General features: G+C 38.0%; 320 protein-coding genes and 2 tRNA genes. 152 read left to right on the top strand and 170 right to left on the bottom strand.

The features are described from left to right. Window positions 1-344 precede the first annotated feature (344 nt). A complete protein-coding gene (locus tag O0931_RS18250; RefSeq protein WP_269416920.1) occupies window positions 345-854 on the top strand; it encodes a flavodoxin family protein in 510 nt (169 codons plus the stop codon). Between the two features lie 42 nt (window positions 855-896). After that, window positions 897-1,523: a carbonic anhydrase gene (locus O0931_RS18245; protein ID WP_269416919.1), complete on the top strand. Its 627-nt coding sequence runs from the start codon at window positions 897-899 to the stop codon at window positions 1,521-1,523. 111 nt (window positions 1,524-1,634) lie between these two features. Here O0931_RS18245 and O0931_RS18240 read toward each other — a convergent pair whose 3' ends face one another. The 7 genes from O0931_RS18240 to O0931_RS18210 form a co-directional block, all read right to left on the bottom strand. Then, on the bottom strand, window positions 1,635-2,399 hold the full coding sequence (locus O0931_RS18240; protein WP_269416918.1) for an SDR family NAD(P)-dependent oxidoreductase: 765 nt from the start codon (window positions 2,397-2,399) through the stop codon (window positions 1,635-1,637). A 144-nt stretch (window positions 2,400-2,543) separates the two neighbouring features. Continuing rightward, window positions 2,544-3,383, bottom strand: coding sequence for a 5-dehydro-4-deoxy-D-glucuronate isomerase (gene kduI, locus O0931_RS18235; RefSeq protein ID WP_269416917.1), 840 nt, complete (start codon window positions 3,381-3,383; stop codon window positions 2,544-2,546). A 72-nt stretch (window positions 3,384-3,455) separates the two neighbouring features. Beyond that, the gene (locus tag O0931_RS18230) at window positions 3,456-4,679 is read right to left on the bottom strand and encodes a DUF2264 domain-containing protein (protein ID WP_269416916.1); all 1,224 of its coding nucleotides are present in this window, start codon (window positions 4,677-4,679) and stop codon (window positions 3,456-3,458) included. A 21-nt stretch (window positions 4,680-4,700) separates the two neighbouring features. Further along, entirely contained in the window at window positions 4,701-5,891 is a 1,191-nt protein-coding gene (locus O0931_RS18225; RefSeq protein WP_269416915.1) for a glycoside hydrolase family 88 protein, read from the bottom strand. Window positions 5,892-5,960: 69 nt separating this feature from the next. Beyond that, entirely contained in the window at window positions 5,961-7,907 is a 1,947-nt protein-coding gene (locus O0931_RS18220) for a heparinase II/III domain-containing protein (protein ID WP_269416914.1), read from the bottom strand. A gap of 110 nt (window positions 7,908-8,017) precedes the next feature. After that, window positions 8,018-9,778, bottom strand: coding sequence for a RagB/SusD family nutrient uptake outer membrane protein (locus O0931_RS18215; protein ID WP_269416913.1), 1,761 nt, complete (start codon window positions 9,776-9,778; stop codon window positions 8,018-8,020). 18 nt (window positions 9,779-9,796) lie between these two features. Further along, the gene (locus O0931_RS18210; RefSeq protein ID WP_269416912.1) at window positions 9,797-13,096 is read right to left on the bottom strand and encodes a SusC/RagA family TonB-linked outer membrane protein; all 3,300 of its coding nucleotides are present in this window, start codon (window positions 13,094-13,096) and stop codon (window positions 9,797-9,799) included. A 363-nt stretch (window positions 13,097-13,459) separates the two neighbouring features. On the opposite strand from O0931_RS18210, the gene O0931_RS18205 reads away from it, so the two are divergent. Continuing rightward, entirely contained in the window at window positions 13,460-17,494 is a 4,035-nt protein-coding gene (locus O0931_RS18205; RefSeq protein ID WP_269416911.1) for a hybrid sensor histidine kinase/response regulator transcription factor, read from the top strand. Window positions 17,495-17,754: 260 nt separating this feature from the next. Beyond that, complete coding sequence (locus O0931_RS18200; RefSeq protein WP_269416910.1) at window positions 17,755-18,177, top strand: secondary thiamine-phosphate synthase enzyme YjbQ; 423 nt, start codon at window positions 17,755-17,757, stop codon at window positions 18,175-18,177. 468 nt (window positions 18,178-18,645) lie between these two features. On the opposite strand, the gene O0931_RS18195 is transcribed toward O0931_RS18200, so the two are convergent. From O0931_RS18195 to surE, 17 genes are all read right to left on the bottom strand, one after another. After that, complete coding sequence (locus O0931_RS18195) at window positions 18,646-19,614, bottom strand: YihY/virulence factor BrkB family protein (protein ID WP_269416909.1); 969 nt, start codon at window positions 19,612-19,614, stop codon at window positions 18,646-18,648. A 65-nt stretch (window positions 19,615-19,679) separates the two neighbouring features. Continuing rightward, window positions 19,680-22,298: a PAS domain-containing protein gene (locus O0931_RS18190; RefSeq protein WP_269416908.1), complete on the bottom strand. Its 2,619-nt coding sequence runs from the start codon at window positions 22,296-22,298 to the stop codon at window positions 19,680-19,682. 104 nt (window positions 22,299-22,402) lie between these two features. After that, window positions 22,403-23,722, bottom strand: a complete 1,320-nt coding sequence (locus O0931_RS18185; RefSeq protein ID WP_269416907.1) for a DUF3887 domain-containing protein — start codon at window positions 23,720-23,722, stop codon at window positions 22,403-22,405. Window positions 23,723-23,815: 93 nt separating this feature from the next. Further along, entirely contained in the window at window positions 23,816-24,229 is a 414-nt protein-coding gene (locus tag O0931_RS18180; RefSeq protein ID WP_269416906.1) for a transcriptional regulator, read from the bottom strand. A gap of 288 nt (window positions 24,230-24,517) precedes the next feature. After that, the gene (locus O0931_RS18175; RefSeq protein ID WP_269416905.1) at window positions 24,518-24,904 is read right to left on the bottom strand and encodes a LiaF transmembrane domain-containing protein; all 387 of its coding nucleotides are present in this window, start codon (window positions 24,902-24,904) and stop codon (window positions 24,518-24,520) included. Window positions 24,905-25,761: 857 nt separating this feature from the next. Then, window positions 25,762-26,451 (bottom strand): ribose-5-phosphate isomerase RpiA, encoded by a 690-nt coding sequence (rpiA, locus tag O0931_RS18170; protein WP_269416904.1) that lies wholly within the window; start codon window positions 26,449-26,451, stop codon window positions 25,762-25,764. A gap of 636 nt (window positions 26,452-27,087) precedes the next feature. Continuing rightward, entirely contained in the window at window positions 27,088-29,076 is a 1,989-nt protein-coding gene (locus O0931_RS18165; RefSeq protein WP_269416903.1) for a c-type cytochrome, read from the bottom strand. Between the two features lie 11 nt (window positions 29,077-29,087). Beyond that, window positions 29,088-30,509, bottom strand: a complete 1,422-nt coding sequence (locus tag O0931_RS18160) for a 3-keto-disaccharide hydrolase (protein ID WP_269416902.1) — start codon at window positions 30,507-30,509, stop codon at window positions 29,088-29,090. Window positions 30,510-30,641: 132 nt separating this feature from the next. Continuing rightward, window positions 30,642-32,927, bottom strand: coding sequence for a GH92 family glycosyl hydrolase (locus O0931_RS18155; RefSeq protein ID WP_269416901.1), 2,286 nt, complete (start codon window positions 32,925-32,927; stop codon window positions 30,642-30,644). Window positions 32,928-33,029: 102 nt separating this feature from the next. Then, window positions 33,030-33,950, bottom strand: coding sequence for an ROK family protein (locus O0931_RS18150; RefSeq protein WP_269416900.1), 921 nt, complete (start codon window positions 33,948-33,950; stop codon window positions 33,030-33,032). 245 nt (window positions 33,951-34,195) lie between these two features. Beyond that, the gene (locus tag O0931_RS18145; RefSeq protein WP_269416899.1) at window positions 34,196-36,643 is read right to left on the bottom strand and encodes a glutaminase family protein; all 2,448 of its coding nucleotides are present in this window, start codon (window positions 36,641-36,643) and stop codon (window positions 34,196-34,198) included. 182 nt (window positions 36,644-36,825) lie between these two features. Further along, complete coding sequence (locus tag O0931_RS18140) at window positions 36,826-38,436, bottom strand: RagB/SusD family nutrient uptake outer membrane protein (protein WP_269416898.1); 1,611 nt, start codon at window positions 38,434-38,436, stop codon at window positions 36,826-36,828. A gap of 18 nt (window positions 38,437-38,454) precedes the next feature. After that, window positions 38,455-41,454 carry a SusC/RagA family TonB-linked outer membrane protein gene (locus O0931_RS18135; protein WP_269416897.1) on the bottom strand — a complete coding sequence of 1,000 codons (3,000 nt, stop codon included), beginning with the start codon at window positions 41,452-41,454 and terminating at the stop codon, window positions 38,455-38,457. A gap of 363 nt (window positions 41,455-41,817) precedes the next feature. Beyond that, the gene (locus O0931_RS18130; protein ID WP_269416895.1) at window positions 41,818-42,822 is read right to left on the bottom strand and encodes a LacI family DNA-binding transcriptional regulator; all 1,005 of its coding nucleotides are present in this window, start codon (window positions 42,820-42,822) and stop codon (window positions 41,818-41,820) included. Window positions 42,823-42,953: 131 nt separating this feature from the next. Continuing rightward, complete coding sequence (lpxB, locus tag O0931_RS18125; RefSeq protein ID WP_269416894.1) at window positions 42,954-44,078, bottom strand: lipid-A-disaccharide synthase; 1,125 nt, start codon at window positions 44,076-44,078, stop codon at window positions 42,954-42,956. 114 nt (window positions 44,079-44,192) lie between these two features. Further along, entirely contained in the window at window positions 44,193-44,465 is a 273-nt protein-coding gene (locus O0931_RS18120) for a stationary phase survival protein SurE (protein WP_269416893.1), read from the bottom strand. Between the two features lie 9 nt (window positions 44,466-44,474). Next, the gene (gene surE / locus O0931_RS18115; RefSeq protein ID WP_269416892.1) at window positions 44,475-45,314 is read right to left on the bottom strand and encodes a 5'/3'-nucleotidase SurE; all 840 of its coding nucleotides are present in this window, start codon (window positions 45,312-45,314) and stop codon (window positions 44,475-44,477) included. Between the two features lie 404 nt (window positions 45,315-45,718). Between surE and O0931_RS18110 the strand changes: the two genes are divergently transcribed. Next, window positions 45,719-48,649, top strand: a complete 2,931-nt coding sequence (locus O0931_RS18110) for a M16 family metallopeptidase (RefSeq protein ID WP_269416891.1) — start codon at window positions 45,719-45,721, stop codon at window positions 48,647-48,649. Window positions 48,650-48,740: 91 nt separating this feature from the next. Here the strand turns inward: O0931_RS18110 and O0931_RS18105 are convergent, their stop codons facing one another. The 3 genes from O0931_RS18105 to O0931_RS18095 form a co-directional block, all read right to left on the bottom strand. Continuing rightward, window positions 48,741-50,459 carry a hypothetical protein gene (locus O0931_RS18105; protein ID WP_269416890.1) on the bottom strand — a complete coding sequence of 573 codons (1,719 nt, stop codon included), beginning with the start codon at window positions 50,457-50,459 and terminating at the stop codon, window positions 48,741-48,743. Window positions 50,460-50,547: 88 nt separating this feature from the next. Further along, window positions 50,548-51,606 (bottom strand): glycoside hydrolase family 130 protein, encoded by a 1,059-nt coding sequence (locus O0931_RS18100; protein WP_269416889.1) that lies wholly within the window; start codon window positions 51,604-51,606, stop codon window positions 50,548-50,550. A gap of 60 nt (window positions 51,607-51,666) precedes the next feature. After that, window positions 51,667-51,852, bottom strand: coding sequence for a CsbD family protein (locus O0931_RS18095; protein ID WP_219489440.1), 186 nt, complete (start codon window positions 51,850-51,852; stop codon window positions 51,667-51,669). A 199-nt stretch (window positions 51,853-52,051) separates the two neighbouring features. On the opposite strand from O0931_RS18095, the gene O0931_RS18090 reads away from it, so the two are divergent. Further along, a complete protein-coding gene (locus tag O0931_RS18090; protein ID WP_269416888.1) occupies window positions 52,052-55,147 on the top strand; it encodes a SusC/RagA family TonB-linked outer membrane protein in 3,096 nt (1,031 codons plus the stop codon). Between the two features lie 18 nt (window positions 55,148-55,165). Beyond that, window positions 55,166-56,530 (top strand): RagB/SusD family nutrient uptake outer membrane protein, encoded by a 1,365-nt coding sequence (locus tag O0931_RS18085; protein WP_269416887.1) that lies wholly within the window; start codon window positions 55,166-55,168, stop codon window positions 56,528-56,530. Between the two features lie 64 nt (window positions 56,531-56,594). On the opposite strand, the gene acs is transcribed toward O0931_RS18085, so the two are convergent. Further along, window positions 56,595-58,490, bottom strand: coding sequence for an acetate--CoA ligase (acs, locus tag O0931_RS18080; RefSeq protein WP_269416886.1), 1,896 nt, complete (start codon window positions 58,488-58,490; stop codon window positions 56,595-56,597). A 211-nt stretch (window positions 58,491-58,701) separates the two neighbouring features. Here acs and rpmB point away from each other — a divergent pair, with 211 nt between their 5' ends. From rpmB to rimO, 6 genes are all read left to right on the top strand, one after another. Further along, complete coding sequence (rpmB, locus tag O0931_RS18075) at window positions 58,702-58,935, top strand: 50S ribosomal protein L28 (RefSeq protein WP_025145121.1); 234 nt, start codon at window positions 58,702-58,704, stop codon at window positions 58,933-58,935. A gap of 44 nt (window positions 58,936-58,979) precedes the next feature. After that, window positions 58,980-59,162 (top strand): 50S ribosomal protein L33, encoded by a 183-nt coding sequence (gene rpmG, locus O0931_RS18070; protein WP_010599807.1) that lies wholly within the window; start codon window positions 58,980-58,982, stop codon window positions 59,160-59,162. An 83-nt stretch (window positions 59,163-59,245) separates the two neighbouring features. After that, window positions 59,246-59,401 (top strand): DUF4295 domain-containing protein, encoded by a 156-nt coding sequence (locus tag O0931_RS18065; RefSeq protein ID WP_010599808.1) that lies wholly within the window; start codon window positions 59,246-59,248, stop codon window positions 59,399-59,401. An 83-nt stretch (window positions 59,402-59,484) separates the two neighbouring features. Further along, window positions 59,485-60,447, top strand: coding sequence for a signal recognition particle-docking protein FtsY (gene ftsY, locus O0931_RS18060; RefSeq protein WP_269416885.1), 963 nt, complete (start codon window positions 59,485-59,487; stop codon window positions 60,445-60,447). 85 nt (window positions 60,448-60,532) lie between these two features. Next, complete coding sequence (locus O0931_RS18055; RefSeq protein WP_269416884.1) at window positions 60,533-60,904, top strand: GxxExxY protein; 372 nt, start codon at window positions 60,533-60,535, stop codon at window positions 60,902-60,904. An 84-nt stretch (window positions 60,905-60,988) separates the two neighbouring features. Beyond that, the gene (rimO, locus tag O0931_RS18050; protein ID WP_269416883.1) at window positions 60,989-62,320 is read left to right on the top strand and encodes a 30S ribosomal protein S12 methylthiotransferase RimO; all 1,332 of its coding nucleotides are present in this window, start codon (window positions 60,989-60,991) and stop codon (window positions 62,318-62,320) included. Between the two features lie 41 nt (window positions 62,321-62,361). Here the strand turns inward: rimO and O0931_RS18045 are convergent, their stop codons facing one another. The 4 genes from O0931_RS18045 to O0931_RS18030 all read right to left on the bottom strand — a co-directional run bounded on the left by O0931_RS18045 (window position 62,362) and on the right by O0931_RS18030 (window position 66,712). Beyond that, a complete protein-coding gene (locus tag O0931_RS18045; protein WP_269416882.1) occupies window positions 62,362-62,703 on the bottom strand; it encodes a hypothetical protein in 342 nt (113 codons plus the stop codon). A 115-nt stretch (window positions 62,704-62,818) separates the two neighbouring features. After that, entirely contained in the window at window positions 62,819-63,817 is a 999-nt protein-coding gene (locus O0931_RS18040) for an NAD(P)H-dependent glycerol-3-phosphate dehydrogenase (RefSeq protein ID WP_269416881.1), read from the bottom strand. Window positions 63,818-63,891: 74 nt separating this feature from the next. Beyond that, the gene (locus O0931_RS18035; RefSeq protein ID WP_269416880.1) at window positions 63,892-65,235 is read right to left on the bottom strand and encodes an efflux RND transporter periplasmic adaptor subunit; all 1,344 of its coding nucleotides are present in this window, start codon (window positions 65,233-65,235) and stop codon (window positions 63,892-63,894) included. A gap of 118 nt (window positions 65,236-65,353) precedes the next feature. Continuing rightward, window positions 65,354-66,712, bottom strand: coding sequence for a TolC family protein (locus tag O0931_RS18030; protein WP_269416879.1), 1,359 nt, complete (start codon window positions 66,710-66,712; stop codon window positions 65,354-65,356). A gap of 70 nt (window positions 66,713-66,782) precedes the next feature. Here O0931_RS18030 and O0931_RS18025 point away from each other — a divergent pair, with 70 nt between their 5' ends. Next, window positions 66,783-67,475, top strand: a complete 693-nt coding sequence (locus O0931_RS18025) for a polysaccharide deacetylase family protein (protein WP_269416878.1) — start codon at window positions 66,783-66,785, stop codon at window positions 67,473-67,475. A 232-nt stretch (window positions 67,476-67,707) separates the two neighbouring features. Further along, entirely contained in the window at window positions 67,708-69,987 is a 2,280-nt protein-coding gene (locus tag O0931_RS18020; protein ID WP_269416877.1) for an aconitate hydratase, read from the top strand. Between the two features lie 106 nt (window positions 69,988-70,093). Here the strand turns inward: O0931_RS18020 and O0931_RS18015 are convergent, their stop codons facing one another. From O0931_RS18015 to O0931_RS17990, 6 genes are all read right to left on the bottom strand, one after another. Continuing rightward, on the bottom strand, window positions 70,094-70,525 hold the full coding sequence (locus O0931_RS18015; protein ID WP_269416876.1) for a putative signal transducing protein: 432 nt from the start codon (window positions 70,523-70,525) through the stop codon (window positions 70,094-70,096). 43 nt (window positions 70,526-70,568) lie between these two features. Next, a complete protein-coding gene (locus O0931_RS18010; protein ID WP_269416875.1) occupies window positions 70,569-70,889 on the bottom strand; it encodes a hypothetical protein in 321 nt (106 codons plus the stop codon). Between the two features lie 224 nt (window positions 70,890-71,113). Beyond that, window positions 71,114-71,518 carry a hypothetical protein gene (locus O0931_RS18005; RefSeq protein ID WP_269416874.1) on the bottom strand — a complete coding sequence of 135 codons (405 nt, stop codon included), beginning with the start codon at window positions 71,516-71,518 and terminating at the stop codon, window positions 71,114-71,116. Window positions 71,519-71,570: 52 nt separating this feature from the next. Beyond that, entirely contained in the window at window positions 71,571-71,894 is a 324-nt protein-coding gene (locus O0931_RS18000; RefSeq protein WP_269416873.1) for a hypothetical protein, read from the bottom strand. A 54-nt stretch (window positions 71,895-71,948) separates the two neighbouring features. Continuing rightward, window positions 71,949-73,286 carry a GH1 family beta-glucosidase gene (locus tag O0931_RS17995; protein ID WP_269416872.1) on the bottom strand — a complete coding sequence of 446 codons (1,338 nt, stop codon included), beginning with the start codon at window positions 73,284-73,286 and terminating at the stop codon, window positions 71,949-71,951. A 63-nt stretch (window positions 73,287-73,349) separates the two neighbouring features. Beyond that, entirely contained in the window at window positions 73,350-75,164 is a 1,815-nt protein-coding gene (locus tag O0931_RS17990; protein WP_269416871.1) for a MutS-related protein, read from the bottom strand. Between the two features lie 115 nt (window positions 75,165-75,279). On the opposite strand from O0931_RS17990, the gene rlmH reads away from it, so the two are divergent. Together rlmH and O0931_RS17980 are read left to right on the top strand one after the other, a co-directional pair. Further along, complete coding sequence (gene rlmH / locus O0931_RS17985) at window positions 75,280-75,753, top strand: 23S rRNA (pseudouridine(1915)-N(3))-methyltransferase RlmH (RefSeq protein WP_269416870.1); 474 nt, start codon at window positions 75,280-75,282, stop codon at window positions 75,751-75,753. Between the two features lie 63 nt (window positions 75,754-75,816). Next, entirely contained in the window at window positions 75,817-75,942 is a 126-nt protein-coding gene (locus tag O0931_RS17980; protein WP_269416869.1) for a hypothetical protein, read from the top strand. A gap of 65 nt (window positions 75,943-76,007) precedes the next feature. Here O0931_RS17980 and O0931_RS17975 read toward each other — a convergent pair whose 3' ends face one another. Both O0931_RS17975 and O0931_RS17970 read right to left on the bottom strand, forming a co-directional pair. Then, window positions 76,008-76,559, bottom strand: coding sequence for a DUF5606 family protein (locus tag O0931_RS17975; protein ID WP_269416868.1), 552 nt, complete (start codon window positions 76,557-76,559; stop codon window positions 76,008-76,010). Window positions 76,560-76,625: 66 nt separating this feature from the next. Then, window positions 76,626-77,084 carry a peptidylprolyl isomerase gene (locus O0931_RS17970; RefSeq protein WP_269416867.1) on the bottom strand — a complete coding sequence of 153 codons (459 nt, stop codon included), beginning with the start codon at window positions 77,082-77,084 and terminating at the stop codon, window positions 76,626-76,628. A gap of 424 nt (window positions 77,085-77,508) precedes the next feature. On the opposite strand from O0931_RS17970, the gene O0931_RS17965 reads away from it, so the two are divergent. After that, window positions 77,509-78,690, top strand: a complete 1,182-nt coding sequence (locus O0931_RS17965; RefSeq protein ID WP_269416866.1) for an asparagine synthetase B — start codon at window positions 77,509-77,511, stop codon at window positions 78,688-78,690. A 274-nt stretch (window positions 78,691-78,964) separates the two neighbouring features. Continuing rightward, on the top strand, window positions 78,965-79,696 hold the full coding sequence (locus O0931_RS17960; protein ID WP_269416865.1) for a porin family protein: 732 nt from the start codon (window positions 78,965-78,967) through the stop codon (window positions 79,694-79,696). A 64-nt stretch (window positions 79,697-79,760) separates the two neighbouring features. Here the strand turns inward: O0931_RS17960 and O0931_RS17955 are convergent, their stop codons facing one another. The 3 genes from O0931_RS17955 to lpxK are packed head-to-tail and all read right to left on the bottom strand — an operon-like array spanning window position 79,761 to window position 83,637. After that, window positions 79,761-81,788, bottom strand: coding sequence for a putative porin (locus O0931_RS17955; protein WP_269416864.1), 2,028 nt, complete (start codon window positions 81,786-81,788; stop codon window positions 79,761-79,763). Beyond that, window positions 81,789-82,604 carry a purine-nucleoside phosphorylase gene (locus O0931_RS17950; protein ID WP_269416863.1) on the bottom strand — a complete coding sequence of 272 codons (816 nt, stop codon included), beginning with the start codon at window positions 82,602-82,604 and terminating at the stop codon, window positions 81,789-81,791. Beyond that, a complete protein-coding gene (gene lpxK / locus O0931_RS17945) occupies window positions 82,576-83,637 on the bottom strand; it encodes a tetraacyldisaccharide 4'-kinase (RefSeq protein ID WP_269416862.1) in 1,062 nt (353 codons plus the stop codon). The genes O0931_RS17950 and lpxK overlap by 29 nt, the downstream gene beginning before the upstream one ends. 245 nt (window positions 83,638-83,882) lie before the next feature. On the opposite strand from lpxK, the gene O0931_RS17940 reads away from it, so the two are divergent. The 9 genes from O0931_RS17940 (at window position 83,883) to O0931_RS17900 (ending at window position 91,520) form a co-directional block, all read left to right on the top strand. Continuing rightward, a complete protein-coding gene (locus O0931_RS17940; RefSeq protein WP_269416861.1) occupies window positions 83,883-85,016 on the top strand; it encodes an NAD(P)/FAD-dependent oxidoreductase in 1,134 nt (377 codons plus the stop codon). Beyond that, window positions 85,016-85,729, top strand: a complete 714-nt coding sequence (locus O0931_RS17935; protein WP_269416860.1) for a methyltransferase domain-containing protein — start codon at window positions 85,016-85,018, stop codon at window positions 85,727-85,729. The genes O0931_RS17940 and O0931_RS17935 overlap by 1 nt, the downstream gene beginning before the upstream one ends. Continuing rightward, window positions 85,726-86,778 (top strand): type III polyketide synthase, encoded by a 1,053-nt coding sequence (locus O0931_RS17930; protein ID WP_269416859.1) that lies wholly within the window; start codon window positions 85,726-85,728, stop codon window positions 86,776-86,778. Before O0931_RS17935 ends, O0931_RS17930 begins: the two co-directional genes overlap by 4 nt. Before the next feature lies 1 nt (window position 86,779). Then, entirely contained in the window at window positions 86,780-87,226 is a 447-nt protein-coding gene (locus tag O0931_RS17925) for a 3-hydroxyacyl-ACP dehydratase FabZ family protein (protein ID WP_269416858.1), read from the top strand. After that, window positions 87,219-88,499, top strand: a complete 1,281-nt coding sequence (locus tag O0931_RS17920; protein WP_269416857.1) for a beta-ketoacyl-[acyl-carrier-protein] synthase family protein — start codon at window positions 87,219-87,221, stop codon at window positions 88,497-88,499. The genes O0931_RS17925 and O0931_RS17920 overlap by 8 nt, the downstream gene beginning before the upstream one ends. Next, window positions 88,492-88,752, top strand: a complete 261-nt coding sequence (locus O0931_RS17915; protein ID WP_269416856.1) for an acyl carrier protein — start codon at window positions 88,492-88,494, stop codon at window positions 88,750-88,752. The genes O0931_RS17920 and O0931_RS17915 overlap by 8 nt, the downstream gene beginning before the upstream one ends. Beyond that, window positions 88,742-89,290, top strand: coding sequence for a 4'-phosphopantetheinyl transferase family protein (locus O0931_RS17910; protein WP_269416855.1), 549 nt, complete (start codon window positions 88,742-88,744; stop codon window positions 89,288-89,290). The genes O0931_RS17915 and O0931_RS17910 overlap by 11 nt, the downstream gene beginning before the upstream one ends. 106 nt (window positions 89,291-89,396) lie before the next feature. Further along, window positions 89,397-91,031, top strand: a complete 1,635-nt coding sequence (pruA, locus tag O0931_RS17905) for an L-glutamate gamma-semialdehyde dehydrogenase (RefSeq protein ID WP_269416854.1) — start codon at window positions 89,397-89,399, stop codon at window positions 91,029-91,031. Between the two features lie 237 nt (window positions 91,032-91,268). Beyond that, entirely contained in the window at window positions 91,269-91,520 is a 252-nt protein-coding gene (locus tag O0931_RS17900; protein WP_269416853.1) for a hypothetical protein, read from the top strand. 248 nt (window positions 91,521-91,768) lie between these two features. On the opposite strand, the gene O0931_RS17895 is transcribed toward O0931_RS17900, so the two are convergent. From O0931_RS17895 to O0931_RS17885, 3 genes are all read right to left on the bottom strand, one after another. After that, complete coding sequence (locus O0931_RS17895; protein WP_269416852.1) at window positions 91,769-92,404, bottom strand: carbonic anhydrase; 636 nt, start codon at window positions 92,402-92,404, stop codon at window positions 91,769-91,771. Beyond that, on the bottom strand, window positions 92,404-94,014 hold the full coding sequence (locus tag O0931_RS17890; protein ID WP_269416851.1) for a SulP family inorganic anion transporter: 1,611 nt from the start codon (window positions 94,012-94,014) through the stop codon (window positions 92,404-92,406). The genes O0931_RS17895 and O0931_RS17890 overlap by 1 nt, the downstream gene beginning before the upstream one ends. A 141-nt stretch (window positions 94,015-94,155) precedes the next feature. Continuing rightward, window positions 94,156-94,458: a hypothetical protein gene (locus tag O0931_RS17885; RefSeq protein ID WP_269416850.1), complete on the bottom strand. Its 303-nt coding sequence runs from the start codon at window positions 94,456-94,458 to the stop codon at window positions 94,156-94,158. A 303-nt stretch (window positions 94,459-94,761) separates the two neighbouring features. Here O0931_RS17885 and O0931_RS17880 point away from each other — a divergent pair, with 303 nt between their 5' ends. The 13 genes from O0931_RS17880 to O0931_RS17820 all read left to right on the top strand — a co-directional run bounded on the left by O0931_RS17880 (window position 94,762) and on the right by O0931_RS17820 (window position 108,889). Next, on the top strand, window positions 94,762-96,303 hold the full coding sequence (locus O0931_RS17880) for an acyl-CoA carboxylase subunit beta (RefSeq protein WP_269416849.1): 1,542 nt from the start codon (window positions 94,762-94,764) through the stop codon (window positions 96,301-96,303). 187 nt (window positions 96,304-96,490) lie between these two features. Beyond that, complete coding sequence (locus tag O0931_RS17875) at window positions 96,491-97,648, top strand: MFS transporter (protein ID WP_269416848.1); 1,158 nt, start codon at window positions 96,491-96,493, stop codon at window positions 97,646-97,648. A 1-nt stretch (window position 97,649) separates the two neighbouring features. Further along, on the top strand, window positions 97,650-98,066 hold the full coding sequence (locus O0931_RS17870) for a GNAT family N-acetyltransferase (protein WP_269416847.1): 417 nt from the start codon (window positions 97,650-97,652) through the stop codon (window positions 98,064-98,066). 136 nt (window positions 98,067-98,202) lie between these two features. Beyond that, window positions 98,203-99,318 carry a M42 family metallopeptidase gene (locus O0931_RS17865; RefSeq protein WP_269416846.1) on the top strand — a complete coding sequence of 372 codons (1,116 nt, stop codon included), beginning with the start codon at window positions 98,203-98,205 and terminating at the stop codon, window positions 99,316-99,318. Window positions 99,319-99,559: 241 nt separating this feature from the next. Next, window positions 99,560-99,976: a DUF1801 domain-containing protein gene (locus O0931_RS17860; protein WP_269416845.1), complete on the top strand. Its 417-nt coding sequence runs from the start codon at window positions 99,560-99,562 to the stop codon at window positions 99,974-99,976. A gap of 111 nt (window positions 99,977-100,087) precedes the next feature. Further along, window positions 100,088-102,505: an alpha/beta hydrolase family protein gene (locus O0931_RS17855; RefSeq protein ID WP_269416844.1), complete on the top strand. Its 2,418-nt coding sequence runs from the start codon at window positions 100,088-100,090 to the stop codon at window positions 102,503-102,505. 137 nt (window positions 102,506-102,642) lie between these two features. Then, window positions 102,643-103,524, top strand: a complete 882-nt coding sequence (locus O0931_RS17850; protein ID WP_269416843.1) for a J domain-containing protein — start codon at window positions 102,643-102,645, stop codon at window positions 103,522-103,524. A gap of 6 nt (window positions 103,525-103,530) precedes the next feature. After that, window positions 103,531-103,827, top strand: a complete 297-nt coding sequence (locus O0931_RS17845; RefSeq protein WP_269416842.1) for a chaperone modulator CbpM — start codon at window positions 103,531-103,533, stop codon at window positions 103,825-103,827. 93 nt (window positions 103,828-103,920) lie between these two features. Continuing rightward, window positions 103,921-105,495, top strand: coding sequence for a helicase HerA-like domain-containing protein (locus tag O0931_RS17840; protein ID WP_269416841.1), 1,575 nt, complete (start codon window positions 103,921-103,923; stop codon window positions 105,493-105,495). 10 nt (window positions 105,496-105,505) lie between these two features. Beyond that, window positions 105,506-106,162 carry a hypothetical protein gene (locus O0931_RS17835; protein WP_269416840.1) on the top strand — a complete coding sequence of 219 codons (657 nt, stop codon included), beginning with the start codon at window positions 105,506-105,508 and terminating at the stop codon, window positions 106,160-106,162. Between the two features lie 57 nt (window positions 106,163-106,219). Then, a complete protein-coding gene (locus O0931_RS17830) occupies window positions 106,220-107,119 on the top strand; it encodes a nucleotidyltransferase family protein (RefSeq protein ID WP_269416839.1) in 900 nt (299 codons plus the stop codon). Further along, complete coding sequence (locus O0931_RS17825) at window positions 107,110-108,186, top strand: phosphotransferase enzyme family protein (RefSeq protein WP_269416838.1); 1,077 nt, start codon at window positions 107,110-107,112, stop codon at window positions 108,184-108,186. Before O0931_RS17830 ends, O0931_RS17825 begins: the two co-directional genes overlap by 10 nt. Window positions 108,187-108,193: 7 nt before the next feature. Further along, window positions 108,194-108,889 carry a TMEM175 family protein gene (locus O0931_RS17820; RefSeq protein WP_269416837.1) on the top strand — a complete coding sequence of 232 codons (696 nt, stop codon included), beginning with the start codon at window positions 108,194-108,196 and terminating at the stop codon, window positions 108,887-108,889. Between the two features lie 287 nt (window positions 108,890-109,176). Here the strand turns inward: O0931_RS17820 and dnaK are convergent, their stop codons facing one another. Further along, window positions 109,177-111,084 carry a molecular chaperone DnaK gene (gene dnaK, locus O0931_RS17815; RefSeq protein WP_269416836.1) on the bottom strand — a complete coding sequence of 636 codons (1,908 nt, stop codon included), beginning with the start codon at window positions 111,082-111,084 and terminating at the stop codon, window positions 109,177-109,179. A 377-nt stretch (window positions 111,085-111,461) separates the two neighbouring features. Between dnaK and O0931_RS17810 the strand changes: the two genes are divergently transcribed. After that, window positions 111,462-112,313 carry a hypothetical protein gene (locus O0931_RS17810; protein ID WP_269416835.1) on the top strand — a complete coding sequence of 284 codons (852 nt, stop codon included), beginning with the start codon at window positions 111,462-111,464 and terminating at the stop codon, window positions 112,311-112,313. 60 nt (window positions 112,314-112,373) lie between these two features. Here the strand turns inward: O0931_RS17810 and O0931_RS17805 are convergent, their stop codons facing one another. The 3 genes from O0931_RS17805 to O0931_RS17795 all read right to left on the bottom strand — a co-directional run bounded on the left by O0931_RS17805 (window position 112,374) and on the right by O0931_RS17795 (window position 114,924). Further along, window positions 112,374-112,937, bottom strand: coding sequence for a hypothetical protein (locus O0931_RS17805; protein WP_269416834.1), 564 nt, complete (start codon window positions 112,935-112,937; stop codon window positions 112,374-112,376). A 254-nt stretch (window positions 112,938-113,191) separates the two neighbouring features. After that, window positions 113,192-114,103, bottom strand: coding sequence for an EamA family transporter (locus O0931_RS17800; protein WP_269416833.1), 912 nt, complete (start codon window positions 114,101-114,103; stop codon window positions 113,192-113,194). Between the two features lie 104 nt (window positions 114,104-114,207). Further along, entirely contained in the window at window positions 114,208-114,924 is a 717-nt protein-coding gene (locus O0931_RS17795; RefSeq protein WP_269416832.1) for a pyridoxine 5'-phosphate synthase, read from the bottom strand. An 85-nt stretch (window positions 114,925-115,009) separates the two neighbouring features. On the opposite strand from O0931_RS17795, the gene O0931_RS17790 reads away from it, so the two are divergent. The 3 genes from O0931_RS17790 (at window position 115,010) to O0931_RS17780 (ending at window position 118,230) form a co-directional block, all read left to right on the top strand. Then, the gene (locus tag O0931_RS17790) at window positions 115,010-116,650 is read left to right on the top strand and encodes an ArnT family glycosyltransferase (RefSeq protein ID WP_269416831.1); all 1,641 of its coding nucleotides are present in this window, start codon (window positions 115,010-115,012) and stop codon (window positions 116,648-116,650) included. A 1-nt stretch (window position 116,651) separates the two neighbouring features. Further along, the gene (locus O0931_RS17785; RefSeq protein ID WP_269416830.1) at window positions 116,652-117,032 is read left to right on the top strand and encodes a GtrA family protein; all 381 of its coding nucleotides are present in this window, start codon (window positions 116,652-116,654) and stop codon (window positions 117,030-117,032) included. Window positions 117,033-117,249: 217 nt separating this feature from the next. Next, on the top strand, window positions 117,250-118,230 hold the full coding sequence (locus O0931_RS17780) for a polysaccharide deacetylase family protein (protein WP_269416829.1): 981 nt from the start codon (window positions 117,250-117,252) through the stop codon (window positions 118,228-118,230). 123 nt (window positions 118,231-118,353) lie between these two features. Here the strand turns inward: O0931_RS17780 and O0931_RS17775 are convergent, their stop codons facing one another. From O0931_RS17775 to O0931_RS17765, 3 genes are all read right to left on the bottom strand, one after another. Further along, the gene (locus tag O0931_RS17775; protein ID WP_269416828.1) at window positions 118,354-118,692 is read right to left on the bottom strand and encodes a DUF6370 family protein; all 339 of its coding nucleotides are present in this window, start codon (window positions 118,690-118,692) and stop codon (window positions 118,354-118,356) included. A gap of 207 nt (window positions 118,693-118,899) precedes the next feature. Beyond that, on the bottom strand, window positions 118,900-120,216 hold the full coding sequence (gene ahcY / locus O0931_RS17770) for an adenosylhomocysteinase (RefSeq protein WP_269416827.1): 1,317 nt from the start codon (window positions 120,214-120,216) through the stop codon (window positions 118,900-118,902). A 164-nt stretch (window positions 120,217-120,380) separates the two neighbouring features. Continuing rightward, on the bottom strand, window positions 120,381-120,623 hold the full coding sequence (locus tag O0931_RS17765) for a hypothetical protein (RefSeq protein ID WP_269416826.1): 243 nt from the start codon (window positions 120,621-120,623) through the stop codon (window positions 120,381-120,383). Between the two features lie 472 nt (window positions 120,624-121,095). Between O0931_RS17765 and O0931_RS17760 the strand changes: the two genes are divergently transcribed. Further along, window positions 121,096-121,524: a CBS domain-containing protein gene (locus O0931_RS17760; RefSeq protein WP_269416825.1), complete on the top strand. Its 429-nt coding sequence runs from the start codon at window positions 121,096-121,098 to the stop codon at window positions 121,522-121,524. Between the two features lie 399 nt (window positions 121,525-121,923). Here the strand turns inward: O0931_RS17760 and O0931_RS17755 are convergent, their stop codons facing one another. The 3 genes from O0931_RS17755 to O0931_RS17745 form a co-directional block, all read right to left on the bottom strand. Beyond that, a complete protein-coding gene (locus O0931_RS17755; protein WP_269416824.1) occupies window positions 121,924-123,372 on the bottom strand; it encodes a M20/M25/M40 family metallo-hydrolase in 1,449 nt (482 codons plus the stop codon). Between the two features lie 432 nt (window positions 123,373-123,804). Continuing rightward, window positions 123,805-124,851 carry a TerC family protein gene (locus O0931_RS17750; protein ID WP_269416823.1) on the bottom strand — a complete coding sequence of 349 codons (1,047 nt, stop codon included), beginning with the start codon at window positions 124,849-124,851 and terminating at the stop codon, window positions 123,805-123,807. Next, complete coding sequence (locus O0931_RS17745) at window positions 124,851-125,822, bottom strand: polyprenyl synthetase family protein (RefSeq protein WP_269416822.1); 972 nt, start codon at window positions 125,820-125,822, stop codon at window positions 124,851-124,853. Before O0931_RS17745 ends, O0931_RS17750 begins: the two co-directional genes overlap by 1 nt. 71 nt (window positions 125,823-125,893) lie before the next feature. Here O0931_RS17745 and O0931_RS17740 point away from each other — a divergent pair, with 71 nt between their 5' ends. From O0931_RS17740 to O0931_RS17730, 3 genes are read left to right on the top strand one after another with little or no spacing between them, the layout of a single operon-like run. Then, a complete protein-coding gene (locus tag O0931_RS17740; RefSeq protein WP_269416821.1) occupies window positions 125,894-126,886 on the top strand; it encodes an alpha/beta hydrolase in 993 nt (330 codons plus the stop codon). A 16-nt stretch (window positions 126,887-126,902) separates the two neighbouring features. Next, complete coding sequence (locus O0931_RS17735; protein ID WP_269416820.1) at window positions 126,903-127,973, top strand: cell division protein ZipA C-terminal FtsZ-binding domain-containing protein; 1,071 nt, start codon at window positions 126,903-126,905, stop codon at window positions 127,971-127,973. A 4-nt stretch (window positions 127,974-127,977) separates the two neighbouring features. Beyond that, on the top strand, window positions 127,978-128,796 hold the full coding sequence (locus O0931_RS17730; protein ID WP_269416819.1) for an alpha/beta hydrolase: 819 nt from the start codon (window positions 127,978-127,980) through the stop codon (window positions 128,794-128,796). A 101-nt stretch (window positions 128,797-128,897) separates the two neighbouring features. Here the strand turns inward: O0931_RS17730 and O0931_RS17725 are convergent, their stop codons facing one another. From O0931_RS17725 to O0931_RS17695, 7 genes are all read right to left on the bottom strand, one after another. Then, window positions 128,898-129,866, bottom strand: coding sequence for a YpdA family putative bacillithiol disulfide reductase (locus tag O0931_RS17725; protein WP_269416818.1), 969 nt, complete (start codon window positions 129,864-129,866; stop codon window positions 128,898-128,900). 322 nt (window positions 129,867-130,188) lie between these two features. After that, window positions 130,189-131,601, bottom strand: a complete 1,413-nt coding sequence (locus O0931_RS17720) for an MBL fold metallo-hydrolase (protein WP_269416817.1) — start codon at window positions 131,599-131,601, stop codon at window positions 130,189-130,191. 137 nt (window positions 131,602-131,738) lie between these two features. After that, complete coding sequence (locus tag O0931_RS17715; RefSeq protein ID WP_269416816.1) at window positions 131,739-132,755, bottom strand: asparaginase; 1,017 nt, start codon at window positions 132,753-132,755, stop codon at window positions 131,739-131,741. 401 nt (window positions 132,756-133,156) lie between these two features. Beyond that, window positions 133,157-133,924 (bottom strand): TatD family hydrolase, encoded by a 768-nt coding sequence (locus tag O0931_RS17710; protein ID WP_269416815.1) that lies wholly within the window; start codon window positions 133,922-133,924, stop codon window positions 133,157-133,159. A 131-nt stretch (window positions 133,925-134,055) separates the two neighbouring features. Beyond that, window positions 134,056-135,051 (bottom strand): FKBP-type peptidyl-prolyl cis-trans isomerase, encoded by a 996-nt coding sequence (locus O0931_RS17705; protein ID WP_269416814.1) that lies wholly within the window; start codon window positions 135,049-135,051, stop codon window positions 134,056-134,058. A gap of 98 nt (window positions 135,052-135,149) precedes the next feature. Continuing rightward, on the bottom strand, window positions 135,150-136,160 hold the full coding sequence (locus O0931_RS17700) for a DHH family phosphoesterase (protein ID WP_269416813.1): 1,011 nt from the start codon (window positions 136,158-136,160) through the stop codon (window positions 135,150-135,152). 159 nt (window positions 136,161-136,319) lie between these two features. Further along, window positions 136,320-138,818: a TonB-dependent receptor gene (locus O0931_RS17695; RefSeq protein WP_269416812.1), complete on the bottom strand. Its 2,499-nt coding sequence runs from the start codon at window positions 138,816-138,818 to the stop codon at window positions 136,320-136,322. Between the two features lie 260 nt (window positions 138,819-139,078). On the opposite strand from O0931_RS17695, the gene O0931_RS17690 reads away from it, so the two are divergent. The 3 genes from O0931_RS17690 to O0931_RS17680 all read left to right on the top strand — a co-directional run bounded on the left by O0931_RS17690 (window position 139,079) and on the right by O0931_RS17680 (window position 140,596). After that, window positions 139,079-139,498 (top strand): nucleoside-diphosphate kinase, encoded by a 420-nt coding sequence (locus tag O0931_RS17690; RefSeq protein ID WP_269416811.1) that lies wholly within the window; start codon window positions 139,079-139,081, stop codon window positions 139,496-139,498. Window positions 139,499-139,631: 133 nt separating this feature from the next. Then, on the top strand, window positions 139,632-140,360 hold the full coding sequence (gene bamJ, locus O0931_RS17685) for a BamJ family beta-barrel-assembly machinery protein (RefSeq protein WP_269416810.1): 729 nt from the start codon (window positions 139,632-139,634) through the stop codon (window positions 140,358-140,360). Between the two features lie 56 nt (window positions 140,361-140,416). Then, on the top strand, window positions 140,417-140,596 hold the full coding sequence (locus O0931_RS17680; RefSeq protein ID WP_269416809.1) for a hypothetical protein: 180 nt from the start codon (window positions 140,417-140,419) through the stop codon (window positions 140,594-140,596). Window positions 140,597-140,657: 61 nt separating this feature from the next. Here the strand turns inward: O0931_RS17680 and O0931_RS17675 are convergent, their stop codons facing one another. Beyond that, the gene (locus O0931_RS17675; RefSeq protein WP_269416808.1) at window positions 140,658-140,948 is read right to left on the bottom strand and encodes a DciA family protein; all 291 of its coding nucleotides are present in this window, start codon (window positions 140,946-140,948) and stop codon (window positions 140,658-140,660) included. Then, the gene (recF, locus tag O0931_RS17670) at window positions 140,941-142,044 is read right to left on the bottom strand and encodes a DNA replication/repair protein RecF (protein WP_269416807.1); all 1,104 of its coding nucleotides are present in this window, start codon (window positions 142,042-142,044) and stop codon (window positions 140,941-140,943) included. The genes O0931_RS17675 and recF overlap by 8 nt, the downstream gene beginning before the upstream one ends. Between recF and O0931_RS17665 the strand changes: the two genes are divergently transcribed. Then, window positions 142,028-142,537 (top strand): hypothetical protein, encoded by a 510-nt coding sequence (locus tag O0931_RS17665; RefSeq protein ID WP_269416806.1) that lies wholly within the window; start codon window positions 142,028-142,030, stop codon window positions 142,535-142,537. The two genes, recF and O0931_RS17665, sit on opposite strands and share 17 nt — an antisense overlap. Window positions 142,538-142,659: 122 nt before the next feature. After that, window positions 142,660-143,325 carry a tetratricopeptide repeat protein gene (locus O0931_RS17660; RefSeq protein ID WP_269416805.1) on the top strand — a complete coding sequence of 222 codons (666 nt, stop codon included), beginning with the start codon at window positions 142,660-142,662 and terminating at the stop codon, window positions 143,323-143,325. Between the two features lie 112 nt (window positions 143,326-143,437). Here O0931_RS17660 and pth read toward each other — a convergent pair whose 3' ends face one another. From pth to O0931_RS17645, 3 genes are all read right to left on the bottom strand, one after another. Then, window positions 143,438-143,998 carry an aminoacyl-tRNA hydrolase gene (pth, locus tag O0931_RS17655; protein WP_113950333.1) on the bottom strand — a complete coding sequence of 187 codons (561 nt, stop codon included), beginning with the start codon at window positions 143,996-143,998 and terminating at the stop codon, window positions 143,438-143,440. 238 nt (window positions 143,999-144,236) lie between these two features. Beyond that, window positions 144,237-144,821: a 50S ribosomal protein L25/general stress protein Ctc gene (locus tag O0931_RS17650; RefSeq protein WP_269416804.1), complete on the bottom strand. Its 585-nt coding sequence runs from the start codon at window positions 144,819-144,821 to the stop codon at window positions 144,237-144,239. An 89-nt stretch (window positions 144,822-144,910) separates the two neighbouring features. After that, complete coding sequence (locus O0931_RS17645) at window positions 144,911-145,852, bottom strand: ribose-phosphate pyrophosphokinase (RefSeq protein ID WP_331283634.1); 942 nt, start codon at window positions 145,850-145,852, stop codon at window positions 144,911-144,913. Between the two features lie 355 nt (window positions 145,853-146,207). Between O0931_RS17645 and O0931_RS17640 the strand changes: the two genes are divergently transcribed. The 3 genes from O0931_RS17640 to O0931_RS17630 all read left to right on the top strand — a co-directional run bounded on the left by O0931_RS17640 (window position 146,208) and on the right by O0931_RS17630 (window position 153,466). Beyond that, on the top strand, window positions 146,208-149,234 hold the full coding sequence (locus O0931_RS17640) for a glycosyltransferase family 117 protein (RefSeq protein ID WP_269416803.1): 3,027 nt from the start codon (window positions 146,208-146,210) through the stop codon (window positions 149,232-149,234). A 230-nt stretch (window positions 149,235-149,464) separates the two neighbouring features. Then, on the top strand, window positions 149,465-152,506 hold the full coding sequence (locus O0931_RS17635; RefSeq protein WP_269416802.1) for a DUF2723 domain-containing protein: 3,042 nt from the start codon (window positions 149,465-149,467) through the stop codon (window positions 152,504-152,506). A gap of 405 nt (window positions 152,507-152,911) precedes the next feature. Continuing rightward, window positions 152,912-153,466, top strand: a complete 555-nt coding sequence (locus tag O0931_RS17630) for an REP-associated tyrosine transposase (RefSeq protein WP_269416801.1) — start codon at window positions 152,912-152,914, stop codon at window positions 153,464-153,466. Between the two features lie 387 nt (window positions 153,467-153,853). On the opposite strand, the gene O0931_RS17625 is transcribed toward O0931_RS17630, so the two are convergent. The 14 genes from O0931_RS17625 to O0931_RS17560 all read right to left on the bottom strand — a co-directional run bounded on the left by O0931_RS17625 (window position 153,854) and on the right by O0931_RS17560 (window position 175,579). Further along, window positions 153,854-154,816: an acetyl-CoA carboxylase carboxyltransferase subunit alpha gene (locus O0931_RS17625; protein ID WP_269416800.1), complete on the bottom strand. Its 963-nt coding sequence runs from the start codon at window positions 154,814-154,816 to the stop codon at window positions 153,854-153,856. A gap of 80 nt (window positions 154,817-154,896) precedes the next feature. After that, on the bottom strand, window positions 154,897-155,760 hold the full coding sequence (locus tag O0931_RS17620; protein ID WP_269416799.1) for an SPFH domain-containing protein: 864 nt from the start codon (window positions 155,758-155,760) through the stop codon (window positions 154,897-154,899). Window positions 155,761-155,765: 5 nt separating this feature from the next. Further along, a complete protein-coding gene (locus tag O0931_RS17615; protein WP_269416798.1) occupies window positions 155,766-155,939 on the bottom strand; it encodes a hypothetical protein in 174 nt (57 codons plus the stop codon). 140 nt (window positions 155,940-156,079) lie between these two features. After that, the gene (locus O0931_RS17610; RefSeq protein WP_269416797.1) at window positions 156,080-157,639 is read right to left on the bottom strand and encodes a S10 family peptidase; all 1,560 of its coding nucleotides are present in this window, start codon (window positions 157,637-157,639) and stop codon (window positions 156,080-156,082) included. Window positions 157,640-157,799: 160 nt separating this feature from the next. After that, entirely contained in the window at window positions 157,800-159,683 is a 1,884-nt protein-coding gene (locus O0931_RS17605; protein ID WP_269416796.1) for an alpha-amylase family glycosyl hydrolase, read from the bottom strand. Between the two features lie 219 nt (window positions 159,684-159,902). Then, complete coding sequence (locus tag O0931_RS17600) at window positions 159,903-161,279, bottom strand: MFS transporter (protein WP_269416795.1); 1,377 nt, start codon at window positions 161,277-161,279, stop codon at window positions 159,903-159,905. 126 nt (window positions 161,280-161,405) lie between these two features. Then, window positions 161,406-163,244, bottom strand: a complete 1,839-nt coding sequence (locus tag O0931_RS17595; protein WP_269416794.1) for an alpha-amylase family protein — start codon at window positions 163,242-163,244, stop codon at window positions 161,406-161,408. A gap of 20 nt (window positions 163,245-163,264) precedes the next feature. Next, the gene (locus O0931_RS17590; protein WP_269416793.1) at window positions 163,265-165,583 is read right to left on the bottom strand and encodes a glycoside hydrolase family 65 protein; all 2,319 of its coding nucleotides are present in this window, start codon (window positions 165,581-165,583) and stop codon (window positions 163,265-163,267) included. 86 nt (window positions 165,584-165,669) lie between these two features. After that, window positions 165,670-166,347 carry a beta-phosphoglucomutase gene (pgmB, locus tag O0931_RS17585; RefSeq protein WP_269416792.1) on the bottom strand — a complete coding sequence of 226 codons (678 nt, stop codon included), beginning with the start codon at window positions 166,345-166,347 and terminating at the stop codon, window positions 165,670-165,672. A gap of 146 nt (window positions 166,348-166,493) precedes the next feature. Beyond that, window positions 166,494-168,338, bottom strand: a complete 1,845-nt coding sequence (locus O0931_RS17580; protein WP_269416791.1) for a glycoside hydrolase family 13 protein — start codon at window positions 168,336-168,338, stop codon at window positions 166,494-166,496. A 220-nt stretch (window positions 168,339-168,558) separates the two neighbouring features. Next, window positions 168,559-169,560, bottom strand: coding sequence for a SusE domain-containing protein (locus O0931_RS17575; RefSeq protein WP_269416790.1), 1,002 nt, complete (start codon window positions 169,558-169,560; stop codon window positions 168,559-168,561). A 19-nt stretch (window positions 169,561-169,579) separates the two neighbouring features. After that, on the bottom strand, window positions 169,580-171,163 hold the full coding sequence (locus tag O0931_RS17570) for a RagB/SusD family nutrient uptake outer membrane protein (protein ID WP_269416789.1): 1,584 nt from the start codon (window positions 171,161-171,163) through the stop codon (window positions 169,580-169,582). Window positions 171,164-171,175: 12 nt separating this feature from the next. Continuing rightward, window positions 171,176-174,130: a SusC/RagA family TonB-linked outer membrane protein gene (locus O0931_RS17565; protein WP_269416788.1), complete on the bottom strand. Its 2,955-nt coding sequence runs from the start codon at window positions 174,128-174,130 to the stop codon at window positions 171,176-171,178. A gap of 423 nt (window positions 174,131-174,553) precedes the next feature. Next, window positions 174,554-175,579, bottom strand: a complete 1,026-nt coding sequence (locus O0931_RS17560) for a LacI family DNA-binding transcriptional regulator (protein WP_269416787.1) — start codon at window positions 175,577-175,579, stop codon at window positions 174,554-174,556. A gap of 640 nt (window positions 175,580-176,219) precedes the next feature. Here O0931_RS17560 and O0931_RS17555 point away from each other — a divergent pair. Both O0931_RS17555 and dinB read left to right on the top strand, forming a co-directional pair. Beyond that, the gene (locus tag O0931_RS17555; RefSeq protein WP_269416786.1) at window positions 176,220-176,579 is read left to right on the top strand and encodes a response regulator; all 360 of its coding nucleotides are present in this window, start codon (window positions 176,220-176,222) and stop codon (window positions 176,577-176,579) included. A gap of 397 nt (window positions 176,580-176,976) precedes the next feature. Further along, entirely contained in the window at window positions 176,977-178,077 is a 1,101-nt protein-coding gene (gene dinB, locus O0931_RS17550; RefSeq protein ID WP_269416785.1) for a DNA polymerase IV, read from the top strand. A gap of 290 nt (window positions 178,078-178,367) precedes the next feature. Here the strand turns inward: dinB and O0931_RS17545 are convergent, their stop codons facing one another. Then, window positions 178,368-179,234 carry a DUF808 domain-containing protein gene (locus O0931_RS17545; RefSeq protein ID WP_269416784.1) on the bottom strand — a complete coding sequence of 289 codons (867 nt, stop codon included), beginning with the start codon at window positions 179,232-179,234 and terminating at the stop codon, window positions 178,368-178,370. Window positions 179,235-179,517: 283 nt separating this feature from the next. On the opposite strand from O0931_RS17545, the gene O0931_RS17540 reads away from it, so the two are divergent. Both O0931_RS17540 and O0931_RS17535 read left to right on the top strand, forming a co-directional pair. Then, a complete protein-coding gene (locus tag O0931_RS17540; protein ID WP_269416783.1) occupies window positions 179,518-179,670 on the top strand; it encodes a hypothetical protein in 153 nt (50 codons plus the stop codon). 6 nt (window positions 179,671-179,676) lie between these two features. Beyond that, entirely contained in the window at window positions 179,677-180,414 is a 738-nt protein-coding gene (locus O0931_RS17535) for a type 1 glutamine amidotransferase domain-containing protein (RefSeq protein ID WP_269416782.1), read from the top strand. Window positions 180,415-180,795: 381 nt separating this feature from the next. On the opposite strand, the gene O0931_RS17530 is transcribed toward O0931_RS17535, so the two are convergent. Together O0931_RS17530 and O0931_RS17525 are read right to left on the bottom strand one after the other, a co-directional pair. Continuing rightward, a complete protein-coding gene (locus O0931_RS17530; RefSeq protein ID WP_269416781.1) occupies window positions 180,796-181,239 on the bottom strand; it encodes an Hsp20/alpha crystallin family protein in 444 nt (147 codons plus the stop codon). A 276-nt stretch (window positions 181,240-181,515) separates the two neighbouring features. Beyond that, window positions 181,516-182,031, bottom strand: coding sequence for a GNAT family N-acetyltransferase (locus O0931_RS17525; protein ID WP_269416780.1), 516 nt, complete (start codon window positions 182,029-182,031; stop codon window positions 181,516-181,518). A gap of 215 nt (window positions 182,032-182,246) precedes the next feature. Between O0931_RS17525 and O0931_RS17520 the strand changes: the two genes are divergently transcribed. From O0931_RS17520 to O0931_RS17505, 4 genes are all read left to right on the top strand, one after another. Further along, entirely contained in the window at window positions 182,247-182,759 is a 513-nt protein-coding gene (locus O0931_RS17520; protein ID WP_269416779.1) for a (2Fe-2S)-binding protein, read from the top strand. Next, window positions 182,752-183,771, top strand: a complete 1,020-nt coding sequence (locus tag O0931_RS17515) for an FAD binding domain-containing protein (RefSeq protein WP_269416778.1) — start codon at window positions 182,752-182,754, stop codon at window positions 183,769-183,771. Before O0931_RS17520 ends, O0931_RS17515 begins: the two co-directional genes overlap by 8 nt. Window positions 183,772-183,782: 11 nt before the next feature. Continuing rightward, window positions 183,783-186,020, top strand: coding sequence for a xanthine dehydrogenase family protein molybdopterin-binding subunit (locus O0931_RS17510; RefSeq protein WP_269416777.1), 2,238 nt, complete (start codon window positions 183,783-183,785; stop codon window positions 186,018-186,020). A gap of 324 nt (window positions 186,021-186,344) precedes the next feature. Further along, window positions 186,345-187,157, top strand: a complete 813-nt coding sequence (locus O0931_RS17505) for an MOSC domain-containing protein (protein ID WP_269416776.1) — start codon at window positions 186,345-186,347, stop codon at window positions 187,155-187,157. Window positions 187,158-187,235: 78 nt separating this feature from the next. Here the strand turns inward: O0931_RS17505 and O0931_RS17500 are convergent, their stop codons facing one another. From O0931_RS17500 to O0931_RS17485, 4 genes are read right to left on the bottom strand one after another with little or no spacing between them, the layout of a single operon-like run. Further along, window positions 187,236-187,850, bottom strand: a complete 615-nt coding sequence (locus O0931_RS17500; protein ID WP_269416775.1) for an ATP-binding cassette domain-containing protein — start codon at window positions 187,848-187,850, stop codon at window positions 187,236-187,238. Beyond that, entirely contained in the window at window positions 187,847-188,512 is a 666-nt protein-coding gene (gene modB / locus O0931_RS17495; protein WP_269416774.1) for a molybdate ABC transporter permease subunit, read from the bottom strand. Before modB ends, O0931_RS17500 begins: the two co-directional genes overlap by 4 nt. A gap of 19 nt (window positions 188,513-188,531) precedes the next feature. Continuing rightward, window positions 188,532-189,302 (bottom strand): molybdate ABC transporter substrate-binding protein, encoded by a 771-nt coding sequence (gene modA, locus O0931_RS17490; RefSeq protein ID WP_269416773.1) that lies wholly within the window; start codon window positions 189,300-189,302, stop codon window positions 188,532-188,534. A 28-nt stretch (window positions 189,303-189,330) separates the two neighbouring features. Further along, a complete protein-coding gene (locus O0931_RS17485; protein WP_269416772.1) occupies window positions 189,331-189,837 on the bottom strand; it encodes a molybdopterin-dependent oxidoreductase in 507 nt (168 codons plus the stop codon). An 800-nt stretch (window positions 189,838-190,637) separates the two neighbouring features. Here O0931_RS17485 and O0931_RS17480 point away from each other — a divergent pair. Genes O0931_RS17480 through moaCB (O0931_RS17445) form a run of 8 tightly spaced genes read left to right on the top strand, consistent with a single transcriptional unit; the run spans window position 190,638 to window position 197,196 of the window. Then, window positions 190,638-191,747: an XdhC family protein gene (locus tag O0931_RS17480; protein WP_269416771.1), complete on the top strand. Its 1,110-nt coding sequence runs from the start codon at window positions 190,638-190,640 to the stop codon at window positions 191,745-191,747. A gap of 6 nt (window positions 191,748-191,753) precedes the next feature. Further along, entirely contained in the window at window positions 191,754-192,344 is a 591-nt protein-coding gene (locus tag O0931_RS17475; RefSeq protein ID WP_269416770.1) for a nucleotidyltransferase family protein, read from the top strand. Further along, window positions 192,341-193,321 carry a GTP 3',8-cyclase MoaA gene (gene moaA / locus O0931_RS17470; RefSeq protein WP_269416769.1) on the top strand — a complete coding sequence of 327 codons (981 nt, stop codon included), beginning with the start codon at window positions 192,341-192,343 and terminating at the stop codon, window positions 193,319-193,321. The genes O0931_RS17475 and moaA overlap by 4 nt, the downstream gene beginning before the upstream one ends. A gap of 1 nt (window position 193,322) precedes the next feature. Next, a complete protein-coding gene (locus tag O0931_RS17465) occupies window positions 193,323-194,495 on the top strand; it encodes a molybdopterin molybdotransferase MoeA (RefSeq protein WP_269416768.1) in 1,173 nt (390 codons plus the stop codon). A gap of 15 nt (window positions 194,496-194,510) precedes the next feature. Further along, complete coding sequence (locus tag O0931_RS17460) at window positions 194,511-194,744, top strand: MoaD/ThiS family protein (protein ID WP_269416767.1); 234 nt, start codon at window positions 194,511-194,513, stop codon at window positions 194,742-194,744. Window positions 194,745-194,751: 7 nt separating this feature from the next. Then, window positions 194,752-195,846 carry a HesA/MoeB/ThiF family protein gene (locus O0931_RS17455; RefSeq protein ID WP_269416766.1) on the top strand — a complete coding sequence of 365 codons (1,095 nt, stop codon included), beginning with the start codon at window positions 194,752-194,754 and terminating at the stop codon, window positions 195,844-195,846. Then, window positions 195,843-196,286, top strand: a complete 444-nt coding sequence (locus O0931_RS17450; protein WP_269416765.1) for a molybdenum cofactor biosynthesis protein MoaE — start codon at window positions 195,843-195,845, stop codon at window positions 196,284-196,286. Before O0931_RS17455 ends, O0931_RS17450 begins: the two co-directional genes overlap by 4 nt. Further along, window positions 196,255-197,196: a bifunctional molybdenum cofactor biosynthesis protein MoaC/MoaB gene (moaCB, locus tag O0931_RS17445; protein WP_269416764.1), complete on the top strand. Its 942-nt coding sequence runs from the start codon at window positions 196,255-196,257 to the stop codon at window positions 197,194-197,196. Before O0931_RS17450 ends, moaCB (O0931_RS17445) begins: the two co-directional genes overlap by 32 nt. A gap of 446 nt (window positions 197,197-197,642) precedes the next feature. Here the strand turns inward: moaCB (O0931_RS17445) and O0931_RS17440 are convergent, their stop codons facing one another. Beyond that, a complete protein-coding gene (locus O0931_RS17440; RefSeq protein ID WP_269416763.1) occupies window positions 197,643-199,100 on the bottom strand; it encodes a carboxylesterase family protein in 1,458 nt (485 codons plus the stop codon). A 284-nt stretch (window positions 199,101-199,384) separates the two neighbouring features. On the opposite strand from O0931_RS17440, the gene O0931_RS17435 reads away from it, so the two are divergent. From O0931_RS17435 to O0931_RS17425, 3 genes are all read left to right on the top strand, one after another. Next, window positions 199,385-200,047: a FadR/GntR family transcriptional regulator gene (locus O0931_RS17435; protein ID WP_269416762.1), complete on the top strand. Its 663-nt coding sequence runs from the start codon at window positions 199,385-199,387 to the stop codon at window positions 200,045-200,047. Window positions 200,048-200,084: 37 nt separating this feature from the next. Then, window positions 200,085-201,026 carry an ACP S-malonyltransferase gene (locus tag O0931_RS17430; protein ID WP_269416761.1) on the top strand — a complete coding sequence of 314 codons (942 nt, stop codon included), beginning with the start codon at window positions 200,085-200,087 and terminating at the stop codon, window positions 201,024-201,026. Window positions 201,027-201,118: 92 nt separating this feature from the next. Then, window positions 201,119-201,754, top strand: a complete 636-nt coding sequence (locus tag O0931_RS17425) for a malonate decarboxylase holo-ACP synthase (RefSeq protein WP_269416760.1) — start codon at window positions 201,119-201,121, stop codon at window positions 201,752-201,754. Window positions 201,755-202,162: 408 nt separating this feature from the next. Here O0931_RS17425 and O0931_RS17420 read toward each other — a convergent pair whose 3' ends face one another. From O0931_RS17420 to O0931_RS17370, 11 genes are all read right to left on the bottom strand, one after another. Next, window positions 202,163-203,026 (bottom strand): pirin family protein, encoded by an 864-nt coding sequence (locus O0931_RS17420; protein ID WP_269416759.1) that lies wholly within the window; start codon window positions 203,024-203,026, stop codon window positions 202,163-202,165. Between the two features lie 156 nt (window positions 203,027-203,182). Further along, window positions 203,183-204,196: an SLAC1 family transporter gene (locus O0931_RS17415; RefSeq protein WP_269416758.1), complete on the bottom strand. Its 1,014-nt coding sequence runs from the start codon at window positions 204,194-204,196 to the stop codon at window positions 203,183-203,185. A gap of 23 nt (window positions 204,197-204,219) precedes the next feature. Next, the gene (locus O0931_RS17410; RefSeq protein ID WP_269416757.1) at window positions 204,220-205,395 is read right to left on the bottom strand and encodes a porin; all 1,176 of its coding nucleotides are present in this window, start codon (window positions 205,393-205,395) and stop codon (window positions 204,220-204,222) included. 191 nt (window positions 205,396-205,586) lie between these two features. Beyond that, window positions 205,587-207,239, bottom strand: coding sequence for a biotin-independent malonate decarboxylase subunit beta (locus O0931_RS17405; protein ID WP_269416756.1), 1,653 nt, complete (start codon window positions 207,237-207,239; stop codon window positions 205,587-205,589). 1 nt (window position 207,240) lies between these two features. Continuing rightward, window positions 207,241-207,537, bottom strand: coding sequence for a malonate decarboxylase subunit delta (locus O0931_RS17400; protein ID WP_269416755.1), 297 nt, complete (start codon window positions 207,535-207,537; stop codon window positions 207,241-207,243). Window positions 207,538-207,541: 4 nt separating this feature from the next. After that, window positions 207,542-208,408 carry a triphosphoribosyl-dephospho-CoA synthase gene (locus O0931_RS17395; protein ID WP_269416754.1) on the bottom strand — a complete coding sequence of 289 codons (867 nt, stop codon included), beginning with the start codon at window positions 208,406-208,408 and terminating at the stop codon, window positions 207,542-207,544. 43 nt (window positions 208,409-208,451) lie between these two features. Further along, window positions 208,452-210,089 carry a malonate decarboxylase subunit alpha gene (gene mdcA, locus O0931_RS17390; RefSeq protein WP_269416753.1) on the bottom strand — a complete coding sequence of 546 codons (1,638 nt, stop codon included), beginning with the start codon at window positions 210,087-210,089 and terminating at the stop codon, window positions 208,452-208,454. Between the two features lie 692 nt (window positions 210,090-210,781). Further along, window positions 210,782-211,993, bottom strand: coding sequence for a DUF3570 domain-containing protein (locus tag O0931_RS17385; protein WP_269416752.1), 1,212 nt, complete (start codon window positions 211,991-211,993; stop codon window positions 210,782-210,784). Between the two features lie 13 nt (window positions 211,994-212,006). Then, window positions 212,007-212,237, bottom strand: coding sequence for a DUF4266 domain-containing protein (locus tag O0931_RS17380; RefSeq protein ID WP_269416751.1), 231 nt, complete (start codon window positions 212,235-212,237; stop codon window positions 212,007-212,009). A gap of 2 nt (window positions 212,238-212,239) precedes the next feature. Further along, entirely contained in the window at window positions 212,240-213,172 is a 933-nt protein-coding gene (locus O0931_RS17375; protein WP_269416750.1) for an FAD:protein FMN transferase, read from the bottom strand. 7 nt (window positions 213,173-213,179) lie between these two features. Then, window positions 213,180-213,512 (bottom strand): hypothetical protein, encoded by a 333-nt coding sequence (locus tag O0931_RS17370; RefSeq protein ID WP_269416749.1) that lies wholly within the window; start codon window positions 213,510-213,512, stop codon window positions 213,180-213,182. Between O0931_RS17370 and moaCB (O0931_RS17365) the strand changes: the two genes are divergently transcribed. Further along, window positions 213,494-214,309: a bifunctional molybdenum cofactor biosynthesis protein MoaC/MoaB gene (gene moaCB / locus O0931_RS17365; protein ID WP_269416748.1), complete on the top strand. Its 816-nt coding sequence runs from the start codon at window positions 213,494-213,496 to the stop codon at window positions 214,307-214,309. The two genes, O0931_RS17370 and moaCB (O0931_RS17365), sit on opposite strands and share 19 nt — an antisense overlap. Before the next feature lie 173 nt (window positions 214,310-214,482). On the opposite strand, the gene O0931_RS17360 is transcribed toward moaCB (O0931_RS17365), so the two are convergent. The 5 genes from O0931_RS17360 to O0931_RS17340 all read right to left on the bottom strand — a co-directional run bounded on the left by O0931_RS17360 (window position 214,483) and on the right by O0931_RS17340 (window position 217,390). Then, window positions 214,483-215,052, bottom strand: coding sequence for a hypothetical protein (locus O0931_RS17360; RefSeq protein WP_269416747.1), 570 nt, complete (start codon window positions 215,050-215,052; stop codon window positions 214,483-214,485). After that, complete coding sequence (locus tag O0931_RS17355; RefSeq protein WP_269416746.1) at window positions 215,030-215,635, bottom strand: hypothetical protein; 606 nt, start codon at window positions 215,633-215,635, stop codon at window positions 215,030-215,032. Before O0931_RS17355 ends, O0931_RS17360 begins: the two co-directional genes overlap by 23 nt. Window positions 215,636-216,548: 913 nt before the next feature. Continuing rightward, window positions 216,549-216,842, bottom strand: coding sequence for a putative quinol monooxygenase (locus O0931_RS17350; protein ID WP_269416745.1), 294 nt, complete (start codon window positions 216,840-216,842; stop codon window positions 216,549-216,551). 331 nt (window positions 216,843-217,173) lie between these two features. Next, window positions 217,174-217,250: transfer RNA gene (locus tag O0931_RS17345), tRNA-Asn, on the bottom strand. A 66-nt stretch (window positions 217,251-217,316) separates the two neighbouring features. Then, window positions 217,317-217,390, bottom strand: a tRNA-Asn gene (locus tag O0931_RS17340). A 143-nt stretch (window positions 217,391-217,533) separates the two neighbouring features. Here O0931_RS17340 and O0931_RS17335 point away from each other — a divergent pair. Then, window positions 217,534-218,454: a PfkB family carbohydrate kinase gene (locus O0931_RS17335; protein WP_269416744.1), complete on the top strand. Its 921-nt coding sequence runs from the start codon at window positions 217,534-217,536 to the stop codon at window positions 218,452-218,454. A 135-nt stretch (window positions 218,455-218,589) separates the two neighbouring features. Here O0931_RS17335 and O0931_RS17330 read toward each other — a convergent pair whose 3' ends face one another. The 3 genes from O0931_RS17330 to O0931_RS17320 form a co-directional block, all read right to left on the bottom strand. Next, window positions 218,590-218,826, bottom strand: coding sequence for a cytochrome b5 domain-containing protein (locus O0931_RS17330; RefSeq protein WP_269416922.1), 237 nt, complete (start codon window positions 218,824-218,826; stop codon window positions 218,590-218,592). A 289-nt stretch (window positions 218,827-219,115) separates the two neighbouring features. Beyond that, window positions 219,116-219,811, bottom strand: a complete 696-nt coding sequence (locus tag O0931_RS17325; RefSeq protein ID WP_269416743.1) for a lycopene cyclase domain-containing protein — start codon at window positions 219,809-219,811, stop codon at window positions 219,116-219,118. 3 nt (window positions 219,812-219,814) lie between these two features. Next, a complete protein-coding gene (locus O0931_RS17320) occupies window positions 219,815-220,345 on the bottom strand; it encodes a hypothetical protein (RefSeq protein ID WP_269416742.1) in 531 nt (176 codons plus the stop codon). Between the two features lie 897 nt (window positions 220,346-221,242). Here O0931_RS17320 and O0931_RS17315 point away from each other — a divergent pair. Next, a complete protein-coding gene (locus tag O0931_RS17315; RefSeq protein ID WP_269416741.1) occupies window positions 221,243-222,724 on the top strand; it encodes a phytoene desaturase family protein in 1,482 nt (493 codons plus the stop codon). Window positions 222,725-223,237: 513 nt separating this feature from the next. On the opposite strand, the gene O0931_RS17310 is transcribed toward O0931_RS17315, so the two are convergent. Continuing rightward, window positions 223,238-223,768 (bottom strand): RNA polymerase sigma factor, encoded by a 531-nt coding sequence (locus O0931_RS17310; RefSeq protein WP_269416740.1) that lies wholly within the window; start codon window positions 223,766-223,768, stop codon window positions 223,238-223,240. Between the two features lie 133 nt (window positions 223,769-223,901). Next, entirely contained in the window at window positions 223,902-224,918 is a 1,017-nt protein-coding gene (gene murB / locus O0931_RS17305; RefSeq protein WP_269416739.1) for a UDP-N-acetylmuramate dehydrogenase, read from the bottom strand. A 250-nt stretch (window positions 224,919-225,168) separates the two neighbouring features. On the opposite strand from murB, the gene O0931_RS17300 reads away from it, so the two are divergent. Then, a complete protein-coding gene (locus tag O0931_RS17300) occupies window positions 225,169-225,804 on the top strand; it encodes a DUF6266 family protein (RefSeq protein ID WP_269416738.1) in 636 nt (211 codons plus the stop codon). Between the two features lie 90 nt (window positions 225,805-225,894). Here the strand turns inward: O0931_RS17300 and O0931_RS17295 are convergent, their stop codons facing one another. After that, a complete protein-coding gene (locus O0931_RS17295) occupies window positions 225,895-226,332 on the bottom strand; it encodes a sterol desaturase family protein (protein WP_331283633.1) in 438 nt (145 codons plus the stop codon). A 164-nt stretch (window positions 226,333-226,496) separates the two neighbouring features. Between O0931_RS17295 and O0931_RS17290 the strand changes: the two genes are divergently transcribed. The 5 genes from O0931_RS17290 (at window position 226,497) to O0931_RS17270 (ending at window position 233,906) form a co-directional block, all read left to right on the top strand. Next, the gene (locus tag O0931_RS17290; protein WP_269416736.1) at window positions 226,497-227,102 is read left to right on the top strand and encodes a TetR/AcrR family transcriptional regulator; all 606 of its coding nucleotides are present in this window, start codon (window positions 226,497-226,499) and stop codon (window positions 227,100-227,102) included. A gap of 129 nt (window positions 227,103-227,231) precedes the next feature. Beyond that, window positions 227,232-228,572: a TolC family protein gene (locus O0931_RS17285; protein WP_269416735.1), complete on the top strand. Its 1,341-nt coding sequence runs from the start codon at window positions 227,232-227,234 to the stop codon at window positions 228,570-228,572. 2 nt (window positions 228,573-228,574) lie between these two features. After that, window positions 228,575-229,642 carry an efflux RND transporter periplasmic adaptor subunit gene (locus O0931_RS17280; protein WP_269416734.1) on the top strand — a complete coding sequence of 356 codons (1,068 nt, stop codon included), beginning with the start codon at window positions 228,575-228,577 and terminating at the stop codon, window positions 229,640-229,642. A gap of 68 nt (window positions 229,643-229,710) precedes the next feature. Beyond that, window positions 229,711-232,905, top strand: coding sequence for an efflux RND transporter permease subunit (locus O0931_RS17275; protein WP_269416733.1), 3,195 nt, complete (start codon window positions 229,711-229,713; stop codon window positions 232,903-232,905). Window positions 232,906-233,057: 152 nt separating this feature from the next. Further along, a complete protein-coding gene (locus O0931_RS17270; protein WP_269416732.1) occupies window positions 233,058-233,906 on the top strand; it encodes a hypothetical protein in 849 nt (282 codons plus the stop codon). A 196-nt stretch (window positions 233,907-234,102) separates the two neighbouring features. Here the strand turns inward: O0931_RS17270 and O0931_RS17265 are convergent, their stop codons facing one another. The 4 genes from O0931_RS17265 to O0931_RS17250 form a co-directional block, all read right to left on the bottom strand. Beyond that, window positions 234,103-235,302, bottom strand: a complete 1,200-nt coding sequence (locus O0931_RS17265) for an MFS transporter (RefSeq protein WP_269416731.1) — start codon at window positions 235,300-235,302, stop codon at window positions 234,103-234,105. A gap of 382 nt (window positions 235,303-235,684) precedes the next feature. Next, entirely contained in the window at window positions 235,685-237,091 is a 1,407-nt protein-coding gene (gene lpdA / locus O0931_RS17260) for a dihydrolipoyl dehydrogenase (protein WP_269416730.1), read from the bottom strand. A gap of 169 nt (window positions 237,092-237,260) precedes the next feature. Further along, window positions 237,261-238,421, bottom strand: a complete 1,161-nt coding sequence (locus O0931_RS17255) for an esterase-like activity of phytase family protein (protein ID WP_269416729.1) — start codon at window positions 238,419-238,421, stop codon at window positions 237,261-237,263. A 457-nt stretch (window positions 238,422-238,878) separates the two neighbouring features. Then, window positions 238,879-239,751 (bottom strand): DUF6515 family protein, encoded by an 873-nt coding sequence (locus O0931_RS17250; protein ID WP_269416728.1) that lies wholly within the window; start codon window positions 239,749-239,751, stop codon window positions 238,879-238,881. Window positions 239,752-239,949: 198 nt separating this feature from the next. Here O0931_RS17250 and O0931_RS17245 point away from each other — a divergent pair, with 198 nt between their 5' ends. The 9 genes from O0931_RS17245 to O0931_RS17205 all read left to right on the top strand — a co-directional run bounded on the left by O0931_RS17245 (window position 239,950) and on the right by O0931_RS17205 (window position 249,034). Beyond that, on the top strand, window positions 239,950-241,818 hold the full coding sequence (locus tag O0931_RS17245) for a CocE/NonD family hydrolase (RefSeq protein WP_269416727.1): 1,869 nt from the start codon (window positions 239,950-239,952) through the stop codon (window positions 241,816-241,818). Window positions 241,819-241,824: 6 nt separating this feature from the next. Then, window positions 241,825-243,696: a CocE/NonD family hydrolase gene (locus O0931_RS17240; protein ID WP_269416726.1), complete on the top strand. Its 1,872-nt coding sequence runs from the start codon at window positions 241,825-241,827 to the stop codon at window positions 243,694-243,696. Between the two features lie 138 nt (window positions 243,697-243,834). Beyond that, window positions 243,835-245,493: a M1 family metallopeptidase gene (locus O0931_RS17235; RefSeq protein WP_269416725.1), complete on the top strand. Its 1,659-nt coding sequence runs from the start codon at window positions 243,835-243,837 to the stop codon at window positions 245,491-245,493. 435 nt (window positions 245,494-245,928) lie between these two features. Further along, complete coding sequence (locus tag O0931_RS17230) at window positions 245,929-246,660, top strand: head GIN domain-containing protein (RefSeq protein WP_269416724.1); 732 nt, start codon at window positions 245,929-245,931, stop codon at window positions 246,658-246,660. A 90-nt stretch (window positions 246,661-246,750) separates the two neighbouring features. Further along, window positions 246,751-247,197, top strand: a complete 447-nt coding sequence (locus tag O0931_RS17225) for a DUF1572 family protein (RefSeq protein WP_269416723.1) — start codon at window positions 246,751-246,753, stop codon at window positions 247,195-247,197. A gap of 70 nt (window positions 247,198-247,267) precedes the next feature. Then, window positions 247,268-247,594, top strand: coding sequence for an ArsR/SmtB family transcription factor (locus O0931_RS17220; RefSeq protein WP_269416722.1), 327 nt, complete (start codon window positions 247,268-247,270; stop codon window positions 247,592-247,594). Between the two features lie 26 nt (window positions 247,595-247,620). Further along, window positions 247,621-248,091, top strand: a complete 471-nt coding sequence (locus tag O0931_RS17215) for a DUF6428 family protein (RefSeq protein ID WP_269416721.1) — start codon at window positions 247,621-247,623, stop codon at window positions 248,089-248,091. 9 nt (window positions 248,092-248,100) lie between these two features. Further along, complete coding sequence (locus O0931_RS17210; protein ID WP_269416720.1) at window positions 248,101-248,589, top strand: GNAT family N-acetyltransferase; 489 nt, start codon at window positions 248,101-248,103, stop codon at window positions 248,587-248,589. Window positions 248,590-248,599: 10 nt separating this feature from the next. Further along, window positions 248,600-249,034 carry an arsenate reductase ArsC gene (locus O0931_RS17205; RefSeq protein ID WP_269416719.1) on the top strand — a complete coding sequence of 145 codons (435 nt, stop codon included), beginning with the start codon at window positions 248,600-248,602 and terminating at the stop codon, window positions 249,032-249,034. Here O0931_RS17205 and O0931_RS17200 read toward each other — a convergent pair. Beyond that, complete coding sequence (locus tag O0931_RS17200) at window positions 249,015-249,905, bottom strand: hypothetical protein (RefSeq protein WP_269416718.1); 891 nt, start codon at window positions 249,903-249,905, stop codon at window positions 249,015-249,017. The genes O0931_RS17205 and O0931_RS17200 overlap by 20 nt on opposite strands. 96 nt (window positions 249,906-250,001) lie before the next feature. After that, window positions 250,002-250,706: a DUF2490 domain-containing protein gene (locus O0931_RS17195; RefSeq protein ID WP_269416717.1), complete on the bottom strand. Its 705-nt coding sequence runs from the start codon at window positions 250,704-250,706 to the stop codon at window positions 250,002-250,004. Between the two features lie 251 nt (window positions 250,707-250,957). Between O0931_RS17195 and fabV the strand changes: the two genes are divergently transcribed. From fabV to O0931_RS17170, 5 genes are all read left to right on the top strand, one after another. Further along, entirely contained in the window at window positions 250,958-252,151 is a 1,194-nt protein-coding gene (gene fabV / locus O0931_RS17190) for an enoyl-ACP reductase FabV (protein WP_269416716.1), read from the top strand. Between the two features lie 181 nt (window positions 252,152-252,332). After that, window positions 252,333-252,869, top strand: a complete 537-nt coding sequence (locus O0931_RS17185; RefSeq protein ID WP_269416715.1) for a GNAT family N-acetyltransferase — start codon at window positions 252,333-252,335, stop codon at window positions 252,867-252,869. Window positions 252,870-253,187: 318 nt separating this feature from the next. Then, complete coding sequence (locus tag O0931_RS17180; RefSeq protein ID WP_269416714.1) at window positions 253,188-253,640, top strand: cold-shock protein; 453 nt, start codon at window positions 253,188-253,190, stop codon at window positions 253,638-253,640. Between the two features lie 581 nt (window positions 253,641-254,221). Continuing rightward, complete coding sequence (locus tag O0931_RS17175) at window positions 254,222-254,911, top strand: SIMPL domain-containing protein (RefSeq protein WP_269416713.1); 690 nt, start codon at window positions 254,222-254,224, stop codon at window positions 254,909-254,911. 99 nt (window positions 254,912-255,010) lie between these two features. Next, entirely contained in the window at window positions 255,011-255,325 is a 315-nt protein-coding gene (locus tag O0931_RS17170; RefSeq protein WP_269416712.1) for a hypothetical protein, read from the top strand. Between the two features lie 117 nt (window positions 255,326-255,442). Here O0931_RS17170 and serS read toward each other — a convergent pair whose 3' ends face one another. Then, a complete protein-coding gene (serS, locus tag O0931_RS17165) occupies window positions 255,443-256,714 on the bottom strand; it encodes a serine--tRNA ligase (protein WP_269416711.1) in 1,272 nt (423 codons plus the stop codon). A 115-nt stretch (window positions 256,715-256,829) separates the two neighbouring features. Between serS and rsmI the strand changes: the two genes are divergently transcribed. From rsmI to O0931_RS17135, 6 genes are all read left to right on the top strand, one after another. Beyond that, entirely contained in the window at window positions 256,830-257,558 is a 729-nt protein-coding gene (gene rsmI, locus O0931_RS17160; RefSeq protein WP_269416710.1) for a 16S rRNA (cytidine(1402)-2'-O)-methyltransferase, read from the top strand. A gap of 38 nt (window positions 257,559-257,596) precedes the next feature. Continuing rightward, complete coding sequence (locus O0931_RS17155) at window positions 257,597-258,244, top strand: PH domain-containing protein (RefSeq protein WP_269416709.1); 648 nt, start codon at window positions 257,597-257,599, stop codon at window positions 258,242-258,244. A 132-nt stretch (window positions 258,245-258,376) separates the two neighbouring features. Further along, window positions 258,377-260,005 (top strand): apolipoprotein N-acyltransferase, encoded by a 1,629-nt coding sequence (lnt, locus tag O0931_RS17150; protein ID WP_269416708.1) that lies wholly within the window; start codon window positions 258,377-258,379, stop codon window positions 260,003-260,005. 4 nt (window positions 260,006-260,009) lie between these two features. Beyond that, complete coding sequence (locus O0931_RS17145) at window positions 260,010-260,471, top strand: DinB family protein (RefSeq protein ID WP_269416707.1); 462 nt, start codon at window positions 260,010-260,012, stop codon at window positions 260,469-260,471. 8 nt (window positions 260,472-260,479) lie between these two features. Next, window positions 260,480-260,995 carry a signal peptidase II gene (gene lspA, locus O0931_RS17140; protein ID WP_269416706.1) on the top strand — a complete coding sequence of 172 codons (516 nt, stop codon included), beginning with the start codon at window positions 260,480-260,482 and terminating at the stop codon, window positions 260,993-260,995. A gap of 102 nt (window positions 260,996-261,097) precedes the next feature. Further along, entirely contained in the window at window positions 261,098-261,514 is a 417-nt protein-coding gene (locus O0931_RS17135) for an OsmC family protein (RefSeq protein ID WP_269416705.1), read from the top strand. Window positions 261,515-261,582: 68 nt separating this feature from the next. Here O0931_RS17135 and O0931_RS17130 read toward each other — a convergent pair whose 3' ends face one another. The 3 genes from O0931_RS17130 to O0931_RS17120 form a co-directional block, all read right to left on the bottom strand. Continuing rightward, entirely contained in the window at window positions 261,583-262,272 is a 690-nt protein-coding gene (locus O0931_RS17130) for a response regulator transcription factor (RefSeq protein ID WP_269416704.1), read from the bottom strand. A 76-nt stretch (window positions 262,273-262,348) separates the two neighbouring features. Beyond that, window positions 262,349-263,989, bottom strand: a complete 1,641-nt coding sequence (locus O0931_RS17125) for an NAD+ synthase (protein WP_269416703.1) — start codon at window positions 263,987-263,989, stop codon at window positions 262,349-262,351. Between the two features lie 45 nt (window positions 263,990-264,034). Further along, on the bottom strand, window positions 264,035-264,709 hold the full coding sequence (locus tag O0931_RS17120; RefSeq protein WP_269416702.1) for a porin family protein: 675 nt from the start codon (window positions 264,707-264,709) through the stop codon (window positions 264,035-264,037). Between the two features lie 27 nt (window positions 264,710-264,736). Here O0931_RS17120 and gldB point away from each other — a divergent pair, with 27 nt between their 5' ends. Next, window positions 264,737-265,771, top strand: coding sequence for a gliding motility lipoprotein GldB (gldB, locus tag O0931_RS17115; RefSeq protein WP_269416701.1), 1,035 nt, complete (start codon window positions 264,737-264,739; stop codon window positions 265,769-265,771). A 214-nt stretch (window positions 265,772-265,985) separates the two neighbouring features. Further along, on the top strand, window positions 265,986-266,789 hold the full coding sequence (locus O0931_RS17110) for a patatin-like phospholipase family protein (RefSeq protein WP_269416700.1): 804 nt from the start codon (window positions 265,986-265,988) through the stop codon (window positions 266,787-266,789). A gap of 50 nt (window positions 266,790-266,839) precedes the next feature. Here the strand turns inward: O0931_RS17110 and O0931_RS17105 are convergent, their stop codons facing one another. Then, on the bottom strand, window positions 266,840-267,565 hold the full coding sequence (locus O0931_RS17105; RefSeq protein WP_269416699.1) for a 2-phosphosulfolactate phosphatase: 726 nt from the start codon (window positions 267,563-267,565) through the stop codon (window positions 266,840-266,842). A 141-nt stretch (window positions 267,566-267,706) separates the two neighbouring features. Beyond that, the gene (gene gcvT, locus O0931_RS17100) at window positions 267,707-268,786 is read right to left on the bottom strand and encodes a glycine cleavage system aminomethyltransferase GcvT (RefSeq protein WP_269416698.1); all 1,080 of its coding nucleotides are present in this window, start codon (window positions 268,784-268,786) and stop codon (window positions 267,707-267,709) included. Between the two features lie 179 nt (window positions 268,787-268,965). Between gcvT and O0931_RS17095 the strand changes: the two genes are divergently transcribed. After that, entirely contained in the window at window positions 268,966-269,526 is a 561-nt protein-coding gene (locus tag O0931_RS17095; RefSeq protein ID WP_269416697.1) for a DUF4256 domain-containing protein, read from the top strand. Between the two features lie 9 nt (window positions 269,527-269,535). Here O0931_RS17095 and O0931_RS17090 read toward each other — a convergent pair whose 3' ends face one another. Beyond that, complete coding sequence (locus tag O0931_RS17090; RefSeq protein WP_269416696.1) at window positions 269,536-270,738, bottom strand: glycosyltransferase family 4 protein; 1,203 nt, start codon at window positions 270,736-270,738, stop codon at window positions 269,536-269,538. A 21-nt stretch (window positions 270,739-270,759) separates the two neighbouring features. Continuing rightward, complete coding sequence (gene rnhB / locus O0931_RS17085; protein ID WP_269416695.1) at window positions 270,760-271,368, bottom strand: ribonuclease HII; 609 nt, start codon at window positions 271,366-271,368, stop codon at window positions 270,760-270,762. A gap of 90 nt (window positions 271,369-271,458) precedes the next feature. Between rnhB and O0931_RS17080 the strand changes: the two genes are divergently transcribed. Continuing rightward, window positions 271,459-272,058 carry a hypothetical protein gene (locus O0931_RS17080; RefSeq protein ID WP_269416694.1) on the top strand — a complete coding sequence of 200 codons (600 nt, stop codon included), beginning with the start codon at window positions 271,459-271,461 and terminating at the stop codon, window positions 272,056-272,058. Continuing rightward, window positions 272,055-272,405, top strand: coding sequence for a TfoX/Sxy family protein (locus O0931_RS17075; protein WP_269416693.1), 351 nt, complete (start codon window positions 272,055-272,057; stop codon window positions 272,403-272,405). The genes O0931_RS17080 and O0931_RS17075 overlap by 4 nt, the downstream gene beginning before the upstream one ends. Window positions 272,406-272,409: 4 nt before the next feature. Here O0931_RS17075 and O0931_RS17070 read toward each other — a convergent pair whose 3' ends face one another. The 3 genes from O0931_RS17070 to O0931_RS17060 are packed head-to-tail and all read right to left on the bottom strand — an operon-like array spanning window position 272,410 to window position 275,640. Continuing rightward, complete coding sequence (locus O0931_RS17070; RefSeq protein WP_269416692.1) at window positions 272,410-273,549, bottom strand: ABC transporter permease; 1,140 nt, start codon at window positions 273,547-273,549, stop codon at window positions 272,410-272,412. Beyond that, window positions 273,549-274,685 carry a glycosyltransferase family 2 protein gene (locus O0931_RS17065; protein ID WP_269416691.1) on the bottom strand — a complete coding sequence of 379 codons (1,137 nt, stop codon included), beginning with the start codon at window positions 274,683-274,685 and terminating at the stop codon, window positions 273,549-273,551. The genes O0931_RS17070 and O0931_RS17065 overlap by 1 nt, the downstream gene beginning before the upstream one ends. Continuing rightward, window positions 274,663-275,640, bottom strand: a complete 978-nt coding sequence (locus tag O0931_RS17060; protein ID WP_269416690.1) for a hypothetical protein — start codon at window positions 275,638-275,640, stop codon at window positions 274,663-274,665. The genes O0931_RS17065 and O0931_RS17060 overlap by 23 nt, the downstream gene beginning before the upstream one ends. A gap of 39 nt (window positions 275,641-275,679) precedes the next feature. On the opposite strand from O0931_RS17060, the gene ruvC reads away from it, so the two are divergent. Continuing rightward, window positions 275,680-276,267, top strand: a complete 588-nt coding sequence (ruvC, locus tag O0931_RS17055) for a crossover junction endodeoxyribonuclease RuvC (RefSeq protein WP_269416689.1) — start codon at window positions 275,680-275,682, stop codon at window positions 276,265-276,267. 61 nt (window positions 276,268-276,328) lie between these two features. Here the strand turns inward: ruvC and O0931_RS17050 are convergent, their stop codons facing one another. The 3 genes from O0931_RS17050 to O0931_RS17040 all read right to left on the bottom strand — a co-directional run bounded on the left by O0931_RS17050 (window position 276,329) and on the right by O0931_RS17040 (window position 278,640). Then, complete coding sequence (locus tag O0931_RS17050; protein ID WP_269416688.1) at window positions 276,329-277,210, bottom strand: DUF4349 domain-containing protein; 882 nt, start codon at window positions 277,208-277,210, stop codon at window positions 276,329-276,331. Window positions 277,211-277,598: 388 nt separating this feature from the next. Continuing rightward, a complete protein-coding gene (locus O0931_RS17045) occupies window positions 277,599-277,817 on the bottom strand; it encodes a hypothetical protein (protein WP_269416687.1) in 219 nt (72 codons plus the stop codon). Between the two features lie 58 nt (window positions 277,818-277,875). Next, the gene (locus tag O0931_RS17040) at window positions 277,876-278,640 is read right to left on the bottom strand and encodes a 5'-nucleotidase, lipoprotein e(P4) family (protein WP_269416686.1); all 765 of its coding nucleotides are present in this window, start codon (window positions 278,638-278,640) and stop codon (window positions 277,876-277,878) included. Between the two features lie 186 nt (window positions 278,641-278,826). On the opposite strand from O0931_RS17040, the gene O0931_RS17035 reads away from it, so the two are divergent. After that, entirely contained in the window at window positions 278,827-279,468 is a 642-nt protein-coding gene (locus tag O0931_RS17035; RefSeq protein WP_269416685.1) for a PKD domain-containing protein, read from the top strand. 116 nt (window positions 279,469-279,584) lie between these two features. On the opposite strand, the gene atpG is transcribed toward O0931_RS17035, so the two are convergent. The 8 genes from atpG to O0931_RS16995 all read right to left on the bottom strand — a co-directional run bounded on the left by atpG (window position 279,585) and on the right by O0931_RS16995 (window position 286,118). Then, on the bottom strand, window positions 279,585-280,469 hold the full coding sequence (gene atpG / locus O0931_RS17030; protein WP_269416684.1) for an ATP synthase F1 subunit gamma: 885 nt from the start codon (window positions 280,467-280,469) through the stop codon (window positions 279,585-279,587). Window positions 280,470-280,644: 175 nt separating this feature from the next. After that, window positions 280,645-282,219, bottom strand: coding sequence for a F0F1 ATP synthase subunit alpha (gene atpA / locus O0931_RS17025; protein ID WP_055912900.1), 1,575 nt, complete (start codon window positions 282,217-282,219; stop codon window positions 280,645-280,647). A 225-nt stretch (window positions 282,220-282,444) separates the two neighbouring features. Continuing rightward, window positions 282,445-282,984, bottom strand: coding sequence for an ATP synthase F1 subunit delta (atpH, locus tag O0931_RS17020; RefSeq protein ID WP_269416683.1), 540 nt, complete (start codon window positions 282,982-282,984; stop codon window positions 282,445-282,447). A gap of 91 nt (window positions 282,985-283,075) precedes the next feature. Then, the gene (locus O0931_RS17015) at window positions 283,076-283,570 is read right to left on the bottom strand and encodes a F0F1 ATP synthase subunit B (RefSeq protein WP_269416682.1); all 495 of its coding nucleotides are present in this window, start codon (window positions 283,568-283,570) and stop codon (window positions 283,076-283,078) included. A gap of 92 nt (window positions 283,571-283,662) precedes the next feature. After that, window positions 283,663-283,878: an ATP synthase F0 subunit C gene (atpE, locus tag O0931_RS17010; protein ID WP_056087863.1), complete on the bottom strand. Its 216-nt coding sequence runs from the start codon at window positions 283,876-283,878 to the stop codon at window positions 283,663-283,665. Between the two features lie 41 nt (window positions 283,879-283,919). Then, on the bottom strand, window positions 283,920-285,044 hold the full coding sequence (gene atpB, locus O0931_RS17005; RefSeq protein WP_269416681.1) for a F0F1 ATP synthase subunit A: 1,125 nt from the start codon (window positions 285,042-285,044) through the stop codon (window positions 283,920-283,922). A gap of 14 nt (window positions 285,045-285,058) precedes the next feature. Continuing rightward, the gene (locus O0931_RS17000; protein ID WP_269416680.1) at window positions 285,059-285,328 is read right to left on the bottom strand and encodes a hypothetical protein; all 270 of its coding nucleotides are present in this window, start codon (window positions 285,326-285,328) and stop codon (window positions 285,059-285,061) included. 568 nt (window positions 285,329-285,896) lie between these two features. After that, on the bottom strand, window positions 285,897-286,118 hold the full coding sequence (locus O0931_RS16995; protein WP_269416679.1) for an AtpZ/AtpI family protein: 222 nt from the start codon (window positions 286,116-286,118) through the stop codon (window positions 285,897-285,899). A gap of 109 nt (window positions 286,119-286,227) precedes the next feature. On the opposite strand from O0931_RS16995, the gene porW reads away from it, so the two are divergent. The 5 genes from porW to O0931_RS16970 all read left to right on the top strand — a co-directional run bounded on the left by porW (window position 286,228) and on the right by O0931_RS16970 (window position 295,215). Next, a complete protein-coding gene (gene porW, locus O0931_RS16990; protein ID WP_269416678.1) occupies window positions 286,228-288,999 on the top strand; it encodes a type IX secretion system periplasmic lipoprotein PorW/SprE in 2,772 nt (923 codons plus the stop codon). 1 nt (window position 289,000) lies between these two features. Continuing rightward, complete coding sequence (locus tag O0931_RS16985; RefSeq protein ID WP_269416677.1) at window positions 289,001-291,223, top strand: transglycosylase domain-containing protein; 2,223 nt, start codon at window positions 289,001-289,003, stop codon at window positions 291,221-291,223. A 179-nt stretch (window positions 291,224-291,402) separates the two neighbouring features. Beyond that, window positions 291,403-293,205: an excinuclease ABC subunit UvrC gene (uvrC, locus tag O0931_RS16980; RefSeq protein ID WP_269416676.1), complete on the top strand. Its 1,803-nt coding sequence runs from the start codon at window positions 291,403-291,405 to the stop codon at window positions 293,203-293,205. A 206-nt stretch (window positions 293,206-293,411) separates the two neighbouring features. After that, complete coding sequence (locus tag O0931_RS16975) at window positions 293,412-293,810, top strand: nuclease A inhibitor family protein (RefSeq protein WP_269416675.1); 399 nt, start codon at window positions 293,412-293,414, stop codon at window positions 293,808-293,810. 37 nt (window positions 293,811-293,847) lie between these two features. After that, window positions 293,848-295,215, top strand: a complete 1,368-nt coding sequence (locus O0931_RS16970; protein WP_269416674.1) for a DNA/RNA non-specific endonuclease — start codon at window positions 293,848-293,850, stop codon at window positions 295,213-295,215. Between the two features lie 214 nt (window positions 295,216-295,429). Here the strand turns inward: O0931_RS16970 and porN are convergent, their stop codons facing one another. The 6 genes from porN to O0931_RS16940 all read right to left on the bottom strand — a co-directional run bounded on the left by porN (window position 295,430) and on the right by O0931_RS16940 (window position 301,895). Continuing rightward, entirely contained in the window at window positions 295,430-296,344 is a 915-nt protein-coding gene (gene porN / locus O0931_RS16965) for a type IX secretion system ring subunit PorN/GldN (RefSeq protein WP_269416673.1), read from the bottom strand. Window positions 296,345-296,351: 7 nt separating this feature from the next. Further along, complete coding sequence (gene porM / locus O0931_RS16960) at window positions 296,352-297,884, bottom strand: type IX secretion system motor protein PorM/GldM (RefSeq protein ID WP_269416672.1); 1,533 nt, start codon at window positions 297,882-297,884, stop codon at window positions 296,352-296,354. A gap of 38 nt (window positions 297,885-297,922) precedes the next feature. Further along, on the bottom strand, window positions 297,923-298,729 hold the full coding sequence (gene porL, locus O0931_RS16955) for a type IX secretion system motor protein PorL/GldL (protein WP_269416671.1): 807 nt from the start codon (window positions 298,727-298,729) through the stop codon (window positions 297,923-297,925). A 45-nt stretch (window positions 298,730-298,774) separates the two neighbouring features. Next, window positions 298,775-300,103, bottom strand: coding sequence for a T9SS ring complex lipoprotein PorK/GldK (gene porK, locus O0931_RS16950; protein ID WP_269416670.1), 1,329 nt, complete (start codon window positions 300,101-300,103; stop codon window positions 298,775-298,777). Window positions 300,104-300,322: 219 nt separating this feature from the next. Beyond that, window positions 300,323-301,093, bottom strand: coding sequence for a uroporphyrinogen-III synthase (locus O0931_RS16945; RefSeq protein ID WP_269416669.1), 771 nt, complete (start codon window positions 301,091-301,093; stop codon window positions 300,323-300,325). A gap of 13 nt (window positions 301,094-301,106) precedes the next feature. Next, the gene (locus O0931_RS16940) at window positions 301,107-301,895 is read right to left on the bottom strand and encodes a DUF4271 domain-containing protein (protein WP_269416668.1); all 789 of its coding nucleotides are present in this window, start codon (window positions 301,893-301,895) and stop codon (window positions 301,107-301,109) included. Between the two features lie 524 nt (window positions 301,896-302,419). On the opposite strand from O0931_RS16940, the gene O0931_RS16935 reads away from it, so the two are divergent. The 8 genes from O0931_RS16935 to O0931_RS16900 all read left to right on the top strand — a co-directional run bounded on the left by O0931_RS16935 (window position 302,420) and on the right by O0931_RS16900 (window position 309,114). Continuing rightward, a complete protein-coding gene (locus tag O0931_RS16935) occupies window positions 302,420-302,713 on the top strand; it encodes a type II toxin-antitoxin system HigB family toxin (protein ID WP_269416667.1) in 294 nt (97 codons plus the stop codon). A 25-nt stretch (window positions 302,714-302,738) separates the two neighbouring features. After that, window positions 302,739-303,116 (top strand): helix-turn-helix domain-containing protein, encoded by a 378-nt coding sequence (locus O0931_RS16930; protein ID WP_269416666.1) that lies wholly within the window; start codon window positions 302,739-302,741, stop codon window positions 303,114-303,116. Window positions 303,117-303,442: 326 nt separating this feature from the next. Further along, window positions 303,443-304,570 carry a radical SAM family heme chaperone HemW gene (hemW, locus tag O0931_RS16925; protein ID WP_269416921.1) on the top strand — a complete coding sequence of 376 codons (1,128 nt, stop codon included), beginning with the start codon at window positions 303,443-303,445 and terminating at the stop codon, window positions 304,568-304,570. Between the two features lie 14 nt (window positions 304,571-304,584). After that, window positions 304,585-305,367 carry an SDR family oxidoreductase gene (locus tag O0931_RS16920; RefSeq protein ID WP_269416665.1) on the top strand — a complete coding sequence of 261 codons (783 nt, stop codon included), beginning with the start codon at window positions 304,585-304,587 and terminating at the stop codon, window positions 305,365-305,367. A 310-nt stretch (window positions 305,368-305,677) separates the two neighbouring features. Beyond that, complete coding sequence (locus tag O0931_RS16915) at window positions 305,678-306,229, top strand: fasciclin domain-containing protein (protein ID WP_269416664.1); 552 nt, start codon at window positions 305,678-305,680, stop codon at window positions 306,227-306,229. A 210-nt stretch (window positions 306,230-306,439) separates the two neighbouring features. Next, window positions 306,440-307,231 (top strand): DUF3050 domain-containing protein, encoded by a 792-nt coding sequence (locus O0931_RS16910; RefSeq protein ID WP_269416663.1) that lies wholly within the window; start codon window positions 306,440-306,442, stop codon window positions 307,229-307,231. Between the two features lie 154 nt (window positions 307,232-307,385). Continuing rightward, entirely contained in the window at window positions 307,386-308,264 is an 879-nt protein-coding gene (locus tag O0931_RS16905; protein ID WP_269416662.1) for a cupin-like domain-containing protein, read from the top strand. 235 nt (window positions 308,265-308,499) lie between these two features. Continuing rightward, the gene (locus O0931_RS16900; RefSeq protein WP_269416661.1) at window positions 308,500-309,114 is read left to right on the top strand and encodes a sugar O-acetyltransferase; all 615 of its coding nucleotides are present in this window, start codon (window positions 308,500-308,502) and stop codon (window positions 309,112-309,114) included. A 132-nt stretch (window positions 309,115-309,246) separates the two neighbouring features. Here O0931_RS16900 and O0931_RS16895 read toward each other — a convergent pair whose 3' ends face one another. After that, window positions 309,247-309,675: a YybH family protein gene (locus tag O0931_RS16895; protein WP_269416660.1), complete on the bottom strand. Its 429-nt coding sequence runs from the start codon at window positions 309,673-309,675 to the stop codon at window positions 309,247-309,249. Between the two features lie 85 nt (window positions 309,676-309,760). Here O0931_RS16895 and O0931_RS16890 point away from each other — a divergent pair, with 85 nt between their 5' ends. From O0931_RS16890 to O0931_RS16870, 5 genes are all read left to right on the top strand, one after another. Continuing rightward, the gene (locus O0931_RS16890) at window positions 309,761-310,642 is read left to right on the top strand and encodes a carbohydrate kinase family protein (protein WP_269416659.1); all 882 of its coding nucleotides are present in this window, start codon (window positions 309,761-309,763) and stop codon (window positions 310,640-310,642) included. A 426-nt stretch (window positions 310,643-311,068) separates the two neighbouring features. After that, window positions 311,069-312,166, top strand: coding sequence for a vWA domain-containing protein (locus O0931_RS16885; RefSeq protein WP_269416658.1), 1,098 nt, complete (start codon window positions 311,069-311,071; stop codon window positions 312,164-312,166). Between the two features lie 77 nt (window positions 312,167-312,243). Continuing rightward, window positions 312,244-313,731 (top strand): magnesium chelatase ATPase subunit I, encoded by a 1,488-nt coding sequence (locus O0931_RS16880; RefSeq protein ID WP_269416657.1) that lies wholly within the window; start codon window positions 312,244-312,246, stop codon window positions 313,729-313,731. A gap of 79 nt (window positions 313,732-313,810) precedes the next feature. After that, window positions 313,811-314,560: an AAA family ATPase gene (locus tag O0931_RS16875; protein WP_269416656.1), complete on the top strand. Its 750-nt coding sequence runs from the start codon at window positions 313,811-313,813 to the stop codon at window positions 314,558-314,560. A gap of 85 nt (window positions 314,561-314,645) precedes the next feature. Further along, window positions 314,646-315,887, top strand: coding sequence for a metallophosphoesterase (locus tag O0931_RS16870; RefSeq protein ID WP_269416655.1), 1,242 nt, complete (start codon window positions 314,646-314,648; stop codon window positions 315,885-315,887). Window positions 315,888-316,136: 249 nt separating this feature from the next. Here O0931_RS16870 and O0931_RS16865 read toward each other — a convergent pair whose 3' ends face one another. The 3 genes from O0931_RS16865 to O0931_RS16855 form a co-directional block, all read right to left on the bottom strand. After that, entirely contained in the window at window positions 316,137-316,829 is a 693-nt protein-coding gene (locus O0931_RS16865; protein ID WP_269416654.1) for a response regulator transcription factor, read from the bottom strand. Window positions 316,830-316,916: 87 nt separating this feature from the next. Continuing rightward, the gene (locus tag O0931_RS16860; protein WP_269416653.1) at window positions 316,917-318,584 is read right to left on the bottom strand and encodes a sensor histidine kinase; all 1,668 of its coding nucleotides are present in this window, start codon (window positions 318,582-318,584) and stop codon (window positions 316,917-316,919) included. A gap of 3 nt (window positions 318,585-318,587) precedes the next feature. After that, the gene (locus O0931_RS16855; protein WP_269416652.1) at window positions 318,588-320,393 is read right to left on the bottom strand and encodes a S9 family peptidase; all 1,806 of its coding nucleotides are present in this window, start codon (window positions 320,391-320,393) and stop codon (window positions 318,588-318,590) included. Window positions 320,394-320,701: 308 nt separating this feature from the next. Between O0931_RS16855 and O0931_RS16850 the strand changes: the two genes are divergently transcribed. Beyond that, window positions 320,702-322,525 (top strand): tetratricopeptide repeat protein, encoded by a 1,824-nt coding sequence (locus tag O0931_RS16850; RefSeq protein WP_269416651.1) that lies wholly within the window; start codon window positions 320,702-320,704, stop codon window positions 322,523-322,525. Here O0931_RS16850 and O0931_RS16845 read toward each other — a convergent pair. Next, window positions 322,522-322,782: a hypothetical protein gene (locus tag O0931_RS16845; protein WP_269416650.1), complete on the bottom strand. Its 261-nt coding sequence runs from the start codon at window positions 322,780-322,782 to the stop codon at window positions 322,522-322,524. The two genes, O0931_RS16850 and O0931_RS16845, sit on opposite strands and share 4 nt — an antisense overlap. Window positions 322,783-322,929: 147 nt before the next feature. Beyond that, the gene (locus O0931_RS16840; protein ID WP_269416649.1) at window positions 322,930-323,487 is read right to left on the bottom strand and encodes a GNAT family N-acetyltransferase; all 558 of its coding nucleotides are present in this window, start codon (window positions 323,485-323,487) and stop codon (window positions 322,930-322,932) included. 85 nt (window positions 323,488-323,572) lie between these two features. Between O0931_RS16840 and O0931_RS16835 the strand changes: the two genes are divergently transcribed. After that, window positions 323,573-323,884 (top strand): DUF4286 family protein, encoded by a 312-nt coding sequence (locus O0931_RS16835; RefSeq protein ID WP_269416648.1) that lies wholly within the window; start codon window positions 323,573-323,575, stop codon window positions 323,882-323,884. 67 nt (window positions 323,885-323,951) lie between these two features. Here the strand turns inward: O0931_RS16835 and O0931_RS16830 are convergent, their stop codons facing one another. The 3 genes from O0931_RS16830 to dtd are packed head-to-tail and all read right to left on the bottom strand — an operon-like array spanning window position 323,952 to window position 326,261. Further along, window positions 323,952-324,281, bottom strand: a complete 330-nt coding sequence (locus O0931_RS16830; protein WP_269416647.1) for a nucleotide pyrophosphohydrolase — start codon at window positions 324,279-324,281, stop codon at window positions 323,952-323,954. Next, window positions 324,271-325,812 (bottom strand): ArnT family glycosyltransferase, encoded by a 1,542-nt coding sequence (locus O0931_RS16825; protein ID WP_269416646.1) that lies wholly within the window; start codon window positions 325,810-325,812, stop codon window positions 324,271-324,273. The genes O0931_RS16830 and O0931_RS16825 overlap by 11 nt, the downstream gene beginning before the upstream one ends. Beyond that, a complete protein-coding gene (gene dtd / locus O0931_RS16820) occupies window positions 325,809-326,261 on the bottom strand; it encodes a D-aminoacyl-tRNA deacylase (RefSeq protein WP_269416645.1) in 453 nt (150 codons plus the stop codon). Before dtd ends, O0931_RS16825 begins: the two co-directional genes overlap by 4 nt. Before the next feature lie 28 nt (window positions 326,262-326,289). On the opposite strand from dtd, the gene O0931_RS16815 reads away from it, so the two are divergent. Both O0931_RS16815 and O0931_RS16810 read left to right on the top strand, forming a co-directional pair. Next, complete coding sequence (locus O0931_RS16815) at window positions 326,290-327,315, top strand: hypothetical protein (protein ID WP_269416644.1); 1,026 nt, start codon at window positions 326,290-326,292, stop codon at window positions 327,313-327,315. Then, window positions 327,281-329,740, top strand: a complete 2,460-nt coding sequence (locus O0931_RS16810) for a hypothetical protein (protein ID WP_269416643.1) — start codon at window positions 327,281-327,283, stop codon at window positions 329,738-329,740. The genes O0931_RS16815 and O0931_RS16810 overlap by 35 nt, the downstream gene beginning before the upstream one ends. Before the next feature lie 112 nt (window positions 329,741-329,852). On the opposite strand, the gene rsgA is transcribed toward O0931_RS16810, so the two are convergent. The 6 genes from rsgA to O0931_RS16780 form a co-directional block, all read right to left on the bottom strand. Beyond that, complete coding sequence (rsgA, locus tag O0931_RS16805; RefSeq protein ID WP_269416642.1) at window positions 329,853-330,773, bottom strand: ribosome small subunit-dependent GTPase A; 921 nt, start codon at window positions 330,771-330,773, stop codon at window positions 329,853-329,855. Window positions 330,774-330,854: 81 nt separating this feature from the next. Further along, entirely contained in the window at window positions 330,855-331,511 is a 657-nt protein-coding gene (locus O0931_RS16800) for a hypothetical protein (protein WP_269416641.1), read from the bottom strand. A gap of 106 nt (window positions 331,512-331,617) precedes the next feature. Next, a complete protein-coding gene (locus O0931_RS16795) occupies window positions 331,618-332,058 on the bottom strand; it encodes a ribosomal maturation YjgA family protein (protein WP_269416640.1) in 441 nt (146 codons plus the stop codon). 465 nt (window positions 332,059-332,523) lie between these two features. Then, on the bottom strand, window positions 332,524-333,756 hold the full coding sequence (gene odhB, locus O0931_RS16790; protein ID WP_269416639.1) for a 2-oxoglutarate dehydrogenase complex dihydrolipoyllysine-residue succinyltransferase: 1,233 nt from the start codon (window positions 333,754-333,756) through the stop codon (window positions 332,524-332,526). A gap of 126 nt (window positions 333,757-333,882) precedes the next feature. Next, window positions 333,883-336,681, bottom strand: a complete 2,799-nt coding sequence (locus tag O0931_RS16785; RefSeq protein WP_269416638.1) for a 2-oxoglutarate dehydrogenase E1 component — start codon at window positions 336,679-336,681, stop codon at window positions 333,883-333,885. Between the two features lie 171 nt (window positions 336,682-336,852). Beyond that, on the bottom strand, window positions 336,853-338,127 hold the full coding sequence (locus O0931_RS16780) for a DASH family cryptochrome (RefSeq protein WP_269416637.1): 1,275 nt from the start codon (window positions 338,125-338,127) through the stop codon (window positions 336,853-336,855). A gap of 182 nt (window positions 338,128-338,309) precedes the next feature. On the opposite strand from O0931_RS16780, the gene O0931_RS16775 reads away from it, so the two are divergent. Beyond that, window positions 338,310-339,929 (top strand): DUF4139 domain-containing protein, encoded by a 1,620-nt coding sequence (locus O0931_RS16775; RefSeq protein ID WP_269416636.1) that lies wholly within the window; start codon window positions 338,310-338,312, stop codon window positions 339,927-339,929. Window positions 339,930-340,078: 149 nt separating this feature from the next. Beyond that, the gene (locus O0931_RS16770; RefSeq protein WP_269416635.1) at window positions 340,079-340,987 is read left to right on the top strand and encodes a TIGR01777 family oxidoreductase; all 909 of its coding nucleotides are present in this window, start codon (window positions 340,079-340,081) and stop codon (window positions 340,985-340,987) included. Window positions 340,988-341,149: 162 nt separating this feature from the next. Here the strand turns inward: O0931_RS16770 and O0931_RS16765 are convergent, their stop codons facing one another. After that, the gene (locus O0931_RS16765) at window positions 341,150-342,085 is read right to left on the bottom strand and encodes a hypothetical protein (RefSeq protein ID WP_269416634.1); all 936 of its coding nucleotides are present in this window, start codon (window positions 342,083-342,085) and stop codon (window positions 341,150-341,152) included. Between the two features lie 363 nt (window positions 342,086-342,448). Between O0931_RS16765 and O0931_RS16760 the strand changes: the two genes are divergently transcribed. The 15 genes from O0931_RS16760 to O0931_RS16695 all read left to right on the top strand — a co-directional run bounded on the left by O0931_RS16760 (window position 342,449) and on the right by O0931_RS16695 (window position 354,459). Then, complete coding sequence (locus tag O0931_RS16760) at window positions 342,449-342,643, top strand: hypothetical protein (RefSeq protein ID WP_269416633.1); 195 nt, start codon at window positions 342,449-342,451, stop codon at window positions 342,641-342,643. Between the two features lie 62 nt (window positions 342,644-342,705). Beyond that, complete coding sequence (locus tag O0931_RS16755) at window positions 342,706-344,367, top strand: tetratricopeptide repeat-containing sensor histidine kinase (RefSeq protein ID WP_269416632.1); 1,662 nt, start codon at window positions 342,706-342,708, stop codon at window positions 344,365-344,367. 8 nt (window positions 344,368-344,375) lie between these two features. Continuing rightward, a complete protein-coding gene (locus O0931_RS16750) occupies window positions 344,376-345,044 on the top strand; it encodes a response regulator (protein WP_269416631.1) in 669 nt (222 codons plus the stop codon). Between the two features lie 241 nt (window positions 345,045-345,285). Beyond that, the gene (locus tag O0931_RS16745; protein WP_269416630.1) at window positions 345,286-345,585 is read left to right on the top strand and encodes a DUF3892 domain-containing protein; all 300 of its coding nucleotides are present in this window, start codon (window positions 345,286-345,288) and stop codon (window positions 345,583-345,585) included. Between the two features lie 11 nt (window positions 345,586-345,596). After that, window positions 345,597-345,929 (top strand): YegP family protein, encoded by a 333-nt coding sequence (locus O0931_RS16740; RefSeq protein ID WP_269416629.1) that lies wholly within the window; start codon window positions 345,597-345,599, stop codon window positions 345,927-345,929. Window positions 345,930-345,939: 10 nt separating this feature from the next. Continuing rightward, window positions 345,940-347,004, top strand: a complete 1,065-nt coding sequence (locus O0931_RS16735) for a type I restriction endonuclease (RefSeq protein WP_269416628.1) — start codon at window positions 345,940-345,942, stop codon at window positions 347,002-347,004. Window positions 347,005-347,252: 248 nt separating this feature from the next. Continuing rightward, a complete protein-coding gene (locus tag O0931_RS16730; protein ID WP_269416627.1) occupies window positions 347,253-347,486 on the top strand; it encodes a hypothetical protein in 234 nt (77 codons plus the stop codon). Window position 347,487: 1 nt separating this feature from the next. Continuing rightward, window positions 347,488-347,772, top strand: coding sequence for a membrane protein insertion efficiency factor YidD (yidD, locus tag O0931_RS20190; protein WP_428982697.1), 285 nt, complete (start codon window positions 347,488-347,490; stop codon window positions 347,770-347,772). Between the two features lie 72 nt (window positions 347,773-347,844). Then, window positions 347,845-348,219, top strand: a complete 375-nt coding sequence (locus tag O0931_RS16725) for a DUF6804 family protein (protein WP_269416626.1) — start codon at window positions 347,845-347,847, stop codon at window positions 348,217-348,219. A 5-nt stretch (window positions 348,220-348,224) separates the two neighbouring features. Then, complete coding sequence (locus tag O0931_RS16720) at window positions 348,225-348,623, top strand: hypothetical protein (RefSeq protein ID WP_269416625.1); 399 nt, start codon at window positions 348,225-348,227, stop codon at window positions 348,621-348,623. Between the two features lie 5 nt (window positions 348,624-348,628). Then, window positions 348,629-349,897 (top strand): PTS sugar transporter subunit IIC, encoded by a 1,269-nt coding sequence (locus tag O0931_RS16715; protein ID WP_269416624.1) that lies wholly within the window; start codon window positions 348,629-348,631, stop codon window positions 349,895-349,897. A 3-nt stretch (window positions 349,898-349,900) separates the two neighbouring features. Next, on the top strand, window positions 349,901-350,803 hold the full coding sequence (locus tag O0931_RS16710; protein WP_269416623.1) for a hypothetical protein: 903 nt from the start codon (window positions 349,901-349,903) through the stop codon (window positions 350,801-350,803). 242 nt (window positions 350,804-351,045) lie between these two features. Then, complete coding sequence (locus O0931_RS16705) at window positions 351,046-351,549, top strand: thermonuclease family protein (protein WP_269416622.1); 504 nt, start codon at window positions 351,046-351,048, stop codon at window positions 351,547-351,549. 108 nt (window positions 351,550-351,657) lie between these two features. After that, window positions 351,658-352,104, top strand: a complete 447-nt coding sequence (locus O0931_RS16700) for a pyridoxamine 5'-phosphate oxidase family protein (protein WP_269416621.1) — start codon at window positions 351,658-351,660, stop codon at window positions 352,102-352,104. 1,023 nt (window positions 352,105-353,127) lie between these two features. Then, window positions 353,128-354,459, top strand: coding sequence for a cryptochrome/photolyase family protein (locus O0931_RS16695; RefSeq protein ID WP_269416620.1), 1,332 nt, complete (start codon window positions 353,128-353,130; stop codon window positions 354,457-354,459). Here the strand turns inward: O0931_RS16695 and O0931_RS16690 are convergent. The 8 genes from O0931_RS16690 to O0931_RS16655 all read right to left on the bottom strand — a co-directional run bounded on the left by O0931_RS16690 (window position 354,449) and on the right by O0931_RS16655 (window position 363,405). Further along, window positions 354,449-355,351 (bottom strand): FKBP-type peptidyl-prolyl cis-trans isomerase, encoded by a 903-nt coding sequence (locus O0931_RS16690; RefSeq protein WP_269416619.1) that lies wholly within the window; start codon window positions 355,349-355,351, stop codon window positions 354,449-354,451. The two genes, O0931_RS16695 and O0931_RS16690, sit on opposite strands and share 11 nt — an antisense overlap. Before the next feature lie 3 nt (window positions 355,352-355,354). Next, on the bottom strand, window positions 355,355-355,810 hold the full coding sequence (locus O0931_RS16685) for an FKBP-type peptidyl-prolyl cis-trans isomerase (protein ID WP_269416618.1): 456 nt from the start codon (window positions 355,808-355,810) through the stop codon (window positions 355,355-355,357). Then, on the bottom strand, window positions 355,811-356,299 hold the full coding sequence (locus tag O0931_RS16680) for an FKBP-type peptidyl-prolyl cis-trans isomerase (protein WP_269416617.1): 489 nt from the start codon (window positions 356,297-356,299) through the stop codon (window positions 355,811-355,813). It abuts the gene before it with no gap. 191 nt (window positions 356,300-356,490) lie between these two features. After that, window positions 356,491-358,284: an acyl-CoA dehydrogenase family protein gene (locus O0931_RS16675; RefSeq protein WP_269416616.1), complete on the bottom strand. Its 1,794-nt coding sequence runs from the start codon at window positions 358,282-358,284 to the stop codon at window positions 356,491-356,493. A 442-nt stretch (window positions 358,285-358,726) separates the two neighbouring features. After that, complete coding sequence (locus tag O0931_RS16670) at window positions 358,727-359,041, bottom strand: four helix bundle protein (RefSeq protein ID WP_331283635.1); 315 nt, start codon at window positions 359,039-359,041, stop codon at window positions 358,727-358,729. Window positions 359,042-359,190: 149 nt separating this feature from the next. After that, complete coding sequence (locus O0931_RS16665) at window positions 359,191-360,366, bottom strand: acetyl-CoA C-acyltransferase (RefSeq protein ID WP_269416614.1); 1,176 nt, start codon at window positions 360,364-360,366, stop codon at window positions 359,191-359,193. A gap of 186 nt (window positions 360,367-360,552) precedes the next feature. Continuing rightward, window positions 360,553-362,958 (bottom strand): 3-hydroxyacyl-CoA dehydrogenase/enoyl-CoA hydratase family protein, encoded by a 2,406-nt coding sequence (locus O0931_RS16660; protein WP_269416613.1) that lies wholly within the window; start codon window positions 362,956-362,958, stop codon window positions 360,553-360,555. A 12-nt stretch (window positions 362,959-362,970) separates the two neighbouring features. Further along, window positions 362,971-363,405, bottom strand: a complete 435-nt coding sequence (locus O0931_RS16655) for a MarR family winged helix-turn-helix transcriptional regulator (protein WP_269416612.1) — start codon at window positions 363,403-363,405, stop codon at window positions 362,971-362,973. 131 nt (window positions 363,406-363,536) lie between these two features. Between O0931_RS16655 and O0931_RS16650 the strand changes: the two genes are divergently transcribed. After that, window positions 363,537-364,490 (top strand): hypothetical protein, encoded by a 954-nt coding sequence (locus O0931_RS16650; RefSeq protein ID WP_269416611.1) that lies wholly within the window; start codon window positions 363,537-363,539, stop codon window positions 364,488-364,490. Window positions 364,491-364,891 lie beyond the last annotated feature (401 nt).

The following is a 364,891-nucleotide window of genomic DNA, read 5'->3' as shown; positions in this document are numbered from 1 at the left end:
GGAAAGAGGTAGTATCTATCGGTCAATATACTTCATGAGTTATTTAGCCATCGGTCTACTCTCAATCCTTTTCACTTTATATTTACTAAATTAATAATTGTAAACATAGGAGCTATCGGATGACGGTTTGACCATGCGTCACTAACAGCTAGCTTGCACTGAACGAAGTCGAAGTGAAGGACAATTATTTTTTGTTATCGATTATAAAAAGGTCTTCGACAAGCTCAGGCTGACAGCATTTTTGCTTAAATTAATGACATTGTGCCTGCGGTAGACAGACGTTTGAAATGACGGCTTGCCGTAAATCAATCTGAACATTTAAATATTTAATTTGTTAATAGATTATGTCTGATATCTTAATTATAAACGGAAGTGCAAGGTTAAACGGAGATACGCAAAAATTTATCAGCCAGTTAACAGAAGGAATAGCGTGCCACCACCTGAATTTAGTGGAGCATTATTTTCTGCCTTATAACTACGAAGGGCAATACCCGCCTGAAGATCAGTTTGACGTATTTGCCAAAGAAATTTTATACCACAAACATATCATTTTTGCAACGCCTGTTTACTGGTATTCGATGAGCGGAAGGATGAAAAATCTTTTCGATCGCTTAACAGATTGGGTAACTTTAAATAAAGAAGTAGGCCGGAATTTAAATGGTAAAACGGTACGGTTAATTGCTGTAGGTACCGACGCAGATTTACCGGATGGCTTTACAATACCGTTTTTTATGACAGCAAATTATATGAGCATGATTTTTAAGGGACACCTGTATTTTAATGCAAACAACGACATTTCAGGTAATGAATTATCAGAAGTAAGGAAATCTTTCTTTAGTTTTATAGGAACATAGCAACTGTTTAGGTATCGCCAAATCATAAACTTAATTAAAAACATGAAAGTCGAAGACGTATTTAAGAACAATGAAAAGTGGGTAGCCGATAAATTAGCCCTAAATCCCGACTATTTTACGGAACTATCCAAAGGGCAAACGCCGGAGTTTTTATATATCGGTTGTTCTGATAGCCGCGTTACCGCAGAAGATTTAATGGGCATACAACCCGGTGAGGCCTTTGTTCATCGTAATGTTGCAAACCTGGTTAACAATGTCGATTTAAACGTAATGACAGTTTTAAATTATGCGGTTCGTCATTTAAAAGTGAATCATATCGTCGTTTGTGGTCATTACAATTGCGGTGGCGTTAAAGCGGCCATGCAACCGGCAGATATGGGTATTTTAAATCCCTGGTTAAGGAATATCCGCGACGTGTACCGCATCCATAGAGATGAATTGAATGCAATTGAAGACGAAGCAAAACGTTACGATAGACTGGTAGAACTGAATGTGCAGGAGCAATGCGTTAATTTACTTAAAACCGCAGCCGTACAGGAAGCCATAACCGAACGTGGTGTGACGGTTCACGGCTGGGTATTCGACATCCGAACCGGGAAATTAATCGATTTAAAAATTGATTTTGAAGCCATATTAAAAGACATCAGGGAGATTTATAATTTATATTAGAAGTCGGAGGTCCGAAAGACAAAAGGTGAAAGTTAAAAAAAAACCGATGTCCGGAATTTGGATTTATGTTCCAGGCTTCGGCCATCGGTCTTTCCGACTTCGGACTAATAACTATCTTCCCATCCAACCGCCGTCTACCGTTAAAACAGTACCATGAACATAATCGCCTGCCTTTGAAGCGAGAAAAATGGTTGGCCCTTTAAAATCTTCAGGTGTTCCCCATCTGCCTGCAGGAATTCGCGCTAAAATTGACGTACTTCTATCCTGATCGTCCCGCAAAGCAGATGTATTATCAGTGGCAATATAGCCTGGCGCAATGGCATTTACATTTACCCCTTTTGATGCCCATTCGTTGGCAAAAGCTTTTGTTAAAGAGGCAATTGCACCTTTGCTGGCTGCATATCCGGGTACGGTGATGCCGCCCTGGAACGACAACAATGAAGCCGTAAAAATAACTTTACCACTTCCGCGGGCGACCATATCCCGGCCAATTTCTCTCGTTAAAATAAATGGAGCCGTTTGGTTTACAGCAATAACTTCATCCCAAAATTCATCGGGATGCTCGGCAATTGGTTTACGTAAGATGGTACCGGCATTGTTAACTAAAATATCGATTACCGGGTGATCGGCTTTCACTTTTGAAGCAAATCCGGTTACAGCTTCCCGACTGCTGAAATCGTATTGGTAAGCATAAAACTTCCTACCCAAAGCAAAAACTTCTTTTTCTATTGAACTCCCTTCAGGTTCAAGACTCGCGGAAACACCAATTACATCTGCTCCTGCCTCGGCAAGCGCTAAAGCCATTGCTTTACCAATGCCTCTTTTACAACCTGTAACCAATGCGGTTTTACCTGTTAAATCAAATATGTTTGACATGTTATATGTATTATTTTTTCACATTCAGCTTGCCGAAATAAAAATAGCCGTTATTCCCGCGCAGGCGGGAATCTTAAAGCTTATTATCTTAAAATTCCCAATCATTCGGGGAATAAACGAACTGCAAACTCAATGAAGATGATTTTATTTCAACTCCGTTATCGCACAATGGTCCATATCACCATAATCGAGGTTTTCGCCTGCCATGCCCCAGATAAAAGTATAATTACTGGTGCCTGCACCTGAATGTATCGACCAGTTCGGCGAAATGACAGCCTGATCATTCTGCATCCAGATGTGACGGGTTTCCTGCGGCTGACCCATAAAATGACAAACACTTTGCCCCTGCGGAACTTCAAAATAAAAGTAAGCTTCCATCCGCCTGTCGTGCGTGTGTGCCGGCATGGTATTCCAAACGCTTCCCGATTTTAACTCCGTCATGCCCATCTGCAGCTGGCAGGTTGGCAAAACACTGTTTACAAGAAGCTTATTGATGACGCGGTGATTTGCCGTTTCAGGCGTGCCTAATTCAACGATTTCTGCATCAGCCTGGCGCACTTTTTTTGTCGGATAGGCATGATGGGCAGGTGCCGAATTGATATATAATTTTGCAGGTTGTGTTTTATCAGCAGATTCGAATGAAACTGCTTTAATTCCCCTACCGATATACAAAGCTTCTTTATAGTCGAGTTCAAACTTTTCACCGTCTGCCGTTACGATTCCTTTTCCGCCTACATTAATAATTCCGATTTCTCTTCTTTCTAAAAAGAAATTTGCTTTTAAGGCGTCTGGATTAGGCAAGTCTACTTTTTCATCAACAGGCATTGCACCTCCGACAATATACCTGTCGAAATGTGATAGCGTAAGATTAACCCGATTGGGTTCAAAAACATTTTCAATTAAAAAATTTTCCCGCAGTGCGGCCGTATCCATTTGTTTAACCTCTTTAGGGCTTTGCGCGTAACGGCTTTCGAATTTATTCATTGGTTAAGTTTGATAAAGGATTGAATTCAAATTATCATCGCAAATATATTTATACGATGCTTAATAATTGAATTAATACTCAACTTTATAATCCTTTTTTACGGCTTCGCCTGTCCAGGCTTTTAAACTTGTCCATGGCGCAGGCGCATCCGTCCAAAATTTATTACCGGCAGGCAAGCCTAAGGTTAAAAACCCCAAAGTGGCCATGTATAAACTACCTGTAGACGTATAGGTATCGGCAACCATAGGTTGATGACCATTAAAACCCAAAACCAGCCAGCCTTTATCATCAAAATTTTGATTACCATCATACATATTGTGCATCACCTTTGTTAAAGCACAACGAACCTGAGCCGGTTTTACATAATCCGGCAACTTTTCCATTAATGCTGTTTGGGCTAAGGCTTGAAATGCAGCCGTACGATAGGTTATCGACCGGCCATAAGCCGGATAAGTACCTTCGGGCGAAATAATCCGCTCTAAATATTCGGAATAACGAACCATGCGTTTAAGCGCCAAATCGTAATCCGCTTGAGGTAATTTCTTTTTATCAGCCAGTATTTTCAGCAAGTCGACCAGCATGGTATGAATAACATAAGAATTGTAATAATCCATGCTAAATTTTTCGCCATCGCTGTACCAGCTATCGCCAACATACCATTCTTTCATTTTATTAACAGCAAACTGAACCCTTGCAGGGTCGTATTGTTCACCTATGCTCAATAAAAACCCCTCGGTTAAACCGGCAAAAAGCAACCAGTTGTTGTAGGCCCCACTTCGGGTTCTCAGGGATTTAAATTCTTCGATAAACCGCTTTTTGGTAACCTCATCCAGGGGTTCCCATAATGCTTTTGGTGCCCGTAAAAAAGCTTGTGCAACATAAGCAGCATCAACAATTGGTTGTCCTTCGCTTCTGTAACTGATGTAATCAGGACTTTCGGGGTTTACAGAATTGGCTAAACCTTTTAACAATTCCACACGCATGGTTTTGCGTAATTCTCCCTCGTCCGTTGCATCATCCGGCAAAGCCAGCCAGGGCGCAACACCAGCCATGGTTCTGCCTAAGGCTTCTAAATAAGTTACTTTTTTTAAATTCAATCCGTAATCGGGATTATGCTCCAAAGGCATATTCTTTTTTAAAGTTTCATTTGCAAGATTATGGATAACCGGATAGGCGATTTTATACAAACTTTTTACCCAAAAGGCACGGTCTTGTAAACCCGTTGTTGCCTTTTTATGTTGTGCATTAGCCAGTTGAAAAGCTAATAGCAAAGCAAAAATTACTTTATATTTCATTTAGAATGAGATTTTAAATAACTACAGATACCATTTTTTATACCTCAATAAGGCTTCCAGGTAGTAATAATCGGCATAAACCAAAGGCACATCAATTTCACTATTTAGGGGATAAGCACCTGTACTGTGCATTAATAAAAAGCCACCGTTTTCGCCTAATTTAGCATGATATGAGGGGCTGGCGAGTGAAAAAATCATAGTTTCTGCTACCGATTTAAATTCAGCTTTTTCGCTACCGGAAGTATATTGACCAAGTTCCAGCAAAGCTGATGCAATTAAGGCACCTGCGGATGCATCGCGTTTAGCATAAGGAATTCCCGGAGCATCAAAATCCCAGAAAGGAATTTTATCGGCCGGTAAATTCGGATGATTTAAGATGAAATGTGCAATGCCTTTGGCTTGTTTAAGGTAAGTTTCATCTTTTGTAAAGCGGTACATCATGGTATAACCATACAAAGCCCAGCCCTGCCCGCGAGACCACGCCGAGCAATCGGCTGCACCTTGCCAGGTTGCCTTTCTTTTTATTGCTCCGGTTTCAGGGTTGTAATCAATTACATGGTAAGAACTTAAATCCGGTCTGAAATGATTTTTTAATGTTGTATTGGCATGGGTAACGGCGATTTCTTTATATTTCGGGCTCCCGCCATTTTCGCTTGCCCAGTTCATCATTTCCAGGTTCATCATGTTATCAATAATTACCGGGCAATCCCAGTATTTATTTTTGTTCCAGGATTGAATAGATTTAATATTCGGGCGATAACGCGTTGCTAAGGATGCTGCCGAGCGCTGAATAACCGCCTTATACGCTGGTTCGCTTGTTAAACGATAGGCATTTCCGAAACTGCAATACATCATAAAACCCAGATCATGGTTACCGGTATAGGTTTGGTTTGGTTCAATTACCTTTAAAGCTTTTTCAGCTTCCAGTTTTATTGATGCATCTTTTGTTTCTTCGTACAAGTACCATAAACTGCCCGAATAAAAACCACTGCACCACCATTTTATATCTTGATTTACAGGCTTTCCGTTAGCAAAACTTTGCGGGGTTTTGCCGGCTGGTATATTTTTGGCTAAAACCTTATATTGTTCTAAAGCAAATTTAAACTCCTCATTTATAAGCTGGTTCATTGGCTTTCTTTGCGTTTGGGCAAAGCTATAAGATGTTGCAATTGTGATTAAAACAGTAATTAACTTTATTCTTTTTATTATCATTTGTGATGTTGTTTTCAGTTTATTATTTATACATGCATTTAATTAAATCACAATCATTTGCATGGCCAATCAGTTTTTCGCCTGCGTTATCACTATTTTATAATCGGCAGCAAGTGCCTTCAGTTTAGTTATTAAACGTATCCTGTAAATTTTCCGGCCCCAGGCGGCAGCTAACCGCGTATCATCAATTGGTTGCTCATCTATTTTGGCTTCCAACCGGGCATCATCAAAACGCATGGTTAAACCAGTTTCGAACTGAATTTGTCCTTTTTTGATTTCTGCCCTTAATGGTGTTAAAAAATTAAGTTCAGTTGGGGCTTTGTATGCTTTTAATATTGAATTATCGGCAAGTGTAATTTCATTTTTAGGCCTGTTGAGTGTTATTGTTCGTTCCCATTTCTCAACGGATGCAGCTTCCGGATAAGCATGTGCAATATCCATAGATACCGAAGCCAGTTTGTCCGTATTGTTAAATTTAAAATCTTTAGCTGCAAACTTTTTACCATCCTGTTGTTGCACACCATTTATGGTGGGGCAGTTGTGCCATTGCGATTGTACATTCCAAAGTTCATAGCGTTTGCTGCTGAACGTTTTACTGGTGTAAACACCAACGCCGGCATCAATTAAAACCGGTTTACCGTTGCTGTAAACGATGAAATTGCCAACATCATTATGGTTATGGCTTTCGGCATTATTACCGCCTTTGGCTGCAAAAAACAATCCTTGGGTAGCGCCAGCCTTTTGCCTTGCGTTAAAAACCTGCAAATCGGGCAATGCCGCATAAGCCGGGTATGGCGCATCAGGTGGTATACGTTTCAATTCCTGGTACACAATAGAAATGGCCAGAAAATCGCTGACATCATCAGAAGAGACTTGCCTGTTTCCAGAATTAAAAATGAAGGACGCATAATTTTTCAGTTTTTCATCCTTAAACATCAAGCCGTATTGGTAAACACTTTCCGGATTCTGTGCATATCTGGCGAAGGCATCCGCAAAATTAACCACATAATTCCCGGCAATTTGCATGTTGTAGGTGTAAGAACCAATTTTATGCAGGAGTGCTTTATCACTCCAATTCAGCTTGCCACTTGATGCCTGGTTCAAAATCACCATTAAGCGGATGAGTCGCCCACCAGCCATATCCCAATAAGAAGGCCCTTCATCACAGCCACCATCTTCAGGGTATTGATTTATAAAATTATCGGTACTTCTTAATAATTTAGGTATTAAAGCATCCAGTTTTTCGCCAGGCTTAAGCACGAGTAAGGCGGCTTGTAAAGTGTTTGCATTAACATAGGTATTCCAGTTGTTAACCGCATTGCCTTTAAAACCCATCCACCAGAAGTTATCGTATTTTAAATAAGGGTCGAAAATTCTGCGGTTCAGTTCGTATAAGATTCTACCGTTAATTACTTTAGAATAAGCAGCAAGTTTTGGCGCAAGCATGTTATAAACCGTTGCCACCGTTAATGCAGTTCTGGATGCATTTAAATCGATGTAAGGATTTTCGATATTTGCCAAATCAGCACCTTCTTTTTGTACCACAATGTGTGCGGGCGCCACCCAGGTACTTTCTTCTAAAATTAACCAAAGGCCATTTACAATTTGGGGGATATATTTTCCCTTATTTTCGATAAGCTCTCCTGCAACTAAATGGGCCAGCATTTTTCTGCGTTCGCCTTGCAGGTTTTCGTAGTTAACTCTTGTACCTGTTAATTTGTAATCCAGGTATAAAGATGCCGGTAATGAAGGCCAATTATAATTGATTGCTTTTTCAGCCTGTTTTACAAGTTTTTGTTTGATGCTATCGGGCAGTGCCTGGATAGACTTTGACGAATTTGAATATTGCTCATTTTGCCATTCAGGTAAGTTTTCTAAAGCATTTCCTTTAGGATATGCTTTATTGTAAGCTTGAATTAACCAATCTCTGGGCATTTGCTTTTGCGCATGGGCGGTTAGGCCTATAGAAAGTACAAGCGTTAAAAACCAAGTGCTTTTATTTCGAAAAATCATCATATATATTACACATTGTATTTCGATGGATTTAATTACAATTCAAATTAGGTAAAAGTTAGCTTAAAAAAGGCCGCCACCACCATGGCGACCTACAACTAACCATAAAACTACTAATTTATCCAACCCGGGTTTTGTACCAGGTTAGGGTTTCTTTCTATCTCCACAGCCGGAATTGCCCAGTTATAAAGATAATCGCCTTTAAACGAGTAAGCATATACGACTTTTCCCCAAGCCTGCTTTACACCATTACCCGCATAAAAAACTTTGTCTTTCCAGCTTTTCCATCGCATCTCATCAAAGAAATTAATGCCTTCATTTGGAAATTCTACCCTACGCTCATTACGAATTCTTTCCCTTAAATCGGTTTGACTCGAAACATATGTAGGTAACGCGCCATTCGTATTTTGCAACAAAGCTACCCCTGCACGGGCTCTAACTTCATTCACTTTCGCAATGGCTTCGGTGGTTAAGCCTTGCTCGTTTAGTGCTTCGGCCCACATTAAAAGCACATCAGCATAGCGGATTAAAACCATATCTGTTGGACCGTAATCTCTGGCAGGCGTTTCTGCCGTACCTTCATAAACATATTTGCGATATAAATAATAGAATAAGCTTTGTGTATCGGTACGCAAATCGCCATTTGTTGCCGCTTCTGAACGGTATGGCCACCTCGATGTTACGACCGCGTTGGCACCGCTAAATACACCAACGTAAGTAGCATATGGCGTAATCACATTGGCCGCCAGCCTTGGGTCGCGGTTGGTGTAAGCCTTTAATAAGCGGGCTTCGTTACCTGTAGGCAGGTAAAGGCTCATTTTTGCCCCCCTTGTTGTTGCCGCCGTAATTTCGGCAGCCGTTAAATTGTTTCTTAAAAAGTAAACTTCACGCTCGGCAACCGATAGGGCTGAATAACCCGGAATGGCAACTTCCCAATCAAATTTAGAACCATCGGCATTTTCATATAAATCAACCAGATTAGGTGAAACATGGTAAGTATTCCAGCAAGAGCCGAAAGAAGAACGTGTACCACAATAAAACTGGGTATCAGAACCAAAACCGGTAACAGCAATATTTTGAATGGAAAAAATCATTTCGGCCGATTGCTCGTTCGCCGTTTTAAACAAGTTGGCGTAGTTCGCAAATAACGTATAGCCCGCATCCTTTACTTTACCGAAATCGGCGGCCGCCAAATCAAATTTTTGCGTATATAAGTAAGCTTTTCCCCTTAAAGCATAAGCCGCACCTTTGGTTACATGACCATACAGCGCATTTCCACTTATATACCGGTCAGGCAAGTTTGGTTCGGCAATTGCAGCCGTAAGGTCGCTAACAACCTGTGCCCAAACTTCGGCTTCTGTTGAACGGGGTTTAGTTGCCTCAGATGCAGTAAAGGGCTCTAAATAAATGGGTACACCTTTATAAAGCTGATTTAACCTTAAATAAAAATAGGCCCGCAAAAATTTACATTCCGCAATGTACCTTGCCTTTTTTTCAGCGGATGAGGGCGATTTTGCTGCAATATTTTTAATGGCATCATTGGCTCTCTGAATACCCTCGTAGAGATTTTGCCAATGTGAACTAAAATAGCCATTAGATGGTGTTATGGTGCCTGAAAGTAATGATTCGGCACCAGATGTTTGTCCGGTAAAGCCTAAAGCGTCCATTTGGTAAAGCTCCAAACCAGAGGCGCCTCCTGAAGTAAACCCGTACCTTAAAAGTGCATAAACACCCGTTACCCCCTGGTCAGTTAAGTTGTCTGTCGTCCACATCGTTTCTGATGCAACCTGCGAGTATGGTGCGGTTTCCAATAAATCTTTTTTACAGCCTGCAAGTGCTACAATTGTAAATAGTATGGTTAAAATCTTTTTCATTTTCTTCTTTCTAAATCGTTAAAATGTAACATTTAAGCCTACAGAATACTGGCGCATGGTTGGGTAACCAATGCCCGAACCAATCTCCGGATCCAACCCCGGGTAATTGGTTATTGTCCAAAGGTTTTCACCCGACACATAAATCCTTGCCCTGCTGATTAAAGCTTTTTTTGATAGCTTTTCAGGAACCGTATACCCTATCTGCAGGTTTTTCAGTTTAAGGTAAGATGCGTTATACAAATAAAAATCGCTTGCAACTGCCGCATTTTGTGCATCGGTGGTATTTTTTAAGCGGGGATAACGGGCGGTGATGTTATTGGCCGGGTCGGCTGGGTTAGCATCATTGTAATAATAGTGGTCGCCGGCGATTAATGTACTTACGGCATTACCTAAGGATACGATGGAATTGTTATAGCCATTCGCATTCCAATAATACCACATGCCCGCACTGCCCGACCATAGCATAGACAGATCAATGTTTTTATAAGATAAATTCATGCTAAAGCCATAATTGTATCTTGGTGTTGATGATTTATTCAGGAACTGTGCATCAAAGGCATTTCCATATAAACCATCGCCATTGTTATCGGCATAAATTAAATCGCCGTAATAAATTTTAGTTTTACTTACCCCCGCAGTTGGCTGGAAAGTATAACCTGCTGCAATCATCGCATTTAACCAGGCCATATCATCTGGTGTGCGAATCATGCCATCTTTTGGCCCACCGTTTACGTTAACTTTTCCATCGGTAAAATAACTGCCTGTACCTTTATAAACCGTTTGCAGGTAATACTCATTAATTTCATGTCCTTCTAAGATTCTGTTTGCGCCTCCGCTTGAAACATTACCTAAATTAGACGTATAAACCCTGTTTCCTGCTGCATCGGTGGTATAACCTGCATTAAGCAATCCTTTATATTTAGAAACCCTGTTGAAGTTATAGGCAAAGTTTCCGGATACACCGTATTTAAATTCGCCGATTTTACCATTGTAACCAAGTGTTACTTCTAAACCTTTGTTCGATACCTCTGCAATGTTTTGGGTAGCCGCGGTTGCTGTTCCTGTGGTTAATGGTATGGTTGGGGTAAACAAAATTCCATCAGTATATTTTTTATACAAATCGATTTCGAAAGTTAATGCCCCTTTAAATAAGTTACCATCTAAACCGATATTGGTTGTGGTTGTGGTTTCCCATTTTAAATCGTTATTGGCAAATTTGGTTGATACCAAACCCGTTGACTGCAGACCGTTGAAAGAATAATTGGTGGCACCATACACGGCCTGGTAATCGTAGTTACCAGATGCATTGTTACCTGTTTTACCCCAGGATGCCCTTAACTTCAAATTACCAATGTATTTATTGAGCCCTTCCATAAAAGGTTCTTCTGAAATCCGCCAGCCTGCTGATAATGCCGGGAAGAAACCCCATCTGTTGTCGGCCGAGAATCTTGATGAACCATCGTACCTGAAAACACCTTCTAATAAATACCTGTTTTTAAACGCATAATTTAAACGACCGAAATAAGAACGCAAAGCATAATCATATTCATCGCCTGATGCAGAAGTTAACGTTGTTGCAGAATTTAAGGTTGTAATGGTTTCATCAATTAAACCTTTTTTGCTCGCACCAAAATTGTAGTAATTATAATAGTACTGGTTGTAACCCGCCAAAATACCAATATCGTGTACTTTAGCAATGGTGGTTTTATAATTCAGGATGTTATCAATGGTATACGCGTAGTTTTTATTAAAACCGTAGTTTGTGCTGAGCTGATCGGGTGTGGTAGCCGCCTGCTTCAACGTATTGGAAGCGAAATTCCATTTTTCAAAGGTATTTGAATGCGAATTAAATTCTTCCTGACGGGCCTGGTAATTAAACCTGGTTTCAAAATTCAGGCCTTTCAGGATATCAAATCTTGCAAAAACAGTTGTGTTAATGCGGGTTTCATTATCCGCTCCGCCAGTTCCATACAAATATTGAGTGATGTTATTGGCGGTTGATGATTCTTCGGCCGCTGCTGGAAAACCATACTTACCATTGTAAACCGGGTAAACACCAGGAGTAGTTTGGCGTAAAAAATTAAATGCGTTATCGGTACTGGCCAGGCCATACGTTTGGTTTGAGGCAAAAGTTTGCGTACCTACAGTTAAGAAACTGGCTACTTTCGATTGCAGGTTAATCCGCAGGTTGTATTTATCCGACCCCGTATTGGCCATTGTGCCCGGGTTGTTGATATAGAAAGCAGATAATAAATACTGCGTATTTTCATTGCCGCCGTTTAACGAAATATTATGTTGCTGAACCAGGTTATTTTCGAAAATTTCTTTACCCCAATCTGTATTTGGATAAGCCACATAGTTTGGAATACCTTGAGGGGTTAAGCCTTCGGGATTTGCATTTGCCGCTGCCCAAAGCGCTATTGTAGCATCGGTATAAACCGGGCTCTGTCCTAAATTCCGGTAACCTTCGTTCACCAATTGCATGTGGGTAATATAATCGGTTACAAAAGTCGGCATATTAGCCGGTTGAGCGATAGAACCAAGGCCACTGTACGTAACCGTTGTTTTCCCTTGCTTACCTTTTTTAGTGGTGATTAAAATTACCCCGTTAGCGGCCAGCGAACCGTAAATAGAAGCTGCCGCAGCATCTTTTAATATCGAAACCGTTTCCACATCGTTAGGATTTACGGCATCCATGCTGCCAACAATACCATCAACAATAATTAAGGCATTGTTACTATTTAATGTTCCTGTACCCCGTATACGGATGGTGGCACCATCAGAGCCCGGTTTACCCGAGGTCTGCCTCACAGAAACACCCGAACTTAAACCGCCCAATGCAGACGAAAGATTGGTTACCGGACGGTTTTCTATCGATTTCGCATCAATTGTGGCTACCGAACCAATCACGTTAACCTTCTTTTGTACGCCATAACCCACAACAACCACATCGTTTAAGCTGTTATTCTGATCCTGCAGGCTTACCTCAATATTGCTGGCTGTACCAACGGTTACTTCTTTTACATCATAGCCGACGTAAGAAAACACCAGTACACTTTGTACTGAAGGCACGGTTAAAGAAAATTTCCCTTCGCCGGAAGTTACCACAGCGGTTGATGTTCCTTTTACTTTCACACTTACACCCGGTATTGTACCACCCTGCTTATCTTTTACTGTTCCAGAAATTTTTATGGATTGAGCAAAGGCTGTAAATGCCGTAAAACTCAAAAGCATAATTAAGGTGCATAGTTTTACCTGCCAGTAATCATGACCAGGTTTTGCCGCTCCAATTTTGAAATGTTTGTAAAGTTTATCCATTGTTTGTTTAGTTGATTTCTATTGGTTATTTCTTAATCGCAAAAATTTTTAACACAACTTATACCTGTATTGGGCTTAAATAACTTGTTGTTTCGAATAAAAAAAATTGGTATTAGCTTAAATGTTGGTTCGCTTCAAAATATTTGGTTAAATCAAAATTGTTGCTTTGGCGGCGAATGGAAGGGGTAAAATCCTAAATAAATAGGGGTAAAATCCTAAACGATGTGTTTTAATGGTATCCCAGTAAGGCCATAAAAGTTTAAAATGTTAAAATTTACATATTATGATAAATTCACTTTTTTCACAAAAAGCATAATTGTAATTTTATTCACGCCTAACCAAACATTTCTTTTACTATCGAGCATGAAATTTTTACTAAGCCTATTGTTTGCATGTGTTATTTGTATTGTACATGCTCAGGATAATAGCACTTTTAAACACCTTAATGTGGATGATGGACTATCGCAAAGTTCTGTTTTAGCCATTGCTCAGGATTCGAAAGGCTTTTTGTGGTTTGGAACCCGCTTTGGATTAAATAAATATGATTCCCGAAACTTCAAAATTTATAAGCGAGAAGATAACAACAATAAAAGCCTGAGCAGCTCCGAATACATATCAACAATTCTGCCGGCAAATAATGGTGGCTTATGGGTAGGGACACCAAACGGTTTAAACAGGTACAACGAAGCAAGCGATAATTTCGAACATTTTGTTTACGAAAAAAACAATGCGAACACTTTAAGCAATTCGAAAATAAACTGTATTTATCAGGATAAAAAACAGCGTTTATGGGTAGGGACGGCAAATGGTTTAAACCTTTTAAAATCACAAAAAGCCGGTCATTTTACCAGATTCCTTCACAATACAAAACGCCTTCAGCAAATTTACGTTGTTACCGAAGACCATACGGGAACAATTTGGCTAAGTACAACTAATGGCCTTATGCGTATGACCACGGAGAAGGGAAAAGCGGAATTTAAATATTTCAAAACGTTCAGCGATCAACTTAATAAAGCAATTGATAACCACATCACCAGCATTACAGAAGACCGGGAAAACAATTTATGGATTGGAACAAAACAAACCGGCCTGTATAAATTAAACCTTAAAACAGGTGCTATACAGGCCTATGCTTATAACAGCCTTAATCCATCCGGGATTAGCAGCAACAACATCCGAAAAACAATTGTTGATGCCGAAGGCAAACTGTGGATAGGAACGCTACATGGAATTAACATTTACAATCCTGCAACAAAAATTTTCAGCAGCATACAAAACGAACCCGGTAACAATTCCAGTTTGAGTCAGAATTCTGTTTACGATATTTATCAAGACAGGCAAGGCATTATTTGGGTTGGAACCTATTATGGTGGCGTTAACATGCTGTACCCAAACTATACGCCGTTTAAAATATACAGCAGTTCGAAAAACGGCTTAAGCAGCAATGTGGTTAGTTCGATAATGGAAGATGATAAGCACAATCTGTGGATTGGAACAGAAGGCGAGGGACTGAATTATTTAAACCGCAAAACCAATACCTATACAAATTACCGTTATAGCCCGAACAACCCTAAAAGTTTAAGTTCAAATCTGGTGAAAGCGATTATAAAAGATAAAAAGAACAGAATCTGGGTGGGTACACACCTCGGTGGACTGAATCTTTTCAATCCTCAAACCAATAGTTTCAACAGGTTTACCAGTAAAAAAGACGATACTTCATCAATAAGTAATGATGAAATCACTTCAATTTTTGAAGATAGTAAAGGCCGTTTCTGGGTAGGTACCAATAATGGGTTAAACAGTTTTAATCCCGAAACCGGAAAATTTATCCGCAACAGAATTAACGGTTTACACGATGCCGTATTTTTTATTTATGAAGATGCGATGCATACCATATGGGTTGCAACCAATGCCGGTTTGTATCAACTAAAAGCAAAAGAAATTAATTTTAAGCCACGCCTGGCTGGCGGTAAACTAATATTGCCTTACAACAGTATTAGTTGCATAACGGAAGATAAAAAAGGCTTTTTCTGGTTAGGCACTTTCCGCAATGGCTTATTTAAGTTAGATGTAAGAAGACACCGTTACCATAAAATTTCGGAAACCGATGGCTTACCAAGTAATAACATTATTGGTGTTTTGGAAGATAATGAAAATAACCTATGGATTAGTACAGATAACGGACTTTGCAAATACAATCCCGAAAAAAAATCGTTCAATGTATATAACATTAAAGATGGTTTGCCGGGTAATGAATTTAATTACAAATCATTACTTAAAGACAGTAAAGGCGAATTTTTCTTTGGTAGTTTGAGCGGCATGATCAGTTTCTTTCCCGATCATATAAAACAAAATAAAAATATCCCGAAAGCATTATTTACCGGTTTAAAAATTTTTAATAAAACCGTTAATTTAAATCGTGATGAAGGTGTTTTAGACAGTAACATCAGCGTAACTAAATCAGTTACATTTAAATCCAGTGATAATGTTTTTGCCATCGACTTCACCGTTCTTAATTTCATAAAACCCGATAAAAACCTGTATGCCTATAAATTAGTCGGTTTTGAAAAAAACTGGAATTATGTAAACATTCCATCAGCAAATTACACCAACTTATCACCCGGCAATTACACGCTCTTGGTTAAAGGCAGTAATAATGATGGCCTGTGGACAACAGAAGTAACGCAACTTAAAATTAAAGTCCTCCCGCCTTTCTATAAAACCTGGTGGGCCTATTTAATATACTTATGTATCATAGCCGCTATCCTTTTTGTATTTGTGCGGTATTTGTTAATCAGGGCAGTGCTTACAAAAGAGCAGGAAATAAACGAGCATAAACTGGAATTCTTTACTAACATTTCGCACGAAATCCGTACACCTCTAACCTTGATTATTGGGCCGCTGGAAAAAATGATTGATAATGCAAAAGATAACCCTTCGTTAAACAGAGATTTGCAACCCATAAAAACCAATGCCGACCGGTTAATGAACCTGGTTACCGAATTACTTGATTTCAGAAAAGCAGAAAGCGGCAAGATGACTTTGCAGGTTAGTCCCGGTAATATTGTAAAATTTTGTAAAGAAATTTTCCTTGCCTTTCAAAACATGGCAATATCAAACAACATTGCTTATACTTTCGAATCAGATGGTGATGAAATAATGCTTTATTTTGATAAGGTTCAGCTCGAAAAAGTATTGTTCAATCTGCTATCCAATGCTTTTAAATTTACACATAACGGAGGCAACGTAAGTTTAAAAATTCAGCAGGATAAGAATACTGTTGAGATTCGGATATGTGATAATGGGAAAGGAATTCCATCTGATAAGCAAAGCAATCTTTTCAACAACTTTTATCAAGCAAATCCAGGTGTAAACATTGGAACCGGTTTGGGTTTGTCCTTATCGAAAAGCATTACAGAATTACATCATGGCACCATAAAGCTACAAAGTGAAGCTGAAACAGCATTTAAAAATGGTTATACCTGTTTCAAGGTTAGCTTAAAAAAAGGCAAAACACATTTCAAAACTAAAGAACTGGTAGAAGATTATATCTATTATGATGATGTAAAAAATTATACCATCAATCAGACAGCTGCTATTGTTGATACAGCTCCGGAAATAACGATTTCAAAAGAAAAAAAATACAGTATTTTACTTGTTGAAGATAATATCGAGGTTAGAAATTTTATTAAAGAAGCCCTTGAAAACACCTACAACATTTACGAAAGTGAAGATGGTTTAATTGGATGGGAAACGGCTACAGCGTTAATCCCCGATTTAATTTTAAGTGATGTGATGATGCCAAACATGGATGGATTAGAATTATGCCGAAAATTAAAAACAGATGAACGGACAAGCCATATTCCGGTTGTACTTTTAACCGCACGATCGGCTTACATCCATCAGCTAAATGGATTCGAACATGGTGCCGATGCTTATGTGATGAAGCCATTTAATTTAAAAATTTTAGCCTTAAACATTCATAACCTGCTTCAGGCAAGGGAAACCATCAGGCAAAAATTCGGGCAGGTGGTTACACTCGAGCCGAGAAATTTAATTATTAATACCACCGAGCAAAATTTCCTCAATAAAATTATGAACCTTATTGAAGAGCATATTGCTGACCCTGATTTTGATGTGCCGAAACTTGCCTCAGCAATCGGCATGAGTCAGCCGGTTTTGTATAAAAAAATCAGAGCACTCACCGATCTTTCAGTTAATGATTTTATTAAATCAATCCGGTTAAAAAAAGCAGCACAATTACTTAAATCGCAACAGGGAAATATTGCTGAAATCGCGTATGCTGTTGGTTTTAACGATAGAAAGTATTTTAGCCTGGAATTTAAAAAAGCATTCGGAAAAAGCCCAAGCGAATACATGCAGGAAAAGATGGAATAATTATTTTTCGGAAAAAGCTATTTCGACTTCATTCGTTATTTAATCTTTGCCGGCTGAGCGTAGTCGAAGCCACCCTCTTAAAAAACAAAAATTAGCTGGAACTTGAATATTCCTTCGACCATCCACAAGATGACATTACTTAACCAGGTGTCCGCAGGTTTCTAAAAATATTTGCAAATCTTTTTATTGTAATGTGTTAATCTTTAAGGGTAAATTTAAATCCCTAATGTATTCATTTTCCTGAGTAGCAAAAAAATAACATGAAAATATTTCAACAAGCATTTACAATAAGAGAAAGAAAAAGAGGCTTTCATTTGATAACCGAAGAAATTGTTAATGCTTTTCCTGAACTTAAAACGATACAAATTGGCATCTGTCAGGTTTTTATTCAGCACACCTCAGCTTCGTTAACCATAAATGAAAATGCCGATCCAACCGTCAGAATGGATTTCGAAATGTATTTCAATAAATCAGTACCGGAAAATGATCCGGATTATAAACATGATTATGAAGGTTCGGATGACATGCCCGCGCACCTGAAGGCGGCAATACTTGGCAATTCAGTAACCGTTCCGGTGAGAAACGGGCGATTGGCCCTGGGTACCTGGCAGGGTATTTACTTATGCGAGCATCGGAATCATGGCGGACCAAGAAAAATTATCGTGACTGCCTGGGGTGAATAGCAGTAACTAAAGGATTTTATTTTACTTACGTATATTGAGATTCCCGCCTTCGCAAGAATGAAGACTTATTGGAGATATATTTTATGAGAAAATGCCGGCGGGCGGATAGTGGTTCCTGGACCATATGCTTTAAGAATCCCGCCTTCGCCAGGATGAAAAGTTATAGAAAAGGTTTACCCTTTGTTCGAGTCTTGTTCGAGTCTTCTTCGGGAAATCACCCTTTAAACCCCACTTTCAGCAACGTTTCCCGAACAAGTCTCGAAGAAACCCAGAAGCATTGTTATTTAAACTTATCTAAGGAAAAAATTAGAATTTACTAAATTTTGAATAAAGCTTTGCTATTGCCTCATGAAACTAACCGCAGAAAGTCGTCTCCTCTCTTCCGGGGAGGGCTGGGGTGGGGCTTAAGCTTTAAGATTCCCGCCTGCGAAAGGCAGGCGCGAGAATGAGACTTGTAGAATAAAAAAATTATTTATCAGGAACCTGCTTTTGCAATTCCTTGTGGTTATCCTGAATGGAATTCCCCTCTGTTTCTATTTCAATTTCTCTTGTGGTAACCGCATAATGGGCGGGATGAATTTCTGAACCATATGCAACGGCATAAGCTTTGGTAAATTCAGCTCCGAAATATAAAATAATAGAAGAATAATAGGCCCAGAGTAATAAGATAACCAATGAACCCGCCGCACCATAGGTACTGCCCACATTGCTCGATCCAATGTAAAACGATATTCCGAACTTACCTATCATAAACAGAATTCCAGTAACAACGGCCCCCAGGATCACATCCCTCCACTTAATTATGGCATCGGGTAGAACTTTAAAAATAACAGCAAACATTAAAGAAATTACCACCAGTGTAATCGCCATATTCAATACATAGAAAACAACAACTGAAACCTCTTCAAACCGGGCTTCCAATCTTTTGCTAAAAGCATCTACCACGGTATTGATAACCAAAGAAACCATTAAAACGAAACCCAGGCTTATAATGACCGAAAAAGAAAGGAACCTGTTTTGCAGCATTTTTAACCAGCCTCTTTTTGGTTTTGGCTTTAAACCCCATATGGTATTAATAGAATCCTGAATATCGCCGAATATGGTTGTGGCGCCGATAAGAAGCGTTATCAGACCAATTATAAAAGCTACCGTACTTTTCCCGTTCAGGTAAGCACTTTTAATAATTTGTTGTAATTGTAATGCAGTATCTTTTCCTAAAAAGCCTGCAAGCTGACCATAAACCTGCCCTTCGGCTGCCTCCCGTTTTAGAAAAATACCACAAAGTGAGATGACGATAACCAACAAAGGCGCCATCGAAAAAATTGTATAATAGGCCAGGGAACCACTTAGCTTGGTAACCTTATGATCATTAAAACCTGTAAACGATGCTTTTAGAACTTCCCAAATTCCTTTAACCGATATCTTCTTCTTATTCATAATGCTCCGGATCTAGTGCTTTATTAAGAACCGAAGGTTTTACGGTTTTGTTTGAAAGAATATATTTATAATGCCGTTTCTTGCCTTATGGGTATGGAAAAACAGAATGTAGAACCCTTATCCTCAACCGAGTTTACCCAAATTTTACCATTAAGTCTTTTTACAATTTCTGAAGAAATGTATAAGCCTAAACCAAGCCCTGGAAAAGTATGCTGCTTATTTCCGCTTACCCGGTAAAATTGTTCAAAAACACGGTCCTTCTTTTCCCCGCTTATACCGATACCATAATCCTGAACACAAACCTGAACATTATTTTCATGGTCTTCTGTGTAAATGACAATTTCACTGGCGTCAGGCGAATACTTCAATGCATTGGTTAATAAATTAGTTAACACCTGACAAATCCGTTCTCTATCGCCAAAAACTTCGCGTTTAAAGTTTAGATTTTTCTTTATAATTTGCTTAGATGAAGTTCTTTGTACATCTTCAACAACCTCTTCAACCATTTCATTAAAGCCGAAGGTTGAGTGATTAAATTGTAAACGCCCCCCATTTATTTTAGTTACATCAAGTAAATCGCCGATAAGATTGGTTAATCTATCTACCTGCTTATTCATTCTTGATAAAAAGTCTGCATTCTTTAAATCGCCGGAGCGTTTAAACATGGATTCTAAAACCTGGGCATAAGCTTTCAGGCTGGTTACAGGCGTTTTTAATTCGTGACTTGCAATACCCAAAAAATTATCTTTCTGCCGCTCCAGTTCCTTTTGATGCTGAACATCCGTATTTGTTCCATACCATTTCACGATTTTACCTTCAGCATCTTTTAAAGGTAAAGCTCTTACAAGAAACCATCGATAGTTACCATTTCTATCCTTCATCCTAAATTCAGTTTCGTAAGAATCTCCCGTTTTTAATGATTTCGCCCAGGCAGCAAAGGCGTGCAATTTGTCTTCGGGGTGTACAGCTTCCGCCCAGCTTTCTGAAATAACCTCATGCTTTGATCTTCCACTCTGGTCGTACCAACGCTGATTAATGTAATCCAAATTCCCGTCGGGCTTGCTCGTCCAAACGATAGATGGAACTGTATCCGCTAAAAAGTTCAATTCGTTTACAACACTCTGCAAAGCTTCATTTTTATCGTTAAGGGTTTTACGAACATTAAGTTCCGGACGTAAATCACGGGCAATACCAGCAATACCTACAGGCGTATTGGTTATTTCTTCCCTTATCATGTAAAGCTGTTTATGAATCGGAATAATTTCCCCTGTTTTTTGATGGCGTAATTCTAACGCTCCCGACCACTTTCCAAAATTGAACAATACCGGAAGAATTTCATTTTTGATTAACTTGTTGGTCGCTTCGCTATGGTAATCAAACAGATTACTTTTTCCGATATTTTCTTCAGCTATTCCAATCAGTTTTATACCTGAAGGATTGATGTAAAATGTATTACCTTCAATATCGCAGTAGTTACAAAAATCTTCACTGCTATCGACAATAGTTGCCAAACGTTGTAATTCTGCTTTGGCCCTTATTTCTGGTCGTAAATCCCGTGCTGTGGCACCTCTTCCAATAATCTCCCCGGTTTCAGGATCCTTTATAAGTATATAATTAACGTTACACGGAATAATTTCTTTCGTGGTAAAATTTTGAAGATTGATTGTACCCTGCCAGCCTGTTTCATCTTTTATCTCTTTTATGATGTGATGCTGAACACGGTCGAGTTCTTCGGGTGTGTAAAAATCGTGTGCGCTGAATGTGGTAACATCAGCTTCTAAGCCTACTCCAAGCAAATTTCGAGATGCGGCATTCATATAAATCAAATTCCCTTCCATGTCGGCAATCGACATGTGATCGGCATTATGGCTAACCAAACTCATTAATTGTTGCTCCCGCTGCCGGCCGATAACTTCACCCGTAATATCCTGGGCAATACCTGCAAAGCGGTAAGCTTTGTTTTCAGCATTAAAGTAGGCTTTACCTTTACAATGAACCCATCTTATTTGATTGTTTTGTTTAATTATTATCCTGTACCTGATATCATAATTCCCTTCATTTTTTGGATCAATAGCGTCTATAACTGCTGCATTGACCATATTTTGATCATCAGGATGGATACAATCGAGTACATCTTTATAATGAATTTCTCCATCAACGGGAAAACCAAAAAGTTCGCGACAGCGGTTATCCCAGTTAACTTTATTATGAATAGGATCTAAATCCCAGGTTCCAATTCCTGCAGATTGCAATGCAAAGCTTAACCGCTCTTGTGTTTCGGCGATTTCTTTCCTGGCAGAAACCAGCTCAGTCAGATGAGCAGCAGTATTTATTATGGCATATGTGTAACCGTCGCTATCTTTTAAAGGTTTGTAGGTAAATGTAAAATAAAATGTTTGAAGCTTACCATCCACAACCAAGTCGGCCCTTGACTCCTTTGCGTAATAACTTTCTCCGGTATCAAAAACATTTGCTAAAATAGCATGAAATGGTTGTCCGTCGAGTTCAGGTAATGCTTCAGCAAGCGATTTCCCGATAACAGAACCATCTTTACCCCACAAATCGAGCATGGCTTTATTAGCAATGCTGATAATCATTTCCCTCCCCTTATAAATTGCCGTAGGCATCGGTGATGCCTCAACAAGGGCGGTAAATCTTTCCTGTTCGGAATGTGTTGTAATCATTAAAGAGAAATTTATTAAATATAATGAAAATTAAATCCAGAATTTAAGCACAAAAAAAAATAGCCTGAATTTCTTTGGGCTATTTTTCATATTTAAAAATTGAATTATTTTATTTTGATCCAGGCGACAATATCATTAATTAAAGTAGCAGAAACACTCGAAAATGCCTGGTATTGAGTACCCGTACCTTTTTCAACCTGTTGGCTTAACAAATGATTCAGCTCCGGATAAAATTTAAATTCTGCATTTGAATTCCCTGCCAATCCGGCTTTCCATAAATCGAAGTCTTTCTGAGATACCTGGTAATCATTACCACCCTGAATAACAAAAATGCGTGGTTTAACCAGTTTTTTTGCCGCAGCCACCTGGTCGTAATTATTAATATCAATCCAATAAGATACCGGTAAGCCCAATATCACCGAATCAGGTTTCATGCTTCCGAGTTGAGTAACATTGCTTTTAGCAATTTCGGCAATAGCCATATCAAACTGGGCTTTGGCTGTTTTTGCAGTATCGTTGGCTTTGTCAAAAAGATATTTACTCTGCTCCAGAATCATATCCGTTAATTTTCTTGCCGGGGCGGCGGCCAGAATTATACCGCTCAAATCAGGAACCTGGCTTGCAATTCTTGGCGCAAGCATTCCACCCAGGCTATGTCCGAATAAATAAATGTTCTTTACATCTGCTCCGGGAATCGTTTTTGCCATGGCCAAAGCTGCAACAGCATCATCTAGAACTTCTTCCTTAACTGTAAATGTTTTTCTAAACTCCTGGGCATAAATCATGGTTCTCTTTACATATCGAACAGAACCAATACCTTGCGCGGCTAAACCGGCAGCTAAATCTTTAAACGGTTTGTTCGGACCCACGGTTTCATCCATATCAGAAGGGCCCGAGCCATGTACAAACACCACAACAGGGAAGTTTTTGTTGTTTTTAGGCGTAGTGATAATCGCGGCCAATTGGTGACCGGGAGAAGTTAAATAAGTCGTTTTTTCTGAATATAAAGTTGTATCGGCATAGGAAGGCGACAGGTATTTGGCTGCCGTTGGTTTTGGTGCAAAGAAAAATCCGACAATTTTTTGTGCTTTATTAAAACCCAATATAAAATCCTGTGTACCACGCTGAAATTTTCCTTCTACAGTTACGGCAAAAAAATCACCCTGAACTTTACTTTGAACTGCCTCTAAATCCTCTGCCTTTCCTAAACTTGCATTAACATCAGTCCAAACTTTTTTTAGTTGTTCTTCAGATAATTTAGCCTTAACCGTTTCATCGAAATAACCATAAGCTTCGGTATATTTCTCTTCCTGTAAAAGTTTAAAAAAATTATTTGCGCCGTTAAAAAGATTGATAACGTTTTGTGAAAATGATGCGGTTGTAAAAAATAATAGTGCAAAAACTATTAGAACACTTTTCTTCATGAATGATTTGATATTATTTTGTTTAGTTCAATAAACCAAAGTTAATAATATTTGATTCCTATTTTATTAAAATACAACTAATTGGTTAGTTTTTTATTCGAAAGATTTCAATGGTACCATGCATCGAACATCCTTGTTATCGATGTACATTTCAAGACAATAACCATTTGGATCTATATGGGAATCAGACAACAGCTTTTCGAATGTTTTTCCAATTAAAGAAATATCTGACATAAAATCAGAAATATATTCGCTAATAAAATCACCTTTTTGTATAGTAAAACTTTCAAAACCCAAAATTTGTGCTTCTCCGGGATTTAACTCTTCCGCGGCAGCTTTATAAACAATTGATTTTCCATTAGGTTTCGACAGACCAAAATATCTTCGTTTTTCATCAAAGGCAACTACATCATGTAATTTCCTATGGGCAGTTTCTATACCTTCAGGAAAAGATGCTGCCGTTACGTACATTACTTTTATATCTTCATTCAGGTGAAATATTTCCATATCGCTTTTTTATGCAAAATACATCAACATAGAAAATTACGCAACAGGCAAAAGCGACATTATTGAGGGCCGGATATGACAAAGTGAAAAAAAATTAAACTCAACACAATAATATCGAATCACAGCGTTTATGTATATGAGAGCGTTAATTTAGATGACGGGGATGCTGCTTCGGCGGAATCCCCGTTTCTTTTTTATCAATATACCGTTTCTGAATTTTTCTTAAAATAAGAAAGGGACATGTTTAAAAAAATGTCCCTTTCAGATATATGATGGAGTTAAGAATTTTTAATTTTTCGTTTCATGTATTTCATTCGTACAACGAAAATCATTGTTAAAAGTTTTATATTTTTTTGGTTTTAAAATTACCCATAAACCTAAGCCGATTAACAGTAGGGCTGTTGTAATTTTCGATAGTTCGAAATCCATAATTGTAATGTCTTGCAGCGTAAAAATTGCACCAATAATGGTTAACGCTAACCAGCCTCCGCCTTGAAAATTTTTGCGATAGCCAATCCACAAACCTGCACCTAACATAACCGTGTGCCAGCTTAATATCCAATGTGGAATAGCTAAACCTGAACTTCTCAATAAAGCGACCGAACCGATTACAACAATTAAAATGCCTAAACCCATTTGTTTATCTGCGTGATTTTTTTTGATTAGATTTTCCATGACCTTTGTTTTTATATATCAAATGTATCACGAAAGTGAAGGCGGAAAAATGGCTTTTCCTTAAACGGATTTAGTTTATCGGTGGGTGAAGTAAAAGTATCGGTGAAAATATTCAGCAAATTTTACAAGACATAAAAATGTCGGTGAATTTCAAAATCGCCATTGCGAGGAGACTTTTTCAACCAACGAAGCAATCTATTATATCAAAAAGATTTTGATTCACAGAAACTTCGTGCCTATTACAAAGATTTTCCGGCTGCGCTACCATTGACAGATCAAAAGAAATTCGTCATCTTGATTCGATAGCCATCGGATGAAGCGTAGCGAAACGGAGAGATCTTCAACAGATTTCTCGACTTCGTTGCATTTCGCTACAATTGACGTTATTGTTAACTTACTTAAATACATCAAATTATGGGCTATTTGTGTTTATAAGGCCAAAGTACTGATTCTCCGTTCTGCTTTAAACCGGCCTAATAAATTTTTGGGGATGTATTATCCAAGCCAAAGCACAACCTTAAATACAAAAACGGCGTAGCCCTCATGAATACCTATTAAAACAATAAATACTTATGAATAATTTTCAGCCGGCAATTATTAATTAGTTATCATTGTTTTTAATTGTATTAATGAGCTCGCAAAATGCTCGGTTTTGTTTCTTTTGTTGCCAAACCTGCGAAGCAAGCTTGAAGACCAATAAAAATATAAACTTCTCTGAAAAACAAAAAAGCCTGTCCGGCCAGGACAATAAAACACCCCGCCCTGCGGGCACCCCTCTAAAAGAGGGGAATGCAAATAGTAAATGTCATTAATATTGATTTTTATGGAATAAATTTAGCCCTCGAAAGGACGATCATTTATTCAAAAGTTAAAATTTCATCGCCTTTAGCCATTATAACTTTTGAGGTTAGTCCAATAAATAAACCATGGGCAAGTAAGCCATCAATTTGATTTAAAGCAAATGCAAGTTCCTTGGGGTTATCGATTAAACCAAAATCGACATCGACAATGTAATTACCGTTATCTGTTAAAAATTTTTTCCCTTCTTTTTCCCGAAGAATACCCTGTCCATGCAGTTTCTCAATTTGATTGAATACATATTGTAATGCGAGCGGAATGACTTCAACCGGAACGGTAAATGCACCAAGCTTACTTACTTTTTTAGATGAATCAGTTATAATGATGGCATTCTTACTTAAGGAAGCAATTATCTTTTCTCGAAATAAGGCACCACCGCCACCTTTAATTAAATTAAGTGATGTGGTAAATTCATCAGCGCCATCTATACTTATATCAATTGAGTTTAGTGTCTCTAACTTTAATATCGGAATACCATAAGATATAGCCAGTTCTTCTGTTTTGATGGAACTTGCGGCAGCCCTTATTTTAAGACCCTCCTGCATGCGTTTAGCCAATTCTTTTATTGCAAAAGTTGCCGTTGTACCAGTCCCTAAACCAACCACATCATTATCTTTAATAAACTTTACGGCTTCTTTTGCTGCTGCCAGTTTTTCTGCATCCTGTTTGCTTTTATTTATAGATTCCATGTAAGTAAAAGTAGAAAATTATCAAATGACAAGCAGTCATGTATAATTCATTTAAGTTTCTTTCATGTAATGATGATGTCTCATAAATCAACTTACTATTAATTTTGTCATGTTGAGCCTGTCGAAACGCCCCAAAATGCAGTTTCTTAGAGTCCTTCACTTCGACTTAGCTCAGTGAAAGCTGGCTTAAGATCACATTTCTTACTTATAAGACAGCCTCATGGAAAGCTTATCATCAATTAACTCCCCTTCCTTATTTTCAAGGAGGGGTCGGGGTGGTTTATCTATAATTGGTTATTTTCCTAAAATCGAGATAATACTAATACTTCGATAAGACTTACCGTCATTCCCAATTAAATTGGGAATCCCAATGCAATGCTTATTCCTTTTTTACGCTTTAAGATTCCCGCATAAGCGAGAATGACGGTAAATCAAGAATAGCCATAAAAAAATATTTTAACCACCAGGCAATAAATCCTAATTACAACGTTTATGTATATGAGAGCGTTAATTTAGATGACGGGGATGCTGCTTCGGCGGAGTCCCCGTTTCTTTTTAAAGCCAATTCACAACTTGGTTAAAACAAAAAACGGCTGATGTTTCCACCAACCGTTTATTTAAATTACACTATTTTTTTTATTTATCTAAAGAATTAATCCAGGCGGCAATTTTTAAAGCTTCTGCCTTGGTTACCTGTGGCATTGGCGGCATTTCAGTAGAATACCCGGGCCAGTTTTGTGGCTGGGGATTATGAATTAAAGCATAAATTTTTTCTCCTGAATACTTGCGTTTTGCAATTTCTAAAAATGGCGGGCCGATTTGCCTTTTCGTTGGGTTATGACAGGCCAGACAAGTATTTTTAGTTAACAAACCCTCCACTTCTTTATACGATGGTGTTTTTAAAGCTGCAGTTTTTGTTGTCGCCGGTTTCGCAGGTGTTGAACCGGCGGCACCTTTAGCCTCTGGCTTAATACCAGTAGAAGCTTTGGGCGATGCCGATTTTTTAACCGGCGTTGCAGATGCCTTAGGACCAGCTTCAGAATTTCTGGTGCTCACCTCGCTTAATGATAATTTCTCCCCATCAGCAATCTGATTCAAGGTATAATAAGCAACCGGGTGAACCAAAGAATAAAATCCTTCATTATCCCGAATACCATCAAGCGTTAAGGTATGAATATAGTATTGACGAAGGTTCGGAATGATTAGTCTTGCTTTTAAGCCATCTTCAGAAACTTTAACACCTGTAATTTTTAAAGTTTCTACATTTACAGGTGGCGAACCATATACCGGGTGGTATTTATAAATAAAGCTTTCTGCTGCATATGACGCCAGGTCTTCTGCCGATTTACGGTCAACCGGCTTTGTAAATTCAACTTCGAAACCATCAGGCATTGAACGTACGGCCTTCATTTCAAAAGGAACTTTATCATTATACACCAAGCGTTCTAAACCTTCATTAGCGTCGCCCGCCGAACCCCAGCCGCGGTTGGTTTCGCCAACAAACAAGGAACCATCATTACCCCAGGCCAGTCGCAAAACGCCTGAACGGAAGCCTTTTCTGAATAAGAAAGCCGCTCCTTGTTCCTCACCTTTTACCGTTTCAAGGAAAATCCTTGAAATAATGCTCATACCCTGGTCGCCAGCTAAAATTTGCCCGGCGAATGGGCCAAATGTATTTTGCGGAATTTTTACAGGCTCTGAAGATGAAATACCCAGAATTCCGTAAGGCAACCAAACCGATGGCAAACGCAGTTCAGGGAATACCTTTTTCATATCAAAAAGTGTTTTAAACGTTTCGTTTATCCTGTTTTCAGGTTTAATATACCTGCCCTGCTCATTTTTAATTCGGCGTTCATCAATGTTAGAATAGAAAAAGTCTGATGTTAATTTAACCGGAGAATCTGATCTGCCAGTCCACTTTAAACTTGCCGGGTGACCCATAAAATCACCTTTATTTACTTTCCATAAGCCGCCCGATCCAACCCAATCGCCTTGATTTTCGGTATAGTAAAACTGATTATCCAGCATTCCGATACCTGCAGGGGAACGGAAGCCTGCCGCATAAGGTGTCATTTTACCATCTTCGGTAATGTTCATTGCCCAGCCACGCATGGGTACACGGCTTTCTCCTCTCCACCATTCTTCATCGCCAAAAGCAATGTTTGCGGTAACCAGAAAAGAGCCGTCGGCAGCTATTTTCGGACCAAAACTATATTCATGGTAATGGCCGCTTAAAGGCCATGCATAAATGGTTTCATAAATATCGGCTTTGCCATCCATGTTTTTATCAACCAGCTTGGTTAACTCGCCACGTTGTGCAACGTAAATCGCACCGTTTTTATAAGCAATACCTAAAATTTCGTGTAAGCCTGTCGCAAATTTGCGGAAATAAGGTTTTAAACTTGTTGGGTTTTCAACTATCCAAACATCCCCTCTACGAGTAGAAATGCCTAAATCGCCGTTTGGTAAAGTAACTAATCCACCTACTTCCAAAATCGCTCCTTCTGGAACGCGTACCTTATTTATTCTGAAAAAATCTTCTTCTTTTGGCGTTTCCTGAGCAAAAAGTGTTGATAAGCTCAAGCTAAGCGCTAGTATTGCCAGTGTTTTAAATGTATATCTCATCGTAATTCAGACTAAAATAAAATCGAATAATTTAATTTGCTTCCGATTGCTATAATCAGTTGTTTTTTACCATTAACGTCTCTAACGACAGGTTTTTGTCCTTCCGGGAATTGCAAATAGTAAGATTTGTCATCAACCACATATAATCCTTTAGCAACCTCATTAATATCAGCTACTTCTCCTAAAAGGAAGTACAAATCTTTTGCAGGTTGATCCATGGTAATCTCCCTTGATAAACCTTGCCCGTTTTCCAAAACTTTAACCGCATCGGTAACCTTAGTTCCATAAATGATGTACTTAAATTCCGGTCGATCCTGCTCATCCATTACGTATCCTTTAGTGCGAAAACCAGTTCCGGTTGTATCGGTAACCCATGCAGCATCAGCGGTTGCCAATTTTGAAATTGCTAAAACAGGTTTTTTAGTAAATCGAGTTATGCTACCCAACGGACGTGACGTTCCGTTTCCACGATCATCCCACATCGGCGTCGCGTCAAGGAAACCACCATGCCAGCCATGCAATAAAGTGCCGTTATCCAAATCATAACTATATGCAACTTGCTGAGGACCGCCCACTGAAATTGCATGTACTGAGCGTACACCTGGCATTACATCTATAAAACTACGAATCATGGTATTTACCGGTGCTCCAACATAAATTGGGTCGGCATTATTACCTCCACGACGACCATTTTGTACAGATGCCGCAGGAAGATCGGTTATTGAAATGTTTCTGAACGCAATAGAACCATGGTCGCCTTGTATACGTAAAGGAGCAAAGGCTTTTTCAGTTCCATAGCCACCTCTTGTTGCACCCCAAAGTTCTACATTTTCGTGTATGGTTACACCATTTAATTCAACGCTGATTAACCTGGCATTTTCGATTTTCTTTCCAGAACCATCAAATTTAGGTGCCTGAAAAGCGATTTTTAGGTGTTGCCATAAACCCGGCGCTTTACTTGCATTCTGACGTGGTGCAACGCCGCCGTAACCTTTTTCGCCTTCGGGTTTATCATTATCCCAACGCTCATAAAGGCCACCGTTATTTGAAGAAAGCGGGTTTCTGACCGTCCACGAATCTTCTAACTGGATTTCATAATTATTTTGAAGATAGATACCTGAATTCGTTCCTTTTGCAGTCAGGTAATCCAGTTCTAAAACCATATCACCATATTCTTTAATGGTCGTTAAATCAAAGCCTACTTTTTTAGGTGCAGAAATGTTTAGTAAAATGCCCGTCCCTTTTGTTCCTTTAATTGAATTAACCTCATTTAAATCCACGGTTACATCGCCTACCAAAGACCAGGAGTTTCCCGGTTCTTTAAAGGCTGATAAATCTGTCAGCGGAATATTCGGTTGCTGGGCAAATGCCATACAGGTACCGATTAGCCATGTAAAGGCTGTGGTTCCTGTTTTTAATAAGCTAATCTTCATAATTTTGGTTTTGTTAATAGTTGTCTGGTTTTTTAAACCCCTCGTTTTAATCATGAATTAATCCTGGTTATTTTGAGCTTGTTGAAATGCAAAGGTTATCCGACAAGTTCACAATAACAAATAATTTTACTACTATTTTTCTGTAGACAATGAATAAGGGAAATCTGCAGGATTTGACCCCCTGGTTTTATTTGGTGTTGCCGTCATATTAAAATTCAGTACCGCTCCTTTTTGTAAACCGCTATGGCTGATCCAGTTTTTTGAATAAGGTTTCCCATCGATTTGTAACGATTGGACATAACGATTATCTGAGCTGTTTGAAGCCGCATTAATTACAACTGTTTTTCCATTATCTAAAGTCAGGGTTATTTTCTTGAACAACGGCGCGCCTAATACATACTGATCTGTTGCAGGTGTTACCGGGTAAAAACCCATTGCCGAGAATACATACCATGCAGAAGTTTGGCCGTTATCTTCATCGCCACAGTAACCATCAGGCGTTGCTTTGTACATTCTATCCATCGTTTCGCGAACCCAGTATTGCGTTTTATATGGTGCACCACCGAAGTTGTACAAGTAAATCATGTGCTGAATCGGTTGATTACCGTGTGCATATTGACCCATGTTTGCAATTTGCATTTCGCGAATCTCGTGGATTACACCACCATAGGCACTTTCATCAAATACCGGGGGCAAAGAGAAAACCGAATCCAGTTTAGTTACAAACTTATCGTGGCCCCCCATTAATTTGGCTAAACCATCAATATCCTGAAATACCGACCAGGTGTAGTGCCAGCTGTTCCCTTCGGTAAAAGCGCCACCCCATTTAAAGGGACTGAAAGGGCTTTGAAAAGTGCCATCCTGGTTTTTTCCACGCATCAGGCCAGATGCCGGATCGAAAAGATTTTTGTAATTCATTGCTCTTTTCTTGTAGATTTCAATTTCAGAGGCCGGACGTTTCAAAGCTCTTCCTAACTGATAGATGGCAAAATCATCATAAGCATATTCCAAAGTCTTCGCAGCATTTTCGTTTATTTTAACATCAAAAGGTACATAACCTAATTCGTTATAATATTTTACACCGTTACGGCCAACTGCTTCTATAGGGCCTTCGTTATTTGCGCCATGTTTCACGGCATCCCATAAGGTATTTATATCATAACCACGCAGGCCTTTAATGTAGGCATCAGAAACAACCGAAGCCGAATTGTTACCGACCATAATGTTCGCGAAACCCGGACTGCTCCACTCGGGCAGGAAACCACCTTCTTTGTAATCGTTAATCAAACCTTCCTGCATTTCTTTATTTATCGAAGGATAGACAAGGTTTAAGAATGGGTATAAGGCCCTGAAAGTATCCCAGAAACCGGTACCGGCGAACATATAGCCTGGTTTGATATCGCCCGTATATGGGCTCCAGTGTACAATTTGGTTTTTGGCATCTAACTCATATAATTTATTCGGGAAGAATAATGTACGATATAGGCATGAATAGAAAGTGCGCATTTGGTCGATTGTGCCACCTTCGACGGCAATTTTGCTTAGTGTTTTATTCCAAACCGCTTTTGCTTTCGATTTTGTTGCATCAAAGCTATCGTTAGCCAATTCTCTCCTTAAGTTCAGTTCTGCCTGTTCAAAACTGATAAAAGAGGATGCCGTTTTAGCGGTCACTTTTTCACCTTTAACTGTTTTAAAGCCAATTACGGCGCCGGTATGGTCGCTTGTCAGCTCTAAATCATCACCTAATTTTTTACCGCTCCAGGTTTTAGCTAATGCAAAATCCTTATCAAAATAAATTACGAAGTAGTTTTTAAAGTTTTTAGGCAGCGGACCACGGGCATATTTACTGGTATAACCGATAATCTTTCTTTCTTTAGGAAAAATTTTGATATAAGAACCTTTATTCTGTGCGTCAATTACCACAAAAGAACTATCCGTTTTAGGGAAAGTAAACCTGAATTGCGCTGCTCGCTCAGTCGGCGTAAGTTCGGTTGTTACATCAGCATCAGCTAAATAAACGCTGTAGTAATAAGGTTTAGAAACCTCAGCTTTATGGCTGAACCAACTTGCACGTTCCTCATCGGCAAATTTTAATTTACCGGTTACCGGCATAATTGCAAATGCGCCGTAATCATTCATCCATGGAGACGGCTGATGCGTTTGTTTAAACCCGCGAATTTTATCAGCATCGTAGGTATATGCCCAGCCATCACCCATTTTACCAGTTTGGGGCGTCCACATGTTCATACCCCAGGGCACACCAACCGCCGGGTAAGTATTACCATTAGATAAACTTGGTTTAGATGCCGAACCCATCAATGGATTAATCCATTCTACAGGATCGGCAATTTTGCCTACTTGTTGTGCGAAACTTCCTGTTACCGCAAAACTTAATAAGGCGATGAATAGTTTTTTCATTAGTTGTATTCAGTTTATGTGTTTGCTATTTAATAATTTATTCCAGTCTGCTTAATCACTAAATGGTTTTACTAACTGCTAGTAAAAAAAAGGTTTTACCCTTTAATTCGTTTTAATGTCGACTGCTGTATTCTTTATACTGTCGTTTTCAGGGAAATTTAAATCACAACAGCTTGCAGCACCAATGAGCGCAGCATTTTCTTTTAACTTTGTTACTTTAATGGCTGTATGAATATCATGACCTTTTAAAGTTGCAATTAACTCAGGAGAAAATGCAGTGAAGGCCCTTGATATATTACCACCAATAATCACCACATCAGAATTATACTTTTTAATAACCGGGATTAAAAATTTCGCCAGGTTAGAACCAAATTCCATAAACACCCGGACAGCAAAATGGTCAGTTGGTGTTAAGGCTGTTAATTCTTTTACACCGGCAACACTTTTACCGGTTAATTGATAATAACGGTTAACAAACCAACGGGTTGATAAATAATCCTCTGCAATTCCATTCAAAAAAGGCGCATTCCATAAATCCGCATCTTTAGCAATACCAACTTCGCAATAGGATGACCCTAGTCCGGTACCTAGCGTTAAACCCAAAACATTTGCATTTCCCCTTGCAGCACCTCCAAAAACCTCTCCTTGCAGAAAACCGGCAGCATCATTTATAAAATGAATATTTTCCGTTTCTATCTGCAAACAACAGGAAAGTTCTTCTTTAATGTTTACACCATACAGCGCTTTAAATTTATCCTGATCTTTTATCAGGGATATACCTTTTTCATAATCAAACGGTCCGGGCATAGCAACACCTATACGTTTTGTTTGATTTGTTGATGCGCTAAATGCATTATTGATAACCTCGCACCAGGCGGTTAAAATTGTTTCTTTACCTGCCTTTGAATCTACTGCGTTGCGTTTTATCGAATCCTGAATAATTGTTCTGGTTGTTAAATCCACTAATGCCGCTGTAATGTGCGAGCCACCTATATCTACACCTAAGGCAACAGGGTTTTCCATTCTGCTTATCTTTTCTTTATAATTATTACCTGCAAATCACCAATTCAAACCGGCATTTACTTATCAGCTTAAACCGGTTTATTCGGCTATTTAATGCCTTTCTAAATCGGTTTACCATCTATCTTTAGAAGTGCCTAAATTAACAGTAATTTCTTAAACATCAGGCATCAGATAATATCTTCTGTGCTTTCTTAAATGATCCGATAAATCAGTTGCATTGATTCATATTTTTGTAGCCTGATTTTCTAATTTTTAATCCCCCACTTGTCCGCCAATAATTTTATAAAATAACCGCCAACTACACTTCTGGCCTGGAAACCAACTTTAGTACCTGTTGTTGTTTCATGCCAATCATTAAGCGGTACACGGCTTTCGGTTTCATTCGCAAACTTATAAACAGGCTTTACAAATTTTTGAAAATCAGCCTGATTATCTGCAAGTGTTGCTGTCCACATTATCCAATCAGATTTGGTATACGTTTTACGGCTATCTAAGGGCAAACCAAAAGCATTTTGCCTGGTTAAATAGTAGTTAATTTCCTTTTTATAAACGGCTTCAGGAAAAAGTTTAAGTCCTAATAATTTATCCCAAACGAGGTTATATTTCTGGCTCCAGGTATTTTTATCGTTGAAAGTTAAGGCATAATGGTCGCCGTCATCAGCCATCTGCTGCCATTTTTTAGCCATATCTAAAGCAATATCTTTGTATTTTTTTGCTTCTCCTGCTTTGCCTAACTGCTGAGCCATTTGCGCATAAGCACCGATTGCAACAATGGCTTTAACTGATAAATTAGCATTTCTGGCTAAATGCCCCGCAAAATCGTCAGTACATAATTGATTAGCCGGGTCGAAACCTTCTTTAACCAGGTAATCTACCCAGGTTGATAAGATAGCCCAATGTTTTTCTGCATATTTTGTATTGCCCTGTGCCTTCGTAATTGCGCCGGTTAAAATTATCATGTTACCCGCTTCTTCGACCGGCATGTCCTCACCATAAGTTTGGCCGTTTGCAAAGGGATAGGTTCCTAAATCGTGCGCCGGATAAGGTTTTTTCCATCTTCCACTTTCAGAATAGTAAAAAATTCCATTCAGCATACCGGTTAATAGTTCAGGATTATAGATTAAATATTCTGGTGCAGACGGATAAGTTACATCAACGGTGTTAATGAAACCTCCGCTGAAATTCTCTTTTGAAAGGAATAGGATATCGTTGTTTGGTGCATACACAATTTTATGTGCAGCAATGCTCTGTCTGTAAGCCAGCTCACATAATTTTGCATATGCTGTTCCACCGGCTTTTTCGGCATCAGCGTAAAGCTTTGCATTAAAGTCAGCACATTTTTTTACTATCGATACGTAATCTTTATCAGCATTTGCCAGTTGTGTCTCAAATTTTTCTCCTGATTTTTTCCAGATAGGAGCCAATTGCATTCCAAAATACTCCACTGATTTCAAATCATCATAACCCATCATTAAGTATTTTTCAACCGAATTTTCTGAGACAGAACCAAAAGGAATAATACTACTTAAATTTAGTTCTTTAGCATTTGACACTTCATCCGCTAACGGATACTTAGCACCCAAAAAGCTATTTAAACTTTCTGCCTGCTTATTAATGTATTGTGTAGCTTTGAATTTTTCGGGAACAGCAACATACATATAACCCCAGTCAATTCGTAAATCGTCTGCTTTCTTTTGCAAAATTGGTTGTTCTATCGTTCCGGCAGTTAAAATTGAAAGATTGTTAACCGTAGATTTCTTAGCTGTTACAGCCTGGTCTGGTGTATTTACAGCAATATTTGTTGACGCACTAAAGTACAAATCTACCTTATGTGCTTTAGCATCGGTTGATTTTACAGCATAACTGATGTAACTTATTGGTCGTGCTGTAAGTGCGATGTCATTTAATAAAAGCGGAGCGGTAAAAGTAACTTCCAGATTAACATGGCCACAGTTAAAATTGTACTTAGTGGTGGTCGCTTCAACTTTTACGTTCGTTTGCTTAGCTAAGCTTATGGCAGATTTCTGAGGGATTTCTTCTACAATGCCTGCATCAAGATACCGGCCACCAGCAGTATTTTTAACGTGAATGGCCAATACATTTTCACCTGCATTTAAATCACCTTCTCTAATTGGAATGTAAATGTATTCGTGTACCCAACCTTCTTTTTTATAAACTGATTTGCCATTGATGAAGACCTCAACATCATCGTCGTGATTAAGCTTTAAATATTTTTTTCCCGCTGATAATTTAGCAATAGAGAATTTCCGCCTGTAATATAAATCGTCGCTGTTCCATTTGGTTTTAGCCGATTTATCGTCGCCAAAAGGTGCCGTACCTTTTTGCCATTTAGCATCATCAAATGCTTTAGCTGTCCAACTTTCGGCTGGTTTATTAAATGAGTAATTTGCCTGGTAAGCAGTTTCGTCTGAAGCTGGAAGTATCGTTTTATATTCTTTTGATTCGGCACCTAAAAAGCGGTAAAATTGACCATCTACCTTTAAAACGCCTGATAGGGATTGGTTTTTACCCGTCCAATGTTTAGTTACAGATTGATTAAGTTCATCCCCGAAGGACCAAATGCTAAAATAGGTATCGTGTGTTATTAACGGGTAAGCGGGTGCTCTATCCTGAGCATTTAATCTGAGTAGAAACAGGATGCTTACAACAATCAGCGAATAATATTTTTTCATAAATGTTTAGCTATTATTTTGTAAAAACTTTAAATGATGAAAAGAAGATTCACCTACTTTAATGTTAATAAAACAACATCTCGTTGCTCAAAGCAATAGTAGATAGGCTACTAAAAATCTTAAAAAAAACTAATAGTTAGTTTAATAGAAGATGCTCTTTTACAAGCATCTTCTATTTTTAATTAGTACCCAGGGTTTTGTTTAATTCCCGGATTGATTGCAATTTGTGAGCTTGGAATTGGGAATAAAGCTTTTGTTGCAGTTGTAGGCTTATGATCCCACCAGGTATTGGTTGTGAATTTACCGAACCTAACCATATCTTCTCTACGTTTACCTTCAAAAACAAATTCACGACCTCTTTCTGCCAAAAATTCATCTGGTGTTAAAGTTGCAATTGTATATCTGTTTACAGCATAATCCGCCGCTGAGAAGCGTCTGACAATACATTTGTTAATTAAATCAACAACTTCTTGTGTTGCCACATTTCCATTTTTACGCATTAAAGCTTCTGCCTTGTTATAATAGGCTTCAGTTATACGATAAAGAACAAAATCATTTGCCCAATAACTCGCATCAGTTGGTAAACCAACCTGATATTTATTAAAACGTGCGCCGCTATTCTCTTCGCCCCTGGTCATTCCACCCTCTCCGGTTTCGCCTTCGCTGTTTCTTCTGATTTCTTTAACAAAAACAAGCGGTTTATTATTATACTCTTCTGTACCTAAAACCGGGTCGGTTGTACTTCCATATTTATATTGCGGACCTATCAAAAACCATTTTTGCTTTCTTAAATCAGTATCTTTATACGCATCGAACGCCGACGGAACCACAACCACAGCGTTATTACCGTTTCTGTCCGTTCCATTAATTTGTTTTTGATTATAGTGCCAGAACAAACCTTCGAAACCTAATCTCCAGTCTGCAGCTTTAAAATCGTAAGCAATCTGAAATAAATTTTCTTTTGATTTATCGTTAGCAACACCGAAAGGTGCATAAATATCCGGATCTAAATCTGCATTACCGTTTAATCCTCCAACTTGCCCGCCAATAATTTTATCACTTGCAGCGATACAATCATCCCAACGAGGTGTTCCGGTCCAAACTTCGGCATTCAGATATAATTCCGAAAGCATTGCATAACCGGCCGCTTTGCTTACACGGCCGACTAAATTGGCTGATAATGGTTTCAATAATTCAACATTATCTTTAATTTCTTTTTCAATAAAATCAAAGACTTCTTTTCGGGTTTTAGTTGGCGGGTTTAATGGTGTTCCAACCGTAGTAACAATTGGAATATTGCCGTAAATATCTATCAGTTTAAGGTAATGCCAGGCCCTTAATACTTTAGTTTCTGCAATAATCGAAGTCTTCTCATCAGCCGTCATTCCAATTTTAACGAAATCAACTTTTTCTAAATCCTGTATCGTGTTGTTGCAAAATCCGATACCTTGCCAAATTAAATCCCACGGACCTTTAATGGTGTTATCAGTTACCGTCCATTCGTGGTTATGCAAGCGAATCCATTGTGCCCCATCATACCCGTGCCTGCCTTTTTGCGGCCAGGCAACCTGGTCTGCGGTTAGTTCATTAAGCCTCCAGTAGTTATTATTATCCATAAAACTTACCCAGGCACTTGCATGGGTAAAAGGCCTAAGCACTGCTGCCATTACTTCAGTTCTATTATTATAAAAATTGGTTGCAATAATAGAATTATACACGTTTTCATCCAGCTTAGTGCAGGAGCCCAGTGTAATCACACCTAATAAAGATGTATATAATATAAATTTTTTCATTTCTAAATTATTTTATGATTAGAATCCAACTTGTAATCCAAGGGTAAATGTTTTTGTACGAGGATAAAAGCCCCTGTTATCAATACCTACGGTTAAACCTGTATCCTGAAGTTCCGGATCCAGACCTGAATAGTTTGTAAATGTTGCGATATTCCGGCCAGAAGCATATAGCCTTAAATTACGGATATAGCTCGTTTTTAATTTGAAATTATAGCCTAATGTGATGTTGTCAAGTTTTACAAAATTTCCGCTTTCTAAGTAATAATCCGAAAATTGAGGCGAATCTTTAAGGGCTGCATTTTTTTCAATTGCAGATCTTAACACATTGTTCGGTAACCAAGCTATATTTCCGAAAAACATATCCTGTACATTTAAAATATCATAACCAAATTTACCTCTGAAGAAGATGGTTAAATCGAGATTTTTGTATTTGAAAGTATTAGACATCGATGCATAGTACTTCGGGATACCATTACCAATTACCGTTAAATCTTCGTTATTAATTCCGGCAGAATTTGTTATTGAACCATCCTTTTTATAGAATTGCCATTTACCCGATGCATCAATACCGGCAAATCTTCTACCGTAAAAGTTTCCTAAAGGCTGACCTTCAACAGCTCTAATTGTATTCCCTAAATTCCCCGGGGAAGGCAAACCACCATATTCCAAGAAAGTTGCCTTAAACACATCGTTTGAAAGAGAAGATAAATTATTTTTGTTGGTACTAAATAAAACATCGGTACTCCACTGGAAATCTTTCGTTTGTACAGGAATCGCATTAATGGCAATTTCCAAGCCTTTGTTAGAAATACTACCAACATTGGTGTAAATTGTACTGTTAACAAATGCCGGTACCTGCGCATTGTAACTTAAAAGCAAATCAGTTGTTTTACGCGTATAATAATCAATTGAACCACCTAAACGGTTATTCAGGAAACCAAATTCCAAACCAACGTTAAATTCCTTTTTCTTTTCCCATCTTAAATCCGGATTCGGGTTTCTCGACGGGCCATAGGTTTGAACCCATTTTCCGTCCTGTAAGTAAGGTCCTCCGGTGCTCAATGTAATTAATGATTGGTAATTAGGAATGCCCTGATTACCCGTTACACCGTATCCGGCTCTTATTTTTAAATTGTTTACCCATTTAAATTGCTCCATGAAGCTTTCTTTGGTAATAACCCAACCTACTGAAGCAGCCGGAAAGGTTCCCCATTTATTGTTTGCACCAAATCTTGATGAACCCTCTCGTCTGGCAGAAACTGAAAGTAAATATTTCCCCTGATAGGCATAATTAACGCGGCCCAACAATGAAATTAAAGTATTATCCTCCTTAAAGGATCCGATTCCAGGCCTTGGTAATGTTACGTTTGTAATGGCATTACCTGCACCAATGTTCCAGTCTTCGAATGCATCGGTAATGAAGCCTGAGTTGTTTAAGTTGAAATCTTCTCTGGTAAAATATTGATAACTATAGCCCACCACAGCCGATATGGAATGGTCGTTATTGAATACTTTATTGTAATCTATTGTACTTTCGAAGGTGTATGTTTTATCTTGTCGGTTGGCTTTAGAGGCATAACCAGTTCCCTGATAGGTTTGAGTTGAAGAATAAGATGCCCTGTCCCTGTACGATCTATCATTATATGTATCTCTGATTAATGCGCCAAAAGCAGAAATTTTTAATCCGTCAATAACCTCTAACGTAAGCTTGGTATCTCCGGAAAAAGTTTGCTGGTCTCTTCTATTTAACTCCTGCGTAATTCTGGCCAGCGGATTATAATTGTTAAAAGCGGTGGTTTGCGTAAACGATCCATCCGGATTGTATACCGGAGCAGTTGGATTTCTCTGAACAGATTGTTCGAAATCACCATCAGAACCACCTAAAAGATTTGCGTTATTAAAATTGGCGGCTAAATTGGTTTGCATAGATAGCCGGTCTTTCAAGCCTTTTTGATTTAAATTTAACCTCGCACCGTAGTTTTTCCGACCATTTTCTTTAGATATACCCTGTAAATCATTGTAAAATAAACTAGCTCTGTAATTTGACTTGGGCGTACCGCCGGTAGCGGCAAAATTGTGATACTGCGTAATGTTCTCTTTATTCAGCAATAAATCGTACATATCAGTATTTGCACCTAAATTATTTGATGGAGAGCGGGCAATAAACTCTTCAGCTGTTAAAAAGTCGGGCTTTTTAGCAACATAATCTCTCGAAAAGTAAGTGTTGTAATCATAAGTTGGGTCGCCGCCTTTACCTTTCTTGGTGGTGATTAAGATTACCCCTGCATTAGCACGCGTACCATAAATTGCCGCAGCAGAACCATCTTTTAAAACGTCAAACGATTCGATATCATCTTGCTGCAACAAATCGAGGTTACCACCGGGTATACCATCGATTACAATTAATGGTGTTGCAGAACCCGTAATGGAAACAATACCTCTCAGTTGTACAGCAGCGCTGGAATTAGGATTATTGCCTCCTGTACGTGTAATACTTAAACCTGCAACCTTACCTTGAATTAAATCCAAAGGACTTCTTGAACCGCCCTGGTTAAAGTCTTCGCTTTTTACAGTCGAAACTGCCGATGTAATTTCTCCCCTCTTTTGTGTACCATAACCAACAACTACAACTTCATTTAATTTGGTGTCAGTTGCCACTTTTAATTTAATGCTGATTTGTTGTTGTGTACCTACTGTAATACTCTGGCTTTGATAACCTACATAAGAAAAACGGAGTACATCGGTAGCATTTGCCACAATGCTAAATTTTCCGTTGGCATCTGTTACAGTACCTTTGCCAGAATTTGAGTTGACCACTCCAACACCAGGAACTGGCTGATTGGTTTCGTCGACAACTGTACCTGTGATAACATTTTGCGACTGAACTTGCTGCCATAGCTTGTTCGTTTTCAAGAATCCATCGGCTCCTTCCCTCGCTGAATTCATTGAAAACGCAGGGCCATTGAGCAAAATAATTGCCGCAGATAGCCCTGAAATTTTAAGTAAATTAATTTTCATTAGGGTTTTGTTAAATTTTAATTGATTAGTTATGTTATTTTTCCTTTTACTGTTAGGCGTCCCTTACCGATATCTGACTATCGCTGGTAAAAAATACAGGCATAAAATCATTTACCTGTTATTATAGATTGTATTAATCTTTAGTTGAAAAGTGAGATTGAATAATAAAAACCGTAAAAAGCGAATGTTTCTCCGCGAAGGATATAGGACTGCAACTTATACAGCCTTGGATTTTCAAAATTTCTCATAAATATATCTGGTTATAGTAAATCGTTTTACCACATCAATAGTAGAAATTTTATTTGTTTAATAAAACGATTTAGTTGTAAAAAAAACGTTACAACCAGATTGTTCAGTGAAAATTTAATTTCTGATAATAAGTGTAGCCGGAATAATTACCTCCTGGTTAGGCAATATAGATTTAGATGATAACTGACTTAACAACAGCTTGATAACCGTTTCGGCTATCTCTTCTAAGGGTTGCTGAACGGTGGAAATGCCAGGCGTATGCAATTCAAAAGCTTCATGATCATCATAGGCAATTACCGATAACTCGGCACCTATTTTTTTCTTTATTGATTTAAGCACTTTCAAGCCGCTTATGGCAAGGTAGTTTGTCGCAAACAAAACGGCATCTATTTTCTCGGAATTGAAAAGCATTTTTATTTCGTCGATGGTCGATGCTTCGTTCTGATTGAAATGAATTTTCAAAACGAGTTCTTCCCTGTAGGTTAAGCCATAATCGAGTAAAGCTTTTTTATAGCCCTCAAAACGTTCGGTTATTTGTTGAACGTCAATATCCGTTGTAACCAGTGCTATATTTCTTTTCCCTTGTGCAATAAAACTTTCTATAGATTGATAAGAAGCGCTGAAATGATTTGCGCCAACATAATTGGCCTGTACATCACGCAGATTTCTATCAAATAAAATAACAGGCTTATTATCATTTATAAGCATCCGTATATCTTCTTCCAGGCCTTTAACGGGTGAAATAATGTAGGCATCAACTTTCCTGGATTTGAACATATTAATCAGTTCTTGCGCCTTTTCTACATTATTTTCAGTGCTTGAATAAATAATCTTATAACCACGTTTGTAAGCTTTATCTTCTATCAACCTGGCTATTTTTGCAAAAAAAGAGTTAGAGATATCTTCAACAATCAGGCCTATGATATTAGAGTTACCCGTTCTTAAACTTCTGGCAATCTGGTTTGGTTTGTAACCGCTTTCCTCAATAATTTTTTCGACTTTTTTTATTACGGCTTCACTAATCGATTTTTCTTTTGCTTTCCCATTGATGATAAAAGAGACAGTTGTAATTGAAACATTTGCTTTAACAGCTATATCTTTTATGGAAAGGGTTTTCATTGGCTTTAATAATCATGAATGAATCAAAACTAAATAAAAAAACGACATTTTTAATGTTTGGTCGGGAATGGCTTATAATTTGTTTACCATTAACGCAGTAAGCAAGTTAAATTGTTATGAATCTGCCAACATCATTTGTAAACAGATTCCTGGTTTTTTAAATATTTAACAATCAGCTTTGCTGTTTTTTCAGATGCGCCTGGTGCTCCCATTATTGACAGTAAATCGTTATAATCTGACAGCATATTATTCCTGCTTTCTCCATCAACTATTGCCTGCATTTCAAGATTAACCCGTTCAGTGTTACAATCTTCCTGGATAAGTTCTGTCACAATTTTTTTATCTACAATAAGGTTTACCAGCGATATGAACCTGATGTTAACAAGCATTCTGGCGATGGCAATAGAGACTGTTCCACCCTTATATACCACAACCTGCGGTACTTTAAATAACGCCGTTTCCAGCGTAGCCGTGCCTGAGGCAACAATTGCAGCATGTGCATTTTGAAGGAGGTTATAGGTATTGTTAAATATAAGCCGGACTTTTTTAGAACCGATAAATGTTTGAAAATATGCTTCGCTAAAAGTTGGTGCCGCAGCGATAACAAATTCATATTCAGGATAATTATCGGTTATGCTAAGCATAACCGGCAATAAGCGTTCTATTTCCTGCTTCCTGCTTCCGGGCAAAAAGGCTATAATTTTCCTGTCACTTATATTATAATTTGATCTGAAATTAACGTCGGGCTTAAATTGATCTTTTTCATCCAATAGGGGATTACCAACATAATCGACCTTCATACCCCATTTTGCATAAAAATCGACCTCAAACGGTAAGATGCAGAACATATGATCAACAACTTTTTTAATCTTCAAAACCCTTTTCTGATTCCAGGCCCAAACCTTTGGCGAAATGTAATAGCAAACCTTTATTCCGTTTGATTTAGCAAAATCGGCTATCTTTAAATTAAAACCGGGAAAATCAATAAGAATTAAAACATCTGGCTGCCAATCCAAAATATCATTTTTACAGGCACTCAGATTTTTATAAATGGTTCGGATATTTAATAAAACCTCCGTAAAACCCATAAAAGCCATATCCGCGTAGTGCTTTACCAACTGCCCGCCTTCATCCTGCATCTTATTTCCACCAAAAAACCTGAAAACAGCTTCTCCATCTTCATTCTTCAACGCTTTCATTAAATTAGCGCCGTGTAAGTCGCCTGATGCTTCGCCGGCTACGAGGTAGTATTTCATAATTGATGGATACTGGGAAATGGGTGGTGGATGATGGAAGTATAAAATGAAAAGTAACACATTAGTATATCCTGAACACTTCCATCATCCATTTTACGTATTACCTTTTCCATCCTAAAAAACTTTATAATAGAAAAAAACAAATGCACATAGAAATGTTGCAGCCAATATTCCCCTACCTGTATTTTCTCTATTATATTTAAAAAAGTATTGCATCAGGTAAGCATTTACGGCAATGCCACCAATATAAAGCAAGTCTGCTTTTGCTAAATAAACTACATGATTTATAATATACCATGCTATTGAACAAAGAATGGTGGGAACGATTAAACCGATTGCTAATCCAATCCAAACAGAATTATTTAATTTACCTAATTGTTTATTCATTACGAATCGTTAGCCCAGGCTTACACCATCGGGAGCTGAAATTTTATTTTCCTTCTTGTCTTCCACTTCGTCCTTATTAAAATTCCAGCTGTTTAAAATCGGAATGGCATGATGTGCCGTTAAATCGAACTGAACCGGAACAACCGATGCATAATTGTGTTCAAGGGCCCACACATCGGTATCTTCACCTTTATCGAAATTCTGAAAGACGCCGGTTAACCAATAATAGGGTCTTTTATAAGGATCGGTTCTTTCTTCAAATTCTTCGGCCCATTTTGCATTCGCCTGCCTGCAAATTTTAATACCTTTTATATTATCTCCCTTCGGAAAATTTACATTCAGCAAAGTTGCTTCAGGCAAACCATGTTCTAAAACCTGTTCGCAGATGGTTTTAATATATTTCTTACTAGGACCAAAATCGGCATCCTGGGCAAAATCATCGAGTGAAAATCCTACAGAAGGAATCTTTTCGATAGCACCTTCTACAGCAGCAGACATGGTTCCTGAATAAATAACGTTAATCGAATTATTTAAACCATGGTTAATTCCGGAAACACATAAATCTGGTTTTTTACCTTTAAATATTTTATTAACGGCTATTTTAACACAGTCTACTGGTGTTCCACTACACTTATACATTTCCACGCCCGGATATAAATCGACTTTATCAAAACGAATTGGCTTACCAATAGTAATTGCATGCCCCATTCCGCTTTGCGGACTATCGGGCGCAACCACAACTACATTTCCGATTTCCTGCATCACTTCCATCAGGTTTTTAATTCCAGTGGCTGTAATACCATCGTCATTTACAACAAGAATATTAGGTTTTGTGCTTTGCTTTGTCATTTGGTAAAAATACAGATTATAAAAATTCTTGTTATACTAAACTAAAATTTATCTGTTTATTTTATTCAAGATGTATAAAATAGCCACAGATTCACAGATTAGAAGCAAATAAAAGTTCTGTAAATCTGTGGCAAAAAATTAGCCTCATCCCTCAAGATGTTCAAAGTAGCCACAGATTCCCAGATTAGGAAAATGCAATAATCATCAACCTAATTTTCAAAGTAAAAATCTGTGAATCTGTGGCAGAAAAAAACCAGTCCTATGTTTTTAGTTTGAAATAAAATTTATTTCATTCGATGACATAAAGCATATATATTTGGATAAATAACTTATTTAAATACGATTATACATTTTATTTTACCGCTATAAATGTGTGATCGTTATCATAAACCAAAATCAAATAGATGAAATTCAAATTATTTACGCTGGCTTGCTTTCTGGTAACCGGTACGTTTGTTAAAGCGCAAACTTACCAGTGGAAAACAGGCACCTCGGGTGGTTACACGTACAAATATGTAACGAACGACCCTTCCTCAACCCGCTTTTATACCTTGAAAAACGGCTTAACGGTTATTTTGTCGCCGAATAATAAAGAGCCGAATATTCAGTTCCGCATGAGTGTCAGGGCCGGTAGTAATACAGATCCTAAAAATGCAACAGGTTTAGCGCACTATTTAGAGCACCTTTTATTTAAGGGTACCGATAAATTCGGAACGGTAGATTGGGCTAAAGAAAAACCATATTTAGATAAAATTGATGCGCTTTACGAAAAGTATAATAAAACAACCGACCCTGCTCAACGTAAAGAAATTTATAAGGAGATTGATAAAACTTCAGGCGAGGCATCGAATTATTCTATTGCGAATGAATATGATAAAATGATGTCGGGCATTGGTGGCAATTCTTCCAATGCGCATACCTGGTACGAAGAAACCGTTTACAATGAAGACTTTCCTTCGAACGCAACTGATAAATTTTTAGCTATCCAGGGCGAACGTTTCCGCAAACCCATTTTCCGTATTTTCCATACAGAATTAGAAGCGGTTTACGAAGAAAAAAACCGTGGTTTAGATAACGATCCGAATAAGTTGGATGAGGCGATGATGGCCTTATTATTTCCTACACATAATTACGGTCAGCAAACAACAATCGGAACCATTGAGCACCTGAAAAATCCATCTTTGGTGGAAATCAGAAATTATTACAATAAATACTATGTGCCTAATAACATGGCTGCCGTATTTACAGGCGATTTTAATCCTGATGTAATGATTAAAAAAATCGATAACACTTTCGGTTATATGGTTGCAAAACCAGTTACACTTTACAATCCTGCTCCAGAAAAACCATTAACAAAAATTCAAAAAGTTGATGTTTATGGACCAAGCGCAGAAATGGTCGAAATTTATTACCGCGGCTTTGCAGAAAACACACAAAACAGCTTAATGCTTAATTTAATAAAAAGCATTTTATTTAATGGTAAAGCAGGTCTGATTGACATCAATTTAAATAAGCAGCAAAAAACGCAACGATCGAGCGCCAGCTACCAGCAAATGAAAGATTATGGTGTGTTTAATTTATCGGCACAACCTCGTCAGGGTCAAAGTTTAGAGCAGGCCTCAAAGTTATTACTGGAGCAAATTGATTTACTAAAGCAAGGTAAGTTTGATGATGATTTAATAAAAGCAATTGTAGCCAACCAAAAGTTAAGTTTTTTGCAGGCTTTCGACAGCAATAACAGCAGGGCAGAATATTTATCTAATGAATTTATTCTGAACAGAGGAACAAAATGGGATAAAAGCTTAGGCGATATTGAGGCAACGGCTAAAATTACAAAAGCACAGGTTATTGCTTTTGCCAACACTTATTTTAAAGATGATTATGTAATCGGTTTTAAACATAAAGGCGAAGATAAAAATATCATTAAGGTAGAAAAACCTGCAATTACGCCGATTAATGCAAACGGCAATCTAACGTCTCCATTTGTTAAAAATATTTTAGAAGCGCCGGTAAAACCAATAGAACCGAAGTTTTTAGATTATAAGAAAGACATTGTAATGGGTAAAGTTGGCATAGCTGATGTTTTAACAACGAAGAATGGTGAAAATTCTATTTTCAGAATGACATACAGATTTAACCATGGCGCAAATAGTTATAAATTATTACCTTATGCTGCAAGTTATTTACCTTTCTTAAGCACAGATAAATATAGCGCTGAAGATATTAGTAAAGCATTTTACAACATCGCCTGTACGTATAGCTTAAATGTCGGCGCAGAAAATACCACGATTAGCATCAGCGGTTTACAGGAAAATTTTGACAAGGCCGTTAGCCTGGTTGAGCACATTTTTGCTAATGTAAAACCAAACGAAAAAGCCTTATCCGATTTAAAAAACACAATTTTAAAAAGCAGAGAAAACAACAAGTTAAACAAAGGGCAAATCATGTCTGGCTTAACTTCTTATGCACAATATGGCAGTATAAACCCTTTCAATAACGTGCTTTCGAACGAGGATGTTAAAAACATGAAGGCAGATGATTTAATTTATCTGTTAAAAAACCTCACAAACTACGAACACGTAATTACTTATTATGGTCCGAAAGATGTAACCGCTTTTACAGCGGATATTAAGAAAGAACATTTATTACCGAAAGAGTTTACACCTGCTGCACCGGCAAAAGTTTATACCTACAGCGTTCAGGATAGTAACCGGGTATATTTTGCGAACTATGATATGGTTCAATCTGAAATTCGTTGGTTTAGAAATACAGGCTTATACAACAAAACGGACAGAGCAAACATAGAAGTATTTAACAACTACTTTGGAGGTGGTATGGGTTCTATTGTTTTCCAAACCATCAGAGAATCAAAAGCTTTGGCTTATTCTACTTACGCAACCTACCAAATGCCCGACAGAGCAGATAAACAATACAGTATGGTCGCTTATGTTGGTAGCCAGGCCGATAAAATGACTGATGCCGTTAACGGTATGAACGAATTGTTGAATGTTTTGCCACAAAGTGATAAATCATTCGATGGCGCAAAATCTAACGTATTGACTTACCTCGAATCGAACAGGGTAACAAAAGACGGTATTTTCTTTTATTACTTTGCTGATAAGAAATTAGGTTATGATTACGATTCGAGAATCGATTTATACAAAGAATTAAAGCCGATTAATTTCGCCAGCATTAAAGCTTTCCACGATGAAAAAGTTGCGAACAAACCATATACTTATCTGATTGTAGCTTCTGATAAAAAAGTAAAATTAGAAGATATGCAGAAATTTGGAAACGTTAAAACCTTAACTTTAGAACAGATTTTTGGTTATTAAAAGCAGAAAATACTATTAGCGAAAATATAAAGTTTAAAAGCGGTTCTCAGAAATGGGAATCGCTTTTTGTTTTCAGCGCATGAAATGGTGACTATTTTTTCTGATAATCTATCACGATACCGTTTGCCAATAACTTATTATCAGCTTTGGTTATTTTACCATTTACAGGTGTTTCCACAATTAAAACCGAACTATTTTTTTCAACCGAAACATTGGCAGCGAGTGATACATTCTTTGCGATAAACTCCTGCGCAACAGCATTGTATAAATCAACTTTCTTTTTGCCTTTAATTTTGTAGTTGACGATTTTATTTTGATTGTATGGATTGTAAATCAAATAGGTTGGATACGCCTTATTTCGATAAAAATCGGTTGCCAGAACGTCTAATTTCAAGATACCTTCTACAGTTGTCTTTTGAACAATTGCTCCAAATATTCCGACATGACTGCTACCGTAAACGCTGAACTGAGAAACTTCAGGATTTTTGCCAGGTACCCATTTTGGTCCGTCGCCCTGTGCAACCGGTGCTTTAAGATTTGTATATAGTGAATCAAAAGTAGAACTTCTGGCAAAGCCTTCGTAAGCAATAACACCTTTTGTAACCGTAGCAAATTGCGGTAAGGTCTGGTGTTCTTTGGGCGCATATTGAGGATAAAATAATCTCGAAGCGTTAACGGCATTCAGCATCCATTTACCAATTGCATTCGCATAAGCAGGATCGTAACGAACAATAGGTACCAAAGGCCAGGCGGCATCAAATGTATTCATCAAAAAACCGTAACCACCATGATCCATTGTGCTGCCAACAACGCCTGAAACATCAAATCCGTTCCATTTGCCGGTTAAAATCCCCCAACCCGCTCGGCAAACAGCTGTCCCGTCAAAAGTCCAGCCTAAAAGCTTTTGAACATCAAAACGTGTTCCTTGTTCCACATTCATCCTTGCAGCCAGGTAAGCGCCAAAAGGCATTAATAATTCATATGTTGGATTTATCTTATTGTTTTCTAAGGCGGTCATTGCGCTGATTGCACCCTGCAGATAACGCTTATCGCCAAACTTTTTGTAGGCGGCATACAAAACCCAGGCGTGGCCGGCAGCTGCATCCTGTTGCGCACAAATTTGGTTTTTCATAGGCTTCATTTGTGCATAATCGAAATACGAATAATTATAATTGCCTTTTAAAATAGAATCTGCTTTATAAAATTTTTCAGCAATACTTTTAGCAATCCAGTCGAAATCTTTTTCATTTGGATACCGTTCATAAATCGCGTAAAAAAGTACATTTGGGTAAACGTCGTACCACCAATCCCTTCCATAACCACCGCCTAAAAGCGCAACTTCCGGAGCGGTATTATTCATCATAATGTTCCATTTTGTATCCCGGTTAAAATAATTTTTCAGCATAGCGACATAGTTCATACCGTTCTGTTTACTTTTATCAATGCCGATTAAACTGGCGCCCAACACAGACCCCATATTGGCCAGTGCTTCATGAAACATACCTTTATTGTGTTGCTTTCCTTGTCGAACATCACCAACAGCGGTATAAATTCCCATAACGGGCTGATCGAAATTTTTATTGGTACTGTCCATCCAAATCATTGGCCAGTAATCGCCTGTAGCCTGAAAATCATAAATGGTTTTATCGAAGTTTTGTGCCATTAATTTCCAGTCGATAATTTGTAAAGGCTGCGGTAGGTTAGCCATCTCTTCCACCCTGTTCAGGGTTAACTGCTTAACCTGAGCTTTCACAACACCATAGCGAACTATAAATGTGATTATTAAAAGAATTTTTAAAGTAAATCTCATTAGTAATTAAATATTTTATTTGGTTAGCAGCTGGCATTATAACATCTGGCTTTAGCTCGCTGTAATTTAGGCTTTTCTTATATGTATATTATTCAGTAAGCTTATATTTTAGATTGGATAATATTTCCTGAATTGAAAATTTGGCTCCGCAAACAAATTCATCTGCCGCACCATAATAAATCGTTAACTCATCACCGTTAACCAAATGCCCGTTTGTAAAAACCACCTGGCCAAAAAAGCCGTTTAATTCGTAATCGACCGCTGGCTTCATAATTGGTTCTTCCGTTTGGGCTAATACTTTCGATGGATCATCCAAATCCATTAAAAAAGCACCCAGACAATATTGATGTTCATTGTTTGCGCCATGGTAAATTTCGAGCCAGCCTTTCTCCGTTTTAATCGGCGCTGCGCCGGCGCCAACACGCTTGCTATCCCAGCTATTTTTCCGGGTTTTGATTAAGCATTTATGATTGCCCCAGTGAATCCCATCTGGCGATTCGGCCAGCCAGATGTAATTGCCACCTAAATCAACACTACTCGGGCGATGGAGTGCATAAAACTTCCCATTAATCTTTTCTTCAAAAATTGCACAATCTTTATTATGAGGCGGAATAACCATTCCATGTTTTTCAAAGATTTTCCAATCTTTAGTTGTTCGCATGCCAACTCCAACGCCATCACCAGAAACGGCCGTAAATGTGAGGTAATAGGTGCCGTCGATTAAAGCTACCCGGCAATCTTCAATACCGAAAACTTCATCCGGACCTTCGCCTTGTAATAAGGGGTAACCTTCGGGCTGATGGAAATTGATGCCGTCATCGCTACAAACCAATCGCAAATGCGAAAGTGTTGTCAGATAATCGGCTCCTTTATAGGTAATTACACGAGGGTCGTCGGCAATCAGATCCGGGTCATTTTCATTTATGGCAATAATTTCAATCCCGTCGCCTGTTAAAACCGGGAAAGAAATTACACCATTTATCTGTTTAGGTCTTTCGGCAACACGAATGAGCAACCAGGTTTTATTTTGGAAAGTAAAAACACCCGGATTTAACAAACAGGCAATTTCCAAACCTTCGCGACTTGAGGCTAAATCTTTCGGGGACAGTATTGGGTTCTGGGAAAATCTTTTCGCTAGGTCGGCCATATTTTATATAAACAAAACAGGCAACCAAAACTGATTGCCTGTTTATTAGAATTCAGGTTTTTATAATGAATTAATCCATTTTACAAGTTCATCACGGCCTTTGCCGGTTTTCTGTTGTAATTTTCCTAACAATTCATCATCCTTACCTTCTTCATGGGTTAAATCATCTTCCGTTAAATCGCCATAAGCTTGTTTAACTTTCCCTTTAATCTCGTTCCATTTGCCTTTTAATTCTAACTTATCCATTTTATTATCGCCTTATATATTAAATATTTGTTTTTGTTTCTTAATAACAAATATGGGTTACATATTGTTTCATGATGATTTTATTCGTTTTATTTCAAGAAAAAAGCAAAAATTTTTATTAAGAATCCCTGATAATTTAGTTATATTTAAGCATGACGCGTTACTCAGCATACTATTATTAACTAAAACCTAAAATTTGATGAAAAAACTACTCTTAAGTTTATTTTTATCTTTTTGCGCAATTTCCTTTGTCTTTGCTCAAGACAAAGTGATTAGCGGAAAGGTAACAACCCAAAATGCGGAACCAATTCCGGGCGCCAGCATTTCTGTAAAGGGTTCACCTGCAACAGGCACACAGACTGATGCATCAGGAAATTACAAATTATCAGTTCCCGCTAATACGAAAACATTGGTATTCAGCTTTATTGGCTATAAGAGCAAAGAAGTTGCGATAGGCAGTTCAACAATTAATGTGAGCCTTGAAGAAGAAAACACGACGTTAACTGATGTGGTCGTGGTTGGTTACGGTACACAGTCGAAAAGAGACTTAAAGGGTTCTCAATCATCTGTTAGTTCTAAGGACTTAGAAAACCTGCCTGTGACCACATTTGAACAAGCACTGCAAGGTAAAGCTGCCGGTGTTAATATTTCTGCGCAGAATGGTAAACTCGGGCAAGGCATAACAGTAAGAGTAAGGGGCGCTGCATCTGTAACGGCAGGTAGTGAGCCGCTTTATATTGTAGATGGTATTCCAATTACATCCGGAAATTTTTCAAGTACATCGGCACCTACCAGCGCGCTGGCAGACATCAATACCAATGATATTGAATCAATCGAAGTTTTAAAAGATGCATCAGCTTCTGCTATTTATGGAGCAAGGGCCTCAAATGGTGTCGTATTAATTACCACAAAGCAAGGTAAATCCGGAAAAACAACCATTAATTTCAGTGCTTTAGGTGGAGTAAGCACACCTTCTAATCACCGTGAATTTTTAAATGCCGAACAATATGTTCAGATTATGCGTAGAGCCGGCGAAGGCGCAGCCAATCAGGATTTCTTAAATGGTGATTATGCCACTTTAGCTGCAGCAAAGGCTGCTTATGCAACAAGTGTAGAAAGCAGGTTAACCCGTTATTCAGCCGGAAACACGGATTATCAGACTTATAAAGTTAATTCAAACTGGGAAGCTGCTGCTTTTCAGGATAACCCCTTAACCCAACAATACGATTTAAACCTAACCGGCGGAAATGAAAAAACGAAGTTTTATATTGGTGGACAGGCTTTAGACCAGGATGGTATTATCGTTGGAAATAGTTACAAACGTTACAGCGGCAGGTTAAACCTGACAAATAAAGTTACTGATTTCATTGAAGTTGGTGTGAACATAAATTTTTCTAACAGTATTAACAACAGATTATCAAACGACAATGCTTTTTCAAGTCCGTTACAGGCTGTTGCACTATCACCAATTACACCTTTTATCGATCCGCGTTCTGGTTTAGTTAGCGGAACCTTGCCGGGCGCTGCTTCTAACTATCCGGTTTATTACAATCCGTTTATTAGCATTGACAATGCTTTTTATAAGGCAACTGTTTACAGAACAATTGGTAAGGCTTTTGCCAATATAAATATTGCCAAAGGTTTAAAATTCAGTACAGACTTTTCAATTGATAACCTGAATCAAAATGAGGAAAGCTATTATGGCTCATTAACGTTCAGGAATACGGGAACGGCCAATGGCGATGGACAAAATATTTCAACTTTCGTAATTAATGCCAATACAAACAACTACTTTACCTATGCGACCAACTTTGGGGAAAAAAGCCAGTTTGATGCTGTTTTAGGTACCAGTTATCAAAAATCTACCAGTAAATACAGCACATTAGAGGGCCAGGATTTTCCCAGCGACTCTTATATAAAACTCGGAAGTGCCGCAACAAAAGTTACGGCAACGTCTAACGAAAGTGCGTTCAGCTTTTTATCTTATTTCTTTAGAGCAAACTATAAATACAACAATCGTTATTTACTTGGTTTTAGTGTTAGGGCTGATGGTTCATCACGCTTTGGTGCAAATCATAAATATGGTTATTTTCCTGCCGGTTCATTGGCATGGATTGCATCTGAAGAAGATTTCTTAAAAAGCAGTAATTCTATTAGTTTATTAAAATTCAGAGCAAGTTATGGTTTAACAGGTAATGCTGAAATCGGGAACTATTCAGCCCGTGGTTTATTTAGCGGTACTGGCGCTTATGGCGGTAGCGCTGGCCAGATTCCGACCAGAATTGCAAATCCCGATTTAACCTGGGAGAAAACAAAACAACTTGATTTAGGATTGGATTTTGGCATTTTTAAAAACCGGATTAGCGGTGTTTTTGATTTTTATCAGAAAAACACAACCGATTTATTATTAGATGTGCCTATTCCTCAAACAACAGGTTTTTCTACTAAAACCCAGAATTTAGGCAAGCTTAAAAATACAGGTTATGAGCTGGGCATAAATACCGAAAACTTTGTAGGTGCTTTTAAATGGTCAACAGCTTTAACAGCTTCTATTAACAACAATAAAATTACCGACTTAGGTGGCCAGGTTTTAAATAGCAATGAAATTAATGCTGCCATTGCCGGTCAGCCAATTGGAGTGTTTTATTTACCTGAATATGCAGGTGTGAATCCGGCGAACGGCGATGCCATTTATTATCTGAACACAACAGATGCAAGTGGTAATGTAAACAGAGGTACCACAAACGACATCAATCAGGCACAAAGAATTTTTGCCGGAAATCCGAATCCTAAATACATCTTCGGAATTAACAATACTTTCTCTTTTAAGGGGTTTGATTTAGGTGTGTTCCTGCAAGGCGTTAGCGGAAATAAAATCTTTAATGCAGGTGGTCAATATATGAGTGCAAGTGCATCTAACGGTTATGACAATCAAACTGCAGACCAAATGTCTTACTGGAATAAACCGGGCGATATTACTCAAGTGCCTGAACCACGATTATTTTATGCCAATGGAACAGGAAACTCTACAAGATACCTATCAGACGGTAAATACCTTCGTTTAAAAACCTTAACCTTAGGCTATACTTTTACGCCTGAAGTTTTAAGTAAAATTAAATTAAGCAGGTTGAGAATTTATGCTACCGCTCAAAATTTAGCAACAATTACAGGTTACAAAGGTTGGGATCCTGAAGTGAATGCGGATTACCAGTCGACTAATATCAATCAGGGGGTAGATTTCTATTCAGCGCCTCAACCAAGAGTGATATCATTCGGTATAAACATTGGCTTATAATTTTTAAAGAGATTCATTATGAAAAAGACATATATATATAATTTACTTTTTGCGTCGATGCTCTTAGCCGCAGCATCTTCCTGCAAAAAAGCACTGGATATCGCTCCGGTTGATACCATTGAACAAAGTCAGGCATTACTTAAGTCTAAAGATGTTGAGGTAGCCTTAGTTGGTACTTATTCGGCCTTAGGCAGCAGAAATTTTTATGGCGGGCGTCCATTCCTGATGGCTGATTTTTTAGCAAATACAGATGCCATAGAATGGTATGGAACTTACGAGGAACTTACGCAAACCATCAATAAAAAGCTTTTGGTAACCAATACTTTTGTTGATAATGTATGGGCTGCAGGTTATACGACTATTAATGATGCTAATAATGTACTTGCTGCTATTGATAAAGTTGATGCAGCAAAGAAAAACAAAGTAGAAGGCGAAGCAAAATTTATAAGAGGCGCTGCATACTTTGATTTGGTAAAAGTATTCGGAAAGGCATATAATGATGGTAGTCCGACAACTAATTTAGGTGTTCCAATTGTTTTAACGCCAACAACCGCAGTTACAGACGCAAGTTATGTGAGCAGGGCAACTGTAGCGGCAGTATACGCACAGGCAATAGCCGACTTAACAGATGCCGAAGCAAAACTACCGGCAACTAATGGTTTCTTTGCAACCAAATATTCTGCCGCAGGTATGCTCGCCAGGTTGTACTTACAGATGGGAAATTATGCTGATGCCGCCGCGGCCGCTAACAGGGTAATTGCTTCCGGCAACTATGCTTTAACATCTTCATTTATTAATGCTTTTCCAACGATGGGCTCTACACCCGGGGTTAATTCTACGGAAGATGTATTTGCTATCCAGGTTACTACTTTAACAGGTTTTAATGGTTATAATGAATTTTATGGTTCTTCATCTTACGGAGGCAGAGGCGATGCGGTAATTTCGCAGAATTGGATTACAACAACATATGCGGCTAATGATGATAGAATTAATGCATTTTATGATGACGGTGATATGTACACATCAAAATATGCAAACCCTTACGGAAATGTTTCTGTAATAAGATTGGCAGAAATGTATTTAATCAGGGCTGAAGCTAACGTTCGTTTAGCCCCTGCGGCCCCGATTGGTGGCAGAACGCCATTACAGGATTTAGCTGTTGTAAGAAGCAGAGCAGGATTAACAACTACAACTGCAACACTTGCAAATATTTTAGCTGAAAGAAAGTTAGAATTGGCTTTCGAAGGCTTTGCCCTGCATGATGCAAAAAGAACCCAAACAAATATTGGTTCTCTGGCATGGAATTCAAACGCTCTGGTTTTCCCTATTCCTCAAAGAGAACGGGATGCAAACAAAAACCTGGTTCAGAATCCTGGTTATTAAAAAATCCATCTAACAAAAATGCCAGTTTATTCTAACTGGCATTTTTGTTTTGATTAACCGATGGCTAGTATTTCTTAGAAGCTTCAATAATTTCATCAACGACTGCAGGGTCCAGCAATGTTGAGGTGTCACCTAAATTAGTTGTATCGCCTTCTGCAATTTTACGCAGGATGCGTCGCATAATTTTTCCCGAACGGGTTTTGGGCAAACCTGAAACAAATAATATTTTATCAGGCTTGGCAATTGCACCGATTACCCTTGTAACCGTTTGTAAAATATCTTTTTTGGTCAAGTCAGCTTCTCCGTGCATTTCCGGATTAATCACAAAAGCATATATACCCTGCCCTTTTACATCATGAGGATAACCAACAACAGCACTTTCCACTACGCCTGCATGCATATTAATTGCATTTTCAACCTCGGCAGTACCAATTCTATGTCCTGAAACATTTAATACATCATCTACACGACCTGTAATTCTATAATAGCCATCTTCATCACGCAGACAACCATCGCCGGTAAAATATAAATTCTCGTACGTAGAAAAATAAGTTTGCTTGCAGCGCTCATGGTCTCCATAAGTTGTACGCAACATACCCGGCCATGGAAATTTAATACATAAATTGCCACTTACTCCGTTACCTTCGATTTCGTTACCATTTTCGTCAACCAATATCGGCTGAATACCTGGCAACGGCAAAGTCGCAAAACTTGGTTTTGTTTTGGTGACCGTTGCGATTGGTGAGATCATAATTCCACCGGTTTCGGTTTGCCACCAGGTATCAACAATCGGGGCCTTACCATGTCCAATCTTTTCATCGAACCAATGCCATGCTTCTTCATTGATAGGCTCCCCTACCGAGCCTAAAACACGTATGGAGCTCAAATCTTTTCCATTGAGGGGTTCTTCACCAAAGCTCATTAGTGAACGGATAGCCGTTGGTGCCGTATATAATGTATTTATTTTATGTTTTTCTACGATATCCCAAAAACGCGAAGGACTCGGATAAGTTGGAATGCCTTCAAATAAAACTGAAGTTGCCCCTTGAGAAAGCGGACCATAAACAATATAAGAATGACCGGTAATCCAACCAATATCAGCTGTACAGAAATAAACTTCTCCCGGTTGATAGTTAAACACATTGGCAAAAGTATAGCCCGCGTAAACCATATAACCACCGCAAGTGTGTACAACACCTTTAGGTTTTCCGGTAGAACCCGACGTATACAGGATAAATAACATATCTTCCGCATCCATTTCTTCGGCGTCACAGATATCATTAACATGTTTAACTTCATCTTCCCACCATACATCCCTGCCTTTCAACATCGATACCGGGGTACGAACATGTGTAAGCACGATACATTTTTCCACTGTTGCACAGCCGATTAAAGCATCATCAATTACATCTTTTAAAGGAATTTGTTTGTTACCCCGATAAGCGCCATCTGCGGTGATAACCAGTTTACATTGCGAATCATTAATCCTATCGGCTATAGATTTAGCAGAAAAACCACCAAATATAACAGAATGTACCGCACCGATTCTGGCACATGCTAAAACAGCTATAGCCAGTTCAGGTACCATGGGCATGTAAATGCAAATGCGATCGCCTTTCTTAGCCCCATTTCTTTTTAAAACATTAGCGAAACGGCAAACGCGTTCGTGCAACATTTTATAAGTTAGGGTAACACTTTCTTCGTCAGGGTTATTTGGCTCCCAGATGATAGCAGGTTTATCTCCGTTAGTAGCCAGATGGCGGTCTAAACAATTTTCAGTTATATTTAATTTAGCGCCTTCAAACCATTTAATTTCAGGGTCTTTGAAATTCCAGGACAAAACTTTAAACCAGGGTTTACGCCACTGGAAGTTTTGCGCAACTTCACCCCAGAATTGCTCCGGATTTTCTACACTTTTTTTATAGTTTTCTTCGTATTGTTCAAAAGATGTAATTTGCATCGCTCGTTTTATATATCATTAGTACCGGCTAATTTAAATAAATATTGACAACCTGAAATGGTCAAATCGTATCAAAATGAATAACCCGAAACAATTTTAAAAATATATGAAAATATTTAGCTGGCCTCTTGCCGTTTACAATTATTATTCAGATATTTGCACACTCTTAAAAAAATTAAGCGGACGATATTAATAACTATATTTACAAGTCATGTCAAGAGTTTGTGATTTAACAGGAAAAAAAGCAATGGTAGGTAACAACGTTTCTCACTCAAACGTTAAAACCAAACGCAAATTTTACCCAAACCTACAACTTCAGAAATTTTATATTCCTGAAGAAAACCGTTGGATTACGTTGAAAGTGTCTACTTCGGCGATTAAAACCATCAATAAAGTGGGTATCAGCGAAGCAATTAACCGTTTCGTAAAAAAAGGATTTTTGTAAAAAACATTAACTGTTGAGATTAACAGTTTACAATTTATATTAAAATGGCAAAAAAAGGTAACAGAGTTCAGGTTATTTTAGAATGTACTGAACATAAAGAAAGTGGCATGCCAGGTATGTCTAGATATATTTCTACCAAAAACCGTAAAAACACAACAGAAAGATTAGAATTGAAAAAATTTAATCCAGTGTTGAGAAAAGTAACCGTTCACAAAGAAATTAAATAAGGTTGAAGGTAAAAGGTTTAAAGCTGAGGGTTATCATCTCTCATTAAATCTTTCTATCATTAAATCATTTAAATTATAATATCATGGCAAAGAAAGTAGTTGCAACCCTTAAAACAGGTACAGGTAAAGAATATTCGAAAGTTATTACAATGGTTAAATCACCAAAAACAGGTGCTTATTCATTTAAAGAACTTATCGTACACAACGACCACGTAAAAGATGCTATTGCATCTAAATAGGTTAGTATTTTTTAATATTAAAAGATATTAAAGGCCGTTCCGTTTTAACCGGAAGGGCTTTTTTTGTTATGTAAAATTTAGATATGGGTTTATTCGATTTTTTCAAGAAGAAAGAAAGTGCACCTGAAGCGCAGGAAGCATTGGATAAAGGTTTAGAGAAAACCAAAGATGGTTTCTTTAATAAAATTACCAAAGCTGTAGCAGGAAAATCTTCTGTAGATGATGAAGTGCTTGATAATCTGGAAGAGGTTTTAGTAACTTCTGACGTTGGTGTAAGCACAACGCTCAAAATAATTAAACGCATTGAAGAACGTGTTGCCCGGGATAAATACCTGAACACTTCAGAATTAAATTCCATTCTTCGGGATGAAATACAACTGTTATTATCAGAAAATAACAGCAATGACTTTCGTCAGTTTGAATATGGTAACCACAAGCCTTATGTAATCATGGTTGTTGGTGTAAATGGTGTTGGCAAAACAACAACAATTGGTAAGCTGGCTCACAAACTTAAAGAAGCAAACCTTAAAGTTGTTTTAGGCGCTGCCGATACCTTCAGAGCTGCTGCTGTAGATCAGCTAAAACTTTGGGGTGAGCGTGTAGGTGTTAGGGTTGTAGCACAGGCTATGGGCTCAGATCCTGCTTCTGTAGCGTTCGATACTTTGCAATCTGCAGTTGCTAATGGTGAAGATGTTGTAATTATTGATACCGCTGGTCGTTTACACAATAAAATCGGACTGATGAATGAACTTGGCAAAATTAAACAGGTAATGCAAAAGGTAGTTCCGAATGCACCTCACGAAATTTTATTGGTGCTGGATGCTTCAACCGGACAAAATGCTTTTGAGCAATGCAAACAGTTTACCGAAGCAACGGATGTAAATGCACTGGCAATTACTAAGCTTGATGGCACAGCTAAAGGCGGGGTTGTAATCGGAATTTCAGATCAGTTTAAAATACCTGTAAAATACATTGGTGTAGGTGAAAAAATAGGCGATTTACAACTTTTCGATAAGAAGGAGTTTGTGAATAGTTTGTTTAAATAGATTTCATTGAAAACTTAATTATCATACACTTCGCGGGTGATTCCACAGATTACCGGATTACACAGATTTTAATTAAATTTATTATGTGGAACCTGAAAAAGATAAATTAACACAAATCATAATAGGGTGTTGTTATGATGTTCATAATCAATTAGGCCCTGGATTTTTAGAGAAAATTTATGTTAACGCTTTAAAAATTAAACTTCAGCAAGCAGGATTAACTTATGTTGCCGAAAAGGAATTTAATGTACGTTTCGAAAATTTAATTGTTGGGAAATTCAGATGCGATCTTTTAGTTGAAGATAAGATAATTGTTGAATTAAAGTCGGTAACGGGATATCAACCTAAGTTATTTCAAAGTCAACTTATTTCTTATTTAAAGGCAAGCAAAATTAAAACAGGATTATTGATTAACTTTGGCAATTCCAGTTGTGAAGTAAAAAGATTATCTGTCTAGAAAAACGAGTAGTCGTATTATCATTTAATCACCAATATTGTGAATCGGTGAAATCATTAATAATCGGTGAAATCACACATTAATATGAATACCAAAACCATAAAAAAAAGTTTAACAATTAAACAACCTAAAATCAATGTGATTACTTTAGGCTGTTCAAAAAATATTTACGATTCAGAAGTTTTAATGGGTCAGCTTCGTGGCAATAATCTAAATGTTGTGCATGAATCTGATAAAATGGGTAAGGATGACATCGTCGTAATTAACACTTGCGGTTTTATTGATAATGCTAAACAGGAGTCTATTGATACCATATTACAATTCAGCGAATTAAAAGAAGCAGGTAAAATCGGAAAAGTTGTGGTTACCGGTTGTTTATCTGAGCGCTATAAACCCGAGTTAGAATCAGAAATTACAAATGTTGATGCTTTTTTCGGCACCAATGATTTGCAAAATATATTGCACGAATTAGGTACAAATTATAAGCACGAACTTATTGGCGAACGTTTATTAACTACACCATCTCATTTTGCTTATTTTAAAATTGCCGAAGGTTGTAACCGCCCGTGTTCCTTTTGTGCGATTCCGCTGATGCGTGGAAAGCACCTGAGCAAACCGATGGAAGAACTGGTTAATGAAGCAAAAATACTAGCTAAAAACGGTACAAAAGAACTCATTCTTATTGCGCAGGATTTAACTTATTATGGCCTTGATTTGTACGGCGTTCGTAAACTCGACGAATTAATGCGACGCCTTTCCGACGTTCCCGGTATAGAATGGATTCGTTTACAATATGCTTATCCTTCAGGTTTCCCGATGGAAATTCTGGATGCAATGAATGAGCGTGATAATATTTGCAAGTACCTGGATATGCCATTACAGCATATTACCGATAACATGTTAAAGTCAATGCGTCGTGGAACAACCAAGCAGAAGACGATTGACTTGGTGAATCAGATCAGAGATAAAGTGCCCAATATTGCCATGCGTACCACTTTAATTTGTGGTTATCCTGGAGAAACAGAATACGATTTTGAAGAAATGGCCGCGTGGGTTGCAGAAACCAAATTCGACCGTTTAGGCTGTTTTACCTATTCTCATGAAGAAAAAACACATGCGCATACTTTAATTGACGATATTCCTGATGAAGTAAAACAACAACGCGTTGATGACATTATGGAAATACAACAAGGCATTTCTTTCGATATTAACCAGGAAAAAGTTGGTAAAACATTTAAAGTTTTAGTAGATAAAAAAGAAGGCGATTTCTTTGTTGGAAGAACAGAATTTGATTCGCCGGAAGTTGATAATGAAGTTTTAATTGATGCTGCAACTGGTTATGCAGCAAATGGAAGCTTTGTTCATGTCAAAATTGACAGAGCAGAAGATTTCGATTTGTATGGAACGATAGTTTAATTAGAAACCTCGCAGGCTTTGAAACCCGCGAGGTTGAATTTTTAATTCTTTTTTTCTACTCTGGTTTTAATTTCACTTGGTTTTAACCAAATTTTTGCACCTTTTGAATTAACGTAATATTTTTCGTTTTTAGAGTTGATGTAAACATCTGAACCATCAGGAGCCATTTTACCTTTCCAGGTTTTATCGACTACTTTTGAACCACCTTTTACCGCAACTTCAGCCGTTTTATTACCAACAGATTTAGCGCCTTTACCAATGGCTTTACCTGTTTGGTCTAATGCTTTACCAACTTCAGTTTTCTTTTCTTGTGCGTTTACGCTTAGGGTTAAACCGCCAAATAATGCGAATGTTAATAATCCTATTGCAAATTTCTTTTTCATGACAGTATATTTTTATTTTAGCATATAACAGTAAACAATGAATTTTGTTTTAGCCAGAAGTCTTATCTTTTTAATGACTTAAAACGCAAAGATTTTTAAAGGTGAACTCCGAAAATTAATTTAGCTTTTCGGCGAGTAATTTCATTTCAATGTGAGGCGAACGGCCTTCATATAAAATATTGTAAACCGCTTTACAAATAGGCATTTCTACAACATGGGCCTGATTTTTAAGCTGCATGCATTTAGCTGCATAATAGCCTTCGGCGATCATATTCATTTCCAGCTGAGCCGATTTTACCGTATAGCCCTTCCCCACCATATTGCCAAATGTTCTGTTTCTGCTAAATTGAGAATAGGCGGTAACCAAAAGATCGCCCAGGTAAGCAGATTCTTTTATATCACGATTTATTGGATGAACGGCATCTACAAAACGTTTAATTTCACGTATGGCATTACTGATTAAAACAGCCTGAAAATTATCTCCGTAACCAATTCCATGGCAGATGCCACTTGCTACAGCATAAATATTTTTTAAAACCGCTGCGTACTCCGTTCCGAAAATATCGTCAGAAACATTAGTTTTTATATATCTGGTATTCAGAAAAGAAGCAAAGGCAGAAGCCTTTTCCAAATCTGTACAGGCAATTGTTAAATAGGAAAGTTTCTCGAAAGCGACTTCTTCAGCATGGCATGGACCACTTACAACGAGAATATCATGATATGGAATTCCATAAACTTCATGAAGAAATTCACCAATGATTAGGTTATCTTCAGGAACAATTCCTTTAATAGCTGAGACAATCTTTTTGCCCTTTAAATCTTCAGCTGTGATATTTGCCAAACTATCTTTTAAAAAAGCTGCAGGAACATTTAGAACAACATAATCGGCTGCTTTTATAATACAATTGATATCACTTGAAATATTATCTGGTGATATTTTTATTTCAACAGAACTGATGTAATGCGGATTGTGTTTAAATTTTTTGATGTGCTCAATTGCTTCAGTATTGCGCATCCACCAGTAAATTTCTTTTTCAGTCAGATTATCTGATAGCATTTTTACAATGGCAGTAGCCCAGCTTCCGCCTCCAATCATTGCTATTTTTGGTACCATGTTTATAAAATAAAAATCCCGGCCTAATGTTTTAAGCCGGGACAATTTAATTATTATATATGGTTATATAGGTCTTACTTCTTAGCGTCTTTGCTAAATAATTGGTCTTTAGATGTTTTTTCTACAATCATACCGTCTTTCAGCTTATTTTGAATGGCAGAATACGGGCCCGTTACAATTTCCTGACCGGCTTTAACACCAGATTTTACAATGATGAACTGGTCGTTTTGAATTCCGGTAGTAACTTCCGTTTGCTTAACCTTTTTGCTTGCAGCATCATAAACATAAACGAATTGTTTAACGGTTTTATCCGCTAGTTTAGATTTTTGCTTATCACTATTTTCCTGATTATTTGCTGTTGCACCCGCATCAGCAGATTTATTTTTATTATCCGTAAACACTGCCTGAATTGGAACCGATAATCCTTTTAAGGATTCGCTTTCGATATCTACCGTTGCAGACATACCCGGGCGGAAAATAGATTGTTGTTTGCCAGCCAGTTGTTCAGTAATCCTGATTTTTACAGAAAAGTTTGTTACCTGGTCTACAGAAGTAGACGTTGTTGTACCAACGGCAGTTGATGAACTTGCAATTTCTGTAACCTCTCCTCTGAATTTTTTATCAGAAAATGCATCAACCTCAATTGAAGCCTTATCACCAACTTTAACACGTGTAATATCATTCTCATTCACATCAACATTCACTTCCATGGATGATAAGTTAGAAATACGCATAATCTCCGTACCAGCCATTTGTGATGTTCCTAAAATACGATCGCCCAATTCGATAGAAAGTTTTGAAACAACGCCATCAACAGGTGCATAAATTGTGGTTTTTGCGAGGTTCGCACCAGCTTCTTTCACATTTGCACCGGTTTGCTGTAAAGTAAATTTAGCACCGGTTACGTTTTCTTTAGCACTTGCAAGATTTGCTTTGGCCGTTAAATAGGCTGCTTTCGCCGCATCAAATTCTGAAGCCGAAATTACTTTTTTATTAAACAGTTCAACATTACGCTTATAAGTGGCTTCTGAATTAACAAAATTTGCCTGGTTTTGAATTAGTTGTTGCTGAGCTGCAGCAACGCTCGCTTTTTGAGCATTAAATGTTGCAACTGTTCTTTCATAACCAGATTGCAATACATCCGGTCTTACCTTACAAAGTAATTGTCCGGCTTTAACAATATCGCCTTCTTTTACTTTAAGTTCGACCACTTCACCCGATACTTCAGAACTTAATTTCACTTCTGTTTCAGGTTGTATTTTACCACTTGCAGTTACTGTTTCAACAACAGTTCTGTCTGATGCTTTCTCTGTGGTTACTTTCTCGGTTTTGTCGCCGCCGATAATGCCGGCAAGTTTCAATCCGATAAGCACAACAAGGATGACACCTATGGTAATTAAAATGTGTTTCAGTTTCATAATTGTTTAATGTATTGTACGATTGGTTAATTGTTTTTCTTCGGGTGATTTCGCTAATTTCCTTCGGGGTGTTGACACGGATTCGAGGATTTCACTGATATATATGTTATTTTACGCTTTAAAAAGTAATTTGTTTACCAAGATAATAGTCGATAACTTTTGCCCTGAACAAGAAGTCATATTTAGCTTGAATAAAATCAATCTCTGCTTTATTTCTGTTTGTTTGTGCGGTACTGTAATCCAATGAATTAACCAGGCCAACATTATAGCGTTGCTCCACCACATAGAAAGCATCCTTTTGCGCATTAAATGCATTTTGAGTTGAGCCATAACGGCTTTGCGCAGCTTTTAAATCAGTTGTTGCCTGAAAAATGACTTTGTTTAAATTGTTTTTGGCAAGCTGCGCAGATGTTAAGGTATTTTGATAAGTAATTTTTGCCCTGCGAACAGTCGAACGTGCAGTAAAACCGTTGAAAATTGGAATCTGTAAACTCATGCCAATACTTTGCCCTAAACGTTGATTAATTTGATCTGCAAATGACGATTGAGGAAATGCCCCGGCGTAATTGAATTGATATGAATATGAAGTATTAATCCCGGCACCTAAACTTAACGACGGCGCATAAGCACCTTTTGCAACGGCTATAGCTTGTTTAGCAGCCAGCGCGCGTAGGTTAGCTAATTTTATATCCGGAAAAATATTTAAAGCATTATTGTAAATTTCATCGGCACTTGCGTCAGAAGGAACTGCTTTAACATTATCAATTAATGGTGCCTGAACAACAAATTTTTGATTTGGCTGCATCTCCATTAACTGACCTAGAGTCAGGTAAGATATTGATAATGCATTCTGCGCATTTGTTAAGTTCAGCTCTGCCGTGGCAACCTGCGATTTTGCCTGAGAAACATCTGCAAGTGTTTTATTACCTGCATCAAGCAAAGCATTTTCCCGAACTAAAGTTTTATTGGCAATATCTAACTGCTCTTTAGAAGCCCGTTCTAAATCGGTATTATATAAAACCTGAAGATAAGCAGTAACAACGTTCAAAATCAAATCGTTTTTAATTTTATCTACGTTTGTTTGATCTGCCTGTAACAATAATTTGTTCTGTTTGATCTGGTTAATTTTAGAAAAACCCTGAAACAAATCGACATTGGTACTTAAATTACCGCTTGTATACAAAGATGTTTGGTTCGTAACCTGGAAAGTGGTTTGATCCAAACCACGTCCGAAAGTTAAATTTGGATTTACGCTGGCATTTAAGTTTGGATATAAAGCATACTTAGACTGCGTTAAATTCTCGTCGGTTATCGCAGCACTAAACTGAGCCTGTTTAATGGTAAGGTTATTTTTTAAAGTATTATCAACCGCCTGTTGTATGGTTATTACTTCCTGTGCTTTAAGCGTTTGGCTAAAAGACAGGGCAACTAATAGTGTAGAACCGGTAAAAAACTTTGTTTGGGTGAATAGCTTCATAATTTATTTCAAATCTATATAAACAACTTTAATAATTTCAATCTGTCCGTGCATTTACTAACTTTGATTTATGTACCTGGTTAAATCGCCGCTTCTGCTAAAATGGTATTATTCCTCATTAGTATGGAATAAATCCCGCAACGGAAAAGTTATTTATTTAACCTTTGACGATGGACCTATACCCAATGTTACAGATTTTGTATTAAAAACCTTAAAAGCCTTTAATGCAAAAGCAACTTTCTTTTGTATCGGCGATAATATCACTAAATATCCCGATGTTTTTGAACGTGTCAAAAACGACGGTCATGCCATCGGAAACCATACTTTTAATCACCTTAAAGGATGGATAACCGATGATGAAACTTACCTTCAAAACACACTGAAATGCCAGGGACTCACACAAACCAACCTTTTTCGCCCGCCTTACGGAAGGATAAAAAAATCTCAAATTTCAAAACTGGTTGCCGGTTACCGGTTATGGGCTGAAAGTTTGAACGCCCGACCTCTTGACACACAACAATTAACAAGCAACCCGCCCTTACAAATTGTAATGTGGGATGTTTTGAGTGGTGATTTTGACATAAATCTTTCACCTGAAAAATGTTATCACAATGTGATTAAACATACCCAAAATGGCTCCATTATCGTTTTTCATGACAGTTTGAAAGCTTTTGATCGTTTGGAATACGCATTACCAAGGGTTTTAAAATATTTTTCAGAGCGAGGCTATCAGTTTTCATCGCTCAATGGTCAGCCAAAGTAATGCCAACAGGAAAACACTAGATAAACAGCTCATTAATAACAATTTAAATATATACATCATTAGATAGTGTTCAAAAACGAACAGAAAAGTTCGGAAGCGGACACTGGATTTCACAACTTATTTAGAACAATCCTAAATAATACAATGATCTTCGTATGACTGTAAGCGGTGTATTTTTTTTGTAAATTCGCAGCTATTAGAATAGAAGTATTACCTTTTAACCAAAAAATCGATGGCTTTTGATATAGACATGATTAAAAAGGTTTATGCAAACTTCGGTAGCCGCGTTGATGCAGCTCGTAAAGTGGTTGGCAGACCTTTAACATTATCTGAAAAAATATTATATACACACCTTTGGGACGGCGATCCAAAAAAAGCATTTTCACGCGGAACAGATTACGTAGATTTCGCACCGGATCGCGTTGCGATGCAGGATGCAACTGCTCAAATGGCGCTTCTGCAATTTATGCAGGCTGGCCGCCCTCAGGTTGCAGTTCCTTCAACAGTGCACTGCGATCACTTGATCACTGCTAAAGAAGGTGCTGCAATAGATTTGCCTCATGCAAGAACAGAAAGCGCGGAAGTTTTTGATTTCTTATCATCTGTATCAAATAAATATGGCATCGGTTTCTGGAAACCAGGAGCAGGTATTATCCACCAGGTTGTTTTAGAAAACTATGCTTTCCCTGGCGGAATGATGATTGGAACCGACTCACACACGGTTAACGCAGGTGGTTTGGGTATGGTCGCTATTGGTGTTGGTGGTGCTGATGCCTGTGATGTTATGGCTGGTTTACCGTGGGAGCTTAAATTTCCAAAATTAATCGGCGTAAAATTAACGGGTAAATTAAATGGCTGGACGGCTGCAAAAGATGTTATTTTAAAAGTTGCGGGTATTTTAACCGTAAAAGGTGGTACAGGTGCTATTGTAGAATATTTTGGTGATGGCGCTGTTAATTTAAGCTGTACCGGTAAAGGAACAATCTGTAACATGGGTGCTGAAATAGGCGCAACCACTTCTACTTTCGGGTATGATGAAAGTATGGAACGTTATTTACGTGCGACTGGCAGAAATGAAGTTGCGGATGAAGCAAACAAAATTGCAGCCTATTTAACCGGCGATCCTGAAGTTTATGCTGACCCTGAAAACTATTTCGATCAGGTTATCGAAATCGATTTAGATACTTTAGAGCCGTATTTAAACGGTCCGTTTACACCAGATTTAGCCACGCCGGTTTCTCAAATGAAAACTGAAGCAGAAAAAAATGGCTGGCCTTTAAAAGTTGAATGGGGCTTAATTGGTTCTTGTACGAATTCATCATACGAAGATTTATCCAGGGCGGCTTCTATCGCTAACCAGGCAATTTCTAAAGGATTAAAAACTAAAGCAGATTTTGGTATTAACCCAGGTTCTGAACAAGTACGTTATACCGCAAACCGGGATGGTTATTTAAAAACTTTCGAAGATTTAAATGCAACCATCTTTACCAATGCCTGCGGGCCATGTATTGGTATGTGGGACAGAACTGGTGCAGAGAAAGCAGAAAAAAATACAATCGTTCACTCGTTTAACAGAAACTTTGCGAAACGTGCGGATGGTAACCCCAATACTTTTGCCTTCGTAGCATCGCCTGAAATGGTTGCTGCAATTGCGATTGCCGGCGACCTGGGCTTTAATCCATTAGTCGATACGTTAACAAACGATAAAGGCGAACAGGTTAAATTAGATCCACCTACGGGTGATGAATTGCCTACTAAAGGTTTCGCTGTAGAAGATGCCGGTTTCCAGGCACCTGCTGCTGATGGTTCATCGGTTCAGGTACTGGTTTCTCCAACTTCACACCGCTTACAATTATTAGATCCATTTACCCCTTGGGAAGGCACTGACTTAAAAGGATTAAAACTTTTAATTAAAGCGAAAGGTAAATGTACAACGGATCATATTTCCATGGCTGGTCCGTGGTTAAAATTCCGTGGTCACTTAGATAACATTTCCAACAATATGCTAATCGGCGCAGTAAATTACTTCAACGATAAAACAGATTGCGTAAAAAATGAATTAACAGGCGAATACGGTCCTGTGCCGGCAACACAACGCGATTATAAAGCTGCAGGCATTGGCTCAATCGTTGTTGGTGATGAAAACTATGGTGAAGGCTCATCCCGTGAACATGCAGCTATGGAGCCTCGTCATTTGGGCGTTCGTGCGGTATTGGTAAAATCGTTTGCCCGTATTCACGAAACGAACCTGAAAAAACAGGGTATGCTAGGTTTAACGTTTGCGAACAAAGATGATTATGATAAAATTCTGGAAGACGATACAATCGATATCTTAGGCTTAACAGAATTTGCGCCCAATAAACCATTAACCTTAGTATTACACCATGCAGATGGTACTGAGGAGCAATTCCCCGTTAACCACAGTTACAATGCACAACAAATTGAATGGTTCGTTGCCGGTGGAGCATTAAATATCATCAGAAGAGAAGCGGCTGCAAAAGCGGCGCTGTAAGAATAAAGATAAAAGAACAAAGACTATAGTTTATCTTTTTTCCTTGTTCTTTGTTCCTTAATCCAGGTAAAAAAATCCCGTTTTGAAGAAATTCAGAACGGGATTTTTATTGAAATTCATGACCACATTGATAACAGTGATGGCATTTGTTTCCCTTGAAAGGGTAAAAAACACCAACGATGACGGACAGCGCGACAACCCACCAGCTGAATTTTTTCTGAGTTGCCATGCCATACCCTACATTTGAGGAACCACATTTTTCACAAAGTACCTGTTCACCATTTTCTGAACGCTGTGTATCAGTGTCTTCAACATTAAGGCTGTTATCTTCAGCCAGAAACTTTGTTATTTCTTCCTGATCGCGCTCAAAAACAATAAGCTTTATGCCGCCAATTGCCTGGTTGTATAATGGATAAATTGTTGCTGTATTTTCATCAGCCAGAAAGCATGAAAAACCACCATCTTCAAGTCTGGTTTTAATTATCTGTGCCTCAATCGGATTATAAAAAGTGCTGAAGACAATTGTTCTATCATTCATTGAGCAAACATAATCTTATAAAGGTATTTACTCAAATGATTTTTCAATTATGCACAATTTCATAAACCCGTTGCATATAAGTTGCCTCTTCCATTTTCTCGAAAAATTCTCTCCATTCGTATCTGGTAAACACCAAACTTATATCAGGAAATGGCGTAGACAGAATGACAACTTCCTTACCATCCGGCCTGTTTTCCAAATAATTATCAAATTCAAGCCTTTTGGTTGCCTGATAAAACGCGTCAAACTGTTCGAATGAAAAATTCATTAAAACGCCTGCACGCCAGATATTTAAAACACGACAGTTACCGCATTGTGCTATTGTTATATTTTCATTTTGAGCGAGAACCAAAGTTTTACACATAAATCTTATTAACCTGAAATAGCGCCTGATTTACCCGCATACATTAATGCAGGTAAACAGGACTTATTTAATCAACAAAAACTAACCAAAAGATGATGTTGAATACTACAAAACCACAGGTCAAATATATAACTATTTATATTAAGTCTAAATAAAAATTAAATTTTTATTTAAACAAAGTATGCTATTTATAATGATTTGCTTTTAAATAAATGTGCCTGTTTTTAATAAATTAATTTGGGTTTTCCATTAATACATTCAATTGATTTGGGCGCCATGATAATGGTACAATCTGAAATTAATTGCCACTTAATGTTAAAAGCCTTTTGCATCTGATTGTACCGTTCTACTTCCTGCAGAAACAAACTTGTATTAATTTTAGCAGAATATACAATGAAGTTTGTTGCGCCGTTACAGGATTTTGAACCAATTGGAACAATACGCCAATCTGCAGGATTATCACAACTTATCTGATCAGCCATTGCCTGAATATCATTTAATAAAGCTTTTAATTCTTTTTCTTCAGCATCTTTAGTAGCAGGAAATATTACTATATTTTCTTTACAGCCAATGAAAGCTAAGAAAATAAATGAATTGATGAATATGATTATAAGAAGCTTGGTTTTCATTAATTAGGACTTCTTTAAATAGTAAACGATTGCCTTGGTTAGACACTAAAAATTATAAAGACTTAATTCCTGAAACCTGAATAATTCCATCATCTTTTATTGGGATTTTGTAACAACTAATTGTTCTAAAACCACCATTACATTCATTATTAAGATAGTAAAGTACTAATACTTTTTCATCATTTTTAAAGGATTCTGCTATTGAAAAGTTACAAACACGATAAATCTGACCGGTTTCAGTTTTTAAGTACGTTGCTACACAATCCTGTATAACAGTTGCTTTTGCTTCGATAAGTCTAGGTGATTTATTTTGTTTTTTGCAGCTTAAAATAATTAGAAATGCGCAAGTGGTTATTAATATAATTACTTTCTTCATACAACTATATTGTTTATAAAAATAAACGGCGCAAAACATCAAAACGCTACAGGTTTAAGATTTCAAAAACTCCTGCCACCAGTAACCAGAATCTTTGATTGTTCTTTTTTGAGTTGTAAAATCATTGTAAACGAGGCCGAATCTGGCGGTAAAACCTTCCGCCCATTCAAAGTTATCTATTAAAGTCCAGGCCATATAGCCGCTGATTGGCATGCCTTCATTTTTTGCTTTGAGCAAGGCAGCCAGATATAGTTTGAAATATTCTATACGTTCAACATCATTAACATGTCCATCAATAAATTTATCATGATAGGCAGCGCCATTCTCAGTTATGATGATATTTTTAATACTTGGGTAAGATGAGAACTGTTTTATGATGTTATAAAAGCCATCGGCGTTAATTTCCCAACCCATTGCTGTATACGGTTTCTTCCTGCTTTTGGCCTTCACTTCCCAAGCCTGAATCACAGGAATAAAGGCGTTATATTTTACCGTGAGCGGGAAATAATTTTGTAAACCAATAAAATCGAAGTCGAACTTATAGCGTTCTGTATGCCGCCATGTGCCGTATTCAATTTGAAATTTTTCAAGCACATCCCAGTTTTCTGTAGGGAAACCTAAACCTAATGCAGGCGCTATAAATAGCCGGTTCATTAAGCAATCTACTCTTTTAGAAACTAAAACATCATTGTCATTTTGTGTATAAGGAAGAATTTCTGAACAGGAAAAAGTTGTTCCGATATTTGAATTACTAACCTCTGCACGTAAAATTTTTCCGCCTTCAGCTTGTGCCAGCGCCGTATGGTGAACTGCTGAAAAGAAATTACCTAAACCCGTTTTACCAGGTGCATGTAAACCCAGCATATAGCCCAATGATGTAAACCCAAAAGGCTCATTTATAACCAGCCAGTTTTTAACTTTATCTCCATATTCTCTTGCACAAATACTTACGAAACCATTGAAGGCTGTATTAATACTGAAACTCGTCCAGCCGCCCTCATCTTCTAAGGCTTGCGGCAAATCCCAATGGTATAAAGTGATATATGGTATAATGTCTTGTTCAAGGCATTCGTCGATAACATTGTGGTAAAAACGAATGCCTTCGGGATTAACCGCCCCTTTTCCTAAAGGCAGAATCCTCGACCAGGCAATGGAAAATCTGAATATCTTAAAACCAAGTATTTTCACGAGTGCAATATCTTCCCTAAACCGATGGTAAAAATCGCAGGCAACATTTGGTTTGTGCCCCTTTTTTATCTTGCCGCTCTTGGCAGAAAAAACATCCCAGATGGATGGTCCTTTACCATAATAATCGGCTGTACCTTCTATTTGAGCTGCAGCAGTTGCAACACCCCATAAAAAGTCTTTCCCAAAATCAGAGGCTTTTATCATTTACTTGGATTAACTGGCTAAATATGAGAAGTTAATATTAACAAACGGTTAAGTTTCAGTTTGCTAATCGAGCGCTAATCCTATTTCTTTTAATAAAATTGCTGCGTTAAAAGTTGTGCATGGCCCTGCTTTAAGTTTGTAATCAAACATCATTTCTCCATTTTTAATTGCAATGTCAAAATGAAAATTGCGCAGTGTTTGTGGGTGCTCCTGTTCCATATCGGCCAATTGTAAATCGTGGGTGGCAAACAATGCAGGCTTCTTTAATTCCAGTAATTTTTCAATAAAAACCTTCGAGCCCAAATATTTATCCCGGCTATTGGTTCCCCGCAGCATTTCATCGATAAGGATAAATGTGTTCTCGTTTTGAGTTACGTTTGTTAAAATCATTTTTAAGCGATTTAATTCTGCCTTGAACGTAGATGTATTTTCATTTAAAGAATCTTTGATGCGCATATAAGTGTTTAGCGCAAAAACAGATAGTTTCATCTCTTGTGCGCAAACCGGCGCGCCGGAATAAGCTAAAACCATATTTATCCCGACGGTGCGGAGAAAGGTGCTTTTACCGGCCATATTTGAACCTGTAACAATATCTACAGTTGCTTTGTTTTCTAAATTAAAATCATTTACGATACGAGCTTGTTCACGAATTAAAGGATGTCCTACAGCAGTTGCCGATAGGGCAAAAGAATTTTCAATTTGAGGAAAGACCCACTCTGGCTCATTGTAACTAAGTGTTGAATGTGAAATTATTTCTTCAAAATGACCGAGGTTATTTAACGAAGAAATTACGTCTTTCGACGCGCTTTGCAGCCATTTTTCTAATTGAATACAGCACCTAAAATCCCATAAAAGCAATGCATTCAACAGGCTTCCAATCATTAAATTTAATCGTGAATCGAAATTTTGTATAATCTTCGAAAGACTTTTAATCTCTTTACTTACAGCTGAATCACCCTGAACCAGATTTAAAAAATAAGTGCTCTTCCATTGCTGTGTTTCCGTCCATTGAATGGCTTCCGAATACGCTTTTAATAAATTGGAACTACCGCTAAAACTGTAAAACACCAAATCTATCTTTTTGCTGAATATTGAATTCCAGCCGATATGAGCGAAAAAGAAAAAGACAAAAAACTTCCAGAAAATCCCACCAAAGAATAGTCCGCCAACGAATAGAAAGATGGTTATAAACGGAACCAGGGCAACATAAAATCTAAAGAAGGAATCCTTGGTAAAGGAAAGTTGATTTGCCAGCTTAGTTGACAATTGACTTTTTATAAGCTCTATCTTTTCCGCCTCATGGCCTAAAAGATTAGCCCGAAATTCATATGTTTTGCCGGTAAAGGTTACCATTTCTTTTATTGCCTCCTGACGAACAATAATTTCATCAATAGTTTTTAACTCAGCAAAACCAGATGCCAAAACCTCATTTCCGGTTTTCGTACTACAACGATTTGTTAGGGCAAATAGAGATGAATTTCCAAAAATATCCAGGTCGGAAGTGTAAGGATGTGACTCAGATTCGAACCTTTGTCCGCTATCATATCCATTTTCCAAACCATTTAAAACGTTCAGTTCGTTTTGATAAACCCATAAGAGCTTTTTTTCAAAACTTAACTTTTTATCAAGCTTACTTTGCTTACGAACGATGGCCACAAACCCTAAAACAGGAATTACCATTAAAATCTGGATCAAAGTTCTCCAGTTATTATCACCAGAGTTTAAGAGCAATACAAACAACAAAACCTCAATCAAGAATAAACCAATGCGAACCAGTGAAAGTTTATCAATAAGTGTTTTCGTTGTGTTTAGCTGCGTCGTGGCTCCATCCACTTTCTGAATATATTCGGTTTTTATTTGTTCCCTTGTCTTAACCATTAGGTTTCATCAATTATATATTTTGTAAAGGTATTAAAGCGTACGATAAATTATTTTTGTTGGTACATTTTTATATAAGTTTGTGTCGACAAAAAGATTATACCGGTAAAGATAAATGAAGATTACCCTTATCGCCATTGGCAAAACAGAAGATAAGTATTTAATTGAGGGCATTGATAAGTACATCAACCGCCTAAAACACTACATTAACTTTAGTTTTATGGCAATCCCTGATGTCAAGAACGTAAAAAATTTATCCGAAGCCCAGCAGAAAGCAAAAGAGGCTGAACTTTTGCACAAACAAATTAATAATGGCGATGTTGTTATTTTACTGGATGAGAAGGGAAAAAAATACAGTTCAATCGCTTTTTCAGCGTATCTTAATAAACAAATGGTGGGCAGTGTTCAGCACTTAATATTTATTATCGGTGGACCTTACGGTTTTGACGACAGTATATACAAACGAGCAAATGGTTTGATATCTTTATCGGATATGACGTTTTCTCATCAAATGATACGTTTGTTTTTTGTTGAACAATTGTACAGGGGATTCAGTATTTTAAAGGGAGAACCATACCATCATGCCTGATAACAATAATGTTAAATAAATTATGGAAATAACAATCCTTTTTCATCGTTAAATAAAAAGATTATGATTTTAGATAAATATAAAAGACAATATAAATTTAAAAGCAGACAGGGCGGTGCTGATAAGTACCTTTGGGTAAGCATCATCGGCGCATTGGTTATCTGCGCAATTATATATTATTTCTTTTAAGCCGAAATTTTAAACATAAAAAAACACCGATTTTTTGTCGGTGTTTCTCAGAAATATTTAAAAGCTTAAACGCCTTTTTTACTTGTCATACTTGCTTTTTTAGCAGGAGCAGAAGTTTTTGTTGTTGCTTTAGCGCTTGCTGATGCCTTCGAACCTGTCGCTTTTTGCTTTTTATCGGCAGCGGCTTTTTCTTCAGACAATTTCACCTCGGCAGGTGTACCTTGTGTATCAGGCGTATCTTCAGTAAACAGCGGTAAATCTTTAATGATGTTATACCAGCCGATAATTTTCTTCATATCAGAAGCATACACCTTATCTTCATCGTGTCCTGGTGCTACTTCGTTAAAATAAGCACGTAAAGTCGCTGTATCTGCTTTTGTATCAGGTGTTGTCCCTTTTGCAGAGATTTTTGAAAAAACATCCACTAACTTAATCTCTTCATCCTCGCCATAAACGGTAATGTCTTCCAGCGATGCAAGCTTTGTATTTGTGATATTGGCCACAACTTTAAGTTTTTGCGCATCAAGACCTTCTAAAATGTAACCTACTTTATTTTGTCCAACAAGTTTAAATAAACCTGGCCTGCCGGAAACGGCAACTATTCCTCTTAAATTCATATTTATTTGCTTAGCGCATTGAGCATAGGGCATAGCGATAAGCTCTATGCACCGGGCACGCTGCTATTAATCTTCAATTATTTCTATTCCTAAAATTTTATCGCCCTGGCGAATATCATCAACAAGATCAACATTCTCAACCGCTTTACCAAATACCGTATGGTTACGATCTAAATGTGCCGTATTGTTTCTGCTATGGCAAATGAAGAATTGGGAACCACCAGTATTACGTCCGGCGTGTGCCATCGATAATACACCACGATCGTGGTATTGATTTTCGCCATCTAATTCACAATCGATTTTATAACCCGGACCGCCTGTACCTGGCATGCCTGTGGCGCCTTCTTTAGAATTCGGGCAACCTGTTTGAACCATGAAATCAGGAATCACACGGTGGAAAGTTACACCATCATAAAACCCTTCGTTAGCTAATTTTTTGAAATTTGCAACTGCCTTAGGAGCATCTTGTTCAAAAAACTCAACAGTCATATTACCTTTTTCGGTTTTTATTATTGCTTTACTCATATCAATTAATTTTTTATAAAATAGGCTTAAAAGTTTTGCGCTTTTAAGTGAACCGCAAAAATAACAAAATTAGCTAACTTATTCGTATTATTACTATAATATGCCTTTGGTGGACACGGACGCCCCGATTATGAAATTAGTATTTCTTTTCCATTCATGTAAAACAATTGAAATCTGTAAATCCATGGCAAAACTGAAATGGCCACAGATTCACGGATGATGAATTAATATTTTTATCCACCCATATAAATTAGCCAAAATCTGTGAATCTGCGGCAAAAAATAATATGATTAATTTTTGCAAACAGACTAAATCAGGTATTTTAGTGTTTTATGTAAATATGGCGATTCAAAAGAAGTTTTACTTTTTGATTTTTTGTTTATTTTTAAGCGTTTGTGCTAAAGCGTCATCCATTTTAATTTTTATGGATGAAGACCAGAAAAATCACTTAAAGGCTTACGGTATTGCCTATTGGACAATAAGTAAGCAACTTGAAGTAGATTGGTTGCTAAATTATCGTGGCGGAAGCTTTTTAATCAAATACAACAAAACCGTTGAAGATGAGTTAAAAATCAGAGGTGTTTCCTATGAAGTTTTAGCGGATGGAAAAGTTGTTAGTTTACTAAATGAAATAAGTGATCCTTCAGTAAATATGGAAATGGTTAAGCTGGAAAAAACGCCAAAAATCGCTGTTTATTCGCCAAAAAGCAAACTTCCATGGGATGATGCAGTAACACTTGTTTTAACTTATGCCGAAATTCCTTACGATGTGATTTACGACGATGATATTCTGCAGGATAAATTGACCAAATACGATTGGCTTCATTTACACCACGAAGACTTTACCGGACAGTATGGGCGATTTTATGCGGCATTTCGTTATGCCAACTGGTACCAGGAAGATGTTAAAAACCAGGAGGCTTTAGCTAAGAAAATGGGCTATAAAAAAGTATCGGAGATGAAACTTGCAGTTGCAAAACACATTAAAGAATATTGTGCCGGAGGCGGCTTTTTATTCGCTATGTGTTCAGGAACCGATAGTTTTGATATTGCGCTCGCGGCAGAAGGTGTAGATATATGTGCCGAAATGTTTGATGGCGATGCAGCAGATCTTAATGCACAATCCAAACTGAATTACAACAAAACATTGGCCTTCCAGAATTTTAAACTGGACAATAATCCAATGAATTATGAATTTTCGGATATCGATGTAACGAACGGGAGAGCATTAAACCAAACAAATGATTACTTTACGCTATTCGATTTTTCTGCAAAATGGGATTTGGTACCAACCATGCTTACGCAAAACCATGATAAGGTAATTAAAGGTTTTATGGGTCAAACAACTGCATTTAAAAAGAGTTTAGTAAAAACAAGTGTTACCGTGTTGGGTGAAAATAAAGGTGCCGCAGAGGTGAGGTATTTACATGGGGAAATTGGCAAGGGCCAGTTTACCTTTTATGGCGGCCACGACCCTGAAGACTACCAACACGCGGTTGGCGATCCGCCAACGGACTTAAGTCTCCATCCAAACTCGCCGGGCTACAGGCTTATCTTAAATAATGTTTTGTTTCCTGCTGCAAAAAAGAAACCCCAGAAAACATAATTTCATACTTTATGAGGTTAGGTTTTGATACAGATTTTAATAAAATACTATTTGTTTCCTCTATTCTATACAGAAGTACAGGCTGAGCTAAAGGGTCTAAAATAACGTTTTTGCACTAAAAATAATTTTCAAACACATCTGTAAACCAAATAATTAGAAGCGGCTTTTGTAACTTAAATAATACTTTGGCACAGCTTTTGGAAAGAGGCATGTAATTAACATTGGTTTAAGGCCAATAATTTTAAACTTGATTCTTTACAAAAGAAAAAATATTATGAAAAAGTTATTATTAAGTGCATCGGTTATTTTATTAGCAACAGGTGCTTTTGCGCAATCAACAACAGGTTCAACATCGAGATTTGGAATTAAAGCGGGGGTTAACTTAGCTAAAATTCATTCAAGTGGAAATAATGAGGATGCATATAACGACAATGCTAAAAGTAATGTAGGCTTTAATGTTACTGCATTTGGTGATTTCGGAGTTGCAAACAATTTCTTCATCCAGCCAGGTATTTCGCTACAAAATAAAGGTGTAAAATTTGAAGGAACTACATCAGGAACTGCTGGTGCAATTACAACAACTACAACTTCGTCAGTTAAATCAAATGTAATGGCAATTGAGGTTCCAATTAATGCTGTATTTAATATTCCAACAGGAGAGTCTGGTGCATTTCAAATCAGCGCCGGCCCATACGTAGGTTTTAATATTTCAGGAAAAAACAAAGGAACAACGACTACAACAACTGTAAACAACAATACGAACTCAAGCTTAACTTCTACAACAAGTAATGACAGAGATTTAAGTTTTGGTAGCACAACAGACAAAGATCAAAGCAGCATAGATTTTGGTGCTAACTTTGGTTTAGCTTACCGCGCCTCATCAGGCATTTTAGTAGGTGCAAACTATGGCTTAGGTTTATCAGATTTAACGCCGAAAGATTCGAGAGCAAATACTAACAAATACACAAACCGTGTTATCGGTTTTACAGTAGGTTACTCATTCTAAGGCAATAACCTTAAATAAAAAAAGCGTTCTGTTTATAAAGCAGAACGCTTTTTTTATTTTCAAATTAATCATAAAAATTCCATGTCAAGCCAAACTTCAATAAAGCATCAGGCATTGGATAACGGTTTACAGTATAATACCCTTTCGAAAACAAACCTTGGTTCAGGTAATCATACTTTACAAAAATATTTGCGCGTTTTAAATTGGCCTTAAAGAAAAAATCAACTACAGGTGTTGATTTTAATACCGTTTCATCACCAACAAAAAATTGAGATATCGCTGGTGCGTAGGAGTAATTGGCATAAGCTGTATTGTACCTCACATCAAAACCAATATTGGTTTTAAGCACCTTAAAGAAATCTACATTAAACGAAAAACTATTGTAAGTATAAAATTCGGGTGTTCTTAAAATACTGTTATTATCCGTTTTTTGATAGGCAATATAATTTTCAATTGAGAATTTACCAACCCGCCATTTTTTTGAAACATCCAACCGTATTAAATTGATATCAGAAGTTTCCTGAAATGGCCTTATAGTAACATTACTAATGCCTTTTATTATCGTTCCAAAATATAAATAGTTACTTGTAAGAAAATATTTTGCGCCGGCTTGTAACCCTAATTTATCGTTAAAATAATCAAAAGACAGGTTTGCAACCTTTGTGTTTTTTAAATCGGCATTGGTCCAGGAATAATGATTACCACTGTAATAACTAAAAATTTCTGATGGAGATTGATTTTGAAGATAAGCACCTAATTCAATCCTGCCAATAGTTTTACCTAAAGCAACTCTGCTTTTGGCTTCATATAAAAAGTCTCCGGCATTTCTACCTTGAAAAATTTGCTGAACATTTAAATTTAAATCGATGTTGCTGCTGAAACGATAACCCAATGTACCGAGCAAACTTAAATTCTGAAACCCGAATGATCGATCATCACTGCCGTAAGTGGTGCCATTACTTCTGATTCCTAAGGTGCGGTATTGATAATAATCGTGTTTTATACCCGCATCTAACTTCAACTCATTTTTAATAACCGAAGAATTTTTAGGCCTTAAAAAGAAACTATAAATAAATTCATTTTTTACATGCATCACATGTGTTGAATCATTTGTAAAGGTTGCATCAAGCAGGCCGTCGCTTTTAGTTATTGCCCTGGGAATTACCGTATTATCATCAGCTTCGTTCTTAGAAAAATCATAACTATCATTATTATACTCAACCGTGTACGTAATCTTATTTGTAGGCACAACAGATCCATTTACAGTATTAGAACTATCTATCCGGCCAACATAATACGTTTGCTTTAAAAATAAAGTATTTTTACGATAAAGGTTTCTTGCACTTGACAGCCGGACAGCTTCAGCATCACGAGCAATTTTTTCATAACCGGAATCAAAAATACCGCTCTCTGCAACAGATCCGTTTTCATAGGCACGCATCGTATTAAAAATAGCAGAGGCCCACATATTGTATCGTTTGCCTGGCGATTGATACCAGCTAAAAACGGCGATATTAAGATTATCGCCACGCTGCCTGCTGTAAAAACCACGTGAATCCATACGGTTAAAATTAAACCCCGCATTCCAGTTCTTTTTTATGTTCTGACTATGAATTCCCCTGAACAATTGTTCTTTTTGCCCGGCGCTTATTAAATATAAACTTGTAAACGGTGCCCTCGCCTGGTAGTAAATAATATCTTCCGGACTTAGCGCATAATAATCGAGCGAATGATAGCCTGCATCAAACCCTATTCGTTTTGATGGCTCATACAATAATGGCCGTGCTACCTGGCCCATATTTCCGGTTGTGATGGCCGGATGCTTAGGTTGAAGTAAAGGACTATAATTTTGAATATTTATCGTAGAGGTATCTAGAGGCAAAAGGACTATACTATCCTTACTTAAAGAGAGTTTTGTAAAACGAATGTATTTTGCATTGTAAACAACAGAATCTTTGGGACTTTCCTCTCTTTTTCTTAACGAATCGAGTTCTTTATTGGTACCAACAGTCGTTTTTAAATCTTGTGCAAAAGCATCGTTAGTGCTGATGAAGACAAAAATTACCAGACAAAACAGAATAATTTTATGCATTTATAATTCAGCAATTAAGGCGGTTAAAATTTCGGTCATTTTAGGTTCGGCTTTTGCTGCGGCCGCTAAAATTTCATCTAAATTAAATGGCTGTAAATCTTCCGGAAAACCTTCATCCGTTAAAACAGAAATGGCAAAAACAGGTAATCCCGCATGGTTGGCAACAATAACTTCAGGAACGGTACTCATGCCAACAGCATCGGCACCGATTAACCTCAGGTATTTATATTCAGCTTTCGTTTCTAAATTTGGACCGGAAACGGCCACATAAACGCCCTTATGACATTTAACATCCACATTTTTGGCAATTTCCAATGCTTTAGAAATAATCGTTTTTTTATAAGGCTGGCTCATATCGGGGAAACGTGGCCCTAATTCACTTTCTATTAAACCACGCAATGGATTATCAGGCTGAAGATTAATATGGTCTTCAATAATCATTAAATCTCCTTTTTTAAATTCAGGATTTAAAGACCCTGCTGCATTAGAAACGATTAAGTTTTCGATACCCAAACCTTTCATCACCCTAACAGGAAATGTGATTTGTTGCATATTATAACCTTCATAATAATGCAAACGACCTTGCATGGCTACTATTTTCTTCCCGTTCAGGGTTCCGAAAATCAGCTTACCGCTGTGAAATTCTAATGTTGATATGGGGAAATTCGGGATATTTGAGTACATCAACTGATGTCCAACTTCAATTTCTTTAACCAGGCCACCCAAACCGGTGCCTAAAATAATACCTATTTCTGGTTTAAAGTTTTCGGTTTTTCGTTTTATATATTCAACGGTTTCTTCTATTGCTCTTAACATAGTTTAAAATAAGTTCATCAAAGGTAAACTTATCTTCTTCAAATAAATCAACCTCGACGGGTAAAAAATATACGGGTAAATTTACCAGTAAATCTTTAAATCCCGCAGCTTTTAAACGCTTGCTATCCTTTTCTGTTGTGATGATAATTTTTTCTTTTTTCATCCCCGCATCAAAAGCCGATTTGAACTTCTTGATATCATCAGTTTTAAATGCATAATGATCTGGAAATTCCTCATGTTTAATGGTTGTCGAATACTTCTCCAATTCTTCTATCAAAGGCTCGGGGTTTGCAATTCCGGTGAGCAAAAAGATTTCGTGCCCTTTAACTGATTCCAACGAACGATTTTCATCATGGTACAGATGTTTCAATTCACCATATTTTAAATAAGAATGAAGTACTTTTTGAGTGTTATCCGGCTGTAATTCATTAACGGATGCTTGCTGAGCCACATGCAACAATGGTACCGGCGATTTGGTTACCAACAACACATCAGCTCTTTTTCTCGATGAAAATACATCCCTTAAATTTCCTGCCGGAAGTAAGAATTGTAAAGTTCCTAATTTCCTGAATTCAAAAAGCAGAATATTTAAACCGGCCTTCACCGCGCGGTGCTGAAAAGCGTCGTCCAGGATAATCAAATCATGGTTTTCTTTCAATTTTTCTATTCCTTTAACCCTGTCTTCGCAAACCGCTACCGTTATATTGTCGAACTTCTGGTAATATTGCAGCGGTTCATCTCCAATGGTTTCTGCTGTGGCATGGTCATCCGCGAGTATGAAACCCTTCGTTTTACGACCATATCCCCTGCTCAGAATTGCAATTTTGTAATCAGCGAGTAGCCTGACCAAATATTCTGTTGTTGGCGTTTTACCAGAACCACCGACAGCTAAATTACCCACACAAATTACAGGTAAATCGAACTTAACGGAAGACAGGATACCCCAATCGTAAAGTTTTTTTCGAAGCGTAATGGCCATGCCATAAATAAGCGAAAAAGGAAGAAGTAGAAGGCGTAAATAGTTAAGTAGCATACCGTCGTGTTTTCAAAAATAGGGATAATTTAAAAAAAGCAGGCATTATCAAACACAACGCCTGCTAAAATGAACCCATAACTTTTAGAAAGGTTTGTCAGAATTTTATAGAAATCCATTATTTTTAAATTTCCGAATCTCTAAAATTCGTTTATAATATTGTCTCCAGATAAAATTTCAGCATTTAATCTTATGCACAACAAACGTGAAATTAAAATGTTACCTTGTAACATGCTTACACCTATATGCCACTAGAATCAGAAATTTTAATTATTGGTGGTGGATTAGCAGGTTTAACAGCTGCACTTCATCTGAATAAACTGGGGTTAAATGTTACGTTGATTGAGAAAAACACTTACCCGCATCATAAAGTTTGTGGGGAATATATCTCCAACGAGGTTTTGCCTTACCTCAGCTGGCTGAATCTAAACCTGAAGGATTTATGGCCTGCATCAATTACCAATTTACAGTTCACATCGAGCTCGGATAAATCTGTTACCACAACACTACCTTTAGGCGGCTGGGGTTTGAGCAGGTATGCACTCGACGATTTTTTATACCGCAGCGCAATTAACCGGGGTGTAAACATCTTTCAGGATACCGTTGTTAATATAAATTACTTGGATAATCAATTTATTATTGAAACGGCTGCCGGCAAAGCTTTTACGGCAAACCATGTTGTTGGCGCTTATGGTAAACGGGCATCGATAGATGTAAAATTAGAACGTAAATTTATTAGTAAAAAATCAGAATACTTAGCCGTTAAGGCACATTACACTTCAGATTTCCCGGATAACTTGGTAAGTCTGAATAATTTTAAAGGGGGTTATTGCGGGATTTCCAAGGTTGAAAATGATGTATTAAATATCTGCTATTTAGCCGACTACGAAAGCTTTAAAAAGCATAAAAATATCGCTGCCTACCAGGAAAATGTACTTTACAAAAACCAATACCTTAAAAACATATTCGAAAAATCAGAAATGATTTTTGATGCCCCTTTAACCATTAGCCAGATATCTTTTGATGCAAAAGAACCTGTGTTTAATCATATTTTAATGATTGGAGATACAGCAGGATTAATACATCCGCTTTGCGGTAATGGCATGGCAATGGCTATTCATAGTGGTAAAATCTTATCCGAACTTTTAAATAAATATTTTAAAGGAGAAATTTCATCAAGAATTGAGTTGGAAAAAAAATATACGGCAAACTGGAAAAGCATATTCAGAACCCGTTTAAAAACAGGACGACTATTAACTTCCCTGTTAAGAAATGAGACACTGGAAAATTTTGCAATGAATTCTCTTAGCAGAATGCCCTTTGTTTTGAATAAATTAATTAAATATACTCATGGGCAACCCATTCCAATTTCCCGTTAATGGCCATAAATACAAAATTTAGAAGCAATGCGCCCGAACTAATGGATGATTTCCAGATGGAAGGCGAAATTTTAAGAGATGCACTGGATAAAATTGCACGGATTAACCAATTGTTAGGCGGCAACAAGGTTACGCTTAATGGCATTGAATTTTTAATCAAAAACAAACCAAAAGATGAACCTATACGTATTACAGATATTGGCTGTGGCAACGGGGACATGTTGAGGGCTTTAGCCGGTTACGCAAAAAGAAGAGGCTTAAATTTTATTTTAAAGGGAATAGATGCCAATAAATTTACCATAAAACACGCTGAAAATTTATCAGGCCGTTACGATAACATTTCCTATGAATGCGGTGATATTTTTGACAATTTAACAGTAGAACAACCATGCGATATTTTTATTTGCACCCTGACATTACACCATTTTAAAGATGAGGAAATCATTAGCTTACTTGAAAAATTCAAACATTCGGCAAAAATGGGTCTGGTAATTAATGATTTGCAGAGGAGTGCGTTGGCCTATTACCTTTTCAAAGCACTGTGTTTTGTTTTTAAGTTAAACGATATGTCGAGGGAAGATGGTCTCGTATCTATTTTACGGGGATTTAAGCGAGCAGATTTAATGAAATACGCCAAACAGTTAAACCTGAAATTCAGTTATATTAAATGGAAATGGGCATTTCGCTACCAATGGATAATTAAAACGATATGAGTGTTAGAATAAAAGCAGTTGGTAAAGCATTACCCGAATTCTGGCGGGCAACAGAAGCTATTTTACCTTTTTTAGATAGCTGGTTAAAGGATCAGGATGAACGATTTATAAGGAAAGTGAAAAAGATTTTTGAAGGGGCGGCTGTAGACAAACGCTATTCGATAATGTCGCCCGAAGAAGTATTCAGTGATTTAAGCTTTGAGGAAAGAAACAATATATACATCAGGGAAGGCATAAAATTGGGTAAAAAATGCCTGCAAAATGCATTGGAAAATGCAAATTGGAAACCTCAGGATTTAGATTATATTATTACAGTTAGTTGTACCGGTATCATGATTCCTTCTTTAGATGCCTATCTGATTAATGAATTAAAACTACGTCAGGATATTGTGCGTTTACCTGTAACAGAAATGGGTTGCGCTGCAGGTGTTTCAGGAATAATTTATGCTAAAAATTTTCTCAAAGCCAACCCTGGAAAACGGGCGGCGGTTGTTGCCGTTGAATCACCCACCGCAACTTTTCAGCTTAATGATTTTTCTATGGCTAATGTAGTTAGTGCAGCCATTTTTGGTGATGGTGCGGCTTGTGTATTACTTAGTTCGGATGAGGCAGATCATGGCCCCGAAATTCTCGCCGAAGAAATGTATCACTTCTACGATGCTGAAGAAATGATGGGATTTAAATTAACCAATACCGGCTTACAAATGGTTTTGGATGTTGAGGTTCCCGAAACAATTGCTTCGCATTTTCCGGCGATTATCCATCCTTTTTTAGCCAAAAATGATTTAGAAATTATGGCCATTGACCATCTTATTTTTCATCCCGGCGGAAAAAAAATCATACAGGTTGTGGAAGAATTATTTGGTAAGCTTGGTAAAAATATAGATGAAACCAAAGAAGTTTTAAGACTTTATGGTAATATGAGCAGCGCAACTGTTTTATATGTATTGGAACGCATCATGGATAAAAAACCCGCGTCAGGAGAAAAAGGATTAATGCTGAGTTTCGGTCCGGGGTTTTCTGCGCAAAGAATCCTTTTACAATGGTAAGATGTTAAAGGAAGATATATTACATAAACTTCCATACGGCAAATCTTTTCGGTTTGTTGATGAGCTGTTACATATAGATGAAAATGGTGTTGCTGGCGAATATACCTACGCTGCTGATTCTTATTTTTATGAAAGCCATTTCAAGGATTATCCTGTTACTCCGGCAGTCATCTTAACGGAAACCATGGCACAAATTGGTTTGGTCTGTTTGGGATTGTACCTATTGAAAGATGCATCTGATGAGGCTAAAATATCGCTGGCGATGACCTCTAATTCAATTGATTTTCTGAAACCCGTGTACCCTGGCGAAAAAGTAATTGTAACCAGTGAAAAGCTTTATTTTCGATTTAATAAATTAAGCTGTAAAGTGAAAATGGAGAATGTTTCGGGCGAAGTTATTTGTAAAGGAACTATTTCGGGCATGTTAATCTCTAAACCTCATGGATAACAATCGTGTTGTAATCACTGGTCTTGGTATTTGTGCGCCAAACGGAACAACGATTCCTGATTTCACAGATGCAATAAAGAATGGTATCTCCGGAATAAAACATCAGCCGGAGTTGGAAAGACTTGGGTTTTCGTGTCAAATTGCCGGGATGCCCGAATTCGACGAAGAAAGAATTTTACGGTATTTCACACCACTTGAATTAAGAAATTTAAACAGTACTGGAATTACCTATGGTGTAATAGCCGGTTTAGATGCCTGGGCAGATGCCGGTTTGGAAAGGAATACGGATGATGAACCCGACTGGGACAGCGGAACCATATTTGGAACAGGCACATCGGGAATAGATAAATTTCGCTGGGCGATAAATAAAATTGATGATATGGACATCCGAAAACTCGGAAGTTCTGTTGTGGTACAAACCATGGCCAGTGGTGTTAGTGCTTTTATTAGCGGAAAACTGGGCTTGGGAAACCAGGTAACGACAAATTCCTCGGCCTGTGCAACGGGTACTGAAAGTATTTTACTGGCTTTTGAAAGAATTAAATCCGGACAAGCTAAAAGAATGCTGGCTGGAAGTACAAGCGACAGCGGGCCTTACATTTGGGGCGGATTTGATGCAATGAAAGTTTGCACGTTCAAACATAATAATGAACCGGAGAAAGGAAGTCGCCCGATGAGTTTAACGGCAAGTGGTTTTGTACCCGGAAGTGGCGCAGGCGCTTTGGTTTTAGAATCGCTGGAATCTGCTTTAAACAGAAATGCCAAAATTTACGCCGAGGTATTAGGCGGACATATAAACTCCGGTGGTCAACGGGGCCTTGGAACCATGACTGCGCCAAATCCGGTTGCCGTACAGCGCTGTATTAAGCTGGCTATTGAAAGTTCAGGAATTCGCTCCGATGCAATCGAAGTGGTAAACGGACACCTTACGGCAACATCAAAAGATGCGCTGGAAATCGAAAACTGGAAAAATGCATTAGGCGCTTCTTCAGGTAACTTTCCCTACATAAATTCTTTAAAAGGCATGATTGGCCATTGCATAAGTGCATCCGGGAGCATAGAATGTGTCGCTTCAATTCTGGAACTTTATGAGGGTTTTATATTTCCTAATATTAATTGCGAGGATTTAAATCCGGAAATCAGTTCAATGATTGACAAAAACCGCATCCCTCAAAAGTTAATCCACAACCAATTTGATATTTTAGCAAAGGCCAGTTTTGGATTTGGAGATATCAATGCCTGTGTAATTTTTAAAAAATATAAAAATGGATAAACAACATCTAATTGAGGAACTGATTACAATTATTACACCTTATACCGAAGAAAAATCTGCTTTGGAGCGTGTAGGAGAAAACACAGACTTTATTAAAGACCTCAAAATAAATTCTGCAAATTTAGTTGATATCATTCTCGATATCGAAGAGAAATTCAAAATTGAAATTGATAACGATTCGATGGCAAAAATGCTTACCGTAAAAGCGACTATAGAAGTTATTGAAAGCAAATTACAGGCAAATGCTGGGTAACGATGTTGTAGATTTAAACCTGGCTAAAATTCAAAGTAACTGGAGACGAAAAAACTACCTTGATAAGATTTTTACGGGAGAAGAACAAAAGCTGATTTCATTGGCAGAAAATCCTGATGTGACGGTGTGGCTGTTATGGAGTATGAAAGAGGCGGCATACAAAATCCACAACAGGACAACGAATAAAAGACTTTTTAACCCTATATCTTTTCAGTGCCAAATTTTAGAATTAAATAATAAAACTGCAAAAGGGTTTGTTAAATATGATACTTTGAAATTTTTAACAGCATCTGAAATCAGCAGTGATTTTATACATACAATTGCGACTGATAATTCTTTATTTTTTAAAAATCTAAATGAATGGCAAAATCCTTATCATTCAAATTACCTTAGTCTTTTCAACAGCCAAACCAGTGGTTATCAAATTTATTACAATGAATCCGGCTTGCCGGAAATAAAAAATACACATGGAAAAACTATCCATGATACATCGGTAAGTCATCATGGAAATTATGTAAGAATTGTTTTTAACAGTTAAATCCCATTTTAAATTAACACAAACGTTTGCCCTATTTTCTTTACAGAAGAATAGAATTGCATCCCTCAAAAAGCCCTATCTTTGCCCAAATCATAAAAAATAAAATATGCTTAAAGGATTTTTTAACGTACCCACTCCGGTAAACGAACCTATATTAAATTATGGCCCAGGCAGTAAAGAACGTGCACTTTTAAAAGAAGCATTGGCTGAAGCCCGGTCACACCAGCAAGACATCCCGATGTATATCGGCGGCGCACAAATTCATACAACCAAAAAAGGTAAAGTTGTTCCGCCGCATGATCATCAACATATTTTAGCCCAATATAGCATTGGCGATAAAACGCATATCCAACAGGCAATCGATGCAGCACTTGCTGCAAAGGAAGACTGGGAAAACCTTTCCTGGGAACACAGAGCGGCCATCTTTTTAAAGGCTGCCGATTTAATTGCCGGCAAATACCGTTATAAATTAAATGCGGCGACGATGTTAGGTCAAAGCAAAAATGCATACCAGGCAGAAATTGATGCCGCTTGCGAACTGATTGATTTCTTACGTTTTAACGTGAGTTACATGTCTGACATTTATAAACAACAACCTCCTGTTTCACCTCGCGGCAGCTGGAATCGTGTAGAACAGCGCCCCCTGGAAGGTTTTGTTTTCGCATTAACACCTTTCAACTTTACAGCTATTGCGGCTAACCTACCAGCTTCGGCAGCGATGATGGGGAATGTTGTGATTTGGAAGCCTGCAGACACACAAGTTTACGCAGCTAACCTTTTAATGGAAATTTTCCGTGAGGCCGGCTTACCTGATGGTGTTGTAAACTTAGTTTACGCTGACGGACCGGAAACCGGTGATGTAATTTTCAATCACCCTGATTTCGCAGGTATTCATTTTACAGGTTCTACCAAAGTATTTCAGGAAATCTGGAAAACGATAGGTACAAACATCCACAAATACAAGTCTTATCCTCGTATTGTTGGTGAAACAGGTGGAAAGGATTTTATCCTGGTTCACCCGTCTGCACAAACCAATATTGCAAGCACGGCAATTGTTCGTGGTGCTTTTGAATACCAGGGACAAAAATGTTCAGCTGCAAGCCGCGTTTACATTGCAGAAAGCCTTTGGCCGGAAATTAAAGAACAAATGTTACGTGATTTGGCTACATTTAAAATGGGCGGAACTGAAGATTTTACCAACTTCATTAATGCCGTTATCGATGAGCGTTCTTTTGATAAATTAGCAAAATACATCGACCAGGCGAAGAAAGACGAAGGCGTTGAGGTTATTGCCGGCGGCAACTACGATAAAAGTAAGGGCTATTTCGTTGAGCCAACTGTTTTAGTGGTTAACGATCCGAAATATACCACCATGTGTGAAGAATTATTTGGCCCTGTTTTAACAGTTTATGTTTATGCAGACCAAGATTTTGATTCGATTTTGGAGGTAATTGATACAACATCACCATATGCTTTAACCGGTGCTTTAATTGCACAAGACCGTTATGCGATTGATAAGGCAAGTTATGCTTTACGCAACTCGGCTGGTAACTTTTACATTAACGATAAATGTACTGGAGCGGTTGTTGGTCAACAACCTTTTGGTGGCGCCAGAGGTTCGGGTACGAATGACAAAGCAGGTTCAATGATTAACTTATTGCGCTGGGTTTCCCCGCGTACAATTAAAGAAGTTTTCGAATCACCGACTGATTATCGCTATCCGTTTTTGGCTGAAGATTAATCATTAAGTTAAGCGTTGACAACTTTTTAGAAATATTGCCAGAAAGTTGTCAACGCTATAAATTTCCGAAACCCTTGAGCAATCAGGGGTTTTTCTTTTTTTAAGGCGTTTAAAACATTTATTTTGTGATTAAACCTATGAGCTTTGAAAGAAAAGCACCGCACACACATTTCCAAATCCTTATCACTCTTTTAAAACCATCTCGAATTCCTGCTGTTCTTAATAAAAAAAAACATCATGGATAATCAAAACGAAAATTTAAAAGATAAAAACGCGGATAACGCTGCAGATAAAACAAATATGCCCGATCAGTTGGTTCCCCGTCATCACAGCGATGAAAATAACGAAAAAAACAAAGTAAAATCTGATGCGGGTAACCTGGGTAGAAATTTTGGAAGAGGCGATTTTGGTTCGGAAGAAGCCCGTGAAGATTCTGAAAAAGGAAACGAGGGACACGCCGGAAACATGCCGAATAGTAAAGAAAAGTAAAGAGGCTGTATCATAAAATTATTTTTGAAACTTGTTACGTTGAGCTCAGCCTGTGCTGAGTTTACCGAAGCATCGAAACGTCCTCAAAGGCAATTTTTACAAGTCTTTTGAAAGGCTAACGATGACCTTTCATATTTATGATACAACCTCTTTTTTATTAATACCGGCAAATGTATTGATAAGCCAACGTATTTTATAAAACTATCAAAATATAAGTACGAACTTTTTGACTATTATGGTCTTAAATGCTATAACCAGCTTACAATACCAGTTTCTACATTATAATTCGCGCCTACTATTTTTATTTTCCCCTCTTTTTCCATTTGGTTCAAAGTAGCACTTTGATCGCGGATATCTTCTATCGTTTGCTTTACATTTTGTATGTTCAGCCTTTCCAACAAGTCATCATTTTTAGATGAGCGTTCTTCTCCTTCAGTAATAATTTCCTCAATAATTGGGTTAAAATGATCTACTAAATGGCAAAGGTTTTTCATTTCCGTTTGGTGGATTGCAGCAGCATCTAATCCTCCTTTTAAAGCTCCGCATTTTGAATGCCCTAAAACAACAATTAATTTAGATCCTGCAACATTACAGCCGAATTCCATAGACCCCAAAATATCTTGGTTCACAAAATTCCCGGCTATTCTCACACTAAAAACATCTCCTAATCCTTGGTCAAAGATCAATTCTGCAGAAGTGCGACTGTCTATACAGCTTAATATTACCGCAAATGGCCATTGTCCTGCTCTGGTATCATTTACTTGCGCTAGTAAATCTCTATTGGCTTTTAAATTTTTTACAAATCTTTCATTACCTTCTTTTAGTATTTCAAATGCTTTTTCAGGGGTAATTGTTGCTTGTGTTTCTAAAGTATGTGCCTTCATTATTTTTTATTATTTATTTCTTCTACAATCTTATTATTTAATTTTGGTACAGTATAATGTTTCTGTACATTTTCTAAAGTTACAATAATGCCTTTTGTGTAAGCATTATGTTTATAATTAAAAATGGTTTCCAGAACATCCGGGTCGATGTATCTTGCGTTACTTCCATCAATAATTACATTTGTTTCTCGTGGAATATTCGTTAAAACAACCTGTATAGCTGCCTTATTTAAAAAAGAGACTTCTTCTGCCAGTTTAATTCTGATGTTTTTTTTATCGCCATCATTTGTAATTCTGTAGAAAAAAGGATTACGCATATTGGTACGCAATAAATAAAAGATAGAAACCAACATGCCAACGGCCACACCTTTTAATAAATCGGTAAACAATACGGCAACAATCGTTACCACAAAAGGTACAAACTGATCCCAGCCTTTATGGTACATGTGTTTAAACAAGCTTATCCGCGTAAGCCTGTAACCTGTAACCAGTAAAATTGCAGCCAAACAAGATAATGGAATCATATTAATTACCTGTGGAATAAATAGTAAGGAAAGCAATAACCAGACACCATGAAAAATTGCCGACATCTTGGTTCTTGCTCCAGAATTTACATTGGCTGAGCTCCTAACAATTACCGAAGTCATTGGTAAACCGCCAACCATGCCGCTGGCAATATTTCCGATACCTTGTGCAATTAATTCGCGGTTTGTTGGCGATATGCGTTTAATCGGATCTATTTTATCAATGGCTTCGATACTTAAAAGGGTTTCCAAACTTGCTACAACAGCAATGGTAATTGCAACGATGTAAACATTTTTATTTGCCAGTTGAGAAAAATCGGGTGTCGTAAATAGCCCGATAAATTCTCCAAAACCATTTACTACAGGTATTTTCACCATTTGATCGGCTCGAAGCGGGTGATCAGTTCCACCAAAAATTATCGTACCGATAATACCCAGGGCTACAACCAATAATGGTGCAGGTACAATGGCAAGTTTTGGAAATTTCGGCCATATAATTAAAATTGCGATCGACAACAAACTAATCACTACAGCAGCCAGACTAAAGTGGCCTAACGCAGCAGATATCGCAGAAAAAGTATTTTCATGATCCTGCTGAAAGAAACCTTCATCACCACTAAAATCGGTATCAACACCCAATGCATGCGGAAGCTGTTTTAAAATCAAGATTAACCCGATGGCCGCCAGCATTCCTTCGATTACGCTCGAAGGAAAGTAATTGCCAATTGTTCCGGCTTTTATCAAACCTAAAATTAACTGGAAAACACCAGCCAGCACAACCGCAAGTAAAAATGTTGGATAGGCACCCAGGGAGGTAATTGCACCCAGAACGATTACAGTTAAACCTGCAGCCGGACCACTTACACTCAGTTGCGAACCACTAAATGAGGCCACAACTATTCCACCTATAATGCCGGTTATTAAACCGGCGAATAAAGGCGCGCCTGACGCCAGTGCGATACCCAAACACAATGGCAAGGCTACCAGAAAAACAACAATACTGGCGGGTAAATCTTTCTTTAAATTCTTTTTAAGAATATATTTTTTCACATCCGAACCTGAAAAGGCCGGGTTAAACTTTTGCATAACGATATAATTATCTGGTAAATTTTAACGAATAAATCGCAGTGCAACAGCAAAAAGAATATAGATAGCAAAAAGCCTGCTTAAAGCTTACGATTTGTTATCGATAAATTCAATCGAGAAAATGTTGTTACACCTAAAAACTTAGCAAAAGTTGGGTGGTGGTGTCGGAACCGTAGGATGATATGGATCTACATATCTTTTGAAGTGCTCTACAAAACTACTCTTCAAAACAAAATGACTTGAGGAGAACTCGTAAGAGAAGATTGGATGATTTAATTCAACAAGTTTAAAATCTGTGAATTTAGATGTGTCTTTGGCGGCATCCTTTCCGCCATCATGCTCTAACTCAATCTGCATGATTACGGCGTTCATGATTTCCCGGTCAATACAAGTGCAAAATACCGGTGCGCCGGAAATGGCCATCTTCGCACTGAAGATGAGCATAAAAGCGGCAACGATGATATACTTGTATTTTCTCAAAAACATTTAGTCGGTTCTAATTCTGTTCTAATGTAATTACAAAATTAAACGGATTATTGGTTTTTCAATACTTTAAGCTGTAAAAAAAATGTAATATAAGTGATTGACAGGAATTTAAACATCCGATTATTTAAACCCTATAGGTTTTAAAAACCTGCGGGGTTTGCAGAAAAAACAAATATTCAGGTGTCTTTGGTAAATAACAACGGGCAGAACCTTGCATTCCCGAATGTAATTTCTAAATTTAAAATCTGTTACCAACCAAATATGGATAAAAAAATAGCATTACTTCAAGATAAAATAAACCAGGCGAACCTTGGTGGCGGACAAGCGAGAATCGAAAGTCAGCACAAAAAAGGAAAACTTACTGCCAGAGAACGCATTCATTTTTTAATGGACGAAGGCAGTTTTGAAGAAATTGGTATGCTCGTTACCCATCGTAGTACCGATTTTGGTATGGAAAGGGAAAAATATCCCGGCGATGGTGTAGTTACGGGTTATGGCACAATTAATGGCCGTTTAACCTATGTTTTCTCGCAGGATTTTACGGTTTTTGGTGGTTCCTTATCTGAAACTCATGCGGAGAAAATCTGTAAGTTAATGGATATGGCGATGAAAAATGGCGCGCCGTTAATTGGCCTGAATGATAGTGGCGGGGCTCGTATTCAGGAAGGTGTGGTTTCTTTAGGCGGCTATGCCGATATATTTTACAAAAATGTTCAGGCTTCGGGTGTAATCCCGCAGTTATCAGCTATTATGGGTCCATGTGCGGGTGGAGCAGTTTATTCCCCTGCCATCACCGATTTTATTTTAATGGTGGAAAATACCTCTTACATGTTCGTAACCGGCCCAAATGTGGTTAAAACGGTAACTCACGAAGAAGTAACTTCAGAAGAACTTGGTGGTGCAAATACACATGCAACCAAATCGGGCGTAACACATTTTGCTTGTGCAAATGAAATCGAAGCAATAACACATGTTAAAAAGCTTTTGAGTTACATGCCGCAAAATTGCGAGGAAATTACAGAACATTTACCTTACGAAGGAGCAGAAGAAAGCAGACCGGAACTCAATACGTTTATGCCTGAAAATGCATCTCAGCCTTATGATATTAGAGAAGTCATTTCAGCGGTTGCTGATGCAGATAGTTTTCTGGAAGTGCATGCAGCCTATGCTGAGAATATTGTTGTAGGTTTTGCCCGTCTGGCCGGAAGAAGTATTGGAATTGTTGCCAATCAACCGGCTTATTTAGCTGGTGTTTTAGACAGTAATTCATCAACAAAAGCGGCCCGATTTGTTCGTTTTTGCGATTGTTTCAATATTCCTTTATTGGTTTTTGAAGATGTTCCGGGCTTCCTTCCGGGCACTGACCAGGAGTGGAATGGCATCATTACCAATGGAGCAAAATTATTATATGCCTTTAGTGAAGCTACTGTTCCGCGTATAACGGTGATAACCAGAAAAGCTTATGGTGGCGCTTATGATGTAATGAATAGTAAACACATCGGTGCCGATATGAATTACGCCTGGCCAAGTGCTGAAATTGCAGTGATGGGCGCAAAAGGTGCAGCGGAAATCATTTTTAAAAGAGAAATTACAACAGCCGAAAATCCGCAGGAAAAATGGCTGGAAAAAGAAAAACTGTATTCAGATATTTTCGCAAATCCTTATCGGGCTGCCGAACGCGGTTTTATTGATGAAGTAATTGAACCTGCGCAAACCCGGATTAAGTTGATAAAAGCTTTTAAGATGTTAGAAAATAAGGTGGTAAATAAGCCTCGTAAGAAACATGGAAACATACCCTTATAAATATGGAAGCGGGTTAATGTAAGATGGGTGATGGGGAAAAATGCCGTACCCATCATCCATTTTATATCTCTACATTTTACATATCAGATGGTTATTGAAAGATGGATAATAATGAGGGATTTCCATCATCCATTATCCATCTTACATATTAATTCCATCTTACATCTCTACATTTTACATCTCATCTATGTTAAAACGAGCAGATATTCTTTTAATGGCCTTTTGTACAGGCTTAATTGTTGCAAATATTTACTACTGCCAACCTCTAGTAATCCTGGTTGCCAAAGATTTTAACCTTACAGAAAGTTATGCAGGGCGTATTACCTATTTAACGCAAATTGGCTATGCCCTGGGTTTATTTCTACTGGTTCCGCTGGGTGATATGTTCGAGCGTAAAAAACAGATTTTAGTCATTACAGGATTAGCCATTTTAGCCCTGTTAGTTGCAGCAGTTTCAAAAACATTTTTCCTGCTCGAAATTGCCTCGGTTTTAATTGGTGCCTGCTCAATTGTTCCACAGCTTATTTTACCGCTCGCTGCCAATTTAAGTTCTGACGAAAATCGCGGTGCAAACATTGGTATGATTATGAGCGGTTTGCTTGTCGGTATTTTAGCTTCGAGAGCGGTTAGCGGAAGCATAGGCTTTTGGTTAGGCTGGAGAGCTGTATACTTTATGGCTGCCGGCATTTGCGCCTTACTTATCGCTTTAATGGCTAAACGTTTTCCGCAGAGTTACCCTGCTTTTAAAGGCTCGTATAAAGAATTAATGACTTCGATGTTCAGCTATATTAAAACGCAACCGGCTTTACGCGAAACTTCCATAATTAACTTTTTAGCTTTTGCAATTATAAGTGCCTTCTGGACAACCATGGTTCTGTTTCTTGCAAATCCACCATTTAGTTTTCAAACCCTGCAAATTGGTTTATTTGGTATCGCCGGTGCGGCAGGCGCTTTAGCTGCCCCATTAGTTGGTAAACTCAGCGATGGCAATAATCCGCGTAAAAATTTAATGATAGGTTTTATCTTGCAAATCATCAGTATTGCTTTATTCTATTTTACCGGAAATCATTTATACTTATTTGTAATCGGAATTGTTCTTATTGATATCGGCCAGCAAGCCATTCACGTAACCAATCAAACCAGAATTTACACCTTAATTCCTGAAGCCAGAAACAGATTGAATACCATTTTTATGTCTGTGAGTTTTATTGGTGCGAGTTGCGGTTCCGCTTTAGGTTTATATCTTTGGGATAAAGGCGGGTGGAACTTATTTTGCTATGGCATGGCAGGAATAATCGTACTGAATACATTAATTTATCAATTTTACGGAAACAAGAAATTTTAATTTGGAAACCCTGATTCAAATAGAGCAAATTTTCCCATCATTAACCTGGAGGATTCGTCATCTGGCAATGTACCCTGATATGCCTTTCGATTCGGTAAAATTGAAAGACGATTTTGACGGCGTACATTTTGGGCTGTATGCCGACCATAAATTAACGGGTGTCGTATCGCTGTTTTCGCAAGGTGATGTTTATCAATTCAGAAAGCTCGCTGTTCTACCCGAAGCCCAAAAATTAGGTTATGGTACTCAACTAATGGAATATATCCTAGATTTTTGTAAAATTCAGAAGGCAACAGCGCTTTGGTGCAATGCCCGTGTTAATGCAAAGGAATTTTATTTTAAATTTGGCTTCCACGAAACCAAAGATACGTTTTTCAAAGATGGCTATGATTTCGTAGTTATGGAATTGGAATTTTAGATTGTAGATTTACGAATTACGATTAATAAATTTGGGATTGTATGTTGAAAATTTTAACAGAAAAATAAATAAAATTAGATGGATGTTTTAGTTGCTTTTTAAATCTAAAACCGTAAATCTAAAATCGTAAATAAATATGGCTAAGAAAAAAGAAGACGACAAGAAAAAACATGTTGCAGTTGTAACCAAAAAATCATTACAATTTCTTGAAGAATACATAAACAACCCGGCACCTACGGGCTATGAATGGGAAGGACAAAAGCTTTGGTTAAATTACCTCAAACCTTATATCGACGAACATTTTATTGATAATTACGGTACTGCAGTTGGTGTAATTAATCCAAAAGCGGCTTATAAAGTTGTAATCGAAGCACATGCGGATGAAATTTCGTGGTATGTAAATTACATCACAGCCGATGGTTTAATCTATGTAATCCGTAATGGTGGTTCTGACCACCAGATTGCACCATCGAAACGTGTAAATATCCACACTGAAAAGGGTTTGGTTAAAGCTGTATTCGGCTGGCCGGCCATCCACACCCGTCATGGCGAAAAGGAACAAGCACCTGAATTAAAAAATATCTTTTTAGATTGCGGCTGTACCTCAAAAGAAGAAGTAGAGAAATTAGGCATCCACGTGGGTTGTGTAATTACCTACGAAGATGAATTTATGGTCTTAAACGACCGTTACTATGTTGGTCGTGCTTTAGACAACCGTGTCGGCGGTTTTATGATTGCTGAAGTTGCCCGTTTATTAAAAGAAAACAAGAAAAAACTACCTTTCGGTTTATACATTGTTAACTCTGTACAAGAAGAAATTGGCTTACGCGGCGCAGAAATGATCGCAGAACGTATTAAACCAAATGTGGCCATTATTACCGACGTAACGCACGATACGACAACACCAATGATTAATAAAAATACACAGGGCGATTTAGCAGCAGGCAAAGGACCGGTTGTTTCTTACGCACCGGCGGTACAAACCAACCTGAACAAGTTATTAATCAAAACGGCGGAGAAAAACGAAATTCCGTTCCAACGTCAGGCATCATCACGCTCTACCGGAACAGATACCGATGCTTTTGCTTACTCAAATGGCGGCGTTCCATCGGCTTTAATTTCTTTACCGTTACGCTACATGCACACTACAGTGGAAATGGTCCATAAAGAAGATGTAGATAATGTTATCAGCCTGATTTACGAAAGTTTACTTAACATAAAAGATGGTCAGGATTTCAGGGAGTTTAAATAATCTAACTGTACGTCATTACGAAAAGCACAGCAATGCGGCAATCTTATTTTAAGATAGAAAGGCTGTCTCATAATTAGTTTTACTCATGTTGAGCCTGTCGAAAAGATCTGGATAACAATTTCAAAGTCTTTCCACAGGCTCAGGATGATATTTCGCATTTTGAGACAGCCTCTTGTTATAACTTGTATTATCTGGTCCTGAAATTCCTTTTAATACGGATCAAACAACGATATAATTCAATATGGCACAAAACAAAACTACTGAAAATGATGGCAGCGTAACTGCTTTTTTAAATACAGTTGCCGATGAGGCTAAACGGAAAGACAGTTTCGATTTAATTAAACTGTTTGAAGAAGCATCTGCTTTTAAAGCTAAAATGTGGGGCACAGCAATTATTGGTTTCGGCAGTTATCACTACAAATATGAAAGCGGTCGGGAGGGCGATGCACCACTTGCCGGTTTTTCGCCAAGAAAAGACGCTTTTGCATTATACTTTTCAGCACAGTTTAAAGACAAGGAGAGACTTTTAGCAGATTTCGGCAAATATAAAACCGGTAAAGCCTGTATTTATGTTAAGAAATTAAGCGATATTAATGTCGACATCCTTAAAAAAATGATATTGAATTCCATGCAGGAAATTAAAAGTAACTACCCCTAACATTTGTACCACGACTTTATTACAATTATGTAAATAAGCAGTTACGCGCTGTTCAGGTCCGGTTAATTTTGCAATATTTGAATATTCCTTATCAAATAACCAAACCGGATTATGTTTAAAAAACTACACTTCTATTTTTTAATAGCTGGCGCATTTATTTCATTTAATACTGCTGCGCAGGATGCTGTAAGCTATCAAACGCCACCCAAAGAAATTGCTGATTTATTACTTGCCAAGCCAACACCAGGCGTTAGCACAGACGATAAAGCCGAATGGATTTTATTCAGCGAAAGAAACTCCTACCCTTCTGTAGAAGAATTGGCCATGCCGGAATATCGTATTGCAGGATTAAGGCTAAATCCTAACAATTATTCGCCCAGCCGGATTACTTACATTAATAATTTCAGCTTGAAGAGTATTAAAGCCGATAAAACCTTCCCGGTTACGGGTTTGCCTTCGCCATTGTATGCCAGTAACATCAGCTGGAATCCATCGCAAACTAAAATTGCTTTTACCAATACCACGCAAAAAGGTGTTGATTTATATATCATAGATATTACCACCAAAAAGGCAACAAAAACGAATAAAGCTTTTTTAAATGTTGTTTTAGGCAATGGTTTAACCTGGTTAAACGATAACACGATTATTTACAGAACAGTTACCAAACCTGCGAGTTCTGCACCGGTAAAACCGTTAATGCCAAAAGGACCAACGGTACAGCAAAATTTAGGTAAGGCCGCACCTAGTCCAACTTACCAGGATTTAATCAAATCTCCGTTTGATGAACAACTCTTTGAATTTTATGGAACATCGCAACTGGTTAAAAATACAGGCGGTGTAGAAACGCCAATTGGCAAACCCGCAATTTATTCTTCAGTAAGCCTTTCTCCCGATAAAACATATATGTTGGTGGAAACAATTCGCAAACCATTTTCATATTTAGTTACTGCAAATGGTTTTCCATCAACCGTTACCATTACCGATTTAACGGGTAAAGCCGTTAAAGTTTTGGCAGAATTACCATCTTCAGAAGGCACACCATCAGGATATGACAACACCCAGAATGTTCCACGCGGTTTCGACTGGAGAGATGATGAACCTGCTACCATCATTTGGTCAAAACCATTAGATAGTGGCTTAATTAAGAAAAATGTTCCCTTCCACGATGCCGTGTATGCTTTAAGTGCACCATTTACCGGCGCCGAAAAAGAACTATTTAAAACACAAACCCGCTATCGCGGCGTTCAATGGGGAAACGCAAGTTTAGCTTTAGTTATGGAAGGTTTAAGGAGCAAACAAACTAATAAGGTAAGTGTATATAATCCAACAACAGGAACTTTAGAAGAATTATATACCCGTAACCAAACTGATGCTTATGGAAATCCAGGCACACCGGTTACAACAAAAAATAAGTATGGCCGTTCGGTAATTCATACGGTAGATAATGGCACAAAACTGCTGATGAATAATACGGTAGGTTCATCCGAAAAAGGTGATTTGCCATTTCTGGCGAAGTTTGACTTAAAAACTAAAAAGAGTGAAATTATCTGGCGAAGTGCCGAGGGAACTTTCGAATATGTAAGCGATGTTATCGACCCTGACAAACTCGTTCTGCTGACCAGAAAAGAAAGCCAGAAATTAGTCCCTAATTATTATATAAAAAATCTTGTCCTTCGCATTGCAGACAAACCGGTAACAGCCTTTGCAAACCCATACCCATCGTTAGATGGCGTTATTAAAGAGAAAATTTCTTACAAACGTGCCGACGGCGTTGACTTAACAGGCGATTTATATTTGCCAAAAGGCTACAACAAAGAAAAAGATGGCCCTTTACCTACTATCATCTGGGCTTACCCTCGCGAATTCAATTCTGCTGCAGATGCGGCCCAGATTCGTGGCTCTAAAGATAAATTCACAGCCATATCATGGGGTTCTCCGATTTACTGGGTAACCCGTGGTTATGCAGTTCTGGATAATGCAGAAATGCCGATCGTAGCTAAAGACGGCAAAAAACCAAATGATACCTTTGTTGATCAGTTAAGTTTAAATGCTGAGGCTGCTATTAACAAATTAGCTGATTTAGGCGTTGGTGACAGAAAACGCATGGCAGTTGGTGGCCACAGCTATGGTGCCTTTATGACAGCGAATCTTTTAGCCCATACAAATTTGTTCGCTGCAGGTATCGCAAGAAGCGGTGCATACAATCGTACACTTACCCCTTTTGGTTTCCAAAACGAAGATCGTACTTATTGGCAGGCACCACAATTATACTATGAAATGAGCCCCTTTAGTTATGCCGATAAAATTAAAACACCTTTGTTGCTAATCCATGGCGATTCTGATGATAACACAGGTACATTCCCGATAAATAGCGAACGCCTATTTGCAGCCATTAAAGGTGCCGGCGGTACCGTACGCTTTGTATTTTTACCATATGAAGCACATGGATATCGTGGTAAGGAGAATATTTTACATGCCCTTTGGGAACAAGACCAGTGGCTTGAAAAATACGTGAAAAACAAAAAATAAAATCTCTTTTCTATCTTAAAAATGCCCCGGTCATCGGGGCATTTTTCGTTTGCCTTTTGTTCTTCGCGGTTAATAACTAATTTTACATTTTCCAAAATCAAACCCGAACATTAAAATCATTTATTTGTTTAAGCCTTATGGAATACATAGATTACTATAAAGTTCTTGAAATTAAAAAAGATGCATCAACAGATGATATCAAAAAAGCCTATCGTAAACTGGCCAGAAAATATCATCCTGATTTAAATCCGAATAATGAAGAGGCGAATAAAAAATTCCAGCAGATAAACGAGGCCAATGAGGTGTTAAGTGATCCTGAAAAAAGGAAAAAATACGACCGCTATGGAAAAGATTGGCAGCATGCCGATCAGTTTGATGCGCAGCAACAACGGCAATCGCAAGGAAGAGGCAGAAGCGGAGGTGGTTTTTCTGGTTTTGGTGGAGATGATTTTTCTGATTTCTTTTCTTCCATGTTTGGTGGTGGCGGTGCCCGCAGCAGTGGTCGTTCACCGTTTAAAGGTCAGGATTATAGTTCAGAATTGAACTTAAACCTGCTCGATGCCTATACAACCCATAAACAAACATTAACTGTAAACGGCAAACAGGTACGAATTACCATTCCGGCCGGTGTGGAAAACGGACAAAAAATAAAGCTAGCCGGTTATGGCGCACCCGGCCCGAACAATGGTCCTGCGGGAGATTTATTTATTGCTTTTAATATTGCTGAGCACCCTAAATTTAAGAGAAAAGGTAACGATATATATGTACAGGAAGAGGTCGATCTGTATACCGCGATATTAGGTGGCGAAAAGATTATAGAAACCTTAAACGGAAAAGTGAAATTGTCAATTCCGGCAGGAACGCAACCTGATACGACTTTACGATTAAAAGGAAAAGGTTTTCCCATTTATAAAAAGGATAATCAATTTGGAGATCTGTATGTTAAATGGCAGATTAAATTACCAACAAAATTAAACGCTAAACAAAAGGAATTATTCGAACAACTTTCCAAACTCTAACCAATTATGGAAACTAATTTCATTTCAGTTGATGATTTTTGCGGGCATTATAAAGTTGAAGTTAACTTTATTAAATCTTTAGAAGAATACGGCCTAATCAAAACAAAGGCAATAAAAAAATCGATTTTTATAAACACCGATGATTTAACGGGATTGGAGCGTTATATAAGACTTTATAAAGAGCTGGAAATTAATTTGGAGGGCTTACATGCCGTTGCCCACTTGCTAAATCAATTGGAATTTTTGCAGCAGAAAGTCAAAGATTTAGACAACGAAATTAGTTATTATAAACAACTCCATTAATTTTGATATTATGGCCTTTAAAGGCTGCGATAAAAAAATCCTTTTTTAATATTAGTTTTAGTTTATTAAATTGGGACTTTAAACCTGAAAAAAATGAGTGATTCTTCTTCAAAATTTGTCGAAAAAATAAAAGCATCTTATGCCCCGACAGGCTCTTATATCTATCTCGGGGCCGGCATTTTAGACGGGCAGGTATATGGCGATGCGGAAGTAAATCTCTCCTTAAAAATGATGAACAGGCATGGTTTAATTGCAGGTGCAACGGGTACAGGAAAAACCCGTACGCTGCAGTTACTTGCCGAACAACTGTCTGATGCCGGCGTGCCGGTCTTTATGCTCGATGTAAAAGGGGATTTATCAGGACTAAATCAACCCGGAAGTGTAAATCCTAAAATTGAGGAAAGAGCGGCGCAGCTAAAAAAGAGCTTTACGCCTGCCGGCTTTCCTGTTGAAATTTATTCACTTTCGGGAAAACTTGGTGCACAAATGCGCGCAACCGTTTTAGAATTCGGTCCGACACTTTTATCCAAAGTTTTAGATTTAAACGATACCCAATCGGGTGTTATGGCGGTTATCTTCAAATATGCCGATGATAACAAAATGCCAATAATAGATCTTAACGATTTAAAGAAACTTGTTTCCTATTTATCAGAAGGTGCGGGTGCTAAAGAGATTAAAGAAAGTTACGGCAGTATTTCTACTGCTACGTCAGGAACTATTTTAAGAAAAATTGTCGCTATTGAACAACAAGGTTTAGCCGGAATGTTTGGTGAAAAATCTTTCGATTCCGAAGATTTATTTGAACGTGTTGATGGCAAAGGGGTAATCAGCCTTTTAAACATTGCCGATGTTCAAAATCAACCGGTTTTATACTCAACCTTTCTCCTAAGTTTACTTGCCGAACTATTCAATACCTTACCTGAAGTTGGCGATTTGGATAAACCAAAATTGGTTTTCTTTTTCGATGAGGCACATTTGCTTTTTAATAATTCATCTAAAACATTTTTAGAGCAGATAGAAACCATCATCAGGTTAATCCGCTCAAAGGGTGTTGGTGTTTTCTTCTGCACACAATCGCCAACTGATGTTCCTGAAAGTGTTTTAGGTCAGTTGGGTAACCGTGTTCAGCATGCTTTAAGGGCTTTTACACCGAATGACGTAGACGCGCTTAAGAAGACGGTTAATACGTATCCTAAATCCGATTTCTATGAAATTGATAAAGTGCTGACATCGTTGGGTACAGGCCAGGCATTGGTTACCGTGTTAAATGAAAAAGGTATACCGACTGAAGTTTCAGCGACAATGCTTACGCCACCACGGGCTATAATGGGACCATTAACCGCTGCAGATTTCGACAAGCTAGTTACCGGAAGCCAGATGTATACTAAATACAAAGTTCCGATAGACCCGGAAAGTGCTTATGAAATTTTAACCAAGCGAATCAACGATCAAACCGCAGCAGCCGAACAACAAAAACAAGAAGCCGAAGCGCAAAAACAAGCTGAAATAGAAAGCAAACCAAAACCTGGCGAAAAAAGTTTAGTTGAGCAGGTAATGGGTGCAACCATTACCCGCCAGATAGGGAAGGAAATTGTACGTGGTCTTTTCGGAATGCTGACTGGAAAAAAAACACGGACAAAAAGTGGCGGCGGTTTATTTGGATTTTAAATTCAGCAAGATGAGAGGCTTTTTTGTACTGCTAATATTTGTCTCTTTCGGTGCACAGGCACAATATGAGGTCTTGCCTTTTGGCGATGTACAGCGAACACCAATTAAAGAAATCAAATATACCGATGTAACCGGAAGCCCCTATCTTTACGACTTTTGGGTTAAAGGAAAGGTTACTTTACAAAACGGAAAAAAGTACATTACCGATTCATTAAAATATAACGTTATTGACGAAAAACTAATTTTTAAAAACAATGACGGTTCACTAATGTATTTCGCAGAACCTGTTAAGGAATTTGAGTTATATGGGACAGAACCCAATCCCGTTCATTTCATAAACGGTTTACCTGCTATTAATGGATTAAATTCTAATTCATATTACCAGGTTATTGCAACGGGAAAAATCGGATTGTTAAAAAAAGTAAGTAAAAATATTACGGAGCTTAAACAATATGGTTCGGCGGTTACCAACAAAGCTTTTAATACAACGTATAGCTATTATTCTTTTCAAAACGGAACTTTAACTAAAATTACACCCAATAAAAAAACTATTATTGCTTTATTTGGTATTAAAGAAGATTTATTAAATGACTTTCTTAAAAAAGAGAAAGTCGACTTTAAGAAAGATGAAGATCTTTATAAATTATTCACATATTTAAATTATTAACCAAAATTAAACGCTTACCTAATCAAAAAATTGATTAGGTATTATTATTTTCGCAATATGAAACCTACGCTATTAATCCTGGCTGCCGGAATGGCGAGCCGTTACGGAAGCATGAAACAAATTGATGGATTTGGCCCAAATGGCGAAACCATTATCGATTATTCGATTTACGATGCAATTAAAGCCGGATTCGGTAAGGTTGTATTTATTATTAAGGAAGAGTTTGTAGATAATTTTAAATCTATTTTCGAACCAAAATTGAATGGTAGAATTGAAACTGATTATGTTTTCCAAAATTTTGATTTAAAACAATTTGGTATTGAAGAGGAAATATACCGTGAAAAACCATGGGGAACTGCCCACGCAATTCTTTCAGCAAGAAAGGTTGTAAAAGAACCATTTTGCGTTATCAATGCAGACGATTATTATGGATACGATGCATTTAAAAAAATGGTCGATTTCTTATCTGATGAGGCCTCTGATAGTAATTTCTCAATTATTGGCTATGAGGTAGGTAAAACACTCTCTGAATTTGGTGCGGTATCTCGCGGCGTTTGTAAAGTTGATGCATCAGGAAATCTGGAAGAAATTATCGAACGCACAAAAGTTTATCCAAAAGATGATAAAATTTTCTACGAAGAAGATGGTGAAGAATTTCCTTTAAGTTTTGACACACCCGTTTCAATGAATTTCTGGGGTTTTACGCCTGCCGTTTTTAACATCACAGAAAAATTATTCGTCGAATTTGCATTAGCAAATAAAGAAAAACCCAAAGCAGAATTCTTCATTCCTTTAATCGGAGAAAATCTGGTAAAAACAGGCGAGGCTACTTTTAAGGTTGTCCCAACTTCTAATAAATGGTTTGGTGTAACTTACAAAGAAGATAAGCCATATGTTCAGGATAGTATTAACCAATTGGTTAAAAACGGAACGTATCCTGAAAAACTATGGAGCTAAATTTAGATGCCGAAGTTTTAGAAGCATACGGATATACCAAAGAAAATGTTAAAATAACACAAATAGGTACGGGATTAATTAACCGTACTTATTTGCTTTCACCTTTATCTGAAGATAAAAAATATATCCTTCAGCATATTAACACTTCGGTTTTTAAGAACCCAAAAGCAATTGCCGATAACCTCAGGGCAATAGTAGATTACCTTGCCAAAACATATCCTGATTATCTCTTCATAAAACCTGTTCCCACACTTAATGGGGCAGAAATGGCTCACATTCATAATGAATACTGGCGAATGCTGCCATTCATTCCAAATTCGGTTTCGCTGGATGTATTAACTGACCCTCAGCAAGCTTATGAAGCTGCAAAACAATTTGGAAAATTTAGTCGCGTGCTTAATAACTTTAAAGCCGACAATTTAGAGCCAACAATTTCAGGTTTTCACGATTTAGGGTTGCGTTTTGAACAATTTACCCAGGCTTTAAATACAGCATCAAAAGAATTACAGGAGCAGGCAAAACCACAAATCGATGATGCATTGGCACACAAATATATACTTGAGTATTTTAAATCGTACGCCCACAGGGTTGATTTCCCAAACCGGGTTATGCATCACGATACCAAAATAAGTAATGTATTGCTAGATGCAGATACGTTTAAAGGTATTTGTGTTATCGATTTAGATACCATCATGCCAGGTAAATTTGTATCAGATTTAGGAGATATGATGCGCACCTATCTTTGCGCATGCTCAGAAAACGAAACCGATTTAAATAAAATTAAAATTCGTTTACCGTACTTCCAGGCTTTGGTTAAAGGCTATTTATCAGAAATGAAAAACAGCTTAACAAAAACGGAAAAAGAACTCATTTTATTTTCAGGGCGATACATGATTTACATGCAGGCTTTACGTTTCTTAACTGATTTTTTGAGTAATAATATTTACTACACTATAAAATATCCAACACAAAATTTGGATAGAGCAAAAAATCAATTTAAATTACTTTACGAACTATCTCTTAATGAAAAAGAGTTACAGGGTATAATTGAGGAAAATTTAGTTTAATATTTTTATGTCAGAACATAGTGAATTAAAAAAAGAGTTCCAGATTGAGCGGATGATTCTTTTTACAGATGCTGTTTTTGCTATAGCAATTACTTTACTGATTATAGAAATAAAAGCACCAGAAATTCATCATGGAATGACTTTTGCCGGGATGGCTAATCAGCTATTAAATTTGATTCCCAAATTTATTGGTTTTATTATTAGCTTTTTCGTTATCGCCATTTACTGGCGCTCGCACCATCGAATGTTTTCATTTATTAAGGATTACGATGATAAATTGATTTGGCTTAATTTCTTTTTTCTGTTCTCCATAATTTTAATGCCCTTTAGTTCGGCCTATTACAGCGACAATCCGATGTTTAGCTTGCCGTTTTGGTTTTACTCATTAAACATTGCCTTTACAGGATTACTAAATTATGCAATGCTTGCTTACATCATAAAACACCGCGGTCGGATTTCTGATGGTTTCAACGATATAAAAGCCCGTCAATTAGCAAGATGGAGAACCCTGATTGTTCCTGCAATATTTTCATTTGGTGTTGTCTTGGATTCTGTTCTGCCCGCAGAAAATAGCCTGAATATGTTAAGTAGATTCACGCCAATGTTGATCTGGCCCGCTATTGGGCTGTTAAATAAATTTTTTGGCAAAGTGCAAGATTTAGAATATCATGCCAAACCTATAAAAGCAAGACACCGGAAATAGATTTATCCCATTAAAGTGACCCAAAAGCACCAAACGTAATTTTCAAACCCGGCAACAGCAAAAATATTTTTTGTTTGCAGTATGAAAGAAGTTTAAAAAGATTGAAGTGAGTGGCAGGGCTAAAGTTTCCGAAAAGAACCAAACCATTTATTTCAAAAAAAGAAAGTCGTCATCCGATAGGCTATCGGATGACGAGCTCATAAAAAAAGCGTTCCTGAACTTAATCAGAAACGCTTTTTGTATTTTAAATCTCCGGTCTTCAAACCGCTGACTTTCGGAATTAGAAACTATTTTTCCTCTTTCACTTCTTCGAAATCAACATCAGTAACGTTATCACCGCCACCCTGAGGTTGTCCATCAGCTTGTGGTTGTTCGCCACCACCTTGAGGTTGTTCACCTGCTTTGTACATTTCTTCAGATGCTGCGTTCCATGCATTTTGCAATTCAGCTTGTGCTGCATCGATATCTGCGAAGTTACGGGAACCATGTGCTGCTTTCAGTTTCTCTAAGCCAGCTTCGATTGGTGCTTTTTTATCAGCAGATAATTTATCGCCAAACTCTTTCAATTGTTTTTCTGTAGAGAAGATTAAAGCATCAGCGCCATTGATTTTATCCGCTTCTTCTTTTGCTTTAGCATCATCAGCTGCATTAGCTTCTGCTTCTTCTTTCATTTTCTTAATCTCAGCATCAGTTAAACCTGAAGAAGCTTCGATACGGATTTTTTGCTCTTTACCAGTCGCTTTATCTTTAGCACTTACGTGTAAGATACCGTTAGCATCAATATCAAAAGATACTTCAACCTGAGGCACACCACGAGGTGCTGGTGGGATACCATCTAAAATGAAACGGCCAATTGTACGGTTTTGATTAGCCATTGGGCGCTCACCTTGTAAAATATGGATTTCTACCGATGGCTGATTATCAGCTGCAGTTGAGAAAGTCTCCGATTTCTTAGTTGGGATAGTTGTGTTAGACTCAATTAATTTAGTCATTACACCACCCATCGTTTCAATACCCAATGATAAAGGTGTAACATCTAATAACAATACATCTTTCACATCACCAGTTAACACACCGCCTTGGATAGCAGCACCAATTGCTACAACCTCATCAGGGTTAACACCTTTACTCGGCTCTTTACCGAAGAAAGCTTTAACAGCCTCTTGAATAGCAGGGATACGCGTAGAACCACCAACCAGAATAATTTCATCAATATCACTTGTGCTTAAACCAGCATTTTTCAAAGCCGATTTACAAGGATCGATAGTACGTTTGATTAAGCTATCAGCCAATTGCTCAAATTTAGCACGGGTTAAAGTACGTACTAAGTGTTTAGGCCCGCTGGCATCAGCAGTAATATATGGCAAGTTAATTTCAGTAGAAGTTGTGCTAGATAACTCAATTTTAGCTTTCTCAGCAGCTTCTTTTAAACGTTGTAAAGCCATCGGATCTTTAGAAAGGTCCATGCTGTTTTCAGATTTGAATTCAGACGTTAACCAATCAATAATGATGTGGTCAAAATCATCACCACCTAAGTGTGTATCACCATCAGTAGATTTTACTTCGAAAACGCCATCACCTAATTCTAAAACAGAAACGTCATGTGTACCACCACCACAGTCAAAAACAACAATTTTCATGTCTTTGTGTGCTTTATCTAAACCATAAGCTAAAGCAGCTGCAGTTGGCTCGTTAATGATACGTTTTACAGTTAAACCTGCAATTTCACCTGCTTCTTTCGTAGCCTGACGTTGTGCATCGTTAAAGTAAGCCGGTACAGTAATAACCGCCTCAGTAACTTCCTGACCCAGGAAATCTTCAGCAGTTTTTTTCATTTTTTGTAAAATCATTGCAGAAATCTCTTGTGGAGTATATTTTCTGTCGTCGATTTCTACACGAGGTGTGTTATTATCACCTTTAACAACTTTATAAGGTACACGTCCGGCTTCTTTCGAACTTTCGTCGTAGCTGCTACCCATAAAGCGTTTAATCGAATATATCGTTTTTGTTGGGTTGGTTATAGCCTGACGTTTAGCAGGCTCGCCAACTTTACGCTCACCGTTTTCTGCAAAAGCAACAATAGACGGTGTAGTACGTTTACCCTCACTGTTTGCGATAACTACAGGCTCATTGCCCTCCATTACGCTCACGCAAGAGTTTGTTGTTCCTAAGTCTATTCCAATAATTTTTCCCATTGTATTTTTATTTTCTCTTTTTAAAGTATTATAATTTCTACTCCTGTTAAACAATGCTTGTGCCAATTGGTTTTTGGCAGAAAATATCGGTAAAAGACTGATAAAATGTAAAAATTCATAGGACTTGATACTGACAGCATGACAGAAAAAATGGAAGATGGAGGTTACATGATGTAAAATGGATGATGGAAGATGATGAAAGGCATAATTGGATTGTATATTTACCTATCAGTTATTGTCTCACTCACCGAAAAACTTCACAGAATACCTACTAAAAATAAGTTGTAAATCAAGATATCGGTTGATGATACAATCTGCACTCGTTTAAGACTTTTAAAGTTTTTATATCTTTGAATAAATAATACACCTGTTTTTAAATGTCAAAATCAAATAAGAATGTTGCTTTAATCGTTCATGCCTGCGATGGTTATGAATTTCTTTACGAAGGTTTTGACCACTTTTTTTCAAAACACTGGGATTTTAAAGTTCCCTGTAAATATTATTTTGCTACGGAAGAAAAGGACGTAAGCATAAATGGTTTTGAAAATATCAAATCTGGAAAGGGTGCCTGGGCCGATCGTCTTTCATTTCTGCTGAAAAACAAAATTGAAGAAGACTATATCCTATATTTTCAGGAAGATATGTGGTTGAGTAAGCCTGTTAACCGTATTTTTTTTGAACAGCTTTTTGATTTAGCAAAAAATAATGACTGGAAACAAGTTAAACTTCACAGTTCGGATGTTTATAAAACAAAGGCAACCGATATTTTTATAGAGGGATTTAACGTTGCTGAAATCGACAATCAGAAATCAGATTTTTTAATGTCGCACCAGGTTACGCTTTGGCGAAAAGATTATTTGCTTGCGCAACTTTACAAGAATGAACATCCCTGGCGAAATGAAAGAAGAGGAACAAAAAGACTCAAAAAACTAAAACCTCAAATTTTTCATATCGATTATTTCGCAGAAAACGGTTGTGCAGAGATTAACCAGAACCAGGAGCCAAAAGCCAGAAGTGAATACCATGCTGTTTCATTTAACAGCACGCTAAACTTCAACGTGGTTGAATACATTAAGCTGCTTAATAAAGGAAAGGCGGCACAGAAAAAGTATGCAACCGAACTGCAAAATCACTACGATAATAATTTAACCCACGACGGCAAACCAAAACCCAAAAAGGAAGACATTTTTAAGAAATTCAAAAACTGGTTTTCAAAGAAAAAGGCTTAAAAATTTTTGCCAACTTCGCATTCGCTCAAGCTTCAGTCTTTAACACTTAAGCTTAAAACCTTATTTCTGCACTTTCCAACCTTCGTCTTTACTCAATTTAAGCTTGTAAGTTTTGGTAATGAAGTTGCTGTTTTCACTTGCATCTTTATCAAAAGGCGCAAAATCGGTATTTACTTTCTTTAGTGAAACCGTTACTTTAGACGTACTTGAATTCACCTGAGAAAAATCAACCGGCTTTTCATCTGCTAAAACATATTCAACAACTTTTACTGTTGCTTTATCTTCATCCTGTTTTAAAACCAAAGGACTTGCTTTTTCAGTAAGCGTAATCTGATAAACATAACTGCTATCTTTAGATAAAAATTTCTTGTTCGCTTCTTTTAATGTTAACGAAACCATTCCTTTGCTCTCTAAAGTTTTATATTTTGCCAGGTCTTCTTTATCACTTTTACTACTGAATTTTATTTCGCCAAAGCTAAATCGAGTGGTTTTATATTCCGGATTGGCTTTTAAATAATCTGTTATCACAGTTCCTGCTTCATCCTGGTTTATGGTTGTTTTATTTTTACATCCGGCGAAGCAGATGACAATTAATGATAAAGTATAAATGATATGTTTTTTCATTGTAAATGCGTTTATGTTTTAAAGGTATTTATTTTTAGATTAACCGCAAAGTCAACAATTATTTTACTACAGAATGCACAGAGATTTTCACAGAGCGCATGAAGAATAAAACAGAAACTTAGTTTGCTTTGTGGTAATTTAAACGCTTGGTTTTGGCCATAGATTCACAGATTATTTATTTTGCTCTGTGCCTTTAACTCGGTATGCCTCGTGGTAATATTAAATGCCAGGCTTTGTATTCTCGGTGCCTTCTCTTAATGTTCTCTGTGGTTAAATCCTTTTAATTTCAAATACTTCAAATTAGGTAAAACCATTGCCGATAAAATTACACATACACCTATCCATCGTAAAAGCGAAACCTGTTCCTGCAATACAAATCCGGCCATCATAACCGCAACAGGCAATTCGGCAGCACTTAAAATGGAACTTAAGGCTGTTCCTATTCTCGGAACACCTTCAGCATAAAATAGTGGCGGAATTACCGTTCCGAAAATAGAAATAATTAGTCCCCATTTAAGCAAGCTTCCGTTTAAAGCGCCGTTAAACAAAAACATTGGTGGAAAAAGAATAAAAATCAAAATGCAGGCGCCGCTAATCATCAATGCGCTTTTCTTCAAAGCGGGATATTCATTTCCGATTCTTCCGCTTAACAGGAGAAAACCTGCATAAGAAATTGCCGCTAACAGACCAAAACCGATTCCTTTTAAGCTAAGGGATTCGATATTCGCTTCAACCATTCCGCTGGCTAAAACCGTTCCGGTCAACACCAATAAAATTGATAAAAACTGGAGACCTGCAGGTTTCTTTTTATAAATGATGAATTCAAGCAAAATACTCATCCAGATAAATTGCATCAACAAAATTATAGCAACAGAATTTGGGACAAGCTTAACAGACTGATAATAAAAAACACTTACCAATCCTGTACAAGTTCCGGCAAGAACCATTTTCCACCAAGGTGTGATGAGTTTAATTTCTTTATTTTTAACTTTTGAAGTTCTACTTTGAAAAAAGAATAAAACCCATAAAATTACCGCACCAAAAAAAGCCTGTGTACCCGTAACGTCACCTAATGAATAACCATCATGATAAGCCAGCTTTACAAAAGTAGATAAGATACCAAAACTGCAGGCACCAAAAAAGACAAGGAGAATTCCTTTTAACATTTAAATAGTATCAAGTGTTTAGTATCAAGTATTTAGTATAAAGTATCAAGATATGGGATTGATTAAGATTTTAACACAGAAGATTAGCTTTTTCTTTCCGTTTTTTAAACGAGTTGTTGTAAATATTTTTGAATGGTGGTTTCCAGTCCTAAATAAAGTGCATCGCTGATTAAAGCGTGGCCAATAGAAACTTCCAGGAGAGCGGGAATGCTTTGAGCGAAATAATGCAGGTTGTGTAAATCTAAATCATGCCCCGCATTTATGCCCAGGTTTAAATGATTTGCGTGACGCGCCGCTGCAATGTAATTTACAATAGCCTTCTCTCTATCTGCAAAATAATTGTGTGCGTAAGCTTCGGTATAAAGTTCGATTCTATCCGTTCCGGTTTCAGCGGCGCCCTCTACCATTTCAACTACCGGATCAACGAAAATAGAAACACGAATACCTTCTTTTTGAAATATCGAAACCATTTCTTTCAGATAAGCTGCATGTTTTATGGTATCCCAACCATGATTTGACGTAATTTGTCCCTCTGCATCGGGCACTAAAGTAACCTGGGCAGGTTTGTTTGCCAGCACCAGATCAACAAATTTATCTTCCTTGCAATTTCCTTCAATGTTAAATTCTGTGGAAATCGCCGACTTTAAATCATAAACATCCTGGTAACGGATATGACGTTCATCCGGCCTTGGGTGTACGGTAATTCCCTGCGCTCCGAAGGCCTCGCAATCCAATGCAACTTTAACCAAATCAGGATTATTACCCCCGCGACTATTGCGTAATGTAGCAATTTTGTTGATGTTAACCGATAACTTTGTCATGCTGTAAAGATAAGGCTTTGCCTTTGTTAATCGGAAACCATTAATAAATTTGAGCTTTTTTTTGCCCATATTTGTTCAAAGCAAAATGAATTTAAAGGATACAACACTATATAAATTCCTAATCGTTTTACTCGCATTTGCGAGTATTCCTGCACTTTTTGGCGGCGTAATGGAACCCGATGGCGCACTATACGCTTCGATGTCGAAAAATATAATTTTATTTAAAGACTGGTTTAATCTTTATGGCCGTGGAGCAGACTGGTTGGATAAACCCCACCTTACCTTTTGGATATCAGCCGCATTTTTCAAAGTATTTGGCATTTCATCCTTTGCCTATAAATTACCGTCCTTTCTTTTTGGTTTACTGGGCGTCTGGTACTTTTACAAACTGGCAAAGGATATCTACGATGAAAAAACAGGTTTAATCAGTGCTTTAATTTTCTTAAGTGCTTTACACATCATTACATCAACATTCGATGTAAGAGCTGAAATTTACCTCACAACTTTTACCTTTGCATCAATTTATCATTTTTATAAGGCTCATAACAGTTCATTCTGGCATATAGTTGCAGGCGCTTTTTTTGCGGCATGCGCCATTCTTATTAAAGGAATTTTTGTCTTAATTCCGGTTTTTGCAGGTTTCATTATTTACTGGTTATTTACAAAGCAATACAAACAATTATTAAATCCGAAATGGTATGTGGCCATTGCGTTAATTTTTGTTTTCATCACGCCCGAATTATATGCACTCTACACACAATTCGATTTGCATCCTGAAAAAGTTGTTTTCGACAGAACGGGTGTTTCAGGGTTAAAGTTCTTCTTTTGGGACAGCCAATTCGGACGGTTTTTTAACAATGGCCCTATTAAGGGTAAGGGTGATATTTCGTTCTTTCTTCATACGACACTCTGGGCTTTCCTCCCCTGGTCGATATTGTTCTATGCAGCGGTTGTAAATCTTTTCAAAAAGAAGAACAGAGAAAATTTAGCACCGGAAAGCATTATTATTTGGGCAAGTGCTGCCGTCACATTCTTAATCTTTTCACTTTCAAAATTTCAGTTGCCCCATTATATTTTAATTATTTTCCCTCAGTTCTCAATTATTACGGCCTTATTTATTCAGAAACTGGAAGGGAAAATGCTTCGTACTTTTCTAACGATACAAAATATAGTGTTGGCTTTAGTTTTAATTTTGCTCACCGTTATCTGGTTCTTTTTCGGTTTCGAAAGGGCCTATGCCGTTTTATTTTTAATCCTTGCCGGCGCAATTTTCACGTTTACGTATATTAAAGGAAAAGAAATTAAAACATTAATTGGTCGAAGTGCAGCTGTTTCCATAACGCTCGCGCTATTTCTTTTTGTATTCTTTTACCCTGCCATTTTAAAATATCAATCAGGGATGCAGGCAGGAAACTGGCTAAAGCAACATTACCCAACAGCCAGGCCGGCCGTTTTAAATTATATTGATGCCTTTTCTTTTGATTTTTATGCCCCGGGTGAGGTAAAATACCTGCATAATTATGCAGATTTGGATAAGGTAAAAGATTTGAATAACTTAGTTATTTACGTATCTGAAGCAGAATTACCTAAATTGAAGCGCGAATACCATGCAGAAATACTAGAAACTTTTGAATATTTTCACATTACCAAACTAACAGGTAAATTTTTAAATGCAAAAACCCGCAAGCAGGTTTTAGAACATTTTTATCTCGTAAAAGTACATTAACATGGATTTATTTTTTCGTATTATAAAATTTGGTTTGACAGGTCTGCTGGGAATGGCAATAGACTTTGGTGCGACATGGTTATGTAAAGAAAAAATAAAAATTAATAAATATGTTTCGAATGCAATTGGTTTTTCACTCGCTGTAACGAATAATTATTTGATTAACCGTGTCTGGACTTTTCAAAGCAAAAATGAACATTGGGGTGCGGAATTTATAAAGTTCCTGGCCGTGAGCCTGTTTGGTTTGGCCTTAAATACGGCAATTATTTACTTTTTTCATCATCGGAAAAATGGCGTAAACTTTTATGTCGCTAAATTTTTTGCAATTATTTTGGTATTTATCTGGAATTTCCTGGCTAATATGTTGTTTACTTTTAATTAAAGACTTAAAAGCATAACTTAACCGTTAGAAACAAATTCTACGTAACGTTTTTCCCGATAAAATAGAACACGACCAGCCATATTAATCCTTTAATAAGGAAGAATAAAAACCCGACTAAGCCAACCCGCTTAAACCATAATTTTACTTTTTCTTTGTTCATTGCGTTATTGTAAAGATAGCGGATTTGAACTAAATTAGAAGATTTTAAATAAGGAACATGAATTTATCTAAAATATTAAGTCTCTCGTTTCTAGCAATATTTCTTATTAACTCAAGACTTTCAGCACAGCATTTTGACGACATAAAAAGATACAAGGTGAGTTTTAGTTTAGCGATCAGCGCTAATGAAAAATTAATCGTAATAAGAAGTTTTGTAAATAACAATCAAAAATATTTACTGCTCGTTAATCCGGAAACTTTATACACAAAAACAGACTTATCAAGCAAGTATACTTTAAGCAGTTTAGCGTATTCGAATATGCTTGCCATTTTTAAAAACACAGCTTATGTAAAATCGTTAGAAGCAGCAGCAGCGAAAGATATTCAGTTACAGAACGCAGGTATAGATCATTCCATTCCGAATGAAAAAGGGATAACACTTACCATCGTTCTTTGCCCGTCTCACAAATCTTTAGACAGGATTATTTTTCAATCGGTTTTTGATGAATTTAAAAAGATTGAGCAACCTGCTCCACTTGCCATTTCTGTTTCCGGCAAATGGATGCTAAAGCATGAAGACGACCTGAACTGGCTGAAAAGTCTGGTAGAGAAAAAGGAGCTGGATATAACATGGGTGAACCATACGTACAACCATGAAGTGAATGGTTTGCCTTTGACAAAGAACTTTTTACTTATACCCGGTACAAATTTAGACGTTGAAGTTTTGGAGAATGAAAAATTGATGCTAAAAAATGGTTTAACACCTTCGGTATTTTTCCGTTTTCCGGGATTGGTTTCTGATAAAAAGATAGTTCAAAAAATTGAAGAATATGGTTTGATTCCAATTGGCAGCGATGCCTGGTTGGCGAAAGGCCAGCAGCCAAATGTTGGCAGTATCGTACTCATTCATGGTAATGGGAATGAAGAAATCGGCGTTCAGGATTTTATCCGCTTATTGAAAGCCAAACAAATCGATGTTAAGAATAAACAGTGGTTGCTTTTTGATTTACGACAGGGATTGGAAAAAGAATTTGAGTAGTTTTTTTCTGTTAACCGCAAAGGACGCAAAGAACGACGGGTGCAAAGAGCACGAAGTTTAAGCTTAAGTATTTTAAATCAAGCTTTGCAGCTCTTTGCGAAAACTTAGCATACTTTGCGTTTATTATTTCTTCGGTAATAACTTTATTTCTTTTGCCTTGAAGCGGTTATTCACAATTTCGCCGGTTACTTCGGCTTTGCTTACAGCATTGCAAAAACCATGTTCGCCATGGGCATCTCCAAAATCATCAATACTTTTACCATCAACGAAATAAGGTTTACCCTCAATTTTTACGGCAAGTTCGCAGTCTTTACCTTTCATTTTGAATTGGCATTCGCCGCAGGCAATATCAACCAATTGTTTGGTAATTACTTTTGAAGTTTCCGCTGTTTTCGGAGCAGATTGAGCATTTGCATTGATTGCAAATACACTTAATAACAAAGCAAATATTAAGTTTTTCATTGTCTTGATTTTTTCCAAATTTAAGTTTTAGGCAGCAAATAATTGCAGTATTTATCAAATAAAGCGGCGGAAATAACTTATTATGCTGTTGTTCAAACCCCATAGTTTTTTTTGAAATCTATGACGTTTAATTATGATTCAACAAAAAAGGGATATGCAATTTGCACATCCCTTTTAAAAACTATAAGACCCTTTAGGGGTTTGGGGTTAGTAACGGTATTCGTCTGATTTAAACGGACCTTCAACCGGAACGCCGATATAATCAGCCTGATGCTGGTCTAAAACTTCTAATTCTACACCGATTTTCTCTAAGTGCAAACGGGCAACTTTTTCATCTAAATGCTTAGGTAAAGTATAAACTTTATTTTCGTAAGCAGCAGTGTTAGTCCAAAGTTCCAATTGCGCCAAAGTCTGGTTGGTAAATGAATTACTCATTACGAAACTTGGATGACCTGTTGCGCAACCTAAGTTAACTAAACGACCTTCAGCCAAAACAATTACGTCTTTACCATCAATGGTGTATTTATCAACCTGTGGTTTAATTTCAACCTTAGTATCGCCATAAGTACCGTTTAACCAGGCCATGTCGATTTCGTTGTCGAAGTGACCGATGTTACAAACGATAGCCTTATCTTTTAATGCACGGAAGTGTTTTTCGCGAACGATGTCACAGTTACCGGTTGTGGTTACCACGATATCTGCTTCTTTAATAGCCGTATCCAAACGTTTAACTTCATAACCTTCCATTGCCGCTTGTAAAGCACAAATCGGATCGATTTCAGTAACAATTACACGTACACCTTGCGAGCTTAATGATTCTGCTGAACCTTTACCCACATCGCCATAACCGCAAACAACAGCTACTTTACCGGCCATCATTACATCAGTAGCACGACGAATTGCGTCTACCAATGATTCTCTACAGCCGTATTTGTTATCGAATTTAGATTTAGTTACCGAATCGTTAACGTTAATTGCAGGTGTATGCAAGGTTCCGTTTTTCATTCTTTCGTACAAACGGTGAACACCGGTAGTGGTTTCTTCTGATAAACCTTTAATACCCGCGATTAACTCAGGATATTTATCAAAAACCATATTGGTTAAATCGCCACCATCATCCAGAATCATGTTTAATGGTTGTTGCTCCGGACCGAAGTGTAAAGTTTGCTCAATACACCAGTCGAATTCTTCTTCATTCAGACCTTTCCAGGCATAAACCTGAATACCGGCAGCAGCAATTGCTGCAGCAGCATGATCCTGAGTGGAGAAAATGTTGCATGATGACCAGGTAACCTCGGCACCCAGTGCAGTTAAGGTTTCGATTAAAACAGCCGTTTGGATGGTCATGTGCAGGCAGCCTGCAATACGAGCACCTTTTAACGGTTGCGTTGGACCGAATTCTTTACGTAAACTCATTAAACCAGGCATTTCTGCTTCGGCTAATTCGATTTCTTTACGGCCCCATTCTGCCAGTGAAATATCCTTTACTTTGTAAGGGATGTAAGTTGTCTCTACTGATGACATATATAAATTGTTTAAATTGTTTTAAATCTGAATTATGACAATTGAAAAAAGTTATTTCCAATTGTTCCCAAATCTATCTTTGATTTAGAAGTACAAAATTACGCAATAGTTTACTCAATAACAAAAGCCAGGATACTAATCCATTTGATAAGTAACAGCTCTATTTAAACAGCTGCAGGAAGGTAACTGTATCCTTTCGCAAACTCATTAATCCTTAATAAAAATAGCGGACTAATATTCATCCTGTCGGCTGCTACCAGAAAGCCATCTTCCTCTATTAAATATCCTTTCATAACTCCATCGACAAAAACCCTGTATCTATCGATTTCAGCTTTAAAAAGTGTTATTATAATTATGGTACCGCCTATATCAAGAATCCTTGTGTCGGCGTTAAGAAACATATTCATTATTGGTATTTTTAACTTAAACGGCTAAAAAACAATAATGTTCCTGATAAATCAATGCAGATTTACAACTAAAAGGAATAATGTGACCTGAGACACCTTAGTGTACATTATACACAACCTTTTGGAATTGCTTTTTTTTCGGCTATACTTGTTATAAACGCTATACAGCTAAATTCTGAGAAAGTGCTTTAAATTTACAAAATCATTACCAGACCGGATTAAGAACATTTACACTACTGACAAACCCTGGTTTATGGGATGTAGATAAGACAATCCTCATAGCAGAAATCTTTATAATTCCTATGCCAATTGGACGCAACATTCTTTAACACCCTTATAAATTATATAATCATAAAGAATTTTTATTGGCCCTAAGCCGGTTTTTGTAAAAAATTTCAATCAGTTATTTATCAATTTAAAAAATTGATTTACAAGTAATTATTCATAAATTGAGGTAACCAAATAAATGATTATGAAAACTGTAAAACAGCTGCTGGATACAAAGCAGGCCCGCATTATTTCTGTAAGCGAAAATACTTCTGTTTTAGATGCGCTGAAAGTGATGACTGATAAAAACATCAGCGCAGTACTTGTTATGAAAGGTGCCGAGCTTTCCGGTATTTTCACCGAACGGGATTACGCCAGAAAAATCATCCTTCAAGGCAAATCATCTAAAGACACTTTAATTAGCGAGGCTATGACACCCCATCCAATTTCTATCCGTTTAAACGATAGCATAGATAAGTGCATGGAGTTAATGACAGAAAAACACATTCGTCATTTGCCTGTTGTAGATAACGATGAAGTTAAAGGAATGGTTTCAATCGGTGATGTGGTGAAATTTATCATCGCAGACCAAAAACAAACTATTTCTCATTTGGAAAGCTATATTAATGGTTAGGGTTTAGGGAAAACAGATCCTGATATCATTGAGTTTCCAATGTTATAAAATCTATGTAACCTTTAAATCTTTGTTATCAATTTGCGCACGCTCGTTTGTAACTAGCGGTTAATAATTAATCGCTTTTAGCGATTGCGCTATTAATTACGATGAAATCGTTAATCTATTCTGCACTCGTTAAAAACGAGCGCAAGCGGTTCTTAAGCCGTAGCGTTTCGAATATTACAACAGATTTGTACAATTTTCGCAAGCTCGTTTGTAACGAACATGCTTATAATTAATCGCTTTTAGCGATTGCGCTATTAATTACGATTAAATCGTTAATCTAATTGTGTACCGGTACAGGCGAATTACATTACAAAGATTTCTCCACTACGGTCGAAATGACGGAATAATTATTTACTTCCAACGCCACTCACCTGCAATTGTTAGTGGTTCTTTAAGGTTTTGAGCTTCCAGAAATGCGCTTAATTCCGCTTCACTTTGTACTCCAACAGGAATTTTTGGAGTATTAGCTAAGGCATAAGTTAACATGGCGCTGTAACGAACCGTATTTTTCAGGCCTTGTTCATCAACCAATTTAAAGCTATCGCCATCTGAATGATAGTAAGGACCAGAATTATTTGGTAGTTGTCCGCCTGCACCACCGCCTGTTGGAATACCTTCTAGCATAAATGGTTGATGGTCGCTATGTAAACCTGCGCCAGCATTAAATAAGTTCTTAAAACCTGTATCAATTTTTGCAATATCGGCACCCCATGCGGTAAATAATTCTTTCATTTCAGCTCGCGAAGTTGAAAATCCTTTCGGGTCGTTGGTCATATCATAATTCAACATAAATTTAACCTGACCGATATTTCCTGCATTCTTTGCTTGCTCTACATAAGCTTTCGAGCCCAGCAAACCTTGCTCCTCGCCCATAAACAAGACAAATTCAACCGTACGTTTTGTTTTTAAGTTTAACTTTTTAAAGGTTCTGGCCATATCCATAACTGCAAAGGAACCGATGCCATTATCAATAGCGCCTGTCGCCAAATCCCAGCTATCTAAATGTCCGCCAACAACAACTTTATCTTTTGGCATTTCTGTTCCTTTAAAAGTAGCAATAACGTTCCTGGCTTTAATTAAACCTGAAAAATTCGTCATTGCGATATGCGCTACCTGTGGCTGGGTTTTTAATTTTTCCTTTAGCGCCATTCCATCTTCCAAACCAATACAAACCGCCGGAACTGGAATCAGTTTGCCTGTAACTGAAGCAGTACCCGTTAATAAAACACCATTTTTTACGGTATTAATGATAATTACACCTGTGGCACCATATTTTGTTGCAATTGCGGTTTTCTCCGAGCGGTGCAATGATTTTGTTCCGGCGGGAGAACCAGGTAAAACACCAAGGTAAATCAATGCAATTTTTCCTTTAAACTTAGCAGGATTAGCCTGATAATCTACTTCTAATCCGTTACCGGCATCGACAATGTCACCTGTTATATCGGCACTTACAGGAGAATGGGCTAAAGTAACGGCCTTCATTTTAGTCAAATTACTTTTATCTGCACCAATTTCTACATTGATGGTCTTTCTGGCCCAACTCTCTACTTCAAAAGGTTGAAATTTAACCTCGCAACCGTACGATTTTAATAAATCGTAAGCATATTGTTCCGCCTTTGCACCATTGGGCGATCCGGTTAAACGATGACCAATCGTTTCTGTTTCGTATTTAAGCGTTTGGTAAGCTTTAGAATTTTGCTGTACGTCGGTGTTTATTTGATTAAAAACAGCACCGAAGTTATCCTGTGCTTTGACAAAAAAAGAGGTGCAGAGTAGTGCAGATGCAAAAAGATATTTCATGAAGTGCTGGTTTACTGATTTATGCGATGAAAGTACAAAATTTTCAGTAAGAGAAAGCGCTGTAACGTATATTTTGCCTTTCAAATATTTTTCATCACTCGAACACCTTAGGAAATTGTAGGTATTAACAAAAACCGTTACAAATTACATGATTCCTAAAAATATCCGCGGAAATCAGCATTATCTGCGGGCCAATATAATTTTTCACCACCTTAGACACCTAAGAAAGCTGGAGGCACTAAGAAAAAACCGCTGCAAATTACATGATTCCGGAAAATATCTGCGGAAATCGGCGTTATCTGCGGGCTAAAAATTTTTCACCACCTTAGACACCTAAGAAAGTTGGAGTACTAAAAAAAACCATTGCAAATTACATGATTCCGGACAATATCTGCGGAAATCGGCGTTTGTGTACGATTGAATTTTATTTTTCTATTTAACTGTCTTCTTAGGAAAAATAAGCGAGGCTACAATACTGATAACCAATATACTCAAAATAACGATTAATGAATGTTCTGTGGTGAAACCCCACTTTTCAAGATAAACGTGTGTGAGCATTTTAACCCCGATAAAGGTTAATAAAAATGCCAGACCGGTTTTTAAATAATGGAATTTATGGATAATGTTTACCAGTAAAAAGAACATCGAACGCAAGCCCATTATCGCAAAGATATTGGAAAAAAATACGATATACGGGTCTTTAGTGACCGCAAAAATTGCCGGAATGGAATCTACTGCAAAGAGCAAGTCGGTGAATTCTACGATTAATAAAACCAGGAACAAAGGCGTTACCATACGCTTTGCATTAATTTTCACGAAGAAGTTTTTGCCTTCGTATTTAGGATGAATGGCAAAGATTTTTGATGCCCATTTAACGACGGGATGATTTTCCGGATCAATTTTATCATCGTCTTCTTTGCTAAAGAACATCTTGACACCTGTAAAAACCAGGAAAGCGCCGAAAACATAAAGTATCCATCCGAATTTGGTTATCAACGCAGCGCCCACAAAAATGAAGATGAAACGCATCAGAATTGCACCTAAAATACCCCAAAATAAAACACGATGGTAGTATTTTTCTTCAACCGCAAAGGCAGAGAATATTAAGACGATAACAAATATATTATCAACCGAAAGGGCGTATTCGATAACGTATCCTGTTAAAAACTCTAAACCGAGGTTCTGCTTGTAGACAGCCAAACTTTGCTCGAAATTATCCGGAATTAAGGTAATATGATGCTGGTGTTTGGCTACGATTTCTTTTAAATGAGCGAAATCTTTAATGCCATGTAATTCTTGTCCTTCGGTAATCAATATAAAGTAAAAACCAATGGCAAAAGCAACCATGATTAAACTCATGATACCGGCTTGTTTCAGACTTATCACATGTTCCTTCTTGCTGAAAAGACCTAAATCAAGTGCAAGAATGAGTGTAATAAATAAAAGAAAACCTATGCTGAAAAGTAACTCATTGCTCATTATTTTTTACGTTCGGTAGTGTACAGTACGAGTTGCTCTAATCCTGTTCTCGCTTCGCCTGCTTCAAATTGGTGTAATATATTAAACGCATCTTCCTGGTATTGCTGCATTTTTTGATTTGCATACAAAACGCCTTCTTTAGCATTTACAAAATCTATAATTTCCTGAATTTTAGCCGAATCATCCTGATGGTTTTTTACCAGGTTTATAATCCTTTTCCGTTCAGGTTTCTCTGCTCTATTTAAGGCATAAATTAATGGCAGGGTTACTTTTTTCTCTTTTATATCAATACCCAAAGGCTTACCAACATTATCAGTCCCGAAGTCGAAAGTATCGTCTTTTATTTGAAAAGCAATACCAACTTTTTCGCCAAACAAACGCATTTTCTCAATTGTTTCATCATCAGCACCTGCTGATGCAGCACCTGCAGCACAACATGATGCAATTAAGGAGGCTGTTTTCTGGCGGATAACATCGAAGTATAATTCTTCGGAAATATCCATCCGCCGCACTTTTTCGATCTGCAGCAATTCGCCTTCACTCATTTGCTTTACCGCTTCTGATACAATTTGTAACAATCGATGCTCGTTATTGTTTACAGAGAGCAATAAGCCTTTCGCCAATAAGTAGTCGCCTACGAGAACAGCAATTTTATTTTTCCATAAAGCATTGATGGAAAAAAAACCACGACGTTCATAAGCGTTATCCACTACATCGTCGTGCACCAGTGTCGCTGTATGTAAAAGTTCAACCAAAGCTGCGCCGCGATGTGTGGATGCGGTGATTCCACCGCATAGCTGTGCAGCGAAAAACACAAACATCGGCCGCATTTGTTTTCCTTTTTGCTTAACGATGTAATGGGTAATCCTGTCGAGCAGCGGCGCATCGCTGTGCATAGAATCCTTAAAGGTTTTTTCAAACGCTTTAATGTCAGCTGCTATAGGTTTTTTTATCTGTTCGATTCCCGGCATTAAGTCGAAAAATTTTGATTGCAAACTTAGGTTAATTTCCTATAAAAGTTTACATTTAATAAAATATTGCATTGAAAAAACGATATAAAATTCTATTAGGTCTTTCTGTTTTATTAATCGGCACCTACTTTGCCGGACCGAAACCTAAAAAGCCTGTTTATAATGAGTCGCTGACTAAAGTACCGGATCTTGCAGCGCTCGAAAATTATATTAACGCCATAGAAAGCGAACATAACATTAAACCGGGTAATGAGGCCGAAATTGTATGGGCCGATTCATCGCATCACCAAACGGAATATGCAATTGTTTATCTGCATGGTTTTTCTGCATCAAAAATGGAAGGAAACCCTGTTCACATCAATCTGGCAAAAAAGCTGAAGGCAAATCTGTTCCTTCCCCGCCTTGCCGACCATGGGATTGACACCATCGCACCTATGCTATATTTTACTGCCGATAAGCTTTGGGAAACCAGTAAGCAAGCCTATGCAATTGGCAAAAAGCTTGGTAAAAAAGTTATTATCATCGGTACATCAACCGGCGGCACCGTTGCCCTAAAACTTGCAACAGTTTATCCTGAAATTAACAGCCTGATTTTAATTTCACCAAACGTGGCCATAAACGATAAAAATGCCTGGTTATTGAATGATCCATGGGGTTTACAAATTGCAAGAAGAGTGCTTGGCAGCGAAGAACGTAAAGTAGATGGCCGAACAGCCGAATATAAGAAGTACTGGTATACAAATTATCGTATAGAATCTTTAGTTGAGCTGCAGGAATTTGTTGAAAGTACGATGATTAAAAGTGTTTTTAAAAAAGTAAAACAGCCTGTGCTAATGCTTTACTATTACAAAAATGAAACAGAACAAGATCCGGTTGTTCGTGTAGATGCTATGCTAAAAATGTTCGATGAACTGGGAACCTCAGCGGATATAAAAAGAAAAATTGCCATTCCTAATGGCGAAAACCATGTTTTAGGTTCCTATATAACCTCTAAGGATCTACCAAGCGTAGAAACTGCAATTGATAATTTTGTGTGGAATGTTTTGAAAATACCGGTGAAATAGTATTCAATTAATATCTATGAAAAAAAATTTCCTTTTAATTACCTTACTAGGCTTTCTCAGTTGTTCTAATCCAAAAAAAAATGTTGACGAAAATGGTATTTATTACACTACCGCAACTGAAAGTGAGGAAAGGATTAGGGATTTAGGCCTTTTTGAACCATCTGAAGATTCTTCAACCATATTAAATTTTCCGAAACTAAATTTTAGTGTTTCTGAAACATCGGAGTTAAAACCAACAATAAAAGGCGATCCAAATAAAGATTTTATAATTGAGCTGAAGTTTGAGAATGGCCATACATTCCGAAAGAAAGACTTAGAAGAGCTCTTTGATAAAAACTGGAGAATCACTTTTACCGCAGCGGAAATCTATGGATATTCTGCAAATGATAAGCAGTGGACCTACGCTTTATCAGGAGATAAATCAGAAGAATACAAACAGGTTGAAATTGCTATAAATCTTTTAGAGGTTTTCAATGACGAGAATCCTAGCTTCGATGCAAAGAAATTACAAAATTATGTAAACGAACTTAATAGAAAATTAACGACACTTAATGATAAAGTAAACATCAAATATATTGAAACATTTGATCAGGCAATTGAAAAAAGTAAAAAACTAGTCGCGTTAAATCGTCGTTTCAATAAAGAGCTTATTATTTCATTAAAAAGTAAATCTCAGTTTGACGGAAAGAAGGCGTGGGATGCTTTGTTATGTGTAGGCTTAAAATGGGGCGATGGTGATTTATTTCATTGGAGGAAGAATAATGATGAACCTTATTTCTCAGTTTGGACATCTACAACTCCAGGATATTTCTTGCCAGAACAAATAAAAAGTGGAGAAATGAATCCTTCAGACTTAAATTTCGGGTATTCCATATTAACGAGCAGAGATCCAATGAATATTTACAAGGCTATGCTAAAAGCAGCAAAGTATTGTAAAAGTAGGCTTGGGGGTGAAATTTTAAACGCAGAAGGGAAACCTTTAAATGAAACAGAAAATTATAGAAAAATAGTCAATTTAATTGAGGAAATGAATATAGAGGGAATAAAGCCTGGTACAGAATCTGCAATGCGCATTTATACTTTTTGACGATATGAAAAAAATAGTCTTACTAACAACTTATTTATTTTTAATAATTAATTCTTTTGCTCAAAATATCCAACAAGCAAAGCCTTTTGTACTCGGCGAAACTCAAACCGTCAATTCTTCAATTTTAAAAGAAAACAGAACACTTAACGTTTACCTGCCGGAAGGCTATTCTCCTGATTCTGCTAAATCTTACCCGGTAATTTATCTTTTAGACGGTTCTGCAAATGAAGACTTTGTGCATGTTGCAGGGTTAGTTCAATTTTTGACTATGATTGAAGCTATGCCAAAATCTATTTTAGTTGGTGTAGCTAATGTAGACAGAAAAAGAGATTTCACCTTCCCTACTTCGATACAAAAGGATTTAAAAGACTTTCCAACGACCGGAAAATCAGAAAATTTTATTTTATTTATAGAGAAAGAACTTCAACCTTTTATTCAAAAGGCGTATAAAGCCAATGCCTCCAAAACAATTATCGGTCAATCGCTTGGCGGCCTATTAGCAACAGAAATCCTGTTGAAAAAACCGCTGCTTTTTACAAATTATATGATTATTAGTCCGAGTTTATGGTGGAATAATGAATCGCTTCTGAATGAAGCGCCTAAGTATTTAACAAAACCATCAGCCGAAGAAATGCAGGTGTATATTTCAGTTGGTACAGAAGGCAAGCAAATGGAAAACGATGCCAAAAAATTGGCTGAGATTTTACAAAGGCATAAAAATATTGAAGTTAATTTTTCACCACTTCCTGAAGAAAACCACCTAACGATTTTGCACCAGGCACTTTATAAAGGTTTTGGCGTTTTATATCCGAAGAAGAAATAAAAAATATATTGGATCGGGATTAAATAAATAAGGCTGTCATTTCCAGCGCAGCCTAGATTCGCTGTGCTTCAGTCGAAATGACGATTTTCAACTCCAGACTTTCAGCTCACTATATTTTTCACGATCATTTCTGCATGAACCCTCGAGTTTTCTATAAAAAGTTTGTGGGTATCCAAACCGCCGCAAACTACACCTGCCAGATACAAACCTTTAACATTGGTTTCCATGGTTTCTTCGTTGTAAAAGGGGCAAAGGCTTTCCGGTAAATCTATACCGAATTTTCTCAGCATCGAAAAATCAGGCTGATAGCCTGTCATGGCGATAACAAAATCATTTGGGATGGTCATTAAACCGTCAGGCGTTTTAACATCAACTTCCCCTTCCCTGATTTCAAGCAATTCAGAATTGAAAAGTGCCTTAATTTCACCTTCCTTTATGCGGTTTTGAATGTCGGGTCGAACCCAGTATTTTACATGCGGACCAAGTTCGCCGCTTCTAACCACCATGGTAACATTAGCGCCTTTTCGGTAAGTTTCGAGAGCGGCATCTACGCCCGAATTATTAGCACCAACAACAACAACATTTTGGAAGGCGTATAAATGCGGGTCTTTGTAATAGTGTGTAACTTTCGGTAAATCCTCGCCAGGAACATTCATTAACAAAGGAACATCGTAAAAACCTGTTGCTACAATTACATTTCCTGAAGTATAAATGGTTTTAGAAGTCGTGATTTCAAAAACACCTTGCTCATTCTTTACAACCTGGTTTACGGTTTCAAAAAGATGAATGTTTAACTCGAATTTTTCTGCAACACGACGATAATATTCTACTGCCTCGTTCCGGTTGGGCTTCGGACTAATCGTTACAAACGGAACACGACCGATTTCTAATTTCTGAGAAGTAGAAAAAAATGTCATGAATACCGGGTAATTGAAGAGGCTGTTTACTAAAGCGCCTTTTTCTACAATCACATAGCTTAAGTTTGCTTTCTGCGCTTCGATGGCACAAGCCATACCGATAGGACCAGCACCGATAATTAATACGTCGTAATGATTTTGAGTTTTTGACATTATAAAATGTTTACCACCTTAGATATATAAGTTTTCTGTGTAAGTGAAAATGATTTTGAATTTAATATTATAAAATTACCATCTTAGACGTTTAAAATCACCTTAGTTTGATGCGTAAATCAGACGCTTTAAACTCGGTTCTAAGGTGCTTAAATAACTAAATTAAACTTTCATTTCCTTACCTGGGCAAGCGAAAATGATTTTGAATTTAATATTATAAAACTACCACCTTAGACGTTTAAAATCACCTTAGTTTGATGCGTAAATCAGACGCTTTAACCTCGGTTGTTCGAAGGTTTCTTAGGTGGTTAAAATAACTAAATTAAACTTTCATTGCCTTACTTGGGCAAGCGAAATCGGTTCTTTTTAAACCGGTGTTTTTTATTGCACCATATCCGCCGGCAACATCGATAACATTTTCTACACCTCTGGATTTTAAAATTGAAGCTGCAATCATGGAGCGATAACCACCTGCGCAGTGAATATAATATGTAGCTTTTGGATTAATTTCACCAGTCCAGTCATTAATAAAATCCAATGGGCGGCTTAAGGTGAAGTCTAAATGTTCCGATTCATATTCACCTGGTTTTCGCACATCTAAAGCAATTACCTCATGTTCATTCGATGCCTGCTCAAAAGCTTCCGCAGAGATAGATTCAATTGTATCGATTTCTTTTCCTGCATCTGTCCACCTTTCGAAACCGCCATCCAGGTAACCAATTGTATTATCGTAACCAACCCGTGTTAATCTGGTAATGGTTTCCTGTTCTTTTCCTTTATCAGTTATCAACAGAATTGGCTGTTCCAAATCTGTTATCAGGGCACCCACCCAGGGCGCAAACTGACCGTTTAAACCAATATTAACGGCGTTGGGGATAAAACCTTTCGCAAAAAGCTGAGGGTCTCTGGTATCAAGCATTATTGCACCGGTTTGATTCGCCATCTGCTCAAATTCATGAGGTGTCAATGCAATTAATCCTTTTTTATAAACCTCATCGATACTGTTAATATCGCCCTTATTAATTGCTGCGTTCTTCGCAAAATATTGTGGTGGCGGCATAATACCATCTGTAACTTCAGCTATAAATTGTTCTTTAGTTTGTGCTTTTAAAGCGTAGTTAACTTCTTTTTGATGGCCTAAGGTATCAAAAGTCTCTTTACTCATGCTTTTTCCGCAAGCGGAACCCGCACCATGAGCAGGATAAACAATCACATCATCAGCCAGAGGTTTAATTTTATCATTTAATGAATCGTAAAGCATTCCTGCTAAATCCTCTTTCGTTAAATGCCCCTTTTGCGCTAAATCAGGGCGACCCACATCTCCTATAAAAAGTGTATCACCACTGAAAATACAGTGATCCTTCCCGGTTTCATCCGTTAATAAATAAGTTGTTGATTCTAATGTATGTCCGGGTGTATGAAGCGCCGTAATCGTTACATCACCAATTTTAAATTGCTCGCCGTCTTTAGCAATATGCGATTTAAATTCTGTTCTGGCTGTTGGTCCATAGATAATTTCTGCACCGGATTTTTCCGCCAGATCTACATGACCGGAAACGAAATCAGCGTGAAAATGCGTTTCAAAAATATACTTAATGGTTGCTCCGGCCTTTTCCGCTTTCTTTAAATAAGTTGAAATTTCCCTGAGCGGATCAATAATTGCCGCTTCGCCATTACTTTCAATGTAATATGCAGCTTCAGCCAAACAACCGGTGTATATTTGTTCTATTTTCATGTTGTAAGTATCAAGAATTGATTATCCAGTATAAAGACAAACTACTGCCTTTAACTATTACTTTAACCTTATAAACAAAAATAGGGCTAAATACTCGTATGAGGAATGACTTACGTCATAATTGCACAACTTTTACTTTAATTCGTTAGTTCGCCGCGTAAAGATTGTTCCATAAGCTTTTTGCTTTCCTCAACCGGCAAACCTAAGCCCATAACGAACATTAGTTTAGTTACCGTTGCTTCAAAGGTTAAATCGAAGCCACTTAAAATACCCATTTGTTGTAATTCGCGGCTGGTTTCATACCTGCCTAATTGTACAGAGCCTTTTTTGCACTGCGAGATATCAATGATGATTTTACCATTGCCTAAAGCATTTTGCAGCGCATCTAAAAACCACTGAGCCGTTGTGGTGTTACCGGAGCCAAAGGTTTCCAAAATAATTGCGTCGACTTTAGAATCGGTAATGGCCTGAACTGCCTGTGGCGTAATACCGGGATATAATTTTAACACTCCGATATTTGAATTGAAATTGGTACGCAAAATTAAAGGCGCTTCAGGGGCTTTTAATATATAGTTTTCATGAAATTGCAAATGCACGCCTGCTTCTGCCAGAATTGAATAATTTGGCGAGCGAAAAGCTTCAAATTTTTCAATGTTATATTTTATAGAACGATTGCCTCTGAATAGCTGGGCATCGAAATAGATGCAAACTTCAGGAACCAATGCTTTACCGTTTTCTTTGGTTGCAGCAATTTCAAGTGCCGTAATTAAGTTTTCCTTTGCATCCGTCCTGATTTCTCCGATAGGCAACTGGGAACCTGTTAAAACAACCGGCTTACCTAAGTTCTCTAACATAAAGCTTAACGCCGAAGCCGTAAAAGCCATTGTATCTGAACCATGTAAAATCACAAAGCCATCATACAAATCGTAATTCGTGTAAATAAGCTGTGCCAGGGTTTTCCAGATTTCAGGATCCATATTTGATGAATCCAAAACCGGATTGAAGGAATGAACATCCAGGTGATAATTTAAGCGACTTAACTCGGGAACGTTTTCTTTTATCTGTTCGAAATTAAAGGGAACTAACATCCCGTTATCCGGGTCATTTATCATACCGATTGTACCGCCGGTATAAATTACAAGGATTTTATTCATCTGGTTTGGTAAAGGTTGCTCAGCGCAAAGAAAGGAAAAAAATATAAATGCTTTAACAAGATTTTCATATTCGCAATCATTCAGCAATATACGATGCTTATTTTATTAAAATAACAATCAATAATCCCGTTTTACTGCAAAATAACAATACACGTTAAAAATACGGTTATTAAATTAATTATTTGGTCTTGAAGAATAGATGTTGACAATAATATACCCTGGGTTAGTTGATTGAGAAAAAATACGAACATATTATATGAATAAGTCATCCTGTTGCGAATAACTTAAATCAGATTTCTGCTAAATAAAAATACTTGTCAAATTGATAAAGAACTCCCGCAGAGGAAAATAATTGTGGCAGAATAAATCTGTGCAGGCAGCGGGATATAAAACTAATTACACTAAATACCAAAAACTTTCTTAGAATTTTCTGTCGTAACGGTCGCAATTTCTTCAACGGAAACACTGTAAATATCCGCTAGTTTTTGAGCAACATAAATGAGATAACTGCTTTCATTTGGTTTTCCCCGAAAAGGAACCGGAGCAAGGTAAGGTGAATCAGTCTCCAACACGAGATTTTCTAACGGAATTTCAGAAAGCACCATGTCCAATCCGGCTTTTTTGTAAGTTACCACACCGCCAATACCTAAGTAGAAATTTAAATCAATGGCTTGTTTCGCCTGTTCTACATTGCCTGTAAAACAATGAAAAATCCCCCGTAATTTTTCATCACGCTCACTTTCTAAAACTTCAAAAACCTCATCAAAAGCTTCACGGCAATGAATAACGATAGGCAAACCTAAATCCTTTGCCCAGCTGATTTGTTTGTGAAAGGCATCTTGCTGAATACTTAGAGTTGTTTTATCCCAATATAAATCGATACCGATTTCGCCGATTGCATATATTTTTCTGCCGGAAATTGTTTCGTAAATAATATCAAGTTGTTCCTGGTAACCCTCTTTCACATCACAAGGATGCAAGCCTGCCATCGCGAAACAATTTTGCGGATATTTATTTACCAGGTCATCAATCCTAGCAATTGAAGCCACATCAACATTTGGCAAGAACAAACGGTTAACACCATTTTCAAGGCAACGCTCCATCAGCAAGGCTTGTTTTTCTGCATCCTGCTCGTAATATAAATGGGTATGCGTATCGGTAAAAATCATAAGGCAAAGTTAAGGATAAAGAGTAAGGAACAAAGAGCAAGAAACAAAGAGGAACACCTAAATATAAATTAGATTTAAATAACAAAGCCCCGGATTTTAAGTTCCGGGGCTTTATAATTTTTATTTTTTTGTTATTGAGCCGGAGTTGTCGGCATTGGCTGAGCAGCAACTGGTGCTGCACTTCCTTTTTTAATTGATTTAATTTCGATATCAAAAACCAAAGGCGTAAAAGGGTTGATTGGACCACCACCATTTTCGCCATAACCTAATTTGGACGGAATGATGATTTTAATTTTACCACCAACACCAATTAACTGAACACCTTCTATGAAACCCGGAGCCAGCTGATTTAAAACTAACGGGCGGGCAGTGTACTGAGCCATTGGCGAGTGAATACCCGCTTCTTTAGCGATCTTCTCGTTTGATGTATCAAAAACATTGATTTTGCCATTACCTTTTTTATTGGTGAACTGACCGGTATAGTCAACCATTACCGTATCCGTTAAAGCAGCTCTTTCAGCATTACCTGGTTTTTCGATAACATATTGTAAACCAGAAGCCGTAGATTTAACTTCTAATTTATTATCATCAATGTATTTTTTGATTTTTGCAGCTTCATTTGCTTTGTTTTTTGCAATTAACGCTTTATATTCTGTTTCGAAGAAAGTTCTTTTCTTTGTTTCGAAAGTAGAATCTGCCTCATTAGCTGCTTTGTGTAATACTTTTTCGATTTTTACAGTGAAAGTAGCATAGTTACTTTTTAAACCCGCTGGTTTCGGCTGACCAGAATATTTAGCCATTGAATCTAAGTTCAATTTAAAAGATGCACTATCGCCTTCACCTAACATTTTCAAAGCTGCAACTAAATCGCCTTTAAACATCGATTTGCTGATCGGAAAAAAAGCAGGACGTTCGTTGTCATACGTATTAACTAAAGTCGAATCCGCATTTGTAGTACCTTCTACCGTTTGAATACCATTTAATTTTACAAAATCACCTTCTTTGATTTTTTCTTTACCTTCATCCTTTAAGATTTTGTATTGCAAATCTCCTTCACCTTTTTTGTAATTGTTACAAGCAGCTAAACCTAATGTTGCTGCAAACAGAATAATTATTCCTTTTTTCATTATTTATTGATTTTTCTTTGTTATGAAGCCTGCTTCGCAGGTTTCATTATTTATTTGATTGATTTTTTTGTTATCAGGTTTAACCCGTTTATTTAATTTTATACGATTAACTGACTTTTATATTCCGGTAATATTGATTTGAATTCTTCAATAACCTCAGTTAATGTTTTCTCTGAGGCACCGCCCGCGGCATTTCTATGTCCGCCGCCATTGAAATATTTTTTACAGATTTCATTTGCAGGGAAATCACCCGTAGAACGTAAAGATAATTTAACTTTATCAGTTCTTTCAACTATTAAGGCTGCCAGACGAATTCCATTTATAGATAAAGCATAATTTACAACGCCTTCCGTATCGCCGGTTGCACTGTGGTATTTAGCAAGTTCTTCCTTTGTAACGGTAATAATTGCCGTATTAAATTCGTGAAAAACTTCCAACTTGTTTGATAAGCAATAACCAAGAAAACGCAAACGATCTTCACTTGCATTATCATAAACCAATTGATGTATTTTCCAGTGTTCAGCGCCTAAATCAATAAGATTTGCAGCAATTCGATACACATTTGAGGTTGCTAAAGGAAAACGAAATGACGCAGAATCGGTCATAATACCAGTATAAAGACAGGTTGCCACATCTTTATTTATACCTTTCTCGTCTTCCATTTGGTTAACAATGAAATCGTAAACCAATTGGGCGGCAGCGCATGCATTAATATCCCAGTTGCGATAATCATCAAAATCTTCCGGCTCGAGATGGTGGTCAATCATAACCTTCTTTGCAGAAGCCGTTCTGACCAGTTCGCCCAGTTCGTTAATCCTGCTTAAGGTATTAAAATCCAAACAGAAAATTATTGCGGCCTCATCAACTAATTTAGCAGATTTTTCCTGCTGCTCTGTGAAAATTATCACATCGGAATTGTTGGGCATCCAATGTAAAAAAACAGGATAATCGGTTGGGGTTATCACTTTTACATGATGTCCTTTTTGAATTAAATAGCCATATAAACCTAAAGATGAGCCCATTGCATCGCCATCAGGTTTATGATGCGTGGTGATGACAATTTTCTGTGGCGTAGCCAGTAAGGATTTTAATTCTGTTAATGTAAGCATAATTTTTGCGCTGCAAAGCTAAGTAAATTTAGCATTAGTTGTGTGCTTATTTAATGCTTTAATAATAAGCAGGTAAAAGTTTGTTTGTTTCATCCAAAAAACAAAACGGGTTAATCCGATAGAAGGATTAACCCGTTTTATATTAGCTAAAAGCATTTACTAAAATCTATAAGATAACGTGGTAACAAACTGGCGGGGCGGAATTGGGTTAACACTATAGTTTTCATGAACAAAATAATTAAGTTCATTGGTAATGTTTGCAACTTTTGCCAATAGTGAAATCTTTTTCCAGTTATATCCTGCTGAAAAATCAAACGTTGTAAAAGCACTTAAAGGAATTAATCGGCTATAATTTTGAATTTTGGTGTCATTGTAGCCGCCATTACGGGCGCCTGTGTAATATGCTGATGCGCCCAGCTTTAAGCCTTTTATGCCGCCTTCCTGAAAAGTATAAAATAATGTACCGTTTGCCGTATTTTTAGTAGATCCCACCAGTCTCTGGCCTTCAACTACCCCGCCAAGCGTTACGGTTCTGGTTGCATTTGGGTTGGCGGTTGTAGGATTTGGAACGGTGTAAACTGTTTTATCGCGGGTTTCCGTGTAACGGATAAAGTTATAACTATAACCAGCAATGAAATTTAATCCTTTTACGATAGTCCCTGTAATGTCAAGTTCAAGCCCGTCGCTCAGCGTTTTCCCATTAAGTTCTTTAATATTTGCATCCCCATTTGGCGCGCCCTGTGCATTTAACAGTGCCTGTTGTGCGAATTTGTTATTTGCAATTCTGTACACCGTTAAATTAGCAGATAACCTGCCTTTAAATAAGTCGTTTTTAATGCCGGCTTCATATTGATCTACAGTCGATGGATCAAGTGGCGCCAGGTTAATATCCGTACCGGTATTTTGAATAAAATTGTTTGCGTAACTAACATATAATGAAGTTGTTTTTAAAGGCTGGTAAATCAATCCAAATTTTGGAGAAAATGCATTTTCTGTTTTCGATTTATCTAAACTGTTTACGCTTAACGTTTGCACACCGGTCACTAAATTTGTAGAAACTGTTCTGGGTGTTTTTTGAAAAGTATAACGAATACCTGCAAGTATTTTGAATTTTTCGGTAATAGAAACCAAATCCTGAACAAAAGTACCCATGCGATAAAGTGGCGCAAAGGTTTGAGTAGTCATAGTAGCAATCGGCTCTATCCCTGATCCATAATAAGTTGTGGGGTCGAGCAGGTTAACGTTACCATAATTAAAAGCAGTTAAATTATTATTAAAAACGAAGCCACCACTGGTTGTTCTGGACTGGTCTGCATCCGCACCGACTAACAAGGTATGGGTTACATTTCCTGTTTTGAAGGAACCGTTTAAATTAATCTGCTGGTTGTAGGTAAATTCTTTTGTTTTTGAGCGGGTAACATTACGTTGCGCAATCCCATACGGAAGTGCAGTAGCCGCAAGCTGGTCAGCAAACGGTCGCTCTGCACTAAAGTAATTACGGTTATAAGATTGAAGATTTGCCAGAACATTCAGTTTCCAGTTATCGTTAAATTTATGATTTACATTTAACTGGGAAGTAACTGTATTTGTATTGTTGTATGCCCAGGGCGCATTTACAAATGCGCTGCGACCAATATCAATAATCTGATTGTTTACGGTACCGATACCAAAATCCGGCGTCATGTCGCTTTTTAAATAATCACCTTGTAGCAAAATGTCGGTTTTCTCATTAATTTTATACAGTAAAGATGGATTTACATATATTCTGTTAGAATTAACTGTGTTTCTAAAACTCGCAGCATCTTCATAGTTACCAATTAAACGAAAAGCTAAATTCTTTGTAATGGGCCCATATACATCGCCTGTTGGCTTATACATATCATAACTGCCACCACGCATTGAAACTTCACCCCCATATTCAAATTTTGGTCTTTTAGTTACCAAATTCACTACTGCCCCGCCGGTTACACCGCCATATAATAGTGCAGCACTTCCCTTTAGTACCTCGATAGATTCTAAAGTACTAACCTCAGGCATACCACCACTGGTGGCACGAGCGCCATTTTTAAAAACATTATTTGTACCAAGGCTGTAGCCACGGGCGAAGAAAGTTTCGCCGCTTACCGAACCACGATTTTCTCCAAACGCAACACCATTAACATTTTTTAATACATCGCTTAAACGGTTCGCCTGCTGATCGGTAATCACCTGGTTGCCGATAACCTGAACTGCCTGTGGTAAATCAATTGGTGCAATCGCTATTTTACCCAAATTAACAGGCTTTTTATTTGGCGTTTTATAACCGTTAACAGATACTTCATCTAATTGTGAAGCTGATTCTGAAATGGAGAAATCTAAAGTAGCTGATGCTCCTTCAGCAATTGAAATTTGCCCTTCCTGGGCTTTAACACCAACAGCAGAGATTTTTACTACATATGTACCTGCGGGTAAATTTTTGATTGTGAAACTCCCACTTTCGTCAGTTTGAGTCGTTTTATTCATATTTTTCAAACCAACACTTACATAAGCGGCGGGCTTGCCGTCGCTGGTTTTTATGTAGCCGTTAATACTTCCCGTTTTTGTTTGGGCCATCAGATCTAATGATGCAAACAGCAGTACGACCACAATGCCAAGAAGGTGTGTAAATTTTTTAGTCATGATTATCTGGATTGATTCTAAACAGCCGCAAAGGTAATATTGGTCATTTAAATTCCAAATTTATTTAGACTTATTTTAAATAAAACTTAAATCATCATAATTTCATATTAATCCCGCTTTAATTTGATGGAGCTAAAATTAATAATACATTAAAGGAGCAAACTGACGTTTATCAAAGGCCGGAAAAGTTTAAAGAATAATAAACATTTCTATTTCATCAATTAAAACGTATTTTTGCAAAAAATTTGATATTAAGTACAATGAGCACTAACAGAACTTTTACTATGATTAAGCCGGATGCAGTTGCTAATGGCCACATCGGAGCAATCTTAAATGATATTACTAATGCGGGTTTCAAAATCATTGCATTAAAGTATACTAAGCTAACTGACGAGACTGCCGGCCAGTTTTATGCAGTACACGCAGAACGCCCTTTTTACAAAGATTTAGTTGGCTTCATGTCATCAGGACCAATTGTTGCAGCTATCCTGGAGAAAGACAATGCCATTGAAGATTTCAGAAAATTAATCGGTGCGACCAATCCTGCTGAAGCCGCAGAAGGCACTATCCGCCAGAAATATGCTAAATCTATCGATGCAAATGCAGTTCATGGATCAGATTCTGATGAAAATGCCGAGATTGAAGGAAACTTTTTCTTCAAAGCTGACGAGCGTTTCTAAGCATTCATTCAAAATATAAATTTAAAACCTCGATTATTCGGGGTTTTATTGTTTTATAAGTTTTGTATCTTTCGGCCCATAAATAATAATAATTAAGAGTTGTTATCTGTTAACAACAATCAAAATCATTCAAATGAAAAAAATTTTCTTAACGATATTTGTTTCAGGTATCTCCATTACATCATTTGCGCAGACGAAAAAACCTGTTGCAAAAAAACCTGCTGCTACAGCTAAAACAATTTCGGCGCCTGTAGTTTTAAAATCCGGCTTAGATTCTGTTAGTTATGCATTCGGCTCATCTATTGGTGCGAGTTTAAAAACGACCGGATTGTCTACCATGAATTATGATGTGTTGCTAAAAGGACTAAAAGATGCATTTACTGGCGGTAAAGTTATTTTAAATCAGCAACAAGCACAACAATGTATTAATGAGGCGCTAACGAACGCTAACAAAGACAAATTTACAGGAAACATTACCGAAGGCAAAACATTTTTAGAGCAGAATAAGAAACGTGCAGGTGTAAAAACAACTGCAAGCGGACTACAATATGAAGTTTTAACTGCCGGAACCGGTGCTAAACCAACTGCTGCAACAGATTCAGTTTTAGTAAATTACAAAGGCACTTTATTAAATGGAAAGCAATTTGATAGTTCTTATGACAGAGGTGAGCCAATTAGTTTCCCGTTAAACCGTGTAATACCAGGCTGGACAGAAGGTGTTCAGTTGATGAATACAGGTTCAAAATACAAATTATTTGTACCCTACAATTTAGCTTACGGCGAACGTGGTTATGGTCCTGACATACCACCTTACAGCACCTTAATTTTCGAAATTGAATTGTTAAAAGTTAACGGTAAGTAATAATACTATAAAACATTTTTTCTCTTTCAGGTGTTAGCTATATCAAAATTAACATCATGAAAAGAACATTCCCTTTAGTACTGATTGCATTTTTATGCACAACACTTAGCAGTTGCGAACTTATAGGTGGTATTTTTAAAGCCGGCGTTTGGACAGGCGTAATTGTTATTGTTATTGTAGTGGCACTGTTAATATGGATACTTGCTAAAGTATTCGGTGGCGGAAACAAAGGGTAGCAATATATACTCTATCAATCATAAAAAAGGTTAAAGACTAAAATCTTTAACCTTTTTTATGTTACAGAAAAACCATTTCATTAATAACCTCGCTCCCTGCATGGGCATTAAGCTTTTGAATAATACCTTGACGAACCATAACCAGTTCGTTTTTTATTACTGACGATTCTATACGAATGAACAGTTTTTTATCGTGTATATAAATTTGTTTGGTTCTGTTTGCGATTGCTGTACCCATAATTTCCGGCCAGATGGCTAATATGGAAGTTTCGTCGAATTTACGGCGCAAACGATACACATCCAGCATTTTGCTGATGGCATCTTTAAGGGTAAAATCATTCGGTTTACGCATTTTGTATTTGTCCGTTTTCCACTTCAAACAAAGTTACATCAACTTCTATGTTATTAAAAATTGATTTGACTCTTTCTATCCCTGTATCGGTAATAAATATTTGTCCGAAATCGTGATGAGAAACCATTTGCATAAGCTTATGTACGCGGTTGTCATCAAGTTTATCAAAAATATCATCTAAAAGAAGTAATGGCTTAAAACCCTTGTTTTTTGCCAGGTAAGCATATTGTGCCAGTTTCAATGCAATTAAAAAAGATTTTTGCTGCCCTTGCGAACCAAACTTTTTCAAAGGCATTCCACTTATAATAAAAACAAGTTCATCCTTATGGATGCCGGCCGTTGTTCGTTCCAGAACCCTGTCTTTTTCAACTGATTTCTGCAACAATGCTTCAAATGAATTTTCGCTCAATTGCGATTGATAATTCAATTCTACGGCTTCCCTATTATCAGTAAGGTAACTGTAGTATTGATTAAACAATGGAATAAAAGCATCCATAAAAGCTTTTCGGGTTGCAAAAATCTGATTACCGGAAGCAACTAATTGCTCATCTAAGATTTCGAGCAGGGCTGCATCGTATCGTTTGGTTATCGCAATTTGTTTCAATAAAGCATTCCGGTTGGTTAAGATTCGATTATAAGCAATCAACTGATCCAGGTAAAATGAATCTGTTTGTGAAATTACATTATCAATAAATTTCCGGCGTTCTTCACTTCCTTCCATAATCAGGTTTACGTCGTAAGGCGAAACCATCACAACCGGAAATAAACCAATATGATCGGCAAGTTTATCGTACGCTTTCTTATTTCTTTTAAACTGCTTTTTTTGGTTTCTTTTAACCCCACAGCTTATTTTTTCGTTTTTTTCATTCCGATCGAAATCACCCTGAATCATAAAAACATCTTCACCACTTTTAATCTGCTGACCGTCAATCGGATTAAAATAACTTTTACATAAGCAGAGGTAATGGATTGCATCGAGCATATTGGTTTTGCCTGAGCCGTTATTGCCTGTAAAAACGTTTACGGTTTCAGAAAAGCTGATCCCGGCATCGCTATAATTTTTAAAATTAAGAAGGGTAATGTTTTTTAACCACATAAATTATGATGCAATTTACCGATTTTTTACCCTTGAAAGGGCCAATGTTAAAAATAAAGCTTACATTCATCGCAAGGAAAAATATATGGTTGCGCAAAAAATGTTAGAAGGAAATGTTCTTTGGTCATACGACCATGAACTTAACGATGAAAAAAAATTCAGCTGGGTAAAAAAGATTGCAGGAATGTTTTCGTTTTTAAAGCCACTACATAATCACGAAGGTAATATCTTACTGGCATCAAATGGTCTTTTTATAACCGGAGATGAACATTTAGAACTTCCTTTATCACAAATTGAAGAAGTATACATGGGCTTTGATGAATTATTCCCGGCTTCTGCAGTGAAAAATTTTGGCCTGTTCTGGCAGCCGATAAGAATCAAATCTTTTAGGAACCATTCGGAGCATCAAACAATTTACCTTATAATAAACCATACCGGTATTTTTAGTGATAATAAAACATGGTTTCATACCCTGATTAGTTTATTAAGGTAAAAGAATTGCTTATTCCAAATTCGTAATGGCTAAATAACTATAGTTTAAACAAATACTTGAAAATAAAGATTGATACTTTGATTGAAAAACGTATTTTTGCAATCTTAATTTTTTAAACCAACATGTCTACAACAGATAACCAGACAACTCAACCTATTAAAAAAGGTTCTTTTTTACAGGAAAACAATAAAAGCCTGTTGTTTATAGCAGGTGCTATAATCGTTTTAATTGGTGTTTATTTTTGGTACCAGAATGTATATTTAAAAGACCGTGCGAAAGAGGCTGCAAGCAAAATGTTTAAAGCAGAACAATTGATCGGTGTTGATTCATTATCAAATAAAGCGATTAAAGGTGAGGGTGGTTACCCTGGATTAGAGCAAATTGCTAAAGATTACGATAACACAAAATCAGCAAATTTGGCGAACCTTTATTTAGGCGGCATCTATTTACGCAAAGGCGAGTACAAGCAAGCTGTTGATGCGTTAAGTAAATATAGCGCTACCGGAAGCCCGGTTGCAGATCCATTAGCTTTAGGCTTATTGGGGGATGCTTACAGCGAATTGAAAGACTATAAACAAGCATTAACTTATTATAAAAAAGCTGCTGATAAATCGAGCAAATTTACTTCCCCTATGTTTTTAAAGAAAATAGGTCTGGTAAATGAAAGCCTTAAAGATTTTAAAGGCGCTGTTGAAGCTTATACAAAAATTAAAACCCAATACCCTGAAAGCCAGGAAGCACAATTAGTTGATGCTTACATTGCAAGAGCTCAGGAACAAGTTAAATAATCATTAACTAACTATAATAGCACTCAGAGACCATCGAAAGATGGTCTTTTTTTGTTTAGACTCACAGCGTCATTGCGAGGTAAGAAGCAATGACGACTTTAGAAATAACGGACTATTTATTAAAAGCAGTCATGGTATGGGCCGGACCGACGGTTACAAAGCTCTTGATAAGATCAACGCTTTTATCTATCAGCGCAGGTAATTCCAGCTGTTCGTTTTTATCAAATAAGCCTAATACAAAATCAACCTGTCTTCCTTTAGGGTAATCGTTACCAATGCCGAAACGTAAGCGGGCGTAGTTCTGTCCGCCACAAACTTCTTCGATACTCTTTAAACCATTATGGCCTGCGCTGCTACCCTGTAGCTTTAAACGAAGTTTACCCAGGGGTAAAGCTAAATCATCAACAATAACCAAAACATTTTCAGGCGCTATCTTGAGTTCTTTCATCCAATAGTTTACGGCTTTACCGCTCAGGTTCATGAAAGTGGTTGGTTTAATTACGTGTAGTTTCTTGCCTTTAAAACTTACTTCTGAATAATAAGCCAGCCGGATGTTTTCAAAACTTCCGCCTAAACCCTTTACAAGTTCATCAGCGATATCAAAACCAATATTATGTCGCGTATGGGCATAATCCGGACCGATATTTCCTAAACCAACGATGAGATATTTCATAAGCGTAAAGGTAAAAGCTTAAAGCGAAAAGAGCAAAGGTGAAGGAAAAAAGAGAAGATTAATAAGAAAAGACGGTTTTGATGGGAAATGATAGATGTTGGATGGAGTATGGAAAATGGTAGATGTCAAATGGATGATGGAAAGAAATCCTGAAAATCCAGTAATCCTTAAATCCTGGCTAAAAAAAAGCGGTGCAAATAAATTTGCACCGCTTAATCCTTTAATCAGAAAATCCTGACTATTTTTTACCTTTAGCAGCTTCGGTTTCTGCTTGTTTTAATGCTCTAGACATTGCAACTGAAACGATAGTATCTTCAGGTGTGTTAGTGATAGCATATTTATCGCCTTTTAAATCGCGAACACGGAATAAGCTACCAACTTCTAATTTTTCTAAACTTACTTCAACGTTTTGAGGCATATCAGCAGGTAAAGCTTTAACACGAAGTTTACGTAATTTCTGGATTAACTTACCACCCATTTTAACACCTGGAGAAGTTCCTGTTAATTTTACAGGGATTTCCATTACGATTTCTTTTTCATCAAATAACTGAAGAAAATCGATGTGCATTAATACATCAGTAAGTGGGTGGAATTGAGTGTCTTTTACGATAGCTTTAGTTTTTGTACCGTTAACATCAATCTCTACAAAGTTCACTTCCGGGGTATAAATAACATCTCTTAAGTCAGCAATAACCACAGCTAAGTGTTGTTGCTCTTTTCCACCATACAATACCGCCGGAACTTTACCTTCGTAACGAAGTTCCTTGGCATCGCGTTTCCCTACGTTCTCTCTTGGAGAACCGCTAATTGCGATTGTTTTCATTTTATTTATATTTATTTATTAAAATTCGTTTTGCGTCTGTCGTCTATCGCTGAATCGTAAAAACGAATAACGAAAAACGACCAACGTTTTTATACTCTAAACAAATCGCTGATTGAGCCATGTTCGTTTACATTAGCAATTGCTCTTGCAAATAAACTCGCTGTACTCAGCACCCTGATTTTCGAACTCTCCTGTTTTAAAGGGATCGTATCAGTAACAATTAATTCTGATAATACAGAATTTTCAACTGTTTCTATTGCTTTGCCTGATAATACTGCGTGCGTACAAACTGCTCTTACACTTGCAGCGCCATTTTCCATAATTAAAGCCGCAGCTTTCGATAAGGTGCCAGCGGTATCGCAAATATCATCAATCAGCACAACATCCTGTCCCGTAACATCACCGATAATCGACATTGATTCGATTTCGTTAGCACGTTTACGGCGTTTATCACAAATAATAACCTCGGCATTAAAAAATTTCGCAAAGGTACGAGCCCTGTACGAACCGCCCATATCTGGCGATGCGATGGTTAAATTTGGCAGGTTTAAGCTTTTGATATAAGGAACAAATATCACCGAACCATCTAAGTGATCGACCGGAATATCAAAAAATCCCTGTATCTGTGCAGCATGCAAATCCATCGTCATAATACGGTGAATACCTGCTGATTTTAACAAATTAGCAACCAATTTAGCTCCGATTGCCACACGCGGTTTATCTTTTCTATCCTGACGGGCCAAACCATAATAAGGAACAACTGCTGTTATGTAATGTGCTGAAGCTCTTTTTGCGGCATCAACCATTAACAAAAGTTCCATTAAATTATCGCTGGGCTGATAAGTAGATTGGATTAAAAAAACATCGCAGCCCCGGATTGATTCATCAAATGAAGGCTGAAACTCGCCATCGCTAAATTTGTGAATGGTAACTTCACCAAGTGGTTTGCCGTAACTTTCAGCAATTTTTAGTGATAATCCTCTTGAACCTGTTCCGGAAAATAATTTAACCGGGTTAAACTGCAATGGCATGATCCGTGAGTAGTTTACGGTTTAAAAAAAATCGGATCATGCATTTTTGAAATACACGATCCGATGCTAAATTTTGTTGTCCGACCTGGATTCGAACCAAGACAAACAGTACCAAAAACTGTCGTACTACCCTTATACTATCGGACAAAAGCTTTTCGAGGATATATCCCCGAAAGGGAATGCAAATGTAGGCAGCATATTTTAAATATGCAAGAGCGATTTAAAAAAAAATAAAAATTATGCTGCGTTCAAAAGGATTGAAAAATTATTCGCCCATTGTGCAACGTTTTTATTTTAAATCCGACTTTATAGGTTAAAACCTATAATCGTTTTACTATCAATTACTAAACTGACCATGACTTATCCGAAAATCAACAACTTAACCGGTTGGCTGTGTTTTTTTATTGCCGCTGTAACTTACATTTTAACTTTAGATCAATCTGCAAGTTTTTGGGACTGCGGCGAATTTATTGCTTCAGCTTTCCGATTAGAAGTTGTTCATCAACCCGGAGCACCGCTGGTATCTATGATTCAAAGGATATTTTCTGCTTTTGCTTTAGGCGATGTAACCAGAGTAGCCTATTTCATGAATGTTGCTTCTGCCTTGGCAAGTGCAGCTACCATATTGTTTTTATTCTGGACAATTACGGCACTGGCAAAACGAGTTTTAGTTAAGGCGAATGAGGAAATTACAAGCGCTAAAACGATAAGCATTATTGGAGCAGGACTGGTCGGTGCATTAGCCTACACCTATTCAGATAGTTTTTGGTTTTCGGCAGTAGAGGCAGAAGTTTATGCTTTATCTTCGCTTTGTACAGCTGTGGCCTTCTGGGGCATTTTAAAATGGGAATCACAGGCGGAGCAACCTCGTGCTGACCGATGGCTGGCTTTTGTCGCTTACGTGATTGGCCTTTCAATTGGTGTACACTTATTAAACCTCCTGGTTATCCCTGCCGTTGTTTTTGTTTATTACTTCCGAAAAACCCCAAACCCTACCAATAAAGGAATTATCAAAACGTTTTTGGTTTCTGTTTTGATTCTTGCATTTGTTCAATTCGGTATTATTCAATATTCAGTTTCAACCGCAGCTTATATCGATTTGTTTTTTGTGAATACTTTAGGCTTAGGTTTTGGAACAGGCATTTTATTTTTTGCCATCTTACTTATTTCAGCACTGGTTTTTGCAATAAGGTATTCCATTCAAAAGAAAAAACAGGTTTTGAATTTAGCTCTGGTATCAACAGTACTGCTCATATTTGGCTACAGTTCTTTTTCAATGTTGATAATCAGGGCACATGCAAAACCAAACTTAAATAATACAAATCCCGAAAATGCCTTCACGTTTCTAAATTATGTAAATCGTGCCCAGTATGGTGACCGGCCATTATTATATGGAGAAAACTATAATTCTGAAAAAATCGATATTAAAGAAACCGGGAAGCTTTACCGAAAAGGTGATAAAAAATACGAACCCGCAGGAACCAAATCTGATTATGTATTTGCAGAAAACACTTTATTACCAAGAATGTACAGCGATAAACCTGAACATGTACAGTTTTATAAAAGCTGGATGGGTTTTGATGATTCGCACAAACCTGGTTTTATAGATAACCTGAATTATATGTTTTCTTTTCAGGCTGGCCAGATGTACATGCGTTACTTTATGTGGAACTTTGTTGGCCGCCAAAACAATCAGGATGGACAAGTGGGTGAAAACGGTGGTGGCTGGTTAAGCGGCGTGAAGCCTGTTGATGCGATTCGACTAGGCGATCAGAAAAACTTACCGCCATCAATTGTAGATAATAAAGCTTATAACCGGTTCTTCTTTCTGCCATTTATTTTAGGGTTAATTGGTGCGGTTTGGCATTTCAAGAGAAATCAAAAACAAGCCGGTATTATTGGATTGTTATTTTTCTTTACCGGTGTTGCCATAGTTCTATACCTAAACTCTGTTCCAATTGAACCCCGCGAGCGGGATTATGCCTATGTCGGTTCATTCTACGCCTTTTCAATCTGGATTGGTTTAAGTGTAATTGGGTTGAAAGAATGGCTATTAAAAAAAATGACGCCTGTGAAATCCGCAATTTTTGCGTCCTTAATTGCGCTTATTGCGGCCCCACTCCTAATGGCAAACCAAGGTTGGGACGACCATAACCGTTCAGAAAGCCATTTGGCAAGAGATATTTCTATTGATTACCTGAAATCATGTGCACCGAACGCTATACTGTTTACGTACGGCGACAATGATACTTTTCCGGTTTGGTATGCACAAGAAGTTGAGCACGTTCGTCCTGATGTTAGAATTGTAAACCTGAGTTTGTTTACCGCAGACTGGTATATCGATGGCATGAAACGTAAACAGAACGATTCAACACCACTTCCCATTTCGATGAAACCAAGTCAGTATGCCGAAGGCACCCGCGATGTAATCTATTATCAGGATTTTAAAATTGCACAAAATGTTGAGTTAAAACAATTGATGGAAGTTTTATTATCGGATAATGATGAAGATAAAATAACACTTCAGGATGGTTCGAAGGCCAATGTTTTACCAACGAAAAACTTTAAACTTAGCGTTAACCAGCGGGAAGTACTTGATACAGGCACAGTTCCTGTTGAAGATGCCGGCAAAATTGCAAATAGCATGGAGTGGACTTATAATTCCGATTACTTAACAAAAGGTACTTTGGCATTGCTTGATATATTGACACATAACAATTGGAAAAGACCAATTTATTTTAGTGCCGCCATGCCCGATGAACAATATGTTGGGTTGAATAAATATTTGTATTCGGAAGGATTAAATTACCGTCTGCTGCCGCTGAAACCCGACACTTCGAAGCAGGGCATATTTGAACAGGTGAATGTGAAACCCTTTTTAAAAAACATGCTTACCAATTATAATTACGGAAATATTAAATATGCGAATCACTTAGACAGGCAATCGGCAGATGATGTAACCATGTTTTCTAATATGTTTAACAGTTTGATTGGCGGATTAATTAATGAAGGCAAAATTGCAGAAAGTAAAGCAGTAGTGAACAAATACTATGAAGTGATGCCGCTTAAATTTTACAGCATGCGCCACCTAATGAGTTCATTTTATTTTACTGAAAATCTTTACCGGCTAAATGATTTAAACCGGGCAAATGCCTTTATCAATCAATCAGCAGATTATATGAAAAAAGAATTAACGCATCTTGCTGATGTTGCTGAAAGCAAAAAAAGATTATCATCAGAAAGAGATGTTCATGTTTATATGACTTACCTGGGGCAAATGGTGAAACTCACCCAGGTTTACAAACAAACCAAAATGAGCAATAAACTTGAAAAGCAATACAATCAATTCATGACCAGATTTTCGCCTTTTCTTGGCAGTTAGTTTCAATACCGGTTATTAAACAGAACCCGTGAAGCCTGGTGTACCTCATCGCTTTACGGGTTTTAATATTTTACAATAAAGGTCTATTAACTTCCTCATGCGAATTAGAAAAATAAAATCCGTTAAAATTGTAAAAACAATAGGAGTTATTCCTTATTTATCGACTATATTAATTAATTTCGGCAGCATTTTTATGTGCAGTAACATTTAATTATCATTATCAAAAACCAATGAATTATTCAAAAGTTAACAATATAACGGGCTGGGTTTGCTTTTTAATAGCGACAATAACTTACGTTTTAACCTTAGAACCTTCAGTTAGTTTCTGGGATTGCGGCGAGTTTATAGCATCTGCATTAAGGATGCAGGTTGTTCACCAGCCTGGGGCACCACTATTTTTAATGCTACAAAGATTTTTCTCTGTGTTTGCATTTGGAGATGTAACCAAAGTTGCCTACTGGATGAACATTGGTTCTGCTTTGTCTAGTGCAGCGACCATATTATTCTTATTCTGGACCATTACTGCACTGGCAAAAAAGACTTTAGTAAAAGCCGGCGAAGCATTAACAACCGGTCAACTTATCAGCATAATGGGTGCAGGTGTAGTTGGCGCTTTAGCTTATGCTTTTTCTGATAGTTTTTGGTTTTCAGCGGTAGAATCTGAAGTTTATGCGCAATCATCATTATTTACAGCTATCGTATTCTGGGGCATTTTAAAATGGGAAGCACATGCTGATGAGCCCAGAGCTGACAGATGGTTGCTTTTTATTGCATATATAATGGGTTTATCAATTGGTATTCACCTTTTAAACTTGCTAACCATCCCGGCAATTGCTTTTATTTATTATTTCAAAAAAACAGGTAAAGCAACCACTTCGGGCATTTTCAAAACCCTGATAGTTGGTATATTAATTTTAGGTGTAATCCAATACGGAATTATTCAATACCTAGTTTCATTTGGTGCTTACTTTGATTTATTCTTCGTTAACACATTAGGATTAGGTTTCGGAACGGGTGTATTATTCTTCGCTATTTTAATTATCGCTGCATTTGTTTGGGGTATTCGTTATTCAATCAAACATCAAAAGAAATTATTAAACTTAGGCCTGATTTCTACCGTTTTAATCATTTTTGGTTATGCTTCATTTGCAATGATTATCATCAGAGCAAAAGCAGACCCAAACTTAAATAACAGCGCTCCGAAAGATGCTTTCTCTTTCTTAAGTTATTTAAACCGCGAGCAATATGGCGATCGTCCATTGCTATTCGGCCCCAACTATAACTCAGAAAGAACCGGCGTAACGGAAGGAAAAACAATCTGGAGAAAAGGTGCTGAAAAGTATGAAGTTGCAGGTAAAAAGAACGATTACGAATATGCTGATAATACATTTTTACCTCGTATGTATAGCGATGACCAAAAGCACGCCGAGTTTTACAAAGAGTGGATGCATCTGGATGACAGCAAAAAGCCAAATCTGGTTGATAATGTTGGGTTTTTATTCAGTTATCAAATTGGTTATATGTACATGCGTTATTTTGGCTGGAACTTCGTTGGTCGCCAAAACGATGAACAAGGACAAGGAAGTGGTTTTGAAGGTACATCTTTAAGTGGCATTAAACCAATTGATGCGGTATGGCATGGCGACCAAAGTCATTTGCCGCCATCAACTGTCGACAATAAAGCTTATAACAGGTTTTTCTTCTTACCATTAATTATTGGTTTAATGGGTGCTATCTGGCACTTTGGCCGTAATCAAAAAGATGCTGGTGTTGTCGGCTTATTATTTTTCTTCACGGGTATCGCAATTGTATTATACCTGAATCAGAAACCTTTAGAACCCCGCGAACGTGATTATGCTTACGTGGGCTCGTTCTATGCTTTTGCCATATGGATTGGTCTCGGGGTATTAGCCATAAAAGAATGGCTGTTTAAGAAACTTACGCCTACAACCGGTGCAATTGCAGCTTCTGTAATTGGTTTATTTGCCGCGCCGGTTATTATGGCGCAACAGGGATGGGATGATCATGATCGTTCTACCAAATTGGTTGCCCACGACATTGCTTTAGATTACCTGCAATCTTGTGCGCCAAATGCAATCTTATTTACTTACGGTGATAATGATACTTACCCGCTTTGGTATATCCAGGAAGTGGAAAGAGTTCGTCCGGATGTGCGTATTGTAAACTTAAGTTTGTTCGATACAGATTGGTACCTGAATGGCATGAAGCAGAAACAAAATGATTCTGAACCTTTACCGATTTCGATGAAAGAATCGCAATTTGTGCAGGGCGTGCGTGATGTAATGCCTTACGATGACTATAAAATTGCCGGTAATGTAGAACTTAAAAATGTTGTTGATTTGTTGTTATCTGACAGCCCTGACGATAAGGTAGCCATGCAGGATGGTACAAAATCGAATTTCTTGCCAACTAAAAACTTTAAACTGACCATTAACCCTCAGGAAGTGATCAGTACAGGAACTGTACCTGCGGCTGATGCGGCTAAAATAGCTCCTGAAATGCAGTGGAAGTTTAACAAAGGCTATGTAACTAAAGGGACATTGGCAATGCTTGATATTCTTGCTCATAATAACTGGAAACGTCCTATTTATTTCGCTTCGACAGTTCCTTCCGAGCAATATAACGGTTTAGATAAATATTTATACAGCGAAGGTTTAGCATTACGCTTATTGCCGCTGAAAACAGATACAACCGCATATGAAGACAGAGAAGAGTTATTGAACACACCTGTTCTTTACAAAAATGTAATGGAGAAATTTAAATGGGGTAACATCAAAACGGCGAAGTATCTGGATCCGCAGTCTTCAGATGATACATTTATTTTCACCAACCTCTTCAGCAGCTTAACCGGAAGCTTAATCAAAGAAGGTAAGGTTAATGAAGCAAAGAAAGTAGTGGATAAATATTTTAATGTTATGCCTGATAAGTTTTTCGGTATCAGAACTGTTGTTGTTAAATACTATATGGCCGAAAACTTATATAAACTTGGTGAAACCGCAAGAGCCAACGATATCCTGTTAAAATCCGGTGATTACATCCAAAAAGAATTGACTTATCTGGCTGATATTTCCGCATCGAAAGGAAGCATTACCGGTACGCAAAATGTTCAAACCGGATTGTATTACCTGGATAGGATGGTGAAAGTATCCAAAGCAATGGGACAAGCGAAAGTGAGCGCCCAACTGGAAAAACAATTTGCAGGACTTGAAGCAAGATTTTCAGGTTACTTTGGTCAGCAACCAGGGCAATAATTTATAATTATAAAGACTATAAAGCAGCCACATTAATTTGTAGCTGCTTTTTTGTTGGTAGCCAAACCTGCGAAGTCTTAAAATAAAAGCGACGGAAAAGACTTAGGAAGTTTTATTTATATCGTAAAATACGATTTACTATTTACCCACTCGTTACAAACGAGCGGGAGCACTATCGCCTGCGCTCGTTTCTAACGAGTGCATTATAGTTTTGCGACTGAGTCGCTGGTGCTTAAACAAATTATATCGTAAAATACGATTAATTATACACCCGCTCGTTACAAACGAGCGGGAGCATTTAGCATCATATTTAGTTCTTATTGCTTGCGCTCGTTTTTAACGAGTGCATTATAGCTTTGCGACTTAGTCGCAAAAAATTTCATAATAATCTACTATATTTAGTAGATGTCAGATCAATATAAAGCAACCGCTCCTGAGGGGATATACTTCCTTACTTTCACTATTGTTGATTGGATAGACTTATTTACCCGTAATTCATACAAAGAAATCATCATAGATTCAATAAAATACTGTCAACAACATAAAGGTTTAAAACTTTATGCATTTTGCTTAATGACAAATCATATTCATTTAATCGCATCTTCTGAAGGAAGCTTAAAATTATTTGAGATAGTTAGAGATTTTAAAAAGTTTACCAATAAATTATTAATTAAAGAAATCAGCGAAAGCAATGAGAGCAGAAAAAAATGGTTGTTAAACAAATTTGAATTTGCAGGAAGATATCTGGAAAGAATAGAAAATTATAAAGTCTGGCAGGATGGCTATCATGCCGTGGAATTAATAACACCTGATTTCACATTTCAAAAATTGAACTATATTCATCAAAATCCGGTCAGGGCAGGTATAGTTTCCGAACCTGAGCATTATTTATATAGTTCAGCTTCAAATTACACAAGTTTACCAGGGATTTTGAAAGTTGAATTATTAAATGTCTATTGAGATCGTAAAATACGATTTACTATTTACCCACTCATTAGAAATGAGCAGGAGCACAATTGCTTGCGCTCGTTTCTAACGAGTGCATTATAGTTTTGCGACTTAGTCGCTGGTGTTTAAGCAAATTATATCGTAAAATACGATTTACTATTTACCCACTCATTAGAAATGAGCGGGAGCACAATTGCCTGCGCTCGTTTCTAACGAGCGCACTATAACTTTGCGACTTAGTCGCTGGTATTTAAACAAATTATATCGTAAAATACGATTTGCTATTTACCCGCTCGTTACAAACGAGCGGGAGCGCAGTGTTCAGCGTGACGGGGAAAATAGCAAAAAAAATCCTGCTTGTTAACTCAAACAGGATTTCGAAATATCAAAGAAACAATATTATTCGTTTACAACACCCATCGCACAGAATTTATCAATTCTTTGTTCGATAAGTTTATCTGTTTTTAACTTTCCTAAAGAAGCTAAATCCTTTAAAATATAATCTTTCATGGTTTGTCCCATTAATTCAGGATCCTGATGTGCACCACCTAAAGGCTCAGGGATAATTCCATCGATCAGCTTGTTGCCAAACATATCATCGGAAGTCAGTTTTAAGCATTCGGCGGCCTTCTCTTTAAAATCCCAGCTTCTCCATAAGATAGAAGAACAAGATTCAGGGGAGATAACAGAATACCAGGTATGCTCCAGCATATAAACTTTGTCACCGATACCGATACCCAGGGCACCACCCGATGCACCTTCACCTACAACAATACAGATAATCGGCACACGTAATACAGACATTTCAAGTAAGTTTCTGGCAATGGCTTCTCCTTGTCCGCGTTCCTCGGCTTCTAAACCAGGGTAAGCGCCCATCGTATCAATAAAAGAAATTACGGGCTTATTAAACTTTTCTGCCAAACGCATTAAACGTAGGGCCTTACGGTAACCTTCAGGATTTGCCATACCGAAGTTGCGATACTGACGCTCTTTGGTATTTTTTCCTTTCTGGTGACCAATAACCATTACCGTTTGACCATTAATCGTCGCGAAACCACCGATAATTGCTTTATCATCTTTAACGGTTCTGTCGCCATGTAACTCAATAAAATCATCGCAAATCATATTGATGTAATCAAGTGTTTGCGGCCTGTCCGGATGGCGGCTCATTTGAACCTTATTCCAACCCGTTAAGTTCTTATATAAGTTATTTGTGGTGTCATTTAATTTGACATCAAGTTCATCCAGAGTGGCAGACATATCTACCTTAGTCTTTTCGGCAACTTGTTTAACCTTTTCTATCTGCTGAACTAAATCGGCAATAGGCTTTTCAAAATCGAATGATGTTTTTATTTGCTGCATAATTGGGTTACAAAAATAAGTATTTATTTTTAGTTTGCAGTTAACAGTTTTTAGATAGCAAATTTTTCCCGCCAGCTTATTTATTTTAAAGGCAGCATAAAGCTTGAATTCCCACCTGCCTGTGTAGTTGGCAACTTACCATCCCACTTTTGAATCCACTGTTGTTGTACCAATAATGGTGTTAATGACTGCTGTCTTAACCGGTTAGCTTCCGATTCAGCTTTAGCCCTAACCAATAAAGCCTGTGCTTCACCTGTAGCCGTTGCTACTTTAACTTTTGCTTCAGCATCTGCCTGCTTTGCCTGGTTTTCAGCTTTTAATCTCGCCTGTATCGATGCGTTTTTCTCATCAATCATTTGCCTCAAACTTTCAGGCGGCGTAATCGCTGAAGTTAATTGGTCATAAACAAAACCATCTTTACTTAGGTTTTTTGTTAAAATCATTTGTATCCGGTCTTCAAAACGTTCTCTGTTACTCATTACAGAATCTGAGCTGAATGAATTGGCTACAATTCGATAAGCATCGTAAATAGTGTTACGCATAAACTGCTGTTCAATTTCTACCAGCGGTTTACGGTACTGCCTGTAAATTTGAGGTACCATGGTGGCATTAACATGATAGTTTAATTTCGGATCAACTTTAAACTCTGCGGCATCTCTCGTGGTAACCACAAAGGGTTCATAATCTACAGATTGAGTATAAGTAGGAAATTCAACTATCTTGGTCGTCCAGGTGTTATACCAAACCCTACCGGTTACGATGGTAATATTATCTACACCCCTGTCCGAGCCGTAAAGATTTATCTTTATACCAACATTTCCGGCATCTATATTTTCGTAGGTAAAAGGTTGTATTGCATAAATTACGATAAGCGCAATTAACATTGCCCCATATTTGATAAGTTTTTTTGTCAGATTTCTTCTGTCGCCTTCTTCGTATTCCATGAGCGTTAAAGTTTTTTAAATAGTTTTTTTGTTGGAAAATATAATACAAGTAAACCAAGAATGATTTCAGCAACACCAATTGCAACCTGCAAATTGGATGGTTCACTCAGGTTATTTACACCATAAGTAATTATAATAATAGACGCGATTATGAAAATTAGATTGAGCGCTGCATTCATTTTGTATCTGCTTTATGTTGTAATTATAAATATTTGACAGCAAACATCAAATAGAAAAACAAAAAAGCCGGCAAAAATAAGCCAGCTTCAGTGAAGTTTAACCTCAAGAATCCTATAATCTTTTAATCCTTAAATGCTGGTTAAAACTTAGCCGGTTCTCCAGCTTTAGGCAATGCCTTTTTAATAAATTCCCTGATGTGGCTATTTGCAGTTTTCAAATCATCTTTACGCAGGTACATCATGTGGCCGCTTCGGTAACCCTCCCAGGTCATTCTATCCTGAAGTTTACCAGCAGCATCTAACTGCCACATGCTATATTTTGCATTAAAATAATCGCAGGCACCATCGTAATATCCCGATTGAACCAACAAATGCAGGTATGGATTTTGTGCCATTGCTTGTCTTAAATTATCCCCTGTTTTATCGCCCGAGTTATCCCAGGGATAAACTGAGCCAAACATGTTATACTTTAAATCCGTTTTGTAATTAAGTTCATTTCTGATGTACATATTGATCGCAGGTGTAAAAGAATGCAACCACGAAGTTAATTCAGCATTATAATCCGGAGATTCTCCGGCACTCATTTTATCAACACCTTTATAACGCGAATCTAAACGACCAACGGTAAAACCTTTTTCCCTTAATAATTCCTTCCAGAAGAAATCGGTTGGAACATTAAGGTTATAATCTGAGAATACTTTTTCGGAAATTCCGGAATAACGAGCCATTTTTGCTGCGATTGCCTTTTTCTTTTCCGCACTTAACATGCCACCCTGCGAAATAGCGGGAATCACTTCATTTATCGTAAAGCTTTCCACTTCAGGCAACATTGCGGTTAAATCCTTCGATTGTAAATCAGCGGGTAAAGCTTTATGGTACCAGGCGGTAGCAGCGAAATAAGGTAAGCGTAATGCGGCATCAACCGGACCACTTCTCTCTATACCGAGTTCTGTTGGAGAAACTAAAACAACACCATTTAAATACATCCACTGGCTGTTTTGTAACTCTAAAGCCAGGCCCGAAACGCGTGTTGTGCCATAACTTTCACCAATTAAAAATTTCGGTGATGCCCAGCGATCATTTCTGGTCACAAAGGTATTGATCCATTCGGCCAGGTATTTGATATCTGCCCTTACACCAAAAAATTTATTTGTCGGAATATCTTTACTAACTGCTCTTGAATAACCTGTATTAACCGGATCGATGTAAACAATATCGGCAACATCCAGAATTGAATATGGATTTTCTTTATAGCCATAAGGCTGAACCGGATAGCCTTCATCATCGATATTTAAAACAACCGGACCGGTATAGGCGATGTGCATCCAAACGGAAGCAGAACCCGGGCCACCATTAAAAGAGATAACCAGCGGCCGCTTATCTTTATTTTGTACATCAGTTCTTTCATAATATGTATAGAACAGACCTGCAATTGGTTTACCCTCCTCATCCCAAACAGGTAAGGTGCCTGTAGTTGCTTTGTACGCTACCGATTTGCCATTGATATTAACCGTGTGATTGGTAATCACAGAACTTTCTACCTTTATTGCACGTTCGTTCCCTGCGGGTTTTGGTTCTTCTTTAATCGTTACCTGCGATGTTGTTGTTGTCTCTTTTACAGGTGTTCTTTTCGGTACTTGTTGTGCGTTGGCAAAAATGCTTCCAAGCAGGAAAGCAGATAATATAAATTTAAATTTCATTTAGTTTTTGTTTGGTGCATAAATATCCGACTAATCAAACGCCAATCAAAAAAACATTGAAAATGTTACCATAAAAAAATGGCATTGCGGTTTTGCAATGCCATTTTAAACCATATCGTTAATTAACATTTATTGTTCAAAGGATCTGGAAATATTAACTTTATTTTAAAACTGTTTTACTAAAAATATGATATTCTCCGGGAGCTAAAGTTGAACCATAGATATTTGAAGAAAGATTAATGCTATTTCCAACAGCATCAAACCACATACCCGAAGCACCAAAATCAATATTTGCGGTTTGATTAACCACATCAAAATTTCCAACCACAATGACCGTATTTGTGCCTTCAACAAGTTTGATGTATTTAACACCACCTGCTAAATTGTATGTTGAATTAGTAGAATTAAAAATGCTGTTATTCTTTTTCAATTTGATGAATTTCGAATAAGCATCGTATAAGACTTTTCTATTTACATCGGAAAAGTAATCCCATTTGATGGGTTTTTCACCGGTTCTGCCATTGTAATCAATGCTGATGTCGTAACCCAACTCACCAAATTGCCATACCATTTTTGGTCCGGGAATACTGAACAGAAAAGCCGCAGCCATTTCTTCGCGTTTTAACGAGGTTGGTAAATTTCCTTTGATTAAATAGCTTCCAGACATGTTTCCAAAGGAAATGTTTTTATAATTTAAACGCTCTTCATCATGACTCTCGCCATAAGTAATTAAACCATCTGATTTGCTGAAACCATGTTTTGAATAAAATCCCCAGGAAAAATCTGAACTGCCTAACCAACCCATGGTGGCTTCATTCATATTATAATTTAGATTATTCCACAGCATCATACCTTCATCGGCCAAAACTTTTTCTTCCGATTCTTCTGCAAAATGTTCTAAAATCACATAGAAATTATTTGCATCTATACTTTTAATAAAGCTGTTATATTCTTTCCAGATGGCTACACGACCTGCATCATAAAGCCTGAAACCTGCATCATCAGTTGATGCTTTTTGTGTAAAGCCTTTTGATAAATCAAACCTGAAGCCGTCAATTTTATATTGCTGCATCCAGAATTTCATTACATTTTTTGCAAAGTATTTGGTTGCTGCACTTTCATGGTTAAAATCATAACCCACGTTGAACGGGTGTTTCGCATCAACATTAAACCACGGACTGTTTGAAGCAGGTTTTGAGCCATCAAAATACAACTGAACCATTGGCGACTGACCGAATGAATGATTCAAAACCATATCCATAATTACGGCGATTCCTTTACCATGGCATTCGTCTATGAAATTTTGAAGTGCCGTTTTTGTGCCGTAATACTTATCAGGGGCAAAATAAAATGACGGGTTGTAGCCCCAGCTTAAATTCCCTTCAAATTCATTTACCGGCATAAGCTCAATCGCATTAACACCCATATTGACCAGGTAATCTAATTTTGCCAAAGTGGAGGCATAATTGTGTTCCGTCGTAAAATCGCGGACCAGCAATTCGTAAATAACAAGATTATTTTTATCGGGGCGACTAAAACCTGTATTTTTCCAGGTATAAGTTGGTTGGTTAGCCTGCATAATACTTACAATACCTGTGGATTTTCCGGTTGGATAAGCTTTAAGGTTTGGATAAGTTGCAGCAGAAATATAACTGTCGTTTGCCGGATCCAGAATTTTCTCACAATAAGGATCTGCTACTTTTAAAGTTCCGTCAACCAGGAATTGATAGGCATATTCCGTGTTTGGATCTAAGTTATCGATTTGAATCCACCAGGTATTTCCATCTGATGTTTTTTTCATAACGGAAGCCGAAGCAGACCAGTTATTAAATTCACCGATCAGCGAAACGGAGGTTTTACCGGGCGCATATAAAGTTACAATTGCTGATTTACCACTATTGATAAATGCAACGCCATCTTTGGCACCCGCAGGCAAATCGACCGAGGGTGAGGTTGGAGTTTCTGTTCCACCATCAGGTGAAGCTTTTTTGCAGGAAGTATTTATTGCTGTTACAAGCAATAATAGATAAATGATTTTTTTCATTTGGTTAGATTTATTTATTGACTCTATGGTTTGTCATTCTGAATGCAGTGAAGAATCCCATGCCAAGGAAAACTTCCGTAAATACACTACCTAAACAAAATCGTGGGTTAGGTTTGAGCAGGTGCTAATCGTTTGCAGATTCTTCGTTTCTCTCAAAATGACAGCAAACTTAAAGTTTGAGAGCGCAGATTTTTAAATTGCAATGACGAGTTTTTTTATTTAAACCGATCTGTTTTCCTCGATTCCAAGTTCTGCAGCCAAAACCTCATCTGTTTTTTTAGGTTCTTTGATAAAGATGTAGCAAATCAATGCAGCAAGAACCATTAATCCACCACCAAGCTGAACGGCTAAAAGTCTGTCATTGTTTAATACATTGCGCATTAACCAGCCAAATCCAAGCGAGGCAATAATTTCGGGTAATACAATGAAGAAATTAAAAATCCCCATGTAAATACCGATTTTATCTTTAGGTAACGAACCGCTAAGCATAGCATAAGGCATAGACAAAATACTTGCCCAGGCGACACCAACACCTGTCATACACAGGTACAACATATTTTTATCATGAACCCAAGCCACGCTGATTAACCCGACCGCACCACAGATTAAGCATAACGCGTGTGTGGTTTTGCGACCTAAAGCGTCGGCGATTTTTGGTAAAACTAGTGCAAAGAGAAAAGTGATTACGCTGTAGTATGCCAGGGTTAAACTTCCAAAATCAGCTCCGTGCGCATAAACGGGATCAGCCGCATCTTTACCGCCAAAAACATTTACGGCTACCGCTGTCGTATAATAAAACCACATTAAGAATAATCCCGGCCAGGTAAAAAACTGCACCAGCGAAACGATTTGCATGCGTTTGGGCATGTTTCTTAAAGCTGAGAATATTTCAGAAACTCCGCCACCAAAACCTTTATTACTTTCGCGAACTTTTTCTTTAAAATCTACATCCTGAGGTGGGTATTCTTTAGTGGTCATAACCGTCCACAACACGGCTGCGAAAAAGAAAAATGCACCGATGTAAAAAGAGAATTTTACATTCTCCGGAATCTCGCCTTGCGCTGCCGTATTCTGTAAGCTGAATACATTATTCATTAACCAGGGCAAAGCTGAGGCAACACTTCCGCCCAAACCAATCATCATACTTTGCATAATAAACCCCCGGTTAACCTGGCTATCCGGTAATTTATCGGTAACAAAAGCACGGAAAGGTTCCATTGCAATATTGCCAAAAACATCCAAAACCCAAAGTAAACCGGCAGCCATCCACAAAGCACTGCTGTGTGGCATAAAGATTAGAGCGATACTACTTACAATAGCACCAATCATAAAATATGGCCTTCTTCTACCCCATTTCGGGTGCCAGGTCCTGTCGCTCAGATAACCGATAACCGGCTGGACTAAAAGCCCCGTTAATGGTGCCGCCAAAAACAACAATGGAACCTGGTCGGGGTTTGCACCAAGGTTTTCGTAAATACGCCCCATGTTGGCACGCTGTAAATCCCAACCAAATTGGATTCCGAAGAAGCCAACACTCATGTTAATAATTTGCGCAAGTGTTAATTTCGGGTTCTCTAATATTGTTTTTAAGCTCATTATATTTGGTTTAAGTTTAACCGCAAAGGGCACCAAGTTAAAAGCGCAAGGGGCACAAAGCTGTGTGTTTATACTTAGTGTTCTTTGCGGAAATCTTTGCGTTCTTTGCGGTTAATTTTAATCGGTTTAAAATTCTATCACCTGTGCCGAAACCGGTCCAAGTTTTACCGGAATGCTCGTTCCTGCGGGTATATTTAATTTTCTATCTGTCAACAAATCCGTAACCGGAGCTGAATGTTTCACTTTTAAAATGCTGTCAGGAATTTCGATGTTTGCTTCCAAAGTTTGGTTTCTATCGAAATTAGCAACAACCAACAAACGTTGCTTACCCGAATAGCGGATGAAAGCATACATGCGATTGTTCATATTTCCAGTTTGTGGCACATCATAAATTTCACCATTTACGACCGCATCACTTGTTGAAGTAACTTTTAATAATTGCTGGTAATATGCTCGTAAACTCTTCTGAGTTTCATCTAATGGCGCGCCATCGAAAGCACCGCCGTTCATCCATTTCTGATGATTTGGAACCCCCCAATAATCGAAAATCGTGGTGCGGTTGTCATCGCCGCCGAAACCCTCCTGCCCTTTACCCGGCTCGCCAACTTCCTGACCGAAGTAAAGCATTACAGGACCAGAACCTAACGTTGCCGAAACTACCATTGCAGGTAAAGCCAGTTCAGCTTTTCCTGCAAAGCCTGCAGAAGCAATGCGTTCCTCATCATGATTTTCTAAAAAGCGTAACATATGTTTGCCAAAACCGGCGCTCTCCTTCTGCCATACATAACGAATAGCGGCTACATCTGCAGATGGTTCGTTTCTGATTAATCTTTTCAAGCCGTCGTACAATCCAACTTTATCGTACAGGTAATCGAATTTCCCCTGCTCCAGATATTGCTTATACACCTTCGGATTGTAAGCCTCTCCGAGAAAAATTAAATCGGGATTAGCTTGTTTAACTTGTGGAATAACCCAGCTCCAGAATGCAATGGGCACCATTTCAGCCATATCGCAACGGAAACCATCAACGCCTTTTTTAGTCCAGAAAATTAAAATGTCACGCATTTTATTCCAAACCGGAGGGATTGGCTCGAAGTGATTTTGCCTGCCGTTTTGATAATCAACACCATAATTCAATTTAATGGTTTCGTACCAGTCATCGTATTTTGGCGACGCTGTGAATGCATCATTTCCAGTAGCTTTCGCCGGGTTTTCATCAAATTTTCCATCCTGTAAAACAGAAAGCGGGGTTTTCTGTCCGTTGGTTGGTACCACAAAAGGCTGACCAGGAATATAATAAAAATCGTTTTGTGCACTGAAAGCTTTCGTTACATCATCCTGTGCACCAAAATCGATTACATTTTTTGGTTTAGCATAAGAATGATAACTTCTGGCCACATGATTCGGCACGAAATCGATGATAACTTTCAGGTTCTTCGCATGGGTTCTTTTTACCAAAGCCTCAAACTCCTGCATCCGGTTTTTAAAGTCAACCGCCAAATCCGGATTTACATCATAATAATCGCGGATGGCATAAGGCGAACCTGCCCGGCCTTTTACTACGTCCGCATCGTCAACCTTAATTCCGTAAGCAGAATAATCCGTTAAACTGGCGTGTGCAATGGCTCCGGTATACCAAACATAGTTTGCATGAAGTTCTTTAATGCCATCTAAAGCTTTATCTGTAATATCATTAAACTTCCCTGAACCATTTTGTTCGATGGTTCCGTACGGGATGTTTGCTGTGTTTTTATTTCCGAATAAACGGGGCAACAACTGATATATAACGATTTGCTTATCGTTCATATTTTTACTGTTTTTTTGTGCAAAAGATGATGTTGAAATTAGCAAAAGGAAAATCGCTACAATTGAAACTATTGGAATCAGATTGCTTCGTCGTTCCACCGCACATCCGATAGCTATCAGATGACGAATTGGAAAGGCAAGTCCTTTTCCACTTCCCATCTTACATTTTCCATCTACAATCATACCAATGCTGCGTTATCTACTTCGATTTCGGCGTTTCCTGCCAGTTTATAAATCTGATTTCTGATTCCGATTTCCAGATCAACAGCATTGTTGTTTTTGATGTTGATGCCATTTTCAGTGATGTTCACTTTAAGCGTAGCACCTCTGAAACCAATTGTAAATGAAAATGACTTCCATTGTGTTGGCAAGAAAGGATTGAATTGTAATTTACCATCGCGAACACGCATGCCTGCGAAGCCCTCTACGACACTCATCCAGGTTCCGGCCATTGAAGTGATGTGCAAACCATCTTCCGTATCATTGTTGTAATCATCCAAATCTAAACGGGCTGTACGCAAATAAAATTCGTAAGCACGAGGCTCATCATTTAATTTAGCGGCTAAAATACTGTGTACACAAGGCGATAAAGAACTTTCGTGAACGGTGCGCGGCTCATAAAAATCGAAATTTCTTCTGATGGTTTCCAAATCGTAATCCTCTTCGAAAAAATATAATCCCTGTAAAACATCAGCTTGTTTAATAAACGGCGAACGCAAAATTCTATCCCAACTCCATTTCTGGTTAATTGGTCTTTCACTTGCCGGTAAATCCTTTACCAGGGTTTGCTCTTTATCTAAATAACCATCCTGTTGTAAGAAAATTCCTTTTTCCTTATCTTCAGGATAGTACATCTTTTCAATGATAGCTGCCCAGTCCGCAAATTCTTTAGCATCAAAATTTAAACTTTTTAATAAGCTGCTATATTTTTCCGGTTGTTGATTTTTAACAATTTCCGCAGCTTCGGTAGCATATCTCATACACCAGGTTGCCAGTAAATTGGTGTACCAGTTGTTGTTTACGTTATTTTCGTATTCATTCGGACCGGTTACGCCAAGCATTACATATTGCTGTTTCTCGCTGCTCCAGTTTACACGCTGTTTCCAGAAACGGGCAATGCCGATTAAAACTTCCAAACCGAAATCTGACAAATAACTTTCGTCGCCGGTGTAACGGATGTAGTTGTAAATCGCGAAAGCAATAGCGCCGTTACGGTGGATCTCCTCGAAGGTAATTTCCCACTCATTGTGGCATTCCTCGCCATTCATGGTAACCATCGGATACAATGCAGCGCCATCTTTGAAACCTAACTTCGCCGCATTTTCTATCGCTTTACCCAATTGCTTGTGGCGATAAACCAATAAGTTTTTGCTTACTTCCTGCGGAGCAGTTGCCAAATAGAAAGGCACACAATATGCTTCGGTATCCCAATAGGTAGAACCGCCGTATTTTTCGCCGGTAAAGCCTTTCGGACCGATATTCAGCCTGTCATCTTTACCGGTATAAGTCTGGAATAATTGAAAAATATTGAAGCGAATAGCCTGCTGAGCAGAAACATCACCTTCAATAATGATATCGCTTTCTTTCCATTTATTTGCCCAGGCTTCAGTTTGTTCCTGATATAAAGTATCGAAACCTTTCGCCGTTGCTTTTGCAATAACTGATTTCGCCTCTTTTAAAAGAGCTTCTTTAGGATAATTTTCTGAAGATAAATTCGCTGCGATTTTGACCAAAGTGATTTCTTCATTCGCTTTAACATCAACCGAAAAAGTTTGTCCCACGAATTTTTCCTTACGAACAGCTTCTGGATTGATGGCTATTTTTTTTGAATTTTTGTACAATTCAATGTTGCTTCCGGTGCAAACTTCGAATTCGGTTTTCTTCGTTCTTAGTTTGATGTAAGCTTCGGTCCCGATAATTTCATCAGATACCATATCCCAGAATTTCTCGTCGTAGTTGCTATCCTGATTTTTGATATCGCCATCGATGAAGGGCATTAAAGTGATTTTACCATGGAAGTTTAAAGGTATAATGCTGTAACGGATTGCCCCAACTTCATCATCGGCAATGCTGCAGAAACGCGTTGCTTTAACCTTTACGGTTTTACCACTTTTCAGTTTCGCGGTGAAAGTACGTTCTAGAATACCCGCATGCATATCCAGAACACGTTTGAAATCACTTACTTCTGCAGTAGCCAAATCTAAAACTTCATCATCCAGTTTTACTTCGATACCTACCCAGTTTGCTGCATTTAAAACCTTTGCGAAATATTCCGGATAACCGTTTTTCCACCAGCCCACACGGGTTTTATCGGGATAATAAACACCGGCAACATAGTTACCCAATAAGGTTTCGCCCGAATAAGTTTCTTCAAAATTGGCACGTTGCCCCATACGGCCATTACCCAAGCTGAAAATACTTTCCGAAATTTTATTTAAATGTGGATCAAAGCCTTCTTCGATAATGTTCCACTCATCTGCTTTAATGTAATTCTTCATAATCTAGTATCGAGTAGTTAGTATCAAGTAGCAAGTATCAAGATTAATGTTCACTTGATGCTCGCTACTTAATACTTGATACTCCTTCATAACTCTTCTAAATCCTTAACTGTTAATTTATCTAAACCGCTTACAACCACATCGGCTTCTGTAAGCACACTTTTTTCGCCGATACCGATGGCTTTCATTCCACCCCGCTTTGCAGCTTCAACGCCTGCAACCGCATCTTCAAAAACCACACATTCATCGGGTTTGAAACCTAAAAGTTCAGCCCCTTTCAAAAAAACTTCCGGATCTGGTTTTGATTTGGTAACCATATTGCCATCTACGAGCTCATCAAAGAAATGGGCAAGATTGGTACGTTCTAAAATAATGCCTGAGTTTTTACTTGCCGAACCCAGGGCCAGTTTGTAACCCGCTTTATGGATGGCTGTTAAAAAATCAACCGTTCCGGGCAAAACCTCTGCAGGTGTCATTTTGGTAATCATATCTACATACCAGCTGTTTTTCAAGGTGGCTAATGCTTCCTTTTCAGCATCTGTTTTTTCTACGCCACCCCAGGCCAGAATTTTATTTAAGCTTTCTACCCGGCTCACGCCTTTCAATTGCTCATTTTGTGCTTCGGTAAAATCAAAACCCATGGTGTTGGCTAAACGTTTCCATGCTTGATAATGGTAAACTGCGGTATCTACAAGTACACCGTCCAAATCAAAGAGACAGGCTTTAATTAAGGTTGAAGGTTCCGGGTATTTATTTTCTTGCATTGTTCTATAGTATTTTAGTAGCGAGTATCAAGTAGTCAGTATCAAGTAGTGAGTATCAAGTAGTGAGTATCAAGATATGGCGCTTTAACTTTTTTTCCGCTAATCTTTTTGCTTTGGTCTTTCTGCTTTAGTCTTTCCGCTTTACCTTAATTCAACTCCAAAACTAAAGTTGTTTTTGCAGGCACTTTAATTTCTTTAAACGGCTGGTTTTCTCCTGTAATTACATTCTTTGCCATCGTAATGCCTTTGGTTCTTTCTGCAAACCTATCGGTATTTAATGTTTTATCTTTTTCTGTATTATTTACAATAACCATTACCGTTCCTTTTGGTTCGGCATTGTAGCGAAAATAAACATAAATATCATCCTGCGGTACAAATTGCATTAATTGACCGGTTTGTAAGGCAGGGCTATTTTTACGGTAATTGGCCAAAGTCTTCACAAAATTGAAAGCATCATTTTCTTTATTGGTTCTGCCATCGGTAATGAACTTATCTTTTCTGTCACCTTCCCATCCGCCTGGAAAATCAGAACGGATTAATCCGTCGGGATTGGAAAAATTCTTCATCAGAATTTCTGTTCCATAATACATTTCCGGAATACCACGCATGGTGAGCAGGATAGACATGCCCATTTTATATTTATCAAAATCTTCCCCAACCATCGAGTAGAACCGGCTCATATCATGGTTATCTAAAAATATGCAATTTGTATTCGGGTTTTTATATAAGAAATCGTGAGCCAGTGTGGCATACAAACGGTTAATTCCATCAACCCAACCATTTTTACCGTTAATACCTTCATAAATCGCATCTTTTAATGTTGCATCCGTTATGCCTTGTAAATGTGTATCAAAACCACGATTAACGGTATTGCCGCCTGTAAAAAATGCCTGGTTCGGAACGGCCGTTACCAATGTTTCGCCAAAAACAGAAAGATGAGGAAACTCTGCCTGAACTTTCAAAGCCCAATCGGCCATGTAAACCGGGTCATTATAGCCGTATGTATCTAAACGTAAACCATCAATACCGGCATATTCAATCCACCAGATGTGGTTTTGTGTTAAATAATTCTGAACGTAAGGATTTCTTTGATTTAAATCAGGCATTGATGAAACGAACCAGCCATCCAGCATTTTTTTCCGATCGGCTGCTGATGCGTGAATATCCATCACGGTTTGATCACGGTAGCTGGTTTGCGTAAATTTTGGCCATTGATTTAACCAGGATTTCATGGGTAAATCTTTATAAAACCAATGGTTTGTACCAACATGGTTGTGAACAATATCTTTTATGACCTTCATGCCTTTAGCATGTGCGGTTTCTACATATTTTTTATATAGTTCATTTGTTCCGTAACGAGGATCGATTTTATAGTGATCAGTCACTGCATAACCATGATAAGATGCCTGAGCCATGTCATTTTCAACTTCGGGTGTCATCCAAACGGTTGTAATTCCCAAATCTTTCAGGTAATCTAAATGGTTGATTACGCCCTGAATATCTCCGCCATGACGGTAATACATGCTATCGCGATTTAGCGTTGTTTCGGCTAAACCCTGAACCACATCATTACTTTTGTCGCCATTCGAAAACCTGTCCGGCATTAATAAGTAAATAAAATCTTTTTGAGTTACGCCCTGAATTCTGCCTGCACTTTTGTCGCGGGTCCTTAATTCATAAGTGTATGTAAATATCTTTTTGCCGCCGGCAGAAAAGTTTATAGGAAATTTACCTGCTTTTACCGATGCAGAAAGTTCAAGGTCGATGAACAGGTAATTGGGATTTTCAACTTTGTTTACCTTAACCAGTTTCACACCTGGATAAGACAGAGAGATGGTGCTTGCTGCAATATTATCGCCATGAACAAGCAGTTGTAATTTAGGGTTATGCATCCCTGTGAACCAGAACATAGGTTCTATTCGCTCCAATTTCTGAGCAAAAATGTTGGCACAGTTAAGGAGTATAAATAGGATTAAGGCTAATTTTTTCATGTTTTTAATCAGGTTTAGGTAGTGAAATACAGTACTACTGAATAAGATGGAGCCAATACTGATACGAGATTTCGATATCCTGAGGCATGAATTGTAGAATAAATTTGAGAAATATCAGAAAAAAGAAACAAAAAAATACGGAATAAAAATATAAAACAAGCTAAACTTTAAGACTATTTAAAATGCCCTGAAGAACTTATATCCCTCAGGGCATTAAATATTATTGTTTTACAGCGGTAAAACTACCTGTTTTTCCGTCGGCATTAAGTGTTAGCGTAAGCTTATAAGTACCTGCAGTTGCAATAACCACATTACCACCGCCATCTCCAATACTTGTTCCCCAATCGTGGTTTAACCTGAACTTTAGTTCGCCTGCAGTTAGCGGGGTTGTAATTGTCCAGCTGTTTTTGCCATCATTGATAAATTTCATATCCGTATCTACCGACCAGTTACTACCGGGAACAGCATTACCGATAATCGACCAAACCAATGGCGTAAGCGTATAAGTATTTGCATTTAAATCTACAGTTAATTGTTTTGCACCTTTAGAAACCGAACTGATATCGCCACCTGTCGTGCTAATTTTACCGCCACCTGCGTCGCCATAAGCGATGTCCCATTTCTTGGCCGGTGTGATTTTAAATTTATCGCCGTCAAAAGCAATTACCCCTGTATAAACACCATTTCCGGTTGCAGAAATTAAGCTATCTGCCGTTGCCGGATTCCAGCCCTGATAATTACCCGGAACATAAATCCAGGCGGTTAAAGGAAAAGGTTTTGCGCTGATGGTTACCACATTACTGTAAACCGGGGCTGTAGCAGTTGAAATAGAAGATTTAATTCTCACCTCAACATCAGTATTTGCTGTAGTTGGTATACCCAGAGCCAACAATAAATTGTTAAAATCCAATCCATTGTAAGCCTTGGTTGTCGCTTTTGCATCTAAAATGGCTTCTTTAGGTGCGGCAAAGTTGGTTCCTTTTACGGCAAGCTGTAAAGTATTTGAAACAGCCGCCTGATAGCCGAAATTGGCATCAGATAATGTAAAAGTAACTACCGTAGATGTAAGTTTGGACTTATCCAAAACAACACTTGTTGCAGATGTTTGCAAAGCACCACCGGTTCCCGATGTGGCAACTGCTTTTGTTTCATCCTTTTTACATGACCATAACGATAGCGCGATTAAGCTTAAAGCCATGGATTTTAAAAATATTGATTTCATATCTTATAAAATATTAAGATTAATAACCTGTGTTCTGTTTCAGATTCGGATTTGCAATTAAATCTGCCGTTGGTAATGGATAAAGATTGCGGAAAGTTGGCAAACCAGTACCCGCTTTAACACCACCTTTAAATGGCCATAAATAACTTGCATCTGTGTATTTTCCGTAACGTATCAAATCTGTACGGCGGTGTGCTTCCCAGTACAACTCTCTGCCGCGTTCATCTAAGAAGAAATCGGTAGTTAACGCGGAAACATTACCCGAAGCATTACCATAAGCACGCGTACGTAAAGCATTTACATAAGTTAATGCCTGTGCTACTGTACCACCTGTACCACCACGTAATACCGCTTCTCCATAAATTAAATATTGCTCAGCTAAACGGAAGATTGGAAAATCTAAAGAGCTGAACGTACCATTTAATGATGGTGGTGTTACGCCTGTAGAACTTACATTTTTGAATTTAGTTACCCGTAATCCATCTGTAAACACACCGATATCATCAATACCGGTTTTAGCGCCGAAGAAAACACCACGCTTATCTAAAGTTCCATTCGGATCAGGAAATAATGCCGGTAAATTCTGACGGGTTCTGTTACCACCCCAACCACCATTAGGCACACCAAAAGAGGTTGGGTTCATATCGCCGTTAATTGCGGCATTAACGATAAAAGTCGTTCCGCCATAGTTCGTGCCGTTTACACCGTCATAATTGATACTTAATATCGTTTCAGGATTATTCAGGTTATTATCAGCCCTGAACAAATCCATATAGTTTGCTTTCAAAGCATAACCCGCATTAATTACCTTAGTTGAATACGTAATCGCTTCGGTGTATTTCGCCGTACCTGAATACACATTTGCATTTAAATAAATCCTGGCTAGTAATGCCCAGTCGGCACCTTTATCTGCACGGCCATATTCATTTGTACGCGGCTCTGCTAAATCCGGCTCGATAGCCTTTAATTCCGATTCCACATAGTTAAATAATGCAGCTCTTGTAATCTGCTGAGGGGCAACTTTGCCGATTTCATTGGCTTCGGTTACAAAAGGAGGATTACCGAAAGCATCCATTAATACCCAATACTGATAAGCACGTAAAAAACGAGCTTCAGCACGGTACCGCTGAATATTGGTTGCATCGGCACCGGTAATACCACGACTAGCCAATTTCTCAGGTGTACTTTCACGAAGGAATTCATTAACGAAAGTGATTTGTAAAATGGCTCTCGAGTATAATCCTCTCAAAAATTGATTATCAACACTTGGTATTGAATAATCCAGTTCCGGAATTCCGGTATCGCCCCAGGCACAAATTGCTTCATCAGTTGAAAGCTCTTGTGACGTCCAGAACAACCTTAAAAAATCTGCAAAACCTGCGTTTAAACCACCAACGTCACTATTATCAGATCCTGATGGACTTGTTAATGCATATGTTGCATACAGTTTTACCAAACTGTTTTTGTAACCTGCAGGTGTTGCATAAACTACGTCTGCAGTTGCATCATTTGTTGGTTTTAAATTTAAATCGCTTTGTTTACAAGAATTTAAAGAAAGCATTAAAAACCCCGATGCTAATACTATTTTAAATGAATTTTTCATTTTATTTCTTAATTAAAAACCAACATTAAAGCCTAAAGTGAATGTTCTTGGTCTAGGATATAGATTATAATCAATACCTGAAATCGACTCCGGATCAATACCTTTGTACTTAGATACGACAAACACATTCTGACAGTTTGCAGAGATTCGCATGGTCGTATTTCCATTTGGAGAAAGTTTACCAATATTATACGTCAAACCAACATTATCCATTTTTAAAAAAGATGCGTTTTTAATGTAATAATCGCTCAGGAACTGATTTCCCTGGAAACCAGTATTGTAAATATCAACGCTGGAGTTATTAAGAATGCCTTGTGTACTTAATACGTTATTCTTAATACCAAAGTTAGAAGAAATATTATCGTAAATATAGTTTCCGATATTTGCTCTCAACACCGTGCTTGCAGTCCATTTTTTGTAAGTGAAAGAGGTATTAAATCCAAAAGTAAAATTCGGATCAGGTGATTTGAAGAAATACTGGTCGCTGGTATTGATAATACCGTCACCATTTAAATCGGCATATACACCTTCAAGTGGTGCTCCGCTTGCATTATAAACTTGTTTATATACAAAGAATGCACCAGGTGCCTGATTTACGGCATGGTATTTAAGTGTTACACCTGTTCCTCCGGTGATATCACCTGCGCTTACTTTCGAACCCGGATCCGGATTTAAAGTTAAGTTGGTAATTTTTCTTTTGTTGTAAGCTGCATTGAAACCAAAATCCCAGGTTACATTATCTTTCTGAATGGCTACAAAATTTAAGCTCGCTTCAGCGCCCCTTACATCCATATTACCAACGTTGGTAGTCAATAAGTTTGTAAAGTTTATTCCTACAGGAATATTAACAATACTTAATAAATCCTTCGTTTTTTTATAATAAACATCTAAGCTTCCATATAACCTGCCTTTTAAGAAACCGTAATCCAAACCGGCATTGTATGTTGTAGTCGATTCCCATTTCAGATCAGGATCATAGCCTGCAGCACTGTAATAATTGTAAAAAGTATTTCCTACCTGATACTGACCATTGTTGCTATTTGCATAGTATCTTGATAAATATTCATAATTACCTATACCATCTTTATTACCTGTTTCACCATAACTCAACCTCAATTTCATATCAGAAACAACTTTGCTGTCTTTTAAGAAATTTTCACTAATAATTCTCCAGGTAAAACCAACAGAAGGAAAATAGCCCCAACGATTATCCTGAGAAAATTTAGATGACGCATCAGCACGCATTGTACCATTCAGGATGTACTTATCATTAAACGTATAAGTAAATCTACCATAGTAAGAAAGTAACTTATTTTGCTCAATAGAAAACGGAAAAACCGGAGTCGTTAACAACTCACCTGTACCTTTGTAAGAATTAAAATTAAAGTTTGTTTGCGCGATATCGTAGTATCCATAACCGGCAGTAACATCAAATCTACTTTTAATGCTTTCTACAGTTTTAGCATAGTTTAAATAAAACTCTGAAAATTTATCGTGCTCCAGATTTTTTCTGTTCGAGTAAGAACCACTTGTAGAAGCACTTTGTGCAGCAAAAACCGGAACAGATGTAGAACCATAACCTTTAGATACATCGTAACCCAAATTTAAATTAGCATGTAACTCCGGCAAAAAATGGAACGAATAATCGAACCTTGCATTACCAAAACTTCTCGCCGCATTACCATGGTTATCCTGTAATTCGATTAAACCAAGAGGGTTACGTGGTGCATTTGGATTCGGAACCGCGCCATTAATCCACTCGAAATAACCACCAAATTGATTTGGGGCATAAACTGGTTTTGTCGGATCGAACTGAATTGCATTACTAATAGCAGCATCATTTGGATATTGCGACTCTGTTAAAGAACCTTTTACCGTCAAATCAATTTTAAGGTGATCAGTAAATAACCTTGGAGAAAGTGTAAGTGCTCCGGTTGCTCTTTTCAAGTCGCTCTTAATTACCACACCTTGCTGATCGATATAACCGGCAGAAACACGATAAGGAACACCTTTAAATGACCCGGCGATGCTTAAATTATTATCTGTAGTAAAAGCAGTGCGATAAATTTCATCCTGCCAATCTGTATTTGCAGTACCTAATAAAGCTTTCTGTGCTGCACTGCCATTGGCATTTACATACGCACGAACCTCATCGGCAGAAAGTACATCAACTTTTCTGGCTACCGTTCCAACGGAATTGTTTGTGTTAAAATTAATAACAGGTGCACCTGAACCACCTTTTTTTGTAGTAATTAAAATTACACCATTTGATGCTCTCGAACCATAAATGGCGGTAGCATTCGCATCTTTTAAAACCGTGAAGGTTTCAATGTCGTTAGGGTTAATTAATGATAACGGACTTGGCGCATTACCAATGCTGTTACCACTAAAAGGCACACCATCAACAACGATTAGCGGGTCGTTACTTGCGTTTAAGGAAGCACCGCCACGAATACGGATTTGACTGCCACCACCCGGAGCGCCACTACCATTAATGATGTTAACACCGGCAACTTTACCTTGTATTAACTGCTCCGGCGTTGTAATCGTACCTTTCTGGAAGTCTTTCGAGCCAACTGTTGTAATCGAACCCGTTAGGTTTTTCTTCTCCGCGGTACCATAGCCGATAACGACAACTTCATTTAATTTTTGTGCATCAGGAACCAGTTGAAAATTTTCGGTTGCGTTTGCGGTAACATTTACAGTTTTATCTAAGGTTTGATAACCGATAAAACTTGCAGATAATGTCAGGGAACCATTTGTTAATCCCGCCAGTTTAAAGTTACCGTTTCCATCAGTTGATGTACTTCTGGTTGTTCCTTTTACATAAATGGAAGCGCCAGGTAACGGTTGGCCGGTTTCATCGAGCACCTTACCGGATACAGACCCGGTTTGTGCCTTTACGATTAATGCTGAAAAAACTAACAGCACCAAAAGCCCCTGTTTTAACAGGTAAAATACTTTCATATTCGAAGCTCGTTTAAGTATAAAAATTTGGTTAAATATTATAGTGATTTACACATAGGCCTAATTTACAGCACTTAATGGTAATTCAAAATTTATTTAAAAAATATATTTTCAGGCCAAAAACGGTAATCATATTAAGTTAAAAAATTGTTATTTTTTCAATTTTTATTTTTCGCATAAACCAACTATTTAATTTATAAATATTTGATTTTCAGTTTATTATAAATGTTAAATTTAAATTTAAAGTGTAATATTTACACTAAGCCATTTTTAACTACTTTTTCGGGAACGTTCCCGATGATTTTTAACAGATTAAGGAATAATTTTCGGGAACGTTCCCGAAAATTTATCAAAATTCTGCGTAAAATACACTAAGTGCTGATCTTTTTTGATCAAAAATGCTTCAGAAAAGAATGCTTTTTTTTATTGGTTTTCAGGTAGTTTTAAGGTCGAATTCCGGATGATAATTTTCGACTGCAGAACCAATTCGGATGGCAGTTTTTCAATGCCGTTTGAATTTAATATTTTGAACAACATATTCGCTGCTTCAGTACCTATTTCAGTTGCCGGCTGCGTTATTGTGGTAAGCGAAGGATTCAATAAAGGTGCTATTTCCAAACTTGAAAAGCTAATTACTTTTAAATCACGGGGAATAGAGATATGCAAATTGTAGCAGGCATAATAAGTGGCAAAAGCCAAACGCTCAACCGAAGTAAAAACACCATCCGGTTTTAACTGTGTTAAAGCATTTTTAATAATTATACTGTTTTCATCATAACTGTTGCTGCAATCCACAATAAGTTGTTCATCAAAATGGATATGGTGTTTTGCCAGTGCATCGATGTAGCCCTGCATACGCGTTTTACCGATAGATAAACTTTTATTTACAACCAAATACCCGATGCGCCTGCAGCCTTGTTCTATTAAGTGCTCTGTTGCCAGAAAACTACTGTTATAATCATTGGTAATTACTCTCGGGGTTTCTATGTCTTCGTAAACCCTGTCGAAAAAAACCAAAGGCAATCGTTTTGCTCCGAATTTATTGAGGTAATTATGGTCGTTTGCCTCGCCCGAAACCGACATGATAATACCATCGGCCCTGCCATTGTGTAAATGACGAATAAAGTTTACTTCTTTATTGTAATCATCATCAGTTACATAAATTAAAATGTGGTAGCCGTTTTCACGGGCAACACGCTCAATGCCATGGATGGCCTGTGAGAAATAATTATTAGCCAGCTCCGGAACAATAACCGCTATGGTTTTACTCTTTTGTTCTCGTAAATTACTAGCGTAATGGTTTGGCTGGTAATTTAATTCTTTAGCTTTCGCTAAGATAAGCGTTTTAGTATCGGCATTAATATCGCTGTTATCCCTAAAGGCCCTGGAAATTGTAGAGGTTGATAAATTTAAGGCTTCAGCTAATTTTTTTATATTAATACTATCCATTTGGGCTATAAACCTTGATTTATGATAAATATACGCTAAATATAAAATTTTATAACTTCAAATACAGCGCTATTTTACAATTCAAATTATTAATAAGAATCAACTGTTTAAAATAGCGTGCTAAACTTATTCTTATTGTGTGCCTCGCTGAAGTTGAAGATAGTCTACTTTATTAGGCAAACATACATTTTAAGTATTAATACTTTAGAAAAAAATGGTTGGGGCAATTGCTTCATCTCATTAACTTTTACTAAAACAGGCATTTTACTATAGGCTTTGCCAGCGTCGTTATGGCTGAGGTTTGGAGAATTATAGCCGCATATAAATTTAAACTCCAGTTAACTTATTTTTATTAACATCATCTATTTAGGCCGTAAAGCCTGATTATTGTAAAATATGCGATGAACACAAAGTTCTGTAATGCTAAAATACGACCATGTTTTACAAAACAAATTATTAAAATAAGATTTATTGACCTTTGCAAAATGTCTTAAAATTCATACTTATTTGTCTGAAACGTTCAAATTCAAAATAATCTATATTTATAAAACAAAACCTACATTTTAAGTATTAATACTTTAGAAAATTAAACCGCCTGTAAAGTCTGCAGGTTTTAAATAAAATGATGTCGAATAAATGAATGGAAAATAAAAGAATATTGATTGCGGATGATGATGAAGGTATAGTTGATGCCGTTATGATGATACTACAAATGATGGGTTATGAAGTCGACTTTACCTATGATGGCGGTGGTGTTATAGATGCTGTAAAGAAACAGCCCGATTTAATTTTACTCGACATCTGGATGAGCGGACATGACGGAAGAGATATCTGTAAGCAGCTAAAAAGTGACCCTGATTTTAAGGAAATTCCGATACTAATGATTTCAGCAAGCCGGGACATCAGGCAGTCTGCATTAGATGCAGGCGCAAATGATTTTATGGAGAAACCTTTTGAGATGGATTCTTTATTAAATAAGGTAAAGCATCTGATAAATTAAATTTACGCATTTATATCCTTCATATATTCAGCAGGCTGCTGCTAAAAACCAATACTGTTAAATCTCAAACCAAAGTTTGTGATTAAGACGGGTGCCTTTAGGTTAATAAATATATTCCGTCGCAACTTAATTTCCGGCAATACCAGTTTTACAATGTTGCATTTTCAATATAGTTACCAGCCATTAAGCGCTATATTTATTGACTAAACCTGAATTTTACACAAATAACTTATCTGCACCATCTACCATTTGCATCGGCAATACCTTTACATTTTTCAGAAATAGCTGCCGATATGGTCTTTTCACATTTTCACTAAACCAGATTGTTTTTTTCATGTTCTGTAAAGAAAAAATCTAATTCATTATTTAAGATAAAATACCGAATTTTAAAGGTTGCATGTCTGAAGAAAATCTAACGGTATTAAGGAAAATTATCCATATTGATATGGACGCTTTCTATGCATCTGTAGAACAACGTGATTTTCCGGAATACCGGGGCAAACCGCTGGTTGTTGGTGGCAAACCAGATAGCCGCGGCGTTGTGGCTACTGCCAGCTATGAGGCAAGACAATATGGTATTCGTTCGGCCATGTCTTGCAGCAAGGCCTATCAATTGTGCCCTACTGCTATTTTTGTTTATCCCCGTTTTGATGCTTATTCTTCAGTTTCTAAATCAATAAGAGAGATTTTTAGCCGGTATACGGATGTTATCGAACCGCTTTCTCTGGACGAGGCTTATCTCGATGTAACCGAAGATAAGTTAGGCATGGGGTCTGCAATTGATATTGCCCAATCGATAAAAGATGCCATCAGGAATGAATTAAATTTAACGGCTTCGGCAGGTGTTTCGATTAATAAGTTTGTTGCAAAAATTGCATCAGACATGAATAAACCTGATGGTTTAACTTTTATTGGCCCTTCGAAAATCAAAAGTTTTATGGAAAAACTGCCTGTAGAAAAGTTCTTTGGCGTTGGAAAAGTAACCGCAGCCAGAATGAAGGCCATGCAAATTATAACCGGTGCAGATTTAAAAAAACTAACAGAACAGCAGCTCATAGCCCAATTCGGAAAGACAGGTAAATTTTATTACAAGGTTGTAAGGGGTATTGATGAACGCCCGGTTCGGCAAAACCGGGAAACAAAATCTGTTGGTGCCGAAGATACTTTATCAGAAGACACTAATGAAGATTCGGTAATGCATAGCTTATTACAACAAATCAGTACCACTGTAGCCAACCGTTTAGAAAAACATCAGTTGAAAGGAAAAACGATAACACTTAAAATAAAATTTGAAGATTTTAAACAGATTACCAGGAGTCGTTCTTTTTTAAATCCCATTAATAAAGCAGGGGAAATCTATACTGAAGCTACTCGCCTTTTAAATGAAGCTGATATAGGTTTAAAAAAGGTAAGATTACTTGGCATCACCCTTTCCCGCTTTTATGATGATGTGGTGGCCGATAAACCGGAAAATAATCAGCTGGAATTCGATTTTTAACCTTTGTATTTAAACCAAAAGCATAGATTTTTTAGTGTTAGCATTAAATGCTGTTACCGGATATGTTTACTGTTTTTTACTAAACAAAGGCATTAAGAAAGTTAAGCTGCTTCGAATTGCATATTTTCAATCTTTCCCATAAATCTCTTAAATTTTTAATGGTGAAGAAATTATTTTATACTATGTACTAAATATTTTGTTAATAAAGTATATAGTCTAATTTCCCGATTGATAAAAATCAAAAATCGCGGTTAAATAATTGAACCCCTCAGAAATAACATTTAAAATACTTATCGTTTAAATAATGAAACCACCTTTTTACCGCCCATCATAACCGGTATCGCAACTAACCCTGCAATCAAACCGATTATGAGTTCTTTAACAATCGACAAAAGATTAGGAAAAAGGTGATGCAGAAATTCGATATTATGAACAAAGATACCACCGGCAACTAAAAGCAAAGCAATCGTTCCAACAACTGCCAGCACCTTTATAATTATCGGGAGCATTTTAACCAAAAACTGTCCGATAGCCGAGTATAAGCCCTTATCTCCGGAACGCTTGATTAATTTATAACCTAAATCATCCATCCTGACAATAAGCGCCACTAAACCATAAACACCAATAGTTGCAATTATTGCAACAACCGAAACCGTTATGATTTGTACCGTTAGGGATTGTTCTAAAGTTGTTCCCAATGCAATAATTACAATCTCAACAGAAAGAATAAAATCTGTTGTAACAGCAGATTTTATTTTTGCATTTTCAGCTGCAGTATCATCTTGTTTAACTTCTGCAACAACCTCATGAGCAGCTTTAGACCGGTGAAACAAAAATTCTATAATTTTCTCAACACCTTCATAGGCCAGGTAAAAACCGCCCAAAATCAGAATAACGGTAATGGCAACAGAAAAAAACGCATTAAGCAATAATGCAATGGGTACGATAATCAATTTATTAAAGAAAGAGCCTTTGGTAATTGCCCAAAGTACAGGCAATTCTCTTGAAGCTAAAAAGCCCGTTGCCTTTTCCGCATTTACGGCTAAATCGTCGCCCAATATCCCTGCCGTTTTACGTGTGGCCAGTTTACTTGAAACCGCAACATCATCCATTAACGCACCTATATCGTCTAAAATTGCAAAGAAACCCGAAGCCATATCTATTGTTATTAGTAAGACCGCAAAATAGAAATTCAATTTTGAATTCTGATCAATTAATAGATCAATTAGCTTATCGGGCACACATTAAACATAAGTTACTGTATGCGCATTTTTTCATAATCAATTTATTAATTACTCATCAGGTAAAATTTAGACCTGTTACTAAGTTTAATCAAATTATTAGGATATATTGAGCGATTTGACACGGAACCAGTCTTTTCAACTTTCCTGAACCATTAACCATCCGTTTTGTTATCATTTGACATTAACTTAGATAATCATGAAAGATCCCAAAGAAAAAGATGAAAAGGCGGAAACGCAGAATAGCAGGGATATCAGCCCGGAAGATAACACCAACGAGGCGTCGAACTGGGGTAAACACCAGCGCGTAGATGAAGAAGGTAATGAACTTGACCCTAACGACATTAAATAAACAGCTATGAAAAAGATATTGATGGTGCTAACCTCGCACAGCGAGATGGAAAATACTACGGACCGTACAGGCGTTTGGCTGGGCGAATTTACCGATCCTTATTATGAATTTATTGATGCCGGATATCAGGTAACCCTGACCAGTCCAAAAGGTGGTCGGCCGCCGGTTGATCCCATGAGCGAACTAACTGAAAACATAACGGGTTCTAACCGCAGGTTTCAGGATGATGAAACGCTCAAAAATGCATTCTCGCATACAACTGTTTTAAACCAGATTAAAGCTGACGATTATGATGCCGTATTTTATCCAGGTGGCCACGGCCCAATCTGGGATCTGGCCTTTGATAATAATAGTGGGATTTTAATTCATGATTTCCTGGATGCCGGCAAACCGGTAGCGGCGGTATGTCATGGCCCGGCTGCATTTATAAATGCAGCACAACAAAGACCTGGTTTTTTACAAGGTAAAATTATCGCTGCCTTCAGTAACGCTGAAGAAACACTGGTCGGACGCAGCGGCCATGTACCCTACAAGCTTCAAAGTAAACTCGAAGAACTCGGTGCAGAAGTTAAAACCGCCCTGGTACCATTTCTGTCGCACGTCGAAATAGATGGCTTACTCATCACCGGACAAAATCCGCTATCAGCCGCACCAACAGCCAAAGCACTGATTGAATGCTTAGCGCAGCAGACTGAAGTACCGGCAATCTCAACGGACAATGATAACGAAAAATCTTTGGTTTAAAACAGGTAGGATAAAACCCTGAAAATATTCAAGCACTATTCTTCGAGAATCAGGTGCTTGAATAATTTCCTTGTTATAACCTTTACACTTTCGGCAAACTGACGATAACCGCAATGCCGAAGCCAAATCAGATACACAATCCATTTTCCCGCTTCACCAGGTCAACGGAAATTTCCGAATCCGGAAAAATATCCTGGTTGTTCTGTAGCGAAGCATATATACTAAGGGCGAACAGCTTGTCAGTTCTGTTTTAAAACATCCAGACGTTTCCAGCCCATACAAAGTCTCATATTTAATGAAATTTCAAATCCTGATTCCATAAATAAAAAATGAGCCGTCTGCTGGCGGCTCATTCTCAGAATTTATGTATTTCAGCTAATCTTATTTGATTTCGATCTGACGAGTTTGAATTTTAGCATCCTCACGTTTAGGAATATTAATGCATAATACCCCGTTTTCATATTTAGCCTCTATTCCATTCTGATCGGCCGATTCAGGTAAGGTAAATGAACGAACAAAAGAATTGTAGCTGAACTCGCGTTTATTGAAGTTACGTTCCTGAGCATCATTTTTTGAACTTTGTTCTACAGCTATGCTCATCACATTCCGCTCCAATGAAAGCTTGAAATCTTCTTTCGTTAAACCAGGTGCCGCCAATTCGATATGGTAATGATCCTGGCTTTCGCTAATGTTCGCTGCCGGTACTCGACTCACCAGGCGATCAGAAAAGAAAGTGTCGTTGAAAATAGAATCAAACACGTCATTAAAGCCTGGCAAAAAGCTGTTTTTTTGGTTGTTGTTGGGATTAAATTTAACCAGTGTCATAGGTCTTTCCTCCTTAAATTGATTTTTAATGATTAAAACGTATAATTAATTAAACTTGAACGTCACGTTCGAAAAGGATATCACCAATAAAATGCCAAACTTGTATAACATGCCTAAAACACCATAAATTCATTTTTAAAACTGAAAATTTTTCATAAAACTGCTTTTTTTTCAGCTTTGAAATGTCAAAAATTCACTTTCATTTTAATCTTTTAAAGTGCTGCAAAAAAAATAAACAGATATGCCTTTAACATATTTCAGGCAAACCGGCATCAGCTAAACCCACTTTTCCATTTCAATAAGCTTAATATCCTCTATTTTTGGATCGCCAAAACGGCCCTTAATTTCCTCAAAAACGATGGTTTGTCCGGTGGCAACGTAGCCGTTACGTACATACCAGCTGATAAGTTCCTCCCGACTGCTGATGACGGTGATCGCTATTTTTTTTCTGCCGTTTTCTATTGCAAATGCTTCTGCTGCCTGAAGCAGGGCTTTCCCGATGCCCTTACCCTGTGCGAGCGGAGAAACGGCAAATACGCCCAGATAAAGATCGTCCGGTCTTAGTTCCAGATTCACCGTACCGATGATTATACCCTCCTCATTGGTATATTTCAGGATGTTAACATGCGCTTTTTCAAAATATTCGGTCAGTGCCTCTTCGTCAATCCGTATTCCACCCAGGATATTTTCTTCGGTCGTCCAGCCTTTTTTCGACTCCTCGCCACGATAAGCAGAATTGATCAACTTATTCAACACCGGAACATCACTTAAACTTGCTTTGCTTATAGACATTATTAAATTTTAATGTGGACGAAAATAACTCAAATTCCTGAGTTTAGTCCAGGTTTCGTATCGTTTTTATGCTTAACCCAATCAATTATTTCAAAACAAATTGGTCCGGCTATCTGATAACGCTTTTAACCTCCATTCTAATTCATTTATAAATAAAAAAAACTTATATTTTATTTTTTGTGTTAGCAAGATAGTTCAGATTGACAAATCAAGCCATGGGATTAAAACCACAAAACCTTCATAAAGAACCGATTCTTAACTGCTCAGTTACATTTAAAATAAATGGTGAAGAGCGAAACGTTTCCATTCAACCATGGGTTAGTTTGTTAGACTGTCTGCGTGATCATTTAAACCTGACAGGAACAAAAAAAGGATGTGATCATGGCCAATGCGGTGCATGTACAGTTCTTTGCGATGGCAAAAGAATCTTAAGCTGCCTTACGCTTGCGGTAATGAAAGATGGCGCTGAAATCACCAGTGTGGAAGGTATTGCGAAGGGTGATGATTTGCACCCTATACAACAGGCTTTTATCGATCATGATGCATTTCAATGTGGTTATTGTACGCCAGGACAGATATGCAGTGCGATTGGCTTATTAAACGAAGGAAAGGCAGGCTCACGGGAAGAAGTAAAAGAATTGATGAGCGGGAACCTATGCAGGTGTGGCGCAAACGTTGGAATTATCGATGCAATTATGCAGGTTAAAGATGGAGGAAGCTATGAATAACTTCGGATATAAGCAAGCTGAGGATACTCGCGAAGCCATCAGCCTCATTGAACATAATGAAACCGCAAAATTTGTTGCCGGCGGAACAAATCTGATAGACTTATGGAAATATAATATTGCCAACCCGTCTCAACTGATAGATATTAATCATCTTGCGGAGTTATCCGAAATCAAAACGCTGGAGCATGGTGGCCTGAGACTTGGTGCAGGTGTTAAAAATGCAGACACAGCTTATCATCCGGTTGTCGAACATCAATATCCCCTGCTTTCGAAAGCTATTCTTGCAGGTGCATCTGCACAAATCAGAAATATGGCCAGTAATGGCGGAAATCTGTTACAGCGAACCCGTTGCTATTATTTTTATGATGCCGAAGTACCTTGCAATAAACGAATTCCAGGGTCAGGTTGTCCTGCAAAGGATGGCTATAACCGGATACATGCGATATTAGGAACCAGTGAACATTGTATTGCCGTATTTCCATCTGATATGTGCGTGGCCCTTGCTGCGTTAGACGCAGTGGTAAACATTACCGGACCGACAGGGAACCGAAGCATCGCTTTTGCGGATTTCCATCGGCTACCCGACAACAGGCCTGATTTGGATAATAATTTAAAGAAAGATGAATTGATAACATCCATCGATTTGCCCGAAAAAGGTTTCGCAGCAAATTACGCTTACCTCAAACTGCGCGACCGGCATTCATATGCATTTGCACTGGTTTCGGTCGCAACAGCATTGGAACTTAAAGGCAATACCATTGAAGATGTAAAAATTGCACTTGGCGGTGTGGCACATAAGCCATGGCGGTCTACAGAGGCAGAAGAATTTCTTAAAGGTAAAGCTGCAAATGCTGAAAATTTTTCGATTGCGGCAGATCTTATTTTACAAGGTGCAAAAGGATTCGGCTACAACGAATTCAAAATTAAGCTTGCAAAAAAAGCAATCATCCGTAACGGCCTGATGGCATTAAATCCTGAATCGCAACTTCCGGGTGCACAACCCTCTGCATAAAAATTCATAAAATGGAATTAAATAAAACAGTAGGTAAATCAATAAGCCGTTTAGAAGGAAAGCTAAAAGTAACCGGTGCGGCGAAATATGCCGCAGAATACAAGGTCGACGATTTACTGCATGGTTATGTAGTGAGCAGCCCGGTAACCAAAGGAAAAATTACGAAGATTGATACCAGCAGGGCAATGGCGATACCGGGCGTTATCGAGGTGCTTTCACATGAAAACCGACCAAAATTAGCCTGGTTCGATTTACAGTATATGGATATGGATGCGCCTCCCGGCACGGTTTTCAAACCATTATATGACGAAAATATTTTATACAATGGCCAGCCGATTGCGCTGGTTGTTGCCCGCGATTTCGAAACGGCAAGATATGCATCTGCTCAAATCGATTTCGAATTTGAGGAGGAAATTTTCCAAACCTGTCTTGAAGATAATCTTGATAAAGCACGGCCTGCGAAAAAAGGTTTCGCCACTGCATTGAAACCACCGCCGCCACCACCTACCGGAGAATTTGAAACCGCCTTTGCAAACGCAGCGGTTAAGGTAGAATCAGAATTTCAGCATGGCACCGAACACCACAATCCCATTGAGCTTTTTGCGACAACAACCGTTTATGAAGGCAAGGGAAAGCTAACCATATACGATAAAACACAAGGCACCATTAATAACCAGCTTTTTGTAGCCAATATTTTTGGTCTTCGCTACAAAAATGTACGGGTGCTGGCACCATTTGTTGGCGGGGCCTTCGGTTCAGGTCTTCGTCCGCAATATCAGCTTTTCCTTTGCGTAATGGCCGCACTTCATTTGAAACAAAATGTGCGGGTGGTGCTGGATAGAAAACAAATGTTCTCCTTCAGCCATCGCCCTCCGGCAATACAAAAGATGCGTTTCGCATCAGATATGAATGGACGCCTGACAGCCCTTGGTCATGAGGTTGTTGCAGAAACCTCAAATTTCGAAGATTATACAGAGCCCACAGCTTCCTGGAGCCATCGGCTATATCCGGCACCAAACACTTTATTTAAACATAAAATTGTGCCGCTGGATGTTTACACGCCAATGGATATGCGTGCGCCCGGGGGAAGTACCGCACTTCATGCAATAGAATGCACGATGGACGAATTGTCTTACAAACTTAAAATTGATCCGCTGGAACTGCGTTTGATTAATTATTCGGATGTGGATCAAGCAAGTAAAAAACCATATACCAGTAAAGCTTTGAGGGAGTGTTATCTTCAGGCCGCTGAAAAATTTGGCTGGAAAGATAGAAATCCGGAACCCCGGAGTATGAAACGCGGCAATAAACTGGTGGGTTATGGTATGGCAACCGGAATTTGGGATGCCTATCAGTTTCCGGCAAGGGTACAGCTGATGATGAACAGCGATGGCCTACTGGTGGTTAATAATGCCACAACAGATATCGGAACGGGAACACTTACCGTAATGACGCAGATTGCAGCCGATGAACTCGGCCTTTCCCTGGAAAATGTAGATTTTCGTTATGGTGACAGTAAAAAACCTTTCTCCATGTTTCAGGGCGGCTCGGCCATCACTTCTTCTACAGGTGTGGCAATCGTTGTTGCGGCCAGGGCACTTCGTAAAAAACTATTAAAAAAAGCGGCTGAAATGAATAGCTCTCCTTTTAAAAAGGCGGGAGATGAAGATGTTTTTTTTGAATCGGGGAATATGCACCTCAAAAAAGACCCGGCTGTAATGATTTCATTGAAGGATATTATCGCTTTTAATAAGGGTATTCCCATCAAAACCACCAATATGGGGAAACCGCATATGCTTAAACTCAGGAAATATAGCCTGGCAACGCATAGCGCGTCATTTGTTGAAGTGGAAGTCGATCAAGATGTAGGTACTGTTACCGTTACCCGGGCCGTAACAGCGGTTGCCGCCGGTAAAATTATCAATCCGAAAACGGCGAGAAGTCAGATTTTGGGTTCGATGATTTGGGGCGTCAGCAAAGCATTACACGAGGAAACGATTATGGATGCTAAACTCGGCAAATACATGAATGCGAACCTTGGCGAATACCATATCCCCGTACATGCAGATATCGGCGAACTTGATGTTATTTTTGCAGATGAAAAGGATGAACTGATCAATGAACTTGGTACAAAAGGTGTCGGTGAAATCGGCCTTGTCGGCATGCCCGCAGCGATTTCAAATGCGATTTTTCACGCAACAGGTAAGCGGATTTACAAATTACCGATACATTTTGATGAATTGATATAGCAAATGATAAGATGAAATAAATCCTCTATATCTCATCATCCGATAATTCGTCATCCGATAGTTATCGGATTCGAGCGGAGTCGAGGACATGAAGTATCCACGAAGCATAATCTTTGTAAATAAAGAATAACAGGAAAACTGGTATACTGTATATCATACCATTATTACAGATACGAGGCAAGCCGCATTTATCAAAGGCACGACACTGGGCAAATCAACAATTAATAGAAGTGTTGCGCTAAGGGCTTTGCCTTATTTTGGTCTTATCAAAATTAAACAAGGTAAATAACAGTTGCATTTAGGAACATTGCTTATCTTTAAAACGTGAATGAGCTCTATTTAACTGAAATCCATATTTATCCTATCAAATCCTTGGGCGGCATATCGTTAAGTCAGGCGATGGTGGAAGATAAGGGACTTCAATACGACAGGCGATGGATGCTGGTCGATGCTTCCGGAACATTTATCAGCCAGCGGAAACACGAAAGCCTTGCCCTGTTGCAGGTGGAAATCCAAGATGATCAGCTGCTGGTTTATGACAAACGAGATGCTCTGCAGCGCATATCTTTTCCAATAACAACGCATAGCGAAGAAGCTATTCCTGTAGTCATTTGGGAAGATGAAACCATTGGCTTTGAAGTTAGCATCACTGTAAGTGAATGGTTCTCGCAATACCTGAAAAAACCGGTTAAATTGGTTTTAATGAGCGAACAAACCAAAAGAAATGTTGATCAAAGGTATGCTTTGAATAATGAAATCGTGAGTTTTGCTGATGGTTATCCTTGTCTGATTATCGGGCAATCTTCCCTTGATTTGTTAAACGAAAAGCTTGATGAATCCATTCCAATGAACCGTTTTCGTCCAAATTTTGTATTTGCCGGAGGCGTGCCGCATCTTGAAGACCGTTTTCTTGATTTTAAAATTGGTGACGTTGTTTTTAAGGCCGTAAAACCCTGTGCCAGATGTGTCTTAATTACGGTTAACCAAAGTACAGGTGAAAAAGGAGCCGAACCGCTCAAAACACTATCAGGTTACCGGCTGCAAAACAATAAAGTTATGTTCGGGCAGAATTTGATTCATAAGGGATCAGGCATGATTAAGCTGGGCGAAAAGTTGCAAATCAAATCCTGGAAATAAGTTTGGCTTATCCCTCAACTCGAATTATCTTGTCGTCATCCGATAGCTATCGGATCGAGAGGACGGGATGAGTAAAGACTATAAATTATAAATGTGCATGTTGTCAACACCCAGCTCATTTTCCTGATGGCTAATCAGAATAACGGTCGTTTGCTGTTCTGCAAATAAAACTCGCAGCCTGTTTGTTAACCGCGATTTAAGCGCGGCATCCAATGCGGCAAAGGGCTCATCCAGCAACAGCAATCTGGGTTTTGTAGACAATGCCCGGAGGATGCCCAGGCGTTGTTGCTGTCCGCCTGAAAGTTGTTTTGGAAACCTGTTTTCCAGGTGCTTCATTTCACCCATTTCAAGCAGGTAATCAATGTAGGCCAAATCATCCGTACCATATTTCAGATGTGCCTTAACAGTCATATTCGGAAACAAAGCATAGTCCTGAAAAACAAAGCCGACATGGCGGTGCTGTACCTTTTTCGAAAAATTCTTGCCTTTATCAAACCAGATATCATTTTCAACCATAACGGTTCCTGCATCCGGCAGGGTAAGTCCGGCAAGAATTTTAAGCAATGTGGTTTTCCCGATCCCTGAAGGACCGGATACCTCAGTAACGGTATTTAAATGGAAAGCCGTATTTACGTTAAGCTCAAAATTCCCATATCTGCCACCGATTTTTTTAACGATATCAATCTTTATCATTCGAAGGGGCTTTTTACTGCATTTCTGTTCAATACAAAAACACCAATTACAATGACAAAAGTTATCGCAAATAAAATCAGCGCATAGGAATTTGCCGAACTGTAATCCATGGTTTCTACCGCATCATAAATGGCAATAGAGGCCACTTTGGTTTCTCCCGGAATATTTCCGCCTATCATCAAAACAACACCAAATTCGCCGAGGGTATGGGCAAAGGTCAGCACTGCGGCCGTGAATACAGACGGTTTAATGTTAGGCAGCAGCACATAAAAAAATGTCTGGATTTTTGATTTGCCCATAACATACGAAGCTTCCGACATCGAGCCGGGCAGATGAGCGAAAGCGGCTTTTATCGGGCTCACCATAAAAGGCAGGCTATAAATTACAGAAGCCAGTATTAAGCCCTTAAAGGAAAAGACCAGTTGCAAATCGAAATGGCGATGTAACCAAATCCCGAAGGCATTGTTCGGGCTGAAAGCAAGTAACAAATAAAAACCAAGTACCGATGGCGGCAGTACCAGCGGCATTGTAATAAATGCTTCAATAATCAGCTTAAAAATGCTTTGTTTACGGGAAAGCCAATAAGCTATTGGTATGCCTATGAACAGCAGGAAAATTGTGGTTATGATGGCAAGTTTAATGCTCAGCCATATCGGTTCCATGTCCATTTATTTGCAGAATTTATTTTGGAAGGTGATAACCATTATTCGCGATAATTTTTTTAGCAGGTACCGACGACAGGTAATCGTAAAACTTTTGCGCTTGATCAATTCCCGACTTTTTTGCATAGGAAAGCAGTATAACAGCCTGTTCAATTTTACCATAGCTTTTTTCGTCTATCCTTGCCCATTTTAACCCGGATTTATGGCTATTTTCATATAAAAAGGATTCCGTTGTAAAACCAACGTTTACAACACCGGTTTGAAGGTAGGTATTTACCTGGGCAATACTCTCGCCAAAAACCAGCTTACTTTCGACTTTGCCATCAAGTTTATAAAATTTCAAACTTTCTTCAGCTGCCCGGCCATAAGGTGCCGTTTTTGGATTTGCGATGGCTATTTTCCTAACCTGTTCACTACTCAGCAGTGCCTGCCAGTTTTTTATATCGCCCTGAGCGAAACCACAAATAATCAGACTGCCCAATGCATAAATCTTTGGCTTTTGAAGCCCGAAACCTTCCGCATATAATTTATCCGGAAACTCGGTATCTGCCGACAGGAAAACAGCATACGGTGCACCGTTCATAATCTGGGCAGTGAGTTTTCCCGAAGCCCCGATGATGGCTTCAGTTTCAATACCCGTTCTTTTCCTGAAATCGGCCTGTAAGTCTTTAATTACACCCTGTGCGTTGGCCGCCACGGCAATGCGCAGCTTTTGCGCAGACAAAGGAAAATTTATCGCCAGGAAAATTAAAAGAAAAAAACTTATGCCGACAGATTTAGTCTTATTCATGAACGTAAAATTAAGGATTTCAAGCTGGTTATTTTGCAAATTCTATCCGGATGCTGCGCACCTGCTTAATGCACCTTGCAGGTCTCTTATCTTTTTGAACAATAATCCTGAATGGGCCATCGGCTGGGGCAAGCGGGGCATTGTCGATGGTATCGGCAAGAATGATTTTATCATCAGAGAATTCCGGGTCCAACTCGGCCAGCGAAAAAATAACCTGGTAACCATCACTGGCTTCCGCAATTACATATTTGGTCAGATTTTTACCACGGAGGTCTTTCCCTGTTGTCGCACCGCATTGTACCAAAAGAGCGGATAAAGAAACACCTGTATACTGATGCTTTTTATTATCCTTGTCTTTTCTGGATACCTGCACCCTTTCTAAGTTTTGCAGGTCAGCCACTGTAATTGAACGGGGACCGGTAAGCACACCGCCAACTTTTACAACAGCTTCAGCTTCTACCTGGGCTGCAGCAAAAGTGGTTAAACCAACGGTTAAAAAAAGGAAGGCGATTGCAGCGCAGGTACATTTTTTCATGTTAAGGCTTTAAAAACGGATTTGAAAATTTAGGGTTGCTTACAAAACTAAAAGTTTTCGTAAATTTTAGGTCTGATTAGTTCAACTTTCGGTATCCATTTGGTGTATAACCTATCCGCTGTTTAATACCCGGTTAAAATTGCGGGTATTTAAAGGCAGATTCCTAAAGCAAGTTCCTTAACAGCGACGTTCTATGAAGCAATCCGTATTAAAACGAGCGATAAACCAGGGGCCAATGTCATTAACTCAAGCAAAAAAATACAAAAACACCGTTATCCTGAGCCTGTCGAAGGACAAATATTTCTTATTTTTTTTCATTAAATGGTCTTCGACAAACTCAGACTGACAACATTAATGCTTAAGTTAATGACATTGCCCGGGGGGCTGGTATATATTTTCAGGATACTTACCAAAATTACAGATTACCTACCAAAATTAAAGTTTGGCAAACAGTTACGGTTCTTATTTGTAAATTAGATAGCTGAACATCAAAAATTATGCGCTTAGCTGAACCTGATGCCTAAGCGTCATTTAGCCCTTTGTAAAAACGAAACATAAACCGATCATATGATGTGGGGAAAGTATCGAAAAGGAACGGTGGGAAAAACGGAATATCGACCGGGTTTGGTCCGTGGTCGATTGCAGGTGGTATCGGCTAACCCGGATTGCCGTCTTTCGCACCGGCATTAACCGATGCGAAATTTAACCTCACAGGCAACGCATCAGAAAACTGCCTTTGATATGGGCAGTATTTAAGTTAATTTTATCCGGGTTCTTTGGCCCGGCTTTTAATATCCCTTATGAAAGAAATTGCTGACATCATTGCTGCTTACCACGATGCCCTTAAAGAAAACCGCAAAGCGGCACTGGCAACAGTAGTGAAGGTAGAAGGTTCTTCTTACCGGAGACCCGGGGCCAGGATGCTTGTTACCGACGACGGGTTGCTAACCGGTGCCATCAGCGGTGGCTGTTTAGAGGGCGATGCACTTCGCAAAGCACTATCTGCCATTCACCAGGGAGAAAATAAACTCGTAACTTACGATACAACGGATGAAGACGACGCTAAATTTGGTGTGCAACTGGGTTGTAACGGCATTGTTCATATCCTTTTCGAACCGGTTTTCGGCGAAGCACAAAACAATCCTGTTGAGTTATTAAAAGCCGTAAATGCCCGGCGGGAAGACTGTGTAATCGCAACATTGTTTGCGCTTGATAATAAAAAGCAGCCCGGAACCGTCATGTTATTCAGGGAAAAAGAATGCCTGGAGAAAATACCGGATGAAATTTCAGGTGCTGTTAAAAATGACGCTTTTGATGTACTGAAACTGAAGTTATCAAGATTTGAAACTTACGCCGTCGGCACGGAAGAATTCGATGCTTTTCTAGAATTTATCCCGCCGCCCGTCCAACTGATTATTGCCGGTGCGGGAAACGATGCCCAACCCTTAGCCGAAATGGCAAATATTTTAGGCTGGGAAGTTATCGTCGCCGACGGACGGCAAACGCATTGTTCGATGCAAAGATTTCCGGCAGCGAAACAAATTTTAATTGCGAAACCGGAGCAGGTACTTCCCAAAATACAAATCGACGGGCAAACCGCCTTTGTACTCATGACACACAATTACAATTACGACGCTGCACTTTTAAACCTCCTGTTAGATACAAATGCGCCTTATATCGGTACATTGGGACCAAAAAAGAAATTGATTAGAATGCTGGAAGAACTCAATCAAACCGAACAGGAATTTAGAATAAATGGTCCGATTGGATTGGATATCGGCGCAGAAACCGCGGAAGAAATTGCCATATCCATCCTCGCTGAAATTAAAACGGTGCTTTCCGGCGCTTCCGCAGGAATGTTGAAGGAAAAGAAAAAACCGATACATTTTTATGATTTAAAACGCAATTAACAAATTATGCGTACCGCAATTATTATATTGGCCGCAGGCAATTCGAGCAGGATGGGTAAACCCAAACAACTGCTCCGCTTTAATGGCCATGCCTTATTAAATATTGTGATTAACGAATCGCTAAAAACTACGTTCAGGCCGGTGGTGGTTGTACTCGGCGCTTATGCAGCTACGATAAAAGAAGCATCGGCATATAAAGATGTAACTTATACAATCAATGAAGATTGGGAAAACGGGCTATCGTCCAGTATTTCCTTTGGATTAAACACGGCCTTAACCGTTGATGCAGACCTTGAAAATGCAATAATTACCGTTGCAGACCAGGTTCATATTTCTTCAGCGATATTTGAGGAATTGCATCGTAAACAGCGGCTGACAAAAAAAAACATTGTCGCTTGCTCATATTCACAAACAACGGGCACGCCGGCATTGTTCAACAAGAAGTATTTCGATGATTTATTAGCCTTAAGTGGCGAAAATGGTGCTAAGCGCTTAATAAAACAATACATTGATGATACTGCTACTATTCCTTTTGAGTTGGGAAAAGTGGATATTGATACAGAAACAGACTATAGTAATTTAATAAACCAGAAATGATAGCAGATTCGTTTGGAAGGGTACATGATTATTTGCGGATATCATTAACTGATAATTGTAATTTCCGGTGCTTTTATTGCATGCCCGAAGAGGATTACGATTTTACGCCGGCATCCAGGCTGATGCAGCCTGACGAAGTGCTGGCGCTTGCCCGGATTTTTGTGGCGCAGGGCGTAAAAAAAATCCGCTTAACCGGCGGCGAACCTCTGGTTCGTAAAGATGCGGCAGAAATTATTCTGGCCCTTGGAAAATTGCCGGTCGAACTGGTTATCACCACCAACGGAACCCGGATTGCAGAAATGCTGCCTGTTTTAATAGAAGCCGGAATCAAAACCGTAAACATCAGTCTGGATACGCTGCAGCCGGAGCAATTTTTCATGATTACCAGGCGTGATGTTTTCCACCAGGTGCGGAGTAATATCGAATTATTATTGCAGCATAAAATCGCCGTAAAAATAAACATGGTGGTGATGAAAGGCCTTAACGATGGCGAAATCAAAGATTTTATCGACTGGACAAAGCATAACCCGATTCAAATCAGGTTTATAGAATTTATGCCTTTTACCGGCAATAAATGGACCAGCAATAAAATGTTTTCGCTGGAAGAAATACTGGCTGTGGTGGAAAAAGATTTCGTAGTCTTACCCGTAAAATCTGCGCCGAACGATACCGCAAAAAGTTTTATGATCCCTGGTCACGAAGGCTCATTTGCGATTATAAGCACCATGACGGCACCATTTTGCAGCACCTGTAACCGGATGCGCCTCACGGCTGATGGCAAATTAAAAAACTGCCTGTTTTCGGATGGCGAAACCGATTTACTGACGACGCTGCGGAATCAGGAAGATGTACTGCCACTTATCCGGGCATCAATCTGGAGTAAGAAAAAGGCACTCGGCGGACAACTCATTACAAACTTTGAAAAACTGGATGCCGATGCGATTAAAAACAGAAGCATGATTACCATTGGAGGATAAAATGATTAGCGTTGAGGAAGCAAAGAAACGGATAAACGAAAATATTTCGCCTTTAAAACCTGCACTGAAGTTATTGGAGGAGGTTTCAGAACATATTCTGGCTGCGCCCGTTTTTGGTGCTTATGACATCCCGGCCTTCCGTCAATCCTCTATGGATGGTTATGCCATTAGCTTCGGGGATAAAGACGGCGAACTTGAACTGGCTGGCGAAATGGCTGCGGGAGCAGCTGAACAGCTCACTTTGAAAAGCGGCCAGGCCATCAGAATATTTACCGGCGCGCCGCTGCCTGAAGGGGCAGACACGGTTGTGATGCAGGAGAAAATCACCAAAAACGGCAACAAGATCGGCTTCGGGGACGATAAGCTGGTTTTAGGTGCGAATGTTCGCCCGATAGGTGCAGAAATTCGCACCGGTGAAATGGCCATGCAAAAAGGTGATTTGCTCACACCTGCCGCACTGGCTTTTTTAGCAGGCATCGGCACTAATAAAGTTGAAGTCTATCCCATGCCGAAAGTTGCCATTATCCTCACCGGAAATGAACTGCAGCAACCCGGCTTGCCATTAGAATTTGGACAGGTTTATGAATCCAATTCCTATTCGCTTTCCGCAGCGCTAAAAAAGGAAGGCATTTCTGATATCGAAGTGTTAAAGGCAGCAGATACGCTGGACAAACTTACCGAAGTATTAAAGTCTGCACTGGAAAACAACGATGTGGTACTGTTAACCGGCGGCGTAAGTGTGGGCGATTACGATTTTGTGCTGCAGGCCGCGGCGGATTGCGGGGTAACACAAATTTTCCATAAAGTAAAACAAAAACCCGGGAAACCCCTATTTTTCGGAAAGCAGAACGACAAAGTTATTTTCGGCTTGCCGGGCAATCCGTCGTCGGTGCTGAACTGTTATTATAATTACGTTGTTCCGGCGATAAAAAAGCTATCCGGCAAAGCAAACAGCATAAAGGAAATCCCTGCGAAACTCAGCCACGATTATCAAAAACCCAAAGGCTTAACGCATTTCTTAAAAGGAAACTACAGCGAAGGAAAAGCCACCCCGCTCGGCGCGCAGGAGTCTTACCGTTTAAGTTCTTTTGCGCAGGCAAGCTGCCTTATTCAGCTGAATGAAGCACAGGAAAATTTCCATGCCGGCGAAATCGTAAACATAATTTTAATTTAGCGTCAAAATAGAAAAATGCAAATCGAATTAATCAGTTTCGGCAAGCTTTCAGATTTCATCCCGAATCAAAACCTTGAAATCGAGGGTATTGAAAACACGGATGATTTGAAACAGTACCTGGAAAAGATTTTTCCGGAATTGGCTGCTATGAAATACAAACTGGCTTTAAATAAAAACCTGGTTCAGCAAAACAGCAAAATAAAAAACAGGGATAGCATTGCGCTGATGCCGCCGTTTTCAGGAGGATAACATGAATATGGAACGGTATCAACGGCAACTCATTTTAAAAGGCTTTGGTCTTGAAGCACAGGAACGTCTTGCGCAGGCAAAGGTGCTGGTTATCGGTGCCGGCGGCCTGGGTTGCCCCGCCCTCCAATACCTGGTTGCCGCAGGCGTTGGCTGCGTGGGCATCGCCGACCACGATGTGGTGGAACTTTCCAATTTGCAGCGGCAGGTTTTGTATACCTCAGCAGACGTGGGCACTTTAAAGGTTGAAAATGCCGCCAAACGGCTTCAGCAAATGAACCCGGAAGTGAAGCTCCTCCTTTATCCTGTTGCTGTTGATAAGGAAAATATACTTGAAACCATCAGTTCTTATGATGTAATTTTTGACGGAACCGATAATTTTGAATCGAGATACCTAATAAATGATGCCTGTACAATGCTCAATAAGCCGCTGGTTTTTGCCGCCGTTTCCGGTTTTGAAGGGCAACTGGCCGTTTTTAATGTAGAAGATGAGCTAGGAATTAAAACCAATTACCGCGATTTGTTTCCGGTACCGCCGGATGCAGGCGAAATTCCAAATTGTGCCGAAAATGGTATCTTAGGCGTAATCCCCGGCATTATCGGAACAATGGCCGCCGGCGAAATCATTAAGCTGATCACCGGCATCGGGAACCCCTTAATTAATAAACTGCTTCATTATAATTTACTGACGCAGGAACAATACGAAATGAACATCACGCCATCCAATGAATATGAACCCCCGATTAGCAGCGCCGGTTTTATGAATAGCGACCCCGAAAATTTAACCCATAGCTTCACAGAAATTGATGCAGCACAGATGAATGAGCTGCGCAAAAATCCTTCAACCATAATTATTGACGTTCGTGAGCGGCATGAATTTCCAAAGCTGGATTCCGGCATTTACCAGCAGGTACCCATATCGGTATTTGAAACTTTTGCATCCGCGGAAATAGACGCAAAAAACATTGTGTTAATCTGCCAGCACGGCATACGAAGTGTCGCCGCAGCAGAATTATTGCATCAAAAATATGGTGAAACTAAAAAAATATACAGTTTAAAGGGCGGCATTTCTAAATGGAGAAGTCATTTTAACCATACAACATGAGCGAAAAGAAAATCAAAAACATATTTGTCGATGGCGCCATCACGCCTGATTTTATTGCCAGAAGCATCAGCAACCACAGTTCGAAAACCGATATTGGCGGCCACAGCATTTTTATGGGGCAGGTGAGGAAAGATGAAATAGATGGTAAATTGGTTGCTGCAATTGAATACACGGCTTTTGAAGAACTGGCCCTGACCAAGATGCACGAAATCAGGGAAGCTGTTTTCAGCAAATATCCACTCAGCTGCATGCACGTGCACCACAGTCTGGGCACCATTAAGGCCGGCGAAATTTGTCTTTTCGTATTTACCTCCTCAAAGCATAGAAAACCGGCCATCGAGGCCTGCAATGAATTGGTCGAAAAAATAAAATCAGAACTCCCGATCTGGGGAAAGGAAATATTCGCTGATGCAAGCCATCAGTGGAAAGAAAATAGTTAACATGGTCAACATCACAAAAAAATCCAGTACCTTAAGGAAAGCAATTGCCAGCGCAACCTTATGCGTGTCCAAACAGGAAACCATCGATGCGGTTGTACAAAGAAAAGTGCCAAAAGGCGATATTTTTGAATTTGCCCGGGCCGCCGGTTTGTTCGGTGTGAAAAGAACCAGTGATGTCATTCCCGATTGCCACCCGCTGCCTGTTGAATATACTGCAATAACCTTCGAAATCAACGGACTGGAAATCAACATCCTGGTCGAAGTCCATACCATTTACAAAACCGGGGTGGAGGTAGAAGCGATGCATGGCGCATCGGTTACCGCCTTAACCATGTACGACATGTTAAAGCCCATCGATAAGGGCATCGAAATCCGGAACATCAAACTGCTTGAAAAATCGGGTGGAAAATCTGATTTAAAAAACAAACAATTCCCTGAAATCAAGGCTGCCGTTGTGGTTTGCTCGGATTCTGTTTTTGAAAAGCAAAGTGAAGACCGTTCCGGGAAGACGGTAATTGCCAGACTAGCACAATTGGGCATAGAAACCTTAAAATACGACATCGTTCCTGATGAGCTTTCAGCCATTAAAAAAGCAGCCACGGAATTATCAGGAACAGAACACCAGCTTTTAATTTTTACAGGCGGCACCGGATTATCGCCCCGCGATGTAACGCCCGAAGCCATTTTGCCGTTATTAGACCGGCCAATTGATGGCATTATGGAAACCGCAAGACGATACGGACAGGAACGCATGCCTTATGCCATGCTCTCCAGGGGTGTTGCAGGCTTTATCGGCGAAACCCTGGTTTTAACATTTCCAGGTTCGAAAAGCGGCGTTGAGGAAACAATGGATGCATTATTTCCACAGGTGCTGCATTTGTTTAAGGTTAATAAAGGACAGAAACATTGATTTAAGTCTATTCTTTTATCTCCGAGACTCGTATATGGTGAATGTAAATTGGACTTATAATTAAAGGTTTGTTCGAAAACGCGAGCAATTAGCGGCACCCTAATTAGCTAGAAATTTTCTGTTTATGCGCTTTTTCAGCGGAAGAAGTTGCCTCAAATAAGGGGTAGAAGATTATGAGTCTTCTAGCTTAACCGCCCTTATATAAGGCAAAATGTGCTTTCCCGACTTACAGAAGCAAATCAAAACCTAGTCCAAACCGGAATCCCGGTGTAGCCGCAAAAGGCTGGTCAGTTTAGAAAAAGGAAAAGCAAGTTAAAGATTGGTATTCTTTCCCTTGCTTATGACCTGGTTAAAAATTGGGCTTACGCCGCAACCTTTGATAAAAAATAAAGTTGAACAGATATCGCAAATTTACATTTGGCAGTATGCTTTCTTCTGTGAAAGATTTACCGGCCATCCGGATCATCTTCTGATGTACAGTATGTATATTCACCCAGGTGCATAATTGGTATTGCACCATCCCGTCCCGGCGCCCAAACGGGAAGTTCAGAACCATTTGGATTTCCGGAATGAAGGAAATTGAGTAAATAGTCCTGCATCAAAGCTGACAATGATTCTGCTTTCGACATGTCAAGTCCAGACAGCATTGGTCCTTTATCAGACGTTTTGAAATTCCCCAGCCAAAACGGGATGTCAAAACAGTGGCAGGCGCCAAGATTAGGCTGCGCAGACTGGTATTCGAACTGGTAGGTGTAAACGGAACCGCCATTCCGACTGAAAATCCTGGCTGCACGGATTGCGCCTCGTTTGATTAAACTATCTGTTACCAGCTCAACAAGTGCAGCGTAAGGCGTGCCCGAAAGCCGTTTTCTTATTGAACGTTGGTAACGCAGCGCGCCATTTGTACCATAAAAGTCTTTATACCTTTCCAGCACTTTATCCTCCGGCGTGTTTACAAGGTGCGGATCACTTGCAAAGAACGCGCCCAGTTCCTCACGTGTCCAGCCAATTATTAAGGGTTTAGGTGCAAAATGCTTTGCTGCATCGGCAAGATCTGTCGGAAGTTTCCCGTCCTGCATCGGATAAGCAGCCAAAGCAATTGAACCGTACGAAGCTTTAGAGGCAACCAATTTCCCCTGGGCAATTAATAAATCGTTTACCGGTAAATCTCCGAGTTCACGGGCAGGATCAGTAATACCGGCGATGGCGCAGAATTCGTTGGTTTGTGCTAAAGCCTCACCGGCCGGCATCGGTTTGAGTGCAGGCGAGCTTATAACCACTGCACCACTAATAACATTGGCCGTAGCGGTCATTCCAATCAGCAACTGGCTGTACCATCCGCCGGCTGATTGTCCGCCCACAACTATCGAACCGGGATCGCCCCCGAAATTATGAATGTTCCGTTTAACCCAGAACAGCGCTGCTTCCAGATCCCTGACCGCGTAATTACCTTCCGAAAAACCAGGCAGATAGAGGTTACCCAAAATACCGAGGCGGTAATTGACTGTAACAACTACACATCGTCCCCTAGAGGCTAAGGGTGCGCCGCTATAATTTTGGAGCGCACCGCCGCCGGTTATAAACCCGCCACCATGTATCCAAAACAATACCGGAAGGTTACCTTTAACATCAGGTGTATAAATATTTAAGCGGAAAGCATCTTCCGATTGTTCAAGCCCCGCTGAATACGCACCCTGAACGAAGTCTAAACGGCTCGGTAGCTGAGGGAAAATGGGTCCCGGACGAGAGCAGTCTCTCGTTTCCGACCATTTGCGCGGAGGTTTTGCATCTTTGAAACGGCCACCATTTTCCGCATAAGGGATGTCCAGAAAATTCATAACCCCGTCTATAACAGTTCCCATTAATGGACCCTGTTCACATACTGCATTTACTTGATTTTTCATAAATTTTATTTTAATAACTGATAAAAGATTAAACCTGTGTCGAAAAGACAACAATATTCATATGCTCATCATGTCATATGATGACACAAAATTAGAAATCAAAATTTAAATAGTTGTATTTATTACCGTCACAAAAAGGTCATTAAACGATGCACCTATTGGAAGGACCTATATTATTCACCCGTATATCTTGCTGAGGTAATTATTTTGTCATATTCCATTTAATAATTCACAGATAAAATATATATTAGGATATTTGAGTCATCAGATGACACAATCATAACATGACAAAAATAATTAATCGAAAAAGCCTGGCAGAAGAAGTTGCTGCAAGTTTACAGGAACAAATCCAGGACAACACGTATAAAATAAATGAGAAGCTGCCTATTGAACCAGAACTGATGAAAATATTTGGTGTGGGAAGATCGACGCTCCGCGAAGCCTTACGGATCCTGGAAAATTCGGGGACGATTATGGTGAGGCACGGTGTTGGCGCATTTGTGACTTCTCAAACATCAATAGCTGCTCCTTTATCTAAACAGCTTATGGATGCCAGCCCGTCGGAGGTAAAAGAGGTTAGGGAAATCCTGGAACTTAAGATTGTTGAAAAAGCAGCCCTTAACAGAACGGATTCTGATATTAAATCCCTAAAAGAATTTCTTAAAAAAAGAAATAATGCGGCAGATTCCGGTAATTTTAAAGAATGGGTGGAAGCAGACGTTAATTTCCACATTGCGATAGCCCAGGCCAGCAAAAACAGGGTACTTACCGATTTGTATAAGACATTTGCAGAACAACAACTTAAAAAATCGATAACTGCAACAGCAGAAGTTCCTGCGGTAATGAACCGTTTCACTTTTGTACATATTGAGCTTCTGGAATCCATCATCAATCAGCAACCGGAATCTGCTAAAAAACTGATAGCAGAAATGAACAAACAGCTGTAATTAATTAAATGAATAATCAGTTTAAGCACCCTTAAATATGAAAACAGCATTTTTATTCCCCGGACAGAGTTCGCAGCAGCCAGGGATGCTCAGTACATTGCCGGTTGATAATCCCGAAGTTGCACCATTTATTCAGGCTGCTGAGCATATATTAGGACGGAAGATTTCAACGATAGATACTGATGCGGCGCTCTTTTCAACAGTTAACGTTCAGTTAGCCCTGCTTATCTCCGGCGTGATTTCTGCAAAAAGGATTCTGGCAGGAGGGGTCCATGCCGACTTCGTCGCCGGGCATTCTATAGGCGCTTTTTCTGCCGCAGTAATTAGTGGTGTTATCCGCTTCGACCAGGCAATAAAACTTGTCGACACCAGAGCCAGGCTTATGGAGCAGGCTTTTCCAAGCGGTTACGGAATGGCCGCGCTGCTTGGGTTTACCCAAAACAGGCTGCTTCCCTACCTTGAAATACACAACAAAAAACATGCTGCGGTATACCTATCCAACATCAATGCTAAAGATCAACTTGTTGTATCGGGTGAGCTCAACAGTTTGACAGCATTAATCGGGGAACTTCAAAAAGCAGGGATACAAAAGACTAAGATACTCGACGTAAGTGTTCCTTCGCATTGCAGGTTATTAAGCGGAATATCAGATGTACTTAAAAAACAGCTTGGAGAAATGGAGCTGAAAGCACCCTTAATACCCTTTGCATCAAATACAACAGGAAGGTTATTAAAAACAGCTGAGGCAATCAGCGCCGACCTATCCGCCAGCATCTCTTCTCCTGTACAATGGTATGATGCCACTACATTAATCTATGAAATGGGCGCCAGAATATTTGTCGAAATGGAGCCTTCGGGGGTGCTTTCAAAAATTGCAACAGCGACCTTCCCGGAAGCAAAAGTGATAAGCGCAAATGAAGACCAGCTAAGTCAATTGGTTGATTTATGGAAAATTTACCAGGAAGCGCATGTCAGCTAACTGAAGCGGAAACGCAGGCAATAATTAAATCTTTGGAGGCGAATACGATAAAAGAATGCAAAGTTGGTTTACGATACCAGAATTAAAATAAAATGGAACTGAGGCCGCATGACTTAATCCGGATTGATCAGCTGCAGAATCTTGTAACTGATCTTCAAATACCCCTCTGGGCAAAAGAGGCGATGCTTATTGCGCCGTATGTGGTTGTGCGCCGTGCGGCATGGCGGAATGAACTGATACCGGTAGGCTTAAGGGGAGGTAAACGTGGTGAAAGACTGGCAGCCTGGCTAAAATTTTCGGATGTATGCGAAATCATAACGCCTGAGCAGCTCGTTTACCCGGAAAACTGGAAGATCTCCGAATCAGATTTAAGCGATCCGATAGTATCATTAAAAAAAATCACAGGAATTCTAAAATCGGAAGATTTCCACTGGGGCCCAACAGGGAGCGCAGGATTTGAACTGGCCACGGGTATAAAAACGCTTACATCTAATAGTGATCTCGACCTCGTTCTCAGGGTCAGCAAACCTTTATCGTTAAAACTCGCCGCTTCGCTGCTCTCCCATCTGAACCGGGAATCTTTAGTTCGGTTAGATATCCAGCTGGATACCCCGAAAGGCGGCGTTTCGCTGTCTGAATATGTCGGATCGCCAACAGTACTTGTGAAAACCAGTCGTGGCCCGGTAATTATCAAAAGCGATGCGCTGTGGGCAGAGGAGAAAAGCTAAAAGCAATGCTTAACATTTGCAAGTATCCGGATTGAAATTCCATCAGTAAATTTTTTCTGAGAAATCAATCTATCAAATTAAATTGCAAGGCCATTCCTGTACTTTTCTTTAAAACTTATCGAGAATTTAGCTTTAGCATTGCAGTTAGGTTAACATCGTATCCGTTCATATCTACGATTACGCAGTTTTTTTTAAAAAACCTGCTAAACATCTGCGTAAATCAGCCCTCCTTACAGAAGCGCCGATCATATATTTACATGCATTAGCAGGGATATAAGCCTTCGGGTAAAGACTTACAACCGTTTAAACTATTTTAGAACCATAACCACCGTAAATAACCTTTGTCCGTGCGATGCCTTATGTGCTAAAGACAGGAATCTTGGTAAATACCCGCAAAAACTTAGCTATTTATCCAAGCACATCTTGTTCCCAGTCGCCAAATTTTCCATTTCTAAAATCCTGATAGGCCTGGTTTATCTGCTCAACAGTATTCATTACAAACGGACCCCTTGCAACAACAGGTTCACGAAGTTTTTTACCTGCAATTAGCAAAACCTTCAGATTTCCTTTTGCCTTAATTGAAACCTCACTTTCTGCTGTAACGGATTCCGTAAGCCACAGTACTTCTTTAGCCTCGCCCTTAACAGCGCTGCAACCAAATTCACCCTCACCTTCAATTACAAATAAAAAACCGTTATAATCCGCCGGCAGTTTTTGGAGGGTCTGATAACCTGCTTCAAGATTAATCTCCAGCATCGTAACGGGCACATGATTACGCACCAGAGCGGTAACGCCATGAGAACTTCCGGAGATAACAAAAATTTCCACCCCTTCCTCCTTTACGACAGGCGTTCTGCTTCTTAAAATATCCTGGTAGCTTGATTCAACCATTTTAGATTCGGCCGGAAGATTAACCCAAAGCTGAAGCGAGTGCGCTGTTTTACCTGCAGGCGCTTCTTCGAGATGGAGTACCCCCCGACCTGCAGTGAGCCACTGTGCATCTCCTTTTCTTAAAGTACCTCTCCCGCCCTTATTGTCAAAATGTTCCATTTCACCATCTATAATATAGGTTACTGTTTCTATTCCCCTGTGCGGATGATGGTCAAAGGCACCATTTTTCATTACATCTTCAGCCATTATTAAAAAAGGATCAGATGCTTCCCAGTTACCTGCAGGTATCACCATACCTGAAGTATGGATTGCTGAATGTTCATGATATTCTACGCCCCATTTTTTGAGGATGTCCCGATATACAATCTTATTTGTTTCCATATAATTTGAAATTTAATTAATAGTTTGAACCCGGTGTTAGGCTTATCCATCTTGAACAAGACTGCATCCAAATTAAGCACAAGAAGAATAAAGCGCTGATGAAGAATGATTTGCAGTATTGGCAGGATGATGAGCTAAAAAAGATTCCTTTAATATTTACTCGCTGGCGGGTTTTAACAGTTTTCCGGTAACCAGTCTGTTAATGGTGAGGTAAGATGTGACCGCGATCATCAGCACAAGGCCTACAAAAAGTCCGGTTGCCATAAACTTAACCATAACATCCTGGCCCACAATCGCATACCGGAAGGCTGAATTTGTTAAAGCACCGGTAGCGAAACAGGCGCCCCACCAGGATATCATAAAATGAAGGCCTTTTTTGAAGACCGAAAAGAACAGAACGGCATAAACAAAAAAACCAAAGTAAAACATAACAGTACCGAAAAGATCGATATATGAAACTATATTCAGGTAACATATAAATCCCACCGTAAAGGGTGCAGACATTAGTAAAAGCGTTGGTACTAAAAATTCGATAACCGGCGACCTGTGTATCAGCCTGTAGGTGATTACAATAAAAAATACAAATACATATGCAATGCCTACCGAAAACAAAATCACATCGAATTTATTGCCGAACCAGCCAAACCCCATCGTATCGCCAGATGTAGCTGCATTCAGCACAGTAAGACCGGGAATTAAAATAGGCGGCACGGTATCCAGTACATTAAGTGCCCCCTTATAGAGCCTTGAAGTTAGCGTACAAAGAAAAACCAGTCCGCCAACAGTTCCGGCGAGCCATGTGATACGGGCGAACAAAATTGAGTGCGGAGCTGCCAGGCCGGCGAGGAGAACGGCAGAAATAAAGAATGTACCCAGGAAATTACCTGTTACCGGATGCTTTAGTTCTTCCCGGACGGCTGATGGAAACAGCAGAAATTTTATAAAATAAAAAATCGTCAGCAATACAAATACGGTCCATCCCAAAACAGCGACAGCTGTTGCATAAAAGGTGTGGAAATTATACAATGCCGCAAGCTGTTTCAAGGCTATTGCCAAACCTGCGTAAGCTACCGTAGACCCGAACAAGCCTACAGGTAGATATTGAACAACATTTTTTCTCAGTTCATTCCCGTTTTTTTTTCCGAGACTATTTTCATCGATAATAATCATATGAGCTAAGTGTTTGGATTGGTTTAAAATCTGATCTGTAATTGTGTGATGAATCTGGATGCATCATAAAGGCTAGAGTTTTCAACATTATGATCGTACCTGTCCAGTACGGCACCAACCTGGAGCCTCAATGCGCTCTGTGCTGCGAAATCAATTCCAAACATCGGTACATATTGCTGGTGGACATTTCCATGCTGCCTGACGCTGGGGTTAAGATATTCATATTTGAATGAGGCTTCGAGGCCTTTTACCGTTGAACCTTTGAGCTCATAAAACAGGCTTGGCAGGACATATAAGCCTTGCAACTGATAGTCGCCTATCTTTTTCCCCGGAATAGCCTCACTAAAAAAGAGGCTTTGATTACTGCCCTGCTTATACTCCGTAACCACATCAATGCGTAACCTTTGATCAATCTGCTTTTTATAATAAACATCTACGCCCCAAACAGAGATGCGGTTACCATACTCTTTACCCAGTCCGCCATTGAGGCCCACCTGAAAATCAGGGTTAAAATCGAGCTCTACCCTGGCAGGGAATTGTTTCCCGTTATCATTGTCTGTAAAACCGTTACGCCTGTTCCCGTTGTAAATACCTATATAGTACTTTACAGGAAAAGCCATATCTTTCAGTACCCCTGCAACGCTTATGCCCATCTGATAGTTCATCCATCCATTTTCGTCGAAAACCGTATATTGGTTTGAGTAATCAAATGATTTCAGGAAATCGGTTGAAATATCATCTTCTCGCCCGAAATAAGGCCGGAAAAGCCCCATTCTTATATTCAGGTAAGGATTAAAATGATAAGTTGCATAGGCATATTCAAGTACTTTGCCTTGCGGATTTTTAGAAAAATCTGCAAAATTAGCCCTAAAATATACATCCAGCTTGCTGGTAACATCTCCTGACACCGCTAATCGTGCCTGCGGAACATTGAAAGCATTGTTGGCATAACCTGTGATGCCTGCAGCATGCTCTATCCCGTCGATATCGATGTTTTTATCAAAAGAAGAAACAAATCTCGAGCGTATCAAACCGGATAACCGGAGTCCTTTAAGGAAACCCCCTAAGGGGTTGGAAACGGTATCCGCAACATTAGGGGAAGAAATACCGGTCTGCCCCTTTGCCATCAATACCGATGATACGAGCAGGATCAGGAGTATGGTTTTAAACCCTTTATAATTTTTATTTTTTAGCCACATAACATGATTTTGTTAATTAATTTTTTCGAAACAGAATGAAAGGATGAGGTTATCCGTAGAACAGCGCTTTCCGGACTATCCTTGTTGGCGTACATCCGGCTGGTACGCGATCAGGTATTGAAAGGTTTAAAATCGGATGCGCGAATTTCAGTTTATCCGATTCTAAACCTGAACCGTTCCATACAAGGGGTTTAATGCCACTGTTCTGCGAGTTTCGTTCTTACTTTAATCGAACTCACCCTACCCTGCGTAATTGCTGGTTGTGTTTTTAAGCGTTGTCCTAAAGTAAAATCGCCGTCTTTTATCGCTTTAGCAAGTTCTTTGGATACCAATGCGACGTCGGCAACGGTTGGACTATCAGCGTTTCCGATCTTGATAAGAAGATCAAGTGCACCAAGAGAATAATAATTATGGATATCGTAGGCCATTGCCGGAACTTTCTTTGTTGCTTCCTCAAGTTCGGCAATTGTTCTTTTGGTAATTCTTGCGGCCGATTGTTTTGACATTGCCTGTACATTAATATCTTTATCATCAAGGGCAATCAGGCGGCTGGACTGTAACCCATGGGCAAGAAATGCCCCGGAAATTGCATTTCCAACAATCAATCCGGTAACTTTATGCCCCCTTAATCTGGCCGTTGCATATGCATCAGCACTGGCTGCACAGGCATAATGTATACCCATCAATTCTTCATTATATCCATAGGCCTGGCTTGGCACATCGATTACAGCTACGATATTCCGCTTAACTTCTTTATTCGCATCTTCCTGAATCACCTGCTGTATGTATTTCGCAAGTACCCATCCTTCCTGAAGACCAACTTCTCCATTTACAGCACGGCGATAGCGGTTTTTGGCATTGGGAACAACGGCAATAAACCTTGTTGCTTGTCCGTTAAATTCTTTGTCTGCAACCAGTACACCTGGGAAGTCGCTTAAAGATGCCGAACTATCCGTAAGCGCGGCAAACCAGGTACGTCCCCGGCTTGGTGTTTTCGCATCTTCAATTTCCGGAACTTCTTTCGATGGATTATTCATAAATCGTACGATATCTTCCCGGCTGGCTTTAACATTCGGGTCGAGCTGGTTAACGGCCGATAGATATTTTTCCACCTGGTGAGTACGAGGAACCGGCCTTTCGCTATCGATTGCAAATTGTACAGCGTTTTTAAATGCTGAAATATCATCTGAAACGAGCTGATCGACAAGACCGGTCTCATAACGGGCGGTGCCCCCGATGGTATCCCAGATGAGTCTGCGATCTCGGGAATTAAATTCCTTGATACCCGCTTCCTGTTCAATCACTTCAGGTCCGTTAAGGCCGAACCTGGCAACATCGGTCATAATCAGATTTGAACACAGTGCAGCAGTGATCGACATTCCGCCAAAGCTTCCCACATTGCCGGGGATGAGGCCGATAACAGGAACATAGTCACGCAAGGCAACAATGGCCGACTGAATTTCGGAAATCAAAAGCAATCCGTAATTTGCTTCCTGCAACCGTACACCACCAGTATCGAAAATGATAATCGGTATGACTTTTTTCCCGTTTTTGTTATCAGTAAGGATATGCTCCAATGAAGCAGCAAGCTTTGTTCCGCATACTTCGCCAATACCACCGCCCTGAAAAGCACCTTCAATGGAAAGCACTACGGCATCGGTACCTGAAAAAGTACCTCTTGCAATAACGACCCCATCATCACTTTCGGGAACGATACCCTGAGGTGCCAGGTGTGGAGATTCCATTCTATCGAATGGTCCTAATAATTCGTTGAAACTATTTTTATCCAGAAGAGCAAGGGCACGTTCGCGGCCCTTTAACTCAATAAAACTTGTGTGCATCATATTATTTTTGATTTGCAATTTCCAGTACTTGTGCCAACCTGAGGTTAACCACCCCTGGTGTGGCGCCGAAGTCGTTAATTATAAATGTTGCCGATATGTCGTTTAATGAAATAAAGCGTTCAAATACCGCTTTCCATATTTCTTTAAATCCATCAGAGGAAGTCCTGACGATGAATTCTGCATGATTATCGGTTCTGGGTTCCAACAGGATTTCGAGATCTCCCGATCCAACGACACCGGTGTGTGCCCTTTGCTTAATTTCTTTACCCGCTGGGTATATAAATGAAAATGATTCCATAATGTTAAATTTTAAAATGTTGAGTAATTTTTTGAAGGAATATTCCGGCAGACAGCAGATCAGCACTCCCACCCGGAGAAATCCATTTCGCGGTGATGTATTCATCGAGTTTCAGATACAAAATCCAATTCTCCGCATGGCCGAGGCCACCATTTCTGATTATTAATGCTGCCTGCTGCTTAACAGCCCGAAGTACATCCATATTACTCCTGTGCAAAATGCAGGTATCATCAACAGAAGCCATTAATGTTAACAGTACATTCAGGCGAATAATATGTTCCGGTTCATTACAGTACTTCGCCCAGGCAGGCAGCGCAAGATTTCGTAGCGAAGGAAAACCTTCAATAGCTTCCTCCCTGGCACTCCTGACGCTGTATTTATTTCTTACTTTGCTGCCTTTAGTATATTGCAGAGGCATATACCGGTCGTTAAATGCTGCGATTTTACCTGCAGTATCCATTATCTGACCGGCTGTAACCACCTGGCCGGCTGCAACCGATAATAATGAGGCGGCTGCGCCGCAAAGAAGGCCTATGGCCCAGATTGCCCCCTTATGCGTGTTAACGTTTCCGGTAGCTTCCAGCATAGTTTGTTCACCATAACGCCCTATCGCAGCTAAACGTTCCCTGAGTTGTTGTGATGGTTGCTGACCAAAGGCCGCCATGGCCATTTCAAAAAATGAACTTTTCAGGGAAACTGCAGATTTCTCCATGAGCCCTATGTTAAGGTCGTTATGAGAACCATTGCCCACCGAGTCAACCAGCCCGGGTTTTGGGGTAAGCTGCGCTTCTTCTAACAATGCCTGTACGGCAAACTGAGAAAGCGTATCTGCTATTAAGATTTTTGATGAAACTAATTCGGCTACTTTCATATACTTATCATTATCAGATTATCGGATACCTTTATGGGTTAACTTACCAGTTTTTAAATTTTGCCGGTGGATTGTAAAGCCCCTCCGACCATTCGACAAGGTCTTTTACGTTTTTCGCTGCCAATAAAGAGCGTCTGGCTTCTGTACGCTGAATCCCGAGATCTTCCGGATAAGCAACAACTCCCCTTTCTCTCAGGGATTGGATAATTTTCGCGTTTGACGCCCTGCCGATTGGGGTAACACCCGCAACAGCACTTAAAGCCTGGCGGCGCTCTTCTTCCCCCTCAGCTTTATACACATAAGCAATCCCTTCCTCTGTTACAACATGTGTTACATCATCACCATAAATCATTACGGGTGCGGTAGCAAGATTTGCCTGTTTGGCCACCTCAAGCGCATCCAGCGAATCAACAAATACAGGTGTATTTCCATTCTGGAATGTTTCTACCGTTTGCACAACCAGCTTGCGCCCTTTGGCAAGCGGATCATCGGAGGTAATCATATCCAGCCAGGCCTGAGAAGAGTGCCTTCTGCCTTTAGGATCATGTCCCATATTCGGAGCGCCTCCAAACCCAGCCAGTCTGCCGGATACCACTGTTGAAGAGTTTGCATTTTTGTCTATTTGCAGTGTAGAACCAACAAACATATCTACCGCATACTGACCGGCAACCTGGGCAAAAGCCCGGTTCGACCTTAACGAGCCATCCCTGCCGGTAAAAAACACATCCGGCCTGGCGGCAACATATTGCTCCATCCCTACTTCACCGCCAAAACAGTGTATTGTTTCTACCCAACCCGATTCAATTGCAGGAATTAGTGTCGGATGTGGATTCAAAACCCAGTTGGTGGCAATTTTTCCCCTTAAGCCAAGCTTTTCGGCATAGGTTGGTAATAAAAGTTCTATAGCAGCGGTATTAAAACCAATACCATGGTTGAGCGATTTTACCTGGTGTTTTTCATAAACCCCACGGATAGTCATCATACCTATCAGGATGTGGAGTTCGGTTATCATTTTAGGATCACGGGTAAAAAGTGCCTCCAGTTGATATGGCTTATCGGCCTCAACAACAACATCAACCCACGATCCCGGAATGTCGATCCTTGGCAGCTCATCAACAATTTCATTTACCTGCACAATGACAATACCATCCTTAAAAGCAGTTGCTTCAATAATTGCAGGCGTTTCCTCGGTATTTGGCCCGGTGTAAAGATTACCGGAACGGTCGGCTTTATCGGCCGCCACAAGTGCTACATTAGGAATCAGGTCGATAAACAAACGTCCGTATAGTTCAAGATAGGTATGTATTTCCCCGATTTTTAGGGTACCGTCTTCTATCATCTGTGATACCCGCAGACTTTGTGGCCCTGCAAAGGAGAAATCAATCTTTTCTGCGATGCCTTTTTCAAAAACATCGAGGTGTTCCGGGCGGGAAATGCTCGACATAATCATATGGAGTTTATTTACCCTTGAAGGACTCACCGCTGAAAGTGCTTCCGATAGAAATGATGCCTGTTTTTGATTATCACCTTCCAAAACAACCCGATCACCCGGCTGAAGCAGCAGTTCCAGGGCCTCAACAATATCCCTGTTTTTTAGTATTGCCCCGTTCATGAGGTGCGCAACACTTTTAAGTCTACGGGTTTTTTCATCCCGTTTTGTAGTCCATGATGTTCTAGACATTTTAACCTCCATTGTTTATTTAATAACTATAAATTTTTAAGAAATCAGCTCATCTGATGTCTTTAATTAAATTTTGTATTTCCGGAACACTGAATTGTTTCCTAAAACTGATTACAGCATGCCAAAATTCTGCTTTTCAAATACGCTACATTTAAAAACATTCATTTCAAATGCCAGAAAGGCGACATAACATTAAATCAAATGCAGCGAGCTACTAAACAATATTTTCATGATTGAAAATTCATATGCTCATCGTGTCATCTGATGATACAAAGGTAAAATGAAAAATTTATTATGCAAACAGGGAATTGTCTTAAATTTGTCAATTATTGAAATACGGGTTTTTCATCCCCAATATGGATGAAGTTATGCAGTTCGCTGAACCTGTTAGATAATCAGACCAGCACTAGTAGAACCCCATTTTAACTGAAACCAACAAACCTGTAAAGGGATAGCAGCATAAAAGTTAACCAGAGCTAAGTTGGATAAGCAGCTTCGTACAGAAGCTTAATTTTCTACCGCTGAAAAACTGTTGAATCCATAACTCGGTAAAAAAGGTCATCAGAAACCCGCTACTGCGGTCAGACTTGCGACACCTGCGCCGGAGCGACGTGCAAAGGCAGGTCCCTGATAAACATTTTTGAGCTTATTATTATTTGAGTTATATATGAGTGCTATTCTTAAAACGGATTTTATTTAAACTTGAGGTTCAGTGAAACAATGTTGGAAACCAGGCTTGTTAACCGTGAATAGTGGCCATACCTCAACTCGAGCATATTCAGCCGCTGCCATCCAAAAACACAATTTGGCGGAGCAAAACGGATACCTGCGCCATAAAAATCACTGGTTAACGTAGACAGATCATAATCACTGGTAAAATATTGTTCTGACGGTGAATGCTGGCCATAAGGTGCAAAATATCTGGTCCCGACCTGGTTATTATACCTGTAGAACGGACTTATAGAAAAGAAGGAATTGATCTTAACCGGTATTTCAAGCTCTGCTGTATGCGCCCTGATGCCCCAGTTATCCATATAATAACGGTAAAAAGTGCGGATTACAAAACGGTCGTCTAAAAAGTAGTTCATGCGCAGTCCAATCGGAAGCTTATAACGCTTATCGGGTAAGGTCTCCGAACGCAGGGACCCATCGGTAAAATAATCGCGCTGATACTTGGTGGCAAGCAAACCCTTTTGATAGGATGGCTCTAAAATAAGCGAAGCCTGAAATTTCTGGTTAATAACCTGGGCAAGCGAGAAAGATGCACTAAAGGAATTTCTCGGTGCCGTATCATATTGTTCTCCCCCCTTTCCGGTATTACCCGTTCGGAGTTCAATTGGCAGGATGACCGTCCACTGGTCTAAAAATGCCTGAAGTTTAAAATCAAACTGGGTATTTTTGTCTTTTGATAAGCGGGTTAAATTAAATGCTGCACCCATCGACTGGTAATCGAACTCTGTTGAATAAGAACCTGTAAAGCCAAATGAATTGCCGGTGTCTTCATTGGAGTGTGTCCAGTTTAACGAAGGATAAATACGGGTATCGGCTGAAGATGCTGAAGAAATCGTACTCGGGTCTATCTTATCTGAAGAAGCTGAAGTATAATGGTCAACACCAAGCTCAAACAGAAAAGTATTCTTCTTTCCGTTTTTGTTAAATTTCGATAGCTGCAAATCAATTGTATTTGCAAAATCGCTCAGTTTCTCGGTCCCGATGCCACCGGTAACAGCAGAATTATTACCATTCTGGTGATAATAGGCTGAAACCAGGTTGATCTCATCTATTTTGAGCTTGCGCGACTGGTATTTGCTGCTGTCTGCTTTTGCAGGTTCAGGTCTGGTTTGTGCATAGGTACTTAAAATACCGAAGTACATGAAAAGCACATGGAGGTATATTTTTCTCATTTTATGTTCCTAATTAGTTACATCCGCAACCACCACCGCTCTTGCCTCCATTGGCACCCGAAGCGCCCTCACGGTAAAGCTGAAAACTCTGTTCGAATTTCTGGGCCTTTCGGGCCGAAAGGATCATATCCGCATCGTTAAGTTTACTTTTCTGATAAGGCTTTACGCTGCTGCATGAGCTAAGCACAAGGCTAAAGGACATTGCGATCAGCATCGAGAGGATAAATTTTCTGGAAATCTTCATATTTATATCACATTAATATTGTTTGAGGTAAAAACCCGGTCATGATCATCAATCACAATACAGGCTACTTGTTTAATCTGGTTAATCAGCTCGAGCCCTACTTTTACGCCCATCACCACTACCGGCGTAGCAAGTGCGTCGGCCAGTTCAGCACTTGGACAGATGATGCTCACACTTTTGACACCGCTTACCGGCAGTCCGGTTTTTGGATCTATGGTATGGGAATAGCGCTTACCATTAATCGTAACAAATTTTTCGTAACTGCCTGAAGTGGCAATTGCCATATCGCTGATTTTCAGTGCAGAAAAAGGCCTGTCGGTTTGCTCAGGATCTGCAATGCCTACCGTCCACGGATAGCCGTTGTTTTGCGTTCCCCAGGTAATCAAATCGCCGGCGGCATTTACAATCCCGCTTTTAATACCATGGTTTTGCAGCGCTAACTTTGCTTTATCGGCCGCATAGCCTTTTCCAATCCCGCCAAAACCGATACGCATACCCTTATTTTTCAAAAAGACCGTTGATTCCTGTTTATTCAGGATAACATTCCGGTAATCGATGAGTCCGACAGATGCTAAGGCCTCCTCTTCGTCAGGCAGGCTGGTCATATTGAGATCAAAATTCCAAAGTCGCTTATCTATCGATCCGTAGGTAATATCAAAAGCACCATCGGTAATTTCTGATATCCTGACAGACCGTTCAATGAGGCTAACCACTTCTTCATCTACTTTTACGGGAGTCAAACCGGCTTGCCCGTTTATCAGGCTGGTCTGGCTAACCTCGCTGAAAGTGGTTAACAAGCGCTCTATCCTGCTCACTTCTTCTATCGCGGCATCTATCGCCAGGTTGCCTTCCTGCTCGTTTTCAGCAATTACTGTAAACTCAAAGCGGTTTCCCATGAGTTTTAGTAAACGGTTTACAGAAACAGCTTTACCCATCTTAACCTTATTTTTTTAATTTTTCAATTTCAGCAACAAAAGCCTGCGGGCTTTCATCAGGAAATCCGTCCCAGCTTTTCAGTACTTTTCCATTTTCATCAACCAGAACAGTATAAGGAAACTTGCCATCCCTATTGTATACTTCTGCCAATGATTCGTTGAGTTTGATTTGTTCTTTTGGAAGCTGATTTTTCTTTTGCCTTGGAAAATCTGCCCTCACAAGCAAAAGATTAGCCGCTGCATACGCCTCAAATTTTTCCGATTCCAGAATTTCCTTGCGCAACCTTATGCGTGTCCAAACAGGAAACCATCGACGCGGTTGTGCAAAGAAAAGTGCCAAAGGGCGATGTTTTTGAATTTGCCAGGGCCGCCGGTTTGTTCGGCGTGAAAAGAACCAGTGATATGATTCCCGATTGCCACCCGCTTCCTGTGGAATACACTGCGATAACCTTCGAAATCAACGGACTGGAAATCAACATCCTGGTCGAAGTCCATACCATTTACAAAACCGGCGTGGAGGTGGAAGCCATGCATGGCGCATCGGTTACCGCCTTAACGATGTACGACATGTTAAAGCCCATCGATAAGGGCATCGAAATCCGAAATATCAAACTGCTCGAAAAATCGGGTGGAAAATCTGATTTAAAAAACAAACAATTCCCTGAACTCAAGGCTGCCGTTGTGGTTTGCTCGGATTCCGTTTTTGAAAAGCAAAGTGAAGATCGTTCCGGGAAGACGGTAATTTCCAGGCTGGCACAATTGGGCATAGAAACCTTAAAATACGACATCGTTCCCGATGAGCTTTCAGCGATTAAAAAAGCAGCCACGGCATTATCAGGCGCCGAACACCAGCTTTTGATTTTTACAGGCGGTACCGGATTATCGCCCCGCGATGTGACGCCTGAAGCCATCTTGCCGTTATTAGACCGGCCAATTGATGGCATTATGGAAACCGCAAGGCGGTACGGACAGGAACGTATGCCTTATGCTATGCTCTCCAGAGGTGTTGCAGGCTTTATCGGCGAAACATTGGTTTTAACGCTTCCCGGTTCGAAAAACGGCGTTGAGGAAACGATGGATGCATTATTCCCACAGATACTGCATTTGTTTAAGGTTAATAAGGGTCAGAAACATTGATTTAAGTCCATTCTTGACCAACAAACATGTTAGCGGAAAAAATTTGATTAATTTTTATACAGAATGTACCATCTTCAATAGCAAAAAGTGCCCATTTTTAAAGTCGATTGGCATAAAATAATAAAATCGGATATCCTGGTTATAAATATCCGATTTTATCAGCAGGTGATCGACTAGCGCCTGAAATACCAGGTATTTACCGTAAGCGTTTGCTGATTTCTATATTGCACGGTATATGGTGCTGATAAACCTTTCTTAACCACATAGGCCTCGTAAAACATATCTGTAAGTGCCCAGTTGATAGTTGTGCTTCGTCCATTAGCTCCAATTGTGCTCCATGATTGTGCGCAAGGACCAAAAGTTGTGTACGGGACTGAATTTCCAAGATTATATTTCGCCCAATACTCCAATGTCCACATCAGGCGGTTGCCCCAGTGGCCAAAGAGATCAGTTCCCTGTTGCTCGCTGTTTGGGCAACTTCCCCAAATTAGCGATATTACCGAGTGAATGGGGCTGATCTCTGCCACTTTCTGCTGTTGTGCACCATTGGCACTCGCATTCCATAGGCTATTGCGTGCCAATGAAATACAGTCTCCTGTTCCCGCGGTAAATCGGTTAATCACCGTGTTATATGCAGCTTCATCATTGTAAAAAATAGTACATGCAATTCGACATTTAAGTCTCGCAGCCCCCTGATTGCCCTGAGCCGGTGTTCCACCTTCATCTAATAAACGTGCATTCATTTCTAAAATAATTTTCAATTACTGTAACGTTAGCTGCCGTTAATCCGCCGCTGGTAGGCCTCAAAATTTCTGCACCAGTTACTCCTTGTACGCCGTAATCACTGGCAGCAAGTGCTGATGTGCTTCCACTCCAGGTATTATGTGTACCGGCCCAGGCAAGTAAAATCTGCTTCGCTTTATTTGCATACGTAGCATTATTTGTCATATACCACATTATAGATTGATGCAGAACCGCAGCCATATCATTTTGGTAGGCTGAGAGATTTACATTTGGTTCTCGGCCTACTACCGCGAATGGCCCCTGCATCGTATATGTTAATGATGCTGTGCTACTTGCAGCAAACAAGTCATAACTGGCTTTCCAAGGAGCAGTAGTTCTGTGCGATTTCATAAATGCCAGGTCGGAAGCATTCCAGGTAATTCCAGGATGTACGAAAGTCATCGCCACATTCCATTGTGGCTGATTTGCAGTAATCGATGCTTTTAAAGCTTTAGTTTCATCAACAGTTTCTGTGGTTCGTTCTTTTGCACATGAAGAAACCACAATGCACACTGCTACAAAGAACTTACCGTGAGTTCTCATTTTTTTCAAATTCCCAATCATTTTATTTTGGTTTAAATGGTAAATAAAAGGTCAATTCGGGTTTAGAATTAGTAACATTCGAAATGTTGGTCCGGACATCCATCCGGATCAGTTAACTGCGGACATTATCCGCTTAATGTTAAACTTCACTATTTCCTATATTGGATCCGGAAAAAATTTGTTGTCATTTAGGCCTGAACAAATGTTCTGTTCAGCAAAAAATAGTGTTTCAAATATTCCTAATTGAGGTTGCTGAATTAACGGTTTATATAATGGTTTTAATAAAGACGTTAAATATGGATTTCCATACTCAGTTTCGCAATTAAAACAATTGAAAGACAGTAAGCATATTATAGTTTGACATTAAAAATTACTGTTTTGGGGTCTAATCATATATTCTTGTTTATTTAGTATGACAGGCGCCATTCCAAATTAAAAATCATATTTTTTAATGCCAAAACTACATTCTTGCCAAACGGATGAATCGACCATATTTTCAATATTAACTACTTAACTCAAAATGGTTTAATCGATTATCCGATGATTTTTCTCAGTAAATTCATCATTGACAATAATTAGGGCGATTATTCCGGCCTTGCCGGAGTTACCCAAAGGGGAAGTTGGAAAAAATGGCTAATCTATATGCTTATCTGGCCGGAAACTGCCATTCCAAATTATGCAGATGAAGACAATTTCGCAGCAATTAACGACACCTGTTTCATCGACTCGCGGGGGCGGTAGCGCCGTTTAAATTCAACATTAATCTTGTATTAATGATTAAATTGTGAAACCTTTGATAATTGGCTTATAAATTTTAACCAACATTATCCTCTTAAGATGCGACTAATGAAATCGTTATTTTAAGCTCAGGTCCCCGCCGTCATCTACGGGGGGATCTGGCTTTTATTTACACTTATTTAACTGCTAACAAGGTTACCTTTTCAATTACCGGCGGCGCAGCGAGCAGCTCATCTGCATGGGCCATCAAAGCCTTGGGGATTTCTCCGCCCAGATGTGCATCGCGCCCAGCTTCATCGGCAAAAGTGTCGAATATGCCGAAGGTAGATGATCCGATCTGCAGTGCATACCAACGGATGGTTCCGGGTTCGGCTTCGGCCAATGGCAGGGCACTTTTGATAAAGTCGGCAACTTCTTGCTCTTTACCAGGTTTGGCCTCCAAGCGGGCCAGCAATGCTAATTTTTCCATTTTGTTTATATTTAAGTGGGATTGTTGGTGGCAAAAATTACCACCACCATCAATGCCCCACGAATGGTGCCACGTTTTAATTTTAACTACCAAATAATCAGATTATTAAAGATCCAAACGATAAAGTGCCATAGGGGGCTGAAAGGGTTTAAATTTTTAAGGGGAAGAAAAATTTAATTTCAGGCAACAGGCCCTGATGCAGATGGGGTGATCTGAAAGGCGGCCACATGTCTTGGAAAAATGGGCTCGAACTAAAAATCGGCCCGGTTTGCGCAACGATCTGAAAATCAGCTAAAAACAAAAATGCCCTTCACGATATCGTGAAGGGCATTGGCTCCCTCTGCTGGGCTCGAACCAGCGACCCTCTGATTAACAGTCAGATGCTCTAACCAGCTGAGCTAAGAAGGAATATTTATCCTGGTTTTTTTATTATCAATATCATAAAAAATCCCCACATTACTGTGAGGATTTTTGCTCCCTCTGCTGGGCTCGAACCAGCGACCCTCTGATTAACAGTCAGATGCTCTAACCAGCTGAGCTAAGAAGGAATCTGGTCATGCCCGAAACGATGTTATTTATACCTTGCGGCACATATACCCTTGTTCGTTTTGGGAATGCAATATTAGGGCTTTTAAATTATTTATGCAATATTTGCAGTGAAAAAATTTTAAAAAAAATAAACAAGATATATATGAGCTTGATAATCATAGGATCTGTAGCTTTTGATGCTATTGAAACACCATTCGGAAAAACGGATAAAATTGTGGGCGGTGCCGCAACTTACGCGAGTTTGGCTGCTTCCTACTTCTACGACAAAGCAAAAATCGTTGCTGTTGTGGGCGACGACTTCCAGAAAGCCGACATCGATACCTTTACCGAACATGGCATTGATACCGAAGGATTACAAATTAAAGCTGGTGAAAAATCATTTTTCTGGTCGGGGAAATACCATAACGACATGAACAGTCGTGATACCCTGATTACCGAACTGAATGTGCTGGAAAACTTCGATCCGATAATCCCGGAAAATTATCAGGATTGCGAATACCTCATGTTAGGTAATTTATCCCCGATTGTACAGCAAACGGTTATCAAACGTTTAAAAAATCGCCCGAAATTAATTGTAATGGACACCATGAACTTCTGGATGGACATTATGATGGATGATTTATTGGAAACGATTAAACTGGTGGATGTTTTAACGATTAATGACGCCGAAGCCCGTCAGTTATCCGGCGAGTATGCTTTAGTTAAAGCCGCAAAGAAAATCCTTGCAATGGGCCCTAAATACCTGATTATAAAAAAAGGCGAACATGGTGCATTGCTATTCCACGAAGATCAGATTTTTTCTGCTCCGGCATTGCCTTTAGCCGAAGTTTTCGATCCAACCGGTGCAGGTGATACTTTTGCCGGTGGCTTTATTGGCTATTTAGCTAAAGTGGGTACCGTAAACTTTAACAATATGAAAAATGCAATTATTTACGGTTCTGCCCTGGCCTCATTCTGTGTAGAGAAATTTGGTACGGAGAAACTATTAAACCTGACCGATGAAGAAGTTGCAGCGAGAATACAGGAATTCGTAAAACTAAGTGCCTTTACAATCGAAGTTTAAAAAGTTAAAGGTTAAAAGTCAAAAAGTTGAAAGTTTAAAGTTAACGGTTTACAAGACCTAACTTTTTAAACTTTCAACTTCATACTCAATACTTGATACTCGATACTTAATACTTGATACTCGATACTCGATACCCTAAACCTTCAGCTCACCCACCGGTTCAAACTTTTCAAAAACCGCCGATGTATGTGGTGCATCAGGCAATTCATCTGTCAAATCCTGCCCGGCCCAATGCTCGTAGTGCTTGCCGTTCCGCCACAACCGGCTATCGGTCATATCGTATATCAATCCTTTATAAGCCACCCAGATTTGCGGCTTATCCTGTCCGTTTCTTAAAGCAAGCTGTTGTTTGGTGTAAACCGGTAAATCCATTGGTAATTTATAATTATTTGAAGCGCAATGCCCCTGCAAAATTAGGTGTTTCTTCCCGTTTTCCGCTTTTACGCTTCGCATCATCGTTCCGTCTTTGCTGCGGGGTAGCACTTCAACCGGGGCTAAATGGCAAAAATTGTGTTTCATTTTTAGGGTTGGTATGGTGCAGAAACGCTGTTCCTAAACCTGATTGAAATGAAAAGCCCGTAAACGAGGTACGAGTGCGGACTTGTAATGAAAAGCAGGACTAAAAACCGCCAAGAACCAAAAACCTTTCGTTTCCAAAAAATTAAACCTCAGTTTTTAGGCTATTTGTTCTACTTTTAAAAAGCTCGTACAAATAAACATTCATCAGCAGCAATCCCATTAAATAAAAATGATCTTCAAAAGGTATCGTCCCCACCCTGAAACCCAGGTTTTGTTTATCGTTATACATTACAACAGGAATAGAGGTCAGAAATCCATTCACAATATAAAACGGAATTAAGGAAACCAGGTAAGCCCTGTAGAACTTATACATAAACCTGAATTTGACATTCACATACTCCACATAAGCCAGTACCACGAATAAAAACCCAAAATTGATTACGGTATACCATCGATTGTAGCCAAAAAACAAAATGGCGATACATAAGCCCAAAAACAGATTGCTCACAGAAAAACTGTATTTCTGTAAATTATCCTTCGGGAAGTAAGCATTCAGGCATTCATAGATAAAAATACAGGCGTAGGGAACCGTTAAAAAGAACAGTATTTCTTCAAGCGGCAACCCAAAAAACTGCACACCGATAATATAGCCGGGATTGAACGACCAGACATTTAGTTTTACAAAAAGCAAATCCCATATCAGAAATACCACTCCGGTGATAAAAATCGCTGGCAAAACAAATTTCCATTTACTAAAAAAATGCACCTTTTTATCGAAAGATAAAACTAAGGGAAAGAAAATAACCGCGATATTTATGAACAGGTAGATGTAATGCATTTTTTAGCTAAACTTTTTTAAAATCTTAATTTCTTCGGCGGTACAGCGTTTACTTTCTATCATAAACTTAGCTACATTTTTTATTAAATCCTTATCAGCCAAACCGAAATTACGATTTTGGTAATGTTTAACGATCTCCTGTCTGTCAACTGTTAAATCTTTACTTAAGCCTAAAAACCCTGGCGTGTAGTGTTCAATGGAAAAACGCATAAAACGGATTTCCATATTTTCTTTATCCATGTCGACAGCCTTTCCCATGGTTTTTAAAGAGGCCTTAACATATTTAATCTTATTATAAGGATTCCACGAATGCTTGGCTTTTAAGGCTTCTAAAGTACCGTTATATGCGGTAACTAATGCGGTTTTGTTAGGTAACCTGGTTAACTTATTACATAACGAATCCGTAAGTTTTGAATTTTCTACAGCCTTAACCAAATCTGTTTTCAAAATTGAAATCTCCTTTGGTGTTAACTGCCCTTTACAAATCTGGATTGAACCAAAAAGTAAAAGGAATAATAGTTTTTTTTTAATCATGTGTTATCGCAAAGGTAATAAAAGGGAATTGGTTTTATACCTTGCCAAGCACTGTCATTCTGAGCGCAGCGAAGAATCCCCAAACCAAACCATAGTCTGCAGATCTTAAATCAGTACGTTTTGGTTTCGATCTGTGCGCCACAGACCAAGGGAACGACGACCAAGAATAAGTACGTCTTTCCCGCGCAGGCGGGAATCTTAAAGCGAAATAAATTTCAACCGTAGTTAATAAGTCAAAAATCAGTACGTTTTGGTTTCGATCTGTGCGACACAGACCGGGGGAACTGGGAATTGGTTTTATACCTTGCCAAGCACTGTCATTCTGAGCGCAGCGAAGAATCCCCAAACCAAACCATAGTCTGCAGATCATAAATCAGTACGTTTTGGTTTCGATCTGTGAGCCACAGACCAAGGGAACGACGACCAAGAATAAGTCCGTCTTTCCCGCGCAGGCGAGAATCTTAAAGCTAAATAAATTTCAACCGTAGTTAATAAGTCGAAAATCAGTACGTTTTGGTTCGGTTTGTGCGCCACAGACCAAGGGAACGACGACCAAGAATAAGTCCGTCTTTCCCGCGCAGGCGGGAATCTTAAAGCGAAATAAATTTCAACCGTAGTTAATAAGTCAAAAATCAGTACGTTTTGGTTTCGATCTGTGCGCCACAGACCAAAGGAACGACGACCAAGAATAAGTCCGTCTTTCCCGCGCAGGCGGGAATCTTAAAGCTAAATAAATTTCAACCGTAGTTAATAAGTCGAAAATCAGTACGTTTTGGTTTCGGTCTGTGCGCCACAGACCGGGGGAACTGTGCTATATTATGAATTTGTATTGAAATTGACCGTCAAAAGACTATTAAACTTCAAACAAAATCGCTGAAAAATCACTTTCTTTACCTGATGGATAAAAAATCTAAAATCACGGTTATCGGAGCCGGTTTTGCAGGTTTAGCTGCGGCTGCGCTATTGGCCAAAGATGGTTTCGATGTTACTGTTCTTGAAAAAAATGAAATGGCGGGGGGAAGGGCAAGGATATGGAAAAAGGATGGTTTTACATTTGATATGGGACCAAGCTGGTACTGGATGCCCGGTGTATTTGAAAATTTTTATCAGCTTTTTGGAAAAACCGCTTCCGATTTTTATGAACTGAAAAGATTAAGTCCTTCCTATCGGATATTTTTTGGAGAAAAAGATATTTTAGATGTCCCTGCCACAACAGAAGCTTTATATCAGCTTTTTGAAGCATTAGAACCTGGCAGCCGTAAAAACCTGGATTCATTTTTAGCCCAGGCAAAATATAAATACGAGGTCGGCATGAATGAATATGTTTTTAAGCCGTCGCACAGCGTAATGGAATATTTCGATCCCAGACTAGCCGTTAGCGGAATAAAATTACAATTGCTTGGCAACATGCGGAAACATGTACACAAACTTTTTAAAAACGAAAAATTAAGAAAGTTGCTGGAATTTCCGGTCTTGTTTTTGGGCGCCACCCCACAAAATACACCGGCACTGTATAGTTTAATGAACTATGCCGACTTGATTTTAGGCACTTGGTATCCGATTGGAGGTATGCATAAAATTGTTTCTGCGATGCAAAGTATTGCTGAAACAGCCGGCGTAAAATTTATGTTTAACACGGAAGTGCAAAAAATTGTGGTTAACAAAAATGTAGCAGAAGAGGTAATTACAAACGCCGGAGCTTTCAAAGCTGATTTTATTGTCGGCAATGCCGATTACCACCACATTGAGCAACACCTTCTGGATAAAACTTACAGAAACTATGATGAGAAATACTGGAACAGCAGAACAATGGCACCGTCGTGCTTACTTTTTTACATCGGAATAAATAAAAAACTTAAAAACATTCAACACCATAATTTATTTTTCGACGAAAATTTCGATGAGCACGCGAAGGAAATTTATACGGATGCCAAATGGCCGTCAAAACCTTTATTCTACGCATGCTGTCCTTCGGTTACAGATTCTGGCATTGCACCAGCAGGCTGTGAAAACCTTTTCTTTTTGATTCCGCTTGCACCAGGTTTGAAAGACAGCGAAAGCAAAAGAGAAGAATATTTTAACTTATTGGTGAAACGCTTCAATAAACTGACGGGTAATGACATCAGTGATAGCATTCTATTTAAAAGAAGTTATGCAATGAACGACTTTGTTGAAGACTACCATGCTTTTAAAGGAAATGCCTATGGATTAGCAAACACTTTGAAACAGACGGCTTTCCTGAAACCAAGTATGAAAAGTAAAGTAACAAATCTTTTATATACCGGACAATTAACCGTTCCAGGCCCTGGGGTGCCTCCTGCAATCGTTTCGGGACAAGTGGTCGCAAAAGAAATAAAAAAAAAGTTAAAAAAAGCTTGACAAATTTAAAATTTCCCTTATCTTTATAACCACAAAACAAAAACACTACAATAAAACCAAAAAACGCATAATTGTTTGAGGTTTTAATTTGTTTCGAAATAAGAGAGAAGGCGAATTGTTGAAAGAAAAAATAAGAATCAACTAACCAAATATATGATGAGTGAAAAGGCCAGGAATTTTTCCAGGCCTTTTACTTTTCAATTAACCCCCATCCTGAAGTTATTTTTAGGTCAGTTTTGCAGTCAGGTTTACACCTGAACAATCAGTTCGCAATTTTCAGTTCGCAGAATTAATATAAAATCAAAATTCCGTGCTTCCTGTTCCCGCGGTAAAATAAATTTCCCGCTGATTTCGTAAAAGTCAGACTATTTGTAAACTAAAATCATTTTGATTCCGTGTCTTCCGTGCTTCCGTGGCAATTAAATGTACTGCTGGCAACGGTCTATTTTACCGGAAAATAAAAAAGGCCTGAATTTTTCAATTCAGACCTTTAGTTTTTCAATCGATGTGTCTTTATACCATTTCCGAAACGGCAGTATTTTTTGAATATGTTTTCAGGTATTTTTTAAGTATGCCCCTTGCAACATGGATGCGTGTTTTTACTGTTCCGATTGGAATATGCAGCATGTCTGCAATTTCGTGGTATTTGTAACCTTCAAAATAACGGATAAACGGAACATAATATTCTTCCGGCAATTGGCTCAATGCTTTATCAATATCACCCAATACAAATTTACCTTCCGCCTGGTTTTTAGTTGCGCTAAAAGAAAGGTTTGCTGAAGATATGTCTTCACTCTGTGTAATTAAAGTATTGGTTTTAACTAAGCGACGGTAGTTGTTAATAAAAGTATTTTTCATGATGGTAAATAACCATCCTTTTAAATTCGTGCCTTCTTTAAACTTGTTGTAATACGTAATCGCTTTCAACATGGTATCCTGAACAAGATCATTTGCATCTTCAGCATCTTTTGTAAAATTTAAAGCATATGATCTAAGCGATACGGAATGGTGGTTAACTAGATGGTTGAATTCAAATTTTGTCATGATGTTTAGCTTTAGGGTAAGAGTTAAAAAACAAATGAATTGTGTTCTATTCTGCTATAACATGAACAAACTTAGTACCAAAAAATTTTGGCACGGTGCCAAAGGCTTCAATCTCAATTCAGGCAAGCTTTCGTCACAGGATATTTACCTCACGTGCTAGAGTGACTCCAAAAGTAGACTTTACACTGTCTATAATTTGTTCAGAAAAATCATAAACTTCTTTTCCTGAGGCATTTCCATGGTTAACTAAAACCAAAGCCTGGTTTTTCCAGGTACCCGTATTTCCTTGAGTTTTTCCTTTCCAGCCACATTGTTCTATTAACCAACCTGCAGCCAGTTTAATTTTACCATCGGCCGTAGGATAATGAACCACATCGGGGTGCTTTGATACAATTTCTGCAAATTCGTACTTTTCAATAACCGGATTTTTAAAAAAACTTCCGGCATTACCGATGGTAGATGGGTCGGGTAATTTGCTTACACGAATGTGTGAAACCGCAGCAGAAACATCGGCCAGGCCAGGATTTTCTATTCCCCTTTTTTGCAATTCAGCTTCGATTGCGCCGTATGAGGTGTTTAGCGCCGCTTCTGTTTTCAAATTGAAAGTTACAGAAGTGATAATATACCCGCCTTTTAATTCATTTTTAAATATGCTTTCACGATAACCGAAATGGCAATCTGCATGAAGAAAAGTTTTGATTGCACCGATTTTAATTTCAAAGGCCGTACAACTGTCGAAAACGTCTTTTAATTCTACACCGTAAGCACCAATATTCTGAATCGGAGATGCGCCGACTGTACCGGGAATTAAACTCAGGTTTTCTACACCTGCGAAACGGTTTTCCACACAGTAATTTACAAAATCATTCCAAATCACCCCTGCTCCGGCGGTAACTTTTACAATATTGCCTTCAACTTTAGCCTCAATGCCCTTGATGCTCATTTTTAGAACCAGGCCGTCATAATCCTGCGTAAACAGAATATTGCTCCCACCGCCAATGATTAAAAGTTTTTGAGATTTTACCAGCTCATTTTCAAATAACATTTTTAAATCGGACTCGGCAAATATTTCTGCAAAAAACGATGCTTTTAAATCAATGCCAAAAGTATTATAAGGTTTAAGCGAAATATTCTGTTGAATTTGAAGCATGCTGATTTATATTGTGTGCAAAAGTAAGCATAAAGTGACTATTTCCCATATATGGAAATTCCTGGAATTATAGTAATTACAACATTATTATAATTTATTTATATATAATTTAAATCGAATTGCACCTGAACTAAATCGGAGTTTAACCGGAGAACCATCGGAGTTATTGATAGTTATTCAGATTAAATTACCAAAATCCTTATTTAATTAACTGATTTTAATTAAATTTAATTATCTAAATAACATTATTATGGCACGTTTAAAAAATGGAGCCCTTGGTGGCTTCTCAGGCAAAGTTGGCTCTGTTGTAGGGTATTGCTTAAGAAATAAAGATTTTATAAAAGGGCTACCTAAACCATCATCAAAACCACCTACATTAAAACAACTCGCCAGCCGAGCCCGGTTCAAGTTCTTTAACGAGTGGCGAAATCCACTGACTGATTTCTTTGCAGTGTCGTTTAAAAATCAAACAGCAACACACTCGGCACAAAACGCTGCGCACCATTATAATAAAGACATAATTACAGGCGAATATCCAAACTATGAAATCAACTACGAAAAAATTGTTATCAGTAGTGGGGATTTACCATTTGTAACTGATTTGAAGATGGAAATGACCGAACCCGGGAATTTAATCTTTAGCTGGGAACCAAATTTTACAGGTAGTGCCAAAGCAACCGACCTTTTAGCCATTTTAATCTGTTATATTGGAAACAATACACAGCTGGCAGGTACCTTAAACGGAACAGAAAGGGGAGCAGGATATTATAACTTTCAGCTAGCGGATACATCACCCGGAACAACTGTTTCGGTTTATGCAACTTTCTTATCAAACGATAGAAACCGGGCCAGTGATAGCGTATATATGGGTAAAATAAATTTTTAAGGTGTTCTAGTGTATAAGCTGATAATTATTTTATTAAATTACATATTTCTGTTAGTTAATGCTTTTGGTTCCTAAAAAATATACTTCAAATCAATCAATAACTTTCTTCCTCACGAACAACAATCCGAAAGCCTTTCCATCCTTTTTGCCCATGTTTTTATGGTGAATCTTATGCGCTTTCCGAACGGCATTTAAATACGTGTTATTGCTTTTAAAAGTTTTAAACCGGCGATGGACAAACCAATCGTGGATAATAAAATAAATAAGCCCGTACAAAGTTATGCCAAGCCCCGCAAAAAACTTAACGCCAAAATTTTTACTGTCAATGTACATCAGATAGAGGGAAATACCTGCAAACAGGAAGGCAAATAAATCGTTCCATTCAAAAAATGATTTCGATTTCTGGTGGTGGCTTTTATGCATAAACCATAGCGGACCATGAAATAAATGTTTATGAATGAACCAGGATAAACATTCCATTAAAATAATTGTAATGAATACGACCGATATATTTATTAAGACCTGCACATTTTTAAATTTTGATTCGTAAAGATATATAAACCAATAAGAAACACATTGAATGTCATTAAAATGTAACGTTATATGATTTTTTTAATCGATTAATTAGCAATTAGATTTTTAGCATTATTTTTGACTAAAATATTAAAAAAGTCAGAAAGTAGAAAAGTAAAATGATTATTGCCGATAAAAAGAGAGAACAGATTATTGATGGTGCTATAAAACGCTTTATTCATTTTGGAATCAGCAAAACAACAATGAATGATATTGCGGAAGATCTTTCAGTGTCCAAGCCTTCCCTTTATTATTATTTTCCTGATAAAAAACACCTTATTTTAGGTGTAATAGAGCGCGTTTTTAATGACTTTTTTGAGCTTTTGAAAAAGAAATATAACCCTGATCAGACTTTAGAAGACATTCTTTTTAACACAATTGATGTCAGAAATACATTTTTTCAGAAATATTACAGATTAAGAATTACAGAAGGTATTCCTGATTTATTAAATGATGATTTTATTAAGGGGAAATTGCATGTACTAAAATCTGCTGAAAAAGTATTTTTCTCAGATATTTTTGAACAAGCAAAAGTAAAAGGTGAAATTCATCACGAAGATATGTCTCATATTGCAGAACTATACTTAGAAAGTTTAATTGGCCTTTGCACCATGTGTATTATCGAGACTGGTAAAGACTTATTTCCCGATAAAAAAGCATTAAATAAAATGACGCTAAAACAGAAAAGCCTCACTTCAATATTTATAAAAGGATTAAAGTGTTAAAAAGACTAAAGCGGAAAGACTAAGTTAGAAAAACAAAGAAAACCTAGTACAGCAAGCAACTTATCTTGATACTTGATACTAAGTACTTGATACTAAATTACAGAACCCAAAAACAAAAAACAATACATTATGCTTAGAGTAAAACTGGTAAAATTAATGCTCATCCTGATTACCGGCATGACTTTACCTCAATTGGCAGCTGCACAACAACAGCTAACCCTTAAAGATGCCATAACCTTTGCACTTCAAAACAATGCCAGGGTGCGTAAGGCGAAACTGGATATTGAAGGCGGAAGGTATAAAGTTCAGGAAGTGCGGGCGCAGGCTCTACCACAATTAACAGGAACAGCCGGATTAACCTATAACCCGATTATCGGACAACTGGTTGCTAATTTTGGTGGTCAGACACAGGCCATTAAATTAGGCCAGAACTGGAATTCGTCTGCAGGCGTTCAGCTTTCGCAGCAATTGTTTAATCAACAGGTTTTTACCGGTTTACAGGCAGCAAGATCCAGCGAGGAGTATTATAATCTGACTTCGCAATTAACTGAAGAACAGATTATAGAATTAGTTGCCAACAATTATTACCAGGTTTTGGTTAACAGACAGCAACTAAATGTAATCGACACCAACATTAAGAATGTTAAAGTAGTAGAGAAAATTGTAGGTAATCAATACAAAAATGGCTTAGCCCGGAAAATTGATGTCGACAGGATTAATGTAAACTTAACGAATTTGAATACGCAGCGCGATCAGGTAATTAATGCAATTACTCAGTTGGAAAACCAATTGAAATTCTCGATGGGCATGCCTGTTTCTAACCCGATTTCTTTGCCGGCAACTGAATTAACAGAAGTGACCGTATTGCCGCAATTTGCAGATTCGGTTGACCTTGCAAACAGAACAGAAGTTAAAATTTTAAATACACAGGATAAACTGCTTTCGCTACAGAAGAAAGCTTATATCGCTGAATATTATCCTTCACTTGCTTTAACAGGTAATTATACTTATTCCAGCCAGAGTGATGGTTTTGACTTTTTAAGTTCGAATGCCGCTGCGATAGGCTATGGTGCATCGGCTGTTGGTTTAACATTGAGGGTTCCGATTTTTAATGGCTTTTTAACCCGTTCAAAGGTTCGCCAGGCCAATGTTGATATTTTGAAAGCGAAAGAAGACAGAAAGGAATCGACCAACTCTTTAAATCTGGCTTACGAAAATGCCAAAATTCAATTGCGTAATAACCTGAACACCATAAATGCACAGCGCAAAAATGCGGATTTAGCACAGGAAATATATAAAAGCACACAAAATAACTATAACAATGGCTTAGCATCGTTAACGGATTTACTGGAAACAGAAAACTCCTTAACAGAAGCCCAAAACAGCTATACGCAAGCTTTATTAAATTATAAAATAGCTGAAATACAATTAATAAAATCAAACGGAAATATTAAATCGCTAGTACAATAGAAATGAAAAGAATAATTACCATAATTATCGTAGTTGTTGTTGCCCTTGGTGCAATAGCGTATGTTTTAAGCAACAATAAAAAGAAAAACGAAGAGAAAACTGCTTTCATTGCTAAAGGTGGTGGTGCTGTTGCTGTTCGTGTTGCTACAGTAGAGAAAAAAGTTGTGGATTTGGATTTTGTTGCAAACGGCAATTTCATTCCTAAACAAGAATTGAATTTCTTATCAGAAAATGCAGGCCGTGTTAAAGCTATTTATGTTGACGAGGGTTCACGTGTTAGTAAAGGACAGATTTTAGCCCGTGTTGATGCGGAAATTATCAATACGGATAGAGAAACCGCCGAGGCAACTTATCAAAATGCATTAAAAGACCAGGCCAGGTATCAGAGTTCTTTTGAAACAGGTGGCGTAACACAGCAGCAACTCGATCAGGCTAAATTGTCTACACAAAACGCAAAATTACGTTTACAGGCTTCTCAGAGAAGGGTTAGTGATGCGAATATTAAGTCGCCAATTAACGGTATCGTAAACAAAAGATACATCGAAGTGGGTGCTTTTGTAACTGCTCAAGGCACTCAATTATTTGAATTGGTTGATGTATCAAAATTAAAGCTTAAAGTAAACGTAAACGAATCGCAGGTTGCAAGTTTAAAAATTGGTGATAACATCGATATTAAATCGTCGGTTTTTCCTAATGAGAAATTTTCCGGAAAAATAACGTTTATTGCGGCTAAAGCGGATGCAACTTTAAACTTCCCAATCGAAATTGAAGTGAGCAACAACACTAAAAACAGTTTAAAAGCAGGTATGTACGGGACAGCCATTTTTAACTTCCCAAAACAGGCTCCAAGCATTCTGATTCCGCGTACTTCATTTGTGGGTAGTGTAAGCAGCAACCAGGTTTTTATGCTGGATAAATCAAACAATACTTCAAAAATACGCAATGTGGTTACCGGTCGTATTTTAGGAGATAATGTGGAAATATTAGATGGCTTAAAAGAAGGCGAAACCGTTATTACCAGCGGGCAAATTAACCTGGCTAACGGTACGGCTGTTAGCGTTGTTAAATAAAGTTCAGAGAGATTTATTGGCTTTAAAACCGCGATGCGCCAATCGCAAAACGCAATACTAATAAAGAAATGAAAATAACAGATATATCTATAAAAAGGCCTTCGCTGGTAATTGTAGTTTTTACTGCACTTACTTTACTTGGGCTATTAAGTTACTTTTCGCTGGGTTATGAATTACTTCCAAAATTCACAAACAACGTCGTATCCATTTCCACGATTTATCCTGGCGCATCGCCGGCGGAGGTAGAGAATACGGTAACTAAAAAAATTGAGGATGCCGTATCGTCGATGGAAAACATCAAGAAAATAAACTCCGTCTCATTTGAGAGTTTATCTACGGTAACCATTACCTTAACAGATAAGGCAAACATCGATATTTCATTAAATGATGCACAACGTAAGGTAAATGCAATTCTTGCCGATTTACCGGAAGATGTTAAAACACCATCGTTAAGTAAGTTCTCGCTGGATGATTTACCGGTTATCACCATGACGGCCTCAGCTAATATGGATGATGTTACCTTTTACGACTTAATTGATAAACGTATTGCCCCTGTTGTATCAAGGGTTAGCGGTATTGCGCAGGTGAATCTGATAGGTGGTTCTGAACGTGAAATTCAGGTTTCGCTTGATGCGGATAAACTTCAGGGTTATAACCTTGCGGTGCCTCAGGTACAGCAAATGATTTTGAGTTCTAACCTGGATTTCCCTACCGGAAGTGTAAAGACGCTAAACCAGGATGTATTAATCCGTTTATCAGGTAAATACAAAAATATTGACGAGTTGAGAAACCTGGTTTTAACCACTTCGAAAGATGGTGCTCAGGTTCGTTTAGGTGACGTTGCCGATGTTCAGGATGCACAGAAAGAAACTGAAAAATTAGCACGTATTAATCGCCAGGCATCAATCGCCATTCAAATTATTAAACAGAGTGATGCAAATGCTGTAGAAGTAAGTAAAGGTGTTCATGCCATTATCGATAAACTTAACAATGAGTATAAAGGCAACAAGCTGGAACTTAAAATTGTTAACGACAGTTCAATTTTTACTTTGGAATCTGCTGATGCGGTAATTCATGATTTAATTCTTGCGGTTATCCTTGTGGCATTTGTGATGCTTTTTTTCCTGCACAGCTTACGGAACGCATTAATTGTAATGGTATCCATACCGGCATCATTGATTGCAACTTTTATTGGCATCAGTTTATTCGGGTTCACGCTAAACCTGATGTCGTTACTAGGTTTATCACTCGTAGTTGGTATCCTCGTAGATGATGCCATTGTGGTACTGGAGAACATCCAGCGACATATGGAAATGGGTAAAAACAAAGTCAGGGCCGCATCTGATGCAACCCGCGAAATTGGTTTTACCGTTGTATCCATCACCTTTGTAATCGTTGTGGTATTCTTCCCGATCGCGGTAAGTACAGGCTTGGTGTCAAATATCCTGCGCCAGTTCTGCGTGGTGGTAATTATTGCAACATTACTTTCGCTATTGGCTTCCTTCACCATTGTTCCGTTATTGTTCTCGAGGTTTGGTAAGTTAGAACACATCGAAGGTAAAAACATGTTTGGTCGTTTTATCCTTTGGTTCGAAAAACAATTAAAAAAATTCACTTTGTGGATTACCAGTATACTGAACTGGTCACTAGGCCATAAAAGGTGGACCATCCTGATTGTAATCACGATGTTTGCAGGTGCAATGTACTTAGCAATTGGTGGCTTTATCGGGTCTGAATTTTTCCCTAAATCAGATAAAGGCGAATTCCTAGTCCAATTGGAATTACCAAAAGATGCATCTTTGGAACAAACCAATTTCTTAACTCAAAGGGCTGAAGCCTTTTTAACTAAACAGCCTGAAATTACACAGTTGATTACAACTGTCGGCCAATCGACCGGAGATTTTGGAGGTACACAAGCAACTGCATATAAATCGGAAATCAATGTAAAATTGGTTGACCGCGATAAGCGTGAGGGTGTTTCATCTGACGTTTTTGCAACGAAAATGAGTCGTGCCCTGGCTAAAGAACTTGTTGGGGCAAAAGTAAAAACTGTTCCGATTAGTATTTTAGGTATCGCAGAAAATGCACCGATTCAGTTAGTTGTTATGGGTGCTGATTTAGATAGTGCCTTGAAATATGCGGAAGGTGCTCAAAAATTATTGGCGACCATTTCGGGTGCTACTGAAATTAAACTATCTGTAGAAAAAGGAACACCGGAGATTAACGTTCAGGTTGACCGGGATAAAATGGCTGCCGTAGGCTTAACCTTATCTACTGTAGGTTCTACCATGCAAACTGCATTTGCCGGAAATACCGATGGTAAATACAGAAAGGGTGAGTATGAATATGATATTAATATTCAATACCAAACTTTTAACAGGAAGAATATTGATGATGTCCGTAACCTGATTTTCATTAACAGCGCAGGGGCGCCGATTAAGTTATCTCAATTTGCAACCATTACTGAAGGTTCAGGTCCGAGCCAGCTGGAACGCCTGAATAAATCGACATCCGTATCGGTTAAAGCGCAATCAATTGGCAGACCAACCGGTACCGTAGTTGCTGAGTTCATGGAGAAACTGAAAGAATACCAGGATAACGGAAAGTTAAAAGCACCTGTAGGTGTGAGTTATGTATGGGCGGGCGACCAGGAAAACCAGTCGGAAGGTTTCGGAACTTTAGGTATTGCGCTATTGGCGGCTATCATTTTGGTTTACCTGATCATGGTTGCTTTGTACGATAGTTTTATCTATCCGCTCGTTGTAATGTTCTCTTTACCATTGGCACTTATCGGTGCATTTCTTGCACTTGCATTAACCAATAACTCAATCGGTATATTTACGATTTTAGGTTTAATTATGTTAATGGGATTGGTTGCGAAAAATGCGATTATCTTGGTCGATTTCACCAACCACTTAAAAGCAGAAGGCAAGAGCACCAAAGAAGCATTGATTTTAGCGAACCATGCGCGTTTAAGGCCGATTTTAATGACAACCATTGCGATGATATTCGGTATGCTTCCAATTGCACTGGCAAGTGGCGCAGGTGCAGAGTGGAAAAATGGTTTGGCATGGGTTATTGTCGGCGGACTTACAAGTTCATTATTCTTAACGTTAATTTTTGTACCTGTAGTTTATTTAATTTTCGATATCATGTTGGATAAATTAGGCTTCAATAAAAAAGGAAAAACGATTGATGAACTATTGGAAGAACCATATGATCATAAAGATGTTTTGGAATACGATGTAGACCAGGCACATTAAACATAAATCATATTAACAATAAATAAGGCTGTCTTCCAAAAAGGCAGCCTTATTTGTTTTTTTACCCATCCATACCAATTAAACAAAGCAAAATAATAAGAATAAAGGCTTACAGGCCAAACAAATAGTAGCTAAATCTTGTATATTAGGTTATGTTTAAGATTATCCCTCAAATAATTCTGGCACTCATCGCTTTCGTTGGTTATGCTCAGCATCCTCCGGTTTTTGATGCGATGAAAACGGATTCCTCTTTTATTAAAATTTACGATTTAAATATCAACCTGGTTAAATACAGCTATAAGCCAAATGGCATTCGGTTTCTGGTTGTACACGACAATGAGGATACAGGGGTTAAGGCAGGCTTTGATTACATCCGCTGGGGTGGCGGAGAAATTATTGATAGTCAGTATGGTGGTGTTCGCGATTATAATTTCACTTATATGGATGATGTTTACCGGATCGACCCAAATGCAATTTACACCGAAAGGGGTATTAATACCAGGTTAAAAAAAGACGAATTCAGTTCAACTGAAGTTGAAAAAGCTTTAAATGCCGCCGGAAAACAAATTATTGATTTTTACGACCCAAAATCTTTAGGTTACATTTTAACCTTACACAACAATGGCGATGGTGGTTTCGGCATTTCTTCCTATCTGCCTGGCTATGATTTATCGAGCGCAGCAGATTCAGTTTATATTAATTTTGAAATGGACGGGGATGATATGCTTTATGTAACGGATTTAAAACTTTTTAATAGCCTGAAAAAAGCAAATGTTAATGTAATGCTTCAATCTAAATTTGTTGAAAATGACGGGTCGTTATCTGTTTATGCGATGCAGAATAATATTCCCTATATAAATGTCGAGGTACAACACGGACACCAGGAAGAAAATTTAAGATTAATAGAGCTTGCGGTTGCGGTCCTGAAGGAACATGGATTGATCAGAAAAGAAACAGAAGTAGCACAACAAAATAGTGTAAGTAAAACTTCAAATCAGTAAAATAAGGTATAAGTACTTTAGATTTGAAACCCTCTAGCGCCCATTTTTAACGAGTGCATAATAGACATGCGACTTAGTCGCTTATAATACAAAATACCGGATACCTAGGCAATCGCCTTAACCCGCTTGCGCTCGTTTTTAACGAGTGCATAATAAACCTGCGACTTAGTCGCTTTTAATACAAAATACCGGATACCTAGGCAATCGCCTTAATTTTAGTAACCAGAAAGCTTACAAAAAGCCCGAAACAACCAATTACGGCATAAGAATATTGTAAACTTGATAATGCGGAAATATAACCGATTAAAGGCGGCCCCATTAAAAAGCCAAGGTAACTCACACTCGATACCATTGCGATTGCCATGCCTGGTGCAATTTTACCATTTTTGCCTGCAACACTATAAACCGTTGGCACAATACTCGAAACGCCCAGGCCAACCATCATAAAGCCTATTGTTGCCGTAATAACAAACGGAAAAAATACAGAAATAAACATACCGGTTGAAATAATGATGCCGCTGAACATAATGGTACGCTTACGTCCAAGTTTAGCAATAATGGCGTCGCCAACAAAACGTCCGCCGGCCATCATAACCATAAAAGATGCATAACCCAGAATAACCAATGAGGACGGGGCTTTCACAATTTCCTTAAAGTAAACACCGCTCCAATCAAACATTGCACCTTCGGTAGCCATGCTGCAAAAACCTATAATACCCAGTTGCAACAATACGCCTTCTGGCTTCACGAAAAGTTTTGGTTTTCTTTCTGTTTGAGCACCTTTACCGGGCACCAGGTGTTTATAGTTGAAGAACACATTTATCCAAATCAGGCCGGTAATTATCCAGAAATGATAATATGGAATAATATGAAGGTTAACCATCAGCAAACCAACCAGTGCGCCGGAAAAACCGGCAATACTCCAGGCACCATGAAATGAGGTCATGATTGGTTTTATAAATAATTTTTCAGCTTCAACACCTTGGGTGTTTACGGCAATGTTGCACATGTTCCCTATAACACCGAACAGGAAGAGAAAGAGCGCTAAATGCCATGGGGCTGTTGCTAAGCCTAAATTACCTAATGCCAAAACATACAATGGAGCGGTAACGGTAAGGATTTTTTTACTTCCATATTTTGTAACCAGCCGACCGGAAACAGGCATTGTACACAACTGACCTAAAGGAAGTGCCAGTAAAATACTTCCCAGCGCACCATCTGATAAATTCAAGCTGTGTTTAATATCGGGAATACGGCTTGCCCATGAGGCAAATGCAATGCCCTGCCCGAAGTAAAACAGTGATACAGCTAAACGAATTCTGTTTGGAGAACTTTGTACAACAGGTTTATTTATTGCTTGATTTGATATTTCCTGATTTGCGTTAAACTCTTCCAAAATGTGATATTAAATATGAACGGAATTGGTTTTGCAAAGGTCTCTAAATCTATTGGAAATAGAAAGAGCTAAATATCATTTATAAATAAATTATTGAACTTATTTTATTCAGGTCTTTTCGATATGATAACTATCCGTATGACGAGTTATCGTTCCGTCATCTCGATCCGATAGCTATCGGATAACGATCCGGAGGGTTTTGCATGAGGGATAGCAGTGGAAATCCTTTTTTGCTTTTTCAGCAAAAAAGATTGTAACGTATAGCCCGACCCTTGCGCAGCTTGGGGCATGCCCAAAAAATTTTAATAAAAAAGCCGATAATTTCTTATCAGCTTAATATTCTGGGTGGCTTGCGCGGACACAAACCGGGGATCAAAATGAATTAAATATGTATTGCCCTGTTATCAGTTGCTGCCAGTGCAGCTTCTTTTAAGGCTTCAGTATAGGTTGGATGCGCGTGGCAGGTACGTGCAATATCTTCTGCAGATGCACGGAATTCCATTGCGATAACAGCTTCAGCAATCATATCTGCCGCCCGAGGACCAATCATATGTACACCTAAAACTTCATCTGTAGCCGCATCAGCCAATACTTTAATGAAACCGTCGGTATCCATACTTGCTTTAGCACGTCCACTCGCTTTGAATGGGAATGAACCTGCCTTGTATTTTGTACCTTTTTCTTTCAGTTGTTCTTCTGTTAAACCAACAGAAGCCACCTCTGGCCAGGTATAAACAACCCCCGGAATTAAATTATAATTGATATGTGGTTTCTGGCCTGCAATCGTCTCCGCAACATAAGTTCCCTCATCTTCAGCTTTATGAGCCAGCATGGCGCCGGTAATTACATCACCGATGGCATAAACACCCTTTACCGAAGTTTCTAAATGTTCATTTACCGGGATTTTTTTACCTCTTTCTTCAATCGTAATTCCGATTTTATCCAGGCCTAAACCTTCCGTGTAAGCGGTTCTGCCAACAGCAACGATGCAATAATCCGCATCGAGGTTTAGGGCTTCACCTTTTGCATTTTCAGCAGTAACCGTAACGGTTTTACCTTTGTTTGTTGCGCCGGTAACCTTATGGTTCATGTAAAACTCCATGCCTAAATTTTTCTTTAATACACGCTGAAGTTCTTTACCCAAACTGGCATCCATTGTTGCGATGATGGATGGTAAAAACTCGATTACTGAAACTTTTGTGCCCAAACGTGCATAAACCGAACCTAATTCCAAACCGATAACGCCCCCGCCAATTACAACCATGGTTTTCGGTACTTCTTTAATATTTAAAGCTTCAGTTGAGGTAATGATGCGTTTTTTATCAATTGGTAAGAATGGCAATGCAGTAGGTTTGGAACCTGTAGCAATAATTACATTTTGAGCGGTTAACGTTTCAGTAGAACCATCGGCTTTAGTAATTAAAACGGTGTTTTTATCGACAAAAGAACCAACCCCTTCGTAAGAATCAATTTTATTTTTTTTGAATAAATAAGTGATTCCTGCAGTATTTTGAGCAACAACATCGTCTTTACGGGCGATCATTTGCGGCATATTTACTTTAAGGTTCTTTAAATCGATACCGTGAGTGGTAAAAGTATGTGCTGCATTATGGAAATGCTCTGAAGAATCCAGCAAAGCTTTCGACGGGATACAACCAACATTTAAGCAAGTACCGCCAAAAGTTTTATATTTTTCTATAACCGCAGTTTTTAACCCTAACTGAGCACAACGGATTGCGCCTACATAACCGCCCGGACCTGAACCGATAACAACGACATCGTATTGCATAATTTCTTTAAAATTTGTTGGCCAAAGGTAAATAAAAAGGCGGAAAGCGGAAAGCCAAAAGCTTAAAGCAAAGACATGATGCAGTAAAATTTCAGCTTTCTGAAACTAATTAAGAACTGTAAACGCGGTGTTACCAACTGAAACTGGAAACTGTCGCTTGAAAACTGATTTAAGGCATTACCTCGAACAAAAATATTTGCCCTTTTTCATTTTTAGCAAAGTTATCATCTACAATAAAAATTAAGGTATTATGTCCATTGGGTAATTTCGGACCAAATGTTACACCTTCAAAATTATCGATGTGTCTATTCAAAAGATCGAAATCAAAAAGTAATTTCTTTTTTAAAGGTTTTGGAGGGGTTTTCACAAATGATGCATTTTCTAGTTCATTTTCGGCATCGTTTAAATCAACAAGATAAAGTTTTATAAAAGTATGGTCATCATGTCCTTTTGCCCAGGCCCGTTCCATAACTAAAAGGGTATGACGGTTTATAGCTAGTATTTCTGAAATGCCATTTAAATTCCAATCGCTTTCAACGGTTGGATTTACCGGCAAATCACCCAGATTATACGCATATTGTGCTGTATTTTTTTTTGTTTTTACATCAAATTTTAGAATACGGGTTAGGGCTTTGTCATAGCCAAAAGCCGCTTCTCTCCCATCCTGATAAAGTGGTTCCTCTAGACTTGCATATAAAGTTTTATAATCATCGGCGTAAGTTAAACCTTCAAAAAGGGCGTTTTTACGCGGCCCGTTTTCTCCTTTTGTAAAATGAAAACCTTTTGGTAAAGGAAGGGTATCTATAAATTTTCCTTCCCGGGAAAGGAAAGTCAGCGCCGGCTGAATGATAACGGAATCGCCATTTTTAAATAAACGTTCGCCCTCATTGCTCCAGATTAACTGCTGCTTTTTGGGATTATACCTAACCGATTCCCCATCAGCTTTTAAATTTTTAACGGTACCATATTTTGGATATTGCTGTCCGTTTTCCTGTAAAATTGGCAGGATACCAGTTAACTTAACTGTATCGATCTTATTATCTTTGACTTCAATTTTTGCTGTATAAATCCTGGCCGGACTAAACTGTGAGGGATCATCGCTAATTAAGAAATATTGATTGTTTTTTGCATCATAATCAATTCCTGATAAACCGCCGACCAATGTATTTTGAAAATTAGCATTGTGCGGCAAAATATATTCATCCAAAAACTTGATGGATGAAACTGATGTTTCTGCTTGCTTTGATATATCTCGTGTTGAAGAACAGGAAGCCAACAGTAAAATAAAAGATAAACAGACAAAAGAAATTTTATGCGATACTTTTTTCAAATCAAACTAATTTATAGGTAAAAGTATTTAAAATGTTGATGGAATTTAGTGAAAGAACCGTTAAATAAATATTAATCTTGCTTTCCTTCATCTCCATCCGATAGTTATCGGATGGAGCGCAGTGGAATGGAGAGATTTATTTAAACAGATTTCTCGGCTGCGCTCGAAATGACGACTTTTCGTCCCCATCATCTCCATCCGATAGTTATCGGATGGAGCGCAACGAATAAATGCCTGCTACATTTACAGTGGGCTTCATATCTGTTATTGATTTTATTTATACTTATTATTTTCCCGCAGATACTGCTGATTTACGCAGAGCGCGTCTAAATCTGCGGGTATCTGTAAAACCTGCGGACTATTTTAGCAAAGTAATGCTAAAGATTATTCTAGTATGAAAACCAAAAAACCGCTTCAACATTAAATTGAAACGGTTTGAAATTATAATTAATACTTATTAAAAAAGCTTTCCGATAACACGGTAAGTTGTCGTGTTTCCGCTTATTACTTCTTCGTAATAAACATCATCAGGGGAAACAAAATATTTCTCATTTTTAATGGTTACTTCCCGGCATCCTTCTGGCAATACGTTAATGATGTCGCCTATCTGGTGGGTATCTACCGGGCCATCCGTTGTATTTAATACACCATCTTTACCGGCAACGATATAAACTGTTTTACCATCTTTATCAGTACCCTGAGTATAATAAACACCCTTGTATTCATAATAATCTACGCCATCGATGGTTACTAAATTCGCATCGGATGGTAAATTCGGAACTTCTGCACCAACCGGCGGCACCACAACCTGGTAATTGTTTTCGTACTGGCGGTAAAATAATCCGCCTGAATAATAATATTGATCAGGGCCATAATAAAACGGGTAATACCCAAAAGGCAGAACATTTAAACGGAAACCGATAAAGGGCCTGTAATAATTATAGTAGCCATAATAAGCTCTTCCTCTAAAACCGGGGCGATAACCATAGCCCGGACGATAACCGTAGCCAGGTCTTACGCCTGCTCCCGGCCTGTAACCCGAACCAAGGCGATAACCCGGGCGTTCAGGTCGGCCACCATAAGATGGACTATAACTTCCCCTGTTAGGTGCCTGGGCAATTCTGTTACCAGAAGGTGCCTGCATTGAAGGTTGTCTCGAACCACCGCCTCTTGACGGCGCTACGGAACTCGAACGACCACCGCCACCCATGCTACCTCCCCCACCGCCACCTCGGCTCGGCCGTTGAGCAGAAACACTTTCCACGCTTAAGGTTGCCACCATCGCTGCTGCAGCGAAAACAACCAATCCTTTATTTATTAACTTCCTCATTTTTATTGTGTTTAAGCAATTATCTATAAGACGGTAAAAACACATAAAAGATTATCGCTTAACTAAATTTAACTAAATTCTGATAATGCAATGACGATCCAAAATTTTGCTTCTTAACAAACGTTTTACGGGATGTTTTTTATAATCCATCCCGATAGTTTCTATATTTAAACTTTATTCCTAAAATTAAACCAGAAAATGAATTTCATCAGAATTTTCGGCCTGTTTATTTGCCTGTTTATTTCGGCCGATTTATTGGCTCAGCAATCCGATTCCGCATACGTTAGAGAAAACTACATTAAAATGGAACGCCAGATACCAATGCGTGACGGTGTTAAACTTTTTACATCAATTTATATACCTAAAAATCAATCCAGAAAATACCCGTTCCTGATTAACAGAACGCCTTATACCGTAGCACCTTATGGTGAAGATAAGTACAAACAAAGTTTGGGTAATTTCCCTGCAATGATGCGTGAAGGATTTATTTTCGTGTACCAGGATGTTCGCGGACGATGGATGAGCGAAGGAACTTTTGAGGACATCCGCCCGCAAACTTTAAAAAAGGGAAAAACAGCTATCGATGAAAGTACCGACACTTACGATACAATCGACTGGCTGGTTAAAAACATTAAAAACAATAATGGAAACGCTGGTATTTATGGCATTTCTTACCCTGGCTTTTATTCAACAACTTCGTTACCGAATGCGCATCCGGCGTTAAAAGCAGTTTCGCCACAGGCACCCGTTACCGATTGGTTTATCGGCGACGACTTCCATCATGGAGGTTCGTTATTTTTAATGGATGCTTTTAGTTTTATGAGCGGATTCGGCGTACCCCGCCCAAAACCAATTACGCCGGATAAAGGTCCGAAAGGTTTTAAATTTCCAATACAGGATAATTATCGCTTTTATTTGGAAGCAGGTTCGGTAAAAAATTTAAAGGATAAATATTTTGCCGACAGCATTAAGTTCTGGAACGATTTATTTAAGCATCCTAATCTGGATACCTTCTGGAGCGCAAGATACATTCTGCCGCATTTAAAGAATATAAAACCTGCGGTTATGGTTGTTGGTGGCTTTTTCGATGCGGAAGATGCTTATGGAACTTTTGCAACCTATAAAGCCATTGAAAAACAAAATCCGGGCGCCAATAATATTTTAGTCGCCGGACCTTGGTTTCATGGCGGCTGGGTTCGCAGCGATGGTTCTTATTTCGGCGACATTAAATTCGGCAAAAAAACCAGTATCGATTACCAGCAACAATTTGAATTGCCTTTCTTTAAACACTACTTAAAAGGTGAGGGTGATTTCAAAGCTGCCGAAGCCAATATTTTTGTAACCGGCAGCAATGAATGGAAACAATTTGGCACCTGGCCGCCAAAAGAAGTAGAAACTAAAAACCTTTATTTACAACCAGGCGGAAAACTTGCATTTGAAAAAGTTGGCCGGACGGATAGCTGGGATGAATATGTGAGCGATCCGAATAACCCTGTTCCATATCAGGATGGTGTACAATCAAAACGTACCCGCGAATACATGGTAGACGACCAGCGTTTTGCTGCCCGCAGACCCGATGTTAAAACCTACCAAACAGATGCTTTAACAGAAGATATAACTTTGACCGGACCGGTTTTGGCTAATCTGGTGGTTTCAACAAGCGGTACCGATGCCGATTATGTGGTTAAACTGATTGATGTTTATCCTGAAGATGAGCCAAACCCAACACCTAACCCGAATAACATCATTATGGGCGGTTATGAAATGCTGGTTCGTGGCGAAATTCTTCGTGGAAAATACCGCAACAGCTTCGAAAAACCTGAACCTTTTGTTCCCGGGGCAATTACAAAAGTTAATTATGCACTGCCTGACGTTGCGCATACTTTCAAAAAAGGGCATAAAATCATGATTCAAATTCAAAATTCATGGTTCCCCTTAGCCGACAGAAATCCTCAGAAATTCATGGATATTTATCAGGCAGAACCCGGAGATTTCCAAAAAGCAACACATAAAATTTACCACGATACCTCAAACAGTTCGTACATCAGCGTATCCGTTTTAAAATAAATTGACATGAAACATATTAAACTTATTATTTCCATTTTTCTTTTATCGGCTGCTGCAGGCTTTGCACAAACAAGTAGCAGCTATCCCAAAGAAAACTTCACTAAAAAGGAAATCTACATCACCATGCGTGATGGTGTAAAACTATTTACAGCGGTTTATACACCAAAAGATGCTTCAAAAGATAAAAAATATCCAATAATTATGCAGCGAACCTGCTATAGCATTGCACCTTATGGCGAAGATAAATTTCCTTCCAAATTAGCGCCTTCAGATTTAATGATGAAAGAAGGTTACATTGTGGTTATGCAGGATGTTCGCGGCCGTTATAAAAGCGAAGGCACTTTCACCAATATGACGCCGGTTATCGATAATAAAAAATCCAAAACCGATGTTGATGAAGGCTCTGATACCTATGATACCATCGACTGGCTGATAAAGAACATCCCGAATAACAATGGTAAGGTTGGCCAGTGGGGCATTTCCTATCCTGGCTTTTACACTGCCGCCGGTATTTTAAGCAATCACCCGGCACTAAAAGCATCTTCACCACAAGCACCTATTTCTGATTTTTTCTTTGATGATTTTCACCATAACGGTTCATTTCTTCAAAGCTACTTTTTTACTTTTCCCGTATTCGGTGTTCAAAAAACAAAAGCTGAAACAGGTGCCTGGTATAACAACACTATCGTAAATCCTAAAACAAAAGATGGTTATCAGTTTGCATTGGATTTAGGCCCTTTAACCAATGCGGATAAATATTATAAGGATAACTTCTTCTGGCAGGAAACGGTAAACCATCCCAACTACGATGAATTTTGGCAAAAACGTGGTTTATTAAAGCATTACAGCGCTGTTAAACCTGCGGTTATGGTTGTTGGTGGCTGGTACGATGCCGAAGATTTATCAGGGCCATTAAATATTTACAAAACCATCGAAAAGAAAAACCCTAATGCCTACAATACCCTTGTTATGGGCCCTTTCGGGCATGGCAGGTGGAGCCGTGAAACCGGGCATACCATGCACAGCAACGTGTATTTTGGTGATAGTATTGCTACTTTTTACCAGAAAAATATCGAGGCTAAATTCTTTAACCATTTCTTAAAAGGTAATGGGGATAAAAATTCAGGCTTGCCGGAAGCTTACTTATATGACACAGGGAAAAAGGAATGGGAAACTTTTGATAAATGGCCAACGGAAAAAGCCGGTAAGCGAAAATTATACCTGGGTGCCGATGGAAAATTAAGCATGACCGCTCCGGCAAATACCGGTTCTGTTAACTACATCAGCGACCCGCTAAAACCCGTTCCTTATACCGAAGATTTAACCACAACGCTGGGTTTTACACCTCATAACTACATGAGTGAAGACCAGCGCTTTGCCGGTCGCAGACCTGACGTTTTGGTTTACCAAACAGAGATTTTAGATAACGATATTACTTTGGGTGGCGAAATTATGTCGCACCTTAAAATTGCCACAACCGGAACCGATGCTGATTTCATTGTAAAATTAATTGATGTTTATCCTGCTGACGAACCCAATAACCCTTACATGCCAAACAAGAACATCACCTTAAGTAATTACTGGCAAATGGTTCGTTCGGAAGTGATGCCGGCCCGCTTCCGCAACAGTTTCGAAAAACCGGAGTCTTTGATCGCAAACCAAAAAACCGATGTAAATTTCAGGTTGCAGGATGTTTTACACACCTTTAAAAAAGGGCACAGAATCATGATCCAGGTGCAAAGTACAGCGTTCCCTTTGTTCGCCCGCAACCCGCAAAAATTTGTTGATAATCCATATAAAGCTACTGAAGCCGATTATATTAAAGCTACCCAAACGGTATTTAATGATAGTTTTATTGAAGTTGATGTAATTAAATAAAGTTTTAAAAACCACCTCCCGCCCCCTCCTTGAAAAAAGGAGGGGGCGTTCAACTTAGGAGGCTAATACGATAATTACACGCATAACGTCCAGCGCCCCTCCTGATTCAGGAGGGGCCAGCTGCTTAAAAAATGAAAAATGAAAAAAATACTTTTAATCCTTGCTTTTGCGTTTTCAATTTCTACTTTGAACGCACAAATGCTGGGCAAAAACCAGGTAAACTCAAGAGCGGATAGCCTTCGTGGTACTTTAACACCTTTACGCACTTGCTACGACATTAATTTTTACCACCTGGACGTCAAAATAGATATCGACCAAAAATCAGTAAGCGGAAGTAATGAATTCACTTTTACAGCAACCCAGGATTTTACTAAACTCCAGTTCGATTTGTTTTCAAACCTGAAGGTTGAGAAAGTGATGTATAAAGGAACCGAACTGCCGGTTACAAGAGCATATAATGCTGTTTTTATTACCTTCCCGAAAACAATTAAAAAAGGAAGTAAAGACAAATTCACTGTTTTTTATTCAGGGAACCCAACAGTTGCCCGCAATGCACCCTGGGATGGTGGCTTTATCTTCAAAAAGGATTCTGCCGGAAATCCATTTGTTTCAGTCGCCTGCCAGGGTTTGGGTGCCAGCGTTTGGTGGCCAAATAAAGATCATCAGAGTGATGAAGTCGACAGCATGTTGATCAGCATTAGCATACCTAAAGAACTGCAGGAAATTTCTAATGGAAGATTAAGAAATGTTGTTGACAAACCCAGCGGATATAAACAATACAACTGGTTTGTAAGTAACCCTATTAATAATTATGATGTTACTTTTTATATTGGTAAATATGCCCATTGGACGGATAGCTATGATGGCGAAGGCGGAAAATTAAGTCTGGATTTTTGGGCTTTACAAGTGGATAGCGCAAAGGCTCGTCCGCACTGGGATGCCGATGTAAAACCAATGATAAAATGTTTCGAATATTGGTTCGGGCCATACCCCTGGTATAAAGATGGCTATAAATTGGTTCAGGCACCACATTTGGGCATGGAACATCAAAGTGCGGTTGCCTACGGCAACCAATTTAAAAAAGGTTATTTGGGCAGAGATTTAAGTCGTACCGGGCATGGTTTGAAATGGGACTTTATCACCATACACGAAAGTGGCCACGAGTGGTTTGGAAATAATATTACCTCAAAAGATATTGCCGATATGTGGATTCACGAAGGTTTCACAAATTATTCTGAAGTGCTGTTTACAGAATGCACTGAAAACAAAGCTGCAGCAAATGAATATGCAATTGGATTACAGAAAATTATTTCAAATGACATTCCGGTAATCGGGCCTTATGGTGTAAATAAAGAAGGTTCAGGCGATATGTATCCTAAAGGCGCAAATCTAATCCACACCATCCGTCAGTTGATTAATAATGATGAAAAATTCAGACAAATTCTTCGGGGTTTAAATAAAACTTTTTACCATAAAACAGTAACAACAGCCGAAATAGAAAATTACATCGCTAAACAAAGCGGACTTAAGCTCGATAAGGTTTTCGACCAGTATTTACGCTACACAAAAATTCCTGTTCTGGAATATAAGATTAGTAATGAAACCCTTTCTTACCGTTGGATTACAGATGTAAAAGGTTTTGACATGCCTGTTAAAGTAACTTTGAAAGAAGGCTCATACACACTTATCAGACCAACAAACGATTGGAAAACCATTAAAGTAGATGCAAGTATTACCGCAGCTAATTTTAAAAACGACCCGTTGTTTTATATAGCAACGAAGAAAACCCAGGATTAAAAGAATATAAGTTTTAGGATTTTAAGCTCGTTAATTGACAAAAAGATAAATCGTTCCGACCGCAGCGAAGAACAAGAAGTATCTACGAAGCAAAATATTTAAATGATGCAACACAAACCTGATAACTATAACAAAAAACAATTTATCAGTATTTAAAGCAAATTAAACGTCATTCCCACACAGGTTGGAATCCTAGCTTTCGCTGCTATGGAATTACCAGGATGAGCATTTTACGTTTTAAGATTTCCGCTTTCGCGAGAATGACGACATCCGGAGACTAAAATCTGCGCGAAGAATGACATCCTATTTACTTCCTTCTTATCTTTAAAAGAAATATCAATTGCTATGCAACTTTTTTCAAAAGCAATCGTCTTATAAAGAAAACCTAATTAAACATGCCTTAATGATTACAAAGAGGCTCTAATATTCAGAACAATGAAAAAAATACTTTCAATTTTATTTGTGGCATTATTATTTACAATAAATTTCAGTGCAACAGCAAAATTCCCGATTACAATCAGTTCTTCTAAGCTTTCTGGTGATGACCGTGATGTAAAAAACTTTAACGGCGTAGCAGCTGGTGGTCCGATTAATGTTGTAATAACATTAGGAAGCACCGAAAGCTGCAGGTTTGAAGGCGATGCTGATGCCATTTCAACCTTAATAACTGAAGTAAAAGGAAATGTTTTGATTATCCGCCCGCAAAATAGCTGGACCAGCTGGGAACACAAATACGAAAACAAGAAAATAACTGCGTATGTAACCGCCAAAACCATTACCAGCTTAACCATGAGTGGTTCAGGAAATATGACTGTTAAAGGAAATGTTACCGCTAAAACGCTTTCAACAACACTTAGTGGTTCAGGAAGCATCAATACAAATGTTAATGTAGATGATTTTAATGGCGTAATCAGCGGTTCGGGAAAACTAAATATTAATGGCGCTGCAGATGACGCTAATGTTGTAATCAGTGGTTCGGGTAATTTTTCGGGAAAGGGTTTATCTGTAAATAATCTTTCTACAACGGTAAGTGGCTCAGGAACGATTGACATCAAAGCTGATCGGAGCATTAAAGCGGTGATTAGTGGTTCAGGTAATGTAAATTATTCAGGTAACGCAACGGTAGAAAAAACGGTTATCGGCTCGGGAAGAGTTAGAAAAATATAATTAAATTAAAAACACACAAATGATTTAGCGCCCCGAAGAAATTCGGGGCTTCTTTTTTAATTCAGTATATTTATTTGCCTGGATTTTTTTATGCTGACCGAAACACTAAAATCACTTTTCCGCAGGGATCTGCTCAGACTCAAAACTGAAATCGAATCTTATAAAAATGAAGCAAATCTTTGGTTAACCAGAGCCGGCATCTCCAATGCTGCAGGTAACCTTTGTTTACATTTAATCGGCAATCTGAATACATACATCGGCGCTACTTTAGGCGGTACAGGCTACATTCGGCATCGTGAGCTGGAATTTTCAATGCAGCATGTTCCACAAAACGAGCTCATCAAAAAAATTGAAGAAACCCTAATTGTGGTAGAAGAATCATTAGATAAACTATCACAAGCAGCTCTTGAAGCTGAATACCCATTATTGGTTTTTGAACAAAAAACATCGACAGAATTTTTGCTTATTCACCTTACCACCCACTTGTCTTACCACCTCGGCCAGATTAATTACCACAGAAGGTTGTTAGATAAATAATTGAAATTTTCTAAAAATAATTGTTAAACTGCAAAGTATATCGTAATATTGCAATATAAAAATATTGATTATGGGCGTAACAAAAACAGCGCACTTTACAGATAAACAAAATCAGATAGCAACGATAGCTAAAGCACTCGGCCATCCGGCGAGGATAGCAATTATTGAGTATTTATTAAAAAGAAATACATGCATTTGTGGTGATATCGTTAACGAGCTGCCCCTTGCGCAACCTACAATTTCGCAACACCTAAAAGAACTGAAAAACGCCGGATTAATCAAAGGAAACATTGAAGGAAATGCCATTTGTTATTGCATTGATGAAAAAACATTTGACATTTTACGAAGCTATTTTTCAAACATCATAACCACTGTACTGGAGCAAAATTGCTGCTAACTTAAATTGTATTAAACCCTCGTATTATGAAATTATCAGAAATTAAAAAACACTTGCAAACGGCTGAAGCGGTTAATTTCAAGTTGCCGTCCGGAGAATTTGTTCCGGCACATTTCCATGTTACCGAAGTGGGTATGGTTACCAAACATTTTATCGACTGCGGCGGAGTAGAGCGTTTGGAAAAGGTGGTAAGTTTTCAGCTTTGGTCTGCCAATGATTATGAACATCAATTAAAACCAGCTAAATTATTGCATATTATAAATCTTTCCGAAGAAAAGCTTGGTATAGGCAATCTGGAAATAGAGGTAGAATATCAATCTGAAACTATTGGAAAGTATGATTTAAATTTCGACGGAAAAAATTTTGAACTTGTTTCAAAAAGCACCGCTTGTCTGGCAGCTGATAGCTGCGGCATACCACAAGAAAAACAAAAAGTTCAGCTACAGCAACTCACCGCTGAAGCTGCTTGCTGTACGCCAGGCGGAGGTTGCTGTTAATTTCATCTTATGGAAATAAAAAAATTTGGGGAAAGAGACTATCCTGAAGTAGCTGAAATTTACAAGCAGGGTATAAAAACTGGCCTTGCTACTTTCCAGGATGAGGTACCAACATGGAGCGACTGGGACAGAAACCATCTAAAAATAGGTCGGCTGGCCATATTTGATGGTGATAAAATGGTAGGTTGGGCGGCCTTGTCGCCAGTATCAAGCAGATGTGTTTATGCAGGTGTAGCTGAGGTAAGCGTTTACGTCTGTTCAGAATTTAGAGGTAAAGGTTTAGGGAAAAAGCTCCTTAATGAGCTGATTATTCAAAGTGAAAATGAAGGTTTGTGGACTTTACAATCGGGCATTTTCGCAGAAAACCTCATGAGCATAAAACTCCATGAAAGTTGTGGCTTCCGCCAAATAGGGTACAGGGAGAAAATAGGCAAAAAGAATGGTGTATGGAAAGATACCATTATAATGGAAAAAAGGAGCAAAATAGTTGGCCAGTAAATTACCTAAAATGATAAACATATTAGTTCTTTGCACCGGAAATAGTTGCCGAAGTCAAATAGCGGAAGCATATCTTAGGCATTTCACAGATCAAAATTATAGCATTTATAGCGCAGGTATTGAAACCCATGGTGTAAATCCAAGGGCTGTTCTTACAATGAAAAATGATGGAATAGACATCAGTTCACACACTTCAAATCATATTCATGACTATTTAAACATCAATTTTGATTTTGTAATTACCGTTTGTGATAATGCTCAAAAAAATTGCCCTGTTTTTCCGTCAATGGCAAAAAAGTTTCACTTTAATTTTCCTGATCCCGCAAAGGCTAAAGGAACTGAAGAAGAAATATCAGCCTGTTTTGATGAAGTTAGAAGGCTAATAAAAAACTATTGCAAAACGTTTGTCGAACAACAATTGGGAATTAAAACTGAACCCCAATAACCCACAGGTTTTCCAGGTAATTAATTTTCTGGCTCGCTTTATCATATTCATCCCAGCCTGTGGTATGAATTGTTTTTAAATTTGTTGTACCAACTTTTGTTGTATTTTGAAGGTAAATATTTTTCCAGACATAAAACTTCAATCCAACTTTGGCAGATAGACCATAGCCGGCAATATTCCAATGATTGTTTCTTCCGAGTCCAAATAAACGAACATCAGAACGGGGAACAATCATGCCGCCACCTAACCCGGTTTCTAAAGTTAAGGAAGTGTTTCCACTGGGTGCTACCCAAATATCATCATAACGTTCAACTTCAACATTAGCGTAGTTAAACCCATCTGTGTGTTCGAAAGTCAACATACTTTCTTTAACATTAATCAATTGTCCGTTGTAATTGCCGGCCATTGTTCCTGTTGATACTTGCTCCTGCGAAATATTTGAACCAATATATCCGGTAATCGCAACGGTTTGAGGAATATCCATTACATACTTCATATGATCCCAACCAACTGAAATACTGTAATTATCTTTTATGAAATAACCAACACGGATGTTATACTGAGGAACAGTAATCAAAGCCGGATTTAAGTAATCCCAGCTTAACTTTGATTGTCTGTCATGTGCAACAACATCTTTCAGCGTAAAATCGTAATTAGGGCCCTGAAACCTGATATCACTTTTACCGTACCATGAACTATTGTATCCCCAGTGAAAATAGAAATCCCCTTTACGAGAATCTTTTCTTTTGTTTTCTGGATTAAACAGGCTTTTAGATGTGGGCGCAACGTCTGTTGAGGATGTTTTAACTTCTTGAGCATGCATCCGCTTGCCAAATAATAATGCTAAAAACAGGATTGAGAATCTTTTCACGCGGCAAATTGAGTAAAAAGCAACAACTATTACAAATGCTTTAACACTTTGTAATTGTTGTGATACAAAAAATGACTTTAAATCATTAAAACCAAATTAGAATCTGGTATATAGCGCCAATTGGATTATATTGTTATTAGTATGGTTTGTTGTGTTTTTTACCGCCTGATTCATATAACCTGCCTCAACATCAAACTTCTTGGAAAATCGATAACCTGCAGCGAAGTAGGCTCGGTTCTGGTCGAATACACTATTGTTGATTTTAGCATTATTCTGAAAATTCAGAAAGATCTCATTCTGTAAAGCAAGGAAGGCGCCATTGTTAAATGAGGCTTGTGTTTTCTGTAAAGGTTGTATCAGTCTGAAAAAATACCTGAAACGTTGTGCAAAAACATTTTCATTTGCGCGTTCTATAAAACGTTGTTCAACCCTGATTCGGTGGCTGGCAAATACAGATTTAAGTTTATGGGTATAAATATATTGCTCAAAGATACGGTGTTCGTGAAGAAAAGTATTTGAACTGCCTTCAAGCTGGTTTTGAGTCGTTTGCCACAAATAGCCCAAAGCAACATTATGTTTATCGTTAATGAAATATTGTAATGCAGGACGCACCAGGGTATTGCGAACATATTTCCAATCATCGGCAGATCGAACCTGAACATCAAACTGCAAACCCCATTTCTTATTAAACTTTGTATTGTTTAAAAAGAAAAACCAACCAGAATTCTGATGTTGCGTTTGAGCAGAAAGCTTCCCTAATGCCATGAATGAAATCATGGCAAGTAATAATATTTTTCTCATAAAAGATAATCCGGTTTATCCTTGCCAGTGGCAAGCGTGTGTTGCGCCGCTAAATTAAATAAAATTGATAAACCTCGATAATTATCCTAAAATTAATCTTGATTTAACACTTACCTACCGTAATGTAAGGCGTTTATTTAAATTTCATTTAGCTGTAAGGAATTAAAAATTTATCTTCGTTAAAGATTTGGCTTTTTATAATACTTATCGAAAGTTAAATTTAACAGTACAAAACGTAAAATCAAGAAATAATGATTATTGAACCGAGAATGAGGGGCTTTATTTGTTTAACCGCACATCCAGATGGTTGTGCGCAAAACGTAAAGAATCAAATTGAATATGTAAAATCCAAGGGCGCCATTAATGGTCCTAAAAAAGTATTGGTAATTGGTGCATCTACAGGTTTTGGTTTAGCATCACGCATAACTGCTGCTTATGGTTCCGGCGCTTCAACAATTGGTGTATTTTTCGAAAAAGCACCTTCAGCAGGCAAAACTGCATCGCCAGGTTGGTATAACAGTGCGGCTTTTGAAAAAGAAGCCCATGCCGCAGGCATATATGCTAAGAGTATTAATGGCGATGCTTTCTCAAAGGAAATCAAAGCAAAAACTATAGAACTAATTAAAGCTGATTTGGGTCAGGTAGATTTAGTAATCTATAGCCTGGCTTCTCCTGTTAGAAAACATCCTGATACCGAAGTTTTACATCGTTCTACATTAAAGCCAATCGGTGCAACGTATACAAATAAAACTGTAGATTTCCACACCGGTAACGTTACAGAAATCTCCATCGAGCAAGCCACAGAAGAAGATATTGCCAATACGGTTGCCGTTATGGGTGGCGAAGATTGGGCGATGTGGATTGACGCCTTAAAGGCCGAAAACTTATTAGCAGAAGGCGCTACTACAATTGCTTACTCATACATCGGCCCTGCTTTAACCGAACCGGTTTACCGCAAAGGAACTATCGGTCGGGCTAAGGATGATTTAGAGGCAACCGCTTTTACAATTACCGATAAATTGAAAGACATTAACGGAAAAGCTTATGTTTCCGTAAACAAAGCATTAGTTACTCAGGCGAGTTCGGCTATTCCTGTAATTCCTTTATACATTTCATTGTTATATAAAATAATGAAGGAAGAAGGCATCCACGAGGGAACAATTGAACAAATCCAACGTTTGTATGCTGAAAGGTTATATACCGGCGGCGATGTTCCTGTTGATGAAAAAGGAAGAATCAGAATCGACGACTGGGAAATGCGGGAAGACGTACAGGCTAAGGTTGCAAAACTTTGGGAGGAAGCTACAACTGAAACTTTACCGGTAATCGGCGATTTACCGGGCTACCGCTCAGATTTTTTAAGCTTATTCGGTTTCGAAATTGATAAAGTTGATTATCAAAAAGAGGCTGATGAATTAGTAGAAATTGAGGGATTAGTGGAGTAAAGGTATTTACCCATTTCGTCGTTTCGATCCGATAGCTATCGGATGTAGCGCAGCGAACGGAGAAATCTTTGTCCTTTACTTTTTGTTGTACTAAGATTTCTCCACTGCGATCGAAATGACGACTACATAAATAACATTTACGGCCGGCTTTTTAGCCGGCCGTTTTTAATAAAAGAAAATCATGAACTTCGATTTACAACCTAAGCTGGAAAATGACTTGATTCAAGTAATTCCCTTAAAGGCTGATGATTTTGAAAAACTTTATGCTGTAGCATCTGATCCTTTAATCTGGGAACAACATCCAAATAAAGACCGCTATAAACGCGAAGTTTTCGAAAACTTTTTCAAAGGCGCTATGGAATCTACTGGCGCTTTTATCGTTTATGACAAGGTAACCAAACAGGTCGCAGGAAGTTCAAGATATTATGATTTAGATGAAGCCAATAATTCAGTTGCCGTTGGCTATACTTTTATTGGTCGCGACTTTTGGGGCAAAGGATATAATGCTGCGTTAAAAAAACTGATGCTGGATTATGCTTTCCGGTTTGTGGACAAGGTTATCCTCCATATAGGTGCAACAAATTTCCGTTCACAAAAAGCAACCGAAAAGTTGGGTGCAAAAAAAACAGGTGAACTTGAAGTAGCTTATTATGGAGAACCGGTAAAATGGAATTTCGTTTACCAGGTTGATAAAGATAAATGGATGCAAAGGGTATAACTGGTAATGACCTCAGATTTGCGGGTTGCTTTTGTATTTAATTAACCACGGAAACACTGAACGCACAGAAAAATTTCAATTCAGTTTCGTGTAAATCTGTGTCTCTGTGGCAATATTTTTAAAATCAAAATCTGCGTACATCCTTTTTATCTTATAATAAAAAAGGAAAAATCTGCGAATCTGTGGCTAAATAAACATTTTTAGTTTCCTGCAATAGCGCTTAACGGAATAAAATCGTGTTTTCGTTTTAGTATTGTTATCTTTGGATAATTCTGCATTTCCACTCATCCTTTCTAAAAATAAAACAATTAAATAAATATGGCTAAATCTCAGGCAACTTACAGTAAAAAAGAGAACGAAAAAAAACGATTAAAAAAACAAAAAGACAAACAAGAGAAAAAAGAAGAGCGCCAATCTAATGCAAAAAAAGGGCTGGCCCTTGAAGAAATGTTTGCGTATGTTGATGAAAATGGCAACATTTCATCTACGCCACCGGATCCAAAGAAGAAAAAAGTGTTCAATATCGAAGATGTTCAAATTGGTATTACCAGACAAGAAGACATTATTGATGAAAATCCTGTTAAAAAAGGAACGGTTACATTCTTTAACGATAGCAAAGGTTACGGTTTCATTAAAAATACTGAAACCCAGGATAGCATTTTTGTTCACGCCAATGGTTGTGTAACTCAAATTAAAGAGGGCGATAAAGTTACATTTGAAGTAGAAATGGGCCAAAAAGGACCAACTGCTGTAAAAGTAACTAAAGTATAATCTGATGCTCCAATTACAGTGCTCTAAACTGTAATGCAATTAAAATTGCAGAAATTTCTGCTGCGCCGGGTTTTATAAACATTTATATTCCGTCTATTTAAGCATAAAACCTAGCGCATATTTTCTCTTTCTTTCTTTTATTTTTTTTTTAAAAAATAAAGCTGGGACTTGCTTTAGCTATTTCGGTCCTGTCATCGCTTAAAATCCTCTATTTTGCTGTGTGCTTATTCCGGACTGATCCGTTCTGACGGATTAAAGGGTAAAATCTGCAATAATTTATTTTAACTCATCCTTTATCTTCCGGAGTGATGATTCACCGGTAACTATAATTACGTTATTTTTTTGCTCCGTAGGAATGGGGGAGATTGATGATTCAAAGAAACAAGAAAGTAGCATAAACCTTTATTTTAAACCCAATAACGGTAGCCCTCAATTTTTATTCGTGGCCAGCGTGTATGGCAGGACGGGTTTTGCCATAAATTACCATAAATAATTTTCAAAAAAAATAAAAAATTTTTAATCTCGGTGTGGAATTTGTGCTGAATCAGCATCATTACAACACACACAAAGAAAATAAGATTATGAAAAAGTTAATAGCAATTGCATTCGTTGCATTTTTAGGCCTTTCATCGGCAATGGCTCAGCAAGCAGATTTACGTAGAAAAATTAATGTGAGCGGTTCTGCCGAAACTGAAGTTACTCCAGATATTATTTACATCAGTATTTCCTTAAAAGAATACCTGAACGGAAAGAAGAAAGTCGAAATTACGGAGTTAGAAAAACAACTTTATGCCGCAGTACAAAAAGCAGGAATTGCAAAAGAAAATTTAACCATAAGCAATCTAAGCAGCTGGAATTATGCTACGGAAAAAAAGAAAAATCCCGATTTCCTGGCAAGTAAACAATACCGTTTAAAAGTAAGCGATTTAAACAAGTTCAACGCTTTATTAGAAGGAATTGATGCCAAAGGAATAGCAAGTACAAACATTGAAAGTTATGATTATTCTAAAATTGAGGGACTTAAAAAAGAATTAAAGATTAAAGCTTTAATGGCTGCAAAGGAAAAAGCCACCTATATGGTTGAAGCATTAGGCGATAAACTCGGCAGTGTAATTGAGATACAGGATGGTGGCGATAATATTATACAGCCGGTTTACAGAAACTATATGATGAAAACCGAAATGGCCGACGATAGCGCGCCTGCGCCTGAAATTGATTTTAAGAAAATTAAACTGAATTTCACCGTAAATGCAATTTTTGAGATTAAGTAAAATATTTAACATCTGAATTAACGCTTTTTTAAAACCTGCAAGAACATTTTTGCAGGTTTTTTGTTAATCAGACAATAAACATTAAAAAATTAAAATATTATGAAAAAATTCATTTACACCTTAGCCCTTGTTTTCTCTTTAGGAATTAGTTTTAATTCAGCACAGGCTGCTGATAAACCTGCAAAAAATCCTTCTGAATTGACTACTGAACAATCTGCTCAACTAGAGAAAATTAAAACCCGAGTTGAAGAGATTAGAGACATGGATAAATCAAACTTAACCAAAACTGAACGTAAAGCCTTACGTAAAGAATTGAAAGAAATGAAAAACCAGGCTCGTGCAATTTCTGGTGGTGTTTACCTTTCAGTAGGTGCAATCATCATCGTTATCTTATTATTAATTTTGATTTTATAATCAGACTATATTTACATCTATCAACATAAACAAAAAGCTTTGCAGCGATGCAAAGCTTTTTTTGTGTTCAAATATTCCCTTCATCCGATAGCTATCAGATGAGAACTTATTTATTGATTAATCAATTATATCGAAACCAGTATATTTCACCAAAGCCTCTGGAATTTTGATTCCGTTTTCTGTTTGGTAATTTTCTAAAATCGAAGCTACAATACGCGGCAATGCCAAAGCACTACCATTTAGAGAATGTGCTAATTGTGCTTTCCCTTCCTTGCCTTTATAACGAAGTTTTAACCGGTTAGCCTGGTAGGTTTCGAAATTAGACACTGAAGAGACCTCTAACCAACGTTCTTGTGCTGCACTCCAAACTTCCATATCATAAGTCATGGCCGACGTAAAACCCATATCACCGCCGCATAAACGTAAAACACGGTAATGTAACCCTAATTCATGCAATAAAGACTGAACGTACCGGCTCATTTCTTCTAAGGTTTCATAAGATTTATCCGGATGTGTAATTTGCACCACCTCAACCTTATCAAATTGATGTAAGCGATTTAAGCCACGTACATGTGCGCCATAAGAACCTGCCTCCCGACGGAAACAAGGTGTATAAGCTGTATTTTTTATAGGCAAATCTTCTTCCTTAACAATAACATCACGGTATAAATTAGTAACCGGAACCTCTGCAGTAGGGATTAAATACAGGTCATCAATTGTTGAATGATACATCTGGCCTTCTTTATCAGGCAACTGTCCGGTACCAAAACCCGAAGCAGCATTAACCAAATGCGGCACCTGCATCTCTTTATAACCCGCAGCTGTAGCATGATCCAAAAAGAAATTGATTAGCGCCCGTTGTAACCTTGCGCCTTTACCTTTGTAAACCGGGAAACCTGCGCCGGTAATTTTAACGCCTAATTCAAAATCGATAATATCGTATTTAGCGGCTAATTCCCAATGCGGCAAAGCTTTTGTTGGTAATGCTGCTGGCGCACCATGCAGATAAACGACCTCATTTTCTTCTGCGGTTGAGCCTTTCGGAACTAAATCGTAAGGTAAATTTGGCAGCTGAACAATAGCATTAAACTGAGCGGCTTCCAGTTCAGTTAATTTCTCGGTTAGCGCCTTAATGTTTTCTTTATGTGAAGCAGTTTTCGCTTTAATCGCTTCGGCTTCATACTTTTTACCCGTACGCATTAAATCGCCGATTTGCTTGGCGGCTGCATTTGCTTCAGCGGAAATATTATCTAAGGAAGTTTGTGTGGAACGACGCTCTTCATCAATTTTAATGATTTCATCTACCAACTCTGGTTGTTTAAAGTTACGCACACTTAAACGTTCTAAAACTTTCTCTCTATTTTCGCGGATATAGTTAACTTGCAGCATTATTTAATTTTTTCACAAAGATAATAATTAAGTCGTCATTGCGAACGTAGTGCGGCAATCTCTCTCGAAAAGATTGCTTTGTCGTTCCTCCTCGCAATGACGAACTCAAAATACTATGGATGGCAAACTATTTCTCGTACCTACGCCAATAGGCAATCTGGAAGATATGACCTTCAGGGCCATCCGGATATTAAAAGAATGTGATTTGATTCTGGCTGAAGATACCCGGACAAGTGCCCCGATGTTAAAGCATTTTGGCATCGATAAAAAGGTTTTTGCTCACCATCAGCATAATGAACACAAAGCGACTTCTGAAATTATCAAATTCTTGAACGAGGGGCAAAAAATTGCTTTGATTTCTGATGCAGGAACACCTGCAATATCAGATCCGGGTTTTTTCCTGGTGCGCGAGGCGATAAAAAATGATGTTGCTGTAGAGTGTTTGCCTGGCGCTACCGCATTTGTTCCGGCTTTGGTTAACTCCGGTTTACCAGCCGATGCTTTTTGTTTTGAGGGGTTTCTGCCTGTAAAAAAAGGCAGACAAACTAAGTTTAAAAAACTGGCTGAAGAAGACCGTACGATTATACTTTACGAAAGTCCGCACCGTTTATTAAAAACGCTGGAGGAGTTTTCGCAATACCTAGGCGCCGACAGACAGGCATCAGTAAGCAGGGAATTAACTAAAATGTTCGAAGAAACCGTTCGGGGAACTTTGGTCGAAATAAAATCACATTTTGAAAACAATACTTTAAAAGGAGAATTCGTAATTTGCATTGCAGGGAAAGAGATGAGCAAGGGTGAAAGGGCAAAGAACAAAAACAAATATGATGATGCTGAAAATTAGCATCTATAAATTAACATCATTCAATTTTAAAAAATATTATGATTAGCATAGATAGATTTTTAAGTGACGAGCAAGACCCGAAAGCGGTTGAAAAAGTTATTGGAAAATTAAACGACCTTTTAACATCAGGCGAAGAAATTTTATACCTGGGTGTGCAGAAAAAACCAGCGGTAAACTTATTACCGGATAGCATTGCAATTACCAACAAACGCATTTTCTACTGCGAACCCGGCAACCTGGGTTTAACCATGAATTTTAAAGACATTTCCTGGAAAAGCGTGAAGGAGGTTTCGTTCAAAGAAGAATTTTTTGGTTCAAAGTTCATCTGCGTTCCACAGCATGGCGAAAACATCGTTACTGAATTCATACCTAAAGTACAGGCAAGGAAATTGCATCAGGCCGCTAATCAGCAATTAGAAGCTTATAAAGAATTGTTACATCAGCAAAAGCTGGAAGAAAACCGTGCGATGGCATCGCCTATTAATCTTTCCGCTCAACAGCCATTTGCCGATGTTGCCCCAATAGAAACGCCAACTCCTGAACCTATTCAAATTGCGGAAGTTGTAGAAGAACCAGAAGATGAAACAACCTTAAAGTTGCGCAAACTGAAAACTTTATATGATAAACATTTAATTACGCAGGAAGAGTATGAAGCTAAAAAAGCCGCTATTTTAGATAGTTTTTAGATAAAAACCGCTGTCATGCTGAGGCACGAAGCATCTATAACAAAATCGCACTGCACTTACGTTAACAAAAAACAAAGTCAGTTTTCTATCGCATAGAGATTCTTCCTGCGTCAGAATGACAAGTATTTTTATATGAAATCTAAAAAAACCTACCTACTCGCTTTACTAAGCGCATTTCTTCTTTGGCTGGCCTGGCCGCCAATGCCGTTTACAACACTTTTGTTGTTAATTGCTTTGGTTCCCTTGTTTATCGCCCTTGAAAACATTTCTGCAAGCGGAATAAAAAAGACAGGCAAAAGAATTTTTTTAACTGCCGGCTTAACTTTTCTAATCTGGAATACCGCATCAACATATTGGGTTTATAATGCCATAAGTGCTTACAATAATGACTTTATCGGTTTAATTGTTTCATTTTTCGTTTCTCTAATCCCCTATGGTTTAGGTGCGCTACTAATGACTTTTGCTTTTTGGCTGTTTTATCGGTTAGGCAGGTATACAAATAAAACTATAGCTTATTCTGGTTTAATTTCTTTTTACATCGCTTTAGAATATTTGCAGCAAACCTGGGATTTAGCTTTTCCCTGGATGACTTTAGGAAACGGTTTGGCCGGAATGCACCAGTTGGCACAATGGTACGATTATACAGGCGTTTACGGTGGCTCACTTTGGATTTTATTAAGCAACATTTTAGCTTTCGAAGCCTATAAAAAATTTAAATCTCAGTCGGGTTATCTAAAATTCAGAACTTCAGGCATTTGGGCTTTAGTTGTTCTCATTCCAACCGGCATTTCATTGGCAAAATATTTCAATGCGGAGCAAAAAGGCACACCAAGTAATGTAGTGGTTGTGCAGCCCAATATAGACCCATACCAAAAGCTGGAAATTATTCCTGCCGCAGAACAAATAAAAATTTTAACTCACTTATCCGATTCTATCGGACAAACGAATACTGAATATTTTATCTGGCCGGAAACTGCCATTCCAAATTATGCAGATGAAGATAGAATCCGCAGCAATCCTGATTTTATAACACTTCAGAATTTTCTTAGCAAATACAAAAACGGAACGTTAATTACGGGTATAGAAAGTGTAAAAACCTATCCTGATAAGAGAACCATTTCAGCAAAATTCAGACCTGACCTTGGCTTCTACTACGACAACTTTAACTCCGCAATGCAGGTAGAAAACTCAGCAAATGTTCAGTTTTATCATAAATCGAAATTGGTTCCAGGCGCTGAAAAGATGCCTTTTCCGAAAGTGTTTTCTTTTCTGGATGGTGTATTTTCTGAACTTGGCGGAAGTGTTGGTGGATGGGGCTGGCAGGAAAAGCCCAGTGTTTTGTATGCGCAAAGCGGCATCGGTGCAGCACCGGTTGTTTGTTACGAAAGTTTGTGGGGCGATTGGATTGGTGAACAGGTTAAGGATGGTGCTCAGTTTATTGCCATTATCACAAATGATGGCTGGTGGGGCAATACCTCTGGCAAATCTCAGCATGAAATGTATGCAAAACTTCGGGCAATCGAAACCCACAGGGATATTGCACGTTCTGCAAATACCGGAATTTCTTGCTTCATTAACCAGCGTGGTGATGTAATTAAGAGCACCAAATGGTGGACAAGAACCGCAATAAAAGCAGATATTAATTTAAATGATGAAATTACTTTTTACGTTAAAAGTGGCGATGTAATTGCTAAATTATTATGCGCAGTAGCAATTATTCTGGCATTAATCATTCCTTATAAAAAGTGGGTAAAAAAATAGGATTATGCTACATCATCAATACAAACTCATTTTATCTTCCAGAGGAACAATATTAGACTATATAAAAACCATATCCGAGGAAGATTTCTTGTCTGAAAACAGCACTTTTGGCCGGGGTTCAATTCGTAATTTACTCGTTCACATTTGTGATACTTATGCCTCCTGGATTGGTGAGCGGGCGCTGAAAAAAGAAATCATTTATAAACCTTTCAATGAATATCGAACTTTAGCCGATTGCCTTAACTACTTCGATATCATCAATACATACATCGAAGTGTTTTTAAAAACCTTTGAAGCTGACTATTTAACAGATTTGGACATTATCAGGAATGGAAAAATTTTGGTTCTAAGTCCGTTGAAATTATTTACACATGTCATTACGCACGAGTTTCACCATAAAGGTCAGATTATGTCGTTAAGCAGGCATTTAGGCTACATACCTGTTGATGCGGATATTATTCGTTAAATCTAATTATGAAGTTGAAACACTCGATAAAGCTGATTCTTTTAACATTCTTTTTGCTTTTGAATGTCGGTTGCGACCAGATTTCGAAACACATCGTTCGTAATAAAATTAGTGAATACGAATATATTACCGTCATTAAAGATAGATTTACCCTAACCAAGGTTGAAAATACAGGAGCATTCTTAAGTTTAGGCGATCAGCTGCCATATATATTCAGGCTAATTATTTTATCGGGATTGCCACTTTTATTTTTAGTTTACGGCCTGTACTTCCTTTTTACAAAACCGCGCCTGCAAACGAGTGTGCAGCTAGCATTGTGTTTTTTAATAGGTGGTGGAATAGGAAATCTTTATGACAGAATCGTTCACGGCTCGGTAACCGATTTTATGCATATGGATTTTTACTTTTTTGAAACCGGTATCTTTAACTTCGCCGATATTTCGATAATGATTGGTATAGGAATCTTGTTGGTTCAGTCGGTAAAGGCGAAGATAAAGCAAACGGCTTTGGCCGATTCGGAATAAAGTTTATACAAAACCTTAATATATAATTGCATTTTTTAAACAAACATATAATTATCTTTATGTGTTTAGAAATCAAAAAATCAACCATTAAATAAAATACAAATGAAAAGAAATGCAACAGCCGTATGGCAAGGATCCGGTAAAGAAGGAAAAGGTAATTTAACCACTCAAAGTACAACTTTAAGTAATACACAATATTCATTTGGTTCTCGCTTTGCTGAAGGTGTTGGCACAAATCCTGAAGAATTAATTGCTGCCGCACATTCGGGTTGCTTTACAATGAAATTGTCGTTCAACATCGATGAAGCAGGCTTTACTGCCGAAAAATTGGAAACTAAATGCGAGATTAATCTCGACCCTTCAAAAGGAGAGATTGTTGAATCACACTTAACATTAACAGCAACGGTTCCAGGTTTATCAAAAGAAAAATTTGATGAACTAGTGGCAGATGCAGAAAAAAACTGCCCTATTTCTAAATTGCTAAATACGAAAATCACAGTTGATGCTACGTTAGCATAGTTGGCCCGTGATGTTGAGTTTGTAAAACATTGTTTCTACAAGCTCAACATGACATCGCCTTTGCTTTTTCAAATCAAATCAAAAGCCCTTGCATACTGAGAAATTTCGAAATAGGATTTAGTATGTAGTTTATCTCTTATATTTCTTCTGTGTGTATCAACAGTAGTGGAGGCTATATATAATTTAGCTGCTATTTCCATTGAGCTTTTTCCTAAAGCCATTTCTCTTAAAATGGTTTTTTCCCGTTTGCTCAATTTAGAAAAACTTTCATAATTATTTCTTAAAAAATTGTTTTCTTCTAAAAGCCTGTCAGCCTTTGAAGCCATATGGTGCATTGCATCTATCGGGATAGAAATGGTAAGCGATAAAACAGGTTTATCTGCTCCATCCCGCATGAAAATTTTGGTGCTGGATAAATGCCATATCCAATTATCTGTGTCCGGAAATTTTAATTGCTGGTAATAGCTTAATGTATCTTCCCTGTTGTTAGCATACATAAATGCAGCAATTTTTGGAATGTAATCTCTGGCATCATCTTCATTAAAAAATTTGCCATAATATTCTGCATTCGTTAAAGAGCAAACTTCCTGAAGCGAAAGCCTTAATTGATTCAGCCCCCTTTCATTCATATAAACAACTGTCCAGTTTTCTGTTTCATGAATAATTACGACACCGGGAATTTGATTAAAGGTATTTACATGCTTATCTATTAAACTACGCATTTCTGCAGTTAGTATAGATTTGTAGGTTGTTATCATGAGAGCGATAAATTTAATTATAAGCTAAAATACTTAAAATTAAGTATATAGCAATTATTCTAACGCATTTTATGATTTATGTCAAATATTTTCCCACAATTGGCATTCTCCTGCCCATACCAAATGCTTTAGGCGAAACACGCAGAATTGGCGGCGTTTGGTAACGCTTAAACTCCGCAACATTTACCATCTTTAAGATACGTTTAACCAGTGCTTCGTCAAAGCCTTTTGCAATTAATGCAGCCGAGCCTTGTTTTAATTCAATGTGTTCGAATAAAATTTTATCAAGGATATCGTATTCCGGAAGGGAGTCTGAATCTTTTTGATCCGGACGTAGTTCTGCTGATGGTGGTTTAACTATTGTATTAATCGGAATAATTTCCATTTCCTTATTAATGTATTTTGCTAATTGAAAAACCTGGGTTTTATATACATCGCCGATTACGCCGATTGCACCACACATATCACCATATAAAGTACCATACCCTACCGCACACTCACTTTTATTCGATGTGTTAAGCAAAATATAGCCAAATTTATTACTCATGGCCATAACAACCGTACCTCTGATTCTGGCCTGAATGTTTTCTTCTGTTAAATTAAATGGCAATCCTTTAAAGGCCGGAGCAAGCATACTGTCGAAAGCTTCTGCGGCATCTTTTATCGGAATTATTTCATGCATACAACCGATATTATTCACTAAATCCAGTGCATCCTGAACAGAGTGGTCTGAAGAAAATTTTGAGGGCATTAAAACAGCCATAACATTTTCAGCACCTAAAGCCCTGCAAGCTAATGCGCATACAACGGCAGAATCAATTCCGCCCGACAAGCCCAAAACAGCTTTTGTAAAGCCAGATTTTTTAAAATAATCCTGAATACCCAAAATCAAAGCATCTTGAATCTGTTCAATATCGGTTAAACGTTCCGGTTGAGGATATTTATTACGAACGCGCTCTACTTCTGTCAAATCGAAAACCTGTAAATTTTCTTCAAAATATTTCATTTCGGCTTTCATCGCGCCATCAGCGTCGAAAACCAAAGAGCCTCCATCAAAAATAATTTCAGTTTGTGCACCAACCTGGTTCACATAAAAAACAGGCAGATGGTATTTTTTTGCATTATCTGAAAGCACTTTAATGCGTTCATCATCATGCGTATAGGAAAAAGGCGAAGCAGCAATATTAATCATTAGATCAGGTTGTTCCTTAATCAGCTCATCCATCGGGTTTGAAACATACAGCGGATTATCATTTATATTCCAAAGGTCTTCGCAAATGGTTAACGCAATTTTTTTCCCTTTAAATTCAATACAATTAAATGTTGTAGCCGGTTCGAAATAACGGTATTCATCAAAAACGTCGTATGTTGGCAACAAAGCTTTTTTAACAATTGCTTTTACTTTACCTTTCTCAATAAAATAAGCCGCATTGAATAAATCTTTACCCTGCAGCACATCGTTTTTAATAGGCAATCCAATTATACAGGCAATATCAAGGCAATGTGTCGCAATTTCCTGTGCCGAACTTTCGCAAAGTGAGATAAACTCCTCAAATTCTAAAAAATCTCTTGGCGGATAACCACAAATGGCCAATTCAGCAAATACAACCAAATCTGCACCTTTGTTTTTTGCCGATTGAATATTGCTTATTATTTTAGCTGTATTGGATTCGAAATTACCAATGTGATAGTTGAGTTGTGCCAGCGCTATTTTCATTTTTTTATAGTATCAAGTAGTAAGTATCAGTTATCGAGACTGAAGTTAAAAGAATAAACCGAAGTTAAGTGCCAGGTAATGATTCCTGGTATCGCGATTCGGATCGCTTGTGATATTGGTAAAGCCATTGTTAAAAGTTAATCCGGCAAGGATACTGGTATTGCCTGAAATATCAAATTCGCCACCACCACCAATCACTAAACCTGCACGGTAAAACTTTGTATAATCCGAGATATTCTGATTATCGCCTACAGCAGTGTTATTACGAACTGCATCCTGCTTTGCACTTATATTAAATGCATTTGATAACCCAAACTGGCCATACCAGCGTTTTCCATCGGCTTTAAGGGTTTTAAGTTTTATGGTAAGCGGCAGTTCAATATACTGAAGTTTATATTTTAAATTATAAGCAACCGGCGCAGTTGTACTACTTATTCCATTATATGGCATTACATTTACCTCCGTACTTTTTCCATTGATGGTCGTAATGGTTAAGGCTGTTGAAAAACTATAATTTGGAGCAAAATTAAAATCACCCATTAATCCATAAGAAAAGCCCAGGCCGATTCCAATGCTTTTTCCCTGCTCGGGTTTAATCCATCCGATTGTTGGTGTCGCTGTTAAACCCAATCTAAAACCATAACCTCGTTCGCTAAAATTTTGAGCCCAAACACTTATACTTAAAAAAGAGAAAATTAAAATTGTTGATATTCTTTTCATGGTGATGTCTTTATATCTTTGTTATAAATGAAGTATAACGTAAAACACAAGCAAATTTATCTAATTTTTCTGTTTGCCCTTACATTTATTTCTTGTAAACAAAGTAAAAGGCCGGATGTAAGCGATATTAAAGTTGATGTCAAAATTGAAAGGTTTGATAACGAACTGCTGGCCGGGAAAGGAAAAAACATTGATCAAATAAATAATTCACTTGCCAAAAAGTATGGCTTCTTTTACGATGACTACATCCATAAAATGGTTGGAACACCTGAATATGCAGGCACGAAAATCATCAACACACTTTACAAAGACCCTGCTTATACTGATTTAATGAAAGAAGTGGATAGCATTTATCCAAACTTAAAACTACAGGAAGAAGGGTTAACCGAAACTTTCAAATACATTAAATACTATTATCCGAATATTAAAATCCCACGTTTTATTGCTTTTATTTCAGGATTTTCTTATCCTACGCCAATTGGTGAAGGCTATCTGGGCATTGGATTAGATACCTTTTTAGGTAAAGACAGCAAATTTTACCGGGGAATTGTAGAAAGTGTTCCATTATACATGTCCAGGAGATTTACACCTGATAACATTGTACCAAGAGTTGCAGAAACTTTTGTGCACGAAGAACTTTTTCCTGAACCGGATGTAAACAGAACCTTATTATCTAAGATGATTTTCCAGGGGAAAATTTTGTATTTCCTTGACCAGGTTTTACCTGAAACCATTACCGATTCTACAAAAATTGGCTATACCGCAAATCAACTCGGTTGGGTGCAGAATTATGAACCCGATATCTGGGCATATTTTTTAGAAAACAACGCACTTTACGAAACCGATTATCAGAAAATACAGGTGTATTTGTCAGATGGGCCCTTTACGCCAGGCTTAGGTGAAAACCGGGAGTCGGCACCAAAATTAGGTGTATGGGTAGGTTGGCAAATTGTAAGAAAATATATGAAAGAGAATCCAAAAATTACCTTACAGCAGTTAATGACTGATAATGATGCGCAAAAGATTTTAAATCAGTCGAGATATAAGCCGAAGAAAAAGTAAGTTGAAAAGCGTAAACGGTAGATGAAAAATGGCAGATGACTGATGGTTAATAGCCTAGCGACTAAAATAATATTTATTAGCCAACAGTATTTATACTGAAAAACGAGGAGCCATCAGTTAAAAAATACAAACAAAATTTATTTTGTGGCAACAATTAAACAATTTAGCAATCTAATAATCAATTAACCGATTCAAACCATTAACCTTTAACCCTATGAAAATTGGAATTGTATTATCAGGCGGCGGAATCAGGGGTATTGCACATCTGGGTGTTTTAAAGGCATTCAGCAATTTAGGCATTACTTTTACGCACATCAGTGGCACCAGTGCCGGCGCCATCGCGGGTGCATTTTTTGCCGCAGGGATCGACCCGGAAGAGGGTTTAAATATTTTTCTTAAAACAAAATTGTGGCGTTTTGTACGTCCGGCAGTTGGTTCTTTGGGCTTAATTAATATTGAAAACACGTCTTTAATTTTAAAAGAATACTTCCCTGAAGATTCCATCGAAAAATTAAAAATACCACTAACCATTGCAGCCGTAAATTTTAGCGAGGGTAGGCTGGTTTATTTTACCAAAGGGCCGCTAATTCGCTCCATTCATGCATCGAGCTGTATTCCCGGAATTTTTAAACCAATAATGATAGATGGACAAATGTATGTTGACGGCGGAATTTTAAATAATTTCCCGGTTGAACCGTTAATGGGCGACTGCGATTTTATTATCGGTTCATCATGTAATCATCTTAAACCTGTAGATAAGATTACCGGCATTGCCAATCTCATGGGGCGTGCCGGTGTAATGTCTATCAACCACGATATGGAACGGAAGGCAAAGTTCTGCAACGTACTGATTGAACCAAAAGGCTTAGGTGCAATTAGCACATTCGATATGAAGCGCGCTGAAGATATTTATTGGCTAGCCCATGAAGAAGCGCTGATTACAATAAAAAATAGCCCTATAATTTCGGAGTTAATAACCCCCAAACCTCTGGGGGGTGCTTTACCTTTAAAACAGTAAGCCTAAAAACCAATTGCATTTGATATTTCTATCTCGCTATCAAGACCCTTTCATGGGATTTGGGCGTTTAAAGCCACCAGCTTTTCGCCCTTCAAAACCGGAATTGCGGTACAAACATTTAACTGAAGACAAAAAACAACATCTTCTTCAATATTGAGCTGTGCCAAACGATGGCTATGGGAAGATTTGTGCAGGTATTTCCTTAAATCATCTTTAGCTAATGAATATAAGTCTTCTGCAGCTACGCTGGAATCGTCAAAATGTTCGAAATTTTTACGGAGTTTATTTACAACTGCACCTGCAAACAAAGTATCTTCTAAATTAAATTGATCTTTCCAGCCTGCACATAAAAGCAAAACGTTTTTATTTTGTGCAGAAAGGTAATCGCAAAGTGAATCCAAATTTAAAAAAGAACCAATAACAACCTGGTAAGCCCTTTTATTGGCTAAATGCAAAGCTTTTGTTCCATTTGTTGTCGTTAGTACAATAGTTTTTCCCTTAACTTTTTCCTTCGTGTAAGAAAAAGGCGAGTTACCAAAATCATAACCAGAAACAACCTCTCCATTTCGCTCCGCAGCAAGCAAATAACCTTTGTCTTTGTAAGCAAGGCATTCTTCAACCAATGATACCGGAATTATCGCTTCTGCACCATTTTCTATGCCATAAGTTATGGATGATGTTGCCCTTAAAATATCAATAACAACAACAATACTCTGTTCGATATCATATAAATCAATCAGGGCAGGCGTTAAACAAACTTCTATTTTTTTTGACATGTCAGGGGTATCGAGATTAGAGTATTAAGTAACGAGTATCAAGTATCTAGATTAAAGTATCAAGTATCAGGATAAGAGTATTAAGTAGAAGATAATCATCTTGATAATTGCTACTGACTACTTGATACTCGCTACTTTAATCTATTTATAAAAAGGAAACTTAACTATTTTAGCTTTAATTGGTGTATTACGGATATTGATATAAATCTCTGTACCTTCTTTAACAAAATCTTTAGCAACATAGCCCATTCCTATCGCTTTCTGTAAGGATGGTGCCTGTGTACCTGAAGTTACTTTACCGATAATATTTCCTTCGGCATCAGCAATTTCATAATCATGACGAGGAATACCCCTGTCAATCATTTCGAAACCAACTAATTTCTTCTGGATACCGGCCTCTTTTTGCGCTAATAAATTTTCGGAATTTGTAAATGGCTTAGAGAATTTTGTAATCCAGCCTAAACCTGCCTCAATTGGCGAAGTTGTATCATCGATATCATTTCCATACAAACAGAAACCCATCTCCAAACGCAAAGTATCACGGGCGCCTAAACCGATTGGTTTAATGTTATAAGCTTTACCGGCTTCGAAAATTGCATCCCATATTTTATCTGCATGTTCATTATCAAAATAGATTTCGAAGCCACCGGCGCCGGTATAACCTGTTGCAGAAATTACAACATTATCTACACCTGCAAACGTACCTTTAACAAAAGTGTAATACTCCATAGAGGCTAAATCCACATCGGTCAAGGTTTGTAGAGCATCTGCCGCTTTCGGCCCCTGAATGGCCAATAAAGAAGTTTTATCAGAAATGTTATGCATTTCGACATCTTTATCATTGAATTGCTGAATCCAGTTCCAATCTTTTTCAATGTTCGATGCATTTACAACCAGCATATAGCTTTTTTCATCGATTCGGTAAACCAAAAGGTCATCCACAATTCCACCATCTTTATTTGGCAGGCAGGAATATTGAACCTTACCGTCATATAATTTCGAAGCATCATTACTGGTTACACGTTGAATTAAATCCAACGCGTGTTCGCCTTTTAATATAAATTCGCCCATATGACTAACATCAAAAACACCAACCCCATTACGTACAGTTGCATGTTCTGCATTTATGCCTTCGTAAGTGACAGGCATGTTGTAACCTGCAAATGGAACCATTTTAGCGCCTAAAGCGATGTGTTTTTCTGTTAAAGCGGTGTTTTTCATACTATTTAATTCTTGCGGGCAAAACTACTAAGAAAAAGGGAATGTTTAGGGCTAAATTTTAAAGCCCCTTTTAAAATCCGGGAATCAAACCATACAATCAATTATATTGATTTCAAATAAATTTTTGATAAACTTGACTATGAATTGAAGAAATATCGCTACCTATCAATTAGTAAATCATGAATAATAAAATTCTATCCGTAATACAAGCTGAAGAAACGCTAAGCCTATTAAAAAATCGTTTTGAAAAAAATAATAAACGGCATCAGGATATCCAATGGATGAAAGTAGAAGCAAAACTGAAGGCGAATCCGGAGAAGCTATGGTCGCTGTATGAAATGGAAAGAACCGGCGGCGAACCAGATGTCGTTTCTTTTAATGTCGATTCTGATGAATATACTTTTGTGGATTGTGCTGCGGAAAGTCCGAAAGGCCGCAGAAGTCTTTGTTACGACCGGGAAGCGCTTGAAGCGAGAAAAGAAAATAAACCGGAGGGTAATGTTATAGATGTAGCAATTGCGATGGGTATCGAGCTTTTATTAGAAGAACAATATCGTGATTTACAGAAACTGGGAAGATTCGATGAAAAAACATCAAGCTGGATAAAAACACCTGAAGACATCAGAGCACTCGGCGGTGCATTATTTTGCGATTTTCGTTACAATACGGTTTTTGTTTACCATAATGGCGCACAATCATACTATGCAGCCAGGGCTTTCAGAGGAGTATTAAGGGTATAGTTATAAGGGTTAATTATTTATCAAGTCTTTGTAAATGTTCAGCATACCGCCAACAACCAAATCAATTGCATGGTCTCTTTCAACAGTTGTCCTGGCGTTCTCCCCGATTTCCATCCATCGTTTAGGATTAATGATGCATTGCAGGATAGAGCGATAAAATTCGTCGGCAGAATCGGCAATTAAAATATCATGGCCATGGCGGCAATTTATGCCTTCGGCAGCGTTAGTCGTTGCAATAATACATTTTTTCATTGCCATGCCCTCAATAATTTTTACCCGCATACCGGTACCCGAAATTAACGGAACAATCATAATTGCTTTAGAATTCATAAATTCTACGGCATCAAAAACCTCACCTTCTACAATCAGATTATCCGAATCGTATTCGAAAAAATGCTTTTGCATGTTTTTCCCGGCGATATAAAAGCGAAGATCTTTATTCAGCTTTTCAATATCAGGCCATATATCGTCGAGAAACCATTCCAAACCTTCCTGGTTTGGTCGCCAATCCATCGCGCCTAAATGGAATAAGGTGGGAAAACTTGTTTTACTTTTATCAACGCTGTATTTTTCTAAATCAATTGCAACCGGAAAAACCGTCATTGGTATTTCGCAGCCAAACTTTATAATACTTTGCCTGTCGGGCTCACTAATGGCAAAAATATGATGAAAGCGGTTAATTTGTTCGGTTTCATAAGCTTTTAATCTCTGCGCCAGAAAAGCCAGATATTTTCTACGCATCAAAAAACTTTCTGAATAGGAAAGTCGCTCCCACATGGTAAATTCGATATTATGCGCCCTGTAAATCAGTTTTGCATTACTATTTGCTTTAACTACATCGAGATAGGGCACAACGAAAAGCCCTTCAAACTGGATAATATCAAATGTATTTTCACGTAGCAGGTTTTCCAGCTGTCTTGCGGCATCTTCTGTAAAATACCTGGATACATTATAAGATTCGTTGGTGAAAATATTAAAAAAAGCAGACCATACGTTTACTCCTGTATCAATATCCTGCGTACAGGCTTTTATCTGGTCAAAAACAGGATCAGAAACATCTTCCAGTTCCAGCCTGGCATTTAACGGGTTTAAGCTGAACAAAGTAATATCTGCACCAAGCTGCAGCAAACCTTTCATGGTATTGTAAACCACAATCGGGTAACCACTATTTGGCGGAAAAGGAACCCGCTTGGTAATTAACAGAATTTTCACAATGTCGTGAAAATACGAAATTTAGACTGCTTTCGAAAATAAATCAAGCTGAGGGTCGCTCACATTAAATGTTTTCCGATGAAATGGCGACAACCCAATTTCTATAACCGCTTTACGATGTGCGATGGTGGGGTAACCCTTATTTTGCTGCCAGTTGTAATGCGGGTAATCAATATGGAGATTGGTCATATATTCATCACGATGTGTTTTAGCTAAAATAGATGCTGCTGCAATGTTTAAATATTTTCCATCTCCCTTTACAATACAACTGTGTGGGATTTGAGGATAAGCCTTGAACCGGTTACCGTCAACAACTAAATACTGAGGCTGAGTATGTAGTTTTTCTATCGCACGGTGCATAGCCAGAAATGAAGCATTAAGTATATTTATTCTATCAATTTCTTCATGATCGCACGATGCCACCGCCCAGGCCAAAGCTTCTTTTTCAATAACAGGTCTTAACAAATCTCTTTGCTCGTGAGATAATTGCTTGGAATCGTTTAAACCTTCGAGTACAAAACCCCTAGGTAAAATTACAGCCGCTGCAAAAACCGGCCCGGCAAGGCAACCTCTTCCGGCTTCATCACAACCGGCCTCTAAAAACTCTTCCTGATAACAACTTAACAACATCGCTGCAAATTTAAATATTAACGACTAAATTTTATCAAACGGATATGAATTGAGTAAATTAGTTTTAAACAATTACTAACATCTTGCTCAATGTATAAAATCTTAATTATTTTAACTTTGATATGCTTTACCTACGATCTTGGAGCTCAAACTAAGCCAACTACAGAGTTATCCAATGAAGATCAATCTGTGTTAATAGAAAAAAATTCAGTTTGTACTTATAGAAATAATTTCACTCAAGCACAAAGAAGATTATTCTATCCATTTAATAAAACAGATAAAATTTCACTAATATCTTTTGATAATCCATATGGTGAACTTTCGAGCAGGATACCTATAGAAAAACGTAAGCTAAATTCTAAAATGGTTAAAGAAAGGAAAGATTTATCAGCATTAGAAATTGATAAACTAACCGATTTAATTTATAATTACGGCTTTAAATCTAAAGAGTACGGCTGGATTGAAGAACATGGCGCTTGCTATGACCCACATAATGGTATATTATTTTTTAACGAAAATGGGCTTGTTATCGAATATATTGAAATTTGCTTTGATTGTATTGGGCAAAGAACAAGTTCTGACAAAATAAAATTAGGAGAAAATTGTTTAGAGAAATTTTCTTTGTTAAGAGGTTTCTTTTCCTCATTGGACATAAAAGCAGGTACAACTAAAAAAAGTGCCGAGGAATGAGCTACAATGAATATCTTGCTAACCGCATTGCTGAAAAATTAATGAACTTAGCCAACGTTGAAGAGAAAGTTATGTTCAGCGGATTGATTTTTATGGTTAACGGCAAAATGTGTATCGGCGTTATGAAAGATAAAATCATGCTTAGAATTAATCCTGAAACCCTGAATTCATTAATGGATAAGGATGGATGGGAACACATGACGATGGGTGGCAAACAAATGAATAGCTATATTTTAGTTTCGGAAGATGTAATTAATCAAAACAAAGAATTAGATTACTGGATAAATCTAGCTTTGGAATTTAACCCTTTAGCCAAAGCATCAAAAAAGAAAGCTAAAAAAAAATAATTAATTAAACAGTGATGTTCTGTCCTTTTACATCGAAGGCATCGCGTAAGCCGATAGCCAGAACATTGAAAGCGTAAACGGTAAGCATAATCGCCAATCCAGGTAAAACGGCTAAATACGCGGCATCCATAATGATGTACCCGAAATGCTCTTTTATCATGCTTCCCCAACTTGGCATAGGTGGCTGCGCACCGAAACCTAAAAAACTTAAACCCGTTTCCAATAAAATTGCTGAAGCAAAATTTGCAGATGCCACAACTAAAATTGGTCCGGCGATGTTGGGTAAAATATGTTTAATTATAGTTCTTGAAGTGCTGTAACCCAAAGCTCTCGCTGCCTCAACAAATTCCACTTCTTTAAGTGCCATCACTTGGCCGCGGACTAATCTCGCAACATCAACCCAGGTTGATAATCCTACCGCTATAAAAATTTGCCAGAAGCCTTTACCTAACGCAAAAGAAATAGCGATAACCAGTAACAGTGATGGCAACGACCAAACCACATTCATAAACCAACTGATGGCCGCATCTGTTTTACCACCAAAATAACCAGCAATGGCCCCCAAACTTACACCGATAAAAAGTGAAATTAACACGGCTATTAAACCAACAGAGAGTGACACACGAATACCCAAAATTAAACGGCTTAATAAATCACGTCCGTAAATATCTGTTCCGAGGAGAAAGGTTTTTTGGTAAATGTTATTCTTTTCGAAAAGTGCTTGTGGTGTTACGGTTTTGGATGGCAGCATACAAGCCGGACATAAATCTTTTAGATTATATTTAGTTTCGGGAGCCTTTTCTTCTCCAATAAATTCGGTTGCAAAAATAGCATCGCCAACCATTCTGTACGATGTTATCGGAATACTTTTGAAACCGGGTTTTTGTCCATCGAACATACGTTCGAATAAACCTGCTCTTTCAATGTGATCATAATGCTCTATAATCATAAAGGTGAATTTTGAACCCGGTTTTGCTTTGGCAATCTGCACCTTTTGATTATTCGCATTTGGAGAATCATCTGGCATAATTAAATAGCCTAAAATACCCATCAGCATTAGCAAAAGAATAAAAACCAGGCCACTAAGCGCAAGTTTATTGCGCCTGAATTTTAACCAGACTTTTTTCGATGGGCTATTATCCATTACCTGACCATTCTGCCTTTCCAATTGTATTTCCCGCTATTTCCGGCAATACCGATATAGATGATATAAAGAATATGCAAAACATTTAAAACGGGGATTAATATCATCAGACTTCGTCTTTTTGCGAAGCCGGTAATCTTCCATAAAAATAAGCTTTCTAAAATCATTTTAACCAATAACTGGTAAAATGTGATGATTAGAAAACCCGGTAGAAATAAGCCGGTAATAAAGTTAGCAAGAATGCTGAGGTTAAACACCCAAACAAACACACCAAGCACAATAATTGCTTTATTTTTATACCGTGTACTTTTCGATGCCCAGCGTTTTCTCTGCTGAATAAAAGAACTCAGGTTTTCTTTCGCATGTGTGTAAACAATTGCGTCGCTGTTTTTTAAAAATCCGATTTTATCAGGATATTTTGCAGCAATTTTATGCAGCAGCAATTCATCATCACCGGAAGCCAAATCATCAATTCCCTGAAAACCGCCGACTTCGTAAAAAGTATTTTTTTCGTAAGCAAGGTTTGCGCCATTACAGGTTGAAGGTTCATTATTCCCGATAGTTGACGCACCCAAACCTATCAGGTATAGAAATTCTAAAGATTGTAACCGTTCGAATAAATTTTTCTCCTGAAAATAAGCAACGGGTGACGAAATCATTTTATAATCTTTTTCTTCATACAATTCTACAATCGTAGCCAGCCAGTTTTCGCCCATCCGGCAATCGGCATCGGTGGTAATAATTAAATCTCCTGAACAGGTTCCAATAGCCGTTTGTATGGCTTTCTTCTTATAGGAGTTCAGCGCACGATCTTCGTTTAGTTTTATAAGTTTAACCTTCTTATCGGCATAACTTAAAACGATGTCAGCCGTTCTGTCTGTTGAATGGTCATCGATAATTATGATTTCTGTTAAAACTTCCGGATAGTTCTGAGCAATTAAATCATCAATAGTTTTACCGATGTTTAATTCTTCATCACGGGCTGCAACGATAATGGAAACTTTAGTTTTTGGCAAGGATTTTTTAGGAATAAAATAAATTAGTTTATGCCAACCTCTGATAAAACTGAGGACTAAGAAACTATAAACCAGTGTTAAAGCAGCAGATAGTAGACTAATTAGATTTAAGATTTCCAAAAAAGTTAAGTTTAAAAACGAAATATGTGCCTAATATAGCAGGAATAATGATATTTATAAGCCAGATACTTGCTGTACATGCAATAACCGCCACATCGTGATTGGTTATGTAACCGAAAAAATAAGATGCCGTTATGCTTCTGATACCAACATCAAATAAATCTAAAGAAGGCAAGGTTGATTGCACAAAAAATAAAATGCTTATCATCATTATGATATCTGCGTAATGCAAACCCGGTATCAGCCATATAAAAAGAATAAAATATTGCGAACTGAAAACAAAGTAACGAGCCAGGCAAAACAGCAGTATTTTAAATAATTCTGCCTTTCTGTAACGCCCTAAAATGCTGTAAAACTTTTTGTATTTACGTGTAAATTTGAATGATAATAAGATTCCGTTCAGCCATTGAATGTTGAAATAAAAAACAATAAAAAATAAACAGAAAACAACAACCAGAATCTGAATGGCAAAAAACAGTCGATAATCCAAATCGATGAACCGATAAATAAATGCACTCAATGCAATTGCGCCAAAAATATTCGTTAACACCAGCTGGCCGATATTTCCTACTGCCATTGCAACTGCACCCACAATTCTTCTTTTTGGGGATAAAAAGAAAACCCGGCCGCCATATTCCCCCAATCGATTTGGTGTAAAAATAGCAAGTGTTAAGCCGCAGAAAACCGATTCGATGGCCCGGTAAAAGCTTATGCTTTCGATCCGATTCATTAAATGTTTCCACTTTGCAGCTTCTAAAAACCAATTTACGAACATCAGCAAAAACACTAAGCCTATTATGCTTACAATTTCTGTTGCAGGCGGGCCGGTTAAAAGTGATTTGAAATTTTGCAGATTTTTATTAGCGACAACTTTATGATAGATAAACCAAAACGCAAATACAATGATTGCCGCTTTAATGATAACCGATAATGTTTTTTTATGCCTTGCTGTCAAGATTATCTTTTTTTTGCAAATATGCTTAATATTGCTGTAATGTTGAACGAAAAAAAGGAGCGGATAATTATGGGCATCGACCCGGGTACTGCGGTAATGGGTTATGGCGTAATTTTGGAGAAAGGGAATAAGACGGAACTAATCAGCTTAGGCGTTGTTAAGATGACACACCTTGACGATCCTTTTTTAAAACTTCAGCGCATTTTCGAAAAGACGATTGTACTTATCGACCAATACAAACCTGATGTTCTGGCTATTGAAGCACCATTTTACGGAAAAAATATTCAGGTGCTTTTAAAGTTAGGCCGGGCACAGGGTATAGCCATTGCAGCCGCACTTTCGAGGAGTATTTCGGTAACAGAATATTCGCCCCGCAAAATAAAACAATCGATTACGGGCAATGGAAATGCCACTAAAGAACAAGTAGCTGCCATGTTACAGCGTTTGTTAAATTTTAAAGAAACGCCTGAATTTCTGGATGCGACGGATGGTTTAGCCGTTGCCGTTTGTCATTCTTTTCAGAAAATAACTTCCGGTGGTAAATCAAAAACCTATTCGGGCTGGGAATCTTTTGTAAGCGATAATAAAACTAAAGTAAAGGGGTTGGCAGTTAAGGCAAAAAAATAATTGCCGTCGGCTCAAGCCAAACGGCAATTTAATGCAAAGCGGTAATTCGACATTGATACTATTATATATTATCAACCAGATTTTTTGTGGCCTGCTCCATCGCCAGTTTATTCTTCCTTAAAAAATACCTGATGATGAAAAATGCAGCAACGCCGATAAGAATCAGCATCCATAAATTAGCCAGCGCAAGAATTAACTCCAAAAATAATGTCCACCCGTTTAAAATGCTAAGCCATAACCGGTTTAAAAAAGCTGGCCGATAATCGTACAGGTTATCATTGCCAACAACCAATGTTTTTACGGTATTATCCTGATAAAAATTAAGCGTTATTGTACTAAACTTCACGCGATTATCAATTTGCCTATTTTCGATTTTCTTATCGATATAATCATCCTTAATGTAAAGCGATGATTCTACATTGTCACTTTTCTTATTCGCAACTTCATTAATTTTATCAATGGCTTCGACCCTGTTTTGTGCTTTCAATTCGTTTGCGAGGTAAGTAAGGCTTTGATCATCTATTTTCATGGAAGCGCTGTTAACAAACACGGCCATTTTAGAAATAACATTAGTAAATTCATCCAGCTTTTCTGATGGTATTTTAGCGACCAGGTAACCTTCGGTACGGTAAGAAGTAATTTCTTTTAGTGAATCGGCAGATTGTTTTATTTTATCAGTTTCCTGAATAACACTTTCGATAGAAAATTCGGCAATGATGCCGCCTTCTGCCTTGATGCGTTTGCTAAGTTGCTCTTTAGTGTTCTGAACATCCTTAACACGAAAGCGCATATCGGCAGTTTTTATAATCTTTTCAACAGGCAGTGTATCTGCTGTAATACTATCTGCCATTTCAGCTTTACCTGAACTAGCGTAGTCTTTTTTTTCGCTATTGCAACCGAAGATTGTTACAATAATGGCCATAGCAATAATATTCCTTTTCATGATTTTGTGGTTCTAAAAATTTAATCATTTTAATATTGCTTCAAATGGCCATTAGAAGTCAGACGCTTTTCCATTAGTTTATCACGTCTTATTTTCCCTTTATACAGAAAATTAAATTAGGTAACCCGATCTCAGTTAGCAGGTTTCAACTGGCAGTTTTCAGTTCGCGTTATGAGGCGCTTCGTAGTGTGATAGCCGGATAGACCCGGGTAAAATAAACCTGACAGGAACGGGCACGAACCCATTTTTTCTAATGGGTGAGTAAAGTGGATGGCAGGACTTTCGAAGCCGATGTGTACAGAACCCTGCTTTTCAAAAAAAAAGAATTAATAAAAAAGCCAATTATGTAACTAACATAATTGGCTCTTGTATTTAGAGAGAAAATATTTTATGCGTCTAAAATTTTGAATACACCTTTAATACTAATAATTGCCCCGATGAAAAGAACAATCCATGAAACTAAAGATAAAACCCAAGAGTCGAATGCAAAACGTGCATAAGTACCAACCATACAAACCAGTACACCAAAAATCATCATTTTATAAATCCCTGGCTGGTTAGCCGTTTTCATACTTTCTGTATTGTGCTTTAATTCGCTGTTCTCCATAATGTTTATTTTTATGATGCAGCAAAAGTAATACTTATTGCTGAATAATTATATATGTTTAGTAACTTTTTAATCGCTCTAAACGTTGTTTTGCTTTATTCTTATCTGTTAAATTTTCCCCTTTGTATAAAGGCTTTTCCCAATCACCATACATCGGGTTTGGCAATACAATATATTTAACGCCAAAAAGGTTTTGATTTTGATTCACTTGCTCGAAAGTATTCTTTTGTTCACGATAAAAAACATTACTGAAATCACTCAAATTATCGCCGCAAAGCATCAAAATGTTATGCGATTCGGCGATTTGCCGGCGACGAGGTTCTTTGTTTGAAGTTCCTTTCGAAACCAGAAGGTGCGCATCATCGGCATAAGGAAAGCCAAAAGCCTGCAGGTTTTTTAAAGTTGCGGCATAATCCTTTTCATCGCGATTGCTCAAATAAAAGGTTTCAATATTCTTAGATGCTGCAAATTTCAAAAAAGACAATGCACCAGGAACGGTATCCGCCTTAGCCAAACTAGTCCACTCCGTCCAATCTGCCTGATTATAGCTCAGGCCTTTCTTAATCTCATGTCCCTGGAAGGGCGAGTTATCCAATACCGTTTCATCAATATCAACAATTATACAATTAGGCTTTTTACTTGTATCTGCCCACAAAGCTTCTTTTAAGGATAAACGGGCAAAGTTATAGGCCTGAAAACATAATGCGCTGTATTCACCTGATGTTTGTTGCCAAAGTACGGCATTTGTATAATCTCTGGCCGGAGACTGGGCATTTACAAAAAATGGAATAAGCGATAAAATGGTAAAGATGTATTTTTTCATAACCGGATATCAATAAACAAAGATATTAACTCCTTTTTATGCGCAATAGATTTACATTGATTTAATTAAACTAACTATCAAGCAATTACATTTAAACCACAAATAATTTACACCATTCACTTAATTATTAAATCCTTAGTTATAAGATTTTACTATTTTTAAGCACACACAAATAAAATCATTAATATGAAAACCAAAAATTTACTGCCAGGGCTGGCTATTGCGCTGATTTGCCTTGTTGCTTGTAAGAAGCAGCCTTATCGAATTCCTGAAATCAGTACTACTGAATTTAGGGTAGAAAACAAATCAATTTATTTAACTCAAGCTGTTGTTTTAGCTGCTCAGGATTCTACCGGAGCCGACAATTACATTTGGAATTATGGCGATGGCTCAGTCGAAGTTAAAGGAAGTAAGGCAGAACACAGGTATAAAAAATCCGGAGTTTTTGAGATTTCGCTAACAGTAGCCGGCAATACTTCTAAAACCAAAATAAGAGTGTTTCCCGGAGATATAAGTTATCAAATAAAAAATAACAGCAGTTTCGAAATGAACTTAGATTCTTATGTTAACCTTCCTCAAAATACTGTTAAATCTATATTAAAACCAAATGCGATTTCTGATACTATTTTTGTTAAATTACAAGTTACAGGAAATCTTCTGCATGTTACAAATATCAGTGGTATCACGAAAGGCAAAGCTTTTCGTTTTGATGATATGTTTTGGCAAAAGGATTCAAGACACAATATTCTTACTGTAGATAATAAGAGTAAAATCCAACTTGGAATTCACGGAGAAACAGGCATTAGCTCAACTTTAGAGAAGCTGTAGCGAAAGTAAAATATCTAATTTTAAGTTTAAATTAGTTGGAGCATAAAAAAACCCATTTCTATTAAGAAATGGGTTTTATATTTAATCCTTCGACAAGCTCAGGATGAAAGTTGAAGTTATCCGTTCAATGCGGCTGCACCACTTACAATCTCTGTTAATTCAGTTGTGATTGCTGCCTGACGAGCCTGGTTATAAGAAAGTTTTAAGGCTTTTAATAATTCACCAGCATTTTCAGTTGCTTTATCCATTGATGTCATACGTGCGCCGTGTTCAGATGCATGAGAATCTAATACTGCTTTATATAACTGAATTTTAATCGATTTAGGGATTAACTCTTCTACGATTTCTTCTTGCGAAGGTTCTAAAATGTAATCTACATTTGCAGTTTTCGCATCTGCAGCGGCCGGCTCTGCTTTTGGCAAAGGCAACAATTGTTCAGTGGTAATAAATTGAACTGCTGCATTTCTGAAACGGTTGTAAACCACTTCTACTTTATCAAACTCACCTTTAATAAAACCAGCCATAATCAAATCCGTAATTTTGGTTACGTTTTCGAAAGTCAGGGCCGAGTATACTTCGTTATTGTTACCAATAACATTGTATTTACGTTTTTCGTAAAAATCCTGCGTTTTCTTACCAATAGAGATAATACTTACGTTACCGTTTTTTAACTGTTCGCTATATTTCTCGGCAATTAAATTGTTGGCCGCCTTAATTACGTTCATGTTAAAAGCACCAGCCAAACCACGGTTAGATGATACCGTTACAATTAAAACCTTATTAGGTTCACGCTCCTGAATAAAAGGTGACGAAGAACCCTCTAAACTTGCCGAAAGATTTCCTAAAATTTCTTTCAGTTTAGTTGCATAAGGACGTAAAGCGATAATTGCATTAGTCGCACGTTTCAACTTCGCAGCCGAAACCATTTTCATAGCTTTGGTAATCTGCTGGGTCGATTGTACCGATGCAATCCGGTTTCTTACTTCTTTTAAATTAGCCATTCTTTTTTAGTATCGAGTATTAAGTATCAAGTATCAAGATTGGATTTTCATCCTGTGTTAATACTTGAAACTCGCTAACCTGTATCTAATTAATCTATCTTATTTCATCAGTAATAAGTATCAAGATTAGGCTTTTACCCTTTCTTGATACTTGATACTAACTACTTTATACTTATTAGTATTTACTTGAAATCTCTTTTGCTACAGTATCTAAAACACCGGTAATGCTGTCATCAAATTTACCAGCCTTTAAAGCCGCTAAAGTTTCCGGATGACGTAATTCCAATTGAGTTAAAAATTCAGTTTCAAATTCTTTAACCTTATTCACCGGAACGCTGCGCATTAAGTTTTTAGTACCAGCATAAACAATTGCAACTTGTTTCTCAACAGTAAATGGAGAGAACTGCGCTTGTTTCAACATTTCCACGTTACGTGCACCTTTATCTAAAACCGATTTCGTTGCAGCATCCAAGTCAGAACCGAATTTAGAGAAGGCCTCTAACTCGCGGTATTGAGCCTGATCTAACTTTAAAGTACCTGCTACTTTTTTCATCGATTTGATTTGAGCGTTACCACCCACACGCGATACCGAGATACCTACGTTAATCGCCGGACGAATACCGGAGTTGAACAAATTCGACTCTAAGAAAATCTGACCATCCGTAATCGAAATTACGTTAGTTGGAATATATGCAGAAACGTCGCCCGCTTGGGTTTCGATAATCGGTAAAGCAGTTAATGAACCACCACCTTTAACGATATGTTTAATCGACTCAGGTAAATCATTCATCGCTTTTGCAATATCATCATTCGCGTTAATTTTTGCAGCTCTTTCTAACAAACGACTATGTAAATAGAACACATCACCCGGATATGCCTCACGGCCCGGTGGACGACGAAGTAATAGAGACACCTCGCGGTAAGCAACAGCTTGTTTAGATAAATCATCATAAACAATTAAAGCCGGTCTGCCTGTATCACGGAAAAACTCACCAATTGCAGCACCAGCAAACGGCGCATAAAACTGCATCGGAGCAGGATCAGCAGCCGAAGCAGCAACAACAACTGTATATGGTAAAGCGCCATTTTCCTCTAGTGTACGTACAATGTTGGCAACGGTAGAGTTTTTCTGACCGATAGCCACATAAATACAGAACACCGGCTGGCCTGCTTCATAAAATTCTTTTTGGTTGATAATGGTATCGATACAAACGGCAGTTTTACCAATCTGACGGTCGCCAATAACCAACTCACGTTGACCACGACCGATTGGAATCATTGCATCGATTGCTTTGATACCAGTTTGTAAAGGCTCATTTACCGGCTGACGATAAATTACACCCGGTGCTTTACGCTCTAAAGGCATTTCATAAGTTTCACCTAAGATTGGACCTTTACCATCTAAAGGCTCTCCTAAAGTGTTCACCACGCGGCCAAGCATACCTTCACCAACTTTAATAGAGGCAATTTTTTTGGTACGTTTAATTGTATCACCTTCTTTTATCTCGTCAGATGCACCCAAAAGTACCACACCAACGTTATCTTCTTCAAGGTTTAATACAATGCCTTGCAGGCCATTCGCAAATTCAACCAACTCTCCCGATTGAACTTTAGTTAAACCGTAAACACGGGCAATACCGTCGCCCACTTGCAACACGGTACCAACTTCTTCCAGTTCGGTTTCTGATTTAAAGCCCGCCAATTGCTGTCTTATAATTGCCGATACTTCGTCTGGTCTTACCTCTACCATAATTTTAATTATATCTTTTTGTAAATGTAAATCTTGTAGTTCTTTTGTTATTCTGGTCCCGCTTTTTGCTTTAGTCTTTTTGCTTTCAGCTTCAAAGCCTATCGCTGCCAATCGGGTTTATATATTTTAGCGCTGTAGTTCTTCTGTTATTTCAGTATCTCTCAAATCGTAAATTGCAATTTTCAAATGCCAGTTTTCAATCTTGATACTTGATACTAAATACTTCTAATGCGCAAATTCCTTTTTTAGTTTACTTAATCCGCTGGCAATACTTGCATCAAACTGCTTATCACCAACCTTTAAAACAAAACCGCCAATTAGTTTTTCGTCAATTTTTTCTTTAACAATAACCTCATTAGCGCCTAATTCTCTTTTTACAATGGCAACAATCTGTTCTTTAGCTGCAGCACTTAAAGCGGTTGCCGTAGTTACATCAGCAGTAACAATTCCTTTTATTAAGTTATATTGTTGTACAAATTGTTTTGCAGTAGCAAATAAGATAGATGACCGGCCTTTATTCACAACAATCTTGAAGAAAGCGATGGTTAACTTATTTACTTTATCGGCAAAAACACCATTTAAAATACCAGTCTTTTTGTCCAAAGGAACAATCGGGTTCTTTAATATTGCTTCCAGTTCAGGGGTTTCATCAACCACTTTCTCAAACAAAACCATGTCATTATAAGAAGCTTCCAGCGCGTTATTTTCAACGGCTAAGTCTATTAATGATTTGGCGTATCTGCTTGCAACTTTTATTTCTGACATATTTTTAGGTGTAAGATGTGAGATGTAAAATGGAAGATTTGAGAACAAATCTCAAATCTATATCTGGTGTCTCAAATCTATTTTCTCAAAACTAGTTTAATTCAACGTCTTTTAACAAGTTAGCCACTAAAGCTTCCTGTTTGGATTTATCATCTAACTGCGTACGTAAAACACGTTCAGCAATTTCTAACGATAATGTAGAAACCTGGTCTTTAACTTCAGCTAGCGCCGCTTTCTTTTGGTTTTCGATTTCGATTTTAGCTTTTTCAATTAATTTCGAACCTTCAACCTGAGCTTGTTTTTTAGCTTCATTCAAGATACCATCTTTCAAGGTTTTAGCTTCCTTTAAGATTTCGTCGCGTTCAGCACGGGCTTGTTGCATCAAATCCTGATTTTGAGCAGTTAAACGAGCCATTTCCTGTTTGGCTAACTCTGCTTTGTTCAATGCCTCATCAATGCTCTGCTCACGTTCGTGAATCGCACCTAAAATAGGTTTCCATGCAAACTTTCTAAGTAAAATCAATAAGCAGATAAATGCTAATGATGTCCAAAAAACCAATCCTATGCTTGGGGTTACTAAATCCATTTTATCTAATTTTTTTAATCTTAATCTTGTTAATTAAGATAGAGTAAATAACCAATCGTTAAATACTCTATCTAATTTTTTTTCAGTTTGAATTACTGAGGATTGTTACCTAATAATGCAACTACTACACCGAATAAAGCAGCACCCTCAATAAGGGCAGCAGCGATAATCATTGCAGTCTGAATTTTTGATGCAGCTTCCGGCTGACGAGCAATACCTTCCATTGCTTTACCACCTACTTGACCGATACCGATACCTGCACCGATTACTGCTAAACCGGCACCGATTGCCGCGATTGAACCTACCATAACTAATTTAATTTATATTAATTGTAAAAAATAGTTTTCTGTTAATGATGTTCTTCTACTGCCATACCAATAAATAAGGCAGTAAGTAATGTAAAAATAAAGGCCTGTAAAAATGCCACTAACAATTCTAACACATCCATAAATAAAACGAATGCAACTGAAACCGGAGCAATAGCCAATGTTTCGAAAATAAATATTAAGGAAATTAAACTTAATACGATAATGTGACCTGCCGTAATGTTTGCAAATAAACGAATCATTAAAGCGAACGGCTTTGAAATGATACCGATTAACTCAACAGGAATCATAATCGGATACAACCAGAATGGAACATCAGGCTTAAAGATGTGCTTCCAGTAATATTTGTTACCGTTTATGTTAACGATAATCATTGTACCTAAAGCCATAACAAAAGTTAAAGCAATATTACCCGTAACGTTTGCACCACCGGGAAAAATCGGGATAAGACCAAAAATATTGTTAAACAGAATAAAGAAAAACGTAGTTAATAAATACGGCATGAATTTCGCATATTTATGACCAATGTTTGGTTTGGCAATATCATCCCTTACGAAAATAATTATTGGCTCAATGAAAGACTGCAAACCTTTCGGAGATTTACCAACACGTTTTTTGTAAGCACCCGCAACCGAAATAAATACGATCAAAATAACCAATATTGCAACAAACATTGCTGCAACATTTTTAGTAATAGAGAAATCCAGAACAGATGCTTCTTCATCGATTTTACCATCAGCACCAACCACTTTAATATGATCTTCTTCTAAGCGGTAAGTATTGTATTTACCAACATAATCATGTTCGCCATGGTGAAAATTACCTGAAGAGAAAACTTCTAAACCACCATTTGTATATAAAATTACCGGAAGCGGTAATGAAGTATGACCCCATAGATGCCACATGTGCGAATCGGCAATGTGCTCCATAATTACCTTAGTAGGCTCGAATTTCTCTTTACCATGTTCTACGGCACCATGCTGACCGGAAACTGCTTCAGCAGATTCAGCTACAACGCTATCAACAGGAATAACAGCACTATCAACTTGAGCGAAAGTATCAATTTTGATAGATAAAAACGCGATTAAAAGCGTAAAAACAACAATTACCTTCTTAACTTTTGATACTAAAACTTGGTTACAATCCATTTATTGGCAGATTTTTACTTTAAATTTTGGTGGCGCAAGTTACGTAACAAACAGTATATTTCAAAGACTGAAAACAATAAATATAAAGAAAAAAAATTTAGGAGAAATACAACACCTATTCCCTTCTCTTTTATACTGTAAATCAGCACAAAAGCCATACAAAAAATCATCTTCACTGCAATTGATCCCATAATGGCCATAATACCGACTTCCGGATCGCGTTTTATGCCGATATCGACAAGTACATAAGCTATAAAAGTTATGCCTGCCAGAAAACTGAACATGAGCCAAAAGTTTTTAACGAAAAGCTGCGTATCAGGAAATAACATGGGTAAAGCAGCGATAATGCCGATTAAAAGCCCAACAAATATTAAATAGGAACTGGTAAATTTGGCTAGCGTCAATGGAATAATTTATTTGCAAATAAAAACTCCGGCAAAGATAAGATTTTAGCATCAAGTAACTAGTGCAGGAGCGAATTTATTAGGTTGCTTAACTGTTTAAATCGATTAAGTGGTTAACGGATACAAAAAGCCTAATTTTAAGATACTGCTTAATTGATAATTTGGTGAACTGAAAACTGTCAACTGAAAACAAAAAATGCCTAATAAAAATTTAAAATGGATAACTGTTTGAATTATTGTGTTGGTAGGTTAGCTGAAAAAAATTGTTCTGATTGTTTGATTGCTTAATTGTTAAACGGATACAGGCTAACAGCCTAATTTGTTAATTGAGCGAATTGTAAAATTGTTTATATTTTCCGCAACAAAATTGAAAACGATTAACTGAAAACTACCAACCGATATGAACTTTCAGCAATAAAACCATTTAACAATTCAATAATAAAGCAATTTATCTCGTAACCTGCCTGATCGCCTGATATAAAGCAATACCAACCCCTGCAAGGGCAAAAACTGCTGTTATGATATTGGTTTTGCTCCCTCGATGTTCATCTATTTTGTAGCCTATAAAAGTTAACAACCCGATAGTCGCAATCATCTGAAAACCTATAGCCGAGTATTTCACCGCTGCATTAGCCTTTTTTCCGCCATTTTCATCTTTAGGGTTTCCCATTTTTTAATGCAATAATTAAGTTAACTTTGAATAATTAAATTTGTTGCCTGGTAAAATATTTTTACTTAAAATTTGTTTATTATATTATAACTAACGCGATTTTTTATACTTGAAAAATAACATCAGAAAAGCCTTATATTTCTTAATTTTCATTTTAAGCAGTCTTTTTATTTGTGGCTGCGTGGCCAATAAAGATACTGCCGTAGACCGTAAGATGCAAAACTTAACGGCTAGGTATAACTATATATATAACTCAAATGTTTTATTAACAGAATACAACGAAGGTTTGTTGCAAACTTATTCTGATAATTACGAGAAAATCCTGTCTGTTTATTTAGATCCGGAGCCACAGCTTACTTTAACCTTAACCCCAGGCGCTGCAAACAAACCCCTTGATGAAATTATTTTTAAAGGTCAAACGATTATCAACGAGAAAAGCTTTAGTAATTATATAGATGATGCTTATATGCTTTTAGGTAAAGCAAATTATTTAAAAGGTAATTATTTTATTGCATCAGAATATTTCGATTATACTGCTAAAACCTACAGCAGCAATTTAAAAACCTTCATTATGGCTATGAACTGGAAAGCCAGAAGCCAGATGGAGTTAAATAATATGGCATATGCAGATAAAATTCTGGACACCATGTTGCGTGCTCAGGATGAATTGAAAAAGGATTTACCTGAGCCTTTAGCGACCACAGCACAGATGCGCATTTATCAAAAAAGAAATAAAGAAGCCATCTTATTACTGGAATCGGCAATAAAAAATGCAGATGAAAAACAGTTAAGAATTCGCTGGCAATATATCCTTGCCCAGTTGCAGGAAAAAGAAAATGACTTCCAAAATGCATTTATTAATTATACGAAGGTTGAAAACAGTAATGCGCCATTTGAATTGTATTTCCATGCAAATCTGCAGCGTATAAAAGTTCGTGCTTTAATAAGCGGGTATAAAATAAATGAAGATAAGGCGCTGCTGGCTTTATTAAAAGATGATAAGAATACCGATTACACAGACCAGATTTATTACCAGGTTGGCGAACTATTTTCGAAAGAAAGCAACTTTGCAAAGGCAGAAGAAAATTATCAAAAATCGGCACAAAAAAGCATAAAAAATGTAAATCAAAAAGCACTTTCCTATTTAAGAATTGCCGATCTAAATTTTAATGAATTTAAAAATTACATTAAAGCTAAAGCATATTACGACAGCACGGTAAACATTATGCCTAAGGGCTTCCCCGATTACGATAATATTGTTAAAAAATCACAAAATCTTCAGTATTTATCTGACAGATATACCCTAATTTCAAAAGAAGATACTTTGCAGGCCATTGCAAGGTTACCGGAAACAGAAAGAGCAGCTAAAATAAAAGAATATCTAAGACCTAAAGTCGAGGTTTCAACAATTCCAAACACGAATGTCCAATCCTTAAATAGTTCTGGTTTCCCTGCGCAAAGCGTAAGTGTTTCTGCCAGTAGCGGAACAACAGCTAGTACATTTTATTTTAATAATAATGCAGCGATTAGTAATGGTTTTGCAGATTTTAAAAAGCGATGGGGAAACCGGCCACTGGAAGACAACTGGCGCCAGAGTGTGCGTACTTCAGCACAGGAAACCAATCAGGTTTTAGCAGGCGGAAATATAGCGAATGGCATTACACCAATTAATAATACGGCGAATGCTTTAGCAGATCAAACCTCAGTAGAAAAACAATTTTCAGATGCTTTACCATTAACACCTGCATTGGTTGCTGCATCAAATCAAAAAATTATCGATGCTTACTTTGAAATAGCGAGTTTTTATCAGCAGGAGTTAAATGATAAAGATGAAGCGAATAAAGTTTACCTGGAGTTGCTCAAACGTTTTCCTGACAATAATCATCTTGCTGCGATTTATTACAGCCTATACTTGAATTATAAAGGCAATGAAGAGGGCAAAGCGAGCGAATATCGCCAGTTGGTTTTAACAAAATTCCCCGAATCCAATTTTGCGAAAACCATTCTTGATCCATCGTATTCGTCGAAACAAGATGCATTGGAAAATGCCATTAATCAAAGCTATAATCTTGCTTTCGATGCTTATGCAAAAAAGGATTACCCGAGCGTTATTAAACAATCAAACGACAACATAGCTGCTTATCCGAATAATGATTTAGCGCCTCAATATGCCTACCTGAAGGCCATCGCCATCGGCAGAACCTCGAAAGTTAATGCACTTTTAACCGAATTCAATTTAATTACAACGCTTTATCCGAATGATCTCATTATAACACCCCTGGTACGCGATCATTTAAAATACATTGAAGCCAACCTGGAAGAATTTAAACAAAGACCTGTTGCTTTAGTCGATTTTGATTCGAACGAACCAAGATTTGTGAGCCAATCTAAACCGGCAGATATTAAACCTAAGCCGATAGAAAATATTAATGCCGCTGTTACCCCTGAAAAGAAGGAAGTCGTAACCAAAACTATCGAAAAACCGGCAGAAAATAAAGCCGATGCCGCTAAACCGCTAAGCATATTTAGTACGGCAACCTCAAATACCTATTATTATGTGATAGATGTTGCCGATGCTTCCTTAACTTTGAGCTCTTCCAGATTTGGTATAGGCCAATTCAATCGCGGCAATTATCCGGATAATGACTTGGCTCATAAATTGGTGGAGTTAGATGACGACCAGTTAATTTATGTAACCAGTTTTGTTGATTTGGAAGATGCTAAAATTTATGAAGAAAGTATTAAAGGCCAGCTGAAAAATATAATGAAAGTGCCGGCAACAAAGTATAAATCCTTCATCATCAGTAAAGAAAATTTCGAAAAACTAACGGATAGAACTCGTGTTAACGAATATCTGGAGTTTTACAAAAACAATTATTAAAATGAACAAATCCCTTTCTGCAGCCGATATTAAAAGATATAATCTTCGAATTTGGAAAATTGTAATCGGCGGTATTGCAATATTTACCATTTTTATTTCCATGATAGGGTTCGGCCTTTTTGGCAGCCTGCCTTCATTCAGAGATATTGAGCATCCGAAAAGCAATCAGGCTTCAGAAATTATCGCCGAAGATGGCAGAACACTCGGAACTTACTTCGTTCAGAACCGTTCGAATGTTACTTATAAAGAGATTTCACCGAATGTAATCAACGGCCTGATTGCCACAGAAGATACCCGTTTTAAGGATCACTCCGGAATTGACTTCCAGCGTACTTTTACCATTATCGGCTACAACTTAATTGGCAAAAAACAAGGTGGCAGTACCATTACGCAGCAATTGGCGTTGAATTTATTTTCTGAAGAAGGCAGACAGCGAAACTTTTTTAAACGCGTGATGCAAAAGTTTAAAGAATGGGTGGTTGCGGTTAAACTGGAAAGGAATTACACCAAAGAAGAAATCATCACCATGTACTTAAATACGGTTGATTTCGGCAATCAGGCTTATGGAATTAAATCGGCTGCAAGGGTTTACTTCAATACCACACCGGATAAATTAACCGTTCCTCAGGCCGCAACTTTAGTTGGTATGCAAAAAGGCATTACCATGTATTCTCCAACCCGAAATCCCGAACGTTCCAAAGCAAGAAGGAACACGGTTATGGCGATGATGGTTAAATCTGATTTCTTAACGCAGCAACAATTCGATGAGGAAAAAGAAACTCCGTTAAATCTTCACTTTAATGCAGCAACGGTTAACGACGGCATTGCGCCCTATTTCAGGTCGGTTTTAAAAAATGATATTAAAAGCATTTTTGAAGAACAAGGGATTACAAAACCTGATGGAACTTCTTACGACCTGGATCGCGATGGTTTAAAGATTTATACAACTTTAAACTACGATATGCAGGAATATGCCGAAGCCGCTCAGAAAGAATATATGAAAATACTTCAGGCGCAGTTCCTGAATAGCTGGAAAGGAAGAAATCCGTTTAAGGATAAGGCACTGCAAATTGAACAGGGCATTAAACGTTCTGACCGTTATAAGGCTGCCAAACTTGATGGTAAAACCGATGAAGAAATTAAAACAGAATTTAATACACCAACAGACTTGACCATTTTTACCTGGAAAGGAAATGTTGATACCACCATGAAACCGATCGATTCTGTACGTTATTATAAAATGCTTTTACGCAATGCGATGATGAGTATGGACCCGACAACCGGATATGTAAAAGCCTGGGTTGGCGGCATCAATTACGAGCATTTTAAATATGATCAGGTAAAAATGGGTACACGCCAGGTGGGTTCTACAGCAAAACCCTTTACCTATGCGGTTGCGGTAGAAAATGGTTTTTCGCCATGTTTAACCGTTCCAAATGTACCTGTAACCATAGAAGGTTACGGCGAACCGTACACACCCAGATCTTCCGGAAAACCGCTGGAAGGTGCCATAACTTTACAAAAAGCCCTTGCTTATTCTCAAAACTATGTCACGGCATACCTGATGAAACAGGTTGGTCCGGTAGCGGTTGCCAACCTGGCGACTAAAATGGGTATACCGAACGTACCTGCTTACCCATCAATCTGCCTGGGCTCCTTTGATGCCTCCGTATACAATATGGTTGGCGCCTATGGAGCCTTCGCCAATAAAGGCGTTTATACGCAGCCTGTTTATTTATTAAGGATTGAAGATAAAAATGGCGTGGTGCTCTTTTCTCAGAAACCAATACCGAAACCGATTATGAGTGAAGAGGTTGCCTATGTGATGACGAGAATGCTTAAAGGTGTGGTAACGAACGGTACAGGATCGCGGTTGAATTATAAATATAAGGTTAATGCTCCAATCGGCGGTAAAACAGGCACAACCCAGAATAACTCTGATGGTTGGTTTATGGCCGTTACGCCTCAACTGGTTACCGGTATCTGGACAGGTTGTGAAGACCGGGCTTTCCATTTTATCAGCACCAATCAGGGTGAAGGTGCAAACACGGCCCTTCCTATTTTTGCAGGCTTTATAAAAAGAGTTTATGCAAACCCCAAATTAAAAATCAGTCATGCTGATTTTGAAGCGCCAAAATCGGGCGTTTCAATTGTATTTGATTGTAATCAATATCAAAAGGAGGAAGAAGGAACGACAGAATTAGATGAGAAGCTTGGTTTTTAAGATTAAACTAGTTTTTTAAATATTTGCGTGTTGGCTTAAAAAAATATTTTTTGTTACATAAAGATTTGGTTTAAAAAATCAGTCTTTTTTGATAGTTACATTGAAGCAAATTTTATATCAATTTTTCCCATCCTTTTAAAAGATAGATTTTCACTTTGGAATCCTATTTTTGTATTTAAATGAGCAGTTTCGATCATAAAACAGCATTAACCGCGATTCCACATAAACCGGGTGTGTACCAATACTGGGATGCAGACGGGAAGTTAATGTATATCGGAAAAGCAAAAGATCTGCGGAATCGGGTTGGCTCTTATTTCAATAGTGATAAGAATCAATTCAACGGTAAAACCCGCGTGCTCGTTTCTAAAATCAGGAAGATAACTTTTACGATTGTTGATACTGAAATTGATGCCTGGTTACTGGAAAACAGCTTAATCAAGAAACATCAGCCTAAGTTTAACATCAATTTAAAAGATGATAAAACTTATCCCTGGATTATCGTTAAAAATGAAAATTACCCCAGAATTTACTGGACAAGGAAAGTCATTAAAGACGGCTCAACCTATTTCGGCCCCTACGGCTCCATAGGTATGATGCATACCATACTGGATTTGATAAAGGAAACCTATCCGCTAAGAACCTGCTCTTTACCCTTAAACGATAAAAATATTGCCGAAGGAAAATTTAAGGTTTGCCTGGAATATCAGATAGGAAATTGCAAGGGGCCATGCCAGGCCTATCAAACCGAAAGTGATTACGATAAAAACATCAGTGAAATAAAAGAAATTCTTAACGGCAAAATAGGTAATGTTATCCGTGATGTTAAAAACATTATTAAAACAGCTTCGGAAGAACTGAATTTCGAATTGGCGCACCAGTACTCGAGAAGGTTACAGGTTTTGGAAAAATACCAAAGTAAATCAACCGTTGTAAATAGTGCGATTACCAATGTTGATGTGGTCAGTATTGCTTCTGATGAGCGATATGCCTTTGTGAATTACCTGAAAGTAATGAATGGAACAATCATTCAAACGCAGACTATTGAGGTTAAAAAGCAGTTAGATGAAAGCGATGATGAAATTTTAACGCTGGCTTTACTCGATTTCAGAACAAAATTCAGCAGTACTTCAAGAGAAATTATCGTGCCTTTTGAGCCTTCGCTGGAAGATGAAAGTTTGCGTTTTACGGTACCAAAACTTGGGGAGAAGAAGAAACTTTTAGAGTTATCCCAAAAGAATGTTTTATTTTTTAAGAAAGAAAAACTAAATCAGTACGAAAAGTTAAATCCAGATTTACGCACCGACCGCATTCTGACAACCATGCAGAAGGATTTACGCTTAACGCAACTTCCTAAGCACATAGAATGTTTCGATAACTCCAATTTCCAGGGGAAATACCCGGTTTCGGCCATTGTCGTTTTCAAAGATGCTAAACCATCTAAAAAAGATTACCGCCATTTTAACGTGAAAACTGTTGAGGGTCCAAATGATTTCGCTACCATGGAAGAAGCTGTCTTCCGTCGCTACAGAAGAATGTTAGATGAAAATCAACCGTTACCCCAGTTAATCATAATTGATGGTGGTAAGGGCCAGCTATCATCAGCAGTAAAGAGTTTAAAACTGCTTGGAATTGAAAATAAAGTAACGATAATTGGTATTGCAAAAAGACTGGAAGAATTGTTCTACCCCGGAGATTCATACCCCCTCTATCTGGATAAGAAATCCGAAACATTAAAAGTAATTCAGCAACTCCGTGATGAAGCCCACCGTTTTGGTATTACTTTTCACCGCAAAAAACGTGATCAGGGTACCCTTAAAACTGAGCTTGAACAAATTGAAGGCATTGGCAAAAACACCGCAGATAAGTTATTAACGCATTTTAAATCTGTTAAGAAGATTAAAGAGGCAACAGCACAGGAATTGGCAGACATCCTCAATAAAAAACAAATAATTACGTTGCAGGCGTATTTTAAAACCATATGATTCAACCAACCTGTTAAAACTAATATTAATGCCCTTCTTAGCCACAAAAAATGTTATCATTTTGGATTTAATTAAAAAAGGGAAAATTCATTGTATGCATTACATTCAGGCGTAATTATTAACCTTATGTTAATCTTCGCTTATCTTCATTTAAATACTTTTTCTATAAATTAGGCTGTTTAAATAAAACATCTACCCCTAATTACATGAGTAACAACATCCTGACTACAATCACCAAGCTTTTGTTGGGTGTATTGTATTTTACCGAATCGGAAAGTCATTTTACGGCGACCGATTGGGGAAAAATCCCGCCTGCTCAACTGCAGCAAAAAATCGCAAATCAGTATCATGTGCCTTTATCTGATTTAAAAATACTAGATCATGCTACTTTTTTTAATCATGTAATCTCTAAGGTTGATGCATCGGATGCACCAATGCTCGCAAATGCTCAAAAAATAGCAGAACTCTATTCTTTTTTAAAGCAAAACCTTTCCGGCATTCAGGTTATCCGTGTCGAAGGCAAAACAAAAATTCCGGTTCTTATAGTTGGATATCTGCCTGACAGTACTTGCATTGCAATCGAAACTTTTGCCATCGAAACTTAAGAAAATCAATCCCTATTTAATAAATCTAAAACAAACAATGAAAGCATTAAAAAAATTAAGCTTAGTGGCCATGATGTGTATTGGCCTTTCTGCCTGTAAAAAAGAAAATCAAATTGAGCCTGAAACAACGCTTTTTGAACAAAAGTTAAATAGTAAGTCGGCTGCAAACGTTGTGCAGGCAATAGTCGCCGGTTTTCCTGAAGGTTTTGAATCTGCCACTAAAGGAAGCTATACAACAGCTTCTGTAACTTTAAGTAGCGGCAGCTGGAGCCTGAATGATGCACTAATCGGAAACCTGTCTGCAGATGCAAAAAATGGCAGTCAATCTGTACGCATTCGTAATACAGGTATTTTAAGTATGAATTTTGATGTAAATGGAGCCGACGTGGTTAGCATAGCGCATGCGAAATACGGTACTGATGCAAATAGCACCTGGCAGCTTTGGTATTCTACAAATAGTGGATCAAGCTGGCAACAATCGGGCAATACGATTACCAGCAGTGCCACTACTTTATCGACGGTATCTTTCAATACCGCTATTTCAGGAAATGTGCGCTTTCAAATCCGCAAAATTAGCGGAGGTTCTGCCAGAATTAATATAGATGATTTCAGCATTTCAACAGGTGGAACAACCACTCCACCAACAAATCCGGGAGATGATAACCATCTTTTACTTGGAAATCCAAGTAATGCGGTAAGCAGTACTTCTTATCCTGAAAATTATTTGATGGAACGTAGCTACTATTCAATGTCATATAGTAAATCCAGGGCCACACCGAATTGGGTTAGCTGGCACATCGGTTCTGCTGATTTAGGCTCTGCATCACGCCAGGATGATTTCAGAACTGACAGCACCTTACCATCCGGCTGGTACCAGGTATCAAGCAGCAGCTATTCCGGATCTGGTTTTGACCGGGGGCATAACTGCCCGTCAGCCGACAGAACTTCAACAACAGCCGCAAATTCTTCAACTTTCTTAATGACGAATATGATGCCACAGGCGCCAAACAACAACCAGGGTCCATGGGCAGATTTGGAAAATTATACCCGCTCATTGGTAACTTCAGGTAATGAAGTATATGTAATTTGTGGCTCTTATGGCTCAGGCGGTACAGGAAGCAATGGAGGTACAACTTACACAATTGATAACGGGCGAATTAATGTTCCTTCGAATACCTGGAAAGTTATTGTTGTATTAGCCAATGGCAATAATGATCTAAGTCGTATCACTTCATCAACCAGGGTAATTACGGTCAACATGCCTAATACAAACGGTCTGAATACCAATTGGAAAACATATCGCACAACGGTTGATGCGGTAGAATCCGCAACAGGATATAACATTCTATCGAACGTTCCGGCAGCCGTACAAAGTGCAATAGAATCAACTACTGATAATCTGTAGATTGCTTAACCCTAAACGCAAATTAGACGCAGTCTAATAAATATGAGTGTCAATCTGAACCTGACAAAATTTAAGAGGAAGTTAATTTAAGGGCCATCCTCTTATTTAGCTTTTTAAAGTATAGTTTATCAAAAGACAAAACGTTATTAGCTGAAGCTGGATTGACTTAGCTATTTAATTCAATAAAAAAGGGATGTAAAACATCCCTTTTTTATTAGTATTCCCAAAGTCCTTGTTCGTAATCAAGAACTGATTTTTTAATTCTTTCCGATTCCAGTAATCTTTCTCTCGGATCGCTAATAATATCTCTTAATTTATTATCTCCAGGATTTGATTCTTTTACAATATAACTGCTAAATAAGCGGCGGACGAAAAAATCGTCGAAGCTTAAAGTAGATGCATCATTATTTGTATTCATTAATTTTTTGTGCGCAATAATAGGCCTTAACTCATCATAGCTAACCCAGAAAACCGGCTGCCATACTTTTGATATTTCATTGTATTTTAATGGCGCAATTCCAACAATACGTGGTTCAAAAATAGAACGTTTGGTATCAAAAATCCAGTCTTCTTTAATACGGTATTTTAAAAAAGCTTCCGGATTGAAATCGTTTACTACAGTAGTAACCGTTCCTGTTTTATTATTAGAAACCTCTGATGTTCCTAATGCACCTTTTGCTGCAGAATCTGCACTGAGTGGTGTTTGGAACGTATCATCTTCATTTAAAGCACTATCGATAGGTGCATATGCAGTTAATTCTTCTGATTTTATGGATGAGATCAGTACATCAATAAGTCTGGATTTCGGAGATTTCAAAACAGAATTAACAGTATCACGTAAATCGATTTCACGCCAGATACGTTTTGCATAAAATACATCTTCTTCACGCACATCAGCAAAAGGAACCATCACCGTGCTATCTATATCCTTGCGGGCATAAAAACCATCTTTAGGCGGTACTTTTAATTTTTTCTTTGCCGTAACTTTCTTAGTCGTGTCAGTCGAAACAACTGTATTCGTTATAACCCTTCCTCCCTGAGTTGTTGCAGCCTTCTTTTTAAGAGGCGTTTGTGCAAACACAAATCCGGTTGATAAAACTAAAACAGCAATGCTTAAAATCCTTTTCATCTTTCTTTTATTTAACATTGAACGAAACCGAAGGCAGAATCTTTTGACGTCCATCTGGTCCCTGAGAAACGATATCATCAAAAAATACTTTTGAACCAGGTGTAATCGCATTCATCGCACTCCTTACAGCACCAGAAAAACTACCGCCGCTACCTGCAATTGTAACTGCTTCAGAACGGGGTTTGATAACGGTTAGCTTGTACCTCAATATTTTGAAGCTAACATCAAAAGGGAAATCATCCAAATCGGCTTCTATTTCTGTTTCACTTTTTAATTGTACAGATGAAACATCGCCACCGATTCTACCGCCAACTTTTGCAATCGGCGCAGGAATTGCTTTCACCCGGAATTTCTGAACGCCAAGGTTAACCGTTTTACCTGCATTACTGGCACTTACGCTGATTGAAACGTCAGAGCCTACCTGGCCACCTGAAACATTCACCATGTAGTTTCCATTACCGCCAGACATGCTGCCTGCAGAAATAGAAGCCTTAACACTTTCTAATGGAAAACCTGCTGCTGAAACGGCAAATGGATTAGGTATACCTGCATAAATTACATTCATTTTAGTTGATGAAACTGTAGCAGATGGTTTAGCAACCTGGTACGTTTGTTCAGGAGTTCTATATTCTTTAATCTGTCCGTCGGTTTGACGTACCCGAACTGTTCCTACCCATTTAAATACACCAACACTTCCTGTACTTCCGGTATAGGTACCTTTGCCATCTTTAACGGATAATTTACTTCCACCCACAGCAATATCAGGATTTGATCTGGAATCACTGGCGGTTAAAAATACTTCAGCGGTATAGGGCTGACCCTGAATTACGTAAGAGGTAGGCGCTACAGCAACTGCCGCAAATCTGTCGATGTTAACCACAGCCTTGTCCATATTTCCGAATAATTTCTTAACCACTTCCGCCTCAGCATTTTTTGTATCGGTTTGCAATTTGGTCAAAATGGTCATTGCAGCCGTAAGCGGCGTACCTTCACCAAAAAGTGTCTCTTCCCAATTTCCCTTTCTTTTTCTGGCAGGGTCTTTAGCTTCAAGAGAAAACGTTACACCTGCTCTGTCCTGAGGATCGAGCAGCGAAATTAGTTTTTCTCGGGTAGCGTTAATTTTTTCCTTCAGCTTGGCGCCTTCTTTTTGGTTAATCATGATGTTTGGAGAAATATCCTGATTATCCCGGTTAACCAAATCGCCTGTCTCCGGATTTATTCCATCGCCGGCAGTTGTAAATTGTTTTTTTATACCGTCTATATAATTGTTCAGTTCATCCGCCGCTGCCTTTGCCTGCTTAGCTTTATCATAAATAGGCTTTGCCCTCGCCGGTTCTTCTTTGAGCTTTGAATTTTCGAAAGAAGAAAAAAGCTGTTCTATACTGGTATTAACATTATTTTTGGATGTATCCAAACTATCGTTGATATTTTTGAATGCATCTAATATTGTATCTGATACATTTAAAGCAAGCATAGCCAACAATACCAAATACATGATATTGATCATCCGCTGCCTTGTTGTTTCTTTTCCGCCTGCCATTTTTTATGTAGCTTTCTATTTAAATTAAAAACTATAAATTAAACGCGTGGGCTGTTCATAGCCGAAAGCATATTACCATAAATCGCATTCAGCGATGATAAGTTTTTAGCCAGCTTATTCACTTCTTCTTTAAACTGTTTCGAATCTTCCATCGATTCGTTAAAGTTTTGCATGGTCAGTGAAAGGTTTGAATAAAATTTGTTCATCGATTTTAAATGTGCGCTTGAATCCTGCAATTCTAACTCATAAACCGCATTTAAAGCAGAAAGATTTTTAGCCAAATTATTTACCTGATCATGATAAGCCTGAGAATCGACATTGCTCTCGCCCATCGCTTTTAAGTTAGCGGTTGCTTTTTCAAAAGATGCACTTAAGTTATCAAAACCTGCAGAAGCCGTTTTTACCTTACCTGTAAATTCATTAGTAGCCAAAGATGCATCTGCCACATTAGAAATAGAAGCTACTTTGTCACCAAAAGTGCGTAATCCATTACCCAAACTTTCAATTAATTCAGGTCCTACTTTAGCGTCGGCAAGCATCTTATCTAAAGCTGCGGAGGTAGGTGCAGCGACTGAAGCCACAGGACGTGTCGTTGCTGTTGGTAATTCACCGTTAAAATCTGCTCTTAATTCAGGATAAACCCTTTCCCAAGCTGGTTCTGGCTCTGGTGGAAAAAATCCGGTTAAAAAGAATAAAACAGATTCAACTCCAAGGCCGATACCTATCATATAGTTACCTAAAATCCCTCCAATGTGCAGAATTTTAAATAATGCCCCAATAATTACAATACTTGCTCCCCATGAAATCGCTACGTGTAACCAGCCTGGTTGTTTCTTTGCTGCCATAAAATTTTGATGTTTTCTTTTTAGTTTTCGTTTGTTTGGTTTGATTTAGTTTTTGTTTCTTAAATCCGTACCATATAATGATGATACGCATCTGAAACCGATATAAGATCTTTGTTGGTCCTGATACTCGTAAGTAGATACTGCATTTTGAAGAAAGTAGCCTGTATCTTTCCAAGAACCGCCTTTAACCACTTTACGTTTTAAGTATTTACTGTCGTCCTTACCCGCTACATAGGTAAAATTCGGACTTAAATCGTGTAAAAGTGGTGCGGCAGATTTATTGTAAGCAGTTTGAGTCCATTCAGCAACATTACCGGCCATATTGTATAGGCCGTAATCGTTAGGGAAATACGAATGAACATTTACAGTATAAATACCGCCATCGCTGGAATAATCGCCACGCCCTGGCTTAAAGTTTGCCTGTAAGCATCCCTTTGTATTTCTGATGTATGGGCCGCCCCATGGATATTTTGTTTTAGTATTACCGCCTCTTGCAGCATATTCAAATTCAGATTCAGAAGGTAACCGGTAATCTGCACGGGCGTTGGCAGGCATCTTTCTGGACGAAGCAACGCCTTGATAAAGCTGCGTGCGCCAGTGTGAGAAAGCTTGAGTTTGTTCCCAGCTTACACCTACTACTGGATAATCATCATATGAAGGGTGATTAAAATAGCCTCTAACCATGGGATCATTCTGAGAATAAGAATAATCCGTTTTCCAAACCATTGTATCCGGATAAACGGCAACAGTATAACGATCGATATAATCCTGACGTTTGCTGTTTGGATCTTTATGGCCCAAAGCTGCTTTATCAAAGTTTAAGATACCATAAACATATTCCAATTTACGCACATCAATTTCTTTTTTACCCGGCAAAGCATCTAAACCCGAATAATACATATTATCTAACTGGCTCCTGTTGGCCGCTGCTGCGCCTTTACCTTTACCACTCCAGATTCCTGAACCATTCCCTACTTTTTTCCAGTCAATGTATTTTTCCCCTCCTAGTCCGTTTGCGGCAGCACCTTTTTTGGTTACCATATATTGCTGAGGATAGCCCATCATAACGATCGCTATGGAATCGCGTACCCATTTGGTAAACTGACGGTATTTTGCGTTCGATATTTCAGTCTGATCCATGAAAAAGGCCGGAATTGTAGTCATTCGGCTTGGTCCGGATTGAGAAAACGTAATATCTTCATCTGACCCGCCGAGTGGTGTATGCCCGGGCGGAACATAAATCATACCCAATGGTATTTGCTGATTTCTAAATTTTCGGTTGTAAGCGCCAACTAACTCACCCTGGCCCCCACGACCGCAGCTAGCAAGTAATACAGAAACAGCCATTATAGCTAGAAAGTAGATTTTCTTCATATATTCTTTATAGTGTATAAAACACAGTTAGCAATTCTATCAAAAATGAGTTAAATAATCAACAAAATCAAAAATTTTACACGAAACTATATTATTAAGGCATAAGGATGCCTTTTTTCATCTTATTTACCTAATATTTTCGTTACAATAAAGCAACATTTTGGTATAACTCAAAAAGTTAAGATTTATTGTATTTCTGAAATAAATTTAGAGGATTCCTTATTTATTGGATATTTTAACGTAATTCTCAATGGCCATCGTCATTGAAGGTACGCCGGGAGTTGGTGCCGCGATATCGACAATTAAGCCCATATCCGTTACCGCTTTACTTGTATTAACTCCAAACGCTGCAATTCTGGTATTATTTTGTTTGAAGTCAGGAAAATTTTTAAATAAAGATTGAATACTTGAAGGACTAAAGAAAGCGATTACGTCGTAAAAAACTTCAGCAAGATCTGATAAATCACTTACAACGGTTCTGAACAATACAGCAGGCGTAAAATCATAGCCGCTTTTTTCCAGAAATTTCATTGTATCTTCAGTTGCTACATCAGAACAAGGATATAAAAATTTTTCGTTAGCGTGTTTCTTTAAAACTTCAGCTAAATCGGCTGCAGTTTGTTTACCAAAGAAAATTTTACGTTTACGATATTGAATATATTTTTGAAGATACAAAGCTATCGTTTCTGAAAGACAGAAATACTTTAAATCGGCAGGAACATCATAACGCATTTCCTCACAAATTCTGAAGAAATGATCAGCTGCATTTCTGCTGGTAAAAATAACAGCTGTAAAATCAGCAAGGTTAATTTTATCCTTTCTGAAATCCCTAGCAGGCACACCTTCAACATGAATGAATGATCTGAAGTCTACTTTAAGGTTATGCTTTTTAGCTAAATCGTAATAGGGAGACTTTTCTGTTTCAGGTTTCGGTAAAGTAACCAAAATACTTTTTACTTTACGGATTCTAGAGTCGTTCTTTTCTTGCATTTTCCTTTTTCTGCTACAAGCCTATCGTTTTAATTAGTATCAAGATAGGACATATTTCGAGGGCGCAAAAGTACAAAATTAAATGCATTTTCGAAAACTTATTATTAGAAAGAATAGTAATACCCGCTCTTAGTAACTGAAATGTGAAAATGATAATCAGCACGAGGACTGCCAATCCTATATAAACAGTACCATATTTAAGTGGCGACAGGGCGAATGCAACCACTAACGGAATGAATAGCAAAGACGCATTGAAATAACTTAAATAGAGTATAGAAATATACTCATTAACAGGCTTTTGTATATTAAAAAGAAAACCTAAAAACCGTAAAATAACTAGTTTTAATGCGTAAAATACAATAATAATAACAGAAATGGTAAAAAAGAATTTAAAACCGTCTTTGGCCTGATACATGTCATAATATTGAGCCACCAGAAAAAAAAACATTCCTAAAATGAATCCGAATTGTATAAATAAAAGCAAGAACGGCCATGAACTAAATAGGTTATCTTCTTTATTGATATTATTTAAAATACGGTTACTAAAGAAAGATTGGATAATTGCAAAAAGTTGTTTTGAAAAAGCATTCTTTAAGATTGCAAAAACGACCAACATAATAAAAATAAAGCCTAATAACCCTGCGTTACCTTTAGGAATTGAACGACCCAGTTGATATGGATTCGCCTTTTTTTTAAAGTGCTGATATTTTTTCTGCCACGCTAACAAATCTAATATGGGAAACATGTATTCCTTTTCAACACTATCCAGCAGAGCATGCTTATTTAGCATACTACCCGCCAAAACCCAGGTATGCGTGATTATGGAGTCGGTAACAAATTTTTGCTTTGCCAGTGTAGCGGAGTCCGGTCTGTACCTTTTGTACTGATACTTTACTATCGCAGCAGAATCAGTTTGAATCGCGACCTGCTGCGCAGCAAATGAGTTTACAGCGCATAAAATTGCGAAGAAAATGAAAATAAATTTCGGCATGCTCAACATCAGAACTTTAAGCTTGCAAAAGTAATTGATTAATCATTGTTTACCTAAAGAAAATAAAATACCTGTAGAATATGCTGTAGATGCTCCAATCTTCAAAACAAATATATTGTTCTCAAAATCTCCTTTCAATTAGATTTAATTGTTTAAAAACCACAATGATTATCTGAGAAAATAATTACGTCAAACACTATTGTCATTTTGACAACTTTACTTATATTTGCAATAAGCTTTTGAGCGATATGGCTTGCTTAAAACAATAGTAATTGATTTCTAAAATTTTTGAATCATGCTTATTTCTCTTTTAATTAAAATTAAAATTTCTCCTCATGAGAATAATTTATTTAAAGAAACTGCAAGACTTCAGTAGAAAACATTCTGATGCCATTAAAAGCATATCAGTTTTTAAGAGCATTGTAGAAAAGGCCTATTGGAAAACATCGATAGCAATAATTGAAAGTTTTCCGAGTGCTAAAGTTTTAAATAGCCAACGCGCCAGATTAAAAATTGTTGGCAACGAGTACCGCATAATTGTTGAAGTAGATTTTATAGATCAGACAGTTGAAATTAGATTTGTTGGCACACACGCAGAATATGATAAGGTTGATGCATTAACGATATAATTGGTTATTAAGTTAATAGAAGATTATGAATAAAGTAACTCAATGGTTTTTATTAGAGAGTGAGAAAGACTACAAACTTGCCACTACTCGTTATGAAGAAATAAAGCATGCACAAAAAGGTTCTCCTGAACATAAGGAAAAAATGCTTTTAGTACATCTTATTTCTGAGTATGAAAACAAGGAATGGGATTTGCCAGTTGTAGATCCTATTGAAATTATTAAAATCAGAATGGAAGAATTCGGATTAAAACCATCTGATTTAGCCAAGGAATATGGTAATAAAGGTAATTTGAGTAAAGTATTAAATTATAAACGTGCTTTATCAATTACGATGATTAGGCAGTTCAGCGCTATTTTACGCATCCCTACGGATATGCTCATTCAGGAATATGCTCTAGTATAATCAGAAAATTTCCTGTTATAAATTCTAAATACTTAAGTAAAATTGTTCGGAATCAAAAGAAGGCTTCAATAAAATAGTTCATCTGAAGATATTGGATAGGATTAAAGATAGAAAATCAGCTGTTGGTACATAAAAAAGAAAGCAAATTATTTCTTCTAAAATTATCAATAGCTAGTACCTCAAATTGAAATCCAACGTTCAGAAGTATTGTTTAAGTACATTTGGTACAAATTAATATCAGAACTTCAAGAATGCGAAAGTAACCGATGAACCATTGTTTACTTAAGCAAAATAAAAGCATTCAGAATATGCCGTATCTTTGTGTCGTGTCCGGCATCTACATCCATATTCCTTTTTGTAAAAAGGCTTGTCATTATTGCGATTTTCACTTCAGCACATCGCTAAAGTATGCCGATGAAATGGTTGAAGCCATTTGCAAGGAAATCAAAATGAAAAAAGATAGAATTTCCGGTCAGGTTGGTTCAATATACCTGGGCGGTGGAACACCCTCTATACTATCTCAGGCAGCTTTACAAAAGATTTTTGATGCGATAAATCACACATTTTCTGTTGATGCAAATGCTGAAATCACAATTGAAACCAATCCGGATGATTTAACAACACAGAAATTAAAAGAATTAAAGCAGCTACCTGTTAACCGTTTCAGCGTGGGCATTCAATCTTTCTTTAACGAGGATTTGATTTGGATGAACAGAGCGCACAATGCCGAAGAGGCAGAAGATTGTATTAAGAGAAGTCAGGATGCCGGATTTGAAAACCTGACCTTAGATTTAATTTATGGCTATCCCTTGCTTACGGATACAAAATGGCTGAGCAACATTCACAAAGCAATCGACTTACAAGTACCACATATTTCAGCTTATGCCTTAACAGTTGAGCCGAGAACGGCTTTAGCCCACGCAATTAAAAATAAAAAGCAAAGCCCTGTTAACGATAACCAAAGTGCAGCTCAATTTGTGATATTAATGGATAAGTTAATCGAAGCTGGTTTCGAGCATTATGAAATTTCAAATTTCGCTAAACCAGGTTGTTATGCGGTACATAATACAAACTATTGGAAAGGGATAAATTACATTGGCATTGGTCCGTCGGCACATGGCTTTGATGGACAAAACCGCTACATGAACCCTGCTAACAATGCGCTTTACATTGAACAACTGGAAAGTAATAAACTGCCTGAAATTGTCGAAGAATTGAGTTTGAATGATCGTTTTAATGAATACATGATGACATCACTCAGAACCATGTGGGGAACGGATTTACAGAAAATAAAAACAGATTTCGGGAAAGACTTCTTCGAAGAAACTAAATACAACCTCCGCAGTTTTGAAAATAAAGACTGGTTGGTTATTAACGGGGATAACATTAAGCTAAGCCTGAATGGAAAGCTTTTTGCTGATCATATCGCATCAGAACTGTTTATAATAGCATAATGATTTAAGAATATATGTCGAAAATTGTATGGATTACAGGTGCATCTTCAGGTATTGGAGAAGCTTTGGTTTATGAATATTTTAAAACTGGAGATAAGTTAATTATCTCCGCACGAAATCGTGATGAGCTGTTTCGGGTGAAAGGGAATTGCCAGAATTCGTTTAACGTTCATGTTTTGCCTTTCGATTTAAGCGACACGGTAACACTTCAGAATAAAGCTGAAGAGGCAATTAAAATCTTTGGAAAAATCGACTTATTGATCAACAGCGGCGGTGTTAGCCAGCGGGGATTGGCTTTAAACACTGAACTGAAAACGGAGCAGCAAATTATGGATACCAATTTTTGGGGAACCGTAGTTTTAAGCAAAGCTGTTTTACCTTTGATGATAAAAAATGGCGGCGGACAAATTGTTGTAGTAAGCAGCTTAGTGGGGAAATTCGGAACAAAATTACGTTCGGCATATGCTGCATCTAAACATGCTTTGCATGGCTATTTCGATTCGCTGCGTTCGGAAGTTTATGATAAAAAAATCGATATTACCATTGTTTGTCCTGGCTTTATAAAAACGAATGTTTCTGTAAATGCACTAACGGCAAGCGGTAATAGTCAGGGAACAATGGATGATGCGCAAGCCAACGGCATGACGGCAAAGGATTGTGCAACAGAAATTGTTAAAGCAGTTGCTGCAAAAAAAGAAGAGGTTTACATTGGTGGTAAAGAAACTAAAGCCGTGCTGTTGAAGCGCTTTTTCCCTAAAATATTCTCAAAAAAAGTCAGGGAAGCGAAAGTTACTTAACTGCGATTTCATTTTACTTAACCCTACAATTACTTTGTTGCCAGTAAAATAGTTATTGGATACATTGCTTAATTTATCTAATCATTATTGAAGCGGTACCGCCCGATTCTCTATTTCGGATTGCTACCTGCGGCCAGCAGGTAACGGAAATACAGACTGATTTATCCGACGAACTTCTTCAGCAACCTTTCAAAATAATTTTAAAATACTGATTATTAATAAATTACATTAAAATTCAATTTCTAAAAAACCAAGCTGCTGTTAGCTAACGTAAATGAAAGCAAATAACAAAACTTAAAAATTAGAAATAATGAAAAAATTAATCTTATCTGCATTTGCTGTTTTCACAATGGCAATTACAACACAAGTTTATGCTCAAAAAAATCCAATGGTGGGTGGTGCAGCCATGTATGCAACTAAAGACATTGTTGATAATGCAGTAAACTCTAAAGACCACACTATACTTGTAGCTGCAGTTAAAGCTGCTGGTTTAGTAGAAACCTTAAAGAGTGCTGGTCCGTTTACGGTTTTTGCACCAACTAATGCTGCTTTCGATAAATTGCCTGCAGGAACAGTTGAAACTTTAGTTAAACCAGAAAACAAAGCTACGCTTACAAAAATCTTAACTTACCATGTTGTTGCCGGTAAAATGGATAGCAAAGCAATTGCAAAAGCAATTAAAGCTGGTGGCGGTAAAGCTGAACTGACAACCGTTCAGGGCGAAAAACTGACTGCACATATGATGGGCAAAAAATTAATGTTAACAGATGCAAAAGGCGGAATGAGTACGGTAACTATTGCTGATGTTAACCAAAAAAATGGCGTTATCCATGTTATTGATACAGTATTAATGCCGAAATAATATTTCACATCCCTATAATTAATAAAACGTTTCTGCTGGTCGGAAGCGTTTTTTTTGTTTTTAACGTTAATCGATTATTTGATCTTATGTCAGTTATTTTTCAGGTTTTTGATTTCCAACTAATTGATGAGATGAAGTGCTTAATTTTGCCTGCGATAAACAAATATGAATACTCCGTGAGAGCGAGTCTTATTCAATAACATAATAAAGATGCATCCCAACATTATAAAAATCAAAGAAAATATTGAGCCGTTAAGGCAACAGATTATCAACCATAAGGTTTATTCATCCATCAGTGCGCTGGAGGATCTCCAGATTTTCATGGAACACCATATATATGCTGTTTGGGATTTTATGTCGCTGCTTAAAGCCTTGCAAATCAATTTAACCTGCACCACATTGCCCTGGTTCCCGGTAGGCGATGCCGTTACCAGACAATTAATTAATGAAATTGTAGCCGGAGAAGAAAGTGATATTGATGCAAATGGCGATATTAAAAGCCATTTCGAATTATATTTAGATGCAATGGTACAATGCGGCGCCGATGTGGAGCCTATTAATAACTTCCTGCTTTCCTTACAGAAAGGACGTGATTTCGATATGGCTTTTGAGTTGGCACAGGTTCCGCAACAGGCAAGAGATTTCGTGAATTCTACTTTCGAGACCATCAACAGTGGCAAAACACATTTACAGGCTGCGAGTTTTACTTTCGGACGGGAAGATTTAATTCCAAATATGTTCTTTAGCATGGTTAACGATTTGAACAGTACGCAACCTGATAAAGTTTCCATCTTCAAATATTACCTGGAACGCCACATCGAAGTAGACGGCGATCACCATAGCCACCTTGCATTATCGATGACAGAGAAACTTTGCGAAAAAGATGAACTATTTTGGGCTGAAGCTGAAGAAACAACTAAGCAGGCACTCCAAAAACGCATTGATTTATGGGATGCAGCTTATACTAAAATCATAAACAGAAAAGTTTTAGCAGAAGTTTAATCAGACCGATGAATGCGTGTTTAAAAAACGATCTGATGTTAACTGAATGCAAACTCCAGATTAAGTAATTTACGTCACATTTCTTTTGAACTATCTGATTTGTAAAATAAAATTTACACATTTGTTGTTCGGCAACAAATAACCGATTTAACACATGAGTTTCATATTAAAACCTGTAGATATCGTCGAGCATATCACGCCCGAAGATTTCAAGAAAAATTATTTGAAAACCAAAAAACCATTAGTGATCAGAGGCTTAACTAAAGACTGGCCCGCGAGAGAAAAATGGACCACCGAATACCTTAAAGAAATTGGCGGAAATTTAGAGGTTCCTTTATACGATAACTCTAAAGCAGATCCGTCAAAACCAATTAATGCTGCTACAGCACACATGAAATTTGGAGACTACCTTGATTTAATCAAGCGCGAACCAACAGAATTAAGAATATTTTTCTTCAACTTGTTTAAGAAAGTTCCAAGTTTAATTAACGACGTAAAAATCCCTAAGGATTTAATGGGGGGTTTTATTGAAAGTATGCCTGCAATGTTTTTTGGCGGTTCTAACTCGGTAACTTTCTTACATTACGATATTGATTTACCTCATATCTTTCACACCCATTTCGGAGGAAGAAAACACATTATTCTTTTCGATAATAAATGGAAAGACAGGTTATATTGTTTACCAAATGCCACGTACGCTTTGGAAGATTATGACGTTGCCAATCCCGATTTCAAAAAATTCCCGGCATTAAACGGTGTTGAAGGCTATGAAGTTTTCTTAGAACATGGCGATACTTTATTTATGCCAACAGGAATGTGGCATTGGATGAAATACCTGGATGGTTCTTTTTCTTTAAGTTTACGTGCCTGGGACCAATCCATTACCCGTAAAGTAGCCAGTGTTTGGAGTTTATTTACCCATGGCGCTATCGACAGTTTAATCAAAATGACTTTCAAAGAAAAGTACGCAAACTGGCGAGAGAAGAAAGCAGTTAAAATTGCAGAAAAAGCCTTAGCAAAAGGCAGACCTTAATAATACTTCAGCGGGGCGTCGAATTTCGATAGCCCCGTTTTTATATCGTTTTCTTAAACAACTTTGTCCTTCTGAGGCACGAAGAATCTCTAGGCGATGAGAATTGAAAGTTAAATTTTTAGAATCAAAGACAGTGAAATAATCAAATTATGCTAATAGGTAAAGGATTCTTCACTACGTTCAGAATGACAGAAATTGTATAATCTTTTTTAAATTCGCTGATATCAGAACTCTAATGGAAACCAATATACTTACCGAAAAACAAAAAATGCTTGCCGGTAAAGCTTATCAGGCGGGTGATTCAGAATTAGCTAAAGAAAGATTAAAAGCACGGGAAATTGTTTATGAGTTTAATAATCTTGCGCCGAAATTTATTAAGCAGCGTAAAGAGTTATTAAAAAGGTTATTTGGTAAAACAGAAAAGATGTTTTACATAGAGCCACCTTTCAGATGTGATTATGGCTACAATATCGAAATTGGAAATAACTTTTATGCAAACTTTAACCTTGTGATTTTAGATTGCGCCAAAGTCAGTATTGGCAATAGTGTTTTCATTGCGCCAAACGTAGCGATTTATACTGCAGGCCACCCGATACATGCACACCTGCGCGACCAGGAACATGAATGGGCGCAGGAAATTACCATTGGCAATAGTGTTTGGATTGGTGGAAACGTGGTAATAAACCCAGGCGTAAAAATTGGTTCCAACGTGGTTATTGGCTCGGGCAGTATTGTTACAAGGGATATTCCTGATAATGTTTTCGCGGCAGGAAACCCTTGCAGGGTAATCCGGTCAATTACCGATGAGGATAAAGATTTCTATTATAAGGATTTTAAGTTGGGTGAATAGCCCTTGAATAAATAAGTCGTCATTCCGACCGAAGCGGAAAAGCACGAAGTGCGCAGCGAAGCTAAATCTTTGAATTTGCATTTTGCGCAAAAATTCTCCTTTCCCATCCTCCTGCCTCCATCTTACATTTTCTTAGCTCGAGTGGTCAACAAAAATTTTCCATTCGCCGTTAAGCTTTTTGAAAAGCAGGGTAAAATAGCCCTGAGGTTCATCTTTCTCACGTTTTAAGTGCCAGCTACCCAAAACAAAGGCCACGTCTTTATTTAAGAAATCGACTTTCTTAATTCCAAAAGTTAAAAAGCCCATTCCTGTTTTACCGCCAGGATAATTCTTCTTATAGTTGTCCAAAGTTTTCTGCCATCCATATGTTGGTCCGCTTTTACCCACAAAAAGTAAACTATCACTTTTTATGTAACCTTTCATAAAGGCATCAATATCGCCCTTATTCCAGTTAAGGCGTTGATTTTCGAGCACATTTAATATCGCTTGCTTATCTTTTGAGGTTTGAGCAAAGGTTCCAAGTGAAACCAGCATCAACGCAATCAGTATCATTCTTTTCATAATTCCAGGTCTTGTTGTAAAGATATAAAACAAATTATTTCGTTCCATGCATAAAAATTGTTTCTTTACATTTCAATCTAACGATATGCAAAATAAAGTTATCACCATAGGCGAAATACTTTGGGATGTTTTTCCTGAAGAAAAAAAGGCGGGCGGTTCAAGTATGAATGTTGCGCTGAATCTCCATAAACAAAGTGTGGAAAGTGGTTTTATTAGTGCTATCGGCGATGATAATAATGGAAAAGAACTATTGGATTTCTTAGCTTCAAATCATTTCTCTGCTGATTTAATCCAGGTTAACCCGGCATTACCCACCAGCACGGTGGTTGTTCATTTAGACGAAAACCATCAGGCGACCTATACCATTAAACAACCTGTAGCCTGGGATGACATTCAACTCGATGATAAAAATATTGAAGCTGTTAAACAAGCTGATGCCCTGGTTTATTGCAGCTTAACTTGCCGTGAGGAAAAATCGAGGAAAACAATTTTATCGCTTTTAGAAAATGCCAAAACAAAAATCTTCGATATCAATTTACGTCCGCCTTTTTACGAGAAAGAATTACTAGCGGAACTTTTAGCACATGCTGATGTCTTAAAAATTAATGAAGACGAAATTGTTTGGGTTCGCAATACTTTCGACTTAACCGGAAATACTGATGAACAAATCCTGAAACAATTGTCTGCACGTTTCAACATCGAAATTATTTGCCTAACGCTGGGCGATAAAGGTGCTTGCGTTTTAAAAGACGGAAAATTATTTAAACATGCGGGTTATAAAGTTCAGGTTGTGGATACAGTTGGCGCAGGCGATGCATTCTTGGCTACTTTTATCGCTGGTTATCTGCAAGGCTACCCTATGGAAACCGCTTTAGATAACGCCTGTAAAGTTGGTGCTTTCGTGGCTTCCCAGTCGGGTGCGAATCCGGAATATAATAAGAAGATTTACCATATGGCGCTAGGTTAGCCACAGATTCACAGATATTTTTTGCTACAGAACACAGGTTTTCACTAAAAACCTTTACGATCAGCGTCATTGCGAGGCGGCTTTTTCAGCCAACGAAGCAATCTTTTTGCAAGATAGATTGTTTTGTCATACTTCCTCGCAACTTAGCGGTATGGGTTTTGCGTTAGGAATTGCCTGCCTGCGCTAGGCAGGTAAAGGTTTAGTACCGATTTTTCATCGGTACCGTTGCGAAGGCGGAGCTCTGAAAAGCCCGACCCTTGCGTAGCTTGGGTAACGCCAGAATCACTGGCAGTTTTCAATTGGCACTTTGCAGTTTCGCTTTTGTCTTTCTGCTTTAGTCTTTCAGCTTGCGCCCAAATTATGACACCACGCTTAAATTAATCCAAATCGAAACTTTTACCTTTAATATTCCGTTAATATAACTACATGAGAGGTTTTCGTTTTTCTGATTATAAGCCTGGCGACACGCCAAAAGGCGGGTTTGAGGAGTTGTTAAAATTATTTAGCGAATTGCTGAATTATACGGCCGGCGATGCAGCGGAGGCTTTAAGCTGGCTTAACGAACTCGATAAACAATACAAATTAACCAATAATGATTACGGCATCGGAAATTTTATCGATGACCTGAAAGATAAAGGTTACCTGACTGAAGACAACCAATCGGGCGAATTTAAAATTACAGCCAAAACCGAGCAAACGATTCGTAAATCGGCGCTGGATGAAATTTTCGGCAAACTAAAAAAATCAGGCCGGGGTAATCACAACAGCAATAAATCGGGCATTGGCGAAGAAAAAAATGCCGATAGGCGGGAGTATAGCTTTGGTGATAGTTTAGACCAAATCGATATGACGGCATCCATACAGAATGCTCAAATAAACCATGGAATCGGCGATTTTACGTTAACTGACAGAGATTTGGAAGTAGAGGAAAAGGATTTTAAAACTTTAACTTCTACGGTGCTGATGATTGATATTTCCCATTCGATGATTTTATATGGCGAAGACAGAATTACGCCGGCCAAAAAAGTAGCCATGGCTTTAGCTGAACTGATTAAAACGAAATACCCGAAAGATACTTTGGATATCGTGGTTTTTGGGAACGATGCCTGGCCAATTACCGTTAAAGATTTACCCTATCTGCAGGTTGGTCCGTACCATACCAACACTTTCGCAGGTTTGGAATTGGCCACAGATTTACTCCGGCGCAGGAAAACGCATAATAAACAGATTTTCATGATTACGGATGGGAAACCAACCTGTTTGAAAGAAAACGGTAAGTATTATAAAAACAGTATGGGTTTGGATAGAAAGGTGATAAACAAAACCTTGAACATGGCCGCCCAATGTAAGCGATTAAAAATTCCAATCACGACGTTTATGATTGCCAAAGACCCTTATTTGCAGCAATTTGTTCGTCAATTTACCGAAATTAACGGTGGAAGGGCTTTTTACAGTTCGCTAAACGGATTGGGCGAGTATATTTTTGAAGATTATATTAAGAATAGAAGAAAAACAGTTAAATAAAGCTGGAAGACCAAAGCAGAAAAATTAAAACTGCTTAAAGTTTAAACTGAATTAACGTTACACACTTAAACTAAGAGATGCAAAACACTACATTAGGAGAGTTAAAAACCACAGGATATAAATCAAGGTCGGTTAAAGAAGAGCTTAGAGAAAATCTGATTAAGGTTCTCAGAGATAAAAAAACAGAATTCGAAGGCATTATTGGTTACGACGAAACGGTAATTCCGGAATTGCAGACAGCAATTCTTTCCCGTCACAATATTTTACTTCTGGGTTTACGCGGCCAGGCGAAAACGCGTATCGCCCGTTTAATGGTAAACCTACTGGATGAATATGCGCCTTATGTTGCCGGCAGCGAAATTTTCGACGACCCGTTAAACCCGATTTCGTGGTATGCAAAAAACGAAATTGCCACCAAAGGTGATGCTACTGAAATTGCCTGGTTACACCGCAACGAACGTTACACTGAAAAACTGGCTACACCTGATGTTACCGTTGCCGATTTGATTGGCGATGTTGACCCGATTAAAGCGGCCACCTTAAAGTTAACTTATAATGATGAGCGTGTAATTCACTTCGGGCTAATTCCGCGTGCACACCGCAGTATTTTCGTCATTAATGAATTGCCCGATTTACAAGCCCGTATTCAAGTGGCCTTATTTAACATGCTGCAGGAAAAAGACATTCAAATTCGTGGCTTTAAGCTGCGTTTGCCTTTAGATATTCAGTTTGTGTTCACCGCAAACCCTGAAGATTATACCAATCGGGGCAGCATTGTTACACCATTAAAAGATAGAATTGAAAGCCAGATTTTAACTCATTATCCGAAAAGCATTGAAATTTCCCGCAAAATTACTTTTCAGGAAGCTAAGCTTACAGAAGAACAGAAAGCGAATATCGAGGCCGATGGCCTGGTAAAAGATTTGGTAGAACAAATTGCTTTCGAAGCCCGCAAAAGTGAATATATAGACCAGAAATCTGGTGTTTCGGCAAGGTTAACCATTTCAGCATACGAAAACTTAATCAGTACCGCTGAACGTAGAATGTTAATTTCCGGAGAAAAAAATACTGTCGTTCGTTTATCAGATTTGGCCGGGATTATACCTGCGATAACCGGTAAAATAGAATTGGTTTATGAGGGCGAACTGGAAGGACCGGCTCATGTAGCCACAACTTTAATCGGCAAGGCGGTTAAAACTTTGTTTGCCCGTTATTTTCCTGACCCCGAAAAAGCCAAGAAAACAAAAACGGCAAACCCTTACACCGAAATTACTGAATGGTTTACCGAGGGAAATAATGTTGATGTTACCGATTTGCTAACTAATGCCCAGTATAAAAAAGCTTTGATGCTGGTACCAAACCTATACGATACGGTGAAGAAATTCCACCCTAAATTAAGTGAAAATCAAACTTTACTTTTAATGGAATTTGTTTTGCATGGTTTGGCAGAATATTCTCAATTGAGCAAAAACTATTTAAATGGCGGTTTCGGATTCTCAGATATGTTTGGCAGTTTATTTAATGCTGAATTTGATGGGGAAGAAGATGAAGACGACTTCAGGTAGAATATTTTTAGCTTTGACAAATTTATCACCAAATGCGAAAGAAATTTGTCAAAGCTTTAATTACAAATGACAATAATTAATGGAGTTTAATGGGTATCTTTTATCATTAAGATTAAGCCAGGGGAATCTTCCTGATGACTATCCATTTAATATTCCATGCTTAAAATCATTTCCGGAATTAGCCTTTCATCCGAATGTTACATTTTTTACGGGTGAAAACGGCGTTGGAAAATCTACTTTAATTGAAGCAATTGCGGTAAGTCTCGGCTTTAACGCGGAGGGGGGAAGTAAAAACTTCAATTTTACCAGCAGGGCGACACATTCAGAATTGCATAATTATTTGACGATAACAAAAAGTTTCAGAAAACCTAAAGATGGTTTTTTCTTACGTGGTGAAAGTTTTTATAATGTTGCAAGCGAAATTGACAAACTTGACGAAGAGTTAAAAGCAGGCCCCAAAATAATTAATGCCTATGGTGGCGTCTCTTTACACGAACAATCCCATGGTCAGTCTTTCTGGTCGCTGTTTATGAATCGGTTTAATGGTAATGGCGTTTATATTTTAGATGAGCCAGAGTCAGCATTTTCAGCTACAAAACAAATTGCAATGCTATCAAAAATTGGTAGTTTGGTTGATAAAAATGCCCAGTTCATCATTACAACCCATTCGCCGATTCTACTAGCCTATCCAAAGGCATCGATTTACGAAATGGCCGACGGTAAAATAACCAAAGTAAAATATGAGGAATCTGAAATTTACAGGGTTTATAAATCTTTTCTGGATAATCCTAAACGAATTTTAGACAATTTATTTATATCAAATATTTAATTGATTTTTTAGCTTTGACAACTTTAAACAGTAAACTGTAAAAGCAAATTATCAAAGCTTATAATTTAAAATACACTCCATTGATATGGGAAGACTACCTTTTATCATCGCTGCCTGCATACTGATTACCGCTTTTGATATTTATTTTTTTAGAGCCATTCTGGCTGTTTTTAAATGGAAGCCGGGAACAAAAAAAATCTTCGGGATTTTATATTGGAGCTATAGCATTCTATTAATTATCGGGGTTTTTGCCGGTATTTATCTTAATCTTTTCCTTACCTTAAGAGCCATTATTTTAGTTGCTTTCTTCTTAACCGTAGCCTGTAAAATGGCGATGTTGCCGTTTTTAATCCTCGATGATTTACGAAGATTATTCATTAAACTTTTCAGGAAAAAAGAAATTATAAAAGACCAGCCAATAATCGAAGCTGCACCCATTTCCCGTTCGGAATTTTTGGTAAAAGCAGGTCTGGTTGCCGCAGCAGTCCCCTTAACTTCTTTAAGCTGGGGAATCATTTCAGGCGCTTATGATTACCAGGTCAGAAGGGTGAACTTAATTCTCCCAAATCTCCCAAAGGCCTTTGATGGCATTACCATGGGACAAATTTCCGACATCCATTCCGGAAGTTTCTACAACAAAACGGCTGTGAAAGGTGGTGTGGAAATGCTACTCGGCGAGAAACCTGATTTTATTTTTTTTACAGGAGATTTGGTGAACAACTTAACAAATGAGGTAAGAGATTACCAGGATATTTTTTCAAAGGTGAAGGCTCCACTAGGCGTTTATTCTTCCCTGGGAAACCATGATTACGGCGATTATTATTTCGGCAAGGAATCATCTCCAGCCAAAGTAAAAAACCTGAAAGACATGGTCGATGTTCATAAAATAATGGGTTACGATTTGTTAATGAACGAAAACCGCCGCTTGAAAGTTGATGGAGAAGAAATCGGCATTCTAGGCATCGAAAACTGGGGAATGGGCCGTTTTCCAAAATACGGAAAAATGGAACTGGCTGTACAAAACACGGATGATTTACCTGTTAAGCTTCTTTTAAGTCACGACCCATCACATTGGCGCGGCGAGGTTTTACAGAAATACCCGCAAATCGATGCTATGTTCAGTGGTCATACGCATGGCATGCAGTTTGGCGTTCGCTTAAAGGAATACCAATGGAGCCCTGTACAATACATTTACAAGGAATGGGCAGGATTATATCAGGAACAGAAGCAACAACTTTACGTTAATGTTGGCTATGGTTTCTTAGGTTATCCGGGAAGGGTTGGGGTTTTACCAGAGATAACGATTTTTAATTTGAAGAGGGCTTAGATATTATCACATTGAGCTTTTCGACATGCTTAAAAAAGATTCTTAGGCAAATTACCATCGATGTATGTGCCAGTTTTGCTCAAGTCGTCATTTCGATCCGATAGCTATCGGATGAAGCGCAGCTAATGGAGAAATCTTTGAATAATAAATTACGAGTCCAAAGATTTCTCCACCGCGGTCGAAATGACGAAGTTTATTAATTAACGTCATTTATTTTTATAAAATTAATTATCCCTCAGAATGACAACTTTACTGCCCTGCATTAAAGCGATAGCCTACTCCCCTAACCGTTTGCAACAATTGCGGATTGTCAGGATTCAATTCTATTTTCTTACGCAAGCGAACGATGTGCATATCTAAGGTACGGGTATTTACGTCAGAGTTGTAGCCCCAAACCACCAGCATCAACTCATCACGGTTAATTACTTTACCGGGATTACGCAGGAAATAAAGCAGGATACGGTTTTCCAAAATCGTTAATTCAATTTTCTTTCCATCTCTGAATAAAGTATGAATGTTCGGATGGTGTTCCATATTACCGAAGCGGTGAATTTCAGCGGTATCTTTATTTACGATGAATTTCACTTTACTTTCCAGCATGGCCACCAGAACATCCATATTAAATGGCTTTGTAATGTAATCCGATGCACCGAAATTATACGCATCAATTTTATCTACATCCTGCGCTTTTGCAGTCATCATGATAATCAGATTTTCAAAGCCCTGCTTACGAACGCTTTCGCAAACTTCAGCACCTTGTTTTCCGGGCATCATCCAGTCTAACAAAACAATATCAGGCTGGTCGGCAAGAATCATTCTTTCACCCGCTTCACCATCATTGGCTTCTAGCACATTATAGCCTTCGGTTTTTAATCTATGTGCAACTAAAAAGCGGAGATTTTCATCATCCTCTACAATTAATATTTTTACTTCTTTAGACATTTGTGTTTTGTTATAAGGTTGTAAAGTTGAAAGTTGTAAAGTTGCACGGCAACATTTTAACATTCCAACATTTTAACATTTCAATTTTTAACTATTATAAGGCAGTACAATCTTAAATTCAGTACCCGCGCCTACTTTACTTTTTACCGTGATCTCGCCCTGCATAAAGTTAACCAGTTCTTTGCAGAATGCCAAACCTAAGCCAACGCTTCCCATTTGGTTATATTCATTCTGAATCCTGAAAAACTTTTTAAATATATTATTTAATTCAGAAGAAGGAATTCCGATGCCTTTGTCTGTAAAGCGAAATACCAGTACACCTTTTATCAGCTTTGCACTGATGTTTAACTTTTTGTTTCCGGGGTTTGAATATTTGTAAGCATTTTCTGCCAGATTATCGAATAAACTACCCAATAAAACTGGGTCTGTTGTAAATGTTTTAAAGCCAACCACTTCATGGGTAATCTCAAAATCCGGATGTTTTAACGTATGTGATTCAATTGTACTTTCAATAAAATCATTAATATTTACTTCCTCCTGATTAAGTTTGATGGCTTTATTTTCAATTTGGGTAAAAGCCAGCAGCTTGTTCATTAAACCATTTAACTTATCGGCCTCTTCATCCAATATTTTACCATAGAGCTGCTGTTCTTTAGCACTGAGAACGGAAGCACTTTTTATGTTATTTCCCGCAATTTTTATAACACTAACCGGCGTTTTAAATTCGTGGGTTAAGTTGTTTACGAAATCGTACTGCAGCTTAAACATTTTACTATTGATATTTAAATTACGATAGATTAAAAAGGCAACCAATAACAACACCCCATAAACCAGCAAAAGCACCAAAGCGATAGGCAGGAAATAAATAAATATTTCTTTTTTGATATAAGATTTTGAAGAAATGAAATACAATTTAAAATCTGAAAATGCACCTGGCAACGCAATTTCAGTTGCAATATTTTCATCTGAAGTATCAATCGGATCATAGGTTAACGGTTCAATGCGAATGGTTTCATATAATAATGGCCTGGTATTTATTATTTTAATCTTATTCGGATCGAGCTGAAAAACCAGCATATCCTGCTGATAAACCGGAGCCGGATTTAACCGCCTTTGCAGCATGTCTTTATAAACTTTTAAGTCCTCGGGGCGGGGAATATTGAGGTAGGTAATTTTGTTGGAAAGGACAACAGAAAAATTCGTAAATAACTGTTCTTGCGTTGGTACAGATGTTGTGTCGAGTTTATCTATAAAACGAACCAGTTTAAGAGCCATTCCGTTAAAATCATCATCCACCTTAAATGATCTGGTATCAGCTTCTGAAAATAGTTTTACTGAATCAGGTTTTACCGTTCTGCCAAATTGAAATATAGATTTAGGGCCGATGGAAAAGTGACCTGCGTTCATGCCATCCCGAACGGGTATATTTTTTACCTCCGAATCATAAAACATCACTTTTGCTATAAATGGAAATTTATTGGTTATGGTGTCAACAAATTTTGAAGCTGTTGCTGAATCTAAAAAACCATTGTAATAAGATACTTCCGGCATTTCATTTTGAAAAAACTCATTGTAGGGCTTTATGCTTTCTTCTAAAACATTAACCTTTTCGGATACAAATTCGTTTTCTATAGATTTTTTACTGTAGTTAAATGCCAGGAACAGCGATAGAATAAACAGAATGGAAATGAGTGCAATAAAAGCAACACTCAACGAAAAATTCTTGCGATAACCACTTTTCTTCTGCTGAAGCATAAGCTATTTTTTATTCAGGTTTTCCTGAAGAAAAGCTTCAAGTGCTTTATATAAAGCTGTTCTTCCCTGTTGGCGCAAAACCGGATTCGGCCCTTCTTCTTTCTCAATGTAAGTTACCGGAACATTTCTTTTTTTAAGCTCCTTTACAAACTGAACGCCCTGTGCAACATTTACCCTTGGGTCTTTAGGATTTTGAGCGATAAAAACAGGCGCTTTAAACCGGTCTGCATGAAAAACAGGTGAAGCAAACCGGGTATAATCGGTGTCCGTTTCAGGATTTCCAAAGATTTCGTAATACATCTGCAAATTAGATTTTAAGAAGGGAGGTATAGTTGTTAAATAACTAAACAAACTTATTACACCTGAATTAGAACCTCCGCAGCTATAAATATCGGGATTTTTATACAAACAATTTAAGGCAATAAAACCGCCCAAACCATTGCCATAAATAGCTACTTTTTTAGGGTTTGCAATTTTTTTGCTAATCAGCCACCTCACACCATCATTTACATCCTCCTGAATTTTATCGCTCCATTCTTTAAAACCGGCCGCATAAAAAGACTTGCCATACCCGCCCGAACCACGATAATTTACCTGCAAAACCGCATAGCCCCTGTTGGCCAGAAATTGTACATCTGCATTATAACCCCATATATTTCTTCCGCCGGGGCCATTATGTGGTAAAACAACGACCGGTAAACTTGTTGTTTTTTTATTTTTCGGCAACGTTAAATAACCGTTAATGGTTAATCCATCTCTACTTTTATAACTGATTGGCTTCATCTCACACATATCCTCTTCCCGGATAGACGGATTAATATCAGCCAGTTTTTTAAGCTTATTCTCATTTGAAACATACAGGTAATAAGAACCAGGATTTCGATCCGTATAAGTCCTCAATACAAACACATTATCGCCTTTATCCTTATCCATAATACGCCATTCGGTATTGGGCAAGAGCCTGTCTATTTTTGCATAGCTTATTTTTGTACTGTCATCAAGGTAAAATTTTTCTTTTTTCCAGGTTTCGCATGTCACAAACACCATTTTCTTTTTGGATTTCGAATACTTGGCATCCACTACGTTTAAAGTATCGTTCCCAAACAAAACCTGTTTTTCTTTTCCTGTTTTTAAGTCGAGTGCAACCAGTGCATTCTTGTCGCGATTTACATTCGAAATCGCATATATAACGTCAGCTTCATTTTCTGAAAAGGCCACAGGCTGAAGCGTTGTTTCAAAATTATTTGTAATTACCGGTTTAAATGGTAAACTTTCGTTTTCGCGGTAAAGTAATGTCTCATTTACACCATCACTGGCCACCGCAATTTTTAAAATCCCTTTATTATCGGTAACCCATTCTGTAATATTACCAGGATTTTTAGCCGCAATATCCATTTTCCCGGTACGAACATTAAGCCTGTATACATCAAATACAGTAGAGTCTCTTTTATTTGAAGCCACAATGATGTACTTGTCGTCAATGAGCTGATCTTCAATAACCCTGACCTTATTTTTTTCGTTAGAACTTAATTGTTTCTGGCTGTTGCCATCTTTACTAACAACGAATAAATCCGTTTTACGTTCTTTCGATTCATCTTCAGTGTAATAAATCAGTTCATTGTTACTTGTCCAGAAGTAAAAACTAATACTTTTCTCATTAAGATGGGTAAGCTGTTTTACCGTCCCGGTTTCAATATCTTCGATAAAAAGATCGAGTTTTTTATCTTGTAATTTGAGATACGACAGCGCTTTTCCATCCGGAGAAACATGGTAATAAGCCTTATCCTGGGTTCTGAAAAAGTTATCCACAGGTATAGTTTTCTCTTCATTGGCTCCTTTACAGGACCAAATAGCAGCGACTAAAATGAATAGAATGAACCTTTTCAACATAAAAAATCTCTAACAGGAAAACAAAAATATAACAACCTGCTGGCTTAACGGCCAAATACATTAACAATGTTACTAAGGTTATCTTTCAACCTATGTGCTTCCAATTTAGTATTTAAAATAAAGACATAAATAAAATACAGGTAACATTTAAAATACGTTTTATATGCAGTTATACTTTCAGGAAAGATGTATTAAAATGTTACATTTAAATCTTATAATTTAGGTTTATGAATCGCTTTATTATAGTTGTATTTTTATTTTTCTGTTGTCAGGCGAATGCACAAAATTTTCGGCAAAACAGGCCATTAGCCGCCGATGAAGGTGATTTAGCGATTCAATATTACCAGGACGGTGAATATGAAAAAGCAGCCGTAATTTTTGAGAAACTTTTCGCAAATCCAAATAATGAAGGTTATTTCGACATCTATTTTAATACCCTGCTGAAATTAAAAAAATATGATACAGCCGAGAAAATTGTAAAAAAACAAATCAAACAATCGCCTCAGACAGAAATTTATGAAATTGCTTTAGGAAAGCTTTACCAGGAAAAAGGCGATGCTTCTGCTGCAAACAAAATTTTTAACGAAACAATTGGTAAACTGCCAAAAGATGAATTCAAAATCAGAATGCTCGCCAATAATTTCTACCGTTTTGAAAATTATGAATATGCCATTCAAACATTTAAACAAGGGCGAAAGCTATTGGATAACGATAAAGCATTTGCTTTTGAATTGTTAAATATTTACAGGTTTAAGAAAGATAAACCGATGCTGATGCAGGAATACCTCGACATTTTACCTTCGACTCCGCAATTATTACCACAGGCAGAGGCCGTATTATCTATGATTTTTGAGGATAAAACTGACTACCAAACATTTCAAACTGGTATTCTGAAAAAAATCCAAAAAGAACCGGATGCAGAAATTTACATTCAACTGTTAACCTGGAATTATATTCAACAACAAGAATACGATATGGCATTGCGCCAGTTGATAGCATTTGATAAAAGAACAAAAGCTGATGGAGGAACTTTGTTTAATGCGATTTACACATTTGTAGATAATGGCGCTTATGATACGGCAATTAAGGCTTACGAATATTTATTAACCAAAGGAAAAGAAAATCAATACTATCTGCCCGCCAAAATTGAGCTGCTTAATACGAAATACAGCATCCAGACCAAAGGAAAATACAACATTGCTGATTTAGATTTACTTGCCAAAGATTACCAGGTTTTACTGGATGAAAACGGCAAAAACAAAACGACATTATTTGCAATAAAGAAGTGGGCTACATTGCAGGCATATTATCTAAATCAACCGGGAAAGGCTGAAATTGCTTTAGAAGAAGCGATTAAAATGCCGGGGATAAATGCATTGGATGTTGGTCAGCTTAAATTGGATTTAGGTGATATCTATATCCTTACTAAACAGCCATGGGAAGCATTTTTAGTTTATGAACAGGTAAGCAAACAATTTGAAGGTCAGTCTATCGGTAACGAAGCGCGTTTTAAAAGCGCAAAACTGTCTTTCTATCAGGGTAATTTTGATTACAGCAACGGGCAGTGCCTGGTATTAAAAGCAGCTACCTCTCAGCTCATTGCTAATGATGCTTTGAACTTAAGCTTATTAATTTCTGATAATACGCAAACACCAACAGACAGCAGTGCTTTAAAAATGTATGCAGATGCGGAAATGTTATTATTCAGGAATTTACCGGAACGATCAATACAGAAGTTGGATAGCATTTCCGTTGCGTTTCCGCAAAATTCTTTGGGTGATGCCATAATGATGAGTAAAGCGAAAATCTTCATCAAATCTGATGAGTACCAAAAAGCAGCAGATATATTTAAAAAAGTTATTGATGAGTTTAAAGATGGCATCTGGACAGACGATGCTTTATTTACACTTGCTGATATTTATGAAAAGAAACTAAATGATATTGCACAGGCAAAAATTTATTTTCAGAAATTAATAACAGATTATCCCGGAAGTATGTTCAGCGCTGAAGCCAGAAAAAGGTTTAGAAATTTACGTGGCGATGGAATTTAATTTTCTGTTTCCTGCTTTTTTTTATTTTCCTTATATGTGGTTTCAGCTGCGATACCAAACTCGATAATAAATGCATAAAAAGCACAATTAAATACCAGACCTAAAAAGTACAGCCAAAGGTGCGCACCTAAAAAGCTAAATAAAAAAGTGTGGGTTGGAAACTGGAAAATAGAATATAAATCAGCAAGGGTTCTTAAAAACAAATTACTTGCAAATACATGCCTGTCTTCTGATGCGAAAGCAAAAAAACAAACCATTGTTAAAAAACCAATGATCATAAAGGCTTTGAAAAATCTATAAAAACGAAAGTTTTTCATGAAGGGTGAAAGATTATTTTGCGCTTAAAGCTCTAAGTTCGAAAAATTTATGGCTTTCCGAAAAATAAATAATATTTTAACCTGTAATTATTTTTTCCAATCCCAGATGACAACGCTCCATTCCAGGCCAGTTAGGTCTTTTGCTGTATAGATTTCTTCGAAGCCAACTCTTTTGTGGGCATTCATAGAGCGTTGATTAATTATTGCCACTTCCGTAATTGCGAAATCATAATCCAATTCAAAGTATTCCCTATACTCCAGGTAGCATTTATCAAAAAGACCTTGCCCACGGTAGTTTTTATCTACACAAACCTGTCCGACCACTAAATATTTATATTCGGCAATTGCTTTTCCTTTGTATTTGATATGATTAAATCCATCAAACATCGAAATCAAAACCGGGATATCTGATTTTGATTTTTCTGTCATTGCCAGCACGTAAGCGATAACTTTTTCGCCATCTTTAGCAATAATATTCGGCTCATAAGATTGCATTTTTTCTAAATCAGCCAAACCATGTGCAACCGTTACAAAACCCTGGTTTTCTTTTTCTTCTGCGGATAATCCAGCAGAAAGATTACGCCGTTGAAGTGCCAGAATTCCTTCTAAATCCTTTCTGGTTGATGAAGTTGTTATTACAATCATCAGGCTAAATTAAATAACCTCCGCTGTTAAATAAAATGACATGTTGATTTTTAAACACAATAATCATATTTGTTATCTTTGCATTATGTTATTATACAACGTTACTTTAATTTTAGATGATGCAGCTGCCGAAGAATGGTTGCAATGGATGACAGAAATTCATATTCCCGAGGTGATGGCAACCGGAATGTTTGTTTCGCACAGATTACTTAAAGTATTGGATTCGCCAAACGAAGGTGTTACCTATTGTGCGCAATATGTTGCAGAAAGCTTAGAAAACTATAATCAATACCAGGAAATTTATGCACCTGCCTTACAGCAGGATTTAAATGATAAGTTCAAAAATCGCTTTGTAGCTTACCGAACTTTAATGGAGTTTGTACCCCCAACCGCCTGAAGGGGGCTTATGAAGGCTCACACCAATTATTGATAAATCACGATGGAAAGAAAACCGCTTAGGGGATTTAGGGGTTCAATTTCTTATTATTTTTATGCCTGTCTGCATCTCGGATGCTTTTCTTTTGCAGGTTTTGCTCCAGTGCTTCGGTTAAATTAATACCTGTTTGATTGGCCAGGCAAATTAAGACGAATAGCACGTCGGCCATTTCATCGGCCAGGTTTACATCTTCATCACTTTTTTTGAAAGACTGCTCACCATATTTTCTGGCCATAATCCGGGCAACTTCCCCAACTTCTTCCATCAGGATAGCTGTATTGGTCAGTTCGTTAAAATACCTTATCCCTGTGGTTTTAACCCAGTTATCTACAGCTTCCTGCGCTTCTTTAATGGTCATATTTTTCTTCTTCTATTTCTGATTTTATGATGCGGTTCACATCTATTTTAGCCCCTTCTAGCAAGAAAACCGTGGCGCCTTTTTCCCTGGCGTAGGGATTTTTTAAGGTCCCAATCTTTGTAATTTTTTCAAATAATGGTTGTTCTTTTTTTCTTTGAGGATCTTCATCCCCAGAACTTTCAATTAAAATCAAATCTTTAATTGGCTTTTCCATTTTAAACCAATACAGGTAATCGGCATTGTAGGCAACTGCATTAATGTTTTTATATTTCGAGTAATAGTTAATTGCGCCGGCCTGACCATAATTATCTGCACGAACAATTAAAGCCGATTTATCTTTAACTTTTGCATAAGCGGCATCCACAATTGCGGCGAGTTCTTTCCAGCCTTGCATATCGGCATAATCTTGCGGCAAATCATGGTTTTTTCCATCTTCCCAACGCAAAGCACCAACCCGCTCATACATTTTATGATTTGCAATGATGCCTTCAGGGGTATAAACCGGCATCATAATCGGAACGATATAAGCAAAAGAACCAATTATAAACACCATCAGCAATGAGGATAGCAAAATTCTCTTCCCCATAACCTGACTGATGTAAACACTTCCAAAAGCCAGTAAAACCGGATATAAACCTAGAGCATAATACGATTTCGCTTTAAAATAGCTGAAAATAAGTAAGGTAAAAATGAAAGTTAATATTACCCAAAGGTATTTTCTAAAGGGTTTGTAAACAGCAAAACCTGCAAGGGCCGCCAGAAGCAGAAAAATATCATTAATAAAAAAAAGAATTTGTTCTTTAAAAAAATCAGCCCGCTTTACGTTAACCAACTGCGTTTCGGCAAGTTCTTTCATGTGGCTTATCACAGGAAAATTATGCTTGATTTGCCAGATAACATTCGGAGCAATAATTAGCAAAGTAAGTACTATTGCAAAATATAAATGTTTGCTGGTAAAAACGTTTCTTTTGGGCGTTAGCAAAATTGCAGGCAACAGTCCCATTATAAGAAACAGTACATTGTATTTATTTAAAAACCCAAGGGCTGTCCAAACGGCAAATTGATAAAGATAATTTGGCTTATTATTTTCAAAATAACTTATCAGATAGTAGAACATGGCCGTCCACGCCAGAACATCAAAAGAATTTGGCTGATATAGAATATTAAGCCTGATGTAAACAGAACAGATAAAGGCCACAGCCACCAGGCATTTCGCATAAAAACTTCCCTTAAGTTTATCTACAATTAACCAGGCGAAAACCATGGTTCCGGCGCCAAATAAGGCCGGGAAAAACTTTACCCAGAAAATGCCATTGCCGAGAAATTTTATGATTAAGGAGCATAAAGCAGTTAATGGCGGAATAGAAGTGAAACCCGCTGCAAGGTGATTGGCCTGATCTAAATGCAAAAACTCATCGCGATGGAGTTCATAAACAGAATTAACCAAAACGTAACTCAAAATAAATTTCAGCAGGATGAATGCTAAAAGGGAACATGTTTCAACTAAACCAGAATACCTGCTTTTCATCATTCTTTGTTTTTGGTGTCAATCAAAATGGTGGTTGGCCCATCGTTTACCAAACTGACCTTCATATCTGCACCGAAAATTCCGGTCTCAATTTTTTTTCCAAGCAGCGAAGATAATTTCTCAACCATTTTCTCATAAAGTGGAATCGCAATATCTGGTCTGGCTGCTTTTGTAAAGCCAGGCCGGTTTCCTTTTTTTGTAGAAGCGAACAATGTAAACTGACTGATTAAAAGAATACTTCCGTTAACATCGGTTAGGGCTTTATTCATCAAGTCGTTTTCATCAGAAAAAATCCGCATACCGATAATCTTTTTCGCCAGCCAGTCTAAATCTTCTATGGTATCAGCATCCTCAAAACCTAAAAGAACTAAAAACCCTGTTTCAATCTGGCCGGTTATTTTTCCCTCTACAACGCAACTTGCCTGTGTAACTCTTTGTAAAACTGCACGCATTTTAACTACTTTTGAGAATCAGATTAATATGCGCAAGATAAGTATTTTACTAATTACTGCACTTTTGTTTACCGCTTGTAAACCTAAGTTTGCCGTGCATCCGACCTTTTATTTCTGGCGAACGGTTTATAAAAATCAAAAACCGGAAACCAAATACCTGGAAGATTTTAAAGCAAAATCTTTGTATGTCCGCATTATGGATGTAGATATAAATCCCGACACATACGAACCTGTTCCTGTTTCGCCGATAACTTTTGATGATCCTTTACCAAAGCAGACTGAAATTATTCCGGTGGTTTACCTGGTTAACAACATTTTTAATAACCTAACCGAAGCGCAAAGCAAATTGCTTGCAAACCGCATTTCAAAATTTGTTAACGCAAAAGTAAATCAGGCCGGTAAAAAAATCTTTAAAGAACTTCAAATAGACTGTGACTGGACAAAAACCACAAGAGATAAATATTTCAGTTTCCTGAAACAGCTTCAGTCAAATGCTTCACTTAAAGGTAAAGAAGTCTCTGTTACATTACGATTGCACCAGGTTAAAAACCTGGTTTCGAGTGGTATCCCGCCGGTAAAAAAAGTGATGCTCATGTGTTACAATATGGGTAATCTGCGAAAATATGGCGGGCAGAATTCCATTTTGGATATGCATGAAATGGAAACCTATCTTAAAAACGGGTTAGAAAACTATCCATTAAAAATGGATGTAGCCCTGCCACTTTTTAGCTGGGCTGTTGTTTTCAGAAAAGAAAAATATGCAGGCATTTCAAAGCACATCAGTAAAGTACAGCTAAGCGACAAAAAGCTTTTCAGAAGAAGGGGAAATTCTATACTTTATGATTTGTTAATGGATTACCCCCAGGCGGGGTTGAGAAATGGTGACATCATCAGATGGGAAGAAATTTCTTTAAATAATTTGCTTGTATCTTCTGAATTTTTATCCCGATATTTAAAATCAGAAGAACGAAATCTTGTCTTCTATCACCTCGACACCGACCTTTTAAAAACATTTAAACATGACGACCTTCAAAAAGTTATCGATAATTTTTAGTGCTTTCTCTTTAGCCTATTTTGGTGAAATTGCAGTTAATTTAGCTTGTGGCGGAGAAGTAGATCCATACGATTATTATGTTTCCTATTTTCATAATAATACACCGGGTGATGAATATACTTCCTTTGCATTTACTGAAATGGCTTATCTGTACAGTGAAGATAATGTTGAAAATGAAGCGGATATAAACAGCAGGGAATGGGCGAAGTATCTTGATGTAAAAGAAGAAGATGTTTACAAAGTAATGTACAAGACAGATAGTGCAACTGGTGTAAAACTTTCGGAGTACACCGGTAAATCGATAAGTGAATTACCGGATAGCCTGCATCAAAACGCCTTCTTGCTGGCATTAACAAAAAATAAAGAAGCGTTAAATTATTATTCATTTGCGAAGGACTGCGAACCACTGGCAAATGTAAGCTGGAATGAATGGAACCCTGAACCAAGGGATTCTGCAGCAATGGAAAACAAAGCTAAAGATGCGCTGAAACTGACAACCACAGAAAAAGATGATTTCCTGAAACTACGTTATGCTTATCAATCGGCCAGAATGTTTCATTACGCAGGCAATTACACAGATTGCAAAATGGTTTATGAAAAGTATGTAAAACCTGCAAAAATCAATAGCGCCGTTAAAGGATGGGCAGAAGCCTTATATGCCGGTGCTGTAAGAAAACTAGGTCATCCGGAAGAAGCCGCCTATATCTTCTCTAAAGTTTTTGCGAGCAACCCGGAGCGTCGGGTTCAGGCTTACAAAAATTATTATTATACGAGTTCGCCTGTAAACGGCGCTTTGAAATACGCGAAAAACAATGATGAGAAAACAAATATCTGGGCAATAAACGGATTTGGAAATTCAGAATTCGACCTGGAAAGTTTACAAAAAACGTATCAATACAATTCAAAAAGTTTATTGAATGGTGCCCTTTTGGTTAGAGAGGTAAATAAGCTCGAGCAAGACCTGATTAAAGATAACGACCTTGCCAAGGTCAGTTACAGTTATTATTTTTCGGGCAGTGAAAACAGCAAAAAATACAGAGACAGTATACAAAACTTAAACTTTAAACACCTTAATCAAATCAGAGATTTTTCTGTAAAACTGGCCGCCGAAAAAAAATATCCCCAACCCGAATTAGGCACTTTAACCGCAGCATATTTATCATGGATGGAGAACAAAGATTTACTCGCATCGAATTACCTGAAAACTTTAAATCCGGATAGACTTCCGGATAAACTTCGCGACCAATACCGAATTGTCGACTTATTAATCAAATCGAAAAATATTCAGAAGGGAAATTCATTTAACGAAAAAGATTTGCTGCCAACACTTAAATGGCTTGACGAAAAACGTTTTGAAGAAAATAAAGAACAGGTTAAAAATCAAAACTACTATTATAACTGGGCCGGAAATGCAAACAGCCGTTTTACCCTAACCACAAGAAACTTTTACCAGCAAATTTTAGCTCCAGCTTATATGAAAATGGGCGATACTGCTAAAGCAGCACTTGCAATGGTTAAGGGCGATTTAAAATATAAAACATTGAATGAAAACTCATTATTCAAAAACATGAGTTACCAAACCTCATCCTTCTGGCAAGAACAATTAAGTCCGAAAAGTATGCAGAAATTAGCAAATTTTAAAAATGCAAAAACCACTGATAATATGAATGGTTTGCTTTCAAAAGCATTAAGCCAATTAAATAATGATGACTTTTATGAACTTTATGGAACGACCTATCTGCGTACACATCAGTACGATAAAGCCGTTCAAATGTTCAGTAAAGTTTCATCGAATTATAATTATTTTAGCCCGGAAAACTGGTATGCAATTGAAGGCGAAACCAAGCTGTATGCCAATCCATTTATAGAAACCATTAACGATTTCCCAAAGAAATATGTTTCTGCTAAAAAATCAATTACTAAAAAATCTTTCGCAATAGAAATGTTGCGACTGCAAAAGTTAACGGTGAACGACAAAAAAAATGCTGCGCTTTATTACTACAAAATGGCCAATGCTGTTTATCAGACAGGATACTACGGAAACAGTTGGTTCTTAATTAGCTATGACTGGTCATCATACGATAACAGCAGTGTTCCAAAATTCGGCTACGATGCCGATTATAAAAAAGCGCAGACAGCTAAAGCCTGGTATTTAAAAGCAAGGGCTTTAAGCACCAACGCAGATTTTAAGGCGAAATGTACTTTTATGCTGGCAAAATGTGCGCAGAAACAAATCATTATGAATTACAATACGGTATCTTTCGGTTATTATGATGAAAAAGATGTAAAGTATAAAGATTTTTTGAGTGCTAATTACCATAACCCTTACTTCAAAGAATTAAAATTGAAATACTCTAAAACACCATTTTATGCTACAGCCTCAAATGAGTGTAGCTATATGGGGGATTTTATTGCCGGAAAGTAAGAAAGCTAAGCGGAAAGCGAAAGACGACAGACGAAAAACGAAAAAACAAAGACCAAAGCGGAAAGACTAAAGTGAGTTGAGCCCTTTCAGCTTTAGTCTTTAAGCTTTATACTTAATGCCTTGTATCATTATTATGGTAAATACTGAGGTAACTTTCATATCTCGAAACGGCAATATTACCTTCGTTTACCGCTTCCAGAACTGCGCAACCCGGTTCGTTAACATGACGACAGTTGTTAAAACGGCAACCGTGAGAAGTCTTAAAAATTTCCGGGAAGAAATGCCCTAATTCTTCTTTTTCAATGTCAATAATTCCTAACTCCCTGATCCCCGGCGTATCTACTATAAAACCACCCTGTGGCAATTCAAACATTTCTGCAAAAGTTGTGGTATGCTGTCCTTTATCGCTCCAGTCAGAAACTTCACCGGTACGCAAATCCCTATCCGGTATTAAAGCATTGATTAAACTCGATTTCCCAACGCCTGAATGGCCGGAAATCAACGTAATTTTATCGGTGATTAAATCTTGGATAACCGGAATGTTCAGGCCTTTTAACGCCGAAACTTCGTAACATGGATAACCGATAGCCTGGTATATTTCCTTAAAATCCTGAAGAATTTCTAATCCTTCCTTACTGAATAAATCGAGCTTATTAAAAACCAAAACTGCAGGCACATCATAAGCCTCGGCAGTAACTAAAAAACGATCAATAAAACCTAAGGATGTTCTTGGTGAAGCCAGTGTAACCAGTAAAATGGCCATATCTAAGTTTGCAGCCAGAATTTGCGCTTGCTTACTGAGGTTAATGGACTTGCGGATAATATAATTTTTTCGTGGCAGTAATTCGTTAATCAAACCTTGATTACTGTCTTTCTCCAGGTCGAATTTTATCCGGTCGCCAACTGCAATCGGGTTAGTTGTTTTAATTCCTTTAATCCTGAATTTCCCGATAATACGGCAATCGTAACGTTCGCCATTATCGGCTAAAACGCTATACCAACTCCCCGTAGATTTAATAACTAAGCCCTGCATATTTGCAAACAAAGGTATGAAAAGGATAGAAGATGTAAGCGGTAAAATGGAAGATAGAATTGAGCAGGATTTGGAACGTGATTATTTCTTCTTAAACATCAATTTCAGGTAAATCATTTTTGCAGAATCTATTTTATCAAAATAAGTTCGCTCCAAAACAGAATCTCTCTGATCAATTTTAGTATAAGCTTCCGTAACATGGGCGCGTATTAAAATAGGATGACCGATTGCAAACAATACACTATCATTAACTTTCGAGGCGGCAATAATATCGGCATAAATCCCGGCCTGATAGGTGCCGTTTCTTTTAAAACCACCACCATTTTTGTTCTCTTCGCTGGTCGAAATATTTACTTTTGAAGAAACATCAACAAAAGCTTTCGTTTTTTCTTTTTCAAACTTACCATCGCTGTAAAAAGTAGAATAATTAATACCACCGAAAGACCACTCCACTTTATGGTCAGCATTTATATAGTATAAAGGTTCGTGAAACTTCAAAGTATCTAAACCATATTGCTTAATAGAATCTTCATTCATGAAAATGGTTTTGAATATGATTTTCCTGGTCGTATCATCCAGGTTTAAAACTGTATCAATTGAATTGATTTTATGATAAGAAGAATCAAGTTTATAAACTACCGGTAATTTTGGAACTGTAAATTTTTCTGCAGTATTTTTATTTGATGTACAGGAAGTAACAGAAAAAAGAATAATAAAATATATAATAAAACGCTTCATATCCGTAAATCTAATCTGATTAAAGAAATTGAAAAAATTAAACAAATTTAAAGCTTTAATGTTTTTATCCGATATTAAAGATTACCTAAACGGTTGCAGGCAGCCGTTAGTCTTTAAATAACAAGCAAATTAAATAGCCGACAAAATAAGCCAGCAAATCATAAACCGTAAAATAAGTACCTAATACAATGCTCCAGAATTTGTTATCCTGCAAACCCAGCCAGTTTACATAATGCAAACCTTGCAAGCATTCAATTATAAAAGAGAAAACCAATACCCCGAAAGCAAGCTTTTTATAATTTGTTTTGAGGAATATCCTTAAGAAAGCATAAATCAAAACCACCACCAAAACATCACCACCGAAAGGGCGGATGTAAGCATCATGCAGGTATTTTGCAATTAAGATTTCTACAATAAAAATTATAAGAAAAACAAAGAGGAATTTTAGGTTGAAGGTTAGTTTCATATCCAAATATATCAATAGATATTTCGTCATTTCGAGCGTAGCCGAGAAATCTTTGGAATAAGGTTTCAAAGATTTCTCCATTCTCCTATCGGTTGGTGTCTCACCGACAGAAACCTGAGTTATTTATTTATCCATACATCTATAACAGACACCGCCGTCTCAGGTTTAACATTAAAAGTCCGGTCGGAAAGACACTAACTGATAGATAATCGCCAAAAATTAAGGTCTTCATCATTGCAAGGCTCGAAGCCCGTCTACCGCAGACACAATATAATTAAGTTAAGGAAAATACTGTCAGTCTGAACGTAGTCGAAAACCTTTTCCAACACTCGAAAACAAAATAATTGTCCTTCGACTACGCTCAAACTAACAATTATTTTTTGCTACTCTCTTAACTTAATTATATTGACTGCAGGCAATCCTAATGCGGCGGGTTTTATTTCACTGGCGTTGTAGGATTGCTTTGTGCCTCGCAATAACGAGTGTGTAAACAAAAAAGCCTCGACGAAATGTCGAGGCTTTGAATATGAAGTTGAGATTTATAAGTTAAACACCTAATAACAATCTCGCCGGGTCTTCTAATAACTGTTTAACACGAACCAGGAAACCAACAGATTCTCTGCCGTCGATAATTCTGTGGTCGTAAGAAAGCGCTACATACATCATTGGGCGAATCACAACCTCTCCTTTTTCAGCAATCGGGCGTTCAACAATGTTGTGCATGCCCAAAATAGCCGACTGCGGTGCATTGATGATCGGGGTCGACATCATTGAACCAAACACACCACCATTTGTAATGGTGAACGTTCCGCCGGTCATTTCTTCGATGGTTAATTTACCATCACGGGCTTTAAGGGCTAAAGCCAAAACAGATTTTTCAATTTCAGCTAAACTCATGCTTTCTGCGTTACGGATAACCGGAACCACCAAACCTTTTGGTGCAGAAACGGCGATGGATACATCAGCAAAGTTATTATAAACAATCTCCTCACCATCAATACGAGCATTAACCGCAGGAAAATCTTTTAAAGCTTCGGTAACAGCTTTCGTAAAAAAGCTCATGAAACCTAAACCAACACCATGTTTCTCTTTGAAAGAATCTTTATATTTTCCACGTAAATCCATGATAGGCTTCATATTAACCTCATTGAACGTGGTTAACATAGCCGTTTCATTTTTAACGGAAACCAAACGTTTTGCAACTGTTTTACGCAATGGCGACATTTTCTCGCGACGTTCAGATCTCGCACCTGCAGGAGCTGCAGCAGCAACAGGCGCAGCAGATGCTTTAGGGCTTTCTGCTTTGGCACTTCCGCTTTCCGCTTTCACCGCATCATCTTTAGTAATTCGGCCATCAATACCAGTACCTTTCACAGCAGCTGCATCAATGCCTTTTTCCGCAAGAATTTTTCCTGCAGCCGGAGATGGCGTTCCGGTAGCATAGCTTTCGCCTGATGCTTTTTCAGCAACCGGAGCTGCAGTTTTATCTGCAACCGGAGCTTCAGCTTTTGGCTTTTCGCTTTCAGCTTTAGGCTCTTTTGCACCCCCATCTTCAATTTTACAAACGACCGCGCCAATCGCTAAAGTATCGCCTTCAGCAGCTATGGTTTTTAAAGTTCCGGCCTGTTCTGCAGTTAATTCAAAAGTAGCCTTGTCTGATTCTAACTCGGCAATAACCTCGTCCATTTCAACAACATCGCCATCTTTTTTTAACCACTGTGATAAAACAACTTCCGTTATCGACTCACCAACTGGTGGAACTTTTATCTCTAAACTCATAATGTTTAATATATATCTTTATTTAGCTTCTAATTTTATAATTACCAATGTTCAATAATCAATTATCAAATCCTAATGTGCTATTTGAAAGTTTGAGCTTTAGGATTTGATAATTGGTCATTTTTATTAATCGGCTTCTGCCATTTTCTTGCTTGCTTTTTTTGTCGCTTCAACTACTTCCTCTTTTTTAACAGGAACTTCTAAAGCTTTAGCTAAAATATAAGCTTGCTGATTAGCATGTTGTTTTGCGAAACCGGTTGCTGTACTGCTACTTTCTTTTCTTGAAATCACATCAATACCCTTCAAACCGGTTTTATATAGCTTGCGGAATAAATAAGGCCATGCACCCATATTTTCCGGTTCTTCCTGTACCCAGAGAACCTCATTGGCATTTTTGTATTTCGCTTTGATGGCTTCCATTTGGTCGACAGGTGTTGGGTATAACTGCTCAACACGTACAATTGCAACATGCTTAACTTTATCTGCCTGTTGTTTTTCAAGCAATTCATAGTAAATTTTACCGCTACAGAACACGATACGTGTTACATCTGCAGCTTTAACATTTACATCATCAATCACTTCTTTAAAGCCACCCTCTGTAAATTCTTCTAATTTTGAAACGCAGGCCGGGTGGCGCAATAAACTTTTCGGTGTAAATACAATCAATGGTTTACGGAAATCGCGTTTAAACTGGCGACGTAAAACATGGAAGAAGTTAGCCGGCGTGGTACAATTGGCAACCTGCATGTTGTAATCCGCACAAAGCTCCATAAAACGTTCAATACGTGCTGAAGAGTGTTCAGGACCCTGGCCTTCGTAACCATGAGGCAATAACATAACCAAACCATTTTCACGTTGCCATTTTGTTTCCGCACTGGCTACATACTGGTCAACAACAATCTGAGCGCCATTAAAGAAATCACCAAACTGTGCTTCCCAAATGGTTAAAGCATTCGGATTAGCCATTGCATAACCATATTCGAAACCTAAAACGCCATATTCTGACAAATGGGAATTATAAATATCAAAAGGTGCCTGCTGGTCGGAAATGTTTGCTAATGGTACATATTCTTCCTCACTGTCTTCTAAAGTTAAAACCGCATGACGGTGAGAGAAAGTACCACGTTCCACATCCTGACCGCTTAAACGAACACGTTTGCCTTCCGACAATAAAGTACCATACGCCAGTTGCTCGCCCATTGCCCAGTCGAAAACATTGGTTTCGTTAACCATTTTGGTCCGTTCCACAAATAACTTTTCAATTTTTTTGAAGAATTTTTTGTTTGATGGTAAAGTGGTAATGCGTTTACCGATTTCCAGTAAAGTTGATTTTTTAACAGCTGTTACCGGCGATGTTACAAAATCTTTTGGCGTAGCCATCCGCAAATCTGCCCAGGCGCCACCGAATTTAACTTCTGTGTTTCCGGCAACATATTCTTTAGCTTCATTTAAGCGTTCCTGCAAAATTCCACGGAAATCTTTTTCCATTTCTTTCGCCAGACCAGCTTCCAGCTTACCTTCTTTAGTTAACTGATCGATATAAATTTCCCTTGGATTAGGGTGTTTTTCGATGGTTTTGTACAATAAAGGCTGCGTGAATTTAGGCTCATCAGACTCATTGTGACCGAAGCGACGGTAACATAAAATATCGATGAAAACATCGTTTTTATATTTCTGACGATATTCCATTGCCAGGTTAATCGCATAAACCAAAGCTTCAGGATCGTCACCATTTACATGGAAAACCGGCGACAACGTTACTTTAGCGATATCTGTACAATAGGTACTCGTACGTGCATCTTTATAATTTGTGGTGAAACCAATCTGGTTGTTAATTACTAAGTGGATGGTTCCACCGGTTTTATAACCTTCAAGTCCGGCCATTTGAATCACTTCGTAAACAATACCCTGACCGGCAACTGATGCATCACCATGAATTAAAATTGGCGCTAAACGGCTGTTGTCACCGCCATATTTGAAATCGATTTTCGAACGGCTCATGCCTTCAACCACACCATCAACTGTTTCCAGGTGCGACGGGTTCGGGCAAAGACTTAAGTGAACGCTTTTTCCTGAAGCCGTAGCCACATCTGTTGAATAGCCTAAATGATATTTTACATCGCCGCCAAAAGGGGTATCAGGATTATAACTTTTGCCTTCAAATTCAGCAAAAATATCTTTATATGTTTTCTGCATGATGTTGGCCAGCACGTTTAAACGGCCGCGGTGCGCCATACCAATTACAAATTCTTCGATGCCTAAAGCAGCACCTTTTTCAATAACTGAATCTAAAGCCGGAATCAAAGCCTCTGCACCCTCTAAGGAGAAGCGTTTCTGACCTAAGAATTTTGTACCCAGAAAATTCTCAAAACTTACAGCTTCATTTAATTTTCGAAGGATTCGCTTTTTCTCTTCGATAGAGAAGTTTGGCGTGTTACGCACACTTTCCATTTTTTGCTGAATCCAGTTCAACACTTCAGGTGTACGTAAAAATTTATATTCTGCCCCGATTGAACTGGTATAAGTCTGCTTTAGGAAAGCAACGATATCTTTCAGTTTTGCGGCACCGATACCAATTTCAACACCCGAGTTAAAAACGGTTTCTAAATCTGCATCAGATAAACCGAAATTCGCCAGGTCTAAACTAGGCTGGTGTTTACGCCTTTCGCGAACCGGATTGGTATGTGTAAACAAGTGACCGCGGGTTCTGTAGCCGTCGATTAAATTTAAAACACTAACTTCTTTTAAAAATTGTTCAGGTGTTTCTGCGGTTACTACAGGGGCTTCCGATCCTCTTCCAAAGTCGAAACCTTCGAAAAATTTCTGCCAACCAAACTCAACCGACTCAGGATCTTGTTGATACGACTGATATAATGACTCTATATATTCGGCGTTTGCGCCGTTAAGATAAGATAATTTATCCATTATTAACTGTTTACTATAAGCGTTACAAAATTAGGATTTTACCTTATATAAATGGTAAAAAACACGATTAAAATATTACGCAGGATTTATAGGATTTAAGGATTAACAAAATGATGGGTTTAGCCTGTTTGTTAAATCGAAATCCAACAATTGAACAATCCGCCAATTTCTTTATGAGGCCCAGGTTAAGGCGTAATTCCCTTTCGGATCCAAATTTTTAATATTCTTATCTAAATCGAAAACACTTTTCGTTTTCTGATCATTACCCACACCGGCCATATTTGCCCAATTGCCCCAGTTACTCGCCGGGTTATAATCAATTAGTTTTTCTTCAAAATAAGCTGCCCCTAAAACCCAGCTTACCTCCAGGTTATTAATCAGGTATAATGCAGCAGTTTGACGGGCAATGTTTGAAATATAACCGGTTTGATTAAGTTCATTCATCACTGCATCTACAATGGCAAATCCGGTTTGCCCGTTTTTCCAGCTGTTAAAGTTTTCCTCTGTATTTGCCTCATCAACAATACCCTGACTGCCAAACCCATCCGGCTTAAAAAATGTATTTCCATATTTTTTAAACATAAACCGGAAATAATCACGCCACAGCAGCCCTAATAAAACATGATTAAACATAGCCTTTGTATTTGGCATGCCTTCCATTTTCTTAATTTCCCAATATACTTTACGGGGAGATAAACAACCCATAGCCAGCCATGCGGAAAGTTTTGAAGCCAGGATTAAATTTTTTGTTGATGCTGCCTGCTGCATGGAAACAATAACTTTCTGCAAGGTATTTATGCCTGCTGTTTCGCCGCCGGCAAATTCAAAATCCGAACGGTTGTCTTTTTCATGGGCAACAAGTTGCAAATCGGTTAAGGTCGGAATGATTCCCCAATCAATAACTTCTGCTACATTAATTCTGTCGGGTGCTAAAAAGCAAGGTTTAATAATGGCATCACGCTCAATTTTCTTCTTGAACTGGTTAAATGCATCAGGAATATCTTTTATCGGAAATGGTAAATCTTCTTTATTGTAAAGGGTATGACCTATAAAGTGTTTTAAATTGATGCGTAACTTCCATAACCCGTTTTCGACTAAAGTTGAAACCTGTGTTTCTTCTTCCGCAACTTCACGGTGGTGATAAACTTCGTTGATTTCGTATTCCTGAACCAAGGAAGGGATAATTTCTTCAGGTTTACCCTCAGCAATCAAAAGATTTCCGCCAATTTGCTTTAACGAATTCCTTAATGCAGCAACACTTTCTAAAATAAACTGTGCCCTGATGCTTCCTGTTTTTAAAGTACCATATTTAGTGGGTCCTAAAAGCCGGGGATCAATAATATAGACCGGTAAAATTGCATCCGATTTAGCAATCGCCTCGACCAGCATTTCATTATCATGCAAACGAAGGTCGTTTCTAAACCAAACAAGAATTTTTTTAGACATCTTTTATCAGAAAAGGGTATTAAGAACGCTACTACAAATCTATCTTATTTTTCTCTTCGGAGCAAAAACAGGAACAATATTTACAAATCGCCAACAATTTTCCTTGCTTATTATGGAAAATAAGGTGATTAACCATCATCTCCTGTAAACAAAGTACTTAACACACATAATAAGAAAAAATAATGAAAAAACTGCTAATTAGTTTGCTATTTCCGCTGAGCGTATTTGCACAACAACAAATTAAAACCAAAGCGACATTAGAAAGTGTAACGGTTTATAATAATGGCGCACAAATGGGTCATAGCGGAAAAGTAAACCTACCGGCGGGCACTTCAGAAATTGTGATCAATAACATCTCGGGCAAGGTAAATGAAAACTCGATCCAGGTTGGTGTTTCATCGGGTGTTACCATCCTCGCCGTACAGTTTAACAGAGATTTCCTGAATACAGATGCAGCCAACCCGGAGATTAAAAAACTAAACGACAGCATTAAAATAATTAGCGCCGAATTGATAAAAATAAAAAACGCCAAAACGATAGACGAGCAAACATTATTGTTGCTGGACGAAAACAGAAAATCGGGCGGTACGAATAACGGAACCAATGTTACAGAGCTCATGAAACTGGCAGCATATTACCGTTCCAAAAATACGGAGGTTAGAAATGAAATTTCAGCATTAACTTTAGCTGAGGAACAACAAAATCAAAGATTAACTACAATACAACAACAAATTGCCGAATTGAGAAATAACCCGAACCAGCAATTAGGCCAGTTGGTTTTGCAGTTAATGGCAAAAGAAAATACTGAAGCAAGCTATACCGTTTCTTATGTTACGCCAAATGCAAACTGGTTGGCGAGTTATGATGTTAAGGCCATAAGCACTTCAAATCCTTTAGGCATTGTTTACAAAGCAGCAATAACACAAAATACGGGCCTGGACTGGAAGAAGGTTAAGCTTGCTTTATCCACCGGAAACCCGAATTATAACATTACTGCACCAAATTTGAATCCCTGGTTTGTTTCAGCTTACACAGTTCCGCAGGCTTTACAAGGAAAAGCTGCAGGTTTGTATATCAGTGATGATAAGCAAGCATTAAATGAAGTCGTAATGATTAGGGGAAATAGTAGTTTGGCAAAAGCAAAAGCCCCATCACCGTCAACAATAAACAATTACACGACCGTAAATGAAACGCAATTGGGGGTAACTTTCGACATCGATATTCCTTATGATGTAAACAGTGATAATAAACCGCATACGGTTGCTTTTAAAACATACGATGTTCCGGCGAAATACAAATATTATGCTGCACCACGATTAAGTGCTGAGGCGTATTTACTGGCCGATGTAACGAATTGGGAAAAGCTAAATCTTCAGGCGGGTGAGGCTAATATTATTTTTGAAGGCACTTATACCGGTAAATCTTTTATAAACCCTGCGAGTATTCAGGATACCTTGAGTTTGAGCATGGGCAGGGATAAAAAAATTATTATAAAAAAGGAAAAGCAGGAAGATTTCAGCAGTACAAAATTTATCGGAAGCAATAAAAAGCAGGTATTTACTTACCTGATTAAAATCAGAAACACTAAAAAAGAGGCCATAGAATTATTGCTGAAAGACCAATATCCATTATCCACAGAAAGTGATATTGAAATTGAATTATTAGAAAGCAGCGGTGCAGCAGTAAATAAAGAAACCGGTATGCTTACCTGGAATTTAAAAATTGCACCTAATGAAACCAAAACGATTAAATTAAGCTATTCGGTTAAAGCACCAAAAAGCCGGATTATAGCAGGGCTTTAAATTTAGATGGGTGATGGGAAATGGATGATGGAAGATAGATAATGGACATGAGTGCAACCCATTAACCTTTAACCTTTAACCTTTAACCTTTAACCTTTAACCTTTAACCTTTAACAAAAACCCTTTTGTATCTTTAGTGTTTTTAAAATATGGCTAAAAAAATTCTGATTACCGGAGCAACAGGTTTAGTGGGTTCGGCACTTAAAAAAACACTTTTAGCTGGTGGTTACCAGGTAAATACCTTATCCCGGAAACCTGAAGGCGAAAATGCCTTTCGCTGGGATGTGTATAATCAACAGATAGATGCGGCATGTTTAGAAGGTGTTGACGCGGTTGTGCACTTGGCTGGTGAACCGGTAGCTGATAAAAAATGGACGGATGAGCGTAAAAAGCAAATTATCGACAGTCGCGTAAAATCGTCAGCTTTACTTTTCAAAACCATAAAAGAATCAAAAAATCATCAGATTAAAGCTTTTATTTCTGCATCTGCCGTTGGTTATTATGGCGATTGCGGGGATGAAATTTTAACGGAAGAAAGCCCCAACGGTTTCGGCTTTTTAGCAGAATGCTGCAAACTGTGGGAACAAGCAGTAGATGAAGGGAAAAAGTTAAGTTTAAGAATTGTAAAGCTCCGCACCGGAATTGTTTTAAGCAAAGATGGAGGCGCTTTACCTCAGCTTGATTTGCCGGTACGCTTATTTGCAGGCGCCGCTATCGGTACCGGGAAACAATGGACACCCTGGTTACACCTTGATGATATGGTTGCCATGTATATTGAAGCCATAGAAAACCTGAAAATGGAAGGTGCCTTTAATGCCTGTGCGCCTTTTCCGGTTACCAATAAAGCCTTAACCAGGGCGATAGCAAAACAGCTCCACCGCCCGTTCTGGCCAGTTAAAGTTCCGAAAGCAGCAATTGAATTATTAATGGGCGAAAGGGTTGAAGCAGTATTAATGAGCAGCAACACTGCTGCACAAAAACTTTTAGATGCCGGTTTTAAGTTTAAGTTTACACGTTTAGAAGAGGCATTGCAAGCAATTTATAATTCTAAAACCTGATGGTTCGTTAATTTAAGTGCTATTGGAGCACAATAATTTGGCGAATTCTTTTGAACCTTCGTTTTAACTTAGCACAAAGATTTCTTAATTCGCCGGTTTGTGACACACAGACCGGAACAAATACGCAATGATCTGTGCGCCACAGACCATGAAACTAATCTTTTAAGCGGGATTTTTCGGGCGATACCGATACGCCATAATACTTAAAAGGCTAAACAATGCAACTAAAGAAACTGACCAGGTTAAAATATTCAATAGATATCGATCATAAGAAATATATCTCGTTAATATGTAATCGGTTAAAGGCAGTAATCTTTTTGTCGTATCAAGTGGATTTGTTCCCGAATCTGTATAAAAATCGCGTTTGCCATTTATTTTCGTTCTCGCATACCAAACTTTACCTATAGACCAGTTTGTAAGGGTATCCGGCAATGTGATTTTTTGCTGGTTAGCCAACTGTTCCTTATTCAAAGGGATTTTCAGTTTATTAGCATCCTTATCATTACAGGCTATTGGTTCGTAATGTTGCCCTGTCCAATACATACATTGCTCGGTAGGAGTTGCTTCCCGGATGGCTTTATCTTTATTTTTTTTCCAGAATGCATAGGCTATGCTTACAATAAAAAGTATTATAAATGAAATACTAATCTTAAAGATAATATTATTGACCTTCAACGGAGGTGGCGGCGGTGGAGGTAGTGGTGGCGGCGGATCCCCTGGTTTTTTACCTTTTATTGTTGGAAATACTGCCCCATTTCTCCAATCCTCATAACTAGGACAATCTAACAGCCATGCTAAGAGTTTAACATTTTTGTCTCCCCTAACATTTTGCTCTCTCTTCAAAAAGGCAACCAAGGGTCTAAATTTATCTAAATCATATCTTTCTATACTCCTTATAGGATCATTATACTCATTTGTAGGATCGAAAAACATCTGAATTAAATCTCTATCTTTTTTCGAGTTCTTTTTCGAGAACGTTAAAAGGCACTCATGTTTTAATTTATCTCTTCCAGGATTTTCCATATCACTAGAAAGAAATCCTTTTTCCTTCATTTCCAGATAGAAATTCAATACTAAGGTTTTATATTTCTCAAACATTTTCAAAAAATTTAGCGTAAAAATAGGGCGGAATATCCGGAATTTTTACGGTTTTCCGGAATCATAATGGAAAGATAGGAAACTCCGGAATCAGTTGATAATTAATCTTTTACAGCACCCCATATTTGTACTGTCAATCGGAACAAGCAACGATTCGCTATCGAAGCTAATTAAAAAAACTGATTGATAAAAGAGCAGACATCGCGGTCGTTCGTAACCGGTTTGGGAAGCAGTTATAAGCGCCCGCGATTGAAACTCAACACTTCCCAAAAATTTCAGAAGGCCTTCTGATTTACACCGCAGCAACCCTCTCGAAAGGATCGAGGGGAACTGCAAGTATTTCACTTTTAAAATTTTTGAGTTATGTTTTTACCAATTTTTATTGCCATCCTATTGGGGTTGGTAAGTCCGTCAACGACCAATTCTTCTGCATCATGCAGTGGAACAACTACCGTAAGTACAACAAATGACCCAGGCGATCCGGGTGAGAATCCGCCTGATGATGACCCTCCAGGAGATGGAACTGGTGGTGAAACTGGAACTAATCCTCCACGATAATTATTTTAAGCGGGCAATTGCCCGCTTATTTTTTTATATATTAGGTGATAAATTGTCACCCCTTGAAAAATTTACGCTCATACTCTTTTTTAATAATCCTTTTGCTTGCCTCCTGTAAAAAAAATACAACACAGCAACGAGTACAGACCTTAAGTGAAAATTACAATCAAGCTTGGGTTTATCGGGACAGTAGTAAATTAGATAGCGCATACATCTCATTCAGTAAAGCAAAAGACGAATACTTAGGCCGTAAAGATAGTATCGGTTTTGCTAAAAGCTTAATTAATATGGCAGAAATTGCCTATCTAAATGGTGATTATTTTGGTAGTCAGGAATTGGCAACACAGGTTGATTCATACCTTGACTCTACAAAAAAAGTCGAACGTGAATTATTATCTTCGAACTATAACACTTTAGGAAATGTTTCAAACGGATTGGAGCGGTATGAAGAAGCAAATACTTTTTTCAAAAAGGCTATATTATACACCAAAAACGCTGCGGCATTAAATCTTTACTATAACAATATTGGGGTTGACTTATTGTATTTAAAAAGATATGGTGAAGCTATCTCATATTTTTCAAAATCTGCAGGAGATGAATCTTCTTCGACGTCTGCTATGAAGTTGTCAAATATTGCAAAAGCTAAATGGCAACAAAATCCTGATTTCAACCCAGTACCTTTATTTAAAAAGGCTTTATCAATTAGGCTAAGTGATAATAATTTACGGGGTCAAAATGCAAGCCATGCACATTTAGCAGATTATTATATGGCGATAAAATCTGATTCTGCAATTATACATGCATATAAAATGTATGAGATTGCCAAAAAAATTAATAGCCCTGACAATCAATTAGAGGCGCTACAAAAACTGATTAAACTTAGTCCAAGTGAACAATCAAAAACATACTTTGATATCTATCAAAAATTGGAAGACAGTGTTCAAACTACACGCAGCACTGCCAAAAATCAATTTGCCCTTATCCGCTATGAAACTGAAAAAAGTAAGGCCGATAACCTGGTGCTTCAAAAAGATAACGAAGAAAAAAAATACCAACTTTTATTTCTGATTTCCGGCATAGTTCTATTGGGTACGGGTAGTATAATTTGGTATAGAAAAAGAAAACAACGCTTAAAACTTGAAGCTGAAAATGCAATTCGGCAGAACCAGCTCAAAACTTCTAAAAAGGTACATGATAAAGTAGCTAATAAAATCTACCGGGTAATATCGGAAGTTGAAAATAAGGATGACCTCGATAGAAACCACTTACTCGATCAATTAGAACATATTTATAATACATCAAGAGATATTTCTTACGAAATCACTGATAGTCAACAAAGCCGAACATTTAGCCAGCAACTTTCCGCTATGTTTTCTGCTTATATTTCAAATACACGCTTTGTAGAGGTTACAAATAACGAAGATGAGCTTTGGGCAAATGTTCCGGAAAATACAAAAGCTGAAATTTTTATTATTTTATTGGAACTTATGACCAATGTGAAAAAACACAGTCAGGCAACATCTGTCAAAATCAGGTTTCATAAGAACCAGAATATCATCTCAATAAACTACCATGATAATGGTATAGGGTTACCAAAGAACGTGATATACAATAACGGTTTGAAAAATACGGAAACCCGTATAAAAAATATTTCCGGCACTATTACTTTTGAATCAACCAATAAATCAGGATTAGAGATTCTAATTTCTTTTGCTGCCAATTAAAGAAAATTATGTTTCAAAAAGTATTAATTGTTGAAGATCACGAAGGAATGAATTATTCAATGCAGGTAACATTGGAAAATTTAGGCATTAAACACGATTTTAAAAATTATGTTTTTTACTGCGACGATGCATTGAGCCGTATCCGTAAAGCCAAAGCGGAAAATAATCCTTATGAACTGTTAATAACAGATTTATCTTTTAATGACGATTTCCCTAAACAACAAATAACAGATGGCACACAATTAATCAAGGTTGTAAAAGAAATACAGCCCGACATAAAGATAATCGTATTTTCCAGTGAAGGCAGGCTGTCTGAAGCACAAATTCTTTTTGAAAATTTTAATATTGATGGATTTGTTCCAAAAGGGCGTGGCGATGTACAAGATTTAAAATCTGCAATCCAGGCGATTTTTGATAATAAAAAATATATTTCTGCCAACCTGAAGAAAATACTAAACGAAAAAATTTACCACTTTGAGCAATTGGATATTGCTATTTTAACGCTGTTGGCTAAAGGTATACCTCAGAAAAATATGCAGGATTATTTAGAAAACATGAATATCAGGCCAAATAGTTTAGGCAGTATTGAAAAAAAACTCAAAAAAATGAGGGAAGCCCTCGAGTTCCAGAACAACCCGCAGTTAATTGCCTATTGCAAAGACAGAAAAATCATATAAAGATTCAGCTTTTTGGAATTTCCTGGAAACGAGAGCTGACACTTATATCCCTATTAATATAATAATATTTCCTAATAGAATCCTGGTCACAAACGTGGCTGGGATTCGCTGTTTATTACCCCCCCTTCATTTTTTAATTCCCGAAAATCTAAAATCATTTCTACGATATAAGGTTTCCCGTAAGGAAAAGGTTTTGTGCATCTATACTTTTGAGAAATTAAACATTTAAAAATTTATAGAAATGGCAAAATTTAAAATTTCAGGCGTATGGAAAGATAAAGATGGTGTAATTACCCACTATGCTTTTCATGAAATAGTTAATAACGGAATATCAAGAGCAATTAAAACTGATAAAACTGCTGCAATAAAATTACTTACTAACTCTAATAATACAGCTGTAACATGGATATGGGACTATAATACTTGCTTTTGGAACGATGGTGAAAATGTAGAGGTTGTTGCTGGAAAATATTTAAGGTCAAATCCTGATAAAAAAGTTACTGACAACCTTGCTCATTTAATTAATTATGATTGGTTATAAAGAAGATTAAAATGGGAAAATTTATCATTACCAAAAGAAAAAACGGCGAGTACCAGTTTAACCTGGAGGCCAGCAATGGGCAGGTTATCTTAACCAGCGAAGGTTATAATACCAAAGCATCCTGCAATAAAGGGATTGATTCCGTAAAAGCCAATGCACCGTTAGATGCACGATACGAGAGAAAGATTGCTAAAAACGGACAATACTATTTTAACCTAAAAGCCGGCAATGGCGAAATCATCGGAACGAGTCAAATGTATGCCTCGATTAGTGACAGGGATAACGGCATTGAATCGGTAAAAGTAAATGCGCCTGAGGCTAATGTAACAGATGAAACCATCTGACTAGAAAATTATGGAACTGAAATTAAAACTAGAACAACTGAACCAGCGGGTTAACAGTTTGAAAGATAGGATTAACACGGAAGAAGCCACTAAAAATGCTTTTGTAATGCCCTTTATACAAATATTGGGTTACGATATTTTTAATCCCACAGAAGTTATTCCGGAACACATTTGTGATATCGGTACCAAAAAAGGCGAAAAAGTAGATTATGTAATCCGTAGAAACGATGAACCCATCCTAATATTTGAATGTAAACATTGGAAAGAAAGTGCTGATGCACATAATTCTCAGCTGCATCGGTATTATCATGTCTCCAAAGCCAGGTTCGGCGTGTTAACCAACGGCACGATTTATAATTTCTATGCCGATTTGGAAAAACCAAACATTATGGATGAGAAGCCTTTCTTAACCATCGACCTGGAAGATCTTAAAGACAATTCAATTAAAATACTGGAGAGCTTTACCAAAAATGAATACAACCTGGAAAATATCCTGGATTCGGCCGAAGCCTTAAAATACATTAAAGCCATCCGAAAAGAATTTGAGAAGGAAATAGAACAACCTTCTGATGAAATGGTAAAGCTACTGGTGAACCGTTTTTTCGATAAGCCTTTAACCGCAAACCGAATGATTGCGTTTAAGGAATATACCAAAAAAGCCTTAACCATTTCGATTAACGAATCCATAAGTGATAGGTTAAAATCTGCCTTAAACATTAATGAGAAAATTGAAAAGCAAGAGGATGGTAAAATAAATCCTGTTGATGTACATCCTGAAACTTCAAAAGTGGTAACAACCGATGAAGAGTTAGAAGCTTTTCAAATTGTGAAGGCCATTTTACGGGAGATAATTCCGGCCGATAGAATTTCACCAAGGGATACGCAATCTTACTTCGGAATATTGCTTGATGATAACAACAGGAAACCGGTTTGTCGCTTTCATTTTAACACGTCTAAAAAATACCTGGAAACGTTTCAGAATGGGAAAGATGCCGGCGAAAAAACGTTATTAAACAGTCTCGATGAAATATATGGTTTCAGGACACAGCTTCATCAAACCATAGCACAATACTAACCCAAAATTAACGCATCAACGCTCAAAAATGCAAGGGATTGTTTCCATGTTTCGCTTCCAGTTTCGACCGGAACAATCCCGCATTTTTAAAATATACTCTTCTCTTCCAGGCTAGCAAACACTTCATAACCAGCAATTAAACTCCATGTTATTTTTTTAAAATTAGTTTTTTGCATTACGGGAAACCGTAAGGAAAGGCTTATAAGCTTGGTTATTTTTGAATAGTCAAACAATTAAATCCCTTTAAAATGGAATACAAAGTAGTACCTTTCACGGCAACGTTAAACCAAAAAAATGAAACAACTAGTACGGTTGCTACTCAGTTGGAAAGCTTAATAAAGCAATATACTAATCAAGGTTGGGCATATGTAAGGCTAGAAAGTGTTTCAACCTATGTACAGCCAGATCCCGGATGCTTTGGATTAGGCGCTAAGCCCGGTTATCTGGCTTCTTATCAAATGGTAGTTTTTAGCAGAAATTAAGATGAATATACTGCTACTCTTAATAATTAAACTTTACTGGGCTATTTTTCCCAAGGACAAAAGGCGAAAATGCATATTCAGAATAAGCTGTTCTAAATATGTTTATCAAGTTACTAAAAAAGAAGGTTTACTCAAAGGACTTACAGCTTTAAAATATCGCTATCAAAATTGTAGAAATGGCTTTCACCTTTTTAAAAACCATGTGGATGATGGTATGATGATGATATTACCTGGAGGTGGGTTACTACTAGAGGGCGAGATTTCGGAAAGATTTATTAAAGTCTAAAGAGTTTTCTTCATGCTAAATTATAAGTATATCTATTCTTTAAGCTCATAACCTACTTTAAATTAAATAATAATGAAATCTCTATTCATTTTCTGCTCCGCATTCTGCTTTATTGCAGTATTTAACTTACCTACAACATATTATTCTTTTTTAAGAATAATAATTTCGACGGGTGCGATTTTAGGAATTTATAGTTTCCTTAAGTATAAAAATTATTACTGGATGATTGTTTTTACAATCATACTGCTTTTTTTCAACCCTTTATTTCCAATTTATCTGCATAGAAAAAGCGTTTGGATTCCAATGGATATTGTCGTGGGATTACTCTTTCTGCTTCTTGCATTTTTAAAGATAAAAAAGGAAATAAAGAAAGATATGGCGACAACTTCAGCTATACCAAAAACCTATACCCGAGATCGAATCATTTCAACTAAAACTAAGAACTAAATTATATGGAAACCATAATTAATATTGAGTTACAGAGTCATTTCCTGAGACTTTATCAAATAGCCTGTTCAGACAACAATTTCGATGTGCTTGAAATGAAGCAGCTATACAAATTTGCAGAACAAAGAGGCATAAGTACAGAACACCTGGATAATATCTTAACTAATCCGGTCGATAAGATGGAAGTTCCTAATGCCATAGAAAAAAGAATTGAATACTTATATGATTTAGCGATAATGATTTGGGCGGATAAGGAGGTAACAACAGATGAATACAATTTACTTAAAAAATACTGTGAAACATTTGAATTTTTACCCGAAAATATAATTGGAATATGTGATTATCTGATCGACTGTGCTAAAAAAGAAAAACAACTTCAAGAAGTATTGAACTCAATTAACTAAAAGTTATGGAAATTAGAAAATTATTTATCACTAAAAATAGTGAAGAACCTAAAAGTTTTGTTCCTGAAATTGAAGAACAGACCGAACAGAAGATTAGAATTACCTACTACCAGAGTGGCTATGGAGCAGCCTTAAAGGCAATGGGTGCTCCAATAAATTTTAGAGCATGCTTGGAAAATGTTTATGGTAGCTTTGAACAACAATGTCGCGAACAGGAAATCCAGCAAGTTAAATTAAAACAGCCATATATAGATGAGAAAATAAGAAAGCAAAGCGAATTGAAAAATACGGAGGCTGCAATTTCAATTTTTGAAGAAAAAAAACAACTGCTTATAGATAAAATAAATACAACAAAAAATGAAGCTGAAGATGTAAATCATCACCCCGAAAGATATGGTGTCGAAACGTCCAAACGTCCTAGGGCACAATTTTACATTGGCCTTCTACTTCTTATCCCAATAACCTTATATTTATTTGTCTTTTACATTTCAGCAACCTATTCTGCTTTTTTTAAAGATTTTTCTAACGATAGCCTTACTGCAGCCATTTTTGATGCCCAGGCATTTAATAATGCATTAGCTGCAGGTTTACTCGAAGCGATTTTAATTTTCACAATTCCATCGGTTTTTTTGGGTTTGGGTTATGTTATTCACATGGTTCAAAAGGGTAAAGGAATCAAAAATATTTTTAGAATGATAGCTCTATTTATCGTTACATTTTTATTTGATGGTTTACTAGCTTATCAGATTGAAAAGAAAATTTATGACTTCAATAAAACACCTGACTCTTTACCTTATAATCTTAAAATAGCATTGGGCGAGTCTGAGTTTTGGATGATTATTTTCGCAGGATTTGTCGTGTATATCATATGGGGGTTAGTTTTTGATATTACAATGAAAGAGCACGAAAATATTGATAGAATAAAGGGTTATATCAAATCCAAAATGGAAGAAATAAAATTATTGGAAAATACTAAGAATGAAATTATAGAGGAAATTAATAACCTAAAGAAAAAGATTGTTGAGATAACTGGCAAGATTGCAGAATTACAATCTGTAATTGACGGCTTTGTATTAAACCTTAAACAATATCTTTTATATCATTATCAATATAAAGAAGGGTGGTTTCAAGCCGTAGCATCAGAAATTGCTCTGCCACAACAGAGACAAAATGAAATCCTAGAACAATGTGAAAGTATAGCTCATGAGCACCTCAAAAAGCTTAATCTAATTGACCCGGATTTTCAAAATGTGGTTTACTCTAAAATATCCTAAATTATGAACTTTAAATTCAAACTTCTGACATTCTATATAGTTGTTACCCTTTTTGCCGGATGCAGCGAAAATAAAAAAGAAAGCAACATAAACGCTACAACTAATAATCAGGTAAACAGCAAAAAAGAAAATTTAAATATCAGTATTTTATTAGATCTTTCAGATCGAATTGACCCAATAAAAAATTCCAACCCGTCCATGGAATTTTATACTAGAGATTTAGGATATATCGAATCCATTAGCAAAGGATTTGAAGCCCACTTAAGAGCAAAACCAATAAGACAAGACAATGATCAGATTCAAATTTATTTCGAGCCAGAACCTTTAAATCCAGCAATAAACAACCTAGCTGAGAAACTTAAATTATCTTTCACAAAAGACAACACCACAAAAGAAAATATTTTAAAAATTTCGTCGCAGTACATTTCAGCTTCTAGCGAGATATATAAACTTGCAATTAAAGATAAAAAATATTTAGGATCAGATATTTGGGGATTTTTCAAGAATAAAGTTAACGATTATTGCATTAAACCAAATCGCAGAAATATTCTGTTTATCTTAACAGATGGCTATATGTTTCATCAGGATTCCAAATTTAAACAAGGAAACAAAAGTTCTTACATTACGCCTGAATTTATAAAATCATTAAAGCTGAATAGTCCGAATTATAAAGAATTGATGCAAAAAAAAGGTTATGGTTTTATTAAAGCGAATGGCAATTTAAATAATCTGGAAGTATTTGTTTTAGGAATTAATCCAGCTAAGAAAAATCCTTTTGAAAGAGATGTAATCAGCGAATATTGGAATAATTGGCTTAAAGAAATGAATGTCAAAAACAATGTTATAAAGCTAGCAGATTTACCTTCAAATTTGGATCAGGTTATTCAAAAATATATCAATCCCTAATATAAAAGCATCTTTTCATATTCAAAACCCGCTCATAAACTTAAATTAACTATGAAAACCCTCTCCCTATTAATCTTTTTTTTAACAACCACAACCTGCAAAGAAAACACAACAGTTTACATCTGCAACAACGGCAAAACTAAAAAATACCACTTAACATCCGATTGCCGCGGTTTGAGCAATTGCTCGTATAAAATTATAAAAAGCACAATCGATAAAGCCAAAAACGACGGTAAAACATTATGTGGTTACGAAAAGTAAATGCGCTGGTTTTATTGCTAACGCTTCAGGCATGCCATATTCCGCCGGGTGAAAGCAAGCCGGCATACAAAAGCCATCTTAATTTTACTGCCAAAGTAATCCGGATTATCGATGGCGATACCATGGAAATATTATACCAGGATCATCCCGTTAAGATACGTTTAGCACATATCGATTGCCCGGAGAAAAGGGCCGCTCAGCCTTTTGGCAATAATGCTAAAGAAGCCTTATCTGATTTGTGTTTCGGGCAAATGGTTGACGTTAAAGTGGAGAAATACGACCGCTACAAAAGGTTAATAGCAATCGTTGTGAATGGCAAGAGACAAATCGTAAACCAGGAAATGATAAAGCAAGGTATGGCCTGGCATTTTAAAAAATATTCTTCTGATGGGGTATATGCGAAGCTGGAAATAATTGCCAGAGAAAAAAAAGTAGGTTTATGGCATGATGCAAACCCTATACCGCCCTGGGAATGGCGAAATTAAAAATAACCTACTGCTACTTGCCGGTTAAATCATCTCGTTAGGTGATCCTTATCATCTCTTTTCGCTTTCTATTTGTGTAACTTTAGCATAGAACTAAAATATACCATTATGTTAGGCGATTTAAATAAGGGACAGCTCATCGATTTTTTGGAGCAACAGGTTATTGGAAGATTAGGTTGTCATGCCGATGGCGAAACATACATTGTTCCAGTCAACTATGTTTACAGGGATAATGCAATTTACGGGCACTCAGGGAATGGCAAAAAAATAAACATGATGCGGGCTAATCCCAAGGTCTGTTTTCAGGTTGATGAAATCTTCGATACGTTCAGGTGGAAGAGCGCCATACTTCAGGGAAATTTTAGTGAACTGGCTGGCGAAGAAAGGCAACAGGTTATGCAGAGTATAATCCACAAAATAATGCCCTTAACGAATAGGCCATCGGAGGAACCTTCACATGGTATAAGCCAGGCAGAGCATACTAATATTATTGTGTACAAAATCGAATTGACAGCAGCTAGTGGTAAATATGAATCACATGATATTGAAGCGTAGTGCTGGTATTTATTTATCTAAAACAAGAATCTGCCGTCTGTTTGTATTTGTTCATTGCCGCAAAGACTAAAATTTTTTAATGTATGATTTTTAAATGGTGTTCAGGTTGGCTTAGCTCAAATTAACAAAACCGAGCTTTTTGCGGGCTCATGAATGCCTTTTCTATTCGTCTATGCTCGCGCCTGCCTCCCATAGGCAAAATGAAATTAAGTTAAGAAAAAATGAATATAAATGACGTTGCTATTCCACATTCCCCTCTTTCAGAGGGGTGCCCGCAGGGCGGGGTGTTTTATTTGTCCTGACCGGACAGGCTTTTTTGTTTTTCAGAGAAGTTTATATTTTTATTGGTCTTCAAGCTTGCTTCGCAGGTTTGGCAACAAAAGAAACAAAACCGAGCATTTTGCGAGCTCATTAATACAATTAAAAACAATGATAACTAATTAATAATTGCCGGCTGAAAATTATTCATAAGTATTTATTGTTTTAATAGGTATTCATGAGGGCTACGCCGTTTTTGTATTTAAGGTTGTGCTTTGGCTTGGATAGTGCATCCCCAAAAATTTGTTAGGCCGGTTTAAAGCGGAACGGTGAAACAGTGCTTTGGCCTTATAAACGTAAACATACATAGTTCATAATTTGATGTATTTCAATAGTTAAAAAATAACGCCAATGGTAGAAGTTAGAGTTTTTCAAATACATCTGAGGGTTGACGACAGATTTGTAAACGCAAAACACTTATTTTCAGATAAATAAGATATCTGTCATTGATAGAGCTAAATTATATTATAAAAATGAATATAAATGACAGAAAAATTTATGAAAATCAAACCCTCTAAATCCCGTCATTCGATAGCTATCGGATTCGGGCGGAGTGCAGCGAAGCCGAGAAATCTGTTTAAATAGATCTCTCCCTGCATTCGGCAGGCGGGCATTTTTCTAAATGAATAGACAAAATTTAAACAGTTTAATCTTTTCTGCTGTTAACCTTCAATAAATTAATATTAACGTTAATTTAGCGGTGATATGAACAAAAAAAAGGAAAAATCCGTTTCCGGAGATTTGGCTGTTAACATTTGCTGGTTGCGCCGCGATTTGCGTTTAGAAGACAATGCAGCACTTTACCACGCATTAAAAAGTGAAAACCCTGTTTTACCGCTATTTATTTTCGATAAAAACATTCTCGATAAATTACCGAAAGATGATGCCCGGGTAACTTTTATATATGAAACGCTGGAAAATATTAAGAAGGAGCTTCAGGAAAAAGGTTCAGATTTGCTGATAAAGTATGGCAAGCCTGAAGAGGTCTGGCCGGAGGTATTGAAAGCATATGATGTTGCGGCAGTGTATACCAATCACGATTATGAGCCTTACGCCCGTGAACGGGATGATGATATGTTCGAGTTTTTAACCAGCGAAAAAATCGCTTTTAAAACGTATAAGGATCAGGTTATTTTTGAAAAAGGTGAAATACTTAAAGCCGATAAAACCCCATACACGGTTTTTACGCCTTTCTATAAACAATGGCATGCAAAACTGAATGATTTTTATACGAAACCTTATCCCACAAAAAAATATTTCAGAAATCTGTTTCAGACCAAAAAGCTTAGCATTCCGACTTTTAAAGAAATGGGCTTTGAGAAAAGTGAAATGAAATTTCCGAAACTGAGCTACAAAAGCAAGCTCGGCGATTATGCAAAAGAACGGGATTACCCGGCTTTAGACGGCACAACCCACATTGGTTTACATTTGCGCTTTGGCACATTAAGCATTCGCAAAGCTGTGCAGGATGCTGTTGACGCTAAATCAAATGTGTGGCTGTCGGAACTGGCCTGGCGTGAATTTTACATGATGATCCTATGGCACTTTCCTTATGCCGCTTTCGATTCATTTAAAAAGCAATATGATAAAATCAAGTGGCGCAATGATGAAGCGGAATTTAAAGCCTGGCGCGAAGGCAATACCGGTTATCCTCTGGTGGATGCAGGTATGCGGCAAATGAATGAAACCGGCTGGATGCATAACCGCGTACGGATGGTTGTGGCCAGCTTTTTATCAAAGCATCTGTTAATCGACTGGCGCTGGGGCGAGGCTTACTTTGCCGAAAAACTACTGGATTATGAAATGGCAAGTAATGTTGGTGGCTGGCAGTGGGCCGCAGGCTCCGGAAATGATGCCGCTCCATATTTCAGGGTTTTTAATCCTGAACTGCAAACCAAACGTTTCGACCCGAAATTTGAATACATTAAAAAATGGGTACCTGAATTTGGCACAAAAAAATATGCCCAACCTATCGTTGAGCATACTTTTGCAAGGGAAAGGGTATTAAAAGTTTTTAAGGAAGCACTTAATTCGTAACGCTTACAATTTCGATGTCGAAATCAAGTACGGCGTTGGAAGGTATTGCAACTGCACCGCCGGTACTTCCTGATGTGCCATAAGCTAAGTCAGAGGGGATAAACATCCTGAATTTTGCGCCTGCAGTATATTTTTTAACAATACTTTTCCATCCCTCTACATAGATACTCGCAAAAGTGGTAGAAAAAGTTCCATCTGTAGATGAATCGAAAACAGTACCATCCAGTAGTCTACCGGTATACTTGTAAACAACTGTACTCGATTCATTAATTGCGTCAACTCCGGTTCCCTGCGTTGTCGTAATGTAATAAACCCTTGAAGCATCCTTTATAGCGGTAGCGGTTAATCCTTTAGCAGCTAAATATGTCTGGATTTTAGCATCGTCCCATTGCCATTGTTTACGATAGGTTGATGTGGTAATATAGGTGTCGATTATTGCATTTGAAGGCACATTTAACGTCGCATTTCCATTTTTCCCATACGCTAAACGTGATGGAACCAACAGTCTTACTTTTCCGCCAAACTTTAAGCCTCTTAATCCTGTTTTCCAGGCATCGTTAAATTTACCGGCGAGGTAACCAAAATAGGTACCCTCATTTCCATTTACAGATGTAGAATAAAAAGTTGTTGCATCGGTAATCGACTTCTCTTCATAGCTAAACAAAACCGAATCCCGGTTTGCAATTACACTTCCACTGCCTGCATCAAGCACCTGATAATAAACGCCAAGCGAATCGCGTGTCATTTTGCCGGTCAGATTATTTGCTTTGATATACGCCTGAATCGCAGCTTCATCAACAGTTTCTATAGAATCGTATTCCTTTTTACAAGATGTAAATAATACAATAGCCAATAAAAAAATTGACAGGCTAAGTTTTGTAAGGTTCTTCATTAATTATTGTACGTTTATTAATTGTATTGTAAAATCTAAAACCGAATTCGCAGGTACAGGTCCGGTTGCCTGGCTTCCATAAGCTAAATCAGACGGAATCAATAACCTGATTTCGCCTCCCTTTTGTATAAGTGGAATTCCGATTCTCCAACCTTCTATGAGTTGATTAAGCAAAAAAGTATTTTCTTGTCCTCCACCATTATCAATTACAGTTCCGTCTAATAATCTGCCTTCATACTTGATGGTGATTTTAGTACCTGCAGGATAAGTAAAGGAACCTACACCCTGTTTTATAATTTGATAATATAGACCGGATGAATGCTTAACCGCACTAATGTTATTCTTTTTAATAAATTCAGAGATTTGTTTTTCAGCATTTTCATCCTTTTTACAGGAAACAAATCCTATAGAGATAAGTAAAATGCTACAGAAAACAAATTTTATAAATTTATTACCCATTTAGTTAGGCGTATTATTAAGTGTTACTGTAAAATCAAGGACAGAATTTGCCGGTATAGAACCCTGTGTGGTATTTCCATAACCAAAATAAGAAGGCACAAAAAACCTGATTTGTCCACCCTTTTGTATTTTTGGTATGGCAACTTGCCATCCGGGTATTAAATTACCTAAAACAAATGTGCGAAGCGTTCCATTAGAAGCATCAAATACAGTCCCATTTAAAAGCTTACCTGCGTAATCAACAGTTATACTACTTGCAGTAGTATAGGTGTGGCTTCCACTACCTGGCACAATAATCTGATAAAATACCCCACTACCTTCATCTTTAAGTACCGGAATATTATTTAACTTTACAAATGCCCTTATTGCAGTTGTATCAGCTTTAAATTGAGGAACCGGGTCGTAAACTTCTCCAACATCTAGTTTTTTACAGGCAGTAAAACATCCTGCGATGTAAACCAACAATAAAAAATGCCTAATCTTAACCATAGTCTGCAAAAATAAGCTTTTAATACCGTTGCTACAATTTTTAACCAATTTTAACAAATAGGTAAAAGCAAAAAGACCAAAGCTGAAAGACTAAAGCAAACTTTAAACAAATAAAATTAGGTTTTACCCTATTATTCGCTTTAGGTTTTGGTCTTTCAGCTTTGGTCTTTAACCTTTCTGCTTTTTAAACCTTAAAAAATATACTTGTTCGCCTCAATCAGTTGCTGTGCAACTCTTTGGCGGGCATCTTTAACATTAAAAGGTTCTACTTTAGTAAAACGGCGCAAGCCAACCAGCATCATGCGCTGCTCATCGCCTTCGGCAAATGCCCAAAGTGCTTCTTTACCTGCTTTGGCAATCCCGTCAACCGCTTCTACCATGTAAATTTTCAATAAATCCAATTGTCCGGCACAAGCTTCTTCCCCGCGGGTACTTACTAATTTCTCGGTTCTTAACAAGGCCGATTCTAACACATACACGTAACCTGCCATATCCGCGATGTTCATTAAAATTTCCTGTTCCTTGCTTAAGGTCATCATTAGTTTTTGAACCGCAGCACCTGCAACCATTAAGGTGGCTTTTTTCAGGTTGGCTAAAACTTTTTTCTCTGCCGCAAATAAGGTTGTATCTTCTTCGCCAAAATCAGGGATGCTCATTAATTCAGCGGCAACAGCTGTGGCCGGTGTCATTAAATCCAGTTCACCTTTCATGGCACGCTTCAACATCATATCTACCGTTAACAAACGATTAATTTCGTTCGTTCCTTCGAAAATCTTGTTAATACGGGCATCACGATAAGCCCTATCCATTGGCGCATCAGCACTAAAACCCATTCCACCGTAAATCTGAACACCTTCATCTACCGTATAGTCCAACGCTTCAGAACCCCACACTTTTAAGATGGCGCATTCAACAGCGAATTGTTCAACAGATTTTAACCTCGCTTTTCCGGATTCCATTCCACCGGCAACCAAAGCATCGTAAGTATCATCGATATTTTGTCCGGCTCTGTAATTCGCAGCATCAACCGCATACAATTTAGAGGCAATTTCTGCGATTTTGAAACGGATGGCGCCATATTTCGAAATCGGGCGACCAAACTGGCTGCGTTCATTCGAATAGTTAATTGCTGTACTCAATGTTGCTTTTGAGGCACCAATTGCCGCAGCAGATAGTTTAATACGGCCGATATTTAAAATGTTCACCGCAATCTTGAAACCATTTTCACGGTCGCTCAACATATTCTCAACCGGTACCGGGCAATCGTTAAAGAAAACCTGACGGGTTGAAGAACCTTTAATACCCATTTTATGTTCTTCCGGGTTCATGGTGATGCCACCGAAATCTTTCTCTACAATAAAAGCAGTTAAGTTTTTATCATCGTCTATTTTAGCGAAAACGATAAAAATATCGGCAAAACCACCATTGGTAATCCACATTTTTTGCCCGTTGATGATATAGTGTTTACCATCATCGCTCAACTTTGCCTTCGTTTTTCCGGAATTTGCATCCGAACCGGAGTTTGGTTCTGTTAAGCAGTAAGCCGCTTTCCATTCACCTGAACCCAACTTCGGAATGTATTTTGCTTTTTGTGCTTCGTTACCATAATAGAGGATTGGCAAAGTACCGATTCCGGTGTGTGCCGAAAGTGCCACCGCAAATGAATGACCGGCGCCAACTACATCAGCAACCAGCATCGAGGTGTTGAAGTTCTTACCGAACCCACCGTATTCTTCCGGAACCGAAACCCCAAGGATACCCAGTTCGCCGGCTTTGGTTAAAAGCGTCGGCATTAATTCAGGGTCTTCCTGTTTATCAATTTTATCTAAGTTTGGATAAACTTCAGCCTCCAGAAAATCGCGACAGGTTTGTGCAATCATTTGTTGCTCTTCATCAAATTCTTCAGGGATAAATACATCCTGATACGCCGTTTCTTTAATTAAGAATTCGCCGCCTTTAATTGTTTTTTTTTCAGTTGTTTCCATTTTTATAGTATCTAGTAGCGAGTATCAAGTATCAAGACTGGGCTCAAAACTTGAATCAACATTTAGTATTCAGTAGCGAGTATCAAGTATCAAGACTGGGCTCAAAACTTGAATCGCCAGGTTTAGTATTTAGTAGCAAGTATCGAGTATCAAGACTGAGCTCAAAACTTGAATCAACATTTAGTATTCAGTAGCGAGTATCAAGTATCAAGACTGGGCTCAAAACTTGAATCGCCAGGTTTAGTATTTAGTAGCAAGTATCGAGTATCAAGACTGAGCTCAAAACTTGAATCAACATTTAGTATTCAGTAGCGGGTATTAAGTATCAAGACTGGGCTCAAAACTTGAATCACCAGGGTTTAGTATTCAGTATCGAGTATCAAGAAAGAGTTCTCCAATCTTGATACTTATATCTTGATACTTGATACTTAAATCTTGATACTTAAATCTTAATACTCCTGTCCAAAGCATAAACCATTTTTTGTATTTCCATTGTTTTCTCAATTAAGTTAGCTGATAACTCATTATCCAGCAATTCCAGTCGGTTCGAAATAATCAATTGTGCCTCTAACTCAAAAGCCGAACCCTGGCTTATATTCAAAAAGTATTTGAATTGAGCACTACTTCCTCTTCCTGAGCCTTCGGCTATGTTAGAAGATATCGATACTGAACATCTTTTCATTTGCGAAACCAAGCCATACTTTTCATCATTTGGTAAACGTGAAGTTGCTTTATAAACTTCAACTGCCAAGTCAATTGATTTTTGTCAGACTTTCAAATCTTTAAAATTGTGCATGTTTTAATAATATTAAGATTAGAGTAAATATTTGGGATGAATTTTTATAGGGATGATTACTTCCTATCGCTATTCAATCTTGATACCCGATACTCATATCTTGATACTAATTACAAAAATTCAAAAATCCCGGCTGCGCCCTGACCTGTGCCTACACACATCGTTACCATGCCATATTTTTTATTTTGTCTTTTCAACTCATTCATCATTTGAACGGAAAGTTTTGCACCTGTACAACCCAGCGGATGACCTAACGCAATTGCACCGCCGTTTACGTTTATGATATCCGGATTTAAATCAAGGGTTCTGATGATTGCTAAAGATTGTGATGCAAAAGCTTCATTCAATTCAATTAAATCAATATCATCCTGTTTTAAGCCGGCTTGTTTTAATGCTTTCGGAATCGCCTCAATCGGGCCGATACCCATAATTCTAGGCGGAACACCGGCAACACCATAACTCACTAATCTGGCAATTGGCGCTGCATTCAATTCTTTCATTTTCTTTTCAGAAACGACTAAAACAAATGCCGCACCATCAGAAGTCTGCGATGAATTTCCTGCGGTTACACTTCCAACGGCGTCGAAAACGGGTTTCAATTTTGCCAATTTCTCTAAAGTTGTATCTGCGCGTGGGCCTTCGTCTGTATCAACTACATAAGACCGGGTTTTCTTTTTCAGGTTTTCATCCAGGTAGTTTTCGTTTACCGTAATTGGCAAAACGCCATCTTTCAAATGACCGTTTTTTATGGCATGAATGGCTTTTTCATGAGATTTTAAAGAAAAGGCATCTTGGTCCTCGCGACTCACATTGTATTCTTTGGCAACAGCTTCGGCCGTTAAACCCATGCCCCAATACCAGTCCGGATTGTTTTTAGCAACTTCAGCATTCGGAACCAGTTTCCATCCGCCGAAAGGCATTCCGCTCATCACCTCCACGCCGCCTGCAATGATACAATCAGCCATTCCAGCTTTAATTTTGGCTACTGCCGTGGCAATGGTATCTAAGCCCGATGCACAATAACGGTTTACCGTAACACCCGGAACTTTATCGGTATCGAGGCCCATCAGCGAAATCATACGGGCAATATTTAAACCTTGTTCGGCCTCCGGGGTAGCGTTACCCACAATTACATCATCTATTTGTTCTTTATCTAAATTCGGAACCGATGCCACTAAAGCGCGAATCACTTCTGCAGCCAAATCATCAGCCCTCGTAAAACGGAATACGCCCCGGGGCGCCTTGCCCACTGCTGTACGATATCCGGCTATTATATATGCTTCCATTTTATTTAGTATTAAGTAGCGAGTATCGAGTATCAAGACTGTGCTCAAAACTCGAATCGCCAGGTTTAGTACCTATTAGCGAGTATCAAGTCAAGACTCGAAATTGAAATCGCCCATATTTTATATCTATTTATTTTTTACTATGAATCTTGATACTTGATACTCATATCTTGATACTGACTTTTTTTAATTCCTCAACGGTTTCCCTTTCGTGATGATCGATTGAATACGCTCCAAGCTCTTCCGTTCTCCTGCAAGCGATAAAAATGCTTCTCTTTCCAAATCCAGCAAATATTGTTCACTTACTTCTGTCGGAGCAGATAAATCGCCGCCACACATCACATACCCTAATTTTTCAGAGATTTTTTTATCATGTTCGGAAATAAAATGACCTGCATACATGCTATTTGCACCGGCATAAACAATTCCTAAACCCTGCTTTCCTAATACCTTGATATCAGTTCTTTGAACCGGTTTGGTATAACCAGCTTCTGCCAGCTCAATGGCTTTAGCTTTTGCATCGGCCAGTAAACGGTTGCGGTTCATTGAAATTGAAAATTTATCTTTTTGCAAATAACCCAACTCGTAAGCTTCATAACCCGAAGTAGAAACTTTGGCCATACCGATGGTCAGGAAACGGTCTTTCAATGCATTTTGAACAATTTGATCGTCTTTGTATTCATCAGAGGCACGTAAAGCAAATTCTTTTGTTCCGCCACCACCAGGAATTACACCGACGCCAAATTCAACCAAACCCATATACGTTTCAGCAGAAAGCTGTACATGATCGGCATGTAAGCTGAACTCGCAGCCACCACCTAAGGTTAAATTATGTGGCGCCACCACAACCGGAATTGAAGAGTAACGAATGCGCATCGAAGTATTCTGGAACATACGGATGGCCATATTTAATTCATCCCATTCCTGCTCTACCGCCATCATAAAAATCATACCCACGTTTGCGCCGGCGGAAAAATTCGCACCATCATTACCAATCACCAAACCGCGATAATCCTTTTCAGCCATGTCAATCGCTTTGTTGATGCCTGAAATTACATCGCCGCCAATGGTATTCATTTTGGTATGGAACTCGACATTTAAAATGCCATCACCCAAATCGATAATCGAAACACCTGAATTTTTCCAAAGGGTTTTATTTTCCCGGATATTATCTAAAATGATGAAATCATCCGTTCCAGGTAAAGCTTTATAAGATTTTGTCGGAATATCGTAGTACTTTTTAACACCGCCTTCCACTTTGTAGAAGGCAGTATTTCCGGCATCAAGCATTTCATGAACCCAGGCCGCAGCTTTGTTTCCATATTGTTCCATTCCCTCGATTGCTTCTTTCACCCCTACGGCATCCCAAAGTTCAAACGGGCCCAATTCCCAGCCGAAACCTGCACGCATGGCATCATCGATGCGGTACAATTCATCAGAAATTTCCGGAATTCTATCCGATACATATTCAAACAACCCGAAAGAGGAATGACGAAATAATTCACCTGCCTTATCTTTTCCTTTGGCAAAAATCTTCATGCGTTCACGAAGATTTTCAACCGGTTTGGTCATCTCCAGAGTAGTCGACTTTACTTTTTGCTGCGGTTTATATGCTAAGGTTTTTAAATCCAGCGCCAGGATTTCTGTTTTCCCATCCGCTGTTTTAGTTTTTTTATAGAAGCCCTGTTTGGTTTTATCACCAAGCCATTTATTTTCTTCCATTTTTTTTACATACTCCGGAAGTTTGAACAACTCATGTGCTTTATCATCGGGGCAATTATCATAAAGTCCTTTTGCTACTTTGATCATGGTATCCAAACCCACCACGTCAGAAGTTCGGAAAGTAGCGGATTTCGGTCTGCCCAGCGCCGGACCAGTAAATTTATCGACCTCTTCAACTGTCAAATCCAGTTTTTCGACCAGATGCAGCAAAGCCATGATGGAATAAACCCCAACACGATTGGCAATAAACGCTGGCGTATCTTTACATAAAACAGTGGTTTTACCCAGAAACTTATCACCATAATGCATCAGGAAATCAACAATTTCCGGTTTGGTATATGGCGTTGGAATGATTTCCAATAACTTTAAATAACGCGGCGGATTAAAAAAGTGCGTTCCGCAGAAATGCGCTTTGAAATCTTCGCTTCTACCCTCAGCCATTAAATGAATCGGAATACCCGAAGTATTCGAAGTAATTAAAGTGCCTGGTTTGCGGAACTGCTCTACCTGCTCAAAAACTTTCTTCTTGATATCCAGATTTTCGACAACTACTTCTATCACCCAGTCAAAACCGGCAATTTTCGCCATATCATCGTCAAAGTTTCCGGTTTTAATTTTATTCAATACTTTTTTTGAATAAACTGGCGATGGATTTGTTTTAACGGCCGTTTGTAAAGCTGTATTTACAATCCGGTTCTTTACTGCCGGTTTATCTAAAGTTAATCCTTTCGCCTGCTCTTCCGGGCTCAGTTCTTTTGGGGCGATATCTAAAAGCAAAACCTCTACACCAATATTGGCGAAGTGGCATGCAATACGCGAACCCATAATGCCCGAGCCTAAAACAGCAACTTTATTAATGCTTCGTTTCATCAGAGAATATATTTAATCAACAGTATATGCTACTGTAATATCATTTAGTTTTATCAATAGATTAATAAACGTTTCCTTTTCCTTTTTCGTGAAATGCTCATCGAGGTATTCGTTGAATTTTCGAACAACACCTTTAGCCAGCTGTTTTTTTTCTTTTCCAAAATCGGTTAGAAAAACCTTTACAGAACGTTTATCCCCGGCAGCGGTTTCGCGATAAATGAGATGCTCGTGTTCCATATTATTCAGCATACGGGATAAGCTGGTTGCTTTAACGCCGAGTAATGCAGCCAGATTGGAAACGGCCGTCCCTTCCTCATCATTAATATTAATAAGCATATAACCAATTGCCTGTGTAATGCCAAAAGATGATGCCATCTGGTTATACTTATTAAACATATTTTGCCAGGCAAATTTTACGTGGTAATCTAATGTTTGCTGTTGCTTCATTTGGTTAATTTATTATGCTTGCATAGCAAAGCTAGCGAATGTATTTTGTTAATGCAAGTAGAAAATTTAAAATATTTGTTAAAAAATTCTTATAATAGATCAACACAAATGAAAACATTAATATGCTGCCAATGAAAAAAATGTTGGTGCTGATGATGCTCGCGCTACCGGGCCTACTAGCACATGCACAGGTATCTTATTTTGGAAATGAGGCATCTAACAGCGAAAAGCTAAGGGTTTTAAAAACTACAACTACGTTATTTACGCTTCAGTACAAAGATTATGCTGAACAGGAAAAGTTTAAAGAAGCGATAAAAAAAACCTGGACCATAACACCATATAAAATTATTAAGCCGGAGGAACTTGCCCGCTATGATACATTGTCTAATTATTCTTTTTTTTATTTTGATGCCTATCCCGAAAAAGCGGATACGATTACGAATGCGAATGTAGTTTATACGTTAAAGCTGGTTACCCCATCAGATAAACCAAAACAAAAAGAGGAAAGCGTTTTCGCTACAATAACCCTTTTCCCGGATGTGTATACTGAATTAACGGTTAAAAAAACTATTGATAAACCTGGTTCCAGGAAAAGCCTTAAAAGGGATATGTTAAATATGCTTTATAACAATTCGAGGTTTGTTAACTGGTCGCCCGGATTTTTAGCAGGATATCTTAAACAAATAAACGATGGATTGCTGCTGGCACAAAACCGGGAAATAGACTATCAGTTTTATAATAAAGTCAGGCTTCCGGCATTGGCAAAAGAAACACTTTATGTACCGGAGTATGTCAGAGAAATATTTTCGTCGCAATCTGCAAAATTCCCCAGAAACAACAGCATTCAGGAACCATATAATTACAAGTTAAAATTTTTACCTTTTAAAGAATTAGACAGTTTAATTTTAACTGATGATGTAAATATTAAATACCTGATTTACACGCAACGTTCTAACGATAAAATCATCAGCGTTTACGACAGCAAAGACGATAAGATTATCTATCAAAAATTCTATTTTCAGTCACCGGTTTTTGAGATGAACGATTTGATTGACATTAAGAGGACAATTAAGTCTATTAAATAAATTATTGCGCGGCCTTGAAAAGTATAAATTAAAAAGAGACTGTATCATCAATCGACTTACCATTGAATTTGTGATGTTGAGCTTTTTGAAATACCTCAGAAAGCAGTTTTTAAAATCCTTCACTTCGACTTCGCTCAGTTCAGGCTAGGCCACCATTGAGGTATGTAATGTTTAGTCAGATCGCCATCTCGATCCGATAGCTATCGGATGTAGCGTAGCGGAATGGAGAAATCTTTGAATTTGGTTTTTATGTACAAAGATTTCTCCACTGCGGTCGAATCCGATAGCTCCTATGTTTACAATTATTAATTTAGTGAATATAAAGTGAAAAGGATTGAGAGTAGACCGATGGCTAAATAACTCATGAAGTATATTGACCGATAGATACTACCTCTTTCCTT

Source organism: Pedobacter rhodius, assembly GCF_027213645.1.
GTDB classification, from domain to species: Bacteria; Bacteroidota; Bacteroidia; order Sphingobacteriales; family Sphingobacteriaceae; genus Pedobacter; species Pedobacter rhodius.
Note: the sequence above shows the minus strand (reverse complement) of the source record. Positions and strands in the feature narration are given on the sequence as shown.

What these genes read in the sequence shown, in the direction of transcription:
- O0931_RS18250 (WP_269416920.1), top strand. Translation starts at nt 345, where the DNA reads ATGTCTGATATCTTAATTATAAACGGAAGTGCAAGGTTAAACGGAGAT.
- O0931_RS18245 (WP_269416919.1), top strand. Translation starts at nt 897, where the DNA reads ATGAAAGTCGAAGACGTATTTAAGAACAATGAAAAGTGGGTAGCCGAT.
- O0931_RS18240 (WP_269416918.1), bottom strand. Translation starts at nt 2,399, where the DNA reads ATGTCAAACATATTTGATTTAACAGGTAAAACCGCATTGGTTACAGGT.
- kduI (WP_269416917.1), bottom strand. Translation starts at nt 3,383, where the DNA reads ATGAATAAATTCGAAAGCCGTTACGCGCAAAGCCCTAAAGAGGTTAAA.
- O0931_RS18230 (WP_269416916.1), bottom strand. Translation starts at nt 4,679, where the DNA reads ATGAAATATAAAGTAATTTTTGCTTTGCTATTAGCTTTTCAACTGGCT.
- O0931_RS18225 (WP_269416915.1), bottom strand. Translation starts at nt 5,891, where the DNA reads ATGATAATAAAAAGAATAAAGTTAATTACTGTTTTAATCACAATTGCA.
- O0931_RS18220 (WP_269416914.1), bottom strand. Translation starts at nt 7,907, where the DNA reads ATGATGATTTTTCGAAATAAAAGCACTTGGTTTTTAACGCTTGTACTT.
- O0931_RS18215 (WP_269416913.1), bottom strand. Translation starts at nt 9,778, where the DNA reads ATGAAAAAGATTTTAACCATACTATTTACAATTGTAGCACTTGCAGGC.
- O0931_RS18210 (WP_269416912.1), bottom strand. Translation starts at nt 13,096, where the DNA reads ATGGATAAACTTTACAAACATTTCAAAATTGGAGCGGCAAAACCTGGT.
- O0931_RS18205 (WP_269416911.1), top strand. Translation starts at nt 13,460, where the DNA reads ATGAAATTTTTACTAAGCCTATTGTTTGCATGTGTTATTTGTATTGTA.
- O0931_RS18200 (WP_269416910.1), top strand. Translation starts at nt 17,755, where the DNA reads ATGAAAATATTTCAACAAGCATTTACAATAAGAGAAAGAAAAAGAGGC.
- O0931_RS18195 (WP_269416909.1), bottom strand. Translation starts at nt 19,614, where the DNA reads ATGAATAAGAAGAAGATATCGGTTAAAGGAATTTGGGAAGTTCTAAAA.
- O0931_RS18190 (WP_269416908.1), bottom strand. Translation starts at nt 22,298, where the DNA reads ATGATTACAACACATTCCGAACAGGAAAGATTTACCGCCCTTGTTGAG.
- O0931_RS18185 (WP_269416907.1), bottom strand. Translation starts at nt 23,722, where the DNA reads ATGAAGAAAAGTGTTCTAATAGTTTTTGCACTATTATTTTTTACAACC.
- O0931_RS18180 (WP_269416906.1), bottom strand. Translation starts at nt 24,229, where the DNA reads ATGGAAATATTTCACCTGAATGAAGATATAAAAGTAATGTACGTAACG.
- O0931_RS18175 (WP_269416905.1), bottom strand. Translation starts at nt 24,904, where the DNA reads ATGGAAAATCTAATCAAAAAAAATCACGCAGATAAACAAATGGGTTTA.
- rpiA (WP_269416904.1), bottom strand. Translation starts at nt 26,451, where the DNA reads ATGGAATCTATAAATAAAAGCAAACAGGATGCAGAAAAACTGGCAGCA.
- O0931_RS18165 (WP_269416903.1), bottom strand. Translation starts at nt 29,076, where the DNA reads ATGAGATATACATTTAAAACACTGGCAATACTAGCGCTTAGCTTGAGC.
- O0931_RS18160 (WP_269416902.1), bottom strand. Translation starts at nt 30,509, where the DNA reads ATGAAGATTAGCTTATTAAAAACAGGAACCACAGCCTTTACATGGCTA.
- O0931_RS18155 (WP_269416901.1), bottom strand. Translation starts at nt 32,927, where the DNA reads ATGAAAAAACTATTCATCGCCTTATTAAGTTTTGCGGTAACAGGAAGT.
- O0931_RS18150 (WP_269416900.1), bottom strand. Translation starts at nt 33,950, where the DNA reads ATGGAAAACCCTGTTGCCTTAGGTGTAGATATAGGTGGCTCGCACATT.
- O0931_RS18145 (WP_269416899.1), bottom strand. Translation starts at nt 36,643, where the DNA reads ATGAAAAAATATTATTCGCTGATTGTTGTAAGCATCCTGTTTCTACTC.
- O0931_RS18140 (WP_269416898.1), bottom strand. Translation starts at nt 38,436, where the DNA reads ATGAAAAAATTTATATTATATACATCTTTATTAGGTGTGATTACACTG.
- O0931_RS18135 (WP_269416897.1), bottom strand. Translation starts at nt 41,454, where the DNA reads ATGAAAATTAATTTACTTAAAATTTCAGGGCTATCTGCGGCAATTATT.
- O0931_RS18130 (WP_269416895.1), bottom strand. Translation starts at nt 42,822, where the DNA reads ATGAAAACCCTTTCCATAAAAGATATAGCTGTTAAAGCAAATGTTTCA.
- lpxB (WP_269416894.1), bottom strand. Translation starts at nt 44,078, where the DNA reads ATGAAATACTACCTCGTAGCCGGCGAAGCATCAGGCGACTTACACGGC.
- O0931_RS18120 (WP_269416893.1), bottom strand. Translation starts at nt 44,465, where the DNA reads ATGAATAAACAATTAGGTAAATTAAATAATTCTGTTTGGATTGGATTA.
- surE (WP_269416892.1), bottom strand. Translation starts at nt 45,314, where the DNA reads ATGACAAAGCAAAGCACAAAACCTAATATTCTTGTTGTAAATGACGAT.
- O0931_RS18110 (WP_269416891.1), top strand. Translation starts at nt 45,719, where the DNA reads ATGAAATTCAAATTATTTACGCTGGCTTGCTTTCTGGTAACCGGTACG.
- O0931_RS18105 (WP_269416890.1), bottom strand. Translation starts at nt 50,459, where the DNA reads ATGAGATTTACTTTAAAAATTCTTTTAATAATCACATTTATAGTTCGC.
- O0931_RS18100 (WP_269416889.1), bottom strand. Translation starts at nt 51,606, where the DNA reads ATGGCCGACCTAGCGAAAAGATTTTCCCAGAACCCAATACTGTCCCCG.
- O0931_RS18095 (WP_219489440.1), bottom strand. Translation starts at nt 51,852, where the DNA reads ATGGATAAGTTAGAATTAAAAGGCAAATGGAACGAGATTAAAGGGAAA.
- O0931_RS18090 (WP_269416888.1), top strand. Translation starts at nt 52,052, where the DNA reads ATGAAAAAACTACTCTTAAGTTTATTTTTATCTTTTTGCGCAATTTCC.
- O0931_RS18085 (WP_269416887.1), top strand. Translation starts at nt 55,166, where the DNA reads ATGAAAAAGACATATATATATAATTTACTTTTTGCGTCGATGCTCTTA.
- acs (WP_269416886.1), bottom strand. Translation starts at nt 58,490, where the DNA reads ATGCAAATTACATCTTTTGAACAATACGAAGAAAACTATAAAAAAAGT.
- rpmB (WP_025145121.1), top strand. Translation starts at nt 58,702, where the DNA reads ATGTCAAGAGTTTGTGATTTAACAGGAAAAAAAGCAATGGTAGGTAAC.
- rpmG (WP_010599807.1), top strand. Translation starts at nt 58,980, where the DNA reads ATGGCAAAAAAAGGTAACAGAGTTCAGGTTATTTTAGAATGTACTGAA.
- O0931_RS18065 (WP_010599808.1), top strand. Translation starts at nt 59,246, where the DNA reads ATGGCAAAGAAAGTAGTTGCAACCCTTAAAACAGGTACAGGTAAAGAA.
- ftsY (WP_269416885.1), top strand. Translation starts at nt 59,485, where the DNA reads ATGGGTTTATTCGATTTTTTCAAGAAGAAAGAAAGTGCACCTGAAGCG.
- rimO (WP_269416883.1), top strand. Translation starts at nt 60,989, where the DNA reads ATGAATACCAAAACCATAAAAAAAAGTTTAACAATTAAACAACCTAAA.
- O0931_RS18045 (WP_269416882.1), bottom strand. Translation starts at nt 62,703, where the DNA reads ATGAAAAAGAAATTTGCAATAGGATTATTAACATTCGCATTATTTGGC.
- O0931_RS18040 (WP_269416881.1), bottom strand. Translation starts at nt 63,817, where the DNA reads ATGGTACCAAAAATAGCAATGATTGGAGGCGGAAGCTGGGCTACTGCC.
- O0931_RS18035 (WP_269416880.1), bottom strand. Translation starts at nt 65,235, where the DNA reads ATGAAACTGAAACACATTTTAATTACCATAGGTGTCATCCTTGTTGTG.
- O0931_RS18030 (WP_269416879.1), bottom strand. Translation starts at nt 66,712, where the DNA reads ATGAAGCTATTCACCCAAACAAAGTTTTTTACCGGTTCTACACTATTA.
- O0931_RS18025 (WP_269416878.1), top strand. Translation starts at nt 66,783, where the DNA reads ATGTACCTGGTTAAATCGCCGCTTCTGCTAAAATGGTATTATTCCTCA.
- O0931_RS18020 (WP_269416877.1), top strand. Translation starts at nt 67,708, where the DNA reads ATGGCTTTTGATATAGACATGATTAAAAAGGTTTATGCAAACTTCGGT.
- O0931_RS18015 (WP_269416876.1), bottom strand. Translation starts at nt 70,525, where the DNA reads ATGAATGATAGAACAATTGTCTTCAGCACTTTTTATAATCCGATTGAG.
- O0931_RS18010 (WP_269416875.1), bottom strand. Translation starts at nt 70,889, where the DNA reads ATGTGTAAAACTTTGGTTCTCGCTCAAAATGAAAATATAACAATAGCA.
- O0931_RS18005 (WP_269416874.1), bottom strand. Translation starts at nt 71,518, where the DNA reads ATGAAAACCAAGCTTCTTATAATCATATTCATCAATTCATTTATTTTC.
- O0931_RS18000 (WP_269416873.1), bottom strand. Translation starts at nt 71,894, where the DNA reads ATGAAGAAAGTAATTATATTAATAACCACTTGCGCATTTCTAATTATT.
- O0931_RS17995 (WP_269416872.1), bottom strand. Translation starts at nt 73,286, where the DNA reads ATGATAAAAGCCTCTGATTTTGGGAAAGACTTTTTATGGGGTGTTGCA.
- O0931_RS17990 (WP_269416871.1), bottom strand. Translation starts at nt 75,164, where the DNA reads ATGGTTAAGACAAGGGAACAAATAAAAACCGAATATATTCAGAAAGTG.
- rlmH (WP_269416870.1), top strand. Translation starts at nt 75,280, where the DNA reads ATGAAGATTACCCTTATCGCCATTGGCAAAACAGAAGATAAGTATTTA.
- O0931_RS17980 (WP_269416869.1), top strand. Translation starts at nt 75,817, where the DNA reads ATGATTTTAGATAAATATAAAAGACAATATAAATTTAAAAGCAGACAG.
- O0931_RS17975 (WP_269416868.1), bottom strand. Translation starts at nt 76,559, where the DNA reads ATGAATTTAAGAGGAATAGTTGCCGTTTCCGGCAGGCCAGGTTTATTT.
- O0931_RS17970 (WP_269416867.1), bottom strand. Translation starts at nt 77,084, where the DNA reads ATGAGTAAAGCAATAATAAAAACCGAAAAAGGTAATATGACTGTTGAG.
- O0931_RS17965 (WP_269416866.1), top strand. Translation starts at nt 77,509, where the DNA reads ATGGATGAAGACCAGAAAAATCACTTAAAGGCTTACGGTATTGCCTAT.
- O0931_RS17960 (WP_269416865.1), top strand. Translation starts at nt 78,965, where the DNA reads ATGAAAAAGTTATTATTAAGTGCATCGGTTATTTTATTAGCAACAGGT.
- O0931_RS17955 (WP_269416864.1), bottom strand. Translation starts at nt 81,788, where the DNA reads ATGCATAAAATTATTCTGTTTTGTCTGGTAATTTTTGTCTTCATCAGC.
- O0931_RS17950 (WP_269416863.1), bottom strand. Translation starts at nt 82,604, where the DNA reads ATGTTAAGAGCAATAGAAGAAACCGTTGAATATATAAAACGAAAAACC.
- lpxK (WP_269416862.1), bottom strand. Translation starts at nt 83,637, where the DNA reads ATGCTACTTAACTATTTACGCCTTCTACTTCTTCCTTTTTCGCTTATT.
- O0931_RS17940 (WP_269416861.1), top strand. Translation starts at nt 83,883, where the DNA reads ATGCCACTAGAATCAGAAATTTTAATTATTGGTGGTGGATTAGCAGGT.
- O0931_RS17935 (WP_269416860.1), top strand. Translation starts at nt 85,016, where the DNA reads ATGGCCATAAATACAAAATTTAGAAGCAATGCGCCCGAACTAATGGAT.
- O0931_RS17930 (WP_269416859.1), top strand. Translation starts at nt 85,726, where the DNA reads ATGAGTGTTAGAATAAAAGCAGTTGGTAAAGCATTACCCGAATTCTGG.
- O0931_RS17925 (WP_269416858.1), top strand. Translation starts at nt 86,780, where the DNA reads ATGTTAAAGGAAGATATATTACATAAACTTCCATACGGCAAATCTTTT.
- O0931_RS17920 (WP_269416857.1), top strand. Translation starts at nt 87,219, where the DNA reads ATGGATAACAATCGTGTTGTAATCACTGGTCTTGGTATTTGTGCGCCA.
- O0931_RS17915 (WP_269416856.1), top strand. Translation starts at nt 88,492, where the DNA reads ATGGATAAACAACATCTAATTGAGGAACTGATTACAATTATTACACCT.
- O0931_RS17910 (WP_269416855.1), top strand. Translation starts at nt 88,742, where the DNA reads ATGCTGGGTAACGATGTTGTAGATTTAAACCTGGCTAAAATTCAAAGT.
- pruA (WP_269416854.1), top strand. Translation starts at nt 89,397, where the DNA reads ATGCTTAAAGGATTTTTTAACGTACCCACTCCGGTAAACGAACCTATA.
- O0931_RS17900 (WP_269416853.1), top strand. Translation starts at nt 91,269, where the DNA reads ATGGATAATCAAAACGAAAATTTAAAAGATAAAAACGCGGATAACGCT.
- O0931_RS17895 (WP_269416852.1), bottom strand. Translation starts at nt 92,404, where the DNA reads ATGAAGGCACATACTTTAGAAACACAAGCAACAATTACCCCTGAAAAA.
- O0931_RS17890 (WP_269416851.1), bottom strand. Translation starts at nt 94,014, where the DNA reads ATGCAAAAGTTTAACCCGGCCTTTTCAGGTTCGGATGTGAAAAAATAT.
- O0931_RS17885 (WP_269416850.1), bottom strand. Translation starts at nt 94,458, where the DNA reads ATGCTCATCTTCAGTGCGAAGATGGCCATTTCCGGCGCACCGGTATTT.
- O0931_RS17880 (WP_269416849.1), top strand. Translation starts at nt 94,762, where the DNA reads ATGGATAAAAAAATAGCATTACTTCAAGATAAAATAAACCAGGCGAAC.
- O0931_RS17875 (WP_269416848.1), top strand. Translation starts at nt 96,491, where the DNA reads ATGTTAAAACGAGCAGATATTCTTTTAATGGCCTTTTGTACAGGCTTA.
- O0931_RS17865 (WP_269416846.1), top strand. Translation starts at nt 98,203, where the DNA reads ATGGCTAAGAAAAAAGAAGACGACAAGAAAAAACATGTTGCAGTTGTA.
- O0931_RS17860 (WP_269416845.1), top strand. Translation starts at nt 99,560, where the DNA reads ATGGCACAAAACAAAACTACTGAAAATGATGGCAGCGTAACTGCTTTT.
- O0931_RS17855 (WP_269416844.1), top strand. Translation starts at nt 100,088, where the DNA reads ATGTTTAAAAAACTACACTTCTATTTTTTAATAGCTGGCGCATTTATT.
- O0931_RS17850 (WP_269416843.1), top strand. Translation starts at nt 102,643, where the DNA reads ATGGAATACATAGATTACTATAAAGTTCTTGAAATTAAAAAAGATGCA.
- O0931_RS17845 (WP_269416842.1), top strand. Translation starts at nt 103,531, where the DNA reads ATGGAAACTAATTTCATTTCAGTTGATGATTTTTGCGGGCATTATAAA.
- O0931_RS17840 (WP_269416841.1), top strand. Translation starts at nt 103,921, where the DNA reads ATGAGTGATTCTTCTTCAAAATTTGTCGAAAAAATAAAAGCATCTTAT.
- O0931_RS17835 (WP_269416840.1), top strand. Translation starts at nt 105,506, where the DNA reads ATGAGAGGCTTTTTTGTACTGCTAATATTTGTCTCTTTCGGTGCACAG.
- O0931_RS17830 (WP_269416839.1), top strand. Translation starts at nt 106,220, where the DNA reads ATGAAACCTACGCTATTAATCCTGGCTGCCGGAATGGCGAGCCGTTAC.
- O0931_RS17825 (WP_269416838.1), top strand. Translation starts at nt 107,110, where the DNA reads ATGGAGCTAAATTTAGATGCCGAAGTTTTAGAAGCATACGGATATACC.
- O0931_RS17820 (WP_269416837.1), top strand. Translation starts at nt 108,194, where the DNA reads ATGTCAGAACATAGTGAATTAAAAAAAGAGTTCCAGATTGAGCGGATG.
- dnaK (WP_269416836.1), bottom strand. Translation starts at nt 111,084, where the DNA reads ATGGGAAAAATTATTGGAATAGACTTAGGAACAACAAACTCTTGCGTG.
- O0931_RS17810 (WP_269416835.1), top strand. Translation starts at nt 111,462, where the DNA reads ATGTCAAAATCAAATAAGAATGTTGCTTTAATCGTTCATGCCTGCGAT.
- O0931_RS17805 (WP_269416834.1), bottom strand. Translation starts at nt 112,937, where the DNA reads ATGAAAAAACATATCATTTATACTTTATCATTAATTGTCATCTGCTTC.
- O0931_RS17800 (WP_269416833.1), bottom strand. Translation starts at nt 114,103, where the DNA reads ATGTTAAAAGGAATTCTCCTTGTCTTTTTTGGTGCCTGCAGTTTTGGT.
- O0931_RS17795 (WP_269416832.1), bottom strand. Translation starts at nt 114,924, where the DNA reads ATGACAAAGTTATCGGTTAACATCAACAAAATTGCTACATTACGCAAT.
- O0931_RS17790 (WP_269416831.1), top strand. Translation starts at nt 115,010, where the DNA reads ATGAATTTAAAGGATACAACACTATATAAATTCCTAATCGTTTTACTC.
- O0931_RS17785 (WP_269416830.1), top strand. Translation starts at nt 116,652, where the DNA reads ATGGATTTATTTTTTCGTATTATAAAATTTGGTTTGACAGGTCTGCTG.
- O0931_RS17780 (WP_269416829.1), top strand. Translation starts at nt 117,250, where the DNA reads ATGAATTTATCTAAAATATTAAGTCTCTCGTTTCTAGCAATATTTCTT.
- O0931_RS17775 (WP_269416828.1), bottom strand. Translation starts at nt 118,692, where the DNA reads ATGAAAAACTTAATATTTGCTTTGTTATTAAGTGTATTTGCAATCAAT.
- ahcY (WP_269416827.1), bottom strand. Translation starts at nt 120,216, where the DNA reads ATGTCATCAGTAGAGACAACTTACATCCCTTACAAAGTAAAGGATATT.
- O0931_RS17765 (WP_269416826.1), bottom strand. Translation starts at nt 120,623, where the DNA reads ATGAATATGTTTCTTAACGCCGACACAAGGATTCTTGATATAGGCGGT.
- O0931_RS17760 (WP_269416825.1), top strand. Translation starts at nt 121,096, where the DNA reads ATGAAAACTGTAAAACAGCTGCTGGATACAAAGCAGGCCCGCATTATT.
- O0931_RS17755 (WP_269416824.1), bottom strand. Translation starts at nt 123,372, where the DNA reads ATGAAATATCTTTTTGCATCTGCACTACTCTGCACCTCTTTTTTTGTC.
- O0931_RS17750 (WP_269416823.1), bottom strand. Translation starts at nt 124,851, where the DNA reads ATGAGCAATGAGTTACTTTTCAGCATAGGTTTTCTTTTATTTATTACA.
- O0931_RS17745 (WP_269416822.1), bottom strand. Translation starts at nt 125,822, where the DNA reads ATGCCGGGAATCGAACAGATAAAAAAACCTATAGCAGCTGACATTAAA.
- O0931_RS17735 (WP_269416820.1), top strand. Translation starts at nt 126,903, where the DNA reads ATGAAAAAAAATTTCCTTTTAATTACCTTACTAGGCTTTCTCAGTTGT.
- O0931_RS17730 (WP_269416819.1), top strand. Translation starts at nt 127,978, where the DNA reads ATGAAAAAAATAGTCTTACTAACAACTTATTTATTTTTAATAATTAAT.
- O0931_RS17725 (WP_269416818.1), bottom strand. Translation starts at nt 129,866, where the DNA reads ATGTCAAAAACTCAAAATCATTACGACGTATTAATTATCGGTGCTGGT.
- O0931_RS17720 (WP_269416817.1), bottom strand. Translation starts at nt 131,601, where the DNA reads ATGAAAATAGAACAAATATACACCGGTTGTTTGGCTGAAGCTGCATAT.
- O0931_RS17715 (WP_269416816.1), bottom strand. Translation starts at nt 132,755, where the DNA reads ATGAATAAAATCCTTGTAATTTATACCGGCGGTACAATCGGTATGATA.
- O0931_RS17710 (WP_269416815.1), bottom strand. Translation starts at nt 133,924, where the DNA reads ATGATTTTTACCGATACGCATACCCATTTATATTACGAGCAGGATGCA.
- O0931_RS17705 (WP_269416814.1), bottom strand. Translation starts at nt 135,051, where the DNA reads ATGAAAAAAGGAATAATTATTCTGTTTGCAGCAACATTAGGTTTAGCT.
- O0931_RS17700 (WP_269416813.1), bottom strand. Translation starts at nt 136,160, where the DNA reads ATGCTTACATTAACAGAATTAAAATCCTTACTGGCTACGCCACAGAAA.
- O0931_RS17695 (WP_269416812.1), bottom strand. Translation starts at nt 138,818, where the DNA reads ATGACTAAAAAATTTACACACCTTCTTGGCATTGTGGTCGTACTGCTG.
- O0931_RS17690 (WP_269416811.1), top strand. Translation starts at nt 139,079, where the DNA reads ATGAGCACTAACAGAACTTTTACTATGATTAAGCCGGATGCAGTTGCT.
- bamJ (WP_269416810.1), top strand. Translation starts at nt 139,632, where the DNA reads ATGAAAAAAATTTTCTTAACGATATTTGTTTCAGGTATCTCCATTACA.
- O0931_RS17680 (WP_269416809.1), top strand. Translation starts at nt 140,417, where the DNA reads ATGAAAAGAACATTCCCTTTAGTACTGATTGCATTTTTATGCACAACA.
- O0931_RS17675 (WP_269416808.1), bottom strand. Translation starts at nt 140,948, where the DNA reads ATGCGTAAACCGAATGATTTTACCCTTAAAGATGCCATCAGCAAAATG.
- O0931_RS17665 (WP_269416806.1), top strand. Translation starts at nt 142,028, where the DNA reads ATGTTTTTTAACCACATAAATTATGATGCAATTTACCGATTTTTTACC.
- recF (WP_269416807.1), bottom strand. Translation starts at nt 142,044, where the DNA reads ATGTGGTTAAAAAACATTACCCTTCTTAATTTTAAAAATTATAGCGAT.
- O0931_RS17660 (WP_269416805.1), top strand. Translation starts at nt 142,660, where the DNA reads ATGTCTACAACAGATAACCAGACAACTCAACCTATTAAAAAAGGTTCT.
- pth (WP_113950333.1), bottom strand. Translation starts at nt 143,998, where the DNA reads ATGAAATATCTCATCGTTGGTTTAGGAAATATCGGTCCGGATTATGCC.
- O0931_RS17650 (WP_269416804.1), bottom strand. Translation starts at nt 144,821, where the DNA reads ATGAAAACAATCGCAATTAGCGGTTCTCCAAGAGAGAACGTAGGGAAA.
- O0931_RS17645 (WP_331283634.1), bottom strand. Translation starts at nt 145,852, where the DNA reads ATGCCATTGCAGTTTAACCCGGTTAAATTATTTTCCGGAACAGGTTCA.
- O0931_RS17640 (WP_269416803.1), top strand. Translation starts at nt 146,208, where the DNA reads ATGACTTATCCGAAAATCAACAACTTAACCGGTTGGCTGTGTTTTTTT.
- O0931_RS17635 (WP_269416802.1), top strand. Translation starts at nt 149,465, where the DNA reads ATGAATTATTCAAAAGTTAACAATATAACGGGCTGGGTTTGCTTTTTA.
- O0931_RS17630 (WP_269416801.1), top strand. Translation starts at nt 152,912, where the DNA reads ATGTCAGATCAATATAAAGCAACCGCTCCTGAGGGGATATACTTCCTT.
- O0931_RS17625 (WP_269416800.1), bottom strand. Translation starts at nt 154,816, where the DNA reads ATGCAGCAAATAAAAACATCATTCGATTTTGAAAAGCCTATTGCCGAT.
- O0931_RS17620 (WP_269416799.1), bottom strand. Translation starts at nt 155,760, where the DNA reads ATGGAATACGAAGAAGGCGACAGAAGAAATCTGACAAAAAAACTTATC.
- O0931_RS17615 (WP_269416798.1), bottom strand. Translation starts at nt 155,939, where the DNA reads ATGAATGCAGCGCTCAATCTAATTTTCATAATCGCGTCTATTATTATA.
- O0931_RS17610 (WP_269416797.1), bottom strand. Translation starts at nt 157,639, where the DNA reads ATGAAATTTAAATTTATATTATCTGCTTTCCTGCTTGGAAGCATTTTT.
- O0931_RS17605 (WP_269416796.1), bottom strand. Translation starts at nt 159,683, where the DNA reads ATGAAAAAAATCATTTATCTATTATTGCTTGTAACAGCAATAAATACT.
- O0931_RS17600 (WP_269416795.1), bottom strand. Translation starts at nt 161,279, where the DNA reads ATGAGCTTAAAAACAATATTAGAGAACCCGAAATTAACACTTGCGCAA.
- O0931_RS17595 (WP_269416794.1), bottom strand. Translation starts at nt 163,244, where the DNA reads ATGGGAAGTGGAAAAGGACTTGCCTTTCCAATTCGTCATCTGATAGCT.
- O0931_RS17590 (WP_269416793.1), bottom strand. Translation starts at nt 165,583, where the DNA reads ATGAAGAATTACATTAAAGCAGATGAGTGGAACATTATCGAAGAAGGC.
- pgmB (WP_269416792.1), bottom strand. Translation starts at nt 166,347, where the DNA reads ATGCAAGAAAATAAATACCCGGAACCTTCAACCTTAATTAAAGCCTGT.
- O0931_RS17580 (WP_269416791.1), bottom strand. Translation starts at nt 168,338, where the DNA reads ATGAAAAAATTAGCCTTAATCCTATTTATACTCCTTAACTGTGCCAAC.
- O0931_RS17575 (WP_269416790.1), bottom strand. Translation starts at nt 169,560, where the DNA reads ATGAAATCAATATTTTTAAAATCCATGGCTTTAAGCTTAATCGCGCTA.
- O0931_RS17570 (WP_269416789.1), bottom strand. Translation starts at nt 171,163, where the DNA reads ATGAAAAATTCATTTAAAATAGTATTAGCATCGGGGTTTTTAATGCTT.
- O0931_RS17565 (WP_269416788.1), bottom strand. Translation starts at nt 174,130, where the DNA reads ATGAAAGTATTTTACCTGTTAAAACAGGGGCTTTTGGTGCTGTTAGTT.
- O0931_RS17560 (WP_269416787.1), bottom strand. Translation starts at nt 175,579, where the DNA reads ATGGATAGTATTAATATAAAAAAATTAGCTGAAGCCTTAAATTTATCA.
- O0931_RS17555 (WP_269416786.1), top strand. Translation starts at nt 176,220, where the DNA reads ATGGAAAATAAAAGAATATTGATTGCGGATGATGATGAAGGTATAGTT.
- dinB (WP_269416785.1), top strand. Translation starts at nt 176,977, where the DNA reads ATGTCTGAAGAAAATCTAACGGTATTAAGGAAAATTATCCATATTGAT.
- O0931_RS17545 (WP_269416784.1), bottom strand. Translation starts at nt 179,234, where the DNA reads ATGGCTTCGGGTTTCTTTGCAATTTTAGACGATATAGGTGCGTTAATG.
- O0931_RS17540 (WP_269416783.1), top strand. Translation starts at nt 179,518, where the DNA reads ATGAAAGATCCCAAAGAAAAAGATGAAAAGGCGGAAACGCAGAATAGC.
- O0931_RS17535 (WP_269416782.1), top strand. Translation starts at nt 179,677, where the DNA reads ATGAAAAAGATATTGATGGTGCTAACCTCGCACAGCGAGATGGAAAAT.
- O0931_RS17530 (WP_269416781.1), bottom strand. Translation starts at nt 181,239, where the DNA reads ATGACACTGGTTAAATTTAATCCCAACAACAACCAAAAAAACAGCTTT.
- O0931_RS17525 (WP_269416780.1), bottom strand. Translation starts at nt 182,031, where the DNA reads ATGTCTATAAGCAAAGCAAGTTTAAGTGATGTTCCGGTGTTGAATAAG.
- O0931_RS17520 (WP_269416779.1), top strand. Translation starts at nt 182,247, where the DNA reads ATGGGATTAAAACCACAAAACCTTCATAAAGAACCGATTCTTAACTGC.
- O0931_RS17515 (WP_269416778.1), top strand. Translation starts at nt 182,752, where the DNA reads ATGAATAACTTCGGATATAAGCAAGCTGAGGATACTCGCGAAGCCATC.
- O0931_RS17510 (WP_269416777.1), top strand. Translation starts at nt 183,783, where the DNA reads ATGGAATTAAATAAAACAGTAGGTAAATCAATAAGCCGTTTAGAAGGA.
- O0931_RS17500 (WP_269416775.1), bottom strand. Translation starts at nt 187,850, where the DNA reads ATGATAAAGATTGATATCGTTAAAAAAATCGGTGGCAGATATGGGAAT.
- modB (WP_269416774.1), bottom strand. Translation starts at nt 188,512, where the DNA reads ATGGAACCGATATGGCTGAGCATTAAACTTGCCATCATAACCACAATT.
- modA (WP_269416773.1), bottom strand. Translation starts at nt 189,302, where the DNA reads ATGAATAAGACTAAATCTGTCGGCATAAGTTTTTTTCTTTTAATTTTC.
- O0931_RS17485 (WP_269416772.1), bottom strand. Translation starts at nt 189,837, where the DNA reads ATGAAAAAATGTACCTGCGCTGCAATCGCCTTCCTTTTTTTAACCGTT.
- O0931_RS17480 (WP_269416771.1), top strand. Translation starts at nt 190,638, where the DNA reads ATGAAAGAAATTGCTGACATCATTGCTGCTTACCACGATGCCCTTAAA.
- O0931_RS17475 (WP_269416770.1), top strand. Translation starts at nt 191,754, where the DNA reads ATGCGTACCGCAATTATTATATTGGCCGCAGGCAATTCGAGCAGGATG.
- moaA (WP_269416769.1), top strand. Translation starts at nt 192,341, where the DNA reads ATGATAGCAGATTCGTTTGGAAGGGTACATGATTATTTGCGGATATCA.
- O0931_RS17465 (WP_269416768.1), top strand. Translation starts at nt 193,323, where the DNA reads ATGATTAGCGTTGAGGAAGCAAAGAAACGGATAAACGAAAATATTTCG.
- O0931_RS17460 (WP_269416767.1), top strand. Translation starts at nt 194,511, where the DNA reads ATGCAAATCGAATTAATCAGTTTCGGCAAGCTTTCAGATTTCATCCCG.
- O0931_RS17455 (WP_269416766.1), top strand. Translation starts at nt 194,752, where the DNA reads ATGGAACGGTATCAACGGCAACTCATTTTAAAAGGCTTTGGTCTTGAA.
- O0931_RS17450 (WP_269416765.1), top strand. Translation starts at nt 195,843, where the DNA reads ATGAGCGAAAAGAAAATCAAAAACATATTTGTCGATGGCGCCATCACG.
- moaCB (WP_269416764.1), top strand. Translation starts at nt 196,255, where the DNA reads ATGCAAGCCATCAGTGGAAAGAAAATAGTTAACATGGTCAACATCACA.
- O0931_RS17440 (WP_269416763.1), bottom strand. Translation starts at nt 199,100, where the DNA reads ATGAAAAATCAAGTAAATGCAGTATGTGAACAGGGTCCATTAATGGGA.
- O0931_RS17435 (WP_269416762.1), top strand. Translation starts at nt 199,385, where the DNA reads ATGACAAAAATAATTAATCGAAAAAGCCTGGCAGAAGAAGTTGCTGCA.
- O0931_RS17430 (WP_269416761.1), top strand. Translation starts at nt 200,085, where the DNA reads ATGAAAACAGCATTTTTATTCCCCGGACAGAGTTCGCAGCAGCCAGGG.
- O0931_RS17425 (WP_269416760.1), top strand. Translation starts at nt 201,119, where the DNA reads ATGGAACTGAGGCCGCATGACTTAATCCGGATTGATCAGCTGCAGAAT.
- O0931_RS17420 (WP_269416759.1), bottom strand. Translation starts at nt 203,026, where the DNA reads ATGGAAACAAATAAGATTGTATATCGGGACATCCTCAAAAAATGGGGC.
- O0931_RS17415 (WP_269416758.1), bottom strand. Translation starts at nt 204,196, where the DNA reads ATGATTATTATCGATGAAAATAGTCTCGGAAAAAAAAACGGGAATGAA.
- O0931_RS17410 (WP_269416757.1), bottom strand. Translation starts at nt 205,395, where the DNA reads ATGTGGCTAAAAAATAAAAATTATAAAGGGTTTAAAACCATACTCCTG.
- O0931_RS17405 (WP_269416756.1), bottom strand. Translation starts at nt 207,239, where the DNA reads ATGATGCACACAAGTTTTATTGAGTTAAAGGGCCGCGAACGTGCCCTT.
- O0931_RS17400 (WP_269416755.1), bottom strand. Translation starts at nt 207,537, where the DNA reads ATGGAATCATTTTCATTTATATACCCAGCGGGTAAAGAAATTAAGCAA.
- O0931_RS17395 (WP_269416754.1), bottom strand. Translation starts at nt 208,408, where the DNA reads ATGAAAGTAGCCGAATTAGTTTCATCAAAAATCTTAATAGCAGATACG.
- mdcA (WP_269416753.1), bottom strand. Translation starts at nt 210,089, where the DNA reads ATGTCTAGAACATCATGGACTACAAAACGGGATGAAAAAACCCGTAGA.
- O0931_RS17385 (WP_269416752.1), bottom strand. Translation starts at nt 211,993, where the DNA reads ATGAGAAAAATATACCTCCATGTGCTTTTCATGTACTTCGGTATTTTA.
- O0931_RS17380 (WP_269416751.1), bottom strand. Translation starts at nt 212,237, where the DNA reads ATGAAGATTTCCAGAAAATTTATCCTCTCGATGCTGATCGCAATGTCC.
- O0931_RS17375 (WP_269416750.1), bottom strand. Translation starts at nt 213,172, where the DNA reads ATGGGTAAAGCTGTTTCTGTAAACCGTTTACTAAAACTCATGGGAAAC.
- O0931_RS17360 (WP_269416747.1), bottom strand. Translation starts at nt 215,052, where the DNA reads ATGAATGCACGTTTATTAGATGAAGGTGGAACACCGGCTCAGGGCAAT.
- O0931_RS17355 (WP_269416746.1), bottom strand. Translation starts at nt 215,635, where the DNA reads ATGAGAACTCACGGTAAGTTCTTTGTAGCAGTGTGCATTGTGGTTTCT.
- O0931_RS17350 (WP_269416745.1), bottom strand. Translation starts at nt 216,842, where the DNA reads ATGGAAAAATTAGCATTGCTGGCCCGCTTGGAGGCCAAACCTGGTAAA.
- O0931_RS17335 (WP_269416744.1), top strand. Translation starts at nt 217,534, where the DNA reads ATGAGCTTGATAATCATAGGATCTGTAGCTTTTGATGCTATTGAAACA.
- O0931_RS17330 (WP_269416922.1), bottom strand. Translation starts at nt 218,826, where the DNA reads ATGGATTTACCGGTTTACACCAAACAACAGCTTGCTTTAAGAAACGGA.
- O0931_RS17325 (WP_269416743.1), bottom strand. Translation starts at nt 219,811, where the DNA reads ATGCATTACATCTACCTGTTCATAAATATCGCGGTTATTTTCTTTCCC.
- O0931_RS17320 (WP_269416742.1), bottom strand. Translation starts at nt 220,345, where the DNA reads ATGATTAAAAAAAAACTATTATTCCTTTTACTTTTTGGTTCAATCCAG.
- O0931_RS17315 (WP_269416741.1), top strand. Translation starts at nt 221,243, where the DNA reads ATGGATAAAAAATCTAAAATCACGGTTATCGGAGCCGGTTTTGCAGGT.
- O0931_RS17310 (WP_269416740.1), bottom strand. Translation starts at nt 223,768, where the DNA reads ATGACAAAATTTGAATTCAACCATCTAGTTAACCACCATTCCGTATCG.
- murB (WP_269416739.1), bottom strand. Translation starts at nt 224,918, where the DNA reads ATGCTTCAAATTCAACAGAATATTTCGCTTAAACCTTATAATACTTTT.
- O0931_RS17300 (WP_269416738.1), top strand. Translation starts at nt 225,169, where the DNA reads ATGGCACGTTTAAAAAATGGAGCCCTTGGTGGCTTCTCAGGCAAAGTT.
- O0931_RS17290 (WP_269416736.1), top strand. Translation starts at nt 226,497, where the DNA reads ATGATTATTGCCGATAAAAAGAGAGAACAGATTATTGATGGTGCTATA.
- O0931_RS17285 (WP_269416735.1), top strand. Translation starts at nt 227,232, where the DNA reads ATGCTTAGAGTAAAACTGGTAAAATTAATGCTCATCCTGATTACCGGC.
- O0931_RS17280 (WP_269416734.1), top strand. Translation starts at nt 228,575, where the DNA reads ATGAAAAGAATAATTACCATAATTATCGTAGTTGTTGTTGCCCTTGGT.
- O0931_RS17275 (WP_269416733.1), top strand. Translation starts at nt 229,711, where the DNA reads ATGAAAATAACAGATATATCTATAAAAAGGCCTTCGCTGGTAATTGTA.
- O0931_RS17270 (WP_269416732.1), top strand. Translation starts at nt 233,058, where the DNA reads ATGTTTAAGATTATCCCTCAAATAATTCTGGCACTCATCGCTTTCGTT.
- lpdA (WP_269416730.1), bottom strand. Translation starts at nt 237,091, where the DNA reads ATGCAATACGATGTCGTTGTTATCGGTTCAGGTCCGGGCGGTTATGTA.
- O0931_RS17250 (WP_269416728.1), bottom strand. Translation starts at nt 239,751, where the DNA reads ATGAGGAAGTTAATAAATAAAGGATTGGTTGTTTTCGCTGCAGCAGCG.
- O0931_RS17245 (WP_269416727.1), top strand. Translation starts at nt 239,950, where the DNA reads ATGAATTTCATCAGAATTTTCGGCCTGTTTATTTGCCTGTTTATTTCG.
- O0931_RS17240 (WP_269416726.1), top strand. Translation starts at nt 241,825, where the DNA reads ATGAAACATATTAAACTTATTATTTCCATTTTTCTTTTATCGGCTGCT.
- O0931_RS17235 (WP_269416725.1), top strand. Translation starts at nt 243,835, where the DNA reads ATGAAAAAAATACTTTTAATCCTTGCTTTTGCGTTTTCAATTTCTACT.
- O0931_RS17230 (WP_269416724.1), top strand. Translation starts at nt 245,929, where the DNA reads ATGAAAAAAATACTTTCAATTTTATTTGTGGCATTATTATTTACAATA.
- O0931_RS17225 (WP_269416723.1), top strand. Translation starts at nt 246,751, where the DNA reads ATGCTGACCGAAACACTAAAATCACTTTTCCGCAGGGATCTGCTCAGA.
- O0931_RS17220 (WP_269416722.1), top strand. Translation starts at nt 247,268, where the DNA reads ATGGGCGTAACAAAAACAGCGCACTTTACAGATAAACAAAATCAGATA.
- O0931_RS17215 (WP_269416721.1), top strand. Translation starts at nt 247,621, where the DNA reads ATGAAATTATCAGAAATTAAAAAACACTTGCAAACGGCTGAAGCGGTT.
- O0931_RS17210 (WP_269416720.1), top strand. Translation starts at nt 248,101, where the DNA reads ATGGAAATAAAAAAATTTGGGGAAAGAGACTATCCTGAAGTAGCTGAA.
- O0931_RS17205 (WP_269416719.1), top strand. Translation starts at nt 248,600, where the DNA reads ATGATAAACATATTAGTTCTTTGCACCGGAAATAGTTGCCGAAGTCAA.
- O0931_RS17195 (WP_269416717.1), bottom strand. Translation starts at nt 250,706, where the DNA reads ATGAGAAAAATATTATTACTTGCCATGATTTCATTCATGGCATTAGGG.
- fabV (WP_269416716.1), top strand. Translation starts at nt 250,958, where the DNA reads ATGATTATTGAACCGAGAATGAGGGGCTTTATTTGTTTAACCGCACAT.
- O0931_RS17185 (WP_269416715.1), top strand. Translation starts at nt 252,333, where the DNA reads ATGAACTTCGATTTACAACCTAAGCTGGAAAATGACTTGATTCAAGTA.
- O0931_RS17180 (WP_269416714.1), top strand. Translation starts at nt 253,188, where the DNA reads ATGGCTAAATCTCAGGCAACTTACAGTAAAAAAGAGAACGAAAAAAAA.
- O0931_RS17175 (WP_269416713.1), top strand. Translation starts at nt 254,222, where the DNA reads ATGAAAAAGTTAATAGCAATTGCATTCGTTGCATTTTTAGGCCTTTCA.
- O0931_RS17170 (WP_269416712.1), top strand. Translation starts at nt 255,011, where the DNA reads ATGAAAAAATTCATTTACACCTTAGCCCTTGTTTTCTCTTTAGGAATT.
- serS (WP_269416711.1), bottom strand. Translation starts at nt 256,714, where the DNA reads ATGCTGCAAGTTAACTATATCCGCGAAAATAGAGAGAAAGTTTTAGAA.
- rsmI (WP_269416710.1), top strand. Translation starts at nt 256,830, where the DNA reads ATGGATGGCAAACTATTTCTCGTACCTACGCCAATAGGCAATCTGGAA.
- O0931_RS17155 (WP_269416709.1), top strand. Translation starts at nt 257,597, where the DNA reads ATGATTAGCATAGATAGATTTTTAAGTGACGAGCAAGACCCGAAAGCG.
- lnt (WP_269416708.1), top strand. Translation starts at nt 258,377, where the DNA reads ATGAAATCTAAAAAAACCTACCTACTCGCTTTACTAAGCGCATTTCTT.
- O0931_RS17145 (WP_269416707.1), top strand. Translation starts at nt 260,010, where the DNA reads ATGCTACATCATCAATACAAACTCATTTTATCTTCCAGAGGAACAATA.
- lspA (WP_269416706.1), top strand. Translation starts at nt 260,480, where the DNA reads ATGAAGTTGAAACACTCGATAAAGCTGATTCTTTTAACATTCTTTTTG.
- O0931_RS17135 (WP_269416705.1), top strand. Translation starts at nt 261,098, where the DNA reads ATGAAAAGAAATGCAACAGCCGTATGGCAAGGATCCGGTAAAGAAGGA.
- O0931_RS17130 (WP_269416704.1), bottom strand. Translation starts at nt 262,272, where the DNA reads ATGATAACAACCTACAAATCTATACTAACTGCAGAAATGCGTAGTTTA.
- O0931_RS17125 (WP_269416703.1), bottom strand. Translation starts at nt 263,989, where the DNA reads ATGAAAATAGCGCTGGCACAACTCAACTATCACATTGGTAATTTCGAA.
- O0931_RS17120 (WP_269416702.1), bottom strand. Translation starts at nt 264,709, where the DNA reads ATGAAAAGAATATCAACAATTTTAATTTTCTCTTTTTTAAGTATAAGT.
- gldB (WP_269416701.1), top strand. Translation starts at nt 264,737, where the DNA reads ATGAAGTATAACGTAAAACACAAGCAAATTTATCTAATTTTTCTGTTT.
- O0931_RS17110 (WP_269416700.1), top strand. Translation starts at nt 265,986, where the DNA reads ATGAAAATTGGAATTGTATTATCAGGCGGCGGAATCAGGGGTATTGCA.
- O0931_RS17105 (WP_269416699.1), bottom strand. Translation starts at nt 267,565, where the DNA reads ATGTCAAAAAAAATAGAAGTTTGTTTAACGCCTGCCCTGATTGATTTA.
- gcvT (WP_269416698.1), bottom strand. Translation starts at nt 268,786, where the DNA reads ATGAAAAACACCGCTTTAACAGAAAAACACATCGCTTTAGGCGCTAAA.
- O0931_RS17095 (WP_269416697.1), top strand. Translation starts at nt 268,966, where the DNA reads ATGAATAATAAAATTCTATCCGTAATACAAGCTGAAGAAACGCTAAGC.
- rnhB (WP_269416695.1), bottom strand. Translation starts at nt 271,368, where the DNA reads ATGTTGTTAAGTTGTTATCAGGAAGAGTTTTTAGAGGCCGGTTGTGAT.
- O0931_RS17080 (WP_269416694.1), top strand. Translation starts at nt 271,459, where the DNA reads ATGTATAAAATCTTAATTATTTTAACTTTGATATGCTTTACCTACGAT.
- O0931_RS17075 (WP_269416693.1), top strand. Translation starts at nt 272,055, where the DNA reads ATGAGCTACAATGAATATCTTGCTAACCGCATTGCTGAAAAATTAATG.
- O0931_RS17070 (WP_269416692.1), bottom strand. Translation starts at nt 273,549, where the DNA reads ATGGATAATAGCCCATCGAAAAAAGTCTGGTTAAAATTCAGGCGCAAT.
- ruvC (WP_269416689.1), top strand. Translation starts at nt 275,680, where the DNA reads ATGTTGAACGAAAAAAAGGAGCGGATAATTATGGGCATCGACCCGGGT.
- O0931_RS17050 (WP_269416688.1), bottom strand. Translation starts at nt 277,210, where the DNA reads ATGAAAAGGAATATTATTGCTATGGCCATTATTGTAACAATCTTCGGT.
- O0931_RS17045 (WP_269416687.1), bottom strand. Translation starts at nt 277,817, where the DNA reads ATGGAGAACAGCGAATTAAAGCACAATACAGAAAGTATGAAAACGGCT.
- O0931_RS17040 (WP_269416686.1), bottom strand. Translation starts at nt 278,640, where the DNA reads ATGAAAAAATACATCTTTACCATTTTATCGCTTATTCCATTTTTTGTA.
- O0931_RS17035 (WP_269416685.1), top strand. Translation starts at nt 278,827, where the DNA reads ATGAAAACCAAAAATTTACTGCCAGGGCTGGCTATTGCGCTGATTTGC.
- atpG (WP_269416684.1), bottom strand. Translation starts at nt 280,469, where the DNA reads ATGGCTAATTTAAAAGAAGTAAGAAACCGGATTGCATCGGTACAATCG.
- atpA (WP_055912900.1), bottom strand. Translation starts at nt 282,219, where the DNA reads ATGGTAGAGGTAAGACCAGACGAAGTATCGGCAATTATAAGACAGCAA.
- atpH (WP_269416683.1), bottom strand. Translation starts at nt 282,984, where the DNA reads ATGTCAGAAATAAAAGTTGCAAGCAGATACGCCAAATCATTAATAGAC.
- O0931_RS17015 (WP_269416682.1), bottom strand. Translation starts at nt 283,570, where the DNA reads ATGGATTTAGTAACCCCAAGCATAGGATTGGTTTTTTGGACATCATTA.
- atpE (WP_056087863.1), bottom strand. Translation starts at nt 283,878, where the DNA reads ATGGTAGGTTCAATCGCGGCAATCGGTGCCGGTTTAGCAGTAATCGGT.
- atpB (WP_269416681.1), bottom strand. Translation starts at nt 285,044, where the DNA reads ATGGATTGTAACCAAGTTTTAGTATCAAAAGTTAAGAAGGTAATTGTT.
- O0931_RS17000 (WP_269416680.1), bottom strand. Translation starts at nt 285,328, where the DNA reads ATGTTCAGTTTTCTGGCAGGCATAACTTTTATAGCTTATGTACTTGTC.
- O0931_RS16995 (WP_269416679.1), bottom strand. Translation starts at nt 286,118, where the DNA reads ATGGGAAACCCTAAAGATGAAAATGGCGGAAAAAAGGCTAATGCAGCG.
- O0931_RS16985 (WP_269416677.1), top strand. Translation starts at nt 289,001, where the DNA reads ATGAACAAATCCCTTTCTGCAGCCGATATTAAAAGATATAATCTTCGA.
- uvrC (WP_269416676.1), top strand. Translation starts at nt 291,403, where the DNA reads ATGAGCAGTTTCGATCATAAAACAGCATTAACCGCGATTCCACATAAA.
- O0931_RS16975 (WP_269416675.1), top strand. Translation starts at nt 293,412, where the DNA reads ATGAGTAACAACATCCTGACTACAATCACCAAGCTTTTGTTGGGTGTA.
- O0931_RS16970 (WP_269416674.1), top strand. Translation starts at nt 293,848, where the DNA reads ATGAAAGCATTAAAAAAATTAAGCTTAGTGGCCATGATGTGTATTGGC.
- porN (WP_269416673.1), bottom strand. Translation starts at nt 296,344, where the DNA reads ATGAAAAGGATTTTAAGCATTGCTGTTTTAGTTTTATCAACCGGATTT.
- porM (WP_269416672.1), bottom strand. Translation starts at nt 297,884, where the DNA reads ATGGCAGGCGGAAAAGAAACAACAAGGCAGCGGATGATCAATATCATG.
- porL (WP_269416671.1), bottom strand. Translation starts at nt 298,729, where the DNA reads ATGGCAGCAAAGAAACAACCAGGCTGGTTACACGTAGCGATTTCATGG.
- porK (WP_269416670.1), bottom strand. Translation starts at nt 300,103, where the DNA reads ATGAAGAAAATCTACTTTCTAGCTATAATGGCTGTTTCTGTATTACTT.
- O0931_RS16945 (WP_269416669.1), bottom strand. Translation starts at nt 301,093, where the DNA reads ATGCAAGAAAAGAACGACTCTAGAATCCGTAAAGTAAAAAGTATTTTG.
- O0931_RS16935 (WP_269416667.1), top strand. Translation starts at nt 302,420, where the DNA reads ATGAGAATAATTTATTTAAAGAAACTGCAAGACTTCAGTAGAAAACAT.
- O0931_RS16930 (WP_269416666.1), top strand. Translation starts at nt 302,739, where the DNA reads ATGAATAAAGTAACTCAATGGTTTTTATTAGAGAGTGAGAAAGACTAC.
- O0931_RS16920 (WP_269416665.1), top strand. Translation starts at nt 304,585, where the DNA reads ATGTCGAAAATTGTATGGATTACAGGTGCATCTTCAGGTATTGGAGAA.
- O0931_RS16915 (WP_269416664.1), top strand. Translation starts at nt 305,678, where the DNA reads ATGAAAAAATTAATCTTATCTGCATTTGCTGTTTTCACAATGGCAATT.
- O0931_RS16910 (WP_269416663.1), top strand. Translation starts at nt 306,440, where the DNA reads ATGCATCCCAACATTATAAAAATCAAAGAAAATATTGAGCCGTTAAGG.
- O0931_RS16905 (WP_269416662.1), top strand. Translation starts at nt 307,386, where the DNA reads ATGAGTTTCATATTAAAACCTGTAGATATCGTCGAGCATATCACGCCC.
- O0931_RS16900 (WP_269416661.1), top strand. Translation starts at nt 308,500, where the DNA reads ATGGAAACCAATATACTTACCGAAAAACAAAAAATGCTTGCCGGTAAA.
- O0931_RS16895 (WP_269416660.1), bottom strand. Translation starts at nt 309,675, where the DNA reads ATGAAAAGAATGATACTGATTGCGTTGATGCTGGTTTCACTTGGAACC.
- O0931_RS16890 (WP_269416659.1), top strand. Translation starts at nt 309,761, where the DNA reads ATGCAAAATAAAGTTATCACCATAGGCGAAATACTTTGGGATGTTTTT.
- O0931_RS16885 (WP_269416658.1), top strand. Translation starts at nt 311,069, where the DNA reads ATGAGAGGTTTTCGTTTTTCTGATTATAAGCCTGGCGACACGCCAAAA.
- O0931_RS16880 (WP_269416657.1), top strand. Translation starts at nt 312,244, where the DNA reads ATGCAAAACACTACATTAGGAGAGTTAAAAACCACAGGATATAAATCA.
- O0931_RS16875 (WP_269416656.1), top strand. Translation starts at nt 313,811, where the DNA reads ATGGAGTTTAATGGGTATCTTTTATCATTAAGATTAAGCCAGGGGAAT.
- O0931_RS16870 (WP_269416655.1), top strand. Translation starts at nt 314,646, where the DNA reads ATGGGAAGACTACCTTTTATCATCGCTGCCTGCATACTGATTACCGCT.
- O0931_RS16865 (WP_269416654.1), bottom strand. Translation starts at nt 316,829, where the DNA reads ATGTCTAAAGAAGTAAAAATATTAATTGTAGAGGATGATGAAAATCTC.
- O0931_RS16860 (WP_269416653.1), bottom strand. Translation starts at nt 318,584, where the DNA reads ATGCTTCAGCAGAAGAAAAGTGGTTATCGCAAGAATTTTTCGTTGAGT.
- O0931_RS16850 (WP_269416651.1), top strand. Translation starts at nt 320,702, where the DNA reads ATGAATCGCTTTATTATAGTTGTATTTTTATTTTTCTGTTGTCAGGCG.
- O0931_RS16845 (WP_269416650.1), bottom strand. Translation starts at nt 322,782, where the DNA reads ATGGTTTGTTTTTTTGCTTTCGCATCAGAAGACAGGCATGTATTTGCA.
- O0931_RS16840 (WP_269416649.1), bottom strand. Translation starts at nt 323,487, where the DNA reads ATGATTGTAATAACAACTTCATCAACCAGAAAGGATTTAGAAGGAATT.
- O0931_RS16835 (WP_269416648.1), top strand. Translation starts at nt 323,573, where the DNA reads ATGTTATTATACAACGTTACTTTAATTTTAGATGATGCAGCTGCCGAA.
- O0931_RS16830 (WP_269416647.1), bottom strand. Translation starts at nt 324,281, where the DNA reads ATGACCATTAAAGAAGCGCAGGAAGCTGTAGATAACTGGGTTAAAACC.
- O0931_RS16825 (WP_269416646.1), bottom strand. Translation starts at nt 325,812, where the DNA reads ATGATGAAAAGCAGGTATTCTGGTTTAGTTGAAACATGTTCCCTTTTA.
- dtd (WP_269416645.1), bottom strand. Translation starts at nt 326,261, where the DNA reads ATGCGTGCAGTTTTACAAAGAGTTACACAGGCAAGTTGCGTTGTAGAG.
- O0931_RS16815 (WP_269416644.1), top strand. Translation starts at nt 326,290, where the DNA reads ATGCGCAAGATAAGTATTTTACTAATTACTGCACTTTTGTTTACCGCT.
- O0931_RS16810 (WP_269416643.1), top strand. Translation starts at nt 327,281, where the DNA reads ATGACGACCTTCAAAAAGTTATCGATAATTTTTAGTGCTTTCTCTTTA.
- rsgA (WP_269416642.1), bottom strand. Translation starts at nt 330,773, where the DNA reads ATGCAGGGCTTAGTTATTAAATCTACGGGGAGTTGGTATAGCGTTTTA.
- O0931_RS16800 (WP_269416641.1), bottom strand. Translation starts at nt 331,511, where the DNA reads ATGAAGCGTTTTATTATATATTTTATTATTCTTTTTTCTGTTACTTCC.
- O0931_RS16795 (WP_269416640.1), bottom strand. Translation starts at nt 332,058, where the DNA reads ATGGAGAAATCTTTGAAACCTTATTCCAAAGATTTCTCGGCTACGCTC.
- odhB (WP_269416639.1), bottom strand. Translation starts at nt 333,756, where the DNA reads ATGAGTTTAGAGATAAAAGTTCCACCAGTTGGTGAGTCGATAACGGAA.
- O0931_RS16785 (WP_269416638.1), bottom strand. Translation starts at nt 336,681, where the DNA reads ATGGATAAATTATCTTATCTTAACGGCGCAAACGCCGAATATATAGAG.
- O0931_RS16780 (WP_269416637.1), bottom strand. Translation starts at nt 338,127, where the DNA reads ATGTCTAAAAAAATTCTTGTTTGGTTTAGAAACGACCTTCGTTTGCAT.
- O0931_RS16775 (WP_269416636.1), top strand. Translation starts at nt 338,310, where the DNA reads ATGAAAAAACTGCTAATTAGTTTGCTATTTCCGCTGAGCGTATTTGCA.
- O0931_RS16770 (WP_269416635.1), top strand. Translation starts at nt 340,079, where the DNA reads ATGGCTAAAAAAATTCTGATTACCGGAGCAACAGGTTTAGTGGGTTCG.
- O0931_RS16765 (WP_269416634.1), bottom strand. Translation starts at nt 342,085, where the DNA reads ATGTTTGAGAAATATAAAACCTTAGTATTGAATTTCTATCTGGAAATG.
- O0931_RS16760 (WP_269416633.1), top strand. Translation starts at nt 342,449, where the DNA reads ATGTTTTTACCAATTTTTATTGCCATCCTATTGGGGTTGGTAAGTCCG.
- O0931_RS16750 (WP_269416631.1), top strand. Translation starts at nt 344,376, where the DNA reads ATGTTTCAAAAAGTATTAATTGTTGAAGATCACGAAGGAATGAATTAT.
- O0931_RS16745 (WP_269416630.1), top strand. Translation starts at nt 345,286, where the DNA reads ATGGCAAAATTTAAAATTTCAGGCGTATGGAAAGATAAAGATGGTGTA.
- O0931_RS16740 (WP_269416629.1), top strand. Translation starts at nt 345,597, where the DNA reads ATGGGAAAATTTATCATTACCAAAAGAAAAAACGGCGAGTACCAGTTT.
- O0931_RS16735 (WP_269416628.1), top strand. Translation starts at nt 345,940, where the DNA reads ATGGAACTGAAATTAAAACTAGAACAACTGAACCAGCGGGTTAACAGT.
- O0931_RS16730 (WP_269416627.1), top strand. Translation starts at nt 347,253, where the DNA reads ATGGAATACAAAGTAGTACCTTTCACGGCAACGTTAAACCAAAAAAAT.
- yidD (WP_428982697.1), top strand. Translation starts at nt 347,488, where the DNA reads ATGAATATACTGCTACTCTTAATAATTAAACTTTACTGGGCTATTTTT.
- O0931_RS16725 (WP_269416626.1), top strand. Translation starts at nt 347,845, where the DNA reads ATGAAATCTCTATTCATTTTCTGCTCCGCATTCTGCTTTATTGCAGTA.
- O0931_RS16720 (WP_269416625.1), top strand. Translation starts at nt 348,225, where the DNA reads ATGGAAACCATAATTAATATTGAGTTACAGAGTCATTTCCTGAGACTT.
- O0931_RS16715 (WP_269416624.1), top strand. Translation starts at nt 348,629, where the DNA reads ATGGAAATTAGAAAATTATTTATCACTAAAAATAGTGAAGAACCTAAA.
- O0931_RS16710 (WP_269416623.1), top strand. Translation starts at nt 349,901, where the DNA reads ATGAACTTTAAATTCAAACTTCTGACATTCTATATAGTTGTTACCCTT.
- O0931_RS16705 (WP_269416622.1), top strand. Translation starts at nt 351,046, where the DNA reads ATGTGGTTACGAAAAGTAAATGCGCTGGTTTTATTGCTAACGCTTCAG.
- O0931_RS16700 (WP_269416621.1), top strand. Translation starts at nt 351,658, where the DNA reads ATGTTAGGCGATTTAAATAAGGGACAGCTCATCGATTTTTTGGAGCAA.
- O0931_RS16695 (WP_269416620.1), top strand. Translation starts at nt 353,128, where the DNA reads ATGAACAAAAAAAAGGAAAAATCCGTTTCCGGAGATTTGGCTGTTAAC.
- O0931_RS16690 (WP_269416619.1), bottom strand. Translation starts at nt 355,351, where the DNA reads ATGAAGAACCTTACAAAACTTAGCCTGTCAATTTTTTTATTGGCTATT.
- O0931_RS16685 (WP_269416618.1), bottom strand. Translation starts at nt 355,810, where the DNA reads ATGGGTAATAAATTTATAAAATTTGTTTTCTGTAGCATTTTACTTATC.
- O0931_RS16680 (WP_269416617.1), bottom strand. Translation starts at nt 356,299, where the DNA reads ATGGTTAAGATTAGGCATTTTTTATTGTTGGTTTACATCGCAGGATGT.
- O0931_RS16675 (WP_269416616.1), bottom strand. Translation starts at nt 358,284, where the DNA reads ATGGAAACAACTGAAAAAAAAACAATTAAAGGCGGCGAATTCTTAATT.
- O0931_RS16665 (WP_269416614.1), bottom strand. Translation starts at nt 360,366, where the DNA reads ATGGAAGCATATATAATAGCCGGATATCGTACAGCAGTGGGCAAGGCG.
- O0931_RS16660 (WP_269416613.1), bottom strand. Translation starts at nt 362,958, where the DNA reads ATGAAACGAAGCATTAATAAAGTTGCTGTTTTAGGCTCGGGCATTATG.
- O0931_RS16655 (WP_269416612.1), bottom strand. Translation starts at nt 363,405, where the DNA reads ATGAAGCAACAGCAAACATTAGATTACCACGTAAAATTTGCCTGGCAA.
- O0931_RS16650 (WP_269416611.1), top strand. Translation starts at nt 363,537, where the DNA reads ATGAAAAAAATGTTGGTGCTGATGATGCTCGCGCTACCGGGCCTACTA.